This window comes from Flavobacterium sp. AK-345, from assembly GCF_058310175.1.
Map to the genome: position 1 here is coordinate 115344 of NZ_JBZEER010000001.1, position 461373 is coordinate 576716.

General features: G+C 33.7%; 428 protein-coding genes, 1 tRNA gene, 1 pseudogene and 1 riboswitch (2 of these 431 running past the window's edge). Of the genes and pseudogenes, 225 read left to right on the forward strand and 205 right to left on the reverse strand.

The annotated features are described in order from the left end of the window. Positions 1–875, forward strand: partial view of a hypothetical protein gene (locus tag AC4FQ3_RS00520; protein ID WP_491180455.1) — the 3' portion only. The gene continues 607 nt to the left of window position 1, outside the view; 875 of the gene's 1482 nt are visible here — the last part of the coding sequence; its start codon lies off the left edge, out of view; its stop codon occupies positions 873–875. 8 nt (positions 876–883) lie between these two features. On the opposite strand, the gene AC4FQ3_RS00525 is transcribed toward AC4FQ3_RS00520, so the two are convergent. Next, positions 884–1462: a pentapeptide repeat-containing protein gene (locus AC4FQ3_RS00525; protein ID WP_491180456.1), complete on the reverse strand. Its 579-nt coding sequence runs from the start codon at positions 1460–1462 to the stop codon at positions 884–886. Between the two features lie 194 nt (positions 1463–1656). On the opposite strand from AC4FQ3_RS00525, the gene AC4FQ3_RS00530 reads away from it, so the two are divergent. The 5 genes from AC4FQ3_RS00530 (at position 1657) to AC4FQ3_RS00550 (ending at position 7085) form a co-directional block, all read left to right on the forward strand. Beyond that, positions 1657–2928, forward strand: a complete 1272-nt coding sequence (locus tag AC4FQ3_RS00530; protein ID WP_491180457.1) for a BamA/TamA family outer membrane protein — start codon at positions 1657–1659, stop codon at positions 2926–2928. Positions 2929–3202: 274 nt separating this feature from the next. After that, positions 3203–3877, forward strand: a complete 675-nt coding sequence (locus tag AC4FQ3_RS00535) for a response regulator transcription factor (protein ID WP_491180458.1) — start codon at positions 3203–3205, stop codon at positions 3875–3877. Positions 3878–3879: 2 nt separating this feature from the next. Next, positions 3880–5292, forward strand: a complete 1413-nt coding sequence (locus AC4FQ3_RS00540) for a HAMP domain-containing sensor histidine kinase (RefSeq protein WP_491180459.1) — start codon at positions 3880–3882, stop codon at positions 5290–5292. A gap of 77 nt (positions 5293–5369) precedes the next feature. Further along, positions 5370–6092, forward strand: coding sequence for an adenine nucleotide alpha hydrolase family protein (locus AC4FQ3_RS00545; protein ID WP_491180460.1), 723 nt, complete (start codon positions 5370–5372; stop codon positions 6090–6092). Positions 6093–6137: 45 nt separating this feature from the next. Then, positions 6138–7085, forward strand: a complete 948-nt coding sequence (locus AC4FQ3_RS00550; RefSeq protein ID WP_042564414.1) for a bestrophin family protein — start codon at positions 6138–6140, stop codon at positions 7083–7085. A 338-nt stretch (positions 7086–7423) separates the two neighbouring features. On the opposite strand, the gene AC4FQ3_RS00555 is transcribed toward AC4FQ3_RS00550, so the two are convergent. After that, the gene (locus tag AC4FQ3_RS00555) at positions 7424–8842 is read right to left on the reverse strand and encodes an aminotransferase-like domain-containing protein (RefSeq protein WP_491180461.1); all 1419 of its coding nucleotides are present in this window, start codon (positions 8840–8842) and stop codon (positions 7424–7426) included. A gap of 104 nt (positions 8843–8946) precedes the next feature. On the opposite strand from AC4FQ3_RS00555, the gene AC4FQ3_RS00560 reads away from it, so the two are divergent. Beyond that, on the forward strand, positions 8947–9861 hold the full coding sequence (locus AC4FQ3_RS00560; protein WP_491180462.1) for an EamA family transporter: 915 nt from the start codon (positions 8947–8949) through the stop codon (positions 9859–9861). Positions 9862–10265: 404 nt separating this feature from the next. Next, the gene (locus tag AC4FQ3_RS00565; RefSeq protein ID WP_491180463.1) at positions 10266–12524 is read left to right on the forward strand and encodes an acyl-CoA dehydrogenase family protein; all 2259 of its coding nucleotides are present in this window, start codon (positions 10266–10268) and stop codon (positions 12522–12524) included. A 538-nt stretch (positions 12525–13062) separates the two neighbouring features. On the opposite strand, the gene AC4FQ3_RS00570 is transcribed toward AC4FQ3_RS00565, so the two are convergent. Continuing rightward, positions 13063–13809: an NUDIX hydrolase gene (locus tag AC4FQ3_RS00570; protein WP_463461450.1), complete on the reverse strand. Its 747-nt coding sequence runs from the start codon at positions 13807–13809 to the stop codon at positions 13063–13065. Positions 13810–14114: 305 nt separating this feature from the next. On the opposite strand from AC4FQ3_RS00570, the gene AC4FQ3_RS00575 reads away from it, so the two are divergent. Beyond that, positions 14115–16565 (forward strand): beta-glucosidase, encoded by a 2451-nt coding sequence (locus AC4FQ3_RS00575; RefSeq protein WP_491180464.1) that lies wholly within the window; start codon positions 14115–14117, stop codon positions 16563–16565. 153 nt (positions 16566–16718) lie between these two features. On the opposite strand, the gene AC4FQ3_RS00580 is transcribed toward AC4FQ3_RS00575, so the two are convergent. Beyond that, positions 16719–17063, reverse strand: a complete 345-nt coding sequence (locus AC4FQ3_RS00580) for a 5-carboxymethyl-2-hydroxymuconate Delta-isomerase (RefSeq protein ID WP_491180465.1) — start codon at positions 17061–17063, stop codon at positions 16719–16721. Positions 17064–17265: 202 nt separating this feature from the next. Between AC4FQ3_RS00580 and susR the strand changes: the two genes are divergently transcribed. The 3 genes from susR (at position 17266) to AC4FQ3_RS00595 (ending at position 22863) form a co-directional block, all read left to right on the forward strand. Continuing rightward, a complete protein-coding gene (gene susR, locus AC4FQ3_RS00585; protein ID WP_491180466.1) occupies positions 17266–18909 on the forward strand; it encodes a SusR family glycan utilization regulator in 1644 nt (547 codons plus the stop codon). 206 nt (positions 18910–19115) lie between these two features. Further along, the gene (locus AC4FQ3_RS00590; RefSeq protein WP_491180467.1) at positions 19116–21332 is read left to right on the forward strand and encodes a glycoside hydrolase family 3 C-terminal domain-containing protein; all 2217 of its coding nucleotides are present in this window, start codon (positions 19116–19118) and stop codon (positions 21330–21332) included. Between the two features lie 400 nt (positions 21333–21732). Next, positions 21733–22863 carry an acyltransferase family protein gene (locus AC4FQ3_RS00595; protein ID WP_491180468.1) on the forward strand — a complete coding sequence of 377 codons (1131 nt, stop codon included), beginning with the start codon at positions 21733–21735 and terminating at the stop codon, positions 22861–22863. Positions 22864–23218: 355 nt separating this feature from the next. On the opposite strand, the gene AC4FQ3_RS00600 is transcribed toward AC4FQ3_RS00595, so the two are convergent. Together AC4FQ3_RS00600 and AC4FQ3_RS00605 are read right to left on the reverse strand one after the other, a co-directional pair. Next, complete coding sequence (locus tag AC4FQ3_RS00600) at positions 23219–24322, reverse strand: NADH:flavin oxidoreductase (RefSeq protein WP_042564425.1); 1104 nt, start codon at positions 24320–24322, stop codon at positions 23219–23221. 6 nt (positions 24323–24328) lie between these two features. After that, complete coding sequence (locus tag AC4FQ3_RS00605; protein ID WP_041518777.1) at positions 24329–24631, reverse strand: ArsR/SmtB family transcription factor; 303 nt, start codon at positions 24629–24631, stop codon at positions 24329–24331. A 319-nt stretch (positions 24632–24950) separates the two neighbouring features. Between AC4FQ3_RS00605 and AC4FQ3_RS00610 the strand changes: the two genes are divergently transcribed. Next, complete coding sequence (locus tag AC4FQ3_RS00610) at positions 24951–25442, forward strand: TlpA family protein disulfide reductase (RefSeq protein ID WP_491180469.1); 492 nt, start codon at positions 24951–24953, stop codon at positions 25440–25442. 268 nt (positions 25443–25710) lie between these two features. Beyond that, positions 25711–26184 carry a hypothetical protein gene (locus tag AC4FQ3_RS00615; RefSeq protein ID WP_491180470.1) on the forward strand — a complete coding sequence of 158 codons (474 nt, stop codon included), beginning with the start codon at positions 25711–25713 and terminating at the stop codon, positions 26182–26184. An 8-nt stretch (positions 26185–26192) separates the two neighbouring features. Here AC4FQ3_RS00615 and AC4FQ3_RS00620 read toward each other — a convergent pair whose 3' ends face one another. Continuing rightward, positions 26193–27059 carry a chromate resistance protein ChrB domain-containing protein gene (locus AC4FQ3_RS00620; RefSeq protein WP_491180471.1) on the reverse strand — a complete coding sequence of 289 codons (867 nt, stop codon included), beginning with the start codon at positions 27057–27059 and terminating at the stop codon, positions 26193–26195. A gap of 18 nt (positions 27060–27077) precedes the next feature. After that, positions 27078–27461 (reverse strand): hypothetical protein, encoded by a 384-nt coding sequence (locus AC4FQ3_RS00625; protein WP_042564429.1) that lies wholly within the window; start codon positions 27459–27461, stop codon positions 27078–27080. Positions 27462–27681: 220 nt separating this feature from the next. Here AC4FQ3_RS00625 and galA point away from each other — a divergent pair, with 220 nt between their 5' ends. Together galA and AC4FQ3_RS00635 are read left to right on the forward strand one after the other, a co-directional pair. After that, positions 27682–30498: a beta-galactosidase GalA gene (galA, locus tag AC4FQ3_RS00630; RefSeq protein WP_491180472.1), complete on the forward strand. Its 2817-nt coding sequence runs from the start codon at positions 27682–27684 to the stop codon at positions 30496–30498. A gap of 195 nt (positions 30499–30693) precedes the next feature. Continuing rightward, on the forward strand, positions 30694–32268 hold the full coding sequence (locus tag AC4FQ3_RS00635; protein WP_042564431.1) for a Na+/H+ antiporter: 1575 nt from the start codon (positions 30694–30696) through the stop codon (positions 32266–32268). A gap of 422 nt (positions 32269–32690) precedes the next feature. On the opposite strand, the gene AC4FQ3_RS00640 is transcribed toward AC4FQ3_RS00635, so the two are convergent. Beyond that, positions 32691–33713, reverse strand: a complete 1023-nt coding sequence (locus tag AC4FQ3_RS00640; RefSeq protein WP_491180473.1) for an MBL fold metallo-hydrolase — start codon at positions 33711–33713, stop codon at positions 32691–32693. 102 nt (positions 33714–33815) lie between these two features. Continuing rightward, positions 33816–34403, reverse strand: a complete 588-nt coding sequence (locus AC4FQ3_RS00645) for a Crp/Fnr family transcriptional regulator (protein ID WP_073393795.1) — start codon at positions 34401–34403, stop codon at positions 33816–33818. 199 nt (positions 34404–34602) lie between these two features. Between AC4FQ3_RS00645 and AC4FQ3_RS00650 the strand changes: the two genes are divergently transcribed. The 4 genes from AC4FQ3_RS00650 (at position 34603) to AC4FQ3_RS00665 (ending at position 37705) form a co-directional block, all read left to right on the forward strand. After that, positions 34603–35475 carry a helix-turn-helix domain-containing protein gene (locus AC4FQ3_RS00650; protein WP_073393796.1) on the forward strand — a complete coding sequence of 291 codons (873 nt, stop codon included), beginning with the start codon at positions 34603–34605 and terminating at the stop codon, positions 35473–35475. A gap of 184 nt (positions 35476–35659) precedes the next feature. Further along, on the forward strand, positions 35660–36070 hold the full coding sequence (locus tag AC4FQ3_RS00655) for a (R)-mandelonitrile lyase (RefSeq protein WP_491180474.1): 411 nt from the start codon (positions 35660–35662) through the stop codon (positions 36068–36070). Positions 36071–36094: 24 nt separating this feature from the next. Next, positions 36095–36502, forward strand: coding sequence for a cupin domain-containing protein (locus AC4FQ3_RS00660; RefSeq protein WP_042564436.1), 408 nt, complete (start codon positions 36095–36097; stop codon positions 36500–36502). Positions 36503–36640: 138 nt separating this feature from the next. Continuing rightward, on the forward strand, positions 36641–37705 hold the full coding sequence (locus AC4FQ3_RS00665; protein ID WP_491180475.1) for an NAD(P)-dependent alcohol dehydrogenase: 1065 nt from the start codon (positions 36641–36643) through the stop codon (positions 37703–37705). A gap of 130 nt (positions 37706–37835) precedes the next feature. Here the strand turns inward: AC4FQ3_RS00665 and AC4FQ3_RS00670 are convergent, their stop codons facing one another. After that, positions 37836–38423 (reverse strand): DUF4142 domain-containing protein, encoded by a 588-nt coding sequence (locus tag AC4FQ3_RS00670; RefSeq protein WP_491180476.1) that lies wholly within the window; start codon positions 38421–38423, stop codon positions 37836–37838. Between the two features lie 137 nt (positions 38424–38560). On the opposite strand from AC4FQ3_RS00670, the gene AC4FQ3_RS00675 reads away from it, so the two are divergent. The 6 genes from AC4FQ3_RS00675 (at position 38561) to AC4FQ3_RS00700 (ending at position 42613) form a co-directional block, all read left to right on the forward strand. Beyond that, positions 38561–39259, forward strand: a complete 699-nt coding sequence (locus tag AC4FQ3_RS00675) for a hypothetical protein (protein ID WP_491180477.1) — start codon at positions 38561–38563, stop codon at positions 39257–39259. Positions 39260–39301: 42 nt separating this feature from the next. Then, the gene (locus AC4FQ3_RS00680; protein ID WP_491180478.1) at positions 39302–39796 is read left to right on the forward strand and encodes a YcxB family protein; all 495 of its coding nucleotides are present in this window, start codon (positions 39302–39304) and stop codon (positions 39794–39796) included. Between the two features lie 46 nt (positions 39797–39842). Then, positions 39843–40244: a hypothetical protein gene (locus AC4FQ3_RS00685; protein ID WP_491180479.1), complete on the forward strand. Its 402-nt coding sequence runs from the start codon at positions 39843–39845 to the stop codon at positions 40242–40244. Between the two features lie 210 nt (positions 40245–40454). Next, positions 40455–40694, forward strand: coding sequence for a Rho termination factor (locus AC4FQ3_RS00690; protein ID WP_073393805.1), 240 nt, complete (start codon positions 40455–40457; stop codon positions 40692–40694). Positions 40695–40722: 28 nt separating this feature from the next. Further along, positions 40723–41808, forward strand: coding sequence for a DNA topoisomerase IB (locus AC4FQ3_RS00695; RefSeq protein WP_491180480.1), 1086 nt, complete (start codon positions 40723–40725; stop codon positions 41806–41808). 157 nt (positions 41809–41965) lie between these two features. Further along, the gene (locus AC4FQ3_RS00700) at positions 41966–42613 is read left to right on the forward strand and encodes a DUF5661 family protein (protein WP_491180481.1); all 648 of its coding nucleotides are present in this window, start codon (positions 41966–41968) and stop codon (positions 42611–42613) included. Positions 42614–42684: 71 nt separating this feature from the next. Here AC4FQ3_RS00700 and AC4FQ3_RS00705 read toward each other — a convergent pair whose 3' ends face one another. Then, positions 42685–43329 (reverse strand): hypothetical protein, encoded by a 645-nt coding sequence (locus AC4FQ3_RS00705; RefSeq protein ID WP_491180482.1) that lies wholly within the window; start codon positions 43327–43329, stop codon positions 42685–42687. Between the two features lie 189 nt (positions 43330–43518). On the opposite strand from AC4FQ3_RS00705, the gene AC4FQ3_RS00710 reads away from it, so the two are divergent. The 3 genes from AC4FQ3_RS00710 (at position 43519) to AC4FQ3_RS00720 (ending at position 45648) form a co-directional block, all read left to right on the forward strand. After that, a complete protein-coding gene (locus AC4FQ3_RS00710) occupies positions 43519–44109 on the forward strand; it encodes a YciE/YciF ferroxidase family protein (RefSeq protein WP_042564444.1) in 591 nt (196 codons plus the stop codon). An 85-nt stretch (positions 44110–44194) separates the two neighbouring features. Continuing rightward, a complete protein-coding gene (locus tag AC4FQ3_RS00715; protein WP_491180483.1) occupies positions 44195–44926 on the forward strand; it encodes a DNA-formamidopyrimidine glycosylase family protein in 732 nt (243 codons plus the stop codon). Beyond that, entirely contained in the window at positions 44923–45648 is a 726-nt protein-coding gene (locus AC4FQ3_RS00720; protein WP_491180484.1) for a DUF72 domain-containing protein, read from the forward strand. Before AC4FQ3_RS00715 ends, AC4FQ3_RS00720 begins: the two co-directional genes overlap by 4 nt. A gap of 112 nt (positions 45649–45760) precedes the next feature. Here AC4FQ3_RS00720 and AC4FQ3_RS00725 read toward each other — a convergent pair whose 3' ends face one another. Then, positions 45761–46264: a pyridoxamine 5'-phosphate oxidase family protein gene (locus AC4FQ3_RS00725; protein WP_042564447.1), complete on the reverse strand. Its 504-nt coding sequence runs from the start codon at positions 46262–46264 to the stop codon at positions 45761–45763. Between the two features lie 242 nt (positions 46265–46506). Between AC4FQ3_RS00725 and AC4FQ3_RS00730 the strand changes: the two genes are divergently transcribed. Then, positions 46507–46938, forward strand: coding sequence for a response regulator (locus AC4FQ3_RS00730; protein ID WP_042564448.1), 432 nt, complete (start codon positions 46507–46509; stop codon positions 46936–46938). 61 nt (positions 46939–46999) lie between these two features. Here AC4FQ3_RS00730 and AC4FQ3_RS00735 read toward each other — a convergent pair whose 3' ends face one another. Continuing rightward, complete coding sequence (locus AC4FQ3_RS00735; protein WP_491180485.1) at positions 47000–50203, reverse strand: PAS domain-containing protein; 3204 nt, start codon at positions 50201–50203, stop codon at positions 47000–47002. 235 nt (positions 50204–50438) lie between these two features. Here AC4FQ3_RS00735 and AC4FQ3_RS00740 point away from each other — a divergent pair, with 235 nt between their 5' ends. From AC4FQ3_RS00740 to AC4FQ3_RS00760, 5 genes are all read left to right on the forward strand, one after another. Continuing rightward, positions 50439–50780, forward strand: coding sequence for a hypothetical protein (locus tag AC4FQ3_RS00740; RefSeq protein WP_491180486.1), 342 nt, complete (start codon positions 50439–50441; stop codon positions 50778–50780). Between the two features lie 389 nt (positions 50781–51169). After that, complete coding sequence (locus tag AC4FQ3_RS00745; protein WP_463461418.1) at positions 51170–52009, forward strand: hypothetical protein; 840 nt, start codon at positions 51170–51172, stop codon at positions 52007–52009. A gap of 207 nt (positions 52010–52216) precedes the next feature. Continuing rightward, entirely contained in the window at positions 52217–53491 is a 1275-nt protein-coding gene (gene tssD, locus AC4FQ3_RS00750) for a type VI secretion system tube protein TssD (protein WP_491180487.1), read from the forward strand. Between the two features lie 2 nt (positions 53492–53493). Continuing rightward, positions 53494–54060, forward strand: coding sequence for a hypothetical protein (locus AC4FQ3_RS00755; protein WP_042564453.1), 567 nt, complete (start codon positions 53494–53496; stop codon positions 54058–54060). A gap of 212 nt (positions 54061–54272) precedes the next feature. Further along, on the forward strand, positions 54273–54605 hold the full coding sequence (locus tag AC4FQ3_RS00760; RefSeq protein ID WP_491180488.1) for a hypothetical protein: 333 nt from the start codon (positions 54273–54275) through the stop codon (positions 54603–54605). A 36-nt stretch (positions 54606–54641) separates the two neighbouring features. Here AC4FQ3_RS00760 and AC4FQ3_RS00765 read toward each other — a convergent pair whose 3' ends face one another. Beyond that, positions 54642–54905, reverse strand: coding sequence for a SemiSWEET family sugar transporter (locus AC4FQ3_RS00765; RefSeq protein WP_491180489.1), 264 nt, complete (start codon positions 54903–54905; stop codon positions 54642–54644). A 408-nt stretch (positions 54906–55313) separates the two neighbouring features. On the opposite strand from AC4FQ3_RS00765, the gene AC4FQ3_RS00770 reads away from it, so the two are divergent. From AC4FQ3_RS00770 to AC4FQ3_RS00795, 6 genes are all read left to right on the forward strand, one after another. Further along, entirely contained in the window at positions 55314–56531 is a 1218-nt protein-coding gene (locus tag AC4FQ3_RS00770) for a hybrid sensor histidine kinase/response regulator (protein ID WP_042564456.1), read from the forward strand. Positions 56532–56551: 20 nt separating this feature from the next. Continuing rightward, positions 56552–60124 carry a response regulator gene (locus tag AC4FQ3_RS00775; protein WP_491180490.1) on the forward strand — a complete coding sequence of 1191 codons (3573 nt, stop codon included), beginning with the start codon at positions 56552–56554 and terminating at the stop codon, positions 60122–60124. Positions 60125–60144: 20 nt separating this feature from the next. Then, positions 60145–60510 carry a response regulator gene (locus AC4FQ3_RS00780; RefSeq protein WP_491180491.1) on the forward strand — a complete coding sequence of 122 codons (366 nt, stop codon included), beginning with the start codon at positions 60145–60147 and terminating at the stop codon, positions 60508–60510. A gap of 7 nt (positions 60511–60517) precedes the next feature. Further along, positions 60518–61327, forward strand: a complete 810-nt coding sequence (locus AC4FQ3_RS00785) for a CheR family methyltransferase (RefSeq protein ID WP_042564459.1) — start codon at positions 60518–60520, stop codon at positions 61325–61327. After that, positions 61309–61893: a chemotaxis protein CheB gene (locus AC4FQ3_RS00790; RefSeq protein ID WP_463461408.1), complete on the forward strand. Its 585-nt coding sequence runs from the start codon at positions 61309–61311 to the stop codon at positions 61891–61893. Before AC4FQ3_RS00785 ends, AC4FQ3_RS00790 begins: the two co-directional genes overlap by 19 nt. Before the next feature lie 263 nt (positions 61894–62156). After that, positions 62157–64103 carry a metallophosphoesterase gene (locus tag AC4FQ3_RS00795; RefSeq protein WP_491180492.1) on the forward strand — a complete coding sequence of 649 codons (1947 nt, stop codon included), beginning with the start codon at positions 62157–62159 and terminating at the stop codon, positions 64101–64103. A 605-nt stretch (positions 64104–64708) separates the two neighbouring features. Here AC4FQ3_RS00795 and AC4FQ3_RS00800 read toward each other — a convergent pair. Further along, on the reverse strand, positions 64709–65770 hold the full coding sequence (locus AC4FQ3_RS00800; RefSeq protein WP_491180493.1) for a phosphatidylinositol-specific phospholipase C1-like protein: 1062 nt from the start codon (positions 65768–65770) through the stop codon (positions 64709–64711). 264 nt (positions 65771–66034) lie between these two features. Between AC4FQ3_RS00800 and AC4FQ3_RS00805 the strand changes: the two genes are divergently transcribed. From AC4FQ3_RS00805 to AC4FQ3_RS00820, 4 genes are all read left to right on the forward strand, one after another. Continuing rightward, on the forward strand, positions 66035–66559 hold the full coding sequence (locus tag AC4FQ3_RS00805) for an RNA polymerase sigma-70 factor (protein ID WP_491180494.1): 525 nt from the start codon (positions 66035–66037) through the stop codon (positions 66557–66559). A gap of 83 nt (positions 66560–66642) precedes the next feature. Next, positions 66643–67566, forward strand: a complete 924-nt coding sequence (locus AC4FQ3_RS00810) for a FecR family protein (protein WP_491180495.1) — start codon at positions 66643–66645, stop codon at positions 67564–67566. Between the two features lie 73 nt (positions 67567–67639). Continuing rightward, positions 67640–70921, forward strand: a complete 3282-nt coding sequence (locus tag AC4FQ3_RS00815; protein ID WP_491180496.1) for a SusC/RagA family TonB-linked outer membrane protein — start codon at positions 67640–67642, stop codon at positions 70919–70921. Positions 70922–70927: 6 nt separating this feature from the next. Continuing rightward, positions 70928–72700 carry a RagB/SusD family nutrient uptake outer membrane protein gene (locus tag AC4FQ3_RS00820; RefSeq protein WP_491180497.1) on the forward strand — a complete coding sequence of 591 codons (1773 nt, stop codon included), beginning with the start codon at positions 70928–70930 and terminating at the stop codon, positions 72698–72700. Positions 72701–73044: 344 nt separating this feature from the next. Here the strand turns inward: AC4FQ3_RS00820 and AC4FQ3_RS00825 are convergent, their stop codons facing one another. The 11 genes from AC4FQ3_RS00825 to AC4FQ3_RS00875 form a co-directional block, all read right to left on the reverse strand. Then, the gene (locus AC4FQ3_RS00825; protein ID WP_491180498.1) at positions 73045–73803 is read right to left on the reverse strand and encodes a porin family protein; all 759 of its coding nucleotides are present in this window, start codon (positions 73801–73803) and stop codon (positions 73045–73047) included. 12 nt (positions 73804–73815) lie between these two features. Continuing rightward, positions 73816–74937, reverse strand: coding sequence for a hypothetical protein (locus AC4FQ3_RS00830; RefSeq protein ID WP_491180499.1), 1122 nt, complete (start codon positions 74935–74937; stop codon positions 73816–73818). Between the two features lie 323 nt (positions 74938–75260). Further along, positions 75261–75470, reverse strand: coding sequence for a hypothetical protein (locus tag AC4FQ3_RS00835; protein WP_042564469.1), 210 nt, complete (start codon positions 75468–75470; stop codon positions 75261–75263). 25 nt (positions 75471–75495) lie between these two features. Then, positions 75496–75900, reverse strand: coding sequence for a hypothetical protein (locus tag AC4FQ3_RS00840; RefSeq protein WP_491180500.1), 405 nt, complete (start codon positions 75898–75900; stop codon positions 75496–75498). Positions 75901–75968: 68 nt separating this feature from the next. Next, complete coding sequence (locus AC4FQ3_RS00845) at positions 75969–76178, reverse strand: TM2 domain-containing protein (protein WP_491180501.1); 210 nt, start codon at positions 76176–76178, stop codon at positions 75969–75971. A gap of 3 nt (positions 76179–76181) precedes the next feature. Continuing rightward, positions 76182–76784: a PH domain-containing protein gene (locus AC4FQ3_RS00850; RefSeq protein ID WP_491180502.1), complete on the reverse strand. Its 603-nt coding sequence runs from the start codon at positions 76782–76784 to the stop codon at positions 76182–76184. A gap of 249 nt (positions 76785–77033) precedes the next feature. Beyond that, positions 77034–77375, reverse strand: coding sequence for a hypothetical protein (locus AC4FQ3_RS00855; protein ID WP_491180503.1), 342 nt, complete (start codon positions 77373–77375; stop codon positions 77034–77036). A gap of 30 nt (positions 77376–77405) precedes the next feature. Beyond that, the gene (locus AC4FQ3_RS00860; RefSeq protein WP_491180504.1) at positions 77406–77960 is read right to left on the reverse strand and encodes a hypothetical protein; all 555 of its coding nucleotides are present in this window, start codon (positions 77958–77960) and stop codon (positions 77406–77408) included. A 126-nt stretch (positions 77961–78086) separates the two neighbouring features. Then, positions 78087–78755, reverse strand: a complete 669-nt coding sequence (locus AC4FQ3_RS00865) for a response regulator transcription factor (protein ID WP_302095694.1) — start codon at positions 78753–78755, stop codon at positions 78087–78089. Positions 78756–78762: 7 nt separating this feature from the next. Next, the gene (locus AC4FQ3_RS00870; protein WP_491180505.1) at positions 78763–80229 is read right to left on the reverse strand and encodes a tetratricopeptide repeat-containing sensor histidine kinase; all 1467 of its coding nucleotides are present in this window, start codon (positions 80227–80229) and stop codon (positions 78763–78765) included. 295 nt (positions 80230–80524) lie between these two features. Further along, on the reverse strand, positions 80525–80713 hold the full coding sequence (locus tag AC4FQ3_RS00875) for a hypothetical protein (RefSeq protein ID WP_491180506.1): 189 nt from the start codon (positions 80711–80713) through the stop codon (positions 80525–80527). Positions 80714–81051: 338 nt separating this feature from the next. Here AC4FQ3_RS00875 and AC4FQ3_RS00880 point away from each other — a divergent pair, with 338 nt between their 5' ends. Continuing rightward, positions 81052–81978, forward strand: a complete 927-nt coding sequence (locus tag AC4FQ3_RS00880) for a hypothetical protein (RefSeq protein WP_491180507.1) — start codon at positions 81052–81054, stop codon at positions 81976–81978. A 170-nt stretch (positions 81979–82148) separates the two neighbouring features. On the opposite strand, the gene AC4FQ3_RS00885 is transcribed toward AC4FQ3_RS00880, so the two are convergent. After that, entirely contained in the window at positions 82149–83000 is an 852-nt protein-coding gene (locus AC4FQ3_RS00885; RefSeq protein ID WP_491180508.1) for an SDR family oxidoreductase, read from the reverse strand. Between the two features lie 273 nt (positions 83001–83273). Here AC4FQ3_RS00885 and AC4FQ3_RS00890 point away from each other — a divergent pair, with 273 nt between their 5' ends. Further along, positions 83274–83639, forward strand: coding sequence for a SpoIIAA family protein (locus tag AC4FQ3_RS00890; protein ID WP_042564480.1), 366 nt, complete (start codon positions 83274–83276; stop codon positions 83637–83639). 110 nt (positions 83640–83749) lie between these two features. After that, on the forward strand, positions 83750–84520 hold the full coding sequence (ku, locus tag AC4FQ3_RS00895; protein ID WP_491180509.1) for a non-homologous end joining protein Ku: 771 nt from the start codon (positions 83750–83752) through the stop codon (positions 84518–84520). A 159-nt stretch (positions 84521–84679) separates the two neighbouring features. Here the strand turns inward: ku and ligD are convergent, their stop codons facing one another. From ligD to AC4FQ3_RS00910, 3 genes are all read right to left on the reverse strand, one after another. Continuing rightward, a complete protein-coding gene (gene ligD / locus AC4FQ3_RS00900; RefSeq protein WP_491180510.1) occupies positions 84680–87277 on the reverse strand; it encodes a DNA ligase D in 2598 nt (865 codons plus the stop codon). A gap of 134 nt (positions 87278–87411) precedes the next feature. Further along, positions 87412–87699 (reverse strand): PrgI family protein, encoded by a 288-nt coding sequence (locus AC4FQ3_RS00905; protein WP_073393841.1) that lies wholly within the window; start codon positions 87697–87699, stop codon positions 87412–87414. Between the two features lie 78 nt (positions 87700–87777). Beyond that, positions 87778–87975, reverse strand: a complete 198-nt coding sequence (locus AC4FQ3_RS00910; protein ID WP_491180511.1) for a hypothetical protein — start codon at positions 87973–87975, stop codon at positions 87778–87780. Positions 87976–88305: 330 nt separating this feature from the next. Here AC4FQ3_RS00910 and AC4FQ3_RS00915 point away from each other — a divergent pair, with 330 nt between their 5' ends. Continuing rightward, on the forward strand, positions 88306–88758 hold the full coding sequence (locus tag AC4FQ3_RS00915) for a response regulator (RefSeq protein ID WP_491180512.1): 453 nt from the start codon (positions 88306–88308) through the stop codon (positions 88756–88758). A 59-nt stretch (positions 88759–88817) separates the two neighbouring features. Here AC4FQ3_RS00915 and AC4FQ3_RS00920 read toward each other — a convergent pair whose 3' ends face one another. Beyond that, the gene (locus tag AC4FQ3_RS00920; RefSeq protein ID WP_491180513.1) at positions 88818–92102 is read right to left on the reverse strand and encodes a CheR family methyltransferase; all 3285 of its coding nucleotides are present in this window, start codon (positions 92100–92102) and stop codon (positions 88818–88820) included. Between the two features lie 202 nt (positions 92103–92304). Between AC4FQ3_RS00920 and AC4FQ3_RS00925 the strand changes: the two genes are divergently transcribed. Beyond that, positions 92305–92616, forward strand: a complete 312-nt coding sequence (locus AC4FQ3_RS00925) for a hypothetical protein (RefSeq protein WP_042564486.1) — start codon at positions 92305–92307, stop codon at positions 92614–92616. A gap of 48 nt (positions 92617–92664) precedes the next feature. Here the strand turns inward: AC4FQ3_RS00925 and AC4FQ3_RS00930 are convergent, their stop codons facing one another. From AC4FQ3_RS00930 to AC4FQ3_RS00940, 3 genes are all read right to left on the reverse strand, one after another. Next, complete coding sequence (locus tag AC4FQ3_RS00930) at positions 92665–92841, reverse strand: hypothetical protein (RefSeq protein ID WP_463461378.1); 177 nt, start codon at positions 92839–92841, stop codon at positions 92665–92667. Positions 92842–92955: 114 nt separating this feature from the next. After that, complete coding sequence (locus AC4FQ3_RS00935; protein WP_491180514.1) at positions 92956–93354, reverse strand: hypothetical protein; 399 nt, start codon at positions 93352–93354, stop codon at positions 92956–92958. Positions 93355–93524: 170 nt separating this feature from the next. Next, entirely contained in the window at positions 93525–93929 is a 405-nt protein-coding gene (locus AC4FQ3_RS00940; RefSeq protein WP_124020505.1) for a hypothetical protein, read from the reverse strand. Between the two features lie 363 nt (positions 93930–94292). Between AC4FQ3_RS00940 and AC4FQ3_RS00945 the strand changes: the two genes are divergently transcribed. Together AC4FQ3_RS00945 and AC4FQ3_RS00950 are read left to right on the forward strand one after the other, a co-directional pair. Further along, complete coding sequence (locus tag AC4FQ3_RS00945) at positions 94293–96449, forward strand: catalase (protein WP_491180515.1); 2157 nt, start codon at positions 94293–94295, stop codon at positions 96447–96449. A 63-nt stretch (positions 96450–96512) separates the two neighbouring features. Further along, positions 96513–96992: a CinA family protein gene (locus AC4FQ3_RS00950; protein WP_491180516.1), complete on the forward strand. Its 480-nt coding sequence runs from the start codon at positions 96513–96515 to the stop codon at positions 96990–96992. 68 nt (positions 96993–97060) lie between these two features. Here the strand turns inward: AC4FQ3_RS00950 and AC4FQ3_RS00955 are convergent, their stop codons facing one another. The 3 genes from AC4FQ3_RS00955 to AC4FQ3_RS00965 all read right to left on the reverse strand — a co-directional run bounded on the left by AC4FQ3_RS00955 (position 97061) and on the right by AC4FQ3_RS00965 (position 98802). Beyond that, a complete protein-coding gene (locus tag AC4FQ3_RS00955) occupies positions 97061–97426 on the reverse strand; it encodes a hypothetical protein (protein ID WP_042564491.1) in 366 nt (121 codons plus the stop codon). A 19-nt stretch (positions 97427–97445) separates the two neighbouring features. Further along, positions 97446–97583 (reverse strand): hypothetical protein, encoded by a 138-nt coding sequence (locus AC4FQ3_RS00960; protein WP_491180517.1) that lies wholly within the window; start codon positions 97581–97583, stop codon positions 97446–97448. A gap of 163 nt (positions 97584–97746) precedes the next feature. Beyond that, a complete protein-coding gene (locus AC4FQ3_RS00965) occupies positions 97747–98802 on the reverse strand; it encodes a sensor histidine kinase (RefSeq protein ID WP_491180518.1) in 1056 nt (351 codons plus the stop codon). Between the two features lie 406 nt (positions 98803–99208). Here AC4FQ3_RS00965 and AC4FQ3_RS00970 point away from each other — a divergent pair, with 406 nt between their 5' ends. Together AC4FQ3_RS00970 and AC4FQ3_RS00975 are read left to right on the forward strand one after the other, a co-directional pair. Further along, the gene (locus AC4FQ3_RS00970) at positions 99209–100045 is read left to right on the forward strand and encodes a sulfite exporter TauE/SafE family protein (RefSeq protein ID WP_042564492.1); all 837 of its coding nucleotides are present in this window, start codon (positions 99209–99211) and stop codon (positions 100043–100045) included. A 4-nt stretch (positions 100046–100049) separates the two neighbouring features. Then, on the forward strand, positions 100050–100439 hold the full coding sequence (locus tag AC4FQ3_RS00975; RefSeq protein WP_042564606.1) for a DUF1634 domain-containing protein: 390 nt from the start codon (positions 100050–100052) through the stop codon (positions 100437–100439). A 452-nt stretch (positions 100440–100891) separates the two neighbouring features. On the opposite strand, the gene AC4FQ3_RS00980 is transcribed toward AC4FQ3_RS00975, so the two are convergent. Then, positions 100892–101260: a winged helix-turn-helix transcriptional regulator gene (locus AC4FQ3_RS00980; RefSeq protein ID WP_073393852.1), complete on the reverse strand. Its 369-nt coding sequence runs from the start codon at positions 101258–101260 to the stop codon at positions 100892–100894. 109 nt (positions 101261–101369) lie between these two features. Between AC4FQ3_RS00980 and AC4FQ3_RS00985 the strand changes: the two genes are divergently transcribed. Further along, complete coding sequence (locus AC4FQ3_RS00985; protein ID WP_463461368.1) at positions 101370–101981, forward strand: FMN-dependent NADH-azoreductase; 612 nt, start codon at positions 101370–101372, stop codon at positions 101979–101981. 58 nt (positions 101982–102039) lie between these two features. On the opposite strand, the gene AC4FQ3_RS00990 is transcribed toward AC4FQ3_RS00985, so the two are convergent. Genes AC4FQ3_RS00990 through AC4FQ3_RS01000 form a run of 3 tightly spaced genes read right to left on the reverse strand, consistent with a single transcriptional unit; the run spans position 102040 to position 106266 of the window. Beyond that, positions 102040–102765: a hypothetical protein gene (locus tag AC4FQ3_RS00990; RefSeq protein ID WP_491180519.1), complete on the reverse strand. Its 726-nt coding sequence runs from the start codon at positions 102763–102765 to the stop codon at positions 102040–102042. Further along, positions 102766–104046 (reverse strand): acetyl-CoA C-acetyltransferase, encoded by a 1281-nt coding sequence (locus AC4FQ3_RS00995; protein WP_491180520.1) that lies wholly within the window; start codon positions 104044–104046, stop codon positions 102766–102768. A 39-nt stretch (positions 104047–104085) separates the two neighbouring features. Then, positions 104086–106266, reverse strand: coding sequence for a tetratricopeptide repeat-containing sensor histidine kinase (locus tag AC4FQ3_RS01000; RefSeq protein ID WP_491180521.1), 2181 nt, complete (start codon positions 106264–106266; stop codon positions 104086–104088). 531 nt (positions 106267–106797) lie between these two features. Here AC4FQ3_RS01000 and AC4FQ3_RS01005 point away from each other — a divergent pair. From AC4FQ3_RS01005 to AC4FQ3_RS01040, 8 genes are all read left to right on the forward strand, one after another. Further along, positions 106798–108690: an amidohydrolase gene (locus AC4FQ3_RS01005; protein WP_491180522.1), complete on the forward strand. Its 1893-nt coding sequence runs from the start codon at positions 106798–106800 to the stop codon at positions 108688–108690. An 11-nt stretch (positions 108691–108701) separates the two neighbouring features. Further along, entirely contained in the window at positions 108702–109127 is a 426-nt protein-coding gene (locus tag AC4FQ3_RS01010; RefSeq protein WP_042564498.1) for a DoxX family protein, read from the forward strand. Positions 109128–109141: 14 nt separating this feature from the next. Next, complete coding sequence (locus AC4FQ3_RS01015) at positions 109142–109615, forward strand: Dps family protein (protein WP_073393857.1); 474 nt, start codon at positions 109142–109144, stop codon at positions 109613–109615. Between the two features lie 17 nt (positions 109616–109632). Continuing rightward, positions 109633–110316, forward strand: a complete 684-nt coding sequence (locus tag AC4FQ3_RS01020) for a YoaK family protein (protein WP_491180523.1) — start codon at positions 109633–109635, stop codon at positions 110314–110316. Positions 110317–110423: 107 nt separating this feature from the next. Then, positions 110424–111365, forward strand: coding sequence for a sensor histidine kinase (locus AC4FQ3_RS01025; protein ID WP_491180524.1), 942 nt, complete (start codon positions 110424–110426; stop codon positions 111363–111365). 3 nt (positions 111366–111368) lie between these two features. Then, positions 111369–112736: a sigma-54-dependent transcriptional regulator gene (locus tag AC4FQ3_RS01030; RefSeq protein WP_491180525.1), complete on the forward strand. Its 1368-nt coding sequence runs from the start codon at positions 111369–111371 to the stop codon at positions 112734–112736. Between the two features lie 25 nt (positions 112737–112761). Next, positions 112762–113112 (forward strand): cupin domain-containing protein, encoded by a 351-nt coding sequence (locus AC4FQ3_RS01035; RefSeq protein WP_491180526.1) that lies wholly within the window; start codon positions 112762–112764, stop codon positions 113110–113112. 56 nt (positions 113113–113168) lie between these two features. Beyond that, the gene (locus AC4FQ3_RS01040) at positions 113169–114737 is read left to right on the forward strand and encodes a sigma-54-dependent Fis family transcriptional regulator (RefSeq protein ID WP_491180527.1); all 1569 of its coding nucleotides are present in this window, start codon (positions 113169–113171) and stop codon (positions 114735–114737) included. A gap of 104 nt (positions 114738–114841) precedes the next feature. On the opposite strand, the gene AC4FQ3_RS01045 is transcribed toward AC4FQ3_RS01040, so the two are convergent. Beyond that, positions 114842–115213 (reverse strand): winged helix-turn-helix transcriptional regulator, encoded by a 372-nt coding sequence (locus AC4FQ3_RS01045; RefSeq protein ID WP_042564504.1) that lies wholly within the window; start codon positions 115211–115213, stop codon positions 114842–114844. Between the two features lie 81 nt (positions 115214–115294). On the opposite strand from AC4FQ3_RS01045, the gene AC4FQ3_RS01050 reads away from it, so the two are divergent. Then, complete coding sequence (locus AC4FQ3_RS01050) at positions 115295–116173, forward strand: NmrA family NAD(P)-binding protein (protein ID WP_491180528.1); 879 nt, start codon at positions 115295–115297, stop codon at positions 116171–116173. Between the two features lie 401 nt (positions 116174–116574). Here AC4FQ3_RS01050 and AC4FQ3_RS01055 read toward each other — a convergent pair whose 3' ends face one another. The 4 genes from AC4FQ3_RS01055 to AC4FQ3_RS01070 form a co-directional block, all read right to left on the reverse strand. Then, positions 116575–118953 carry a mechanosensitive ion channel family protein gene (locus AC4FQ3_RS01055; protein WP_491180529.1) on the reverse strand — a complete coding sequence of 793 codons (2379 nt, stop codon included), beginning with the start codon at positions 118951–118953 and terminating at the stop codon, positions 116575–116577. A 324-nt stretch (positions 118954–119277) separates the two neighbouring features. Further along, a complete protein-coding gene (locus AC4FQ3_RS01060) occupies positions 119278–119664 on the reverse strand; it encodes a DUF5367 family protein (protein WP_491180530.1) in 387 nt (128 codons plus the stop codon). Positions 119665–119674: 10 nt separating this feature from the next. Then, positions 119675–120511 carry an NAD(P)H-binding protein gene (locus AC4FQ3_RS01065; protein ID WP_491180531.1) on the reverse strand — a complete coding sequence of 279 codons (837 nt, stop codon included), beginning with the start codon at positions 120509–120511 and terminating at the stop codon, positions 119675–119677. 72 nt (positions 120512–120583) lie between these two features. Next, positions 120584–121462, reverse strand: coding sequence for a helix-turn-helix domain-containing protein (locus AC4FQ3_RS01070; protein WP_491180532.1), 879 nt, complete (start codon positions 121460–121462; stop codon positions 120584–120586). Positions 121463–121769: 307 nt separating this feature from the next. Between AC4FQ3_RS01070 and AC4FQ3_RS01075 the strand changes: the two genes are divergently transcribed. Together AC4FQ3_RS01075 and AC4FQ3_RS01080 are read left to right on the forward strand one after the other, a co-directional pair. After that, positions 121770–122009, forward strand: a complete 240-nt coding sequence (locus AC4FQ3_RS01075; protein WP_042564509.1) for a hypothetical protein — start codon at positions 121770–121772, stop codon at positions 122007–122009. Between the two features lie 78 nt (positions 122010–122087). Beyond that, positions 122088–124451, forward strand: coding sequence for a hypothetical protein (locus AC4FQ3_RS01080; protein ID WP_491180533.1), 2364 nt, complete (start codon positions 122088–122090; stop codon positions 124449–124451). Between the two features lie 270 nt (positions 124452–124721). On the opposite strand, the gene AC4FQ3_RS01085 is transcribed toward AC4FQ3_RS01080, so the two are convergent. Then, the gene (locus tag AC4FQ3_RS01085) at positions 124722–125435 is read right to left on the reverse strand and encodes an AAA family ATPase (RefSeq protein ID WP_491180534.1); all 714 of its coding nucleotides are present in this window, start codon (positions 125433–125435) and stop codon (positions 124722–124724) included. Between the two features lie 29 nt (positions 125436–125464). Beyond that, complete coding sequence (locus AC4FQ3_RS01090) at positions 125465–126196, reverse strand: YggS family pyridoxal phosphate-dependent enzyme (protein ID WP_491180535.1); 732 nt, start codon at positions 126194–126196, stop codon at positions 125465–125467. A 203-nt stretch (positions 126197–126399) separates the two neighbouring features. On the opposite strand from AC4FQ3_RS01090, the gene AC4FQ3_RS01095 reads away from it, so the two are divergent. From AC4FQ3_RS01095 to AC4FQ3_RS01105, 3 genes are all read left to right on the forward strand, one after another. Further along, positions 126400–126627 carry a thioredoxin family protein gene (locus AC4FQ3_RS01095; RefSeq protein WP_491180536.1) on the forward strand — a complete coding sequence of 76 codons (228 nt, stop codon included), beginning with the start codon at positions 126400–126402 and terminating at the stop codon, positions 126625–126627. A gap of 86 nt (positions 126628–126713) precedes the next feature. Continuing rightward, positions 126714–126977: a DUF2024 family protein gene (locus tag AC4FQ3_RS01100; RefSeq protein WP_491180537.1), complete on the forward strand. Its 264-nt coding sequence runs from the start codon at positions 126714–126716 to the stop codon at positions 126975–126977. Between the two features lie 276 nt (positions 126978–127253). Next, a complete protein-coding gene (locus tag AC4FQ3_RS01105) occupies positions 127254–127871 on the forward strand; it encodes a MarR family winged helix-turn-helix transcriptional regulator (RefSeq protein WP_491180538.1) in 618 nt (205 codons plus the stop codon). 153 nt (positions 127872–128024) lie between these two features. Here AC4FQ3_RS01105 and pdxR (AC4FQ3_RS01110) read toward each other — a convergent pair whose 3' ends face one another. The 9 genes from pdxR (AC4FQ3_RS01110) to AC4FQ3_RS01150 form a co-directional block, all read right to left on the reverse strand. Continuing rightward, on the reverse strand, positions 128025–129437 hold the full coding sequence (gene pdxR, locus AC4FQ3_RS01110; protein WP_491180539.1) for a MocR-like pyridoxine biosynthesis transcription factor PdxR: 1413 nt from the start codon (positions 129435–129437) through the stop codon (positions 128025–128027). A gap of 57 nt (positions 129438–129494) precedes the next feature. Further along, positions 129495–130061, reverse strand: a complete 567-nt coding sequence (locus AC4FQ3_RS01115; RefSeq protein ID WP_491180540.1) for a cysteine hydrolase family protein — start codon at positions 130059–130061, stop codon at positions 129495–129497. 205 nt (positions 130062–130266) lie between these two features. Next, positions 130267–131229, reverse strand: a complete 963-nt coding sequence (locus tag AC4FQ3_RS01120) for a GlxA family transcriptional regulator (RefSeq protein ID WP_491180541.1) — start codon at positions 131227–131229, stop codon at positions 130267–130269. 15 nt (positions 131230–131244) lie between these two features. After that, entirely contained in the window at positions 131245–132132 is an 888-nt protein-coding gene (locus AC4FQ3_RS01125) for a dienelactone hydrolase family protein (RefSeq protein WP_491180542.1), read from the reverse strand. Between the two features lie 77 nt (positions 132133–132209). After that, on the reverse strand, positions 132210–133208 hold the full coding sequence (locus AC4FQ3_RS01130) for a glycoside hydrolase family 130 protein (RefSeq protein WP_491180543.1): 999 nt from the start codon (positions 133206–133208) through the stop codon (positions 132210–132212). Positions 133209–133389: 181 nt separating this feature from the next. Then, entirely contained in the window at positions 133390–133785 is a 396-nt protein-coding gene (locus tag AC4FQ3_RS01135) for a tautomerase family protein (RefSeq protein ID WP_491180544.1), read from the reverse strand. Positions 133786–133955: 170 nt separating this feature from the next. Continuing rightward, the gene (locus AC4FQ3_RS01140; protein ID WP_042564521.1) at positions 133956–134249 is read right to left on the reverse strand and encodes a DUF3861 domain-containing protein; all 294 of its coding nucleotides are present in this window, start codon (positions 134247–134249) and stop codon (positions 133956–133958) included. A gap of 10 nt (positions 134250–134259) precedes the next feature. Next, complete coding sequence (locus tag AC4FQ3_RS01145; RefSeq protein ID WP_491180545.1) at positions 134260–134991, reverse strand: LytR/AlgR family response regulator transcription factor; 732 nt, start codon at positions 134989–134991, stop codon at positions 134260–134262. Continuing rightward, positions 134991–136034 carry a sensor histidine kinase gene (locus AC4FQ3_RS01150; RefSeq protein WP_491180546.1) on the reverse strand — a complete coding sequence of 348 codons (1044 nt, stop codon included), beginning with the start codon at positions 136032–136034 and terminating at the stop codon, positions 134991–134993. Before AC4FQ3_RS01150 ends, AC4FQ3_RS01145 begins: the two co-directional genes overlap by 1 nt. 263 nt (positions 136035–136297) lie before the next feature. Here AC4FQ3_RS01150 and AC4FQ3_RS01155 point away from each other — a divergent pair, with 263 nt between their 5' ends. The 5 genes from AC4FQ3_RS01155 to AC4FQ3_RS01175 all read left to right on the forward strand — a co-directional run bounded on the left by AC4FQ3_RS01155 (position 136298) and on the right by AC4FQ3_RS01175 (position 144491). Beyond that, on the forward strand, positions 136298–137452 hold the full coding sequence (locus AC4FQ3_RS01155) for an efflux RND transporter periplasmic adaptor subunit (RefSeq protein ID WP_491180547.1): 1155 nt from the start codon (positions 136298–136300) through the stop codon (positions 137450–137452). Positions 137453–137458: 6 nt separating this feature from the next. Further along, positions 137459–140623 carry an efflux RND transporter permease subunit gene (locus tag AC4FQ3_RS01160; protein WP_073393881.1) on the forward strand — a complete coding sequence of 1055 codons (3165 nt, stop codon included), beginning with the start codon at positions 137459–137461 and terminating at the stop codon, positions 140621–140623. 18 nt (positions 140624–140641) lie between these two features. Beyond that, positions 140642–142045 (forward strand): efflux transporter outer membrane subunit, encoded by a 1404-nt coding sequence (locus tag AC4FQ3_RS01165; protein WP_491180548.1) that lies wholly within the window; start codon positions 140642–140644, stop codon positions 142043–142045. A 167-nt stretch (positions 142046–142212) separates the two neighbouring features. Next, positions 142213–142713, forward strand: coding sequence for a hypothetical protein (locus AC4FQ3_RS01170; protein WP_491180549.1), 501 nt, complete (start codon positions 142213–142215; stop codon positions 142711–142713). 173 nt (positions 142714–142886) lie between these two features. Continuing rightward, complete coding sequence (locus AC4FQ3_RS01175) at positions 142887–144491, forward strand: Na+/H+ antiporter (protein WP_491180550.1); 1605 nt, start codon at positions 142887–142889, stop codon at positions 144489–144491. Positions 144492–144694: 203 nt separating this feature from the next. Here AC4FQ3_RS01175 and AC4FQ3_RS01180 read toward each other — a convergent pair whose 3' ends face one another. Both AC4FQ3_RS01180 and AC4FQ3_RS01185 read right to left on the reverse strand, forming a co-directional pair. After that, on the reverse strand, positions 144695–145717 hold the full coding sequence (locus tag AC4FQ3_RS01180; protein WP_491181005.1) for an LLM class flavin-dependent oxidoreductase: 1023 nt from the start codon (positions 145715–145717) through the stop codon (positions 144695–144697). A gap of 99 nt (positions 145718–145816) precedes the next feature. After that, positions 145817–148741: a PQQ-dependent sugar dehydrogenase gene (locus tag AC4FQ3_RS01185; RefSeq protein ID WP_491180551.1), complete on the reverse strand. Its 2925-nt coding sequence runs from the start codon at positions 148739–148741 to the stop codon at positions 145817–145819. Positions 148742–148953: 212 nt separating this feature from the next. On the opposite strand from AC4FQ3_RS01185, the gene AC4FQ3_RS01190 reads away from it, so the two are divergent. Continuing rightward, positions 148954–150057: a fatty acid desaturase family protein gene (locus AC4FQ3_RS01190; RefSeq protein ID WP_491180552.1), complete on the forward strand. Its 1104-nt coding sequence runs from the start codon at positions 148954–148956 to the stop codon at positions 150055–150057. Between the two features lie 7 nt (positions 150058–150064). Here the strand turns inward: AC4FQ3_RS01190 and AC4FQ3_RS01195 are convergent, their stop codons facing one another. Beyond that, positions 150065–150517 carry a nucleoside deaminase gene (locus tag AC4FQ3_RS01195; protein WP_491180553.1) on the reverse strand — a complete coding sequence of 151 codons (453 nt, stop codon included), beginning with the start codon at positions 150515–150517 and terminating at the stop codon, positions 150065–150067. A gap of 106 nt (positions 150518–150623) precedes the next feature. On the opposite strand from AC4FQ3_RS01195, the gene AC4FQ3_RS01200 reads away from it, so the two are divergent. The 7 genes from AC4FQ3_RS01200 to AC4FQ3_RS01230 all read left to right on the forward strand — a co-directional run bounded on the left by AC4FQ3_RS01200 (position 150624) and on the right by AC4FQ3_RS01230 (position 155412). Beyond that, positions 150624–151112 carry a GNAT family N-acetyltransferase gene (locus AC4FQ3_RS01200; protein WP_491180554.1) on the forward strand — a complete coding sequence of 163 codons (489 nt, stop codon included), beginning with the start codon at positions 150624–150626 and terminating at the stop codon, positions 151110–151112. Between the two features lie 5 nt (positions 151113–151117). Next, the gene (locus tag AC4FQ3_RS01205; RefSeq protein ID WP_491180555.1) at positions 151118–151618 is read left to right on the forward strand and encodes a MarR family winged helix-turn-helix transcriptional regulator; all 501 of its coding nucleotides are present in this window, start codon (positions 151118–151120) and stop codon (positions 151616–151618) included. An 89-nt stretch (positions 151619–151707) separates the two neighbouring features. Further along, entirely contained in the window at positions 151708–152556 is an 849-nt protein-coding gene (locus tag AC4FQ3_RS01210; protein WP_491180556.1) for a helix-turn-helix domain-containing protein, read from the forward strand. 81 nt (positions 152557–152637) lie between these two features. Further along, on the forward strand, positions 152638–153363 hold the full coding sequence (locus AC4FQ3_RS01215) for a siderophore-interacting protein (RefSeq protein WP_491180557.1): 726 nt from the start codon (positions 152638–152640) through the stop codon (positions 153361–153363). 122 nt (positions 153364–153485) lie between these two features. Further along, a complete protein-coding gene (locus AC4FQ3_RS01220; protein WP_042564535.1) occupies positions 153486–153914 on the forward strand; it encodes an SRPBCC family protein in 429 nt (142 codons plus the stop codon). A gap of 1 nt (position 153915) precedes the next feature. Continuing rightward, positions 153916–154242, forward strand: coding sequence for an ArsR/SmtB family transcription factor (locus tag AC4FQ3_RS01225; protein ID WP_318806122.1), 327 nt, complete (start codon positions 153916–153918; stop codon positions 154240–154242). Positions 154243–154440: 198 nt separating this feature from the next. Further along, complete coding sequence (locus AC4FQ3_RS01230) at positions 154441–155412, forward strand: hydrogen peroxide-inducible genes activator (protein WP_491180558.1); 972 nt, start codon at positions 154441–154443, stop codon at positions 155410–155412. A gap of 208 nt (positions 155413–155620) precedes the next feature. Here AC4FQ3_RS01230 and AC4FQ3_RS01235 read toward each other — a convergent pair whose 3' ends face one another. The 7 genes from AC4FQ3_RS01235 to AC4FQ3_RS01265 form a co-directional block, all read right to left on the reverse strand. Continuing rightward, the gene (locus tag AC4FQ3_RS01235; protein ID WP_491180559.1) at positions 155621–156415 is read right to left on the reverse strand and encodes an alpha/beta hydrolase; all 795 of its coding nucleotides are present in this window, start codon (positions 156413–156415) and stop codon (positions 155621–155623) included. A gap of 57 nt (positions 156416–156472) precedes the next feature. Beyond that, entirely contained in the window at positions 156473–156889 is a 417-nt protein-coding gene (locus AC4FQ3_RS01240) for an OsmC family protein (RefSeq protein ID WP_042564539.1), read from the reverse strand. Between the two features lie 247 nt (positions 156890–157136). Then, complete coding sequence (locus tag AC4FQ3_RS01245; RefSeq protein WP_491180560.1) at positions 157137–160121, reverse strand: type I restriction endonuclease subunit R; 2985 nt, start codon at positions 160119–160121, stop codon at positions 157137–157139. Further along, entirely contained in the window at positions 160121–161134 is a 1014-nt protein-coding gene (locus tag AC4FQ3_RS01250; protein WP_491180561.1) for a hypothetical protein, read from the reverse strand. The genes AC4FQ3_RS01245 and AC4FQ3_RS01250 overlap by 1 nt, the downstream gene beginning before the upstream one ends. A 5-nt stretch (positions 161135–161139) precedes the next feature. Further along, positions 161140–162459: a restriction endonuclease subunit S gene (locus AC4FQ3_RS01255; RefSeq protein ID WP_491180562.1), complete on the reverse strand. Its 1320-nt coding sequence runs from the start codon at positions 162457–162459 to the stop codon at positions 161140–161142. Continuing rightward, positions 162456–164228: a DUF262 domain-containing protein gene (locus AC4FQ3_RS01260; protein ID WP_491180563.1), complete on the reverse strand. Its 1773-nt coding sequence runs from the start codon at positions 164226–164228 to the stop codon at positions 162456–162458. Before AC4FQ3_RS01260 ends, AC4FQ3_RS01255 begins: the two co-directional genes overlap by 4 nt. Before the next feature lie 9 nt (positions 164229–164237). After that, complete coding sequence (locus AC4FQ3_RS01265; RefSeq protein WP_491180564.1) at positions 164238–166037, reverse strand: type I restriction-modification system subunit M; 1800 nt, start codon at positions 166035–166037, stop codon at positions 164238–164240. Positions 166038–166346: 309 nt separating this feature from the next. Between AC4FQ3_RS01265 and AC4FQ3_RS01270 the strand changes: the two genes are divergently transcribed. Then, complete coding sequence (locus AC4FQ3_RS01270) at positions 166347–166883, forward strand: DUF6934 family protein (protein ID WP_491180565.1); 537 nt, start codon at positions 166347–166349, stop codon at positions 166881–166883. A 98-nt stretch (positions 166884–166981) separates the two neighbouring features. Next, positions 166982–167107, forward strand: coding sequence for a hypothetical protein (locus AC4FQ3_RS01275; RefSeq protein WP_471733374.1), 126 nt, complete (start codon positions 166982–166984; stop codon positions 167105–167107). A 291-nt stretch (positions 167108–167398) separates the two neighbouring features. Here AC4FQ3_RS01275 and AC4FQ3_RS01280 read toward each other — a convergent pair whose 3' ends face one another. The 6 genes from AC4FQ3_RS01280 to AC4FQ3_RS01305 all read right to left on the reverse strand — a co-directional run bounded on the left by AC4FQ3_RS01280 (position 167399) and on the right by AC4FQ3_RS01305 (position 171370). Beyond that, positions 167399–167623, reverse strand: a complete 225-nt coding sequence (locus AC4FQ3_RS01280) for a hypothetical protein (protein ID WP_491180566.1) — start codon at positions 167621–167623, stop codon at positions 167399–167401. 332 nt (positions 167624–167955) lie between these two features. Further along, positions 167956–168768, reverse strand: a complete 813-nt coding sequence (locus AC4FQ3_RS01285; RefSeq protein WP_491180567.1) for an SDR family NAD(P)-dependent oxidoreductase — start codon at positions 168766–168768, stop codon at positions 167956–167958. Positions 168769–168910: 142 nt separating this feature from the next. Next, a complete protein-coding gene (locus AC4FQ3_RS01290; RefSeq protein ID WP_073393903.1) occupies positions 168911–169498 on the reverse strand; it encodes a TetR/AcrR family transcriptional regulator in 588 nt (195 codons plus the stop codon). A gap of 271 nt (positions 169499–169769) precedes the next feature. Then, positions 169770–170231 carry a PaaI family thioesterase gene (locus tag AC4FQ3_RS01295; RefSeq protein ID WP_042564548.1) on the reverse strand — a complete coding sequence of 154 codons (462 nt, stop codon included), beginning with the start codon at positions 170229–170231 and terminating at the stop codon, positions 169770–169772. Positions 170232–170360: 129 nt separating this feature from the next. After that, positions 170361–170951 (reverse strand): TetR/AcrR family transcriptional regulator, encoded by a 591-nt coding sequence (locus AC4FQ3_RS01300; RefSeq protein ID WP_491180568.1) that lies wholly within the window; start codon positions 170949–170951, stop codon positions 170361–170363. Between the two features lie 74 nt (positions 170952–171025). Beyond that, positions 171026–171370 carry a winged helix-turn-helix transcriptional regulator gene (locus tag AC4FQ3_RS01305; RefSeq protein WP_042564550.1) on the reverse strand — a complete coding sequence of 115 codons (345 nt, stop codon included), beginning with the start codon at positions 171368–171370 and terminating at the stop codon, positions 171026–171028. A 281-nt stretch (positions 171371–171651) separates the two neighbouring features. Between AC4FQ3_RS01305 and AC4FQ3_RS01310 the strand changes: the two genes are divergently transcribed. The 14 genes from AC4FQ3_RS01310 (at position 171652) to AC4FQ3_RS01375 (ending at position 183158) form a co-directional block, all read left to right on the forward strand. Next, positions 171652–172395, forward strand: coding sequence for an SDR family oxidoreductase (locus AC4FQ3_RS01310; protein WP_491180569.1), 744 nt, complete (start codon positions 171652–171654; stop codon positions 172393–172395). A 55-nt stretch (positions 172396–172450) separates the two neighbouring features. Further along, positions 172451–172588 carry a hypothetical protein gene (locus AC4FQ3_RS01315; RefSeq protein WP_491180570.1) on the forward strand — a complete coding sequence of 46 codons (138 nt, stop codon included), beginning with the start codon at positions 172451–172453 and terminating at the stop codon, positions 172586–172588. Between the two features lie 73 nt (positions 172589–172661). Continuing rightward, complete coding sequence (locus tag AC4FQ3_RS01320) at positions 172662–173225, forward strand: Crp/Fnr family transcriptional regulator (RefSeq protein ID WP_491180571.1); 564 nt, start codon at positions 172662–172664, stop codon at positions 173223–173225. Positions 173226–173562: 337 nt separating this feature from the next. After that, positions 173563–174117, forward strand: a complete 555-nt coding sequence (locus tag AC4FQ3_RS01325) for a YceI family protein (RefSeq protein ID WP_491180572.1) — start codon at positions 173563–173565, stop codon at positions 174115–174117. Positions 174118–174121: 4 nt separating this feature from the next. Further along, positions 174122–174340 (forward strand): tautomerase family protein, encoded by a 219-nt coding sequence (locus AC4FQ3_RS01330; RefSeq protein WP_042564553.1) that lies wholly within the window; start codon positions 174122–174124, stop codon positions 174338–174340. A gap of 5 nt (positions 174341–174345) precedes the next feature. Continuing rightward, positions 174346–175080 (forward strand): SDR family NAD(P)-dependent oxidoreductase, encoded by a 735-nt coding sequence (locus AC4FQ3_RS01335; protein WP_491180573.1) that lies wholly within the window; start codon positions 174346–174348, stop codon positions 175078–175080. Positions 175081–175082: 2 nt separating this feature from the next. After that, positions 175083–175532, forward strand: a complete 450-nt coding sequence (locus AC4FQ3_RS01340; protein WP_491180574.1) for a nuclear transport factor 2 family protein — start codon at positions 175083–175085, stop codon at positions 175530–175532. Positions 175533–175549: 17 nt separating this feature from the next. Next, positions 175550–176635: an NAD(P)H-dependent flavin oxidoreductase gene (locus AC4FQ3_RS01345; RefSeq protein ID WP_491180575.1), complete on the forward strand. Its 1086-nt coding sequence runs from the start codon at positions 175550–175552 to the stop codon at positions 176633–176635. 450 nt (positions 176636–177085) lie between these two features. Next, positions 177086–178387, forward strand: coding sequence for an epoxide hydrolase family protein (locus AC4FQ3_RS01350; protein WP_491180576.1), 1302 nt, complete (start codon positions 177086–177088; stop codon positions 178385–178387). 158 nt (positions 178388–178545) lie between these two features. Further along, positions 178546–179535 carry an alpha/beta fold hydrolase gene (locus AC4FQ3_RS01355; protein ID WP_491180577.1) on the forward strand — a complete coding sequence of 330 codons (990 nt, stop codon included), beginning with the start codon at positions 178546–178548 and terminating at the stop codon, positions 179533–179535. Between the two features lie 294 nt (positions 179536–179829). Further along, positions 179830–180237: an organic hydroperoxide resistance protein gene (locus AC4FQ3_RS01360; RefSeq protein WP_089075956.1), complete on the forward strand. Its 408-nt coding sequence runs from the start codon at positions 179830–179832 to the stop codon at positions 180235–180237. A 135-nt stretch (positions 180238–180372) separates the two neighbouring features. After that, a complete protein-coding gene (locus AC4FQ3_RS01365) occupies positions 180373–181128 on the forward strand; it encodes a DUF1223 domain-containing protein (protein ID WP_491180578.1) in 756 nt (251 codons plus the stop codon). 265 nt (positions 181129–181393) lie between these two features. Beyond that, the gene (locus AC4FQ3_RS01370) at positions 181394–182410 is read left to right on the forward strand and encodes a sensor histidine kinase (RefSeq protein ID WP_491180579.1); all 1017 of its coding nucleotides are present in this window, start codon (positions 181394–181396) and stop codon (positions 182408–182410) included. Then, positions 182391–183158 carry a LytR/AlgR family response regulator transcription factor gene (locus AC4FQ3_RS01375; RefSeq protein ID WP_491180580.1) on the forward strand — a complete coding sequence of 256 codons (768 nt, stop codon included), beginning with the start codon at positions 182391–182393 and terminating at the stop codon, positions 183156–183158. The genes AC4FQ3_RS01370 and AC4FQ3_RS01375 overlap by 20 nt, the downstream gene beginning before the upstream one ends. On the opposite strand, the gene AC4FQ3_RS01380 is transcribed toward AC4FQ3_RS01375, so the two are convergent. Together AC4FQ3_RS01380 and AC4FQ3_RS01385 are read right to left on the reverse strand one after the other, a co-directional pair. Then, positions 183159–183281: a hypothetical protein gene (locus AC4FQ3_RS01380; protein ID WP_256365462.1), complete on the reverse strand. Its 123-nt coding sequence runs from the start codon at positions 183279–183281 to the stop codon at positions 183159–183161. 190 nt (positions 183282–183471) lie between these two features. Continuing rightward, positions 183472–183858, reverse strand: coding sequence for a DoxX family protein (locus AC4FQ3_RS01385; protein WP_491180581.1), 387 nt, complete (start codon positions 183856–183858; stop codon positions 183472–183474). A gap of 218 nt (positions 183859–184076) precedes the next feature. Here AC4FQ3_RS01385 and AC4FQ3_RS01390 point away from each other — a divergent pair, with 218 nt between their 5' ends. Both AC4FQ3_RS01390 and AC4FQ3_RS01395 read left to right on the forward strand, forming a co-directional pair. After that, positions 184077–184559 carry a TlpA family protein disulfide reductase gene (locus tag AC4FQ3_RS01390; RefSeq protein ID WP_491180582.1) on the forward strand — a complete coding sequence of 161 codons (483 nt, stop codon included), beginning with the start codon at positions 184077–184079 and terminating at the stop codon, positions 184557–184559. Positions 184560–184561: 2 nt separating this feature from the next. Next, complete coding sequence (locus AC4FQ3_RS01395) at positions 184562–185170, forward strand: thioredoxin family protein (RefSeq protein WP_491180583.1); 609 nt, start codon at positions 184562–184564, stop codon at positions 185168–185170. Between the two features lie 276 nt (positions 185171–185446). On the opposite strand, the gene AC4FQ3_RS01400 is transcribed toward AC4FQ3_RS01395, so the two are convergent. Further along, on the reverse strand, positions 185447–185581 hold the full coding sequence (locus AC4FQ3_RS01400; RefSeq protein ID WP_256365459.1) for a hypothetical protein: 135 nt from the start codon (positions 185579–185581) through the stop codon (positions 185447–185449). Between the two features lie 189 nt (positions 185582–185770). Between AC4FQ3_RS01400 and AC4FQ3_RS01405 the strand changes: the two genes are divergently transcribed. The 9 genes from AC4FQ3_RS01405 (at position 185771) to AC4FQ3_RS01445 (ending at position 196736) form a co-directional block, all read left to right on the forward strand. Then, the gene (locus tag AC4FQ3_RS01405; RefSeq protein ID WP_042563709.1) at positions 185771–186394 is read left to right on the forward strand and encodes a LuxR C-terminal-related transcriptional regulator; all 624 of its coding nucleotides are present in this window, start codon (positions 185771–185773) and stop codon (positions 186392–186394) included. A 172-nt stretch (positions 186395–186566) separates the two neighbouring features. Further along, positions 186567–188102, forward strand: coding sequence for a pyridoxal phosphate-dependent decarboxylase family protein (locus AC4FQ3_RS01410; RefSeq protein ID WP_491180584.1), 1536 nt, complete (start codon positions 186567–186569; stop codon positions 188100–188102). A gap of 7 nt (positions 188103–188109) precedes the next feature. Continuing rightward, complete coding sequence (locus AC4FQ3_RS01415; RefSeq protein ID WP_491180585.1) at positions 188110–189441, forward strand: lysine N(6)-hydroxylase/L-ornithine N(5)-oxygenase family protein; 1332 nt, start codon at positions 188110–188112, stop codon at positions 189439–189441. 2 nt (positions 189442–189443) lie between these two features. Beyond that, positions 189444–190553, forward strand: coding sequence for a heparan-alpha-glucosaminide N-acetyltransferase domain-containing protein (locus AC4FQ3_RS01420; RefSeq protein ID WP_491180586.1), 1110 nt, complete (start codon positions 189444–189446; stop codon positions 190551–190553). 191 nt (positions 190554–190744) lie between these two features. Continuing rightward, positions 190745–193144, forward strand: coding sequence for a GNAT family N-acetyltransferase (locus tag AC4FQ3_RS01425; protein ID WP_491180587.1), 2400 nt, complete (start codon positions 190745–190747; stop codon positions 193142–193144). An 11-nt stretch (positions 193145–193155) separates the two neighbouring features. Then, positions 193156–193752, forward strand: coding sequence for a GNAT family N-acetyltransferase (locus AC4FQ3_RS01430; protein WP_491180588.1), 597 nt, complete (start codon positions 193156–193158; stop codon positions 193750–193752). A 9-nt stretch (positions 193753–193761) separates the two neighbouring features. After that, positions 193762–195546: an IucA/IucC family protein gene (locus AC4FQ3_RS01435; RefSeq protein ID WP_491180589.1), complete on the forward strand. Its 1785-nt coding sequence runs from the start codon at positions 193762–193764 to the stop codon at positions 195544–195546. Between the two features lie 72 nt (positions 195547–195618). After that, positions 195619–196083 (forward strand): helix-turn-helix transcriptional regulator, encoded by a 465-nt coding sequence (locus tag AC4FQ3_RS01440; RefSeq protein ID WP_491180590.1) that lies wholly within the window; start codon positions 195619–195621, stop codon positions 196081–196083. A 2-nt stretch (positions 196084–196085) separates the two neighbouring features. Continuing rightward, positions 196086–196736, forward strand: coding sequence for a nucleotidyl transferase AbiEii/AbiGii toxin family protein (locus AC4FQ3_RS01445; protein WP_491180591.1), 651 nt, complete (start codon positions 196086–196088; stop codon positions 196734–196736). A gap of 345 nt (positions 196737–197081) precedes the next feature. Here the strand turns inward: AC4FQ3_RS01445 and AC4FQ3_RS01450 are convergent, their stop codons facing one another. The 20 genes from AC4FQ3_RS01450 to AC4FQ3_RS01545 all read right to left on the reverse strand — a co-directional run bounded on the left by AC4FQ3_RS01450 (position 197082) and on the right by AC4FQ3_RS01545 (position 218342). Then, on the reverse strand, positions 197082–197471 hold the full coding sequence (locus AC4FQ3_RS01450) for a RidA family protein (RefSeq protein WP_042563744.1): 390 nt from the start codon (positions 197469–197471) through the stop codon (positions 197082–197084). A gap of 365 nt (positions 197472–197836) precedes the next feature. Further along, the gene (locus tag AC4FQ3_RS01455; protein WP_491181006.1) at positions 197837–198400 is read right to left on the reverse strand and encodes a Crp/Fnr family transcriptional regulator; all 564 of its coding nucleotides are present in this window, start codon (positions 198398–198400) and stop codon (positions 197837–197839) included. 23 nt (positions 198401–198423) lie between these two features. Then, positions 198424–198795, reverse strand: coding sequence for a hypothetical protein (locus tag AC4FQ3_RS01460; RefSeq protein ID WP_491180592.1), 372 nt, complete (start codon positions 198793–198795; stop codon positions 198424–198426). 42 nt (positions 198796–198837) lie between these two features. Then, positions 198838–199377, reverse strand: a complete 540-nt coding sequence (locus AC4FQ3_RS01465) for a hypothetical protein (RefSeq protein WP_491180593.1) — start codon at positions 199375–199377, stop codon at positions 198838–198840. 165 nt (positions 199378–199542) lie between these two features. Continuing rightward, the gene (locus AC4FQ3_RS01470) at positions 199543–201309 is read right to left on the reverse strand and encodes a hypothetical protein (protein ID WP_491180594.1); all 1767 of its coding nucleotides are present in this window, start codon (positions 201307–201309) and stop codon (positions 199543–199545) included. Then, entirely contained in the window at positions 201302–201988 is a 687-nt protein-coding gene (locus AC4FQ3_RS01475) for a hypothetical protein (RefSeq protein ID WP_491180595.1), read from the reverse strand. Before AC4FQ3_RS01475 ends, AC4FQ3_RS01470 begins: the two co-directional genes overlap by 8 nt. Positions 201989–202034: 46 nt before the next feature. Next, on the reverse strand, positions 202035–202352 hold the full coding sequence (locus AC4FQ3_RS01480) for a hypothetical protein (RefSeq protein ID WP_491180596.1): 318 nt from the start codon (positions 202350–202352) through the stop codon (positions 202035–202037). 209 nt (positions 202353–202561) lie between these two features. Then, positions 202562–203716 carry an acyltransferase family protein gene (locus AC4FQ3_RS01485; RefSeq protein WP_491180597.1) on the reverse strand — a complete coding sequence of 385 codons (1155 nt, stop codon included), beginning with the start codon at positions 203714–203716 and terminating at the stop codon, positions 202562–202564. A 102-nt stretch (positions 203717–203818) separates the two neighbouring features. Then, positions 203819–204784 carry a LytR/AlgR family response regulator transcription factor gene (locus tag AC4FQ3_RS01490; protein WP_491180598.1) on the reverse strand — a complete coding sequence of 322 codons (966 nt, stop codon included), beginning with the start codon at positions 204782–204784 and terminating at the stop codon, positions 203819–203821. A gap of 178 nt (positions 204785–204962) precedes the next feature. Beyond that, positions 204963–208115, reverse strand: coding sequence for a T9SS type A sorting domain-containing protein (locus AC4FQ3_RS01495; RefSeq protein WP_491180599.1), 3153 nt, complete (start codon positions 208113–208115; stop codon positions 204963–204965). A 47-nt stretch (positions 208116–208162) separates the two neighbouring features. Further along, a complete protein-coding gene (locus tag AC4FQ3_RS01500; RefSeq protein WP_042563725.1) occupies positions 208163–208924 on the reverse strand; it encodes a LytR/AlgR family response regulator transcription factor in 762 nt (253 codons plus the stop codon). Between the two features lie 100 nt (positions 208925–209024). Then, positions 209025–210959 (reverse strand): tetratricopeptide repeat-containing sensor histidine kinase, encoded by a 1935-nt coding sequence (locus AC4FQ3_RS01505; protein ID WP_491180600.1) that lies wholly within the window; start codon positions 210957–210959, stop codon positions 209025–209027. Positions 210960–211643: 684 nt separating this feature from the next. Further along, positions 211644–212051, reverse strand: a complete 408-nt coding sequence (locus tag AC4FQ3_RS01510) for a response regulator (RefSeq protein ID WP_042563728.1) — start codon at positions 212049–212051, stop codon at positions 211644–211646. A gap of 1 nt (position 212052) precedes the next feature. Beyond that, positions 212053–213291 carry a sensor histidine kinase gene (locus AC4FQ3_RS01515; RefSeq protein WP_491180601.1) on the reverse strand — a complete coding sequence of 413 codons (1239 nt, stop codon included), beginning with the start codon at positions 213289–213291 and terminating at the stop codon, positions 212053–212055. 2 nt (positions 213292–213293) lie between these two features. Then, positions 213294–213593, reverse strand: coding sequence for a circadian clock KaiB family protein (locus AC4FQ3_RS01520; RefSeq protein ID WP_463461282.1), 300 nt, complete (start codon positions 213591–213593; stop codon positions 213294–213296). Then, positions 213593–213892 (reverse strand): circadian clock KaiB family protein, encoded by a 300-nt coding sequence (locus tag AC4FQ3_RS01525; RefSeq protein WP_318800110.1) that lies wholly within the window; start codon positions 213890–213892, stop codon positions 213593–213595. The genes AC4FQ3_RS01520 and AC4FQ3_RS01525 overlap by 1 nt, the downstream gene beginning before the upstream one ends. A gap of 7 nt (positions 213893–213899) precedes the next feature. Continuing rightward, a complete protein-coding gene (kaiC, locus tag AC4FQ3_RS01530) occupies positions 213900–215573 on the reverse strand; it encodes a circadian clock protein KaiC (protein ID WP_073393944.1) in 1674 nt (557 codons plus the stop codon). A gap of 189 nt (positions 215574–215762) precedes the next feature. Further along, positions 215763–217001: an RNA polymerase sigma factor gene (locus AC4FQ3_RS01535; protein ID WP_491180602.1), complete on the reverse strand. Its 1239-nt coding sequence runs from the start codon at positions 216999–217001 to the stop codon at positions 215763–215765. Between the two features lie 161 nt (positions 217002–217162). Further along, positions 217163–217507: a YciI family protein gene (locus tag AC4FQ3_RS01540; protein ID WP_491180603.1), complete on the reverse strand. Its 345-nt coding sequence runs from the start codon at positions 217505–217507 to the stop codon at positions 217163–217165. A 382-nt stretch (positions 217508–217889) separates the two neighbouring features. Then, on the reverse strand, positions 217890–218342 hold the full coding sequence (locus tag AC4FQ3_RS01545; protein ID WP_491180604.1) for a carboxymuconolactone decarboxylase family protein: 453 nt from the start codon (positions 218340–218342) through the stop codon (positions 217890–217892). A gap of 356 nt (positions 218343–218698) precedes the next feature. Between AC4FQ3_RS01545 and AC4FQ3_RS01550 the strand changes: the two genes are divergently transcribed. The 8 genes and pseudogenes from AC4FQ3_RS01550 (at position 218699) to AC4FQ3_RS01585 (ending at position 231765) form a co-directional block, all read left to right on the forward strand. Further along, entirely contained in the window at positions 218699–220162 is a 1464-nt protein-coding gene (locus AC4FQ3_RS01550) for a glycosyltransferase family 2 protein (protein WP_491180605.1), read from the forward strand. Positions 220163–220394: 232 nt separating this feature from the next. Further along, positions 220395–220772: a hypothetical protein gene (locus AC4FQ3_RS01555; protein ID WP_042563737.1), complete on the forward strand. Its 378-nt coding sequence runs from the start codon at positions 220395–220397 to the stop codon at positions 220770–220772. Between the two features lie 131 nt (positions 220773–220903). Beyond that, positions 220904–221285: pseudogene (locus AC4FQ3_RS01560) on the forward strand (IS1595 family transposase); the annotation flags it as partial. Between the two features lie 346 nt (positions 221286–221631). Next, positions 221632–222024 carry a response regulator gene (locus tag AC4FQ3_RS01565; RefSeq protein WP_073393951.1) on the forward strand — a complete coding sequence of 131 codons (393 nt, stop codon included), beginning with the start codon at positions 221632–221634 and terminating at the stop codon, positions 222022–222024. Between the two features lie 139 nt (positions 222025–222163). Continuing rightward, positions 222164–223606 (forward strand): ATP-binding protein, encoded by a 1443-nt coding sequence (locus AC4FQ3_RS01570; RefSeq protein WP_491180606.1) that lies wholly within the window; start codon positions 222164–222166, stop codon positions 223604–223606. Between the two features lie 4 nt (positions 223607–223610). Then, complete coding sequence (locus AC4FQ3_RS01575) at positions 223611–224039, forward strand: response regulator (RefSeq protein ID WP_491180607.1); 429 nt, start codon at positions 223611–223613, stop codon at positions 224037–224039. A 209-nt stretch (positions 224040–224248) separates the two neighbouring features. Continuing rightward, positions 224249–230524, forward strand: a complete 6276-nt coding sequence (locus tag AC4FQ3_RS01580) for a HAMP domain-containing protein (protein ID WP_491180608.1) — start codon at positions 224249–224251, stop codon at positions 230522–230524. Between the two features lie 8 nt (positions 230525–230532). Then, the gene (locus tag AC4FQ3_RS01585) at positions 230533–231765 is read left to right on the forward strand and encodes a response regulator (protein ID WP_491180609.1); all 1233 of its coding nucleotides are present in this window, start codon (positions 230533–230535) and stop codon (positions 231763–231765) included. A gap of 476 nt (positions 231766–232241) precedes the next feature. Here the strand turns inward: AC4FQ3_RS01585 and AC4FQ3_RS01590 are convergent, their stop codons facing one another. The 5 genes from AC4FQ3_RS01590 to AC4FQ3_RS01610 form a co-directional block, all read right to left on the reverse strand. Next, entirely contained in the window at positions 232242–233252 is a 1011-nt protein-coding gene (locus AC4FQ3_RS01590; protein WP_491180610.1) for an FAD:protein FMN transferase, read from the reverse strand. Positions 233253–233476: 224 nt separating this feature from the next. Further along, positions 233477–235678 carry a PepSY domain-containing protein gene (locus AC4FQ3_RS01595; RefSeq protein WP_491180611.1) on the reverse strand — a complete coding sequence of 734 codons (2202 nt, stop codon included), beginning with the start codon at positions 235676–235678 and terminating at the stop codon, positions 233477–233479. Between the two features lie 6 nt (positions 235679–235684). Next, positions 235685–236164, reverse strand: a complete 480-nt coding sequence (locus AC4FQ3_RS01600; protein ID WP_073393957.1) for a DUF2271 domain-containing protein — start codon at positions 236162–236164, stop codon at positions 235685–235687. Positions 236165–236174: 10 nt separating this feature from the next. After that, positions 236175–237653, reverse strand: a complete 1479-nt coding sequence (locus AC4FQ3_RS01605; RefSeq protein ID WP_491180612.1) for an ankyrin repeat domain-containing protein — start codon at positions 237651–237653, stop codon at positions 236175–236177. A gap of 266 nt (positions 237654–237919) precedes the next feature. Then, complete coding sequence (locus AC4FQ3_RS01610; RefSeq protein ID WP_042563431.1) at positions 237920–238354, reverse strand: DUF1810 domain-containing protein; 435 nt, start codon at positions 238352–238354, stop codon at positions 237920–237922. Positions 238355–238667: 313 nt separating this feature from the next. Here AC4FQ3_RS01610 and AC4FQ3_RS01615 point away from each other — a divergent pair, with 313 nt between their 5' ends. Together AC4FQ3_RS01615 and AC4FQ3_RS01620 are read left to right on the forward strand one after the other, a co-directional pair. Then, positions 238668–239249, forward strand: coding sequence for a TetR/AcrR family transcriptional regulator (locus tag AC4FQ3_RS01615; protein WP_491180613.1), 582 nt, complete (start codon positions 238668–238670; stop codon positions 239247–239249). Positions 239250–239404: 155 nt separating this feature from the next. Then, a complete protein-coding gene (locus AC4FQ3_RS01620) occupies positions 239405–240613 on the forward strand; it encodes an MFS transporter (protein WP_491180614.1) in 1209 nt (402 codons plus the stop codon). A 110-nt stretch (positions 240614–240723) separates the two neighbouring features. Here AC4FQ3_RS01620 and AC4FQ3_RS01625 read toward each other — a convergent pair whose 3' ends face one another. Further along, positions 240724–241608 carry an EamA family transporter gene (locus AC4FQ3_RS01625; protein WP_491180615.1) on the reverse strand — a complete coding sequence of 295 codons (885 nt, stop codon included), beginning with the start codon at positions 241606–241608 and terminating at the stop codon, positions 240724–240726. A gap of 31 nt (positions 241609–241639) precedes the next feature. Next, positions 241640–242278, reverse strand: a complete 639-nt coding sequence (locus tag AC4FQ3_RS01630) for an FMN-dependent NADH-azoreductase (RefSeq protein ID WP_491180616.1) — start codon at positions 242276–242278, stop codon at positions 241640–241642. Positions 242279–242356: 78 nt separating this feature from the next. Between AC4FQ3_RS01630 and pdxR (AC4FQ3_RS01635) the strand changes: the two genes are divergently transcribed. The 8 genes from pdxR (AC4FQ3_RS01635) to AC4FQ3_RS01670 all read left to right on the forward strand — a co-directional run bounded on the left by pdxR (AC4FQ3_RS01635) (position 242357) and on the right by AC4FQ3_RS01670 (position 251296). Next, complete coding sequence (pdxR, locus tag AC4FQ3_RS01635; protein WP_491180617.1) at positions 242357–243820, forward strand: MocR-like pyridoxine biosynthesis transcription factor PdxR; 1464 nt, start codon at positions 242357–242359, stop codon at positions 243818–243820. 84 nt (positions 243821–243904) lie between these two features. Further along, the gene (locus tag AC4FQ3_RS01640) at positions 243905–244360 is read left to right on the forward strand and encodes a MarR family winged helix-turn-helix transcriptional regulator (RefSeq protein ID WP_491180618.1); all 456 of its coding nucleotides are present in this window, start codon (positions 243905–243907) and stop codon (positions 244358–244360) included. A 32-nt stretch (positions 244361–244392) separates the two neighbouring features. Continuing rightward, the gene (locus tag AC4FQ3_RS01645; RefSeq protein ID WP_073393965.1) at positions 244393–244827 is read left to right on the forward strand and encodes a carboxymuconolactone decarboxylase family protein; all 435 of its coding nucleotides are present in this window, start codon (positions 244393–244395) and stop codon (positions 244825–244827) included. Between the two features lie 147 nt (positions 244828–244974). Further along, positions 244975–246129: an alpha/beta hydrolase-fold protein gene (locus tag AC4FQ3_RS01650; RefSeq protein ID WP_491180619.1), complete on the forward strand. Its 1155-nt coding sequence runs from the start codon at positions 244975–244977 to the stop codon at positions 246127–246129. A 456-nt stretch (positions 246130–246585) separates the two neighbouring features. Continuing rightward, entirely contained in the window at positions 246586–247353 is a 768-nt protein-coding gene (locus tag AC4FQ3_RS01655) for a methyltransferase domain-containing protein (protein WP_491180620.1), read from the forward strand. A gap of 687 nt (positions 247354–248040) precedes the next feature. Then, on the forward strand, positions 248041–249015 hold the full coding sequence (locus tag AC4FQ3_RS01660) for a ribonucleotide-diphosphate reductase subunit beta (RefSeq protein WP_042563435.1): 975 nt from the start codon (positions 248041–248043) through the stop codon (positions 249013–249015). A 12-nt stretch (positions 249016–249027) separates the two neighbouring features. Then, positions 249028–250725 (forward strand): ribonucleoside-diphosphate reductase subunit alpha, encoded by a 1698-nt coding sequence (locus AC4FQ3_RS01665; protein WP_073393968.1) that lies wholly within the window; start codon positions 249028–249030, stop codon positions 250723–250725. A gap of 322 nt (positions 250726–251047) precedes the next feature. Next, positions 251048–251296 carry a hypothetical protein gene (locus AC4FQ3_RS01670; RefSeq protein WP_042563437.1) on the forward strand — a complete coding sequence of 83 codons (249 nt, stop codon included), beginning with the start codon at positions 251048–251050 and terminating at the stop codon, positions 251294–251296. Between the two features lie 189 nt (positions 251297–251485). On the opposite strand, the gene AC4FQ3_RS01675 is transcribed toward AC4FQ3_RS01670, so the two are convergent. Genes AC4FQ3_RS01675 through AC4FQ3_RS01685 form a run of 3 tightly spaced genes read right to left on the reverse strand, consistent with a single transcriptional unit; the run spans position 251486 to position 252235 of the window. Continuing rightward, positions 251486–251737, reverse strand: coding sequence for a DUF7218 family protein (locus AC4FQ3_RS01675; protein ID WP_463461262.1), 252 nt, complete (start codon positions 251735–251737; stop codon positions 251486–251488). A 39-nt stretch (positions 251738–251776) separates the two neighbouring features. Beyond that, positions 251777–252082, reverse strand: coding sequence for a hypothetical protein (locus tag AC4FQ3_RS01680; protein WP_052483540.1), 306 nt, complete (start codon positions 252080–252082; stop codon positions 251777–251779). Positions 252083–252103: 21 nt separating this feature from the next. Continuing rightward, positions 252104–252235: a hypothetical protein gene (locus tag AC4FQ3_RS01685; RefSeq protein ID WP_318800145.1), complete on the reverse strand. Its 132-nt coding sequence runs from the start codon at positions 252233–252235 to the stop codon at positions 252104–252106. Positions 252236–252461: 226 nt separating this feature from the next. Between AC4FQ3_RS01685 and AC4FQ3_RS01690 the strand changes: the two genes are divergently transcribed. Beyond that, positions 252462–252755 carry a hypothetical protein gene (locus tag AC4FQ3_RS01690; protein ID WP_491180621.1) on the forward strand — a complete coding sequence of 98 codons (294 nt, stop codon included), beginning with the start codon at positions 252462–252464 and terminating at the stop codon, positions 252753–252755. 111 nt (positions 252756–252866) lie between these two features. Here AC4FQ3_RS01690 and AC4FQ3_RS01695 read toward each other — a convergent pair whose 3' ends face one another. The 11 genes from AC4FQ3_RS01695 to AC4FQ3_RS01745 all read right to left on the reverse strand — a co-directional run bounded on the left by AC4FQ3_RS01695 (position 252867) and on the right by AC4FQ3_RS01745 (position 261724). Then, positions 252867–253535 carry an SRPBCC family protein gene (locus AC4FQ3_RS01695; protein ID WP_073393971.1) on the reverse strand — a complete coding sequence of 223 codons (669 nt, stop codon included), beginning with the start codon at positions 253533–253535 and terminating at the stop codon, positions 252867–252869. Positions 253536–253575: 40 nt separating this feature from the next. After that, positions 253576–254022, reverse strand: a complete 447-nt coding sequence (locus tag AC4FQ3_RS01700) for a hypothetical protein (protein WP_491180622.1) — start codon at positions 254020–254022, stop codon at positions 253576–253578. 123 nt (positions 254023–254145) lie between these two features. Beyond that, positions 254146–254664, reverse strand: coding sequence for a hypothetical protein (locus AC4FQ3_RS01705; RefSeq protein WP_491180623.1), 519 nt, complete (start codon positions 254662–254664; stop codon positions 254146–254148). Positions 254665–254777: 113 nt separating this feature from the next. Beyond that, on the reverse strand, positions 254778–255158 hold the full coding sequence (locus AC4FQ3_RS01710) for a YidH family protein (protein ID WP_491180624.1): 381 nt from the start codon (positions 255156–255158) through the stop codon (positions 254778–254780). 70 nt (positions 255159–255228) lie between these two features. Further along, positions 255229–255813, reverse strand: coding sequence for a flavodoxin family protein (locus tag AC4FQ3_RS01715; protein WP_491180625.1), 585 nt, complete (start codon positions 255811–255813; stop codon positions 255229–255231). 7 nt (positions 255814–255820) lie between these two features. Next, a complete protein-coding gene (locus tag AC4FQ3_RS01720; protein WP_491180626.1) occupies positions 255821–257401 on the reverse strand; it encodes an FAD-dependent oxidoreductase in 1581 nt (526 codons plus the stop codon). A 228-nt stretch (positions 257402–257629) separates the two neighbouring features. Continuing rightward, positions 257630–259099 carry a glycoside hydrolase family 130 protein gene (locus AC4FQ3_RS01725; protein WP_463461253.1) on the reverse strand — a complete coding sequence of 490 codons (1470 nt, stop codon included), beginning with the start codon at positions 259097–259099 and terminating at the stop codon, positions 257630–257632. A 432-nt stretch (positions 259100–259531) separates the two neighbouring features. After that, a complete protein-coding gene (locus tag AC4FQ3_RS01730) occupies positions 259532–260128 on the reverse strand; it encodes a hypothetical protein (RefSeq protein ID WP_491180627.1) in 597 nt (198 codons plus the stop codon). Between the two features lie 189 nt (positions 260129–260317). After that, positions 260318–260674, reverse strand: a complete 357-nt coding sequence (locus AC4FQ3_RS01735; protein WP_491180628.1) for a nuclear transport factor 2 family protein — start codon at positions 260672–260674, stop codon at positions 260318–260320. Positions 260675–260692: 18 nt separating this feature from the next. Beyond that, complete coding sequence (locus tag AC4FQ3_RS01740) at positions 260693–261061, reverse strand: hypothetical protein (protein WP_491180629.1); 369 nt, start codon at positions 261059–261061, stop codon at positions 260693–260695. A gap of 111 nt (positions 261062–261172) precedes the next feature. Further along, complete coding sequence (locus AC4FQ3_RS01745; protein WP_491180630.1) at positions 261173–261724, reverse strand: ATP-binding protein; 552 nt, start codon at positions 261722–261724, stop codon at positions 261173–261175. A 207-nt stretch (positions 261725–261931) separates the two neighbouring features. On the opposite strand from AC4FQ3_RS01745, the gene AC4FQ3_RS01750 reads away from it, so the two are divergent. The 9 genes from AC4FQ3_RS01750 to AC4FQ3_RS01790 all read left to right on the forward strand — a co-directional run bounded on the left by AC4FQ3_RS01750 (position 261932) and on the right by AC4FQ3_RS01790 (position 273089). Further along, on the forward strand, positions 261932–262510 hold the full coding sequence (locus AC4FQ3_RS01750; RefSeq protein WP_042563450.1) for an RNA polymerase sigma factor: 579 nt from the start codon (positions 261932–261934) through the stop codon (positions 262508–262510). 223 nt (positions 262511–262733) lie between these two features. Next, positions 262734–263573 carry a FecR family protein gene (locus AC4FQ3_RS01755; RefSeq protein WP_491180631.1) on the forward strand — a complete coding sequence of 280 codons (840 nt, stop codon included), beginning with the start codon at positions 262734–262736 and terminating at the stop codon, positions 263571–263573. A 139-nt stretch (positions 263574–263712) separates the two neighbouring features. Beyond that, complete coding sequence (locus tag AC4FQ3_RS01760; protein ID WP_491180632.1) at positions 263713–266946, forward strand: TonB-dependent receptor; 3234 nt, start codon at positions 263713–263715, stop codon at positions 266944–266946. Positions 266947–267368: 422 nt separating this feature from the next. Continuing rightward, entirely contained in the window at positions 267369–268679 is a 1311-nt protein-coding gene (locus AC4FQ3_RS01765) for a beta-helix domain-containing protein (protein WP_491180633.1), read from the forward strand. A gap of 83 nt (positions 268680–268762) precedes the next feature. After that, a complete protein-coding gene (locus AC4FQ3_RS01770; protein ID WP_491180634.1) occupies positions 268763–269620 on the forward strand; it encodes a T9SS type A sorting domain-containing protein in 858 nt (285 codons plus the stop codon). A 57-nt stretch (positions 269621–269677) separates the two neighbouring features. Further along, the gene (locus AC4FQ3_RS01775) at positions 269678–270472 is read left to right on the forward strand and encodes a hypothetical protein (protein ID WP_491180635.1); all 795 of its coding nucleotides are present in this window, start codon (positions 269678–269680) and stop codon (positions 270470–270472) included. A 52-nt stretch (positions 270473–270524) separates the two neighbouring features. Next, positions 270525–271886: a S41 family peptidase gene (locus tag AC4FQ3_RS01780; protein ID WP_491180636.1), complete on the forward strand. Its 1362-nt coding sequence runs from the start codon at positions 270525–270527 to the stop codon at positions 271884–271886. 32 nt (positions 271887–271918) lie between these two features. After that, entirely contained in the window at positions 271919–272209 is a 291-nt protein-coding gene (locus AC4FQ3_RS01785) for a hypothetical protein (protein ID WP_042563456.1), read from the forward strand. A gap of 355 nt (positions 272210–272564) precedes the next feature. Beyond that, complete coding sequence (locus AC4FQ3_RS01790; RefSeq protein ID WP_042563457.1) at positions 272565–273089, forward strand: hypothetical protein; 525 nt, start codon at positions 272565–272567, stop codon at positions 273087–273089. A 39-nt stretch (positions 273090–273128) separates the two neighbouring features. Here the strand turns inward: AC4FQ3_RS01790 and AC4FQ3_RS01795 are convergent, their stop codons facing one another. The 4 genes from AC4FQ3_RS01795 to AC4FQ3_RS01810 all read right to left on the reverse strand — a co-directional run bounded on the left by AC4FQ3_RS01795 (position 273129) and on the right by AC4FQ3_RS01810 (position 276984). Continuing rightward, on the reverse strand, positions 273129–273692 hold the full coding sequence (locus AC4FQ3_RS01795) for a tetratricopeptide repeat protein (RefSeq protein ID WP_491180637.1): 564 nt from the start codon (positions 273690–273692) through the stop codon (positions 273129–273131). Positions 273693–273914: 222 nt separating this feature from the next. Further along, positions 273915–274760 carry a helix-turn-helix domain-containing protein gene (locus AC4FQ3_RS01800; protein ID WP_042563459.1) on the reverse strand — a complete coding sequence of 282 codons (846 nt, stop codon included), beginning with the start codon at positions 274758–274760 and terminating at the stop codon, positions 273915–273917. A gap of 141 nt (positions 274761–274901) precedes the next feature. Next, positions 274902–275897 carry an SDR family NAD(P)-dependent oxidoreductase gene (locus AC4FQ3_RS01805; RefSeq protein ID WP_491180638.1) on the reverse strand — a complete coding sequence of 332 codons (996 nt, stop codon included), beginning with the start codon at positions 275895–275897 and terminating at the stop codon, positions 274902–274904. A gap of 169 nt (positions 275898–276066) precedes the next feature. Further along, positions 276067–276984 (reverse strand): phytanoyl-CoA dioxygenase family protein, encoded by a 918-nt coding sequence (locus tag AC4FQ3_RS01810; protein ID WP_491180639.1) that lies wholly within the window; start codon positions 276982–276984, stop codon positions 276067–276069. 227 nt (positions 276985–277211) lie between these two features. Here AC4FQ3_RS01810 and AC4FQ3_RS01815 point away from each other — a divergent pair, with 227 nt between their 5' ends. The 9 genes from AC4FQ3_RS01815 (at position 277212) to xylA (ending at position 288203) form a co-directional block, all read left to right on the forward strand. Continuing rightward, entirely contained in the window at positions 277212–277442 is a 231-nt protein-coding gene (locus tag AC4FQ3_RS01815; protein ID WP_302095853.1) for a hypothetical protein, read from the forward strand. 182 nt (positions 277443–277624) lie between these two features. Continuing rightward, positions 277625–278272 carry an NAD(P)H-binding protein gene (locus AC4FQ3_RS01820; RefSeq protein ID WP_491180640.1) on the forward strand — a complete coding sequence of 216 codons (648 nt, stop codon included), beginning with the start codon at positions 277625–277627 and terminating at the stop codon, positions 278270–278272. 50 nt (positions 278273–278322) lie between these two features. Then, a riboswitch (cobalamin riboswitch) is annotated at positions 278323–278522 on the forward strand. A gap of 115 nt (positions 278523–278637) precedes the next feature. Further along, on the forward strand, positions 278638–280683 hold the full coding sequence (locus AC4FQ3_RS01825) for a TonB-dependent receptor (protein ID WP_491180641.1): 2046 nt from the start codon (positions 278638–278640) through the stop codon (positions 280681–280683). Continuing rightward, positions 280680–281825 carry a DUF5074 domain-containing protein gene (locus AC4FQ3_RS01830; RefSeq protein ID WP_042563470.1) on the forward strand — a complete coding sequence of 382 codons (1146 nt, stop codon included), beginning with the start codon at positions 280680–280682 and terminating at the stop codon, positions 281823–281825. The genes AC4FQ3_RS01825 and AC4FQ3_RS01830 overlap by 4 nt, the downstream gene beginning before the upstream one ends. A gap of 10 nt (positions 281826–281835) precedes the next feature. Then, the gene (locus tag AC4FQ3_RS01835) at positions 281836–283119 is read left to right on the forward strand and encodes a PKD domain-containing protein (RefSeq protein WP_491180642.1); all 1284 of its coding nucleotides are present in this window, start codon (positions 281836–281838) and stop codon (positions 283117–283119) included. A gap of 40 nt (positions 283120–283159) precedes the next feature. After that, positions 283160–284398, forward strand: a complete 1239-nt coding sequence (locus tag AC4FQ3_RS01840) for a PKD domain-containing protein (protein WP_491180643.1) — start codon at positions 283160–283162, stop codon at positions 284396–284398. Between the two features lie 8 nt (positions 284399–284406). Continuing rightward, positions 284407–285624 carry a hypothetical protein gene (locus tag AC4FQ3_RS01845; protein WP_491180644.1) on the forward strand — a complete coding sequence of 406 codons (1218 nt, stop codon included), beginning with the start codon at positions 284407–284409 and terminating at the stop codon, positions 285622–285624. 63 nt (positions 285625–285687) lie between these two features. Next, entirely contained in the window at positions 285688–286632 is a 945-nt protein-coding gene (locus AC4FQ3_RS01850) for a DUF4465 domain-containing protein (protein WP_491180645.1), read from the forward strand. Between the two features lie 245 nt (positions 286633–286877). Then, on the forward strand, positions 286878–288203 hold the full coding sequence (gene xylA, locus AC4FQ3_RS01855; protein ID WP_491180646.1) for a xylose isomerase: 1326 nt from the start codon (positions 286878–286880) through the stop codon (positions 288201–288203). A 113-nt stretch (positions 288204–288316) separates the two neighbouring features. Here xylA and AC4FQ3_RS01860 read toward each other — a convergent pair whose 3' ends face one another. The 5 genes from AC4FQ3_RS01860 to AC4FQ3_RS01880 form a co-directional block, all read right to left on the reverse strand. Then, complete coding sequence (locus AC4FQ3_RS01860; protein WP_491180647.1) at positions 288317–288676, reverse strand: hypothetical protein; 360 nt, start codon at positions 288674–288676, stop codon at positions 288317–288319. A 73-nt stretch (positions 288677–288749) separates the two neighbouring features. Next, the gene (locus AC4FQ3_RS01865; RefSeq protein ID WP_491181007.1) at positions 288750–290213 is read right to left on the reverse strand and encodes an FAD-dependent oxidoreductase; all 1464 of its coding nucleotides are present in this window, start codon (positions 290211–290213) and stop codon (positions 288750–288752) included. 186 nt (positions 290214–290399) lie between these two features. Further along, positions 290400–290675, reverse strand: coding sequence for a hypothetical protein (locus tag AC4FQ3_RS01870; protein ID WP_491180648.1), 276 nt, complete (start codon positions 290673–290675; stop codon positions 290400–290402). Positions 290676–290817: 142 nt separating this feature from the next. Beyond that, positions 290818–291315, reverse strand: coding sequence for a hypothetical protein (locus AC4FQ3_RS01875; RefSeq protein ID WP_491180649.1), 498 nt, complete (start codon positions 291313–291315; stop codon positions 290818–290820). A gap of 124 nt (positions 291316–291439) precedes the next feature. After that, complete coding sequence (locus tag AC4FQ3_RS01880; protein ID WP_491180650.1) at positions 291440–292297, reverse strand: helix-turn-helix domain-containing protein; 858 nt, start codon at positions 292295–292297, stop codon at positions 291440–291442. Between the two features lie 226 nt (positions 292298–292523). Between AC4FQ3_RS01880 and AC4FQ3_RS01885 the strand changes: the two genes are divergently transcribed. The 3 genes from AC4FQ3_RS01885 (at position 292524) to AC4FQ3_RS01895 (ending at position 294788) form a co-directional block, all read left to right on the forward strand. Next, on the forward strand, positions 292524–292721 hold the full coding sequence (locus AC4FQ3_RS01885) for a hypothetical protein (protein ID WP_042563478.1): 198 nt from the start codon (positions 292524–292526) through the stop codon (positions 292719–292721). Positions 292722–292983: 262 nt separating this feature from the next. After that, positions 292984–293460 (forward strand): GNAT family N-acetyltransferase, encoded by a 477-nt coding sequence (locus AC4FQ3_RS01890; protein ID WP_073394010.1) that lies wholly within the window; start codon positions 292984–292986, stop codon positions 293458–293460. Positions 293461–293525: 65 nt separating this feature from the next. Further along, complete coding sequence (locus AC4FQ3_RS01895; RefSeq protein WP_302095867.1) at positions 293526–294788, forward strand: MFS transporter; 1263 nt, start codon at positions 293526–293528, stop codon at positions 294786–294788. Between the two features lie 311 nt (positions 294789–295099). On the opposite strand, the gene AC4FQ3_RS01900 is transcribed toward AC4FQ3_RS01895, so the two are convergent. The 8 genes from AC4FQ3_RS01900 to AC4FQ3_RS01935 form a co-directional block, all read right to left on the reverse strand. Next, complete coding sequence (locus tag AC4FQ3_RS01900; RefSeq protein ID WP_491180651.1) at positions 295100–295474, reverse strand: hypothetical protein; 375 nt, start codon at positions 295472–295474, stop codon at positions 295100–295102. A gap of 105 nt (positions 295475–295579) precedes the next feature. Continuing rightward, positions 295580–296671, reverse strand: coding sequence for a Ppx/GppA phosphatase family protein (locus AC4FQ3_RS01905; RefSeq protein ID WP_491180652.1), 1092 nt, complete (start codon positions 296669–296671; stop codon positions 295580–295582). 536 nt (positions 296672–297207) lie between these two features. Further along, the gene (locus tag AC4FQ3_RS01910) at positions 297208–297840 is read right to left on the reverse strand and encodes a response regulator transcription factor (RefSeq protein ID WP_491180653.1); all 633 of its coding nucleotides are present in this window, start codon (positions 297838–297840) and stop codon (positions 297208–297210) included. Positions 297841–298138: 298 nt separating this feature from the next. Continuing rightward, on the reverse strand, positions 298139–298957 hold the full coding sequence (locus tag AC4FQ3_RS01915) for an alpha/beta fold hydrolase (protein ID WP_073394015.1): 819 nt from the start codon (positions 298955–298957) through the stop codon (positions 298139–298141). 241 nt (positions 298958–299198) lie between these two features. Beyond that, positions 299199–299738, reverse strand: coding sequence for a hypothetical protein (locus AC4FQ3_RS01920; protein WP_491180654.1), 540 nt, complete (start codon positions 299736–299738; stop codon positions 299199–299201). Positions 299739–299858: 120 nt separating this feature from the next. After that, positions 299859–300617, reverse strand: a complete 759-nt coding sequence (locus AC4FQ3_RS01925; protein WP_491180655.1) for a hypothetical protein — start codon at positions 300615–300617, stop codon at positions 299859–299861. Positions 300618–300694: 77 nt separating this feature from the next. Next, positions 300695–301027, reverse strand: a complete 333-nt coding sequence (locus tag AC4FQ3_RS01930) for a magnetosome magnetite crystal formation protein family (RefSeq protein WP_491180656.1) — start codon at positions 301025–301027, stop codon at positions 300695–300697. A 157-nt stretch (positions 301028–301184) separates the two neighbouring features. Continuing rightward, complete coding sequence (locus AC4FQ3_RS01935) at positions 301185–303098, reverse strand: helix-turn-helix transcriptional regulator (protein WP_491180657.1); 1914 nt, start codon at positions 303096–303098, stop codon at positions 301185–301187. 384 nt (positions 303099–303482) lie between these two features. On the opposite strand from AC4FQ3_RS01935, the gene AC4FQ3_RS01940 reads away from it, so the two are divergent. The 3 genes from AC4FQ3_RS01940 (at position 303483) to AC4FQ3_RS01950 (ending at position 311853) form a co-directional block, all read left to right on the forward strand. Next, the gene (locus AC4FQ3_RS01940; RefSeq protein ID WP_491180658.1) at positions 303483–306425 is read left to right on the forward strand and encodes an Ig-like domain-containing protein; all 2943 of its coding nucleotides are present in this window, start codon (positions 303483–303485) and stop codon (positions 306423–306425) included. A gap of 793 nt (positions 306426–307218) precedes the next feature. Then, positions 307219–310416, forward strand: coding sequence for a SusC/RagA family TonB-linked outer membrane protein (locus tag AC4FQ3_RS01945; protein ID WP_491180659.1), 3198 nt, complete (start codon positions 307219–307221; stop codon positions 310414–310416). Positions 310417–310428: 12 nt separating this feature from the next. Next, the gene (locus AC4FQ3_RS01950) at positions 310429–311853 is read left to right on the forward strand and encodes a SusD/RagB family nutrient-binding outer membrane lipoprotein (protein ID WP_491180660.1); all 1425 of its coding nucleotides are present in this window, start codon (positions 310429–310431) and stop codon (positions 311851–311853) included. Positions 311854–311935: 82 nt separating this feature from the next. On the opposite strand, the gene AC4FQ3_RS01955 is transcribed toward AC4FQ3_RS01950, so the two are convergent. The 4 genes from AC4FQ3_RS01955 to AC4FQ3_RS01970 form a co-directional block, all read right to left on the reverse strand. Beyond that, positions 311936–312298, reverse strand: coding sequence for a hypothetical protein (locus tag AC4FQ3_RS01955; RefSeq protein ID WP_073394033.1), 363 nt, complete (start codon positions 312296–312298; stop codon positions 311936–311938). Between the two features lie 166 nt (positions 312299–312464). Further along, positions 312465–312833 carry a nuclear transport factor 2 family protein gene (locus tag AC4FQ3_RS01960; RefSeq protein WP_491180661.1) on the reverse strand — a complete coding sequence of 123 codons (369 nt, stop codon included), beginning with the start codon at positions 312831–312833 and terminating at the stop codon, positions 312465–312467. Further along, positions 312826–313317, reverse strand: coding sequence for an acyl-CoA thioesterase (locus AC4FQ3_RS01965; protein WP_491180662.1), 492 nt, complete (start codon positions 313315–313317; stop codon positions 312826–312828). Before AC4FQ3_RS01965 ends, AC4FQ3_RS01960 begins: the two co-directional genes overlap by 8 nt. A gap of 52 nt (positions 313318–313369) precedes the next feature. Next, positions 313370–313951 carry a TetR/AcrR family transcriptional regulator gene (locus AC4FQ3_RS01970; RefSeq protein ID WP_491180663.1) on the reverse strand — a complete coding sequence of 194 codons (582 nt, stop codon included), beginning with the start codon at positions 313949–313951 and terminating at the stop codon, positions 313370–313372. 199 nt (positions 313952–314150) lie between these two features. Between AC4FQ3_RS01970 and AC4FQ3_RS01975 the strand changes: the two genes are divergently transcribed. From AC4FQ3_RS01975 to AC4FQ3_RS02015, 9 genes are all read left to right on the forward strand, one after another. Further along, on the forward strand, positions 314151–314591 hold the full coding sequence (locus AC4FQ3_RS01975) for a putative quinol monooxygenase (RefSeq protein WP_491180664.1): 441 nt from the start codon (positions 314151–314153) through the stop codon (positions 314589–314591). A gap of 235 nt (positions 314592–314826) precedes the next feature. Next, positions 314827–315120: a hypothetical protein gene (locus AC4FQ3_RS01980; RefSeq protein ID WP_243396810.1), complete on the forward strand. Its 294-nt coding sequence runs from the start codon at positions 314827–314829 to the stop codon at positions 315118–315120. Positions 315121–315361: 241 nt separating this feature from the next. Next, positions 315362–316285, forward strand: a complete 924-nt coding sequence (locus AC4FQ3_RS01985) for a hypothetical protein (RefSeq protein ID WP_491180665.1) — start codon at positions 315362–315364, stop codon at positions 316283–316285. 4 nt (positions 316286–316289) lie between these two features. Then, positions 316290–318272: a TonB-dependent receptor plug domain-containing protein gene (locus AC4FQ3_RS01990; protein WP_491180666.1), complete on the forward strand. Its 1983-nt coding sequence runs from the start codon at positions 316290–316292 to the stop codon at positions 318270–318272. A gap of 5 nt (positions 318273–318277) precedes the next feature. After that, positions 318278–318655 carry a hypothetical protein gene (locus AC4FQ3_RS01995; RefSeq protein WP_491180667.1) on the forward strand — a complete coding sequence of 126 codons (378 nt, stop codon included), beginning with the start codon at positions 318278–318280 and terminating at the stop codon, positions 318653–318655. Between the two features lie 43 nt (positions 318656–318698). After that, positions 318699–319565, forward strand: coding sequence for an MbnP family protein (locus tag AC4FQ3_RS02000; protein ID WP_491180668.1), 867 nt, complete (start codon positions 318699–318701; stop codon positions 319563–319565). A 62-nt stretch (positions 319566–319627) separates the two neighbouring features. After that, on the forward strand, positions 319628–320647 hold the full coding sequence (locus AC4FQ3_RS02005) for a cytochrome-c peroxidase (protein WP_491180669.1): 1020 nt from the start codon (positions 319628–319630) through the stop codon (positions 320645–320647). 162 nt (positions 320648–320809) lie between these two features. Further along, complete coding sequence (locus tag AC4FQ3_RS02010; protein WP_491180670.1) at positions 320810–321769, forward strand: YheT family hydrolase; 960 nt, start codon at positions 320810–320812, stop codon at positions 321767–321769. A gap of 137 nt (positions 321770–321906) precedes the next feature. Continuing rightward, entirely contained in the window at positions 321907–322284 is a 378-nt protein-coding gene (locus AC4FQ3_RS02015; protein ID WP_491180671.1) for a hypothetical protein, read from the forward strand. 128 nt (positions 322285–322412) lie between these two features. Here AC4FQ3_RS02015 and AC4FQ3_RS02020 read toward each other — a convergent pair whose 3' ends face one another. The 5 genes from AC4FQ3_RS02020 to AC4FQ3_RS02040 form a co-directional block, all read right to left on the reverse strand. Then, the gene (locus AC4FQ3_RS02020) at positions 322413–323627 is read right to left on the reverse strand and encodes a hypothetical protein (RefSeq protein ID WP_491180672.1); all 1215 of its coding nucleotides are present in this window, start codon (positions 323625–323627) and stop codon (positions 322413–322415) included. A 34-nt stretch (positions 323628–323661) separates the two neighbouring features. Next, positions 323662–324564, reverse strand: a complete 903-nt coding sequence (locus AC4FQ3_RS02025; protein WP_491180673.1) for a DUF4625 domain-containing protein — start codon at positions 324562–324564, stop codon at positions 323662–323664. A 34-nt stretch (positions 324565–324598) separates the two neighbouring features. Then, on the reverse strand, positions 324599–327022 hold the full coding sequence (locus AC4FQ3_RS02030; RefSeq protein ID WP_491180674.1) for a TonB-dependent receptor: 2424 nt from the start codon (positions 327020–327022) through the stop codon (positions 324599–324601). A 10-nt stretch (positions 327023–327032) separates the two neighbouring features. Then, the gene (locus tag AC4FQ3_RS02035) at positions 327033–327506 is read right to left on the reverse strand and encodes a DUF4625 domain-containing protein (protein WP_491180675.1); all 474 of its coding nucleotides are present in this window, start codon (positions 327504–327506) and stop codon (positions 327033–327035) included. A 479-nt stretch (positions 327507–327985) separates the two neighbouring features. After that, complete coding sequence (locus AC4FQ3_RS02040) at positions 327986–328333, reverse strand: hypothetical protein (protein ID WP_491180676.1); 348 nt, start codon at positions 328331–328333, stop codon at positions 327986–327988. A 157-nt stretch (positions 328334–328490) separates the two neighbouring features. On the opposite strand from AC4FQ3_RS02040, the gene AC4FQ3_RS02045 reads away from it, so the two are divergent. The 3 genes from AC4FQ3_RS02045 (at position 328491) to AC4FQ3_RS02055 (ending at position 331182) form a co-directional block, all read left to right on the forward strand. Continuing rightward, positions 328491–329123 carry an NAD(P)H-dependent oxidoreductase gene (locus AC4FQ3_RS02045; RefSeq protein ID WP_042567152.1) on the forward strand — a complete coding sequence of 211 codons (633 nt, stop codon included), beginning with the start codon at positions 328491–328493 and terminating at the stop codon, positions 329121–329123. A gap of 118 nt (positions 329124–329241) precedes the next feature. Then, positions 329242–330264, forward strand: coding sequence for an LLM class flavin-dependent oxidoreductase (locus AC4FQ3_RS02050; RefSeq protein ID WP_463461178.1), 1023 nt, complete (start codon positions 329242–329244; stop codon positions 330262–330264). Between the two features lie 330 nt (positions 330265–330594). Continuing rightward, entirely contained in the window at positions 330595–331182 is a 588-nt protein-coding gene (locus AC4FQ3_RS02055; RefSeq protein WP_491180677.1) for a murein L,D-transpeptidase catalytic domain-containing protein, read from the forward strand. A gap of 84 nt (positions 331183–331266) precedes the next feature. On the opposite strand, the gene arsB is transcribed toward AC4FQ3_RS02055, so the two are convergent. The 5 genes from arsB to AC4FQ3_RS02080 all read right to left on the reverse strand — a co-directional run bounded on the left by arsB (position 331267) and on the right by AC4FQ3_RS02080 (position 334377). Then, entirely contained in the window at positions 331267–332325 is a 1059-nt protein-coding gene (gene arsB, locus AC4FQ3_RS02060; protein ID WP_491180678.1) for an ACR3 family arsenite efflux transporter, read from the reverse strand. Positions 332326–332327: 2 nt separating this feature from the next. Then, complete coding sequence (locus tag AC4FQ3_RS02065) at positions 332328–332942, reverse strand: arsenate-mycothiol transferase ArsC (RefSeq protein WP_491180679.1); 615 nt, start codon at positions 332940–332942, stop codon at positions 332328–332330. Positions 332943–332987: 45 nt separating this feature from the next. Further along, the gene (locus tag AC4FQ3_RS02070; RefSeq protein WP_073394056.1) at positions 332988–333461 is read right to left on the reverse strand and encodes a DUF6428 family protein; all 474 of its coding nucleotides are present in this window, start codon (positions 333459–333461) and stop codon (positions 332988–332990) included. A gap of 87 nt (positions 333462–333548) precedes the next feature. After that, entirely contained in the window at positions 333549–334034 is a 486-nt protein-coding gene (locus AC4FQ3_RS02075) for a GNAT family N-acetyltransferase (protein WP_491180680.1), read from the reverse strand. 10 nt (positions 334035–334044) lie between these two features. Then, positions 334045–334377 (reverse strand): ArsR/SmtB family transcription factor, encoded by a 333-nt coding sequence (locus AC4FQ3_RS02080; RefSeq protein ID WP_471733504.1) that lies wholly within the window; start codon positions 334375–334377, stop codon positions 334045–334047. Between the two features lie 239 nt (positions 334378–334616). Between AC4FQ3_RS02080 and AC4FQ3_RS02085 the strand changes: the two genes are divergently transcribed. From AC4FQ3_RS02085 to AC4FQ3_RS02120, 8 genes are all read left to right on the forward strand, one after another. Further along, the gene (locus AC4FQ3_RS02085; protein ID WP_491180681.1) at positions 334617–335234 is read left to right on the forward strand and encodes a hypothetical protein; all 618 of its coding nucleotides are present in this window, start codon (positions 334617–334619) and stop codon (positions 335232–335234) included. A gap of 308 nt (positions 335235–335542) precedes the next feature. After that, positions 335543–336316: an alpha/beta hydrolase gene (locus tag AC4FQ3_RS02090; RefSeq protein WP_491180682.1), complete on the forward strand. Its 774-nt coding sequence runs from the start codon at positions 335543–335545 to the stop codon at positions 336314–336316. Between the two features lie 307 nt (positions 336317–336623). Then, the gene (locus tag AC4FQ3_RS02095; protein ID WP_491180683.1) at positions 336624–337409 is read left to right on the forward strand and encodes an alpha/beta fold hydrolase; all 786 of its coding nucleotides are present in this window, start codon (positions 336624–336626) and stop codon (positions 337407–337409) included. Between the two features lie 293 nt (positions 337410–337702). Then, positions 337703–337858: a hypothetical protein gene (locus AC4FQ3_RS02100; RefSeq protein WP_463461171.1), complete on the forward strand. Its 156-nt coding sequence runs from the start codon at positions 337703–337705 to the stop codon at positions 337856–337858. 122 nt (positions 337859–337980) lie between these two features. Then, positions 337981–338487, forward strand: a complete 507-nt coding sequence (locus tag AC4FQ3_RS02105; RefSeq protein ID WP_073394062.1) for a PRC-barrel domain-containing protein — start codon at positions 337981–337983, stop codon at positions 338485–338487. A 135-nt stretch (positions 338488–338622) separates the two neighbouring features. Further along, positions 338623–339333 (forward strand): DUF1826 domain-containing protein, encoded by a 711-nt coding sequence (locus AC4FQ3_RS02110; protein WP_491180684.1) that lies wholly within the window; start codon positions 338623–338625, stop codon positions 339331–339333. A gap of 65 nt (positions 339334–339398) precedes the next feature. Then, positions 339399–339854, forward strand: a complete 456-nt coding sequence (locus AC4FQ3_RS02115) for a hypothetical protein (RefSeq protein ID WP_491180685.1) — start codon at positions 339399–339401, stop codon at positions 339852–339854. A 275-nt stretch (positions 339855–340129) separates the two neighbouring features. Continuing rightward, on the forward strand, positions 340130–341977 hold the full coding sequence (locus tag AC4FQ3_RS02120) for a P-loop NTPase fold protein (RefSeq protein ID WP_491180686.1): 1848 nt from the start codon (positions 340130–340132) through the stop codon (positions 341975–341977). A gap of 219 nt (positions 341978–342196) precedes the next feature. Here the strand turns inward: AC4FQ3_RS02120 and AC4FQ3_RS02125 are convergent, their stop codons facing one another. Both AC4FQ3_RS02125 and AC4FQ3_RS02130 read right to left on the reverse strand, forming a co-directional pair. Then, positions 342197–342727: a DUF6680 family protein gene (locus AC4FQ3_RS02125; protein WP_491180687.1), complete on the reverse strand. Its 531-nt coding sequence runs from the start codon at positions 342725–342727 to the stop codon at positions 342197–342199. 162 nt (positions 342728–342889) lie between these two features. Further along, entirely contained in the window at positions 342890–343297 is a 408-nt protein-coding gene (locus AC4FQ3_RS02130; RefSeq protein ID WP_491180688.1) for a helix-turn-helix domain-containing protein, read from the reverse strand. A 182-nt stretch (positions 343298–343479) separates the two neighbouring features. Between AC4FQ3_RS02130 and AC4FQ3_RS02135 the strand changes: the two genes are divergently transcribed. After that, positions 343480–344037, forward strand: coding sequence for a hypothetical protein (locus AC4FQ3_RS02135; protein WP_491180689.1), 558 nt, complete (start codon positions 343480–343482; stop codon positions 344035–344037). A gap of 69 nt (positions 344038–344106) precedes the next feature. Here the strand turns inward: AC4FQ3_RS02135 and AC4FQ3_RS02140 are convergent, their stop codons facing one another. Further along, positions 344107–344535 (reverse strand): winged helix-turn-helix transcriptional regulator, encoded by a 429-nt coding sequence (locus AC4FQ3_RS02140; RefSeq protein ID WP_491180690.1) that lies wholly within the window; start codon positions 344533–344535, stop codon positions 344107–344109. 102 nt (positions 344536–344637) lie between these two features. Here AC4FQ3_RS02140 and AC4FQ3_RS02145 point away from each other — a divergent pair, with 102 nt between their 5' ends. After that, positions 344638–345438, forward strand: coding sequence for an SDR family oxidoreductase (locus AC4FQ3_RS02145; RefSeq protein ID WP_491180691.1), 801 nt, complete (start codon positions 344638–344640; stop codon positions 345436–345438). Positions 345439–345574: 136 nt separating this feature from the next. On the opposite strand, the gene AC4FQ3_RS02150 is transcribed toward AC4FQ3_RS02145, so the two are convergent. Next, positions 345575–346081 carry a hypothetical protein gene (locus tag AC4FQ3_RS02150; RefSeq protein WP_491180692.1) on the reverse strand — a complete coding sequence of 169 codons (507 nt, stop codon included), beginning with the start codon at positions 346079–346081 and terminating at the stop codon, positions 345575–345577. 699 nt (positions 346082–346780) lie between these two features. On the opposite strand from AC4FQ3_RS02150, the gene AC4FQ3_RS02155 reads away from it, so the two are divergent. The 3 genes from AC4FQ3_RS02155 to AC4FQ3_RS02165 all read left to right on the forward strand — a co-directional run bounded on the left by AC4FQ3_RS02155 (position 346781) and on the right by AC4FQ3_RS02165 (position 352726). Then, positions 346781–349789 (forward strand): SusC/RagA family TonB-linked outer membrane protein, encoded by a 3009-nt coding sequence (locus tag AC4FQ3_RS02155; protein ID WP_491180693.1) that lies wholly within the window; start codon positions 346781–346783, stop codon positions 349787–349789. A 12-nt stretch (positions 349790–349801) separates the two neighbouring features. Further along, positions 349802–351295: a RagB/SusD family nutrient uptake outer membrane protein gene (locus tag AC4FQ3_RS02160; protein WP_491180694.1), complete on the forward strand. Its 1494-nt coding sequence runs from the start codon at positions 349802–349804 to the stop codon at positions 351293–351295. A 132-nt stretch (positions 351296–351427) separates the two neighbouring features. Continuing rightward, complete coding sequence (locus tag AC4FQ3_RS02165) at positions 351428–352726, forward strand: family 8 glycosyl hydrolase (protein ID WP_491180695.1); 1299 nt, start codon at positions 351428–351430, stop codon at positions 352724–352726. A gap of 117 nt (positions 352727–352843) precedes the next feature. Here the strand turns inward: AC4FQ3_RS02165 and AC4FQ3_RS02170 are convergent, their stop codons facing one another. The 4 genes from AC4FQ3_RS02170 to AC4FQ3_RS02185 all read right to left on the reverse strand — a co-directional run bounded on the left by AC4FQ3_RS02170 (position 352844) and on the right by AC4FQ3_RS02185 (position 356393). After that, a complete protein-coding gene (locus AC4FQ3_RS02170; RefSeq protein WP_491180696.1) occupies positions 352844–353179 on the reverse strand; it encodes a hypothetical protein in 336 nt (111 codons plus the stop codon). Positions 353180–353444: 265 nt separating this feature from the next. Then, positions 353445–354446 (reverse strand): aldo/keto reductase, encoded by a 1002-nt coding sequence (locus AC4FQ3_RS02175; protein WP_073394077.1) that lies wholly within the window; start codon positions 354444–354446, stop codon positions 353445–353447. Between the two features lie 82 nt (positions 354447–354528). Next, positions 354529–355434: a helix-turn-helix domain-containing protein gene (locus tag AC4FQ3_RS02180; protein WP_491180697.1), complete on the reverse strand. Its 906-nt coding sequence runs from the start codon at positions 355432–355434 to the stop codon at positions 354529–354531. Between the two features lie 308 nt (positions 355435–355742). Continuing rightward, positions 355743–356393 carry a DUF1349 domain-containing protein gene (locus tag AC4FQ3_RS02185; RefSeq protein WP_491180698.1) on the reverse strand — a complete coding sequence of 217 codons (651 nt, stop codon included), beginning with the start codon at positions 356391–356393 and terminating at the stop codon, positions 355743–355745. Positions 356394–356534: 141 nt separating this feature from the next. Here AC4FQ3_RS02185 and AC4FQ3_RS02190 point away from each other — a divergent pair, with 141 nt between their 5' ends. After that, positions 356535–357302 carry a response regulator transcription factor gene (locus tag AC4FQ3_RS02190; RefSeq protein ID WP_463461153.1) on the forward strand — a complete coding sequence of 256 codons (768 nt, stop codon included), beginning with the start codon at positions 356535–356537 and terminating at the stop codon, positions 357300–357302. Between the two features lie 53 nt (positions 357303–357355). On the opposite strand, the gene AC4FQ3_RS02195 is transcribed toward AC4FQ3_RS02190, so the two are convergent. Continuing rightward, positions 357356–358120 (reverse strand): DUF1349 domain-containing protein, encoded by a 765-nt coding sequence (locus AC4FQ3_RS02195; protein WP_491180699.1) that lies wholly within the window; start codon positions 358118–358120, stop codon positions 357356–357358. A 246-nt stretch (positions 358121–358366) separates the two neighbouring features. Between AC4FQ3_RS02195 and AC4FQ3_RS02200 the strand changes: the two genes are divergently transcribed. The 5 genes from AC4FQ3_RS02200 (at position 358367) to AC4FQ3_RS02220 (ending at position 362305) form a co-directional block, all read left to right on the forward strand. After that, complete coding sequence (locus AC4FQ3_RS02200; RefSeq protein WP_491180700.1) at positions 358367–359155, forward strand: SDR family NAD(P)-dependent oxidoreductase; 789 nt, start codon at positions 358367–358369, stop codon at positions 359153–359155. A 228-nt stretch (positions 359156–359383) separates the two neighbouring features. Beyond that, a complete protein-coding gene (locus AC4FQ3_RS02205; protein WP_073394083.1) occupies positions 359384–360190 on the forward strand; it encodes a phytanoyl-CoA dioxygenase family protein in 807 nt (268 codons plus the stop codon). Between the two features lie 156 nt (positions 360191–360346). Further along, positions 360347–361033: a CDP-alcohol phosphatidyltransferase family protein gene (locus AC4FQ3_RS02210; RefSeq protein ID WP_491180701.1), complete on the forward strand. Its 687-nt coding sequence runs from the start codon at positions 360347–360349 to the stop codon at positions 361031–361033. 1 nt (position 361034) lies between these two features. Further along, a complete protein-coding gene (locus tag AC4FQ3_RS02215; RefSeq protein WP_491180702.1) occupies positions 361035–361466 on the forward strand; it encodes a GtrA family protein in 432 nt (143 codons plus the stop codon). A 260-nt stretch (positions 361467–361726) separates the two neighbouring features. Continuing rightward, the gene (locus tag AC4FQ3_RS02220; RefSeq protein ID WP_491180703.1) at positions 361727–362305 is read left to right on the forward strand and encodes a DUF4833 domain-containing protein; all 579 of its coding nucleotides are present in this window, start codon (positions 361727–361729) and stop codon (positions 362303–362305) included. 621 nt (positions 362306–362926) lie between these two features. On the opposite strand, the gene AC4FQ3_RS02225 is transcribed toward AC4FQ3_RS02220, so the two are convergent. After that, positions 362927–363904: an NmrA/HSCARG family protein gene (locus tag AC4FQ3_RS02225; protein WP_491180704.1), complete on the reverse strand. Its 978-nt coding sequence runs from the start codon at positions 363902–363904 to the stop codon at positions 362927–362929. Positions 363905–364020: 116 nt separating this feature from the next. Here AC4FQ3_RS02225 and AC4FQ3_RS02230 point away from each other — a divergent pair, with 116 nt between their 5' ends. Beyond that, positions 364021–364401, forward strand: a complete 381-nt coding sequence (locus AC4FQ3_RS02230; protein WP_073394088.1) for a winged helix-turn-helix transcriptional regulator — start codon at positions 364021–364023, stop codon at positions 364399–364401. Positions 364402–364551: 150 nt separating this feature from the next. Then, positions 364552–365061, forward strand: coding sequence for a response regulator (locus AC4FQ3_RS02235; protein ID WP_042567112.1), 510 nt, complete (start codon positions 364552–364554; stop codon positions 365059–365061). 104 nt (positions 365062–365165) lie between these two features. On the opposite strand, the gene AC4FQ3_RS02240 is transcribed toward AC4FQ3_RS02235, so the two are convergent. Further along, on the reverse strand, positions 365166–367157 hold the full coding sequence (locus AC4FQ3_RS02240) for a PAS domain-containing protein (RefSeq protein ID WP_491180705.1): 1992 nt from the start codon (positions 367155–367157) through the stop codon (positions 365166–365168). Positions 367158–367789: 632 nt separating this feature from the next. Here AC4FQ3_RS02240 and AC4FQ3_RS02245 point away from each other — a divergent pair. From AC4FQ3_RS02245 to AC4FQ3_RS02290, 10 genes are all read left to right on the forward strand, one after another. After that, positions 367790–369403, forward strand: coding sequence for a sensor histidine kinase (locus tag AC4FQ3_RS02245; protein ID WP_491180706.1), 1614 nt, complete (start codon positions 367790–367792; stop codon positions 369401–369403). A gap of 10 nt (positions 369404–369413) precedes the next feature. Further along, on the forward strand, positions 369414–371363 hold the full coding sequence (locus AC4FQ3_RS02250) for a sigma 54-interacting response regulator (RefSeq protein WP_042567111.1): 1950 nt from the start codon (positions 369414–369416) through the stop codon (positions 371361–371363). A gap of 311 nt (positions 371364–371674) precedes the next feature. Further along, positions 371675–372463 (forward strand): alpha/beta hydrolase, encoded by a 789-nt coding sequence (locus tag AC4FQ3_RS02255; RefSeq protein ID WP_463461142.1) that lies wholly within the window; start codon positions 371675–371677, stop codon positions 372461–372463. A 48-nt stretch (positions 372464–372511) separates the two neighbouring features. After that, entirely contained in the window at positions 372512–373531 is a 1020-nt protein-coding gene (locus AC4FQ3_RS02260) for an alpha/beta fold hydrolase (protein ID WP_491180707.1), read from the forward strand. A gap of 36 nt (positions 373532–373567) precedes the next feature. After that, the gene (locus AC4FQ3_RS02265; protein WP_491180708.1) at positions 373568–375337 is read left to right on the forward strand and encodes an amidohydrolase; all 1770 of its coding nucleotides are present in this window, start codon (positions 373568–373570) and stop codon (positions 375335–375337) included. 300 nt (positions 375338–375637) lie between these two features. Further along, positions 375638–376654 (forward strand): MBL fold metallo-hydrolase, encoded by a 1017-nt coding sequence (locus AC4FQ3_RS02270; protein ID WP_491180709.1) that lies wholly within the window; start codon positions 375638–375640, stop codon positions 376652–376654. Between the two features lie 109 nt (positions 376655–376763). After that, positions 376764–378137, forward strand: a complete 1374-nt coding sequence (locus AC4FQ3_RS02275; protein WP_491180710.1) for an alginate export family protein — start codon at positions 376764–376766, stop codon at positions 378135–378137. A 70-nt stretch (positions 378138–378207) separates the two neighbouring features. Continuing rightward, the gene (locus AC4FQ3_RS02280; protein WP_491180711.1) at positions 378208–378681 is read left to right on the forward strand and encodes a nuclear transport factor 2 family protein; all 474 of its coding nucleotides are present in this window, start codon (positions 378208–378210) and stop codon (positions 378679–378681) included. An 11-nt stretch (positions 378682–378692) separates the two neighbouring features. Then, positions 378693–379649: a polysaccharide deacetylase family protein gene (locus tag AC4FQ3_RS02285; protein ID WP_491180712.1), complete on the forward strand. Its 957-nt coding sequence runs from the start codon at positions 378693–378695 to the stop codon at positions 379647–379649. A 46-nt stretch (positions 379650–379695) separates the two neighbouring features. Further along, positions 379696–380541, forward strand: coding sequence for an oxidoreductase (locus AC4FQ3_RS02290; protein ID WP_491180713.1), 846 nt, complete (start codon positions 379696–379698; stop codon positions 380539–380541). Positions 380542–380872: 331 nt separating this feature from the next. Here AC4FQ3_RS02290 and AC4FQ3_RS02295 read toward each other — a convergent pair whose 3' ends face one another. The 5 genes from AC4FQ3_RS02295 to AC4FQ3_RS02315 all read right to left on the reverse strand — a co-directional run bounded on the left by AC4FQ3_RS02295 (position 380873) and on the right by AC4FQ3_RS02315 (position 387994). Then, positions 380873–381631, reverse strand: coding sequence for a GH12 family glycosyl hydrolase domain-containing protein (locus AC4FQ3_RS02295; protein ID WP_491180714.1), 759 nt, complete (start codon positions 381629–381631; stop codon positions 380873–380875). 324 nt (positions 381632–381955) lie between these two features. Beyond that, positions 381956–382435, reverse strand: coding sequence for a CAP domain-containing protein (locus AC4FQ3_RS02300; RefSeq protein WP_491180715.1), 480 nt, complete (start codon positions 382433–382435; stop codon positions 381956–381958). A 325-nt stretch (positions 382436–382760) separates the two neighbouring features. Then, positions 382761–384302, reverse strand: a complete 1542-nt coding sequence (locus AC4FQ3_RS02305) for a hypothetical protein (protein WP_073394100.1) — start codon at positions 384300–384302, stop codon at positions 382761–382763. Between the two features lie 426 nt (positions 384303–384728). After that, positions 384729–385466 (reverse strand): hypothetical protein, encoded by a 738-nt coding sequence (locus AC4FQ3_RS02310; protein WP_491180716.1) that lies wholly within the window; start codon positions 385464–385466, stop codon positions 384729–384731. Positions 385467–385813: 347 nt separating this feature from the next. Further along, entirely contained in the window at positions 385814–387994 is a 2181-nt protein-coding gene (locus tag AC4FQ3_RS02315; RefSeq protein WP_491180717.1) for a TonB-dependent receptor, read from the reverse strand. Between the two features lie 291 nt (positions 387995–388285). Between AC4FQ3_RS02315 and AC4FQ3_RS02320 the strand changes: the two genes are divergently transcribed. Next, positions 388286–389044: a phosphatase PAP2 family protein gene (locus AC4FQ3_RS02320; protein ID WP_491180718.1), complete on the forward strand. Its 759-nt coding sequence runs from the start codon at positions 388286–388288 to the stop codon at positions 389042–389044. A 76-nt stretch (positions 389045–389120) separates the two neighbouring features. Here the strand turns inward: AC4FQ3_RS02320 and AC4FQ3_RS02325 are convergent, their stop codons facing one another. The 12 genes from AC4FQ3_RS02325 to AC4FQ3_RS02380 form a co-directional block, all read right to left on the reverse strand. Further along, complete coding sequence (locus AC4FQ3_RS02325) at positions 389121–390002, reverse strand: diacylglycerol/lipid kinase family protein (RefSeq protein WP_491180719.1); 882 nt, start codon at positions 390000–390002, stop codon at positions 389121–389123. Next, positions 390002–391960: an LTA synthase family protein gene (locus tag AC4FQ3_RS02330; RefSeq protein ID WP_491180720.1), complete on the reverse strand. Its 1959-nt coding sequence runs from the start codon at positions 391958–391960 to the stop codon at positions 390002–390004. Before AC4FQ3_RS02330 ends, AC4FQ3_RS02325 begins: the two co-directional genes overlap by 1 nt. Before the next feature lie 74 nt (positions 391961–392034). Then, on the reverse strand, positions 392035–394446 hold the full coding sequence (locus AC4FQ3_RS02335; RefSeq protein ID WP_491180721.1) for a TonB-dependent receptor: 2412 nt from the start codon (positions 394444–394446) through the stop codon (positions 392035–392037). Positions 394447–394510: 64 nt separating this feature from the next. Further along, entirely contained in the window at positions 394511–395776 is a 1266-nt protein-coding gene (locus AC4FQ3_RS02340; protein ID WP_491180722.1) for a sensor histidine kinase, read from the reverse strand. Further along, the gene (locus tag AC4FQ3_RS02345) at positions 395766–396446 is read right to left on the reverse strand and encodes a response regulator transcription factor (RefSeq protein ID WP_042567096.1); all 681 of its coding nucleotides are present in this window, start codon (positions 396444–396446) and stop codon (positions 395766–395768) included. The genes AC4FQ3_RS02340 and AC4FQ3_RS02345 overlap by 11 nt, the downstream gene beginning before the upstream one ends. A 68-nt stretch (positions 396447–396514) precedes the next feature. Beyond that, entirely contained in the window at positions 396515–397276 is a 762-nt protein-coding gene (locus AC4FQ3_RS02350) for a phosphatase PAP2 family protein (protein ID WP_491180723.1), read from the reverse strand. 474 nt (positions 397277–397750) lie between these two features. Beyond that, complete coding sequence (locus AC4FQ3_RS02355) at positions 397751–398638, reverse strand: alpha/beta fold hydrolase (protein WP_491180724.1); 888 nt, start codon at positions 398636–398638, stop codon at positions 397751–397753. Between the two features lie 138 nt (positions 398639–398776). Further along, positions 398777–399916 (reverse strand): helix-turn-helix domain-containing protein, encoded by a 1140-nt coding sequence (locus tag AC4FQ3_RS02360; protein ID WP_491180725.1) that lies wholly within the window; start codon positions 399914–399916, stop codon positions 398777–398779. 93 nt (positions 399917–400009) lie between these two features. Next, positions 400010–400711: a M23 family metallopeptidase gene (locus tag AC4FQ3_RS02365; RefSeq protein WP_052483775.1), complete on the reverse strand. Its 702-nt coding sequence runs from the start codon at positions 400709–400711 to the stop codon at positions 400010–400012. A gap of 2 nt (positions 400712–400713) precedes the next feature. Then, positions 400714–401325 carry a hypothetical protein gene (locus AC4FQ3_RS02370; protein WP_491180726.1) on the reverse strand — a complete coding sequence of 204 codons (612 nt, stop codon included), beginning with the start codon at positions 401323–401325 and terminating at the stop codon, positions 400714–400716. Between the two features lie 211 nt (positions 401326–401536). Further along, positions 401537–401650, reverse strand: coding sequence for an AraC family transcriptional regulator (locus AC4FQ3_RS02375; RefSeq protein WP_491181008.1), 114 nt, complete (start codon positions 401648–401650; stop codon positions 401537–401539). A gap of 243 nt (positions 401651–401893) precedes the next feature. Beyond that, positions 401894–402523 carry a nitroreductase family protein gene (locus AC4FQ3_RS02380; RefSeq protein WP_491180727.1) on the reverse strand — a complete coding sequence of 210 codons (630 nt, stop codon included), beginning with the start codon at positions 402521–402523 and terminating at the stop codon, positions 401894–401896. Between the two features lie 267 nt (positions 402524–402790). Between AC4FQ3_RS02380 and AC4FQ3_RS02385 the strand changes: the two genes are divergently transcribed. The 4 genes from AC4FQ3_RS02385 to AC4FQ3_RS02400 all read left to right on the forward strand — a co-directional run bounded on the left by AC4FQ3_RS02385 (position 402791) and on the right by AC4FQ3_RS02400 (position 406638). Further along, entirely contained in the window at positions 402791–403843 is a 1053-nt protein-coding gene (locus tag AC4FQ3_RS02385; protein WP_491180728.1) for a DUF1852 domain-containing protein, read from the forward strand. A gap of 30 nt (positions 403844–403873) precedes the next feature. Beyond that, entirely contained in the window at positions 403874–404905 is a 1032-nt protein-coding gene (locus AC4FQ3_RS02390; RefSeq protein WP_073394122.1) for a methionine synthase, read from the forward strand. Positions 404906–404962: 57 nt separating this feature from the next. Beyond that, positions 404963–405955, forward strand: coding sequence for a bile acid:sodium symporter family protein (locus tag AC4FQ3_RS02395; protein ID WP_491180729.1), 993 nt, complete (start codon positions 404963–404965; stop codon positions 405953–405955). A 230-nt stretch (positions 405956–406185) separates the two neighbouring features. Further along, positions 406186–406638, forward strand: coding sequence for an Lrp/AsnC family transcriptional regulator (locus tag AC4FQ3_RS02400; RefSeq protein WP_047775354.1), 453 nt, complete (start codon positions 406186–406188; stop codon positions 406636–406638). 235 nt (positions 406639–406873) lie between these two features. On the opposite strand, the gene AC4FQ3_RS02405 is transcribed toward AC4FQ3_RS02400, so the two are convergent. Further along, on the reverse strand, positions 406874–407725 hold the full coding sequence (locus tag AC4FQ3_RS02405; RefSeq protein WP_491180730.1) for a hypothetical protein: 852 nt from the start codon (positions 407723–407725) through the stop codon (positions 406874–406876). A gap of 265 nt (positions 407726–407990) precedes the next feature. Between AC4FQ3_RS02405 and AC4FQ3_RS02410 the strand changes: the two genes are divergently transcribed. Next, the gene (locus AC4FQ3_RS02410; protein WP_491180731.1) at positions 407991–408836 is read left to right on the forward strand and encodes a hypothetical protein; all 846 of its coding nucleotides are present in this window, start codon (positions 407991–407993) and stop codon (positions 408834–408836) included. Positions 408837–409089: 253 nt separating this feature from the next. On the opposite strand, the gene AC4FQ3_RS02415 is transcribed toward AC4FQ3_RS02410, so the two are convergent. Both AC4FQ3_RS02415 and AC4FQ3_RS02420 read right to left on the reverse strand, forming a co-directional pair. After that, positions 409090–409494, reverse strand: coding sequence for a helix-turn-helix domain-containing protein (locus AC4FQ3_RS02415; RefSeq protein ID WP_491180732.1), 405 nt, complete (start codon positions 409492–409494; stop codon positions 409090–409092). 114 nt (positions 409495–409608) lie between these two features. Further along, positions 409609–409682, reverse strand: a tRNA-Arg gene (locus AC4FQ3_RS02420). A gap of 113 nt (positions 409683–409795) precedes the next feature. Between AC4FQ3_RS02420 and AC4FQ3_RS02425 the strand changes: the two genes are divergently transcribed. Both AC4FQ3_RS02425 and AC4FQ3_RS02430 read left to right on the forward strand, forming a co-directional pair. Next, positions 409796–410308, forward strand: coding sequence for an adenine phosphoribosyltransferase (locus AC4FQ3_RS02425; RefSeq protein ID WP_491180733.1), 513 nt, complete (start codon positions 409796–409798; stop codon positions 410306–410308). Positions 410309–410337: 29 nt separating this feature from the next. Beyond that, positions 410338–411111, forward strand: a complete 774-nt coding sequence (locus AC4FQ3_RS02430; RefSeq protein WP_491180734.1) for a hypothetical protein — start codon at positions 410338–410340, stop codon at positions 411109–411111. Positions 411112–411137: 26 nt separating this feature from the next. Here the strand turns inward: AC4FQ3_RS02430 and AC4FQ3_RS02435 are convergent, their stop codons facing one another. The 4 genes from AC4FQ3_RS02435 to AC4FQ3_RS02450 all read right to left on the reverse strand — a co-directional run bounded on the left by AC4FQ3_RS02435 (position 411138) and on the right by AC4FQ3_RS02450 (position 413633). Beyond that, positions 411138–411782, reverse strand: coding sequence for a response regulator transcription factor (locus AC4FQ3_RS02435; protein WP_042567084.1), 645 nt, complete (start codon positions 411780–411782; stop codon positions 411138–411140). Beyond that, positions 411772–412431: a sensor histidine kinase gene (locus AC4FQ3_RS02440; RefSeq protein WP_242607246.1), complete on the reverse strand. Its 660-nt coding sequence runs from the start codon at positions 412429–412431 to the stop codon at positions 411772–411774. Before AC4FQ3_RS02440 ends, AC4FQ3_RS02435 begins: the two co-directional genes overlap by 11 nt. A 98-nt stretch (positions 412432–412529) precedes the next feature. Further along, positions 412530–413177 carry a hypothetical protein gene (locus AC4FQ3_RS02445; RefSeq protein WP_491180735.1) on the reverse strand — a complete coding sequence of 216 codons (648 nt, stop codon included), beginning with the start codon at positions 413175–413177 and terminating at the stop codon, positions 412530–412532. A 9-nt stretch (positions 413178–413186) separates the two neighbouring features. Then, positions 413187–413633 (reverse strand): hypothetical protein, encoded by a 447-nt coding sequence (locus tag AC4FQ3_RS02450; protein WP_491180736.1) that lies wholly within the window; start codon positions 413631–413633, stop codon positions 413187–413189. Positions 413634–413891: 258 nt separating this feature from the next. On the opposite strand from AC4FQ3_RS02450, the gene AC4FQ3_RS02455 reads away from it, so the two are divergent. After that, complete coding sequence (locus tag AC4FQ3_RS02455) at positions 413892–414716, forward strand: N-acetylmuramidase domain-containing protein (RefSeq protein ID WP_491180737.1); 825 nt, start codon at positions 413892–413894, stop codon at positions 414714–414716. Between the two features lie 288 nt (positions 414717–415004). Here the strand turns inward: AC4FQ3_RS02455 and pheT are convergent, their stop codons facing one another. After that, the gene (gene pheT / locus AC4FQ3_RS02460) at positions 415005–417425 is read right to left on the reverse strand and encodes a phenylalanine--tRNA ligase subunit beta (protein WP_491180738.1); all 2421 of its coding nucleotides are present in this window, start codon (positions 417423–417425) and stop codon (positions 415005–415007) included. 168 nt (positions 417426–417593) lie between these two features. Continuing rightward, positions 417594–418586: a hypothetical protein gene (locus AC4FQ3_RS02465; protein WP_491180739.1), complete on the reverse strand. Its 993-nt coding sequence runs from the start codon at positions 418584–418586 to the stop codon at positions 417594–417596. 351 nt (positions 418587–418937) lie between these two features. On the opposite strand from AC4FQ3_RS02465, the gene AC4FQ3_RS02470 reads away from it, so the two are divergent. Together AC4FQ3_RS02470 and AC4FQ3_RS02475 are read left to right on the forward strand one after the other, a co-directional pair. Beyond that, complete coding sequence (locus AC4FQ3_RS02470) at positions 418938–420443, forward strand: aldehyde dehydrogenase family protein (RefSeq protein WP_491180740.1); 1506 nt, start codon at positions 418938–418940, stop codon at positions 420441–420443. Positions 420444–420519: 76 nt separating this feature from the next. Further along, a complete protein-coding gene (locus AC4FQ3_RS02475) occupies positions 420520–420894 on the forward strand; it encodes a DUF779 domain-containing protein (protein ID WP_042567076.1) in 375 nt (124 codons plus the stop codon). A 129-nt stretch (positions 420895–421023) separates the two neighbouring features. Here AC4FQ3_RS02475 and AC4FQ3_RS02480 read toward each other — a convergent pair whose 3' ends face one another. The 5 genes from AC4FQ3_RS02480 to AC4FQ3_RS02500 form a co-directional block, all read right to left on the reverse strand. Continuing rightward, on the reverse strand, positions 421024–421944 hold the full coding sequence (locus tag AC4FQ3_RS02480; RefSeq protein WP_302096047.1) for an AraC family transcriptional regulator: 921 nt from the start codon (positions 421942–421944) through the stop codon (positions 421024–421026). Between the two features lie 72 nt (positions 421945–422016). Then, on the reverse strand, positions 422017–422880 hold the full coding sequence (locus AC4FQ3_RS02485) for a bestrophin family protein (RefSeq protein WP_491180741.1): 864 nt from the start codon (positions 422878–422880) through the stop codon (positions 422017–422019). 26 nt (positions 422881–422906) lie between these two features. Then, complete coding sequence (locus tag AC4FQ3_RS02490; RefSeq protein ID WP_491180742.1) at positions 422907–424214, reverse strand: TolC family protein; 1308 nt, start codon at positions 424212–424214, stop codon at positions 422907–422909. A 57-nt stretch (positions 424215–424271) separates the two neighbouring features. Then, the gene (locus tag AC4FQ3_RS02495; protein WP_491180743.1) at positions 424272–427370 is read right to left on the reverse strand and encodes an efflux RND transporter permease subunit; all 3099 of its coding nucleotides are present in this window, start codon (positions 427368–427370) and stop codon (positions 424272–424274) included. A gap of 104 nt (positions 427371–427474) precedes the next feature. After that, the gene (locus tag AC4FQ3_RS02500) at positions 427475–428536 is read right to left on the reverse strand and encodes an efflux RND transporter periplasmic adaptor subunit (RefSeq protein WP_302096050.1); all 1062 of its coding nucleotides are present in this window, start codon (positions 428534–428536) and stop codon (positions 427475–427477) included. 520 nt (positions 428537–429056) lie between these two features. On the opposite strand from AC4FQ3_RS02500, the gene AC4FQ3_RS02505 reads away from it, so the two are divergent. From AC4FQ3_RS02505 to AC4FQ3_RS02520, 4 genes are all read left to right on the forward strand, one after another. Further along, positions 429057–429653, forward strand: a complete 597-nt coding sequence (locus tag AC4FQ3_RS02505; RefSeq protein ID WP_042567071.1) for a TlpA family protein disulfide reductase — start codon at positions 429057–429059, stop codon at positions 429651–429653. A 29-nt stretch (positions 429654–429682) separates the two neighbouring features. Beyond that, positions 429683–430537, forward strand: coding sequence for a hypothetical protein (locus AC4FQ3_RS02510; RefSeq protein ID WP_491180744.1), 855 nt, complete (start codon positions 429683–429685; stop codon positions 430535–430537). A 59-nt stretch (positions 430538–430596) separates the two neighbouring features. Then, complete coding sequence (locus AC4FQ3_RS02515; protein ID WP_042567069.1) at positions 430597–430929, forward strand: hypothetical protein; 333 nt, start codon at positions 430597–430599, stop codon at positions 430927–430929. A gap of 68 nt (positions 430930–430997) precedes the next feature. Next, on the forward strand, positions 430998–431597 hold the full coding sequence (locus AC4FQ3_RS02520) for a PAS domain-containing protein (RefSeq protein WP_491180745.1): 600 nt from the start codon (positions 430998–431000) through the stop codon (positions 431595–431597). Between the two features lie 255 nt (positions 431598–431852). Here AC4FQ3_RS02520 and recG read toward each other — a convergent pair whose 3' ends face one another. Then, positions 431853–433961 carry an ATP-dependent DNA helicase RecG gene (recG, locus tag AC4FQ3_RS02525; RefSeq protein ID WP_491180746.1) on the reverse strand — a complete coding sequence of 703 codons (2109 nt, stop codon included), beginning with the start codon at positions 433959–433961 and terminating at the stop codon, positions 431853–431855. A 255-nt stretch (positions 433962–434216) separates the two neighbouring features. On the opposite strand from recG, the gene AC4FQ3_RS02530 reads away from it, so the two are divergent. Together AC4FQ3_RS02530 and AC4FQ3_RS02535 are read left to right on the forward strand one after the other, a co-directional pair. Beyond that, positions 434217–435104: a hypothetical protein gene (locus AC4FQ3_RS02530; protein WP_491180747.1), complete on the forward strand. Its 888-nt coding sequence runs from the start codon at positions 434217–434219 to the stop codon at positions 435102–435104. A 123-nt stretch (positions 435105–435227) separates the two neighbouring features. After that, on the forward strand, positions 435228–435770 hold the full coding sequence (locus AC4FQ3_RS02535) for a DUF1697 domain-containing protein (protein ID WP_491180748.1): 543 nt from the start codon (positions 435228–435230) through the stop codon (positions 435768–435770). 63 nt (positions 435771–435833) lie between these two features. On the opposite strand, the gene AC4FQ3_RS02540 is transcribed toward AC4FQ3_RS02535, so the two are convergent. After that, a complete protein-coding gene (locus AC4FQ3_RS02540) occupies positions 435834–436607 on the reverse strand; it encodes a Dph6-related ATP pyrophosphatase (RefSeq protein ID WP_491180749.1) in 774 nt (257 codons plus the stop codon). A gap of 60 nt (positions 436608–436667) precedes the next feature. Here AC4FQ3_RS02540 and AC4FQ3_RS02545 point away from each other — a divergent pair, with 60 nt between their 5' ends. From AC4FQ3_RS02545 to AC4FQ3_RS02560, 4 genes are all read left to right on the forward strand, one after another. Continuing rightward, a complete protein-coding gene (locus AC4FQ3_RS02545; protein ID WP_491180750.1) occupies positions 436668–437486 on the forward strand; it encodes a transposase in 819 nt (272 codons plus the stop codon). Next, the gene (locus AC4FQ3_RS02550) at positions 437483–439543 is read left to right on the forward strand and encodes a M1 family metallopeptidase (protein WP_491180751.1); all 2061 of its coding nucleotides are present in this window, start codon (positions 437483–437485) and stop codon (positions 439541–439543) included. The genes AC4FQ3_RS02545 and AC4FQ3_RS02550 overlap by 4 nt, the downstream gene beginning before the upstream one ends. A 129-nt stretch (positions 439544–439672) precedes the next feature. Beyond that, positions 439673–440572 carry a patatin-like phospholipase family protein gene (locus AC4FQ3_RS02555; protein ID WP_302096061.1) on the forward strand — a complete coding sequence of 300 codons (900 nt, stop codon included), beginning with the start codon at positions 439673–439675 and terminating at the stop codon, positions 440570–440572. A gap of 47 nt (positions 440573–440619) precedes the next feature. Next, entirely contained in the window at positions 440620–441243 is a 624-nt protein-coding gene (locus AC4FQ3_RS02560) for a hypothetical protein (RefSeq protein WP_491180752.1), read from the forward strand. A gap of 55 nt (positions 441244–441298) precedes the next feature. Here AC4FQ3_RS02560 and AC4FQ3_RS02565 read toward each other — a convergent pair whose 3' ends face one another. After that, positions 441299–441820, reverse strand: coding sequence for a DUF7935 family protein (locus AC4FQ3_RS02565; RefSeq protein WP_491180753.1), 522 nt, complete (start codon positions 441818–441820; stop codon positions 441299–441301). Positions 441821–441943: 123 nt separating this feature from the next. On the opposite strand from AC4FQ3_RS02565, the gene AC4FQ3_RS02570 reads away from it, so the two are divergent. Continuing rightward, positions 441944–442711 (forward strand): sulfite exporter TauE/SafE family protein, encoded by a 768-nt coding sequence (locus AC4FQ3_RS02570; RefSeq protein ID WP_491180754.1) that lies wholly within the window; start codon positions 441944–441946, stop codon positions 442709–442711. Between the two features lie 95 nt (positions 442712–442806). Continuing rightward, complete coding sequence (locus AC4FQ3_RS02575; protein ID WP_042567060.1) at positions 442807–443106, forward strand: hypothetical protein; 300 nt, start codon at positions 442807–442809, stop codon at positions 443104–443106. Here the strand turns inward: AC4FQ3_RS02575 and AC4FQ3_RS02580 are convergent. Then, positions 443083–443370: a type II toxin-antitoxin system RelE/ParE family toxin gene (locus AC4FQ3_RS02580; RefSeq protein WP_042567059.1), complete on the reverse strand. Its 288-nt coding sequence runs from the start codon at positions 443368–443370 to the stop codon at positions 443083–443085. The two genes, AC4FQ3_RS02575 and AC4FQ3_RS02580, sit on opposite strands and share 24 nt — an antisense overlap. A gap of 326 nt (positions 443371–443696) precedes the next feature. Here AC4FQ3_RS02580 and AC4FQ3_RS02585 point away from each other — a divergent pair, with 326 nt between their 5' ends. Next, the gene (locus AC4FQ3_RS02585; RefSeq protein WP_042567058.1) at positions 443697–446033 is read left to right on the forward strand and encodes an ATP-dependent helicase; all 2337 of its coding nucleotides are present in this window, start codon (positions 443697–443699) and stop codon (positions 446031–446033) included. Between the two features lie 222 nt (positions 446034–446255). Further along, entirely contained in the window at positions 446256–446876 is a 621-nt protein-coding gene (locus tag AC4FQ3_RS02590; protein WP_042567057.1) for an L-threonylcarbamoyladenylate synthase, read from the forward strand. 190 nt (positions 446877–447066) lie between these two features. On the opposite strand, the gene AC4FQ3_RS02595 is transcribed toward AC4FQ3_RS02590, so the two are convergent. Genes AC4FQ3_RS02595 through AC4FQ3_RS02605 form a run of 3 tightly spaced genes read right to left on the reverse strand, consistent with a single transcriptional unit; the run spans position 447067 to position 449424 of the window. Next, on the reverse strand, positions 447067–447900 hold the full coding sequence (locus tag AC4FQ3_RS02595; RefSeq protein ID WP_042567056.1) for an OmpA/MotB family protein: 834 nt from the start codon (positions 447898–447900) through the stop codon (positions 447067–447069). 34 nt (positions 447901–447934) lie between these two features. Further along, complete coding sequence (locus AC4FQ3_RS02600; RefSeq protein ID WP_491180755.1) at positions 447935–448954, reverse strand: glycosyltransferase family 2 protein; 1020 nt, start codon at positions 448952–448954, stop codon at positions 447935–447937. 17 nt (positions 448955–448971) lie between these two features. Continuing rightward, on the reverse strand, positions 448972–449424 hold the full coding sequence (locus AC4FQ3_RS02605; RefSeq protein ID WP_302096067.1) for a type I restriction enzyme HsdR N-terminal domain-containing protein: 453 nt from the start codon (positions 449422–449424) through the stop codon (positions 448972–448974). A gap of 96 nt (positions 449425–449520) precedes the next feature. On the opposite strand from AC4FQ3_RS02605, the gene holA reads away from it, so the two are divergent. The 3 genes from holA (at position 449521) to ettA (ending at position 452543) form a co-directional block, all read left to right on the forward strand. Further along, positions 449521–450525 carry a DNA polymerase III subunit delta gene (gene holA, locus AC4FQ3_RS02610; protein WP_491180756.1) on the forward strand — a complete coding sequence of 335 codons (1005 nt, stop codon included), beginning with the start codon at positions 449521–449523 and terminating at the stop codon, positions 450523–450525. Between the two features lie 67 nt (positions 450526–450592). Then, the gene (locus AC4FQ3_RS02615) at positions 450593–450775 is read left to right on the forward strand and encodes a CAL67264 family membrane protein (protein ID WP_035666747.1); all 183 of its coding nucleotides are present in this window, start codon (positions 450593–450595) and stop codon (positions 450773–450775) included. Between the two features lie 76 nt (positions 450776–450851). After that, the gene (gene ettA, locus AC4FQ3_RS02620; RefSeq protein ID WP_042567052.1) at positions 450852–452543 is read left to right on the forward strand and encodes an energy-dependent translational throttle protein EttA; all 1692 of its coding nucleotides are present in this window, start codon (positions 450852–450854) and stop codon (positions 452541–452543) included. Positions 452544–452737: 194 nt separating this feature from the next. Here the strand turns inward: ettA and AC4FQ3_RS02625 are convergent, their stop codons facing one another. Then, a complete protein-coding gene (locus tag AC4FQ3_RS02625) occupies positions 452738–453151 on the reverse strand; it encodes a thiol-disulfide oxidoreductase DCC family protein (RefSeq protein ID WP_491180757.1) in 414 nt (137 codons plus the stop codon). 301 nt (positions 453152–453452) lie between these two features. After that, complete coding sequence (locus tag AC4FQ3_RS02630) at positions 453453–455618, reverse strand: endonuclease MutS2 (RefSeq protein WP_491180758.1); 2166 nt, start codon at positions 455616–455618, stop codon at positions 453453–453455. Positions 455619–455753: 135 nt separating this feature from the next. Here AC4FQ3_RS02630 and AC4FQ3_RS02635 point away from each other — a divergent pair, with 135 nt between their 5' ends. Then, the gene (locus AC4FQ3_RS02635; RefSeq protein ID WP_491180759.1) at positions 455754–456419 is read left to right on the forward strand and encodes a uracil-DNA glycosylase; all 666 of its coding nucleotides are present in this window, start codon (positions 455754–455756) and stop codon (positions 456417–456419) included. A 286-nt stretch (positions 456420–456705) separates the two neighbouring features. Continuing rightward, complete coding sequence (locus tag AC4FQ3_RS02640) at positions 456706–458412, forward strand: CotH family protein (protein ID WP_491180760.1); 1707 nt, start codon at positions 456706–456708, stop codon at positions 458410–458412. A gap of 38 nt (positions 458413–458450) precedes the next feature. On the opposite strand, the gene AC4FQ3_RS02645 is transcribed toward AC4FQ3_RS02640, so the two are convergent. The 5 genes from AC4FQ3_RS02645 to porX form a co-directional block, all read right to left on the reverse strand. Next, positions 458451–458825 carry a DUF4258 domain-containing protein gene (locus AC4FQ3_RS02645; protein ID WP_302096073.1) on the reverse strand — a complete coding sequence of 125 codons (375 nt, stop codon included), beginning with the start codon at positions 458823–458825 and terminating at the stop codon, positions 458451–458453. A 36-nt stretch (positions 458826–458861) separates the two neighbouring features. Further along, positions 458862–460061: an alanine dehydrogenase gene (locus tag AC4FQ3_RS02650; RefSeq protein ID WP_042567047.1), complete on the reverse strand. Its 1200-nt coding sequence runs from the start codon at positions 460059–460061 to the stop codon at positions 458862–458864. A gap of 245 nt (positions 460062–460306) precedes the next feature. After that, positions 460307–460621, reverse strand: coding sequence for a GNAT family N-acetyltransferase (locus AC4FQ3_RS02655; RefSeq protein ID WP_491180761.1), 315 nt, complete (start codon positions 460619–460621; stop codon positions 460307–460309). Positions 460622–460733: 112 nt separating this feature from the next. After that, positions 460734–461141: a tRNA (adenosine(37)-N6)-threonylcarbamoyltransferase complex ATPase subunit type 1 TsaE gene (gene tsaE, locus AC4FQ3_RS02660; RefSeq protein WP_491180762.1), complete on the reverse strand. Its 408-nt coding sequence runs from the start codon at positions 461139–461141 to the stop codon at positions 460734–460736. A 110-nt stretch (positions 461142–461251) separates the two neighbouring features. After that, positions 461252–461373, reverse strand: partial view of a T9SS response regulator signal transducer PorX gene (porX, locus tag AC4FQ3_RS02665; RefSeq protein ID WP_471733318.1) — the 3' portion only. The gene runs 1432 nt beyond the window's last position; 122 of the gene's 1554 nt are visible here — the last part of the coding sequence; its start codon lies off the right edge, out of view; the stop codon is at positions 461252–461254.

Here is a 461373-nt window from a genome sequence, read left to right on the forward strand (position 1 = left end):
TTCAGCAGGTTCATAAAGATTTTTTACCAAATAGCGTAGATGGTATTTTAATTGAGTATAGAAACCCGACAGTTAATTATCCATCAAATGATTTTAGAAAAATTGTATCGGAATATTTGTCATTTATATTAGGTTCGCATTTGCAAAAGATTGGTAGTAGTACTTTTAATTACAATTATGAATTAAAAACTAGTAAATCAAATAATCCTTGGTCAAAGAAGATTTTTAAAAATGGAAATATTAACCCAATTCCTTTAAAAAATGGACTTGATAGAGATTTTTTTGAAAAGATAATTAATAGACTCTTTATGAATTTTGTTACTCAATATCAAAGCATATCATTATCGGAATGTTTATGGAAATTATGGATAAGTCAAAGTCAGCCCTTAGGAGTAAATTTACCTATTATGTCATCAGGACTAGAATCTTTAATTGACTCATATCTTGAAAGTAACGACTTGCTTAAAAAATATACAAAGAAAGAAAAGAAAGAGTATGCAAATTTAATTATGGATGAATTAAATTCATTGGAAAAGAAACTAGAAGGTTTTGATTTTAAGAACTCTTTAATTAATAAGTTAAAAAATCCATACAATTTTACGATTGGTGAAAAAATGAAAATTTTCTTTAATCATATATCAATTAATTTTGATAAGGATTCCATAGAAAATAGAGCATTAATAGCTAGAAATCTTATGGCTCATCAAAATATAAATTTTGATAAAATAGAAGATAGAGAAAGAATAAAAAAACTTTCAGATGCATATCTATCCTTAACAAACAGAGTGATTCTTAAAATATTAGAATATGATTGGTACTATATTGATTACTCCAAAAGTGGAATTCATTATCGAATGATAGATGAAAATTTGTAAAAAAAATCTTAACTCACCACAACATCATGTTTAAACAGCAATCCTTTCACGTCTTTCAAAGAAAAAACAGCTTTCTTCAATTTAGTTTTTGAAGGATCAATAGTGTAATTAAAACTCGTTTTAAAATCGGCTTTGTTGGCGATGGCTTTATCGAATTCTGATCGGTATAAATCACAATTCTCGAACAAAACACTTGTAAGATCCGTTGCCATAAAATCGACGGCGATTAAACTGCAATTGGTAAACGTTGTTCCCTTAATTTTTAAAGTATAAAACTTCGAAAAATCCAGAATGCAATCATAAAAATGAACTTCGAAAATAAGTTTATCACACATCGCAAAATTCACTTCCTTAATTTCACAGCGATTAAAAGTGGCTGTTCTAAAAGCTACATAATTAATTTTGGCTTCATTAAAAACACATTCATTAAAAACACAGTCAATAAAAGTAACTGCGAGAAAAGTACAGGCAGAAAAATTACAATTATTAAAAATACAGCATTCAAAATCCTTAAAATTAAGATCGTCTCTACCATAAGTAATGGTATTATATTCTTTATCAAGGAAATATTCTGATTCTTTTTTCAATGCTGGCTTGCTGATTATTTTAAAGCGAAATTATAATAATTAAATCAGATAATCGATCTCTTTTAATACTTCTCTTCTATAATGTTAACTTAAAACATCGATTTAATTTGTAAGTATATTGGTGTAAGATATTGAAAATAAGACTTATATTTACAGTAAGGTTAATTATTATTCCAAAAAATTAAAGCTTTCAAATGGTAAAATTTTTAAAAAATAATCTCTTTCAGAAAAAATATAAAATCTTCGGATTGTTATTTTTCATTTCTTTTACCTTATTTGCTCAAAACGATTCCATTAGTAAAGAACTTTGCCCGCCAAAAACAATATTAGAAATCTTTAAAAAAAGAGATTCGGTATATGTTGTTAAACCCGTAAAAAACAGTTTCTTTTTAATTATTCCGGCAATCGGTACGCAACCTGCAACAGGCTTTTTTTTTGGTGGTGTGGCTCAGTATACTTTCAAAGGAAAACAAAAAGCAGATAAATATTCAATAGCGAATCTCGGTATCACCTATACCGTTAAAAATCAATGGCTTATAAATGTCAAGAATAATATTTTATTAAAAAATAACCGAATTTTTTTAAGCGGAGATTATCGAATATATCTTTTTTCACAGCCCAATTACGGATTAGGAACAAATATTATTCCGCGAAAGCGTAATCATACTCCAGGATTCAGTCTTGATTCTCTGGCACAGCCAATGGATTATAATTATTTTAAGTTTCATCAGACTGCCTCATTCGAAGTAAAGAAGAATTTTTACGTTGGAGGAGGCATCAATATCGATTGGTATTCTAAAATTTTAGATAAAGAATTAGATATTGCAAACGAGAAATTTACGTATCACTACAATTATAACCAAAAGTATGGTTTTGATAGCTCAGAATATTTTTTGACTGGCGTGAGTTTAAATTTGGTATATGATTCAAGAGATAATCAGGTTAATTCAACTCGTGGCTGGTTTGCTAATATTAATTATCAGTTTAATCCAGTGTTTTTTGATAACCAGCGATATAGTAATGTTTTGTATACCGAATACCGTAATTTTATTCCGCTTTCGCAGAAAAACGAACGCTATATTTTGGCCATTTGGACTTACGGACAATTTGTAACCAGAGGAAAATTGCCTTATTTAAATTTACCTGCAATTGGCTGGGATCAGCGCAGCAGAAGTGGAGAAGGCTATACGCAGGGATTGTTTAGAGGAACAAATTTAGTTTATCTTGCCACAGAATTTAGATTTCCAATAACCTGCAATCAAATGTTTAGCGGAACTGTATTTACCAACTTCGTAACTACAAGTAATCCGGATACCAATACAAAACTCTTTAGCTCAATTCAACCTGCAGCTGGTATTGGATTACGAATTTTAATTGATAAAAGCACCAGAACAAATCTAATTGTAGATTACGCCTGGGGAAACCAGTCAAAAGGCTTTTATCTGAATGCGGGAGAAACATTTTAAAAAAGATTATTTCAAAACCATTCAGTTTGACTATGTGTGAGAAACTAGTTTCTTTTACTAATTATAAGCAAAGGAAAATCTATGTTTCTATGTGTTTAATTAAATTTATTAAAGTCGGGAAACAAGATTACTCATTGATTTTACTAACTTTAATAATGAGAAGTTCATTTTTATGACCTGAAAACTGATTTCTTCACAATAAATTCATAATTCTAAATTATTGTGATTTATATTTTAAACTCAATTGCTATTTTTGTTAATAATACCTCTATCAATGAAACTACTTATAGTCGAAGACGAACCAAATCTACTCTCCATTTTACGCAAAGGTTTCGCTGAAAACAACAATGATGTCAGCGTGGCTCTTGATGGTAAAACGGCTTTAGAAATGATTCAAAACTATACTTTTGATGTGGTAATTTTAGATGTAATGTTACCTGACATTAACGGAATTGAAATTTGCAGAAGATTGCGTGCAGACAAGAATTTTGTACCTGTTTTGCTTTTAACAGCCCTTGGAACTTCAGAAAATATTGTAACCGGACTCAATGCCGGAGCCGATGATTATTTAGTAAAACCCTTTAAGTTTGGCGAACTCGATGCAAGGGTAAACGCCTTAAACCGTAGGGCCAATCAGGAAACTGAAAAAGTAGATACCATAATAATTGGCGATTTAGAAATAAACAGTCAGGCAAAAACGGTAAAACGCGAAGGAGAACCAATTGTTTTAACCGCCAAAGAGTTTAAACTACTGTATTATTTAGCCAAAAATACAGGCAGAATTGTATCCAGAGACCAGATTTTAGACAATGTCTGGGACATTAATTTTGATATGAACACCAATGTTGTGGATGTTTATATCAATTATTTAAGAAAAAAAATAGACAAACCTTTTACAACCAAACTTATTCATACCATGAAAGGTTTAGGTTACGTTATACAAGAATAAAAATGGATATAAGAAAAAAAATTACTTTTACTTATGTTGCACTTTCTACATTTAGTACACTGTTACTGTGTGTTGTAGTTTTTGTGTTATTTCGTGAAAACAACAGATATCATTTTTTAAAAAGATTAGAAGACAGGGCAAAAATCGTAGCTTCAATTCATTTTCAGGACGATCCCGAAAAAATAAAATACTACAGTAATCTTAAAAAAAACGGACTGGAAGAACTTATTGAAGAAGAAGAATATGTTCTTAAAATTAACAGCGCCAATAGTTTTGATTATAATACAAAATTAAATTTACCCAATTCATTTTATTCTACTATTCTCGAAACTGGAAAAGACTATTTTGAAATAAACAGTAAGTATTATTTAGGTCAGGTTTTCACCGAAAACAATCAGAGATATATTGTAATAGTGGGCGCCAGAGACCGACGCGGAAAAACTACAACTGTTTACATTATAAAAATATTGGTTTTTGGCGGTTTTGCTTTTATAATTCTAGCCTTCTTTTTAGGGCGTCTTCTGGCCAAACGCGTGATTAATCCTGTGGCGAGAATTACAAGAGAGGTAAATAGAATTAGTGCTTCAAATTTGCATAACAGGCTGCCTGAAGTGAAGAACTCTGATGAAATTTCAGATCTTACCCATACTTTTAATGATATGCTGGACAGATTGGAAACTTCTTTCGAAATTCAGGCAAACTTCATTAATAATGCTTCTCACGAATTAAAAACGCCAATTACAACAATTATTGCCGAGTCTGAAATTATGCTTTTGAAAGAAAGAGAAGTTTCAGAATATATCGAATCATTACAAAATATTTACAGCCAGGCTTCAAGATTAGGAAATCTAACCGAAAGTTTATTAAAACTTACTCAAACAGGTTACGATGGCAAAAAACAGGTTTTGGATATCGCCAGAATCGATGAACTGTTAATGGATGTAAAATCAGATTTGGATAAAATTTATCCGGATAACCGTGTGAGTATCAAACTGAATTTTGTTCCAACAGATTCTAATTTACTTTTAATTCCGTGCAATAAACCGCTTTTAGAACTGGCAATCAATAATATTATTACAAACGGTGTAAAATATTCCGATAATAATGAAGTTTTTGTTACACTTTCGGCTAATAATGAATGGATTAAAATTTCGATTAACGATATCGGAATCGGAATTCCGCCAGAAGATATTCCGCACTTATACGAACCTTTCTTTAGAGGAAAAATTGCTGCCAAATATATTGGCTACGGTTTAGGACTTCCTTTGGCATCCAAAATTATCCGAATGCACGATGGCGAAATTCAGGTACAATCCGAACAAAACAAAGGGACAATCGTAACCATTACTTTTAAGAAAAATATCAAAAAAAACATCAAGAAAACCAACATTAAAAATTCTAATGTTGAATCTTAGGAAATTCTAATTTTAGATTAAGACCCTTCTAATCTGCACGATGTTATTTTGTATGTATAAACTAAACGATTATACATATGAAAAATTTCCTTATACCTACCACATTAGAACAAGACACTATCAGCGCTGTAAAATCAGCAGTTAATCAGGCAAAAAACACCAATTGTGAGATTATATTAATGATGGTTTCTGATACTCCGGATACTTTTTCATCTTCACAATTTTTACGTGAAATGAAAACAAGCCTAACCACAAGCCAGGAAGAAGTTCTTGAAACGTGCCGTTACATTATCTCACACACAGATAATTGCAAAATAAAAGTGCACAACCAATACGGACTTTCGGCACCTATTTTTAAAGGAATTATCGATGCTTTTGATATAAAACTGGTTATTCTGACACATTCTTATAAGCAAGAAACAAAACGTATTCATCAATATGCAGTAAAATTAGCAGGGAATCAAAAATGCCCAATTTTACATTTAGGAGCAGAATCCCTTAAAAATGATTTCAATAAAGCACTTTACATCGAAAATGCAAAAGCAAACATGCATGTAAAAGATGTTCAGCAGTTTTTAAGCAAAAATTTCTCTTATGAAATTGTAAGCCAAACGGCCAATTTTGATGATAACTACGAACAATTTGCGCCTTATTTGTCTGAAGCCATTTCAAAATACGATATAGATTTACTGGTAGAAACCCGTAAAGGCGAAAAAATCAAATTCAAAAAAACGAAAAAAGAAAGTAGCACAGATAAATTAGGGCTTCCTGTTTTATCGCTATACGAAGAGCTAGCTTAATAGCAGCTTTTTCAATAAAATAAGTTTAATTTAAAACTAAAAAATATGTTATTAAAGAAAAGAATTCCAATGAGGTACGTTCTCGGAAAAATTAAAGTGGAATTAGGTCTTGTAGTGGCTTATACCATATTATTTGAAGTTTTTCACCACTATTTCATCAATATTTCTGTAGATATTCCGATCGCAATACCAACGATGGTTGGTACAATTATATCCTTATTATTGGCCTTCAAATCAAATCAGGCGTATGACAGATGGTGGGAAGCAAGAATTATCTGGGGATCAATCGTAAATGAATCCAGAACATTGATTAGACAAGTATTAACGTTTTATAAAGACCCTGATTTTTCTGTTGAAGCCAACGATTTCAAGGAAAATTTTACTAAAAGACAAATAGCCTGGTGTTATAGTTTAGGACAGGCTTTGCGAAATAAAGATGCCATAAAGCCCATCAAAAATTTGATAAGTGAAGAAGAGTTAAGTTTTGTAAAAAATCATCAAAACGTTCCAAACGCGATCTTGTTACTGCATGCCAGAGATTTAAGAAATGCCAGAAAAGATAAGCGTTTCAACACTTATCAGCAAGTAGAAATTGACAATACACTAACAAGATTATGTGACGCGATGGGTAAATGTGAAAGAATTAAAAACACGATTTTCCCAACCACATATAGTATGTATATCAGAATGACATTGTGTTTGTTTATTATTTTATTGCCTTTCGGATTAATTGATTTATTAAGCTGGTTCGCAATACCATTAATTACAATTATTGCAGGAACTTTCTTTTTGATCGAAAAAATGGCAATTCACTTGCAGGATCCTTTCGAAAACAGACCAACAGATACGCCAGTAACGGCCATTTCTCAGGCAATTGAAAAGAATTTAATGCAAATGCTAAATGAGTTTCAGGTTGAGTTTGATATCATTAAAGAATTTGATCTTAAACCAGAACCTGCAAAACTTACCGGAAACGAGTACTTTGTTCTTTAATTATATTAGTCTATTTAATTGTAAACCAGACAACGCTTTTGTGTTGTCTGGTTTTTTTATTTTTAGAATTGGAATTTGGAATTTAATATTTGAAGTTTAATTTGGATTTGGAATTTCAAAATTGGAATTTAAATTTTTAGGAGCTAATCCCGCTATCCGTTTCAATCTTTTATTTTTTTAAAGAAAAAAAATAAAAGGATTTCCACTACTATCGGGGCTAGGGCACTCGTTTTCATAAGAAATATTCTTGTTGAGTTTCGAAATGACAAACTCAACACACATCAAACCCGACAGGTTTTTAAAACCTGTCGGGTTTATCTCTATTAGCAAAAAAAGTTTTAAGTTTTAAGCAATTTCCCCAAAGTCTGTATAGAGTGTCGCAATTCATTTGTCCACGGCAAACCAAAACTCAAACGCATACAATTCGAAAACTGATCCTGAAAAGAGAAAATTCTTCCCGGTGCAAAACTGATATTATGTTTCATGGCCAAATGATAAAAAGCCGCCGTATCGATGCTTTTATCCAATTCAATCCAAAGAAAAAAACCGCCCTGAGGCTGACTCACTTTTGTCCCTTCCGGAAAAGATTCCAGAACCGTATTAATATAATTATTGCAATTTTGATGTAAAATTTGGCGTATTTTACGAAGGTGATTTTCATAACGTCCGTTTTTCAAAAAATCGCCCACAACTTCGTGCGTAATAGTAGGCGAAGAGAGCGTATGATAAATTTTATTTCGCAGAATCTGCTTTTTGAATTTCCCCGGCGAAACCCAGCCCACACGATAACCCGGCGCCAAAGTTTTAGAAACCGAACTACAGCAAAGCACAATCCCGCTTTCATCATAGGTTTTGCAATTCGTTGGTCGGCTGGAGCCAAAGTACAAATCGCCGTGAATATCATCTTCAATCAACGGAATATCATAGAATTCCATTAGCTTAACCACTTCTTTTTTATGTTCAATAGGCATCATACTACCAGACGGATTGCTAAAATTACTCATCAGCAAACAAAGCTTTACTTTTTTTGTAGCAAGTGCCTTTTTTAAAGCATCCAGTTCAATCCCAGTTGTCATGTTTGTAGGCAATTCCATAATATACAAACCGAGTGATTTAGCCAATTGCAAAATCCCGAAATAGGCAGGACTTTCTGTAATAATAGTATCGCCGGGTTTTGTTAAAGTCATTAAACAATGCGATATGGCACTTGTACAGCCTGGCATTGTAATAATATCATTTTCTGTCAGCGAGCCTCCCCACGTAAATGACCAGCGCGCAATTTCCCTTCTCAAATTTAGATTTCCCTGTACTTCCTCATAACTCGTCCCGCTATTTGCGAGCTGACGCGTAGCCTGAATAATTCCCTTGTTCAATTTCGCAATTGGTAAAAGCTCATTCGACGGAAAACCCAAAGAAAGCATCGTAATACTTTTATCTGTCATATTGCGGTAAACCTGATCTATTAAGTCCTCGCGATCAATGTTCAGGCATTTCAAAACCGGACTGCTCGGTGAAGGTTCCGTAATAATTCTCGCAGATGTATTACTCACATAATAACCGGATTGTGGTCTGGACTCAATCAAAGATCGGCTCTCAACTTCATAATACGCCTTGCTTACCGTACTCATGCTGTAACCGGTTTCGGCTACTACTTCACGAATCGAAGGCAGTTTATCGCCAACACATAAAACCCCCGATTTTATTTGCTTTTCAATTCGGTCGGCAAACTGCAGATACAAGTAATTAGAATTTCTCATAAAAAAAACTGTTATGGTGCAATTTACAAAAACTGTATCTGTATTGCTTATTTATTTTTAAGAAATTTGTTTCATCACAAAATCAAACCAAAAAACAATAATCCGTGAAAACAACAAAATACTACATCGCAGCCATAACGGCGTACACCATTTGGGGATTTTTTAGCCTTGTGCTAAAACCAATTCACGAATATGCCTCTTTGGATATTCTGTTCTTTCGTGTTTTTAGCTGTAGTATTTTAATGTTATTGATTTCTTTTGCTTTCAAACGAAAAAAAGTAAAAGAAACAATCGAAACCTTCAAAGCATTACCAAAATCAGAAAAACGAAAAGCACTTTTATTAAACATTGGCGGAAGCGTTTTCCTGATGTTAAACTGGTTCACATTCATTTATGTAATGAATCACGTTAGCGTAAAAGCAACATCATTAGCCTATTTGGTTTGTCCAATTTTAACCACTTTATTGGCGTATTTTCTGTTGCACGAAAAACTAAGCAAAACCCAATGGATTTCTGTCGGATTAAGTATTTCAGGTTGTTTATTATTGTCTTATGCTGATATTATGGATATGTTTTTCAGTATCATAATAGGTTTTACATACGCTTGTTATTTAGTAAGTCAGCGTGTCAATAAAGGTTTTGATAAGTTTATTATTTTAACCTTTCATATCACATTGGCAGCCTTGATTTTATTGCCTTTTTATCCGGCATACAGCGGTCCGGTTCCAACAGAATTTAAGTTTTATTTCTGTATTGAAACCATTGCCATTTTGTTTACGATTTTCCCGTTGTTCCTGAATTTATATGCGCTTTCCGGCATTAATTCATCAACAGTTGGCATGTTGTTAAACATAAACCCAATGATCGCTTTTGGGTTAGCCACTTTTGTCTATCATGAAAACATAACCATTTTACAAATAACAGCTTACAGTATTATTTTTATAGCCGTTTTAGTGTTTAACTCGCATCATCTTTTTGCACTAAAACAAAGATATACACCAGCTTCAAAAAACGCTTAAACTTTTTGCCACAACTTTCACGAACCTGAAAACTCCAAATTGACATAGTCAAATTCCATAAAATGAATTTGATGAACATTCGTGAAGCTGTGGCTAATTTTTTAAATTAAATTGAGAAGAAATTTAAGGTCAATAAATTTTTCCGCCACGAATTCACGAATTTAGTTTATAATAATTCGTGAATTCGTGGCGATTATTTTTGAAGATGTAATTCATAAAATTACCAGAATCTTAACAGGATATTTAAACAGGAATGAGTATTTTTCATTTCTGTTTTTTTATGCGATAATGCGTGAAAAAAGTTGCCACGAATTACACAAATATTCACGAATTAAAATTTAAAAAAATTAGCGAAAATTAGTGTAATTCGTGGCAAAAAAACAAAATAACCAGATTCAAATTTTATGAAAAATACCAAATTGCAAGCCTTCATTCCGTTATTTTATTTAGTGTGGTCAGACGATCTTTTAACACAAAAAGAGTTTGCCACCATTCAAACATTTATAAATGATTTAACATGGCTTTCGCCGGAAGAAAAACAACAGCTTCTTTCTAAAGTTGATATTTCAAATCCGCCTACGCGAAATGAACTCACACAATGGAAATTGGATATTGAAAAAAGTATAAAAGATAAATCATCCATAAAATCGGTTTTTGATATTGCCGAAGCACTTTCAGAAAAAGACATAGATATTTCGAATTTAAGACCGGAATTTTTAAAACTCGAAAATGATTTAGGAGTTTTAGGCGAAGAAGTAATTCAGAACTTTAAAACCAAAGAAGGATCATTTACAGCCAATTCTCAGACTACGAATAATTTTGATATTCAAAAAATAACAGCCCTTTTAGACGGAAAAGAAGCTGCGATTATAAAAAAGGTAAAATCAGTAATTTCAAGACCTGAATTTGCGTATGAAACTTCAACAGATATCAATGTTTATCGTCAAACCGTTTACAACTGGTGTAAAATTTTAGCCGAAGAAAATCTCGGAAATATGGCATATCCAAAGCGATATGGAGGAGGAGAAAACATAGCAGATTATTTTGCGATCATGGAAACTTTAAGTTATCATGATTTAAGTTTGGTAATTAAATTCGGCGTTCAGTTTGGATTGTGGGGAATGAGTGTACAATCTTTAGGAACTGAAAAACATTATGCTAAATATTTAAAGGATATTGGTTCGCTAAAAATTCCGGGCTGTTTTGCGATGACAGAGACACATCACGGCTCAAACGTAAAAGGATTAGAAACCACGGCAACGTACAATCATAACGATCAAACGTTTACGATTCATACACCGCATGAAAAAGCGCAAAAAGAATATATTGGCAACGCAGCCGTTCACGGACAAATGGCTACTGTTTTTGCTAAGTTAATTATTAACGATCACGATTATGGCGTAAATGCTTTTGTGGTTCCGTTGCGTGATACAAACGGAAATACCTTAAACGGAATTACCATTGGCGATTGTGGGCATAAAATGGGATTAAATGGTGTTGATAACGGAACAATTCGTTTCAATCAAGTTGTGATTCCAAAAGAAAATATGCTGGACAGATTTGCTTCTGTAAACGAAAAAGGAGAATTTGAAAGCCCAATTCCGAGTGATAACAGACGTTTCTTTACCATGTTAGGCACTTTGGTTGGTGGCCGAATCGGAATTCCGCGCTCAGCTTTGGCAGCAGCCAAATCCGGATTAACAATTGCAATTCGATACAGCGATCAACGCCGACAATTTGGTCCCGAAGGCGGATCTGAAGTTCCAATTTTGAATTACAGAATGCACCAACGCAGATTACTTCCGCATTTAGCGAAAACCTATGCGGTTCATTTTGCATTACAATATCTTACGAAACGTTTCCTGAATAAAACCGAAGCCGAAATGCAGGAAATTGAAGCTTTGGCAGCCGGAATGAAATCGTATTCCACCTGGAGCACCAGAGATATTTTGCAGGAATGTCGCGAAGCTATTGGAGGAAAAGGATATTTATCCGAAAACAGAATCGACGATTTAAAAAACGATACTGAAATTTACACCACTTTTGAAGGTGATAATACTGTTTTGATGCAATTGGTTGCCAAAAATCGTTTGGCTGAATTCAGAAAAGCATTTGGAGAAATGGGCTCATTGGGAATCATCAATTATGTGTATGAAAATGCAAAAGTGGCGATTTCTGAGAAAAACCCAATCGCGACCAGAAGAACAGATGATGAACATTTATTAGATTCAGAGTTTCATTTACAGGCATTTATCCATAGAGAAAAAACAATTTTAGCCTCTGCAGCCAGACGTATCAAAAAATTGGTCGATGGCGGTTTAGAGCCTTACGATGCGTTTAATGTGGTGCAGCATCAAATGATCGATGTAGCTCAGGCCTATTTGGAAAGAATTGTTTTGGAGCAATTTCAGGAAGCCATAAAAACGGTTGAAGATGAAAAATCAAAAGAAATATTGACAAAATTATACCAATTATATGCGCTTTCGCAAATAGAAAAAAACAAAGCATGGTATCTTGAAGATGGTTATATGGAAGCTGTTAAAACAAAAGCAGTTCGTAAAATAGTCAATCAGCTTTGTTGGGATATTCGACCGGATGCAGTTGCATTGGTAAATGCTTTCGATATTCCGGAAAGTTGTTTGGCAGCGCCAATTGCGGTTTAATTTTTTTTATTCCAGGCAAAAAAACAGCTTTGTCAAATATAGCCTGTGGTTTCAACCACGGGGATTCAATATTATTACGTCTCATATTGTGTTCCCGTGGTTGAAACCACGGGCTATATGTTTGGAAATAGAAATTAAATGTAGGTTACAGTCTGTCATTTCAGAAATGAATAAAATGCGCAAACTAATTTTAAACTTGAGCTTTGTCAAAGTTTAAAACTTTGACAAAGCTTTTTTTTTAGCCACGAATTTACGAATGATCATCAAAAAAAGTTCGTGAATTGGTAGCGAAAATTTACCGCAGAGAATACAAAGGTTTTTCGCAGAGTTCATTAAGATTTAAGCTGTGTTTGCGCAATCTAAGTCCGCAAAGCTTTGTGAACTTTGTGTTTTTTACTAAACTGAACATATTTAAAATACTTTGTGATCTCCGTGGTAATTTTTTTTCTTCTCCACAGGTTTCGTATTGTTAATTGATCTATGGCAATAAAACAGCTTAAAATTAAATGAACTTATATAACTTATATGGTTAAAAAAACTACCAACTTCCCTTTAAACCTTCTTTAAGGGCACTGTTGTATTTCTCCAAATCAAAACTGTACAAATCAGGAGCTTTGTGGGCGCCGCCTTTGCGTGATTCGTCTAATTTGGTTAGAATATCATAACGAAGTATTTTGCGATAGAAATTCCCGCGGTTCAATTTTTTCCCTAAAATAGCTTCATATAATTTTTGAAGTTCCGGCATCGTAAACTTATCCGAAAGAAGATTATAACCAATAGGATGATTATTTAATTGTTCACGAAGTGTCGAAAGTGCTTTATCTAAAATGGTTCTGTGATCCATCATAAACAATGGAAGATTTTCAATAGAATGCCATTGCACATTTGTAGAATATTCGTCAATAACTAAATTTACTTTTGAATGTTCAGCCAAAGCATAATATCCAATAGAAACAAAGCGCTGTTTGTTCCAAATCGTGTCATGGTAGTCTGCAAAAGCATCTTCAGAGCGATGCAGGTTTCCAAAAGTATAAAACTGCTGGAGATAAATATTTTCGGTTCCGGTTCTGTCTTTTAAAATGCGAACTGCCGCATCATCTACGTTTTCCTCTTTTTTTACATATCCTCCGGGAAGTCCCCAAAATTCCTGATCCTTCATTTTTACAGTCAAAACATGAAGCGAATTTTCATGAAAGCTAAAAATAGCACAGTCAATAGAAAGCGTCGGAATATATTTTTTAAACGCTTCTTCAGATTGTTGTTCAAGTAATTTCTTAAATTCCATTGTATTGATTTGTTTTCAAATTTACTCTTTTTGAAAATTATAAATCCGTGTAATACTGCAAAAATTCAAAAATTTCCTTTAAAATCAATCCTTTTAGCTCTTTTTTTATTCTGATAATGTTTGATTAAATGTTTATTCGACTAAGAATATATTAAGTTTTATGGTTTCCATTTGTGATAAATGAAAATTTAAGGGATTTTATTTGTTGATATGAAAAAAAGTAATTAATATTGCTTCATAATGAAGCAATGAAATTTAAAATACTACAACTTTACTATTTTCAACCACTTTCTAAATTTCCAATTATGAAAAAAACAATTATAAAAACAGCGCGATTATCACTTTTAACCGCGTTAGTACTTTCTAATTTATCATGGAACATTTTTCCAAATGATGAAACGAATCCACCGCTGCTAACGATTAAAGGATTTACATTTCAAGACTTTAACCGAAATGGAAAATTAGACATTTGGGAAGATACACGTCTTTCTAATAATCAAAGAATTGATGCGATCATCAAAGAAATGACCAATGCAGAAAAGGCAGAACTGCTTATCGGAACCGGAATGCCGGGAATAGAAGTACTTACAGGTCCTATTGGAGATTCTAAAAAAGGGTTGGTTCCGGGAGCTGCCGGCGGAACTGCTGCTTTTGAGCGTTTCGGAATTCCAGCTACAGTTGTTGCCGATGGCCCTGCAGGTTTAAGAATTCAGCCAACCAGAGATAATGATACAAAAACATATTATGCAACGGCATTTCCGGTTGGAACGGCTTTGGCTTCGACCTGGAATAAAGCACTTTTGGAAGAAGTTGGAAAAGCAATGGGTAATGAGGTAAAAGAATATGGTGTTGACGTTTTATTGGCACCGGCTTTAAACATCCACAGAAATCCTTTAAACGGAAGAAATTTCGAATATTATTCGGAAGATCCGTTGATTTCAGGAAAAACAGCCGCCGCAATTGTAAACGGAATTCAGTCGCAGGGCGTGGGAACTTCGATCAAACATTTTGCGGTTAATAATGAAGAAACCAACCGTTTAACAATTAATGCGCATGTATCTGAAAGAGCGATTAGAGAATTGTACTTAAAAGGTTTTGAAATCACGGTGAAAGAATCTCAGCCGTGGACCGTAATGTCTTCATACAACAAACTTAACGGCGAATATACTTCTGCCAGAAAAGATTTACTGACGGAAGTTTTAAGAAACGAATGGGATTTTAAGGGTATTGTAATGACGGACTGGTTTGGCGGTTTTCCGGGATTTGAAAGTATTAGAGACGGTTCAAATTCTGAAGTAGTGAAACAAATGATTGCCGGAAATGATCTTTTAATGCCTGGAATTCCAGTTCAGAAAAAGGCATTATTAGAAGCCTTAAATTCAGGAAAACTTTCTCAGGAAGTAGCAAATACAAATGCAAAAAGAATTTTAGAATATATTTTTCGTACGCCAACTTTCGCTAAATATAAATACAGCGATAAACCCAACCTGACTAAAAATGCGGAAGTAACCAGAAATGCGGCGGCAGAAGGAATGGTTTTACTTAAAAACACCAATAATGCATTGCCATTTGCTGACAAACAAAAAGAAGTTTCTGTATTTGGAGTTACTTCTTACGCCTGGATAACAGGCGGAACAGGAAGTGGAAGTGTGAACAATAAACACACCGTTTCTCTTTTAGAGGGTTTGAATGCTGCAGGTTATAAATTAGATAATGAATTAGTTGATTTGTACAAACCGTATGCTGATAAAGAAGTACTTGCTGAAAAGGAAAGAAGAGAGGAAAAAGGAGTTATGGCTTTGCCTGAAAGACTTCCTGAATTGAAATTGACTGATGATTTTATTGCTAAAAAAGCGGCAAGTTCTGAAATTGCATTGGTAACTTTAGGAAGAAACTCTGGAGAATTTAACGACAGAGTTGTCGATAATGATTTTAATTTGGCTAATGAAGAGATTGAAATGCTGAATAAAATCGCTACAGCTTTTCATGCGAAAGGAAAAAAAGTTGTGGTTATTTTAAATATTGGCGGTGTAATTGAAACAGCTTCATGGAAAGATAAAGTTGATGCTATTTTATTGGCGTGGCAGCCGGGTCAGGAGGGAGGACATTCTGTTGCAGATGTAGTTTCAGGAAAAATAAATCCATCAGGAAAATTGACGATGACTTTCCCTGTAAAATATGCTGATACACCTTCGGCAAAAAATTTCCCTGGAATTCCTGCTAATAATCCAAAAGAAGTAACTTATGAAGAAGGCGTTTATGTTGGATACCGTTATTACAATACATTCAATGTAAAACCATCTTACGAATTTGGTTTTGGAAATTCTTATACAACATTCGATTATTCAGATGTAAAATTAAGTTCACCAACTTTTAAAGATAAACTGACGGTTTCTGTTACAGTAAAAAACACAGGAAAAGTTTCCGGTAAAGAAGTAGTGCAGGTTTACCTTTCGGCTCCGGCAAAATCTATAGACAAACCAAAAGAAGAATTAAAAGCTTTTGGTAAAACCAAAGAATTAAAACCGGGCGAAAGCCAAACGCTGCAATTGACATTATCTCCAAAAGATCTGGCTTCGTTTTTAGAAAATAAAAGCGCCTGGATTGCAGAAGCCGGAACGTATAAAGTTTTGGTAGGAGCTTCATCTGAAGACATTAAAAAAACAGCTGAATTTTCAGTAGCAAAAGAAATTACAGTTGAAAAAGTAAAAAAAGCTTTTGAAGCAGATACTAAGTTTACAGAGCTTAAACCTTAATTACAAGTATATTTTTGGTTAGATAAAAATGGATTAAGGCTACAAATTCCGCTTGGATATTCAGATTTGAATAAACAAGTGGAATTATTTTTTTTATGACAAAATAACCATGAAATTAATTTGATAATATCATTGTATTGTGATTTTTAGGTTTTAAATCATGGTTTTATTAAAATAACTGGCTTTTTCAAAATCTTTGATATTGATTGAAATTACCGGAACTTCAGGAAGAATTTCATTCAATTTGGTTACAATTGCTTTTGACAATTTTGATTTTTGATCTGTATTTCGACCTTCCATAATATATCCAAAGACGTGAATAAAATCGTCTAAACTATTTCCGTTATTATAATAGCTAAATGGATTTATGCGGATCTTAATTTCAGAAGCAATAAAAAGATCCGTAGACAAAGCGGCATCAAAAACTTCCTGCATTATTTCATCAGCAGATCTCATTCGGATTACATTTTCTGAACAATCAATAATAAAATGTGGCATGTTGATATTGGTTTTAAAGTGTAGAAATTCAGTTTAAAACAAAATTAAGAAAACATTAGTTGGAATTATTTAAAAATGACTTTTTATAAAACGTTTTTATTCGATTTTTTGTTACTAAATTCAAATTTTACGACTTACTAAATAATTCATTTTTGTTTGCGCACTTTCTTATATTTGTAAGTCTCATTATATCTTAATTGGTTTGAAAAATTATCTGTTGTTTTGTTTGTTCGTTCTTTTAGGAAATCCTGTTTTTGCATCGGATAGTACAGATACTATTTTGAGAAAACTAAATGACGCTTTAAAAAACAAACAGCGATATGTGGCGCTTAAGGAAGAGCGAATTTTAAATTTCAAAAAAATCAAATCGGCAGATTTAAGCAAGGAACAGGAATACAATTACAACAAAACTTTATATACAGAATACCAAAAATTCAATTCAGATTCGGCTATTTTTTATGTAAAAAAGAACCTGAAAATTGCCGAAGAACTTCAAAACAAAGAGCTTTCAGATTTAGCCAACATTCAATTGGTTACACTTTTCTCTTCTTCGGGAAAATACCGCGAATCTGAAGCCATTTTAAAAAGCATCAACAAAAAAACATTATCAAAAACATTGCTTCCTAATTATTATGTGGCGTATCGCGAATTTTTTGAGCATTATGCCGCCAATAGTTACGATATAAAATACATCGAGCAAATACGAAAATACCGTGATTCGCTGCTAATGGTTTTAGATCCAAATACTTTAAACTATCAGATTAATAAAATTCAGCAGCGAATGTCTGAGAAAAAAATAGACATTTCGCAAAAACAATTACTGGATTTATTGAAAAATACCAAAGAAGATAATCCGCAATATGCCATGATTACTTATCTTTTAGGAAGTATTTATGAGGGAACACATCAATTAGAATTAAGAAAAAAATACTACGCACTTTCTGCCACTGCAGATATTAAAAATGCCAATAAAGACAATGCATCGCTTCAGGAACTGGCCTTGGTTTTTTATGAAGTTGGGGATGTCGATATGGCTTATAAACTCACGCAATCGGCCATTGAAGACGCGTTGTATTGCAATGTACAATTCCGAACACTTTTAATGTCAGAAGTGTATTCGATCATCAATACGGTTTATTTAGAAAAAGAAGCCAAAAGAAAAACAGAATTACAATTGTACCTTTTATGCATTAGTTTACTTTCTGTATTCTTGATTGTAGCGGTTATTTACGTTTACAAACAAATGAAAAAAGTTTCGAAAATCCGTGGAGAATTGTATGAAACAAGTCAAAAACTGGCAGAATTAAACAAAGATATTACCGAAACCAACAATCAGTTGCAGGAACGTAATTCGCAATTATCAGAATCGAATCATGTTAAGGAAGAATATATAGCGCATTTTTTCAATCTTTGTTCGGCTTACATCAATAAATTAGAAAACTATCGCATTATTCTAAACAAAAAAGCGACGGCAAAACAGTTTGATGAAATTTATAAAATGCTAAAATCAACGACTTTGGTCGATAATGAATTGGAAGAATTATATAAAAACTTCGATATTATATTTCTGAATTTATATCCCACTTTCGTGAAAGACTTTAACGAATTGCTGATTAAAGAAGAACAAATCGTTTTGAAACAAGGCGAATTGCTAAATACTGAACTTAGAATTTTTGCTTTAATCCGACTTGGAATTACAGACAGCGTAAAAATTGCTGCCTTTCTTCGTTACTCTTTAAGCACAATTTACAACTATAGAACCAGAGCTCGAAATAAAGCCGCAGTTTCGCGAAATGATTTTGAAGAAATGGTCATGAAAATAGGTTTAATTTCGCTGAAAGTGTAACTTTTTGTTTTAAAACCACTACTTTTTTTGGGCTTTAAAATTTATTAAATATTTGTAAATCAATATTTTAAATTTTTATTTCACTACTTTTTTTCGTTTAAAAATCTCATGCATACTATAACGTTTTAGCTTTACAATATTATTATAGGGTACTTTTGACACAAAGCTATCTTATATATAAATTAATGCTTTAATAAATTATAGTTATGTTTAAAAACGTTAAAACAATTGTTGTTTTACTTTTGTTGGCTTCGATTGGGATAAATGCCCAAAACAAAATTCCGGTTTATCTTGATGATAAAAAGTCGATTGAAGAGCGTGTCGCAGATGCACTTTCAAAAATGACAACCGACGAAAAAATTGCCATGATTCACGCACAATCTAAATTTAGTTCGCCGGGTGTTCCGCGTTTGGGAATTCCGGAAAACTGGATGACCGACGGACCACACGGAATTCGTACCGAAGTTAAATGGGACGAATGGGATCAGGCAGGCTGGACAAACGACTCTTGCATTGCATTTCCTGCTCTTACAGCGCTTTCTGCAACCTGGAACAAAGAAATGGCTTCTTTATACGGAAAATCAATTGGTGAAGAAGCACGTTACCGTAACAAAAATGTACTATTAGGACCCGGAGTTAATATTTACAGAACACCATTGAACGGTCGTAATTTCGAATATATGGGTGAAGATCCTTTCCTGACTTCAAAAATGGTGGTTCCTTATATTAAAGGAGTTCAGTCAAACGGAGTTGCGGCTTGTGTAAAACATTTTGCCTTAAACAATCAGGAAACCAATCGTAACTCAGTAAACGTAATTGTGGACGACAGAGCGTTATACGAAATTTATCTTCCGGCTTTTAAAGCTGCAGTACAAGAAGGCGATGCCTGGGCGATTATGGGATCCTACAATAAATATAAAGGACAGCAATGTTGCCACAACGAATTTTTGTTAAACGATATTCTTCGTGGAGAATGGGGTTTCAAAGGTGTTGTAGTTTCAGATTGGGGTGGCGTTAATGATACCAAACAAGCGATTCATAACGGTTTGGATATGGAATTTGGCTCCTGGACAAACGGACTTTCATGGGGAACAAGCAATGCTTATGACAACTACTTTTTGGCAAAACCATATTCGATTATGATTGCCAGAGGCGAAGTTGGAACGAAAGAATTAGATGAGAAAGTAAGCCGTATTTTACGTTTATCTTTTTTAACAACGATGAATAAAAACAGACCTTTTGGATCTTTTGGAACAGAAGAACATGCAAAAGCAGGTTTGAAAATTGCTGAAGAAGGAATTGTATTACTTCAAAATAACAATAATATTTTGCCAATCAATCTTGCTAAAACTAAAAAAATTGCTGTAATTGGTGAAAATGCCATTAAAATGATGACAGTTGGTGGAGGAAGTTCTTCATTGAAAGCAAGATATGAAATCACACCACTTGAAGGATTAAAGAAAAGAATAGGTAATCAGGCTGAAATCGTATACGCTCGTGGTTATGTGGGAGATCCGACAAGTAATTATAACGGTGTTATTGCAAAAGTAAGTTTAGAAGACAAACGTTCTGCTGCTGAACTAACTGCAGAAGCTTTAAAAGTGGCTAAAGATGCTGATATTGTGCTTTTTATTGGAGGTTTAAACAAAAGCGACAATCAGGATGCAGAAGGCCACGACCGTAAAGGATTAGAACTTTCTTATGGTCAGGATAAATTAATCAGCGAGTTGGCGAAAGTAAATAAAAATATAGTTTTTGTAAATATTTCAGGAAATGCTGTGGCAATGCCGTGGGTAAAAGAAGTTCCGGGAATTGTGCAAGGCTGGTTTTTAGGTACAGAAGCAGGAAATGCTTTGGCAGCCGTTTTAGTTGGAGATGTAAATCCATCTGGAAAACTGACTTTTACTTTCCCTGTAAAATTGTCTGACAATGGTGCTCACGCTTTAGGAGAATTTCCTGGTGGTGATGAAGTTAAATACAATGAAAGCATTTTTGTAGGGTATCGCTATGCCGACAAGCAAAAAGCAAAACCATTATTTTCTTTTGGTCACGGATTAAGTTACACGACTTTTGAATACGGAAAAGTGACAGCTGATAAAAAACAAGTTTCTGCTGATGGTAAAATTACGTTTTCTGTAAAAGTTAAAAATACGGGTTCAAGAGAAGGTTCAGAAGTTGTTCAGCTTTATATCAGTGATTTAAAATCTTCATTAGTTCGTCCGATAAAAGAATTAAAAGGTTTTGAGAAAATTTCGCTTAAAGCGGGAGAAGAAAAAACAGTGACTTTTACAGTTGATAAAACGGCTTTGAGCTTTTTTGATGATAAAAAACACGACTGGGTTGCAGAACCGGGCGCTTTTGAAGCAATCGTTGGTGCATCTTCAACAGATATAAAATCTAAAGTGGGATTCTCACTTCAATAGTTTCATTATTTCTAAATTGGTTGGTTGTAAAGCTGCAATTGTAAAAAATTGCGGCTTTGCTTTTAAATTATTTTACGTTAAAATAATTTTTACCATTAAGATATTAAGTTAATTAAGCTTTGTGCTTAAATTTATCTGGTGAGAATTAAGTTCGACGAGCTTAAACTTAATTTTTCTTAATCTCTTAATGGTTCAAAAAAATAAACACTTTATTGTTTTAATTAAAGCCGAATTAGAAAATTAGATCAAATTATATAGTTATACATAAAGCTTTGCGAACATTTAAAGATCTTTTCAAAAATTTCCATCGCTATCTTTGCGTAAAAAACCTTTGCGGACTTTGCGGTTAAATAAGTTCAATAAAAAACTAACCATCAACCATTAATAATTAACCATTTTTATGAGTTCTATTTCTACTGATATTCAACCCAAAAAACATTATGAAATTTTAGACGGTTTACGTGGAGTAGCGGCTATTTTAGTTGTTGCTTTCCATATTTTTGAAGCTTTTGGCGGCGGAAATCGTTTTATACAAATTATCAATCACGGTTATCTTGCCGTTGATTTCTTTTTTCTCTTATCAGGATTTGTTGTCGCTTATGCGTATGACGATCGCTGGGCGAGAATGACGCAATGGGAATTTTACAAACGACGTTTAATACGTTTACAGCCCATGGTAATTATGGGAATGATCATTGGAGCCATTTTTTATTATTTTCAGGCTTCGGATATTTTGTTTCCGATGATTGCCGGAATGGAAATCTGGAAAGTGATTCTGACCATGGTTATTGGGTTTACATTATTACCAATTCCGCCATCATTAGAAATCAGAGGCTGGGGCGAAATGCATCCCTTGAATGGACCTGCATGGTCATTATTCTTCGAATACATTGCGAATATTTTATACGCCTTAATCTTCCGTAAATTCTCCAATAAAGTTTTAGGCTTTTTTGTTCTGATATTTGCCGGATTACTTATTAATTATACCGTTTTTGGACCAAAAGGTGATGTAATTGGCGGATGGTCGTTAAATCTGGAACAAATGAATGTTGGTTTCACCCGTTTATTGTATCCGTTTTTTGCAGGGATTTTGCTTTCCCGTTTAGGAAAACTAATTCACATAAAAGGCGCTTTCTGGGTTTGCAGTATTTTAATCACAATTGTACTTGCCTTACCAAGATTTGGAGATGAAAACAGTTTATGGATGAACGGTTTATATGAATCTATTTGTATTATTCTGGTTTTCCCTCTTATTGTTGCGATTGGTGCGGGCGGAGAAATAAAAAATGCTTTTTCGACTAAAATATGCAAACTTTTAGGTGATATTTCATATCCAATTTATATTACACATTATCCTCTAATTTATTGGTTTACGGCTTGGGTTGTAGATAATAAAGTTTCAATTGCAGATGGTTATGGTGTTGGAATTGGAGTTTTGATTGCCAGTATTGTAATGGCGTATTTATGTTTGAAATTGTATGATGAACCGGTTAGAAATTGGCTTCTTAGAAGGAGCAAAGGTTCAAAGTAACAAAAGGTTCAGAGGTTCAGAGGCTCAAAGGCTCAAAGGCTCAAAGGCTCAAAGGCTCAAAGGTAATAGAGTAAACATCAAATTTTACACATTCCAAATCGTAGAGATACACAGTAGTGTATCTACGCACAGGATATCGACAAAGAATGTAAATGATGAAGATGATGATTTTAAAAAAGGGATGAAACATTTTTATATGTTTCATCCCTTTTTTGTCTATTTTCTTTATGGATATACGTTGCGTAGACGCACTGCTGTGCGTCTCTACAATTGTAAATGTAAAACAACAACAAAGGTTCAAAGGAAAACTTTGTCCTTTTGAACCTTTGCATCTTTGAACCTTTTAAAAAAAAACTTATTCAAGAACCAATGCTCCTAAAGCTTCTTTACTGAAACCTTTCAATTGATCTGTTTTTCCGGCTTTGATTTTGGCAACCCAATTAGGATCAGATAATAATGGTCTTCCCACAGCAACTAAATCAAAATCGCCACGGTCGAAACGTCTGTTTAATTCTTCCAAAGAAGTTGGCTCAGAACTTTCTCCTGCAAAAGCACCGAAGAAATCTCCAGAAAGACCAACAGAACCTACAGTAATTGTTGGTGCGCCTGTTACTTTTTTAGCCCATCCTGCAAAGTTCAAATCAGAATCTTCGAATTCAGGTTCCCAGAAACGACGTTGAGAACAATGTAAAATATCTACTCCGGCATCAACAAGAGGATTAAGCCACGCTTCTAATTCCTGTGGATTTTTAGCCAGTTTATAATTATAATCAGAAGGTTTAAATTGAGAAAAACGCATGATAACAGCGAAGTCATTTCCAACTTGTTTTCTGATTTCTTTTACCACTTCAATAGCAAAACGATTACGTTCCGGCAATGTTTTTCCACCGTAAATATCAGTACGTAAATTAGTTTCAGCTCTAAAAAACTGATCGATTAAATAACCGTGCGCACCGTGAATTTCGATTGTATCAAAACCTAATCTTTTAGCATCAGCGGCAGCTTTACCAAAAGCAATAATAGTATCTTCGATATCTTTTTCAGTCATCGTGTTTCCGTTGCTGAAATCTGGTCGGTTTAACCCAGACGGACCTTCAAAAGGAACTGGCGGAACCCATCCTGAATGGTGATTATCCATAATTCCCATATGCCAGATTTGTGGCCCCATTGCACCGCCTGCAGCGTGAACTTCTTTAATTACTTTTTCCCAGCCGTTTAAAGCTTCACCATAAAAATGAGGTACATTTCCATCGTTAGATGATGAAGGTCTGTCGATTACAGTCCCTTCAGATAATATTAGACCAACTTCACCTTCAGCTCTTTTTTGATAATAAGCGGCTACTTCATCAGTTGGAATTCCGTTTGGAGAAAATGAGCGCGTCATTGGCGCCATTACGATTCGGTTTTTAAGATTTAACGTTTTTAAGTTAAATGGAGAAAACAGGTTGTTTGTACTCATAGTAATTTACAAATTAGATTGAATTAATTTACTGAGTGCTTCAAAGGCACCTTCGTTACGTTTATAATAGGTCCATTGTCCTACGCGTTTGGATTCTATAAATCCGGCGCGCTGTAAAATAGACAGGTATTCTGAAACTGTTGATTGCGTCAGGCCCGCTTTGGCCTGAATTTGTCCTACACAAACTCCGTGTTCAAATCCGGCGTGCTGAAGCTGATCCGGAAAGTTAATTTCGGGTTCTTTTAACCATTCCAGCATTTGCAATCTGGACTTATTAGATAATGCTTTAAAGATTTCTATATTTTCCATGGTGCAAATATATCGACTTTTCCCGATATACCAATTTAAATATTTTTTTTTAGGATAATTTTAAGAAGATAGGAGGATTTATGAAGAAGTATTTATATTTGTTTGTAGATTAATCTCGCAAAGTCGGAAGGTCGCAAAGTTTATACACAATATTGTCATTTCGACGTAAGGAGAAATCTCCGTAAGGAGCTCGACAAAGATTGGATTCTCGTTGCGGAGTTACTTGCGGAGATTTCTCCTTACGTCGAAATGACAAAAAAATGGAGACTTTTGGAGATTAATGAAATAAAGAGATACCCCAAACTTATCTATAATTACTATGAAAAAAACTTTACTTATTTTAGGATTCTTATTGTGTGTTATATCAAACTCAAAAGCTCAGGTTGTTGGAACTGATGTTGGAGATATCGCGCCAGAAATAGATCTTCCGGATCCAAAAGGAAACAACGTTGTACTTTCTTCTTTAAGAGGAGATTTGGTTTTGGTTGATTTCTGGGCATCTTGGTGCGGGCCTTGTACGAAAGAACATCCTGAATTGATAAAATTATACAACACTTATCAGGGGAAATTTTCGATTTACAGCGTATCAATGGATACTAAAAAACCGCTTTGGCTGGCTGCAATTGCTAAACAAAAATTACCATGGACTCAAGTAAGCGATTTAAAATACTGGACTTCACCAGTTGTCGGCGATTATATGCTGCAATCTGTTCCGCTAAATTTTTTAATTGACAAAAACGGAATTATCGTTGCGAAAAACATTCATGGAAATGCATTGAATGAAATGGTGAAGAGTATTTTAGGGCAGTAGCGTTTTTTTGTTTTAGGTTTCAAGGTTCAAGTTTTGGATTGCGAAACTTTGTCTATAAACTAAAGTTTACACAAAGCGGATGAACGTTAAACCCGACAGTCCCGAAGCCTCGGGATAAAACCTGTCGGGTTTAATCGCTTTACGGAGAAAAACTTATTTTGAATGAATTGCCGATCTTTGTCAAAGTTTAAAACTTTGACAAAGATTCTCCTAAAACCTGAAACAAAATAAATCCTGAAACAAAACAAAACCAGAAACAAATCAATTTATGCAATCAAACCTCAGTTTGTCTGAATTTCGTAGAAGATTGACCGATAATACAGAAATTGGTTCTCCAAAAGCAGCATTGGGGCAGGTTAGAGTTTTTCCTTTATCTGGTGCAGTAAAGCCTTTTTATGGATTTTTTGATGACAACAGTTTTAGTTTAACTATAAATTCATTAAAATCATCAACTTTTTTTATTGTGAAAGGAAACTACAAGAATGGTAATAATGGAGTAGAAGTAGATTATATTGTTGAATCGGGCAATAAATACCAGCAATTTTGGTCACACTATTCTCCAATAATTTTGATTGTGGCCATTAATATATTTTTTCTCTTTTTCGCAAGAGGACTAAGACGAGCGTCTACAATTGTGAATTTGTTTTTACTTTTTTTGGCTTTCTATTCGAGATGGTATGAAGAGCGGAAGAGACAAAAGTTAGAAAAAAAGTTTATAAGTGTTTTTGAAATAAAAAGATAAGTACAATGTTATTGACCTTTTCCTTCTGAATTACTTTTTAGTGCATTTTTTCTATACGAAGAAGGATTTTTCCCTGTATGTAATTTGAATATTCTCGTAAAATGGCTTTGATCTGAAAAGCCTGTCATGTAAGCGATTTCAGTTAGCGTGTAAGTTGAATTCTGAATAAGATTTATGGCTTTTTCGATTCTTAATTTTCGAACATATTCGCCAAAATTTAAATCTTCAAAGTATTTAGAAAATTCCCGCGATAAATAAGAAGGATTGAGTTCTAAATCATTTGATATTTTTTTAAGATCGAAAGTAAACTGTGCGTCGATTTGATCCTGAATTATTTCTTTTAAATCTTTAACCCAGGAAGGCGTTTTTTTACCTGCTTTTTTTTCGCTTAAAAATTTATTATAGACTTCATGAAGCAAATTTTCAAAAGGGCTATTTTGCAGATGATTTTGTTTGTAAAGATGCGTAGCCCAACTGTAAAGGGCATCGTAGAGAATCATTCCGTTTTTTAGCAATTCTAAATCGTCTGTGATATTATGAGAAAGTCCGGCCGAAATTGCCCAAAGGCCAGCTGATTCTTTTGCAATTTCATGTCGGTCTGTATCGGCGCCACGAACAATTTTTGCCATAATTAAAACCGCAGGATCCTTAATTTGATATTTCTTAATGATGTAATCAAAAGTGCATTCTTCATTATAATGCGTAAATTCGACATCAGGAATATCAAAAGGAATTGCGTTTAATTCTTTTGCTTTGGTAATAACTTCATTAAAAGGAACATAAAAAAAATCAGCTTCAGGATCAACAAATTTTTGAATCAGCCATGGACAAGCAATTCTGTCAATCTTTGGCCTTTCGCGTGTGATCCACTTCATTTTTTATATTGCTTTAAATTAATTCAGCCCATCAATAATACTTCTAACGCCTCCAAAATTGGTTTTTAGCATTTCTCTTACCTGAAATTGTGTTTTATTTCGGGTCACGCTATCCCATTCTTTAAAATCATAAACGTGAATATTTTTCGCATACGGATTGGTAACGAAAGAAAGTCTTGCGATTGAATATTTAAAATATTTTAATTGATGCGAAATATGTCGGTTGGGAACAACGATAAGAATGGTTTCAAAATCCAGATAATTTTTAGGCACATCGTCACGTTCGGTCAGCCCGAGATGCTCAAAAAAAGCGATTATTTTTTGATCATTAAGTTTGTCAATTTCATGGTCTATACGCTTAATAGTGCTAAGAAGCGTATCTTCATCTTTAATAACACTCATGGTACTACTATTTTTGTTGAATTTCTATCTAAAATTACGCCAAAAGAACAAATTTGACTCAAAAACTGCTAGTAGAATGATTCTAAATTTTTAAACCCTAATTCTCAGGGGGCATTTCAGTACAAATAAGCATGATTTGATAAAATACTATTATTTTAATCAAATTAAAAACAATATTTTTATCGCTATTTTACAACCATTATCCGTTAACCACGTTTTTATGAAAGCTATTTTTTCAAAAGGAATTCTGTTCTGTTTTATTTTTTTGATTTTCTATTCTGCTTCGGCACAAAATAAATCAGAAAGAGATTTAACCCTGATCGATAAAGATTGGCGATTTTCATTTGGACATTTATTTGATACCGGGAAAGATTTTGGTCATGCAACGGGATATTTTTCCTACTTAACCAAAACGGGATTTGGAGACGGTCCCGCATCAAGCAATTTTGATGATAGGGCATGGAGAAAACTAGATCTTCCGCACGACTGGGCGGTTGAACAATCCTTTAGCGAAAAAGCGAGTTTTAGTCATGGTTTTAAAACTGCGGGAAAAGGTTTTCCTGAAAAAAGCATTGGATGGTACCGAAAAAAAATCAGTATTCCGGAAAGTGATAAAGGCAAAATTATTTCGCTAAAATTTGACGGCGTTTTTAGAAATTCGAAAGTGTTTTTCAACGGTTATTTCCTTGGAACAGAAGAAAGTGGTTACAACGGATTTGAATATGATGTAACGGCTTATGTGAATTATGGAGGAGAAAATACGATTGTCGTGCGTGTTGATGCCTCAATGGAAGAAGGCTGGTTTTATGAAGGTGCGGGAATTTACAGACATGTTTATTTGAAGAAAACTAATCCGCTTCATGTGGCGCAAAACGGAACTTATGTAACTTCTGAAATAAAAGAAAACAAGGCAGAAGTTTCAGCAGAAGTTACTATCGAAAACAAAGGAAATTATAAAGGAGCAATCGAAATTGTTCAGACGATTTTGGATGCTCAGGGAAAACAAATTGCAACGGTTTCTGAAAACGGAACTGCTCCAAATTTTTATAAAACAACAAATTACACTTCAAAATTAACGGTTAATAATCCATTATTATGGGATATTGAAAATCCGAATTTATATCGTTTAATAACCGAAATTAAGCAGGATGGAAAAATTATAGACCGTTATGAAACTCCGTTCGGAATTAGAACCATAAAGTTTGATGCCGAGAAAGGTTTTTTCCTTAACGGAAAATCGGTAAAACTAAAAGGAACAAACAATCATCAGGATCATGCAGGAATTGGAACGGCGCTGCCGGATGAATTGCAGTATTTCAGAATTAAAAAACTGAAAGAAATGGGTTCGAATGCGTATCGTTGTTCGCATCATCCGCCAACGCCGGAACTTCTTGAAGCCTGCGATAAACTGGGAATGCTGGTTATTGATGAAACCCGTTTGATGGGAATTAATGATTATCATTTGAATGATTTGGAGCGCATGATAAAACGCGATCGCAATCATCCGAGTATTTTTTGCTGGTCGGTTGGAAATGAAGAATGGAATATTGAAGGTAATATCGTAGGCGAACGTATTACGAATGTGATGCAGGAATTTACGAAAGGTATCGATGCTACAAGACCTGTAACGGTGGGAATTAGCAGCGGTTTTAAAAGCGGAATTTCATCTGTTGTCGAAATTATGGGATATAATTACATGGGCAACGGCGATATTGATGCACACAGAAACCAGTTTAAACAACAGCCAGGAATGGGGACAGAGGAAGGCTCGACTTTTGCAACACGAGGTGTTTATTTTACAGATGACGCCAAACATTACCAAAGTGCTTACGATAAAAAACCGCGCCCAAGTTTTTTTAGTATTGAAGAAGGCTGGAAATTTTATGCTGAAAGACCATATTTAGCAGGAATGTTTATCTGGACAGGTTTTGATTATCGCGGTGAACCAACGCCTTACGGTTGGCCATCGGTTACTTCGTATTTTGGGATGATGGATGTTTGCGGTTTCCCGAAAGACAATGTTTTCTATTTGAAATCCTGGTGGGGAACTGAACCTGTTTTGCATATTATGCCTCATTGGAACTGGAGCACAGGAAAAGAAATCGATGTTTGGGTACATTCTAATTGTGATGAAGTAGAGCTTTTTCTGAATAAAGAAAGTCTTGGTAAAAAGAAAATGGAGCAAAACGGACATTTAGAATGGAAGGTAAAATATGTTCCGGGGACGCTTGAAGCGGTTGGTTATAAAAATGGTAAAAAGATACTTTCGGATATTCAGAAAACAACAGAAAATGCTCAAAACATCAAACTTTCTGTTGATAAAGAAAACATTTCTAATGCAAATGTTGTGGTTATTACAGCTGAAACAACAGATGAAAAAGGCGCACATGTACCAACCGCAAATCACGAAATGACTTTTTCTATAAAAGGCGGAAAGATTCTTGGAATAGGAAATGGAAACCCAACATCGTTAGAAAAGGATAAATTTATTGATAACACAGAGCTGGTTGATATAATTAATTTTGAGGAGAAGAAATTGGCTTCGGCTAATATTCCTAACCAAATTACTGTTGAAGCTGATAATAACTGGAAAGAAGCTTTTAAAGACAGAGATTATAAAAATCAAGCTCCTGCGTATGTGTATCGCGGAAAGTTTGATTTGAAAAACAATATTAAAACAAACACAGTTACTTTCTTTTACAAAAAAATCGGAATAAACGCAGTCGTTTTTGTCAACGGAAATAAAATTCCGGCAAGTACAGAAGATGATCAAAAATATATTTTGAATGCGGCTGTTTTAAAACAAGGTTTAAACACAATTCAAATTATTGCGCCGCCTTTGCAAAAAAATAAAGATTGGGATGTTATGAATACCGATCCGGGCATTATTCAGGTAATTACACCAGCAGAACAATGGAAACGAAAATTATTTAACGGATACGCACAAATCATTATTCAGAAAGATGAAAATGCGGACGAAGTTATTTTATCGGCTACAGCCAAAGGATTAAAAACGGGAACTGTTAGTATAAAATAAAGTTCGGTTTTGATGTCAGGCTGAGCGGAGTCGAAGCCCTCTCCAGGTAAAAAGCCTTCTCCCGAAGCCTCGGGACACTCAGGGTGACACTCATTTTTAAAACTCCTAAACTGAAATTACTTTATCCAAAAAATATTTCCTAATATTGATATTTCAAAAGATTATAGCTTTATAAATTTTTAATAAAATTCTCAAATGTTAGATAATCTCGCGTTTTATATCGGTATTGTCATTGTTATCCTTTTCCTGATTATGGCAAGCAACAAAATAAAAGTTGCTTATCCGGTTTTATTGGTTTTGGCAGGATTGGCTATTAGTTTTATTCCCGGAATTCCAAAATTACGTATCGATCCCGAACTTATTTTTTTCATATTCCTTCCGCCATTATTGTATGAAGCTTCATGGAAAATCTCATGGAAAGAACTCTGGCGCTGGCGACGTATTATAACCAGTTTTGCCTTTTTGGTTGTATTTTTTACAGCACTTTCTGTTGCACTTTTTTCGAATTATTTTATACCGGGATTTTCACTTGCATTAGGTTTTTTGCTTGGCGGAATTGTTTCACCTCCTGATGCCGTAAGTGTGGGCGCTATTTTGAAATTTGTAAAAGTACCCCGCCGACTGTCTTCTATTTTAGAAGGCGAAAGTTTGTTGAATGACGCCTCATCGTTGATTATTTTTCGCTTTGCGCTAATAACCGCAGGTACGGGACAATTTGTTTGGTATAATGCTGTAACGAGTTTTGGCTGGATGGTAATTGCGGGAGTTGGAGTTGGCGTAGCGATTGGTTTTATTTTCATGAAACTGCATAAATATTTGCCCACAGATGCCAATATAGATATCGTATTTTCTATCGTAACGCCTTATGTTATTTATCTCGTTGCCGAGGAAATTCACAGTTCTGGTGTTCTTGCAGTTGTAAGTGGCGGATTATTATTATCGAATAACCGGCTTTCGTTTTTAAGCAGCACATCGCGATTGCGCGGTGTTAATGTCTGGGAAAGTTTCTGCTTTATCCTCAACGGATTAATTTTTATGTTTATTGGTCTCGACTTGCCTGAAATTACTTCAGGATTGGGAGATGTGAGTCTTTCCTCAGCGATTGGTTATGGTCTTTTGATTACATTGGTTTTGATCATTGCGAGGTTAATATCAGCTTATGCGGCTGTAATTGTAACTTTGATAGCCCGAAATTTTATAACAGTTGCAGATTCCAGACATCCGGGTTACAAAGGAATTGTAATTATTGGATGGTCGGGTATGCGAGGTGTTGTATCGTTGGCGGCGGCGTTATCTATTCCCGTTTATGCGCAGGGCGGAGCAGAGTTTCCGCAAAGAAATTTGATTCTCTTCATCACTTTTGTTGTTATATTGACCACATTGCTTTTACAAGGATTAACATTGCCATGGCTTATTAAAAAATTAAATATGCCGGATCCTGATTTTATTATGCCCGATGATGAAATGTATAATAAGTTAAGACGAATGCTTTCTCAACAGGCTCTGAATCATTTAAAAACGAACTACAGCCAACATCTTGAAACTGAAAAAGTATTGCAGCAACTCGCTGTAAAATGGGAAGATGCAAGTGTTTCTAACAACGAAGATATTTTAATGACCGAAGAAGCCAAAAAAGTTTACAGAGAAATATTAAACCTGCAAAGACAATGGCTTACAGATAAAAACAAAGATCACCGAATTGATGAAGAAATTGTACGCAAGCATATTTTGCATTTAGATTTGGAAGAGGAAAAACTGCATTTTCTTTAAAATTTGTTTCAGGTTTTTTTGTTTCAAGTTTCAAACTTTGTCTATAAACTAAAGTTTACACATAGTTTTGTCATCTCGACGGAGGAGAGATCGCACGTGTAACTCTACAAAGATTGGCGATTTTGATTGCGGAGTTTCTAGTGTGATCTCTCCTCCGTCGAGATGACAATATTGGGGCTACTTTGCGTTTCAAGGGATTGAAATCCCTGGCTACAAAATAAATCATTCCTCCGGAATTTTATAAAGAGTTCCAGAGGAACGTATCATATTGTAGGGATGGATTTTAATCCATCATTCGCAATCAAAATCGTCAATATTTGTAGCGTTACACGTGCGATCTCTCCTCTGTCGAGATGACAAAACTTTGTGTTTAAGTACAAAATTTACTTGAAACTTAAAACCTGAAACCTCAAACAAAAAAACTAATTCACCTCTTTCTTAACCATTTTCCAACTTCCTTTTTCTTTAGAATAAGTTTCAGTTATAAAAACATTTTTAGCCTCTTTTCCTTCAAGTTTAATTGCTTCGATATAAGTTAGTACAGCCGTATTTTCATCAGAAGAAACAATTCTGAAATCTTCGGTATTTAAAGATTCATTTTGCTGTGATAAAAGTCTCAATAATGGTTCTTCTTTAATGTATTTTGTTAATTCAAAAGTAGAAACAGGTCCATTGTGAGTGGGGTAAATTGTTTTTACTTTATTATCTAATGCAATTTTCTCGATTAGTTTTAAATTTTGGTCGGCGAGTTGTCTGTTTTCATGATAGAAATGTTCTCTTACATGGTGACCGTCAGGTGCTAAACCTCCGCCTTGCGCTTTAAATGTGCCTACAAAAGCATCTCCAACAAAAAGATTATCGCCAATTAAAATCAATAAATCTCCGGGAGTGTGTCCGCCTTTTATTGGAATTATTTTTCCATCAAAACCAAATTTTTTAAGATCGATATTGGCATTTTCGACAATAATATCAGGCGTAAAAGCGGGATAATCTAAGTCGGAATACTGGCGAAGTCTTGTTCCCCAAATGCTCACGTCTTCAGATTTTGATAATTCGGTTTTTCCTGAAGTAAATTTGTTTAAATCGGCTTTGCTTCCGGCAATTTTGGTTTTGAAATTTTGCTGAAGAAATCTCGCATTTCCTGCATGATCGCCGTGTCCGTGTGTAACAATGGCAAGAGCAATATTTTCGGGTTTAAAACCTAATTTTTTGATAGCACTTATCAAATTATCCTGATATCCTGCAACGGGAACTCCGGTATCAATTAAAATCAGTTTTTCTGAATTTCCTTTTACCAGATAGGCCTCAGTAAAATAGTTCTGAATATGGAAAATCTCAACTTTACTATTGTCTTTGTTTTGTGCCGTAATGCTGGAAGTGATAAATAAAAACCATAGTAATAATGAAAATATTCTCGTATGGTTTGGGTAAATGGTCTTTTTCATTTTTATTTGAATTAAATTATTTTGTCGGTATTGACAATGCAAATTTGAGACAGAATAAAACGAATAAAAATGAACTGGTTTAGGAAATAAGGTTGAACTGGTTTAACTTTTTGAAGTTTTTCTGTTGCGAATTTTACTTAAATATTCGGTACTAAAACCAAGATAAGAAGCCAAAGCATATTGCGGAACGCGCTTTGCAATTGCCGAATATTTGCTCATGAATTCGTCGTAGCGTTCTTCGGCCGTTTTGGTAAAATTAGATAAAAGTCGTTTTTGGTGAAAAGCCAATGAGCGCTGGGTAATAATGCGTTCGAATTTTTCGAGTTTCGGAATTTCCTCCAAAAACTTCTGTTCGTCTTCGTATTCAATTTGAATTAAAACAGAATCTTCCAAAGCTTCTACAAATAAAGTTGCAGGTTCCTGATAAATCAAACTGCTGTAATCAGAAATCCACCAATCTTCGATAGCAAACGAAAGTGTATGTTCTTTTCCTTCATTATCGACCAAATAACCTCTAAATGCGCCTTTTACAACATAACTTTTGTGTTTGCATACAAAACCCGGCTGCACGATAAATTGTCTTTTTTTGACTTTGGTAATCTTCAAAAAAGTCGCCAGATGCGTTTTTTCAGCGTCTGTCAAATCAACGTATCTTGATATATAGTCTATTACGGGTTGTACTTCTTTCATGTAACAAAGATAAAAAAGAAAAGGGTTTGTTTTGTTTCAGGTTTCAGGTTTCAATCTTTGTGGACAAACTAAGAACAAAACCCGACAGGTTTTTAAAACCTGTCGGGTTTATTGAGCAAAGTGAAAACTTGAAACTTGAAACTTGAAACTTGAAACAAAAAACTTATTAATTTTTATTTGATTTTCATAACTTTGCAAAATGAAAGAGCAAAGTGTATGTCAGGCAACAGAACTCGGAATTAACGATTTAAAGTTAAAAGGGTTTAAAGTTTATGAGATAAATGGTGATGTAAGTAAAATTCCAACCTATAACCGCAGGGATTATTACAAAATTTGCATTAATACCAGCAAAAGTCTTATTCATTATGCTGATCGGGGAATCGAAACTGACGGAACTATTTTGTTCTTTGGAAATCCGCATATTCCATATTCGTGGGATACACTTTCGCCAACTTATGAAGGATATGCCTGTGTTTTTACCGAAGATTTTTTAAAGGTAAATGACCGCTCTGAGAGTCTTCATGAATCACCTTTGTTTAAAATAGGCGGAACTCCAATTTTCTCATTATCAGATCAACAGAAGGTTTTTGTTGATTCTCTTTTTGTAAAAATGATCGAAGAACAAGAAACTGATTATGTTTTTAAAGACGATTTAATGCGCAATTATATCAATTTGATTTTGCATGAATCGATGAAAATGCAGCCGTCAGAAAATTTCTTTAAACATAAAAATGCTTCTTCAAGAATAACTTCTTTATTTCTGGAATTGCTGGAAAGACAATTTCCAGTTGAAACTAAAGATCAGCCACTTGTTTTAAAAACTCCGCAAGATTATGCTCAAAGTCTTGCTGTACATGTAAACCACTTAAATCGTTCGGTTAAAGAAGTGACCGGAAAACCTACTACAGCACATATTACTGAACGAATTATTGGCGAAGCCAAAGCCTTGTTACAACACACAGATTGGAGTATTGCCGACATCGGTTACTCACTTGGATTTGAATATCCGAGCTATTTTAATAATTACTTTAAAAGACTTACCGGAACAATTCCGAAATCGTTAAGAATGTAAATTGTTTCATATTCTTAATTTTTTGTTTGATTATTGTTATCTCGGGTTCGCTTTACTAAAGTAATTTTGCGTCGAAATAATTAGTATTAATCCTTTATCGGTTTTCTGCAAACTAAATAAAACTTCTTAAAGCACATTCTTGCTTTGCTGATTTAGTTTTCCCGATAGTAAAAAACAAATAATTATGAAAACTACAGAAAATCAATTAAATGAAATTTTTCCTAAAGGCGATTTGGCTTCGGCAGATTACTTTACAGGAAATGCGTGGGTCAAAATGCTGGTGCCGAATGACCCAATTTTAAATACTGCAGTTGGTAATGTCGTTTTCGAACCCGGTGCAAGAAACAATTGGCACACACATCCCGGAGGACAAATTTTGATTGTAACGCACGGAAAAGGTTACTATCAGGAAGTTGGAAAAACAATTCAATTACTAAAGGAAGGTGATGTGGTAAATATTCAACCCGAAGTTAAACATTGGCACGGAGCATCTCCAGAAAGCGAATTTACCCATATTGCCATCAGTACAAATACTCAACTGGGAATTGTAGACTGGCTTGAGCCTGTAACTGATGAACAATATAATAGTTTTTAATAACCAAACTCAAAACCAATTATTATGTCAACAACTTATTCTACCGTTATCGAAGAAGGGAAAGTTCCCAATACTTATATGACTGGTGATGTTTCCTATAAAAAACAAACCAGCGATATTCACCCTGAAAATACAATGATCAAAGAAGTAACTTTTGAACCTGGCGCAAGAAGCAACTGGCACGTAAATGCAAGTTTGCAATTGCTTATCGCGACAAACGGAATTGGTTATTTTCAGGAAAAAGGCCAAGCAATACGATTACTTCATAAAGACGAAGTAGTTACTATTTTACCAGGAATAGAACATTGGTACGGTGCAACGCCATTTAGTAAATTCTCTTACATCATCATCATCACAGAAGTTGATAAAGGCTCAGGAAGCTGGTTACAAAGCGTAACCGATGAAGAGTATTTTAGTTACGGAGTGAAATAAGATTCCAAGTCTCTAAGATTCTAAGATGCTGAGTTGCTAAGGTCCTAAGTTTTAATCTTTGCGACCTGGCGCCTTTGTGGCTATAAAAAAGCAACTTGAACCCTAAAACAAAGAAAACAAAAACTTAAACCCCTTAAAATGGAAACAAAAAACATAAAAGCCTTTGGTACAGAAGCTGCTGAAGCACCGTTACAAACATTAGACATCAAACGCAGAGGCGTATTGGCACATGATGTTGAAATCGAGATTTTATATTGCGGAATTTGCCATTCTGATTTGCATTCTGCTCGTAATGAGTGGCACGGAACCATTTATCCAATTGTTCCCGGACACGAAATTGTGGGAAGAGTTACAAAAGTTGGCGAGCATGTAAAAAACTTCAAAGTGGGTCAATTAGCCGGAGTAGGCTGTATGGTTGATTCTTGTAGAGAATGTGAACATTGTAAAGAAGGCCTGGAGCAATTTTGTGAGCCTGGAAATACATTGACATTCAACTCTCCTGATGCTCATTTGGGCGGACAAACTTTTGGAGGTTATTCTGAAAGTATTGTTGTTGATGAAAATTATGTATTGCATATTTCAGATAAACTTGATCTTGCCGGAGTTGCACCTTTACTTTGTGCCGGAATCACAACTTATTCTCCGTTAAAACACTGGAAAGTAGGTCCTGGACAAAGAGTAGGAGTTGTGGGCATTGGTGGCTTAGGACATATGGGAATCAAATTAGCGAAAGCTATGGGCGCTCATGTTGTTGTTTTTACGACTTCTTTATCTAAAACCGAAGATGCAAAACGTTTAGGCGCAGATGAAGTTGTTTTATCTACAGATCCTGAACAAATGGCAAAATATGCCAGAAGTTTACACTTTATTTTAGATTGCGTTTCGGCTCAGCATAATATAGATGAATACCTGAATTTACTAAAAGTAGATGGAAATATGGTTTTGGTTGGCGCTCCAATGGAACCGCTTCCTGTAACGTCTTTCAGTCTCTTAATGGGAAGAAGAAGCTTCGCCGGATCAAACATTGGCGGAATTGCAGAAACTCAGGAAATGCTGGACTTCTGCGCAGAACATAACATTACCGCAGATATTGAAGTAATTGGCGTAAACGATGTAAACGACGCTTACGAAAGATTACTTAAAGGAGATATTAAATATCGTTTTGTGATTGATATGGCTTCTTTAAAGTTGCTAAGGTTCTAAGTTCCTAAGATGCTAAGAAAAAAAAACTTAGTTCCTCAGAATCTTAGCAACTTAGTATCTTAAAAAAAATAACCCCTTAAGCAATTCAACTCTTAAGGGGTTTCTCAAAAAAAAATACCAGTACCAATTATTATTTTTTGTCCAATTTTTGTTTTAGCATTTTGGCATGTTCTAAATGTGCTGTTAAACCAGCGATATTATTAGAAGCCCAAAGTCTAATATCTGCATCTTTTGCGTTTTCAGAAGCTTTTTTAAGCTTATCAATTGCTTTTTCATGACCATCAATCATCATGTCAGCAAATTTTTTGTCGAAATCAACACCAGTTTTTTCGTTTAGTTTGTTGTATTCTTCCTGACCATCTTCAGTTAACGAAGTTGGTAACGTAAAGTTTTTAGTTTTTGCTAATGCACTCACTTCAGAAGCTGATTTTGTGTGTTCATCAACAAGCATTTGACCAAATTTTTTCACTTCAGCATTTGTACTTTTAGTTTGCGCTAATTTTCCAATTTCGATTTCAGCTAGGTTAATTTCAGCCTGATCTACCAAAAATTCAGAATCATCTTCTTTGCTGTCGATAGAGTCAAATTTAGCTTCGTTAGCATCTTCAGCAACCTCTTTTGGATCTTCTTGTTTAGTTTCGTTTTTGCAAGAATTTAAAAATATAATGATTAGTCCGGCGCCTAAAATAACTTTTCCTGCTAATAGTAACTTTTTCATGATTTTATGGTTTAAATGTTATGATGTAAAATTATATAGGATGTAGATGGAATGTTTTACAGCATTTTTAGATAATGTTACAGGATTTCAAGATTGATATATTGGAATGATTTATATTAGCAGTATAAAACACATATATGAAAATAAAAGCGGTATCTATTCTGTTAATTATTCTTTTTGTAAGCTGTCAAAAGAAAATTACTGATTTAGAATTTGAGAAAAATGTGATGACTGAGATTCTTCCAGATTTAATTGACTCAACTTGTATTGATACAAGAATATATCTGAATCCCCCACCTCCTTATGGGAAAATGATCTTTGATAGTACTGGACATTATGTTAGTGTAGATTCAACAAAAGCTACGAAAAAGGAAAAACAAGAATTGATTGAGTGGAAAAATAATAGGGAGAAAGTGAAAAGAGATACTTCTAAAATAATTATTGCATTCGATCCTAAAATAAAAAAGAATAATCAAGATGTGAAAGAAGCTTTTGAGAAACATTTTAAAGGAGCTAAAATTTTTAATGTAAATGAAGAAGTTGAAACCGAGTATATTTTAGATTTAAAGAATATCAAATTAAAAAATAAATTTCAACTTAGAGATATTTCTGAATTTCCAAAAGATAAAGACTTACTCTGGCAAACTAAATACAATTTTGTGTTTTCAGGAGTAGTATTCTTTTCAAGAATACAATTTGATAAAGAGAAAAAATTTGGAATCCTAGATGGTGGATTTATTTGTGGGGGACGTTGTGGCCAAGGTTTTAGGATTTATATTAAAAGGATAAATAACAAATGGATCATTGATGAAGTAGAGGGGACTTGGATTGCTTAATTTCCATTTTTTTTTAATATTCTTTTATTAAATAAACAAACATTGAAAATAAATTACACTTTAGATCGGGAAGATTATAAAAAAGCAGATAAAGAATTAATGACGAAAAGGTACATATTTCTGATAACTTACTTTTCTCTGGTTTCAGTTATAGTGAGTTATACATTTGTATACAAAGACTTTAATTGGTCGGAATTTTTATTTATTTCAGTTATTTTTTTCTTTTTTGCCTTGATTGTCATTAGTATTATTCCTGATTTAATAAAACATTCAAAAATCAAAAAACTAATAGATTCGCAACCTAATTTATTAGGGGAAAAGTCTTTAGAAATAAAACTGGATGGAATCGACTTTAGTAGTTTTGATAATAATGTTACTAAAATGTATAAATGGCATACTATTAAAAAGATATATGTCACGAAAAATTACAGTTTTATAACTTTAAAAAATAAAACTTCATTTATTATTAAAAATGAAGATTTAAACGGATCCGATTTTGTTGAAACATTAAAATCAAAAATTAAAACTTCTTTTTAAAAATTATATTCTTTACGTTCTCGCAACAGCAGAAAACCGAATCAAAATGAAAAACCTACTTAGATTATTGTTATTAATTTTCTTCTCGAATGTTCTGATAAGCTGTGATCCTTCGCAGCATATTTCATTTATAAACAAAACAGATTCTGATGTAAAGATTAAAATTAATTTAGATCCTAAAGTAAAAGATATTCAACTTTATCAAAATGCAGAAAATGATTCGATTGTTTATAATTTAAAGAAAAGTGACACCGCTACAATTTATTGTGGAATTGGAACCTGGTCAACTAACGAAACTGTAAAATTTGCCAATTCGATAAAAAACATTGAAATTGATACAAAAGACACGAAAACCATTTACAAGTCTAAAAAAGCAATTCAGTATATTTTGGATGAAAACGTAAAAGGTATTGTGGTAAAAAGTCTTATAGAGATTAATATTGAATAAAGAGATACTATTAAAAAACACACATAGAAAAACTCATAATCAAACAAAAAAATCCCAATTCGCAAGAATTGGGATTTTTTACTTTTAAACCCTTTGATGTATAGTTAATTATGAAAGTATACAAAAGAATTATATAACGAATTTCGGGCTGCTTTTAAAGAACTTTGGTAGTATACTTTACTGAATAATAACCCACAAAATTTAATCGTCATGCAAAATTCAGGAATTAAGAACAAGGAACATTACGAGACTCTTATACACAAGGTTTTAAGTAATGAAAAATATGGACAAACTGCTAATTCTTCTAACGTTGGAGAAAAAAGCGGAAGAACAAAACCATATGAGGAATGGACGAAAGAAGAGCTCTATCAGCAAGCCAGAAAAGTTGGAGTGGAAGGTCGCTCTTATATGAATAAAAGAAACCTAATCAAATCATTACGAAATAACTAGAATACAAAATTTATCTCTTCAATAAATTATGAATGCCAAACTCTCTCAGGAAAAATTAATGAAACAATTGATACAGTCACCTCAATTGGTTCTAGAAAAATTAGATTTAGTATATGTAAGCGATAACAGCTTAACGATCGAGCGTTGCAGAGAAGGCGAGGGGTTTGTTTATAAAAAAAACGGAAGATGTATAAAAGCAAAAAACGAAATAAAACGCTTTAACAGCCTCGTGCTTCCGCCTGCGTGGGAAAAAGTGCGAATTGCAGATTTGTCAAACGGTCATCTTCAGGCTGTTGGAACGGATGTTAAAAACAGAAAACAATACCGTTATCATCCAAAGTGGAATCTAATCAGAAATCAGACTAAATTTTATAAAATAGCCGAATTTGGAAAATACCTCCCAAAAATAAGAGAACAGGTCGATCAGGATCTTGCTCAGAAAGAGTGGTGCAAAAACAAAGTTACAGCACTTGTAATTCGCTTGATGGAAGAAACGCATATCAGAATCGGAAATGAAAAATATGCGAAAGACAACAAATCGTACGGACTTTCGACATTAAGAAAAAAGCACATTAACATCGACAAAAATACGCTACGTTTTGAATTCGTTGGAAAAAAAGGCGTAAAACATACTATAACGACCAGAAACAAACAACTGGTTAAACTGGTAGGGCGATGTGAAGAAATTCCGGGTATGGAAGTTTTTAAATATTATGATGAAAATGGCGAACGCAAAGTTTTAGATAGTCATATGGTGAATTCTTATCTGCATGATATTACAGGAAAATATTTTAGCGCCAAGGACTTTAGAACCTGGGCAGCATCCTTAATATTTTTCGAAACTTTAATGGAAATCGGGACAACAACCGAAGATAAAGAAATTAAAAAGAATATTCTGGACGCTTTTGAAACTACGGCAGAAGCTTTGGGAAATACAAAAAATGTATGTAAAAACTATTATGTACATCCGCTCATTGTGGCAAGTTATGAAGATGGATCAATTCAGCAATATTTTGACCGCGCAAAAAAATGCCGAAGCAATCAGCCGCATTTTTCGCACTCTGAAATTGCTTTTTCAGAATTAATAGGCAATTTTCAGCCCGAATTTTCATAATGAAACGGATTGAGCTAATAATTGAACGTTTTGAGTTAACAGTTTCCTTTTTTATATAGCAACTTTGAGAAATATAAAAGGATTCAAGTTGGGGACAAAACGACACATTACCATTGGTACATGTGTCGTTTTAATTTAAACTAATAATCTAAATAAAATGGGAACAAAAAGTGGCGCTTATCAGGATGTTTATATCAAAAGAGATGACAAAATGGTAAGCTTAAAAAATGATGTAACAGATTTTTGTGAGAAATATATAAAACCTGTTCATTCTGAAAATTGGGATTGGTCGGTAAGAGATTTTGAAAATCCTGAAAATGATCCAACAATCGATGAAGCGCGTGCTATTGCGGCTGTCGTTTACAGAGATTTAAGCGAAGATAAAGATACAGATGTTGATCTTTCGACTATGGATAATGTTGAAGCTATTAAGGCTTATTTGAATCCAAAAAGCAAGCACGAACGATTTAATATGGAAGAGTTTGCCTTTGCCTTAAAAGTAGAACTTGAACATGGCAGGGTAAGAGACGTAAATGTAACCAACAATCATCCGTTTTTAACCGCTATGATTGCGCTTGCACACATGACAGAAAGTTTAACGTATTATAAAAGACTGGCCGTTATGGAAGCACAAGGCGAAATTTTTGAGATTATGCGAAAAATCGAAAGCTCAGAAACCGGAAAAGAAGAATGGTATAAAGAATTAGGTAAAGCCGAAATCGAATTAACAGAAGCCCGATTAGGTCTTGCAGAACGTTTGGAGAGAATGGACGATATCCCAACTTTAACTAAAATTGGGGACTAAAAAAACTGCTTAAGGCAAAAAAACGCCGTTACTAATTTTAGTAACGGCGTTTTTTTAATCTATATTTTCGATTAGAATTTTCTGGGATCGTTATCATTATAATCATCTCCAGAATCTTCTTCCTCGATTTCTCCCGGTTCCAAATCGTCTTCTAAATCATCATCGTCATCATCAGGATCTAATTCCTGTAAATCCTCATCTGATTCTGTTAATTCTTCAGAGTCTGAAGGATTGTCGAATTCATCGTTAAGGTTATCTGCATTTTCATCATAAAGAAGGTCTCCTGTAGTGTGCGTGTGATCGTCAAGTTCTTCTTCTTCTTCTTCCTCTCTGTCATCTTCATACTCTTCCTCATCTTCGTCATCAAATTCATCTGCAGAATTGGTGAAATCATCATTTACATTATCTGACGGATTATCAAATTCATCATTTAAATCATCTGCGTCATCTACCAGATCGCCCGGTTGATGAAAATCGTCATCCAAATCGTCTAAATCATCTTCATTTGTAATACGCTCCTGATCAGGAATGGCTTTATTAGGATCATATCCATTTATAGTAAAACCATAATTTTTAACATCACCCTGATGATTAGCTCTTCTGATTTCGTCATTATTATAGAGCTTCTCGTTCATAATATTGTTTTGTCTGTTTAAATTTTGATTTCGCGAATCTCTATTTTCTACAGTACTATTTCTTTTATCAGTAGTTTCCATGACAAGTTAATTTATTGTTCGTATAATACAAATCTAATCACTAAGGTGTAGGATTATCTTATAGAATTAAAATCGCTAATTCTATAATTCACAGATGATTATATTGTAAATAATGTAAGAAATACTATAACTGATTGCTACTAATCAAAAGTACTTTTACAATTATTAATAACAATTAAATTATTTATCATGGAAACTAAAAATAAGAAACAAACTACGACAAAAAAAGCTGCACCAAAACAAACAACAAAAGCAGGAGTAACAAAACCAAAATCAAATGCTGCATCCGGACTTACAGAATTGTTTGAAGATGGATTAAAAGACATTTACTGGGCAGAAAAAGCTTTGACAAAAGCGCTTCCGCTAATGGCAAAAAATGCAACATCTGCAGAACTAATTGATGCGATTACAAACCATTTAACAGAAACTGAAGAACATGTAACCAGATTAGAACAAGTTTTTGCAAGTATTGGTAAAAAAGCAACTGCAAAAAAATGCGATGCAATGGAGGGGCTAATTGAAGAAGGTAAGAGTATCCTTGAAGAAACTGAAGTTGGCGTTGTTCGTGATGCGGGAATTATTGCTGCCAGCCAGAAAATCGAACATTATGAAATTGCGACTTATGGAACTTTAAGACAATTTGCCGAAACACTTGGTCTTACAGAAGCCGCATCCTTATTAGAATTAACTCTTGACGAAGAAAAAGGCGCAGATAAACTATTGACAGAAGTTGCTGTAAATGCAATTAATGTTGAGGCTGCCGAAGAAGATGAAGCTTAGTTTTCAAAATATCTAAAAAGTGCAGTAATAAAAGCTGCACTTTTTTTTCATTTTTTAAAATTTAAATCAAAAAATATTATTCATTATGCCCGAAGGTCCGTCTATCGTAATTCTGAAGGAAGAAACTGAGCATTTTGCAGGACAAAAAGTGATTTCTGTCTCCGGAAACAGCGCTATTGATTTAGAACGAATAAAAGGTAAAGTTATAGAAGCGATTAAAACCTGGGGAAAACATTATTTAATTTGTTTTGATGATTTTACGGTTAAGATTCATTTGCTAATGTTTGGCACTTATCGCATTAATGAAAGAAAAGAAACCGCACCCAGATTAAGTCTGGTTTTCTCAAACGGAGAACTTAATTTTTATACCTGTTCGGTTAAAATTTTAGAAGGTGATATTAACCTGCATTATGATTGGGAAGAAGATGTAATGAATATTAAATGGAGTCCCGAAAAAGCAAAACAAAGTCTGGGGAAAATTCCAAACCAAATGATTTGTGATGCAGTTTTAGATCAGAATATATTTTCAGGAGTTGGTAATATCATTAAAAATGAAGTCTTATACCGATGTCATGTTCATCCGGAATCTTTAACAGGGAAAATTCCACACGATAAAATAGTCGAAATAATTGATGAATGCTCCATTTACAGTTTCGAATTTTTAGATTGGAAAAAGAAATCTGAATTGAAAAAACACTGGTTGGCACATACTAAAAAAACTTGTTTGAGATGCAGTCTTCCCTTTATAAAAAAACATACCGGTATAAAAAAACGCCGGAGTTTTTTCTGTACCAACTGTCAACAATTATACACATGAAAAAAGAAATACACATAGGGTGTTCAAGTTATAATAACCGTTTTTGGAAAGGTATCTTTTATCCTGAAGATTTACCAACCAAAAATTGGTTCAATTTTTATTGCCGGCATTTTAATACCTATGAAATGAATGGTACTTTTTATAAATTTCCAACCATCAGAATAATGGAAAACTGGTATAAAAAAGCACCGGATAATTTTCTGTTTTCAGTAAAAGTTCCCAAAGAAATCACGCACATTAAAAAGCTTGTGGATTGCAAAGAGTTAATTACAGAATTTTATAATGTATGCGATGATGGTTTAGAAGAAAAGCTGGGTTGTGTTCTTTTTCAGTTTCCTCCAAGTTTTGATTATACCGAAGAAAGGCTTCATACTATTATTAAAACATTAGATAAAAGCTTTAAAAATGTAGTTGAATTTCGGCATAAAAGCTGGTGGAATCAGGAAGTTTGGAATGCTTTTCAACAAAACAAAATAACCTTTTGCAGCGTAAATTACCCAGGATTACCAGAAGATATTTTAACCGAATTTCCGCTTACTTATGTTCGTTTTCATGGAAATAAAAAACTATTTTATTCGAGTTATTCTTCAGAAGAATTAGAAAATATAAAAAAGAAAATTGAGGATAAACCAGGCTTCGTTTATTTTAACAACACAGCAAGCGAAGCAGGAATTTTGAATGCTTTGGAGTTTAAAAATATGCAATTAACTGTAAAAAATTAACCGCAAAGTTCGCAAGGATTTAAGCAAGGTTCGTAAAGTTTTTTAAGCTTTGCGTTGTGCCCTTTGCGTAAATCCTTGCGAACTTTGCGGTTAAAATTTAAGTGTTTGAAAATTACAATTTCAAACTACCCTCAATTCCGTCATCCATTGTTTTTCCGGTAACAAAAGCGGCGGTCATTTTTGCAATGGCAACCATTTTTCCGTTTTTATTGTTCCAGTAATAACCATCTTCCGGAATTACTTTAATAACGCTCAAATTTGGATCATCCTCGCCGCCTGGCATCCATACTTTTATAATAGGATCATATAATTCGTGAATTATTTCAGGATTGTACAAAATGCTGGCAGTTCCATGTAAGGTTAAAAATTTATCATGCGGTTCAGAAAAAAAGATTTCAACCGTTGGATTTTGTGTAATCTCTGCATTTTGACTGCTGTTTCTGTCAGATAAAAACCAAAGCTGACCCAAATCGTCAATTTTTTGAACAGACATTGGTCGCGATTGTAATTTATTTTCAAGATTATAAGTACACAGCATGCAGGTTTTTATATTTTCTGCAAGATCTTTTATTTTATCTACAGCAAATTCGTTTGTAAGGTCTTTATGATCTCCCATGGCTCTATATTTTAAGTTATTTGTAAAGTTTTTTAAATATTAATTTGACTGTCGTACAAAAGGTATTTTTGAAAAATTATTATATGTAAAGTTGCTGTTTTTTAGATTTTTAGTTCTTATAGAATTAAAATTATAAGTTATGAGATTTCTATTATTTACTTTTTTGTGAGAATTTAAAATCAATTGTTATATTTTATTTATTTGAATTATCTTTGGTCCGTAATTATACCACTTTCACATATATGACAGATTTGACCGTATTTTATACCGATGATGATGAAGATGATTTGAGCATTTTCGCCGATGCTGTTGAATCATTGCCTAAGAAAATTGATCTTTTAACTTATAATGGCGGAGAGAAATTATTAACGGCAATTTATAATCCGCCGCCAACTCCACATGTTGTTTTTTTAGATTTAAATATGCCTGGTAAAAATGGTTTTGATGTTTTGGCAGAACTTAGAAATTCTGAAGATAAAAAAGACATTCCAATTGTTATTTTTTCTACTTCAAATGAGCCTGGTATTATAGAAAAATGCCGTACACTTGGTGCTAATTTTTTTATTACCAAGCCAGTTTTAATGAAAGATATTGTAAAATCTATAGAACATGCTCTGGAAATTGATTGGAAAAACTTCGTTCCCGGACCTAAAAACTTTGTTTATAAATCATAAACACATAGTATAACAGATAAAAAAAACACCAAATTCAAATAGAGTTTGGTGTTTTTTTATTTTATTCCGGTAAGTAAATTTCAAAAGTTGCTCCTTTACCTTTTTCGCTATGTGCGCGAATTATTCCTTTGTGGTTTTCTACTATTTTTTTAACGATGGCTAAACCAATTCCGGTTCCGGAGAATTCACTTTCAGTATTTAATCTCTGGAAAACCTCAAAAATTCGTTCCTTATATTCATCTGCAAAGCCAATTCCGTTGTCAGATATTGTAAGATGATAATACATTTTATCAGGATAATCAACAGGGATTTTTGTTTCGTAACCCTTAATTTTCCTGGCCTTAATTTCAACATACGGATCCTGGTCTTTTTTAGAAAACTTTAAAGCATTCCCGATCAAATTATGTAGTAACTGTCTAAACTGAAAAGGAATAACCGTTGCTTCTCCCAAGGGATTTAAATTAATAACGGCATTTGTTTCTTCAATACGTTCAGAGAAATCACTGATAACTTCTTCGGCAATTTCATCCAGATTTACTTTTACAAAAACCCTGTCGGCGGAATTTGTTCTGGAATAGGTAAGGAGATCCTGAATTAAAGTCTGCATTCTTTTTGCCGAAACTTCTATACGGCCTAAATATGTTTTGGCTTTCGCCGAAATATTCTGTTCATCCAAATCAGAAAGACGACTGGCAAAAGTTTGTATTTTTCGTAAAGGTTCCTGCAAATCGTGACTGGAAATGTAAGCAAAAGATTGTAATTCAATATTCATATTAATCAAATCCTTGTTTTTTTGCTCCAATTCGGCCGTACGTTCGTATACTTGTTTTTCGAGATTTTCGGTAAAATTTTTCTGATCCTGAATATCTGTGCTTGTTCCAACCCACATTTGTATATTTCCTTGAGCGTCTTTTTGCGGAATTGCCCGGCTTAATTGCCAGCGATATTCACCATCATAACGACGAAATCGATGTTCTAATAAAAAGTCTTTTCCGGTAATAATGGCATCTACCCAAACTTTAATATTCTCTTCGCGATCATCAGGATGAACAATTTGCAGCCAGCCATTTTTATTAATATCTTCAAAAGTAAGTCCTGAATAAGAATAAACAGAATGATTGAAATAATTTATATTGCCCAATGCATCACTTGTCCAGATATGCTGTGGCATAGAATCGGCAAGAAGCCTGAATTTCTCTTCGCTTTTCATCAATACCTGATGCGCATTTTTTTCATCGGTAATATCTATAATAGTACCGATCATTTTTGTGGGTTCGCCATCTTCATCAAAAAATATTTTTCCGTGTGCTTTTATCCAGCTAACCGAATTATCGGGTTTGATAATTCTTGATTCATATTTATAAATGCTGGTCGTCAGCGCAACCTCATATGCTTTTTCCAAGATTGGCCTGTCATCAGGATATATCATAGTCAGAATTTCGGCTCTTGTTACCTTTGTTTCCTTTTCAAGACCAAAAAGCGAAGGCAAATTCTCAGAATAAATTAATTCCTGTGTTGGTATATTCAGGTCCCAGGTTACGATTTCGGCAATTTCGGCTGCCAAACGCGCTCTTTCTTCTGCATCTTCAACTTTTTTTCGAGCTTCAACTTTATCTGTAACATCATTAACAGTAACCATTACGCCGGATATCTCGCCATCTTTTTCAAACAAAGGAGTATATTGATAATCAAGGTAAAATCTCTCCAGTTTTCCTTTAATATCTACATAAGCAACAGCTTCTTTTTCTTTTATAATCTTTGCGTTATTTACAACGTCGTCAAGCAGTTCCGGATATTTTTGTTCGGCAAGTTCAGGGAAAACTTCCAGAATTGGTTTTCCAATAGTTTCTTCTTCCGTTTTTTGCCAAATAACATTCATCATCGTGTTATTGGCCATTTCAATAGTGTGATTTTTTCCTCTAAAAATGGCCATTGCAATTGGCGATTGCATAACTAATTTTCTAAAAGCGGCTTCACTTTCAGATATAAAATGACGTGTTTTTACAGTTTCTGTAACTTCATAAGCGGCAACAATAACTCCTGAAATCGTATCGTTTTCTTCTTTTAAAGGATGAAAAACCAAATTAAAATAACATAATTCCTGTTTTCCGTAACGGTTTAATGTTACCGAAAATTCATCTGTAAAATAAGGATTTCCGGTTTCAAGAACATTCAAAAGAAGTGGCTGAGCAGTTTCTTTGGCCTCGGGAACAGAATCAAATAAAGGTTTTCCCAGAATATCGTTTTCCTGCTTATCAATAATTTGTAAATAGGTAGGATTGGCCATATCTACAATCAAATCCTGACCTTTTAATATGGCAATACCAAGCGGAACCTGCTGCACTGTATTTCTAAATCTTCTCTCGCTTTCTTCGATTGTATTTCGAGCAATTACCTGCGACGTGACATCACTGGCGAGAGCTACAATACCAGAAATCGTTCCATCTGGTTCTTTTAAAGCTTCATATACAAAGTTTATATACACATCTTCGACTGTTTCCTTACGGGGAAGCCTGACCAGACGTTCGTGTGCTTCAAATTTTTGTCCGGTTTTGTAAACATTTTCAAGAATAGTTTCCAAACCTTGTCCTTTAGCCTCCGGAAGTCCTTCAAAAATGGGTTTGTTAACTACTTCATTTTCTTTTCGTCCCCATAATTCGAGCATAAGCGTATTTGCAATTTCAACGATATAATCAGGACCTCTAAAAACACACATTGCACTTGGTGTTTGCAAAATGTTATTGAGGTAGCGTGAATTGCTTTCTTCTAATTTCCTTACTAATTTTACTTTTTCAGTTGTTTCATTACAAATAACCAAAACACCTGCAGGTTTTCCGGATTCGTTATTTACGGGGCTGTAACTAAAAGTCCAGTAAACATCTTCTATTTTTCCGTTACGATATATAGGCAATAATTGGTCTTCGTGCCAGGTTGCTTCACCTTCTAAAATAACCTGGTCTATAAGCGGTTTTATAAAATCCCAGATTTCCGGCCAGGAATCTACACCTTTTTGACCTAAAATAGAAGGATGTTTGCCATCATTACCCAAACTTGGTCGGTAAGCATCATTATAAAAACAAATATGATCGGGTCCCCAAAATAAAAACATTGGAAATTTTGAATTTAGTAAAAGTCCTAATGTTGTGCGTAAACTTTGCGGCCATGTTTCGACTGAACCTGCAGCAGTTTTACTCCAATCTTTAGCACGGGTTAATGCTCCCATTTCGCCTCCTTTCGAAAGGAAATCCTGATTCATATCTATCATGAAAGTTTGTTTTCTTTTTTTACTTTAAGTAATCAAGGTCTGTTAATAATGTTCAATAAATATACTAATTTACAAAGAAAATTGCACAATTTTTTAAGGGAATTAGGCAAGTAGTAACTAAAATTTAAATTTTTTAATTGAGATAAAATTTAAATCTTTTGAGTTAAGCAAATCTTTTTTTAATGAAGAAATTTGAATAAACAGATTGCTAACATTTAACTAAAAATATCAGGTCATGAAAAAGGAAATGTCAAAACACGAAACAGACTATATAAAGAAATATGAAGAAGAAGGTTATACAAGCAATTTTTTGTTCGATAATAACTCTTTAATAGATTCAGAAACAAAACAGGTTTATAAACCTGAAGATATAACTATTGTAGCCCATCACCGTTATGAAGGAATGAGTGATCCTGATGATATGTCGATTTTATATGTTATAGAAACGAAAGATAAAATAAAAGGAACTCATTTAATTGGTTATGGACCAACAGCAGATCTGGAAGAAGCAGAATTCTTTAAGGATATTCCTGAAGAGAATTACGCTCAAAACTCAGACATAAACGAACTGACTTAGACGTTGGACTATTTTATTTTGCAGGAAAGCAGTTATTCCGGATTTAATTCCAGAATAGCTGTTTTTTTTATGAGATTAATTGTAGTAGGATGATTTAACCGCAAAGTGTCCAAAGGTTTACGCAAAAACCGCAAAGCTTTGCGATCTTATATTGTATAAATACAACTCTTAGTGCATTTTGCGAAAAACCTTTGCGCGTTCTGCGGTAAATTGATTAATCCAAACAGTTTTTAAACGTAAGATATTAATTATGAAAAATCTGCCTGAAATTGTATAATAAATTGGCTGAAGATATTTACGAAATTTGAATATTATAAAACAGGAATAATAAACCTAATAATAAGATTGTACATAAAGAAGTACTAACCAATTTATTAAGCCAAACCAAAATGAAAAAACTTTACTTAAATACAGGAGAATTCAATACAATTTTTAATGATCTTGCCGATAGTTTCGGAGGTGAATTAACCACTAATAATAATGACTACAATTTAGCTATAAAATCAAAGTGGGCAAAAGGAAAAATTACAGGAACTCATTTTGAAAAAGAAATATCATACATGCATTTTGACCTTACATTTCATAACGAAGTAAGTTTGAGCATAGAATCTTTTCAGGGAGCGCCAATATTTTTTGCTTATTGTGAAGAAGGAAGCCTAACACATAGTTTTGGTGCCAATGGCGAGAAAAAAAGCCTTAAAAAACAACAAACCGGTATTTTAAACAACACATCTACAATCAATAGCGTTTTGTATTTTGAAAGTTTCAAACGCATTCAGTTTTCATTGATCGTGATGCCTTTAGCGGTTACTTTAAAAGAAGAGAGTTTTGAATTGATTTCTCATTTGAAAAAAGTTTTTACAAGCGAATCCGGAAATTATATTTATATCGGACAACAAAATCCAAAAATTACCCAAAAGCTAAAAGAACTTCATACGATTCCGCAAAAAGGAGCGGTTAGAAGTTTGCTTCAAAGAAGTATTATGAGCACGATTCTGGATCTGGAGATAGCCCAACATAGTTATAACTATGCGACAATGATTGCTCCGTTTATGAATTTGGCGACAAAACAATTTGATGAACTAAAAAGAATTTCGAATATGAATTTTTCTGAAGTTTTATTCTCAATTGGTCTTGGACGCAAAAGTTATTTCCCAAGATTAATAAAAGAGAGATATCATACATTAAACAAGCATTATCACCAAAATTCGCTAGCTAAAACAGCCTAATATACCTTTAACTTGTAAGATCAAAAAACAGCTTTTGTATAAGCTGTTTTTTTTGTTTATAGATGTTTCATTCTTTTAATTATAGAATTGATTCTAAAAGATTAATGTTAAACCGTATGAAAAAACGTATTTTATTTTAAATATTATTTTTAATTATAAGAATTTTACTATTTTTATAAAAAAAATAACATTTAAGATTGAAGTACTTTGACATCAGCAAAATTGTTTCTTTTAGGTATAGAGCGAGACTTACTATGGGTAGACACAAATTATTACAGATATGTAGCAAGAGACGGTTCGCCTAGCAGTAATCTTGAAGGAGGATTGCTTCGTTTAAGTTTTGTTTCACAAGAAAGCGATGATGTTTTTTGGCATAATATGGTCAAAAAAGTCGATAAGGAAACAGAGAGAATGGAAAAAGGAGAAATACATTTTTACAGCAAAGGAAATGAAGATAGTGCAATAAGAAAATATAAATTTAATGATGCTTATTTGGTAGAATTCTCAGAAATATTTCATTCCTGGGGAACAGAAAATATGCAAATTATTTTGACAATTTCACCTGCGATTCAAAATTATGGTTATTCACAAGATTTTGTAAAACATTGGCAGGTATCATCCTTACCAACTCAGCCCACTTATTATCAACCCAAAGAAGAAACCGAAGATCGTATCATATACATAAACGGACATTTTTATAATAAAGATGGTACTTTTGAAGGTAAAATAAACGAGCCTGATTTTGAAGGAAGTGTAGAGGATGTTTATGTTTGTGATGGGAAATCAACCCAAAAAAATAAAAATGGAAATGATTTGGTAACTTATAATAATACTAAATTGTTGAAAGAAAACGATGTGAAAATTACTCATGAGAAATTTATAAATTTAGCATCAATAGCATATGGAGAATGTTCATTAGAGTACAATTTAGATGTTAAATTGGAATTATTTGCTATCGCATATGTAAATTTTAAGCATCCAAAAAATGTAGCATATGGAAAAGATAGTGCTGGGGCTATATCATTTAGAAAAAGAGAGAATGAAAAAAGGAATGGTACTGTAATGCAGACAGCGTTAGCAGCAGTTATTAATGCACTTACTGATGGTAAAGATTATAGCAATGGCGCAGATTCATGGGATGGTGTTGACGTATTGACAGGAAGATTTGATGCTAAATGGAAACAAGAAAATCATTTTAGGCAAAGAGTACATGGCAAAAGAAAAGGAATAACCGATCCTAAAAATTTGTCTCAAACTTTTTATAGTAATGTAAAAAAAGCATTAGAAAATAAAATTAGCAATCCAAAAATAAGTGAATCATTGCAAAAAGATTATCAAAATAAACTTGACAATTTAAAAGACCTAATAATTTATAAAGAGGAATACGAAGTTGTAAACAAACAAGACAAACTTAAATACACACCTTGTTTTGAGATATTAGCAACGCATGCCGGAAGCATTTTTTACAAAGAACTAAAATAATTATGAAAAAATATTATATAATATGGTTTGTATTAATTGTAAGCAATTTATTTTCTCAAAATAAAAAGTATGATACAATATTGTTTAAAAATATTAAAATTGATAATCGGGAATTATATTTTGAATATAAAAATTTCAAAGATTTAGAGACAATCTACGGGAAATTGAATAATAATTTAAAAAGAATGAAAACTACGGAAAAGATTCCTTTACATTATAATTCAAAGCTTATCAATTCATTTTCTAATGATGAAGTTTCATTATTAATGACTAAAAATAAGGCTTTTGTGGATTATTTTGATTTTGAATTATCTAAAAAAACTGGAATTATTTATTATAAAAATAAGAAAATCATATTATCTAAAAACCTGACATTATCTCAATTTAAGAAAGTTTTTAAAAACTCATATAAAAATGCATCAGGATTACCAGTGACTCCACTTGAGAGAGCCGCTTTTATATCGGCTTTTATAGTAAACAAAAAAAGGACAGGATATATTAGTTTTACATTTTACGATAGTAAATTAATCTCATTTTTTATTTCTGATTACAAACCTGAGAATTTTTAATCAAGGTAAAAATGTTTCCAAAATAAAAACAATAATTACTGATAGTACTTCTACTGACACTATTTTGGATTCTTATTCTAAAATTAATTTAAGATAAGTTATATCAAATAATGATCACTTAATACAAGCGTCCCGCTCGTGAACACAAAAAAGACAACAATATAATAAAATACCTAAAAAATAATTCAAAAACTCTCAAAAAAAACAATAAATTGAAAACAAAATTCATTTTACTAATATTACTTTTTTGCAGTTGCAAAAACTACACTTTTGAAGGTAATGTTCATGATTATGACACAGATAAACCGCTTAAAAATGTTGAAATTATCATTAACAATAATATAACCCGAACAGACAGTTTAGGATTTTTTAGCTTGAAAATAAATTCAAATTCTGCGAATATAATATTGAAAAAACAAGGTTATGCTACAAAAAAGCTATATCGAAAATCAAATGCTAAAGAAGAAAATCATAATGGAAATTTAAAGAATTCCGCCATTTATTTATACAAACGCGAAAGTGATTTTTATAACAAAATGAGATAAAGAGGAAACAGTTTTTATAAGCTGTTTTTTTATTAGTTAATTTTCCTTTTCATAATAAATAATAAAATAAACCATTATTAAGTTGAGGAATAGTGAAACACTGTTGGTGATGATAATTGGCATATCATTTTTAAGAATACCATAAACAACCCATACGGCAATTCCGAAAGTTAAAACACTGAAAGTTAAAAGAGAAATTTGTTTTACTTTTTTTGTTTTCCAAACTTTCACGATTTGTGGCACAACGGATATTGTTACACAGATTCCGGCGAAGAGTCCAATAATATCGGTTAAATTCATAAGCCCTTTATTTAAATCTATTTTTTCAGGATAAATTTTTCTATCAAAATTCCAGATTAAATTTAATTCTTCTTTTCTGATAAGCTTAACTTCAATACATAAAAGAATATCTCAATAAATTCTGATTTTATCTTATTTGAATGAAAATAGCTACGTCAAAAGTCGATTTGAGAATTTACAGGATAAATCTAATATCTTATATATCACACTAAAATGGAAATTCTGAAACTCAACATGGGAATTATGAAACTTATTTTAATTACGATAAAAGAGGGAACTTCTTTTTTTTTATAAATTTGAAAGTTTGAGCGAATCTTTTTAAAAGAATAATCAACTTTTAAAAATTATAATCAATTTTAATCCGAATTAATTAAAATTTAATTCATAACGTTTTACTCCCCAAATAAAATGATATTAATTGTAGATGATATTCGGGCTAACATAATTGCCTTAAAAAAAACACTTGAACTGCATGATATTGAGGTTGACACAGCAGAGTCCGGAGAAGAAGCTTTAAAGAAAATCCTAAAAACAAATTACTGCCTTATAATAATGGATGTTCAGATGCCCGGACTTGACGGCTTTGAAGTAGTAAAAATTCTTTCCGGAAATAAACGCACCAAAGACATACCGGTTATCTTTTTATCGGCGATCAGCATCGAAAAAAAATACATTTTTAAAGGTTACGAAACAGGGGCTGTCGATTATATTACAAAACCGGTTGACACTGATTTATTGATCTTAAAAGTAAAAACTTTCCTTAAAATTTACGATCAGCAAAATCAATTGAAAGTCATGAAAGACTTACTTTCAAAAGAGATTAAAATTCGTAAAGAAGCTCAGGATAATCTAGAAGTTAAAATCAGCGAGAGAACAAAAGAACTGGTTTCTAAAAATGAAGAACTGGAAATGAAGAACCACGAATTGCAGCAATTCGCCTGGGTGGTTTCGCATGATTTAAACGAGCCAATCCGAAAAATTCAAATCTTTATTAAAATCATAAAAGAGCTTTATTTAACCACAGATGCAAAAGGAATTGATTATGTGGACAGAACCATAAAAGCTGCCGAAAGAATGCAAACCCTTATTACAGACTTGCTTGCTTACTCGCGACTTTCCTCAAAAGTTAAACCTGAAAAAACAGACTTAAATGTTGTATTACAGGAAGTCCTGTCGGATTTTGATTATTTGATAGAACGCAAATGTGCGGTTATAAAAACAAGCCAGCTGCCAACAATAGACAGTATTCCGAGCCAGTTGCGTCAGGTTTTTCAGAATTTGATTGGAAATGCGCTTAAATTCTCCGGAAATGTGGAAATTCCGATTATTGAAATCACTTCTGAATTAATAAAAACAAAAGATTTTGATGCCGAAATTGCTCCCGATGGAAAGTTTTGCCGAATTACAGTAACAGATAACGGAATAGGTTTTGACGAAATTTATCTCGACCGCATCTTTATTATCTTTCAAAGTCTTAACGACCGTCAAACTTATGAAGGTACCGGGATTGGTCTTGCCATTGCAAAAAAAATTGTTGATAAACACAACGGATTAATCACCGCAAAAAGTCAATTAGGCAAAGGCGCCAGTTTTATTATCATTCTTCCCCTACAATACGAAAACTAAATCAAATCGGATTACAACCTATGAAAAACAACTTTAAAAGAAATTTACTAATCAGCTCCCTGGTTTCATTACTTGTATTAATGATCAGTTCTACGGCATCGTTTATTAGTATAAAAAACTTATTGAAAAGTAATTTTTGGGTCAACCATACCCAGGATGTTATTTACAACTTAAACCAGGGGTCTTCGTCGCTTACAGATGCCCAAACTAGTATGCGAGGCTATCTGATAACCGGAGACGAACAATTTGTAAACAGATATAATGCATATGAAGCAGAATCAAATGGTTATTTTGATAAGTTAGATGAACTTACAACTGATAATCCGTCACAGCAAAAAGCTTTATTGCAATTAAAAACCCTTCGATCTAATTTCTTTAAATACTTAAATAATCAAATTGTAAAAAAACGATTAGGGAAAAACAATACTACATTCGACTTAAACGAAGGAAGAGCCATGATGGACGAACTTCGTACTTATTTTAAACGAATTGAGCTGAGCGAGCAAGCCCTTTTAAAAGAGCGCAACCAAACTTCAGAACGTTATGGAACGTATAGTACCATTTTAATTATTGTGGCTTTTATTATCGCATTTTTGATTTCGATCGTGTTTTTAATCAGAATTTTAAAAGACTACAACGAACGTTCTGAGCTTCAGAGAGAATTAGAACAAAAAGATATAGAAACTGCTCAAAGGATTGAAGCAATCAGTTCTATAGCATTAAATATTTCAAATGGTAATTATGATATTCGTGTAGACGATACCAAAGCAGATGCACTGGGAAGTGTTGGAGAATCACTTAATAGCATGAGCAGTGCGCTAAAACAATCTTTTAGTTTATTATCAGAAAAAGAGTGGATACAAAGTGGTGTTGCAGGTCTTAATAATGTCATGTTAGGCGATAAATCGTTGAAAGAACTCGCAAAAGATGTTATCGAATATTTGTGTCATTATACAAACAGCAGTGCCGGCGTTTTTTATGTTATAGAAGGTGATGAACTTGCTTTTACAGCAGGATATAGTTATATCCCGACAAAAAGCAGAGAAACAATTCAAAGAGGGGATGGTCTGCTAGGTCAGGCAATTATTTCGGGCGAACTTTTAGAATTAAAAACTATTTCTTCAGATTTTATTCATATAAATTATGCTTTGGGCGAAATAAAACCAACGCATATTGTGGCAGTTCCGTTGATTGATAACAGGGTAGAAGGAGCATTGGAACTGGCGAGTATTTATGGTTTTTCTGAATTGCATTTAGAATTCCTTAGAACCATAGCAAATAATATTGGTATTTCCATCAAATCAACGCAAAACCGTAAACGTGTTATGGAGTTGTTAGAAGAAACCCAATCACAATCAGAAGAATTACGTGTTCAGCATAGTGAATTAGAAGCAATTAACGCCGAATTAGAAGCACAAACAGAAAAACTGCAGGCATCTGAAGAAGAACTTCGTGTGCAACAGGAAGAACTGGAGCAAACCAACGAGGAACTTTCAGAAAGAAGTGTTTTATTGGAAGAAAGAAACAACGAAATTCAAAAGAAATCAGAAGCATTGGAGCTTACAACTCGTTATAAATCAGAGTTTTTGGCAAATATGTCGCACGAATTAAGAACACCTTTAAATTCTATTTTACTTTTAAGCCGATTATTATCTGAAAATAATGGCAAAGGCATGAATAGTGAAGAAATTGAATTTGCAAAAGTGATTCAGAGTTCAGGGAACAGCTTACTTGGTTTAATTGATGAAATTTTGGATTTATCTAAAATCGAAGCCGGAAAAATGGAGCTTGAATTTTTAGATGTTTCTACTAAAGAAATTACAGATACACTTTCCAGTTTATTTTCTCAGGTTGCCAAAGAGAAAGGAATCAAATTCGAAATTATGTCTAAAGATGCTCCAATTGTCATTAAAACAGACAAAATGAGATTAGAGCAAATCCTGAAAAACTTAATTTCAAATGCTATTAAATTTACAGATAAAGGTTCTGTAAGTGTCGAAATAAAAATAAACGATGACGATGATAAAGTAATCTGTTTCATTGTAAAAGATACAGGAATCGGAATTCCGTTAGAAAAGCAACCGTTAATTTTTGAAGCTTTCCAACAAGCAGACGGTTCTACAAAACGTAAATATGGAGGAACAGGCCTAGGATTATCCATTAGTAGAGAATTGGCAAAATTACTTAGAGGAGAAATTATTCTGCATAGTAAAGAAGGCGAAGGAAGCTCGTTTACTTTATGTTTACCCGTTTACGGAACAATCAGCAAAAAAGTAATTGTTGATAAAGCGCCGCCGCCAATGGAAATTTCTACAGTTGAAACTGAAGAATTGAAAAAGATAAAAAATAAATATTTGTCTGCCGTAATTCCTGATGAAATTGAAGATGACAGAGATATAATTACCGAAGAAGATAAAGTTATTTTGATTGTAGAAGATGACATCAATTTTGCACAATCACTTTTGGCATTTAGCAGAAAAAATGGATATAAAGTTGTAGTTGCAGTTCGCGGGGATTACGCTCTAAATTTTGCCTTAATGTATAAACCGGTAGGTATTTTATTGGATATCGAATTGCCAATAAAAAGTGGTTGGGAAGTTTTGGAAGAATTAAAAAACAACATTCAAACCAAACACATTCCCGTACATATCATGTCATCGCACAAACTAAAACAGGAAAGTTTGCTTAAAGGGGCTGTTGATTTTCTTGACAAACCAGTTGCTTTTGATAGAATTCCGGAGGTTTTCATGCGTATCGAACATATTATTACCAAAGAATCCCAAAAGGTTTTAATTATCGAAGACAACCCTAAACATGCCAAGGCATTAGCTTATTTCTTAGAAAGTTATAATATTAATTCTGAGATAAAAAGTGAAGTTTCTGAAGGTTTAAAAGCATTGAATAAAACAGAAGTTGATTGTGTGATTCTCGATATGGGAATTCCGGATAAACAAGCTTATCAAATTTTAGATGGCGTTAAAAAAAGCCCGGGATTAGAAAATCTTCCCGTAATTGTGTTTACAGGAAAAAGCCTTTCGCTTAAAGAAGAAGTAAAAATTAAAAAATATGCTGATTCTATTATCGTAAAAACAGCACATTCTTACCAAAGAATGCTCGATGAGGTTTCGTTGTTTTTACATTTAGTAGAAGAAAATAAAGGGCAAAACGGCAAAAAAGAAAGCTACAAAAAACTAAATTTACTAAACAATATTTTACATGATAAAAAAGTATTGATTGTAGATGACGATGTTCGTAATATTTATTCATTAACAAAAGCGCTCGAAGTCTTTAAAATGAATGTAATTACTGCATTTGACGGTAATGACGCAATAAAGGTATTAGAAGAAAATCCCGATACTGATATTGTTTTGCTGGACATGATGATGCCAAATATGGACGGTTATGAGACTGCCGAAAAAATCAGAACAATTCCTAAATTCCTGAACTTGCCATTAATCGCCGTAACAGCAAAAGCAATGACAGGCGACAGAGAAAAGTGCATTAAGGCAGGAGCATCAGATTATATTACAAAACCTGTAGATATAGATCAGTTATTGTCGCTATTGCGTGTGTGGTTATACGATAAAATTTAATGCATAATTGCTAAAGAGATATGGAGAAAAAACGACTCTTGATTATTGATGACGATTCAAGAAATATATTTGCTTTGGTAAACGTTTTGCGTGCCAAATCATTCGATTGTTTGTCTAGTTTAAGTGCCGAAGAGGCAATACGGTTATTAAAAACAGACGAACACATCGATGCTATTTTAATCGACATGATGATGCCCGAAATGGATGGTTATGAGGCAATTCCGATTATAAAAAGTATTCCGTCACGAAAAAATACATTAGTTGTTGCCGTTACAGCCCAGGCTATGACAGGTGACAAAGAAAAATGCCTTGAAGCAGGCGCAGATGATTATGTTTCAAAGCCTATAGACGTAGATAAATTGATGCACGTTTTAAATAAAATTTAAAATTGTTATGATAGAAGACATTGAGTTAGAAACCCTTATAAATGATATTTACGAATATTACGGTTTTGACTTTGGAAGTTATTCTAGAGCATCATTAAAAAGGCGCGTTAATAGAATTTACCATTTAGATGGATTCAGGAATTTTTATGAGTTTCTATCAAAAGTTAGAAACGATTCTGATTATTATAAAAGATTAATCGACGAAATTACAGTAAACGTTACAGAAATGTTTCGGGATCCGACTTTTTATAGAATTGTCAGAACCGAAATATTGCCCTTGCTTGCCACAAAACCATTCATACGTTTGTGGCATGCAGGATGTTCCACCGGCGAAGAAGTGTATTCGATGGCCATAATGCTAAAAGAAGCAGGACTTTTGCATAAATCATTAATATATGCCACAGATATTAATTCGAAAGTATTGGAAACAGCCAAAAAAGGTATTTTTCCTTTACGAATGATGAAAGAATATTCAGAAAACTACAGAGATTCTGGCGGGCAGGAAGATTTTTCAAGCTATTATATCGCCAATTACGGCATTGCAAAATTCAATGATGAACTGGCCCAAAAAATGGTTTTTTCGCAGCATAATCTAGTTTCAGATAATTCATTCAACGAATTTGATTTTATTTTATGCCGCAACGTTTTAATCTATTTTGATAATGATTTACAAAAAAGAGTCATCAATTTATTTGATTCAAGTTTAGCAGTTTTGGGTTTTTTGGCACTCGGAACCAAAGAAACCATAAAATATTCGATATCTACAACTAAATACAAGCAGTTAGAGAAAGAGAAAATATGGAGGAAAGTAAAATAATATCGAACAAAAGAGTAATTATTATAGGAGGATCGGCGGGAAGTTTGAATGCAATATTACAAATTTTACCCGATTTGCCCGTATTTAAATCTTTTGCGCTCGTAATTGTCCTGCATCGAAGAGGAACAGATGATTTGACCCTCGAAGAATTAATAACACTTAAAGCCCAGACCGAGGTAAAACTGATTGAAGACAAAGTGCAATTAATGCATGGATTTATTTATGTTGCACCATCAAACTATCATTTATTATTTGAAAAAGATGATTTTTTTGCCCTCGATACTTCAGAAAAAGTAAATTACAGCCGACCAAGCATTGATGTTTCCTTCGAATCTGCCGCAGAAGTTTATGGTTCTAACCTAATCGGAATTTTACTTTCAGGCTCCAATACAGACGGTACTGAAGGATTAAAAGCGATTCAAAATGCAGGCGGTATCGTGGTAATTCAGGATCCGAAATCGGCAGAAATGCCTTATATGCCTTCTAATGCCATTTTAAATACTACTCCGGATTATATTTTAAGCACCGAAGAAATATTAAAATTTATAATTTCTATTGATAAATAATTATGTTTTTTAATATTCAATCCTGCAAGGTTTTCGAAACCTTGTAGGTATTACTATATTCAATCCTGCAAAATTTCACAACCTTTTATGTATTACTATATCAAACCTACAAGGTTTCAAAAACCTTGCAGGACGCTAACCGTCGTTTTAAACATTATCATTTCCATAACAATACCATAAACCAGCTCTCGGTTATAATCCATAAAATTGCAAGTGAAAGTAATCCCAAAACTTTCTATTTTCCAATTTGCAAAAAGTAACCTATGATTTCCAAAATATCTTCCCTTTCTAAAAATTCAACTCTGTTTCTACTATTTATCATTTGTAATTGTACGGTTTCAGCACAAAAACAAACCAAACTCGATGGTGTTCAGATTGCTTTTTTATCAGATGTGCATTTGCAGGATTTATTCGGAAAATTTTCAGATAATGATTATCGGGGTGTTTTAAATCCAAAAACAGGAAAATATACTTTATTGAGAACCATGGCATCTCAATTGCATTCGACCCGAATATTCAACGAAAACTATTTTGCTTTTATAGCAGCTCTTGATGATATCGCTAAGCGAAAGATAAAATACGTCGCGCTTCCCGGTGATTATACTGATGATGGTCAGCCTATTCACGTGCGTGGGTTAGAAGCGATTCTAAATCAATACAGAAAAAAATACGGCATTGAATTTTTCATTACAACCGGAAATCACGATCCTGTTGGACCATTTGCTCAGGAATCAGGCAAAGAAGATTTTTTGGGAAAAGAAGGTAAAAGCCAGCCCATTTATAGCAAAGAAGGCCTGTATAAGCCAAATTTAACTATTGAACAGCCTGTTGTAATAACAGCCGATATTGCTAAAATGGGTTATTTGGGAATTACAGAAGGCTTGAAAAATTTTGGTTTTTATCCTAATGAAAAATACAAATTTTGGGCAACACCTTTTTCAACTTATACCGCTGAAAATTATAGTTTCGAAAAAGCATCAGAAGCTGCAAAATTATCAAACAGAGTTTATGAAGTAGCACCAGGCTACGAGGTTCCGGACGTAAGTTATGTTGTTGAACCTGTTGACGGACTTTGGCTTATGGCGATAGACGGCAATGTTTATATTCCCAAGAAAAATGCTACGGCAGACGCAAAAGATTCTAAAAATTACTCAGAAGCCAGCACCGGATATAATAATGTGCTTTCGAATAAAAAACATTTAATAAAATGGGTCGAAGATATTTCGGCCCAAGCCAAAAAGCAAGGTAAAACCTTAATTGCTTTTAGTCATTTTCCGATGATTGATTTTAATGATGACGCTTCTGCAGAAATAAAAGAACTGCTTGGACCAAACAAATGGCAATTGAACAGAGTTCCGGTTGAAGAAGTGGCGCAAACTTTTGCAGATGCAGGTTTAAAAATTCATTTTGGCGGACACATGCACATTAACGACACCGGAATTCGCACCACAGCAAAAGGCAATACATTGGTCAATATTCAAACGCCATCTTTGGCGGCGTATATTCCCGCTTATAAATTACTGACAATTCAAAAAGATAATTTGGTAGATATTCAAACGATTACGATTGATAAAGTGAAAGGTTATAACGAACTTTTTGATCTGTATAAAATGGAATATCAGTTTTTAGAATCGCAGCATACCAAAGACATTTGGAACAAAGCCATTTTAGAAACCAAAACCTATCATGATTTTACCGATTTTCATTTGAAAGAATTAGTTCGTCTTCGTTTTTTATCAGATGATTGGCCTTCTGCTTTCAAAGATTTTTTTCTGCATATTTCTGCTTCAGAGTTATTGGTTTTAGCTAATATTCAATCCGATAAAGATTTTGATTTTATTCTGAAAAACAAAGAAAGTGCCGCAAAAGAATGGGCAGAAGCAGAACAAAAAACAAACAAGATATTAGCCGAAAACAATATCAAAAAACAAGATTTAAACTGGACGGGTTATGATTTTCTGGTCGATTTTTATCGTTTTAGAAGCGCTGATGAACTGGCTCTGACCGATGTTGGCGAAAAAAGAGCCAAACAATACAAAGTTCTGTCACAAATGTTTTTCGAAAATCATAAAGATGATAATTCTAAAGAAAAACCTCTTCAAAATCAACTTCGATTATTTTTAATCATCTTCAACAAATTCATGCATGAAGTTCCTGCCGATCATTTTAGTGTTGATTTGAAAACAGGCGCTGTTAAGAGTTTGAAGTAAGTTTTTATTGGGGCGTGGATTTTACCGCAAAGAGCGTAAAGAATTTACGCAAAGTGCGCTAAGTTTTTCTTTTTAGTAAAGTTTTTTAAAGTCCGCAAAGCTTTGTTTTATTTATGTAGACAAAAGTTTATACGCAAGCTCATTGCTAGGAACGAAGCAACCTCAAATAAAAATGTGAAAAAAATAGCCACGAATTCACGAATTTTTTCTATTTGATTGTGATAATAATTCGTGAATTCGTGGCTAAAACGTTTGATAATTTAACCGAAGGGTGCAAAGATTTTTTGCTTTAGCTTGTGGTTAGAAAACGCAAAGTTCGCAAAGTTATCTGCAACAAGATTTGCGAATTTTTTGCGAATATAGCCTGCGGTTTCAACCGCAGGGACGTCCAGATATTTATTTTACGATATACGTTGGAATCCCGCGGTTGAAACCGCGGGCTATATTTGAAAACTAGATTTATAATTATAATCTTTTTTAAAACGCAAAGTTCGCAAAGCTTTATAGACAAAGCTTTGCGAACTTTTTAAGCTTGCAAACAGACAGCTAATAAAAAGCTTAGCGCTCTTTGCGGTAAAAATCATTCCAACATAAAAACCTTAAACTTATTTAACTCCGTTGATCGGATCAACTCTCACATAAGTTCCATCATCGTATTTTATCTGATAAGGAGAATCGAAAAACGTACTTGGCAAATAATAATCAGTTGTTATTATTTGTGCTCCAGATTTTTTAGCCGCTTCAAAATGGGAATAATCATTTTTGCGTGCTTCTTTAGTATCAGAATCTGCGCGGGTTCTGATGATATATCCTTTTTTAACTAAATCAGCAATTGTAGGATCTTCAGCGTTATTGCGGAACAAAGTTGCAGCTTCCGGTTTACCGGGTTCGGCATTAATAAAAACGGCGCGTCCTTTTAATGATGGATGATTCAAAGCGTATAAATCTCTTTTGGCTCCGTTGTTATCCAAAATAAACAAGAATTTCCCTTTTGCTTTTTTAAGCGTTGGCCAGTTGTTATTTAAAACCGCTTCTTCAAGCGTTTTGTATTTTCCGCGCACCATATCCGGCGTTATCAATTTATTTCCTAAACCTTTGCGAAGTTCTTTATCCAATGCGTCGAACAATTCGGGTGTAAATTTCTCTGCTTTTGTACCTAAAAAACTGTCGTCATCTTTGGGTTCCAGCGTAATAAAAACCGGAACGTGATCAGGATTTGCATCAGACCATTTTTTTAATTCTGCAAGGCAATTTTGAAGTGTGTAACAAGAAGTTCTAAAATCAATATCTATCATATGAAAAACTTTAAAACCCGGTTTTTTCATTTCTCCGTTTGGGTCATAAGCTTCCTGAGATTTTGCAATGTCTAAACCTTTTGGGTGCGCATATTTTCCGCCCTTTGGATCGCCCTGAACATCGATTTCAAGATTTCGCAATCCTTTATTTAATTGATCTGTAAGGCTAATGTGTGTGTATTGTAAGCCTTTTAGAGAACGCGAAGTGTCTTTTGCCTGAATTGTATTGTATAAATCGGTTTCAATGGCATGTCTGTAACTATTGTGAGAACCAATAACCTGTAATTGGTTAATTTTTAGCGTGTCATTTTGTGCCTGAGCAGCGTTAGAAATCGCTCCGGCAAGAAATAATGTAAACAAAATTTGTTTCATGATTTTTAAAGTGTAAAATTATTAATACTGAGGACGCAGCAAAAGAAAATTACCTTTTTTGGATGACACTAATTTAAAAATACTATTTGATTTATGTGTTAGTTAAAGAAAAAGAAATCGCAAATCAATTATCATTTCTATTTCAAAATCGTAGTATTAATAAAACAAACGTATTGATTTCTTAATTGAAAGATAATCTTCAGGAAAAAAACAATGGTATAACATTTTATTATTTTACATCAACAAATGCCACCCAGATAACCTATGAAGAATCCTGAAATTTTTGAAGAAACGTATACGCTGTACTGGAAAAAGCTGACGGCTTTTTCGTATACGATGACTCAGGATAACGACTTGGCACAGAATATTGTTCAGGATGTTTTTGTCGATTTATGGGAAAGAAAAAATGATATCGAAATCAATGCTATTGAACCTTATTTGTTCAGGGCCGTAAAAAATCAGGTTTTTAAACATTATCAAAATAATAGGTTCGACAAGACAATTCTTGAAGATAAATTTGAAGATTATGTAATTGATCATTTTGCGACGATCGATCCTGAATTGATGGATTTGCTTTACTCTTTATTAGATAAACTTCCTGAAAAAAGAAAAGAAGTTTTGTTAATGTATAAAATGCAGGATATGACGATTGATCAAATTGCCGATGAACTTGGAATATCGAAACAAACGGTAAAAAATCAAATTTCTTCAGGATTAAAACAATTGCGAGAAGGACTGAAAGACCTTGCCTGGCTTGCTCCATTCATTATTTTACATCAAAAGCTTTAAGATAACTTTCTGTTAATGGTTTCATAATATTTCCGGATAGTACGATTTTATGTTTCCGGTACTTATAGGTAATAATAAGTATTATGATAAAAAGATTAAAACACAGTTTAGAATATCTTGTTGATAAAAGTTCTCGAAATAAAACATCAAAAGCAGAAGAAAATTTGCTGAATGATTTTGCTTTAAGCGAATATCAAAATTCAAAATGGGATGATAATGTAATGGGAAATTCTACTGAAGTTTCTCAAAATATATATGAAGGAATTCAACTTCGAACAATAAAGAAGAAAAACTTCAATTCATATTTAAAATATATGGCCGCTGCCAGTATTCTTTTTCTTGCCGGTTTGGGATTTTTCTTCAAACCTGACTTTTCAATCGAAAAGCAATTAACATTTAAAACATCAGACATCCCCAAGTCTATCCAATTAAGTGATGGCTCGAAAATTTATCTGGCAGCAAATTCATTATTTCAGTATCCCGAAAAATTTAGCGGAAGCGAAAGAAAAGTTTCTTTACTAAAAGGAAATGCATTTTTTGAAGTAGCCAAAGATAAAAAACATCCTTTTATTATTGCATCCGGCGAAATTAAAACCAGGGTTGTAGGGACTTCTTTTCACATTCAAATGTCAAAATCAAAATGCGAAGTCATTGTCGTAACCGGAAAAGTAAATGTTACTTCAAATGGTCAAAGTGTTGACCTGGTTCCCAATCAGGAAGCCTTGTTTGAAGATAAAAAACTGACTAAACTACTGGCAGACAAATCATTTTTGGTCAATTGGTATGCGAGTGATGTAACGCTAAATCAAACTACACTTAAACAGGTAATTACCATTTTACAATATAAATACGGAGTTTCATTTCAATACGATAATGAACTTGTATTAGCAACGCCATTAACGGTGTTCATAAAGAAGGACGCAACATTAGAAAATGTTTTAGAGCAAATCAATTATATCACAAACCTAAAATTTAAAGTTTATGGCGAAATAGTAAAAGTGAACTAAAATCAAAAAAAAAGCAGTTGCTGAGAACAACTGCGATTAATAATTAAGTATCGAAAAACCAATAACTTAAATCATGTATTTTAAACGAATCAATTTAAATCTTCTAAAGGGAATTTTCTTTTTAATTCTGGCGTTACTGTGCGTTCAAAGCGGTTACAGTACAACTGTTCTTAAAAAATCAAAAATAGAAAATAAAATAGAAAAAGCAACTTTAGTATCTATTTTTTCAAAACTGAGTAAAAAAACGGACTATAAATTTAGTTACGGACAAGCAATTATTGCAGATAACACAACTTATACGGTAAATTATAGCAACGAATCTGTTGATGTAATTTTAAGTGATCTTTCTAAAAAAGCTAATTTCAATTATAATATTAATGGAAAATTAGTTTTGATTCAGAAAACAACTGTTGTGGCAAAAACAACATCTGAAGCAGAAAAAATTAAAATTAAAGGGAAAATTATTGACGAAAACGGAGTGCCTATGCCGGGTGTAACGGTTTTGGAAACTGCTACAAAAAATGCTACTGTTTCTAATTTTGATGGTGAATTTGAACTTTCTGTTACAGAAGGAAAAACGATCGAAGTTTCGTATTTAGGATATAAAACCAAAACAGTTGGCGTTCAAAAGAATTTCATGACAATTCAGTTGGAGCCAAATACATCAGAGTTAAGCGAAGTTTTGGTTGTAGGTTATGGAAAACAATCTAAAAAAGATGTTACGGGGGCTGTAACTCAGCTTGAAGCAGCAAATTTTAAACAAGGAGTTAACGTTTCTGTAGATAATTTAATTCAGGGAAAAGTTGCCGGTGTTCGTGTTGTTAATACAAGCGGTGAGCCGGGAGCTGGCGTAAATGTTACCATTCGTGGAGTTGGTTCTATCAGAAGCGGAAGTACACCTTTGTTTGTTGTAGATGGTATGCCGTTGTCTAATGATGACGTAAGCCCAACGGGAAGCAATGTTGGTTTTGGAGCTTCATCTGCAAAAAATCCATTAAACTTTTTGAATACAAGTGATATCGAATCGATTACGGTTTTAAAAGATGCTTCTGCAGCTGCTATTTACGGTGCAAGAGGATCTAATGGAGTTGTTTTGGTTACGACAAAAAAAGGATCAAAAGGGGAGGGAACATTAACTTTTGATTCTTATATGGGAGTTTCAAAAGTAGCTCACAAACTAGACGTTTTAAGCGCAGAGGAGTACAGAGGCGCTATTAAAGATCCGGCTTTTGATCATGGTGGAAACACAGACTGGCAGGATGTAATTTACAGAAGTGCCGTTACTACAAACAACGCTTTGTCTTTTGCAAAACAAACAGAATCAGGAAATTATTATGCATCTGTTGCACAAATGGATCAGGAAGGAATTATTCGCAACAGTAATTTCAAACGTCTTTCGGGTAGAATTAATGCGGCTGAATCATTTTTAGACAACAAACGTTTAAAAATAAAAGTGAATCTTACAGCGAGTGAAACTAAAGATGATGGAGTTCCTACAAGTGATGACGGTGGTTCTAACGGACAATTAATTGTACACACTTTGATGGCAAACCCAACAAGATCTGTTTTTGATGCTAATGGAAAATACACCAACTTCAACATGAACGCGCATTATAATCCTGCTTATTTATTGAGTATTTATGAGGATCAAACGCGTACGTTGAGAGTTTTAGGAAATTTTGAAGCTTCTTTTAGAATCATCGACGGATTAGAATATAAATTAAACGTGGGTGTAGATCGTTCCAGCGCTGAACGTAATACGACGATTTATCCAAACTTAACCGATTTGAATCCAAAAGGGAAATATGTTCAGAATAATTTAGATTCTAAAAACTCTTTGGTTGAGCATTATTTGACGTATAATTTATTGTTGGACAAACATAAATTTGAGGTTTTGGGCGGATTCTCGTATCAAAAATTTGAAAAATCAGGAACAAGTTTCAGTATCGACGGAATCTCTGCTCAGGGAGTTGGTATAAAACCATCTATTAATCCTGGTTTTGCAGGAACACAGTCAGGAACTACAGGTTATGCCCAAGAAAATGAATTACAGTCTTATTTTGGAAGATTGAATTATACTTTTAACGATAAATATCTTTTAACAGCTTCAATGAGAGCAGATGGTTCTACTCGTTTTGGTGATAATAACAAATATGGATACTTTCCTTCATTTGCTTTGGGATGGAATATTTCTAAAGAAAGTTTCATGGAAAATGTTACAGCTATAAACAATTTAAAATTGAGAGCGAGCTGGGGACAAACAGGAAATCAGGAAGTTCAAAACAAATTGACTAAGGCAAGTTATTCATTATCTGGACCTGACGGATATTATTTGTATGATGATTTGAATTTGGTAAACGGAGTTTCTGTAACAAGAACTGCAAATCCTGATTTAAAATGGGAAGTGGTTACACAAGCCAATATAGGTGTAGATTTTAGTTTATGGAGTGATAAATTGTACGGAACTGTAGATTATTTTAACAAAACAACTACAGATGCAATTTTAAACGTTCCGTCAAGCCCTTTAAAACCAACAACAACAGTTTGGACAAACATTGACGGAAAAATCGTTAATACAGGTTTGGAAATTATGTTGGGTTCAAAATTAGTTAATACTAAAAATTTTACCTGGAATGTTGATGTAAACGGAGCAACATTAAGAAACAAAATTGAAGATTTACCGGTTTCAGAAATCTTAACAGGAACTATTTCAGGGCCTGGGCAATCTGGAGTAAATGCCAATATTTACAAAAGCGGTTACGCAGCCGGTTCTTTCTATTTGTTAGAGCATACCGGATTTGATGATAAAGGTGGAAATATTTTTAAAGATCAAAACGGGGACGGTAAAATTGATAACAGTGACAGAATTATTATAGAAGGGGCGCTGCCAACTTTTTATTACGGACTTAATAGTGATATGACGTATAAAAACTTTAGTTTCTCATTCTCAATCATTGGTCAAACAGGAGGTTATTTATTGAATAACACAGGATTGAATGCCTTAAATATCAACAACCTGGCTTCGGACAGAAACGTTGCTACAGGATATTATGAGTCTGGCGCAAACGCAACAAATGCACCAATTTTATCAACACTTTTCTTAGAGAAATCAGATTTTATCAGATTAAATACAGCGCGTTTAGGATACAATTTTGATTTAAAAAACGTAAGCTGGTTAAACGGATTAACGCTTTATGTAACAGGGTCGAACTTAATAACAATTACGAATTATACAGGTTACGATCCGTTAATCAACAGTCCGAAATCGAACGGTGGAAACCAATCTATTGGTATTGATTACGCTGCTTATCCAACGTCCAGAACTTTCAGTTTTGGAGCAACTTTAAAATTATAATTTATCATGAAGACAAAGACATTTTTTAGCATAAAAATTTTAACAATATTCTCTTTTATTTTTCTCTTAAATAGTTGCACAGATCTTGATGAAGCTGTATTGGATGAAAAATTAGGAACCGACGCTACAGATCCTGCAGGTTCGCTTGCCGCAGCTTATGACAGACTTGGAGACGGAACTTTTACAGATCATGGAGCTGTTTTTGCCATGCAGGAATACACGACGGATGAAGCTATTTTACCAACTCGCGGAAGTGACTGGGGAGATGGTGGAAAATGGAGAGACATGCATGAATTTACATGGAGTTCCAGTAATGCAATCATTGTAGGTAACTGGGATTTACTGACAAACGGAATTACACGTTCTTTGACTGCAATTAAGTCGGCAGAAGAAAATACTTTTCCGGAAAAGGCATTGTTTTTGGCCGAAGCAAAAGCACTTTTAGCATATTATACATACACAACTTTAGACCTTTACGGACAAGCGCCTTTTAGAGATCCGTTGAATGTAGATGCACCTTTGCAAATTTTAAAAGCAGATACTCAGATAGACAAATTAATTACTGATGTTGAAGCTTTAATCCCTGATTTGGCCGACATTGGTACACAAAGAACACACCACGGAAGGTTTACCAAACAAGCTGCTTATGCTTTTTTAGCTAATATGTATTTGAACCGTGCGGTATTTAAAGATCGTTACAATGCAGGATCAGCTTTTAATTTTAATGAAGCGGCGGTAACAGGCAGTACAGGAACAGATATGGACCGTGTTATTTATTACACTTCTTTATTAATCGATTCAGGAAAATTTAGTTTAGAAAGTGATTTCTTCAAAAACTTTGCAAGAGATAACGAGAATGGAAAAGAACTTATTTTTGCGATTTCCCAAAAAATAGATTACATCCGTAATGGTTCAAATAGTTTTGCTTATGTATGTATGGAGCGTAACCAGAGAACATCTGCTGCAAACAGAGGAACAAATGCGGCTTGTACAACTCCTGAATTTTATGCAAGTTGGGATGGAAATCATGATGATCCAAGATTTGAGCAACACTATCAATATGCTGATGGTACGTGGTTTATGAATGATGGTACAGATGTAAGTGTTCCTGCAACAGACATTGTACCTAAAAGCAGCCCGGCTTTGCCTTGGTTCCATTTTAACAGAGGAATTCAGGCCGGACTTCAATATGGACCTGTATTATTAGCTTCAGGATCTTTAGAAATGGTTGGTAACCGTATTAAAGTTTCTCCTTTGGTTATGGAAAAAAGTACGACAACAAGAATGAATTTTACGCCATCATTGACATTTGCAGATCCTACTAAATCTGTTTTTGCCCAAAACGAAATCAATCAGGGAGCCCGTGTTTTTAAATACGAATTTGATCCTGAAGGAGGAAACGGTAACAGTAATGTTGATATTCCGTTATTTCGTTTAGGCGGAGCTTATGCAATGAGAGCTGAGGCTTATTTTAGAAAAGGAAGTGTAGGTCCGGCAATGGACGATTTGAACAAATTGCGTACCAGCAGAAAAAGAGAATCCCTATACGGAAATGCTCCCGGAAAAACACTTACGGCTTTAGACTCAGAGCAATTGTATAAAGAATTAGGTTTCGAATTATATTGGGAATTACAAAGAAGACCGGAAAGCATCCGTTTTGGCAAATTTGATTTGGCGGGAACTGCAAAAGCTGCTTCTCAACCTTTTAGAAGAGTATTTCCAATTCCGCAAACTGTTATAGACCAGAAAGTGTTTAAACAAAATCAAGGTTATAATTAAGTTTTTGTGTTAGTTTATTTTTTTAGTAAAAAGCCTGCTCGTGATTTGAGCAGGTTTTTTCTTTTTATATAAACGTTTTTTTAAACTTCTGTTCGGCAGCTTTGTCAAAGTTTTAAACTTTGACAAAGCTTTTTGCTTAAAGTAACCAGTACAGTAACCACAATCTTGTCATCCTGACGGAGGAAGGATCACGCTCGAAACTCGACAAAGATTGGAGCTTACTTATTGTATTGTCAGGCTGAACGTCCCGAAGCTTCGGGAGAAGCCCACGTTCCAATTGGAGCGCCCTTCGACTTCGCTCAGGGTGACACACGATAAGAATACATTAAAAACTACATTAAAACTTATTTTTTCTCTTCAGGCAAAATAACTTTATACATTTCAGCTTCTTCTTTTGCTCTTTTTTGAGCAGCTTTACCTTTTCCAATAGGTATTCCGGCGGTTACATACAGCGATCGATTGTATTGGTTTGGTCCGTCGCCTTTCATTACAGGAACTAATCCGTAATAATACTGAACCGTAATGTTTAAGCCATTCCCAACATTCATATAATAACCTGCGCCAAGAGCAATTCCGGCATCAATAACATGTATTTTATCTCTGATATTGTTTTTGTAAACAACATCTTCCTTATTATATTCCTGATGAAATTTATCAAAGGCTTTTGCCAAAAGTCCTAATTGCGGACCTGTTTTCAGGTAAATATTATTTTTGAATTGGTATTTGATCAAAATAGGAACATTAAAATACCGAATTTCCCTATCGACTTTTCCTCCCGCAAATGTATTATCCAGATTAGGATCGTCTAAAGAATAAACAGGCAATCCGTGCGCACCCATTGGCGATTTTACAATAACTCCGGTATTAATCATCCATGCCGGATTTTTTTTAGACCGAATATCAAAATAAAAACCAAGATTAAAACCCACTTCCGTTCCTGAAGTTTCCATATTAGAAATCGTCGAAAAATTAAGACCGCCATCCAAACCAAATTCTAAAAAAGGTGAGTTGAGTTTATCTCCAAAAATCAGGGAAATTAATACCTGCGATCGTGCCGAAGTCATACAAAAGAAAACGATGAGTAATAATAAACCTTTTTTCATAAGAAGAATAGATTAAAGTCCAAAACGATATTGAAGACCACCTAAAACCTGAGTACGGCTACCTAAAAAACCACATTCTACTCTTAACATAATATGCTTATTGTATTGAAATTGAGATCCAACAATAAAATTCCACATATCTTTTGGTCTTTTCTGAAGGGAATATTGAACAGATGAATTATCTATTGTACTTATAGCGCCATCCAATGAAGTTAAAATGTTTCCTGCAGATTCCAGCGCGCGGTTTGCAGTATTATGTTTGGCAATATTTGTCGGATTCTTTTGCTGAGTAGGGGTTAACGTATCCCACCAATTATCGACTTTAGTTTGATTTTCATCAACTTTTGCAAAACCGTTATCTACTTTTTCCTGAAGACCATTTACGTCAAAAATATCCGAGAAAGGAATATTTCCTTGTGTGTCACCGGAAATATGAACTCTAAAACCGCCAACCCAAACAGCAATATTTCTGTCTGGTTTAGGTAGTTTAAAAGTTTTACCCAATCGTGGTCCAAAAACATAAGAAAAAGCAGGTTTGTCTAACGCGCTCACGTCGCTCCAGGACATATTCATATCAAGTGCCAGCCAACCGCCGCCAATACCAATTGTGGGAGTTAACCCAAATCCGAAAGTAGTGATGTCAAAATTTGCTTTTGTATTAAAACTGGCTATTTGCGACCAGTTATTATCGGCGTCAGGAACCCAGATTCCGGCATTAATTTTTGTTGTTGATGTACCTTTACCAAAAATCCCATAAATATTTAAAAAAGGAAGCAGCCAGATATCAGGCCTAATCGTAAGGGCTCCGGCTTCTACAGTAGATTTATCAAATCGTACAATTTCATCTAAGTTATATTGAGGACCATTATTAAAACCAACTTCCAGACCATTGATTACAATCTCAGAATCCTGCCAGAAATAATTAACCGAAAGTCCGGCAGAGTAGGGTAGTTTGTAACCTTTTTGAGCTACTTTTTCACCCCAAATAGGTAAGGCATATGGGTATTCTTCTACTTTAAGGCTGTCTTTAAGCTGTTGATTTTTTTGTCCAACAATTTTTTCGGTGTAAACCTGACCGAAAACATGGATACTACAAAATAATAAAGAGGCGAATATTAGTTTATTGTATTTCATTGACTTAGTGTTATAACGTTAATTAATAGAACTGCGTAAAATAAATAGGTACTAATGTAATCTTGGAAATCTTGTTATTTCAAATGAAATAATTGGGTTTAATTTTTAGGATGTTTCTGAATTCTGTAGCCAGTATTATATGTTAATTATTGTTAAAGTTAAATAAATTTTCTTTTAAATTGTAATATTTTTCTAATAAAATAAATTTTAATGGTTAGGTAAAATGTTAATTTATAGGTGTATATGTAGTTCTTACAAATAAAAAGGACAAAAGAAAAATTTCCTTTTGTCCTGAATAATAATTTTAAAAATCTGTAGTTAAATCAATCTTCCCATCCGCAAAGTGTTAAACCATAACCTTGCGCCTGAGATTCAGATACCTTTGTTAATTCATGCCTGCAGGCCGTTAAGCCACGACAATGTTCTTTATAATGGTATTTTTTTGCACCCGTTGGCCCACAGATATATACCTTAGTCTCAACAGGCCGAAAAGAACTCAGAACTATAAAAAGTAGGATTGTACTATATTTCATTTTAGCAGGTTTGGGAGTTAGGCAATTATTCAACTTTTAAGTAATATTCATTTCCATTTTTGTCAGTAGCTTTAAGTTTTCCGTAATCAATCCATTCCGTGTTAATTTCGATATCATTAACCGTATCAAACATTAAAATTCCAGCACCGTATTTACCTTCAACATTAATATTTCCGTAAACAGAATCACCTTTGGTATTCACGCCTTTTACATCATAATTATACTCGTAATGACCGGAGTTTCCGGTTCTGTATTCGTATTGATATTCTGTGTCTACGTGATATGTTTTTGCTTCCTGCGGCGTAATCACTTTTCTGTCATCAGGTGTGATTACTTCTTTGTAAAACGATTTTATTTCAGGTGGTGGAAGTTCTCTTTTGCAACTTAAAAAGGAGAGAACAAAAGCAAATAATGTAATTTTAGATTTCACAGGCATTTTTTGATAAATGTAATTAGAAGGAATGTTTTGGGATAGCGTAGTTTTACGGGAAAATACAATTAAAATCCATTATTATATTTGACATTAAATGCATGATCAGACATAAATATTAGCCCGAAAAATTGAAAAAATGCGAGTATTGCAGGAATTAAAGTCCAGCAAAATAAAATATAAAATATACCTTGAATTGATTGCCCCAGATAGAATTTATGAATTCCAAATCCTCCGAAAAAAAATGCCAAAATAGCGGCTGTTGTTTTACTTTTCATAATTTACATTTTAGATAATATTTCTGTTTTTTTTGTGTCAAATTCTGTTTGTGAAATAATTTCACTATCCAGTAATTTTTTTAATTTTTGCAAAGTTTCTAACGGATCTTCTTTTTGTTCAACGTTTTGAGGTATTGGAGTACCAGCGTTAACAATAATTCCTCCCCCGGCAATTGCTCTCTTATTTTCAAGATCGTGTTCACGTCTGTAAACAATCATTTCTTCTTCTTTTTGTTGGGCAAATTGATACAGTTTTCTAGCCTGTGCTTTAGGTAAATAATCGAGCATATTCATATTTCCTTTGATTGTTTTCATAGAGAAAGTAGCACCTATTATACCTTCTTTCATATGACAATCTAAAATGTCTTTCCAGGAGTAATCCTGAAAATCCATTGATAAACCTAAATTTTTAGGTCTGCAGAAGATGATTCTTTTGTTAGTTAAAGCGATACAATCAGGAGATAAGTTTATTGCCGGCTTTTTTTGTACAGCAATATATTCTACTTGTTCTCCTGAAGTTAATAATCCATTAACTTTTACCAATAGCTTTTCAACAGCTTTTGGATCTTGTTCTTCATTTAAGAATTTTTTCAAATCGTTTATCATAGTATTTAGTTTTGTTTAATTTAATAAATTAGATCTGCTCGCGCGGGACGCTTGCGTTAGCATATTAATTTTCATTGCTTTTTAGTTTAAATTAATTATTCAAATGTATATCCAATAAAAGCCAGTATTTTACGGAAAACCATAATCAAGATATTTTTTGAAGGAAGTTTTTAAATACAAAAAAGAGAACGTCTAATTCCTCTTTTAAAAATTAAAATTCAAAAATGCTAGATTCTTTTTATTTAGAATTTAATTTCTACAATCGATCATAATAGTGCCTGCTTGGCAAATGTAGACACTATTAACTCTAGGATCACCTTGGTAGTGATCCTCAAGATCTTTCTTTAAATCTTCATATTCTTTGGCATTTACAACCTTTTGTATCTTTACATTTATCAATCGACCAATTGGAGAAATAGTATATAATCCATCGTTAGTCGTTTTAGAATGTTCATCATTACCAAAAATCCCATAACTTTCATATTCTGTTTGAAGAGAATGAACAAACGAATCTGTTTCCTTAAATAGTTCGTTTTTATCTGAGCAGCCGAATATTGTAACTGCAATAAAAAAAAGAATAATTTTTTTCATAATTTATTTTGTTTTATAGTTTGTAAAAAATTACCATTTTAAATCTATTGTGTTGAATTCGAGTATTTGATTTCCATCATGATAAATAGGTAATGAAATGAGTACCTTTTTAGATTTTTTCAATTTTGATAAAAATTTTGCTTCATTATTAATAAAAATGAAATTACTACTTCCGTCTTGGGGTTCACTATAGCTAAATTTTATTGCCTTTTCATCGTCAAAACGAACTGTAATGTAATTGTTGTCGTAGCCCCCACTTATTTGTCCTTTTTCAATACCTAAATATATATTTAGACCACCATTCTTATTTCTTAATGTAAGTTCCCCATAATTAGCTCCTTCATACGGAAATTCTAAATCCAAACTTTCGTTAGATTTTATCTGTGCGTATTTGATTGATTTTGATGTCATTTTATCAATCGATTGTCGATATTCCCAATTGTTACTTATTATTGGTGAAATTGAATCACTAGCTACAGCAACTGTATCTACTGAAACTTCTGTAACTGATTCTGTATTTCTTTGACAAGAAAGTAGTATTAGAATACTAAATAATGTGATAATTTGTAAAATAGGTTTCTTCATTTTTTTTAATAAATTGATTTATAAGCCAAACTTAAACCTATTTAAAACCAGTATTTTACGGAAAACCATAATCCAAAAAAAAAGCTCCCGAAGGAGCTTAAAAGTTAATAATGAGAATTATAGATTTTAAATAATCCCCATATCCTTAGTTATGGAAACCAAGTGAACTGTATTTGCAGCCTTAAAAAAATCCTTTAGTTTTGAGATTCTTTTTTCGATGGTGCTTTTGCTGTTTGGTTTTATGCCTAATTCCTGAAAAGTATTGGTAATATCATCCTGCATAATTCCCAGAGATAAATGTTTCAGAATCTTGATATCCAAATCATCAATTTCGTAATTGCTTTTTTCCTGCAAAGCAAAAGCAACTTCCTGAGAAATAAAGGTTTCGTTTGAAGTATACAGTAAATTGATCGCCTTTTTTAGATCTTCAATACTGTTTAGGCCTTTTAGAACAAAAGCATCAACTCCCGCATTATCAAAAAGCGATTTGATACGATAACTTTTATCTTCTACCGAATAGACTATAATTTTAATATTAGGCTGTAATTCGCGCACTTTTTGTACCAATTCATCGCCATTAGCAATTTTTAGTTCGCGATGGTCTGTTTTGAATGAAAGGTCACTGATTAATAAATCAAAAGGTTCGTTATCCTGGATTGCTTTTCGCACTTTCAGTAAAGCTTCATCACAGTATTTTGAATGCTGAAAATTTTCAATATTTAAATCTTTTAAGACTTGTTGAATTCCTAAATTCATTGCATCAAGATCTTCGGCAATTATTACTTTTTTAAACATAGGGCTTTTATTTTGGCAGTTTTATATTAACTCTAAAACCTTTATCAGGTTCAGTGTCAAAAGTAATAGTTCCTTTTATGGCCAGAATACGGTTTTCCATATTTTGTAGACCATTTTTTACAATTTTATTTTTTTCGGCACCTTTTCCGCGATCAACATAATTTATAAATACATATTTTTGATCGCTGTCAAAAGTTAAAGCAACCAACGGCGCGTGGCTATGTTTTTTCATGTTTACCATCAATTCCTGAAGAACCCTGTAAATGGTTACCTTTTTTATTTCGTCAATTTCGTTCCAAATTACTTTTTCGATGTTGTTAATAATCACGTTTGTAGATTTGCTGTTATAGGTAGAAAGCATTTCTTTCAAATTATCAGAATAATTTACTCCGGTTTCAATATCATTGTTTTCTCTCGAAATTCCGCGAACGCGCGTATAAATATGATCCAGTTTTTGAATCAAAGTTTCTTTTGTGTTTTCTACAGACAAGGATTGTGTTTGTGTAAAAGTTATGGCGTTAAAAACATCATTTGCCAATTCATCATGAATATTTTTTGCAATTCTGGTTTCGGTATCATAAGCGGTTTTTATTCGTATAATTCTGTTTTTATTTTTGTAATAACGTACCAGAACGATAATTACAATTCCCAGAAAAATAAAGCCAATAAAACCCACTATTTTTTGATATTTTGCTTCCTGAAGCGCCAGTAAATTCTCTGCCTTTTCTAATTTCAGTTTTTGGTTTTCGTCTTTTTCCTTTTTAGAATCGTATTTAATTTTGGCAAATTTGTTTTTAAAATTGTTGCGAATTTTGGTAATACTGTCATTTAAGGAGATGTATTTTTGAGCATATTGAGTGCCCGAACCATTTGAAATTAAAAGTGACAACGCTTTTAAACGTTCATCGATACTATGAAATTTTGTTGCGATTTGATAAGCATTCTGAGCGTTTTGATTTGATTTTTTAACATCGGTTTTTGCGTAAAATTCGGCTAAATGAAGATAGCTTTCAATACTTCCATAAAAATCGTCAGACTGATTTCGCAATTTTAGACCTTCATTCATAAATTGCAGTCCTTTATCCGTATTTCCATTTTTAAAATAGGCGAAACCCAGATTATCCAAAACTCGCGATTTACTTCTAATAATCGACGGATCTTTATCATTTAAAACCTTTTTATTTAAAATAGATTCTAAAATAGAAATTGCTTTATCAATCTTGTTTTGTTTGATGTAAACAACAGCAATATTATTTAAAGGAGATTGTTTTGATACAGAGTCGGTTGCATCTTTAAGAGCCTGCTTGTAATAAAATACTGCGTCATCATAAATAGAAAGCTCTTTATCTGCAATTCCGAAAAAATTATTGATTGCGGCATTATAATTATTATCACTTTTTGTGTAAGGTAAGGCCTCTGTTAATGTTTCTTTACTTCCATAATAATCTCCGTTTATTTGCTGTATTTGCGCCATTTGAATAAGATTAAAAGTAATATTAGCACTATCTTTTAAAGATTCGAATAGTATTTTTGATTTATTAAAATAATAAAAAGAGCTATTAAAATTTTTGTTTTCATAGAGATTTATGGCTTTTTCTCGAAGAAAAATGGCTTCACTTTTGTGAGTATTTGGTTGAACAGATATGGTTGTTTGTTCTTTGCAGGCAACAAAAAGAAGAAAAATAAATAAACAAAAAATCGGGGACCGTAGCATAAGAGTTACTTTCCCCGAAATTAAGCAATAATTAAATATTGTAAAGAATATTCTGTTATTTTTTTGGTGGTTTAACAGTAATTGGATCATCCCCAGGTCCATCAGGCGGTGCATCTGCTTGTACAGCAACAGGATCCTTTTTTATCTCCGTTTTTGTTTCTGCAGTTTCGAATTCATCAGCTGTGCAGGAAAATAAAGTTGTGCTCAAAAGAGCGAATGCGCTTAATATAATTGATTTTTTCATGATATTAAATTTTTAAGAATTAAGCATAGGTATGGCTGTCCGGAATCGTTCCGAATCTTGTTTAGGCACAATACCTATGCGTGTTTTTGGTGGGAAGTGAAGTGAGTAGAACTATAAAATTTTATTTATACTTCCCGGGATAAACTCCGCTTTACGGTTTTCCTCACTTTTAATAGAACTAGTTTTGTATTTTTGTTTTATTCGATATCGAACAAGAACTAATTCTGAAGCAAAGGAACAACGCTTATGAGCCTGTGTCGATACGGAATTCCTGAAAGTCTTACCTTTACTGAAAATCCCGGAAAATCCTTGAAAAATCCTAAAAATCCTTATGGCCTATGCAAAAAAATACTCAAATAGAAATTGAAAATGCCTATAAAGAAGCTGTTAGAAATAAATATATAAGTGAAAAAATTGAGGGACAACATTCAGATTATTTAATTAATCCTTCACAAGCTAGTTTAAGAGATTTATGTTGGGAGATTTTTAGTTCAAGTCCCACGATCGATGATATAAGTGTATACCGTAATTTTTTTAAAGCTGAATTTAATTCTAAAGAAGAGGACGTATCTATTACATATACTAATAAATTTAAAAAAGTGGGCGCTTTTTTTAGAGGAGATAAAGTACCTGCTAAAATGAATACAGTAAATTTTGCTGCAATTTTGGTAGATTTTGAAGATCGTCCATTTAGTAAATTTAAAAAAGCAGTAGAAAGAAAAGACTCTTCTGAGATTAAACAAATGGATGATGAAGGTGTACAAGAATTAGAGGAAAAGAATTCGCCAAGTAAAAACGATGAGAAAGATTCAACTAAGAAAGAAACACCTCCAAAAGAAACACCTACAAGTAAATTGAATCTTTTTAGACTTTTTAAAAGATCAAAAAGAACATTAATAGGAACTGCTGTGATTTTTGGATTGATAGCATCAACAATCTGTTTATTAGCCTTCAAAAAAGGTTGCATGCAATGGTCTGATAATCATTATGAATTGGTATACTGTGATAAACCAATGGAAGGAAATTTAAATGAGGTAATTTTAAGAGACGATAATCTTTTAAATTTCAAAAAGTTAATAGTTTGTGATACTACAACTTGTTTTAAACCAGATGGAGAAGCAATTGTATGGTATGCAAAAACAGGAGACAAAGCAGATTTTTTTAATTCAAATGGAAACGGAAGACATCCTGAAACAAAAAGATCATTAAGACCTATTACAGAATATATCAAAGGAAAATATAAAGGCGATTGCGCATCAAAATAACATTGTGTCCTAAACCGGACAGGTTTTTAAAACCTGTCCGGTTTATCGAAAAGAATAAAAAAAGCGGATATACCAATTAAGTATATCCGCTTTTATATTAAAAAATTCGAGAAAATTAGTGAAATTCGTTGCAAACAAAACATTACAAAGAAATTCGTGGCAAACTAAAACTAAGCCACAATTTCCCCGCCATTAATATGTATAAATTGTCCTGTAATATAGCTGCTATCTTCACAAGCCAGAAAAACATACGCAGGCGCAACTTCTGAGGGTTGGCCGGCTCGTTCCATCGGATTATCTTTTCCGAAATCGGATACTTTATCGAAACTGGCAACGATTAAAGGCGTCCAGATTGGGCCAGGTGCAACGCCATTGACACGTATTTTTTTCTTGGCCAACATCGTTGCTAACGATCTTGTAAAACTTACAATCGCACCTTTTGTACTTGCATAATCAACCAAATGTTCGCTGCCACGATAGGCAGTAACCGAACTCGTGTTAATAATCGTATCACCTTCCTGCAAAAGAGGCAGTACAGCGTTTGTGATATAAAAATACGGGTAAATATTAGTTTCAAATGTTTCGTGAAGCTGTTTTGAAGTTATTTTTTTAAATTCGTCCTGAGGGAATTGTACAGCAGCATTGTTCACCAGAATATTAATTTTTTTAAATCTTGTCTGGCATTTTTTTACAGCTTCTTTGCAAAATTTCTCGTCTTTTAAATCTCCACTGATAATCAAACACTGCTGACCTTCTTTTTCGATCAACTCTTTGGTTTCAAGAGCATCTTTATCTTCATTAAGATAAACTATGGCAACATCTGCACCTTCTCTGGCAAAATGTACCGCAACACTTCGACCAATACCGCTGTCACCTCCGGTTATAAAAGCAACTTTTCCAAGCAGTTTTCCGCTTCCGGTATAATTCTCCCTGATAATTTCAGGTTGTGGATGCATTTTATGTTCATCTCCCGGCAAATTCTGCTTTTGTTCGGGAAATTTCTTTGGTTTTTCTTTTTCCATGATTAATTATTTTTTGGGTCTTTATCAACTTCCTAAAATAGTCTCATTTTCAATAATAAGGTGACCTGAAAAAATCAAAAGTTAGCGCAAAAGATCACGAAATCAGATTCATAAATTGATATTCTGTAAAATTTAACTGATAAAATATAAGAGAAAAAACAAGCCTCTGATTTACATTTGAGTCAACGTAAAAAATGCCTGATTAACTTTAAAAAATCAGCATTAAAAAATTCGACTGAATTAAAAATTACCATAATTTAATTAAAGAAAAAAATGATACATCAAATTGATACAACAGATAATGTTGTTGCTTTTAGAGCATTAGCAGAAGTAACTAAAGAAGATTTTCAAAGAGTGGTTGTTCCGGCTGTAGAAAAACTGGTAAAGCAATTAAACGAAATCAATTTTTTATTGGTTTTAGATACGGATCTGGAAAATTTTACCGCAGGTGCCTGGCTTCAGGATGCTATGATCGGACTTAAACATTTAGGGAAATGGAACAGAGCCGCTATTGTTTCAGATTCTGAAGAAATTATTTCTTTCACAAACGGATTCAGTTATATCGTTCCGGGAGAGTTTAAAGGCTTTAAAAAATTAGAATTCAATAAAGCTTTAAATTGGGTTGAGGGGAACATTTAGACATAAATTCCAAAAAATAAATTCCAAATTCCAAGCTAGACTTTTAGATTTTTTGGAATTAGGAATTTGAATTTAGATTTTTTGGAATTTAAATTTATAAAAAACTTATTATGAGGTCAATATGGACAGGTTCGATCAGTTTTGGGTTAATCAATATTCCCATAAAGATGTTTTCTGCCGTGCAGGAAAGCACTCTTGATATGGATATGCTGGATGAAAAAGACCATTCTAACATAAAATTCAAACGTGTAAACGAAAAAACAGGTAAGGAAGTCACTTTTGCCAATATTGTAAAAGGCTACAAAATTGATGATAAATATGTTATTCTTGAAGATGAAGATTTTGAAGCTGCAGACGCCGTTAAAACCAAAACAATAGATATTCAGAGTTTTGCTTTCGAAAAAGAAATTGAAAGTATTTATTACGAACAGCCTTATTTTCTGGAACCTGATAAAGGTGCTGCAAATGCATATGGTTTACTTCGTGATGCGTTGGAAGCCAGCGGAAAAGTAGGGGTAACGAGCTTTGTTTTACGAAATAAAGAAAGCCTGGCTATTTTAAAGCCTTATAAAAATTTGATTCTCTTAAACCGAATTCGTTTTGAACAGGAAATTAGAAGTACAGAAGAACTTAAAGTTCCTGCCCTTTCTAAAAAGAAAACAAAAGAAATGGATATGGCCGAAAAACTAATCGATCAGCTTACTGAAAAGTTTGATATTAGTGCCTACAAAGACGAATACACAGCCAAACTTTTAAAAATAATTAAAAGCAAAGCAAAAGGTAAAAAAACAAAAGCTCCGGAACTTAAAGTTGTACACAAACAAAGCGATGATTTATTAGACATGCTGAAAGCAAGTTTAGAAAACAAGAAATCGTCTTAAAAAGTTATGAGTTATGAATTATGAGTTTGAATGTCATTATATAAAAAGAGACAAAAGTCTATATAAACTTTTGTCTCTTTTTTATTTTAATTAAAAATCAAACGCATCAAGCTATAATTCAAAACTCAAAACTCAAAACTCAAAACTCATAATTCATAACTAACTTTTAACTCCCAGTCCATAATTCTTGATAATTTTCTGGATGTTTGCTCCTTTGCCTAAAACAGGCGCCCACAAATCACCTTTTTTCTCAAATCTTGGCAAGACATTTTTAATGGTAAATTGAGACGGATGCAATTTTGGAGTTACTTCGCTCCATTCTAAAGGCGTTGAAACCTGCGCTCCGGGCACGGGGCGAACAGAGTAGGGTGCGGCCAAAGTTTGTCCGCGGCGATTTTGCAGATAATCCACATAAATTTTATTGTTTCTTTTCTTGATGCTTCGTTCCAGAGAAGTAATTTCGGGAATTCGTTTTTGAATTTCTGTTGCCACTAATTGTGCGAAAATTTTAATCGAATCATAATCGTATTTCGCGCCAAGCGGAATATATACATGCAAGCCCGAAGCCCCCGAAGTTTTGCAGTAACATTCGGTTTCAAATTCATCCATAACTTCTTTTACGGTTAAGGCAGTTTGTACAACTTCTTCAAATTTATCTTTTGAAGGATCAATATCGATTACAAGCCAATCCGGATTTTCAATATGTTTGATGGTTGAATTCCATGGATTTATGTCAATGCAGCCCAAATTTGCCATATAAAGCAAAGTCGCTTTGTCATTGCAAATCAAATAATCCAGATGTTCATCGTTGGATTCTGAATATACTTTTTTGGTTTTTAGCCACGATGGAATTTTATCCACATCAACATCTTTCTGATAAAAACTTGGCGCATCAATTCCGTTAGGAAATCGATTCATAGACTGCGGACGATCTTTTAAATACGGCAAAATAAAATCAGCAACTTCATTGTAATATTGCACAATTTCGCCTTTAGTAATTCCGCTTTCAGGAAAATATATTTTGTTTTGATTGGTAAGATGGAGCGTTTTTGTACCCACCTTCAAATCATAATCTTTTTCTTTACTCGTTTCTGGTTTTTTTTTAGCCGTTTCTGTTTTTTCTTTAGTCTTCATAACTTCCGTATTTAAAGTTTTGGTTTTTGAAGTCAAAAAAACTTCACTTGCTTTTTTATCCACTCTCAAGCCCAGATAAACGGGATGTCTTAGTCGCATATCATCCGTCCATTCTGTAAATTTAACCTGGCAGACAAATTTTGGTTTTAACCATTGTATCTTATCCCGAAGTTTTATTTTTTGTACAACCGGAGATTCCTTTATAAAATGAGGTTTAAATTTCGTGTATAAATCCTTCAGGACTTCCTCTGTAAATCCAGTTCCGCATTTACCAATATATTCCAGTCTTTTGCCGTAATATTGTCCTAAAAGCAAGGCACCAAAGTAACTGCGGGAATTTTTTGGCTCAGTAATTCCTATAATAACAGCTTCTTCCTGCTGTGCAATTTTTATTTTAAGCCAGTTATTGCTTCTTTTCCCAATCAAATAAGCGCCATTAGCTTTCTTGGCCATTATACCTTCACTATTGTTATTTGTGGCAATTTCTAAGCTTTTAAGTCCGTTTTCGATAGTATGTTCAGAGTAAAAAACATTCGAAAAAGAATATTTTTCCAATAACATTTTTAAAAGCTCTTTTCGCTCAAGTAAAGTTAAATCGACAGTAGAAAAACCATTCAGATTTAAAATATCAAAAACAAAATATTTTAAATTTCCTTCTCCGGTTTTAAGATAATTTTGAAGGTGCTGAAAACTAGCTTTTCCTGCCTCATTTTCAACAACGACTTCGCCATCCAGAATGACTTCATGTTTTATTTTTTCAAGTTCTTTTAAAACAGGTTTGAAGTTTTTATCAAACGAAAGTTCGTTTCGGCTAAACAAATGCACTTCATCTGGTGTAATAGTAGCGAGAGTGCGGTAACCGTCATATTTATTTTCAAAAACCCAGTCAGGATCATCAAAAGGTTTATCGACAATATTGGCCAGCATGGGCGACAAAAAGCCTATAGTTTCTTTTTTGTCTGTTTTGGTTTTTGCTGTTTTGGTTTTCCTGGGAGTAGTTTCTTCAGAGGTATCTTCATCTTCAATCTCATTTTTTTTTGAAGCACTTTCCATTTTTTTCTCTAACGATTCTAAAGTCTGATTGGAGATAACTGATTTGTTTTTCTTCAAAATGTCATCATCCGTGGCATATTTGTCCTTTTTTTTAATCAAAAGCCAGGCGTTTTCTTGTTTGCCGTGAAGTTTTACCAAAGAAAATTCGCCTTTGAGTTTTTTTCCTTTTAAAACAAAACTCAAATGGCCTTTGTGCAATGCGGCTTTTAATGCTTTTCTGGCAGAAACAGCATCTTCATCTGCAGTAGTATAAGTTCCGTTATCCCAAACAATAACATTTCCGGCACCATAATTTCCTTCTGGAATTGAGCCTTCAAAATCCTTATAATCATATGGATGATCCTCGACCATCATGGCAAGTCGCTTTATTTCGGGATCCATAGACGGACCTTTGGGAACGGCCCAACTTTTAAGAACACCATCCAGTTCCAGCCTAAAATCATAATGCAAATGCGAAGCTGCATGTTTTTGAACCACAAAAATGAGGTCTTTTTCAGATTTGCCAATTTTGCCTTCAGGCTCCTCGGTTTGCTTGAAATTACGTTTTTGGTTGTATTTGGAAAGTGACATATATAAAGTATTTATGGGTTCATAGTCTGTTTTTTTTAAGTCTGTAAAAAAAAATGTACTTCCCAGCTGTCATTCTGCTATTTAATTTTAAAAAACCAAAAACAAAAGTGAAACCCGGAAGTACAAAATTTATATTATGCATGTTCATTTACATTATCAGCATCAGTATATCCCGAATTAGCTTTTTCGTCAGACGATTTTTTGATCTTTTTATAAATCGCAGTTGCCAGAATAGGTAAAGCAAGACCGGCGATCATTGCCCCGGTTTTTTGGTGGCCTGCTTTTTTTAAAACAGCACCGGCAATTAATGTTCCTACACCTGCACATACCAATTGTTTAGTAGAAAAACTTAGCGCTTTGTTTTCTAATTCTTCAGGAATAATTCCGTGTAGTAATGGATTAATGAAATTTAAATTTTCCATGATTTTTTGTTTTTTTAATTTAACATTTGTAAAAGGTCTGACTGGTTATTTCATCAGATTTTATTTTTCTAAATCTTTCTATCTTTTAGTATCGTCTGAATTTTGTATATGTTTCAAATCGTTCTTTTCTTTTAAAATTCGATTTGGAGTATCATGTATAAATTCTTTTTCTATTTGGCTGTTTTTATCAGAATCCATTTTTGATTTTAAGAGATTCTCTACAGTATCTTTTTCAGGACAATTGTCATTATCCGGATCGTAATTCTTTTCGACCATGACGTTTTCGATTTAAATTTCTAGTATTTCCAAATTTAAGCACGGAAGCTTCTTTTTTCTTTATAGAATTTAATTTTCTAATTATATAATTATCAGGGTAACAGTTGTAGTTGCTGAGAATTTGTGTATAAATCTAAATAAATTTAAGTACTACAATGTAGGAATATTTTGTATAAACTACGCGATGAAAATTATATAATTTTTCAAAATTATTTTGTAATGTTAAATTTCATAAAATTTAAAATCTTTGTTTAAAGATTTCTGCCATCAAAATAAGGCAGTAATTATGATGTTTTTTCGATCTTATTTTATAACTAAAAAAGAACTATTATGAACCAAAAGGGACCTATTGTACTTATAGAAAATAATCAGGGAGATCGTAAATTATTTACACAAATTTTCTCTGAATTAGAAATTTCTAATAAAATTTTATGCTTTAATTCGGGGAATGATGCTTATAATTATCTGACAACACATGATGTTTCAGCATTTTTAATTTTTGCAGATATTGTACTGCTTCATATGGATGATAAACAAACAGCTCATATTCCGTACAAAAATCTGAGTATAGAATTAAATTGTCCCTGTTTGTTTTTTACAACTGTATTCAATCAGTGTTTTGTGCTTGATGTACATTCAGTACCAACACAAAGTTACGTTGTAAATCCTTATACGTACGAAAAATTCAAAGAAGTTATTCGTACTATAGTCGAATATTGGAGTAAAACGGAATCTATAATCCAATATGGCAAAAGTAAAGGCCAGAAAGATGTAGCAAATTAGAAACAAAAAAGCGGTAAATTATGTTTACCGCTTTTTTATGTTCTTAAATAGTGTTTGAATTAATTGAAAGGAAGATAAATAATGATATTTGTTCCTTCGTTTATTTTGCTTGAAACTTTTATAAAGCCGTGATGATTGTTGACAATTTTTTGTACCAAAGTCAGTCCAAGACCGCTGCCGCTGTATTGATCACTATTATGCAATCTGTAAAAAGGTTCAAAAATTTTAGTTTCATAATTTTCAGCAATACCAATTCCGTTATCCATAACACAAATCTTGACATAATGTGTCTGCAGATTTCCTCCAACTTCGGTTATTTCTTCATTTGTAGGCTGTTGCGAACTTATTTTTATTTCAGGAACAACATTTTCTTTTGCGTACTTAATCGAATTCGAAATTAAATTGGTAAACAACTGCTGTATTTGATACGGAATAACGGTTAATTGCGGAATAGGATCTGTAATCACAATCGCATTTTTCTCTGCAATTACATCTTTCAGATCATTAATTGTTTTCTTTAAAAGTAAATTCAGATCTGTTTTTTTAAATTCTTTTTCGATAAAATTAATTCTCGAATAATTGATCAAATCGGTAATTAACTGACTCATATTGTTTACCGAAAACAAAACACGTTCTAAATTATGTCTGCCACTTTCAGATAAGTTCTTTTCGGTATCAAAAACTCTTTTGCAAAACATATTAATTTTTCGCAATGGTTCCTGCAAATCATGACTTGCTGCAGAGGTAAACAATTCTAACTGTTTGTTATATCTTTCTAATTCTGCATTTTTAGTTTTGAGTAATTCATTTGTCACACTTAAATCTGTAATATCTTCAAGTGCCAAAAGAATCATTCCTTCTGGTTTTGAATTTGCAATTTTACGGGCATTCACGATCATTACTTTTTTGCCAATTCCCGAACAAAAGGTATCAACCTTATAATCTTCAATAGTGTTTTTTTCTCCCAGCATTGTAAAGATAAGTTCTTTAAATTCAGGAATATCCCATTGACAGTCTCCAATTTCAAAAAAGGAATGATCCTCGGTTTCAGCTTCTGTTGTTTGAAAATATTTGTAAAATGCAGGATTGGCACTTTTTATAATAAAATCCTTATCGATGATAAGCAAAGGCTCGCGAATTGTTTTTACAATCGATTCAGAATAATTTCGTGTCGAAATAAGCTGTTCCTGACGATCCAGAAGTTCATCATTTACACACATTAATTCCTCATTATTCGACTGAAGTTCTTCTGTAGAAGTCTCCAGTTCTTCATTCATTGCCTGAAGTTCTTCGCTGCTGCTTAACAATTCTTCATTTGTAGTCTGCAGTTCTTCAAAAGCAGTCTGTTGTTCTTCGGTAACGCGTTTAATGTCTTCGCGCATCTGGTTAAGCTCTTTTTCCAGATCCTTAATTCGTTGTTTATCGGATGTACTTGCGCTTAATTTGGCATCGTTATCAATTTCCGGAATAGGTTTTTTATGAAAAATCACCATAAGATGTAAATCATCATAAGGAAGCGTAAGTATTTCAAAAGATGCCAGATAGTTCTGGTCTTTAACTTTGATATTTTCTTTTATGAGGTTTTCCTTTTCTTTTTTTACTTTCAAAAGTGCATTACGAAGTTCAAAACTAATGCCTTCACGTGCCATTTTTAGAATGTTAAAATTCGGTTTACCCGGAGAAGGCAATAAAAACGGACTTGTGTCTCCATGAAAATGAACAATTTCTGAATGCTCGTTTATAATAATACTTGCCGGGGTATATTTTGAAAATAAAATATCAGAAGTTATTTTTTTAAAATCGGTTTCCGGGACATTTTTTACGTCGTAGTTCGTCGTTTTTTCGCGTGAAGTAATATGTGTAGGTTTAAATGCTTCAGGTACATAACGTCCCGGAGCAAATTTGCGGGTGTATATTTTTTCATGTTTGCCCACATTTTCAAATAAGTTTGCGGCATTGTTTGTGCTTTCTGATTTTCCAAGAAATAAAAAGCCTTTTTCTTTTAAGGAATAATGAAAAGAGCTCAGCACTTTATTTTGTAAAAACGGATCAAAATATATTAAAACATTTCGGCATGAAACCAAATCAATTCTGGCAAAGGGCGGGTCTTTTATAAAATTGTGAACTGCAAAAATACACATATCACGAATTGCCTTATTGATATGATAATGTCCATCTCTTTTTGTAAAATAATTGTGCAGTCTTATTTCAGAAATTTGCTGTACATCCTGAGGCGTATATAACGCTGCCCGGGCCTTTGCAATGCATTTTTCGGAAATATCCGAAGCAAAAATCTGAACTCTGACGTCTTTAAGATTTTTTTGGGTTAAATATTCATGAAGGCAGATTGCCAATGAATACGCTTCTTCACCAGATGCACAGCCTGCTACCCAAATTCTTAAATTATTATTTACGATATTATTGATTAGCTGTGGAAAAACCAGAGTAGGCAAGGTCTCAAAGTATTTTTCGTCTCTGAAGAAATACGTAACCGGAATCAAAAAATCGTTAAAAAGCGCATCCTGTTCGTTTTTATCATTGCGAAGAATATTGTAATAATCCTGCATGGTTTCTCTTCTTAAAATAACCATTCTGCGGGCAATACGTCTTCTTATTGTAGGCTGTTTGTAATGACGAAAATCATTTCCGGTTCTTAAAAAAACCAGATTTATAATTTGATTCAGAATGTCTTCTTCCTCTTTTGGAATATGTTCTTCTTCGCTGTAAGCATGATTGGTAATATAACTTTTGCGAATTTCGATTAATTGGGAGGCAATTTGTTCAGGAGGCAATATATAATCGATCACATCGGCATCGATGGCACTTTGCGGCATTCCTTTAAAAGCAGCAGTTTCAGGCTCCTGCGCAATTGTTGCGCCGCCAAATTCTTTTATTTTTTTTAACCCAATCGTACCGTCAAAAGCGGTTCCGGAAAGTATTACCCCAATGGCAAAACTTTTATGTACCTGCGCAAGCGATTCAAAAAAGATATCAATGCTTTTATTTGTTTTATCACTGCGTGTTCTTTTGTAGAGTTTTAAAACTCCGTCTTCGGCAATTAAATTATTGTTCTCCGGAATAATATAAATATGATTGGGAGCCAGGTTAATGTCATTAACAATCTCATGAACCGGTATTTTAGAGTGCTGGGCTAATATTTCGGTTAAATTACTAGGATAATCCGATGATAAATGCTGTACGATAACATAAGCCATTCCGGAATTTTCGGGTATGGTTTTAAGTACTTTTTTAAAGGCATCCAAGCCTCCGGCTGAGGCTCCTATACCAACTACGGGAAAATCCTGGGTTGTTTTTTTTGGGCGTGTATTTTCAGGAATATTCATAAAAAAATAATTATTAACATAATCAAAGGTATGAATCCTTTTACAATTAAAAAAGAAGAGTATGAAGTGGAAATCTTATAAAAATGAAAACTTTAAAATATAAGCAGGAGTTGCAATTCTTTATAAAATTTGTACATGTAAGTTTAATTAAAAAACTGTAGTTAGTTTATAATCAAATTATTAATTGTAAAAAATCAATATTATGAAAAATTTATTTTTAACATGTGCAATGATTATGTTTCTAGGAAGTGCAGCCATGGCACAAGACACCCAGAAAAAAAAGCAATCTAAAAGTACGACAGATACTACTACCGTACAAAAGACGAATAAAAAGAGTACAACGACTTATAAAAACGATCCTGCCCATAAACAGCATACAGATAAGTCTAAAACAACAAATCCTTCTACTCCCAATTCTACAATACCCAGAGATACTACAAAACCCGGATACGGAACCGGTTCAGGAAGTGATGGCGGCGTAGGAACAGGAACTGATACAAAAAAGAAACCATAATGAAAAACTGAAGATGAAAAAGCCTGTAAATATTTACAGGCTTTTTGTTTAATCAATATCCATGTTTAAAGAATCCTGATGTTTTATTACTGCCGCTTCTTTTTTGTTTTTGTTTTGGTTTTGGTCCCTTCTTAGATCTTCGTCGTCACAATAACCGCTGCAATAGATGTTTAGAAACGAAATAGCAATAATAAAAAAGATAAGTTTTAAGTTTAAATGTTTCATTTTGTTTGATTTTTATGGGTTTATTCTTAACGATTAAAACAAAAATATAAGTGGCAATAACTGTGGGTTTACATAATTTTTTCAGATCGTTACATAATTTCCATGTTCGGGTGTTTAAAACAGGATTTTATGTTCTTCTTCAGACGTTTCAATTTGTTTGATTTCGACTTTTTCTTTCTTAATTGCCTGTCTCAATAAACCAAAAAGACTCATATAAACATTGGCAACAAAAACCAATGCAAAACCGGCAATAATATAACCGCGCCAATCATCTATTAAAAGTTTGTAATCACATAAGGCAATAAAAAATATGGTGACATAATGACTAAAACAATATTCACAGGTAAAAAGATAAAAGGCTTTTCTAATTAAGATTGTCCGGCCATTTTGAGAACGTTTTACGCACCATTCTCGCGGTTCCTTAAAAATTTCTTCATGAGTTACAGTCCACGCAATGCATGATATGGGAATGGCAAGAATAAAAAGCCAGACAATTTGAGTTGTAATATCCATGTTTGTATGTTTTAGATTAACTTCTATGAAATCAATCTTTTAAAGTTACAATTCGTCCTGTTTTTTGTCTTTATATAGTTTTCTGTTAATTTTACAGAATTCCGCATACCAAAAAGCCGTTACATATTTAAATATAACGGCTTTCGGTTTACAATTTTTTTGGCATTATGTCATTCGCGCGGATGGATTTCGTGAAAATGTTCATCATTTTCTTCCAGTTTCTCATTCTCGTTGTTGTCAAGATCTCCATCTTTTTCAATTTCCTGATCCAGATTTTCTTCGTTGCGTTCCGGATTATCGTTTGTAGACAAGTCGTCTTCATCAATCACACGTTCCTCATTCGGAATATTTTCGTTTCGGTTAAAATCATTTGTTTCATGATTTACATCATGCAGCTCTTCATCTTTATATTGAAGGTCATCTTCTTTATATTGAAGATCATCTTCCTGATATTTATGTTTATCGTTATCAAATAAATCTTTTACCGAAGCATCATTGTGTGTCTCTGTAATAGTATCGTCGTGGTGAAAATTACGTTCAACCTGTCCGTAATTTTTATTGTTTTCATTTTTCATAGCAAGTAAAATTTGAAATTGTTTTAATTGATAAAGATTTCTCATAATCAGTGAAGAATGTTTCAGGTCTGTAAAAATGTTATTTACAAAGCTACTATCCAAATCACTTTTACTTCTTACAGAAAAATCAATTGTATTTTCATAATTAACAGTTGATCTTAATTTTATTCAATTCATACTTATAGAAAATAATGAAATTATTGTTTGATTATCAAATGTTTAAATATTGTAAGCTTTGTAAACAATCATGTAATGGCTTGGTTTTGTTTGTAAATTACTTTTGTTGAACGATCAAGTGTCATTTGGCCAAATGAATTCAGATCAAAATCACGATACTACTTAAAAATATAAAACCCATTTAAAATGAAAAATTCCACGCCAAACCAAGATCATCCAAATGATAAGGAAAGAGATCTCGATATAAATAAATCAAATGCCGAAAATCAGTTTCTTACCACAAACCAAGGGGTTAAAATAAACGACAATAATAATTCTGCCAAAGCCGGTGAAAGAGGTCCATCCTTATTAGAAGATTTTATTCTAAGAGAAAAAATTACCAATTTTGACCATGAACGCATTCCAGAACGTATTGTACATGCCAGAGGTTCTGCAGCACACGGTTATTTTGAACTTTACAAACCATTAGACAAATATACTAAGGCGGGTTTTTTAAACGATACGAGTATTAAAACACCGGTTTTTGTTCGATTTTCTACAGTAGCGGGATCAAGAGGTTCTACAGATTTGGCACGTGATGTTCGCGGATTTGCCGTAAAATTTTATACACAGGAAGGAATTTTTGATTTGGTAGGAAATAATATGCCTGTATTTTTTATTCAGGATGCCATGAAGTTTCCCGATTTAATACATGCCGTAAAACCAGAACCGCATAACGAAATTCCGCAGGCGGCTTCTGCACACGATACGTTTTGGGATTTTATTTCGCTAATGCCAGAATCCATGCACATGATTATGTGGGTAATGAGCGATCGCGCAATACCAAGAAGCCTGCGAATGATGGAAGGTTTTGGCGTACACACTTTTAGATTTGTAAATGATAAAAACGAATCTCATTTTATAAAATTTCATTGGAAACCAAAATTAGGAACCCATAGTGTTTTATGGGATGAAGCACAAAAAATATCCGGTAAAAACTCTGATTTTCATAAACAGGATTTATGGGAAGCCATAGAATCTGGTAATTTCCCAGAATGGGAATTAGGAGTGCAGATTATTCCCGAAAAAGACGAACATATTTTTGATTTTGATTTGCTGGATCCAACAAAATTAGTTCCTGAAGAACTTGTTCCGGTAACGATTATTGGTAAGATGACATTAAATAAAAATCCCGATAATTTCTTTGCAGAGACAGAACAAGTTGCTTTTCATCCCGGACATGTTGTTCCCGGAATTGATTTTACAAATGATCCTTTATTACAGGGACGTTTATTTTCTTATACTGATACGCAATTATCAAGATTGGGAAGCCCTAATTTTCATGAAATTCCCATTAACCGCACGATTGCACCAATGCATAATAATCAGCGTGACGGACATATGCGTCAGGAAATTGCAACGGGCAGAGTGAGTTATCACCCAAATTCATTAGGAGGCGGATGTCCGTTTCAGGCAAAAATAGACGAAGGAGGATTTGCAAGTTTTAATGAACGAATCGATGCCCATAAAGTTCGCGACAGAAGTGCCAGTTTTTCAGACCATTTTAGTCAGGCAACGCTTTTTTACCAAAGCCAGACCGATACAGAACAGGAACATATTATAAAAGCTTTGACTTTTGAATTGGGAAAAGTAGAAACAGTTGCCATTAGAGAAAGAATGCTTGGTTTATTATCAAGAGTAGATCCTATTTTGGTAAGCAAAGTATCGAAATGTTTAGGTTTAAAAGTACCAAAAGAACTCGAAAAACCTATTAATCATGGAGTAGGAGCAGATGCCGATCCTAATAAACACGAGCCGACTTTTGTAAAAAGACCAACAGAAACTTCAGATTCCTTAAGTATTTTAAAAAGTGAAACCGGTAAAGATTCTATTGTAACAAGACAAATCGCTTTTTTATGTGCAGATGGTGTAAATGCGGCATCAGTAAACAATATGAAAGCAGCTTTAAAAAAGGCCGGGGCGGTTGTAAAAATTATAGCGCCGCATTTAGGATCCATAGTTTCTGAAGATGATTCGGAAATTCCGGTTGATCAAAGTTACCTAACGGCAGCATCTGTACTTTTTGATGCCGTGTTTGTACCTGCCGGAAAAGGAATTCTGGATCTAAAAAACAATGGCGATGTCAAAGAATTTCTTACCGATGCCTACAAACATTGCAAATTTATTGCTGCCGAAGGTCAGGGAATAGAAATACTCCCGTTTGTTAATAATAATGATGTTGAAAAAGCCATTAGAGATGTTGGAATTTTGGTAAGCGATCAAATAGGTGATGAATATTTATCGGCTTCTTTTATTGATGCATTAGCCAACCATCGTTTTTGGGAAAGAGAAGCAAATTTGTAATATAAAATAGTAACAGAAACTAAATTATTTTGACATGTAATAACTTTAAAACGACTCAATAATATGCCTAGTGAAAAAGTGATACAGTGCTGTCAGGCACTAATAGAGAAAAAATGGACGATAAGTTTTGTAGAAAGCGCATCGGCAGGAAAACTGTGTAATGAATTTTCTACCGTTATTGATTCAGGACAAATCTTAATTGGAGGTCTGGTTTGTTATCATGTATCGATGAAAGAAGATTTACTTTTGATACCAAAGGGAACTATTGAACAACACACGGCGGAATCTGCCATTGTAACTAAATTAATGGCACAAAATTTCCATCGTTTTGTTACTTCCGATATTTGTGTAGCCTTAACGGGATTAGCAAGTCCCGGAGGAAGCGAAACTCCCTCAAAGCCAGTTGGAACTATTTTTGTACATATTATTTTTCCGGATAAACAAATAGCAAAAAGATTTAAATTCGATGGAAAACCGGAAGAAATTATCGCACAGGCCGTAGATGCAGTCGCAAATTTGGTTTATGAAGAGATTCAGCTTTAGAAGTTGTATAAAATCAAAAAACCGTTAGTTTTTGCTAACGGTTTTTCTATGTTTTTTAAAGTAAAGTTTTATTCAACTCTAAATTTGCCATTTCCTGATAAATCTGCATCTCTAAACAAGTCTTCTTCTTCCTCTTCTTCATAAATATCATTTTCTTCTTCATCATAATAATCCTCAAGCTTTTGGTCTGCTTCTTCCTGATTTTCATCATTTGTAATAGCATCGTCCTGATTGATAATTTTTTCTTCTTCATCAGGGTTTTTAGCAAATCTTGGGTGATGGCTGTCTGTTTGGCTATAAATACTCAAATCATCTTCCAGGTCCCAATATCCTAACTCTTGTATGCTTCGTTCTCTGGCGCTAATCGTAACGTTCTCTGAATTATGAAAATTACGGTCGCGACGACCGTAATCTTCTCTTTTTTCTATTTCCATAATAATGTTTTTTATGGCATTAATTTTTTTTAGAATCCGCTTTTTTGTCTGTTGTAGACTTCGCATTGCTTTTCGAAGTAGTAGATTTCATATCAGATTTTTTGTCCGACATTTTTGCACCTGTAGTGCTGCTGGTTCTGTGATTTGAAGTATTCATAATAATAAGGTTTAAATAATTAATAGACACAAATTTAACCCCTATGTTTTTTAAATATTTACAAAAAAATGCTTCATAATTTCATAATTTACAGGTTGTTATAAAAAAAATGCACTTCAAAAATATGTGAAGTGCATCTTGTTAAGTAATATTATTGTCTTATTTAAAGCCTGCTATTCAATTCATCCAGCTGGTTCTTTAAATTTATACCTTTCACCGTTTTAAATTTGTTTTTTGTATTTGATGTTTCAGTTAAAGTCGGAATTTCTATTTCAATAACAGTTCCTGATTTGGGCTTAGAGTCAATCAGAAAAGAACCTTTTAAATCATGAATTCGGGTTTCTAAATTAATATAACCAAATCCCAGAATATAATTTTTAGTATGAAATTCAGTTCCGTTATCCTTAAATAAAAGGCTTAAACAGTTGTCAACAAGATTGAGCTGAATTTCGATTTGTGAAGCTTTTGCATATTTTATTGTATGGTTTAAAAGCTCGTGAACTATTTTAAAAACTTCCATTTGAATAAGTTCATTAATAGTATTAATGTCTTTTTTCGGAAAAGCAAGAAACGAAATTTTTAATTGGCTCGCTGTACTTAAATTGATGATATATGTTTCTAAAACTTCGCAAAACTTGTCAGGACTAAATTTCTTGGGAACCAAAGAATTAGATAAGTTTCGTACTAGTTTGTAAGTTTCTTCCAGTTGCAGATTAATCTTTGTAATGTTTTTTAAATTACTATTATTCAGATGATTCAGCTGGAGTTTTACAGCAGCCAAATTTTTACCGATCGTATTGTATATTTCCTGCGAAATATGTTCACGTTCTTTTTCCTGACCATTAATCCAGGCTTTAATCAAATTTAATTCCTGTTCTTTTAGCAAACTGTCTATTCTTTGAGAATTAATTTCTTCTTGTTTGCTGTTTAATAAACGTTGTGCACTTAAACTTCTGTAAGTTTGAAATAAAAGCCCCGAAATCAAGATCAAAAGTGACAAATAAGCAACGATGATAAACAATTGTGTATCCTGTATTTCATTACTTGCAAGCAAAAAGTTCTTGACAGAATTGCTTACAACAGCATTAAAAATGAGAGAAGCATGTGAATTGTGAAATGAAGAAGAAATAAGCAGTTTTGTACTTTCCGTTTGCGCCTGCAAACCAATTGATACAAATAAAAACAACAATAAATAAAGCCTTTTAAAACAAAGTACCATACATTTTAGTTTTATAAATCAATAATAAAAACATTACAGTTAAAGTCTTGTAAATTTGGGGTTTATAAGAATAACGCAACTTTTTTTGCGGCTTAAAATTAGTGTAAAACAATTAAAACAGTGTCATTTTTACTAATTATTTTTTAAATCGGATTCTCTGCATTTGTAAACTTAAAATGCAGTATTTATTTCATTTTTAATAAATGCTATCGTCAAATCATTTTTTTCGTAATCAAATGGCTATTTTTTGCATTTTTTTAAATTTTTAAGGTATTTTTAAGTTGTGCTTATTTAATTGAAAAACAAGCAGTTTAAAATAAATGTGAGCATTTTATTATAATAATCAAAAGTATAATACTGTAATAGCCAATATGTATTCGTAAATTAGTAGCCAAATAATATCCACATGACAGTACTTACATTTACCCTGATTATGATTCTGGGTGCTTTTTTAGCCGGTTTTATTGGTTCATTATCAGGACTTGGCGGCGGAATAATTATCATACCACTTTTAACTGTTGTGCTGGGCGTCGATATTCATTACGCCATTGGGGCGGCTTTAGTTTCGGTCATTGCAACTTCTTCAGGATCTGCGGCGGCATATGTAAAGGAAGGAATAACGAATATGCGGCTGGGAATTTTTCTCGAAATCGCCACTACAATTGGCGCAGTTGGCGGGGCATTACTTTCTGCTATTGCACCAACTTCATTTATAGCCGTTTTATTCGGATTGACTTTAATTTTCTCGGCTATTAATTCCTTAAGAAAAAAAGAAGAACATATTGTTTTAGAATCAAGTCCTTTAGCAAAAAAACTTCATTTGCAGGGAACATATCCTACGCACGACGGACAAGTTGTACATTATGGAACCAAAAATGTAATTGGCGGTTTCAGCATGATGGGACTTGCCGGAATGATGTCTGGTTTACTAGGTATAGGTTCAGGAGCTTTTAAAGTTATTGCGATGGACAATATTATGCGAATTCCTTTTAAGGTTTCTACCACAACCAGTAATTTTATGATGGGTGTTACTGCAATGGCGAGTTCTGTAATCTATATTCAAAAAGGGTATATCGAACCCGGAATATGCATGCCTGTTGTAATTGGTGTATTATTTGGCGCTATGGTCGGAGCAAAAATATTGGTGAGAACAAACCCTAAAAAACTGCGTATCTTTTTTGCCTGCCTGATATTTGTATTGGCAGTAAACATGATTTATAACGGACTTAATGGAAAAATCTAAAACTATGACACAGGAAAAATTTGGAGAAAAAGATTTTCAAACCATTATAGGTAATTTATTGCGCTACGGTGTATGGATTTCATTATCAGTAGCTTTTATTGGCGGAATTGTTTATTTGATGCACCACGGCAGCGACATCGAAGATTATTCGGTATTTAAAGAAAACGACAGAAATATTTTTGAAGTATTTGCCAATGTTTACAACGGCGTCATTCACGGAAGTGGAGAGTCGATCATCTTTTTCGGAGTAATATTATTATTTCTTACGCCCGTATTTCGTGTTTTGCTTTCGCTGTTTTCTTTTCTTTTAGAGAAAGATTATCTGTATGTTACTATTACTGCGATTGTCATCGGAATAATTATCCTTAGTATTTCATTCGGATTTTCGCATTAAGGAAAGATTTTAGATTTTTGATTTCACACGTATTTGTCATTCCGAGGAACGAGGAATCTCCGCAAGAAACTCCGCAATGATTGGCCATTCTAATTACAAGATGGATTAAAATCCATCCCTACAATATGATCCGTTCCTCCGGAACTCTTTATAAAATTCCGGAGGAATGATTTATTTTGTAGCCAGGGATTTTAATCCCTTGAACGCAAAGTAACCCCAATATTGTCATCCCGTGAATCCAATCCTAGTAGAGTTACGAGTGTGAGAGTTTAAAACAACAAAGATTTTAGATTTTATTTCACGCAGATTCGGCAGATTTGAGCAGATTTAGATTTCGATAATAATCTGCGTGCATCTGCTAAAATCTTTTTAAAATCTGCGTGAAAAAATATGAAGTGAAACGCTTTTTTTTGAGATAGTTATGAGAAAGATTTTTAATTCTCAATTTTTAATTATTTCCCAATAATTTCCTTGCGATGTAATGTGCCCCAATCTTTCAATGCCATAATTACATTGGTAAGCGATTGGCTGTGTTCCGTTCGCGCGTATTCAACCGTTGGCGGAAACGTGTCATAAACCGTTCTCGTTACCAATTTATTTATTTCCAGATCTTTAAGTTCTTTCGAAAGCATTTTATCCGTAATTCCGTTAATGTCTTTCGAAATCTCCTTAAATCGTTTTGGTCTGTCAGATAAAGTGATTAAAATCGGCAGTTTCCATCTTCCGTTTAAAACTTCTAAAGCATCCCTTACCGGCAATAATGCGGCCATGCATTCTTGTGGTCTATGGGCAAATTCTTTTATTTCGTCGTTTTTTATCATACCAATTGTGTTACTATCCTCAAGGATATCGCTATCCTTGAGGATAGTACTATAAAAGGGATAGTAAATGTATATAAGTTTGTATCATAAAACAAATTAATAGATAATCATGAGCAAAAGAATTTTGAATATAACGACAAGTCTAAAAGGAGATGCTTCGTTTAGCATTAAATTATCAAATGCCATTCTGGAGAAATTGACAGCAGAATATCCGGAAAGTCAGGTGAAAACATCTGATCTTTCTAAAGCGCCTTCACCATATTTAAGCGGATTGGATTTGGCGGCATTTTACACGCCGGCAGATGCACATACAGCAGAACAGCAAGAAACGATTAAATATTCAAACGAAGCGATAAGAGATTTATTAGAAGCCGATGTTATTGTAATTGGTGTACCAATGTACAATTTCGGAATTCCCGCAGTTTTAAAAGGATGGATTGATCAGGTTGCAAGGGCAGGAGCAACATTCAGTTATGCTGATGGTTCACCAAAAGGATTGGTAACGAATAAAAAAGTGTATTTGTCAATTGCTTCAGGAGCTATATTTTCTGATGGTCCGTACAAAGCTTACGATTTCTCAGAACCTTATTTACGTGCCGTACTTGGCTTTCTGGGAATGACAGATATTACCGTTTTCCGTGTAGAAGGAACTGCAATTCCAGATTTTGCAGAAGGTGCTTTACCAAAAGCATTGGCAAGCGTTGAAGAATATGCGTTTTAATATTTTTAAATAATAACAAAAAAATCCAGGTGTCTGCCTGGATTTTTTTTATTTGAAACTAATTTTTATATCTCTTATCAAGATGGGTGCTTTTATCAAATTGGTCATTTGCGATTTTTTCTAAAATTTCTTTAAACGTTATTTTCATTTTACTAACCATTGGTTTGGCATCATGAACTAATGAATATACTATTAATTTTTTGTCAACTGCCAAATAATTCCCGTCTTCTAAATTATAAAAAGCATAAAAAGTTTTCCCGTTAAAATCAATATCGAATAAATCATTAAAGTGTAGTTTATCCTTTATATCATTTTCTAATTTATCATAAAAAAGATCAACTTCATTCGCAGGAAACTTGAAATCAGTAACCTTAAAATTTATATTTTGAATAGTTGATAAATCAAATTCTTGCATTTCGTAATTTGAATTATTAATTTTTAATGCCCAAATTAAATTATCCCAAATTAAGATTTCAATTTCTTCGGGCTGATTGTTTAATTTTGAAAAAATTTCAAGACCAGAAAGTTTAAAGTTTTTTCCTCTTTTTTTGTATTTATAATAATTTTCTCCTCCATAAGACATAGTTATAAACTTGAAATCAGGATGTAGTTTCCAATCTTCGAAACCCCAAAAAGTACTGTTTTGGGTTTGAAGTTTTATTTCTGATAAAATATCTGGTAACGCATTAATTATTGCATTAAAGAGTTTTTCTTGTTCCTTACGTATTATTTTAAATCTATAAGGAGGAAAAACTGAACCTAACGTTTTTTGTAAAATGTTCATCTATTTCTCAATAATCATAGTAATTCCCTGTCCTCCCGCTGCACAAATAGAAATAAAACCTTTTCCGGAACCTTTTTCGTTTAGCAATTTTGCCATAACGCCAATAATTCTTCCACCTGTAGCTGCAAACGGATGCGCGGCTGCCAGACTGCTTCCTTTTACATTTAGTTTGCTTCTGTCGATAGCACCAAGATTTTTCTTTAATCCCAATGCTGTGGTAAGTTCCGGGCTTTCCCAAATTTTTAAAGTTGCTAAAACCTGAGCTGCAAATGCTTCGTGAATTTCATAAAAATCAAAATCCTGCAATGTTAAGTTTGCTTTTTCAAGCATTCTTGTTGCTGCAAATACAGGCGCAAGCAATAGATTTTGTTGATTTTTTACATATTCAATTGCGGCAACTTCGGCATGCGTGATGTAAGCAAGAATTGGTAAATTATGTTCTTTTGCCCATTCTTCGCTAGCCAAAAGAATACTCGAAGCACCGTCAGTAAGCGGAGTAGAGTTTCCTGCCGTAAGAGTTCCGTTAACTTTATCAAAAGCCGGAGAAAGTTTTGCCAGTTTTTCAAGCGTACTGTCTTTTCTAAGATTATTATCTCTTTCAAGTCCGTTAAAAGGCGTAATCATATCATCAAAAAAGCCTTCGTCGTATGCTTTTGCCATATTCAAATGACTTTGAAGCGCCAGTTTATCCTGATCTTCTCTCGGAATCTGGTAATATTTAGCCGTAATTTCCGTGTGTCCGCCCATCGAAAGTCCGGTTTGAGCTTCTTCATTTCTGGGAACTAGCGGAGTTAAATCTTTTGGTCTCAATTTTAAAAATATCTTTATTTTTTCTCCTAATGATTTTGCTTTTCTTGCATTCAGCAATATTTTTCTGAGTTTTTCGCTCACCGCAATGGGCATATCACTAATAGAATCGACACCGCACGCTATTCCCGAATCAATTTGACCCAAAGCAATTTTGTTGGCAATATAAATGGCACTTTCAATACCGGTATCACAGGCTTGTTGTAAATCGCAGGCAGGAGTAGCAGGATCAAGAGCCGTTTTCATAACACACTCTCTAATCAAATTATTATCCATGGTGTGTTTAATTACAGCACCGCCAACAACTTCTCCAAGTAATTCGCCTTTCAGGTTGTATTTTGCCACAAGACCATCAAGCGTTGCCGTCATCATTTGTAAATTACTAACGTCTGAATAAAAAGTATTTGCCCTTGCAAAAGGAATTCGGTTATAACCCACAATGGCTACTTTTCTAATTTTACCCTGATTTTCCATAGTAATGATTTAGTTAAATTTATATTGGATATTTTAATTTTATTTGACCGTAAAAGTATAATCGTAAACAAAAATTACAGACACTTTTAATCCGTTTGAACTTGTAATACTGAACTTTCCGTTTAAATCTTTACTAAGACCCTCCATTAGTTTCATACCTAACGAATCGTATTTTTCAATATCAATTTCCCCTTCAATCCCAATGCCATTATCGGCAATTTCAAGCAAAAAAGAATCATCCTCAAAATGTTTCAGCGAGATGGTAATTTTTCCTTTTTTCTCATCTGTAAAAGCATATTTTATGGCATTTGTAATAGCTTCATTTAAGATTAAACCAATCGGGATTGCCTGCGCAACATGCATTTCAATATATTCAACATCAACTACAAAACTGTGATTTGTATTGTAACTGTCTTTTAAATAGCTGATAAGTTCCTTTATATATTCCGGCATTTTAATGCACGAAAGCCCTTCTGACTGATACAATCGTTGGTGAATCAGTGACATCGAATTGATTCTGTTCTGGCTGTCTTTTATCGCATTTACAGCCGATTCTTCTTTTAAATAAACAGATTGGGTGTTTAATAAACTCATCACAACCTGTAAATTGTTTTTTACACGATGATGTACTTCTTTCAAAAGCCATTCTTTCTCCTTTACAACATTCTGCAGGATTTTATTTTTCTTTTCAATTCTGCTTTTACTAATCTGGAGCTGTTTATTACTTTCTTTTTTGTTTTTATAACTTCTAAAAATCAATGCCGTAATAATAAGTACTAAAATTAAAACTAAACCCGCAATAAGTTTTACTACTTTATCATTTTTTATTTTAACTTTTTGAAGTTCACTTTCATTCGTTAATAATTGAATGTTTTTATCCTTTTTTGCTGTTTCGTATTTTATCTGCAAATCTGAAATCTGATAAAACTTTACATCATTAAAAATACTGTCTTTTGCTTTTTGATATTTTTTAAGATTGGCTATTGCCGAAATGTAATCCCCGGAAGCCGAATCTAATTTGAAAGCCATCCTATGACTGTTAATTATCATATTAATGTCTTTGATAGAAGCACCCAATTTTTTATTGCGATCCAGATATTCTGTCGCCAGTTGATAATTTTTAGTTTTAAATAAGTGATTTACAATGTTGTCATTAATTTCAAGATTCGAAATTACGGGCAAAAGCGTTTTATTCTCTTTTTGAAGTTCTATTAGTTTATTACAATATTTATCGGCCAGTTTATACCAGCCCAAATCATCATAAACAGCGATATAACATATTTGAAGCCAGATTAAATCCCTCGCATCCTTTACCTTCAAATCTTTAACCTTTGTATCTAAAAAGTGTTTGGCTTCTTTTTTCCTTCCAAGTTTCAGTAAATCTTTAATAATGTAACTGGCATTGTAAAAAGGTAAAAATTCAGAATATAATTTTAAACTGCCATTAAAAGATTTTTGGTGGTATTTTAACGCCAGTTCATAATTCTCCATTTTATAATACGTAAGCGCCAGATTGGTATAATCTTCTGTCATATAATAGACATCCTTATTTTGTTCCCCAATTTCTATAGAGAGCAGTCCAAATTTTACAGCTTCGGTATACAAACCCAGTTTCGAATACGTTTCGGCCAATTGACTGTATAAAGTCTGATTATTGTTGCTGCCAATACTTTCATACATAGCTTTGGCTTCATTAAATTTTTGAAGAGCCGCTTTAAAATCTCCCATAAAAAAATAATGACCGCCGTAATAAAGTAAAATATCCGCAATTTGTTGTTTAGAACCGCCTTTTTGAAAAGCCTGATAAGCCTTTTCAACCACTTTTATTCGTTCGCCAATCTCGCTGTCAAGACTATAATAATTGGTCAATTCCCGGTAAGCTTCGCCTTCGAGCCAGGAAGTATTGTTTTTTCTCGCAATTTCAAAAACCTTCTTAAGTTCTCTTTTGCCTTTAAAAGGATTTCCGCCTTCGCGATATATTTGTGAGTACAAAATATGACTCATCCATTTTCCCTTATAAAACCTGATTTTGTCACTGATTAATTCAGCTTGTTTGGCAAAAACATAACTGCTGTCCATATCGGCTCTTTCTTCACCAACTTTTGTAACATAGTATAAACTCAGTTTTTGTAATTTTAAAACACGTGTGGTATCATTTAGTTTTGTTTTTAATTCAGCTTTTATTTTATCACTTTCTTGTTTTAATAAGGGTTGCGACAAGGCAGTAAAATTCAATTGAAAAAGAAAAATTAAAAAACAGTTTTTAAGTAAATGATACATAAAGGGTAAAGTTGAATGCTGTAATTAGTTTTAATTTACTACTGCATAAATAGTTTCTGAGGCTAATAAATTTGCTTTTTCAGAAGATATAAATCTTACTACAGGATAGCAAAGCTATGTCATTTTTTGATTAATATCCTTTTGCAAAACAAGAATTTGACCATAATTATCTTTTAAATATTTCAAAACTAAAAAAGTGCATGATTAGTAAAAAAGCTAATCAAATTTTGAATAATAAAAGCTTTAAGATTGATTTATTGCAATTGAAAATTTATATAACAGTAAAGAAAAACAACCGCAATATTAAGCAACAATTACTGAATATAATAAACGTATCATAAATTAGCGATATATCGTAAATTTCAATTAAAGAAAAAATGGTAAAGAGCTTGTATTATAACCGTTTAAAACTTTAGGTATCTTTATTGAATAGGGTGTTTACGGAAATAAAAATCAACAAAGGATTTGAATATGAAAGCAGATACAATTTTATTCAACGGAAAAATACATTCATTCAATACCAATTATAAAAACGCAACAGCGGTCGCCATTAAAGACGGGAAATTTATTGCAGTTGGCAGCGATAGCGAAATTTTAGAATATAGTGATGCAACAACAAAATTGATCGATTTGCATCAAAAAAGAGTCGTTCCCGGACTAAATGATTCCCATATTCATTTGATTCGTGGCGGATTAAATTATAACCTTGAATTGCGTTGGGATGGAGTTCCGTCGTTAGCAGATGCAATGCGAATGTTGAAAGAACAGGTTGACAGAACGCCATCGCCGCAATGGGTGCGTGTAGTAGGAGGCTGGACTGAATTTCAGTTTGCCGAAAGACGCATGCCAACCCTTGAGGAAATTAATGCAATTGCTCCCGAAACACCCGTTTTTATATTGCATTTATACGATCGTGCCTTTATGAATCGCGCGGCATTAAAAGTAATTGGTTTTACAAAAGATACTCCGGCGCCTGCTGGAGGAGTAATCCAAAAAGATGCAAACGGAGAACCAACAGGTTTGATAATTGCTTCGCCAAATGCCATGATTTTGTATTCGACTCTGGCAAAAGGCCCAAAACTTTCGTACGAACATCAGCTTAATTCGACCCGACATTTTATGAAAGAATTAAACCGTTTCGGAATCACAAGCGTTATTGATGCCGGCGGTGGATTTCAGAATTTTCCGGATGATTATAAAGTTGTCAATGAATTAAATGAAAAGAAAGAATTAACCGTTCGTATTGCCTATAATTTATTTACCCAACGTCCAAAACAAGAGTTTGAAGATTTTGATGAATGGATTCAGGAAGTAAAACTATACCAGGGCGATGATATGTACCGCCATAATGGAGCGGGGGAAATGCTGGTTTTTTCGGCAGCAGATTTTGAAGATTTTCTGCAGCCAAGACCCGATCTTCCGGAAAATATGGAAGCAGAATTAGAAAAAGTAATTCGGTTATTGGTAGCAAATCGCTGGCCTTTCAGACTTCATGCAACTTATAATGAAAGTATTACCCGTTTTTTGAATGTTTTCGAAAAAGTAAACAAAGAAATCCCATTCAATAATTTACCATGGATATTTGATCATGCCGAAACGATCGACGAACGCAATATCGAAAGAGTAAAAGCTTTGGGCGGCGGAATCGCAATTCAAAGCCGTATGGCGTATCAGGGTGAATATTTTACGGATCGTTACGGTGCAAAAGCTGCCGAAAACACACCACCAATCAAGAAAATGCTCGAAATGGAAATTCCGGTTGGCGGAGGTTCAGATGCAACAAGAGTAAGCAGTTACAATCCGTGGGTTTCAATGTACTGGCTTACAGTTGGTAAAACCGTTGGTGGTTTACAATTGTACAATGAAAGCCGTTTGAGCCGTGAAATTGCGCTACAGCTTTATACGCAGGGAAGCGCCTGGTTTTCGCAGGAACAAAATAAAAAAGGAAATATTGAAACCGAAATGCTGGCCGATCTTGTGGTTTTGGACCGCGATTATTTTACAGTCGACGATGAAGATATTAAAAATATAGAATCGGTTCTTACAGTTGTTGACGGAAAAATTGTGTATGCAAAAGGAGATTTCTCCTCGTTTTCACCGCCATCAATTCCGATACTTCCGGACTGGTCGCCAACCAATATTTATAACGGTTATTATCACGCCGAATCGCACAACAAAAATGCCATTGATTTAAAATTGAAAAAATCAAATTCAACTATAAAAAATGCCACACAAATTCATTGCTGTTCAGGAAGTTGTGATATTCATGCCCACGATCATAATGCCGCACGACTGAGTAGTGTTCCGGTCAATAATTACAACGCTTTTTGGGGCGCATTAGGATGCTCTTGTTTTGCCTTTTAATACATAAAAAAATGGAAATAATTAAATTACTACTTTATTCAGATGCCGGAAGCGACATCAACAACATTGCTTTATTGGTTTTTAGAATTTTAATTGCGGTTGAATTGTTCAGGGTTCACGGAATGAAAAAATTCAGGGTCGAAAACGGAGAACGCGAACATGTACCAAATCCGTTGCATTTGCCGGAAAAACTAAATGGTTTAGTTGCCACGTTTTCAGATACTGTTGTGCCCTTTTTTATCATTCTTGGTTTAGGGACAAGATTGTTTATTCTGCCAACAATTGGCGTTACAGCTGTTGGATATTTTGTCGTTCACAGAAAAGATTCTCTTGAAGTTAGAGATGTTCCGTACATATACACCGTCACTTTGCTGTTTTTATTAGCGTTGGGCGCAGGTACTTATTCTTTAGATCATTATATTTTAAATTTACTATAAAACCAATTAAAATCATGCAAACTCAAATCGGAATCAAGCAGGAAAACTTATCAAAAATCGCACATTCATTATGTCAGATTTTGGCCGATGAATTTATTTTATACACTAAAACCAGAAAAGCACATTGGAATGTTGAAGGTGATGACTTTTATAACAAACATTTGTTTTTTGAAGAACAATACAATCAGATTGATGAAATAATCGATGGCGTTGCAGAAAGAATCAGGATGCTGGGTCATTATGCGCCGGCTACATTAAAAGAATTTTTGGAATTGACACATCTTACCGAACAAACAAAAGAAAATAACGACAGTAAAGGATTCATCAAAGAGCTTTTAATAGATCATGAAAGTATTATTATACACTTACGTGAAAATATTACTGTTTATGCCAATGAATATCAGGACTTAGGAACAAGCGATTATATTACAGGTTTGATGGAAACGCATGAAAAAATGGCGTGGATGTTACGCTCTCATTTAAGATAAATATTAAAATAAATAGTATGGAACAGCCCAAAAGCATATGGTACATCACATTGCTGCTCACAACAATAGCTGGTTTTTGTGATACGTTGACTTTTGTTGCGGCAGACACTTTGTTTTCTGCCCACGTAACAGGAAACTTTATTGTTTTTGCATATCAGGTCATTAACGGAAATGATATTTATGCCTGGATAAAATTATTAACGTTTCCAATATTTATTATTTCAGTAATAATTGGGGGTTATATTGCTTCAAAATCCAGCTTAAAATATAGAATATTGTTTTGGGAAGGCTGCATTTTAACACTCAGCGGATTATTGGCAGTTTTATTCCATTATCTAAAAATGGATAATTTATGGACCATGTATATCATAGCTATGTTAATCGTTTTTGCGATGGGATTGCAAAATGCTTTTGGTAAAATCTTCAGCAAAGAAACCCACGGCCCAACTACCATGATGACCGGAAATGTTACACAGGCGGCTCTTGATATTGGAGCTTTATTAAAATCAAAATTTAAGGACGCCAACAGTCAGTTAAGTTTTAAAAAGCAATTCGTTACCATTGGAGGTTTTTTACTTGGCTGTTTTTTAGGCGCTATTGCCGGAAAAACATGGGGATTGATACCTGTTTTGGTTCCGGGAATATTTATGATTTTTTGCTATTTAAAAAACAATCATATCAAAGTGGAAACAAAGTTATGAGTTAAATAACAGAGCTGCAGGTTATGTATAAAGAAAGTTGCCTTAAAAAATTTCATATACATTTTTGGTTCGTGATCCTGTTCTGGATTACGAATCAAAACCTTTTTATGCAAATCGATACCTTAAACGATTCTGTTTTTATTTATGAAATTGAGCATTCTCAACAAAAGATAATAAAACCCAATAAAGCTTTCTTCTTTTTTGATTTCACACAGATTTCACTGGCTTTTGATATTTTAAATTATAAAGACATTAAAAAAAGTAATTTCTATCAGGAAACTGCAAAATACCATGTTGTAATAATACCCGGATTACTTTTTTTAATTTTTGTTATCATCTACAAATGTTATAGTTCTAAAAATGAAATAAATAAGGATTTAGTTTTAAAAGAGGAAAAAATTAATGAACAGAGTATAAGCCTAAAAAAACTACTTTTGGATAAAGAATGGCTGCTAAAAGAACTTCATCATCGTGTAAAGAACAATTTGCAGGTTGTAATTAGTCTTTTAAATACCCAGTCGGCCTATCTTGAAAATAAAGATGCACTTTTAGCCATACAAGACAGTCAAAACAGGATGTTTGCGATGTCACTGATACATCAAAAACTATATCAAAATGATAATTTATCTACGATAGACATGCATTGGTATATTCCTGAACTGGTAAGTTATTTAAAAACTGTTTTTGATGCAGATCATAAAATTGCTTTTTTGTTAGATATAGATCATGTCGATTTAGATGTGGCGCAGGCAATGCCTTTGGGTCTAATTTTAAATGAAGCCATTATAAACGCCCTGAAATATGCATATCCTGAAACACACAAAGGCGAAGTAAAAATTTTGCTAAAAGAAAAGCAGGATAATTTATACCAGCTTATTATTTCGGATAATGGGGTAGGTGTTCCTGATTTTGAGTTGAAAAACAGAAACTCGCTTGGTATGAATTTAATGTACGGATTAAGCAATCAAATTGATGGTTCTTTTGAAGTTGAAAGTAAAAACGGACTTTCGGTTATATTAAACTTTAAGAAAAATGGAATCAAATCATAAATAATGAAGGAGAAAATTTTAATTGTTGAGGATGAATTTATTGTCGCAAATGACTTAAAAATGATTCTGGTAAAATCAGGTTACGAAGTTTGCGGAATTGCCGCATCTGTAGAAGAAGCCCGAATTTTGATTGACGCACAAAAACCAAATTGGGTTTTACTCGATATTATTTTAAAAGGGGACCTTACGGGAATTGATCTTGCCTGGGAATTGGAAACCCAAAAAATTCCTTTTTTATACATCTCTGCCAATACGAATCATTCTATTTTAAATGCCGTAAAAGAAACCCAGCCTTATGGTTTTTTGGTAAAACCGTTTAGAGAACGTGATTTGTTTGTAATGCTCGACATTGCACGATACAAATACAGCGTAGAAAACGGAAATCTCAACAATCACACTTCTGGAAAACCTTCATCAAAAGAAAATAAAAAGATAGAAATCATTGGCAAAAACAAAAAACTACTCGATTTAATGCAAAAAATTGAGATTGTAGCGCCAACAGAAACTTCTGTAATGATTTTGGGAGAAAGCGGAACAGGAAAAGAAAAAATTGCCCGTTTAATTCATTCTTTATCGCCAAAAAAATCAAAACCTTTGGTGGTTGTAAATTGTGCTGCATTGCCGGAATCTTTGATTGAATCAGAATTATTTGGCCATGAAAAAGGTGCTTTTACCGGAGCAGATACTGTTAGAATTGGAAAATTTGAACAAGCCAACGGAGGAACTATTTTTTTGGATGAAATAGGAGAGTTGCCACTAGATTCGCAGGTAAAACTATTAAGGGTTTTACAGGAAAAAGAAATTGAACGGCTTGGCGGAGAAAAAACAATCAAACTGGATGTGAGGGTTATTGCGGCCACAAACAGATGTTTGCCCTCTGAAGTTGCAGAAGGAAGATTTAGGCTGGATTTATATTATCGTTTGAATGTTTTTCCTTTAGAATTGCCAACTCTCAAAGAACGAAAAGAAGATATAGAAGATTTAGCTTATTATTTTCTCCATAAATATGCAGAGAAAGCCAAAAGAAATATCAGAATAATTTCAGATCATGCCTTGCGACAATTACAGCAATACGACTGGCCGGGAAACATTAGAGAATTAGAACATTTGATAGAACGAAGTATTTTACTGGCAACAGGAAATGAAATTACAGAATTTGATATTTCAAATGACATTCCGGCCATAAAAAAAGAAAATGATAACGAAATCTTATCCATGGCAGATATGGAAAAAGAGCACATTTTGAATGTTTTAAAAGCAGCCAACGGAAAAGTATTTGGCCCGGGCGGAGCGGCAGAAATGTTGAAAATTTCACCTTCGACTTTATATTCAAAAATGAAAAAGCTCAACATAAAACAAGGTTACTTTTAATAAACTAATTTTTAAACGGTAAAATATGTTTTCATTAACCCGAATATACAGCGATGACGCCGGAGAAAGTCATTTTGAAGATGTGATGATTCCGCTTACAGATAAAGGCGAGATCGGATTTCTATCAGAATCTCAGCCCGTCAAAAACATTATTTTCAGAGAAGTTCTGGCTTCATACGATTATGATTTTCACAATGCCCCGCAAAAACAATATATCATTTTGTTGGATGGCGGTGTAGAAATTGAAACTTCTTTGGGAGAAAAAAGAAGTTTCAAAACCGGAGAGATTCTTTTGGTAGAAGACACAACCGGAAAAGGACATAAAACTAAAAATATAGAAAACAAGCCCAGAAAATCTATTTTTATTACGATTTGATGATTAAGTAAATCATTATTGATCTTAAATTTACTTCTTTTCTGAAATTATAAAATATGGACAAAACAGAAGCAGTATTAAAATCAATTCAGGAACGAGAAAAAGAACACCATCTTTTACTTTCTTTAAGCAGTAGTTTTGCCAATGTTTCTGCCTGCGAAGAACTTTCTCCAATTGTAAACGGACAATTAAAAGCCGCATTATCTTTTGATTATTTTGCTATTGGAACAACAGACAGCAACGAAAAACAATATTATTTGTTTTACCACAACGATCAGAAAATTTTCAGGTCAACCGAGAGAAAATTGTACGATACTCAGGATGATCTTTTTAATATTGCAATGCAATCTGCAGATCCTGTTGTATTTGATAATGTTTTTTTAAACAAAAAAACAAAGTCTGATTCTTTTATAGCAAATATAAATTTGCAGGAAATACGCGAAATGGCAGCAATACCTTTGCAATACCATAAAAACAATCCTTCGGTTTTATTTCTTTTCTTTAAAAAAACACAAAATCTCGACAGAAATGCAATTCGATTGCTTAAAGGTTTGTCCATGCCTTTAGCCTTAACGGTTTCTAATATTTTGATCAAACATAAAATAGAGAATGGAAATATCTCGTCTCAAAAGCTATTTCAATCTATTGATGAAAGTCAGAATCAAAAAACAACCGAAATTATTGGAGAAAGCGTTCAGATCAAAAAAATAAAAACCCTGATCGATCAGGTGGCGCCTTCAGACAGCGGAGTTTTGATTTTGGGCGAAAGCGGAACAGGAAAGGAAGTCGTAGCCCGAGAAATTCATTATAATTCCTCCAGAAAGAATCAGTCGATGATTAAGGTAAATTGTGCTGCAATTCCGGTGAATCTTATCGAAAGTGAATTATTTGGACATGAAAAAGGAAGTTTTACCGGCGCGATAGAAAAAAGAATCGGGAAATTTGAACTGGCTAATAATGGTACTTTGTTTTTGGATGAGATTGGAGATCTTCCTCTGGAAATGCAGACAAAATTACTGCGTGCACTTCAGGAAAAGGAAATTGAAAGAATTGGGGGCAAAAAAGCCATAAAAATAAATGTTCGCATTATAGCCGCAACCAATCGTGATTTGCAAGTAGAAATGGCAGAAGGGCGATTTAGAAAAGACTTGTTTTACAGACTAAATATATTCCCAATAATGATTCCGCCGCTTCGAAACCGAAAAGAGGATATCACTGATTTATGTTCTTATTTCCTCAATAAATATGCTCAAAATACCAATAAAAAAAATATCGCATTATCTGCAAATGCTTTAAAAGCAATACAAAACCATTCCTGGCCCGGAAATATCAGAGAACTGGAACATTGCATCGAGCGAAGTATTCTTTTATCAGAAGGGGCAATGATAAACGATGTGAGCTTTTTATCAGACAGCGAACAAATTCTGGCGTTGAACAATTTTAATGCGTTTCAGGTAAAACCATTAAGAGAAATTGAAAAAGAATACATTCTTAAAATTATAAAAATTTGCAACGGCAGAATTTCCGGTCCAAACGGAGCTGCAATAAAACTGGAAATTCCTTCGACAACCCTGATTTCAAAAATGAAAAAACTCGGAATTAAAAAAGAACATTTTTCTGAATAGAAGCAAGATGTACTAAAACAGTTTTTAAAAATAGGTCGGTTTTAATGTAAACAATAATAAAAAAAACTGGCAGTTCATTATTAAGAAGCCAGTTTGTTTAGTTGTTAGTTTTCGGTACTAAAAACGCCGTCCTTTTCTTTAAATGCCCAAACGGCCATTGCTTCGATAACCGGCAATAAACCCTTTCCGGAATTACTCAGTTTGTAGGTTACAAAAGGAGGCACGACCGGTTTTGCTTCTCTGATAACAATACCGTCTGCTTCTAATTGTTTCAAATGCTGAATCAGCATTTTTTCGGTTATAGCCGGAATTGTTCTTTTTAATTCGCTGTAACGCATAGTGCCAATCGATAAATGGTGGATAATAATGGGTTTCCAATAGCCGCCAATTTTTTCCATTACATAAGTTACCGGACAAGTGTCTAAGGCATATTGCTTGTTTTCCTGTATAGTTGATGATTCTTTAATTGCTGTCATGATGCATACTTTAGGGTAAGTACTTGTATAAAAGTAAGTACAAATATACCTTTGTTTCTATAAATAAAAAACAATTTAAAGATGAAAATTATAATTACAGGTTCTTTAGGGAATATAGGAAAACCATTAGCGCAAAATTTAATTGCTTCGGGGCATGATGTTACAGTAGTAAGTAGCAGTGCTGATAGAAAATCAGATATAGAAAACTTAGGCGCAAAAGCAGCAATTGGTTCTGTTAGTGATACTGATTTTTTGGCAGAAGCTTTCGCCGGAGCTGATTCCCTTTTTGCGATGACGCCACCAAATTTAGGAGGTTCAAATATAATTTCGAATACAGTAAATGCAGGAAAAGCTTTTGCAGAAGCAATTAGTAAAGCAGGAGTAAAGCATGTTGTTATGTTAAGCAGTATTGGTGCTGATTTAGAAAAAGGAACCGGTCCGATCGCCGGATTGCACCAAATCGAAAAAATATACAATGGATTAGAAACTACAGCGGTGACTTTTTTACGTGCCGGATTTTTCTTTACTAATTTGTATAACGATGTACCAATGATAAAAGGAGCAGGGATTGTGGGAGCTAATTACCCAGCAAGTCTTAAAATACCATTTGTGCATCCAAAAGATATTGCAGCTGCCGCAGCCGAAGAATTGCAAAAAGACACAACCGGAAAAAATATCCGTTATATTATTAGCGATGTGCGTACGCCAAATGATGTTGCCAATGTTTTAGGAAACGCGATTGGTAAAACCGATTTACCATGGATTGAATTCACAGATGAACAATCTCTACAAGGAATGAAGCAAGCCGGATTACCGGAAGAAATGGCAAATATGTACACCGAAATGGGTTCAGGTTTAAGAAGTGAAAAAATTGCAGCGCATTTTTTAAGCAATAATTTTTCTGTTGATGGGAAAATTAAATTAGAAGATTTTGCAAAAGAATTTGCTAAAAAATTTTAAAATAATACTAAATACTACTATTTATAATTTTGAAATATGAGAACCGTGCGATAACGAACAGACGACGTAAATGCATGCGTAGAATGGATTAAAATCCATCCCTACAATATTATACGTTCCTCTGGAACTCTTTATAAAATTCCGTTGGAATGATTTATTTTGTAGCAAGGGATTTTAATCCCTTGAAACGCAAAGTAATACCAATGTTGATTGTGAGTTCCTATTTGATTTCTTACTTAAAGTAATTATTTAATAAGATGTTGAAAATAAGCCTATTAATAAATGACACATGGTTTAATGCAACTAAATTGCACATTTGTCGTATCAGAAATCAGCTCAATAAAAAAAGGCCGTCAAATAATTAATTTGACGGCCTTTTTAATAAAATCAAAATTTAATTTCTATGTTGAAAAAGTTAACCCTTTAGCTTTAAAATTACTAAACAAAGTCTGACGGGCACCACTAACAGTTTCTTCAGTTTTGTAAATACTGCACCAAAATTTGATCTGGATTTTATATTTTCCTTCAGAAATCGAAGTGTAGTAAATTTGCGAAGGTTTGGCGTTATTTACAAGCGGAAGACTTTCCAGAGATTTGTTAATAGTTTCGTTGATGGCTTCGGGAGTTGTTTCGCCGGTTATTTCAATTGAAATATCTACCAGTTTAAAATTATCAGTATAGGTCCAGTTCGTGATATTCTGCGATAACAAATTACCATTTGGGATAATAATTTCGGCACCATTTGGCGCATTGATTTTGGTTGTACGTAATCCCATCGATTTTACACGACCGGATTCTGAACTAATATCAATAACATCTCCAATTTGGATTGGTTTATCAAAAATCAAAATAATACCCGATACGAAGTTGTTCACCACGTTTTGAAGTCCAAGTCCAACACCGACACCCAACGCTCCTAAAAGAATGCTTAATTTATCCAGAGGCATTCCTGAAGCGGCTACCGCCAAAAGATATCCGATGATTAAAACAACAAGTCGCGTAATAAGCAATTTTGAGTGTTGTCTTTTGTTGATGTTTTCTTCGTTTTCGTCGTCAATTTCACCAAAAAAGTAAGCGACATATTTTTGAAGTAAATGCGCAACCCAGATAATGATGAAAAACAAAATAATGTTTCCTAGCGTAAAAGTGATGCTTCCAATCGTGTTTGGATGACTAAGTAAAGATCCCAACGAAGTTCGCAGCGATTCCCAGACATTTAAATTTGAAGCAATCACAACAAGCCACATGTAACTGATTACGATAATAAAAGGTTTTTTAAGCGTTTCAGATAAATGCTCGTGATCAAAAATCTTTTCGATTCCGCGTTTAACTCTTGTAGTGTAGATCTGTAAAATGATGATTTCAAGAATGATTTTCAAAAGAACACTCAATGCCACAATCTGCGTAAGCGAAATAAAAGCGGTTAAACTTAACATGTTTGAGATTGAAACTCTTCCAAAAATATTGTGCAATATCGAAAGCACATTCAGCCCGATAAAAAGAATCGTAGCCCATTTAAAAAAACCTTTGATGTATAATTGCTCTTTTAAGGTCTTAATTTGTACTAAACCATATCTTATACCCAAAATATTAATTACGATAAAAGAACAGCGTTGAAATAAGCCTACGGTGATAAATAGATCTAAGAAGCAAAGAATAAAAAACAATCCTAAAAGTAAAAGCCAGTTTCTCATCGAAACTCCAGACCATTGATTTTTGAAAAGTATGGTAAGAAGTCCCAGTAGAATCAGGTGAAGAAACTCAATAAATAATGCCGGAGCATATAAATTACCCACAACGGCAATATTAAGTCCAATTACGGCAACCGGAATGATTATACCTCGGTTTAGATATTTGAAATTAAAAAGCGATAAATTTTCAGCGTGCCCGTTTTCTTTCAGGTATTTCAAATTGCGAGAAATATACCAGCCCATAATTCCCATAAAAAATAAAAGCGTAATTAATCCACCGGCGCGATAGCTTAGGTAATATGCCGCGACACTTTCTTCGATAATTACTTTTGCGCCGATATTTTGCGCTACTTTTTCTTTTGGCACAGAATCGTTGATGCTCCACAAAAATGGATATTCTTTTTTACGCATGCTGATTCCAGATTGCTCAAGTTTATTGTCAACCGAAATTAAAGCATTTGAAACGGCAATTTTTCGTTCAACAGTCAATCGCTTGTTGTTGTTCAGGATTCCCTGATTTTTCGTCATCAGGCTGTCTGTAGCTTTGTATCTTTTTCTAAGATTGGCAAATTCTGTTTTAAACTGCTTGCGGCGAATAGTATCTTTAATCAGCGTTACCAGGGTTTTATCCTTGCGCAGTTCAATAAACCGATTCTTGATTTTTTCAAGATTCTCGTTTCTCAAATTGATGGCCGTATTTTGTTCTTCAAGTTCCTGTTCGATTTCTTTCAGAACAATGCGATACATTTGCTGGTTGCGCGCATTTGGGTTCGCGCCTTTCAGGCTGTTTAAAATTAAATCGAGTTTGCTTTGGGTTCTTTTGATTTCGCCAAACAAGTGATGACTTGCACCATCAAAATCGGCATCGTTAAAAGCAGTTTCCATAACGGCGCTTGCTTTTTCAATCGCCATCAAATAATCGCTGTCGGTGGCGCTTTCTTCAAATAACTTTGAACGCGTTTCTTTTTTCGGAGTTTCCGTTTTTGGATTTTCCTTTTTTAAAGTGTCCGTTTGCGAGTAGGAAAGTGGTGCAAAAAACAATCCGACAAACAGAGTCAATAAAGCAATAAAACTTCTTTTTAAAATCATAATGTTTTGTGTGAATTTAGGGTTTCCAAATTTAGATTTTTTTGGTAAACTTTCGGTACAAAAATAGAAGATTTAAGGTGAAGTTTATCTTAAGATTTTGATTGAGTTATTGAAAAGAAAAAAGTAAGTTTTTTTAAGACCTTATTTTTCCTTTTTATACTCAATTTAATAATGTAACTTTTGTGTAACTTTTTTATAAGTATATTGTAAACCAGATTTTTAAAATTAATTACTTGAATATATAATCTAATATTGAATAAAAAAAATCCAATTCATAAAAATTGGATTTTTTGTAAGTTTAAAAAAGGCCTTTCCGGTACGAACTTATACTTTAGATTTAATTTTCTTCCTCCAAAAACAATAAACTGTTATGGAATTTATGCCTGCTAAAATCCAAAGAACAGGACTGCTGAAAAAGCTATAATAACTCCTTCCATTGGGGATTTCGATAAACGGAACTGTTATTAAAGCGTCTAAAAGCAATGCAGTCAACGACATTATGATCCCGAGCAGCAATCCGTGCAGTTTTATTCCGTTTTTATAATAAAATAATGCACTTTCATTTGCATATAATACCATGAATATCATAACTATTACAGCTTGTGATTTAAAGGAACCATTTATTAAAGGAATAAAGCCTAAAATATAAAAAGAAATACTTGCGCAAAGCCATACAAAGATACCAGGCAGCAGAATTTTAAGATACTTCATCAGACAAAAACTAGACGTTTACAGCATTCCATATTCCGGTTTTTGCTGCTTCTTTTGCATAGGTTGAAAAGTCAGTAGCTTTACGTCCAAGCACCTTTTCAATGTCATTTGTTACCGAAGAATTTCTTCCGTCTAAAACCTGTTCAAATAGATAATTAATCAGCCAAATATGATCTTCCGGAACCTGATATTCCTGTAACATTTGGGTATATTCTTCTAAACTTAATGCCTGAAATTCAATTTTTTTATTGCTGGCTGCTGCAATTTTAGCAACAGCTTGCGGGAATGTTAATAGTTCCGGACCTGTAAGTTCGTAGGTCTGACCGTTGTGTTTATCCTGCAAAAGACATGCTGTAACAACATCGGCAATGTCATTGGCATCAGTAAAAGGTTCAAGCGCTTCTGCTCTTGGCAATGCAACAAAACCGGACAATATCGGGTCTAGAAAGAAGCTTTCGCTAAAGTTTTGATTGAACCAGCTTGCTCTGACAATCGTCCAGTTTTTGGCTGTATTTTTTACTATTTCTTCACAAACCTGCGCCTCTTTTTCGCCCCTTCCGGATAGTAAAACCATTTTCTGAACGCCTAGTTTTGAGGCTAAAAAGGTAAATTTCTGAATGATTTCTGCCGCCGAGGGAACTGCTAAATCGGGTTGAAAAGTAATATAAACGACATCTGTGCCAGTTAAAACAGCGTTCCATGTTTCAGGATTTTCCCAATCAAAAGGTGTTTTTGCAGTACGCGAACCTATTTTAATTTCGACATTTTTGTTGTTTTGCAAGCGTTCAATTACACGGCTTCCTGTTTTTCCGTTAGCTCCGAGAACTAAAATTTTCTGTGTTTTCATATCAATATTTTTTAAAGTAAATACTGATACAAAGGTGTTTAGTAATGAATCAAATCATTTGTTGCAAAAGAATTATGATTTGTTTGAAAAGCATTTTTGCTTGACGTCATTTGGGCGGGTTCCAAATTTTTTAAAGAAGGCATTGGAGAAAGAACTGAGGCTTTCATAACCTACATCCCAAGCTGCTTCCTGGACTGTTTTGTCAGTATTTTGCAAAAGTTCATAAGCTTTGTTTAGTCGCTCTTCCTGAATGTATTTGAAAACCGGAATGCCAAATAACTCCTTAAAGTTCTTTTTTAACTTGTTGCTGTTAAGTCCAACCATTTTAGAGAGTTGTGTAATCGATGGCGGTTGCGAATAGTTATGCGTTACGATTTCTTTGGCCTGAAATAATTTGTTTTTATCTTTCTCCGAAAAATCACTTTTTTGATCCCTTGACAGTAATCCATAAAAGTGAGAAAGAAGCTCGTTTATCTGGCTTTTCAAAAAGAGTAATCTCGTATTTCCGGTATAAGTTGTATTGAAGATTTTTTGAACCGCAAGCTGCATATCAAGGGTCATATAAAACGAAGGACCTTTTACAAAATGTTCTTTAGGATTTAATAAATCGGGCAAATGTTTCTCAAAAATCTCTTTTTCTGCCTGAGATAATAAGTGCATGTTTTTTAGTTTAGAAAAAATACTAATCGACTGTAAAGGTTTGTCTGGTTCAATTTTATGAGAGAATTCTACCTTCTGATTTCCAAAAAAACAAATCGCCAAACCGGTTGTATTGGTCAGGTATTTGGTTTGCTGGTTGTGTTTTATTTCCAATTCGACATTTCCCGAACCATAAAAAGCAAATCCTACGGCATCACCATCAATTTCACATTTCTGGATGAATGTTTTTTCGGCATTCGATTGTTCAATCAAAACAATAAAATCATTCAATTCGATAATATCTGTTGTCATTGTTGGGCTTGTTTTGAATTAAAATTGATTTTAATCTTATGATTTGGTGGAATTTGCAATGCTAATATAAATATATTTTGAAGACGCCCAGATCTTTAAAAATGACTTTTTTTCATTTTTTGATGTTTCAAAATAGCATAGTTGATGTTTCATTCTATAAAATGAAACCTATTTGTAAGATTTTGTTTAAGAGTTATTTATAATTTAGGGGAACCAAAAATGAAGTGTTGACCGGACTGTTTCAACTCTGTTTGTATTGTTTTGAGGATTTAAATTTAACCTAATTATTAAATACAAAATAATATTTATGTCTCTTCCCAACGAATTATATAACTCAAAATTTGCCGAATATATAGAATCCCTAAAGATCTTGTATTTGATAGATGATAAATTTAAAACCATGTGCGATGATTATTGTGATAGCAAAGCAAATACTGAAAAATACCGGAAAAAGTTTGAAAAAGACTTCCGCCATAAATTAGAATTCGAAAATTTATCAAAAGAATTAGAAGAAGAAATACTTATTTATCTTATCAGAAAAGAATAATAACAGAAACCCATAAAATCAAGAATTCAAAATCAAGTAGAATCAAAGAATAAAATAATTATGAAAAAAGGACTTTTTATGATAGTGGTATTCTGCACTTTTTTTATTGTTTTATCCTGTAAAAAGGATAAAAAAGATAAAAATTTTGCCGAAGTAATAAAATCAAACACCTCAGATTCAATTGCAGCAACAGATATTGGATGGCCGCGCGAGGTAAGCCTTAATGGATCAAAACTGGTTTATTATCAGCCACAAGTGGATCAATGGAAAGATTTTAAGGAAATAACAGCAGATGTTGCCTTTTCTCTTACTCCAAAAGGAGGGAAAGAGGTTTTGGGCGTTGCTTCTATGAAATCAGAAACGCTGGTAGATAAAGATACCAGAAATGTGTTTCTTAAAAATGTGACAGTTACAGATGTAAGATTTCCTGCTCTTGATGAAAAATCAGAACCACAAATGGAAAAACTCTTTAAAGAACTGATTCCAAAAGGAGGAAACCCAATTGCATTAGATCGTATTATGGCAGATTTAAGCCATACCAACAATCCGCCAAAAGGTGTGGCTGTAAAAAATGATCCTCCGGAGATTTTTTATAGTGCTAATCCATCTATTTTACTGATTGTTCAGGGCGAACCCGTTTTGGCTCCAATAGAAAAAACAAGCCTGAGTTATGTGGTAAATACAAACTGGGATTTGTTTTTTGATAAACCTTCAAAAAAATACTATTTATTGGTAGAAAATGTATGGCTTACTGCCACAGATTTAAAAGGAAAATGGGCAAAAACACAAAGCCTGCCAAAGGAAATGAGTAAGTTACCTTCTGGTCAAAATTTTGATGATGTCAAAAAAGTGGTTCCGCCTCCAGTGGCAAATGTAAATTTGGAGGTTTTCTTTAGCAATAAACCTGCAGAACTTATTGCAGTAAATGGCGCTCCCAAATTTGTAAAAATACCGGGAACACAACTGATGTATATTGATAATACGGATAATGATGTTTTTGCCGATGAAAAAGACGGACAATATTATGTTCTGTTATCAGGAAGATGGTTTAAATCTAAAGAATTAACCGGGCCATGGAGTTATGCCACGACTAGTTTACCTGCAGATTTTTCAAAAATCCCAAAAGATTCTCCCCGTGCAAGCGTATTACCTTCCGTACCCGGAACTCAGGAGGCGTCTGATGCCGTACTACTGGCTCAGGTACCTACAACGGCAATCGTAAAAAAAGCTGATGCCGAAGCTAAAGCAAAAGTAAATTATGATGGAACTCCTCAGTTTAAGCCAATTGAAGGAACGTCGCTTCAATACGCAAGCAATACGCAGGAAAAAGTGATAAAGGCTGGAGATTTGTATTATCTGTGTTTTCAGGCAGTTTGGTTTATGTCTACAACTCCCAATGGTCCATGGAAAGTTACAAATTCAGTTCCCACAGAGATTTATACTATTCCGCCAAGCTCTCCGGTTTACAATGTTACGTATGTTACCCAGACAAATGTTACAGATACAACTGTAGAAAGCAGTACAACAGCGGGTTATTTTGGTGCTTTTATTGTTGGTGCTATGTTTGGAGCCATATTGACTTATGGAACAGGGTTTTACTATCCGCCGTATTTTTATTATGGCCCGATGTATCCAATCTATCGTCCATGGCCTTGTACGTACGGTGTTGGAGCAGTTTATAACCCCTGGACAGGCGGCTGGGCAGCTGGAAGAGCTGTTTATGGCCCATACGGATCGGCAGGAAGTGCTGCATGGTACAATCCCGCAACCGGAAGATATGGACGTGCAGCGAGCGTACAAGGCTGGTATGGAGGTCGTACGGTGGCGCATTCTTATAATCCGTGGACAGGAAATTACGGTGCTACAGCGCAGGGACATAACGCGTATGCACAATGGGGGCATTCTGCTGCATCAAATGGACACGATTGGGTGCAGTCAGGACACGTAACTACAAGAAGGGGAACTGTAGTTGGTTATCAAACTTCGGGTGGAAAAGAGGGTGTAATTACGCATCACAGAGGTGGAGGAACTACTGTACGTACGGATAATGGACTATATGCCGGACATGACGGTCATGTCTATAAAAAAGACACCAACGGAAACTGGAGCCATTATAATAACGGAAACGGAGGCTGGACTCAGGCCGGAACTTTAGGATCTACACAACATTCGGGAGATAAAATTCAGAATGCGGGAAATAAAATCCAAAATAATAATCTGCAAAAACAAGACAGAGTTTTAGGTGAACCCAATAAACCACTTGGTGAAGCAGGTCATTCCAATACAATTGATGGTCTAAATCATTCTGATTTTGCAAGGGACAGAGGAGAAACACAAACGCGAAATTTTCAAAATTTGCAGCGAAGCGGCGGAGTCAATGGCGGCGGATTTAGAAATGGTGGAGGTTTTAGAGGCGGAGGCGGTTTTAGAGGACGCAGATAAAAATATTTTATACTTTATTTTGGTTAGGTTAGTTATTGGCAACAGAGTTTAGAATTTCATCTTCTAAACTCTGTTTTTTAATTTATATCTGTTGAAATTCAACGTATTTCAATATAGCCCGCGGTTTCAACCGTGGGAGACATATGATAAACACATCACGAACATCTCATGAAAACGCAATAAAGAAAAACATAACGTGATAATGGATTGCGCTCCAACGGTTGAAACCGCTGGCTATGTTTGCTATGATTGCGTTAATGTGTTGTTTTTTTAATAGTTATTTCTAAGCTCTAATTCCTCGATAATCTGCTTTTTCATTGTGGTATGAACATAATCTTTTGCTTCAGCGTACGAAACATTGTATTTGCGTTGAATATCTTGTAAATGAATAGGAAAAGGAGCAAGGATTTTATCATAATAAACATCCAGTTCGCTTTCATTTGGCATTTCAAACTTTAATCTTATTTGAAATCTCCTCAATAAAGCGGTATCAATGTTATGATAATGGTTTGTTGCACAGATAAGTAAGTTTTCGCTTGGAAAATAATCCATCAACTGAATGATGGTATTTACGAGACGTTTCATTTCTGCAACATCTTTGTCTTCGCTATCACGGCTTTTTCCTATCTGGTCAAATTCATCTAAAAATAAAACTGCTTTTTCGCGAATTGCTTTGTCAAAAATAGCTTTTACATTTTTAGAAGTTTCGCCAATTCGAGCATTAATTAAAGTACTTAAATTGATGATGACGATATTTTTGTTTAAAGCCGTTGCAATCGCTTTTGCAGTTGTTGTCTTGCCACAACCGGAATGCCCGTGTAGCAGTATCTTATTGTCAACCTTAAGATTATATTTTTTTAATTCGTCAAGATATTGATGCTCTTTGATGGTTTGCAATAAGGCAGCTTTGTTTTCATCACTAAAAAGCAAATCATTCAAAGCAATTTTTTCGGTATCGTTTACGGTAAGTTCGTATAGATTCATTTAGATTTTATTTGCTGCAAAATTAGATTTTATTCTGCAATATTCTCATTCCATATTTCTTTTCCTAAAAACCGATTTCCAAAGATAGAAGTTCCTATTCGAACCAAATTTGAACCTTCGGCTATAGCCAATTCCAAATCCTGTGACATTCCCATAGAAAGCTTCAAATCGGTTATTTCTATTGTTTTTTCAGTATAAATATCATCTCTTATTTCTCTTAAAAGGCGAAGTGACGGCAGCATTTTTTCTTTTTCTACATCTAATAGGCCAATTGTCATTAATCCTTTGATTTTTAAAGTGTCATACTTTTTTATTTCCTTGATAAAAGGAATTACTTCTGCAGGAGATAATCCAAATTTACTTTCTTCAAATGACGTATTGACTTGTATAAAAACATCCAGATTTCTGTTTTCTTTTTGCAATTGTTTATGTAATTCCTGCGCAAGGCCCAATCGATCCAAAGACTGAATGCAGGTTACGTATTTCAAAACGTTCTTTATTTTGTTGGTTTGCAAATGCCCAATAAAATGCCGTTCGATATTTAAATCCTTTAATTCAGCATCTTTATCGCGGAATTCCTGCATTTTATTTTCGCCAATTAAGCTTTCTCCGGCTTCAATTGCAATTCTGATTTTTGCTGCAGGAACAGTTTTAGTGGCCATTAAAAGCTGAACATCTGATGCTTTTCTGCCAGAAGCTTTACAGGCATTCTCAATACGAGCGTGAACCTGTTTCAAATTATATAGGATATTCTCTTTCATAGCGCAAAATTACAAATCATCTGGAACGTGTTTATGATCCAGTTTGTGCTATTTTATACAGTCCAGTTTTGAGGTAATTTTTCTGTTTTAAAAATTATTGCTGGACCAGTAATCGCTTATAAATGATAAAACTGGATGATTTAATGGTTAGGTATCCTGACTAATTTTGTCTCAGAAAATAAGTTTAACTAAAAACAAATCAAATGAGTAAATCAATTTTTTATCACGCAGGCTGCCCAGTTTGTGTAAGCGCAGAACACGACATTTTAAATTTAGTTAAAGATGTTGAAGTAGTCAATATAGGAGAAGACAGATCCCGAATTGTCGAAGCTCAAAAAGCAGGTATACAATCTGTTCCGGCTTTGGTAACGCCAAACGGAAATGTATTGCATATTAATTTTGGTGCGTCAATGGCAGATGTAATCGGGTAAATAAAATACCTCTCTGGACAATTTCAGAGAGGTTTTTATATCATTTTAACAAAAATAAATTATTAGAAATATATAAATATAACATTATGAAAGTAGCAGTATGGGATACTTATGTAACCCGAAAAGACGGAAAAGTTATGCATTTTGATATTCTTGTTGACGAAAATACAACCGATACAAAACAGGTTTTTGAATATGGTAAAAGTTATCTTAAAACCGTTTTGCAAGACGGTCAGCCTTTAACTTCAAACGAATGCAAATTTTGCCACATCGATAAAGCGCCAGCGGATATTGAAAATCAGATTCTTAAAAATGGATTTTCGATTATTGAAATGGAGAATTGTTATTAATTCAATTTGTATTTTAAAGTTTTTCACGCAGATTTTAAAAGATTTTAGCAGATTTAATTTTGATAATCATCTGCGTATATCTGCTTAAATCTTTTTTAAAATCTGCATGAAATAAAAATCTTTTTAATCCTATAATTAACGTTATAGACTGGCTTTCAGTTTGTCTGTTTAGAGCTTTGTCAAAGTTTTAAACTTTGACAAAGCTTGAAAACGCAACGCATTAATCTTATAGACTGGAAGTTTGGGGGCTTTCAGTCTATTTTATTTGTTATTATTATGAAAAATATTTTTGATTTAGAGATTCAAAATAGCAATGTTGAAGGGAAAATTGTGGCAGGATTTGAACGGTTGTCTCAGGTTTTCAAAGTTTTGTTGTGGGAAAAGGCAAAGAAATATGATTTGAGCCCAATACAGATTCAGATTTTGATATTTATAAAGTACCATTCTAAAAATAAATCGACTGTAAGTTATCTGGCAAAAGAGTTTAATTTAACCAAAGCCACTGTAAGCGATACGATTAAGATTTTGGAACACAAACAATATATATCGAAAGAAATACAGCCTGACGATTCCAGAAGTTACACAGTTGCATTAATGCCGAAAGGCCTGGAAATGGTGCTTTTAATCGAAGACTTTACAGATCCGTTATACGATATGGTGGCTTCAATAAATAAAAAAGATAAATTGATTTTGTGGAGAACTATTAGTTTGTTGCTTCAGCAATTGAACCATTTGCAGATTATTAATCTTCAGAATACGTGTTCTAATTGTCATTATTATTCTGAAGAAAATAAAACAAAATATTGTCAGTTGATGAATATCAAATTAGAATCAAATGATATTAGAATAGATTGTTCCGATCATAAACCTACCATCTGGACACAAATATTATAATCGATTTTAAACACAAATTTAACGAATTTGCATAAATTTCAATACTTAACTTAGTTTGTGAAATTAATTTCACGAACGAAAATTAGTGGCAATTCGTGAAATTCGTGTTGTTTTTATACTTATGTCTGGCATTACGATTATAAAGCCTACAGGTTACAGCAATTTTGAAAGCGCTATAATCCCTTCTTCCATTTGCTGTTCAGTTAAAGAAGCGTACCCCAGTCTAAAACCCAAAACGGGGCTTCCATAACTGAATTTTTCGGGATCCATTAGTTTTATGCCTTTGCTTAGCAATTTTTCGCAAACTGCTTTTGTATCTGTTTTAGCATTTGGAACCATCCAAAAAGCCAAACCACCTTCTGGTTTTGTAAACGTAACTTTATCTTTAAGGTGCTGATTGCAAAGCGTTTCGAACAAATCTCTTTTTGCTTTATAAATCAGATTTGTTTTTTTAAGATGCCTTTTGATTTTTCCTTCGTTTATAAGGTTCAAAACGGCTTCTTCCATAATATTATCTCCCTGAACATCAATCATTTTGCGGTGTTTGCCTACTTTTTGTACGATTTCGGCAGAACTCGCCAAATAACCAATTCGCAATGCCGGAGCGACAATTTTGCTTAAAGTACCAATGTAAATAAAGTTTTGAGCATTACTGTAACTCGAAATAGGTAAAATAGGACGCTGGCCAAAGTGAAATTCATTATCATAATCATCTTCAATAATTGTAAAACCGTATTGATTAGAGAGTTCGATAAGTTTTAATCTTTTCTTTAAACTCATCGTAACCGTTGTTGGAAATTGATGATGTGGTGTTACGTAAATCGCTTTTATGTTTTTGTATTGTTGCAAATATGCTTCGACTTCATCTACGTTTAGGCCGTCTGAATCAACATTTACAGGCAGTAAACTTGCGCCGGCATTTTCAAACGCTTCCCAGGCAGGTTTATATCCGGGATTTTCAATCATCACATAATCACCATTTGTAAACAGAGAATGCGCCGCAAGATACATCGCCATCTGACTGCCACGGGTAATGCAAATTTGATTGGCAGAAACATTCATTCCTCTTTTAAAATTCAGCATTTGCACTATGGCTTTTCTAAACTCAATATCACCAAGCTCGTTGCTGTAACCCATTATTTGCCAACGCGATTTTCTGTTAAAAATTTCTCTGTAGGCACGTGCCAGATCATTCATAGGAGCGAGACGGCTGTCCGGAAGTCCGTCATCAAAAACAAGATGCGGTTTTGTTTCTTCAATAATTACAGTAGTTTTTTCCTGATTTTTTGCACTTCGAATAACCTCAGGCAATATATCGGCGATAAAAGTTCCCTTCCGATCCATCGTAATTAACCAGCCTTCGGCAATTAAAACGTCAAGAGCTTCGATTACTGTATTTCTGTTTACGCTTAATAAACCTGCAAGCTGTCTGCTTCCGGGTAAAGCGTTGCCACTGGTTAAGTTACCGGATTTAATGGCATTAATTATAGCATCGGCAATTTGCAGATAAAGTGCTTTATCTGATTTTTTATTCAACTGAATTTCAAATTCCCAAGGTCGTAACATCTGGACTATTTGTTTATGTCTGAAATATACAAAACTAATAGTCCAAATTTACATTTTTTATACCAATTCCAACAATTTTGCTGTAGTGATTACTTCTGCAAATTCGCCATTTAAACTAGCGAGAGAAGTTTGGTGAATTAATTCCGAATCGAATTTTTCTCCATTTATCCCAATTCGGTCAAAAGTGGCGGTGGCATCGGCGATAAGCAAATTGTCGTATCCGTAATTTCCGGCCATTCTGGTTGTTGTAGAAACGCAATGATTTGTGGTCAAGCCCACAATAACAAGGGTTGTGATTTTTTGATTATCGAGCCTTTCTTTTAAATCTGTTCCAATAAAAGCGCTATTGACGTTTTTTGTAATTACAAGTTCACCGTCAATTGGTTTTGCTTCCTCTTTGATCTCAAATCCCGGGTTTGAGGCGTGAAGTTTTGAATTTGGATGTACAGAACTATGAACAATATGAAAAACAGGCAGTTGAAGTGATCTCCATTTTTCAAGGATTTGAGCAATTTTAGCTTCGGCATCTTTATTATTTCGGTTGCCGCCCCAGTAATCTTCGTCATTAAAACCTTTTTGAATATCAATTAAAATTAACGCGGCTTTTTTTTCTCTAAGTTTCATTTGTATTTTTTTTTTGATTTAGATGACAAATGTAGTTTTGAATAAATTACAGAAAAAGGACAAACAATAGTCGTTTTGAGACCAACTATTTGAAACTATAAAGACAAACACAAATTTCACTAATTGACACTAATTAGTTTGTGAAATTAATTTAACAACTAAGTTAACCATTGAAATTTGTGCAAATTCGTGCAATTCGTATTTTTTAAGACAGTATCATTTTAAGTGCAGTTGGCAAGACATCAAGGTGTTCTTCCAGCACAGCTCTTAGTTGTTTCGAAGTTTTGTAGCCACATAAATGGGCAATATGTTCTATTTTATAATCTGAATTGGCGAGTAGACTTTTGGCTTTTTCAATTCGTAGTTTTGTGCGGTATTCGGCAATAGTAATTCCGGTTTCTTTTTTAAAAATGCGCGTTAAATTTCGCGGACTCACATAAACCAAATCGGCCAGGGAATCAATAGTGGATGTTTTTTCTAAGTTATAGATAATCCAATCCTGAATAGTGTGAATTTTTTCGTCGCGATGGTTTCTGTTTTGCAAATAAACGCTTTCCTGTTCGTCAGTTCCGTTTCGCCGTTTATAAACAACAAGTTCTTTGGCAATTTTATTTGTAATGTCTTTTCCGTGCCTTTCTTCAATTAGAAATAGAGCCAAATCAATTCCTGTTACAATTCCGGCGCTGGTGTAAATGTTATCTGATTTGGTGAAAAGTGTATTTTTTTGAGGTTTTAAAAGCGGAAAATCATTCTTGAGTTTCTCCAGAAGTTTCCAGTGTGTTGTACATTCTTTATGATCTAAAAGTCCTGATTTTGCCAATAGAAATGCTCCAGTACATACACTGCAAATGGTTGTTTGGTTTGCATTTGCTTTATGCAGCCAATTAAAAAACAAATCATCCTCCTGAAGTAAATCTATTTGTTGTGTGCTAAATCCCGAAATAATGACGATGTCATCTTTTTGCGGGGCAGTTTTAGAAAAATGAATTAAGGAAGAAAGTTCTAAACCTGAATTTGATTTTATGGAAGTTTCACTACTAATAAACTTCAGTTCATAATCAAAACCCAGATTATTGGCTTCCTGAAAAACTTCGACAACACCGCTTAAATCAAGTAAAGAAATGTCTTTAGGAATATAAAAATAAACCGTAGATTTTGATTTTGTCATTTGAGAATGTATGCTTTATTTCAATTTTTCCTTAAAAAAATCAATTGTTCTTGTCCACGATAGAGTAGCAGCAGCTTCATCATATCTTGGAGTTGTGTTATTATGAAAGCCATGATTTACGTTGGGATAAAAATAAGCTGTATTTTCGACTTTATTTTTATTGAGAACTTCCTGAAACGCAGGCCAGCCTTCGTTTACGCGTGTGTCTAAACCAGCGTAATGTAATAATAATGGTGTTTTGATTTTTTCAGCTTCTTCTTTTGTTGGCTGTCCGCCGTAATAAGGAACTGCGGCTTTTAAAGTTGGTATTTTTACCGCCAGCATATTCGAAATCCATCCACCAAAGCAAAAACCTACAACACCAACAGAGCCGTTGCAGTCTTTATGTGATTTGAGGTATTCGTATGCGGCAATAAAATCTTCGAGCATTTCTTCGCGGGTTCGTTTCTTTTGCAATTCACGTCCGTCGTCGTCATTGCCGGGATAACCGCCTAATGGCGATAATGCATCGGGAGCAATAGTTATGAATCCTTCTATAGCGGCTCTTCTTCCAACATCTTCAATGTAAGGATTTAAACCGCGATTTTCGTGAACAACAATTATTCCGGGTAATTTCTTTTTGGTATCTGATGGCTGAGACAAAAGCCCTTTAATGCTTCCGCCGCCTTTTGGAGAATCATAATTGATGTAGCCGCTTTTTATTCTGGGATCTGTGGGTTGAATTAAAATACTGTCGACATAATTGGGTGTCATAAAACTCAAAAGCGAAGGCAATGTAACAGCTCCAACCGCAAAAATGGAAAGTTTTTCTACAAATTGTCTTCGTTTGATTTTATTATGCGCATAATCGTCATATAAATCAAATACTTCCTGACTGATATCTTCTTTGGTTAATTTTTCCATGACTTTAATTTTGAAACTAATTTAAGAAATAAACTGCTTTATAATTCTTATTGTTTCAAATAAAGCGTGAAAAAGTCCTAAATTTTATTCGCCAGTAATTCTTTTAATAATGTACTGACACTTACAGATGCACATGCAATACCTTCATCGGCAGCGCCATAATAGATATAAAGTTCGTCATCTATTAAAACAGTTCCGGTTGGAAAACAAACGTAGTTTACATATCCTTTTAGTTCCCAGGGTTGATCCGGAATAAATAGGGGAAAAGGCAAGCGTGCAATTTCTTTGGTAGGGTTATCAATGTCTAAAAGTGCAGCACAAGCCACGTACATATAACCGTTTACGGTATCATGAACGCCGTGATAAATTAAAAGCCAGCCGTGTTCGGTTTCTATTGGCGGGGCGCCGTTTCCTAAATAGCTTAATTCGTGGGTAAATTTTGGATCTAAAACGATATGATTTTTAAAATCCAGCATATATTCTCTCCAAAATTCGGGAGTTAATTCATCAAGAGTGTTTACAGCAGCCATTTGAATTCCCGGACGAATGCGGTGTAAAAAGTGCAGTTTTCCGTTTATTCTTCGTGGAAAAAATACCACATTTTTATCCCAGACATAAGCGCTTCCGGTACTTGGCTGAAAATATTTAATATTTAAATCCTGTTGATTTTTGATAAGTGACCGAAGCTCATCACCACTCATTTGCGGAACTATAATACCATGTTTCTCAAAAGTTTTTAAATCTTTGGAAGTGGCAACACAGCCAAAAGCATTTGCGCCGTCATAACCGCAATAGGAAAGATAATAAAGATCATCAATTTTGACAATCCTCGGATCTTCAACGCCGTATTCTTCATTTGGCATTTCGGGAACAATTACAGGATGTTCGTATCTTTCTTCGATAGTAAGGGGATCAGAAAGCCGGCAATAGCCTATTGTAGAATGATTTCCTAAAGCAACAGCTCTGTAAAAAATATGAATTTTTCCGTCGACAGCAATAACTGCGGGATTTAAAACTCCTTCAACTTCAAAATCTAATGCTGTTTTTGTAATAATTAATCCGTGTTTGCGTATCATAATCTCCTATTTTGGAATTTAAAATTACCGAAATTTAATGAGCTTAGATTTACATAAAATTTTAAAATTGTTTCATAATTAGAAGAAAGGTTTGCCACGAATTACACTAATTTACACGAAAAAACTTTAAGCAAAAAAATAAAAAATTAATGAAAATTAGTGTAATTCGTGGCCAAATTTTTTACTTTAAATGTTTGGGTTCCTGAATTTCGCCATTGCCAAAAGACCAGTTTTCTAATCCATTATTTTCTAAAAGAACGATGATTATATTGTTAATGGTAATTTCAGTTTCGGAAGAAATTGTAATAGCAATTGTATGGTATAATTTCTTTTTCTGTTCTAATGTTCTTCCTTGTCCTGCAATGATTTGAACGTAGATTATGTTTTCAGAATGTGAAATTCCAAGATAGCTTTCAGGATATTTTATTTGTTGTGTTTCGAGTTCTTCAATAACATGAAAATAATCATCTTTTGGAATATGAAATTCTGCTATTAATGACTGATGAACTGATTGTGAGATTTTATTTTTTGTTTCCTGCGAAAGTTTCTTAGGAAGACTGATACGTACAAATGGCATTTTTTATTTTTTCCCAAAGATAGAAGCTCTTTTGCGAACAGCATAAATTTTAAAAGAAATATTAATCTTTTTTTGCCACGAATTGCACGAATTTGCACGAATGAAAAATTAAACTTTGGGTAAAATCAAAAAGATAATTAGTGAAAATTAGTGTAATTCGTGGCAAACTTTTACAAACTCTTAAGTTTCTTCATAAATACAGGAAACACGTCATTTAATTCTTCAAACAACGGATTTTTGCGGTGTTTCAGTTTGATTTCACTAAACAATTTCAAACCAAGTGCAAATTGTGTGGCTTCAGAATCATTTTCGAATATATTTTTATCTTTTATTCTTTCAATAATACTAAATATTTCGTCGTGATTTGTAAACTCTATTCCAAGTTCTTTTGCCGGTTCAGTTTGACCGTCTGCATATTCTTTCAGGCTTAGTGTAAGATAATATTTGTTTGCTCTTTTTTCCATAACATTTAATCTATTTAATCCATTTATCGACAATTGCCTTAAAGGTTTCTTTGTATTGTTCGCCAACAGTTATTTCGGCTTTGTCGATAAATATTGAGTTTTTACTAATGGCGCTTATTTTTTCGAGAGACACAATATAGGAACGATGCACTCTCATAAATTTTGATGATGGTAATTTTTCTTCCAGTGCTTTTAAGGAAATCAGTGAAAGAATTGCTTTTTGAGAATCGTCAAAATGTACCTTTACGTAATCTTTTAAACTTTCGATATAGGTTATATCTTTAAGGGAAATTCGTACCCATTGATATTCTACTTTCAAAAAGATAAATTCGTCATCTGCCGTAATAGGCTGATATTGGTTTGAAGATTCTTCTGTTATTTGCAATACTTTATTGGCAGCACGCAAAAATTCCTCGTAACTAAAAGGTTTTAAAAGATAATCTATGGCATTTACACGATAACCTTCAATAGCATAATGATTATAAGCTGTTGTAAAAACAATTTTTGGGACTGCTCCGGGTTGTTCCTGCAAAAGTCTGGCAAGCTCCATTCCGGTTAAATTGGGCATATTAATATCCAAAAAAACAAGATCGGGCTGTTTATCCCGAATTAAAGTCAGGGCTTCAACGGCATTATCGCAACTCGCTGTTAACTCTAAAAAAGGTGTTTGTTCAATAAAGGTCTGCACCAATTTTAATGCGAGAGGTTCATCATCGACTGCTATACATTTTAATATTGTCATTATTCTAAAGTTATTTGCAGTTTTACATTATACATGCCGTTTTTGGCTATTCCGGCGGTTAGCGAATGCCTGTGCGGGTAAATTAAATGAAGCCTGCGTTTTGTATTTGTTAAACCGATACCGCCTTCATTGGGCGTGGCAGATTTTTCAAAATATGTGTTTTCGACTTCAAATTCAAGATTGCTGCCATTTTGCCTAAGCGAAATATGAATTTCACTTTTGTCAGTAGCATGAATACCATGTTTAAAAGCATTCTCTACTAAAGGTAGTAATAACATTGGAACAATTGGATAATCCTGTATTTTTTCCGGAATATCTGTTGTAATCGTTAATTTGCTGTTGGCACGAAGTTTCATCAAAGCAATAAAATCTCTCATAAATTCGGCTTCTTTCAGCAAAGTCGTAGTTTCTTCTGTACTATAAAGTAAATAGCGCATCATCCTGCTTAAAGTGTGCAGCGCATTTCTCGAATCTTCGATATCAGTATAAGTAAGGGAATAAATACTGTTGAGCGAATTGAAAAAAAAGTGTGGATTTATCTGTGCTTTCAACATTGCCAGTTCGGCCATTGTTTTATCCTGTTCCAGTTTTTGTTTGTGTTGCGCGGCTTTCTGCCAATATTGTAACATCGATAAACTTGTACTGATGCCTAAAACCATTAAAGTGAGCATAAAAGCATAATTATCGAAATAAGGATTTCTATTTTTTTTGAAACCCAAAACAAGGCTCACTTTTGCATGAAGATCTGTTTGCGAAGTATAAAAATAGGCGATAAGCTGCATGACAACAATTGCGAGAAAAGCCCAGATTAAAAAGAGAGAAGTATTGTCTTTTATAATAGTTTTTGGAACAATGATTTTGGCATTAGAATAAAATATAATAATCAGCAAAACGAGTACAATAATCTGCCAAAGCCAAAAAACAGAAGGCAGAATTACATTCCAGGTTAAAGGAATGTAAAACAACATTAGAAATCCCAATAACAACCAGCCGAGAAGGTGTAATCCTGCAAATAAATAGGGTCTAAAGATGTTTGTCCACATTATATTTTCTTTTTTTAAGGGCAATATTACATTTTATTTGAATGCAATTTTAAAGCAATCGCTATAGAGAGATTTACAGCCCTTAAAAACCATTTTAGAGCCGACGAATTTTCAAATTAAACACTTGTTTAATTTAAATAAAAATCCATCGGTTCTAAGGTTATCTCTATCGATTGTGCGTCGCTCTTCGTCTATTCGAAATTTTTTACGTAACTTAATTCATTTATTTTGTTAGCGTAATTATAGAAATCACATTATATCCAATGAATAAGCAATCACTTTTAAGCATTTTCGCAGCATCAGTTATTATCGTCTCGTGTGGTAAAAAAGATGACAAAGCAGCTCAGGCCGCTGCTGCAGGACAAGTTAAGGAATATAAAACACTGGTAATACAGCCAGAATCAGCAACTTTAAATACTGATTATCCGGCAAGTATACAGGGACAGCAAAACATAGAAATTCGTCCGAGAGTAGAAGGTTACATTGACAAGATTTATGTTGATGAAGGTGCGGTTGTAAGAGCAGGACAGCCTTTGTTTAAAATCAGCGCTCCCGAATATGAGCAGGAAGTTCGTACGGCAACAGCAAGCATTAAAAGCGCTCAGGCAGCAGTAAGTTCAGCAAAATTGGCTGTAAATAAAGTAAAACCGCTTGTTGAGAAAGAAATCATTAGTAAATACGAACTGGAAACAGCTCAGTATAATTATGATTCTGCTTTGGCAACTTTGGCTCAGGCCAATGCAAGTCTGGTAAACGCAAGAACTAATTTGGGTTATACTACGGTTACAAGTCCGGTTGATGGAGTTGTAGGATCAATTCCATTTCGTTTAGGAAGTTTAGTAAGTTCAAATAATACTGAACCGTTAACGACAGTTTCTAGTATAGGAAACGTTTATGCCTATTTTGCAATGAACGAAAAAGTACTTTTAAGTTTTAGTGAAGGTTCCGGAACATTGGCACAAAAAATCAAACAATTGCCACAAGTTTCTTTATTACTTTCTGATGGATCAATTTACGGAGAAAAAGGAAAAATCGAAACCGTAAACGGATTGATTAATACAGAAACTGGTTCTGTAAACATCAGAGCCCGTTTTCCAAACCCAAGAGGAATCATCAGAAGCGGAAGCAGTGCAACAGTTAGAATTCCGACTCAGGTAAAAGAGGGATTAATTATTCCGCAAAGCGCTACGTTTGAACTTCAGGATAAAATTTTCGCAGTAACAGTTGGAAAAGACGGTAAAACCAAAAACGCAAATATTACGATTTTAGAAAATAAAGCCGGAAATTATTATGTGGTAACAAGCGGTTTAAAAGCCGGAGATCAGATTGTTTTAGAAGGAGTTGCCTCATTAAAAGAAGGAACTGAGATTAAAACTCAAAATCAGAATGCTGAAACTGTTTACGCAGACTTAAAATAAAAATACATGTTTAAAATATTCATTCAAAGACCTGTACTCTCGACGGTAATATCAGTTATTATTGTCATTCTAGGTGTTTTAGGGCTTATAGAGCTTCCTATTTCCCAATATCCTGATATTGCTCCGCCAACGGTAAACGTTTCGGCAAGTTATACAGGAGCTAACGCAGATGTGGTACTTAAAAGTATCGTAATTCCGCTGGAAGAGCAAATTAATGGTGTAGAAAACATGACTTACATGACTTCTACAGCAACAAATGATGGTAATGCATCTATAAAAATATTCTTTAAAGTAGGAACAAATCCTGATTTGGCTGCGGTAAACGTGCAAAACAGGGTTTCCAGAGCCACAAGTTTATTACCTGTAGAGGTAACTCAGGCCGGTGTAACAGTTACAAAAAGCCAGAGTAGTAACTTGTTGATATTCTCGCTATATAGCGATGATAAAGCTTACGATCAGACTTTTCTTCAAAATTATGCGAAGATTAATCTTGTTCCTCAAATTCAGCGTGTGGTTGGGGTGGGAGATGTAACCGTTTTTGGTGCCAAGGATTATTCGATGAGAATTTGGCTTAAGCCGGATATCATGCAGCAATACAAATTGATCCCAAGTGATATTTCGGCTGCTCTGGCAGAACAAAATATCGAAGCTGCGCCGGGTAAATTTGGTGAAAACGGAAATCAGGCTTTTCAATACGTAATTAAATATAAAGGACGTTTAACAAGCGCTCAGGAATTTGGAGATATTGTTATAAAATCTGTTGGAAACGGACAGGTTTTACGATTGAAAGATGTAGCAAAAGTAGAATTAGGATCTTTAAGCTATTCTTCGACAATTAAAACAAACGGTGTAGAATCTGCAGCGATGGCAATTAGCCAAACGCCTGGTTCTAATGCCCGTGACGTAATTAACAATTCTAAAAAGCTAATTGAAGAGGCAGCAAAAAATTTCCCAAAAGGAGTAAAATATACGCTTCTTGTGGATGTTAACGAAAATCTGGATGCTTCTATCGAAAAAGTAATTCATACTTTGATTGAAGCTTTTATTCTGGTTTTCATCGTAGTTTTTATTTTCCTTCAGGATTTCAGATCTACATTAATCCCGGCCATTGCAGTTCCGGTTGCGATTGTTGGAACATTTTTCTTCCTGAATCTATTCGGATTTACGATTAACTTGTTGACGCTTTTTGCGATGGTTCTTGCCATTGGTATTGTGGTCGATGATGCGATTGTGGTCGTCGAGGCGGTGCATGCCAAACTCGATCACGGTTACAAATCGGCTAAGAAAGCTACAATCGATGCGATGGATGAAATTTCTGGAGCAATTATTTCGATTACATTAGTAATGGCGGCGGTATTTATTCCGGTTACCTTTATTACAGGATCTACGGGAGTTTTCTACAAACAATTTGGTATTACGTTAGCAGTTGCGATTATTCTTTCTGCGATTAACGCCTTAACATTAAGTCCGGCTTTATGTGCTTTATTATTGAAACCACATGCAGACGATCACAAACATAAAAGTTTTATTCAGCGTTTTTATACCGCGTTTAACGTTGCATTTGACAATGTAACAGAGCGATACAAACGTTCAGTAAGTTTCCTTTCGGTTAAAAAATGGATTGTATTGGCTTCGATTTTAATTGCCGGTGCCGCTTTATTTTATATGATGAAAACCACACCGTCTGCTTTCGTTCCGGCGGAAGATCAGGGAACTGTTTTCGCCAACATTAGTTTACCGCCATCAGCTTCGATGGAACGTTCTGATGTAATTGCCAAAAGAGTCGATAGTATTGCTAAGACTATTCCGGGAGTTAAAAATACACTTCGTATCGTGGGACAAAACTTTACAGCCGGAGCGGGTAGTGCCTACAGTATGGTTATTGTAAAACTGGAAACGTGGGACAAACGTGAATTAAGTGTTAATGATGTAATTGGTCAGCTTTTTGCCAAAACGAGCGGTATTCGTGAAGCTAATATATTCTTCATTTCACCGCCAACCATTCAGGGATTTGGACAAAGTGGTGGATTCGAATTCCAATTACAGGATAAAGGAGGGCATACAACGGCCGAATTCTATAAAGTAAATGTTGATTTTCTGGAGAAACTTTCAAAACGTCCTGAAATACAATATGCTACAACGCCATTTAATCCTGGTTTTCCTCAATATATGATGGATATAAATTTGGCAAAAGCCAAAGATGCAGGAGTTCCAATCAATACGATTTTGTCTACAATGCAAGGGTATTATGGAGGTTTGTACGCTTCGAATTTCAATAAATTCGGGAAACAATACCGTGTTATGATTCAGGCATCACCAGAATTTAGAACTAATACAGAAGGACTAAATAAAATTTTTGTTAGAAACGCTTCAGGAAACATGGCGCCAATTACAGAGTTTGTAAAAATGACAAGGGTTTTTGGTCCGGAATCTATTTCAAGATTTAACTTGTTTACTTCTATTTCTATTACAGGAGCGCCAAATCCGGGCTTTAGTTCAGGAGATGCCATTAAAGCGATTCAGGAAGTAGCGGCCGAAAATTTACCTGCAGGTTACGGTTATGAATTTTCAGGTTTAACGCGTGAAGAGTTAGCATCAGGAAGTGAAACTATTTTCATCTTTATATTATGTCTTGTATTTGTTTACTTCTTGTTAAGTGCTCAATACGAGAGTTATATTTTGCCTTTTGCTGTATTGTTCTCCATTCCTTTTGGATTGGCCGGAGCTTATCTGTTCTCGATTATATTCAAACTAAACAGTAATATTTATTTGCAGATTTCCTTAATCATGTTGATTGGATTGCTGGCGAAGAACGGTATCTTGATTGTCGAATTTGCTTTGGACAGAAGAAGAAAAGGATTGCCAATTGTTCAGGCTGCTATTGAAGGAGCTGTAGCGCGTTTGCGACCAATTTTAATGACCTCTTTTGCTTTTATTTTAGGACTTGTGCCTTTAATGTTTGCTTCAGGAGCCGGAGCTGTTGGTAATAAATCGATTGGTACGGGAGCTGTTGGAGGTATGTTAATCGGAACCATTTTGGGAGTATTCGTAATTCCGGTATTGTTTATCGTTTTCCAGACTTTACAGGAAAAAGTGAGCGGACCTGCAAAAGATGGTTACGATGAAGATGATGATGAAGAAGTTCAATTGATAGAAGCTCATAAAGAGTAGTAATTTAAAAGACAAAAAATGACTCATAGTTCAAATAAATATATTTTAATGGTAATCGCAGCCACGCTTTTAAGTGCCTGTGTTACCAAAAAATACGAGCGTCCCACGACACTTTCTACAGATAAGCTGTTTCGTGATCAGGCTGCAGCCGATTCTACAAATCTGGCGAATATGCCTTGGCAAAGTGTTTTTAAAGATGCAAAATTGAGTGCTTTAATTCAGAAAGGTCTGGATCAGAATCTGAATTTGAAAAATGCCATTGAAAACATTGTTCAGGCGCGTGCCAGCTTACGCCAAAGCAAATTGGCTTATTATCCAAATTTGAATTTGGATGCCAATGTAACACGAACCAAACAATCAGAAGCAGGACTTAACTTTCCGGCAGGAATCAATATTAATACTTTAACCACAACCTATAAATTAGGTTTAAGTACGTCATGGGAAGCAGATATCTGGGGAAAATTGAGCAGTACGAAAAGAGCAGCTTTGGCCACTTATCTTGCTACAGATGCTGCAAAACAAGCTGTTCAAACCCAATTGATTGCTGATATTGCCAATAATTATTTTTTATTGTTGTCTTATGATAAATCTCTTGAAATTACGCAGCAAACTTTAGAAGCCCGTGTTAAAAATGTAGAAACAATTAAAGCCTTAAAAGAAGGTGCAATTGTTACAGGTGCTGCCGTGGTACAAAGTGAAGCCAATCGTTATGCTGCCGAAGTATTGATTCCGGATATTAAACAAAACATTCGTGAAACAGAAAACGCTTTGAATATTTTATTAGGACAAGCTCCGGGACCAATCGAAAGAGGCGTTTTAGGAGAACAGCAAACTCCTGATAATCTGGCGATAGGTTTACCGTCTCAGTTATTACAAAATCGTCCTGATGTTCGTCAGGCAGAGTTTAATTTCAGAGTTGCTTTTGAAAATACAAATTTGGCCAGAACCTATTTTTATCCAAGCCTGACGCTTACGGCTAGTGGTGGGTTTTCGAATTTAGAGTTGAAAAACTTCTTCGATAATTCTATTTTTTATTCGATAATTGGAGGATTAACACAGCCACTTTTTAATCAGGGTTTAAACAAAGCGAGATTAACAACGGCGCAATCGCAACAATTACAAGCCTTAAATAGTTTTCAGCAAAGTCTTTTGGTTGCCGGACAGGAAGTTTCGAATGCGATGTATTCGTACCAAATGGCGGTTGAAAAAGAAGATTCGAGAGAAAAACAAATTGAATCTTTAATAAAAGCAGTTGATTTTACACAACAGCTTTTAGAGTACAGTTCAGCGACAAATTATACTGATGTTTTAACATCAGAACAAAATCTACTATCGGCACAATTGAACGGTATAAATGATAATTTGCAAAAGCTGCAGGCTTTGGTTGATTTGTATCGCGCCTTAGGCGGTGGATGGAAATAAAGTTCTTAAAAATATTGAGTTGAAGATTGAAATTTGATAAATAGTATCGGTTAAAAAGTGGTGTTCGTCGATTGGTTTAGAGGTTCTGTATAATGAGTTCGATAAACCTGAAAAATGGCATTACTTTCGCTTTATTCAAATCAAATTTAAACTTAATAATAAAAAAAATGAAAAAATTAGGACTTGCTTTAATGCTTTTAATGAGTGTTTTTGCACATGCACAAGTATCAATTAACGTAAATATTGGTACACCGCCAAGCTGGGGACCTGAAGGAAATGATGAAAGCAGATATTACTATTTGCCGGATATTGATATTTATTATGATGTTGCTCAAAGCCAATATATTTATGAAAATAGCGGTAAATGGGTTCGTGATAAAAGATTGCCTTCAAGATACAGAAATTATGATCTTTACGATGGTTACAAAGTAGTTTTGAATGATTACAAAGGAGATTCTCCTTATTCATACCATAAAAAACACGTTACCAATTATCCAAAAGGTTATAAAGGAAAACCTCAGAAAACCAGAGGAAACAAACCTGACAGCAAGCAGAAACCGAACAAGGATAATGCAAAAAAGGATAATGCAAAAAAGGGTAATTCAAAAAACTCAAAAGGAAATAATTCCGATAAAAATAAGGATCATGGCCACGATGATCGCCACTAATTAAAAAACATGACTTGAAAAACGCCTCAGAAATGAGGCGTTTTTTTGTTTGGTATCTGAGTCATCTTTGTCAAAGTTTTAAACTTTGACAAAGATTGGCGGTTATTTTGTAAAATATTATATTCGTACTCTTCAAAAACAAATATAAAACCAGAAGAAAGTAAATTTAAAAAATGGAGAATATCACAGTAATCATCATGTTGTTATTCGGGGTTGCATTCCTGAGTCTTTTAAGTAAAAGGTATAATTTCCCGGTTCCTATTGTATTGGTTCTTTGTGGTGTTACAATTAGTATTATTCCAGGGCTTCCGGTTATTGCATTAAATCCCGAAGTCGTTTTTATTATATTCTTACCGCCGCTTTTGTATCATGCCGCATGGTATACAAGCTGGTCTGAGTTTAAACAAACCATTCGACCCATAACACTTGCGGCTGTTGGGCTGGTTCTTTTTACAACAGTTTCTGTTGCAGTAGCCGTACATTATCTTATTGATGATATTTCCTGGCCGTTGGCTTTTTTACTGGGCGCTATTGTTTCGCCTCCCGACGCTGTTTCGGCGACAGCCATAACAAAAGGACTGGGCTTGTATCCACGCCTTATTGCGATCTTAGAAGGCGAAAGTTTGCTGAATGATGCAAGCGGACTTGTAGCTTACAAATACGCTCTTGCAGCTATTACAGCGGGTAATTTTGTGCTTTGGCAGGCAGGATTAAATTTCTTTATCATGTCGACATTAGGAATCGCCATTGGTTTAGTTGTAGGGTATGCGATGAGTATCATTCATAAAAGGTTTGTGTGCGACGATGTTATCGAGGCTACCTTAACACTTTTAACGCCTTTTGCTTCTTATTTAATAGCAGAACATTTTGAATGTTCGGGAGTTTTGGCGGTTGTAACTACCGGTTTGTTTCTTTCGGCCAGATCAGGAACTATTTTTACGCACGAAAGCCGTATTATGACCAATACAATCTGGAGCGTGCTTACGAATATTCTAAACGGATTAATTTTCATTTTAATCGGACTTCAATTACGTCAGATTATTTCGGGAATTGGCGATTATTCTGGTCTGTCATTGTTTATTTGGGGAGCTTCTGTGAGTGCCGTGGTTATTCTGGTCCGCTTTTTATGGGTGGTTCCGGCAACATTGGTTCCAAGATTTCTCAGTAAAAAAATCAGGCAAAAAGAAGAATTCGATTATCGCAATATGATTATTTTCGGTTGGTCCGGAATGCGTGGCGTTGTATCGATGGCGGCTGCATTGGCGCTTCCGTTAACAATTAATAATGATAGTGAGGCATTTCCGTTGCGAAACCTTATTATTTATCTGGTTTTTTGTGTAATACTTTCGACTTTGGTAATTCAGGGATTGACACTTCCGTGGGTAATTAAAAAATTAAAAATTGAGCGTTATTCTATTTTAGCTGAAGAGTATGAAATTCGAAATAGTATTGTTTCTCAAACTATTACACATATCGAAGATAATTTTTCTTTATTGAATGATGATTTGCTTCATAATATCAAGAGCAAATACGAAGTAAAATTCAATCGCCTGCAAAAAACAGAACTTCCAGCGAATTTCTTCGGAAAAGGAAATGTAATGGGAGGGCAGATTTTTAACGATTTTACCAAATTACAAATCGATTTGCTGAATGTGGAACGTGCAAAACTGGAAACAATGCATAAATCAGGTTCTGTGAACGAGGAAATTTTCAGGAAAATAGAAAAAGAACTTGATTTGGAAGAAACGCGTTTGTGGATGGAAATGTATGAGGAATAGGGGTTAGGTTTAACCGCAAAGAACGCAAAGATTTTACACAAGGTTCGCTAAGTTTTTTATTCACTATAAATATTTTACCACAAAGTGAAAGAGGGGAAAAACACAAAGTTCGCAAAGCTTTTTCAATAACTAGCTTTGCGAACTTTGCTTTGTTTTATTAGATAAATCTTTGCGTTCTTTGCGGTTAAATAAACGTAAAGTGATTAACCTTGACGAACCAAAGGAATAACTTTTGTTCCGATGAATTCTATGGCGCTCATTAATTGATTGTGTGTAAGTCCTGCGTTATCCATTTGAAACGTAAATCTCGAAATACCTCCAAGCGATTCGCTATGAGTCAAAATTTTCTCGGCAACACGTTCCGGACTTCCCACAACTAAAACGCCTTTATCGTCAATTAAGCCATCAAATTTATCTTTTGTTACAGGTGGCCAGCCGCGTTCCAGTCCTAATTTTGTCCAAAGTTCAGCATAACCCGGATAATATTTTTCGATTGCTTTTTCGGTAGATCCCGAAACATAACCCGGAGAATGCAAACCTACTTTTAATTCTTCCGGTTTATAACCTGCTGCTTTTCCGGCTTCACGATATAAATCGATCAACGGACGAAAACGATACGTTTGTCCGCCAATAACGGCCACCATTAAAGGCAAACCAAGCGATCCCGCACGTACAAAAGATTCCGGAGTTCCGCCAACGCCAAGCCATATTGGTAATTTTTCCTGTAAGGCTCTCGGGTAAACAGGTAAGTTATTTATTGCCGGACGAAACTTTCCTGACCAGCTTACAAATTCATTGTCACGAATTTGTAATAACAACTCTAATTTCTCTTTAAAAAGTGCATCATAATCATTTAGATTAAATCCGAAAAGGGGATAAGCTTCAATAGAAGATCCGCGGCCTACGACGATTTCAGCTCTTCCTTTTGAAACCAAATCCAAAGTAGCAAATTCCTGATAAACCCTAACCGGATCTGCAGCGCTTAAAACACTTACAGCACTTGCCAATCGTATGTTTTTTGTTCGGGCAGCAGCTGCACTCAATATTACAGCTGTAGCCGAATCTAAAAATTCTTTTTTATGATGTTCTCCAATTCCAAAAACATCAAGGCCCACCTGATCGGCAAGCTCAATTCTTTGAAGCAATTGCTCCATAGCATCAACACTACTAAGCGTATTATTTTCGCCATACATTGCCGAAGCAAAACTGTCTATTCCTATTTCTATCATTTAGTAAAGATATTAAATTCTGTTTTAAACACGAATTTCACTAATTAACACAAATTTAAATTAGTGAAAATTAGTGAAATTTGTGTTTTATAAATGCTACTGTTTCACAATATGAATAGCTTTACTGCTTTCATTATTTTTAATGAAATATACTCCAGAAGCCTGATCAGAGATGTTAATCAGATTTCCTTTTCCTTCCTGAATTTTAGCTCCCGAAGAGGAATAAATTTTCCATTCCATTTCCTTTGAAAGATGATAAACTCCTGTTGAAGGATTCGGGAAAACGATTACTTTTTTTGAATCTTCTGATGGGAAATCAACATCAAGAGTACAACTATGAACCATATAAGTAATCTCTTTTTTGTTATTTCCTGCTGTATTAGTCACGGTTAAAGAAACGGTTTTGTCGCCTTCTGTGCCATATAATACAGTATGTGGGCCAACTCCGGTTGCGGTTGTTGGTGTTGCATTTTCGCCAAAATTCCAGAGATAAGTATCCACTGTACCAATCGAAACAGAGGTAAAAGTAACCGCACTATTGATACATCCCATTGATTGATTAACTTCAAAATCAGCAACCGGAGTTGTTGCATTTCCTGATAATGAAAATTCCATTTTGTTCACGTTAACGTCGGCTTCATCAAACCAAAGCGCGATCACATGAACGCCCTGAGTTAACGGAATATTTGGAATCGTAATCGTTTGCCAGGCTTGAAAACCGGTTGTATTAGGAACCGCAAATCGACCGGAAACATTTACACCATCAACCTCAATGTGAAGTGCTTTATTATTGTATGGTGTTGCAACTCTTAGTTTTACATCATAATTACCTGTTGTATTCACTTTTGCGGTGTATTTAAGCCATTCGTTTTTAGCTACATACGAAATATTAAATCCGCCTTCGTTACAAACTTCGGTTCCTACGCCGTCTCCTGCTCTGTAAGCCATGTCTCCACCGCCATTACTGTCAAAAAAAGCAGAAGGTCCAATATCATAGTTTTCAGCTTCAATAAGTCCTGGAATTTGTGCAATTAATCCTTGGTATGGTGCAGAAGGAAGCGCTGTTGCTGTATAAAATGCGGTATAAGTTATGGTTCCCGTTACTGGTGCCTGAAAAGTCTGGTTTACAGTTCCGCCCTGACTCCAATGGTCAAAATCATATCTAATATTACCAACATATTGTGGAGTTGGTGCATTAAGCGTTTGTAGTTTTGCATTGGCTACAACTTGTTTGGTCGAAGGTGCAGTAACCGATTTTTGATTGAATTCTAAATTAAGTAATGCTGGAGAACTTGTTACGGTAACATCAACCAAATTGGGTTTTATGTCAACAAATTTTGTTGCGATTAAGCCGTTGCTGTCGGTTACTTTTACCGTAAATCGGTACCAGACATTTGGCGTTTTTTCACCTTGATTAGATGCCACAAAAGTTCCTGATTTCACCCCTTGCGGGCTTGCACCGGGATGTGAATGTCCGGCTCCGGGAATATCTTCGTGAAAAAGATCCATACTCCATGAAAATGCACTTGCAGGCAATACGCCATCTTCTATATCTGTTGCTGTAGCTTCAAAACTAACAACGTCATCAGCATTCCATTTTAGGGTGGCTAACGGAAATTTAAGATCTACGGTTGGTGTATTACTAAACGGTGTTACCGTAAGTGTTGCCGGATTACTCGTTACGTTTCCTGCAGTATTAGTTACAATAACTTTGTATTGTCCTGCATTTGCATTGGTTACATTTGCAATCGTATAACTGGCAGCCGTTGCTCCGTTGATGTTTACATTATTAAATTGCCATTGATAGGTTTGTCCCACGCCGCTTGCCGTAACATTAAAAGTTACAGGATACGTTTCCATTATGGTTTGCGATTGCGGATGATTGACAATTGTTGGTGCTGCCGTTTCGATATAATCCAGTTTGATTAAAGAACCGTTGTTTCCGTAAGCGCAGTAATAAATATAACCGTCGTTGCCTAACATCATTCCGAGTGCCTGTTGTTGTGGAGCTTCATAAAATTCGGTAGAAACAGGATCTGCAATGTTGGGATCAAAAGATCGAATAGCATTTCGAACAAAATCCTTAATAATAAATTTCCCCTGAAGATTCGGATATCTTGGCGTTGTCGGATTGTACAAAACACCATTTGTCAAAGCATTTCCAATACTTCCGGTGGCGTAGGTAAAAATGGGATTGGTAAACAAATTCGTTTCGGTTTGGTTACCGTCACCGCCTTGCGGATGTCCCCAGGCATAATTGCGAATCGTTGGATTGCTGATTTCGTTTATTTCTTCCCATGAAGTTCCAACATCCAAAACAAATAATTTATTGGCTGCTACATTTGGAACCAATCGCCACGGATTTCTAAAACCGTAAACCCAGATGCTTTGTCTTTGTATAGAACCGCTTCCGTAAAAAGGATTTCCGGGCGCAGGTAATCCGTTTTCTGTCAAACGTAAAATTTTTCCTTTATAAGTATCTAAATCCTGCGAGTTTGTATTTTGCTGACTATCACCAACAGTTACATACAAAAATCCGTTAAAGAATTTTAAATCTCCACCGTTGTGAAATCCGCCGCCAATAGGTTCCAGCAATAAAATTTCCTGTCTCCCTAAAACCTGATTGGCTGCATTGATTTGTATTCTTTCAATTCGGTGTCTGATTACACCTGCGTCATCAATAGAATAAAAAACGTAAATATAACCGTTTGTAGCAAAATCAGGATGAAGTGTAAGTCCAAGAAGTCCTTGTTCAGTATCTGTAACAGTAGTAACAGTAAAAACGGTTGAAACAGCATTGTTTTGAAAAACCTTGACGATTCCGCCTCTTTCAGCAATAAAAATCCGACCGTCTGAAGATTGTTCTAATGACAAACCTTCTTTAATAACCGCCGTAGGAGCGAGGGTTTCTGTAATGTACTGGCAATTTGCCTGCCATGAAATCAGTAAAAAGAAAGCATAAATGAATAGCGGCTTTAATTTTTTCATCTGATTTAATCTAAGATGTAAATTTTTTTTCATAAGTTATTTTTAGTAGATTGTGGTAAAGGGGCAATCAAAATTAACATTTTTTTTACTACTAAACTTATTTTTTGTTTGATAAAGTATTTTGCTAGTGAATAGATGTAAAAAGCTAGTAAGTAATGGTTTATCCTTAAATAATTGCAAAATTTATTATTTATTTTTAAGATTTTTAATAAATTTGATGTAAGAATTTCTATCCAATAACCATTATGGAAAAATTGAAACGCCCGGTTTATCTAAAACCTGGTACCGATGATTTTTTTAAAATGTTGCAACGAGAAGTGAGAGAAACAGTTTTGAAAAATTCATTTTTGTACCGATTGAATATCATTAAGTCTATTGGACTTTTAGTACTCTTTTTTTTATTTTACACCTGTATTCTGTTATTCGGTAACAGCCCGCCTTTACTTTATAGCTTTTATATTTTGTGCGGTATAAACATGATTGTACTTTTTATAAATGCATTTCACGATGCAGCGCACGGAGCACTATTTAAAAATCCAAAACATAACGAATGGTTTACTTACTCGTTAGAACTTTTTGGCAGTAATCATTGGCTTTGGATACGTCGCCATGTTGGTCTTCATCATGCGTATCCTAACGTTCCCGATTGGGATATTGATATTAAGCAAAGCGATATCATCAGGATTTTCCCCAATAGTCCGCTGTTCAATTACCATAAATATCAGCATATTTATATGTGGTTTATTTATCCGTTGTATAGCTTAAATTGGATTTATATTCGCGATTTTAAGGACTTTTTTGGAAAGAAAGACAATTATGTAAAGAAAGTAGTTGATCAGATTCCGAAAAAAGAAATCTATAAGTTATTCGCAGCAAAAGTATTCAATCTTATCTATTTGTTTTTTATTCCGATGATGGTTTTAAATCAGCCTTGGTACGTTGTTTTAGGCGCCTGGTTTTCCATGCATTTATGCGGAAGTATGCTTGGAGTTGTAGCACTCGTATCTACACATGTTGACGAAGACGCCCATTTTCCCGTAACAGATGATGAAGGAAATCTATCTGCGAGCTGGGCTTTGCATCAAATGATTGTAACCAAGGATTTTAGTACAGATAGTAAATTGGCTAACTTTTTATACGGCGGGTTCACGCATCATGTTGCACATCATCTTTTTCCGGGAGTTGGTCATACGTATTATCCTTATATTACGCCAATTATAAGGCGTTACGCTCAGGAATATGATCTTCCTTATACTTCTTATCCTTTTTACCATGCGGTGCGTTCTCACTTTAGAATGCTAAAAAATAAAGGTGTAAAAGAGAATATTCTAATGACAGGAGAAATATAAGCTCAAATTATAAAGACAATTGTTTACATTCTTCTTCCAGAATACCAAAAATAAGTGTGGGTGGTTTTTTCCATTTTTTAATAGTTTCATCTTTGAGTAAAGGATATTGCGAACTAAAACCGCCAATATCTCCTGAAGCTAAACCAATAATGATAGTGTTAATTTGGTGATGCCTAAGCACGTATGAACACATAATACACGGTTCATGTGTCGTGTACATAATACAATCTGAAAGATCCGGAGTTTGAAGCAGCTTTCTGGCATTTCGAACAGCTTCAATTTCAGAATGAAAAGTAATGTCCTTAAAGGTTTTTCCGCCTTCAATACCTTCACCAACAATTTCACCATTTAGCACCAAAACAGAACCAACCGGACTGTCGCCATTAAGTTTGGCCACTTTTGCAAGTTCAATGCATTTGTTCATGTAATATTCATGATTTTGATTTTTCCCTGGCTGCATACTACAAATTTAACCTAATATTCTAAACCTCACACACATTTTATCAATAAAATTTGTTTTTATGTAGTTAACTACGTAGTTTTGTATTGTAAAAAAAATAAAAGATATGAAACCGTTAATTATTCCCATCCAAAATGAATATTCAGAAGCTGCAATAGATTTAATATTAAACATTCAGCAGAAAGAATTTAATGTTCCGATTACCATAGAAGACCAGCCGGATTTACTAAATATAAAGGATTTTTATCATGCCGGAGGCGGAGGTTTTTGGGGCGCTTTTGTAAATGATGAATTGATAGGAACTATTGCTTTAATAAAGTTTGATGAAAAAGAAGCAGCCATTAGAAAAATGTTTGTAAAGAAAGAGTATCGCGGAAAAGAATTCTCGATTGCCCAAAAATTATTAGATACTTTAATTCAATATGCTAAAGAAAACGAAATCGATGACATATATTTGGGAACCATTTCTAAACTAGAAGCGGCTTTGCGTTTTTATGAGCGAAATCATTTTGTTGCCATCGAACAGGAATTGCTTCCGGAGAAATTTCCGTTAATGAAACCAGACCATGTTTTCCGTCATTTACCTTTAAAATAAGAAGAATGAATATAATAGATGAATCAGGAATTTTAGCCCTTTCAACGCGATTGCAGCGTTTGAGCGAGCAATTGCGTAAAGACGGAGCTTTGCTTTATAAAGAATACGGAATTGACTTTGAGCCGAAATGGTTTCCTGTAATCTATACATTATATCATAAAGAGGTTTTGAGCGTGGTTGAAATTGCCAACGAAATTGGTTACACACATCCTTCAACCATTAGTTTATTGAAAGAATTGGAAAAACAAAAACTGATTAAATCTAAAAAAGACAAAATTGACGAACGCAAAAGATTACTTCAGTTAACCCCAAAAGGGCAGGAGCTTATCGAAAAAATGAAACCCGTCTGGTCTGTAATGACAACTATTTTAAGTGATATTGCTGATAACCAAAACAACTTACTTCAGGCTATTAACGAAGCCGAAAACAAGATATTACACCAGAGTTTTTTGCAGCGGGCTTTGCAGTTGAAGAGTGAAGAATATAGAATAAAGAATAAAGAATAAAGAGTAAAGAGTAAAGAGTAAAGAGTAAAGAGTAAAGAGTAAAAGTGGATGAGTGAATTAGTTATTTTTAGAAAGTAATAAAAAAGTCCTTGAAAAAAATCCCAATATACAATCAAAGTCCCGAAGCCGTTGGCGGTATTTTTGTCGCCTATCATTCTGCTGAAGATTTAGCCCGTTTCGATGATAAATTAGAGGCGCATCGGGATGATTTTTTTATATTTTTTGTACTTACCAAAGGGCAGGCGGTCTTGAAATGTGATATGATTGATATCGAAATAAATCCTATTAATGTATTGATGATAAAACCGCTTCAAATTCATCACGGGCAGGATGGTTCAACAGATGCAGCGGGATATTATATAGGCGTAGCACCATTTCTTATTCCAAATAACTGTATTGAAATTTTTCAGAATCTAAAAATTGCAGAACAACTCAATACAATTGATCCGGCGTACCGGGAAGAACTTTTAGATACCATTGATTTATTGCATCGTTCGTTTAAAAGCTCGAATCCTAATAGAACACAGATCATTAACGGTCTTTTTAACGCCTTAGTTTATAATTTAGCGAATATATATTCAGGCTCAAAAAATGAGGTAAAGGAATTAAAAAACCAATCAGGATTAATTTATGCCAATTTTAAAAAGCTGCTTTCAGAAAATAGTTTTTTAGAAAGCCCCTCTTATTTTGCAAAGAAATTAAATATTACCACTTCACATTTAAATGATTGTGTAAAGGCTTCATCGGGAAAATCGGTTACGTACTGGCTGCAAAATGCTATGATTACCGAAGCACAAAGATTATTGTATTACACTGAAAACGAAGTCAAAGAAATAGCTTTTATGTTAGGATTCGAAGATCATACTTACTTTTCAAGGTTATTTAAGAAAATTACGGGCGTAACGCCACTTGCTTTTCGGAAAAAATTCCGTGAATAGTCCAATCATCTCCATTTCTTATGCAATGTGTTTTTAATGTTTTAGCTTCAATTTTGAATTGAAATTTAAAACATAAAAATTATGAATTCTATGCCCAAAATTATTGGTGATTTTATGGAAGTAGCTTTTAGCAATAAAATTTGCAAAGTAAAAGTTACTACAGTAGAAATGCCAAGTCCTAATATAAAAATAATTGCATTCAAAGGTGTTTTTCCTCATGTAAAATTTAAAATCGGGCAAGCAATTGTCATCAGAATTGATGAAACCAATTACCGAAATTACACGCCAAGCAAATGGAATAGCGAAGCTGGAACTTTCGAAGTGATTTTTCATATTCATAACAATGGTCCGGGAAGTGAATGCATTAAAAACTTACAACCAAATGACCAGATAACGGTTGGTTTACCGAGAGGTTTTACTGTTTTTAATGCAGCGGCTAAATATCATTTCTTTTTTGGAGATGAAACCTGTATCAGTGTTTTTAATAGTATGAAAGACGAAATTAACCGCTCTGAAAATAACTATTTGGGCATTTTAGAATTAGATACAGAATCGACAGAAGTACCGAAAAAATTAGGACTCATTACAGACCTCGTGCAAAAATCAGTAAACAAAGCAGAATTTGCCATACAATCGCTTCACAACTTAGACACTGAAATTTGGAACTTATGGAAAGACGGTCAATTTTATTTGTTGGGAAATGCGAAATCGATTCAGGCTTTTAGAAAAGCGTTAAGAGAAAAAGGTGTTTTGAACAAGAATATTTATACCCAGCCGTATTGGGCAGAAGGGAAGATTGGGCTTTAATTTTGATAGCTTTGTCAAAGTTTTAAACTTTGACAAAGCTCTGTGTTTAAATATTTTTTTCAAAATAAATTGCGTAACTAAAAAGTTACCTATATATTTGTGTAACTTAAAAGTTACTTATTATGGAAAGAAGCATCAAACATCAGTATTTCTTTGCCCATTCTCCTGAAAAGGTTTGGCAATATTTAACCAATTCCGATTTAATGGAACTTTGGTTAATGAAAAACAACTTTCAACCCGTTGTAGGAACTGATTTTCAGTTCAGAATCAATCCGATTGAGAGTTTAAATTTTGACGGTATTTTTTACTGTACTTTATTGGAAATGGAGCCTTTTAAAAAACTTTCGTATTCGTGGAAAGCAGGTCCGGGAGAAGGGAAGATTACACTGGATTCTGTCGTAATCTGGAAACTGGAACCAACAGCAGAAGGCACAAATGTTTTCCTGGAACATAATGGTTTTGCCAAAGAAGAAAATCTTGGTTTTTTCGATGGTTTCAATCATGGATGGGTGGAAAAATTCGAAAAAATTGCCAACTTAATAAACGCATAAAATGGCTGTACCAACTCTTGATGCATTTCAGGTCATTGGAGATCCCAGCAGAAGAAAAATGTTGCTTTTGCTTTGCGAAGACCGTCTGACAATCAACTCACTTGCTGATCATTTTGATATGAGCCGTCCCGCGGTTTCAAAACACATTAAAATCCTGAATAATGCGGGTTTTATTGCGATAGAAGACAGTGGGCGTGAACGTTATTGCAGTCTGAAAAAAGACGGTTTTGAAGAACTAAAAACCTGGATTTCGTACTTTGATCAATTCTGGAATTCTAAACTGAAAAAGTTAGAATCGTTGATGGATGATACTAAATTGCCGAATTAGAGCAACTATAACATGTTACCGCAGTGTTCGCAAAACTATATTCATATAGCTTTGCGAACTCTGTGTTTATTAAAAACCTCCAATTAAAAAATTCTTAGCGATCTTTTGCGTAAATCTTAGCGAACTCTGTGGTAAAACGCCACGGTTTATAAATTTAAATTGATATTTACTTATCTTTATAAAATAAAATTATAAGCAATGACCATTCAGCAATTAAAATATATCGTAGCCCTAGACGAAGAACGCCATTTTGCAAGAGCCGCCGAAGTGTGTATGGTAACACAACCCGGACTTACGATTCAGTTAAAAAATCTCGAAGAAGAAATCGGAATCAAGATTTTTGATCGCAATAAAGTTCCGCTTACGCCAACATTACTAGGAATAGAAATAATCAATAAAGCCAAAAAGATTCTCCGTGAAGCCGATGAAATCCGCGATTTTGTGGTGAATGAAAAAAATCTGTTGGAAGGAGAATTGAAGCTTGGTATTATTTCGACTTTATCGCCGTATCTGATTCCGTTGTTTATTAATGCGATGAGAGAAGCGACGCCAAAAGTACGTTTCATCATTCGGGAATCTAATACGGGACAATTGATGAAAGATTTAGAAACCGGTGCGATTGATGTTGCGATTATGGCAACGCCAACCGGAAACCCGAATTTAATAGAACATCCTATTTTTAAAGAGCCATTTGTAGCCTATTTGAATGAAACGCATCCAATGGCAAACAATGATTTTTATGAATTACAGCCTGGAGATAAAACTGAATTGCTGTTGCTTCATCACGAATTCTGCTACAATGCACAGCTTTTAGACATTTGTGGATTAAAAAATTCAGATAAAATAAAAGAGCAGTTTACGTACGACATCAGTTCGATCGAAACCTTAAAAAATCTGGTTCGCGCACAATTGGGTTTTGCGATTATTCCACAGCTTTCGGTTATGAATGAATCGGCAAGCGGACTTTTTAAACCCTTTAAAGAACCCATTCCGGTAAGGGAAATCAGTTTGGTAGTTTCAGATTCATTCTCAAAGAAATTGCTCTTAGAAAAAATGAACGAAGCCATTTGGAATTGCCTTCCGGATTCCCTCAAAAAAGATTTCGCTTATCGAAAAATACGCTGGAATGACTCGCCTTATTTTGTGAAAGAAGTCAGCAAATTTTCTTAAAATTCCAATATTTTAAAAGAAATTCCAAATAATAAAATTCCAAATTCCAAATCTGTTGCGATTGGAATTTGGAATTTATCCTATTGCACATTTTAGGCATCTTTGTCAAAGTTTAAAACTTTGACAAAGATTTTAGGTCACAATAACCTCAATTTAAAACTCCTAGTTTGGAATTTGGAATTTTATCCCGACGCTTCGGGATTGGAATTTAATTTTTCGAAGCCTCAATAATCACATTCGCCACTTTTACCGGCTGAGACATAAAAACCACGTGACTTCCTTTTATCTCTGTAATTTTTGTGTTAGAACGTTTGTACATCGCGCGTTCGATATCAGGATTGATGCTTTTGTCTTCTGTAGCAACAATTCCGTAAGAAGGTTTGTCTCTCCAGGCTGCTTTTGTAACAGGAGTTAAAAAACCTTTTGCATGAAAAGCACCTTGCGAAGCGTACATAAACTCAGCTTGTTCTTTGCTGATATCGGCTGCAAAACCTGCGTGGTATTTCGCTTTATCGTAATATACAATTCCTTTTTCGTCTACAGGCAACACACCATTTTCAGGAGCAGGAGGCGCAGTTTGAAGCCATTGTACAGTAGTTTCTCCGTTATCAGGCTGTAAAGCTGCGATGTAAACCAATGCGGCTACTTTTGGGTGATTTCCAGCTTCAGTAATTACAGTTCCGCCCCAAGAATGTCCAACCAAAACAGTTGGCCCGTCTTGTTTGTCAAGCGCTAAGTTTGTTGCAGCAACATCATCTTCCAAAGAGCTCAACGGATTTTGAACGATAGTAACATTGTATCCTTTTTTAGTCAAAACTTCGTAAAGTGCTCTGTATCCGGAACCGTCTGCAAAAGCGCCGTGAACCAATACTACGTTTTTAATTTGTGGAGCGACAGTTTTAGCCTGCGCATTAACATTTACAGCAGTAAACAATAAACTTAAGATCAAAGCGGCGAACATGAAATAACGATTCAATTGTTCTTTTATATATAGTGTTTTCATAATTATAGATTTTTTAAAATTGATATTGATATTGATTTTTGCAATTGATATTGAAATTTAATTTAAAGTAACAGATAACGTAATTTCAGTATTCAACAATTTTGAGATTGGACAAATTTCTTTTGCTTTTTGAGCAGTTTGCTGAAAATCTTCTGCAGAAATTCCAGGTACTTTTCCGGTCAGTTCTAATTGAATTAAAGTGATGGTTCCGTCTTCGAAAGTAACTTTTGCTACGGTATCTAAATCTTCCGGAACAAAACCGGCTTCAGATAGTAAAAAACTCAATTGCATGGTAAAACAGCCAGAATGTGCCGCTGCGATTAATTCTTCAGGATTTGTTCCTACACCTTGCTCAAAACGGGTTTTGAATGATAATTGTGCTTCGTTAAGTGTTGTACTTTGTGTACTAATGGTTCCTTTTCCTTCCATTCCTGTACCTTTCCAGTTTGCGTTTGCTCTTCTTGTAAATTTCATGATTTCTATTTTTTAAAGTTGTTTTTAATTATTTCAAATCAGTTATTTGATTTTGATGAAGCAAAGGTATGGGGAAGGTGTTTATAAATCAAATTAATAATTTTTTAGGGTTATTAAATTTGTTTATAATGATTGAAATTAAGGATATAATCTTGTGATTTATAGAATAAAAAAACGCAAAAGTCCCTGACTTTTGCGCAATTTTAAGTTAAATATATCTGAAATAAATGGATAGCTATAAGTTATTTTACTCATTCATTTTATTATAAATCTTTTTCATCATCATTTCTTTTACTAAATCCCCAAAAGATTTATCTTCAAGGATTTTTTCAAAAATGTCTTGATTTTGCTCCATTCGATCAATAAGTTTTGTTACAAACAAGTCCTCAAAAGCGTATTTAAAAGTGTCAAGTTTGTTGACTTTGGCTTGAATTTGCAAGGTTTCGTCTAAGAGTAATTCAGCTTCTATTTGATCGAAAAATAATTTATCGGCTTCTTCAAATTCAGTCCCAAAACGGTTATTTAATATTGTTATAATTTCGGATAGCAAGGCTTCGTCTTCTTTTTCTTTTTTTAAGCCTGCTTCTGTAACACCACTAAGTTCACCTTGTTCACCTTTTATTAAATCTATGGAGCCTTCTTTTATTTTTTCAAGTCTATAATATTCTAAAGCTATTTCATCTCCTAATTCTAAGGACTCTGTTAAATCTTTTTTAGGTAAACGTATTTGTAAAAGTTTTGCATAGGCGTAAAACTTCTCAAAATCTTGGTCTGTAAATGGCATTATTTGAGATAAAAAAGCATAAAGATTTGTCCATGAACGTAGTCCTTTTTTGAACTCATCTTTTTTTTCTTCCTCTTTTATTTCTTTAAATCTTTCAATGGCTGGATCTGTAAAACTATATAAATATTTTTGTTCTTTGGCATTATTTATCTTTGTGGTTGGATTGAAATAAACATTAGCAAATGCATTTATGTCATTGTCCCAATACACTAAAAATTGGTCTAATCTATTTTTTAAATCGTATAAATGGTTTACATCTGTTTCTTCTGTTACAGATGTTGTTTCATAGTAAGGTTGGAATGAATCTAAGATAGTTTGTCTATCATTAGCAAAATCTAATACGAATGTATCTTCTTTACCAGGACAGATTCTGTTTAATCTTGATAAGGTCTGCACTGCTTTTACTCCTGAAAGTTTTTTGTCAACATACATAGTATGTAATAGTGGTTGGTCAAAACCAGTTTGATATTTATCAGCTACAATTAGAATTTTATAATCATCCTTGTCAAAAACTTCTGGCAATTCTTTTTCTCCATAGCCTGTCAATTCAGGTTCTGAAACTCCTTCAGGAAAATTTTCATCAACTACTTTACCCGAAAACGCAACCAATACTTTTATTTCGTTTTCATAGCTTTTTTCTTGAATGTAATTATCGAATTCTTCAAAATACCTTTTGGCGTGTAATCTTGAACCACATACTACCATTGCTTTTGCTTTTCCACCGATTTTTTTTGCAACAACTTGTCGAAAATGCTCAATTATTACTTCTGTTTTTTGAGCTAAATTATGTGGATGTAAAGACACATATTTACCAATAGCTTTAGATGCCTTTTTACTGTTTAATTTTGGATCGTCTTCTATCGACTTGGAAAGTTGGAAATACAATTCATAAGTAGTATAATTGTTTAGTACATTTAATATAAAACCTTCTTCAATTGCTTGACGCATTGCGTATAAATGGAAAGGTTGTGGTTCTCCGTTTGAATCCTTATGTCCAAAAACTTGAAGTGTTTTGTATTTGGGAGTTGCTGTAAAAGCAAAAAATGAAATGTTTGTTTGTTTACCTCTTGATGAAGCAGATCTTTCTACTTGTTCTCTAATATAATCATCTGTTGTATAATTATCATCTTCTTCTTTTTCAGGGTCCTCAAATGATTTTAAAGCTAATACTTCTTTTAGCTTTTTACTTGCTTCTCCACCTTGTGAACTATGAGCTTCATCAATTATAACAGCATATTTTCTTTCTGGTAACTCTTCAACTTTGTCAATTATATATGGAAATTTTTGCAAAGTTGTAATTATAATATTTGTTCCATAACTAATTGCACTTGCTAGTTGTGAACTATCTCTATCTATTTTTTGAACAACACCTGTTTTATGCTCAAATTGATAAATGGTATTTTGGAGTTGTTGGTCTAATACTTTTCGATCTGTAACCACAATAACGCTGTCAAATATTCTTTCATCTGCTTCGTTATGCAAGCTAGATAATCGATAAGCTAACCATGCAATTGAATTACTTTTACCTGAACCTGCTGAATGCTGAATTAAATAATTTTTTCCTGCTCCATTTACTATTGCATCAAGTCCTATTTTTCTAACAGCATCTAATTGATGAAAACGCGGAAAAACAAGTTTTTCTTTTTTAAATATTTTTCCTTCAACCTCAATTTCTTCGGTTTGAAGGTGCACAAAACTTTGAATTATTTCTAACAAGCTATCTTTTGTTAAAATATCTTCCCACAAATATTGAGTTTTATATCCTTCTTTATTTGGAGGATTTCCTTTTCCTTTATTGTATCCCTTGTTAAATGGCAACCAATATGTTTTAATACCATCTAGTTTTGAAGTCATAAAAACTTCATCTTGATCAACAGCAAAATGAACCAAAGTTCTCTTTTTGAATGCAAATAACAACTCTCTATTGTCTCTTGTTGTGCTATATTGTTTTAAGGCATTCGTAATGTTTTGACCTGTGAATTGATTTTTTAATTCTAAAGTTGCTACTGGAATACCATTTAATGAAATAACTAAGTCTACCGAATTTGTATTCTGTTTACTAAAATAAACTTGACGATGAATCTTTAATTCATTTTTTTTATATATTTCTAAAGCCTCTGGATTTAAACCTGATACTGGTTTGAAAAATGCCATTTGAAAACGAACGCCATAATCTGTAAATCCATTACGTAATACATCTAAACTTCCTCTTAAATCAAGTTCTTTGTAAAGCCTTTGTAAAATTCTATTTACTACATCTTTTTCATGAATAGATACTAGTTTTTCCCACTTTTTTGGCTGAGAGCTTTGAAGAAAATCAATTATATCTCTTTTAAACAAACCAAGTTCAGGGACATATTCACTTGCATTGCCAAATTCATAACCACCATTTTCAATCAAATGGGTTACAATCGCAGTTTCAAAAGTATTTTCAGTTGTGATGCTCATTACTCTTCTTTATTTTCTATTTGCAACTGTTCTTCTTTAGATTGTTTTTCAATAAATTGATTAAAAGCAATATCTTTAAAAATCAATTTTAAATTCTGTTTTTTCTTTTCATTTACTGAACTATCAAGAAAACCATCGGGATAACACTCATTTATAAAATCTGTTTCAAGACCAAAAACCTCAGTTGAAATATTGGTTAGTTTAATAGGTAATTCAGTTTCGATAATTTCAAATGTATCTGGATCAAAATATCTTACAGATGGTTTTGTTTTTTCATTATATTCTCTTCCTTGAAAACAAGGTTTACCTTTAATAGAATGCCAGTAAGTGCCAAAAAATTCTGTTTTATTAGATTTATATATTTTTGCTATTTGAAGACTTCCTCCAACTCCAAGAATAGTGTTGTCAATTGCTACTTTTCTAAGAATTTGAAGTGGTTCCATATCTAATTTCATATGAAGCTTTTTTTCCTTAATTAAAAGATTTGTAAAGTCTTCATTTGCTTTTTCTTCAACGTCAATGTCTTTAGCTTCTCCTATAAAAACGTGAAAAATTGTTTTTTGATTATCTTCTGTTAATTCATTTGCTTCAAATTTTTCAATAGATGGGTCATATAAAATATACCATATTCTGAATTGTCCCTTTTCCCAATCCCATCCACCAAATAAAAATCTAGCTTCACCACGTATTGTATGCTTGTCGTCAACAAAATCTGAAATTGATTTAATTAAAGTTGAAAATAAATCTAAAATGTGGTCTTTTAAATCAACTAAAGTATAGGTTTTCTTAAAAAACAGATCTTCATAAGTTATTGAAGAAATGAGATTTAGGATGAGTGGATATGCTCTTGATGTAGATCCTGTGAAACACAACAGTGCATCTTTATTTGGAAGTTCAAATAATTTTATTCCTTTATCCCATTTTTCTCCACCCCCTCTTAACTCACTGTCTGTTGCAAAAACTAATTCTTCACTATCGTTTGCTTGACGTATCCATGCTGTACAAAGAGTCATATATTTTAGTGTATTATTTTTACTTTACCAGTTACAGCTTCATTTATTAATGACGAACGATATTCGGTTAGTAAATCGATTAATTTTTTAGTTTTCTTTATTTTAAAATCTATTCTACTAGATTCGAGCTCTATATGATTAACAATATTTTTTTGTTCCTCAATTGGAGGAACAGTTATTCTTAATGATTTTAATATTTCTTGGCTAATATTTGGTTGTCCACCACCATAACTCATATTCATTATTTCTGGTTTTGCTGCAAATAAATAATAAAACAAAAACATTGTTGTATGATGCAAAGGATTACTCATTACACAACAAGCTTGATTAACTGTAGTTTCAATTTTTAATAAACCAAGTTTTCCAATTGTAGCTCCATACATTGCAATTACAATTGAATCTACAGGGTAAATTTTTAAAGATGTATAATCTTCTATTGCTTTGTTGGTTATTTTTTTTGAAGTTTCAAAAATTTCCCCATCGTTTAAATCTCCAGTAAGCAACCAATTTATATATCCATTAAAATAATATTCCTCTTCTCCAGATTTTGGAGTTGTTCCACTTCCAATATTTGAGAAACACCAGTTTAATTTTTTAACACTCCAATGTTTAGGAATTTCGCCAATCCAATCAATACCAGATTCTTTAGTTTCAGTATTTTTATTTATTCCTTTACTTATTGCTAAACTAATTACAATCTTTTTTTCTTCTTGCAACAAGTGAATTAGTTGTTTTTTATCGTCAATAAGTTGGTCAATTTCTTGTATTTTTTTGTCAAGATAGTTTGCAATCTCTATTTGTTCAGATTCTGGGGGTAAAACTATATTTAAACAATTAAAAGCATCTACACCTAATGCATAACGCGTTACGCCATTTGCAAGTGTCTCAAATTTTCTTTTTATGTAATCTGATTGAATTTGTCTAAATAAATATTCTCCAACTATTTTTTCAGGTTTGATGTATGTTAAATGATAACCACAAACAACATTTTCAAAATCTTGTTTTACCAATGCAGCTATTCCAATATCATTAGCACTTTCAGAATCTTTTGTAGCTATTATGTCTCCTTTTTTTAGAGTAAATTTTTCAATTTGAGCCTTACTTGCTGTTGCTTTCATAAATTCAATTTCGTCAGTGATAAAATCATTTTTATATACATCAACATAATTACAAAGAAAAATATCGTCCTCATCTTCTTTGCTTTTCTTGTCTATATTACTGGGTTTAGCAGTTGCAAGATATTTTAACCTTTTGATACTCCAATGTTCGGGAATCTCTTCAATCCAATCAATGTTAGAAGATTTGTATTTAGGGTATTTTTTCATCTTTTCCAGATTTGTTCTGCAATTTTAAATAAGTTTTCTGCTCTTGTATCTATTTCTAATTCTTGCCAGTTTTCAATTGCTAAATAATCAGTAGTTTGTTTCAAAGTAGAATAATCTTTAAGTTTTGTTTTTTTATTGCTCCAACTGGAATCTCTTAAAGAACTATTTAATCTGCCTTGTATTAATGTTAGATTACCCAAAGTTAATAATTTGCTGCTTCTAATCTCTTTAGATATTCCGTCTGGTAATATTTTCCAGTTTTTATTCCAATTTTTTGGCATAATATGTTCAACGCTAAATCCGCTAAAATTCAATTTTCGATTATCTACGTAAGCATGATTTAGTTCATACAATGCGATGCAGTATAAAACTTCTCTACTGTACTTATTTATAAGATACCTGTTATAAAATGCATCTTTAAATTCTGTATTTGATGGAAATTTATTTGTTACATCTGAATAATTTTTGAGCTTTGTAAGTATATTTTCAGCTGTAATACTTTCCATTTTTTTTATTTCACTTAGGATGGAAATAAATAAATTATTGTAATTTTTAGTAGTTAATTTACAAATGGTTCTTCTTGAAATATAAGACTCTAAGACTCTAAGTATTTTTATTCTTTCATCAAGATTCGTAACTTCTTTGTAGATCATTAATACTAATGGAAAAATTGTATTGACATCGAATTCTCTTATGACATGAAAAAATCTTTTTTCATGTTGATCAAAACTAATTTCAGCTAAATTTTCGCCGTCTGGCATTTCTTCATATACCCTGGCATATTCATTAATATCTTTTGCGAAAGCTATTTTTTCGTCTGTTGTTTTGTCTTTAAGGTAGTTCTTAAACTCTTTAAATAAGGTGTCTAATTTAACATTAGCTTCTTTTTTTATTACTAAATAACTATAAAGAAAAAGTTCTACAGTAGTTCTTCTGATTCTTCCTGAAGTCTTTTCCTGATTCCAAAAATCTATAGCATCTTCGTCAGCTTCAAAAATAGATTGCCAATATAAACTATAGTAATCTCTTAATTGTTTTTCCGAAAATAAAAAGTTTTTTAGTAATTCAGCAGTAGTTAATTTTACTCCTAATGAATTTATGGTATCAAAAATTTGCTGTACATCATCGTCAGCATTCAGTGCCATGTGTATCACAGGCAATTTTTCAATTACAACATTGATATATTTTCTAATATCATCTAGGTTACATTGTGTTTCAATTTTATGTCTGTAGTAAATATAGCCTCCAACAATTCTGTTTTCGCTTTCTAATTTTTTTTCAATTTCTTCTGCTTTTAAACTTTGATAATTACTCCATAAATCTTCATTATTATTTTTACTTTGAATTATAGATTGAAAGTATTCACTATCTACTTTACTATGTTGAATTCTAATTTTTTCAATTCCATATGAATCTTCAAACGTTAAAAATTTATTTATCCAACTTTTAGCACTATCTTCCAAAGTAGCGTCATGAAAAGCTTTTAGCAATAAGCTAATTGTGGTCATTCGTTGTTGGCCATCAATTAATTCATATTCAGTCGCACCAACTTGTGAGGAAAGTATTTGTTTAATAATTATTGTACCAATGAAATGCTCACTTTTATGATTTTCATTAATTGTAATCTCTTCATATTCTTCAATAATGTCTTCCCATAATTCTGCCCAATTATCTAGTTTCCAAACATAACTTCTCTGAAAAAAAGGTATTATATACTGGCTTGAGCCATTTAAAAATGATAATAATTTCTCCTTGCTTGCACTTAACATATTTTTGTGTTAGTTTAATATTGTTTTTTCGGTTTCTAATGTTTTTTCCTCTAATGCTAAAATATCAGCTTTGATTTCTGTTAAGCAACGTAATGGTTTGAACTCATAGAAATATTTTGTGAAGTTGATTTCATAACCAGTTTTAGTTTTGTTGTCGTCAATCCATGCTTGGGGAAGGTGGGGAGTAACTTCTTTTTCAAAATATTCTTTTATTTCTTGGGGAACTAATTTACCTTCATTATTCTTTTTTATAAAAGGAATATTTTCGTAATCCCTCATATTTGAATCAGATTTTGGATTACCGGAGCGATCAGTTACTATCTTCCCATTTTGTAATAGAGGTTGTTCTATAGTTATTCTCCAATAACCAAAAAACTCATTTGGATAGATTTTGCTAAATTCATTTTCTTCAAAATTTCCATATAATTGTGTTATAAAACCGATTCCTTTAGTTGTACCATTTTCATGAATTTCTTTTCTTTTATTTCCTAGGCTTTTATCTTTTTTCTTCCAGAAGCGATTGAATTCTAATTTACCTTCTTTAAAAAATTCTTCATCTTTTACTCCAGTAGCATTTATTAGTTGGACCGTGCCAGTTCTAAGTTCACTTTTATGATTGGTTACAATCCAAATATAAGTTGATATACCTGTATTATAAAATAATTGGTCTGGCAGTGCTATTACTGCTTCTAAATAATCGTTTTCTATTATCCAACGGCGAATATTACTTTCTCCACTTTCAGCTGAACCTGTAAATAGTGGCGAACCGTTAAAAACAACTGCTATTCTTGTTCCATCTGGTTTCATTTTAGACATCATGTGTTGTAGAAACAATAAAGAACCGTCATTGATACGGGGTAAACCTGCGCCAAATCTACCTGACATTCCTTTTTTATCTGCTTCAGCCTTTATTATTTTTTCGGCTTTTTTCCAATCAACACCGAAAGGGGGATTAGATAACATATAATCAAATTTGTCTAATTCTAAACCATCAACGGTAAAAGTATTTCCAAATTTAATATTAGAAGGGTTTTGACCTTTAATTAGCATGTCAGATTTACAAATTGCATAAGATTCAGGATTAATTTCTTGACCGAAAACTTTCAATTCTGCTTTTGGATTTAACTGTTTTAAATAAGTTTCAGCAATAGAAAGCATTCCACCTGTTCCGCATGCAGGATCATATAAAGTTTTTACAATTCCTTCTTGTGTTAATATGCTTTTATCTTCATTGAATAATAAATTAACCATTAATTTGATCACTTCACGAGGCGTAAAGTGCTCTCCTGCAGTTTCATTTGATTGCTCTGCAAATTTCCTTATTAGTTCTTCAAAGACATATCCCATTTCCATAGAATCCATATCAGACAAATCTATTTCTTGGAATTTTTTTAATACTCGAAATAAAATATCAGCTTTGGGATCATCCATTCTATCAATTTGATCATCAAAATTGAAATATTCAATTATTTCTCTTGCACTTGTTGAAAATCCATTAATATAGTTTCTTAAATTAATGGCTACATTATTTGAATCAGCAATTAATTTATCAAAATTGAATTGACTTTTGTTATGAAAATTAAAACCAGCGACTTTGTTTAAAGCAATATCTTTTGCACTTTCTTTTAGTGAATTAACTTTTGGTAAATATGATAATACTTTATCTTTCGTAGGTTCTAAAACGCAGTCTAATCTTCTTAGTACAGTAAGTGGTAATATTACTTTTCCGTAATCAGATTGTTTATAGTCGCCTCTTAATAAGTCAGCTACTTTCCAGATTAAATCTGCTTTTTCATTAAAATTAGTCATTTTTATATTGGTTATTTGTGTATTAAAAAAATTAAAAATCTGGATCAAATGTAGCCAAATTAGAGGAACAAAATGTGTTTTTAATTTCTTAAAAATTAAAAATTGACTAAAGTTTTTATAGCTATTCAAACAGATTGACTATTGTTATTCTAATTCAGAAATTTATCTCCAACAAGTGTAATAATAAATAAAAAAAAGACAATGCGTATTTATACGGATTTTATCAAAATCATAATTTAATTCAGTCTTTTTAAATTACTAAATCACAAAAAAGTAAGAAAATTTTAATATTTTAGCATAAAAAAACAGTTGAACAACATAGACATCTACGAAACCAATCTATCAATAGAAAGTACTATTGTTCAGTATCTTTTTGAGAGTAAAGGCGAAAAAAAGCTCATTAAAGCCGTTCAGTATTCGGGTTTTAAAACGCAGACAGGTTTGATTATGTATAATCTGGGTTTTGGCGATTATGATTTCGAAACCAAAAGTATTTCAGATAGCGAAAGCAGTAATAATGGCGATATGCGAACCGTGTTTAATACGGTTTTAAATACAGTGCCAAAATTTTTTCAGGACAATCCTGGATTTCCTATTTATGTGCAGGGCAGTGACAGCTCAGACTTGTTTGAAGAAGAATGCCGAATTTCGTGTTTCAAAAACTGCGATGAAGCTTGTAAAAACAGAAACCGGAGAATAAGAATCTATACCTATTTCGTCAACAAACACTTTGCAGCGCTATCAAAAGAGTATCTGTTTTTTGGATATGACGAACAAAAAGAGACTTTTGTTGAGTATGTTCCGCAAAATAATTACATCGCGGTACTGGTTTATAAAAAAAATTAGATAATTTTGTATAATAATTGACGTTTGTAATTAATAATCAATTAAATAGGAGAGTGATGGAAAATAAAAAAGTCGATAAAGTCACAAAAATCATTTCTATGTCAACTGCAACCAAGAAAAAGATTTCTAAAGTAGCAGACGAGATAAAAGGAAGAGATTTGTTTACAGATAAAATTGAACTGGCTAAAAAAACGTTACAGAATTTAAAATCATTACCCATTTAGATTTCTGTTTCTTATAAAAATAAAAAAACGAGATTATTTCTTTTTAGAGATAGTCTCGTTTTTATTTATGATGGTTTTTTTTAACCGCAAAGGCTGCTAAGAATTACGCAAAGTTCGCAAAGTTTTTATACACAAAGCTTTGCGAACTTTTGCGTTTGCTAAGCACAAACTGAGATAAAGCCTTTGCGGGCTTTGCGGTTAAATAATATTACCCATGAGCCGCACACAATACCCTGAGCCGCTTTTTCAAACTACTGAAGCAGGGCTTAATGAACTACTGACTTAATTACATTATAGGTAGGTGTCTCCACTTGGACTTTCGTTTTGTCCAATAGAATTTCCGTCGTTTTCAGCACAACTTAAGTTTGATGAGGGAGTTTCAGGCAAATCATCCCAATGACCCCAATCTCCTTTATAGGCTTTTCGATAGGTAAAATCATTGTTATAAGCTACACAAATTTCGCTGTGTAATGAATCTACTTTGTGAATTTCGCTATTTTTTATTGACTTTTCCATAATTGTTTGTTTAGATACGCCAAAAGTACAGCAGTAGTTGCCTTTAGACTTATATATAAACCCGGAATAGTTATGTAATTCACATGTTGTTAGTTGTTTATCGATAAATATCACTAAATTTTTTCAGGATTTAAATAGATTTTAAGATATTAAATTCCATTATAAAGTATTTTACTTCATGTATTAGTCTATAATGAATAGAAGATCCTTCTTTAAAGTTCCCAACAAATATGATAAGGTCAGCAGGGAAATAGCTCCATAAAAAAACGAGACCATTTCTCCAAAAAGAAACAATCTCGTTTTCATCAACTTAAAAAAATCAGAAATATAAATTATCCGTGAGCCGCTACAGAAACATCAGCCCATTCTTCCCAGGTTGCTAGTTTTTGCGCGTAAACATGTTTGGCTAATGGCAGCGCCACTTTTCCTAAAAACAGGCGCAAAGGTGGGTTTTGAGCATCAACCAATTTAAGGATGGCAGGTACCGTAAATTCCGTTTTTCCGAAAGTATCAGGATCGTGTCCTTCTGCAATGGCTTTTCTCATTCCTTCATAATCATCGATGATTTCGCTGTTGAAACCGTTGCCCCAAATATCTGTAAAATAACCGTTTGGTTCTACCAAAGTAACATTGATTCCGAATTGTTTTACCTCTTGAGCCAAAGTTTCAGTAAGACCTTCAACGGCAAATTTAGAAGCGTTGTAAAGACCTAAATTTGGTAAAGTGGCGATTCCTAAAATAGAAGAAACCTGAATAATATGTCCGCTTTTTTGGTTTCTCATAATTGGCAAAACCGCTTGAGTTAACCAAAGTGTTCCAAAGAAATTAGTTTCAAATTGTGCTCTCGCTTCTTTTTCGCTTGCTTCTTCTACCGCTCCGTTTAAGGCATAACCGGCATTATTGATTAAGACATCAATTTTCCCGAAGTGTTGTTTTACTTTTTCTACAACTGCAATCGATTCTTCGCGATTGTTTACGTCTAATTTAAGTGGTAAAATGGCATCGCCATATTTTGCTTTTAAATCGTTTAGTGTATCAATATTTCTGGCTGTTGCAGCTACCTGATATCCTTTTTCTAAAAATGCTTCTGTCCAGGCTTTTCCAAATCCTTTTGATGCTCCTGAAAGTAAAATTGTTTTTGACATGTTTTCTAAATTTAATTGTTAATTATTAATGGTGAGTTGTAAATTTTGTTTAATCGTTTATTTGTTTAACTGTGTATTTGATTTTTGACATTGAAACTGTTTTAAAAATGACTGATCGGTCATTTTTTGGATAAAAAAAAAGTTAATAGCTTTTTTCTTCAATCATTTCTTTTAGTGTTCTAATAATCACTTTCATTTTGTCGTTGCTTCCGGACGTTCTCGAAATTAGATTCCCGCCTTCGAGCATAGCAAAAATTATTGTTGCAAAGTCTGAGGCATTCCAATCTGGTTTAAATTCGCCGTTGGCAATTCCTTTATTGATGCTGTTTTCTAATATCTGCTGTGTAAATTTAATTCCCCCGTTTACTTTTTCTTTTACAATAGGGTTGGTGTCATCCGCTTCCATTCCAAAATTTAATAGAGGACAACCGCCCGTAATTGGTGGATTTAGCGGATTATCAAAAAAATCAATATAAATGAACAATTCTTCTTTTGCCGTTTTAGCTTTGCTGATCGCAGCCAGGATTTTATCACCCAAAACCTTCATATTATGATCTACGGCAGCGCAGGCCAAAACTTCTTTGTTTTCAAAATGAACATACATGCTTCCCTTTGAGAGTTTGGTTGCCTCCATAATATCGCTCATAGCTGTTGCTGCAATCCCTTTTACATTAAAAATAGGGGCGGCTTTTTCTATGATAAATTGTCTGGTTTCTTCTCCCTTAGACATGATTTTATATTTGTTCGTTTGAATTACAATGCAAATATATGACCGATTGGTCATAAAAAACAAATTTATTATGATTTATTTGTGATTTCCATCGTAGATAGATTTTTGTGACGAAGTTTTTTGCCACAGATTGAGCAGATTAGAAAGATTAATTTATATGTGCTAAATAGCCACGAATTCACGAATAATTGCGTATGTAATTATAAATAATTCGTGAATTCGTGGCTAAAAAAATCTATATTTCTATGTATTAAATAAATTACACAAAGGCTTATTTATCAGATTCTAAAACCTTTTTTACCACATTGGTTTTAAATAAATTAGAGTAGGCGCGGGCAATTAATCGGGTTTGTGCTTCGTTCCAGATTTCGCATTGTACGTTTACAAATTGTCGGCCTTTTTTTATGATTAATGTTTTGGCCAAAATAGTATCGCCCACATGAGCCGGAGCAAAATAATCTACGTTTAAGTTTATGGTGGTGTAAAAGTTTTCTTCATCCAAAGAAAATAAAGTAGCACCAATACAATCATCTGCAATAGCAGCCGTAACGCCTCCGTGTAGCGATTTTATCGGGTTCGACATCTCTTCTCTTACCACATATTTAAAAGTTACCGTTCCTTCTTCGGCAACCACTACTATAGGTTTCATCCAAAGCATAAAAGGCGAGGGAGAAGCCGTAAATTCTCTATCAAGGTGATCTTGTAATACTTGTAATCTAGTTTTTCTTTCCATAATTGTTATTTGTTATTTGCAAAATGTTAGATGTAAAAATGGAAATGTAGTTTGTGTTTTACATTTACCTCTATATTTTACCTCTAACTGTTTTTATACTAATCGGTATATTTTTAATTTAAAAAAAAGTTACTCTAAGTCATCAATGATTTTATTTAATGAAACCATAATCGTTGGTAAATTGTTAAAATCACTGGTCACTTTTGCAATCATAATAGCACCTTCGATAATGGCGATAAAAGTTAGGGCAATTTGTTCGGGATTAATTTCTTTGGCTTTAAATTCACCGGCAAGAATGCCTTGCTCAATAAAGTATATGAGTTTTTCTTTCCACCAAAGAAGCGCTCTTTCCACATTTTTTTTAAGAATCGGATGTGTATCATCAGCTTCGGTAGCCGTATTCAAAATCGGACAGCCGCCACTTGTAACTTTTAAATCATAATAATTTGAATACAAACGCGGATAAACCATTAATTTGTCTTTGAAGGTTTTTTGCTTCTCAATTTCATTGGCAAAAGTATCCTGAAGTTTTTTGATATTGTATTTAAAAGCAGCTATTGCCACTTCGTCTTTATTTTCAAAATTACCATAAATACTGCCTTTTGTAAGTCCGGTAGCATCAGTAATATCGCTCATAGAAGTACCGCTATAACCTTTTGTGTTAAAAATAGGCGCAGTTTTTTCTATAATAAATTGTTTGGTTTTTTCGGCTTTACTCATAATAATAGGAGTTAAAAGTACAAATATATACCAATCGGTATAATTTTAAAGCCTTTTTAAAAAAGAAATAAATTTTAAACTCTTTCTCGTTGATTTTTAATATGTTCCCGATGAGAAATTCCCCACTTGATCATCTCCGTTATAATTGGTCCAAAAGATTTGCAGTAATCGGTTGATTCATAAAGTATAGGAATCTTTGCATCACGATCTTCAGTTCTTTTTACGAGATTATTCGATTCCATATCTTTCAATTCTTTCGAAAGCATGCGCGAGGTAATTCCGGGAATACTTTGCAGAATTTCTGTAAATCGCGTATTACCATTGCAGATAGAATTGATGATAGGCAATTTCCATTTTCCACCCAAAACATATATCGTATCCTGAAGCGCCTGAAACTCTTCTTTCTGATTTCTAGCCATGCTGTTTATTTTTCAATAAAAGTATAAAAAACATTTTATTTTTATTTTAAACCATATAAGTGATATAAGTAAATATAAGAGCAAATCTAATTAAAGTTTCTGTTAGACTTATATCACTGAAACTATAAGCAAACTTTTTTAAATGAACTTATATAACTTATCATGGTGAAAAAACAACACTTATATGGTAAAAAAAACAATTCCGGTATACTCCATGATACCACAAAAAAGCAATATGTTTTACCATTTAACTTTGTCCCGTTAATTTAAAAAACATAAAAATGGACAATTTAAAAAATAAAGTTGCTGTAATTACCGGAGGAAATAGCGGAATAGGTTACGCAACAGCAAAACAATTAAAAGAACAAGGTGCAACGGTTATCATTACCGGAAGAAGAAAAGAAGCGATAGAAAAAGCAGCTTCAGAATTGGGTGTAAAAGCTATTGTTGCAGATCAGTCGAATGTTGCAGACACCGAAAATCTGGTTGCCAAAGTAAAACAAGATTTCGGTCATGTTGATATCCTTTTTATCAATGCCGGAATTACGACCAAAGGAAATATTGAAGAAGCAACAGAGGAATTATTTGACAGTGTTATGGATATTAATTTTAAAGGCGCGTATTTCACCCTGAGCAGATTTATTCCGATTTTAAAAGATGGCGCTTCAGTTGTATTTCTTTCTTCAAATACCGCAAGTATGAGTTATGTCGGAACTTCAATTTATTCTTCAAGTAAAGCCGGTCTGAATTCTGTAGTAAAAATTGCAGCTTTAGAATTGGCTCCAAGAAAAATCAGAGTAAACTCCGTTAGTCCAGGTCCGACAGAAACTGAAATAATGAAAAAAATGGGATTAAACGAAGCGGCAGTTAATACTTTAATGAGTGCTATTGTAGACACGATTCCCCTAAAACAAATGGGAACCACCGAAGACGTTGCCAAAATGGTTTCGCACCTAAGCAGCGACGCCTCAAAATTCATCACCGGAGCCGATTTTATTATGGACGGAGGGATGGTTTTGGCCTAAGTGGCTAAGGTTCTGAGATGCTAAGATTCTGAGGTTTTAGTTTTTTTTATTTCTTATGAAAACGAGTGCCCTAGCCCTGATGGGAGCGGCATCCTTTTATGGTGGGGTTCACCATAAAAGATACAGCGGACAGCAGGAAATAGCTCCTGAAAATTCCAAATCTCAAATTAAGAAAAAAAACTTAGCATCTTAGTATCTCAGCATCTTAGAACCTTTCAAAAAAAAATCTTAGTATCTTAGCATCTCAGAACCTCAGAATCTTAAAAATGCAACTCTTAAAAGACCACATCGCCAAAACCGTTTCATTAACAGATGAAGAGTTTGACTATTTCTTTTCGCATTTTAAACCGCAGTCTTTCAAGAAAGGACAAACGATTATTAGCGTAGGTGATAAAGTTGATTGTGAGTATTTTGTAATTTCGGGTTGTGTAAAGGCTTTTTACATCAACGACGATATTAAAATGTATATCCTGCAGTTTGCAATGCCAACCTGGTGGACATCGGACTACGCGGCTTTATACAATCAAACAAAAGCAACTATTAATATAGATTGTATTTCTGATGTAGAATTGCTTTGCCTTTCCAATGCTGATCGAGAAAAACTTTGTGCCGAATTTCATCAAATCGAACACTTTTTCCGTTGGAGAACCAATAAAGGTTATGTTGCTTCTCAAAAACGCCTTTTATCTTTTATGAATAATAATGTCAAAACACGTTACGAAGAACTTTTGGCATTATATCCTCAGCTTTACAACCTTGTTCCCAAACATTTAATTGCTGCTTATCTGGGTGTTTCCAGAGAAACTTTAAGCAGGCTTTATAACTCCTGATTTTTTTTCACGCAGATTTGGCAGATTTGGCAGATTTTATTTTTTTGAGTCTAGTTTGTCATTTCGAGGAACGAGAAATCACATCACGTAACCACACAGTGCGTTGCTCTCTGAATGTGATTTCTCGTTCCTCGAAATGACACAAAATGAGAAAAAACTTCGAGATTCTGTGCGATTAAAAACAAATACAACAAATAAAAAAATCCGCTAAATCTGCAAAATCTACGTGAAATAATACCCCAAAATCGGAATGTGATCTACATCACGTAACCAACTTCTATAGTCGCCGTTCCTTTGTACTGTACTTTAAATACAACAACAATTAAATACAATAACAATGGAAACAACAAATTTTAAAATCGTAAGCGCAAACAGCCAAATCGATTGGACCGGAAGAAAAGTAACCGGCGCACATAATGGAACAATTGGTATCAAAGAAGGTAATTTTATCCTGAATGACGGAAAAATAAATGGTGGAAACATCATCATTAATACTTCGACAATAAAAATTCTGGATGTTACAGATCCGGCTACAAACGCACAGTTTGCCGGACACCTTGCTTCAGATGATTTTTTCTCTATCGAAAAATTCCCAACTGCAGCATTGGATATTATTTCTGTAAAAGAAATTTCAAACAGCACTTATCATCTTGAAGGCAATCTTACCATAAAAGATATTACACATCTTGTTGGTTTTGATGCCAAAGTAGAAAACAGCAGAAACGAAATTAAACTTTCCGGTAAACTGATTATTGACCGTACCAAATACGATATCAGATTCCGTTCTGGTAATTTCTTTACAGATTTGGGCGACACATTAATCTACAACGACTTTGACTTAGATTTTACTATTACTGCCGAAGCCGTTCTTTCAGAACAATCTAAAAACTAAAGCCATGCCTTACGTAAAAATCGAATTGACCCGCGAAGGAGTAACCCGCGAGCAAAAACAGGAATTAATAAGCGGCATAACCAATTTAATTACAGATGTTTTAAATAAAGATCCGCATTTAACACATGTCGTGATTCAGGAAATAGAATTAGACGATTGGGGTTACGCAGGCGAACAAGTATCAGTATTAAGAGAAAAAGGCATTACAGCCGATAAAAAATAAATATCATGAAAAAACAAACTATAATCGTTACCGGAGCAGCTTCTGGTATCGGAAAAGGAATCGCTAAATACTTTTTGGACAGAGGTGATAATGTTGTCATCAATTCAGTAACACCAAGTGCATTAGAAAACACTTATAAAGAATTTGGAGCAGGCGATAATCTGGCCATGTTTGCCGGAGACGTAAGTAAAAAAGAAACCGGAGAACAATTGGTAAAAATTGCCATCGAAAAATTTGGTTCAGTAGATGTATTGGTCAACAACGCTGGAATTTTTGACAGCAAACCATTTCTTGAAGTTGATGAAGCTTACTTAGATAAATTCCTGACTACAAACTTTAAAGGAACTTATTTTACAACACAATCCGTGATTCCGCAAATGCTGAAACAAAAAGATGGTGTTGTTATCAATATCGGAACACCGTTGGTAAACCACGGATTAGGCGGATGGCCGGCTTCAGCACCTGTTTCTAGCAAAGGAGCAATTCATGCGCTTACCATTCAGCTGGCAGCCGAATTTGGAAAACAAAACATTCGTATCAATACTGTCGCACCGGGTGTAATTCGCACACCAATGCACGGTGACAAAGCCGATCAGAATGCAGGTTTACATTTGCTAAACAGAGTTGGCGAAATAGATGATGTTGCCGAAATGGTATACATCGTTGCCAAAAGCACTTTTATTACCGGATCAATCATTAATGTTGATGGCGGAAAAGGTGCCGGACACAATTTAAACTAATAATGAAAACTTTTTTATTAATTGCTTTTATGTTCTGGAATTTACAGGGCATAAAAGCACAAAATAACAGCAAAATGGAAAATCAGGAAGATGTTGCAGCAATTACAAATGCCATAGAAAACAATTATTTTAAAGGCATTTATGAAGGAGATGTAAGGATTTTGGGAAGCATTTTTTATCCCGGAACATTGGTTTACGGTGATATAAAAGGACAGCCTTATTTCAAGACCGTAGATTTATATCTCGACGGCGTAAAAAACAGACAAAGTCCGAAGGATTCAGGAAAACCTTTTAAAGGAGAAATTTTGGATATACGAATTGTAAATTCAATTGCCGTAGCTGAAATTAATGTTAAAATGTACGAGTTTTATTATCGTGATTTTTTATCTTTTCATAAGATTAACGGAAAATGGCTTATTGTCAATAAAATGCTGACTGACTTAAGTCAATAATTTTAAACGAAAAAGCAATGTGGAATCATACAAAAATAACAGATTTATTGGGTATTGATTATCCAATTATGCAGGGACCGTTTGGCGGAAATTTGTCTTCGGTTGAGTTGACCGCAACGGTATCAAACGCCGGTGGATTGGGCGGATATGGTGCTTATACCATGAGTCCGCAGGAAATTTTTGAGGTTGATAAACAATTAAAAGCGGCCACCAATAAACCGTATAACATCAATCTTTGGGTTTCAGATCATGATATTCCGCAAGGTGGTTTAACAGATGATAAATTTGCTAAAACCATCAAACAATATCAACCTTATTTTGATGAAGTTGGAATTCCGTTACCGGAAAAACCAGCGCCGTTTCAATCTAGATTCGAAAATCAATTGGACGTTATTTTAGATATTCGGCCAAAAGTATTCAGCTTTATGTTTGGCGTGCCTTCGGCCGATGTTTTAGAAGAATGCCGTAAAAAAGGAATTTTTACAGTTGGTGCCGCAACGACTCTGGACGAAGCCATTTTTCTGGAAGCTGCAGGAGTTGATATGATTATTGCTTCGGGTTTTGAAGCGGGCGGACACAGACCTTCTTTTTTGGCCTCTGCCGAATCATCCTTAACGGGAACTTTTGCTTTAGTGCAATTAATGAAGGAAAAAATAAAAACACCAATTATCGCCGCCGGCGGAATTGCAAACGGAAAAGGTGTTGCAGCAGCTTTGGCATTGGGTGCAGACGCCGCCCAGATTGGAACCGCGTTTCTTGCCACCGATGAATCGAATGCATTACCCATTCACAGAGAAATGTTATTTTCTGATGCATCAAAATACACCACATTATCACGTGCCTATACAGGCAGACTCGGACGCGGAATAACCAGCAGAATTGCAAAAGACCTAATTGGAAAAGAAGAAAATATTCTGCCATTTCCGCTACAAACGACTTTAATTTCGCCATTACGAAAAGCAGCACTCGACCAGCAAAAATGGGACATGATTTTATTTTGGGGCGGACAAATTGCTCCGGTTTTAAAACACAAAAAAGCAAAAGATTTAATGCATTCGCTGATTGAAGAAACAACAAGTTATTTCAATGATTTGAAAGGTTAATTAAATGAGTTTGATTAAGATGAGACTGCCAAGAAAGGCGGTCTTTTTTTATATAAAAGATTCTATTAAACCCGACAGGTTTTTATCCCGAAGTGTCGGGACTGTCGGGTTTAGAACACAAAGTAACCACAATATTGTCATTCTGAGGAACGAAGAATCTCCACAAGTAGCTCTACCAAGATTGGGATATATATAGCGGAGTTTCTCGTGAAGATCCTTCCTTCGTCAGGATGACATAAAATGAGCATAATATTGCGCAAACCTTTGTCAAAGTTTCAAACTTTGACAAAGGTAAACCCCGAATTACCAAACATTAACTAAAACTTTCAACTACTCCAATGTCCATTTCAGCATTAACTTCGTCCATTTGACTTATTTAATGATTTTAAAACGCTTGTTATCAAAATACTTTTGACAAAGAAATTAATAACAATAACAAAATTTAAGATCATGAAAACAATTCAACAAAACAAAAAAAGCTTCCTAAATGCAATCGCTGCAGGAATTTTTATACTGATGACAACAATAGGCTTCGCACAAAAAAATCAGGATAAAACTAAAATTAAAGACGAGTCAGTTCGTCCTTATCATATTAGTATTTCGCAGGAAGCATTAACAGATCTTCGTAATCGTGTCAATGCGACAAGATGGCCGGATAAAGAAACCGTTGCCGATCAGTCACAAGGAGTAAAACTACAGCAAATTCAAAGCCTTGTAAAATATTGGGGAACAGATTATGACTGGCGTAAAACAGAAACTAAGTTAAATCAATTGCCACAATTCATAACAAACATTGATGGCCTGGATATTCAGTTCATTCACATCAAATCTAAAAATAAAAATGCTTTGCCTTTAATCATTACACATGGCTGGCCGGGTTCTTTCTTCGAACTTCTTAAGGTAATCGGACCATTGACAGATCCTGTTGCTTACGGAGGAAAAGCCGAAGACGCTTTTGATTTGGTGATTCCGTCAATGCCAGGTTACGGATTCTCAGAAAAACCTACAGGAACAGGTTGGGGGCCAGAAAAAATTGGGAATGCTTGGGATGTTTTAATGAAACGTTTGGGATATAAAAATTATGTATCTCAGGGAGGCGATTGGGGTTCTGTAATTGCAGATGCCATGGCGCGTCAGGCTCCACAAGGATTATTGGGAATTCACGTAAATATGCCTGCAACAGTTCCGGCTGATGTTGCGAAAGCACTAAAAGACGGAGATCCGGCTCCTGCAGGATTATCTGTAAAAGAAAAAGCAGCTTTTGTTTCGCTGAATAAATTATACACAAAAGGCGGTGGTTATGCCGGGATGATGGTAACACGTCCGCAAACTTTAGGCTACGGATTGACTGATTCTCCTGTTGGGTTGGCTTCTTTTTTCTTAGACAAATTCAACGAATGGACATACAGCGGCGGAAATGCCGAAAAATCATTAACCAAAGATGAAATGCTGGATGATATTTCATTGTATTGGTTAACAAACACAGCCAATTCATCGGCACAATTGTATTGGGAAAACAATACGAACAACTTTAATGTGGCAGAACAAAAAACACACGATATTAAAATTCCGGTTGCCGTAACTGTTTTTCCGGGAGAAATTTACCAGGCACCAAAAAGCTGGGCCGAAAAAGCATACAAAAACCTGATTTATTTTAATGAAGTAAACAAAGGCGGGCATTTTGCTTCATGGGAAGAACCACAGCTTTTTACAATCGAACTTCGTGCAGCTTTTAAATCATTAAGAAAATAAAAACTCTCGTTACGGTGAAATAATTTCAGGATTTAGCTTGTCCATTTCAACTTTTACTTTGTCCGGTTCACCTTTTTTCTCATTGTAAAAGGATGGTAATCGCGATACTTTTGACGAAGAAATTAACTAATAATCAAAACATTAAAAATATAAACAGTATGAAAACAATAACTCAAAAATCAGCTTCACTGCTTTCAAAAGTAGTTTTACTGGCAGTATTTTTCTTTACCATAACAAAAATTACTGCACAATCAGATAGTTCTCTTGGAACACTAAAACAAATCAACGCCGGACTTTTAAATGTGGGGTACACAGAGGCTGGTCCTGTAAACGGAAATGTAGTAATCCTGCTTCACGGCTGGCCTTATGATATTCATAGTTATAATGAAGTGGTGCCTGTTTTAGTCGCAAAAGGTTACAGAGTAATTACCCCTTATTTAAGAGGTTTTGGAACAACTCGTTTTCTTTCAGATGCTACTTTTAGAAACGGTCAGCAAGCCGCATTAGCAAGTGATATTATTGCTTTAATGGATGCCTTAAAAATTAAAAAAGCTACTATTGGCGGATTTGACTGGGGCGCAAGAACGGCAGTTGTGATGGCAGCACTTTGGCCGGATCGTTTAAACGGATTGGTGTCTGTAAGCGGTTATCTGGTTGTAAATCTTGAAGCTAACTTAAAACCATTATCTCCGCAAGCAGAGTTAGGCTGGTGGTATCAATATTATTTTGCTACCGAAAGAGGAAAAACCGGCTACAGCCAAAACACTTATGAATTCAATAAACTGATCTGGAAAATTGCTTCACCAATTTGGAATTTCGACAAAGCAACTTACGACCAAACGGCACAATCATTCAATAATCCGGATCATGTGGCAATTGTAATTCACAATTACAGATGGAGACAATCGCTTGAAGGGGGAGAATCTAAATATGATGCGTTGGAAAAACGTTTGTCCGAAAGACCTGCGATTACAGTTCCAACAATAACAATAGGAAGCGATTTTGATGGCGCTTTCGCGGATGGAAAAGCCTACGCCAGCAAATTTACAGGTAAATACGAACACAGAATCTTAAAAGGTATTGGGCATAACGTACCACAAGAAGATCCAAAATCATTTGCTCAGGCGATTATTGATGTGGCGAAATAATAAATTCCAATTTTTTATCCCGAGACTTCGGGACCAAATTCCAAAATTTAACCGCAAAGTCCGCTAAGTTTTTATGGATTGCGCTTAAAATTAACCACAGAGAACTCAAAGATTACACAAAGAACAACAAGTTATATAAACACACAGCTTTGCGATCTCTGTGTTTTTAATAAACCTTCACTATAAAAAAAACTTTGTGTACTCTGCGGTAAAATTACACGCCCCAAAAATCAATTTCAATAACAAATCCAATAATCTAAAATCTAAAGTCTAATATCTAAAATTAAATTAATCATGAAAAAAGTCTTATACACAGGAAAAACACACACAACAGGAGGAAGAGAAGGAGCATCACAAAGTTCTGATGATCAACTAAACATTAAATTAAGTTCTCCGGGATCTTCACGTCCGGGAACAAATCCGGAACAGCTTTTTGCGGCGGGTTGGTCGGCTTGTTTTATTGGCGCAATGGGAATCGCTGCCGGAAAATTAAATATAAAACTTCCTGCAGAAACCGCTGTAGATGCCGAAGTAGATTTATGTAATGCAGATGGCGAATATTCATTACAGGCTCGCTTAAATGTAAGTCTTCCGGGAATCGATGCCGAAACTTCCAAAAAAATTACCGATATGGCACATCAAACTTGTCCGTATTCTAAAGCAACAAGAGGCAATATTGATGTTGAAATTAATATTCTGTAATTAACTCTCTGTTATCATCCTGCAAGGTTTTCAAAACCTTGTAGGTTTGATTTTTAACGTGTAGATCAATCATTCTAAACTCATTATACCTACAAGGTTTTGAAAACCTTGCAGGAACGTATAAAAACACACAACATGAAAAAAATAAAATTAATACCCATTTTAAGTGCATTATTTCTTCTGGCAGGAATAACTGCTTTTGCACAAAATAATACAAATAAAAAAGGTTTTGCCGTTCTGGAATTATTTACTTCAGAAGGATGTTCAAGCTGTCCGCCTGCTGATGAATTGATGGGGAAAATTCAAAACGAATATCAGGATAACAATGTTTACGTATTGTCTTATCATGTTGATTATTGGGACAAACAAGGCTGGAAAGATATTTTTAGCAATGCTAATAACACCAAACGACAATATGATTATGCCCAATTTCTGGGGAAAGAGCCTATTTATACACCACAATTAATCATCAATGGAAAATCAGATTATGTAGGTTCACAGGAAACAATTGTTAGAAACGCTGTAAAAACAGCACTTTTAAAACCTGCAACTGTTGATTTATCCTTACAGGCGAATCAAACTAATAATAATCTTGCAATAAATTATAGTGTTGAAGGAAATACCAAAAACAGTAAATTGTTGATCGCCATAGTTCAAAAATCAGCTAAAAGTAATGTAAAAAGAGGAGAGAATGCGCATCGCGTTTTATCGCATTATCAAATTGTACATCAGCTGAGTTCAATAGAAATTGCAAAAGATAAAAAAGGAACTTCTGTAATTCATTTGCCTAAAAACTTTAACAATAAAGATTTTGAAATAATTGGTTTTGTACAGGATCTTAAAACGGGAAGTATTTTAGGTGCAGATAAAGCTGTCTTTCAATTAATATAAAAGTTTTTGTTTCACGCAGATTTTGCAGATTTGAGCAGATTTAATTTGGATAAATCTGCGCGAATCTGCTTAAATCTTTTTTAAAATCTGCGTGAAATAAAACACAATATAACTTCGCAAAGTCTACACAAAGCTTTGCGAACTTATATTTTTACAAAACTTCACTTATAAAAAACTTCGCGAACTTTGCGTAAAATCTTTGCGAACTTTGCGGTTAAAATTCAATATTCTATCTTTGACAAGCAAGATAAAACAAACACAAAAAATGGAAAAAGTAAAACGCTTTCAGGTATCGCGCCGTGTTATATGGGGAAGCTCCGTTGCGCTGGCGATTCTTGCTTCAATACCCAAATTATTTGATGCTTTTTCTACAGCTTCAGACATCATAATAAACTCGTCAATAACCTTGATGTTTTCGATATTTATCTGGTATTATAATATTTACAGTCTGCCAAAATTTACGGTACAGCGCACCCATAAAAGTTTATTCAATTGTAAACTGCTTTTAAGTGTTTTAATGGGAATCCTGGTAATGGTTATTTTGGTAATTGCCCATCAGGAATTGTTTCAGGTATCCAAAATGGATGCGCCAATTATGTTCGAATTACGAGGCGTTTTAATCAATTTGATCGTTTACATGTTTCTGCATTTGTTGTTTCAAAATTATCAGACACAGCAAATTGCGGTAGAGTTAGAGCGTACTCAGGCGGTAAATCTGGGCGCACAATACGAATTGCTGAAACAGCAGGTAAATCCGCATTTTTTGTTTAACAGCCTCAACACTTTAAAATCGATGGTTGATATTCAGGATCCGCAGAGTTCTGATTTTATTCTCAAATTATCTGATTTTTATCGTTTTACGCTCGAAAGCAGAAAAATGGATTTAATCTCACTTCGCGAAGAACTTCAAATTTTAGATTCATATGTTTATTTGCTAAAAGCCCGTTTTGAAGACGGATTTGAAGTGACAAACGAAATCGATCCAAAACAATACGACTCGGCAATTCCGCCATTTTCATTACAATTATTAATAGAAAACTGCATAAAACACAATGTTGTTTCATTAGATAAACCTTTGAAAATTAAATTATATACCGAAGGTGATTTTCTGGTGATCGAAAACCAAATTCAGCTCAAAAGAGGCGCATTATCCACAGGCGTCGGTTTGGACAATATCAACCAGCGTTTTATGCATTTAATTCACAAAGAAATAGAAATAGACAAGACCGAAACTACTTTTAAAGTAAAAATACCCATGATTTATGACTATCGTAATAATTGAAGATGAAGTAAAAACAGCCAAAGCACTTGGTCAGCTTATATTGAGTATCAGGCCAGATGCCCAGATTTTATCGTACATACAAAGTATTGACGGAGCGGTGAGTTATCTTCAGGAAAACGACCAGCCCGATCTTATTTTTATGGATATCCAGCTCGCAGATGGTTTGTGTTTTGAAATTTTTAAAAGCGTTGAGGTACTCTCGCCTGTAATTTTTTGTACCGCTTTTGATGACTATGCAATTGAAGCTTTTAAGTCAAACGGAATTGATTATGTACTAAAACCTTTTTCGAGAGAAAGCATTGCGCAGGCGATTAAAAAAGCGGGAGAATTGAAGAATTTTTTCCAAAGAAATAAAAAAGCCATGCCTGATTTTGATTATTTACTGACCAGAACAGGCGAAAATAAAGGCAAAAGTAGTTTTCTGGTTTTTAAAAATAATAAATACCAAACCGTTTTAACAGAGAATATTGCGTTGTTTTATATCAAAAATGAAACCCCAACTATATTGACTTTTGATAAAACAGAATATCAAATTACACAATCCTTAGATGAGGTTCATAAACTATTGTCGACAACTCAGTTTTTTAGAATCAACAGACAATATTTGATCAATTTTTCGGCTATTAGAGAAGCAGAGCATTATTTTTCGCGCAAGCTGATTCTTAAATTAACAATTCCTACCGAAGAAAAATTACTGGTAGGAAAAGAAAAAGCAACCGCCTTTTTGAGCTGGCTTGAAAACAGATAATTATTTCAGTTTTTCGATCGCATTTTTTATGGCGATTTCATCATTTTCCTGAAACATAAAACAGCTTAGAAAGAATAAGATGGAAAGAACAATTGCAAAGACGATTAAGATAAGTTTTTTCATGATTTTTTTGTTTAAAGATTTTACAAAAGACTAAGTCATAAAAGTTTTTGTTTCACGCAGATTTTTTTTAATCTAAGCAGATTTACGCAGATTATTAATATTTAAATCTGCTCAAATCTGCGTTATCTGCGTGAAAAAAAATCATTTTAATCCTTTAATCTGTGGCTATATTTAAAATATTCAACGAATATTACGCAGCAACATAAGTCGCTGTATACAATTTTCTAAACATAGCATAAGTAACACTCACCATCACAAAAGCAATAATAGCATCGGTTGTGGCGCCAAAACCAAATACCGCCAATTTTGAAAAGAAAGCAAAAATGATGTCAAAAAAGATTCCCGCAAATACCCATTCTTTCAATCGAAGTAATTTATTCGGAATCAATAAAGTGATAATTCCAGAGATTTTCATTACACCCAAGATGTAAATAAAGTGTGCCGGATAACCCAGTTGTTGTGTAATTTCCCAAACAATTTTATTGGTTGTAAGTTCAAAAAATCCGCTTGCGCCAAACCATAAAGAGGTTAATACTACGCCAGTCCAGTAAAAAATTTTTGTTGTTTTTGTGTTCATGATTTTTATATTTTTAATTATTTGATGAGACAAAATTGCGTTGAAAGCAGGAAAATAAATAGTGCTATTTTGCTGAACCGGACAAATTAAAAGCTGAAATAGACAATACGAAATCTGATTATAAATTTCTTTATTAACAAGAATTAACATTTTTTAAAAATTGATTAGTTTTATATTTGTAATCAACATTGCGCCCATAAAAGCCAAATACCATTTGTATGAAAAAAATCAAAGCTTTTACAATTATTGTTATTCTGTTGCTAGCTTTCTCCTTAAAGTCTTATAGCCAGCAAGTAAAGCTGATTAATATAGACCAGCTTCAGGAAAGAATGAAAGCCGGAAAAGACAGCACTTACGTTGTTAACTTTTGGGCAACCTGGTGCGCGCCGTGTATTAAAGAATTACCTCATTTTGAAAAACTTAGTGCAGAACATAAAACAGATAAATTGACTGTATTATTAATAAGCGTCGATTTTAAATCGAAACTTACTTCAGCAGTTGTACCATTTGTAAAAAGAAAAAATCTCAAAAACCAAGTATTTTTATTGAACGAAAGCAATCCGCAGGAATATATCGATCGCATTGACCCGTCGTGGTCAGGCAGTATCCCCGCTACATTATTCATAAAAGGCGATAAAAGAAAATTTATAGAAAGCGAACTTACCTACGAACAATTACTAACCGAATATAAAAAACTATAATTATGAAAAAGTTTATCACACTTGCACTAATTTTTAGTGCCTTTCTTGCTCAGGCACAAGCTCCAACTCTTAAAGCCGGACAGCCAGCACCGGATTTTAAACTAAAAAATGTTGATAATAAAGAAATTTCTTTTGCCAGTTATCCGGATGCAAAAGGTTTTATTGTGGTGTTTACATGCAATACATGTCCGTACGCAAAAGCATATGAACAAAGAATTATCGATTTGGATAAAAAATTCAAGCCACAAGGATATCCCGTAATTGCCATAAACCCAAATGATCCCGAAGCTTCAAAAGCAGATACTTTTGATAAAATGCAGGATTTAGCAAAAGAAAAAAAATATTCTTTCCCTTATTTATTTGATAAAGGACAAATCGTTACAGATCAATATGGTGCAAAACATACGCCACATCTTTTTGTAGTTTCAAAAACCGCAAAAGGAACTGTTGTAGAATATACAGGCGCTATCGATAACGATCCTGAAGGAACTAAAGACGAAAAAACGAAGTATGTTGAAGATGTAATTGCATCTTTAAAAAACAATCAAAAACCAGCTATAACCGAGACTAAAGAAATTGGCTGTACGGTGAAAAGAAAAGCGAAAGCGTAATTTTTTATTGTTTTTAAAATCATTAGGCTGTCTGAAAAGGCAGCCTTTTTTGTTTTTATGTCATTTCGTTTTTTATGATGAAATTGATTTTTTTTCAGGAGCTAATCCCGCTATCCGTTCCAATCTTTTATTTTTTTAAAGAAAAAAAATAAAAGGATTTCCTCTTCTATCGGGGCTAGGGCAATCATTTTCAAAAGAATGTTTTCGTCTAGTTTGTCATTTCGACGCAGGAGAAATCTCCGCGAGAAACTCCGCATAGTTATTCATTTATCGGGCTTAAATTGTAAATTCAAAACGCATTGTCTTCAATTCTTCTAATTTATTTGATGTAGTTTTTACAGTTTTGACAATATCTAATTTTTTGTCGATAGAATATTTTGCACCAGTTTTGGCATCTCTAAGTTGCTTCATTTTATTTATAAGATTTTATTTACGAAATTAATATTTAATTTTAAATAAATCCCTTTTGCATTCCCTCATTTTTCTTCCATTTTTTACTATTGGTCACAATGATTATAAGAAAATAACTATTTTTTCACTATAAATTATTATATAAATCAATTTAATTACTAATTTTGTTTAGAACAAATCTAAATAGTAATGAAAAATTTCCTGATTGCCGATTCTGAAAACCTACATATAATTGGATTGAGGCACACACTAAAAAAGATGGTGAAAACACCAAATTTGAGAGTAGTAAATTCAAGAGAAGAATTGTTTAAAAGCTTGGAAAAAAATGATGTCGATTGCCTGATTATCGACCCCAACAATATCTTTTTGTTTTATGATGATGATTTGAAAATTATCAAAACCAATTTTCCGAAATGTAAAATCATTATCCTGTCTTATTTTAAGAACAAACAAACCATTGACAGTTTTTTAAAAGATAATATAAACGGCTTTATATCAAAAGATTGCAAAGAGCAAACAATTTATGATGCGTTGTATAAAATTCAAAACGGAGAACGTTATTTATGTCCCAAAACATTAAATGCGCTTATGGATGTTTTAGTTTTACCGTCTGCAGATGATGAGAAACTAACCCTTAGAGAGTTCGAAATTCTGAAACAAATAGCGCAGGGAAACAATGGTAAAAACATCGCTTCTGATCTTTTTATAAGCATTCATACCTTTCGTACGCATCGTAAAAACATTATGAAAAAAACAGGCAGACACACCACTTCTGAACTGATTCTCTACGCTTTAGAAAAAAAAATAGCATAATTTTCGTATAATTTAAAACTATTTTATATTTTATTTCCTACTATATATGAGGTATTTTATCTACCTCATATGTAGAAACAATTTTCGCTTTTTTGTGGTATTGATTTAATTTTCTGACAAATATACATTTGCTAAAATTATTCTTTAGAATCAATCTAAATAAATACCACAAATGGAAGCACAAGAAAAAGTAATAACATTACCACAAGAAATTGTAATTGATAATGTGCATGTAAAGCATGTTTTTTCTAACAATAATAAATCGATCGGGATTTATAGAAAAAGCATGAAAAAGGCCATTAAAACAATTGGAAATCACTTAAAAGAGAGAAATACCCCATTTACCGGCACAAGTATTTCTATTATAAAAAGAAAAATTGACAACATTTATCTCGAAGAAAACAAAAAAGGCAAAAGTCTGGATTATGTTTTAGACGAATTAAAAGATATTTATCTCGACGATTGTATTCATTTTCATAATCCCAAGTACATTGCGCATCTTAATTGTCCAATTCTTACGCCAACACTTGTGGCAGAAGCTTTTATATCTTCCCTGAATTCTTCAATGGATACCTGGGATCAAAGTACCGGGGCAACTTTTATCGAATTGAAACTGGTGGAATGGACGCTTGAAAAATTAGGTTATCCAAAAAATGCCGATGGAATTTTTACCAGCGGAGGAACGCAATCGAACATGATGGGGTTGCTTTTGGCAAGAGATCATTACATCAAAAAACATTACGGAATTGACCCAAAAATGGATGGATTACCACCTGAAGCCTCAAAATTCAGGGTTTTATGTTCCGAGGTAAGTCATTTTAGTTTGAAGAAGAACCTGAGTTTGCTTGGTTTAGGACAAAATGCTGTAATTCCGGTTGCGGTAGATCCTGATTTCAGGATGAATACCAATGCATTAAAAAAAGTAATTCAACAGCAAAAAGATTTAGGGAATATTCCGATCGCCATTGTGGGAACGGCCGGAACAACTGATTTTGGTTCGATTGATCCGTTAACTGAAATAGCTGCAGTAGCCAACGAAAACGACATTTGGTTTCACGTTGATGCTGCTTATGGCGGCGGATTATTGATTAGTGATATTCACAAATATAAACTCGACGGAATCGAATTATCAGATTCAGCTACAATAGATTACCACAAAACTTTTTATCAGCCTGTAAGTTCAAGCGGATTTTTTATGAGAGACAAATCATTTGTGGATTATATAAAATACCACGCTGATTATCTCAATTCTAAAGAACAGGAAGACGAAGGAATTCCAAACATGGTAAAAAAATCAATCCAGACAACACGCCGTTTTGATGCCTTAAAATTGTGGTTTACACTAAGAATGATCGGTACAAAAGGTTTAAGCTCTTATATGGATAAAGCGATTGAAAATGCACAGTTTACAGCCAATTTACTGCGCCACAGAGACGATTTTGAAATCATTCATAAACCTGAAATAAGCGCTGTTGTATTTCGCTACACACCATTCGAAAACGGAACACAAACTTCGTATTGCGGCGTAAACAGTTACATCCGAAAAGCGATTTTCAACGAAGGAAAAGCCATCATTACAAGTACAAAAGTGTACAATGAAGTATTCCTGAAATTCACCCTTTTAAACCCACTAACAACGCCTCAGGATATCGAAGAAGTTATCGATTTGATTGTACACCACGGAAACGAATATTCATTAAAAAATTAAAATTATCATGACAAATAAAACATACGATTTCATAGCTGTTGGAGTAGGACCTTTTAATCTTGGTTTGGCCTGTTTGACAGCACCAATCGAAAATCTCGACGGTTTATTTTTTGATAAAAACGAATCGTTCAACTGGCATCCGGGCATGTTGCTGCAGGATACCACATTGCAGATTCCGTTTATGGCCGATTTAGTGACTTTGGCAAACCCAATGAGTCCGTTTAGTTTTTTGAATTATATCAAAGAACAAGGCAAAATGTATTCGTTTTACATTCGTGAAAACTTTTTATTGCTAAGAAACGAATACAATCAATATTGCCAATGGGCTATTAGAAAATTACCAAACGTATTTTTTAATACCGAAGTTACGGCAATAGAATATGATGAGAATCAGGAACTTTATATTGTAAATACCCTTTGTACTAAAACAAATGTTACGACAATTTACAAAACAAAAAGGATTGTTTTAGGAACCGGAACTGCACCTCACATTCCGAAATCGTGTCAAAATTTAAAAGGAAAAGCAATTCATTCTTCAACCTATATTCAGAATAAAGCGGAACTTCAAAAACAAAAATCAATCACGGTTTTAGGAAGCGGACAAAGCGCTGCCGAAGTTTTTAATGATCTTTTACAAGAAATTGATGTTTACGGATATCAGTTAAACTGGATTACAAGATCATCGCGCTTTTTCCCGATGGATTACAGCAAGTTAACGCTCGAAATGACGTCTCCGGAATATGTGGATTATTTCTACAACCTTCCTTCAGAAAAAAGAGATCATCTGCTAAAAAACCAAAAATTATTATATAAAGGAATCAACAAAGACTTGATTGCAACCATTTTTGACACGATTTACAATAAAAAAGTAATTACAGAAATTGATGTAAACCTTAGAACAAACGCAGCTTGTACAAAAGCTTCTTTTGATGAAAATAAGCAGTCTTTTGAATTGGAATTACATCAGGTTGAACAGGATAAAAGATACCGTCATAAAACCGATGCTTTGGTTTTGGCAACAGGTTACGGTTATAAATTACCCCAGTTTTTGGAGGGAATTGCCAACAGAATTCAATGGGACGAAAAAGGACGTTTTGCCGCCAACAGAAATTACAGCATTGACAATAATGCCAGTGAAGTTTTTGTTCAGAATGCCGAATTGCACACGCACGGTTTTGTTACGCCGGATTTAGGAATGGCGTGCTACAGAAATTCATATATAATCAAAGAAATTACAGGAGTTGAACATTACGCAATCGAAACCAAAATTGCTTTTCAGGAATTTGGTGTTCCGGTATCAGAAGTTATCGAATCTGCGGTATTTGAAACAATCGAATAGTTATGGAAACAATTCAGAAAAAAAAGAGAGTTCTGGCGATCGATATTGCCAGAGGTACGAGCGTGATTTTAATGATGATGATTCATACCATGCTGATTTACGGCACAATTGCGACCCAGACAAATACTGTTTTAGGAGAAATTATCCTGTGGTTAGGCCGTGGAACTACGATGTTTTTGGTTAGTATGGGAATTTCTTTTGTGTTATCAAGACGACAAAGTTTTCTGGCTGTCTGCAAAAGAGCCTTATATATTCTGGCGATTGGTTACGGAATGAACTTTTTGAAATTTCTGGTTCCCGAATTCATTTTTGGCGGGCTTCCCGAAGCTTTTGTTTCGGCTTATGGCTTAAAATCAGGGACTTTAGAAACAGGAATTTTCTTTTTGCTATTGGGCGATATCTTGCAATTGGCCGGAATCACTTTGTTTATCATGGGATTGATCAATCATTTTAGCAAAAGTAAATACGTGCCACTTGCAGTCGCCTTATTAATCATTTCCGTTTCAAAAGAATTAAGCGGATTTAGAATTGGTATTTCTGGTTTAGATTATATCTGTGATTTATTTTTTAGCAATCAATTTAATGTCTATTTCCCTGTTTTTCCGTGGAGTGCGTTTATTTTAATCGGAATGTTTTTGGGAAGATGGTACAAAGGACTAAACGAAAATCAGGAAGTATTTTTTAAGAAAATGTTATTTGTCGGACTTGGTTTTATGGCTGTTGGCGGACTTTTAAATTTCTCTAATCCTGAATATCATTTTGGCGATTATTACCATTTAGGACCAGGCGGAAGTATTTTATTACTTGGATTAAATCTCGTTTTATACTGGTTTGTTAACATTGTTGTTCATCTGTTTAAAGAAAATAATAATGTGTTTAATGTGCTGATTTTCTGCAGTAAAAACGTTACGAGTTTATATGTAATTCAATGGGTTTTGATCAATTGGGGAATGTATGTTTTTGGTTTCTGGCAACACGATCAATGGATTGTTTTAGGTTTATTTCCGGTTGTTATCGGAACCAGTCTTACTGTTCAATTGGTTTACAACGAAATCAAAACACAATTACGCTCTAAACGAAAAAATCGTACTGAAGTACTTGTAAATAGTTGAAATCATTTTATTAATATGTAAAAAGGTTTTATCGTAGAGGCGCACAGCAGTGCGTCTACGCAAAGTATTTCTGCCACGAATTTCATCAATTACCACAAATCGTTACGCTTAATTAATTAGTGAAAATTAGTGTAATTCGTGGCAAACTTCATTTACGAATGAAGTAAATATTAATTTAAAATAGTATAAAAATGAATACATATAATCCTATTTATAGCACCACAATTCCGGATTTCGGTACGATAGATTTTCGCCCGTTGCAATTGGAAACTGATGCCAGAATAATTCATGATTGGGTCAATCGTGATTATGCCCAATATTGGGGTATGCAGGGAAAAAATTTAGAAGAAGTTCAGTTGGAATATGAAAAAATAACCAAAGAATCTGATGTTTTTATCGGATTGGTAAATGGTGAAGTTTCCTTTTTACTGGAACGTTACAATCCAAAACAAGATATAATCAGAAATTATTATGCCGTTCAGGAATATGATTGCGGTATACATGTAATTGTGGCACCGTCAACAAAACCCGTTCATCAATTTACCTGGCATATTTTTTCGAGCATTATGAAATTTGTTTTCAGGGATTTAACCATTCAGCGTATTGTGGTTGAACCGGATATCAGAAATAAAAAAATGTTCGACATCTGTCACCGCATAGGTTTTGAAGATGCGCACGTTGTCAATTTACCACATAAAACGGCCTTGCTTGCTTTTTGTACGCGAGAACAATTCATCAAAAAAATAGATTCATTTAACCTTAATTATACCGAAATGAATACCGAAAACCAATTAGAATTTCCCGAAAAAGCCATTACACATATACAACCCGAAGTTTGGGAAAAAGCCAATCGTTTATTGATTAAAAAAGCCATTTGTGAGTTTTCGCACGAACTTTTAATCGAACCCGTTTTAGAATTTGGCGTACAAAACACAAACAAATATTCGTTGGTTTCTGATGATAATTCTGTGAAATATACGTTTAAGGCGCAAGAGCTTGCCATGAATCATTTAAGTATAGAAGTAAATTCTATTTTAAAATACAAAAATGAAAAAAAGGAAGCTTTGGATGCCGTTGATTTTATTCAGGAATTCAGAAACAGTTTAGGAATTGCAGAACAATTATTGCCGTCGTATATCGAAGAAATTATCAGTACACTTTACGGAAGCTGTTATAAATTATTAAAGGAAAATTCTACTTCAAAATCATTGGCCAATTCTGATTTTCAAACCATTGAACAGGCGATGATGGAAGGTCATCCTGGATTTGTTGCCAACAACGGAAGAATTGGCTACAACAGCATGGATTATAAAGCCTACGCGCCCGAAGCCGGAAACCCATTCAAAATTTTATGGCTTGCCGGACATCGCGACAGAACGGTTTATGCGGGAACAAAAAAACTGGATTACGATACTTTGATTCAACAGGAATTAGGCACAGAAACCATTTTAAAATTCAATACTACAATCAAGGAAAAAGGACAAAATCCGAATGATTATTTCTTTATTCCCGTGCATCCGTGGCAATGGTTCAATAAACTGGCTAATTTGTTTTCGCCAGAAATTGCCAAAGGAAAATTGATTTGTGTAGGTTACGGACCCGATTTATATCAGGCACAACAATCGATCAGAACCTTATTCAACTTAAGTAATCCGAAGAAATTCTATACCAAAACATCACTTTCAATCCTGAATATGGGCTTTATGCGTGGTTTACCGGTATTTTATTTAGGAACTGCGCCGGAAATGGCAGAATGGTTAGATCAGCTTTTGAGCGGTGACGAATATCTGCAAAAAGTAGGTTTTGGAATGTTGGGCGAAGTGGCTTCTGTAAGTTACATCAATCCGTATTTTGAAAGCTTTGGAAAACACAATCCATACAACAAAATGATTGCTTCATTATGGAGAGAAAGTCCGGTTGCGAAACTCAAAAACGACGAGCAATTAATGACAATGGCGGCGTTTTTACATTTAGATAAAGATGGAAATTCGTTGTTATCAGAAATTATAAAAGCTTCCTCATTATCAATAGATTCATGGCTTTCAGAATATTTTAAAGTTTATTTGAGTCCGTTATTACATTGTTTTTACCAATACGATTTGGTTTTTATGCCACATGGCGAAAACCTGATTTTAGGATTAGAAAATCACGTTCCGGTGCGTTCTTTTATGAAAGATATTACCGAAGAAGCAGTCATTCTGAATCCTGATGTTGAAATCCCGAAAAACATAGACAGAATTTATGCTGAAGTTCCCGAAGACGTAAAACTATTATCGATTTTTATTGATGTTTTTGATGGATTTTTCCGTTTCATGTCTGCTATTTTGGTTACGAGTGATAATTATTCTGAAGATCGTTATTGGGAATTGGTTGCAGAATGTATCTCTGATTATCAGGAAGCTAATCCGCATTTGGAAGCAAAATTTGAGAAATACGATTTGTTTGCCAATGAATTTCAGTTGTCTTGCCTAAACCGTTTACAATTAAACAATAACAAAACCATGATCGATCTTGACGATCCTGTGGCGTTGTTACAATTTCAGGGAAAACTGCAAAACCCAATTGCGCCGTATAAAAAAATAATCGCTTAAAACCTTAACAGATGAATAGTATAATAACGCATCCGGAAAATGATGTCGCGACAGATGTTGTTTTTGTAAAAACGATTCCCGGTTTAGGTGTTTTTGAACTGCGACCAATTGATATGGAACTTGATATTCCGTTGATTCACAATTGGGTCAATCGCGATTATGCCGTTTATTGGGAAATGAATGGTTTTTCTGTAGAAGAAGTAAAAAACACGTATTACAATATTCTTGAAAAAACGCAGGTTTATATCGGCGTTTTTAATAAGGAAGTGGCTTTTTTATTAGAATGTTACGATCCTCAAAATGATATTGTAGGTAAATATTACGAATCGCAAAAAGGCGATAAAGGCATGCACATACTGGTCGCTCCGTCAGAAAAAGTAATCCCGAATTTTACCTGGAATATTTTTACCGTAATTCTCGACTTCATTTTTTCAGATTCAAAAAGCCAGCGAATTGTGGTTGAACCCGACGCAAGAAATCATAAAATTCATTTACTGAACAAAAGAGCAGGATTTGTATTTCAGCATGTTTTAGAATTGCCACACAAAAAAGCGCACTTAGAGTTTTGCACCCGTGAAGATTATTACAAGGCATTACAATCGGTTTAATTTATGAAAATGAAAATACCAACCCAGAATATACAGCACTTAACAAAACAAAATTGGGACAAAGCCAATGCGCTTTTGCTCAAAAAAACGTTAAGTGAATTTGCTCACGAATTATTGATTGTTCCGATTTTAAAAAGCGATAATTTATATAGTATTTCTTCGCCTGATAAAACAGTTGAATATACGTTTGAAGCTTCAATTTTAGCCTTAAATCATTGGTCAATTGCCATTGAATCAATTAAAAAGACAAAAAACGGAATTGAATCTCCATTGCGTTTATTAGAATTTATAATTGAATTTAAAGATCATTTGGGTATCGGCGAAAGCCTTTTACCAACATACTTAGAAGAAATTACAAGTACGTTGTACAGCACTGCATATAAAATTGCAAACGAAAAATACAATTCAAAAGATTTATTAGATCTTGATTACCAAATCATTGAACACGCGATGACAGAAGGGCATCCGTGTTTTGTGGCCAATAGCGGTAAAAACGGTTTTAATATTGATGATTTTGCGGCTTTTTCTCCGGAAGCCAATGCGCCTGTACAATTGTTGTGGTTGGCAGGGCATAGGAGCAAGGCTACTTTTACGGCAATTGAAACATTAGATTACCAAAAAGTATTGCAGCAGGAATTAGATGCTGAAACAATTTCACGTTTTGAAAATATTTTAAAATCTCAAAAATTAAATATTGAAGATTATTATTTCTTTCCCGTTCATCCGTGGCAATGGTTTAATAAACTGGCTTTGATTTTTGCTCCGGATGTTGCTGAAGGACATTTGATTTGTCTTGGTTATGGAGAAGACGAATATTCTGCACAGCAATCGATTAGAACGTTTTTTAATATTTCTGCGCCAGAGAAATTTTACGCAAAAACAGCACTTTCTGTCATTAATATGGGTTTCATGCGCGGACTTTCGCCATATTATATGGAAAGCACGCCTGCAATTACCGAATGGGTGGCGAATCTGGTTGAAAATGACGCTTATCTGCAACAAAAAGGATTTACATTATTAGGCGAAGTCGCAACGCTTGGCTATCGCAATTTTTTATACGAGCCTTTGGGCCGAAGTATTCCGCATAACAAGATGCTGGCCACATTATGGCGCGAAAGTCCGATCCCTAAATTGTCTAAAAATCAAAAGATTATGACAATGGCTGCTCTGTTGCATGTGGATCAGTCAGGGAATTCTTTTGTTAGTGAGTTGATAAAAGAATCGGGAATTAGCGCCAAATTGTGGGTTAAAAGTTATCTCAACGCTTATCTTTCGCCATTACTGCATTGTTTTTACCAGCACGAAATGGTTTTTATGCCACATGGCGAAAACCTGATTTTGGTTTTAGAAAATCACGTTCCCGTAAAAGCAATCATGAAAGATATTACCGAAGAAGTAATGGTTTTTAATGGAGAAATTCTGTTACCGGAAAAAGTAAAACGCATTCACATCAACATGAAAGAACCGTTGAAAGTATTATGTCTTTTTAATGATGTTTTTCAGTTTTATTTCCGTTTTCTTTCGGCCATTTTAGCAGAATCAAAAACACTTTCTGAAGAAGATTTCTGGTCGTGCGTTGCAGATTGTATAACGCAATATCAGGAAGATCAGCCACATTTAAAAGAGCAATTCAAAAAATACAATTTGTTTGTTTCTGAGTTTGATGCTTGTTGTTTAAACCGTTTGCAATTGCGAAATAATAAGCAAATGTTAGATTTAGCAGATCCTATTGACAGTCTTCAGTTTGTTGGGAAATTAAAGAATCCTGTGGTGGCGTTTATTTCGGTTGTTTAAAATTATCAAGAGTAAAGATGCTAATTCAATTTTTAACATTTTTGTGTAAACAAAATTGTTTATTTTTGTATTATGAAAACAGATATAAATACCATAAAAGGAATTCATCCCGGATTTGTTTTGGAAAGAGAATTGGAAAAGCGTCAACTTCGAAAAGGACAGTTTGCACTTTCTCTTGGAGAATTCCCACAGACTCTCACGGCTATTACAAAAGGCAAACGAAAAATGAACACGTCTTTAGCGCTTAAGATTGAAAATTTGCTTGGAATAGAAGAGGGGTATTTTATGGTATTACAGGTTTATTATGACATTGAACTTGAGAAAAAGAAACAAAATAAAACTCAGAAGAATATATCTCCTAATATTGAATTGCTTCGCCCAATATTATTTTGGGATACTGATATGAATAAAATAGATTGGCAAAAACAAAAAAGGGCCATTATAAAAAGAATTTTTGAACGTGGAAATGATATGGAAAAAAATGAAATTACGCGTTTTTATGGCACTGAAACCATTAATAGTATTTTAAATAACTAAAAATGTCTTTGTATTTTAATAACGTCACGCCACTTCTTAAAAGTATTCTGGAAGATTTGATGCAAGCTGAAGAATTCTCCTCTTTTCGACTTGTTGGCGGAACTGCGCTTAGTCTTTATTACGGACATCGTATTTCTGTAGATATTGATTTGTTTAGTGACGCAGAATATGGAAGTTTAGATTTTAAAGCTATTGACAGCTATCTTCAATCTCAATACACTTATGTAGATAGTTTGAATATTGAACCCATAGGAATGGGGAAATCATATTATATTGGCAACAATGATAAAGATAATATTAAGCTTGACCTTTTTTATACAGATCCTTTTATTGATGATGTAAAACAATTTGGAATATTAAGATTAGCCAGCAAAGCAGAAATTACTGCTATGAAACTCGATGTAATTCAAAGAACCGGGAGAAAGAAAGATTTCTGGGATATCGATCAGCTTTGCCAGGATTTCAATATTAATGAAATGTTTGCATTAGATGAAAAAAGGTATCCTTATGTACATGACAGAAAACTTTTGATAGAAAAATTTACTGATTTTACTTTAGCAGATGATGATTTTGAGCCAATATGTCTAAGAGGAAAACATTGGGAACTTATTAAGCTTGATATGATTGATCTTATTGAAACTTTAGAAAATTAATTTCTCAATAATTTCCTTTATATTTTTTATAAAAGTCTTCGTAGTGTCTACGTTTTGTAATCTTCTTAATAATTGAATAAAAAATAAGACGACAATTCAGGCATAAGATAAATTTCAATGTCTTTCCAAAAAACGTGACAATATTGAACTTTATCTCGTTATTGATTTTATCTCATTCAGAAACGTCGTCTTATCCTTACATACGATCAAATCGTGAAGTTGGTTTTTGTTTTATCGAAAATTTTTAAAATTTTAAGTTTTATTAAGAACGAAGGGAAATTTAAAACAAAAAATAAGCTGTGTCTTTTGATTAAAAACACAGCTTATTTATCGTTCAAAAAATGATTATTTCACTACAGTAGCTTCAAATTCTACTTTCAGGGTTTCAAACAGGCTTTTTACTTCCATTAAACTTGTAGCTTGCTGAACGCCGTGCTTGGCAATCCAATCCTGAATGATATTGAAATGTGGCCAAAGCTCATTGGTAGCGGTTGTATAAATAGTTAACCTGACAATTCCTTTAGGTTCATATCCGGCTTTGGCGATTACCGTTTCAAGATTATTCAGGGCCAATTTTATTTGCGATTCCATGTTTTCATTGCTTGAAGTTCCATCGGCGTTCACGGCTGCTTGTCCTGATACGTACAATGTTCCTTCCGGATTTTTAACTTCTACGGCCTGGTTATAACTACGTTCATTTTGCCATTCCCAGGGATTGATGATTCTTTTTTCCATTTGTTTAGCTTTTTGTGCGAATATTGGCATCGCGGTTAATAGTAGTAATGCTAAAATTTTTGATGTTTTTTTCACGATTACAGTTTAAAATTAATACTGCAAAGTTGGGTATAACATCAGGAAAAAGCTCTTGACATTTCTCACGATTATGAAGTGAGGTTTGTCACATTTTGAGAGAATAGAGAATAGAGAATAGAGAATAGAGAATAGAGAATAGAAAAAGAGAAAAGAAGAAAGAAAAAAGAGAAAAGTATTAATGAAATCTGTGAAATCTGCAAAATCTGCGTGAAACCAATTTTTCAGCCCAATTATAACTGAGACTGAAAACTGAGACTGAAAACTGAGACTGACACCGTAAACTAAAATCAGGAAGATAAACGGCTTAAAGTCTCGCGGGAAACGCCCAAATAAGAAGCTATCAGGCTTTTTGGAACACGCTGAAAAAGTAAAGGATATTGTTTAAGAAGCTGTTCGTATCTTTCTTTAGAATTTGAAGTTTGCCAGGAAATAATGCGGCGCTGCGATCCCAGAAAACCAGAAGTAGCTTTTTCGAGAAAAAAGCGTTCCATTTTTTGCAAGCCGTCGCAAAGCTTTTTATAATCTTCGAGCGTACAGCAAAGAACTTCTGTATCTTCCAGACATTCGAGGGACATTGTGGCTTCGGTTTGTGTAAAATAAGCATAATAATCGCTTTCCCACCAGTCTTCCATAGCAAAAGAAACAATGTGCTGTTTGGCCGAACTATCGGTGTAAACCAACTTTAAAAGTCCTGAAATAACAAAATAAGAATACTTAACAGGATCGCCTTCCTGAATGAGAAATTGATGTTTCTTAAACTTTTTAGTGCTAAAATGAGAAGCCACAAACGCAAACTCATCATCAGTAAGCGGAATTATTTTTTCGATATGTTCTCTAAGATTTGCCTGCATAGTAGAAGCCAAAGTTATTGAAATTATTTCAAAAATAATTTGAATGCTTTTTTAAGATAGGCTTTTTCGGGTTTGTTGATTTCTTCGATGACGTGAACCCAGCTTTTTTCGAGGCTTACTTTTTTATAAAAAGCCAAAATATATGACCAGTCTGTGTTGTTGGTTTCGGTTTTTCTGTTGATGGAAATTTCGATAACTGTAAGCCATAAAAACCAATATTGACCGTTTTTAAATTCGGTAATAATAGTTTTTAAAACAGGATCATTTCCGTTTTCGATAAATCGGGAATAACTTAGTAAACCAATTCTAAGTGTGTTGATGTAATGTTCTGCGATTTTGGCGTTTTTGCTGTTGTTTTTGGTCAGTTTTAGGGCGATTTGCAAAAGCTGTAACACTTCTTTCTTTTGCTCTTCGGGCGTTTTGTTGAGATCCAGAAACTATAACGCATCGACGTAACTATAACCCGGCCAGAATTTAAACGTACAGTTTTGGTACAAAACGCTATTGATTTCTTTATTCTGAAGTAATTCTGAAACCTGATTTTCGTCGTTACTGTTTACGGCAATCAAAAGTCGGCTGCCTTTAATTTGCGGTTCCAATTTTGAAGAATGTACCAACGCCTTTCCAATCATAAAATCTTTGGTAATACTGACCGAAGTATCTCTTTCGCCAATCGTCATCGCGCCAACACTCACAGCACCTCTGGGCAATAAATAGAAATTAGGATCGGGCAAAGTTTCATTTTGAAGAAAACACTGTCTGTAAATACTCGCAAGACAATTAATTAGCACCGAATAATTGGTCGAATAAACCAACAAACAATCAGATGAGATATTGCCTTTTAGTCTGTTATCATCGTTGATACTTTCAAAAGCAATATCATAAAACCGCAAAAGCAACTCCTCCGCTTTTTGATGGTCTTTTTCAATCATTTTGGTAAATCCGAGTAAATCTATGTAGGCTAAAATGGTTTCCATGAAGTTTTAGTTGAAACTGGTTTTTAGATGATTTCTATTATGGAAACTAATTTAGGTAAATAAACTTAAAAATAGATTTATAAATTGATATTAGAATAATGTAAAAAACAGAACAAATTGAAGAAATCTATTCTGTTTTTATAAATATTAAAATGGAATAACTTTTTATCCAGCCATATATTCTAGTGCTGAATTTTTAATTATTGTTATTCTTACATTTTGTATGTAAGGCATCCTTATGTCATCTAATTCACTGTCATAAATTTCACCTATATTATTAAACTTTGTTTTTAATCGTGTAATAATTTTACTTGAAATTTTTAAATTATCTATAGTATGACTTCTTAATATTTTATATAATGATTCTTCTTCTTTTGCCTCAATCTTATTTCCACATTTTGGGCAAAATTTATTTTTATCGTCAGTTGTTTTAAAATCACAATTTGAATTCGAACATTCTATATAAATGACCTCTGAAACAGTTTCAATTAGTTCTTTTATTGATGTTGATGACTCAGAATAGGACTGATTGTTTTCAATTGCTATAGATGTGTTTTTTAATTCGTTTATGTCTTTAATAATTAAATCAGTAAATAATAAACTTGGATTTAATGTCACATAATAAGAATATTTATGATGACCAACACTTTTTTTGCTGTAATCAATATTTATGATATTTGAATATGATAATACCGAAAAAACTTTTTCTAATTTATCATAAGCATCGGTGGTTATATAAAATCCTATTGATAATTTTGATCTGTTTTTTCTCTGTTTATCATTCCAAATTCTTAGGTTTGGAAGAATTGTTTGTTTAACAAATAGTTCAGCTTCTTCTATGTATTTTTCGTATTTAATTAGTCTATGTTTTAAAGTTTCAAATTCTTTCCATTTTATGTTAAAAACACTTCTTATGGAGTTAATTAAGATTTGAGATGATATTGAATTTCCTTTGAAAGCTTTGTTATTTTCTAATTCATCAATAATATGAAAAGCAAATCTTGGATTTCCATTACTGGATATACAAAGAGTCCTTAGTACATCTTGATTAGAACTTAATTTATTCCAATACTGAAGATCATATTCCTTTAATCTTTTTTTGATAATGTTTTCAATATACTTAATGTCTTCATCGTCTAATGGTGACCATTGAACTTTAAGTTCCTTAGCATCTTGGCCTCTTTCAAAGTATTTACCATAGTTTGTAATTCCTGGATAAACAGCTGCCTTACATGCGATTTTTGGATCTCTCAATGTCTTGAAGAAGGTGAAAAATTTCTCTTGTTGAGAATAAGAAAATACGTGAGCTGCTTCATCAAACAAAAAAACAATTCGTGATAAATTATAGTCTTTAATTAACTCTAGTAAGAAATCCTTAAAAGATTGTGGATTGTCTAATATTTTAGATAATTCTATTGATGGAGAATATTCTCTCAATAATGTATTATCTTCAATATCTCCTTTCTCTAAAACATTAATATAATCATTTAATAACTTTATATATTTTTCAAAATTATCACTTATTGGGATATTAAAAATTACAGAAAGTTTTTTGTTTAAAACATCAATGGATTTTGGTTTTATTTGTATTAACTTATTTAATGTTTCGTATAATATTTTCCCCATTGTCCATTGTAAAAATGGGTCAATGCTGCTGGAAACTATAGAAATCCGTTCAATCCTTATTGATTCTTCAAAGCTAACCCAAACAGGTAATATGGAGTTTTTACCAAATTCGTTCTGTGATTTTAGCATAGAAGCTTTCATAAGCATTGTTTTTCCAACACCACGACTGCCTTCTAACAGATATTGCTCTGTATCTAAAAGTCTAATTATTTTTGAATTATCTCTTTCAACAAAATATTTTGATATTAATTTATCATCTAAACTTTCTGTTCTATCTAATATATAATTTCCTAAAGAATCACTCATTTTTAAAAGTATTAGTTTTTTTTACAACATTTAAAATGTCCGCATTATTAAAATCATTAAATCGAAGAATATACATTGTAAATAGTGCTCCTAATGTATATTCTAACATATTTTTAAATTTTGAAAATTGGACTTGATTATATTCAATTTTTAAATTTTCAGTTCTTGTCAATGTTAAATATCTACCATGAACATTATCACAAAGCTTTGCATAAGTTTTATTTATGTAATTACTACAAGAATCATTTTCTTTTTCTTTTGTGTTTATTTCCGGATAAAAAGTTTTTATATAATTGGATTTAAAAAAATGATATTCATTTATAAGAGTTGATACATATTTATCAGCTTTGAAGTCAAAATCTTTGTATAATTTAAATTCAATTTTATGATCATGATAAAAAATAGTACTACATGAGATTTCTAAAATGTTTCTTAAGCCAGACGTTGCTAATCTGTAATGCCCCTGAAGTGATGTAGAAATAACTGAAATTACATCGGAAACAATTTCATTCATTAAGGGAGCTAACTCTGAATCTTTTTCTACAATTCTTTCTTGAATATAAATTGTAGAATTTATAAGATTTAAAATCTCTGTTAAATCATTCTGCTCTAAAGATTGTTTAAATATGAGGCTTTCAGCTTCTGATATTTTATTAAAAGCGGTTTTAGTAAAAGACATTTATTATTAATTTTTATTAATTCAATTCTAAATTAGTTTCATGCTATTACTTTTCAATTGATGTAAATCTATTTTGAAAATTAACAAATATTAGTTCACAAAATCTCCCATAATAGTACCCTTCAAAATCTTCAACATTTTCTTCTGTTCCTGAAAACTTTAATACTCTGGCCACTAAAATTGTATTATTTTCAATTGGTGTTAATCTTATAATACCTTTTTTACCCCATTGACCAGTATGTTTTAAATATTTAGTATTTGAATGGGTGTAGATTTTCCATGTTTCGAGTTCTTCATCTTCAATTAGTTTAATAATATCGTTTTTCAAGATATTTGAATTTGTTGTGTTAAATGATAATTTCATATGATTTTTTTTTTTTGAGATGTTATTATTGAACTTTAATAATCAAAGGTTAGTAATTAATAATTAACCACTTTACGGAAAACCATAATAGTACCAAAATTTGTCCACAACAAGAATACCAATAAATAATACCAACACACCAAGTATTTATACGGGTTTTATAAAAAACACCAAATAAAAAAAAAACAACTACCAAAAGTTGATGATTATTAAATAATCTTCTTAACCCCAGGAATAGCTACCAACAATCCCCCAAAAACAAAACTCCCCACAACTATCAACGGCGAAACTACCAGAAGCTTTACAGCAGGATCTACAGGCCAGTTTCTTACAGCCAGGGTGAATACAACAATGACTACCGGATGAAAAATATAAGTCGCAAAGCTGTAACGGGATAATTTGGCAAGCAATGGCGTTGATTGGTTCCATTTTGTTCTTCCTTTGATGAGAAGGACGGTTAAAATTGAAAGTCCGATCCATTGTTCCCAGACGGCGTATAGTAATTGTTGCCAGTGAAAACCTCCGGCGTACCATTCTACTGGCATTTTTACGGTAAGTCTGATGACAAAAAAGACAAGGAAAAAGGCCAAACACAACCATGAAGAAAGGGTAAGACGTTTTCTGGTTTTTTCTGAAAGCTGTTGGAACCAATTGTTTTTGGAAGCCAATAATCCGATGGTGAAAAAGGCGATGTATTGCGGGAAATGCCCTAATTGAAATCCGAGTGGTTTGAGAACCCAGCCTACGGGAAATACAATTCTAACGGCGAAACTTACAAGTCCTAATACTAGTGCAAATAAAAGTATGTTTCGTGATGTGGGAACGGGCAATGTGTTTTCGAAACTGATTTTGAAAACCGTTTTTGCGATTACATAAATGAAGGTAAAGACAAGCAAAGCCAATACAAACCACATTACGCCAACATCGATCCAGGTATCGTAACCGCTTAAATACTGCAAAAATGTAATATGGTGTCCTTTAGTAAAATAATACACGAGATAGCTTGTAAAAGGCGAAATAACAAGGGAATAAAATACTAACGGAATTCCTAATCGTATTAAACGATCTGTGATGAATTTGAAGGTGCCTTTTTTGGTAAAAGATGAATCTGTAAAATAGGCGGCAAGCATAAAGAAAAAGCCCATAAAAAAAGACTGGTTCACGCTAATAAACATTTTTACAGGAATAAGCACGCCAAAAATAGTAGTGGGTTCTGTATAATACCAGCCGTCTGAATTGCTGTACGCTATAAAAGTGTGGTGCAAAATAACCAAAATAGTCAATAGTATTTTGATGTTGCTGATGTAAACGAGCTGATTTGGCTCTTGTAAATCTTTAGATAAAGTTGCGTTTTGGGTTGTCATAACAGATTTGATTTAGTGTTTCTGAGGACAAACCTACAACAAGAAAATACGGTTGTAAGCGGCCTTGTTATCACTAACAAGCTTTTGTGACGAACGACAAGCTTAGGCTATCTGCAGGCTGCGGAGTTGGTTATAGCATTGATTGAAACTCTCAATCTGGTTTCGGGAAACGGGAACTTTTGCATCGGTATTGTGAAAAGATAAAAGATAACCCTGAGAATTTCCACTTACTTTTTCGATCTTAAACATATTGACTAAATAGGTTCTGTGGCATCTGAAAAAATGCGGATAATCGGCGATTTGTTTTTCGAATTGTGTGAGTGAAATTCGTTTGAGTTCTACGGTCGCTTCTTCGTTGTTTGATTTGGTGAGTTCGATATAATTTCCATCGGCTTTTACAAATAGCAAATCTTCTAAGTTTAAAGTAAAATCGTCTTGTTTGACTTGCGTATTGATGAAAAGGGTAGGAGATACTGCTGTTTTTTGTATTTTGATTTCAAGTGGAGTAAACTGAAGTATAAAAGGAGATCCTTTTTTTGACTTAAGATAAAAACCAGCCATTCTGAGGAAAAAATAAAAAAGGATTCCGGCAAGAAAACAGTTTCGTATTTCTTCATACAAATAGCGCCATGACCAGTTATTTGGATTATTATATATTAAATCGCGCATTAAAAAACTGGCAATTCCGGACAAAAGCAAAAAAATGCCAACGTGAATGTATTCTTTCAGCAATGTCCAGTTTTTGAGTTGGTTCCGTGTGATGTAATTGTATGTTCCGAAATATAAAAACAAGATTAATGCTGGTGAAAAAGCGTGAAAAAAACAAATCAAAAAGTAATTAAGCCTGAATTCAGGCTCATAAACGCCAAATGGTGCAAACAATAAAAGAAACACAAAAATCGCAGCAAATACAATCGCCGAGCTTTTCAGGAGATTTTCTGGCTGATATCGGGTTGGATATTCAATTTCGTTTAATAAATGCTCTTTATTGATGTAAAATGGCATGGAATATTTGGCTTTGTTTGGGATTAAAAGTACAAAAATAGTTGTTATGAAAACGGGTGTCATAGCCCTGATAGAAGTGGAAATCCTTTTATTTTTTTTCTTTAAAAAAATAAAAGATTGAAACGGATAGCAGGAAATAGCTCCTAAAATTTTTCCTCAACTTAATTGACATACTTAAAAAGCCTCCTAAAATCTCTCGATTTCAGAAGGCTTTTAAATACGGAATACTATTTACCTAAATTTATTCCTTTATTACTTTTTCGACTTTAATGCCGTTTTCAGTTGTAATTCTGATGAAATAAAGTCCGTTTGCTTTGTTTGAAATATCAAGTGTTGTATTGTTGTTGCTTTCTATTTTTGTTTGCAGGATTCTTCCCTGAACGTCAAATAATTCGATGAGTTTTATAGTGTTGTCGCTATTAATATTGATATTTCCTTTTGTAGGATTAGGATATAATGCCACACTTTTATCAACTTCGAGATCTTTGGTTCCTAAATTTTTAAAAACAGTTTCGGCTTTATTGGTTTCAATTGGCGCGTTATAATCAAAGAAAATATCGGCTTGTTTTTCAACCTTGTCATTGGTAATCAGATCGTCTAGTGTTTTAATTTTGAATAAAATATTGCCATGATTGTTAACAGGAGGATCTTTGGCTGTAAGTTTTGCTTTTTTAGCAGTACCTAAATTGATGTTGGTAAAAATAAATTCAGCAACATTGCCGTGAATGTTTATTTGAGACGGATGTGAAGTATCCAATAACTGAAGCGAATTAATGTCGTATTTAGTTGGATCGATCGTTACTTTTACCACTACATTCTCTGCAGGAGCCGTTCCTGTGTTCTCAAAATTGATTACATAATGTAAATACTCGCCAATGGTACTCGGAGAAACATTTTTTCCTTCAAGACATTCGATATCATTAGGATCATAAGAACCTATCACAACCTGATTGTAATTAAATGTATTATCTGCCGGATTAAGATCGCCTGCAATTGGGTTTATTGTCGCTGTAAAATTCAATACATCATCTATATTTACGGGAGGCGTTTGTACGGGTGTGTTTACATTCAGTCCAAAATAATTACTTCTGCTTTCAAATGGAAGTAAGTTGTTGTAATTCCAGCCCAATAATCCCGGACTTTGCACATTTGGAGCCAAAGTTGCCAAACCATAATCCATTAAGTTTTGATTGTAGTTAAAATTAAAACTTCCGCTTGCGGTTTGATTTCCTTTGTTTCGAATCACGATTTCATACCAGGCCATAAATCCGGGCCTTGCAGGTACAATTGGCACAATAACAATTTCGATATCGCTTTGAGATCCGTTTGCGGTAATACAAAAATCCTGAGTTGCAACATGATTGTTACTATCTGCAAAAGAAAGCAACGGATTAACCGGAGAAATACTGAAAAGTGTTGGGTTTTCAAGATGTGGTGTTAGTGAAAAATTTCCTGCACCGGTATAAAAAACATATTTTCCGCTGGCTTTGGTAAAGGTTTCATTTTGTGTCGTGCCGTCATGAAGTCCAACTTTCAAATTTGGCTGTTTGGCATCTGAGGCATCACAACCATTGTTGTCAAGGTCAAAAGCAATTGTTCCTGTAATTGTATTGTAATTTCCGCCCGGTGTAAATGAGCAATACGAGTTTACTTCTACATTTGATAAGCCTACAGTTAATAAATAGTTTTTTGTTGCAATAATATCTGCTTCGTCCTGACAAACAAAAGCCAGATTTGTATTGCCTAAAAATAAGGTTTCGGTTTTTCCGTTTTTGGCAAAAATCATTTTAAGATTTGGATTGCTGCTTGCAGATAAAGTCTGGAAATTTGTAAAACCAGAAAGATCAATGTTTTCTAAGGCACTTCCGTTTACGTTTAGGGTTATAATATTTGGTGAATCAGAGAAATCGATGGCTGTAATTGGTGTTTCAATACAAAAAACAGATGTTAAAGCACTGCAGCCCGAAAGGTTAAGAGAAGAAACAGCATTATAACTGCAATCCAGACTTTTTAAATTGGTTAAACCAGCAACATTTAACGATGTTAATGGTGCTTTTTCAAGCTGTTTTCCACTTATAGAAAGCGTTTCAAGCGCTGTACAGCCCTGAACATTTATTGATGTTAATGCGGTACTAATGTTACCAATATACTTTAGTGAACTGCAATTGGAAAAATCGGCAGTAACAAGATTCGTATCAACTAATGAAACATTATTTAATGCCGAACAACCCGAAAGATTTAGATTTGTGGTTGGGTTTTCGCTTAAATCCAGAATTTCTAAATTTGTATTTCCGGAAAGATTTAACGACGGAATTTGATTTGATTTTAAAAAGGCATTTTTCAAATTTGTTGTTCCTGTTAAGTTTAAATTCGAAATAGCATTTGTCGAAGCCTGAACCTGTACAAGGTTTGGCGATGTACTTAAATTAAGTGCCGTTAATTGATTGTTGTTACAATTTAAATTGGTTAATGCGGTACAACCCGTAAGTGATAATGTTGTTAAGGCATTATTTGACACATTTATATCTTTTAAAGCACTGCAACCTGAGAGATTTAACGAAGTAAGCGTATTATCCGGAAACAATATATATTCTAAACTTGAGCAGTTTGAAAAATCTGCGGTTGTTAATACTTTCGTTGAATTAAAGGCAGATTGCGGAAAATTAAGCAACGTACAGCCTGCTGCATTTATTGAAGAAAGATTGGTATTGTCTTCGATTAAAAAAGTAGTCAGTTTTGTTAAACCCGAAACGTTCATCGATGTTAACTGATTGTTTACAGCATTGAAATATTCTACATTCGGACAGCCTGTTATATCCAGAGCTGTCAAAACATTATCTGCCACATAAAAATCTTTTAAAAGAGGAAGATTGTTGACATTAAAAGTAGAAAAACCTGGATTTTGCTGTGCGAGAATAGTCGTTTGCAAAGGATTATTTGAAATATTTAAAGTTTCAAGTAACGGATTTTCCATAAAAGATGCGCCTGTTAAAGCATTCATTCCGGAAACGGTTGCTGTTACCAAAGTTGGACTTTTTACAAAAAGCGTTTTTAAATTCGGCATTCCGCTTAAGTTAATCGATGTCACGCTTATTTCTCTAAAACCTAATTCGGTCACATTTGTAAAACCTTCAATTCCCTGAATGTTGGTTACTTGCGGAGCATTGGCGCCTTCTATCCAAAGTTTGTCAATTAAAGCCGCTTCAGAAACTTCGATCTCATTATTAAAATTGGTGTCTATTCTCGTAACAGGAACACCGCCAGAAGATGCTGTAAAATTATTTGCACCGCCATTTACCAGCATGGCCTTAAATGTAGTATCTGTAAAAGTAAGAATCTGGGCATTTACCAGACCGGTAAAAAGCAAGATCATTAAGAGTAATTTTTTTCTCATAATTATTATGGTTTGAGTTGTTCGTTAGAAAATTTTGGGGATGATTTTTAAAGTGAATTGATTAATTCCTGCAGCTTTTCTTTTTTGCTCTGTGCAATCGGAATATTGGCATTATCCGCCATAATCACATAGCCGCCATCTGTTTTAATGTACGATTTGAGATACGATAAATTGATTAAATGCGATTGATGAATGCGTTCAAAACCGTGTTCTGCCAATAATTCTTCATATTCCTTAAGTGTTTTTGATATCAAAACAGGTTTGTGGTTTTTGATGAAGAATTGGGTGTAATTTATTTTAGCTTCGCATCGAATAATATCCGAAACCTCAAATAAATGAATTCCGTCACTTGTTGATAAGGCAATTCTCTTAAAATTGTCGACTTTTTTACGGATGTTTTCCAATAATAAATCAATGTTTTCAAACGAATTATTTTTTCCCACTGCTTCTTTTATTTTGGCCATTGTAAGCTGCAGTTCTTCGGGATCAACAGGTTTTAGAATAAAATCTAAAGCACTAAACTTAAAAGCTTTAAGGGCATATTGTTCGTGTGCGGTAATAAAAACAACATGCGATTTCAGTTTTCCGTTTGCTTTAGAAAGACGTTCCAGAATATCAAAACCGGTTCCGTCTGTTAAATGAATATCCAGAAAAATAACCTGCGGATTCAGTTTTTCTATTGCAGCGATTCCGGTTTTTACACTTTCGGCTTCGCCAACAATAAAAATATCATTTGTGTATCGTTCTAAAAGCGCTTTTAGTCCGGTTCGTAAATGCTTGTCATCGTCGATTAATAGTGCTGTTATCATGGTCGGTTATTTATACTTTTTGAAATTGAAAATTGAAATTGCCTTTTGATATTGAAATTGAAATTGCAATTGCTTTTTGATATTGATATTGTTTTTCGAATTAAGACATATACTGAATTGGCAGATATAAAGTAACTTTTGTACCTGTTTTTTGTTGTGCCGAATTGAGTTCGATAATCTCGATTTTAGCCGATTTGGAAGTGATCGATTCCATAATCTTCAATCGCTTTTTTGTAATTTCCAACGCCATAGACTGATGTGCTGTAACGGAGTTTTCTTTTAAAAGTTTGGATTCTGATAAACCAATTCCGTTATCTGTAATCGTGCAGATTAATTGTTCCTTTTGAACATCAAAATTCACACTGATTTTTCCTTTTCCTTCTTTAGGAACCATGCCGTGCAAAATTGCATTTTCTACAAAAGGCTGAATCAGTAAAGGCGGTAAACCCATATTAAACTCTACATTTTCTGTTGATTGAATTTCAAATTCAAACTTATCATGAAACCTGAGCTGTTCGAGTTCGAGATAATTCTGTAAACTTTCGATTTCCTTATCAATGGGAATCAATGAACCTTTTGAATATTCGAGCGTGAGACGCATTAATTTTGAAAATTTAGACAGATATTTTAAAGCAGAGTCAGTTCCGTTCTGAACAATAAAACTCGAAATAGAACTCAGACAATTAAAAACAAAATGCGGATTCATTTGTAAATGCAGTGCTTTCTGTTCGTATTCGGCTACTTCTTTTTTAAGTGTGAGCTGTCGTTTAACCTGCATTCTGTTATAAATTACAATACTTAAAACAATTAATAATAATATTGCCAGGATAGAAAAAATAACGAATTGCGTTTCTCTTTTATGTTTTTCAAAAAGTAAAGCTTCCTTTTTCTTAAACTCGTAATTCATTTCTGCACGAGCAAACTTCATGTTAATTTCCTGATTTTGAATGCTGTCACGTGAGCTTACGTAATTTTTGTAATGTGTTAGGGCTAATTTTGTTTCATTTAATGATTCATACAATTCGCTTAGCAGCTTTTCGGTATGATAAGTTTGGTCCTGAACGCCAATTTCTTTTGCATACATTAATGATTTAAGTGCGAAAGAAAGTGCTTCGTTGTATTTTTTCTGTTTTTGTAATAATAAACCAATATTGTAGAGAGCGAGAGAAGCGCCAAATTTATTCTGAATTTCCTCGTATAATGTTAGTGATTCCTGATAATAACCAAGTCCCACAGATAAATTATTTTGTTTGGAATAATAATCTCCCAAATAATTATTTAAAAGTGCAGATCCGCGTTTGTTATTGTTTTTTTCGAAACCTTTTTCTGCTTTTTGATAATATTCAATGGCATTTTTGTAGTTGCCCAATTCAAAATAAATTACACCAATATTAGTCAGCGTCATGGGCGCATTTTGCTCGCCAAGAGCGATTTGTATTTTTGAAGCTTCTTTGAGATAATGCAAAGCTTTAGGGTAAATTTGCTGTGATTTATAAAGGACTCCCATGTTGTTGAGCACTTTAGAAATGCTTTTTTCTTCCTTAATTTCCTGATATAATAACAAAGCCTGTTCGTAATTTTTCAACGATAATAGATAATTGCTTTGTTCTGAATATACTACACCAGAACTTGCATAAGCTCTTGCTAACCCTTTTTTATATTGTTTTTGATCAGAATTTTGGTTGAGACATTTTTGAAATTCGGTTTGTGCTTTTTTAAAATATTGCAGGGCAACAGGATAATTGCCCAGAATGATAGAGGCATTTCCTTTGTTGTTATAAGCAGTTGCAAGACCAAAATTATATCCTGTTTTAGTACTTAAAAAGGCTGCTTTTTGAGCATAAAATAAAGTGGAATCAGTATCAATTTCCTTATATAAATCAGCGATTGCATTATAATGATTAACTTTTGAGGTATCTATTTTGGTAACACGTAAAATGCGCTGCAAACTATCGATCTGACTATTTTGAGCATTTGTAATACCGCCAATAAAACTGAGCAATAAGAAAATGGTTAAACGTAATTTTAGATTCACCTGGTTTGGTTTTTTGGTTGTTGTGAGACAAATGTATAATTTGTTTTCAACTATCATAACACCAATTATTATTTACACCGTTTTGATTATTATTTGAATGTTTTGGGTTATTTGAATGTTTAAGGAAGATGAGAAATGTTTTAAAAACCTATAGAGTTTATAAATTTGGGTGTAAATTTTACTCAAAAGTGCTCTATGCCGAAGCCTCGGGATACGCAAGGTGCGCAAAGTTTATTTATTTCACGCAGATTTAAAAAGATTAAAGCAGATTGTACAGATTTAAGAAGATAATTTTAAAATTAATCTGCTCAAATCTGTAGAATCTGCGTGAAAAAAAATCATTTTAATCTTTTAATCTATGGCTTTACATATTATTTCAAAGTAGTTTTAATCACACTACAGCTTGCAAAATTGAATGTTTGGGGAAGATGAGAAATAATTTAAAACTTGTGAGAGTATAAAGTTGAGCTTAAATTTTATCACAAAGTGCGCTAAGGTTTGCGCAAAATCAGGCTAACTTATTTCTCGCGAAGTCGCAAAGTTTATTTATTTCACGCAGATTTAAAAAGATTAAAGCAGATTGTACAGATTCAAAAAGATAATTTAAAATTAAATCTGCTCAAATCTGTAGAATCTGCGTGAAAAAAAATCATTTAATCTTTTAATCTGTGGCTTTAGATATTATTATTGCTGTTCGATGATTTTAATGATTTGTTTGGGAATTTCTTCAAAACCTTCAATAGAATAGGGTTTAATGAGGTAACCTTTTATACCAAGTAAATCGCATTTTTCCTTATAAGCAGGATTTATACTTGTCGAATAAATAAAACACGGAATACTTTTTAATGTTTCGGTATTTAAAATTTGCTGTAGCGCTTCAATACCATCAATTATAGGCATATTGATATCGGTAAGAATAACGTCGGGAGTTTCGTTGGAAGTGTTTTTTAAATAATTTAAAAGTTCTTCGCCATTTGACACTAAGCTAACTTTATCAAAATCAGGATTTTTATTAAAGATTTCAGAGATTACATCGGCGTCATCTTCGTCATCTTCGGCAATAATAATATGTAGATTGTTCAATTTTGTCATTTTATATTGGAAAATAAAGATTAAATGTGGTGCCTTGATTGAGAGTACTTTCTACAGTTATATTCCCGGAGTGATTTTCCATGATTTTTTTGCAAATGGCAAGGCCAATACCATTTCCGGAATATTCATTCTTAGCATGTAAACGCTGAAATATTGTAAAAATTTTGAGCAGATGATTTTTTTCCATTCCAATGCCGTTATCCTTTATTTGAATTTTTACAAATTTATCATCAGATTCAAAATCCTCAATTTGAAAAATTTGTATAACAGGAGGAATATCTTCTTTACTGTATTTAATTGCGTTTGAGATTAAATTAGAAAAAAGTTGTCGCATTTGCACTTTTGAAGCTTGCAATACAGGCAGTTTTCCTATCTCAAAATTAGCTTTTTTATCATTAATAATAATTTCCAAATCCTCATTAACTTCAGCAATTATTTCAACCAGATTTACCTGTGTACGCTCTTCCTGTTTAGTATGTGAGGAATAATTTACCAAATCATCCACGAGAGAATTTAATCTTAAAGCAGATAATTTCATTACATTCAGATATTTAGTATCTGTTTCTGAAAGTTCTGCTTTGTTAATTCTTTCATTGTACATTACTATTTTTCTAAGCGGTTCTTTAAGGTCATGAGATATTACATGAATGAATTCTTCAAGATTTTTATTGATGCGGTTTAATTCGTTGATTTTTTCCTCAAGATCTTTTTGATGCTGTATTAAAGCATTTTCATGTTTTTTCTTTTCAGTTAAATCTGTTACTACAATACCAAGTCCCTGTACAGAAGGCTCAAGATCAGTAACTGATATGGAGGCAGGAAAAGTCTTTGTGCTATAATTGGTTTTAAATAAAATTTCATGCGTCGAAATACCGTATTTCAGTGCTTCAATAAGAGAAACTAAGTGGTCAGGATTATTAAAATATTCCTGTAAATAGTTACCAATTATTTTTTCTGAAGGCACGCCTACAAGTTCAGAAAAATAATCATTACAGTACAAGATCAAACCATTACGTGAAATACTCAAAGCACCCTGCCTGAATTTTTCAATTAAAAGCCTGAAAGTATAATCTGCAGTTTCAAGAGAATAAAGCTGCGGAATCCCGTTACTATTAACGACTAATGCATCAACATCTCCTACTTTTATGGCCTCAACAATACTATTAGACTCATGAAGTTCTTCTTTTAATGCTGCTATCTCTTTTAATAAAGATTCGATATGTTTGTTGTTATCACTCAAATTTATTCCCTTAAGTTTAGTATTTGTAATACTTTTTCCCTGTCTGACAAATCACCTAAAATGATTCTTCTTGGTGCAGGACCTATCTTAATCAATGTTGGTATGGCTACAATTTGATGTATTACGGCCTGTTCTGTATCCCGACTTATATCTATAATTTCCAGTTCGAAATTACCGGCGAGATATTTATCACATATTATTCGTAAATTTTCAATTGCATGCCCTGATTTTACAGACATACCCGAAACAAAAAGCATAAACTTATGTTTTTCCGGTTTTGTAACATCAGATGAGTTGCTCATTATAACACTTTTAAAGGTTTAATATTGAGCCCCACCAAAACTCTTTCTTCATTAGAAAGATCCCCAATTATTTTACGAATTGGTTCAGGAAATTTTCTGACCAACGTAGGAACGGCCAGGATTTGATCTCCTTCGGCCAACTGAGGACTTTTAAGTAAGTCTATAATTTCGATACTATATTTACCTGCCAAATATTCTTCGGCGTATTTCTTTATATTTTCGAGTGCTTTAATCGACTTTGGTGTCTGACCTGCGATATATAGCAACAATTGCCATTCGGCTACAGCTTCTTTTTTCATTTTATTGCTATTTTTTTTTAGGATTCAGTTTTTCCTGCAACTCTTCTGTTGCTTTTAAGATACTTAATTCTTCTTCTGCCGATTCAAATTCGTTTCGAAGCGCTTCAATATTAGCTTGAAGTACTTTGCGTTTACGCTCAATTTCTCTGTCTTTTCTGCTTATTTCGTTTTGCAGTTTAATATCTGAAATTGTTTTTTTGAACAAATGTGATTTTCTCGCTGATCCTGTAAGTATTCCCTGCGGGCCTAATTCTATATCAAGCAGTTCAATTCCTTTATTTGTAATGACAAATTCTCTAACCTGATTAGAATGTCCCATTCCTCTGGCTTTTACAATAAAAATTCCTCGGTTTCTTTCGCCAATTCCTTCCATATCGCGTACCGTAATCCAGGTATCAACTAAAGATGATACAGATTCTTCGGCAAGATCAGGTCTGAAATTGTCCGTTTGTTTGTTTAAAGAAGTAAAAAGTGCCGTAATATTATTTGCTTTTAGCATATCTATGAGCCTTACCAGCATCGAACGAACTTCCTGCTCGCTACCAACATTAATAAGATTACTTATAGGATCGATTACTATTGTAGTTGGTTTAAAATCTTTGATAAATTTTCGTAGTGTAAGCAAATGCAGCTCAAGACCATTTAAGGATGGGCGGGAAGAATGAATTTGCAGATTGCCTTTTTTGATATATTTTCCAAGATCAACACCTATAGATTTCATATTACGAACCAATTGCTGTGGTGATTCTTCAAAGGCAAAATAGATAACACGCTCGTTATTTTCACATTGTTTATTGGCAAAATAACATCCAACCGTTGTTTTTGCTGTACCTGCAGTTCCGGAAACCAATATATTACTTCCTCTGTAAAACCCACCACCCTGAAACATGTTGTCTAATCCGGGCACTCCCGTAGGAATTACATCCGAAGAAACTTCATTATTCAGTTTTAATGATGTGATAGGCAATACCGAAATTCCGTCCTCATCAATTAAAAAAGGATATTCATTGGTACCATGAGTCGATCCGCGGTATTTTACAATTCGCATTCTTCTGGTCGAAACCTGTTCGATAACACGATGGTCTAAAACGATAACACAATCCGAAACATATTCTTCCAGTCCCTGACGCGTAAGTGTTGCTTCTCCGCGTTCGCCTGTAATAATTGCCGTTACGCCTTTGGTTTTAAGCCAATGAAATAATCTTCGTAACTCAGCTCTAAGAATCGCCTGATTGTCAAGACCTGCAAATAAAGATTCAATCGTATCCAGCACCACTCGGGTTGCTTTTATCGAATCGATGGCATGTCCTAATCTTATAAATAAACCGTCGAGATCATATTCTCCCGCTTCTTCAATTTCCGATCTTTCAACTCTTACATAATCCACTACAAGCTTTTTATCTGCTTTTAGTTTTTCGAGGTCAAAACCAAGTGATTTGACATTTAATGTAAGATCATCCGAAGGCTCTTCAAAAGACATGAAAACTCCGGGTTCGTTATATTCTGTAATCCCTTTAATAAGGAATTGCATAGATAACAATGTTTTTCCGCAGCCCGCACCACCGCAGACTAAAGTTGGTCGTCCTTTAGGAAATCCACCATCTGTAATCTCATCCAGGCCGTCTATTCCTGAAGGAGTTTTTGGAAAAATAAAACTATGTGATTTTGTTTGTTTTTGCACGATATAAAATATTCTGTTTACTCAAATATACGTTTTCCTACAATATTTAACATTAACATTTATTAAAGATTTAACAGCTGTTTAAATAATTTTGAGGTCATTATTTAGAAAAAACTGCCTTATTTCACGAATAATAAATGATTAATGCAAATACTCTCGAATTACTATTGAAATTAAGAATTTTTTAAATCAAAAAAAAGAAAGCTGAAGAATATTTTTACTGATGATATTTTTTTCAGCTGTTGTTTTGGCTAAGCCAAGAGCAGTTTCAAAATGCTGATGCGCTTTTTTATTGTCAACATCGGTATATAAATTTCCGAGTAAAGAATAATAGAAGTGATTATCGGTTAAATTGAGTTTTTCGGCTTCAATAATGGCTTCTTTTTTACCATTTACTTTTGATAAGGCAAAAGTGCGATTTAAAGCCACAATTGGTGAATATTCTAAAATAATCAAATTATTGTACAATTCCAGAATATGCTGCCATTTTTCGGGAGAATCTTTTTTCTGTGTATGCCAATAGGCAATTCCGGCTTCGAGATGGTATTTAGAAAGTGTATTTCCGGTTGAAGATTTACTTAAAAAATACGTTCCTTTATCGATTAATTCATGATTCCAAAGTAATTCATCCTGATCCTGATACAAAATAATTTCTCCATTTTCTGAAGTTCGCGCTTCAAATCTTGAAGAATGAAAACACATCAAAGCCATTAAAGCATTCGTTGCAGGTAAGTTGGTACCTTCATTCTGAATCAATAAATAGGTGAGGCGCATCGCTTCGGCACAAAGATCTTTGCGTAAAGTAGTATTTTGTGACGTCGAATAATAACCTTCAGAATATAGCAGATAAATCGTTTTTAAGACCGTCTCAATTCGGTCGTTAATTTCTGCCGAATTGGGATGCTGAATTTTAATGTTTTCTTCTTTGAGTTTTTCCTTGGCACGATTGATTCTTTTGTAAATTACTTCTTTATTAGATAAAAAAGCGTCTGAGATTTCATTGATTCCAAAACCACATAATAAGTTTAGCGCCAATGCAATCTGAGCTTCGTTTGAATTACAGGGATTACAAACCGTAAAAATCATTGCCAATTGGCTATCGGCAATATTTTGTTCCGATAAGTCAATTTCCGTTTCCGGATTATTAAGCGGTGTGTTGTATTTTATTTCAGTTGCAATTTTCTTTTCAAAAACATCATTTCGTTTAAAATAATTTTTGGTTTTATTTTTCGCAACTGTATAAAGCCAGGCAGTCGGATTATCCGGAATTCCTTTTATTGCCCAGGTTTCGGCTGCAGCCAAAAATGTATCGCTCACAATATCCTCAGCAATCTCAATATGATGAATACCAAACAGATTACTAAGTACCGAAACTATTTTCTGATATTCTGTTCTGAATAAATTTGGTATGAGTTCTTTTTCCATCATAAATATAAAATTTCAAATTTTTTAAATTCCAAATTCCAACATAAACTGCGGTTATTGTAACCGTAAATCTTTGTCAAAGTTTAAAACTTTGACAAAGATGCCTAAACTCTTAAAAAAATTCCAGTCTTCTATATTGGAATTTGGAATTTAAAATTTGGAATTTAAAAATTTACCGCCATTCTAATCTCTACATTCCCGCCTAAATTCAAAATTGGGCAATTTTGTGCGATTTCGGCAGCTTCGTCATAATCTTTGGCTTTTACGGTAATCATTCCGCCAATAGATTCTTTGATTTCTACGTACGGACCGTTTGTTACGTTTTTGTTATTGGTTACAATTTTCCCTTGTCCGTCCCAGCGTTGTAGCGGTCTTGCCAGTTTATCTTGTGCGGCCAGACTTCCAAACCAATTTTGCCATTGCTGAAAATGCTGCTGCATTTCTTCCGGAGAAGGCTGTATTTCTTTAGTTGTAAAATCTCTTCTGAAAATTAATAAAAACTCGTTCATTGTTTTATGTTTTTAAATTAAAAATTTAGAATTAAAAATTAAAAATCTTTTTAATATTGAATATTTTTTCACGTAGATTTTAAAAGGATTTAAGCAGATTCACGCAGATAATTTTCAAAATTTAATCTGCTCAATCTGCCAAATCTGCGTGCAATAAAAATCTTTTCAATCCTTGAATCTGTGGCTAATATTTTTTACACAGATTTTAAAAAGATTTAAGCCATTCACGCAGATAATTATCCAATTTAAATCTGCTTAAATCTGCAGAATCTGCGTGAAATAAAAATTTTATCTGTGTTTAAATAATGTAGGCAAAAAGCTGTTTTTTTATTGAAGACATAAATTTACTCTTTTACTTCAAATAAAAAACAGCTTTATTTATTTATCCAAATTGCCCAACTCTGTAAGAACCTACATTGTTTGGAAAAGCAAGATTTAAACGGTTCCATGTATTGATGGTTGTAATAGCCAAAGTAAGATCGATCAATTCTTCATCAGAAAAGTGTGCTTTTGCATCATTATAAACATCATCAGATACATGACAAGCGGTTACGGCTTCTGCATAGGCAAGAGCGGCTCTTTCTTTATCTGTATAAAATGGAGTTTCTCTCCATGCACTCAAACCAAACAAACGTTGTGGGGTTTCGCCTGCCGCCAAAGCTTCTTTTGAATGCATATCCAGACAATAAGCACAACTATTGATTTGTGATACTCTAAAATCTACCAAATCTACAAGTGATTTTTCAAGACCTGATTTTTTTAAATAAACAGTAATTCCAAATAAAGGAGTTAATGCTTTTTGACCTTTTTCGAATAAATTAATTCTAGTTTCCATTGTGTATAATTTTAAATGTTATACCCTAATGACAACCGAGCTTTCAGAATTGGACAAATTTTCAGAAAAAAAATAAAAATATATTTCAAACGACATTTTTGATAGGAACAAAATACGGTTTTAATTCTAAAATAACCTGTGTTTACTAGTGTGTAAAGTGTATACTGTACCTTGATTTGTGTAAAATTTACACACAAGCTTTTATCGAGAAACCAGGTAAACAGCTCTATAACAGCGAAAAAGCATAATGGCATAAGGGTTGCTTACTGAGATAATGTGATTCTGTATACAATTTTAATAAAACAGGGCACAATTTAATTAAAAGCCATTTCAGATAAAAAATAAAGTAGACAAACATGGAAAGTGAAACAATTATCTCAAAACAATTTTATTCTTCAAGTGACACCAGTAATGTAGAACAAACTTTAAAAAGTTCCATTTTTCGCATTAATAACGACACTACCACTAAAAATATTGCACGAACATCAAACCCATTAAATTTATTTGTACTTGCGGGTACTTTTATCTTAATGTTTGCAGGTGCTTTTGCAGTTTATCTATTACAAGACGACTTTGATCAGTTTCAATTAGACAGAATCAATTCAACATGGGGTTATCCTTTTTTGATTGTAACCATATTATTGTTTTTCTTTCAAATAGGAGCTTTTCTTTACAACGTATATTTATTTTTCAAATACAAGCCAATCGAATCCGTTAGTGATGAATTGTTGCCAACAACTACCATAATTGTTCCTGCATACAACGAAGGAAAATTAGTTTGGGATACTTTATTAAGTTTAGCAAACAGCGATTATCCAGAAGAGAAAATGCAGTTATTAGCTATCGATGATGGTAGTAAAGATGATACATGGTATTGGATGCAGCAGGCAAAAATTAAATTGGGAGATCGTTTAACCATTTTCCAACAGCCTGAAAACAGAGGAAAACGTCACGCACTTCACCGTGGGTTTGAATTAGGAACAGGAGAAATTTTTGTAACTGTAGACAGCGATTCTATCGTAAAAACAGATACTTTACGAAATTTAGTGAGTCCGTTTGTTACAAATGAAAAATGTGGAGCAGTTGCAGGAAACGTTCAGGTTTTGAATAATAAAAAAGCGATTCTTCCTAAAATGTTAAACGTAAGTTTCGTAATGAGTTTTGAATTCATGCGTTCTGCAGAAAGTATGTTAGGATCTGTACTTTGTACTCCGGGTGCTGCAGCAGCTTATCGTAAAACGGCTGTTTTTGGATGTCTTGACGAATGGATCAACCAAACTTTTATGGGACAGCCTTCGGATATCGGTGAAGACCGCGCTATGACAAACATGATTTTAAAACAAGGTCACCACGTATTATTTCAGCGTAATGCTACGGTTTTAACAAATGTTCCCGAAGAATACACAGGTTTATACAAAATGTTCATTAGATGGGCAAGAAGTAATGTGCGTGAGAATATCATGATGTCGAAATTTGTTTTTACAGATTTTAGAAAAGGATCAAAATTCGGGTCAAGATTATTATTTGTAAGCCAATCAACAAAAATGTTAATGTCTTATCCATTTTTAGCCTTCATGTTCTTTTTTATTGCCATTCACCCGATATTGTTTTTAAGCTCTACATTACTAAGTATATTAATCGTATCTAGTTTCCCGGTGTTCTTTTATGCAAAAAGATATAATTTAAGAGAATCACTTTGGGCATATTCATATAGTCTTTTTTATACCTTCAGTTTATTCTGGATTACGCCATATGCAATTGCAACAGCAAATAAAAGAGGCTGGTTAACACGTGGTTTAACCGAACAAAAAATAAAATAAAAACTCTAAATAAAAACTGCATTAAAATTAGAATAGATTATTTGTTTGAAAGACTCCTGCTGATAAAGTAGGAGTTTTTTTATGGAGTTAAAGTATTACAATAGAATTATGAATTATTGAATAAAAAAAATAACCCAAGGTACGTAAAGCGGATAATTATATAGGAATGGATCTATAATTTTGCATCAAATCCTAACAAAAGGTTTCAAATACCCAATCTAAAAAAAATACCATGTCTGATTTTTTAAAACAATTTGGAGCAGATCTTCAAAAAAATGTACCAGGTTTTATTGCAGTCTCTGTAGCTGAAATTAAAAGCGGAATATCATATCACTCACAATCTGTAGTGGCTGATTTTGATCCTGAATTAGCATCTGCTTATAATCTTGAAGTAGTTAAAGCAAAGATGAATGCCATAAAAGCACTAAGTCTGGAAGGACAAACAATTGATAATGTAATGATCACCCTAACATCTCAAATTCATATTATTGATGTATCAGATAATGGAGATTATTTTATCTATCTGGCAGTAGATTCTACAAAGGCAAATTTAGGAATGACAAAATCTATTCTGAATAAATACAAAAAAGAAATTGAAGAAAAATTGTAATACTATTTTTTAGTATTGAAAAGGGAATATTTGTTGGTGTATTCCCTTTTTTTTGCCTAAAATTCAAATATTAATAATGCTGCTTTATTCGGATTGATTTATATTTAATGCGTAAAACATAAATTGTATAAATGGAGTTACGTAAGTTTTTTGAAAAATATCCGGATGAAGAAACCTGTATCGAAGAATTTAAAAACAAACGTCTAGAAAGCGGTTTGGATTGTAAAAAATGCGAACATAACCAACACACTTTTCGAAGAACTGATTTAAAATTTCAGTGCAAAAAATGTGGCACTCGAATAGGACTTCGTTCTGGAACCGTGATGGAAAATTCAAATTTACCATTTAGGCACTGGATGATTTGTATTGAATTGATGACACTTTCAAAACGAAAATTTTCGGCATTACAAATTCAATATTTATTAGGGCACAAACGCTATGAACCAATTTGGTTAATGGTTCAGAAAATTCATCTCGTCATGCGCTCAAGAGATAAAAAATACAGATTAAAAGCTTATGCTGATTTTGACAGCGAATTTTTGAAAGAAATAGAAAAAAACAGCATTCTTCAAAAAAGAAAGAACAGCGGTATTTAGTAAAAAACCAAAAAAAACTGTAAAATTTATTCTTTTAGTAAAATCAGGAATTATTTACAACTAAATGTTCTGTGGAGATATTTATTTCGCCCGTTAATAGTTGTATTAATAATTAAATTATTACATTTGGTAAGAGGCAATAAGCATAAAACGTTATTTATTGGCATCATGAATTTTTTATAAAGTAATGCTTAAGTAATACCACAAAATATTAGGAAAAAACATTAGAATGTTGTCTAATAAATTCCAAAAATTTAAAACCAATGGCATATAAAAAGTTTCTCCAAATCGATGACGATTTAGATGATTGCGAATTGTTTATGGAAGCACTTAATGCGGTTTCTCATTCCTCATACACAGGAATAAATGATCCTGTAGAAGCTTACCAAAAGCTTTTAATGATGGAAATAAAACCAGACGTAATTTTTCTTGATCTCAATATGCCTGTTATGTCCGGTTTAGAACTTTTGACCGAAATAAAAAAACAGGACGTACTACAGCAAATTCCAATTATTATTTTTTCGACTTCACAGCTTGAAGATATTAAACGAGAAGCAAAACAGCTTGGGGCACATGATTATATTTCGAAACCAAATAATTTTAACGACTTAAAACAAATTTTAAGAAAGTATGCTTACGAATCAAAGCATGCCTGAATTTTTAGTTTCTTCGAATTATATAATTTTACTCAAAACAGATAACTTAAAAAAACTAAGTACAGCTATCTGTTTTTTTTTACTATTTTTATTTACAGAAATAAGTCAAGAGTAATCTATGTATGTTTAATTTTCGAAAATGAAATTATCCACCCAAATCCTTTTAGCATTTACACTGATAATTTTGCTCTCTGTTGCAGACTCATATACCAATTATATGATGTCAAAAAAAGTGCAGTTAAACTCTCATTTTCTATCCAGGTCAGAAGAAATAATCCGTACTTCAAATAAAACCCATAAAGCAATTATCGAAATGCAAAGTGCCTTTAGAGGTTATTTGCTTACAGATGATCGTGTTTTTTTAGATTCTTATTTTAGAGGCCTTAAAATTGTACCGCTTTTAGTAAATGAGCAAAATTTGCGTATTGGTAATGATAACTCGCAGCGCGTTATTTTTGATTCGATTAATACGCTCCATAATAATTGGCTTCATTATTCTGAAAAACTCATTCAGGCCAGAAAACAAAATCCTAATTCTTTTAATAATTTCTTCGAAAATTCACTAAAAAAACACATCGGTAAAAATATCAACGATGAAATCTCCAAAAAGTTCACAAGATTCGACCGAATAGAATATAAAAGAAGAAAACATCATAGTGAAGAGTTACTTATTTCTCTCAGGCACACCCGAATTTTTTCTCTCATTTTCCTCACTTTGACTATTATAGTAGGGATTTCCAGCACGCTTTATATCATGGAAATTACGACCAAACGAATTTCTTCGATGGTTAGTCTCGCCGAAAATATTTCTAAAGGAAAATTCACAAGCATTCAAGATACCAGAAATGATGAATTAACGGCTTTGGCATCATCATTAAATAGTATGTCCGGGAAACTCGATAAAAATATCCACGAACTAAAAAACAGAAACGCCGAGCTTAATAAGTTTGCTTATGTCGTTTCTCACGATTTAAAAGCGCCTATACGTGGAATTCATAACGTAATAACCTGGATTGAAGAAGATTTGGATGGAGAACTTTCTCCCGAGTTAAAAAGATATTTAGCTATTATTCCGCAGAAAACCAGACGAATGGAAGCCCTAATTAATGGTTTGCTAGATTATGCACGACTAAATATTAAAGTTCCGCCCGAACATATTAATACCAACAATCTGGTGCATGAAATTGCAGATTCGATTGTGCCAAGAAACTTCAAATTAGAAATAACCCACTTGCCGGAATTATTTACAGAACGAATAAAACTCGAACAGGTTTTTGCCAATCTAATTAGTAATGCCGTAAAATATACCACCCGCGAAGATGCCGTAATTGAAATTAGCTGCAGAAAATATTCTCATTTTTATGAGTTTTCGGTAAAAGATAACGGGATTGGTATTGCAATAGAATACCATCAAAAAATATTTGAAATATTCCAGACACTTCGCGAACAAAACGAGCAGGAAAGCACAGGCGTGGGACTTGCAATTGTTAAAAAAATTATCGACGATCAACAAGAACATATTATTGTGATCTCTAAAGTTGGAGAAGGTACAGAATTTATTTTTACCTGGAGAAATAGTTAGAATTATGAAAAAGCCGACCATTTTATTAGTAGAAGATGATGAACTCGACATTATTAGTGTAGAAAGATCATTAAAAAAATTAGAAATTGAGTATGAACTTCATTCCGCTTACAACGGTATCGAAGCCTTAAAACTGTTGCGCGATCCGGACTTAAACCTGAATCCGCAAGTGATTCTTTTGGATATTAATATGCCCAGAATGAACGGAATAGAGTTTTTGAAAGTGCTTCGCGAAGATGAAAAACTGAAACATTTGAAAGTTTTTATAATGACCACTTCTTCTGAAGGAGAAGATCGGTTTGCGGCAGAAAAACTGGGGATTTCAGGCTATATCATAAAACCTCTAAATTATAATGACAATACCAAAAGATCAGATTCTATGGATGCTTTTGTACAATTTCATTTAAGGAAGATTTTGATTGAAAGCATGTGAGGAGTTCGATGTTAGGCGTTAGAAGAAAGAAGCAAGATTTTAGAAGCAAGATTTTAGAAGAAAGATTTTAGAAGAAAGATTTTAGAAGAAAGATTTTAGAACAAAGAAGCAAGATTTTATAGAATAGTTATAAGCTATAAACAATAGATTACAAACTATAAACAATAAACTATTCAGGCAAAAGATAAATTTAATTCATTTTAAGAATTATGAAAAAAACAAATGAAGAGTTCGAAGAATCTGTTTTAACAGATGCTGAATTTTTAAAAATTTTAATTAAAGTTAAAAACGGAAATTTTACACAGCGTTTTCCAACAGATCAAAGCGGTGTAAAACGTTCTATTTGTGATACTTTAAATGAAATTATAGATCTTAACGAACGAATGGTTTTTGAGTTTCAAAAAGTGGGAAAAAGCATTGGTAAACAGGGAAAACTAACCAATCGTGTAGCGCTTGATGGTGCGAGAGGTTCGTGGAGTTCTTGTGTGGATTCGGTTAATACGCTAATTTCAGATCTGGTACATCCAACGATTGAAATTGCACACGTAATTACATCGGTTGCAAAAGGAAATTTATCTCAGGAAATGCCGCTTTCTATTGAAGGAAACCCGCTTCAGGGAGAGTTCCTCAGAATTGCAAAAGAGGTAAACGGAATGGTAAAACAGCTGAATTTATTCTCGATGGAGGTGACCCGTGTGGCGCGTGAGGTAGGTACAGAAGGAAAACTGGGTGGTCAGGCAAAAGTGCGAGGTGTTGGTGGAGTTTGGAAAGATTTGACCGACTCAGTAAATAAAATGGCGTCTAACTTAACGGGTCAGGTACGTAATATCGCCGACGTAACAACCGCTGTAGCAAAAGGAGATTTATCTAAAAAAATTACTGTAGACGTAAAAGGAGAAATCCTCGAACTTAAAAATACGATCAACACGATGGTGGATCAGTTGAACTCATTTTCATCTGAGGTAACCCGTGTAGCGAGAGAGGTAGGAACCGAAGGAAAACTGGGAGGTCAGGCACAGGTAAAAGGAGTTGGAGGAACCTGGAAAGATTTGACCGATTCGGTTAATCAGATGGCATCCAACTTAACAGGTCAGGTGCGTAATATTGCCGATGTAACAACGGCGGTAGCAAAAGGAGATCTTTCGAAAAAAATTACCGTAGACGTAAAAGGAGAAATCCTCGAACTTAAAAATACGATCAACACGATGGTGGATCAGCTGAATTCATTTTCATCTGAAGTTACCCGTGTGGCGGTAGAGGTAGGATCTGAAGGAAAACTGGGAGGTCAGGCGCGAGTGCGAGGTGTTGGTGGAGTTTGGAAAGATTTGACCGACTCTGTAAATCAAATGGCATCCAACTTAACAGGTCAGGTGCGTAATATTGCCGAGGTAACAACCGCCGTGGCAAAAGGAGATTTATCTAAAAAAATTACAGTAAACGTTGCAGGAGAAATTCTGGAACTTAAAAATACGATTAACACCATGGTGGATCAGCTGAACTCTTTTGGTGCCGAGGTAACCCGTGTGGCGCGTGAGGTAGGTTCAGAAGGAAAACTGGGAGGTCAGGCAAAAGTAAAAGGAGTTGGTGGAACCTGGAAAGATTTAACCGATTCCGTTAACCAAATGGCATCCAATTTAACAGGTCAGGTGCGTAATATTGCCGAGGTAACAACTGCCGTTGCAAATGGCGATTTATCTAAAAAAATTACAGCTGTCGCCGAAGGGGAAATTCTGGAGCTGAAAAAAACCATTAATACGATGGTGGATCAGCTGAACTCCTTCTCATCAGAGGTTACGCGTGTGGCACTTGAGGTAGGTACGGAAGGAAAACTGGGAGGTCAGGCAAAAGTAAAAGGTGTCGGCGGAACATGGAAAGATTTAACGGATTCCGTGAATCAAATGGCATCCAACTTAACCGGTCAGGTACGTAATATCGCCGAGGTAACAACGGCCGTAGCAAAAGGAGATTTATCACGCCAGATTACCGTAGATACAAAAGGGGAAATCCTGGAATTGAAAAACACCATTAATACGATGGTAGGTCAGCTGAATTCCTTTGCATCCGAGGTAACCCGTGTGGCGCGTGAGGTTGGTACCGAAGGAAAACTAGGAGGACAGGCGCAGGTTGAAGGTGTTGGTGGAACCTGGAAAGATTTAACAGATTCGGTGAATCAGATGGCATCGAACTTAACAGGACAGGTGCGTAACATTGCAGAAGTAACTACGGCGGTAGCAAAAGGAGATTTATCGCTCCAGATTACCGTAGACGTAAAAGGAGAAATCCTTGAGCTTAAAAATACAATTAATACCATGGTGGATCAGCTGCGAGGATTTGCATCTGAGGTAACAAGGGTATCGCGCGAGGTAGGAACAGAAGGAAAGCTTGGAGGTCAGGCGAATGTACCGGGAGTTGCCGGAACGTGGAAAGATTTAACAGATTCCGTTAACCAGATGGCGGGTAACTTAACCGCTCAGGTACGTAATATTGCCGATGTAGCGATTGCCGTAGCCAACGGAGATATGTCCCGAAAAATTACCGTTGACGTTCGTGGGGAAATTCTTCAATTAAAAGAAACCCTGAATACGATGGTGGATCAGCTTCGTGAGTTTGCATCAGAGGTAACTCGTGTGGCGCGTGAGGTAGGTACCGAAGGAAAACTGGGAGGGCAGGCGAATGTACCGGGAGTTGCCGGAACCTGGAAAGATTTAACCGATTCTGTTAACCAGATGGCGGGTAACTTAACCACGCAGGTACGTAATATTGCCGAGGTTACGATTGCCGTTGCAAATGGAGATATGTCCAAGAAAATTACGGCCGACGTACGTGGAGAGATTCTGCAATTGAAAGAAACCGTAAATACGATGGTGGATCAGCTGCGTGCCTTCGCATCAGAGGTAACTCGTGTGGCGCGTGAGGTGGGTACAGATGGAAAACTGGGCGGACAAGCGTTCGTTCCCGGAGTTGCCGGAACCTGGAAAGATTTAACGGATTCGGTGAACCAGATGGCATCGAACCTTACGGATCAGGTGCGTAATATTGCAGATGTAACCAAAGCCGTGGCAAATGGCGACCTTTCTAAACAAATTACCGTAGACGTAAAAGGGGAAATTCTGGATTTGAAAAACACCTTTAATACGATGGTAGAACAGCTAAACTCGTTTGCATCTGAGGTGACTCGTGTGGCGCGTGAGGTAGGTACCGAAGGAAAACTGGGAGGACAATCTGAAGTAAAAGGGGTTGCCGGAACCTGGAAAGATTTAACAGACTCGGTTAACGTAATGGCTTCGAACTTAACGGGTCAGGTACGTGGAATCGCAAAAGTAGTAACATCGGTAGCAAAAGGAAACTTAAAACAAAAATTATCAATTGATGCCAAAGGTGAGGTAGCACAATTAACAGATACAATCAACGAAATGATTGATACACTGGCAACCTTCTCGGATCAGGTAACAACTGTGGCGCGTGAGGTTGGAGCTGAAGGAAAACTGGGAGGTCAGGCCAATGTACCTGGAGCATCAGGAACGTGGAAAAACTTAACAGAAAACGTAAATCAGCTTGCAGCAAATTTAACGACTCAGGTACGTGCAATTTCTGAGGTAGCATCGGCGGTAACGCAAGGGGATTTAACGCGAACTATTGGTGTTGAGGCAAAAGGTGAAGTTGAGGCCCTAAAAGATACGATCAACCAGATGATTTCGAACCTGAAAGCGACAACATTACGTAACCAGGAACAAGACTGGCTGAAATCGAATTTGGCTAAATTTACCCAAATGCTTCAGGGGCAAAAAGAATTGAATTCGGTTACAAAAAAAATCCTTTCGGAGTTAGCAACGGTTGTAACCGCTCAACACGGACTTTTCTATATTCTGCAGGAAGATGAGGAATTCATGGATTCTAAACTGAATCTGATTGCATCCTACGCTTATATCAAAAGAAAAAATTCTCCTACGCAATACGCTATGGGCGAAGGATTGATTGGTCAGGTTGCAGTCGAAAAAGAAAGAATTATTTTGAGTAATGTTCCTAAAGATTACATCAAAATAAACTCCGGACTTGGAGACGCAAAACCAAAAGACGTTATCATTTTACCCGTACTTTTTGAGGGACAATTAAAAGCCGTAATCGAACTGGCTTCGCTGGATACTTTTAGCGAAACGCACTTAGATTTCCTTGAAGGATTAACAGAAAGTATTGGTATTGTATTGAATACGATCGAATCGAATTCAAGAACCGAAGAGTTATTGGTACAATCACAATCGTTGGCAAGCGAGCTGAAAAGCCAGCAGGAAGTATTGAAAAATACGAATGAAGAACTGGAAGAAAAAGCATTCTTATTAGCGAATCAAAAAGAAGAAGTAGAGCTTAAAAACCAAGAGGTCGAAGTGGCAAGAAAAGCGTTGGAAGAAAAAGCCGATCAGCTGACTTTGACATCTAAATATAAGTCTGAATTCCTGGCGAATATGTCGCACGAGTTAAGAACTCCGCTGAACAGTTTGCAGATTTTGGCTAATGAATTAATTGCGAATCGCGACGGAAATTTATCCGAAAAACAAATTCAGTTTGCCAAAACGATCAACTCTTGCGGAGATGACCTTATTCAGTTAATCAACGACATTCTGGATCTGTCAAAAATCGAATCAGGTTATATTTCGGTTGATTATAACCCAATTAGTTTTGATGAAATCAGTCACTTTGTGGCTTCTACTTTCAACCCAATTTCAGAAGCAAAACATTTACGTTTCAATATTATTATGGATGAAAATCTTCCTGAATTGATTGAAACAGATTCGCAGCGATTGAATCAGATTTTGAAAAATTTACTTTCAAACTCATTCAAATTCACCGAAAAAGGAGAAGTAAAACTGAAAATTTACAAAGCTGATAACAACTGGAAAACGAGTAATATAAATCTAGAAAATGCAGAAGCGGTAGTTGCCTTTGAAATTTCAGACACTGGAATTGGTATTTCTAAAGAAAAACAAAACATAATATTCGAAGCTTTCCAACAGGCCGAAGGTTCAACAAGCCGTAAATACGGCGGTACAGGTTTAGGATTATCCATTAGCCGCGGACTTTCTGATTTATTAGGCGGAAGTATCGAATTGGAAAGTGAAACCAACATTGGTAGTAAATTTACCTTATTTCTTCCGTTGAAATACGTTCATATTGCTGAAATTGAAAACATTGACGTTACAGAAGAAACAGATCTAAAAGGCCGCATTAAATCGTTGCCGTCAGAAAGATTTAATCGATCTGATATTGATTTGTTTTTTGTCGATGAAGTGGGTGATGACAGAACCGACATTAAACCGGACGATAAAGTATTGCTGATTGCAGAAGATAACTTAACTTTTGCCAAAATCATGCTCGAACAAGCACACAATAATGGCATAAAAGCTATTGTTACCACAAAAGGAAACGATGTTATTGACTTTATCAACCAGTTTCATCCGCACGCCATTACGATGGATTTGAATATGCCGGATACGAGCGGCTGGAAAATTCTGGACAGACTGAAGACTGATTTTAATTTGCGTCATATTCCGGTTTATATTATTTCCGGTGAAGATGAAAGAAACAAAGGCCTTAAACGTGGTGCAAGAAACTTCCTTCTTAAACCCGTTAAAAATGATTCGTTAACCAATTTGTTTAATGATATTCACGACTTTAAAAACAGAAAAATAAAAAACCTGTTAGTGGTTGATGACAATGAAGACGACCTTAACCGAATACTCGAAGCCGTAAGCGGTAGCGACATTAAAGTTTTAAGCGCAAAAACAGCCAAAGAAGCCGTTGCATTAATAAGCGAAAAATCATTTGATTGTATTATCTTAGATTTGGTTTTACCGGATGCAGACGGTTTAGATCTTATTACTGACCTGGAGAATAACATTGCAGGGCAGGAAACCGCCATTATTATACACTCAGCAGGAGATGTAAATAATAAACAAAGAGCCAGATTAAACAGGTTTGCACATAGTATCATTTTAAAAAGTTTTGATTCTCTGGATGAACTTGTAGATCAAACGGCATTATTTATGCATCGTGTGCATAAGGAACTTCCGGACGAAATGCGTGAAAGAATTGAGTCTTTTTATTTGAAAGAAGATGTATTACAGGGCAAAAAAGTACTGTTGGTTGATGATGACGTTCGAAATTTATTTGCGTTAACCACTGCCTTAGAACGTTACGGCCTTGATGTAATAAGTGCAGAAAGCGGTCAGGAAGCAATTGATATACTAAACAATGACGAAGCAATAGATATTGTTTTAATGGATATTATGATGCCTGAAATGGACGGTTACGAGACCATGAAACGTATTAGAAAAGATGAAAAACATAAAGATCTGACCATTATTGCGGTAACGGCAAAAGCGATGAAAGGCGATAGACAAAGATGTATCGAATCCGGAGCTTCAGATTATATGACAAAACCTGTAAATGTTGAACAATTATCCACGTTGATGCGTGTGTGGCTTAAATAAGATATTCAATGAAAAGTAACATTGCAGATAATCCAATCAAAATTTTGATTGTAGATGACAAAAAAGAAAATCTGCTTTCATTACAGGTAATTCTCGCCGACAGAGGTTACAAATTTGTCGAGGCATCTTCGGGAAAAGATGCCTTGAGAATTCTATTGAAAAATCAGGATTTTGCAATTATATTAATGGACGTGCAAATGCCCCTGATGGATGGTTTTGAAACCGCTGAGTTGATTCGACAAAGCGATAAATTAAAGCATGTTCCGATTATATTCCTGACAGCCAACATGAACGCCAACGAGTATATTTTTAAAGGATATCAATCTGGTGCGGTAGATTATATGATTAAACCTTTATCTCCAGAAATTTTGCAGGCCAAAGTAATGGTTTTTACAGAATTATTTAGAAAAAATCAGGAACTGCGTGCCAAGGAAGAAGAAACCAGAACCTTAAACGAAATCATTTTAAAAGCCAATACCAAACTTGAGGCTCAATATGCGGCGATAGAAAAACATGCCGAAGAACTCAAAAAGAAAAATACAGAACTGGATGCTTTTACCTACATTTCAAGTCACGATCTTCAGGAACCTTTAAGAAAAATACAGACGTTTACAAATCTGATACTTTCAAATGAATATCCGAATTTATCTGAAGACGGAAAAGCAAAATTCAACCGAATTTTGTATTCGACAAATAGAATGAGAGAATTAATCAACAGTCTGCTTACTTTTTCCCGCACCACTATTGTCGACAGAAGTTTTGAAACTATTGATCTGAATAAAATTGTTGCAGATATTCAGGAAGCTTTACAGGAAAATATTTTAGAAAAAAACGCTGTAATTGAAACCGATTTGCACGGATTGGCGTGCATTATTCCGTTTCAGTTTATACAGTTGTTGGAAAATTTAATTTACAATTCGATTAAATTTGCCAAAGAAGATGAGCCTTTAGTTATAAAAATTAGCAGCCGTGTAGCAGATGGCGCAGAGTTGGATGAAAAATTAGTTCCAAATAAAAAATACTGCCATATTCGTTTTGCTGACAACGGCATTGGTTTTGATCCGCAGCACAATGAAAAAATATTTGGTGTTTTCCAGAAATTACACAGCAAAGATGTTTACGAAGGAACCGGAATTGGTCTTGCCATTGTTAAGAAAATAGTGGAGAATCATAACGGTTTTATCACGGCAAGCGGAGAACCAATGAAAGGGGCGACGTTTAATATTTATATTCCGCATTGATTATAATTTTTTTCAGGAGCTAATCCCGCTATCCGTTTCAATCTTTTGTGGCGAACCCCGCCACAAAAGGATTTCCACTTCTATCGGGGCTAGGGCAATCATTTTCATAAGAGTATTTTCCTGCAGTTTGTCCTTGCGAGGAACGAAGCAACCTCACTAACAATAATCTACAAAGTTTGTCATTTAGAATATTTCCGTGCAGTTTGTCATTTCGAGGAACGAGAAATCTCCGCAAGTAACTCCGCAACGAAAATCCAATCTTTGTCGAGCTTCTCACGGAGATTTCTCCTCCGTCGAAATAACAAACAGTACGTTTAGTTATTTTTTGTGATTAATTTATTTGTAATAAATAGCTAGTGATATCAATAAAATAATATCATGAATAATGATAATCCGCTAGGATTTACATATTGGTAGAAAAAATAGAAATTCACCCCAATAAAAATATCCCGTAGGGATTACACCTTTTTACATCCTTATATTTTAGGATGAAATTTAGCAATCTTAAAATTCTTCGATTTAATAATCTTCCCGTTATCCGTAATCATTACGCAGGAATAATCCCGATAGTTATTGATCAATTTTAATCCCGCATCTTTTCCTAAAACCATTAGCGATGTGCTGAAACCGTTTGCCATTTCGGCGTTTGGACCAAAAACTGTAACGCTGCAAAGTCCTGTAGACGGATATCCGGTTGCTGGGTTAATAATATGCGAATATCGTTTTCCGTTTAAAACAACAAACTTTTCATAACTTCCTGATGTTGTTACAGCGCCATCATTTAAAGGCACAACGGCAAAAAGTTTATTAGTATCAAAAGGATTTGTCATTCCGATATTCCAGTCTTTGCCATTTGGCTGTTTTCCCCAGGCCGTCATGTCGCCAGAGCCGTTTACAATTCCTGCTGTTATTCCTTTGCTTAGCATCATATCACGGCATTTATCGGTTGCATAACCTTCGCCCAAAGCGCCAAAGCCAATTTTCATTCCCTTTAATTTTAAAAAAATAGTCGATTGAACGCTGTCGAGAATAATATTTTGATATCCCACTTTTGCAACAGATTGTTTGATCGCTTCTTCCGTTGGCATTGTTGTCATCGAACCATCGAATTTCCAGATTCTGTCCATAGCCGCAAAACTCACATCAAAACCGCCATTTGTAATTTTCGAAAACTGAAGCGCTCTTTGTGTTAATTCAAAAACCTCACGATCTACTTTTACGGGTGCAATTCCCGCATTTCTGTTTACTTCAGAAACCTGAGAAGTGGGTTTCCAGTCAGAAATCAGGTTTTCTATTCTTGTAATTTCTGCAATAACAGTATCAATCGAATTTTCTGCGGTTATAGAATCTTTCGCAACAATGCTAATGTCGAATCGCCCTCCCATAAGAAGGGTGGTTCTTTTACGCAAAATTTGTGCATTTGATGTAAAACAACAAAGCACTAATAAAACAGTTGCGGAATATTTAAGGTATGATTTAGTTTTCATAATTATTTATTTTTCATGCAGATTTTATTCTCATTTTATGTCATTTCGACGGAGGAGAAATCACATAAAGTAAAGACACACAGTACGTCGCTCTCTGGATGTGATTTCTCCTTCGTCGAAATGACAAACCAGACTTAAACATTAAAATAAAATCTGCTCACCCGAGCGATAGCGAACTGGCGAAGCAATCTGCCAAATCTGCGTGAAAAATCTTTTAATACAAATTAATAACAATCAGAAAGAATCTGTTTATGAGTTTTATAATACGCTAGATCGGTTTTGTTTTTATCCATGCAAATGGTTTCCAACACTTTTTCAACATCTTGCTGCATCGCAAGCGAACCACAAATCATAATTTTTCCGCCAGATTTCAATAAATCGGCAAAAAAATCAGCATCTTTTCGAATCAAATCCATAACATAACATTGGTTTTGCTCACGCGAAAAAGCAATGTGAAAACTTTTCAGGTTTTCGCTTTGAATTTGATTTTCTGCAAACTGTTTGTATTGGGCAACAGACTCAGTTTCATTTCTAAAACCGCAGTATAAATGCGTTTCTGTTTTGTTCTTGTTTCCTTCAATCATTCCCAGAAATGGGGCAATTCCCGTTCCGTTGGCGATTAAAGCCACTTTTGGAGCTTTTTTAGGAAAATGAAATCCTTCATTATGAACAATTCTCGCTTTTATAACAAAATCAGCTTCAAGATTGTACAAATATCCCGAACCAAAACCATGTTGATGCAATTTTACAACCAATTGTATATTACCGTTAGTTTTACTAATTGAATAAAAACGATCTCTGCCATCTCCGTCAGGATAAATAGCCAGTAAATCTCCAGATGTAAATTTGACTTTTTTTCTAGGTTTCAACGTCATCATAAAAGTATGATCGATTTCAGATAATGGTGTTTTTTCTACCACCATCATTTTTTGCAATCCGGTTGGTTTTTGGGCATAAGTAGCGGGAGCTGTCGCGAGGTTTAGTCCGGTTTGCGTGTTCCAGTTTTTTACCCAATCTGTAAATTGTGCCGGTGATTTGTCGTCAATAGTATGCAGATCTAAAATTCTGCTTGCCCAATTTTGCTTGCTTAGACAATTGTCTATTTCTTTGGCAAAACCACAAAAATCTGCGTATGATTTAGAACCAAATCCAACGACAGAAACATTGACCTTTTTTTTCTGCGGATATTGATTTAGCAACGTTAAAAATTTACCTCCGTTTGAAGGTGCATCGCCCAAACCATGTGTCGAAGAGAAAATGATAATATGTTCGGCCTCCGGAAACGACGTATATTGGTTTAATCCTCCTAAATAAGAAGAATATCCGTTGGCAATCAATTGTGTATGAATAGCATTGGCAAAGCGAAAAGTACTTCCGTTTTCAGATCCTGCAAGCAGAATAAAACGGCTGTCTTTGGGTTTATGTTTGTTTTTAATCTTGGTTTCCCTGCGTTTTAAAGTCATCGAAAACCCGGAATATATAAAGAACAGAATATTTAATGACGCCAAAGCCAAAACAATAGCCCAAATAATATTCGCCCGGCCAGTATGAAGATCAAGACTTAAATTTTCAAGTAAAACGGTAGTCGGGTAGAGCGCATCGCTTACAATTTGTCCTGTAAACTGATTTACTTTTAGTTCGCGATCGTTCAGTTTTAGTATAAAAAATTCTTCGGGATCTTCTGTATCAAAAGGGAATTCTATTTTATGAACCTGAGAAAGTTTTGTCTTTTTGAAAATGTCAAAATCGGCAATATTCTTTTGTTTAGAAGCTTTTGTATCTGCTTTAATTTCTTTCGGCTGGATTGGCTTTTCGGTGAAAACCTTAAATCGTAACATAGAAAGATACGTTCCCGAAAGTGCAATAATAAAAATGGGAATCAACATGAATCTTCCTAAAACAACGTGATAATATTGACTGAAATTATCTTTGACTATTTTAGAAAAAAATCGGCGAAAGCCTTTTTGCCTTTGTACAACTAATGCAATACCGGAAATGGCAATAAGAAAAAGCAAAAAAGAATTGACACCAATGAAAAATCTTCCGGTATCATGCAAAAAAAGCGAACGATGAAGTGAAGTTACCCATTGTATAAACTCGCTTTTCTTTTGGGGTTTGCCAATAATTTTTCCCGTTTGGGGATTTATCCAGGCATCAATATCATTGCCATCGTCATCAAGGCCTTTTAGTGTTGTAAATTTATTGTGATCGATACTAATTTCAGTCACTTCCATATAGTTTTTACGCAATACGGGAAGCGTTTGAGCAAGAGTCAAATCATCAAAATTTGTCACGCCATAAGGCTGTATTTTCTCCTGTGCAGCGTCTACGGCAAGTACAGTTCCTGTAACTGATGCCAGAATTAGAAATAGAGAAGAAAATACAGCGAGAGTTAAATGCGCGTATCTCCAAACGGATAATATCATTATGCCTTATATCTTATTTAATTTTACATATCTGATGTATCCTTTTCCTTCAGTTTTTTCAGCGATTCCCTCTGTTGTAAACGGAATTTCTGCATCGGTTACATGATATTTTTGGTCTTCAACGGCAGTTTCAAAACGAATTTTATAGCCTTTGTCAAATTTCGAAGCTTCGATTTCAAATGTAGTTACGCTACGGTCTCCGCCAGTTACAGAAGCGCCTGTTTTGGCACTGATATCCGGTTTTTTAGCATAAAATTTATACCATTCCTTGATGCTTTTGTACCATTTTTTGTCATCGCCCATTACATATAATGTTTTTTCATATTCTCCTTTAGGATCAATAAGCGATACTACGATATAAGCGCCTTCGCCTACGTAATTAGACATTTGTAAAAGGCATTTGTATTTGTCAGTTTGTGCAGCTGCCTTAAATGAGAAAAGACACGCGAATACTGCCACAAGGCAGATTTTTGATAATGATTTCATGTATAATTATTTACTTTAAAAACTCAACCGATGTATTATTTTTTTTCAGGACCTCATTTTCTTTTGCCAAATCGTAGGCAGTTTCATCAAACTCGGTTTTGATTTCTTTTTTTGCGCCTAATGCTACCAAATATTTTAAAATAACATCGTCTTTTGCCACCATAGCCGCTTTATGCAGTGCAGTTAAGCCTTCTTTATTTTTGGCATTTAGATCAATATTAAGTCCTTCCAGTTTTTTTAGCAGGTTAATATTGTTTTTGATTACCGCTATATGAAGTACGGTGTTTCCGTCTTTTTGTGGCGTTGCGAAATTTATTCCTTTACTTTTTAAAACTGCCAGTTTATCACCAAAATCATCTTTTTGCGATGCTTCACCAGAACTTCTAAAAGAATCTACAAGATAAAAAGCCAGATTATTTCCTTTAGTATCTGTCACATTAATATCAGCTCCTTTACTTAAAAGAAACGAAACAATTTCTGCCGAACTGCCTTTTACAGCTTGTGTCAACGCAGATTCTCCTTTAGCATTTACGGCATTAATGTTTTTAACCTTTGGCAGTAAAGTTTGCAGTAATTCCAGATCTTTTCCTTCTGATGCTACTATAAAAGGAGTATTTCCGTCTTTATCGGCTTTGTTTACATCCACACCTTTGTCAATAAAGTACTTTACAATTTCAGACTGTTTTTCTTTGCGTGCCAAAATATGAAGAACAGTTTGCCCGTTTGAAGCCGTAACGGTTGGTTTTAATTTTAAATCATCTACCAGATATTTATAAACTTCGATAGGATTTGCACTGCGACGCATTCCCTGAGCAGCAGAAATTAAGGCATAATCTGTATATTTTACACCTTTTTCAACAAGGGTTTTTAGCTGTGCAATATTTCCTGCTCTTGCAGCATAATCAAAAGCTGTGTACCCGTTTTTATCAACGTCTTTTAGCGATAAACCTTGTGATACCAGGTAATTTGTTGTTGTAAGATCTTTATCGTTCGGGATAGCAAGTAATAATAAACTTGTTCCGTCGTATTTCTTTTTAGGATCAATTCCTGCTTTAAAAAAAGCATCATAAGTAGCAGGGTTTACCACTCCGGTACCGGAAGCAAATGCGATAGGTGTAGCGGCGTGGCTGTCTTCAAGATTAATATCAGAACCTTTTTTTATAAGATATTCTACCAATTCAGCGTTTCCTTTATAGGCCGCCCAATGTAAATAGATACGACCGTCGTGTGTAAGTTTGTTTACTCCGTTGCCCGGAAGTTCGATTAAATACTTCGCAACTTCGTTTGAAGCACCATTATTAATGGCTAAAACGGTTGGATCAAACGCAAATTGATTTAATTCTGTAGGGTTATTTCCTTTGTCAATTGTAGATTTTAAAGTGGCTAAATCTGGAGAAGTTTTCCAGAAATTAGCATCCAGAAGCTTGTTTTGCTGTGCATTAACAAAAAGCGAAGCAAATAATAGGACTGCAAAGATTGTTTTTTTCATATTGGAGATATAAGCAAATGGGTATTTATGTAATGAAATTTCCACTTCGGGATTTCGAGGGCGAAAGTTATTGCTTATTTAGAATATTTCCAAATAATAAAGAATAAGATATAATTAATTTTATGAGGTGAAGATTTTAACCGCAAAGTTCGCAAAGGATTACGCAAGGTTCGCAAAGTTAATAGACTCAGCTTTGCGAACTTTGCCTTTTGTATAAACTTAATTAAAAAAAACTTTGCGCACTTTGCGGTAAATTTTTCCTTATACTATAAATTGCTGTATAAAAGCTGAATCGTATGAAAATCGTACGATCCGCCAAAATACTTATTAATAACCTGCTCAAATACAGGCTCTGTATTTTGAATGTTGGCAAATAATGTCATACTCGATTTTAATTTTTCGGCATCACTATCTCCAAGAATTTCCAGGGCGCTTTTTTCGTTTGTATTAATGAGTTCCTTAGTAATTTCAAGAAGATGTTTTCCAAGAATAGGATGCTCCAGATAAGCCATTGCCTCGTCGGCATTTTTAATCTCGTAGAATTTCGAAGTATCACTTGAACCTAAACCTTTTATCTGCGGAAAAATAAACCACATCCAGGGAGATTCTTTTTTCCCTTTCTTAATTTCTGCAAGTGCAACTAAGTACAATTTATTTTGAGCGTCTAAAAAGCGCATCAGATCATTTGTGTTGTAAGCCATTCTGTATTGGAATATTATTTGGGGTCAATTTGGAGGTAAAACTAATCAAAATATGTCTTGATTTACATTACCAAATCTTTATAATTTGGTTTTTTTCCGCGGAATTGCTAGGCTGTAAAAAAAATCTTATGGGTTGCGATTAGTGTTTAGTGATTTTAAAATTTAAGACCTGATTTTTAGTTTATATGATAAAAATTGAGTGCTGTCATGCTGAATTATTATTGAAACAGGAGTCAGTAATAAAAATAAAAAGTTAAAATATTTGTGTTTTTAGACCGATCGGTCTATATTTGCACTGTAAAATTTAGAAATCATGAGTAAAGCAGATCGTACCAGACAATTTATTATCGAAGCATCGGCACCCATCATTAACAAAAAAGGAATGGCGGGAACCTCATTGACGGATATTATGGAAGCCACAAAACTGGCAAAAGGCGGAATTTACGGCAATTTTGAAAATAAGGAAGAAATTTGCAGAGAATCATTTTTATACCTAAGATCTCAATTGGCAGGTAAACTCGAAACGGCAGTCGCGCAGGGAACTTCGGCGAAAGCCAAACTCTTCAGCTTATTAGACGTGTATGAAAATGATAAAAATATGACTGAAGGCTGTCCGATATTAAATTTCGGGATCGAAGCCGATGATACAAACCCCGTTATAAAAGAGCAGGTAAAAAAAGCGATTCTGGCTGCCCAGAAAAGATTCTATAACATTATCGAGAACGGAATTAATAATAAAGAATTATCAGCAGAAATAAACCCGGAACATTTTAGCATTAAAGCTTTTTCCATGATCGAAGGTGGTATTTTATGTAGAAAAATATTAGGAAATAATGATCAGATGAAGATTGTTTTAGAAAGCCTAAAAAACGAATTCGAAAAATATGTATTATAAAACACGAATTTCACTAATTTGCACAAATCTGGATGGTTAACTTAGTTTGTGTAATTAATTTCACTAACTAAATTCGTGCTAATTCGTGAAATTCGTGTTTTTTTTGCAAAATTATAGACCGATCGGTCTATTGTATTACTAATTAATTTAATAAAATGAGAAATTTACAAGAAAACCATCAGGGTTTTAGCACCAAATTAGCATTTGCTTTAATTCCGTTATCGGGATTTGCAACAGATATTTATTTGCCATCGCTGCCGGCAATGGCAAAAGATTTACAGGTTTCGGCAGGAGCTATTCAGCTTTCGTTAGTCTTTTTTATGTTTAGCCTTGGTATAAGCCAGGTTTTTATAGGCAGTATACTCGATAGTTTTGGGCGTTTTAAAATTAGCATCGCGTCGCTTGCTGTTTTTTCAATTACCAGTTTCGTAATTGCATTAGTGCCGGATATTTATGTTATTTATGCCATGCGAATTATACAGGGAATTGCGATTGCCTTTATTGTAATAGCAAAACGAGCTTATTTTGTCGATCTGTATTCTGGCGAAAAACTAAAAAGTTACATTAGTTTATTTTCAATCATTTGGGCCTGCGCGCCTATTATGGCGCCATTTTTAGGAGGATATTTAGAGAATATTTTTGGATGGAAATCTAACTTTTATTTTCTTGGCGGATTGTCATTATTGTTCTTAATTCTGGAACTTTTGTATAGCGGAGAATCTTTAAAATACTTTCATGAATTTAAACTAAAGTCTATCGCACAAACGTATACAAACATCTTAAAATCGCCCGATTTTACATTGGGAATCATAATTCTTGGTATTTGTTTTGGTCTTGTTGTAGTTTACAGTTTATCGAGTCCGTTTATTGTAGAACGCGTATTTGGGTATTCTGCCGTTACTACGGGTTACAGTTCATTATTATCTGGTTTAGCTGTTATGATGGGCGGAATCACGGCTAAATCTCTTATTCATAAACCTTTGGCTAAAAAAATAACTATTGCGGTTTCAATACAGTTTACTTTGGTTTTACTTATGATTTTTACCTCTTCAATAGCAAGTAATATTTATACTTTAATCGCTTTTACAATGGGAATCAATATGTGCGGCGGTTTTATCTTTAATATTATTTATGGCTATTGTTTAAGCCGTTTCTCTAAAAATGCCGGAGTTGCCAGCGGACTTACAGGCGGTGCAACGTATATGGTGAGTTCGATATTTAGCTACGGATTTGTCAATTTATATGCCGTTAAAAGTCAGTTTTTATTAGGGTTAACAAATATTTCTTTGATTTTTATTATCGGTATTATTTTTATTGTTTTTAATAGATATAGAGCGGTGCATTTGGAAACTGTTAAAAATTAAAAATCCAAATAAAAAAATTCCAAATTCCAAGTAAAAAAACTCAAATAAAAAATTCCAAATTCCAACTCATATTGGAATTTGGAATTTTTTAAATTGGAATTTTATTGATTTTATCTTTTCTGAAGGTTCATAAATGCTACAGCAAATAAGATCAATATTACACCAATCCATTGCAGAAAACTTACAGGTTCATCGAGGAATATATAAGCGATTGCAATAGAAACAGGAATTTCGACAGAAGCAATTATTGCTCCCAAACCCATTCCGGTTAGAGGCATTCCTTTGGTAAAAAGTAACGGCGGAAGTATGGTTCCGAACAAAGAAAGCAAAATACCCCAGCGCAGAATAACAGCAAAGGAAAAATCTGAGTTGATCGACGAATAGAAAATAAAAGCGACTACAATACAGCCTCCAATAATCATAAAAAGACTTCTTTTTAACGGAGGAAAATGAAGTTCAACATGGTTTGAGGAATACATTGTTGCGGTATAAGACATTGCAGCCAGAATGCCAAACAAAAAACCTTTCCAGTTTATAATTACTGATTCCTGAAACAGGTTTGTGGCAAGGAATGTTCCAGCCAAAATGATGAAAACAGAAATTATCTTACGCAATCCGGGCATTTTTTTATGCACCGCGATTTCAAAAATAACACCCATCCAAACAGTTTGCATTAATAACACAATGGCTACGCTAACAGAAATATACTGCACTGAGAGGTAATAAAAAGTGCTTGTTAAACCAAGTGAAGTTCCTGCAAATATTAGCCTGAAAGTACTTTTTAAGTTTGAAGTTTCAGGTTTTAAAATCGGTTTTTCTTTGCGAAATAAATTCAAAATTAAAAGTCCGATAAAGCCAAGACCATATTGTGAAATCGTCACTTCGGCGGTTGTAAAACCTTCTTGGTATGCCATTTTTACAAAGGTTGCCAGCATGCCGTAACTTGTGGCTCCAAGTGCAATAAAAAGGCTTCCTTTGAGTACATTATTTTTCATTTCGATGTTTTTATTTGATCAATATCGCTTATTAAAGTTCGCTTTCAATAAGAGATTTTATATTTTGGTGTGACGTTCTTATGGTTTGTTTTAATATTTCGGGATCAAGTGCTGAACCGTTAACAGCCACAAAATGAATATTATGAATTCCCATGATATTAAAAACTGTTTTTAAGTAATCGCTTTGAAAATTCATATGCTCGTTAAATTCTCCTTTTTCATAACCGTGAGAACCTCTTGAAAGCATTAAAAAAAGAGTTTTATTTTCAAGTAATCCAACGTAGGGATTCGCGATATTTTCAGGATTGAGTTTCCAGGTTTCGTTAACCCTTAAAACCTGATCAATGTAAGCTTTAAGCGCACTTGGAATCGACCAGTTATACATCGGGGCACCGAGAACAATAACATCCGCCTGACGTAATTCGGCAATATAATTATCGCTTTCTTTTAGTGCCTCTTTATCTTCTTGAGATCTTGCATTTTCGGGTTTGAAAGCAGCGGCAATCCACTTTTCGCCAATATGTGAAACAGGATGATTGCCCAATTCACGGAGAGTAATAAGAGAGCTGTTATGAATACTTTTCCATTGTTCAACAAATACTTCAGTAAGTTTTCTGCTTTGAGAATTAAGCGTTCTTGCGCTTGAATTAATGACTAATATATTTTTCATTTTTAAATAATTTTGAGCAAATGTATCCTGATTTTGGATTAACTTTGTATGCCAATTTTGATAAAAACTACAGCCCAGATGTTGCCATATAAATCTTTAATTCAAATTGATCGAAACATTCCTGTTACTATTTATATACAGGTATGCAACAGCTTTATTTCTTTGATAACAAATGGTACACTGCAGCCGTCTGATATATTACCAAGTTCTCGTATTCTTGCCGAATTAATTGGCATTAACAGAAATACGGTAAAATTGGCTTATGAAGAATTGATTAGTCAGGGCTGGGCAGAATCTGTTGAGAGAAAAGGTGTTTTTGTACTTTCGAAATTGCCTGTAATCTCAAAAAACAAACTTCCTGAAACCAATAAAAATAGTGGTAAAGAAGAATCATTTTTGTGGACCAATAAATTTAAAGAAGCCCGTCCGGTCCGGAATTTTCAAAAAGCCGGTCTCAGCATAGACGATGGATTTCCAGATGTGCGTTTGGCTCCCGTAGATCAGCTTATGCGGGAATATCGAAGTCTTTCGAAGAAATTTTACGGAAAAAATTTCCTGAAATATGGCAGTTCAAAAGGATCTGAACATCTCCGTATTTCGATTTCTAATTATCTTTCAAACACCAGAGGCTTAGCTGTTTTTTCTGAAAATATCCTGATTACAAAAGGCAGCCAAATGGGGATTTACCTGACGGCTCAATTGCTTTTAAATCCGTCTGATGTTGTAGCAGTTGGAACTTCGAATTATAGTTATGCCGACGATACTTTCAAATATGCCGGCGCTAATTTAGTGCGTATTCCTGTTGATGCTAACGGAATGGACATTGATTATCTGGAGGAAATTCTGCAAAAGCAAAAAATAAAAGTAGTTTATATAATTCCGCATCATCATTTTCCAACAACGGTAACACTGAGTATGGAACGCAGGTTAAAACTGTTAAACCTGGCCAGAGAATTTCGTTTTGCTATTATCGAAGACGATTACGATTTTGATTACCATTATGAAAACAAACCATATTTACCTTTGGCAAGTATTGATCACAATCATAATGTCATTTATATTGGTTCGATTTCCAAGACATTTGCGCCAGCCTTAAGAATCGGTTTTATGACCGGACCTTCAGTTTTTATTGATGCTGTGGCTTCTTTAAGAGAATTAATTGACAAACAGGGAGATACGCTTCTGGAAGATGCATTTTCTGTTTTGTTTAATAATGGTGAAATGGAAAGGCATTTTCGTAAATCGCTAAAAATCTACAAACAACGTAGAAATCTTTTTTGTGATATTCTGCAGTCAGAATTTAGAGATACAATTGAATTTGAAATACCAGAAGGCGGCCTTGCAATATGGTCTCATTTTGATTCTAAAATTGATTTGGTTAAGATGTCTGAAAACGCCTTAAAAAATGGACTTTCTATCGATAATGGAAAATTCTACAAAAATGAATCGTTTGTTACTAACGCCATGAGATTAGGTTTTGCTTCACTTGAAGAAAAAGAAATGGTGAAAGCTTTAGGTATTCTTAAAAAGGTAGTCCAGTAACTTTTCTGGGCTAGTCTTTATTTTAAAATTGGCATATTTTGTATCCGGATTGTTGCTCTAATTTTGCTGTAAAGAAAACAAGTTATGGGCACAACTTCAAAAAATGAATTTACTGCAATACGATCTTTAAGCAAACGAACTCTCACCAATATTCTGCATACGCAAAATGTTTTAGCCGAAAATTTCAACGAGATTTTAAAATGTTTTGATTTATCATCGGAACAATTTAATGTTCTGAAGATTTTAGAGGATCAAAAAGGTAAGCCAACAAATATGTGTGAAATTCAGGAAAGAATGATTTCGAAGACAAGCAATACAACTCGCTTAGTCGATAAATTACTTTTAAAAGGATATGTTACAAGAGAAGTTTGCAGTAAAAACCGAAGAAAAGTTGATGTGTTTATTACTAAATCAGGTATGGAAATTTTGAGGGATTTAAAACCAGGAATGGATGTTTATGAAGAAAAACTTTCTCATAAACTGACTTTGAAGGAATTTGAAAACCTTAATTTTTTATTAGAAAAATACAGAACAGCTTAAATAGAAACAATAATTATATAAATTTTAGAAAAATGAAAACAAGAATTCGTATTGACAAAGTAGAGCCTGCAGGATATAACGCCATTTTAGGATTAGAAAAATTCATTGAAAGTACTTCTTTAACCCGCACTCATAAAGAACTAATTAAAATTAGGGCTTCGCAAATAAACGGCTGTGCTTTTTGTATTGATATGCACACCAAAGAGGCGCGTAAAGCCGGCGAAACAGAACAGCGTATTTATGCCTTAAACGCTTGGCGCGATACTCCGTTTTTTACAGATGAAGAACGTGCCATATTAGCCTTAACAGAAGAAGTTACTTTAATAAGCCATCATGTAAGCGATGCAACTTATGAAGCAGCGGCTAAAGTTCTTGACGAAAAATATCTGGCACAAGTAATCTTAGCTATCATTACTATTAATGCGTGGAACAGAATTGGTATTTCTACGAATCTTATTCCGGCTTAATACTTATAAGAATATAAAACTAAAAACCCTCATATCGAGGGTTTTTAGTTATTGTAAAAAGAATACAATTAAAATATAAAAAATGTAACAATTTATGATATCTGCGGTCTTTATGGTGAGGTTAGTTTTAACGAATTCTTCAAAAGTATGAAAACTCAAATTCATAAATTTATTGTTTGCATTTGCGGGCTTTTTTTAATTTTCTCTTCGAAAAATGCAGCGGCACAAACAATAGATTCCATTCCTCCGGCAAATCAACAGCAATTTTTAATTCATTCTAAAGCAATTAACGAAGACAGAACAATCTGGATTCATACTCCTCCGGAATACAACGCTTCGACAGATACTTATCCGGTTTTGTATTTGCTTGACGGCGGAAGTCATTTTAAATATGTTTCAGAAATGGTCAATTTTCTTTCTGATTTTGAGACTAATTTTATTTCAAAGATGATTATTGTAGCAATTCCCAATACAGAACGCGGAAGGGATTTTACACCAATATTTGATTCAAAAGAAAATGGAGCAGATAAATTTCTCGGTTTTATAAAAGACGAACTTGTTCCGTACATCGACAAAAACTACAGAACACAGCCTTATCGAATTCTTGAAGCACATTCACTTGGCGGACTCTTTGGAATTTATGCCAATGAAAATGCGCCGGAATTATTTCAGGCATCAATTTTTATTAGTCCCGCTTTGACAGGTGATAAAAACAGAGATAAAGTAATGGAAGAGTACGCTTTGTATCTTAAGAAAAATAAACAGCTTTCGAGAAAGATTTTTGTATCAATTGCCAATGAAGATAAACAGGCTGTTGACTTATTAACGAAACAATTAAAAATGTTTGCTTCAAAATCTTTTCAGTGGAATTATAAAGAATACAAAGAAGAAAATCATTTTTCTGTACCTTATAAAAGCATGTATGACGGACTTCGGTTTATTTACAAAAATTGGCATACGGAAGCTTTTTTAAACTCAAATAAAATTTTGTATAAAGATATTGAAGAGCATTTTAAAAAATTATCCAATGAATTAGGTTATAACATAAATCCAACGGAAGATTTTATAAATCAACTTGGTTATCAACAACTTCGGTTTAAACATATTGATGAAGCTATCGAATTTTTTAAGCAGAATATCAAATTGCATCCAAATTCATTTAATGTTTATGACAGTATGGGGGAAGCTTATATGATAAACGGACAGAAATCTTTGGCTATTGAAAATTATGAAAAATCAATTGCCATAAATCCACAGAATGAGAATGGAAAGGAAATGATTAAGAAATTGAAGAATGAATAATTTTGCTTTTAATCGAGAAAATCAATTTGCATGACGTTGTGCAAAGATTTCGCATAGCGATTGCGATAAATTAGGAAGACCTTGGAGAGATGGGTAATTTTTATATGTAGTCCCTACGGGACAATTTTAAAAACGGAAATTAATATTTCTACCAATATATGACTCCTAAAGGAGTATTAAAATAATATCTTGGAGAGGTTAAATGTTGGTAAAAAAAATATTTCTACCAATATATAACTCCTAAGGATTATTAAAATAATACCTCGGAGAGGTTACATGTTGGTAGCAAAAAATATGTTCCCACCACAAAATTGTCCCGTAGGGACTACATATTTATATCAATAGCAAACTGTTGCAATAAACCCACAGAATGAAAATGGGAAGGAAATGATTAAGAAATTAAAGAGTGAATAATTTTGTATCTTTAACAAACATCACAATTAAAACCAATACAAAATGCCCTGGAATCCGGAAATCTATAATAAATTCAAAAACATTCGTTATCAGCCGTTTTATGATTTAATCGATTTTATTAAACCGATGGAATCTATGAAAGCCATTGATTTGGGATGCGGAACAGGCGAACAAACGGCGATATTGGCCGATAAATTTCCGAATGCCAATTTCCTGGGAGTCGATTCTTCTGATGAAATGCTGGAACAGTCAAAATCATTAGAAACAGATAATTTACATTTTAAAAAAGCGACCACAGAAGAAACAATTGAATCGGGAGAAAAATGGGATTTGATTTTTAGCAATGCCGCTTTGCAATGGTCAAACGATCACGAAATATTATTTCCTAAATTAATAGAATTAGTTAATCCGCAAGGACAATTTGCGGTGCAAATGCCAGTTCAGCCGGAAAATAAACTCAATAAAATCCTTTCTGAATTGGTTGATAAAGAATCGTTTAAGTCCTGTCTAAACGGTTTTAAAAGAGATTCTCCCGTTTTGAGCATCGATGATTATGCGCAACTACTTTTTGATGGCGGACTCGAAGATATTCAGATCATGCAAAAAGTATATCCAATTATTGCCAACGATCACGAGACGCTTTATAATTTTATTTCGGGTTCGGCATTGATTCCTTATATAGAAAGACTTGACGGAGATGAGAGAACACTTTTTATTAAAACTTACAAAGAGAGAATAGCAGCTGAATTTCCTAAACTTCCTGCTATATATTCATTTAAAAGGATTTTGCTTTATGGGAAGAAAACATAATTATTTTTAAACCGCAAAGTACGCTATCCCGAAGCCTCGGGATACGCAAAGTTCGCAAAACTTTTTCCAAATAAGATTTTTATAAAATTACAGAGTTCGCAAAGTTTTATATTGATTTAGCTTTGTGACCTTTCTATGATATTCACGTACTCAAAATAAACTTTTGCATCCCGAGGCTTCGGGATGCGTAAAAACTTTGCGCTCTTTGCGGTTAAATTTTAGATTTAAATCATTGTAAATAAGATATTTATATTTATTTATCTAAAATGATTCAGATTGAAATTATTTAATTTTTTAGTTTATTTAAAAACAAAATCCCGCTCTTTTTTTTCTTTTGAAAAGAGGGATTTTGGCAAGAAAAAGTCAGTTTTTAAAAAAATGCTGTTGATAAGTGTTTTTTTAAAAGGTCAATTTGATGTCCATTTTCCTGTTGATAACTTTATTTAGATTCTTTATAAATAACTGATAATTCGGGCATTAGCCAGACTAATCTCCCTGTTCATAAAAACTAATTTTTTGGTCTATTTCAATAGGATGACAGCTGTTGATAATTGGCTGGTTTTTTAACATCAAAAGGATAACAAAAAAGCAACAGTGGCTTAATTTTGTAAGTATAGAAACGCCGTTATTCCCACTTCGTAACTGGCTTTTTATTCTTGTTTAGTTCATTATTAAATACTATATATTATGTCTATTTTCGATAAGAGAATCAACTATAAACCTTTTGAATATCCAGAGGTACTACAATTTACAGAAGCAATCAATAAAGCATATTGGGTGCATACCGAAGTTGATTTTACTGCTGATACACAGGATTTTCACTCTCATTTAAATGTAGCCGAAAAAACGGCAATCAAAAATAGTTTACTGGCAATTGCACAAATTGAGGTGGCGGTAAAAAGTTTTTGGGGCAACATTTATGAGCATTTTCCAAAACCTGAATTTAATGGTTTGGGAAGTACGTTTGCCGAATGTGAGTTCAGGCATTCTGAGGCTTATTCGCGTCTTTTGGAAGTTTTGGGATATAATGATGAATTCGAAAAATTAATGGACATTGAGGTGGTTCGTAAACGTGTAGATTATCTTTCGGATGTTCTTAAAGATACACGTTCGCAAGACAACCGAAAATATATGGTATCACTGATCTTATTCAGTATTTTGATCGAAAATGTATCACTTTTTAGTCAGTTTGCGATTCTTTTATCGTTTACAAGATTTAAAGGTTACATGAAAAATGTGAGCAATATTATTGCGTGGACTTCTATCGACGAGCAAATTCATGCCAATGGAGGTATTTATATCATCAATAAAATACGGGAAGAATTTCCGGATTATTTTGATGCCGATACTTTAGAAATGATCAGAGAAACAGTGAAACATTCAATAGGCGTAGAGTCTGATATTTTAGACTGGATTTTTGAAGAAGGTGAAATTGAAACAATCAAAAAAGCAGATTTAGTAAACTTCATGAAATTTAGAATTGATGAAAGTTTAGGTCAAATTGGAATTCCGACCATATTTAATGTTCCTGCAGAAGACTACAAGAATATGGCTTGGTTTGAAGAAGAAGTATTTGCAAACAGTCTGGATGATTTTTTTGCAAAAAGACCGGTAGAATATACCAAACATGATAAGAGTATTACTGCAAACGATCTTTTTTAAACGGAATATATTATGAGTACATTACATACAACCGAAACAAATATTCCGCCATTAAGTTATGCCGATAACAAAATGTGGTGGAAAAACTCTGAAAGTGAACAAATATTAAATCGTGGTTATCTTTTAAAAGGAGAAACCGTAGAAGGTGCAATTGACAGAATTTGTACCGCTGCTGCAAAAAGACTTTACAAACCTGAATTGAAAGATTCTTTTGTAGAAATGATTGAGCGCGGATGGATGAGTATTAGTTCGCCGGTTTGGGCAAATATGGGAACAGAGCGCGGTTTGCCAATTTCGTGTTTTAATGTTCACGTTCCGGATAAAATTGAAGGGATTACCCATAAATTGGGCGAAGTTATCATGCAAACCAAAATTGGCGGTGGAACATCTGGTTATTTTGGTGAATTACGCGGACGCGGAAGCGCTGTAACGGATAACGGAAAAAGTAGTGGAGCGGTAAGTTTCATGAAACTTTTTGATACTACGATGGATACGATTTCGCAAGGTGGCGTTCGCCGAGGTGCATTTGCGGCTTATCTTGATGTGGACCACCCGGATATTGAAGAGTTTTTAAAGATAAAAAGCATCGGAAACCCTATTCAGAACCTGTTTACAGGAATTTGTGTACCAGATTACTGGATGCAGGAAATGATTGATGGTGATATCGAAAAACGTCAGGTTTGGGCAAAAGTATTAGAAAGCCGTCAGCAAAAAGGATTGCCTTATATCTTTTTTACTGATAATGTAAACAAAAACAAGCCACAGGTTTATAAAGATAAAAACCTTCCTATTAATGCCAGTAATTTATGCAGTGAAATTATGCTTCCGTCAGGAAACGACGAATCCTTTATTTGCTGTCTTTCGTCTATGAATTTGGAGCTTTACGAAGAATGGAAAGATACCGAAGCCGTAAAACTGGCCATCTTTTTCCTTGATGCTGTATTGCAGGAATTTATAGAAAAAACAGAAGGAAACTATTATCTTTCTGCAGCAAATCGTTTTGCAAAAAGACACCGCGCACTTGGGCTTGGAGTTTTGGGATGGCATTCGTATCTGCAAAAAAATATGATTCCGTTTGAAGGATTGGAAGCTAAAATGAAAACTACGGAAATCTTCAAGCACATTAGTGAAAAAGCCGATAAAGCATCTCAGGAATTAGCACGTATTTATGGTGAACCGGAACTATTAAAAGGCTACGGAAGACGCAATACTACGACGATGGCGATTGCGCCAACAACCTCATCATCTGCTATATTAGGACAAACTTCTCCGGGAATTGAGCCTTTTAGCAGTAATTATTACAAAGCAGGTTTAAGCAAAGGGAATTTTATGAGAAAAAATAAATACCTAACCAAATTGCTTGAAGAAAAAGGTCTTGATAATGAAGAGGTTTGGAGAGGAATTATGTTAAACGGCGGAAGCGTACAACATATGGAGCAGCTATCACAAACAGAAAAAGATGTATTTAAAACCTTTAAAGAAATCAGTCAGCTTGAAATAATTCAACAAGCTTCAATAAGACAAAAATTTGTAGATCAGGGGCAAAGTATCAATCTTAATATTCCTTCAGAATTAGCGATTAAAGAAGTCAACCGTTTGATTATTGAAGCGTGGCAGCTTGGAATTAAAAGTTTGTATTACCAACGAAGCCAAAGTGTTTCTAAAGAACTTGTTACAAGTCTTGTTTCCTGCAGCAGCTGTGAATCGTAAATTAGAAGCCAAATACGACAAATCTTGTTTTGCAAAAAACAATTATTGGAAGATAATGTCAATTTTGGGCAATTAATGTTTAAAACTTTGTTTAAACTTTGGATAAAAACAATCCCATTTCGCAATGAAGTGGGATTTTTTATGTCTCAATTTGAAGAAATAACTTATAATATGTTAAAATAAAAATAACTTCGGATTTTAACATATTGTTTATTAATATGTTGATAAATAATGACTTATAACTGCTTTTTAGTGATGCGTCAAAACAATTAATAGCTATATTTGGATATAATTATACGTCTAATAATTTAAAATATTAACTATGGAAAGAGCTATAAAACTAAAAGTTCGCAAAGAGCTGGACAGCCAACAGCAGTTGAATATAATTAAATTAAAAGGTAGTTTAATTTCTAAGGGCTATACGGAAATCATTCATATTCTTGATCAGGACGATGAATTTCATATTAATTCTTTCGAAACCCCAAAAGAAAGTACTACCGAAGTTCAGGAATTTATTGCGGCTTTCATTAACAGAGAAAATTTAGCAGACACTATAACTGTTTTCAGATAAACAGATCGCTATTTAAAACCAAAAGCCATTAATAAACCAAATGAATATTATATTCAAACCTTTATCGTTCACAAAAATGACAAAGTAACCAAATCAAATTTAAATCAATAGAAAAAATCAAAAGCCTTCAAATTATGAAGGCTTTTTAATTGCTTATAATTGTTGTGTAATACATTTTGGATCGAGAATTTAATTATTGCGCAGTGCGTGCATCAACTCTTTTTTTGTCATTTTCGATCTTCCTTTAATATCCGCTTTTTTAGCTTCGGCATACAAGTCCTGTTTGCTTCTGTCTTCATAGTCACCACTTTTTCCGCCTCTTTTTTCGGCTCCCTGACTATTTGATATACGCGCAGATTTTTCTTTGCTGTAACCTTTATCGCGCAGTGCTTCGTATTGGTCCTTGTCTTTAATTGAAGGACCCGGATCTCTTCCTGGCATAATAGTACATTTTAAAGTTTATAATAATCGTTTTTCTGTCTAGTAATCAGATCGGTCTTTTTCGTCAAAATCCTCTTCAAAACCGTCACCATCACCGTCGTCGTCTAAATCTTCATCGATATTCTGGTCAATATCTTCATCGTCCAGATCATCCTGATACGGATCGTAGTCATTTCTGGTTTCTGTATCCAAATCCGATTCTTCATAAACAGAATCAGAATTGTCTATTTCGTGCTGATTAATTGCAGGATCCTGGTTTTCCATAGTTTCAGAATTGATTCCTTCGTCTGCTAATTGAAAATTGTGACCTTCCAGATCAAAATTTTCGTTTGGTTCTTGTATCATAATTTGAATTTTTAGAGTTAATTATTTTTTTAAAGTTGATTTTTTATAATCTGTATGAGGCTTTTCATTACTTCTCGACGATGTCGTTTTTGACTCGTGTTTTTTATCTGAAGTTCTGGAACTTTCAGCATAACTGTTTTTTGAAGTATTCATGATAAAGAAAGTTTAAAGTTTACATTACAAATCTAAAAACCATGAATATCAAACACTTATACTATTTACCTAAATATTTATATTATTTACTGAATAAGTAATTGTAAATCTGAGTATTACTGAAAATACATTTAATAATTCTATAAGATTTAGGAGTAATTGTATAAAAATTTGCTTTAGCTGAATTTTATATTTGAAATAATACTAACAGAAAAATTTTAATATTATGAAGACTTTATTTAAATCAAAAATTGTATTGTTTTTACTTTTTGGAGGACTTTTATTTTCTTGTAAAAAGGCTGATGGAAGCAATACAGGTGATTCCGCAAATGATACAATTACTACAGAAACAATTGATACAGTAAGTTCTGTATCAGACAGTACAACTGTTAATTCTGCCACAAATGGTACGACCGGTGCAACAGGCGAAGGCTCGACCGGATCAGGATCTGCAGGAACTACACAAAAAGGGAATAGTTCTCTAAATACAGATTCTACAGGTACTGCAAAAGGCAAATAACCGACTTATTATTACTTTTTTATTGATTACTAATTCAATTCCTCAACTTGATTATTTTGAAAAAGCCTGTAATAATTAATTACAGGCTTTTTTAATTGGAGAAAATTATATTTAAACAGACTCCAAATATGCTTTAAAATTTAGGATATCGTCTTTTACCAGTTTTTCAAAATATGGATTAAGAAGTTTTGCGGCACTTTCTCCTGCAACGCCCAATGGTGCGTGGTATGAAATAGTTACATCAATTTCTGTAGCATTTCCTTTTGGTTTAAAAGTTACTTTTCCGGCATTTTTTATTGTAGAATCGGGTAGGGAATTCCAGCTGATTAATTTTTCTTTTTCATCTTTCACAATTTCTGCCTTCCATTTTATTTTTCCAATTCCAATAGGTCCTTTGGCTGTCCATTCAGAGGTAGTGTAGTTTAGAGGTTTTACAGATTCAATATGATTCATGAATTTTGGTAAATTTTCGAAATCACGCCAAAAAGCGTATACTTCACTAATAGGTTTTTTGATCACGCTATTAATTCGGATGTTTACATTTGATGCTTTGTCGTTTTTTAAATGATCAACTGCATCATAAACAGGGCAATATCCGGAAATTCCTCGTAAAAGCATTGATCCGCCAACACCAATTTTTCCGGCATTTTTATTTTCTTTGGATAAACCGGAATATAAAAGATATGCTCCGCTTGTAACCATTAAAACTCTTTCGAGGGTAGATACATTTGTTTTAAGTTTTGATTTTTTTTGTATCGAAGCTGATGTATTTGTTTCCATAATTTCTAATTTTTAATTTTATTATTTATTTTAAGAATAGTTATAAGAAAGTTTTGTAAACCAAAAAAGCAACCAAACCAAAAATAACATGCGCGACAAATAGTTGTGTATAATATCCCTTAAAATCGATATTGGGTTTTTGCGGAATAATTTTGAATAAAATCATCCAGCCCAAAATGCCTATAATACCACTTATTGCACCAAAAAGTAATGCAATTTGCCACGAAAATTCTACAACATCATACAGCCACAAATAGTGATATATAATAACAAAAAAAGCTCCGATAATATAATGTAAAATCCATGCTAATACTCTTTTTGTTTTTAGAGATACTTCGATGTGAAATCTTGTCAGGATGTACGTAAGTAGTACAGGCTCTTTGTATAATTCTCTTACGCTTGCCGAAACGGCATAACTAAACAGCGTCATTACGCTTGTTGCTGCGATGGAAGAAATGAGGATCTGTAAAAATGCATGAAAGTTCATATTAGTACTTTTTTGAAATTAGGTTACTTAAAAAATGTACTTCCAGGTCATCAACTTTATTAAAGTATCAGCATGAAAAAACAACGTTGAGACAAGGAAGTACAATATCTTTATTAGGTTTCATTACTTGGCAGGACTTTTTTTAATCGCTATTTTATTCGAGAATTGACGCGGATGATTTACCGGATCAATTTCTTCAAGATCCTGATCAATATCTTCGGTTAACGAAGCATCTCCGGAAACATAATCTTGTCTTTTTTCATTATCAAGATTTTCGTTGTCTTCATCATCTTGCTTGTCGTTTTCTAATGAGTCATCATTATCTTCAGCATCGCTTTTTCCAAAACCATCATCATTTCTGGCATCTCTTTCATTTTGTAATTTTTCATCCTCACTCAAATAATCCTCATTCAAATCATTGTCATAATCCTCATCAGGATTTGTGCGTAAATCATTGTCATTTTCATCGTCGAGTTCATCATCACGATCCTGTTGATTACTAAAACTTCGATTTAAGTTCTGCTCTATGTCATTGGTGACCGAATTATCAAAAGGGATATTATCATTTTTGTTAGATGGATTTGTATTGTCTTGAAAATCCGTGTCAGTTTGACCGTAATTTTCTTTTTCTCTTAAGTTCATAATAGTCAATTTTAAGTTTTTGTATGATTGTAAAGTTACACGTACAGAAAATCAAAATTTTATAAAACAGATATTTTGTAATTACATAATTTACAGTATATCAGTTGTTTTTGTTAGATTTCGAGAAATGTAAAGGGATAGGCAGCCATTATCAAATAGGTAATTATAATAATACTCATAAGAAAAATAACGACCGTAAGGATTGTTAAAAGCATTGTAGAATATAAATATTCGCCACGCTGTAAAAGTCTGTGTACTTGTCTGTATTTACAGTAGGATAACAAGATAGTAATAGCGCCCGTAAGCACTAAAGAGATACCAATAAATATAGTTAGTCCATTTTTTGGAATAGTTGAATCTTTAAAAAACGTGGACGGTAATTGATTGACAAATAATGAGAACTTTACAATCACGAAACCAAATACCATAATTCCGATGCCAGTACGAATCCACGACAAAAACGTACGTTCGTTTGACATGTGCTCATTAATCATATTATTATTTTTGTTATCCACGATATTCTTATTTAGTAATTTTAATATTTTGCTTTTATTTAAAGTATTATCAGCTTTTGCCTGCTGCTTTTTTCAAAGATTCTGCCATTGCCTGAGCATCTTTTTCATAGGTGTTTTTGTAGTACTTTAAAAGCTCGGTTTTGGTCTTTTTTGCATCTTTGGCATGGCCTTCCCAAATAACGCCAAGCGAAGTATAAGGCGGAACCGTAACACCAATGCTACAAAAGAAATTGGCAATATTTCCTGTTATATGTTCTACACCATCTGAATCGCCTGTTACAATTACACCGCCAATTTTTCCGTCAAGCGGAGAATCTTTTCCGCTCAAAATAATGTCGTAAACCTCATCAAGCCGTTCAATACATTTTTGCAGTTCAGAGGAGTGATTGTTCCACCAAATGGGTGTTGCAAACAGTAAAATTTCAGCTTCCAGAATTTTGTTGTAAATATTCGGCCAGTCATCCTTTGTATCCATTTGCGTATAAGTTCCCGGAACAATATTGTGATCAACAAGTTTTATTATTTCGAATTCAATTTTTTGCCGGATCAGATATTTAGCAAAAAAATCTACAAGAATTTCTGTGTTAGATCTGCCTTTATTTTTTAAGGTGGCAAGTAGTATAATAGCTTTCATATGTTTTTTATTTGATATGGATTTTGGATAGATCAGTTTCTGCAGGACCGTTGATGACGATACCTTCTGCGTCAAATCGTGAACCGTGACAAGGACAATCAAAAGATTTTTCATCATTATTCCATTGTACAATGCAGCCTAAATGCGGACAAACGGCAGAAAATGCTTTTAAGGCATTGTCGTAATCCCGATAAACGGCAATTTTATTTAAGCCTGAAGAAAGTATTGCGCCTTCTCCCGCTGGTAAATCGGCTGTGTTTTTTAAATCAGAGCCCTTAATCCAGTCCAGATATTGTGAAGCCATGTTGCTTGCTTCTTTAATAAAATCGCCGGTCGTTTTTAAGGTAATTCTTGAAGGGCTATACAAGTCTTCCCATTTGTTTTTAATGCCCATAATGCTGTCACAAATAATCATGGCACCAATTGTTGTGTGTGTCATTCCATTTCCGGAATCTCCGGTAATGATATAAATATTGTCATCGCCGGGATTTTTCCCCATAAAACCTAAAGAATCCACAGGTTCCATAACCTGGCCAGACCAACGATATGAAATGTCATCCGGCATAGGAAAATAATTTCGTGTCCAGGTCTCAAGTCTTTCGTATCTTTCAAATTCAGAAATCCCTTCTTCATCGGCCTGACCCGTTTTGTGATCTTCACCTCCGGAAATCAGTAAATCGTATTCGTCATCATAATTTTCCAAACGAACATAATGATAAGGCTGAGAAACCCATTTTGATTCCTGATCGCCTGTGTCCCACCAAAGCGAGTAGGGAAGTTGCCCTTTCGGAATTTTGGTTCCAATAACATAAGTTCTGTACGCGTGTTGTTTAGTGTGCATCGTTAAAACATCATTTATGGGCGTATTTGTTGCCACCACGATATAATCTGCAGAAAAAGTGAAACCATTTACTTTCGCACCTTTTTTGGTAATATCTTCTGCATGGGCTTCGGTATAAATAATTCCGCCAAGGGAAACGATAGCATCGGCAAGTCCTTGAAGATATTGCAGTATATGAAATTGTGCCTGATTGTTAAAGACGATGCATCGTTGTTTTTCGGCATTGACCAAAGCAGGAATTTCTTCTAAAACAGAAGTCTGCAATCCTGCTTTTTGTGTCGCCTGAAATTCTTTATCCAGATTTTCTTGCTTGTCTGTGGGATGCAGAAATAAGTAACCGTTTACTCTTTTAAAAGAGCAATCGATATTTAAGGAAGTAACAATATTTTCAATTTCGTCGATTGCAGCTGCATGACTTTCGGCAGCAAGTTTTGCATTTTCTTCGCCAAAGGTTTCTTCAAGAAAAAAATAGCGATCATCGAGCGCACAGGTTAAATGTGCCGTTGTACGTCCGGTTTCGCCGCTGCCAATAAAACCATCTTCAACAAGTACTACTTTTTTACCTGCTTTTAATAATTTATAAGCAGTTGTTAATCCCGCAATTCCACCACCAATTATCAATACTTCCGTTTGAATATCCTGATCAGGTTTTTCAAAAGAAATAATGGGAGCAGAGTCAATCCAATATGAAACATTTTCACCCGAAGTGATGCTGGAGCTTTTTAAGGTATTGTTTGATTCATCCATAATGTAATTTTTTAGAATTTACAGGAGAAATTTAAAATCTGTATAAATTCATTTTTAAGAGGTTGATATCAAAGCTACTAGCTATAAAAACAAAACGTTTACAAGTTTAAAGAGAAGTTTTATAAGATTTTCAGTTATGTTTTTAGGTAACAAGGGATATTACGTAAATGCCTAAAAACAAATAAGGCTGTCAATTGACAGCCTTATTTATTAGTGTTTGAAATATTTTTATTTATTACTGTTTTTTAAAGCATCCAGTAATTCTACCATATCTACCACAGCATAAGTCGACGAATAATCTGAGACTGCATAAGGTAATATAAGACTACCGTTGTGAATAATCGCCCCGCAGGAATACACAACATTGGGTACGTAACCTTCTCGTTCATCTTCTAAAGGCGAAAGTAAAGGTTCTTTAAGTCTTCCAATTTCTTTAGAAGGATCATCAAGATCAAATAAAGAAGCACCAATACAATAACATCTCATGGCACCTACACCGTGTGTAATAACAAGCCAGCCTTCTTCTGTCCAAAGTGGTGATCCGCAATTTCCTATTTGGGTCAGTTCCCACGTATATCGGGGCTCCTGCAAAAGAATAGGAGTGTTCCATTGTGTTTGTCTGTCAGAATACATGATGTAATTATTAACACCATCGATCCTGGAGAGCATTGCATATTTTCCTTTTATTTTTCTTGGAAATAAAGCCAGGTTTTTATTTTGAGCACCAGCACCGTGCAGAGGCATTACCCTGAAATTATAAAAATCCTCGGTCGAAATAAGTTTAGGAAGTATTGCATGACCATTATAGGCTGTATAAGTTGCCATGACGCGGGTAGAACCGTCATCATCGGTAAAACGTACAAAACGGGCATCTTCAATACCACGGCTTTCAGAATCGGAAATTGGAAATATAACACGTTCTGTTATATCAGAATCATGTTTAAATTGTAAATCATAAAAGGAATTTGCCAGCCAGATGATTTCTTCTAGAGCCGTTCGTCTTTCCTGACGTATAGAAGGATCCAGCAAGGCATCTTTTACCATACTTTTTAAGACTGCATATTCAAATTCATCCGGTAAATCCTGCATGATTTGGGTAATATATTTGTCCTGCGTATGCATTTCTGAAAGCTTTAATAAAAATCTTTCTTTGTTGTATAAGCTTTTGTGTTCAATCTCTGCCTTATCAATGTTATTACCATTTTTCATTATCTGCAGATTATTGTCTTTATCGAGAATTCCTCGTCTAAAAACTATAGAAGAAATATGACCTTCGCCTGTGGCACGAAACGAAATGATAACTCGTTTTGCTCCTGCTTCAAGACCAGACTGATCAAAATCTTCGATAATAGACGGATTGAAAATTGCTGCAGATTCAATCGCATATTCCATTGTACAGAAAGAACCTATAAGCATTTTTCTATCTACAGAAAGTGCATCATAGTCTATTTGCATTCCTTCGATAATGTATCTGATTTTTTCGCAATGTTTGAAAAATATATTTGAGATATTTCGATGACGCCTGGCAAATTCGCGAAGGGTTTGTTCCAGAGTTTGCAAAACCTGTTTTTCGTCGAGCAACATTATGCGGCTTACCATTTGTTGTGTCCGTTCTTCACCATTCATAAAATATCGTGCAACAACTCTTTTAGAATCTGGGGTAAATTTTATATTTTTTCGAATGATTGGTACTCGCATAGTTTTGTTTTTTAATTACAGTAAATAAGTATATTTTTTTAAGTAATGCTTTTCAGGATTACCTGTTTCGTTTAGATAAATATAGAAATACGGTTGTTTAGAACAGGAACAGTATTTTTACATTACTATTTCTAAGTTAGTAATTTTGTGAACGAAAAAAAACTTAATTTTTTATTAAAACTTGATGTCGATGCTTATTTGTCAAACTGTTTTTAGGAAAAGGCAATTTGTAACGTTTGAATTATATGTAAAGAGGGATATCAAATTTACAAAAAAGAATAAATAAAGTATTTATAATTGTTTGATTTTCAACAAAATATTTTTTTCATTTCTAAATAAACCTAAACGTGTAAAAAGAAAAAAACGGGATAAAAGAGGTTTTCTTTTTTTCCCGTTAATTAATTGAACTAATAATCTATAACTCTAAACTTTTTATTCTTTATACAAAATAATAACCGCTTTGTAGCCCTTACCAACATTCCATTGGCTCGATTCTATAGCTACTCCCTGATCATCATAAACCTGAAATTCAGCTGTATTTGGCGAGGCAGATCCTTCGTTTAAGGCTTCAAAATCAATTTTGTTGATCCCTTTTACCAAAGTTATTTTGAATCCCTTAAATTCTCCATCAAGTGAAACTTCCGGTTCAATAACTTTATCATTAAGGTAAACTTTAATTTTATCGCCATCTACAAAAGCGGCATCTCTATAACGAATTGTCGATGTAATAGATTTTGTTACAAATCCTCCTAAATATTCATTTCGACGATAAAAAATTCCCGGAACGTTGGCTTCTCTTTTATATAGAACATTATTATTAAAAAGTTCATCCGGATTAATTTTTAAAGTAACCGGTTCTTTTGGAATTGTAGGATCATCTGCTTTTGGCGCTTCTTCCGTTGGCGGAACAGCTTCTTTATTGTCTAAATTTTTAGACTGAATTGGTTTATTTTTATTGTTGAGTTCGTCCTGTGCATATCCTTGCATTGAAACACTTATGATGATAATCAAAAACAATATTTTTTTCATACTTTTTAAATATTTTAATCTCTTTATATAAACATTTAATTCTGGCATTTATTGCCTTTAAGAGAATTGGTTTTTTAATAATTAAGGAAATGATGGTTTAAAAAACTTTACCAGATTTAAGGATTATTAAACCTTAATTAAAAGCATGAAATTTTAAATCCATTACGGCTTTCAATTTGAATATAAGGTTCAGGATTTAGCTTCAATAACAAAAGCGTTTAATTGCGCCATTTTTGCGTTACTAAATTTCCAGACGTCACAGTAATCGTAAGCTGTTATTTTTCCGTTTTCATCTTTCATTTTGATTTTGCCAATTGCAATAACAAAGTCATCTTCGGCCACTAAATTTGCTACTTCAAAATTTGGTGGTTCTTTGTAGGCGGTTTTCATCCAGTTTCTAACGGCTTCTTTTCCTTTTAAAGTTTGCTCGCCGGTAAATGTCCATTCAGTATCATCGGTGCAAAAGGTTAGAAAACCTTCATTATCACCCTGAGTAATGGCTAAGTTAGCCTTTTTGAGTATTTCTTTATTATCAATTGCACTCATACGATTTTAAAATCAGGATTAGTCAATTTTATAACCGTCGTCTGCAAAAGTTTCCGGTTCACGATCATTCTCATCGTAATCTTCTACCAAATCATCATCCAGATCGTCTTCATCTAAATCATCTTCTTCCTCCAAATCATCTTCTTCAAGCTCCTCTTCATTTAATTCGCTTTCGTCATAATTTTGTTCAAGATCTTCCTGATCGTCTCTTTCAAGAGCATTCGAATACTCATTGTCCAAATAATTCTGATCTTCGTTTAGAAGCATTTCCTGCTCAAACGTATTTTCGTCACCAATATGTTTTTGTTGGTATTGATCAACATAACTTTGGTTTTCTTCAGTATTATTTTCGTTTTGATCGTAATATTTGTTGCTATCTGTTGTCATAATAATGGTTTTAAAGTTGATTTATTATTGCTGAATTTTAGCTTTCAATCAAAATTAACCTCAAAAACAACAAATTGTCTTATAGCATTAACAGAAAAAATTACTTAATTATCATTGTTTATTATTTATGCTTTGTACTTTTTCAAGGATAAGTGTAATTCTTTCTTCAATAGTTAAGTCGCCTGAAATTTTTAAAATTGGAAACGGAACGGTTTTGAGCCATTTTTCGTGAGCATTAAAATTCCGGCCTGCAATACCTGTATGGTTATCATAATCCGTTGCCCATTCTATAAAGTTTTCAAATTGTTTTATTCTGGTCGGATCAGTATAAATAATGTTTCCGTATCGTTCCAATTCTCTTTTCTTTAATCTTTCAATTCTAATAGCAGGAGGGATCCAAAGAAAAACTACCAGGTCAAAATCAGGAAATACATTTTCTCCCCATTCAAAAATTGATCCTCCTAAAATCCAGTTTTTTAGATTCAGGTCTGTTTTTATCGTAGCATTTCTTTCATCAGGATTTCGTTTTACTGTAAAAGGCGGTTCGGTAGTTTCCCAAAAATAATTATCACTATCAAAATAAGTCAGGCTAAGTTTTTCGGCCAATATTTTTCCTGTTGTTGTTACGCCGCTTCCGGAGGCACCAAAAATGTGAATTTTCATCTTTAAGAATTGCTACTATTAAACCTCAATATTACAAAATCTTTTATTGTTTTGAGTTTACAAAAGGAGACTGGAATTGATATATCACCAGAAATCAAAAAAGAATTTGCGAATATTAATAAATTATTAAATGAATAAATCGTAAAAATATCAATAACCGTTTATCTTACATTTGTAAGGGTCTTCTTTAACAATTAAAATTGCATCATGAGTTCTAATTTGGTATTAAGGTTACGAGAGGGAGATGATTCCTGTTTTAGAGAAATCTACGATTTATATCATTTTAAAGTATTTTGTTTTGTCAAAAAATATACTGCACAGCTGGCAGATTCAGAAGATGTTACTCAGAACGTCTTTATTCATCTTTGGAAATATCGCGCAAAATTAGACCCAAACGTAAGTCTGGAAGCCATTTTATTTAAAAGTTCAAAACAAGAGATCTCTAAATGGTATAAAAAACAAAACAGGATTTTTTCTGTAGAAAACGAACAGTTGATTAAAGAATTGGATTCTCCCTCAGAATCAGACGACGATATTGATTTAAAGCTGGAACAAATACAGTTGTTACTGGATCAAATTCCCGAAAAAAGAAGAAAAATTTTCAACCTTCACAGGTTTGAAGACTTAAGCTATAAAGAGATTGCCATTGAGATGAATATGTCACCAAGTGCGGTTGCGAATCAAATATCGAAAACACTGCAGTATCTTAAAAAGAATTCGGTACAAAATCATGAACTGTATTGGTTTGCGTTGTTTTTTATGAGTCAGCAAAACCTAATTTCGTAACATTCTGCGCGATTATTTTTTACAGTTTAAAATGTATTGAAATTGCTGTTTTTTTGCATCATTTTAGGTCTTTTAGTATTTAGTCATGTTATTGCAATTCTTCTTTTACATTAAGAAAACGTTAATAGTACTATTGGCCCATGATATTTGATTCATTGGAAATCTAATGTAGTTGTATCGATAAGATTAGGTTTAATTTTCAACAACAAACATTTAAATTGTAATGAAGTCAAAAAGATTAAAAGACGAATGGAATGCAATACCAAACAGAGGAATTCTTCCTGGGGAAACTTCATCTCGTATGTGGAAGAATATTCGAAATGTTACTGTTGATAAATACAAAAACTTTTATAATTGGACAGCAGTTGCCTGTGCCGTATTTGTTCTTGGAATTGGTGTTTATAGTTTGATACCTCAGGCTAAAATTGAAATTGCTTCGACAAAAACATTCAATAAAGATATTCGACTTTTAAATTTGCCTGATGGTACACGCGTCTGGCTAAATGAAAATACAGAAATTGAATATCCTAAGGAATTTACAGGAAAAGAAAGAACAATTACTTTAAAAGGAGAGGCTTTTTTTGAAGTAAAGCGCGATCCGTCGCATCCTTTTGTTATTAGTTCAGGACCTATAAAAACTACCGTTTTGGGCACTTCTTTTAATATTAAAGCCTACGATCACCATCAGCCGGAAGTTAATGTGAGAACCGGAAAAGTAAAAGTAGAAACGGAAGAAAATACCGTTTTTTTGCTACGAGGAGACAAAGCCGTATATGGCGCCGGAACTTCGATGGTGTTTAAGGAAAAAACAACAATTCTGGAACCAAAATGGAAAAAAGTGCTGATGTACGTTGATGATTTGACGCTGGAAGAGGTGATTACGAAGTTGAAAACCGATCATCATTTTGAAGTGACTTATCTCGATGAAGATTTACGAAACTTAAAAATGCAGGGAACGCTGGATACGAGACAAGGTTTTTATGAAATGCTGCAGACTATTGCATTTGCATTGGAAATCAAGATTCAATCTACAGGAAATAAGACTTATCTCATTAGTCACTAAATATAAATTACAAACATTTTAAAATAACATTTTAGCCAAAATCAACTTTGCGCTACAAGACAAGTATTGCAATATTTTAAAAATATTAACCCAAAATATCATATAAAAATTAATTCTAATAAACTAACAATTATCAATTATGAACAATGATTTTTCCAGGCAGTTTGCCATTTGGATTTTGTTTTTCGGTTTCCTTTTTGGAACGCACACTATGTATTCGCAAACCGGTACCGTTTCGGTTGATTTTAAAAATTCTACGCCTCAAAAAATAATAGATAATTTAAAATCCCAGACTCCGTATCAGTTTATCTATCAAAAAGATCTCGATTTGAGTTTGCCATTAGTTACATTAAAAAAAGACAATGTTTCTATCGACGAAATTTTGACGGATTTGCAAAGTATGACCAATTTAAATTTCAGAAGAAATCAAAATAATATAGCCGTAAACAGTAAAGATACGGGCAAAAAAAAAAAGAAAGGAAAAGTAACGGGTAAAGTCGTTGATGTAAACGGACTTTCGCTGCCAGGAGTAAATATAAAAGTGGCGGGTCTTAATTATGGCGTGCAATCTGATATTGATGGTAATTATGTTCTGGAATTGGAGCCGGGTGATTATACAATCGAGATAAGCGCTATTTCGTTTCAAACACAAAAAATTACGGGTGTAAAAGTGCTTGAAGATCAGGAAACGCCATTGGTTGTGTCCTTAAAAGAAGATACACAATCATTGAAAGAAGTCGTGATTATTCAGGATTATAAAAAAGCTACAGCTTCGGTTGAAGGAATGTTGCTGCAGCAAAAAAAAGCACCTCAATTTTCTGATGGTATTTCTGCAGAACAAATTGCCAGAACGCCGGACAGAGACGTTGCAAGCTCATTAAAACGTATCACGGGAGTAACAACTGTGGGCGATAAATATGTGGTGGTGCGCTCTATGGGCGAAAGATGGAATCAGGCTGTTATGGACGGAATTGCCCTGCCGAGTACAGATGCCTATCAGCAAAACTTTTCTTTTGACATTATTCCAACTTCGATTGTAGAGAGTATTGTGGTGAGCAAATCGGCCACTCCGGATATGTACGCGAATTTTGCCGGAGGTTATGTAGAGATAAAAACAAAAGACATTCCAAAAGAAAATTTCACCAATTTTTCTATCAGTACTTCATATAATAGCAGAAGCACGTTTAAAGAACGACTTACAAAACAGGAAGGCGATTATGATTATTGGGGATTTGATGATGGAAGACGTGATTTTCCCAGTGCTGACAATCTAACTGCGCAAAATGTAAAAAGTGATGCAGCAGATCCGAATATTTCTATCCGCGAATCAAAACAATTTACAGAGGATAATTTAACTACTTATAAAACGTATGCGGCTCCCGGTACTACACTTCAATTTGGTATTGGACGAAATTATAAATTACAAGACAATAACAAATGGGGATTTACAGGGTCTTTAATTTTTAAGAATACGCAGGAGAAATTAGATATAGAGCATACAGAAAGAGGGAAATACAAAAGCAATTCAGAGTTTTCTGCAGAAAACGAAACTGTAGCATATTCTACCTTTAACAAATACGGGTTTAAGAATTCAGGAGCCACTTATAATTTTAATTCAACTTTGGGCGGAATGTTTAATGCGGCAATTCAGTTTGATAATCATAAAATTACAAGCCGTAATACTGTAATGCACATTTATAACAGTCAATTAACCCAAATTACAGGCTGGGATAATGGAGTTCCTATTGATGATATATTGGATAAAACTACATTGGCCAGAACAGCAGAGACTAATTATCCGGTTTATACGACTTTTATTCAGAATAAAATTGAAGGAAATCACAAGTTTAATAAGCTTGAAATCAATTGGTATGGTGCTTACGGAAATGTTACAAAAGACACTAAAGACGCCACATTTATAAATATGGATCGAAGAAAAATTGGTGACGATATACTAGTTTATTACGATGTTTATAATGCAACCCAAAATATTAGAAGAAGTAATTTTAAAAATGATGAGATTGATTATAATGCGGCTATTAATTTTAAATACTCGTTTAATTTTAGTGATTCTTTTACAAACGATATCAAAGCCGGATACTTCGGGACTTATAAAAAAGCAACTAATCAACAGGTATCCGTTAAATTAGAAACCTTTGGTCAGGAAACCGACAGAGGAAATATTTATGGTTCACTGAAAGAATTTTTAGACGGATCAAACTATTACTACGGTGGTTATGGCTGGTTTGGCGGCTTTAAATATGGTAATCAATATGTTGGAGATATCAAAGTACATTCGCCGTTTTTAATGCTTGACAATAAAATGGGGCGCTTTGTACGCTTTGTCTGGGGCGCCAGAGCAGAAAGTTACCTTTACACGCAAATTGAAAGTCAGTCTATAGATTCTGGTAGTTTTGAACAAGAACAAAAAGATGATAAGTTATGGCAGTTTTTACCTTCAGCCAGTTTAATTATTAGCCCTACAAATAAAATGAATGTTCGATTAGGGTATAACAGATCTGTTTTGCGCCCTCAGTTTGCAGAACGTTTGAACATCCCATATTTTGATCCTATTCGTTCTTATTTTATTTATAATTATACAGGTGGAATTGTTTCAAGTGTTGCCAATAATTATGATTTTAAAATGGAATGGTTTCCTTCCGGTGGCGAAATTTTGTCCTTTGGTGTGTATCATAAAGATATCGATAATCCTATTGAAAGTGTTGGGGCATTAAGTTCATCTTTAGAAAGAAATGTTTATAACATAAACTCCTATGACGCTAAACTTTGGGGTTTTGAAGTAGAATTTTATAAAAGTCTTTCCTTTTTAGGCGAAGGCCAAACCCTAAAAAACTTGTTTATTAACGGTAATGCTACTGTAAATTCTACCAAGGTAAGATCGTATCAAAGATTAGACGGATCTGGTATTCTGTATGAAGCAAACAGACCGTTGTACGGGCAATCGCCGTACAGTTATAATTTTGGTTTAGACTATGTGGGTGAGCGTTTAGGATTTAGTATTAAGCATAGTGCGGTTGGCGATCAATATATACTGGTGGGATTTGAATACGGTGCCGAGGAAATTCGTAAACCTTATGGTATAACAGATGCGCAGGTGAGTTATAAATTCTTTAAAGAAAGAAACCTGGAAGTAAAATGCAGTCTAAAAAACCTGTTTGATACCAGTATAGAAACCTACAACAACTTTAATAGTTACAGTAAGAGACAAGACGTTCCTATTGGATCTAACCCAAGGGAGGGATTTGCTCTTGGAGCCGGAGCGACAGATAAATTCGATCAGGATATTGATCAGGAATTATTTAAAGCAAAAAATGGAAGAACGATAAGTATATCCATTAATTATTCCTTTTAAATATTTAATAATCAGGAAGATTTTGGTGCTTTATGGCGGTGATTGTTATGCATATTAAGAAACCGTTAACAATAAAATCAGGGGATGATATTTTGATTTTTCAAACGCTAATGTATTTAGTTGTAAGTATTAGATTTCTTTTTTGTTTAGTGCATGAAGCAAAAATGGAATAAAGTACTTTAAGATGTTCTCTAAATAATTTGATATAAATTTTAGAAGAATGGAAAGCAAACCTTTTACTGCGTTAAAAAAATCCTATGAGTAAAAGACGGAATATTAGGTATAAACCCCGATGGTAAAGCGGGATCGTTTATTGAAAAGAACTTTACCAAAAAAGAGAAAGACCTGAGGAAAGATATTTTGCTGCTCTCTCCAAAGGCCTAGTTTGTAATTGCAGCAAATATAGCATTAAATAAATTATTATGAAAAAATTTTTTCTATGTGCAATGATTGCTCTGGCTGTGAGCTCTTGCCAAAATGATGATTCAACTGCTGATTCTTCTTTTTCTATGAAAGCTGCTGGTGCTGACTACAGTGGATATCCTGGAACAGTACAAACTGTTAGTGGGGATATTACAACAAACACTACCTGGACAAGCGATAAAGTTTGGGAAATTGAAGGTGTAGTTCGTGTAAAATCTGGTGCTACATTAACTATTCAGGCTGGTACATTCATTAAGGCAAAACCTTTAGCCGTAGGAGTTGCTACAGGAGTTCTTGTAATTACTAAAACAGGTAAAATTGATGCACAAGGAACAGCAACTGCTCCGATTATTTTTACAAGTTACAATTTATTAGACGGTGCTGCTACTACAGCTACTCCTGGAGATTTTGGAGGTGTTGTTATATTAGGTGACGCTGTTGTAAATAACGGATTGGATAATAACATTATTGAAGGATTAGGAGATCAGCCTAATGTTTCTGATTTCTACTACGGAGGTTCTAACAATGCTCATAATGCAGGAACTTTACAATATGTTCGTATCGAATTTGCAGGACGTATTATAACTACTTCTCCTGATATAGAAATCAACGGATTAACATTTGGTGGAGTTGGTTCTGGTACAACAGTTAACCACATTCAGGTATCTTACGGAAGAGATGATTCATTTGAGTTTTTTGGAGGAACAGTAAGTGCTACACATTTAGTTTCTTTTGCTCCGGATGATGATAACTTCGATTTCGATTTTGGTTATACAGGTACAATTACAAAAGCGATTGCAATTGCAGATAGTAATTCCAGCCACAGTTTAAGCAGCGGAAATCCTGATTCTAACGGTATTGAATTAGATAATAATGCTTCAGGAACACCTGCTACAACTGGTATCATTACACGTCCTGTTCTTAATCAATTGTCAATTATTGGTGTAAGCTCAACTACAGTTGCTGATTTATACGAAAATGCTATTCACGTACGCAGATTAGGACAAATAAGTTTAACTGATGCAACCGTTACAGGATATAACACAGGAGTTAGATATGAAGCTCCATCAACTCAGGCTAGTTCTTCTTATTTAAGAGTATCAATCCACGGGTTTGATAATGTAGCTCTGCCAACTGGAACAACTTTCTCAGGTTTGGGTACAAGTATTTCAACTGCAAATCCAGCTCCAAAATGGGGTCTTACACAGCCTTTCTTTAATGATGGCGTGCTTAATTTAACAGGAAGTACTGGTGCATTTAGAACCGAAGCTCTTTGGACTAACACTTGGACAAAGTTTACTAATTTTTAATTTATACAGAGGTTAATTATTAAAACTACATGGGCAGATCTGTATCTGCCCATGTTTTAAAATAAAATTTAAAATTTTAAAAAATGAAAAAAAATCTACTTTTAGTATTATTTATAATGATGACAACAATAGCATCTGCTCAATTTACAATATGGGAAGATGATTTTGATGATGCTGATGTTTCTGACTGGACTTTATTAGACAGAGATGGGAATGGAAGTAATTGGTTTGCAAGAAAAAACATTCAATTTGATACAGGTACAGGTGGTGTTATAGATGGTACAGTCGATGTTTTAGGTACTTATAATATTGATTTAGCAAATGGAGGAACTCCACTTGAAACTACCGAAGATAATTTTGCAATATCACCTGCCATTGATGCTTCTTTTTATTCCGGAAAACTATCCTTGATACTACATGCACAAACTAGTATTTACGACGCTAATCAGGATCTTTTTGTATATGGTTCTACTTCGCCAGATCCTGCTACATTTACACTTATAAGTACAGTGACTTTAGAAAGAACATCAGCTGAAGAAGCAGAGTTTAAAGATTATACGGTAGATATTTCTGAATTTACTGGAGAAACAGCAGTTTACATAGCATTAGGAACTAAACTTGGTTTTCCTTTTATTGGTTACGAAATTGATAAAATCTCTGTTACTGCCGAAACACTTTTGGGTGTTGATGATGTTGAATTAGAATCTCAGATTTGCAGAATAAACCAAAATCCGGTACAGGAAAGTTTACAATTGCAATTGGCAGAACAATATCAAAACGAAGAAACAGCATTAAAAATCTATAATGCAAACGGAATTTTAGTTAAAGAATTTCCATATAAACCAGAAAATTTATCAGTTAGCGATTTGCCAAAAGGCTTTTATTTCCTTGCTGTTTCTAACAATGGTGTTTCTAAAAAATTAAAGTTCATCAAAAAATAAATTCGGAATTTTTATGATTTCCGATACTTAAAACCTTTACAATAAATAAAACTGAATATGAAGAATATCTTGACAAGAGTATTAATTTTCTCTATCATAATTGCATTTTTTGAATCTTGTAACAATGACGAATTGATTCCGTATTATGGTACAGAAACCAATTTACCCGGAAAAGTCGTAATAACAGGTTATAGCGCCCTGAATGATTCTATACAAATAAATGTAAACGGAAAACTTATTGAAATAGGGAAAGAGAAAGATAAAAAAACGGCTTTCACAAAAAAAATTGAGACAGAGTATCAGTTTGTTTATTTTGGGGATAAATCAAAAACTTTTGAAATAACTGATAAAGCAACAAAAAAGGTTTTACACAGCTATAATTTTACTGCCGAAAAAACCATTGATACAATTTCTTTTTTTGCAAAAGAAAACATCTGGATAGAGAACATTTCAGCAATAAAGCCAGGGGTTTTAAGTAAAACAGGAAATACGGGTTATAAGTTTATATTTCCGACTCAAAACTTATATTCTAAAAGCGGATATGAAGGGAATCTTGACGGAATCCTGCGTAAAATTAACGGCCAGACAATTGGTAAAGTTGAGAATATCAACAAAGATCAATTTAGTTCTTTTATTGAATTTCCGTATAGTTCGCCTCCTACAATTTTAATGGAATTGGTAAAACACGGAACAACAGAATCCTACGTTCCGGGAAAAAAAGTTATCGTTATTTTAACCATGTCTGTTAACAAATCTAAACTAATAGTTTTAGATGAAAAACAAGATGCAAACGGTGCTTTTGCCAGCGTAGACGGAAATTTAAATTTGGTAGATTATTTTGTTTTTAAATAAAGAAAATAATATCAGGAATAATAAAATTGAATTCATATTTATAGATTTTAAAATGAAAAATAAAGCGTTAAGCTATCTTTTTTATGGCATTATTCTTTTGATAGAAGTTATCATTCTTTCTTCCTGCTCTTCAGATGATCCGGAGCAGGTTTACACAGAAGGAACAAATGAATACACCAATGAATGGATTTATGGGCAAATGAAAAAATATTACCGTTGGAATGACGCTATGCCAAATCAGGGCGATTTATCAGTAAATCCCAAAGAGTATTTTGCAAGGTTATTAAAAACAGATGATGTTTTTTCGTATGCGATGCATCCCGCTTTACCGGAAACCGCACCAAAAAGCCTGCGGCAAAAATTTGGATTTGATATTTCGTTTATGGAATATCAAGGCAAGGTTCTCGGGGTAATTTTATATGCATTGTATGATTCTCCAGCCAAAAATAATGGTTTGGCAAGAGGACAATTAATCACAAGTGTTGATGGTGTCGAATTGACTTTAAATAATTACGACAGCCTCTACAAAAATATGACAGCAGCAACGCAATTAAATTTAAAATTAATTTCATACTCAGCACAGTTGGGGTTTTATAATGAAAAACAAGTTGCTATTTCTCAGGGTTTCTCGTTTACACAGCCACTTTTAAGCCAGGTTATTACAAACGGAAACACTAAAATTGGTTATGTCCAAATTCCGCATTTTGATGTTGGTATGGCACAATTATTCCTGCAGACTTTTCAGGAATTAAAAAGCAAGGAAATAACAGAATTAGTTTTAGACCTTCGCTACAATGGCGGAGGAGATATAGCTTCGGTAACAGCATTAAGTATTATTTTGGCTCCCAACATAAAATCAGGTGATTTGTTTATCGAGTTTGAAGGAAATAAAAACGGTGGTATTGTAAAACAGTCTTTTCAGCAGGCATTAGAAAGTAATGAAAAAAGTATAACCTTTGAAGCGCTTAAAAACACGCATCCAAATATTCAAAAAGTATATATTTTATGCGGAAAACATACTGCATCGGCTTCAGAAATAATCATAAACAATCTAAGCCCTTTTATAAATGTAATTACAATAGGCGAGAAAACGGTTGGTAAAGACGTTGCGGGATTTCCTGTAGAAGATGACAGAATTTCGGGCAAAAAAGGATGGGTTTTATACCCTTCTATCTATAAATTATTTAATGCAAAGCACGAAGGAGGTTATTCTGCGGGAATAAATCCTTCAATTAATGCAGATGAAGTTGAAAATCTTGAAGTCTTTGCGTTAGGAAATCGTTCTGAAGTTTTATTAAATACAGCTATAAATGCAATATCAGGAAACGCAGGCAAAGCAAAAATGGTAAAATCGCACGCATTACCGCTTTCAAAAGTTTATACCGATGCCGATCCGTTATTGGTTACTCCGTAAATTAAAATTTCCATTCAATATCCAGAATTACTATGCAAGGAATAAGTTCTGCAGAACATCGAATTTTATTGGCCGCATTCCGTAAATTTGAGTACATGTCAAAAATTGCCGGCGACAAAATAGGAGAGACAGAAGATGTAAAAACAAGAAAGGCAATGGAAGAACTTGACTTGCTTTATGACAAGTTCCAAATCTTATTTGGCGAATTGGAGAAATGCACCCGAGATTATGAACTCAAGAAAAAATCTACACGCAGCATTATCAACAAAAGCATCCGAAAATTAATGCCGGCGATGCAAAACGAAAATGATACTATCAATTAATTGAATAACCATTTAAAATTTTTAAGTGGTTTTTGTCTTTTTGACCTTTTTCAGGATTACCTCTTGTTTTTATTCAAAATTTATTTATATCATGATATAAATGTTATAATATTTCTTATATCTCTTTTAATTTTGATTGCTTTTAAAGCCAAAAAAGAAGTTTGTAATAAAATATAAATACTCAGATTATCAATTATTTAAGTTTTTCAATGTTAAGCTTTCACTCAAACTAAAAGCTTAACATTGGACAATGTGTATTAACAGTATATTTGTTAATAATTTGATAACATTAAAATAAAGTAAAGATAACTTTAATGCTAAAAACCACGTAAAATCCTAAAATAATACATGCCGCATGAAAGAAAAAGACATTACAAACACTCAGGACCAAACAGAAAATAGCAATTTGATTACTACTGATGAAAACACAACCAATGTTGAAGCAGGAAATGAAATAATTGCCGAGGAAACTGAAACTAAACCTGCAAATACAAAAAAGAAACCCGCTGCTAAAGTTGCTAAAACATCGACAGTTTCAACAACAGAAACAGCAGAACAAAAAGAAGAAGCGATTTCTCCTGAAGTTTCAACAGAAACTGAGGAAATTGTTTCAGAAGAAGGAGATAAATCTAATACTAAAAAGAAGAATAAAAAGATGAAAGAAAAGGAAAAAGAAAAAGAGAAAAAGAAAAAACAAGTAGCTAAGAAAAAAGAAAAAGCGAAACTGGATAAAAAGAAAGACAAAGCTAAAAAAGCAAAACAAAAAGCTAAAGCGAAAAAGAAAGCTAAAGCGAAAAAAGCAAAAGATAAAGTAAAAGCGAAAAAAATTGCTAAAAAGAAAGCTAAAAAATCGAAGTCAAAATCGAAAAAGAAAAAATAAAAAATAAGCCCTGAATTTCAGGGCTTATTTTTTTTATAGCTATTTCAGAGCTGCATTTTTTAACTTTACCTGTTTGATAAGATGTAATGAATCTGAGATAAGGGATTTAATTTCCAAAGCAGGAATTTTGGCAATTTCGGCAGCATTTTTTGTTAGTCCGTCAATGCTCATCTTAGCAAATAAAAGATCACTTTCAAACGATCTTAATATCGAATTTTCTAAAATTGTATTCTTTTTATAGTAGTAAATGGCATTATGTAGATCTTCAATTTGTCCGGTAAAATCAAAAATAGCTTTTTTAGAAACCGCGCGACTATAATAGCTTGAAAAGTCCAGAGGATTCGCTTCAATTGCTTTGTCAAAATCTTCGATCGCATTGTAATGATAGTCCATTTTTTGCAAACAATTTGCTTTTAATTTGTAAGCTTCGTGATGAGAACCGGAGCTAATAGCATTGTCTAAATGAATGATAGCTTCTTGAAAATGGTTTGCGGCATAAAGTTCTTTTCCTTTTTCAAAATGAACAGATTCTTCGCCGGCAGTAATAGATTTTGAAAATTTTCCTCTAATTTTTTCGAGCGTTAAATTGTTGAACCACTTCATATCTTTTGGTTTTTGGTTGGTCATAATTGTAATAGCAAGGAAACGATTTATAAAATTGGGGAGGATTTAAAGATAATTAAAATTTGGAATATTTAGAGTTTATTGTTCAGATAAAATATAATATTTTGAAAAAAAACCGATTATAAAGTATTGTTAAACATTGTTTTAGAATATAATAGTCGCGCGATCTACTGCTATGAAAGAGATAAGCGAAAATTTGTTTTACACAATCAAATCTCCATTTTTAGTCAATACATCCAGGTTGGCAGTAACTAATTCTGTGGCAGTATAACCAAATTGTTTTTTGAAGGCAAAAGAAAAATGAGAAAGGTTTTCAAAGCCAACTTCATAGCAAACATCTATGGCTTTTTTCTTGTTTTTTGTTAGCTCATAATGTGCTAATTCTAATCTTTTTGCAGTAAGCCATTTTTGAGGAGTAGTATTAAAGTATTTTCTAAAATCTCTATTAAATGTCGATAAACTGCGGCCGGTTAAATATCCTAAACGGTCTAATGGCATATTAAACATAAAATTGCGTTCCATAAAATGTACTAAATCAATTTTTCCGGGTTCCTCAAAATTTGCGAGAATAGTATCTATTTCCTTATCAATAGTTCTCAAAATAGTGATCGCTTCGGTTATTTTGAGTGAAGCAATATCTTCCGGAAGTGCTGTCATATCAAAATACGGAATCAATGAAGTAAGACAGCTTTCTAATAAGGGATGATTATTATAATAGTTTATTTTTGGAGAGATTGAAGTTTTGGGCTTAATATCGAGATTTGCATAAAAATCTTTAAGTCTGGCAGTAGTTAAATGCATTACCACTGTTTTGTGCGGCTCACCATCTTTTGGATAATTGATTATAGTGGCCAGTTGATTTCTGGGAATAAGAAAAATATCTCCTTTTTTAAAAATGTGAATAGTATCTGCCTGAACAATTTTTGTTTCCCCCGAAATAAACCATACCAGCATATGCTGATCGAATATGATATCTGATTTAAAAAACTTGTCTTCATAAGAAGAAAGTTTAATGTCCGGAGTAATATATTTTGCCTCAAATTCCATTTGTCTGTGATAATTCGTTTTTTAAAAATAGGATGAGGTTAAATCAATAGTTTTTTTGGAAAACACATACACCAAATTTATTAAAATTATATTTGTAATAATGTTGCCGCCAGTAATGCCGACAACATTATTTTAATTTCATTAGCTAACTTTAAATGCAATTCCGCTCATTTTTTCACTAAGTATCCATAAACGTTTGGCATTATCTTCATCCAGCGAATATAGTTTTACACCAGATGATATTGATGTTTCTGTTGCTATAGGAGCGACCTCAACATCTTCGCAGTAAACACCTCCAACAGTATCAAGAAGAGCGCTTGTGGCACACCAGACAGTTGTTGCAGCCCCTTGTGGAATCGTTTTTAAGTTGGCTAAAATCTCAGGCAAAATAGCACCATTTGCATCACAGAAACCCATTTTTTGAAATAATTCTAATGATGCTTCCCTGCCAAGTTCAGTTCCATTAATAGATCCCGGATGAAGAGAATAAGACCTTACACCAAATTCTTTACCACGAGTATCCAACTCAAGAGCAAATAAATTGCAGGCTGTTTTTGATTGTCCGTATGCCTGTAAAGTTTCATACTCTCTGTATAGAAAATTAGGATCATCAAAATTGAAAGGAGCAAATTGGTGTCCTTGCGATGATACATTTATTACCCGTGCAGAATTGGCTTTTTTTAAAGCAGGCCACAATCTCGCTGTAAGCTGAAACTGAGCTAAATAATTTGTAGCCAATTGCGATTCGATACCGCGATTGTCTCTTCGAAAAGGAACCCACATAATGCCTGCATTATTAATAAGTAAATGCAAGGGCCTTTCTGACTGCAAAAATTTTTGTGTAAATGCATCTATAGAATCAGGATTCATCAGATCCATTTCTGCCAATTCTATATTGGGAACATTCTGTAAATTCTTTTTTGCTTTTTCAATATCTCTGGCAGGCACTATTACTGTTGCTCCGGCAAAGGCAAGAGTTTTGGCAGTTTCTAAACCAATACCCGTATTACCGCCGGTTACAATAGCAATTTTGCCCGTAAGATCAATTCCTTTAATTACATCATTTGTTGTTGATTGTGCATTAAATCCAGAACCAACCGGGTTTTGCATTGCTCCCTGATAATTATTACTTTCCATTTCTTATAATATTTAGTTGATTATTATAAGGCAAAGTTATCGGTAAGTTAAAGTAGTGAGTTTGTTCAAAATGTCATTTTACTTTGTTTAAAATGTCATTTTGTTTTTTAATTAAAAGATGTAGTTTGTTATCCTTTATTTGTACTGAAACAAGAAACTTTTGAAATAGCTACACCCATTCTCCATAAGTATCATAATCATCCGGTAAATACGTTAGATACTGAACCATTCTTGGGTTTTCTCCCTTGTTTGGCGTTGCACAATGTGGCAGAGCATTATTCCAGATTATAAAATCACCAGCCTCGCCAATTATGGGTTCAGCTTTTAAGGTTAAAGCTTTTTCTCTTGGATTTTCATTTGGCAGAAGATCATTTAGCCAATTATTTATAGTATTATGAAATCCTGGAACACAATGGAAAGCACCATCATTAACACCACAATCACTAAGATAGAGTAGTCCCTGCAATCCAAATTTTATGGGCTGTTTTAAGCTGGTATCCCAATGAAGCGGACTTCCTAAAAAACGAAACTCCTCAGTTTCGGGAGGATTAAAGCTTACTTTGTCTATCGTTTTGTATATTTTATTTGTCTTATAAAGCTGCTCGTAAGCTTTTTTTATTCTTGTAGAAAATCTGTTTTTATTTAATGTTTCATGATTCGAAAAATTAAGCATTAATCCTTTTTGATCCTCATGTCTTTTATACCAGCTTTGTTTATCATTGGGATCCATTTTTAAGAAATCCCAAATGGCTTGTTGTGTATCTTTACAATCTTCTTTTGAAATAGCATTTTTTAGAATAACATAACCGTTTTTATTCCAAAATTGAAGATCCTGTTCTGAAAGTACGTTATCTTCAAAATAGTTAACCTCAGTATTTTCAGATGCAAGCCTATTGGTAATCCAGGTTTTAAAAGTTTCAAAATCAGGATTTTCAAAATACAAAAACTGTAAAGCATCTTCTATACTAATACCCAATTGATATAAGGTTTTAATTTCATTATCCCAAGTTTGGGAAGCGTTTGCAGAAGTATGGCCGGAAGGATGTAAAGTACGTTCCCATAATTTTTCAAGAATAGTCCAGGGCATGGTTTTTTGGTGGTTTATGTTTGAGGTTGGTTATTTTACTTTTTAGTATTTCAAAAATACACTTTTTAAAGTGTTTGATTTAAGGTAAAAATACCTGTTTTGATTCTAAAATTTATAATGTTTTGATTTGTATTTAATTGTGTAACAAAAAGTTAAAATAGTGAAACAAAAAAAACTTACATCTAAGTAACTTTGAAAAAGCTTTATATAAACTTAAAAATTACATTATGAAAACTATATTCAAATTCAAACTATTAGTGTTTATACTTTTAATAGCACTAACTTTTTCGTGTAAAACAAATTCTGCTTCAGGAAGCTCTACGACAACAGATTCTGATGCTATAAAAGCCGGAGACAGCACATCACTAAATTCCGGAACAAGAGGCACAACCCGAAACAATGAAGGTAATGAAGATGGAGATCCGGCTCCGGGAGACAGAGAAACCCCTAAAAAATAGCATTTTTTGCTAATTGAAACAAAACATATTTAAGTTTTAGAAAAAACTCCATTTCGTATGGAGTTTTTTTTTGCTTTTTGAAAATCTCTTACTTCATTTTAATTTTTAAAAGTAATGGCTTTATATCTACATAGTTATAAGCTAATTTTTCTTTATTTTTGTTAAGGAACTTTATAAAAATTATGAAAGCATTAGTTATTGGTGCAACAGGCTCAACGGGAGAATTTCTGGTTGATGAACTTTTGGCAGATAAAAATTACGAATTGGTTACCATTTTTGTAAGAAGAGCAACAGGTAAAAAGCATCCAAAACTCGTAGAAGAAATTGTTGATTTCTCCAACATAGACAATTATAAAGATTTGATTGTAGGCGACGTTATTTTTTCTTGTTTAGGAACAACGCTCAAAGCAGCAGGCTCAAAGGAAAATCAAAAGAAAATAGATTTTAATATTCCTGCAACATTTGCAAAATTAGCCAGAGAAAATGGCGTTTCATCCTTTGTTTTGTTATCTGCTTACGGGGCTACTTCAAAGAGCAAAGTTTTTTATTCGAAGATAAAAGGAGAACTCGAAGACAGCATTGCAGAGCTCAATTTTGAACAGTATATTATTTTTAGGCCAGGATTGCTTTTAAGAGCAAATTCAGATCGTTTTGGTGAATATGCGATGGCAAAAATATTAAAAGCAGTTAACTCAATTGGCTTATTTAAAAAGTTCAAACCACTGCCAACTGATTTGCTGGCCAAGAAATTAGCAAAGGCTCCAACAGTGCTGCCTAAAGGCGCTTCAATTATCGAACTTGATAAAATATTCAGTTTTGCCAATATGTAGGACAAAATGTAAATTAATGCATTCATACTTATTTTTATAAAGATAGTTATATCTTTGCGCCAGATTTTGGTCTATTTTTCTTAGAAAAAAATAGTTAAAAGGGAATCAGGTGTAAATCCTGAACAGACCCGCTACTGTAAGTTCTGTATAAGTCTTTAAACGTTACCAATGCCATTGTCCCGATCTCGGGATGAGAAGGCTGTTTAAAGATGGAACAAGTCAGGAGACCTGCCATAATCAGATAGTTTAAGACTTTCGTGGAATAAAGTTGAACAACAATAAACGGACCTGCCATTATATGGCGGGATTCTTTCTTATTGCTTTTTTGATTATTACATCCCAAAGTTTATTTAATTAAATAAGTGATGTATAATACAAAAAAAATACTTTTATTCATTGTTCTGTTATCTCCTGTTATACTTCATTCTCAAGTATCTAATGATAGCTTACGCGTTTTAAAAGAAGTAATTTTAAAAGGAAAACCCTATCAGGAAGTAATTCCTGTACAAAGTCTTTCGGGAGTATTGCTTGAAAATCTCGCCAGCCATAATGTTGCCGATGCGCTTCGTTATTTTGCAGGAACTCAAATTAAAGATTATGGCGGTCTTGGCGGACTAAAAACCGTTGATGTACGCAACATGGGTACACATCATGTGGGTGTTTTTTACGATGGAATTCAATTAGGCAATGCCCAAAACGGAGTTACAGATCTTGGGAAATACTCTTTGGACGACATGGAATCCCTAACCATGTATAACGGGCAAAAAAGTGAAATATTTCAGTCGGCAAAAGACTTTGCGGCCGCTTCAACTATTTATTTAAGAACGAAACGACCTGTTTTTTTAGAGGCTAAAAAAACAAATGTATTAGTGCGTTTCAAAACAATGTCTATCAATTATTTTGATCCGTCTTTTAGATGGGAACAAAAGTTGAGTGACAAAGTTAGCCTGAGTGTAAGTTCTGAATACATAAAATCGAATGGGCAATATAAATTCAGGTACAAAAGAAATAATCTGGACGGAACTGTGGCTTATGACACCACTGCAACCCGACACAACAGCGATATAGAAGCACTAAGATTTGAATCCGGTCTTTACGGAAAAATAAAAAATGGTTCGTGGGATGCAAAAGTGTATTATTATGATTCTGACAGAGGTGCTCCCGGTGCCATTGTCGAAAATAAATTCTCAGACGGTTTTAGGCAATACGATAAGAATTTTTTCTCGCAAGGTACTTTTATAAAAGACTTTACCGATAAATATAAATTTCAGGCAAAGGCAAAATATGCCTACGATTATACCCATTACGTTGCCAGAGATACTACAAATGTGCTTGGCGAAACCGTAACCGAAGGAGCACAGTCAGACGATAGTTATTACCAACAGGAATATTACTTATCGGCAGTAAATATGTACAGCATTTTGCCAACCTGGGATATTTCACTTTCTACAGATTTTCAATACAACAGATTAAATGCAACCAGAAAAGGAATTAAAACCTTGTTTTCTTATCCCGAGCGTTATACAGCATTGTTTTCTCTCGCAAGTTCTTACAGAGTGGGCAGATTTAAAGCTTTAGGAAGCGTTGTTGGTACGCACGTACACGAAGAAGTACGCTACAATGCAAAAGCGCCCGATAAAACAGAGTTTACCCCGGCATTATTTCTGGGTTATACACCTTTTGCAGCTTACGATTTTAATCTGAGAGCATTTGCAAAGCGTATTTTCAGAATGCCCACTTTTAATGATTTATATTATACAATGGTTGGTTCAAGCACTTTAAGACCTGAGTATATGAATCAATATGATGTTGGGTTCACTTATAATTTGCCTGTTAAGGAAAGCTTTTTTGACAAATTTTCTATTCAGGTCGATGGATATTACACCAATACCAAAGACAAAATAATCGCCGCTCCAACAGGAAATTTGTTCCGATGGATGATGACCAACATGGGGCAGGTAAAAGGGCATGGAATTGAATCTGTTATTAATATGGGCATGCATATTAACAAATTGAACCTTGTTGCAAATTTAACTTATACCTATTCTGAAAGTCGCGATTATACCAAATTTGGAGGCTTGGAATTGTCTTCTTATGGCGATCAGATTCCTTACACACCCTGGCATAGCGGGTCCGGAATACTAAATGCCAATTATGAATCGTGGAATTTCAACTATAGTTTTATCTATGTAGGAAAGCGATACAATGGCAATGTAAACAACATCAGAATCAACGAAGTACAGCCTTGGTGCACACATGATCTATCGGTACAAAAAGCATTTGCAATTCATAATTACAAATTAAAAGGAACGGTAGAACTCAATAATGCACTCAATCAGCAATATGAAGTGATTTACAATTATCCGATGCCGGGTCGTACGCTAAAATTTATAATCAGTATTGAGCTATGAAAAAGATAACCGCAAAATTAGTACTTCCTTTATTTATAGCCCTTGCTTTTGTTTCGTGTAGAGAAGAAGAAACCATTTTTCCATCTTCGGATGTAAGTGTTGCTGCACCCAGAAGTGATGGCAATATAGAAGGTTTTTATCTTCTAAACGAGGGAAATATGGGAATGAACCGGGCGAGTATAGATGTTTTTAATTACAGAACAGGAAACTATACAACCGATATTTACTCAGAACGCAACCCGACAGTCGTAAAAGAATTAGGCGATGTTGGAAATGATATTCAAATTTATGGCAACAAGGTTTACGCGGTAATAAATGTTTCTAATAAAGTAGAAGTTATAGATAAATGGACGGCAAAACGCATCAAAAAAATTGATATTCCCAATTGCCGTTATGTAACTTTTTATAAAGATAAAGCATACGTGAGTTCTTATTCGGGTCCAGTTGCTATTGACCCTAATGCAGAAATTGGTTTTGTTGCCGAAATTGATACCACATCATTAGAAATTAAAAGAAAAGTTACAGTAGGATACCAGCCCGAACAAATGGTGGTGCATAACGGTAAACTTTATGTTGCTAATTCCGGAGGCTATAGAGTTCCTAACTACGACAGAACAGTTTCTGTAATCGATCTTGAAACTTTTACCGAAATAAAGAAAATAGACGTAGGTATTAATCTCTACGGTATGCAAATAGACAGCAGGGGAGATATTTATGTGAGTTCAAGAGGGGATTATTACAATACGCCGTCCAATCTTTTTGTGATAGACACCCAGACTGATGAGAAAAAAATGCAGTTGGATCTTCCGGTTTTAGGAATGTGCCTTGTTGACGATTTACTTTATTACTATAGCGTTCAGTGGAGTTATCTCACGAATAGCAACAAAATTACTTATGGGATATTAGACACCAAAACCAAGAAAATTATAAGCGATAAAATTATTACGGATGGTACAGATAAGCAAATCATGATTCCGTATGGACTTCAGGTAAATCCTGAAACCAAAGAAATCTACATCACCGATGCCCAAAATTATGTAGTAACCGGATATATCTACTGTTTTACGCCCGAAGGAAAATTAAAATGGAAAACAACAGCAGGAAATATCCCCGCACATATCGCTTTTATAACCAAAAAATAAAACCAGAAACATGTATTACAAATCTTTAAAACATTTAAAGTTATTACTGCTTTTTTTCTTTGCAACAGTAATCTTAACCAATTGTTCTGACAGCGATAACACCCAGCCAGATAAAGAACAAGTTGAAAACAATGAATATAATGCATCGCGTTTTGCGATAGTGTCTTTAAGTTCAAAAGTAAATGTTGGCGGAGATGCCACTTACAGTTGGACGGCAGTAAATGCTTCTTCAGAAAATTACTCTTTGACTAATAATAGCTCAAAAGAAGCATTATTTGCAGCAACAGAAGTTGGGACTTATGAATTTATAGTTACCATCAATGACAAAGGAAATACAAAAACAGATACAGTTAAGGTTTTTGTAAGTGCAGAAGCTAAAGAATTAAAAAGTTACATCGCAAAAGTATTCGAATTTAAACCGGCTCCGGGACAATTTGTCAATGATCTTCCGGTGGCAAATGATGGTGACACTGCCGAGAGAATATTAAGCAGAGCCAATTCGTATCTCGCAAAGAAAAATGGAGATCTTGTTTCGCTTGGCGCATTTGGCGGTTATATTGTTTTTGGGTTTGATCACACAATTGTAAACCTTAAAGGAAAGCGTGATTTTAGAGTTTTAGGGAATGCTTTTTGGGCAGAAACCAATCCTAATCCGAATGCAGAATTGCGTGGCGGAAGCAGCGAAGCCGGAGTTATAATGGTTTCATATGACAAAAACAAAAACGGACTCCCGGATGATGAATGGTTTGAAATTGAAGGGGGAGGACATAAAATGGATAAAACCATTTCAAATTATGAAATTACGTATCACAGACCGGATCCTAATAAAATACCTGTGCCAGGAGGTGGAACCGGAACAGTACTTTTTACCGATATAGAATACATTTATTGGACAGATAATCAGGGTAAGAATGGTTATTTGGCACAAAACAATGCTTACAATCATTCATTGGATTATTGGCCGAAATGGCTTAAAGATCAGGAAACAATCACTTTTAAAGGAACGCGATTACCCGATAATGCTGTAGATGAAAGCGGAACCGGAAGTTATTTTGTGCAATATGCCTTTTTATACGGGTACGCAGATAATGCACCCAATGCCGATGATGATTCCGGAATAGACATTAACTGGGCCATCGACAAAAACGGAAAGAAAGCAGAGCTTCCGGGGATAGATTTTGTAAAAGTTTACAACGGTCTTAACCAACAAGCGGGATGGCTGGGAGAAACTTCAACAGAAATAATGGGCGCAACAGATCTTCATCTTTTAGGAGAAAATATCCCTACGCGATAAATCAAACAGTATCAAAACCAAAATTATTATATCAGAAATTATGAAAAAAAATGTTACCCATCTTCTATTGTTTGCCCTCGCATTCTCGTTTATCGGATGCAGCAGTGATAACGATAAACCGGATGAAAATGCCAATGTAATTGAAATTACGCTTCAGGAAAAATATGAAATTCCAACTTTCACAGTTTTGGATATTGCAGCTTCTGATGCCGGAGATACGGCAAAATACGAGTGGATCATGACAAAAAATCCTGTTAACCTGGTAACAGATTCTATTGTTGGAAATACAAAAGATTTAAGATTTACAGCGATTTATGCCGGTGCTTATGAATTTACTCTGAATGTTACAGCTGCAGAAAAAAAAGGAAGCAAAACGACAACTGTAAACGTTACAAACGAAACTTCAAATTATAATCCTTACATCACAAGCATTTTTGATTTTGATCCTGCGCCGGGCATGTTCGCCAACGATTTGTATAAAGATGGCAATTCTAAAGAAGACGTCATGAAAACGGCTTTGGGCAGAATCAACGAAACCAGTGTAGGTTACCCATTAGATTTGGGAGGCTTTGGAGGTTCAATAATTGTTGGTTTTGACCATACCGTTGTTAATGTGGCAGGAGCAGAAGATTTTAGACTATATGGAGGAGATGTATCAAATCCAACATCATCTAAAGCAAATCCGCCGGCACCGGGATTGATTTATGTCGCCTATGATAAAAATAAAAACGGAAAACCCGATGCAGACGAATGGTATGAAATTATTGGAAGCCAGCACTCGAAAGCCAATACAATTAAGAATTTTAAAGTTACTTACCATAAAAAAGCTGCCGGAGAACCTTTGGTAACATCGAGTGCCCTTTTCTTAGATTATGAACATGTTTTTTGCGAAAACAATCAGAACGAAACCTATTATTTGGCAAGACCCAGAGCAAAAAAGGAATTTTATCCGTTATGGGCAACACAAACTACAGTTACTTATGAGGGCCTGAAACTAGATGTAGATTTTGAAACCGCACGTGCAGGTCAGACTACTTTGTGGAATTCTACTCCTCCGGAATGGGGATACGTAAATGCCATAAACCCGAATATTGATATTGACTGGGCAGTAGATAAAGACGGAAATAAAGCCAATCTTCCGGGAATCAATTTTATTAAAGTAATTAACTGTGTGAGTGAACCAATGGGACTTTGCCAGCAGCAATCTTCAATGGCGACTGTATTTGCAGGAGCAGGAGACCTTCATATATTAAAAAAATACAATCTAAAAAATAAATAAGTAAGACCATGAAAAAGTATTTAAAGTATAGTTTATTTCTAATCGCTTTTGTTTGTTTTTACGCGTGCAGCAACGACGATCCAAAGCCGGAAGAGGTTATAGAAGAGCCTGTTAAAGACCCAACAATTGCTATAAAATTAGCTTCAGATTTTGCAATAGAACAATATAATGTTACAGAAATAACTCCGGAAGTAGTAATCGAAAATGGTGACGGAAAAACTGCCAAATACCAATGGTCAGTAAAAGTTTCTGATAAAGATGGTGTTGCAAAAGATTCTGTCATCGGCGACAGCAAAACTTTATTATTTATTACGCCAATAGCAGCTGATTATGTGTTAGATCTTACGGTAACAGTAGACAAAATTGTAAAACAGGCTTCTACTAAAGTTACGGTTTCAGAAACCGGGAAAACCTATACAGCAAAAGCATTAACGCTTGTAGATTTTTTACCAGCACCAAGCTTTAGTGTAGCGAGTTACACTACAAAAGAAGAAGCTTTTCAGCAAACTCAGGCAACGATAAAAGAAGGTGGTTCTGTTTATTTGGGAACATTTGGAGGATATATTATTACAGCGTTTGACCACACAGTTGTTAACGCTTATGATAAACGTGATTTTACTGTTCAGATGGCAACAGGAACTACTTCAATTAAATATTCTCCCGTAAGTATAGCCGTAGCTTATGATGCAAATAAAAACGGGATGGCAGATGAAAACGAATGGTATGAAATAGCAGGAAGCGAATATTATAAAGCTACAACAGTTAAAAATTACCAACTAACTTATCATAAACCTGATGCCACGGCGAGTCCGGTAACCGGAACAGCAACATGGCAGTATGATACAGCCTATCTTCCGTGGACAGACAACCAAAACGGATCTGGTACAATTACGAAAACCAATAATCGCAGACGAGTTAATTATTATCCGGCATGGGCAGCAGATACTTATACTTTAAAAGGAACAAAAGTAGCTATACCGGTAAAAGATGTAAGCGACGGTGCCGGTACAGCTTACAATGTTGGAACTTTTGAATGGGGTTACGGTGGTATTAAAGATCCATCAATAGACATTAGCTGGGCAGTAGATAAAGATGGAAAAAAAGTGCATTTACCGGGAGTTGATTTTGTCAAAGTTTATGTGCCAACATTTACAGCATTGGGAGCTGCAGATTTATTAACGAGCGTTTTTCAGGAAGTATCGGATTTAAATTTTCCAAAGAAGTAATTATTAATACTGTTGAATTTGAGGTAATTAAGAATGAATATTAATCCATAAATTTTATAAATCATGAAAAAAGTAGTTTATTTTTTGACATTCGGTTTGATGTTGGGATTTTCGTCCTGTAGTAGCGACGATGATGTTTTAGGCAGTGAAAGTAATTCGGCAGTAAAAACGTCATCAAAAACAGCAAAAATAGCTGTTACAGATCCTTCGATAGGAACCACGACAACTCTTAATCTTACCAGCGCTTTATTAAGCAGCGGTATTACAACTACAGGAGGAAAGTACTGGCAAAACACTTATGTTTCTAACACCAACCTGAGTGTAGATATTTTTACATTTTCGCACACAGCGACTTCTTCAGGTTATAATTATTGGGATGGTTTTATTGTATCAAATGTAAATGATATTACAAATTATGGCTCTGGTTCAGGTTCGGGCGGATCAGACGGCTGGGTGCCTCATCAATGGGGAACTATGGCCGGAAGCGGTTTCGGAACTTCTTCTACAACTACGCCAGGTACACCGGGAACTTCGGGAGATCCTTATATTGTGGCTTATTGGTCGAGTTATTTAGATCCTCAAAACCCTGAAGGAAGCACCTTTAGCGAAAGCGGTTTTTCTAACTGGATTAAAATTGGAAATACAGGAATATATACTGTTGAAGGTTTAAAAATCAATATGCATCCATGGCCCTATTACGGCTGTTTGTATGGCGATGGATTTGCTCAGGCATTTGCTTCCGGAGATCATTTTGAATTATTGATTTATGGTGTTGATGAAAATGGAGTAATTACAAATCCGGTAACTCAGAGTCTGGCAGATTATACAGGATCATCTTTGGTTATGCCTACTGGCTGGATTACTGTTGCAGCCAGCAAACTCCAGGCTTTGGGAGACGTTCAATACCTTGTTTTTCAAATGGCTTCAACAGATTCAGATCCACTTTACGGAATGAATACGGCGGCTTATTTCTGTTTAGACAAGCTTTCTGTAAAGCGTGTAGATTAATTTAAGCAGTTTTTAGATTAAAAAGAACCCCTTTTACCAATTTGGTAAAAGGGGTTTTTCAGTTATAACAGAATAAAGAAGTGATTTAAGTTTGATATCCAATTGATTTAATAAGCTGAATACCAGTAAATATGTGTTAAAGTTAGGTTTTTGAAAGAATTTTGGCTTATCGAATCGTCTTTTTGACTATACATTTGCCGTATTATTGCGATAAATTGTTTTTAAATTATAAAAAGAGACGGGAGATGATAGTTTTAGGAGACAAAGAATATTACAAAGGAATTGGTCAAATTAATTTTGAAGGAAAGGATTCAGATAATCCTTTGGCATTTAGATATTATAATCCTGAGCAAATTGTGGCAGGCAAAACAATGCGGGAGCATTTTAAATTTGCAGTTGCGTATTGGCATAGCTTTGGAGGAAACGGCGCAGATCTTTTTGGGCAGGCCACTCACAATTTTTCGTGGAATGAATTCAGAGAACCCATTCAGGCGGCAAAGAACAGGGCAGATGCAGCATTTGAATTTATAAGTAAAATGGGTTTTGATTATTTCTGTTTTCACGATTATGATTTGGTACAGGAAGGACAAAATTTTACACAATCAGAGTTGCGATTACTGACAATGACTGATTATTTAAAAGAAAAGAAAGCTGCTTCCGGAATCAAAGTTTTATGGGGAACAGCCAATTGCTCTTCTAATCCGCGATACATGAACGGAGCAGCAACAAATCCTGATTTTAAGGTTGTTGCAAGAGCAGCCGCTCAGGTAAAATTAGCTCTTGATGCTACAATTGCTTTAGATGGTGAAAATTATGTTTTTTGGGGAGCACGTGAAGGATATCTAAGTTTGCTTAATACCGATATGAAACGGGAACTGGATCATATGGGAGAATTTTTATCCAAAGCAAGAGATTATGCCAGACAACAAGGGTTTAAAGGAAATTTTTTAATTGAGCCAAAACCAATGGAACCTTCCAAACATCAGTATGATTTTGACTGTGCAACTGTAATTGGTTTTTTACGAGAATATGGTCTGGATAAAGATTTCAAAATAAATGTCGAAGTCAACCATGCAACATTGGCGCAGCATACTTTTCAGCATGAGTTGCAGGTAGCAGCAATGTCTGGCATGTTAGGCAGTATCGATGCCAATAGGGGAGATTACCAAAATGGTTGGGACACAGCACAATTTCCAAATAATATACAAGAAGTTACAGAAGCTATGCTGGTTTTCTTAAAAGCAGGTGGTTTACAAGGTGGCGGAATAAATTTTGATGCTAAAATAAGAAGGAATTCAACAGATGTAGAAGATATTTTCCTGGCACATATTGGTGGAGCCGATGTTTTTGCCAGAGCTTTGCTTGCAGCAGATAAAATTATAACATCTTCACCTTATGAGAATTTACGACAACAGCGTTACAGTTCTTTTGACAGCGGAAAAGGAAAAGAATTTGAAGAAGGAAAATTAAATTTTAAAGATTTGTATGATATTGCCATTGAAAATGGTGAACTAGAATTACAGAGTGGAAAACAAGAACTTTTCGAAAATATTATCAACCGACATATATAGTTTTCAGTTTATTATTTAAGATGAAAATGATCATAAAACCAAAATCCTGTTTCTTATGAAATAGGATTTTTTTATTTTGTGAACTAATAAGAAGAGCTTAAAAGAATGCTTCATTACTTATTTCTTTCCTCATATTCTTTCACTTGTTTTTTTGTAGAAAGCCCTTTCCAACTCAATTCAATTATTTCAGTTAGCAATTTTCTGTTGTAGTTGTGTATCCACATGCAGATATAAGGATAAGCTTTAAAATGATCCGGTAAGTGAAAAATTTCAGGATGACTGTCTAAATACTTATCGCGTATGTCAAAATCAAGTCTTATTGGAATAAATTCTCCGCTGTCATGAAGTCGACACATTAATTTTCCCCGAACTTTTACAGATGGAGTTCCTTCATGCGAAACACTTTCTTCGGTATTAGGAAATGTCAGGGCAATATTCTTTACTACTTCAAAATCAGCATAGTTAAATTTCATCACTTGTTTATTATTTGTTGCGTTTATTTTAATCAAACATTTAATAATCAATTACAAAGATCAGAAATAGTAACTAGTCTTCGCTATTTTTTTTCTTTAAACAACGTCCTCTTGGTTCATCACCTTCATAAAGTACAATCTCAGAATGAAGAAATTGCGCGGCTTCGGCAGAATCTTTTACTTTAGTAGCACTGCGTTCTAACATGGCAGATTCAAATTCATTTAAAACACTTGCTCTTATTCCCACTTTTCGCCATTGAGACCTGGGATTACATCCTTTTGAGATTCCCCGAGCCAAGGTAAGCGCATCCAGCAACGCCTGATTTGCACCTTGCCCTTTAAACGGACTCATAGGGTGGGCTGCATCTCCAATTAGGGTTACCTGTTTACTTTTTTCTAATAATTCTTTTTTGAGTAATTCCCTGTCATATACAGGGTAACCGGAAATCTGAGCTGCTAGTGTTGCCGTCATAATTTGCGGAATAGGATCGTGCCATTGCGTTCTGCGGCAAGCTTCTTCCTTAAGTGCCTGAGGTCCTCGATCACTTAAAGCCTTAGCCTCATCTTCTGTCATCGGAAAGCTAAGCTGCCACATCACAGAATCTGCTGTATAAGGCATGATATAAATTCGCTCATTTCCATTAGCGGTCTGAAATACCGTGGCAGAGTCTAATAATGAACTGTTTACACCTTCAAGAGAACTTAAAGGGCAAATACCCAATATTACAATACAGCCAAGATAACGCAAAGGGGTACTTTCTTCGCCAATCAATAACCTGCGAACAGAACTTCGAATTCCATCGGCTCCAACTACAAGATCTGCTTTGGCGGTCTTTATCTCGCCATTTACCTGAAAGTTAAGCACAACGCTTTTATCACTGGATTCTTTAAAATTTATTAATTGATGTCCCCACTGTACAGCATCGTGTCCGCCTAATTGCTCCAGTAGTGCCAAACGCAAAGATTGTCGTGCAATATGAATATTGGTGCGTTTGGGAGCCGTTTTTGCGTCTGGATCTATCCATTTTCTAATTCCCCATTCGCCAATTACTTTTCCTTCTGTAGTGTGAACCAGGTGTTTTGTAGAAATCACACCATCTTTCAAAGAGAAAATACCCAATCCTTCAATCGCTTTACTGGCTTGTTGTAAGGTAAGTCCGTAACCCTGAGATCGGGCATTGAAGTTGCTGTCGCGCTCATAAAGCGTAAAAGGAATTCCCCGGTGCAGGCAAGCTACAGCAAGGGCAACGCCGCCAATTCCGCCGCCAATAATAGCAACATGAGGATAGTTTTCTTTATCTGCAACCGGAGGATTAACAGAAGAAAGCAATCCGGATCCCGAACAATTTAAACAAGTATATAAGTGTGCTTTAGGACGAACAGGAGCAATTCCTTCACCGTTTGTTTTTTCAAATTGTTCAAGTGCAGTTTGATAAAGCAGGCGTACTTTTTTGCTAAGTCTTTGACTTTTTTTGCCTCGTCCCTGACATTCCGGACAAATAGTCCAGCTTCTTTCTTCATTTTCGATTTTATCCACGTCCTCTTTTTTCACTTGATTTCACTGCCTTTTATTAGAAAAAATAATCTATAAGTTTATTCTTTTTCCGACGTTGGCAGTTGGCAAATTTAAGCAAAAGATTACCAGTACAAAAGTGTTGAGGAATTTTCGAAGAAAACAGAAACAGTCACAAAAAAAACCGCCTGATTTACAGACGGTTTTACGTTATTCGTTTCGATTAGGATCGGTAAATTCTTCATCGTCTTCATCTAATTCATCCGGCGTTTCATCATCCAATTCCTCCTCAGGTTCTTCGTTATCAAATTCCTGAGGATTCTCTTGATTTATTTCTTCAGTATTTAAATCATTTCCGTAATCCGGCTCGGCATATTCTGTTATGGAATGATCTGTTGAAGGAGATTCAATATCCATTCCCTTATTTATTTTATCTTGAAAATTCTGGTCGTCCTGACGGTTGTTTTCTAATTCATCTAAATTCATAATATAATTTTTTAAATTATTGTAGTTACAGTTTACGGATAAGAGAACTTCTTTTTCCTTTTTATAAAATTAGGAAAGATGCCCTGCTGTATTTTACAGTTATTATACTATGTAATTATATAATTTACAGTTTATGAGATGATTATAATTTGGTAATGGCTTTATTAGTTTTCTTTTGAATAATAAATTGATAGACAGATCCTGCAATAAATAATACCAAAAGAAGTAGTAATGTTTTCCCTATCAAAGGATCATTGATGTCTTTTGCCAAAGGATGCCCAACCGGAATACGGGTAAAAGTTTCATTGACGGTAGGCAGCATAGACAGTAAAAAACTAAAAGAAAGGGCGAAGTTTTCAAAATAGCGTGCTTTGCCATTTTCCTTTTTTCGGAAATAAAGAAAATAGGCCGCCAAAATTAAAATTACAATAAGTAACGACAAAACATGACCCGGGTTAAAACCACCATGTTTTGATAAACCCAAAGCAGTTAATGAAGTAATCAAAGTGGTATAAAAATAGATTTTTCCAGTAAGTTTGCTTAAATCTATTTTGCCATATTTTATGAATGATATAAGTGCAGCTACAATAGCAGCAACACCAATAAGGGTGTGAAAAATCCCTAAATTTGATAGTCCCATACTTAATTATATTTAAAATTCGGTGTCATTATTGACAACGCAAATTTGCAATACAAAAAGTGGAATGATTTTGTAAAAAAGTTCAATTATTTGGCAATTCGGTTCAACTGAAATAAACTTTTGTCTATTGCTTTTTATTTAAATTCAATCGATAATTTGTAGGTGTCATTTTGTATTTGTCGTGAAAGCTTTTGGTGAAATTCGCCAGATCATTAAAACCGCAATCAAAAGCAATATCGGTTATGCGTTTATCAGAAAACAAGAGAAGTTCGGCTGCGTTTTCGAGCCTTTTGGTCTTGATATAATTGGCCGGAGAAGTGTTGTACAATTTTGTAAACTCTCTTTTAAAAGAAGAAATACTAAGATTGGTTTTCTGTGCCAAATCTTCAATACTAACCTGTAAAAACAAATTGGCTTCTATAATTTGTTTAAAAGTATAAATAGTTGGCGAAAAAAGCTGGGACAAAATAACCTGTATCGTTTCTGCATTTTGTGTCTGGGATAATAAAAGTATGATTTCCTTTAATTTTAAAATCAGAATTTCATCATTAACCAAAGATGGATTTTCGAAATAAAATAAAAGTCCTTCAATATATTTCCGAATCAAAAAGTCATTATTTATTTTTTCGTTTGACTGATTTGTAACGTTATTTTTTGGTTTTTGAAGCAGTAAAGGAAGTTCACGATCATAGATTTTTTTTAAAATATCAGTATGAAAACTAATAACAACAATTTCATTTGAACTGTTTGAATTTGAATTGGTTATCCTTTTTCCTGTATTTAAGCAATTTAAAAGTACCGAATAATTTCTGGGAATATCAATTTGTTCTTCATCTACATGAAATTGAATATCACCCTCGAGCGAAAATAAAAAACAAGCGTAATCTGAAACAGGAAAATCAAATTGAAATGGCGTTTTTATTGCAACTTTTTGCATTAGGGTTTTTCCAAACAAATCAATTTTTTTATAATCAGTAACCATTTATATGAAAATATTTTTTGTGTGAAATTGTAAGAATGACATGTTTATTATTCACCAATTTCGATTTTGAATTTGATGTTTGTTTTACTTCCGATTCAAAATTAGGGAATTAAAAGATTGGTTTTGCCTTTATTTTTAGTGCTATTTTTATAAGTTTTAGTAAGGATTGTATAAAGATAAATATCTCTATATCAAGTAATTTTATAAAAATTAAAATTTACGAGATATGAAAACGAATAATCAAAATTCAAATCACTCTGATAAAAGTGGATTTGATAATCGAAGTGACACCAGAAAACATCAATATAAAGAACATGATGAAGTTCTGACAAACGATGAAAATTATGATGTTGACACTAAAAAATTTAAAGGTAAAGAAGAACCTGAATTAGATGATAAACTGAACAATGAAGAGAAAAAATAAACTCTTAGAAAAACGTCTCAAAAATTGAATTTGAGACGTTTTTTTTTGCCTTTTATTTCCATTTTCTTACGATTAAAAAACACACAAAATCTTCTGAAAAAAACAGGCAAAATATTCTGAAAAAAACAGGCTATTTTAGGTTAAAAAATGATGATTTTTCCATTAAAAAAAAGTACATTTACGGCTTTAAAAATACAAGATAAATTACTTAATAATTCATTGTAAATGAGGGTTTTTGCTAGATTTTTCTTAAACTTTTATTATGGTGAATTTGCATGAGATTTTAGAAATAGATTCCAATAATTTTGAGTCCGTAAAAGACATCATTTTTGAGTCAAAATTAATAGATGAAAAACTGTTAAATTTAGAAAATGCCGTGCTATTTATTAAGTATAAATTAGACCGGAATAAAGCTAAAGTTTTTGTCAAAAAAGAAGATGATATTCCTGTAGCATTTATAGTACTTTATTATAAAGTAAACCCACTTTCTAAAATAAAATACAATTGGCATATTTCATATTTATATGTCAAACCAGATTTTAGAAGAAAATATATTGGTAAAGAAATTATAATGAAATGTATTGATTATGCTAAAAAAACAAAAGTTGATCATATTTCCTTAAATACGGACACTGAAAATTATGCTGCACACCAGCTTTATGAGAGTTTTGGTTTTGTCCGGAAAAATTTTATCTCTAACTATTATTATTACGAAATGAAATTATCGTATGAACAATAAAAGAGTTTTCCTGAAATAGCCTGCCTATAAAATCTATTATTACTTATTACCCAAACCTATATTTTATGATTACAACATTACTTAAGAATTATTTAAAAAATTTCAGTCAGTTTTCTGTAGAGGTTAAAGTTTTAGCCATTACAACTTTTATTAACAGAATAGGTGCAATGGTTGTACCGTTTCTTTCTAAATACATGATGGAACAACTTCATTTTACCTACGGTCAGATCGGATGGGTGATGGTGTTTTTTGGTGTAGGTTCTTTTATCGGAACCTGGATTAGCGGTAAATTATCTGATAAAATTGGTTTTTATAAAGTCATGGTTTTTAGCTTATTCACAAGCGGACTTATCTTTATTTTGCTTCAGTTTTTAACTACTTTTTACAGTTTTTGCTTCGGGGTTTTGTTACTAACCACAGTTTCAGATATGTATCGACCGGCAATGTTGGTTTCACTGGATACTTATGCGACCAAAAATGAAAGAACAAAAGCCTTATCGTTAATTCGATCTTCGGTAAATCTGGGTTTTATGTTTGGCCCGCTGATTGGCGGAATCATTATCACTGTTTTAGACTATACTTTTTTATTTTACATTGACGGCTTAACCTGTATTTTGAGTATTTTGTTATTTGCTATTTATGTAAAAGAGAAAAAATTGCCTTTTAAACTTAATAGTTTCAAATATTTAAAAGAAGGAAATTCGATTTTGCAGGACAAACCTTTTTTGATTCATCTGGTTGTTACCTTAATAACAGGTATTTTGTTTTTTCAAATGTTTACGACTCTTTCTCTTTATTACAAGGAAGTATTCAATTTTACAAGTGTAGAAAGTGGTTTGTTTTTAGCATTAAACGGTGTATTAATATTACTTTTTGAACTTTCTATTGTAAGTTATGTAGAATCTAAAAACATCAACAAACTTTTAATGGTGTCGTATGGCGTACTGGCTATGGCGGTGAGTTACTTGTTTTTGTTAATCGAACACAGCATTTTTGCCCTGATAGCAATGATGGTTTTTATGACTATCGGAATTATGCTTACTTTTCCTTTTGCAAATTCATTTGTAAAAAACAGATCTCTTAAAAAACAGGAAGGTAAATTTATGGCTGCTTTTACAATGAGTTATAGTGTTGCCCATATTTTAAGCACAAAAACAGGTATGACAATTGTAACTGATTATGGATATAAAGTCAATTGGGTATTTTTAACCTGTTTAGGATTTGTAGGTTTTCTTTTGGCTTACCGTTTGGTTTTTATTGTAACAAAAGAAAGTGAAACCATCAAGAAGAAAATTGTCAACTCGCTTTTTACGACTACTGCTAAGTAGTTTAAAAATTACCGCAAAGTTCGAAAAGCTATTTTTATTTAATCTCGCAAAGTCGCAGAGTCGCAAAGAAAAACTTAAAAAAAAGAAAAACTTTGTGACTGCGACTTTGCGAGAAATAAATTAGCGATCATTGCGTAAAACCTTGAGCACCTTGCTGTTAAATTTTTATACAGTCATTATAAAAAAAAGCTCGTAGAAATTACCTTTCAACGAGCTTTTTTATTTTGATTTTATATCCGGATTTTTAAATAACAAATAAAAATCAGCTTTAACAGAAAACGATTTTATGGAGATTTCTGATTTAAAATGAATTACATTTTTTCAGTAATATCTTTTTTAAATTTATTCAAAAGAGCTTTAGTCATTCCTAAATTTGCTTTACTTGAATCTACAGCCAAATAAATAAAATATTCGTTGTTTTCTGAAATATCAATAATGTGAATTTGATTTGTTAATGAAATCATGATATCATCAATATTTTGGGCTAAACCTAAAGCACTAATTGCGTTTAATTTTGCTTTTACTACTTCTAAGTTAAAAGCCGAAGCCAACTCAGGATCAAAACTGGCAACAGCAGAGTCACTAAAATAAGAAATACCACTTTTAATTTCGGTTACTGCTACTGCAATATAACCTGGAATGTTTTTTTTAACTTCATCCCCAAATTGTTGTAAAAAATCTGACATATTAAATTGTTTTAAATTATTGTTTGTATTTGTTAATAGCGTCTAATAGTTTGAAGACAATTAAACAGAGATTAAATTTATTTTTTGAAAGCTGTTTTTATGAGACTAGAAATTATTTTTTATTTTTTTTGAACGGTCTACAACATAAGAAACCAGCCATGCAATTTGTCCTTCTTTGGCAAAATAGATTTTCTTTGATTTCAAATCAGGAATACTTTCCAGGCAGGCAATTAAAATATTGTTTCCTGAAATTAAATGTTTCTGGCTGTACGTGTTTATGACCTTATCTGCTTCTCTGCTGGTTTTGGCTAAATTTTCGTACTTAAGAAAATTGTTTTTCAAAATAGCATCATAATTTACAATGTCTTCCATTTTTAACGGCAGAAAATGATCGTCGCTATTACTATTGTAGTATAAAGTTACAAATGCCCAAATTGCTCCGCCAGACAGGTATATCTTCTTTTTTTGAAGTGATATCGGTTTAGTTTTAAGCATTTCCCTAATTTTTTCTCTCAAAACAGGCGAGTATTCAAATGATTTTTCTTTGTATACCTGCATGTCATTTGTTTCTCTGGGAATTACAATCGTTTTATTAATTGCTTCCGTAAGAGTGATAGTACCGTAATCTAATTTTAAAGGAAAAAACTCAAATTTGTTGCCGTTAAGTACATCAACATATCCGCCTTTTGTGTTACCACCACCTATATCCAGAACAATGGAATCCTGATAATCAGAGGGCGGAATAGAACCTTTTAAAAGCATTTTGCCTTCTGTCTCGGCAGTAATAAAATCAAGATCTTTGTTAGTTACTGTTTTTATTTTATCAATTAAGGTTTGTTTATTAGCGGCAAGTGCAACTCCGGAAGAAGCTACAATATAAATATTTTCATCAGTTACACCGTATTTGCTTTTAATTTTCAGAAGATTTTCCAAAACCACAGATCCGGCCTTTTCTATGTCCTCTATAGCAAGATTGCCATCAATGGCGATGCTTCGGGCAATACCAACATTTTCTGTCCAGTATCCCAATATATCGTAGTCTCCTTTTTTAATATTATTTACATCGATTATCGAAATTTTGATTCCCTTACTTCCAATTTCAATTCCTGCATAGCGGCTATCCTGAGCAATTGCCCCAAAAGAAAAGAAAAGAATAAAAAGTAAAAAGTAAGCTTTCAAAAAGTATTTATTTTGCATACGAATTCTTAGTATTAATTTTTAAGCGCTTTTGTATTTTCAATCAAATACGTAATTTTATTACTTACGGTTTATTAATTCGATAATTATATATAAATAGTTTTTTGGTTTTGGTTTGGAACTGCCCTAATTATATAATATCCAGCAACTATATTGCTCTTTCTGTTTTACTTTTTAATAAAATAGTTTAGTGTATTTTTAAAATAAAAGAGCGTGCAAAAGTCACCTTTAAATGCTTAGAAATTTGTAGCAAAATTTTAAACATGCTGTAGAATTAATTCTACATTCGTTCCTGGATTTTATTCTATAAGTTAAGTAGTAATAATTTCTTTTGAAGTGAGAAAAATTTCAAAACATTTGGTAAGAAAACACCGTGAAAGCATTACAAACAGAAGAAACTTCAAAAATTAAAATGAAGGCATAAGTAAGATTTTTTTGAAAAAAAATTTGAGATACGGAACTGAAAAAAAAGTGAATTTTCAGATTTTGGAAAAGGAAAATTGGGAAGTAATTATGTTTTAAAATTAAAAGAAAAATTAATTTTTATACACATTCAAAATTTCAATCAGTTTTACGATATTATTGATGCCGAGTTTATCAAAAATTCGCGTTTTAAAAGTACTTACGGTAGACATTTGAATGTTTAATTTATTTGAAATTTCAAGATTCCCGTCTCCGTTTACCAAAAGCTCAGCCACTTCAATTTCTCTGTCTGATAATTTTTCCAGAGGATTGATCGGTTTTTTTAATAAAGCATTTTCTAAGATTATTTCCTTAACTACATCACTGATGTATTTTCCGGTTTCAAGAAGCGATTTTACGGCTTTAATAATCTCTTCGTCTTTGCTGTATTTATTTAAAAAGCCATTTGCTCCTGCATGTATATAACGTAAGGCATAACGGGACTCGTCATAAGCCGAAAACATCATTATCAACAGATTAGGGTGGCTGGATCTGATTTCTTCAACCATTTTGGTGCTGTTTCCTCCTGGAAGGTTTATATCCAGAAAAAGTAAATCCTGTTTTTCACTCAATTTAGTGAGTAAATCTTCAAAACTATCAGCATGCGTTACAGTTACGCCGTCGAAGGCTTTTTTCAATAATACCGAAACTCCGTGTCGAACTACGCTATGATCATCGACCAATAATATCCTTAAATCTTTCTTCATTTTTATTATATTAAACTGCCTGTAACTAAAAATAAATTTTAGAAAAAAAAGCGGGCAAAACCCGAAATTATAATTTTGTTTAAGGAAGAGGTCGTAAAGTTAAACAACAAATATAGAATAAAGGAATAAAAAGAAGCAGAATAAAATTAGAAAATTTACAATTTCTTAATATATTCCATATGGATTTGATTTCAAAATTTTTTCGATAAACCAGAATTTTATTAATTTAAGCAAAAAGTAAAAGCCTTCAAATCAGTTGATTTTGAAGGCTTTTATACTCAGTTTATATTATGATTTCTTATAATTTGATAAATTCAAGAATATCCTTATTGATGGTTTCTGCCTCTGTAGTTGGCATACCGTGAGGAAATCCCGGATACGAAATTAGTTTTCCATTTTTCAAAAGTTTGGCTGCTCTTGGTGCCTGATCAAAAGGTACGATCTGATCGTCTTCTCCGTGCAAAACCAAAACAGGAATATCTAAGCTTTTAAGATCTTCTGTAAAATCTGATTCAGAGAAAGCTTTTATACCTTCATAATGCGCCAATACAGACCCCATCATTCCCTGACGCCACCAATTGTGCTTAATACCTTCCTGAACCTGTTTTCCTTCGCGGTTCCAGCCGTAAAAAGGTATCGGAAAATCATAAAAATATTGCGCTCTGTTAAATCCTGTGCCTTGTCTTATTTCATCAAAAACAGACAATGGAACACCTTCCGGATTTGTTTCAGATTGTATCATTATTGGTGTAACGGCGCTAATTATTACAGCTTTTGCAACACGTTCTTTTCCGTATTTTGCAGCATATCTTATTACTTCGCCGCCACCGGTTGAGTGACCAACGTGAATAGCATTTTTTAAATCAAGAGCTGCGGTCAATTCAGCGATATCAGATGCGTATGTTTCCATATTGTTTCCTTCAGAACTTTGACCAGAACGGCCATGTCCGCGGCGATCGTGTGCAATTACACGATATCCCTGTTTAAGGAAAAACATCATTTGGGCATCCCAATCATCGCTTGATAAAGGCCAGCCATGGTGAAAAACAATTGGTTGTCCATTTCCCCAATCTTTGTAATAAATCTCTGTTCCGTCTTTTACTGTAAATGTGCTCATCTTTTTTTCGTTTTAAATTAATTATTATTTATTTGTTTTGATTTCTGATACAAATTTATTGACACAGGAGCGGGGCGTCGATTAATGTAGATTAAGAAATAAATATAATCATTTTTAATGTTTTATAAATGCCTGAAAGACTTTTGATTAAGGTGTAAAAAGTTTTTTTAAAAAATTAAAAAACAAACAAAAAAGCCCATTTCGCAAGAAATGGGCTGTCTAAAAAACAAATTCAAAAAAATTAAAACGTCTTCACATCAATTCCGTGCTCTTTCGCATAAGGCAAAGCAAGATCCCATAGTTTTTTATATTTCGCTTCAAAAACAGGAAATGCGTTAACCTCCATATCAGCAATTGCTTTGTCTACCGTTTCTTTTGGTGCTTTTTTATCCATTAAACGGGCAATTTTTACATAATCATTTTCATATTTGTTCTTCACGAAATTAAAAAGATCAAGCGAAGCATCAATCATGGGTTTGGTTTCGTCTGTAGGTTTTAGGTCTTCGATCTTTTTTATAGATTGATTAAGATAGGCAACCTTAAATCTCAAAATATGATCTTCATAAGATTTTGCCGGAAACGTTCCTTTTTCGTCAAAAGCAATAAGCTGATTGGCGTTTTTATTTTGTTCCATTGTTTCAAAATCCTTAGAACCAAATTCCATAAATAAATTTGTGTTTAAGGCAGATATATCGAAATATTCTTCTGGCGTATTTTCCATTTTGCACGATTGCAAAACGATTAAAAGCAAAAATGCTATCAGTATATTTTTTGTTCTCATTTTCATTTTCTTTTTTATAATTATTTCTCTTTTATATGGCGTATACTTAATAATGATTCACAATAAATTTTATTACTGATAGCAATATGATTGTAATTAATTCTATCATAATAACTTGTATTATTCCATTTCAATTTGAATTAAAGCCATTGCAGACTTCTGGCTTCCTTTATCAACGCCTTTATTCCATTGTTCTACGGCTTTTTCCTTTTGACCTAAGATATAATAATAAGTTCCCAGAAGCGTGTAACCTTCAGGTTCCTCCTGCGAAATTATTTTATTTCCAAGGGAAACAATTTCAGGATTTAGCTTTTTTGGTTTTGTGTTTTTTTCAGGATTTAGCAAAGCATCCATGCCCTGATCTTCAATAAGCAGGATTCCGAAATAATCCATACAGGCTTTACTTAACCCCTCATTGCAAAGTTTGCTTATTTTTTCTTTTTTTGCTTTGGCTGCAGTGTCGTCCATCATCATTTCGATTGCCATTTTTTCGCTTGACATTTTATAATATTCATGCAGCAAAGCGGCTTTCTTTTTAGACAAAGCTTCATTTTTTCGATTATTTGCTACGATGGTATCTTTTCGAATCCATGTTTCATTTTCGACCCAGTTTGAAGCTCCAACAAGGGTGTTGTTTTTTATTTTAAATTTAAAAATGCTTTTATCAGGATATAAAATCAGCGAATCGCCTTTGGTAAAATAATCACCGGTTCCGATTCCTGTAATATTTACTTTTCCGTTGCCATCAAATTCAAAAAAAGAATACATATTAGAATCCGATTTTGCCTGATAATATCCCTGAATATTATTATCAATAACCTGACCGACTGCCAAATTTGAAAATGAAACTACAAGCAGTAAATAATAGAATTTTTTCATGATTTTGATTTTTTTATGCAACTTTAAATTCTGTAAAAGCCAGTATTAGACGTAGGTTTCATACTGGCGTTTAGTAATTACTTGATGAAATCAAATTTATCAGTAAATAATTTTCCCACTACAGGAACCGGAATTTCCTGCTCATTATTAGCATTGATGATTCCCATGATCCATAATACTAAAACTACAAGATTTACCAAACTTAAAATGCTTGCCAACGCTGGTACTACAGTTGCAATAATTGTTAAAGCAACAGAAATTATAATCCCTACAATAGCAATCCCTAAACCTTGTTTAAGATGAAATCTTGTTAAAGAATCTTTAACTGTTAATTTATTGTAGTTTACGTAAGCAATAACCCATCCGATAATAGTAATGTACGCAATAATTGAAAGCGTCTTTTTGTTCATGATTTTTAGTTTTAAATTCAAGTTCAAAACTAATCATGTAATCATGAAAAAAATAAAATCTTGTATATACTAACCATCTACAACAGTCAATTGGGTATCTATTTTGTATCTACAAGAAAAATATTTTGCAGATAAAAAAACGCCGTAAGTGTTGATTTTACTGGACAGAAGTGATATAAGTGTCTAAATCAGTTTCGCGGTCCAGATTTAGTTTTTGTTTAATTCGGTATCGAGCCATTCGCATGCTTTGGGTTTCAATATTCATGTGATTGGCAATTTCTTTGGTGCTCATTCCTAACTTTATGTAACCGCAATATTTAAAATCCAGTTTAGTTAAGGTACCCGAAGCTTTTTCCTGTAAAGTCGAAAAAAAGACAGGATTAGTATTGGCCAGACTCGTTTTTAATAACTCAAATTCATCATCAACTTCCATGCTTTTGTCGATCGTTTTTGAGATTGTTTTTATATCTGATGATTTCTCAGATTTCATCGTTGACAATTTATTCTGAATGTCTTTTAAAATCTCATTTTTCTTTTCTAACTGCAGGTTATTAGTCATTAATTCCTGCTGAAGTTTTATCTTTTCCTGTTCATTTAACTTTTTTTCCTGAATGGCAATTTGAAGTTCTTTCTCTGTTAATTCAGATTCCAGTAAAGCAATCATCGCTTCTTCTTCTTTTATTTTGGATAAAAGAGTAGCTTCCTCATTGGCTTTTTGAAGCAAAAGGTTGGTTTTTATATAAGATCTTTGTCTAAAATGATACGAACGCAGCATAAATAGAAGCATAAAAAATACCAGAACAACAAGCGCCGTATACAAATAATTTATCTTTTTTCTAGATTCAAGATTGTCTGTAAGCAATTGAATTTGCTGTGATTTTTTCTCTGTTTCAAAACGAACGGAAGCGTTGTAATCCCTGGCTCTGTTTTCTTTTTCCATCATAACTGCAACCGCTTTGTCATACAGATTGAAGTATTTTTTATAAGAAGCAAAATCATTTTTAATCTCTGCCAGATCCATGTAGTTTTTATAAAGCAGGGCAAAATATCTTGGGTTTATCTTTGGATGTGTTTCAATAATATCAGCCACTTTTTTCAACACCTTTTCAATATTGGGTATATCATTTAAGTTCGTATAAAATTGCGCTTGCTGGCCATACATAACCATAAGCTGCATTGGCTCGTTTAGTTCGAGACAAACGGCTTCTGTTTTTTTTAAATGTGCTAAAGTTTTTTCGGGCTCGCTTTCAAAAAAATGATACAAGTAAAGGCTGGTAAGATTTAAGCAGGTTCTTCCGTACGAGCCAATAATATTTCCTTTTCTTTTTTCATTTTCGAATATCGCAATCGCTTTTAGGTAATTGTTTTCTGCAGTTTTGAGTAAATCCGGATCGGCAGGAGTTTCTTGCTCTGCGTCTCTTACCAAAAAAAGCGCCCAACTGGTTAAACCATTGGCAATATTAACCTGATTTTTACTTTCGTAAGCCAAATCTAAAGCCTTTTTGTTGTATTTTTTAGAGAATACAAGATCGTTATGATCGATATAATAAGCACCCAGATTTTCATATCCGTTTACCAGCTTGTCATATCGTATTTTGTTTTTTTCAAAATAGGCCAATGACTTTAGCATGTACTCAATGTATTTTTCCTTATTCCCAATAAATTCATTTTTATAGGCAATGGCATAATTGGCGTATGCGATGGCCTTTGCATCTTTTGATGCTGTGGCTAAAGTATAACTGGAATCGGCATATTTGATTTGCAGCGAAACATTATCCAGAAATCGGGCAACGTCTGAAAGTGATTCATAAGCAATGGCCTGGCTTTTTATGTCGTTTTCTTTACGAGCCATTCTTAATGCTTGATTTGCATAAGAATACGCTTTTATGGTATCAGTTTTTTTATAACAAGAACTAAGCTGGCATAAGTAATCACCTTTTAGTTCGGGAGATAAAGAAGTCTGCTCAATTAATTTAAGCAGTTCTTGTTTGGATTTTTGTGCATGAGAATTATGGGTAACAAAGAAACTGAATAGGATTATATAGAAAATGTTCTGAAGGCTTTTAGTCATAATTTCAGATCGATTGGTGGTATTGTATTTGAAGAAAAAAATCTTTTGTTTTGGTATTCGGCTTTGCTCAGAATAACAGCGGAATTAAAGTCAAAGATATAAAAATAGTAGTAGTAAAATTTTGTTTTTTTTGACAGTGCCAATAATTTTAAATTTTGGCTTTTTCATATTTTATCATATCAATTACAAACTTCTCATCTATATATATTCTTGATTTTTTATTTCAATTTAAAATTTAATTCATTGATTATTAATGAGTTATTGTATTTGGAATATCGCTGGAATCTTGATTTTTAACATATATTTTTTATAATCTCTTTTTTAAATCTAGTTTCGTTATGTTCTTTTTTTAGGAACTACCTTACTAATTTAAAACCACAGATTATGAACAATCAATTACATTTTACTTTTTTTAAAAGAGAAAAATATTTCCATATCGTATGGATTTTTTTTATTCTCTTAACCTCAAATTTATATGCACAGCGCGGTTATTATGATGCGCCATATAAAAGGTACGAAGCAAACGCAGGACAATTGTCAAATGGCGCTTCAACTACTTCAAAGTCATACATTCAGGCAGATCTTCAGTCTGAAGCTACAGACCAGCAATGCGTGAATATGTCGGCTACGAATGCTACTGTGCAATGGACGCTTACAGAAGCTGCTGATGGACTTGTTATTCGCTACAGCGTTCCCGACGGACAATCGGCTACTTTGGGTGTTTACAATGGGAACACAAAAATTACCACGCTAACTTTAACTTCAACCTGGTCGTGGGAATATTTGTGGAGCAACGGAAATCCTAATAATAACGGAATCACGAATCAAAACCCAAGAATGCGATTTGACGAAGTACGTTATAAACTTCCGGCTAAAATTTCGGCATCGGGAACTTTAAAACTGGTAAGAGAATCTGGGAATGTTCATGTCGATTTTGCTGAGATGGAACCAGTCCCCACCGCTATTACAGCACCAACAGGTTCGGTAACGTATACCGGAAACGGAAGCGATCTTCAAACCTTTATTGATGCAAACGGCGGTAAAAAAATATTTATTCCAGGCGGAGTTTATAATGCAAACCGCGAACTGTATTTTGGCACTGCCAATACTTCATTAATAGGCGCGGGAATGTGGTATACACAAATTAATTTTACCAATACCAGCAGTTTAAACGGTGGATTGCGTGCAAATGCAGCCGGAATTTCCTTTACAGATCTTTATTTAACGACGAATTCTACTTCGAGAAGTAATTCTTATAAAGCGATAAATGGGGTTTTTACATCAACTTCAATTGTAAAAAATATTTGGGCAGAACATTTTGAATGCGGTGCCTGGATTGCACAATACAATACAGGAGGACCTGCAATCGCTGATGGATTTACAGTGTCTCATTGTCGTTTTAGAAATAATTATGCAGATGGAATTAATCTTTGTAAAGGAACGGCAAACTCGATCGTTGAACATTGCAGTTTTAGAAACAATGGCGATGACGATCAGGCAATCTGGTCTGCAGATGGATTAGAATGTATCAACAATACTTTTAGATACAATACTTCCGAAAACTGTTGGCGTGCCTGTGGTTTAGCTATTTATGGCGGAAAAAATAACAAAGCTTACAATTTGATTATAAAAGACAATCTGGAAGCAGGAATCAGAGTGAGCAATAATTTTCCCGGAGCACCCTTTAACAATGACGGAATGCATGAAATACACGATATCACAGTATCAACCTGCGGAACTTTTAATGATACTTACAACAATCCTGTAGCTGCGGTAGATATTTTTAGTGCTACGAATGCGGGAACTCAGGTTAAAAATGTTCAGTTGTACAATATTGATATTTTAGATTCAAGAAATGATGCAATTTCGATAAGTAAAAGATCTGGAGACGGTATTTATAATCTTAGTTTTAAAGATATAACCGTTAACGGAACCGGGAAAGAATTTCCAAACAATAATGCCCTTAACAGAAATTGGGGCAGAGGCTATTTTGTACTTATAGCCGGTTCTCCTGCCGGAAACGGAACTTATTGTAATATGAATTATTCTAATAGAGGCGGTAATGCAACAACTGATCAGGAACTTAGTGCTATTGGTACATTTTCGTGGACACAAAGTACAAGCTGTTCTGGTACACCAATTATTGCGGTTACAGGAGTATCGGTTGCACCGTCGACAGCTACTTTAGGCGTTGGCGCGACACAACAATTAATACCAACAGTTGCTCCGGCAAATGCAACAAACAAAACAGTGGCTTACAGTTCTAATAATACTGGGGTTGCAACCGTAAATGGTTCAGGTTTAGTTACTGCAATTGCTGCGGGATCTGCAACGATTACCGTTACAACTCAGGATGGTGCAAAAATTGCGACATCTGCTATAACGGTAACTTCATCAAATGTAGCCGTGACAAGTGTGAGTCTTAGTCCGGCATCGGCATCATTATCAGTTGGATCAACGCAGCAATTAACGCCAACAATTCTGCCGTCTAATGCAACTAATAAATCGGTTAGTTATACTTCAAACAATACGGGCGTTGCAACGGTTAATGCTTCTGGTTTAGTAACGGCAATTTCTAACGGAACTGCTATAATTACAGTAACCACAGCGAGCGGAAATAAAACAAGTACGGCAACAATTACTGTGAGTACCGCAACAGGAAACTACTTTACCATTAAAAACAGATGGACAAATAATTATTTATACGATGCCGGTGCCAATGTAGGTTATGGCGCAACTGTTGCCAACAACAATTACAAATGGGAAAAAGTAGCTGTCGACGCCACTTATTTTGTATTAAAAAATGTAGGTACCGGAGATGTAATGCACATTGAAAACTTAACAGGAGCCGTACAATGTAGTGCAGCAGGATCTGATTGGTGGAGTGCACAATGGTTAAGCGAAAATGTGGATGGTACTTTTGTTCGAATTAAAAACAGATGGCAGACCGGAAGCATGATTCATATTGAAAATCTAAATGGTTCTGCTCAATATGCGGGAGGACAAAACAATTGGGAAAGCGCACAATGGCAATTTCAAAGTACTTCGACGGCTAAAAAAATTAATGATGCAGAAATAACAATAGAAGATAACCTGATTAGTATTTATCCAAATCCTTCTGCAAACAAAGAATTTAATATTGTCTTTCCGGAATTAAAAGCAGGTGATACCGCAACACTAACCGTTACGGATATAAACGGAAGAAAGGTTTTGATAAACCAACTGAATACATCTGCAAAAATCAATCATAATTTAGCTTCAGGAATTTATGTTGTTACAATCAATTGTAATGATTTTAATGTTTCTAAAAAACTGATTGTAAAATGATAATCGAAAAAACTGATTAGAATTTTAAATAGTCTCTACAGAGAGGAAATGCCAGATCAAAAGATCTGGCATTTTTGTTTATTACTTTGTCTATTTTGGTTTCCATTTATAATATGAAACGACTTTATTATTTTTAAAATCTTACTACAACAAATCGCTTTTTTTATTGCTAAAGAAGTAGAAAAAGCCCATTTTATAGGTAATGAGCTAGTAAAACAGCTCCGAAAAACGGTAATATTTACATTGATTTTTCATTTGTTTAGGAAAAATCTTAATAGATTTAAGAAAACGGTAAGACGTTAACTGCTTTGTTTATAGATAATTAAAATTTTACTAAACTTTTAATTAACATTTTTTTTGCAAAAGTTATGCTTAAACTTTTTGAGTTAATATTTTTAATTTACTTTTGTTCTATCAAATTGGTAGAATTTAAACTAAGGTAATAAACACAGCTGTTAAGGACTTTCGAATACATTTATTTGAACAAGTACAGATCATTTTGAGGATTTAAACACTATGATTTTTCGCTGTTAAAAATTCTTTAATCTTTAAATAATACAATTTTTTAAAAGATGCATCCTAAAATTTCTTGAGGTTGAAATCTATCAAAAAAAATTAAAAGAATAATAATCAAAAAAATAAGTAAAATGAAAAAACGAATGTGTTGTAGATAAAAAAAAGAAACTGTTTCTGCTGCAACAGAAATGGTGAAGCTTAAATAAATTGTACATCTCTATAAGGAAAGCTAATGATTTAAATTTTCGGCTCACCTTATTCAAACTAAAACTAAGTAATGAAAAAAATATTATATAGATATGCATGGTTATGCATCTTGTTGATTTCTATTGGTGTTAATGCCCAAGAGACCAAACCCTTAATTCAGTCAAAACTCGAAGGAATTGTAGTGGATGCGGTTACAAAAGACCCTGTTATTGGTGCTTCGGTAAATATTAAAGGTACTACACACGGTGTTCAGACAGATTTTGATGGGAAGTTTTATTTCCAAACCGGACAAAAATTTCCTTATTCTCTTGTAGTAAGTTACATGGGATATAAACAAACGGAAGTGGTGGTAAATGCAAATTCAGTTGTTATTGAACTTACACAGCAAGAAAATGCCTTATCAGAAGTAGTGGTTACCGCACTTGGTATTACAAAAGAAAAAAAATCTTTAGGTTATACTACTCAATCGCTTAAAAACAAGGATTTATCAGATACAAAAGAAACCAATTTTTTAAATAGTATGACCGGTAAATTAGCCGGGGTACGTATTACAAATTCGCAGGGTGATATGGGATCTTCACGTATCATTATTCGTGGAGAAACATCTATTGGCGGAAATAACCAGCCATTATTTGTGGTAGATGGAGTTCCGGTAGATAACACGCAATTTAGCAGCGTAGGTGGAGCAAATGCTTCCAGGGATTTCAAAAATGCAATTGCCGATTTAAATCCAAATGATATTGAAACATTAACGGTATTGAAAGGCCCGAATGCGGCAGCCCTTTACGGATCGCGTGCGGCGCATGGTGTTGTTTTGATCACAACAAAATCTGGAAAAAATCAAAAAGGACTGGGTATAAGCTTTAGTTCGGGAATCACTATTTCTCAAGTGGCTACATTGCCAAGCTTTCAAAATACTTTTGGACAAGGATCAAACGGAAGATTCAGCTATGTAGATGGTAAAGGTGGCGGTATCAATGATGGTGTTGATGAAAGCTGGGGTCCTAAAATGGACGGACGTCTTATTCCTCAATTTAATTCAAATGGTGTAGCAGTGCCTTTCGTGGCTCATCCTAATAATGTGAAAGACTTTTTTAATACTGGTATTACTTATGAAAATAGTATTTCTGTTGCAAAATCAGACGAAAAATCGGATTTCCGTTTAGGAATAAACAATCAAAAACAAACCGGAATAGTGCCTAATAGTGAAGTAAATAAAACAAACTTTACTATTAATTCTAATTATCAAATATCTGAAAGTATAAAAGTAGGGGTAACAGGAAATTATATTGTTACTGATGCTCCGGCACTTCCGGGTGGTCCATCGGGTAACCGTGCTGCGGGTGTAATGCTTCAGTTTCTTTGGTTTGGACGTCAGGTAGATATCAATGCGCTTAGAAATAACAGAGATGTTAACTGGAACAACAGCTATTACAGCAATCCGTACTGGAATGCGTATTATAATACTACAAGCCAACAGCGTAATCGTTTAATTGGAGATATTCATTTGGATGCAAAACTTGCCGAAGGACTTAATTTTAGATTCCGTACCGGAGTTGATTATTATAACGATCGCAGAAAATACGAGATTAAATATGGTACAAACGGAACTCCTTTTGGATCGTATGCTGAAGATGCTTATACTGTAAACGAACAAAATACAGAGGGTATTTTTACTTATACTAAAAAACTAAACGATGATTTTAGTGTAGATGCTCTTGCCGGATTCAATATTCGTAATCACAGCGATGCAAACAATTATCAAAAAGCACCACGTTTGGCTGTGCCTGATTTGTATACGCTGACGAATTCAAGAGATCCGTTAACATCATCAAACACATTATCAAGATTGAGAGTTTATAGTGCTTATGCTTCGGCTCAATTTGGGTATAAAAATTATGCATTCTTAAATGTAACGGCACGTAATGACTGGTCGTCTACATTGCCAAGCAACAACCGCTCTTATTTTTATCCTTCTTTTAATGGTAGTTTCGTAGTTTCTGATGCTTTTAATTTAAAAAGTAACACACTTGATTTCTTAAAAGTACGTGGTGGATGGTCTGAAGTTGGTAATGATGCAGATCCGTATCAATTATCTACGGTTTATAATTTTCAAACGGCATTCGACGGAAATCCGATTCAAACTTCTTCACAAAAGAAACTTAACGAGAACCTGAAACCGGAAACAACACGCTCTACCGAATTAGGATTAGAAGCTTCTTTCTGGAAAAACAGACTGCATTTTGATTTTGCTTACTATAACACAAATAGTTTTGATCAAATTTTGGAGATTAAAACAACTGCTGCGAGTGGTTATACTTCTCAGTTAATCAATGCAGGTAAAATAAACAACCGAGGAATCGAAATTCAATTGGATGGAACTCCTGTTCAAACTGAAAACTTTAAATGGAATATTGCTGGAAACTACTCAAGAAATGTAAGTAAAGTGGAGATTTTGGATTATGAAGGAAGCATTAAAAACTACACAATTGGTTCTTCAGGAGGTGTTGATGTATTGGCATCTGTAGGGCAGGCTTACGGAGCACTTTACGGAACAGCTTATGAGCGCGATGCAAACGGAAATATAGTAGTAGGAGCAAATGGATTGCCAAAAGCTGATCCGACAAAGAGAGTATTAGGACATTACACTCCTGATTATTTAGCTGGTGTAACTAACACATTGACTTACAAAAATCTTGAACTTTCATTTCTTGTTGATGCCAGTGTAGGTGGTGAGATTTTTTCAGGAACTAACAGAACGGGTACTTATACAGGTGTATTAGCAGAAACGCTGCCGGGTCGTGATGCTGCCAATGGCGGATTAAATTATTATGTAACGACAACTGGTACCACAAATACGAAAACCCTGGTTTCAGGTGGTAATGCGCCATCAGGAGCAGTAATATATGATGATGGAATGATTTTTAAAGGAGTATATGCTGATGGAACTCCAAACACTTCAGTTCTTAGTGCACAGGAATATTACAAAGCATCATACAATATTAGCGAAGCTTATATCTATAGTTCAACTTTTGTGAAACTAAGAGAGATAAAATTAGCTTACAATTTCAATAAAAAATTTGCAAGAAAGCTGGGATTAGATGGAGCCAGTATTACTGCAGTAGGTCGTAATTTGTTGTTTATTTATAAAGATGTACCGAATATTGACCCGGAAACAGCTTTTAATACCGGAAATGCTCAGGGATTGGAGAGTTTATCTTTGCCAACAACTAGAAATTTCAGCCTTAATGTTAATCTTAAATTTTAAAAACACGCAATCATGCTAAAAAAAATAGCCTATATAACGCTTTTTGCATTGACATTTAGTTCTTGCAGCGATACATTGGATGATATTAATAAAAATCCAAATGCAACCGAAACACCATTAGCGCCTTACCTGTTAACAGGAACATTAAAACAGGGAGCTGATTTATATTGGGGAGACGTTAATAACTTTAACTCGTCTTTATTATTTGTTCAGCATTGGGCTAAAATCCAATATACTGAACCGGACAGATATGATGTATCTAATGCTTCTTTCACCACTTTATGGGATAAAGGTTATTCGACTTTGATTACCGATTTGAACACCATTATAAATTTTCCGGATGCACAGGCAAATTCAAATTATAAAGGAATTGCATTAACGCTGCGTTCATGGACATTCTTATTGCTAACCGATGCTTATGGAAGCATTCCTTACAAAGAAGCAGGTTTGAAAGTAACACCGGCATATAATACTCAAAAAGAAGTATATACAGGATTACTTGAGGATTTAAAACAAGCCCAGTCTTTACTGGCTACAGCAAATGGTACAGTAACCGGAGATTTGGCTTATAAAGGAGATGTCTTAAAATGGAAAAAACTGGTAAATTCGCTTCGTTTGCGTATAGCGTTGAAAATTGCTGATAAAGAACCTGTTTTGGCAAAGCAGGCTGCGATTGAAGCAACAACAGATCCGGCAGGGGTAATTAGCAATAATAGCGAAATTTTTAGATTTGTTTACACTAGTTCACCTCAGCAAAATCCAGCATCAGCCTGGTTTGAAACACGCGATGATTTTCGTATTTCAAAAACAATGGTTGATAAATTATATGAGTTCTCAGATCCGCGCTTAGCTGTTTTTGCTCAATTGCCATCAGACGCCAGCGTAGGTAAATATGTTGGAGGAGCCAATGGATTATCAAACAGTGATGCCAATAGTCAGGGTTTTGCCAAAACATCAAAACCGGGAACTTATTTTCTAACTTCGGCATCGCCGGCTGTATTTGTTTCTTATTCAGAAACACTTTTCAATCTTGCAGAAGCGGCAGCACGTGGTTATATTGCCGGAGATGCAGAGCAGTTATACAAAAATGCAATTACGGCATCTTTGAATCAGTTTGGTATTACCGATGCGACAGTTGTTGCAAATTATCTTAATCAGCCAACGGTGCAGTACGATGCTACAAATTATGCCAAATCGATTGGTACACAAAAATGGATTGCATTTTTTGGACAAGGTCTTGACGCTTTTGCAGAATGGAGAAGACTTGATTATCCGGTATTAACAGCTGGTCCAGCTACAGTTTTAGACGGACAGATTCCTTCGCGTTTCTTCTATCCGGGTACAGAGCAGTCATTAAACGGAAATAGTTATCAGGCCGCAATATCTGTTCAGGGAAAAGATTTGCTTACTACAAAACTATGGTTTGATGCCAAATAAATAAGTGTAAATAGTCTTTTATAAATGAATACTATTTATTGAAAATGAAAAAGCTAAATCGAAAGATTTAGCTTTTTTTATATCAAGAACTTAGTTTTTCTGTGCTTTTAATTCTTAAGCAATGTTCGGTTCCTAAATACAAAGGATTTCCGTGTTTTTCTGACCAAAAGCCATCCAGTACATCTTTGGTTATACAACGATAAACGGCGACACCTTTATAGGTTTTCCTGTCATCACCTTTATAGCTAAAATTAACAACTAAAATATTGTCTTTAAAGAAACCGTGTCCCTTTTGCTGCTGCGTATCGTTAATAAGCCACAGCGCAACAATTCGGTTATTTTCATCCAAAGACAAATTCAAAATTCCTTTATAGTTTATTTCCTGACTCTCATCCTGATTACTCCCGGAAATGGAATAACTGCCTGTTAAATCTTGTACTGTCATTTATTTATTGATGCTGAAACCAGCGTTTTCTGAGTTATTTTGAGGTGCAAATTTGAATAAAATATAGAGAATAAACAATCAAACTTAGGGTTGTTTATATATGGAAAAGTAGTTGCTTTTACTATGGCTGTATCCTTTTTAATTTTTGGGTTGTATGTTTTTATTATTACATGCTTATAAACTGTTTAGGATCATAAAAGAACTTTTCTGATTTTATAAGTTCTTCCTGCCAGTTTTGATACGCGATTTCTTCAATTTCAGAAATAGTTCCATTTTTCCATTCAAATCTAAAATACCATCGAATAACAACCTGATCACCATTCATAAAATACGGGCGAATACATTTTGATACTAAAGATTTGACTTTTTGAAGTGTATTTTTTTCGTTAGCAACAAGATTATCTCTGCCGACACGTGGTTCTGCCTGATTTTCCTGCATAGAAGCATCAATGGTGTAGAATTTTTCAATCGCTTTATCATGTTCGTTAGATTCGACCATTGCTATAAATTGTTCAATTGTTTCCGGTTTAGGCATGAGCTCTTGTTTTTAAATTTGTAATAATTTCTAAATATCTATTTTCAAAAACAGACTGATCAACGGGTAACACAACCGATTCAAATAATTTCATTAAATCTTCTGAATGGCTTGCTGCTTTTTTTGTCTGGATGTTGTACTGAATAAACTTTATCCATAGAATTGCTTTTAATTCTGTTTCATTTTCATTCCACATTTTCATTTCAACCAGTAAAAGATTGTCTGTATATTGAATAAGCTGAGACTCAATTAATACCATTTCCATTGTAAAAGCCGGTTTCAAATAACTGATCTGATTCGATGCAACAACCCAGCTAAGTCCCGTTGTTTTCATATATTCAAATATGTCAAGGTCATAGTTTTCGGCAATTTGATCTTCACGTTCATTAATAAAATATTCTAAATATTTAGAATTGTTCAAATGATTAAAAGGATCACAATCCTGAAACCTTACTTTTCTTTTTGTCTTTAATATTTTTTCCATTTTTATAATTATTACATCAAATACCGATCGGTATCTGAAAGGTTAAAAATTTTTATTTGCTGATGCTTTCGATTATAGTTTGATCTATAAAATCCATTGTGTCATTGATGTAGGTTGGGTCATTGTGGGTAAAAGTCAAAAGAGAACTGCCTTCAATTAAGGATAAAATTATTTTAGCATATTTATCAGGATCGGTATTTGGTTTAATTTCATTATTAGCAATGCCATCATTGATAATATTGGTTAAACCGATAGTAAATTTTTGAGATAAATTTTGCGCTGCTTTAAATAATAACGGATTAATAAATTTGGTATCAACTCCTGCACGCAACATCGGGCATCCGCCTCTGTCTTTAACCAAATCATAATAACTGCGTTGATATTCTGTTATAGCATGAAGTTTATTTAAACTGCCTTCTTTGCTGGCTACCAGCTTGAATAAGGGAGTTATTGCAAGGTTTACATTTAGTTGAAACGCCTTTAGTGCTAAATCTTCTTTATTAAAAAAATTACAGTAAATCGCACCTTTTGTAAGACCTGTTGCCTTTGTAATATCTGTCAGGCTTGTTCCAACATATCCTTGTTTGTTAAAAATTGGAGCTACTTTATCTAAAATAATTTCAGAAGTATTCATAATATTTGATTAGCGATTCATGACAAATATAGTGTAAATACCGATCGGTATGTGTAAGTACAATGAAAAATTTTCAACTGAAACATGAAGTTCTAAGGAGGATAGATTAATAATACAAAGAAAATAAGTAAATTGTATGTCTATTAGATGTCTTAAGATAATTCAACATCAATAGAATAATTAAATTTGAATTTTATATATGAAAAAGTTAACCCTGAATCTTCAAAGCAATTTTTCAAAAGGTCGATTTTTATGTTTAGTATTTACAATCGTATTTCTTATTTCCGGTTCTATATCTGCCCAAAAAAAAGATATGATGGTTCGTATTGCAGAAATTGAAATTTATCCCGAACATTTATCCCAATATAAAGTCATATTGAAAGAAGAATCGGCTGCTTCTGTAAAGTTAGAACCTGGAGTTTTGGCAATCTTTCCTATGTATCAAAAAAGTGATTCTACTCAAATAAGAATAATAGAAATATATAATGATAAAGATGCTTATCAGGCACATTTAAAAACACCGCATTTTCAAAAATATAAAACAACTACAACTAAAATGGTTAAAGCATTAAAGTTGGTAGAAATGAATACAATTGATCCCGAATCTATGAAATTCTTGTTTAGGAAAATTAATGAATAATAGCCGCTTATACAAGATTTCGAAATATAGCTGATAAATAAACACTTGGCAATGAGTGAGTAATAATTTTTTGTTTAATAAAACAAGAAGTTTCTGTAAAATAAAAGTATAAATGATGTATTTTTGCTGAATATATAAATCAAGCAAACAGTTGAAAAGGTTTTTTATCTTATTACTTTCCTTTCTGATTATGGCGCCGTCATTTGGCAGTTTGTTTATATATGCTTCCTTCAAAATGAATCAGACTGAGATCGCCAAAACGATTTGTGTACAGCGTAAATTAGCTTTTAACAGCTGTAATGGTCGATGCGAACTTCAAAAAAGCATCAAAAAATATTCTGATAACGAAAGAAAAATGCAGGACAGCTTAAAAGAAAAAACGGAGCTTGTATATGTTCAAAATACTCTTGAAGTTACTTTTGATATAGTTCCTGTAATCGAATCAAAAAATAATTCTTCTATTTTGTTTGAAAAGAAACCAATAGGGGCTTCTAATCTTACATTTCATCCTCCTCTCTATTTCGCATAGATCAAACTTTCAAATTTAAAATTTTGACATTGTAACTATTTCAATGTTGCTGTCTTATTTGTATTTAAATACAGCGTTTTTTCTGTTTCTTATTTTATTTGAAAACTATTGATCTTAATTGATTAATGCAATTTTATTTGTGTTTTTCGATACCTCTTCAAATTCACTGCACAAGCTTATGTTTGATTTTCAGATAATGTCTTTGTGCTCATTTTAAACAGTTTTTATAAAATTCATTTTAATGAAATCTTTTAATTTTTTTGTAATTGCAATATTTTTTGTGATTACTTCCTGTACAATCGACAAAACAGATTACGAAGCAGAAATTGACTCTGAAGTTCCTGAATATTATGAATTTAAAGAAGCTGTTTCGTTTACCGGCGGCATTTATAAAATTAGTATTGAGGCCTTAAACGGAACTTTTTACAAAGGTTATAATGAGCTTCACTTAAAAGTTACCAATACGCAGACTAATCAAAATGTAAGTGCTTCTCAAGTAACTTTTTTGCCTGTAATGACTAATGCTGATGGAAGTGCAAATTCATGCCCGCATCAATATAATTTAGAATATAATGCTGCAAATGGCTATTACAATGGTTATTCTGTATTTACATCAGAAAGCGTAACAACTGCAAGCTGGAAATTATACGTGAGTTTTACAGTTGAGAATCAGAAATATGAGATTAATAAAGAGGTTTCTGTTGAAAAACAAAGCAACAAAAATCTTAATATGACAGCCTTTACAGGAAAAGATAACGAACAATACTTTATTGCATTGGTTTCGCCACAAAAACCAACAGTTGCAGAAAACAAATTGGTTGCCGGAATCTATAAATACAATAAGCCAACAACTCCCGCAGGAACTTTTCCAGATCCTTCGCAATTTTCTTATTCTGAAGTAACAGGTTATACATTAAAATTAGATCCGAGAATGCCGGAACCTTCAATGGGAAATCATTCTTCGTCAAACAATCAGGATTTAACACAGCAAAGTGATGGTTTATATCATGGCGTGGTCAATTATACGATGACCGGAAACTGGACATTGAATTTAATTATGATGAACCAAAACGGATTGATCCTAAAAGGAACGGTTGTTCCAACAGATTTTACGCCCGGAGTTGAAGGTGTAAAAAGTGAACTTTATATTGATACTTTATTTTAATATCATGAAATATATATCAATAGCATTACTTTTTTTGGGAATATCTGTAACGGCCCAAAATGCACATGTACATCATGACAGTATAAAAAATCTAGAGGAAGTAACCGTAAAAAACGCTGCCAAAAAGAAGATCGAAACAGAGATGAAAATGGCAGTTTCGGTAGATGAATTTTTATCATCTTCAGAAAATATAAGTTTCATAAAACGTGGCGCTTATGCGTGGGAACCATTACTAAATAATATGAGTACAGAACGTTCGACGGTTACCATCGACGGGATGCATATTTTTGGAGCCTGTACCGATAAAATGGATCCGATAACATCGTATGTAGAAAGCAATAATCTTGCCGCAATTGATATTAAATCAGGGCAGGAAGGAAGTCTTCATGGTGCAACAGTTGCCGGAAGTATTGATTTAAAAAGAAGAAGTACGCCATTTAGCATAGAAAGAAAGTGGAACGGAAGCTATCAAAGCGGATTTGAGTTTAATAATAAACAGTTTTTCAATCTTGGAAATGTCTCTTACTCAAGCAATAAATTTGTTGCAGATGGAAGTATTTCGTATAGAAAAGCAGATAATTATTATGACGGGAATGATGATGAAGTAAAGCATTCGCAGTATAAAAAATTCAATACCTCCCTTGGTTTGGCGTACAAAACCAGTGATTTATCATCGGTTAGATTAGATGCGATTTTTGATATGGCAAAGGATGTTGGCTTTCCTGCATTACCAATGGATTTATCACTTTCGAGAGCGTTAATAACTTCGGCTTCTTATAAACAATTATTTAAAGAAGGTTTGGTAAGAGTTATTGATAGTAAGGTTTATTTTAATGCGATAGAACATTATATGGATGATACAACGCGTCCTGAAAATCTGGTTCACATGGATATGCCGGGCTGGAGCACTACTTACGGACTGGTTTCTAAAGCAAACGTAAAAAAGAATAGTTATTCTTCTGAAATACAATTAAATGCATACGATAATTTGTCAATTGCAGAAATGCGAATGTACCCACAGGACCGAAGCAAAAGATCGATGTTTGCTTACAGCTGGCCGTGGGTTACTACCAGATATGGCGGACTTTCTATGAATAATTACTGGGATATTTCAGAGAAAAGCCAGCTGAGTTTAGGCGGATCTTTAGGAGTAAATTACAATTATTCTAAATATGTAGAATTTAACTGGATTTTTCATCCGGGTGCGCCACAGGAAAAAACGAGATTTTTACCAAGTTTGCATGCAGGATATCAATTGGATATTGACCAGTTTAATTTTTCTGTTGGAACGGGTTACGGGCACAGAGCACCTTCTGTTTCTGAAGGTTATGGATATTACATTTACAATAGTTTTGATCGTTATGATTATATCGGAGATCCAAATTTAAAAAATGAAATTTCGTATGAAGGAAATGCAAGCGCAGGTTTTAAAAATGAAAGATTAAGCATTCAGGGAAAAGTAAATTATTTCTACATACAAAATTATATTATTGGCAGGGTTTTAAGCATGGGAAGTCCGATGAACTATCAATCGGTTGGCGTAAAAGGGTATACTTCATTAGATTATGCAACGCTTTTTAATATGTCGATGAATGCCGCTTATGATATTTTACAGCACTTGCATTGGAAAGGAACATTAACTTATGCACGTGGAATGGATGATAAAGAAGGAAACCTGCCTTTTATTCGTCCGTTAAGTTACCAGACTTCTCTTCATTTTATGCATAAAAATTTTGGTATCCAGACTTCTGTAAATGGTGATTTTGCACAAATTAATTACAGTCCGGAATACGGAGAAGACCAGACATCTGCTTACACCATTTGGAATATTTCTGCCAATTATACTTTCAAAATTAATAAAGTAAAAACGGTTGTTCAGGTTGGTGCAGAAAATTTATTAAATGAATATTACAGCACTTATGCAGATTGGGGAAATATCCCAAGAATGGGACGTAATATTTTTACTTCCTTAAAATTCAACTTCTAATAAAAATGAAAAAAGTTTTTAGTATCACAATGACAATGCTGTTTCTGTTGGTTTCTTTCCAGCAGGCATTGATTATTGTATACTTTAAACTGAATCAAAATGATATTGAAAAAGAGTTTTGTATTAATAAAACTAAACCTCAACTGCAATGCCATGGTAAATGCCATTTGAAAAAAGAGCTTAAAAAATCAGAAAAAAACAACGATTTAGAACTTAATGGTATCAGTAAAAAGATTGATTTTGCTATGATTTCGAAAATGGAATTTAAGCCTGAAATCTTAAAAAATATAAATTCAAACAAAATATTAATTTATAAGGAAGGAATTCATTTTGAGCCTTATCTGGAAATCTTTGTACCGCCGCCTCTTTTTAATTGCTGTTAACCAAGACTCAATAAATAGAATTACAATAATTAAAATTATAAAAATGCAAAATTTCAAAAAATACCTTTTGTTATCAGTAGCTATGTTGGCATTCGTATCTTGCTCTAGTGATGATGATAATCCTGTGGCAAACAATGTAACATTAGAATTTAATAATACTTTTAAGGGAACTACAATTGTTTTGGGCAATGCAGGCTCGACATCGGCTACAGTAAATACCTCAGCCGCAGGACAAGTACATCATTTTTCAGAGCTAAAATATGTGATCAGCAATATACGTCTTATAAAAGACAATGGGGATGAAGTTCCATATAACATAAATGATTTGGATAAAGGCGCAACAGTTATCGATCAGGCAAAAACAGCTTCTTTAAGTTATGTTTTAAGTAATATTCCGTCGGCGACTTATAAGCAGATTAAATTTGGTTTAGGAATCAAACCGGAACAAAATACTTTAGACCAGGTTAGATTTCCTAATTTCTATGCAGCTGCAGGCGCTAACGATACAGAAATGATGTGGGAATGGGGAAGTGGATACCGTTTTACAAAAGTAGAAGGTTTTTATGATACCGATAATAAAGCAATGTCAATTCATACCGGAAGTACTGTTGAAGGAACTGAAGGAGCTTATACTCAGGGTGTAAATGCATACAGAGATATTACTTTAAATCTTAGTACAAATGCAATTGTTGGAAGTAAAGCACCAAAAATCAAAATTACAGCTGACTTTGATAAATTGTTAAGCGGAAAAATCAATACAATTACTTTGTCTACAGGAACAGGAATGAATGATAATGCAACTCCAAACGTTCATACTGCCGCTCAAATGGTGAAGTTTGTTGATAATTTGGGTGGAAATGGTTCAAGCGATATCAGCGGAATGTTTTCTGTTACTGCCGTAGAAAACTAAAACTATATTTTAGAGTCGTCTTGATGTAATTTGAGACGACTCTATTTTTAAATTCATTTCTAATGAAAAAAATAATTGTTTTCTTATCAGTAATATCGTTATTAACATCTTGTAATAATGATGATTCTGAAATGATTTCTATAGACAATCCTGAAATTACATTAAATATTCCTTCTGAATTTCCGGAAGTAAATAGTTTTGTGAGTTTAAATAAACCAACAAAATATGGTGTGGAATTAGGAGAAAAACTTTTCTCTGAAAAAAGATTCAGTGCAGATAATACTATTTCCTGTTCCAGCTGTCACATTCAGTCGAATGCTTTTGCAGATCATAATCCGCAAGCGATTGGAATTGAAGGAAGAATTGGACTGCGAAATGCACCATCACTTCAGAATTTAATGTTTATGAAATTTTATAATTGGGACGGAAGTAAACTACAGCTTGAAACACAGCCATTAGTTCCCATTATAACTCATGAAGAAATGGATTCTTCAATACTGGAAGTAATAGAGAAAATTAAGGATGATCCGGCTTATAAAGATTTGTTCCAAAAAACATTTGGAGATGAAAGTATTACACCCGAAAGAATTTACAAAAGTATCGCACAGTTTGAGTACACGCTAATTTCTGCCAACAGCAAATATGACAAAGTAAAACGAAATGAAGGAGAATCCTTTACCACAAGTGAAGCAAAGGGATATGAGACATTTCAGCAAAAATGTGCAAGTTGTCATGGTACAGAATTGTTTACAGATCAGAGTTTTAGAAACATTGGCTTTCCTGTAAACACAAATACCAACGAAGCCGGACGAGGAAGAGTTACGGGCCTTGCTTCTGATTATATGGGTTTTCGGGTTCCTACTTTAAGAAATATCGAATATACAGCGCCTTACGGAAGTTTTGGACAGTTTTCTACCTTAAAATCGGTTTTGGATTATTTTGATAATGGCGTTTTGGAAGCTGATAATCTTGACCCGGTTTTTAAAAATAATGGCAATAAAATACCGCTTACGGAAGAAGAAAAGAGCAATCTTATTTCGTTTATGAAAACACTAACGGATAATCATTTTTTAGGAAATTAGTTCATTTAATTTGATATCGTGAGTTTTACCTCCCAAAAGTTATATTTTGTTATTTAACTGGTCTATTTTTTTTAATTTATTAAAAATGAAATAAAAAAAGAAAGTTTTAAATTACATTGATTGATTTGTTAGCTTTGTATAAGCACCAAAAACTTTTTTATCATGCCTGTAATTGAACAATCAGAATATAATTTTCCTCCGATTATTCATCGGAACAGGCATATCTCTACTATTTACGCTGCTTTATTTAAAAAGTTTGAAGTTCCGGGATACACAAGAGAAAAACATGAATTGAATGACGGGGATTTTATTAATATAGATTTTATTCTAAATGATCCTAAAAAAGCAGTGATTTTGTGCCATGGTTTAGAAGGCGATTCCCGCAGAACTTATAATAATAGCTGTGCAACTTATTTTCAGGAAAAAGGTTTTTCCGTTTTCGCCTGGAACAACCGTACCTGCGGAGGAGAAATGAACCGACTGCCAAGACTTTATCATCATGGTGCAGTTGATGATCTTGATGAAGTAGTTCAGTTTGTCCTTAAAAAAGGATTCGAAGATGTTTATTTGATTGGATATTCAATGGGAGGTGTTCAGCTTTTAAATTATTTTGGCTGGACAAAAATGGATGAACGAGTAAAAGCAGGAGTTTCCATTTCGGTACCAACACATATTGCTACAAGTGCTGCTGTACTCAAACAAGGTTTTAACAGGGTTTATTTAAAGAATTTTACAATCGATATTAAAAAAAAGCTAAAATACAAAGCGGCACAGTTTCCTGATTTTATAAACCGTGATCAAATTGACAGCATTACTTCTTTTGATGAAGTGGATCATTATTTTACAGCACCACTGCATGGTTTTGCCAGCCGTGATGACTATTATCAGCGTGTTTCTCCAGAATTCTCCCTTAAAAATATTACCATTCCGGTTTTAATTATTAACTCTCTCGATGATCCTTTTTTAGGTGAAAGATGTTACCCAACAGCCATAGCAAAAGACAGTCCATACGTTTATCTTGAAACACCAAAGTATGGAGGACATTGTGCTTTTCCACTCCGCAATTCAACCTATTCCTATGCAGAGACAAGAGCGTATGAGTTCTTTAAATCTTTTCAATAACTTCTGGAATGTTGCGAACTTTTAGCATTTTTTAAATAACCACTTGCGTTAAAGGATATAAAATACAATTCAAATTATATAAATGTTTAGTTTATCATATTTCTAAATTTGAAATATAACGAACAAACAATAATATTATGAAAACGCTATCTAAATTAAAAATTGTTTTAACTGTACTGATAATAGGACTTTTACTTTCATGTAAAAATAATAAAGATGGGTATAGTGATGAAATCGACACCAGACAAACTCCCGATACGACTGCTACAGACACCATTGAAAATAAAGGTTCAAATACAACCGGTACAAATACAACTGGCGCAACAGGAACTGAATCTGAAGGGGTTACCGGAGCGGGAAGTATTTCGGACCCGGGAACTGCTACCAAGAGAGAATCTACTCAGGGTACAGGAAGTGGTCCCGGAGAAAGTGCTAAAGATGGTTCAACATATACTTCATCTCAAACTAAGGATACCGTAAGCACGAAACAACCTGTAAAAGGAACCAAAAAATAATGTTAGTTTAGTAGACAGACATTTATCCAGATTGAAAAATATTCAAATTAAGTACCGCTGAAATAGAAGCTTTAACCTAAAAAAACAAGCTGCCATTGGCAGCTTGTTTTATATTATCAGATTAAAAATTAGTGACTTTCACTGTTTTCAAATCCAAGAATCGTAATCATATAAGGCGTTTTCGAAACCTTAATTTTCTTTGAAATTTCCATGGAAGTCAAATTCAATTGCAATAACTCTCCTGTATTTGGAGATGTGATGTAAGCAAAATTCTCTGTTAACTGGATTTGTGGTTTTAAAGTAGCGTCAGTTGCAGTTTCGGCGATGATCTTTCCTTCTTTTTCAACTGCTAAACTATTCAGGTTATATAATTTGAATTCACCGGAATGCAATAAAATTCCCAGTTTGCTATGATTGTAACTTACTTTACATTGCATAATAGTCGTATTTTGCAAAATTGGTTTAATTGTGCTGTTTGCAACATCAATTAAATAAGCCCCTTTTGCGGCAGTATAACCTACAAATTTCCCTTTCGTTGAAGTTTCTAAAATACTTCCAAACCAAGCAGTTCCAAAATCTTCAGGAAGAGCAATCAATTTTTGTTTCCCTGTACTTTCAACAACAAGAACTCCACTAGCAGAACCAAAAACAGCATAAGTTCCGTCAGAAGCATTTCCGTGAATTCCTTTGGTAACAATTGTGGCATCAAAAAGTGTTTTACCGGTATTGTCTATAATTTTTACTTTTTCAGGAAGCGTTCCTGTAATCGAATTATCCTTTTCAGTAATGGCATAAGTTCCGTTAGTAAAAGTCGCCATTGCACCGTGATGCGCCAAAAGTCCTGCATTTATCACTTTAAATACCGCACCTGGAGTATTAATTTCAGCTTCTTTTGCCACAGACAATGTGCCGTCTCCGTCATTAAAAGTCAATAATTCGCCAATTTTACTTTTAAAATGTGTTGGCAAAAGTGATTTTCCTGTCAAAGCACCAAATTGCGGAAGACCGTCTACATCAACATGATCGCCATGACTTTCAAAACCGCTGTCAAAAGTTTCAACCGTGTTGTCAGCTCTATGCACTATTCCTGCATATCTGCCAGATTCTGTAGTATAAAGAGCAGATTTTGCAAACTTTGCATTAAAAGAACTTGTTGTGGCATCAACCGGATTTACCAATGTAATTTCATTTGTTTTTTCATCAGAAAGTAAAATTCTAAGGTATTTAAATTCTAAAAGCGTTTCTTCGGGAGTTTCAACATTGTTGTCGTCATCATTACTACATGAGATCACGAAAGTCGATAAAGCAAATAAGAAAATCAGTTTGAAATAATTGTTTTTCATTGTAAAATGTATTTAAATTAATATTTGGGTTTAATTAGAAACTAATGGTAATTGGCATCGATTTATAGACGCTCAAATTGTGTGTGGTATTTTTATAAAGAATTACCCAATTGTATTGACCGGATTGCCATGATTTATCCAAAGTTGTTGCTTCCCCAATAGCATCTTTATCAGCGCCAATAGTGATGCTTTCTCCGCCCCATACGTCATTTATTTTTTGAAGCGTAGCAATTTTTGAAGCAGCAGGAAGGTCTTTATGTTCAACTTTTGAAATCACAATTACTTTTTTAAAATCAAGATTATCAATGCTTTCTGGATGGTAATTCAGGCTTTTTTTGATTAAAACAGAATATAAAATTCCGTCGCCCACAATCTGGCTAACCTGCGCATGAGCTGTAAGCAAATCATTTTTTTTGAAGATTAATTCCGGCTCCACCCAGGTTTCCATATAATAAATCAGATCGTCGTTTCTGGAAATCATATCGCGTCCTATTAAAGGATCAGCAGGCATATTCGCGGGATCTGTAATCGTAATTTCTTCCTTAATTTCGAGTTGGGTTCCATTCTCATCCAAAACAATAAAATAGAAATCAAATTTACCTTCGGGAGCATCTGCAGGAATCGTAAAATGTTTATGTACATTGGTGTTTTTTGTTCCGATGTATTCAGCCCACTTAAACTCCAATTTCCAGTCTTTTGTGTAGGTTTCTCCACTTTTCGGAAGGATTTTTAGCTGTACATCGGCAATTTTATCGCCAGCAACAACATCGGCATTAAAATGAAAATCACGACCAATTAAGGCTCGTTTGTTATTGGCGGTTCCAATTTCAATGTTTTCAGCTGTGGGTTTTGCAGCTTCCGGGTTTTCATCATTATCACAGGCAGTAAACGAAACAGCCACAATGGATAACAGAAGAAATAATTTTACTTTTTTCATAAGATTTAGGATTTATTAATTTGATTTAAAATTTTTATTGATGAATTAAAAACGGCACTTTTACCGACAGAATAATATTTCGGCTTGCCTCAGGAAGTTCGATTAACCGGTAAAAACTCGTGTGATTGAGGTATTTGGTATTAAACAGGTTTTGAACCTGCAGGCTGATTATAAAATCCTGTTTTCCGGTTTTTAATTTAGTTCCTAAAGCAAGGTTGAAAACATTACTGCTCGCGGTTTTCTTTTCGGGAGGAACAATCTGGTTTTGCGCAGCGGTATAACGATAATCAAGCGAAAAATAAGTATCTCTCAAATTTTTGATTTCCGGACTGTACGTCATCCCAAACAAAACCGAAGCAGGAGGAGAGAAGGGAAGCGTATAACCTTTTTTATTTCCTGATAATTGTTCAGAATAAAGATATTCGGCCAGAATTTCGACACTTAAACCAGGCATAAACTGATAACGCGTTTGCAATTCGCCACCGTATCGCATGACTTTACTTTGCTCATATTCAAACACCTGATTTCCTGCTCCGTAATAAATATCATGTTGCGAAGTGGGATTCAGATATATATAATTGGGGAAATAATTAAAAAACGGACTCAGTTGAAAAGACCATTTATTTTCCTGCCATTCCATCCCAAGATCTAATTGGTACGAACGTTCTGCAGATAAATTGGGGTTGCCTTTTTCAAATCTGAAATAATGATAATTGACACCGTTTGAAGCCAGTTCTTTTGCAATCGGCATTCTAAAACTCGTTCCCAGATTTGTTTTTAAAGCAATTTTCCCCGGATTATAATTCACTCCCGCTGACCAATTAAAACTTTGAAATGTTCCGTTCAAATCATCTGAACGTTTTAAATATTGAGACGTTGTCTGACCATTTTCCGTAATTTCACTTAGAAACCAATCGTTGTATTGCTCCATTTCGATTTTACCATAATCGAGTCGAACAGCACCATGAAGCAGCCATAAATCACTGATCCGGATTTTATCATAAGCAAATAATCCCGCTGTAATTTGCTGGAAAGCAGGAATTAAAAAACTCCAGCCATTAATAGTATTCTGCTGTTTTTCGCCATTGATTCCAACAGTAAACTGATGTTTATTTATCGAAAATTCATCTTTAATTGCGATAGAAAAAACTTCTTTATCGTACTGTCTTTCCAGATTATGAGGTGCATACATATCATCAGGATATAGGGGCGGCATAAAACCATGATTGACATAATGGCTCCATTCGCGACGGAAATTCTTCTGAAATCCCAATTGTGTTTCCAGCTGATGATTTCCTATTTGAAAAGAAGTTGTATTGCTAATTTTGGTATGCGTAACTTCCTGAAAAGGCATCAAAATATCGCGGCTCGATTTGTCGTGAAGTTCTGTATCAACATTTCTGGGTTCAAGTCCGTGCGCATTGGCAAAAAAGCCGCTTTTACTGTAAACATTACTCGCATATAAAACCGATTTAAATTTTTCGGAAACATATCCTGTACTTGCGTGCAAATCGAGTTCACGTCCTGCAGTATTTCGCAGGCGATTTTTATATAATGGAACGGCATAATTGTAAACATGAACCGTATCTGTAGGAACACGATAATCGCCGTAATCCATAACCGTCATTCGAGTATCGAAAAACCATTTTTCATTGCGCCCAAACAGATTAATCGATCCGCCAAATTGTTCGTTGTTACTTTTCCCGGTAAAATCAATGCTTCCGCCTAATGTGTTTTTTGCAGGCACGGGAACGGGTTTTATATTGATTGCTCCGCCAATAGCATCAGATCCGTACATAAAAGAGGAGGGACCTTTGATAATTTCGACACGATTTACCGCATATTGATCGATTTCTAGTCCGTGATCTGCGCCCCATTGCTGGCCTTCGTGTTTAATGCCGTTTTCGACCACAATAACCTGATTAAAACTGAGGCCGCGGATTAATGGTTTTGAACCTCCGGAACCAATGGAAATCGTTTTAACACCGGGAATTCTTTGCAGTGATTGCATCAGGCTTCCACCGAGATTTCTCTGGATAAAACTGCTGTTTACGGTTTCGATATTTAGCGATTCATCTTTTTTTCGGCGAAAGCCAAAATTATCGGAAACAATCACTTCTTCTAATTCTTTTATGTCTGGTTTTAAGAAAATATCCGGTAATAAAACGGCACTTTCTTTCAGCGAAAGCTTTATTTCATAAGGCAGATAACCCGCGTAGTTTATCGTTAAGCTTTTCGAATTTTTTGGAATATTTGTAAAATAAAAATGACCCTTTTTGTCTGTAATTGTAGTTAAATTACCGGGCTGAATAATAACGGTAAGACCTTCCAGCGAACCCCTTTCACTGGAAAGTACTTTACCTGATATACGAACTGATTGTGCTGCTGTTTTTGAAACTATAGCAAAACAAAAGAGCAGACAAAAAATTCGGAATCTATTTAATTTGGTTTTATACATCAAAATCAGCTTATAAAATTTTAATGCTTAAACCTTTAATGGTCTGCCAGCCTTCTTTATCCGTCAGGCGGATTAAAAAATGATAATCTCCGGGATCAATATCCTGTGGAATGCTGATTTCCTGAACGGCCTCGTAACTTTTTTGCCCGGCGGGAATAGTAACCGAATTAATATAAAGCAACGGATTTACAGGTTTTTTAATTGGATCTGATACACAATCATTGACTTCTGTACTATGTGTATGATGATCAAAATTGTGGTGAATATCAAGACTGTAAGAACCTAATTGGGCATTGTCTGTAAATTTTGTTCTGAAGGTGATTTTTTGTCCGCGTGTAATTTCACTGCATTGCACAGGAAAAGTATTTGAAGCAGAAATATCAATAACCGGATATTCTGTGTCAATTTGCTCATTATCGCTTGAACAGGCGGTAACAAAAAAAGACACTGCAAGAAGCGAAAAGGCAATTTGTAGTATTTTCATGTTTTTTGATTTGGTCTGGATTGTATTCATAAATATTAAATTGGGTTACGAAAGAAAACGATACAACAATACAGCACAGCTATTTCAGAATAGCAATGATGGCATTACGTAATTTTACAAACTAATGGTGTGATTATGCTCTAATAAGCATCTTGGGAAATAAGCGTTTCACTTTTGAAACCAAATAAGAATTCAATATCAATTTAGAATTGAAATCTATTTCACCTGGTTTAAAAACGTAACATACGGCATGTGCCTAAATGGTTTTTAGGTTTTTATTTTGAATTGAATTTGAAGCCGAATTATGAATATCAAAATTGATTTAATGATACCATAAAATGTTATTTATGGCTACAGAAATCCTGAAAGAAATTAAGCTTTCAAAAATAAAAGTCATAAAAAACAATTGGTTTTCGACAGCATTCAATTCTAAATAAAAAATGCGTGTACAGTTCATCGTGAAATGATGGCTTATTTATTTAAATTTTGGGTGGTGCACGAAGCGCAAAAAGGGATCCTTTAAAAAAGGAAGAGTAGGCTTTGAAATAAAAGCCAACATTTGTAGTAATGCTAAAGCTTTTATAAAAATCAAAATGTACAAAAGATAATGTACTAACCGGACTAAATTTAAAATGACAGATCGAACATTCTTCAGTAGAATGATCGTGTATTTTAAATTCGCTTTTATCTGAATAATGTTGTATTGAACTTTTATGTGCAGAATTATGATTCTGTATATGTTCATAAGAATGTATTGCCGGAAATAGTATTGCAAATACTACCAGCAGCGGCATAAAAAGAGTAATAAATTTAAATTTCTTTTTCATTCTGAACAATCGTCAGTACAAATATAAAATTCTTATTTTTAAATGCAACTGTGTTTCATTAAAAAAATATTATTTATTAAAATGAAGATGTTTTTTAAGCTGCTTAAACAATCAAAATAGTTGTATTTTTGAGATATGAATTAAAAATTTAATTAAAATGAAATTGTTAGATGCCCTAAAGTGGAGATATGCCACGAAAAAAATGAATGGAAAAGTTATTCCTCAGGAAAAACTTGATTATATATTAGAAGCAGCAAGATTATCACCTTCATCATCCGGTCTGCAGCCTTATCAAATATTTGTTATCTCAAATAAGGAATTATTAGAAAAGATAAAAGCAATTAGTTTTGACCAAAGTCAAATTACAGATGCATCTCATTTATTAGTTTTTGCAGCCTGGGATGGTTATTCTCTGGAAAGAATAGAAGCTGTATTTAATAAGACGGTTTTGGAACGCGGCTTGCCATTAGATGCAATGGATGCTTACAAAGAAAGGTTATGGTCAATGTACGAACCTTTAGGTCAGGAATGGCATGCAAATCATGCGGCCAAACAAGCATACATATCATTTGGTATAGCAATCGCGGCCGCCGCTGAGCAAAATGTAGATGCTACACCAATTGAAGGATTTTTGCCGCTTGAATTAGATAAAATATTAGAATTAAATAAACAGGGTCTTAAAAGTGTTGTATTACTTCCTTTAGGATATAGAGATGAAACCGCTGACTGGCTGGTAAACCTGAAAAAAGTTAGGACTTCAATAGATAAATTCGTTACTTTTATTTCTTAATTATAAGATGTATAGTATTGTAATTAAATTTGTTGATGCGCTACAAAAGAATATAAATAATGGGAAAAAGTTCTATTTCTATTTGTATATTTAAAATTGTAAAATAATAATAGGATCTATGAAGAAAATAGGATTTTTATCGTTTGGGCATTGGGCCAATCATCCATCCTATCAAACTCGTACAGCAGCTGATACACTGCTTCAGTCGATTGATCTGGCTGTTGCTGCAGAGGAAATTGGTTTAGACGGTGCTTATTTCCGTGTTCATCATTTTGCAACACAGCTTGCATCGCCTTTTCCATTACTTTCGGCCATCGGTGCTAAAACGAGTAAAATTGAAATTGGGACAGGCGTGATTGATATGCGATATGAGAATCCGCTATATATGGTGGAAGATGCCAGTGCCGCAGACTTAATTTCAGGAGGACGTTTACAATTAGGAATCAGCAGAGGATCGCCGGAGCAGGTCATTGACGGCTGGCGCTCTTTTGGTTATGAACCCAAGGAAGGTGAAACTGATGCTGATATGGGGCGCAGAAAGGCTTTAGAATTTTTGGATGGACTTAAAGGTGAGGGATTTGCTGAGCCAAACCCGTATCCGATGTTTCCAAATCCGCCGGGTTTATTACGTTTAGAGCCACATTCAGAAGGATTGCGAGATCGTATCTGGTGGGGAGCAGCCTCTAATGCCACAGCTATCTGGGCAGCCGAAAACGGGATGCACCTGCAAAGTTCTACCCTGAAGTACGACGAAAATGGTAAACCCTTCCATATTCAACAGGCAGAACAGATCAGGCTGTATAAAGAAGCCTGGAAAAAAGCAGGACATGAGCACCAGCCAAGAGTTTCGGTAAGCCGTTCTATTTTTGCACTGGTCAACGATCAGGATAAGTATTACTTTGGAAATCAGGCTAAGGGTTCAGACAGTTTTGGTAATATTGAAAGAGATAAAAGGGCAATCTTCGGAAAAAGTTATGCAGCTGAGCCTGATAAACTCATCGCAGAGCTGGCTCAGGATGAAGCTATTCAGGAAGCGGATACAATATTGCTAACCATTCCAAATACATTGGGCGTTGATTACAACGTACATATATTGTCTTCTATACTAAAATATATCGCCCCAGAATTGGGTTGGCGTTAAAAAGATTTAAGATTTCATATGTCTCTTAACTAAAAGTCCCATTCGCCGCGGCGAATGGGACTTTTTACGTTGTTCCAAATTAAAACAACTTAATTTCCTACTTATTTATATAACGGTTTTTGTTAAAAAGAGTGATTTTTGAAAAATAAATTCGTGTAAAGTTCATGTTGTCAAATATTTATAATATATTTAACTTATGAAACATGGGAATTGTGTAAAATTTATTGATAAATTTGCAACATCAAAATATAAGTAAAAATAATATTTGTGATAAGGCAATCCCAATCTGCTGTTAACTAAAATTTACTGTAGCATATGAAAATATTTTTTATGGCACTGTTTTTTTCTTTGACTTCTTTTACAACCTACAATGTAACAGATAAAAAAGAAATGTTATCTGAAGTTGAATTCGCACGACTTACAAATCATGTCAGCGAGATCAAATCTTTTACTTCTGCAAACCGCACTTATAGCAAAAAAATTGCTTTTCTTGTAGATATGAAAATCAAATCAGGAAAGAATCGTTTTTTTGTTTATGATCTTGAGAATGACCAGATAATTGACCAGGGGCTTGTTGCACATGGTTCAGGATCAGAGACAGGAATAAAAGGCGATATTCTGCAATTTAGCAATACACCAAATTCTAACTGCTCTTCGCTAGGCAGATATTCTATTGAAAAATCCTATAACGGCGTTTTTGGCAAAGCTTTCAGGCTAAATGGTCTTGATGAGACTAATAGCAATGCCTTGAAAAGAGCTATCGTATTGCATCGTTATAAAGAAGTTCCCGATGAAGAAAAAGAATATTATATTATAAACAGCCATGGCTGCCCTATGGTAAGCGAGGTGTTTTTTAAAAGACTTGAAAAAGTTATTGAGAGTTCAAATTCGAAAATAATGCTTTATATGTATTATTAATCAAACATAAAACAGTCTTACAATACTAAGAAACAGTATAAAATAAAAGAGCTAATTAGCTCTTTTTTTTATTTTATGTATGGATCAATAATACTTCTTTCTAAACCAGAAAGCAACATTAACCAGTGCAATAAGCGCTGGCACTTCTACCAAAGGGCCTATAACTCCTGCAAATGCCTGACCGCTGTTTATGCCAAAGACGCCAATAGCTACGGCAATTGCAAGTTCGAAATTGTTTCCTGTAGCGGTAAAAGCTATTGCTGTTGCTTTTGAATAATCGGCACCAAAGTATTTTCCAACAAAAAAGCTGATGATAAACATAATAGTAAAGTATATTACCAATGGAACTGCGATACGAACAACATCCATAGGAATTTGAACAATCAGTTCCCCTTTAAGACTGAACATCACAATGATGGTAAAAAGCAGAGATATTAGGGTGATTGGAGAAATAAACGGTACATATTTAGTTTCAAACCATTCAGATCCTTTTATTGCAATAAGTGCATAACGGCTTATAACTCCAAGTGCAAACGGAATCCCCAAATATATCCCGACACTCTCGGCAATCTGACCAATACTGATATTTATTTCAAAACCATTATATCCAAAATAGGGAGGTAGTACCGTTATAAAAATATAAGCATATACGCTATAAAGCAGTACCTGAAAAATACTGTTCAGGGCAATAAGACCAGCAGCATATTCTCTGTTTCCATCTGCAAGGTCGTTCCAAACCACAACCATGGCAATACAGCGCGCCAAACCAATTAAGATCACACCAATCATATATTTCGGATAACCATTTAAAAAAAGCAAAGCCAGAGCAAACATTAAAACAGGTCCAACTATCCAGTTTAAAAATAGTGATGCAAATAGAATTTTAGTATTCCTAAAAACCTGTCCCATCTTTTCGTATTTCACTTTTGCCAATGGCGGATACATCATAAGTATGAGCCCAATAGCCAAAGGGATATTGGTTGTTCCGCTTGAAAAAGAATTGATAAAATTTCCGCTCGAGGGAATAAAATAACCAATTGCTACACCAAGAGCCATAGCCAGAAATATCCAAAGCGTTAAAAATTGATCCAAAAATCCTAATTTCTTGCGTTCTACGGCTGGCGTACAGTTATTTGCTGACATTATTATTGTTTAATTTGTGAGAATACATAAAACATTTCAGTTCCAATTTGAAGACTGCGCTCCAGATATACCTCTTTTTGCTTTGGTGTTCCGTCTGAAACCTTTGGATCTTCAAAGGTGATTGGAATACGTTTTTCGGCACCTGCAATAAAAGGACAGCCTCCATCAGCCTGTGAGCAGGTCATTATGGCAACAAATTCACTCTCAGGATTAAAATCATCATCATAGGTTTTAGAAAAGCCGATAACCGGGAGTTCATTCGATGCAAACTTTATAGAATAAACTGGGTTTTGACCTTCTGAAATAGCTTTAATTTTAAATCCGGAATGCTGAAGCGTTTCGGCTACCATCGGAAACAGGGCAGTAGCTTCTGTACCTCCCGAATAACAGGAAACATTTTGTATGTTGTAATTTGAAGCTGCGGTCTGCGCCCAAACCTGAGACAAATGGCTTCTTCTGGAATTATGTGTACAAATTAAATTTAGTCTTATCGGCTGCTGCTTGTCAACTTTGTTTTGAATATAATCAACTAAAGGCTGTAGTATAGTTTTGCGTTCGTCAGAGATCTGATTAAAATCAAATGAATTGGTGGTATTTTTAATTTCGGTAAATAACATAGTTTGTTTGGTATTTATAATAGATTTTTAATGGTTATTTAAAAATTAGCAACAACCTGATCCGGGTGCGCATGAATTTGAAGAATCAGGATTTAACTGAGTTAATTTTATCTTAGATTTTTCTGCTGGTATCCCGCATTGTTCCTGAGCAAGACAGGCAGTTTGTTTATTAAGTAAAACAAAATTTTTGCCATTAAAATCTAAATCATATTTGCCAATTGTGGTATCCTGATATTCAACTTCAATTTCATGATCTTCAATACCTAAAACCTTTTCTGAAAGTTCAATGATATGAATCAGTTTTTGTGGTTTAAGTCTATGCTCGTAATCATTAGCATCCCAAAGCTGAAAGTTTACAACAGTTTCTTTTCTTACCGTTCCTCCGCAGTCAATGAAGTTTTTTGTGATTAAACCAACTTCTGTTACATGGAAATATTCCGGAACAAAATTTCCATTAGGCAATTCAAAATTTACTGCCTCAACAGTTTTTAGTACTTCTTTAATTTCTGAAAGTTTCATAATGTATTTTTTTAAAGTTTTTGATGTGTTTACAACAGAATTATTAAATTCTTTTTACCGCATTTTTTTATAATTAAATACTTAATTTTAATTGATAAGCTGGCTTCTTCTTTCTAGCAGAACAGTATCTCTCCAGATTCCATTTTGTTTTCCAATTTTTTCTCGAATACCTAATGTTCTGAATCCGGCTTTTTCATGGATACGCAGACTAGCTGTGTTTTCTGGAAATATTCCCGCCTGCAGCGTCCATATGCCTTCAGTTTCACTCAAATGAACCAGTTGTTCTAAAAGTGCAAGACCGATTCCTTTACCCGAATGCTCTGGATCAATATACACGCTTACTTCGGCTACTCCTGCATAAACGCATCTTGAAGAAACTGGTGTAAGTGCTGCCCAGCCTATAATCACGCTATTACTTTCGGCAATAATTCTGCAAGTAGCAAGATGTGATTCGTTCCAGTTTTCCCATGAAGGAGCGCTGGTTTGAAAAGTGGCATTGCCGGTGTTAATTCCTTTTTCATAGATTAATCTAACCTGCGGCCAATCTGTATCCAATAGTTTTCTGATTTCCATAGTAATTAATTTAACAGCACTCGTTTCTCTTTTTTTCTAAATGAGCACTGATGTGTTCGAAAAATCCTTTTATTTTTTCTAATCCCGGTTCATTAATACAGTAACAAATAGAGTTGCCGTCAATGCTGCCTTTTATTAAGCCAGCACTTTTAAGTTCCTTAAGATGTTGCGATACTGTTGGCTGAGATAGCGGCAATTCATTAACTATATCTCCGCAGATACAGGCATCTACTTTTAGTAAATATTCCATAATCGCAATTCTGGCTGGATGACCTAAAGCCTTAGCTAAAACCGCAAGTTCGTTTTGATTGTCTGTAAAATGATCTGTTTTTGTAGCTCCCATTGCTTTATATCTATATTGCAATATTACGATATTGTTTTGAAATAGGAACATGTTTTTACAAAAAATATTTTGATTGCTTGTTTATTGCTGTTTGGTTGAAAGGAAGTTAACTCTAAAGCCTGTAGATAGTTAAAAACCAGAAAACAGGAATTAATGCAAAAACTGGACTATTAACAAGTTAGTAATCCTAACTACTTTTGTACTTGTAATTAGAATGTTTAACATAATTAATTTCATCAATGTCAAAATTTTATCTCAATACTCAGGAATTGCTTCAGGGAGAATTCAAAGTAAATAAGGTTAATATAGCGTTTGTATTTCAGGTAAATTGTCCGGGTTGTTTTATATATGGTTTTCCTATGATGAACGATCTTTACAAATCATTTAAGGATAATGTTGGCTTTATTGGAGTAGCAACTGCTTTTGAAGACTTTAAATATAATAACGAAGCCAACTTAAAGCTATTATTAGAAAACGGTACATTAGTTGGAGAAACCAAAAAGTATTACAATACAAATTTCGGGCTTTCTAACTATTTAGATATTCCAAACTTTCCAATAGCTTTTGATACTATTACATCTTCTGAACAATTACTTAATTCAGATAAGATTGAATTAATTTGCAATATCATTCCCGATTTTGAAAATTTTTCTGAGAACGAAAAAGAAACTTTATTGACAAAAATAAAGTCATATTACGCACAGATACCTGTAATAGCAGAAACATTTACACTCAATCAGTTACAGGGAACTCCATCATTTATTATTTTCGATGACAATTATAATATCTTAGGAGTGTATTTCGGGCATCAAAATGAGGATATATTAAAAACTAAATTAGAAAATTTGTTATCCTGAATTTTTGCAGAATTTTTAGGTATGAACTCAATGCTTATCGTAGCTAAGTGATATAGCTCAGCAACGACTCTTCGTGCCACTTTCAAAAATTGCTAATTATTTAAATATCGCAAAAAAATATTTGCGATTCACGAAATTTAGTAATCAAACAAAATGAATTCTTCGTAAAGTGTTGATAATGTGTTGTTTTTTATTCAGGCGTAAAGATTGCTATAAGTTTAAATGTTAAGCAATTAAGTTAAGATTTACTGTTTTAAAAATTAAAAGACAGTAAGCTGTACTTTATTCATCACTAAAAATTTAATATTATGACAAAATCAAAATCCATAATTCTTATACATGGAAACTTTGTGAATGATTTAAGCTGGGCAAATTGGAAAAGCTACTATGAGAAAAAGGGGTATACAGTTTATACGCCAGCTAATCCTGGACATCAGGGCAATCCTGCAGATTTAAGAAATCACGTTCATCCGGATCTTACTAAAACAGGATTTACTGATGTGGTTGGCAACATAGCCAAACTGATCGACAGTCTGCCAGAAAAGCCATTAATTATTGGGCATTCTATGGCGGGAATGGCTGTAATGAAATTGTTGGAACTAGGAAAGGCTTCCGCCGCGGTAAGTATTGACGGAGCGCCGCCCAAAAATGTATTTCCTCCGTTTCAAACCTTAAAGACTGTATTGCCTGCATTTGGCTTTTTCTCCGGCAAAAATTACTATATGGGAAGCCGTGAATGGTACAATAAAAGTTTTTTTAATACCCTGCAGTCTGAAAGCGAAAAAGCGAATGCTTTTGCCACTTACGCAGTGCCGGAGAGCTTTAAAGTAAGCCGTGAACTAGTACTGAACTCTTTTTCTAACATTGATTTTAAAAAACCGCACGAACCAATTTTATTTATTGGAGGGGGAAGCGACAATATTTTTCCTGCGTCCCTTACAACAACTTTGGCAAAAAAATATAAAGATAAAAACAGCCGTGTCGATCTGAAGATTTTTCAGGGGAAAAGCCATTTTATCTGCGGAGAAAAAGGATGGGAAATTGTTGCAGATTTTATTTTAGACTGGTACGAACGTTTATAATTTTTTGGTGAAATTTCATTAAATCAAAATTTGATTTTGGAAATATAACAACTTCTGAAGGAAGTTCTTCAATCACTATACATAAGTCCGCGGATTAGAAGATTAAAACACTTTCGCAGGTTTTCTCAGCAAAAATCTGAAATCGTATGGTATAAAAACACATCGAATTTGTTTAATCTTCAAAATCCCGGGACAAATATTTCTCTCCTGATACCGCATTTACTCCCCTGAAAATTCATTATAGAACCGCAGTCCGTTTTAAAACAATTATGGCTGTCGGTTTTTTTTAAGACTAAAAAAACAGTGTATGCATCAGATTACGACAAAAACGGTTATGTTTATTTCGGGGGCTTTTGTGAGTCATTATTATTGGGAGCAATGGCTTTGGTATTTTAAAAGCAAAGGATACAAAGTTGTGGCACCGCCATGGATTCATAAAAACGATACTCCGGAAAATTTGAGAGACGCAAATTCTTCTAATAAAATTGGCTCAATATGTTTGTCTGAACTTTTATGCTATTATACCGAAATTATAGAACAGCTTCAGGAAAAACCAATTTTAATTGGTCACTCTTACGGCGGTCTCTTAGTTCAGCTGCTTGTTCAGCAGGATTTTGCAGCGGCTGGCGTTTGTATCAGCTCTTTTCCACCAGCAGGCTTATCTTTTAAAAAATTTCTATTTTATAAAAATATACTCCAATTTGTGCACCTTTTTTTTTCAGATAAAAGTATCGTTTTGCTAACGTTTAAAAAGTGGCAGGATATTTTATATAATGCTGCATCGGAAGAAGAACAGATAATCGCATTTGAAGATTTTATAATCCCTGAATCACAAATGGCTTTGCGCGATCTGCTGTTAAAAAACACAAGAGTAAACTTCAAAAAACGACATGTTCCTCTTTTTTTTGTAGCAGGATCGGAGGACAAATTTGTTACTTCTAAAGCGTTGTATTGGAATTACAAAAAATACAAAAACTTTCATTCTATCACCTGTTACAAAAAACTAGAGGGCAAAGATCATTTTTTGATATTGGAACCTCAATGGGAAGAAACCGCAGAAAGTATTGTAAAGTGGCTTGATAAAATCAGTTAAATTTTATTGATCTCGAGTTTTTTAATTTAGCGTTGAGGGATTAATATCTAAAATTTCAGCTGCACCTCCGGAACCCGACACTTTTTCATTGCATTTTTTTAGAATATACAAAATATAATCCCTTTCATTTTCTACAATAGTTTTTATGACAAGTGTTTTATTCTTACAATAAAGCAATATCAATCTATGGGAATTTTGTAAGATCCTGCTGTAATTAAATACTTTGTACGCTCTTCTCATTTGTATCTTTAATTGTGTTTAAAAACTATTTTATAATCAAAAGAAAATGAGTTATGGCAGAAATTAAAATTGAGAAAAAAAGGCCGATATGGCCGTGGATTGTTGCATTACTACTAATAGCAGCACTTATATACTATGTCTTTGTAAATGATCATGAAACTCATAGTGAAAACAGTGTAGAAATCGAAAACAGTACAAGTGCACAATAGAACAGATAACCGGAAAACAGTGGGACAATTTTGTTTTTTCGCTATTGTGAAAATTAAAATAAATAGTTTTCTGGAGTTAACAGACAAATAAAAACAGTATATAATACTATTTAAAAAAAATTATGGAAAATAAAGACAAAAACTTATACAGACTGGACGAACTATCTGATTATAAAGTTGCTTCCAATTATTCTGATGTAAGAGGGTGGAAGATCGTAGATGCAGAAAACCATACAATTGGTAAAATTGATAATCTTTGGGTGAATAAAGACATGCAGCGCGTGGTTTATCTGGATGTAAAATTAGATAAAAAATTAATAGATGACCACCGTAATGAAGTGCGTGATGTTATAGCAAACGACAACGGAAAGGAGTTTATCTATAAAGAAGGAGACAGCCATATTATTATACCAATTGGATCTGTAAACATAAATACAGACACTAAAATTGTTATGGCAAATAGTATTGGATATGATACTTTTAGAAACACAAGCAGATATAATACGCAGCATAATTTTGACAGGGAATATGAAAGAAGAGTAATGAAGTCCTATTATCCTGAAAATGATCCTAACTATGATAGTAATGATGACGCTTTTTACAACCGCAGGGAATTTGAAAATCGCTAATAAGGCATCTTAGATAAGATTAGAAAGATCAAACGTTTATAATGTTTGATCTTTTTTTTTGTGAAAAATGCCGCAACTGCTTACTATTGCATAATTTTGTAGGGCACGAAGCAACCAGCTTCTTACTATTATACTATGAGCAATATCTTTTCTGACAACAGCCAAATAGGAACAGTATCTACTTTCTCTGATCTTGTACATACTGATTTTACGGGAGAAATGAATGCGTTGTGCTGGTACAGAAATTTGGATGGCGATTTTAAGGAGATTGTAGCCCAGTTATCTTTGCAAAAAAATATAGCAGAAAATATAACCGAAGTTTATCCTGAAGATTTAATCGCACTCCAACTCTCAGAAAAGGGGAATGTAGCAAGGGAAATAATCTTAAATGATTTACAATTATTAACTGATTTTGGCGCTTCTCCAGCTCTTAATTTACTGAAATGTTATGAACGTGATGATGAATTTGATTTCATATCCACAGATGTGTATTCGTTTCATGTTGATCGTTCGCCCATTGCAACAGATACTTTTTTATGCACCTATCACGGAGCGGCAAGTGATATTGTTTCTAATTCGCAGGCAGAGCAAAAAATCCTGATTCCGGAAATTCGAACAAAGCTAAAAGAACTGCATGACGGACCAACAGAAGAATTCGAAGACTTTTTGACGGAAAATTATTTTGATTTGCATTATCAGCTACATACAGATGCAGAACCTGTTAATTTACGTTTAGGGCATCTTTGGCGCCTGGCCGTAGATCATCCAAAACAACAAGTACTGCCTTGTATTCATAGGGCACCAATAGAAAATGATGGGGAATATCGGTTGTTGTTGATTTGTTGATTTGTTGAGGGGATTTATAAAAGTTTTTAGAACAAAAAATTGTTAGATTTGTTAAAACCATACCAATGAACAATTTAGAAATTTTCAAATGGCTTGCTATATTTTCGCCAATTATTAGTGGAATAATAGTAGGATTTGTTAGCCATATGCTTTCAAATCGATCAAAACGTATAGAAATTCTATATCAAAACAAAATTCGAGCCTTTAATGAGATTCATAAAATACTTATTGAATATAGATTTGAATTAGAGCAGATTATATACAAGAATCCATTTCTTGAAAGGAGCTCCGATGCAAAAGGTACAGTTGAAACTCTTACTCTATTAAACAATGCTCTTGTACGTAATAGTATATATCTAAATAAAGAAAGTAGAGAAGCAATAATGAATTTAGTTACAAAGATTAATTTCTTCTGCGGTTCTCAGATGCAGGATTTTGAAAATATAGACCCTTATATAGATATGGCGGGTGAAATTAAGAAAGTGATCAATATTTTGTATAAATACCTTAATCTTAAATGATTTACTAAATATACTCCGATCGCTCATATATGCGCAACGATAGTGTGGAAATTCTTTTCATGCCCGTTTCTATATTAATAAAGTATATTAATAAAACTAGATTTTCTTTTTTAAATCTTTTAAGATTTACTTTGCGGGCACGGATTACAAATTTGCGCGATTGGGAAATTTTTAGTATTGAGAAAGTATATAAAATCGCCGGAGAGTCAAACAATTTTTATTACTTTTAAGTAATTTAGTGCTTAATAGCTCTTGTGTATAAATTATTAAAAAATATGTCTAAATTAGATCAAATTGTACTTCAGTATTTGGAAATTAAAACCAATTATGCTATTGTTATTACAGGAGATTGGGGGAGCGGAAAAACATATTATTTTGAACATAAGCTAAAAGGTTTAATTGAGAATACTCACCTGATAAAAGATGCTGAAAAAAGATATACTCCGATCTTATTATCACTATTTGGTATAAATTCTATTGATGAGATTCAAACACAAATTATTCTAAATCTTTATCCAATTTTAAAAAACAGAAAAACAAAACTAGCCGCAAATTTAGGTAAAGCTCTTTTTAAGGGAATCCTCAAAATGAATGGTCTTGATGACTATTACAAGATTGTTGCAGACGTGGAAGTTGAAAAAAAAGATTGGATAAAATTTGATGAGCTTGTGCTAGTGTTGGATGATTTAGAACGAATAAGTAAATCATTAGCAATAGAAGAAGTTATTGGTTTTGTAAATTCACTAGTAGAGCATGAGAATGTTAAAGTAATACTAATTGCCAATGAAGATAAAATTGACTCTCCAGATTACAAAAAGATTAAAGAAAAAGTTATAGGAAATACAATTGAATTCCTGCCGGATTTAAATTCAGCATTTCAAGGTTTAATAAAAAAATTTGATGGTTTTCTATTTTATCAAAAGTTTCTTAAAGCTAACGGAGATATAATTTTAGACTTTTTTGGAAAAGCTTCGATGAATCTTCGAATTCTAAGTTTTGCTCTAGATTATTTTCATTTAACATTTTCTGAGATTAAAAAAAATTTGCCCTCAAATGTATCATTGCAGAAAAATGAGTTAAAACTATTAAATGAACTATTAAAATTTTCACTTGCAATAACGATAGAATATAAATTAGGAGAAATATCATTTAAAGATCGCAAGGAACTAGACATCTTTGTGCAAAAGGATTATATAAGGAAATTTCTCCTTGATAGAGAAAAAAAAGACCAAGATAAAAGCGTTCCATCATACGCAGCAATTTTTAAGCAAAAATATTTTCCTGAAATTGATTATGACTTTTATACATCAATTTATGACTTTATAACAGGGGGAAATATTTTAGATATACAAAAGTTGATTAAGGAACTTAAAGAGTTTTATAATATTGATGATGAAGTTTTACCTGCTCATGATCAGGTTATAAGGGATTTGACATATAGGAACTATACAAATCTTTCTGATAGAGAATATAAGGAGAAAACTAAATTAATGATAAACTATGCGAGTGAGGGAAAATATGATTTAATAGATTATTTAACGGTCTTCCATTTTGCCGTACGACTTTCGAATATTTTGAAATTGAATATTAAGATAGTAAAGAGTAAAATTATTAAAGGGATGCATAAGGATATATCTTCATTTGAATTCAATCCAAGTTTAGAACAATATCTAAATATTGACGAAAAAGCAGAATTCAAAAAAGAAATGCAAGATATAAAGGATGAATGTCTCAAGATAAACAATGAAATAAAAAAGAAAAGTGAGCAATTAAAAAGTTCTAGATTAGAGGAAATATATATAAAAGATTTTGATGCATTTTATTCTGAATTATTTCAAAAACACCAATATGAACCAGTCCTGCGAAATTTAAATGTTCATAAATTCTATTTGTATTTTCTAAGTTCTGATAACGCTCTAAAAAGTAAAATAGGTAGTTTAATATCACTTCGTTATCATGATTATAATTCTAATTTAAAAGATGAAATTGATTTTGTTAAAGCTTTATCTGTGAAAATTGAAAAAAAATCTTCAACCTTAAAAAATAATAAATTTTCAGATGTTTTTATTAAGGACCTAGATAATGCTTTAAAGCATGGACTTAAACGACTTCAATCATATTAAATATTTAATTTATTTTTATCATTAATCAAACTCCGCTCTCCGAAGAGTTCTTATGAATAGTCCGGTCGCTTGGATATGCGCACGATAGCGCGGAAATTCTTTCCGTGCCCATTCCTAATATTAATAAAAACGGGATTTTCTTTTTTAAATATGTTAAGATATACTTTGCGGGCACGGATTAGAAATCGGCGCCATCGCGAATAAATAGGAGTAAAATTTTTACTCAAAATCATTATTCAATCTGTATTGATGCGCTTCTAATTCTTCGTGTGAGAATGCAACCCCATAAGCCTTTGAGTTTGTCAAAACCCTCAAAGTCTCTTTTGCAAGAAGCTCTTTACTTTTCTCTTGGTCCCCAAATGCTTGGGGACTATAGTAACGATCAATCTCAGTTTGTTTCAAATCCTTGTAGCCCAAATCATTTGCCATTTCAGATAAAAGATCTAAACGAAAGGAATTTTGGCTATCAAAATGTGCTGATCTTGGATGAAGAGCATCATAAAATTGCCTCCATGCGGAGCGAACTTTTTTACTATCCTGAAAGACAACATCAATCTGATTAAGACTATCCACCCATTCTTTACTTATAGGAGTAGCTTTTCTTGTTGCCATTAATTTCAAAAAAAGATTCATCTTAGCATCTTTTTTTGACTTTCTGTCTTGGAAAAAAGCACCAAGTCCCCAAATTATAAATGGAATTAGTGTAATAGAGATTAACTCTCCATAGTCTTTTAATATTTGTAAAAACATAAATAGTGATTTTTAGTAAAATTAAGAAATATACTCTTAAAAACTCAAATGAGTTATTGACAATATTCGTTTAATATAATCAGTGTACTAACAATAATACCTCAACAAAAAAAGAGACTTCAAAAGTCTCTTTTTTGAATCAATATATCTTCTATAAAATAATTATTTATCGAATAATTTCTCAAGCCTCACCATCATTTCATCTTTCTCTTTCAACATACGCTCGTATAAAGCAATTTTTTCATCATGAAGTTGGATCAATTTGTCTATCGGATTAACATTAAATGTTGCAGTATGACCTGTATTTAAGAAAGCTCCGTTATCAAAAGTGTTAGAAATAATATTTACCGCCTGTTCTTCATCAAAATTCTGAAAAGCTTCAACAGGAATTTTTAATGCATGCGAGATTTGATCCAAAATATCATTTTCAATTACATCTTTTTGCTCCAGCATAGAAATTTTCTTTTGGTTCCAGTCATTTCCCAGATCAAAAGCCAATGCTTCTTGTTTGATGCCAAGCATTTCTCTGAAGCGTTTTACGTTTCTTCCCTGATGTATTTTCTGTTCCATAATGAATATCAATTTTTCTAGAGGCTCAAAGATAAAGCCATTTGGATTAAAAATCCTGAATTTCAAAGATAAAAAAATATCTCAGAAAACATCGCTTTTGTCAGATATTATATCCGCCTTTTCGAATAGATTATCCTTTGTAAAGAATGGACTTTCGCTGGAAAATTTTATACTTCCGTACTATGAAAAAGAATAAAGTATCCTTAGAAACTAACTTTTGGGCAGGGTTTGTGGCAGGAAATCCCTTTAAGGCCATTGATGCCTTTTTTACCTTTGCACGTCTTGATTATTATAAACAAAATTTAACCGAAATGGTAATTTACAGCTATAAAACAAAAGTTTACAAAGAAGACAATCCCTCTGATGTTTTTGTGTTTTATACGGCTATCTTTTCTTTTCTCAAAGTTTGTTATTGCCTGCAAGAGAAAAGCAAAAAATGGAAAGTAAAAAAGTCTTTGCGCTCTGAAACAGTTTTTCCTCTTACTTCTTTAACAAAGGAAGAATACGATAATCCTTTTATTGTATTTCAAAAAGCATTTGAAGAAAAAACGCTTAAAGAATTTGAATTCTTTTTATGTTTAATCGTAGAGCTTTCATTGTCTCCCTATGCCGAAGATCCAGAAACTGACCTAACGACGCCTTATATTCTTTTAATCAAAATGCTTGATGCCGTGGAACTAATCAGAGAAAGGGGAGTTGAGAAAATCAAGAAAAAGAATCAGATTTCTGTAACAGAGTAAAATATTCCTATCCCAATTTTGAAATACACGGTTCTATAAGCGGATTAGGGGTAAACTCCCTTTTGGCTATTAGGTTTTTTTCTCAGTCATTTTGGTTTTCAATTCTTTTGTTACCTGTTTTACAAATTTGTCTTTGTCTTTTTTGGCTTCTTTGATTGTCGCTTTTAACTCGGCTGGCATTTCGTAATATTTGTCAGACCAAATGTAAATTTCCATAATTATGGGCAATAAATCAATTCCTTTTGGTGTGAGTTTGTACAAATTTTTTGCTTTACTGTCGGGGTGTGCTGATTTTTCAATTACACCATTTTCTTCAAGTCCTTTGAGTCTTGATGCTAAAATATTGGTTGCAATGCCTTCTTCCGATTTTAAAAAATCGTTATAGGTACATTTATTTCCGAATATTAAATCCCTGATAATAAGCAATGACCACTTGTCGCCAAATACGTCAAGTGAGAAACTCAATGGGCAGTCTGATCTTTTTTTTTCAGTTTTCATAAAATATTTAAAAAAAAACAACTTGCATTTTGAAAGTTGTTTATATATTTGTACTTGCAATTTGCAAGCAAATTTACAAATTAAATTTTAAATCAAGTAATCATGAATAAAACGATTTTAGTAACAGGGGCTTCATCAGGGTTTGGCCTGTTAATAGCAAACAAGCTTTACAAAAGCGGATATAATGTAATCGGTACCAGCCGCAACCCCGAAAAGTACGCATCAGAGTTGCCTTTTAAAATGATAGCATTAGACCTTGATTCAGAACAATCCATAAATACTTTTTCAGAAAGAATTTTCAAGGAAATAGGACAGTTAGATATTCTTATCAATAATGCAGGCTTTTTAGTTTCCGGTATTGCAGAAGAAACTCCTATTGAGCTGGGAAGACAGCAATTGGAAACTAACTTTTGGGGAACCATCAAGGTAACGAATGCCGTATTGCCTTATTTTAGAAAACAAAAATTCGGCAAAATAATAACGGTGGGTTCAATTGTAGGGCTTGTTTCGTTTCCCAATGCGGCATATTATGCAGCTTCCAAACACGCATTGGAAGGATATTTCAAAGCATTACGTTATGAATTGAATGAGTTTAACATTAGTGTTGCTATGATTGAACCTGCTGCTTTTAAAACAAGTATTTTAGATAACTCATCTTCAACTTTAAATAAAATTGAAGATTACAATATACTGAGAGGTAAGATTGAAAAATTCACAAACACTTTGGTAGAACAAGCCGAAGATCCTGCAATGGTTGCAGAAAAAGTGCTTAAAGTTGTACAGACGGCTAAACCTAAATTTAGAAATATTGTGGGTAAAGGCACTTCTGTTCTGATAAACCTTCAACATTTTGCTTATGGAATTTTGGAAAAAAATGTTCTTAAACAATTACATAAATCCTAAAATAAAATTCATATTTGTAAATGATAGATTACGGCAAAAAAACGGGGCAAAAGAAGATTTTTATCTTTTGTCCCAGTGACCTCGACTGGATTGCAATTTATTACTAATGGTAAGCATTATGTAATATATAATCGCATTAATCACGAAATCCCTTAATAATTCTATTTAATTCTTCTTTGCTTTCGTAATCTCCATTGATACTATCCATCCTTCTTTGCGATTTAAACCATTCGAGATTGTTAGTTTTAGTGGTATGGTTCCATATCATTTCATAATCATTCATGTATTTATATCTAATATAAATCACTCCGTTTTTTACAATATATTCTTGATGTTCTCTTTCCAAAACCCACTTTATGTTTTTATAAAAATTTGGCGGAATTTCGTTTGGTTTTGCGATTTTAAATAATTGATTATGAAATGTTTCTGAAAAAATTATTGGTCTATGTAAAACCTCATTTACAAGTACAGGGCGAAGTTCTACATACCTGTTTTGCCAATAATAATAAACTGAGAATAAAATAATTAGAATTGCTAAACCTATGTATGTTTTTCCTTGTTTATTCCAAAAAGGATCTCCAAATAATTTTTTGTAATCTGAAGGATCTAAATTAGTTTTTGTTTTAAAAAAATCTTCATTCATAATTTTGCATTGCTAGGTAATTATTTAGTTATCTCTCAAATTTGAGATATGTAAATAATTATCAAAGCCAGAATAAGGTTTAAAAACATCGCTAAAAGTTTAAATAAATATTTATGTTTAAATTTTGGTCCGGCGCAGATTATTAACTAATCGAATTAGACTTTTTTAATATTAATTACAATAGCTTAAAACAATATTCTTTTTTAAGAAACCGATTGTTTTTTTAACTGCATTTTGCTTTTTTGACTTATTTCCATATAGGATAAATTGCAAATGTTATCTTTTTAACTTGTTTTAGTAGTTTTTTACTTATATTTAAGATGTTTTTAATAAAATTTACTCTTTTTTTTAATATTTGTATTTTTTGTATTAAATAGGTCAGTTGGCTATTAAATTATTATTTTTTATTTTAAATTTATTTGAAGATTAAATTATTTGTATTTTTTTTAGTTAATAAATATTTTTAATGTTTTTATTTTCACTATTTTTTGTTTATTGTTTAAATAAAATACAAAGCAACCGATTGTTTTATTAATTGTTTTTTTATATTTGTTAGTAATATAATTACCTCATACTGATTCACATTGAGTCAATCTTTTTTTTAATCAAAATAATAACTGAATAAATAATACCACTTATGAACTAATACAATTACAAAAACCATTAACTATTTAAACCAAATAAAAAAAAACTATTAATATGAATTTAAAACTCAAAATTGCACTAATCGGACTGCTGATCGTGGGCAGTCATAGTATAATGGCACAATCAAAGACCATTAATGGAGTGATTACTGACCCTTCGGGATTTCCTTTACCGGGTGCCAGTATTAATGTAGAAGGAACGCAGAATAGCGCATCAACAGATTTTGACGGTAAATACTCTTTAAAAGGAGTTAATCCAACCGATAAAATAACTTATTCCTATGTTGGCTTAATCTCACAGACAATCACAGTTGGTGAAAGAAGTTCAATTAATGTTACTCTTGTTCAATCGACACAAAATTTAAATGAAGTAGTTATAGCTTATGGTACTCAAAAAAGAACCAAGATTACAGGAGCAATTTCGACTGTAAGTTCAAAAGATATTGCTGCGGTACCTATTACTAACGCTGAATCTGCACTACAAGGACGTGCAGCAGGGGTTACAGTTGTAAATGGTGCACCTGGTTCCAATCCCACTGTTAGTATTCGTGGTCTTGCTACTATGGGAAACAGTGCTCCCTTATATGTAATTGACGGGGTTTTAACGGGTAACCTTTCTGGATTAAGTCCGAATGACATTGAGAGTATATCTGTTTTAAAGGATGCTTCTACCACAGCTTTATATGGCTCTAAAGCCTTTAACGGTGTTATTGTGGTTACTACTAAAAAAGGAAAAAAAGGTCCAGGACAGCTAACCTTTAGTACTTACGTTGGCGGACAGGAAGTGACAAAGAGGTATAATGTTTTAAATACCCAGCAGTATCTTCAATACGCTAAAGATTTAGGGAGTGATTTAACAGCAAGAGCGGCCGAATTTGGAAATATAAATACAAACTGGCAGGACCAGATTTTTCAAACGGGAATTATGCAGGATTACAATTTGAGTTTTTCAAATGGTACTGAGAATTCTACAAGCCGTTATTCTGCGGAATATTTAAAACAGGAAGGAGCTATTATTAATACAGGTTTCGAACGTTATTCTTTTAGAGCAAATAACACGCAGGATATTGGTAAATTAAGAATAGGAAGTAACATTGGGGTTTCTTTTAGTACTATTAACCCTGAGCGTTCTGCAGGGGGAAGAACATTATTAGAGCATGCAATTAAAATGGCGCCTTATTTTCCAATTTACAATGAAAATAGTTTAGGCGGCTATCAAGGACCTAGCGCTATAGATGGTAATGACGCAGAAAATCCTGTTCGTGTGGCTAATTTAGGATATCAGAAAATAAATAACTTATCCATTATTGGAAATATTTTTGCTGAATTAGAAATTTACAAAGGATTGAAATTCAGATCACAAGTTTCCTTAGATTATTATACAGGTAAAGATCATACTTTCGTTCCGAGCTTTCAGGATGGTTCTTATCACAAACAGGCATTTTCTACAACAAACGAAACAAATTCTCAAGGCCAGACTATCGTTTTTGATAATAGTTTAACTTATAAAACAACTATCGCAAACAAACACAATCTTGAAGTGTTGGGAGTTATTACTAAAATTGATGGAAAATCACAAAGTGTAGCAGCCGGAAGCCGCTATTATATTTCAGACGAAATTGATCAGCTGCGCTATAATGAGGGAAGTTTAGGATCTGCCAATTACGAGGAAAAAAACATCGGTTATATTGCCCGTATCAATTATGACTATGATGAAAAATATATCCTGGCTGTTTCAGGACGTAGAGATGCATCTTCACGTTTTGGGGCTAATAATCGCTGGGGAAATTTCTATTCTGTTGCTGTAGGATGGAATATTGCTAAAGAAAGTTTTATGCAAAATTCTGTTTTTAGTACATTAAAACTTAGAGCCAGTACAGGAACGACAGGAAACGACAGGATAGACAATTATCAATATAGTGCTACTTTATTGGCAAATTATAATTATCCAATTGGAGGCGGGAATGCGCCGGGTGTTTCTTTGGGAGTTGCGGCTAATCCAAACTTAAAATGGGAGTCAAAACTAGACAGGAATATCGGTTTAGATTTTGGTTTTTTTGATGAAAAAATAACGGGTTCATTTGAATATTTCAATAATAAGAGTAGTGATATTCTTTTTGCAGTGCCTCTTGCGGCTTCTGTTGGATCTGCGGGCGGTGGAACTCAAATTCAAAATATTGCAGACGTAAAAGTAAGCGGTTATGAATTGTCAATTGGTTTTAATGACAGAAAAGGTGATTTTACATGGTCGGCTTTGGCTAATTTGGGAACAAGCAAAAATGAGGTAGTGAGTTTGGCGCCAGGAGTGACAAGTGTATTAGGAGGCCCTTCTGCAAGAGCAGGTTTAGAGAATTTCTCCAGATTAGAAGTCGGACAGCCATTATTTTATTTTTACGGATATCAAACCAATGGAATTTATCAAAATCAAGCAGAAGTTGATGCTGTTTTTGGACCTGGGCAGACTACGATTAAACCGGGTGATATTAAAATAATTGACAGAGACGGTAATAAAATCATAAATGCAGATGATAAAACAAATATCGGAAATCCATACCCAGATTTCACTTACGGTTTAAACCTGAGCGCAGCCTATAAAAACTTTGATTTCAATTGTTTTATAACCGGGGTTGCAGGTAACGATATTTATAATGCAAACACTTTTGATTTAAAAGGAATGAACCGCTTGTTTAACTCCAGCACAGATGTTTTGGACAGGGCAAATGTTGTAAATGGCGTTGTTACAAATCCTTCGGCTACATTACCAAGAGCACAAGGAGCAGATATCAACTGGTCTTCAGCAAACCAGCGTTATATAGAAGATGGTTCTTACACCAGATTAAAAAACATCGCTATTGGATATACATTATCAGGAGATTCTTTTAAAAGCTATTTTTCAAAAGCAAGATTTTATGTAAGCGGACAAAACCTTATAACAATTACAGATTACTCAGGTTTAGATCCTGAAATTGCCCGTGCTGATGCAAATGCAAATTCAGCAGGTATTGATTTAGGAAGATACCCACAGCCAAAATCGGTGATTTTTGGAATTGATGTTACATTTTAATATTTAGAGACGATGAAAAAAATTAAATATATACTTATAGTGCTGTCCGGAGTTTTAAGCATAACTTCATGTGACACGAGCGAATTAGAATTAGCTAATCCTAATACCTTATCGCCTGAAACTTTCTTTAAAACCGAAACACAGGTTCAGTCTGCTGTAAATGCTTCCTATGCAAATCTTCAGACAAGAGGACTCTATGGCAGAAATCTTTTTTTCGCCATGGATCTTATGGGGCATGATGCTTTAGGAAACCCGCAGTTAGAGGGGAACAAGAAACCTTTTCAGGATTTTTCTTTTAACGGAGGAAATGATATTATTCAATATTACTGGGAATCTTGTTATACAGGAATCTCCAGAGCTAATTTTGTGCTGGATAACGAGCCGAAAATCAATGCTCTTCCGGATAATGTTTTATCTCAGGAAAAAAAGAACAAATATTTAGCAGAAGCTCATTTTTTAAGAGCGTACTATTATTTTCTATTAGTAAGACGTTTTGGTGATTTACCAATTTATAAAACAGGCACTATAATTGGAAACGCAAGAAGCCCAAAAGCAGAGGTATATGCTTTGATTGAAGAAGATCTTGTATTTGCAACGCAAAATCTTTTGCCAAAAGCTTCAGAATCGGCAGGGAGAGCTAATAGAGAAGCGGCTTATGCACATTTGGGCAAGGTATTGTTATATCAAAAGAAATATAATGAAGCTTTAGCTGCTTTTAATAATGTTACAGGTTACAGCCTTGAAGACAAAGGTAATTTTTACAACAACTTTATGGAGGAAACAGAACATGGTAAAGAGTCTATTTTTGAGATAGAGTTTGACGAGAAAAACGGAACCGGCGATCAATGGGGTGCTGTTGGTGATAGCGGCGGAACGGGTTTTGAGGAGTCAACACTTAGAGGTCAGGAATATGGAAATCTTAGCTGGTACAATGTTTATCCGTCAGATGATATTTTAGATTCGTATGAAGCAGGTGATAACCGTTTTGGAGATACTTTTTATGTGCCAGGATCATCTTATTTAAAAGGAACCAAGGTAATGGTAGCAAGTAATTTTACTACCTCTGCAGGTATTAGAAGAGCAGGCTGGAAAAAATATCAAAACTATTACACAAGAGAAGATGAAGCAACACGATCAAGCATCAACTTTAAAGTAATGCGCTATGCAGATGTATTGCTTATGAAAGCCGAATGCGAAAACCAAAGAGATGGCGGTTCGCAGACAGCAGCTATAGCATACATTAAAGAAGTTCGAGACAGAGCAAACCTGACAACTACTATTGCACCAACCAAAGACGCAGTTTTTGCTGCAATTGTTCACGAACGTCAGGTAGAGTTTGCCGGAGAACAGTCTCGTTTTGATGATCTTATAAGATGGGGTATCGCAAGTACTGTATTACAAGGAACAGGTTTTACTACTGGTAAAAGTGAATTATGGCCAATACCAAACAGGGAAACATCTTCTAATCCTAAAATAAAACCAACAGATAATAATCCTGGTTATTAAGATAATTTAAATTTTGGTTAGTTTAAGTTAAGTTGGATAAACAGCGCATTTCACTGCGCTGTTTATTTGTTTACAGAAATGCAACTGAAGAAAAACGAATTGCATTTTCAAATTATTTAATTAAGTCAAAAAATGAAAAATACAGATAAAAAAAATCAAAGCTTGAGTTTAATTAAAATTTCAGCTTTGGTAATGATCTTTATATTGACTGCTCCCGGTTTAATTATAGGACAGAATAAGAAGAAAACGGATAAATCAGAACTCAAAAGACCTCAATACCGGAATCTTTTTAAAGAAGCAGGGTACAGCCAAATCGAAATAGATAAGAAATTAGCCAAAGCCTATTACGATGTTTTTGAAGGACCGGATAAAGTTTATTTTGAAGAAGGGGATTCATTAGGATATGTCTCTGATGTTAAAAATAAAGATGCCCGTACCGAAGGAATGTCATACGGAATGATGGTTGCCGTTCAGCTCAATAAAAAAGATGTTTTTGATCGTCTCTGGAGATGGTCTGTAAAATACATGCAGCATCAGGAAGGACCAAGAGAAGGGTACTTTGCCTGGAGTGTAAATCCAGAGACCAAAAAACAAAACTCTCCCGGTTCTGCTTCAGATGGGGAATTGTATTATATAACCAGCCTGCTTTTTGCTTCTAATAAATGGGGTAATGATACAGGAATAAACTACTACAAAGAGGCAAGAAGAATCCTAGATGCCATGTGGGAAAAAGACGGAACCGGCAATGTGCATAATATTATAAATACAGAGCATAAGCAGATTTCATTTGTACCGGAAGGAGGAGGTTACAATTGGACAGATCCTTCTTATCATGTTCCTGCATTTTACGAAATATGGGCATTGTATGCCAAAGACGGTCATGAGAAGTTTTATAAAGAATGCGCCGATGTTTCGCGTAATTTTTTACATAAAGCCTGCCATCCTGTGACGGGGCTAAATTCAGATTATACCGAGTTTAATGGTGAACCGCACCCAACACCCTGGATGCCTGCGGGATTTCGTTATGATTCCTGGCGCGTTCCTATGAACATCGCAATGGATTATACCTGGTACGGAAAAGATAAAGAATGGCAGGAAGATTATGCCAAACGATTTCAAAATTTCCTTAGATCAAAAGGATTAAATACATTTAAAGATCAGTTTAATCTGGATGGTTCTGTTCCAGAGTTTATTCTTCAGGCTGGTTCGGTGAAAAAACTAAGACATTCGATTGGATTAGTAGGAACTGCAGCAACAGCATCATTAGTAAATAAAGATAAGGCAAGTATAGATTTTGTTCATGCTGTTTGGAATGCAAAACTTGAACCTTATGAAGACGGTTATTTTGATCCTTATTATGATGGATTGATGTATCTCTTTAGTTTAATGCATCTTAGCGGAAACTACCAAATTATAGAACCAAAGGGTTAAGTGAATTTAATAAGCTATGCATAGAATATACTTATAATCCACTTTTAAACACAAAACCTTCTTTTTTGAAAATATTCATAAAAAGAAGGTTTATTTTTGAAATTATGACAAATACAATTACTCGTTATCTTTGTTTAAATCATTTTTCCTTTCATCATTGGTAATGGCGTCATTTTTATTTATGATTTGTTCCTGATCTGTTTTTTCTGATTTGATTTTAAATTCGTCCTGATATCGATATGGATCTTCATCTCTGGCATAATTATCATTATCAACCAGAGTATTTTGGTCTATATAATCAGGATCACTCTCTCCAAATTCTGTTGTATCTTCTTTTTGAACGACTTGGTGTAATTGATCTTCGTTTAGGATGTTATTACCATCAACCAAAGTATTTTGATCAATAAAATCGGGATCTGTTTGACCATATTCGGGGTTGTTTTGCTTTTCCATAACGTTTGTTTTTTTATAATTTACATAATTACAAATTTACCATAGGTTCCATCCCAACTTCTTATAGAAAAATAAATTATAGTTGCATAATTATTAGCTGAGTATAGGTAAAAATTAATCTTTACCAATTCACTTTTGTTTCAACCCTATCTTCAGCATCATCTAAATAAAAAATGATTCTGGAATTGTTGACAAAAATAAAGTCTGCTCACACCACGGCGCGAGCAGACTTTATTTTTGCTGTTATTTTAAATAAAAAAGTTACTTAGTGATTAACCATCTTCATTGCTTCTTCACTATATCGCTCTCCAATTATAGGGTATCTATTAATTAACTCATTAATTACTGTAAGATCAGCGCTTGACAATTTAACTTCAATTGCACCAACATTCTCTTCCAGATAATTTCTTTTCTTGGTTCCCGGAATAGGAATTATATCTTCACCCTGCGCTAACACCCAAGCCAAAGCTAGTTGTGCGGGTGTACAACTTTTAGAGGCCGCAAATGCTGCAAAATTTTCTATAAGCTTATTGTTGTTGTCAATATTTTCACTTTGATAACGCGGAAGCGTTCTTCTGAAATCATCAATGGCAAGTGTATCCACATTAAGTTTATTGGTAACCAGACCCCGCGCCAAAGGAGAATAAGGGACAAGAGAGATACCAAGCTCACGAGTAGTTTTTAATATTCCGTTTTCTACATCTCTTGTGAGAAGCGAGTACTCACTTTGAACAGCAGAGATTGGATGCACAGCATGCGCTTTTCTTAAAGAATTTGCAGAGACTTCACTAAGTCCGAGATAGCGGACTTTACCTTCTTTTACTAAATCTGCCATTGCTCCAACAGTTTCCTCAATCGGGACATTTGGGTCAACCCGATGCGCATAATAAAGATCAATTGTGTCAATTTTCAAACGCTTTAGGCTTTGTTCAACTGCAACTTTCATCCAGGCAGGAGAGCCGTCAAAGTAGGTTCCTGAAGCACTGCTTGGCCCCGCAATTCCATCTTTAAAACGAAATCCGAATTTTGTTGCAATAAATATCTTATCGCGGTTAGGGACAAGGACTTTGGAGATGAGTTCTTCATTGGCACCGTTGCCGTACATATCGGCTGTATCCCAAAAGTTAACCCCCAAATCAAGTGCCTTCTCCAGCGTAGCCAGACTTTCTTTATCGTCTGCTGGACCATAAGCAAAGCTCATGCCCATACAGCCTAAACCAAGTGCTGATAATTCCTCACCGGTGGTTCCGAGTTTTCTGTATTCCATTTTTTATCTAATTTTGTTTCTACAAATGTAAACCTGAAAACACAGTCGGGACTTATAGCGATCAAACAGTTAATTATAATATTCAAACAGTTATTCTCAGCTGAGTTGGTGCCAAACCGGTGTGCTTTTTAAAAAAGAGTGTAAAATAAGAAGGATATTCAAAACCAAGGCTGTAGCCAATATCGGCAATATTCCAATCTGTGTGCTGCAATAAGGTTTTAGCTTCTTTAATAATACGCTCTGCAATATGAGTTGATGTAGTTTTTCCTGTAATTTCCTTTACTGAACGATTAAGATGATTGATGTGTATGGATAAAGAATTGGCATAATCTGCCGGATTTTTTAATTTTAATGTGAGTGAAGGAGAGTCAATTGGAAATTGTCTTTCGAGCAATTCAAGAAATAAAGCTGATACCCGGGAAGAGGCATTTGTATAGGTATGAAAATTTGTGGCAGCATTATTTTTCATGGCCTCATGAATTATCAGATGCAGATAGCTGCGCAGAATATCGTACTTATGCGGATAAGTAGAAAGCATTTCGGCTTGCATCTTCATATATATGGCTGAAAGCTCCTTTAATTGAGTATCATCGGGAAAAAATATCGGATTACATCCAATTTTGAATAAAGGAGAATCCAGTAAGCTATTCATGCGTTCGCTATGCTGTATAAAATCTTCGGTAAACAGGCAGTACCAACCGGACTGTTGCTCAGATTCTGCTTCCCAGGAATAAGGCACCACAGGATTAGAAAAGAGTAGGGCAGGTTTGTCAATCTGTATCCATTTGTCGGCATAATAAATCTTACCCTTGCCGATGATTAGAGAAATCTTGTAAAAATCCCGTCGGCTGTAAGGACTTACTTCAGCACATGATTCTCTGGTAAAAACATTAATATGACCGATCCCGGCATTATTAAGTGGCACATTTACAGGTGCATGGTTTGGCAGTCGTTGATAAAATTCGCTAACGCTTTCTGCTTGTTTCATTTCGTAAATTTATAAAAATAAAACAAACCTTAAAATAGGGAATTATAATTTAACAAAGCAGTTGCATGTGATTTTTTATCAAGATGCGTATTTATTTTCATCTTCTGTTGTTGGCAGGTTACTTCCGGTGGAGCAACCAGTTCTCCATTAAAAAAATCAAAAAAACGTTTTACGTAAGCCTGTTCCAATAACGCATTGGTAACTTACGTAGGTTTATCGAACCTTACCATATAATTTGATTTTGTATAAAAAAACTGCTGAACTTATCGGGTTCAGCAGTTGTATGTTGTAATTGATTCTACAAAAAACTATTGATTGTTTTTCAACCACTCCAAACGTCTTTGATCCGGAAGGTGCGTAATTTTAAAATCTTCGAAAGTAGCCGTAAAGCCTTTTCCATCAGGACTTGCAGCCATCATGCCCACTTGTACCGTTTTAAATTCCGGAAAATAAACGGTATTAGTCATTGTATAATTAACCCCATCAATAGAATAAAAAATCTCCAGTGCATCTAGTCGACGTACGGCCTTCATCCATACATTTTTAGGTTTTTCTTTTAAGCCAAGAACACTCCAGGAACTTTTATCAATAGTATGGACAGTACTAATATTATAAACTCCGTCTACATATTCGACACCAGTTTTTACGTAATTGTTTTCATCAATTCGAAGCATAAGGCAAACCTGATCGAACCTGGTCTTATAAACACCGCTCATTTTTACAACAACTTCAAACTCGCCACTTCTTTCTGTATAGAGAAAAGGCCCGTCGTAAACTGTAAATCCGTAGTGGCTTTTGTTCCAATAATCAGATTGTGGTGTAACCTGCATAGTAAGTTTATTGTCCTTTATTTCCCAGTCAGCCGGTTCATTGAGCCAGTTCATTGAAGTTAGTTTTTGAGCGTTTCCTTTTACAGCCATAATGCATATACATATTAAAACTAAGTGAATTCTCTTCATGATTTCTTAAATTTGGATTTTATTAATAATTTACAAAGAATGTAATTTGAGTTTTTTGCAGCAATAGTTAAATATAACCATTTTTAAAATCACTCTAATCTCCTTTCTTATAACTTAGTACAGTAATAACGAATTATAGTTATGAATCCTATTTCGAACTTAGAAGACAAATTTTCTTTTGAATCAATAGACAGCCCTGAAAAGCGTAAAGAAGCATTAAATGAGGCTATAGTAATGATGGAGGCCTACGTGAAATTAGATAATTCAGTAGCTGTACTCTCAGATTTAGCGAGTAATAAGAGCTATATATTTGCGGGTAATTTTGGCCGTTTTTTTGATATTCATACTTCCGGATTTACAACAATTGATTCTATTTGGGAAGAGGACATTTATAACCGCATTCATCCTGATGATCTTTTTCAAAGGCATCTTTTGGAACTGGAGTTTTTTAATTTCTTAAAGACAATATCTTCTGAGGAAAGATTAAATTATGCTACAAAATGCAGAATTAGAACCTTAAATACTAAAAAGGAATACCAGTATATTTTGCATCGCAGTTTTTATATGAAAAACAGTTCAGAAGGCGGATTGTGGCTTGCTGTGTGTCTATATAATTATTTATTAGAAAAAACAGCTGGTGTAAATGGTATAGAGGGAAAAATTATCAATACTAAAACAGGAGAAATCTTTTATGTAGATACCTATGAAAATTGTGTTGATCTTTTGACTTTGCGTGAAAAAGAAATTTTAGTTTTAATTAGTAAAGGTATCATTAGTAAAGAAATTGCTGCGAAACTCAATATCAGTATTAATACTGTAAACAGGCACAGACAAAATATTTTGGAAAAACTAAATGTAAATAATTCTATTGAAGCAGTTCGAACAGCAGGAGCTTTAAATTTGTTATAAATTATTGGATAACTGCGAAGTCGGTAGACTTCGCAGTGTAAAAGGTATTTAAATTAATTTCCCATTCTGAAATCAGTAACACTATTTTGAACTAAGCTTAAATCTTCAAAGTAGCTTAATGAACCTTTGTCAACTGGACATTGGTTACTAATTCCTACCCAAATTTCAGATGGATAATTGTTTTTGTATAGGCGTACCATGTGCCAGTCTTTTTTATCATAAGAGTAGTAACTAGCAATTGTTTGTGTATCTGAAGAGATTTTCATATAAATAGATGGAGTAGTTACGATATCATGATTATTATCGTCAGATGTACCTATGGTTCTAACACTTACTACACGGTGTTTTCCACGTTCGTCTTGTTCAAAACATAGTTTTTGCCAAAAATTATCATTCACATAAATATACAATACGCCGGCATTGTACAAACCTTCTTTTGTAAATTCAGGAGTTACTTTTGAAATTAAAGTGAAAGGTTTTTTATTGTCAATTTTGGATAACAAAATAGGAGCTGTGTTGTTAGATAATTTTTCGTTTGGATCACAAAAATAATCCTTTTTAGCTCCTGCTTTAAATGTTGCTTTGCCATTAGCATCTGCTGTAGCAAGTGTATCTGCACCATTAACCGATTTCGTAAAATGGATTCCCGAAATGGCAATATCGCATGTTGTTCCATTTACACGTGCCGAATCTTGGTTTGTGATTTTAGTTTCTTTTGTAGTTTCGGCTGTAGATTGAGTCGATTTATTCTTGTTTTCGCAATTGGCAAAAAGAGCAATAACTAACAACGCGCAAATACTAGTGATTTTTGTTTTCATAAAAGATATTGTTTTTATAATTAAGGGGGGAGGATTTTAATCCACTAAAAAATATTTAGCAATACAAATGTATAGGAACTCTAATCTTGTAACAATAGTCAAAATTAACCATTTATTACTACGATGAGTATTTTGAAAAATAATATTTACACACTGAAAGTTGCTTTATTAGGTTAAATATTATGCAAGTTGTACACCTAACGGTTTACAATTAATCTTTATATTTGAAAGATTAAAATTAATAAAATGAGCGAAAAAACGAAACCGTATGCCTTAATAACTGGCGCCAGCAAAGGCATTGGAAAATCTATTGCTTATGAATTGGCTAAACAGGGTTATCCACTATTGCTTGTTGCAAGAAGTGCAGCCGAATTAAAAGCACTATCTGATAATCTTCAGGTTAAATACGGCATCAAGGTGGCTGTTTTATCAATTGATCTTTCTATAAATGATGCATCGCAAAAAGTAACCGATTGGATAAAAATGAATAACTATCCAGTTGGCATTTTAGTAAACAATGCGGGTTATGGTGTTTGGGGCGATTTTAGTCAGTCTTCGCTAATCGACCAGCTTGGCATGATGCAACTTAACATGAATGTAGTTGTAGAACTTTCGCATTTATTAATACCCATACTTTCACAAGAAAAACAAGCCTACATTTTAAATATATCGAGTACTGCTGCCTACCAGGCTGTACCTACGCTGGCTGTTTATTCGGCTACAAAAGCTTTTGTTTTATCGTTTACCCGTGCCTTGCGTTTTGAACTTGCCCAAACTTCAATTTCAGTAACCTGTTTTAGCCCAGGTCCGGTTGATACTGGTTTTGCTTCAAGAGCTGGTTTAGACGCTTTTAGCAAAATGGCTGAAAAGTTTAATATGCAGCCTGATGAAGTTGCTAAAATGGCAGTAAAAGCCATGTTCAACAAAAAATCAGAAGCTATTCCGGGTTTTACAAATATCATTTCGGTTTATGCCAACCGTATACTACCAAAGGCTTTTATCGAAAAAATGGCAGCCGGGATTTATAAAATTTAATTTTTTCAAAAAAAAATAAAAAAAAATTCTTTGCAAATAAGAAATTATATTACATTTGTATAAATGTCTACTAATTCTATAGAGTATATCTAATATGAAAAATGAGTTTAATTTTACTAAAGATAGAATGCACGCCAACACTATGCGAATGTGTTGCTGTTGTTGCTGTTGCTAATCCTTTAGATAAAATTTCAAACACTATTATTTCAATTATTAAATATATTTATCATGGTATCTTCTTATAAAACTTTTACGCTTACTGAGCAATTAACTGCTGAGCAAATCAACTTTTTTAACGAACATGGCTTCATCCATTTCAAAAAATTTATAAATCCGGAAACGGTTTCATCCATCATTGATGCGTCAAAACAAGTGGAGCAAAAATGGATTGACAATGACCTTCAAAAAGTAAATGGTGTTCCGATTAAGTATGGAAAAGATTTAGATGGTTCTCCAATTGTACAGCGTTTTGCTTTTATCAATCAACATCATCAAACCTTAAGCGGTCTTTTACTTGATCCAAGATTTAATAGTTTATTACCATTGGCAGGCGATGGCGCAAGATTAGGTACTGAAGAAAAAGACGGAATGGTTTTTAATCATTACATCAATGGGCCAGAAAGTAAGTTTACTAAAATGGGCTGGCATACAGATGGTTTGCGAGATATTTTTTATGGTGCAAAATTAAACCCGATGCTCAATGTGGGTATTCACTTAAGCACTTTACAACCCGAAAACGGCGGTCTTAAAATCATTCCGGGTACACACAAGCAAAGTATTTATCAAATGCTTTTTCGTAAAAAGTACTTTTTAGATAATAAACCCGATCCACAGGAAGTATCCATCACTCCGGAAGCTGGAGATTTAACCATTCACGATGGCCGTTTGTGGCACAGAGTGGCTGAATCCTCTATCCGTGGCGAAGACAGTAGAAGGAGAGTTATTTATATTCCAATTATAGCAGGAAAATATGCTCCTAAAAACGAGAACAGCCCAACGGTTTTCTATCAACGTTTTGCAGGTATTGTTAAATAATTATGCTGATTGTCCTCGCATTTAGTTATCTGGTTAGATCAGGTAAGCTAAAAAGAACCACCGATTTCTTTAAAAATACGCAAAGAAAAATAAAATTAAAAATTATAAAACTAGAATTGGTATAATACTATCTGGCTTATAAATATTGCGATATTAATGAGAAAAGAAACACAGGTTGAAGATCATAGTGCAATTGTACAAAGAACATTTTCAGACCGTAAGCGAACTAATATTTTAAAAAGGGCAGAACAGTCAACGATTGTATTTTTGCTGCCAAAGGTGCCTAAATTCATTTCGCCAAACGTACTCACTTTAATGGGTACACTGGGTTCTGGATTGGTTTTTTTAGCTTTTGTTTTAGGTACTTATTTTACAAACTGGTATTTGCTTTTGGGTATTATCGGTTTGGCTATAAATTGGTTAGGCGATTCTTTAGATGGAAGATTGGCTTATTATAGAAATATTCCACGTCGTTGGTATGGTTTTGCACTCGATATTATTGCCGATTGGATTGGTATTGTACTTATAGGCTTTGGCTACTACATTTATGCTAAAAATGGCACACAAATAGTAGCCTTTGCTTTTGTCGCATTGTATGGCTGGTCTATCATCATCAGCCAGTTACGCTACAAAATTACAAATGAATACAGTATAGATTCTGGCGTTGTTGGCCCAACAGAACTTCGATTTATTATTGCCTTAATTTTAATTATAGAAGTTTTATTTAATGGATCAATTACCTATTTGGCTGGCTTAATCACTATTATATTGCTCATAATTAATATCGTAGATAGCTTAAAACTTTTAAAGCTGGGCGATTTAAAAGATAAAAACCAAGACTGATATGTTCCCGAAAAAATCTATTTTCACTTTTCTACAAGCACAAGTTGCGGCATTTTTAGGTGGCATTACCGATTATGGCTTAATGATTTTATTAACAGAAGTATTTAAATTGCATTTTACCTTTTCGATTCTAATCTCCGGAACCGTTGGCGCCATTGTCAATTTCAGCATCAATAGATTTTGGGTATTTAAAAAACAATGTGGTTATAACAGCCGCATCAATAGTCAGCTTTTTAAATTTGCGTTAGTTGTACTAGGAAGCATTTCCTTAAAATCATTTGGTACGCTTATTTTGCAAAAAGTATTTCAAATCGATTATAGAATCGGAAGATTAATCACGGATAGTTTTGTTTCTTATGGATTTAATTATCCGCTGATTAAATATTGGGTTTTTAGGGTAAATGAAAAACAGAATGTAATCGAATCAAATTAGTGTATCAATAACCAGTTGGGTGTAATTCGTGGTTTTTCTATTCAACACATAGTCCCAAAGTCCAATATCATTAAGTTGAGCTTTTTAGAAAATAAAATTAATCACGCAAAGTCGCTAAGACGCAAAGTTTAAACACAATATTGTCATTTCGACGCAGGAGAAATCTCCACGAGAAGCTCGACAAAGATTGGATTTGCCTTACGGAGTTGGGACTATGTGTTAAAATAATTTCACGCTGGTTTAATATAAATATTTCGTTTATGAATAAATTACCATTTAAAAATTTTAGAAAATCACTAATTATTATAACGATCTTAGTAAATATAATTTCTGGTAATCTATTGGCACAATCCAAAAATCCATCACCATTACATTTCCCAACGCCTAAAAATATAGATAATATGCTATTTTACATTCAGCGAGACCCCAATATAAACACTGCTATTTATGCCATTAACTATCAGGAAAACGGAAAAATAGACAAAAGCAATCCTATAAAAGCGTATTGGATTCGATATGCTGAGAAAGGAGAAAAAAAAGATTTTAGTTATATACAACGTAAATTTGCATACGGAATAGAAAGTAAAGCGTCAAATAATGAGGAGTTTGAGCTTCAATTTGTATCGTATAAAAAATTACCCTTAACCTTGAAAAAGATAGATTCAGATCAAAAATATCATGTTTTTGTAAATGTAAATCAGAAAAGAATACAGGTAGAAAAAATATTTGTGCGCATTGAAGGAGGTTCTTTTTGGTTACCAAATGTAAAGTATGCCGAAGTTACCGGAATTGATGCTTCCTCAAATAAAACAATTACGGAAAGAATGTTATTAAAATAAGATGCCTATAATATCTACAAAGAAAATTTTTAAGAATAAACTCTAGTTGAATAATTACTTTAGTTAGACTGTCTTATCCTTATGATACTGCAGGAGCCACTGTTCCATTCGTTGGAGGAGTCTTACTTCTTTTGGGTCACCCATTGGGTTTTCAAGTCCGTTTATAGTCCTGCTTATGTTAAATTTTTTATTTTCAAACTTACAGGTAAATTTCGGAAATTCATTATGGGTAATAGTCCAATGATCGTCGGCTGTTTTATTAATTGCAAATTTTTTCATTTCACGGCTGGGCAGTTTGTTGTATTTGAATTATAAACGGTAATGTGTTTTGATTATTATGGTTGAATCAGGTAGCTGTAAATATACGATTGTTAACAATAATTGAGACTGTATCTCTTAGAGTCTTAATTACAATTACTAATGTCGTGTGTATTTGTTTTAATATTTGAAGTTTTCAGGATGCACACGACAATAATCCTGTTATAGGATAAACACTGATTTTATAGGCAATGATAAGCAAGATCACAAAAGCCAATATTGCAATAACTCTCATTTGCGAAAACTAGAATTTATTTTTTTAAGTTTGCTGATGGGCCGCGATTTATCACAAAACGTACAAAATTAATAGGATCGCTTTAAACCTTTCCAGCCTGTTCGAATTAAAAATTGTTCCCAGGAAAGGCTTTGCGGATTAATTTTTTTGCTCCATTGTAAATCGCGATTTTCTGCAAAATAACCATATTCAACAGCATACTCGGCCATTCCAATTATCTCGTCCACTAAAGTTTCATTGGAACTGAATTCTGGAAAATGTTTCAGAAAATCGTTTCGCGTATATGCCGAACTGTACACAGCTTTCTTGCCTGTAACCTTTATAAAAGTATCAACTATTTCCTGAGGCGATAAAATATCACCAATCACAGGTAATGAGCTGCCTGCATATTTATCTGCATTAGAGAAAATTTCTAAAACAGCTGGACCTGTAGCAGTAAGAGGATCAACAAACGGTGCACGAAAGTCTTTTGGTAAGTAAATTGGAAAGACAAGAACATCATCTTGGATAATCGGGGTATAAAATTCGAGGAAGTTCGTATAAAAAAAGGCCATATAAATGAATGAACTTTTAATTGGCAGTGTTCGTATATACGTCTCAATATTGGCTTTGTCGGTGAAATGTGGCGCAAACTTTTTTCCTGATGTAATTCTATCAACATTTTCCAGGCTGCTAAAAATTAAGTACTCAGACTTTGCCTCAAGTGCTGCATCTGCAAGCTCCTTTCCCAACGCAAATTCATGCGTTTGCGGAGGTGCAATACTGGGTGTTATCAAAAAAATGCCGTATGAGCCACGGAAAGCCTCTACAAAATCTTTTTTATAACCCAAAGTAAGAGGTATACTAATTAGTTCAACTCCTTGTTCTATCAAACTTACTGCTTCCGGAGAATCGAGTCTTCTGGTAATACCACGTACTTGATATTGTCCGCTCTGTATTAGGGACTGTGCAACGCTGTAGCCTTGTTTGCCTAAAATACCAACAATGGTAATAAGCGGTTTGCTACTTTTAATACTTGATTTGAATGCGCTAAAATCTTTTTCCATAAGTTCTATTACTTTGATTAATTTTGGACTATAAAAATTATAGTTGCAAAACTATTCATAGTTAGATAAATTTGCAATAACTATCTATTTGGATAGTTGGTCTAAAAAAGAAGTTTATGAAAATTGAATGTCAAAGTGATTATATAAAACTGGATAGCAAATTGTACCCATGCACTGTTAGTATAGCTATGGATTTAATCGGTGGAAAGTGGAAAGCGGTTATTTTGTATCATTTAAAAGACACCGATAAACGGTATAGTGAACTTAGAAGAGATATTCCGGCTATTACAGAAATGACTTTGAGCCTCCAGTTAAAGCAGCTTGAAAATGACGGTCTTTTATCACGCACTGTTGAAGGGAAAAAACCTCCGATAAAAGTTGTTTACAGTTTAACAGATTTTGGAAAATCCTGCATACCATTACTAAATGCAATAACGGAATGGGGAAATAAGGCTGCCATACATAAAGGTGAATTTGTAAATCACAAAATGCTTTAAAACAGTAGATTGTGAATTTTAACAATCGCATAAAGGGCCATAAACGATATCGCTGGCTGTTAATTTGTAAATGCTTTTAAGATTATTGCCTGGTGGCAATTTTAGTAAGCATTTAAATAGTACTTTTGGAAATTGTAAAACCGTTTTGACATGATAAATTCTGAAAACCCAGTTGGAACTACTAAAGACTTAAAAGAAATCGAGCCAGTAAAAATTATATTGGCTGAGGATGACAAAGATGATCAGGAATTATTTAAGGAAGCTCTTGATGCAACAAAAGTTCCTACTGAAGTTATTACAGTAGACAACGGCGAGGAACTGGTTAATGCCTTAAAGGATGGGTCTGAACCAAAACCTGATATTGTTTTTATCGATATAAATATGCCTATTAAAGGGGGTAAGGAGGCACTGGAAGAAATAAAAAGCGATCAGGAATTGAAGGAGATTCCTGCGGTTATGCTCTCGACTTCTAATAACCCTAAAGATATTGAAGATACTTTCAATAAGGGAGCAAACCTCTATATACAAAAACCAAATTCTTTTACCAGCTTTATTCTCATTCTGAAAAAAGTATTTATTCTGCACTGGACAAAAGCTTTAATGAATCCGGTTAAAAATATTTTTTTTGTTTCTGAAAAGAATATATCTCCGAAGGATTAAATAGGTTTTAATCTAACCCATTTCCCTTGCAGGACTGAAAGTAATATTATAATTACAGCAATCTTTGTGTTTTTAATAAAGAATTGATCACCACTCAGATATTATTAATTGTTTATTGGCAGGTAGACGTTAAATACCGCTCCATTTTCATTGCTTTGTAGGGCGTCAATTTCACCATTATGATTCTGGACAATTTTTTTGCACATAGCCAGTCCGATTCCTGTGCCTGCAAATTCACTTTTACCGTGCAGCTTTTGGAATATATTGAAAATTTTCTCAGTATCTTCAGGCTTCATGCCGATGCCATTATCAGTAAATTGAATTTTATAATAAGCCAGCCCTTCTTTTAGATTTACTGACTGGATCTCATCGGGAGAGGCAATACTGCAATGAATATGAATTTTGGGCTGCACACCAGGGCGTATAAATTTTAACGCGTTCCCTATCAGATTAAAAAACAGCTGGGACATCTGCAAGGGAATACCTTTGATAACCGGAAGCGCATTCCATGTGACTTTAGCTCCTGTGCGCGCCATTACTACATCATAATCTTCCAGCGCATTTTTGGCCGTATCCTCAAGGTTTACCGTAACGAAATTGGCATCGTCTTTCGGCAGGGCAGAATAGGCGAGCACATCTCGAATAAGTTTGCCCATACGGCTTGTGGCGTCTTTTATTTTATCTATGTATCCTAGTGATTTTTCGTCAAGATGTTCCGTGATTTTGCCCTCGAGCAACTGCACAAAGGTGCTGATTTTGCGAAGCGGTTCCTGCAGGTCATGCGAAGCTATGTAGGCAAACTGTTCCAATTCCTGATTGGAATGTATCAATTGCACGTTGGTCTGTTCCAATTCTTCATTTGTAGCCCTTAATTCCTCTATAACAGCGCCAATCTCTTCGGTACGCTGCTGTATTTGGTTTTCCAGTTCCATCTTTAGTTCCATCTGGATGGTAATATCCTGAGCAGTCCCGTTCATGCGTACAGGTTTGCCCTCGGGATCAAAAACAGTTTTACCCTGCGCATGCAATATTCTTTTCTTTCCGGTAGTGGGATGTATTACCGTGTAGGTCTCATCATACAACCCTCCTGAAGCAGGATTCAGTCCCCATGCCACGGCATTTGCTACTCGTTCGCGATCTTCTTCGAGCAAAATCGGTATAACTTCATTATAGTCCTGAGCGGCAGGATCATATCCAAACCATTCAATAAGACGGTCTGAATAGGTTAACCCGTTTGACGCCACATCAATGCTCCATGTACCGAGCTGGGCAAGCTCAACTGCGCCTCTCATGTTTTGTTCGGCTTCTTCCAGCTTATTGCGCGCAATTACCTCTTCAGTTACGTCAATAGCCGTACAGATGACACCATGGATTCTGCCTTTTGCATCGTACAATGGCTTGTAAGTGTAATCATAATAACCGTAATAAGGCGAACCATTCTTAACAAACATGATGCGGGCGGCGGTTTCGGTATGAATTTCTCCTGTATTTAAAACATTACTATAGGCCTGAAACAAATGCGTCTCTTTGATTTCCGGTACTGTTTCCATTATAGGCCTGCCGATAATCGAATTTCCTTTGCCAAATATTTCAAGCATTTTCTCATTAGCCTCGCGTAAAACCATTTCAGGTCCGGTGTACACCAATTTCGCCACAGGTGAATTATAAAAAACGGTACGCGCAAATTTTTCGCTTTCTTCCACTTTATGCCTTTGATTAACCTGTACTGTATTGTCCATTACCCAGACAGCCACTTTTTTTACATCTCCGGAAGCATCTTTTAAAGGGGCATAAACAAAAGTCACGTAACGAGTCTCTTCCTTTCCGTGTCTGATCAGCACAAGTTCAGCCTCATTGACAGAGTAGGACTTCCCTTGAGAAATAACATCCGCCAATGCACTTTCGTAGTAGGAGCGTACTTCAGCGAAAGTATCCCAGTAAAAATGACCAAGGATTGCTTCTCGCGGTTTTCCGGCCACTTCTATAAAGCTGTCGTTTACAATTTCGGCAAACAGCGTTTGAGCATCTAAAACGCAGATGCCGACCGGCGCATTCATAACTAGTAAATAGAGTTCCTGTTGGTTTTCGATATTCATATACTTTAGATTAAATAAGGGCGCAGAAGATTCGAAAGTTCTTTGATACTGCTGGGTTTGTCAGGAAACCGCTGGCACTTCAGCTTTGAGCTTATGAGCTGTTACAGAATCCGAAGATGTAGAAAGAATAATTACTGGTATATCCTGTAAACCTGCCGTCGCTTTTAACGTATCCAGAAATTCTTTGCAATGCTTCGGACGCATCAGTAAACAAAACCTAGCTAACAATATCTCATTATAGAAAGTTAATAATTATAATGAAAATAAAAAAAAATATTTTATTGAATCCTTAGATTAGATTATTATAATGATATGTCACTTTCCTTATCGATTATGTTTTCCACATTTCTAAATATTAGTTTACAATGTTTTTAATTATCGTAATGGTAAAAGTACAGGTAAAAAAAAACTTTAATTTATAATATCGAAAAGGAGGTTTATATAATTATCATTGATTAGTCACAATTAGACCTATAAACAAAATCCAAACTGTTAGAACTAATTAAATGTAACAGTATTGTATAATTAAAAGTAAAAGCAACGATATATCGTTGGCAGTCAATTTTCGTATATTTTAAATTTAAATAAAGAATTATCAATACCTTCGTTAAGCTGATTAATTCCAAAAAAAAATGCTCTTAAAGCACTACAGAATAATTCTGTTTCTCCTTGTATGGTTTACATTTGGAGAACTAAACGCATTGGCTCTTTCGAAGAGCATGATGGAGACAGGAATTGTAGAAAAAGAGCTGTCTAATCTGAGAAATGACCTGGCTCAAGAAGTAGTTTATAACGAACTGCAAGTAAAAAAAGCAGAAGAATTACTAAGTAAATTACCTGAAAGTACAGACAAAATCAAAATTTTATTAAAAGTAAGTGACTGGTATGAAGCTTCTTACAATAACCCTAAAACATTGCAAAAGGCATTTCAATATGCTGAGGAAGCCCTTCGGATAAGCCAGATACTTCATTCTAATATTTATTCTGGTAAATGTTATCTTCAACTTTCGATGGTCCAGGAGTTGAGAAATAACAATTCGATGATAGAAGTCAACGCCAGAAAAGCAATAGAAGTATTAACCAAAACAAATCAAACAGATGATTTGGGAGAATCATGGGTAATGGTTTGGTCAGCTAAAATGCGTACTAATGCACCAATAGCAGAGAGATTAGATCCAATTTTTAAAGCTGCTTCTCTATTTGAAAAGTCCGGAAATAATAAAAGAAGCGGTGACTGCTACAGAGAAATCAGCGAATTGTATTTTTCAATCTCAGATTTTCACAACGCTCTAAATTCACTCAAAAAAGCTATATTTTTCTATAAAAAAGCCAATCTTAAAGAAAGCGATATTTATCCTATTTCCTCCAGACTCAATATTATCTATGAAACTGAAAAGAAAAGCATGGATATTATCAAACTTAAAAACAAAACACTGTTGCAGCAAAGCAAACTTAAAAACGAAGTGTTTCTACGTAATTCCATGGTCATTTTTGTTTTGCTTTTACTTATAATACTTGGATTACTTTATAAAAGTTTTATGTTTAAGAAGAAAACAAACAAGGTACTCGAAATACAACAAAATGAAATCAACAAAAAAAATAATACACTGCAAAAGCTGGTCGTTGAAAAAGAATGGCTTTTGCGTGAAATTCATCACAGAGTAAAAAATAACCTGCACATGGTGGTCGGTTTGCTTGCAAGTCAGACTGAATTTTTAAAAAATGAAGAAGCTCTTCAGGCAATTAATAGTAGTCAGAACAGAATTCATGCCATGTCTTTAATCCATCAGAAATTATATCAATCAGAGAATTTATCGATAATTGATATGCCGTCTTATATATTTGAATTAACAGAATATCTAAAAGATTCATTCGAAATCAGAAAATCAATACGGTTTGTATTAGATGTTGACAGCTTTAATCTGCCTTTGTCCCATTCAATACCTATTGGACTGATTTTTAACGAAGCAGTTACAAATGCTATTAAATATGCTTTTCCAGATCATAAAAACGGAATAATTGATATTTCCCTTAAAACAGAAGATCATAAAAATTATATTTTAATAATTCAGGACAATGGTATTGGTCTTCCTGCGGATTTTGACCCTTATAACAATCCTTCATTGGGAATAAAATTGATGCATGGACTTTCTGCTGATATCGATGGAAAGTTTCTAATTACTAATGCAAATGGTACTAAAATAACGCTGAAATTCATTTTTAACGAAAATAGTTCTCATTTATAATTTCGATAAAATGGCAAAACAATTAAAAATACTTATAGTTGAAGATCAGTTTGTTGAGGCAAATCATTTACGACTGATGCTGAAAAAAGCCGGACATTCTGTTATTGGGATGGCAAGGTCAGTTCCTGATGCTAAATATTATATTGCAGAGCAGAGGCCGGAATTGGTATTATTAGATATTTTCCTTTCAGGAAAAGAGACCGGTATTGATCTTGCCGAAATACTCAAAAACGAAAATATTCCTTTTATTTATCTCTCTGCCAACTCTAATGAAGAAGTTCTAAGCAAAGCTAAACTGACTCATCCCCAGGGTTTTTTGGTAAAACCTTTTAGAGAAAAAGATTTGTTGGTAACAATTGAAATTGCCGAATATCACCAGCAATATGGAATAGAATCATCAATTAGAAAAGAGCTTTTGTTTCAAAAACAATTAAAAACTATAGTAACGAAAAGCGGTACCTGGGATGAAAGGGTTCTCAATATTATTACCGCCCTGCAGTCTCTTATTTCTTTTGATCTTGTAATGGCTGTTTTTTATATGGAAAATAAATTATCCAGCAGAGTTTTGGGCTATGCAAGAACAGGTTTACACGAATACCAACGAATAGGAATTGAGGAGTTGCAAAATATTACCGCCTTAAAAGAATCTGAGATTACTGAATTGCGAAACAAAAGCAAAGTCGAGACAGATGCGACATTCTATAATGGTCAGGATTTTATAAAAATATGCGATAAAACACCTATCAAAAAATTGATTGCGACCTCAATGAATATGAAATCGAATCTCATGCTGCCGGTTCCCTTGACATTGACAGAAAATGGCGGGCTATATCTGTCTTTTTTTAGCAGGCAGGCAGACAATTACAATAAAAATCATTTAACGCTGTGTGAAAGACTTCAGGAGCCTTTGATTTTTGCAATTGAAAATTTGATCAGTCATGACAAAAAACGGGATAAAAAAAACACTTCTTCTGAAAATATTGTGTCAGTTAAGAATATAAAAGATGCAGGTTTTGAATCGATCATTGGTAAAAGTCCGGCGTTGTTAAAAATATTTGATCATATTTTACAAGTTGCTCCCGCCGATACAACAGTTTTAATTACCGGGGAAAGCGGTACTGGCAAAGAGAGTATTGCCCATAGTATTAAGGAACTTTCAAATAGAAAAAATCAGCCGTTTGTAAAAATTAATTGTTCAGCACTTCCCCAAAGCCTGATAGAATCAGAATTGTTCGGACATGAGAAAGGATCTTTTACCGGTGCAGCAGAAAGACGAATTGGTAAATTTGAACAGGCAGATAACGGCACTTTGTTTTTGGATGAAATTGGTGATATGCCATTAGAAATGCAGGCAAAATTACTGAGGGCAATTCAGGAAAAAGAAATTGAACGCGTTGGAGGAAATGCCTCAATAAAAGTTAATGTGCGAATTATCGCTGCTACCAATTGTAATCTTGAAAAAGAAGTTGCTGACGGCCGTTTTAGACTTGATTTATATTACAGGTTAAATGTGTTTCCAATTCAGCTGCCTCCTTTAAGAGAGCGGAAAGAAGATATTGGACTTCTTGCCCGTCATTTTATTGCTGTCTATAGTTCTAAAACGGGAAAAAATGTGACTGAAATATCAGAAAGTGCTTTAAAAAGTCTTTTATTGTATCAATGGCCAGGGAATATTCGTGAACTCGAAAACCTTATTGAAAGAAGTATTCTTTTGGCAAAAACAAATACCATAGAGCACATTCCGCTTCCGGCTTTTGATGACGCTAAAATAAATACTAAGTCAAATGACTGGTACTTTAAAACTATTCAGGAAAACGAAAGGGAGCACATTATTAATGTGCTTGAAAAATGCAATGGAAGAATAAGAGGTATCGGAGGAGCATCAGAAATCTTAGGATTACCGCCTACAACATTAGCTTCGAGAATGCAAAAATTGGGTATAAAGAGAAGCCACTTTTAAATGATGAATTATTAATTATGAGTTATGAATGAAAAGTAACGCGTAGTTGAAACGTAAAATGTGCTTTTAATTTTTTTTAATATTATTATTTCTATTGTATATTTTTCAAATTGCTTTCTGCTTTTACTTCTAACTCATAACTCAAAATTCATAACTCAAAAAACGATATTAAGTTGCTTTATTTTCGTTGTACGACGAAATATAGTCGTTCCAAATTTTAATTTAAATATTTAATCAATTGAAAATCAATTAAATATAAAATAGGTTCGGTTTTAGTTTCTTCTTTGGCATAACATTAAAAAAAATGTATTATGCTGACTGAAAACCCTACTACAATACTTTTTATTACAGGTGCATTTGTAAGCAATAAATGCTGGGATGACTGGAAAGTCTTTTTCGAAAGTAAAGGATTTACAACGCTGGCGCCAGCGTGGCCGTACAAAGACGCTCCGGCTGCTGTTTTACGAGATCGTCATCCAGATCCTCAAATTGCCGGTCTACGCTTGACCGCTTTGATAGATCATTTTGAAAATATCACAAAAAACCTTCCTCAAAAACCCATAATAATCGGCCATTCTATTGGTGGGCTTATAGCTCAAATACTTTTACAGCGTAATTTAGCCTCGGCCGCAATTGCCATACATTCGGTTCCTCCTCAGGGAATTATGACCTTTAAATTTTCATTTTTAAAAGCCGGCTGGGGACCGCTTGGTTTTTTTACCTCTGCAAAGAAAACTTTCTTAATGACTTTTAGCCAATGGCAATATGCATTTACTAACGGAATGCCAGAAGAATGGCAGGAAAAAGCATATTATGATTCTGTTATTCCCGAATCTAAATTAATCGTGCGAGATACCATAACCTCGGCTGCAAAAGTAGATTTTAACGCTTCTCACAATCCATTATTGTTAATTGCAGGATCTGCAGATCATACTATTCCTGAGTCACTCAACTATTCTAATTACAAAAAATATACGGATAAAAATTCTATTACAGATTTTAAGGTTTTTCCCGAAAGAAATCACTTTGTTTTAAATCAGCCGGGCTGGCAGGAAATTGCAGTCTTTATACAGGATTGGATAGGAAAACTGCCTGCTTAAAAAAATATAATAACCAATTATTCTAATAACCAATTAAAATTTTAAATTATGAAAACGAATTTATTAAACACTACTTTTTTAAACTTTAAAAGTAAAACAGTCCACATTTTAACTTTTGTATTTTTACTAATGGTTTTAATTTCCTGTAATAAAAAAACAGAAGAAACTACTGTAACAGAAACCACACCTGCGACATCATCCGAAACAACTCAGGCAGTACCTGCAAATCCACCTGCAAATTTCAAACATGCCTATGAAGAAGTAAATGGAGTTAAAATTCATTACGTGATTGGCGGAAAAGGAGATCCGCTGGTATTGGTTCATGGTTTTGGACAAAACTGGTACATGTGGAACCGTTTACTTCCGGAACTTTCAAAACATTTTACCGTTATCGCTCCCGATTTAAGAGGAGTAGGAGAATCTGATAAACCAGAAGGAGGTTATGACAAAAAAAATATGGCAAAAGATATTCATGAACTGGTAAAAAAATTAGGATACAATAATATCAATCTGGCAGGACATGATATCGGACTTATGGTGGCTTATGCTTATGCTGCACAATATGGAAGTGAAGTTAAAAAATTAGCTTTGATGGATGCACTTCTTCCTGGTATCGAACCGGTTTGGTCGCAAGTTTCGGCTTCTGCATGGTGGTTTGGATTTTTTGCCTGGCCAGCTTCGGGAGATATTGTAAAAGGAAAAGAAAAAGAGTTTTTAACCAATTTCTGGCCAATGGTAGGACATGTAAAAGATCCGTTTACAGCTGAGGAAACGGCTGAATTCGTGAGAGCTTATGCTGTTAAAGATGGTGCGAAATCAAGTTTTAAATGGTTTGGAGCATTTCCGCAGGACGGGAAAGACAATTTAATTTTGGCAAAAACAAAACTTAAAATGCCGTTGCTTGCTATGGGCGGGGAATATTTTGCCGCAGCTTTCTTAAAAGAGCACTCTAAATTGGTTGCAGAAAATGTAACCGAATCTAAAATTGCAGGTTCAGGACACTGGCTGGTTCAGGAAAATACAGCTCAGGTGCAAAAAGATCTTTTGGCATTTTTCCTTGCGAAATAAAGCTCTAAAATAAACAGACCAATTAAATCTCATAAAATGAAACAAATATTTATCATACTATTATTTTTCTTTGGTCTGTTAATGCAGTCTCAGGAAAAAGCCGATCTGATTATTTACAATGGAAAAATTGCAACCATGCAAAAATCAGGCGAATTTGTGCAGGCGTTGGCAATAAAAGACGGGATTATTCTGGAAACAGGAACTTCAAAAAGTATTCTGGAAAGTTATAAAACCTCATCTGCAAAAAGCATCGATGCAAAAGGAAAAACGGTTATTCCAGGTTTAAACGACAGTCATATTCATGTCATTCGCGAAGGCTTAAATTATAATGCAGAATTGCGTTGGGATGGCGTAAAAACCTTAAAAAGAGCTATGGAAATGCTCAAAGAACAAGCAGCCAGAACACCCCCGGGAGTTTGGATCAAAGTGATTGGAGGATGGAATGAATTTGGCTTTGATGAAAAAAGACAGCCAACCATTGAAGAAATAAATGCCGCAGTTCCTGATAAACCTGTGTTTATAACCTATTTATACGGCAAAGCTTTTTTAAACAAAAAAGGAATCGAAGTTTTGGGTTATACCAAAGATACACATTACGAAGGAAGTGTTCTTGAACAAGACAAAAATGGAAACTTAACCGGATTAATGTTTGCAAAAGAAACTCCAAAAGCCATTTATACCACTTTGGGATTAACCACAAAATTAACTCCCGAAGAAAGAATCAACAGTTCACTTCAGTTTAATCGTGAACTCAACCGTTTTGGATTAACCTCTGTAATCGATGCGGCAGGAGGTTCTCAAAACTTTCCTTCAGATTATACGACTTCGATGGAATTGGCCAAACAGGGAAAACTAAATCTTAGAATCTCGTATTATTTATTTGCACAGCAAAAAGGAAAAGAACTTCAGGATTACGAAAAGTGGGTTGCCGAAACAGTCATTAATAAAAATGATAATCTTTTGACAGCTAATGGTTATACCGAAGAAGGGGCGGGTGAAAACATAGTAGCATCTGCAGCAGATTTTGAGAACTTTTTAGAACCCAGAATTGTTCTTTCTGATGAAATGGAAAAAGATTTGGAACCTATAATTCGCTTGCTTGTTAAAAACAAATGGCCTTTTCGATTGCACGCCACTTACGGCGAATCGATTGACAGAATGCTCAATGTTTTTGAAAAAGTAAATAAAGAAATTCCGTTTAACGGATTACGCTGGTTTTTTGATCATGCAGAAACCATTACACCTCAGGAATTAGAAAGAGTAAAAGCATTAAATGGGGGAATTGCAGTTCAATTCAGAATGTATTTTCAGGGCGAATTGTACGAGAAAATGTATGGCGCCCCAAAAACACAATTGCCTCCGATTAAAAAAATGCTCGAAATGCGAATACCTGTCGGAATGGGAACTGATGCAACCCGTATTTCAACTTATAATCCCTGGATGGCGCTGCATTGGCTCATTACAGGAAAAACATTAGGAGGCATGCAGTTTTGGCCGAAAGATCAGGTTTTGGATAAGTTTACTGCACTTCAATTATATACTTCAGGCAGCGCTTGGTTTTCAGGTGAAGAAAAAGAGAAAGGAAAACTGGTAAAAGGAATGTATGCCGATTTTTCGATTTTATCAGAGGATTATTTTACAGTTCCAGCCGATAAAGTTCGAAATATAGAATCGGATCTGACTGTTGTTAACGGCAAAATTGTTTATGGAGCAAGAGATTTTAAATCACTCGACGCTGAAATTGCACCGGTAATTCCGGATTGGTCACCAGTGAAATACCTTGGCGGTTATGCTAAAAAACTTTAATCATAAATAAAATTCGTAGGGTGTAATTAGTTTTAATATATAAAATGCAGACTTTAAAATAAATGCCACAGATTAAAGATTAAATAGATTAAAAAATCTGCTTAATCTGCCAAATCTGTGTGAAAAACAAACACATAGATTTTAAATATAGCCACAGATTAAAGGATTAAAAAGATTAAAAAAATAAAATCTGCCAAATCTGCTAAATCTGCGTGAAAAAACTAGCACATAGATTTATGTGTTTTTAAACCAATTATATCCAATGAATTTAATCAAACAAAATCTATAAAAATTTAGATCATGAAAATTCAAAAAATAATCTCTGCATTGGTAATTATCATGTTGTGTACATTAGCTACAACGGCTTATGCACAATTTCCAATGCCTAATCACGTACCCATTTGGGACGCAAACAAAGTGACTTTAAAACTGCATAAAATTTCAGAAAATGTTTATGCTATATCTCCAAGTACAACCGAAACCGAAACCACAAAAGGAATTGCGCAGGCAACTTCGGCAGGCTTTATTGTAGGAGACAAAGGGGTTTTGCTTATTGAAACGATGTTAAGCAAAGGATTATACGATCAGCTTTATAAATTAATACGATCTGTAACGCCAAAACCTATTGTTTATGCTATAAATACAAGCGATCACGGCGATCATTGTTTCGGGAATTATTTACTTCCGAAGGAAACAATTGTCATTCAGAATGAATTTTGCAAAGACAATCTGGCGAAGAATTATGATAATATCAAACAGTTTATGATCATGCTTTTTGGAAAAGGAAGAGGAATTGAAGAGAGCATTTACCGTCCTGCCGACATTACAATAGCCATCAACCAAACCATGAAAATTGATATGGGAAAAGGCAATATCGTTGAAATCATAAATGTGGGAACCGCGCAATCTCCAGCAGATCTTTTTGTGTATTTAAAAGCGCCTTCAGGAAATGTGTTGTGGGCAGGAAATCCTTTTATTGCTGAGAGTCCGACAATTCCGTGGTTATTTGACGGCTATTTTTTGGAACCGGTTCAAAACCTGAACAAAATTTACAATATGATTTCTGATAAAGATATTGTAGTTCCGGGACATGGTAGAATTACCAATAAAGCTGGAATTAAATATACGATTGATTATGTTACAGCTTTGCAGTCTAATGTTGAAAATGCCGTAAAAAAAGGTTTGACATTAGAAGAAACAAAAGCGGCTGTAACCATGAAGGAATTTGATAAAGGATATGAACTTTTTAATTGGCTTCATTTCAATTTTAATGTTCCAAATGCTTATAAAGATATTAAGCAAAACGGGGTTAAATAATTAAAAATATTCAGAATTCGCATAACTATGTTTGTTTAAATAAGTGAAACGCCTTTTTTAAGCTTACAAAATCTATGTTTCTATGTGTTTAAAAATTAAAAATTGAATTATGAAAAACAAAATCCTATTAGTGGTTTTATTGCTTTCATTTTCTGGTTTTGCACAGCGGTACCCTGATTTTAAATCACTTCGGTTTGATGAGAATTATAGTGTTTTGGAAGATGATACAGTAAGCAATGACTGGTATAAAACAGTAAAATTTCTGCCAATTTCTGCTTCTAAAAAAACGTATATCAGTTTTGGGGGCGATATACGTTTTCAGTACTTCTATGCTAAAAATGAAAATTGGGGCGATGGTCCGCAGGATAACGATGGTTATGTTTTAGGAAGATATTTGTTGCATGCCGATTTTCATGCAGGAAAATTTTTCAGAGCTTTTGTTCAGACACAAAGTAGTATGGCGGATGGCAGAATTGATCCGAATCCTGTGGAACAAAACCCACTTGAAGTACATCAGGCTTTTGCTGATTTCAATATTATAAATGAAGGCAGCAAAAGACTTATTTTAAGAGTAGGAAGGCAGGAACTCACATACGGATCTCAACGTTTGGTTGCCGTTAGGGAAGGACCAAATAACAGGCAGTCGTTTGACGGAATTAAAGCAATTGTATCCAGACAGAATTTTGCAACCGATTTGTTTTATACACATTACGTTGTCGCGCACGATGGTATTTTTGACGACGACTCGAATAAAGACCGACAATTATGGGGAAGTTATTTGGTGTTTAACAAAATACCAATTATCAAAAATATTGATGTTTATTATTTAGGTTACGAAAGAGCCAATGCAGCATTTTTTGACGCAACAGGTAAAGAGAAACGACAATCTGTTGGAACAAGAATTTGGGGAAAAACAGAAAACTGGCGTTATGACGGAGAAGCTGTTTACCAATTTGGTGATGTTGGGGATAAAAACATAAGTGCCTGGACAGCTTCAATAAATGCAGGATATCGTTTTAATACTGTCAAATTTCGTCCAGAAATTGGTTTTAAAACCGAAATTATAAGTGGAGACAAAACGACGGGCGACTCTAATCTGCAAACTTTTAATCCGCTTTTTCCAAGAGGTGCTTATTTTGGATTAGCTTCTGTAATTGGGCCATCGAATTTAATTGATTTTCATCCTTCATTGAGTCTTGAAATTGTTAAAAACGTCGATTGGGTTATTGATTATGATATGTTTTGGAGATACAGCAGCAACGATGGTATTTACGCACCAAATACAGCATTGATTTATCCCGGAGACACAACGACAGAAAAGAAAATCGGAAACCAATTAGAAAGTGAAATCATCTGGGAACCCAATCAATATTTGTATTTCAGGATCGAAGCGACTTGGTTTCAGGCCAAAGATTATATAAAAGCATCAGGAACTGGTAAAAATATATTTTTTACGGGAATTACGATGCAGCTCCATTTTTAAGTTTTAAAATTGAATTGCATCAGAAACATTAAAAAATCTCATTATGAAAAAGGCTGTTTTTAAATCAAAAATGGAAACAATAATATTTATAACAGCAATGCTATTGATTGGTTTCTCGGCACAAGCCCAAGTATACTCTGAAGAAGAAATAAAAACAAAAGAAACCGTAGAGAAGTTTTTTGGATATATAGGATCTAAAAACCCGGAAGGAATTGCTTCCATGATTTCAGAAAAAGTAGATTGGTATATTTTCGAATCGAAGTATATGCCATGGACAGGACATCGCTCAAAGCGAGAAGAAATTTCGGTGTTATTCAAAACGCTCTTTAGTTATTTTGTTGACGGAAGTGAAAAGCTGGAGGCGAAATCTTTTTTATTGAGAGGAAATGAAGTGGCTGTCTTTGGTTTTGTTGAAAGAACAGTGAAAAAAAACGGAAAACATTTTAAGATGCCTTTAGCGATTCATATCACGGTTGAAAATAATCTGATCTCCAAATTTTCACTTTATGAAGAAACGCTGATTATTGAAAAAGTACTTAAATAAAATCAAGAGATATGAAAGATAGAAGAACATTTATAAAACAGGCAGGTCTTGCTGGTCTCGCGGGATTCGTTCCGATAAACCCATTGCTGGCAAGCGATTTCAAAGAAGATAAATCGGCTAATAATGAAGTTTCTGATGCCAAATGGCCAGACGGATCACGTTTGGTAGTATCAGTATCTATGCAATTTGAAGCAGGCGGACAGCCTGTAAATGCTGAAAGCCCATTTCCACAAAACATGCAGAAAGGATTTATAGACCTTCCGGGCGAGTCCTGGTATCAGTATGGATATAAAGAAGGAATTCCGAGAATGCTCGACAATTGGGATAAATTTGGAATCAAGGTTACCTCGCACATGGTTGGTTCGGCAGTATTAAAAAATCCGGAGCTTGCCAAAGAAATTGTACAAAGAGGACACGAAGCTGCAGCCCACGGTATGGACTGGGCGACGCAATATTCTATGCCGTATGAAACAGAAAAGAAGTTTATCAAAGACGGTGCAGATGCTATTAAAAAAGTTACCGGTTTTGAACCTGTCGGCTATAATGCAAATTGGTTAAGACGCGGAACAAATACATTGGAAATTCTACAGGAACTGGGCTTTAAATACCATATTGATGATTTAAGCCGTGACGAGCCTTTTTTATTAAAAGTAAAAGGAAATGATTTTGCAGTGGTTCCGTACACCATTCGCTGTAATGATATTGTGTTGGTAGAAGGCAAAAACTTTAGTGCAGATCAATTTGCGCGTCAGGTTATAATGGAATTTGACCAGCTTTATATAGAATCTGAAAAAAAGCGCAGGCAAATGTCAATAAGTTTTCATGATCGAATAGGAGGGACACCGCAAATGGTCGCAGCCACGACACAAATCCTTAGTTATATTCAAAAACATAAAGGAGTTAGTTTTAGACGAAAAGACGAGATTGCTCAAATGGCTTATCAGGATAAAAATATCATTAGAGAATGATTCAAAAGCACTTAAAAGACAATTCAACCTTTTAAAATAAATAATTATGAAAAATGAAAGCAAAACGTGGTTTATAACAGGAACTTCTCAGGGAATTGGTCTTGTTTTAGTCAAACAACTATTGGCTCAAGGATTTAATGTTGTTGCTACTGCAAGAAATGTAGAATCGCTTAAAAAAGTGGTCGGCAATTCGTCTGATCAGTTTTTACCGTTGCAGGTCAATTTGATCAGTGAAGAAAGCGTAAAACAAGCTGTTAATTCAGCGATTGAGCGATTTGGCTCTATTGAATATTTGGTCAATAATGCCGGTTATGGTTTAATAGGCGGAATTGAAGAAAGCTCGGATGTTGAAGTTCGTGCCAATTTTGATGTAAATGTTTTTGGTTTGCTAAATGTTACAAGAGCAATTTTGCCTCATATGAGAGCCGCACAATTTGGACACATTATAAATCTTTCCTCTGTTTTTGGCTTAATTGCCGGGGCAGGCTGGGGAATTTATTGCGCTACTAAGTTTGCCGTAGAAGGACTTTCTGAAGCACTTGCAGAAGAGGTTAAGTCATTTGGAATTAATGTAACTATTATAGAACCTGGTTATGTACGCACGAACTTTTTAAATAGTTCATCATTAATTGCTTCGAAAAATCCTATTGAAGAATATACAGCTATACGTGAAGGTGTAAAGGCACATCAGAATGATATTCCGGGCAATCAACCGGGAGATCCTGAAAAAGTTGCCGAATTAATTATAAAAGTAACACAAAAAGCAGAACCGCCACTTCGTTTGCTGACAGGATCTGATGCATATGGATTTGCTACCTATAAAATTGATTCGTTGAAAAATGAAATTGAAGCAAATAAAGAACTTACTTTTTCTACAGATTACAAGTTATAATTCAAATACATAAATAACAATTATAATGTTTTCGTATTGATTCCGTAAAAGCTAGTTAAATAGTGCCAAGAAGTCATAAAAAAATCCCATTTCGTAAGAAATGGGATTTTTTAGTTTGTGCCTATTGATGTCAAGTATAAATATCATTTCCTAATAGAGCGGTGCTGAGAAAAGCCTTGCCATAAATATCTTAGCGGAAGCGATGTATCCTTCAACTGTTCCATTGCGTCATTGACATAGACAGGGATAGCATGTAAATTTAAAATTACTTTAAAAATAAAAAACTGGCTCAATTCTTTAAATTAAGCCAGTTTTGATCTTACAAAAAATGTTAATTACTAGTTACAGAATAACTATTACATGTAAAATTTGCCCCATTTCCGTTTGTCCCATAACAGGATGAGATTTCAAATCCATATTGTATGCCTCCAACAGTGACATTACCAAACCATCCCTTATTTTTTATCCAATTATAGATTGCTTTTGCATCTATTGTGCCGCTGTTGGTTTTTGTCGTGCGTAAAAATGAATAAACATTATTAGATCCATTGTTTCCGCGGAATACGTTCCAGGTGTGACCGCCTATGCTTTGGTTTGTGTATACCGGAACAGAAGCACCAGTTGATGAATAATTATAAGAAATTGGTTTTACATTTCCTGAACCGTCCGAATTTCCTGTGTAGTTTAACCACAGCATTATTTCATTGGCTTTATTGCTATCCCAAAGATCATAAGCAGACACCCATGCTCCACCACTTGGAGTAGTTGCATTAAAGCTGGTACTAAGAGTGTTGATTGTATTTAACACTTTACCTACATATTTGGTTGAATTTGGGTATGATTTAATACCTGCAGTATTTGGATGGTTTGCCCAAATACCCCAATTACTGTAATTATTTGCCCATATGGATTGGCTTCCTGCACCAGAACCCCATATATTATTATAAACGGTATAACCGCCATTTGACCAACTAGCATATTGATCAGATGATGACCATGCAGCTTTAACTTCTGAGTCATTCTTTACCTCGCTTGTTTCGCACCCTATAAACATTAGGCTTAATACTACAAATAAAATTGTTTTTCTCATAAATTTTAATTTTTAAGGTTAAATAATTAGTTATACTAAGGTATTGATAATTAAATATTTATATTAATATTTATTAAAAACATGCTTATTTTTAAACAATAATCATAAATAACGGATTTTAACGCATTAAAATTTAAAAATATTTTTTAGTTATGGTAAAAATGACTATATATAAAATAAAAAACTGAGAATAATATAATTTGTAAATAATAAAACAGACTTATTCTCATTATCGTAAGAATAAGTCTATTTTTTTGTAGCGAAGATAAATTGTTTATCAATGTGTTGTTATGGTTAAATAACAACTTCTAGAAGAGAATTAGTTTACTTTCCTAAATTTGCAACCCATATGTTTCCTGATTTTCCAGCACCCATTTCTACATAAGTATTACTCATCATGGCTTTACAATGGTCTTCGCTGTTTTTCCAGCCTATTACAACTTCGGCAGAAGTACTGTAATTGCGAGCAATCACTTCACCTACATATTTTCCGGTATAACCAACAGCAGCGGCTCTTTGTATAGGACTTGTCCCTTCAGGCGATATATGCGCGAAATAATTGCGTGCATTCATATCATTAGCATAATTAATAGCTGTTTTTGTTAATAATGGATTGCTTACCAATGGAGGTACAGCAGGCATATCATCGGCTCCACATTTACATCCTGTTGTTCTAAGTTTATTTATTTCAATCAAAACAGAATCAGTAACGTCTGTCCCATCAATGAGAGTATCATCATCATTACTACATGAGATAAATAATAAGGAGGTCAAAAGAATATAAATAACACGCTTTGGAAACATAATAATTGATTATTTATTTAGGAGGTATAAAGATATTTGTTTTATTGTTTTAAGATTTTCTAAAATTAAGGTTCTTTGCTTTTATTATTGAAATTTTTTCTCAAAAAGATAAACGACAGTTTAGTTCATCACTTGTAACTCTACGGGGAAACCAAACCGCTGGGTATTTACATATTCATACGTATTAAATGGAGGTAAAAGGGCATAAAAAAAGCTCCAAATCAACAATTTGGAGCTTTTTATTTGTGACCTCGACTGATCAAATTTCTATAAATTTTATGGAAGATTTGAAGAGATTGGCTTATTTTTATTTAGATATACTTTTTTAATTATCGCAGAACGAACCAATTTGCTTTAAATGCCTTTCGGTCTGGTATTTATTAAAGTTGTCCCATTTTGGAGCAGTACTTGTTTTTTGTCCGTACATAGCATCCAGGCAAATGTTGTTGTCCTTGTATTTGTCATGTAAAACAGCCAAAATTTTAAAGAAAAATTCATCCAGCATGATGATGGCTTCAAATTCTGATTTTAGGGTACTGTAATTAGAATCTGAAGGATTTAATAGCTGCAGTAAATTTAAAAGCTCTTTCTTTTCTTCTTCATTGATTTCAGTGGCATAACCCGTTTTTAAGGTTTTAAAGACCAGATTATTCCATGCTTTGCTGTCATGTCCCCATTGCACATCAGGCAGGTTCAGGGAATGTTCGCAAATTAGAATAATAGAAAAAAGAACATCATTTAAATACTCCGCCGGGAATTCATCAAAGCTTCTGAATTCGAAACCGCTCTGGTACATTTTTTCCTGATTAAAGTCAAGCCCCACTTCCGAAAGCATTTCATATTCCATGTCAGCTTCAATCTGATCACGCCACCAGATATTTTCTTCTTTTGTAAATTTCAGTAGTTTTCTAAAATTGTCTACCTTATAGGTTAGGATTTTACCTTTTGGCATTGATTTGTTATAAGTCCCAACACCTATGTAACGGGACATGGCATTTCGCATTGAACCCAAAGTGAATTTTTTATCTAAGCTGTATTTATCACTTATCACGCCCATAATATCAGGGCTTCCGAGCGTGGATATGAAAAAAGGCTCAAACCACTGTAATAGGTAAATGGCGTTAGCATGTGTTTTTTCAAAATCATTATAATCCACAATTCTGCTATCTTCTGTTAATGACGGTAAGGTGATATGAAAATGGTAGGTTCCGTTATTGAACAAAACCAGGTTTTCCTGATTGGTCATAAACATATTAAGGCCGTTGTTGTAATCCGGAAAATTTAATTTTCCGTTTAACACAGACGATTCGTTGATTTTATCCAAAAACAGTTTTTTGGTCGCTTTCAATTCTTTGCAGGAATCAGTAATTGTTCTGTTTTCAAAATATTTGGTTACAAATTCAATAGAATCACCATCAAAATGCACCGATCCCATCGTTTTGTTTCTTTGGGTAATCATACTCTGAATGTTGTATGGCTGATCTTCAAGGAAAAGTTCCATGATCGATTTGCCCAGATATTCCGGATTTTCAATCGGTTCTGCGATTATCTCACCGGCTTCCGTATCGATTACTGTTTTTACTGGCGATAATGTCTTGTGCTGATAATTGATATCGAGCTTTTCCAGCGAATGACTGTTCATCATTCGACTTACTTTATAGTTTTCAGTCAGGTTAAAAGCTTTTTTCAGCATAGGAGCCAGGCTTTCGGGTTTATAGCATTTTCTGTAATCAATACTATATTTCTCAAAGCCAATTTTTTCTTGTATAAATTCACCAGAAACTATTAGGGGTTCTTCAAACTGCATGTAGGTTTCGTTTTCCAATCCTATTCCCCAATAATATTTTTTTGTCTGATTGTCTTTCATTTATACTTACTTTCTTTTTTAAGGTTATTTTAATTTATAAAGTCATTTTTATTCACAAATACAAATTCAATCTGTTAAAACCAGAGACAAGAAACCTATAACGGATTAAGCATATTGTTGCCTCCATTATAAAAGTTTTCGTTTACTTTTAAAAATATAGGAATTTATATTTTAGATTTTTTGCAATTTTATCGACTGAAACATCAATTTAGAAGTAAAATTTTATGATAAGGTTATAAAATTACTTTCGTTATCAATCACTTTTGTATCAATAATTTAGGCAAGAGAATAGCTAAATCACAACTTTTGCTGTTCTTGTTTTTTCTAAGTTGCAAAAATAGTTTTTTATTATCGTATTTCCAAGTAGTTATCTCGTTGATAATCAATATTTTTTTAGAATGTTTAACGATATGGCGAATTGCGTTTTTATTCGTGATAATAAAACACATACGAGGAATACAAATCATCATTCCACCAGTCTTTTCTCACCTCCGAAAAGTAATTGTAATTCAGTTTTCCTGCCTGCGACTGCAGCGGATATACGACAACGCCATTTTCGCGGTACGCTTTATGCAGCTCAGTTTCGGGAACCACGGGAACAATGTGTCCGGAGAGACCTTTTTCTCTTCTCTTGGCGCAAATTATTCCAATTCCGCCATTGGCATTTACCTTCTGCTGGATTTCTTCAGCTGTAAACATTTTTTCCCATCCAAAATTTGGTCCCCATTCTAAAAACCAGTCGTGTATGGCACTGGAATAGATACGGTCTACGGTTTGTTCAAAAATAGCTTCTACATCTTGTCCCTGTATAATTTTTTCAAGGGATTCGGGAGTCCACCAAACGGTTGGAAGATATACTTTAGCAAAATAGCAATAATCATAAGAGTATACATTGCAATAGGTGTCTTCTACAGTTCTTTGATATCTAAGATTGGTTTCAACGTCCAGTTTATCAATTATTCGGGCAATACTTTCTTTTTTACTCGCTGTATCTGTCAGGTCCCTGTAAGGAATGGAAGAATCCATTATTGGTTTTTCTTTCATTTCCATAGAATCCAGCCGCGATTGCAGATCTGGTAACAAATTGGCTTTCTTAATTTGAATATTCGATAGTGTATGATCATCTAAAGGTAACGATGCTACTGTTACAGTATGTTTTTTCATCTTGACTGCTTAAAATTAATTGACCTGACGCTGCTAAATTGATTAATTATACAGCGAAATTTGATTAGCCAGCGGGTAAATGTAAGGATTTTAAGTTGCTAAAGAGTTTTAGAAAAAGACAAATTACAGAAAATTGTGTGATTATTTTAATTGTTTTGCCCTTTTAAACACAAAAAAGCATACCATTTAGTATGCCTTTTGCTTTTGAAACTATGATAGATTTCGTTAATCTTTGTCCTTAATCTTTGTCCTTAATCTTTGTCCTTTTTACTTCCTCTTGGTATTTTGGTTTGGATGTCCTGTTGGTGATTGATGTAAATTCGTATCTTAGGTTGTCAGAGAATTTATTAAAATGCCTGTGTAAAGCTAATAGTTATCCGCGTACCATTTTCCTTGACATAATTCATATTATTGGACTGCCATTGGGAGATAACCGTATAATAATCTCTATTAAATAAATTTTCGACACCAAGGCGAATTGTGCTTTTTTCTTTTAAAGTATAGCTTGAAGAAAGATTAAAAGCCGTGAAAGATTTTATTGGACCTGTTCCGTATGTGTAAGCGCCATTAACAGGCTCAAATCTGTCCCTGCCGTTTGTATTTGTCATTTGTAGAAATATTGACCAGTCTTCAAGTGGTCTAAAAACAGTATAAGCTGCTATTTTTGGCGGATTTATACGATCTCCTCCTAAATATACTTTTTTATCGGTTAGTTCGCGTTTCCCTTCGGTAAAGGAATAATTTGCTCCAATATCAATTTTTGGATGAAGACTATACTTGGCTGAGAGTTCAAAGCCATAAATTTTTTCAGGTGAGCGGGAAATCTGTGGATTACCATCAACATAAACATAAGACGCGCCTAATTTTGATGTACTGTAATAAAAAGCTCCTTCGTAAGAAAGTTTAGCCAGTGATCCGGAGAATCCAAATTCATAATTATTAGCCGTAACCGCTTTTATGGATGTATTGCTAACTGTATTTTCTTTGGCAGCGCGAAGTACCAGACCTAAATCAGCTACGCTGAAACTTTGAGAGAAACTAACAAAAGGTTTAAAAAGAGCCCATTTTGTATAACGCAGCCCGGCATTAAACATAAGCGCATCAAAATCCAATGCTCCGCCCTTTACAGCAGTCCCGCCGCCTACATAAGTTCCGTTTACATAATTACGAATACCAATAGTGGTGTAATCCGGTACATCGATATTTACATTCTCAAGCCTTAAACCCGTTTTTAATACCAAGTTCGGTCCAAACATGTTTTTAAGCTGAAAATAAGGAGCAAGATTCGTCATATTCATTTCAGGAATTACCAATCTTCCATCCGTAAGATGTGTATCTGTTATATCCGAAAGAATATCCAATCCATAAGTTAAATTACCTGATATAAGAGAGCTGAATTCGTATGGTGTGTTTAAATTTAAGCGAAAACCCAGTTTCTTGCTTTGTGTTGCAGGCTGTCCGTTATTTTCAAAAAAGTCACTGTAGTTGATTAGTGTAAGATAGTCCTGAAAGTAAAGTGTTGCGTTAACATCCGTATTTCCAATTAAATTTTCACTAGTATAACTTAAACTTGCATTATGGTTATAAGGTGTTCCTTCAGGTTCCCCCGGGCGCTGTCCTCTAATTCCGGTAGTTGGCGAATCAAAATTACCGTAAATACCGGCTTTTGCTATATAATCGGTATGCTGTGTACTCTGAAAATAGTTATACATTAATTCCAGGCGGTTATTGGTATTGATATCATAACCAATTTTTGCAAAAGCATTCCAGTTTCTTAGATCATTCATTCCGTATTCCGGAGAAAGTACTCGTCCTTTCGAATCCCGATAAAGTCCCGTCTCTTCATAACGCCCACTGACTACGTAATCGAATTTCTTTATTTTTCCAGAAAAAAGCTGGGAAACAAAGAAACCGGCGGTTCCTTTAGGCTTTATAAGAGAGAAAGCTGTTCCTGCCTCTGTTGATCCGCTAATCGCTTTATCAGTATTGGCTTTTTTGGTAATATAATTAATCAAACCGCCGTCTGCACCATTACCATAAATAGCAGTTGCTCCCTTAATTACTTCTACACGCTCTAAAACAGTAGGATCAAGAGATCGCATGTCTTTGGCGCCATCTCTTAAAGGTGTACTTTGAGGAATACCGTCAATCATAACCAATACACGACGGCCTCGTAAAGTCTGTCCTAAATTCTGAGTTCTATTGGTAGTAAAACCAAGACCTGGTACGGATGCTCCCAGGATATCACTAAGATTAGAACTAATGCTTAATTGTTGCTGTATTTGTTTTTTGGATAATAAGGTAACCGAAGAAGGAACTTCATCTAAAATCTCTGCCTTCCTTGATGCGGAAACAACAATTTCCTGTAATTCATTATCAGCCGCTGGCTTATCGGTTAAAATACTATCCTGACTTTGTGGATCTGTTTTTTTATCTTTTTCTGTTTTAGTGTTTGATTTAGAAATTTGCTGTGCAGAGAGTGAACTTATAGTGAAGCACAACAGTAAAAGGAGCGTATAAATTTTCATTGGTATTATTTAGACTTAATTTAAATAGTTGCAAATATATAAAAATCAATAACAAAATCAATTGGATAATACATGCTTATTAAAGGGTGTTGGCGGGCTGGATTAAATTTTTGTTAAAAAAAACACTAACGCCGTAAATACAGAATTTCTTCAGATTTCAGGTTGAACTTTGCCTTATTAATCTTTAACAGAAAGACTTATCATTCTAATTTAATCTGTTTTCTATGAGGAAAAACTACGTTTATTTTCTATTCAACAAGCGTAATTAATAATTTCTAATCTTTTTATAAAATGTTAAAAAACTTCCTCTTTTTCCTTTTTGGTATGACTTCGATTTGTGCACAAAACACAATAAGTGATACAATTGCTGTACAAGATACCGTACCTAATTTAAAGTTCAATTACAAACAATTAATCATTCCCGGGGTTCTTTTGGGATATGGATTTATTGGTTTAGAAAGTGATCAGCTTAAGAGTTATAATTCAGAAATTAAGGAAGAAGTAAATGAGGATATTGATCATAAAGTTTCTATTGATGATTTTTCTCAGTGGGCACCTGCAGCTTCTGTTTATGCACTTAATGCTTTTGGCGTAAAAGGGAAAAATAACCTAAAAGACCGCTCTATTATTTTGGCCAGTTCTTATTTAATGATGAGCGCTTCGGTATTTGCCCTGAAAAACATTACTAAAGTTGAAAGACCAGATGGGTCTTCGAATAACTCATTTCCTTCTGGACATACTGCTACTGCTTTTGCGGGAGCCGAATTTATGTATCAGGAATATAAGGACCAATCAATTTGGTACGGAATTGCAGGATATGCAGTGGCAACAGGAACGGGACTTTTTAGAATGTATAATGACAGGCACTGGCTTACAGATGTAGTGGCGGGCGCAGGTATAGGAATATTAAGTACAAAAGCCGCTTATTGGATATATCCTTATCTGCAGAATAAGGTCTTTAAATCCTCAAAAGAAAATAAAACCACATCGATGATTATGCCTTTTTATAACGGAAAAGAATTAGGATGCAGTTTCGTAAGGCAATTTTAAAGCAGTATATAAATTAAGAATTACAAAATTAATTTCCATAGACAGATTATGTAGTCTCTCTATGGAATTTATGTTTTTATAAAACAAGAACCTGCAAACCGTTGGGAAGTATGCTTACTTTTATTTCATTTGTTTTTAAATTATACTGTTCCCCGTCAATTTGAGCATCAATGAAGATTTTGGACGGCATTTCGATTTGAATATCTTTTACTAAAAAGTGTTTTGCCTTTTCAAATTTTTCAATTGAATTTCGAAGCACATGATAACCCAGCATAATTTTTTCAAAAAAAGACAATTTCGGTATAATAATCATATCCAATAATCCGTCGTGAAGACTTGCTTTTGGAGTCAGGCTCATATTGTACCCCATTTCGTTTGAGTTAGATATGAATAACATCAAAGGATCTGTTTCTATAATTTGATCGTTAAAATGTACAATGGTTTTTTGCGGTTTAAATTCTAAGCTGGAAGATAATGCAGCCTTGATATAAGCGGGAAGTGTTCTTTTTCCTGCTCTCTCATATTTTTTTATAATCATGGCATCAATGCCGATACCCATATTGCTGAAAAAGTATTTGTGATTTAGCTGTCCCACATCCATCGCTGTTGCATTTCCTTTTTTAATGATAGCAATTGCTTTGTCAAAATTTCTGGGAATATTCAAGTTAGAGGCCAGCCCGTTTCCTGAACCTACCGGAATAATTCCTAACTTAATTGAAGTTCCCACAAGGCAAGAAGCTACTTCGTTGATGGTTCCGTCTCCGCCACAAGCAATTATATAATCGGGATTGTGTACAATAGCCGCTTTTGTGAGTACTATGGCATGCTTTTTTTGATTGGTATAATCAATTTCAATTTTATATTTTTCTTTCGGAAATTGACTTAAAAGATAGGAAGCAGACAAATTGTGTTTTCCACTTCCGGATATAGGATTGATTATAAAATGAATGTAAATCATTATTTTAAAAGTTTATTGGTAAAAAGAAAATCGGCAGTCTGGTACCATGAAATAGTTTCTTCTAAAAATGATTGATCGATAGTAAGAGCTTTAAGACTATTGTCTTTTTTGTTCCACGAGTAAAAGGCTTGTTTCTTCTGATCTGATAAAATCATTACCTTTTCCTTTTTCATCAAAACCAATTTGCGATACGTTCCCATTAATGCCCTTTGTTCAAAACGGTTATCCAAAACATTTTTTCCAAAAAAATCAGATTCATAGTTCCAGTGAAACAAAGAAAAAAGGGTAGGCCACAGGTCGATTTGCGAACACTGTTTGGCTATTTTTTGATTCTGATTCTCTGGTAAATTCACAATGAAGGCTGGAATATGGTAATTGGCAACATCTATTTCATCTTTTCCGGCGCTGCTGGCGCAATGGTCTGCAATGATTACAAATACTGTGTTTTTAAACCAGGGTTTTGTTTTGGCTTTTTTGAATAATTCTTTCAAGGCAAAATCGGTGTATTTTACCGCTCCTTCACGGCTTGTTCCCGATGGAATATCAATCTTTCCCGAAGGATAAGTAAAAGGCCTGTGATTGGAAGTTGTCATTACAAAATTAAAAAATGGCTTTCCGGCTTTGTATTGTAAATCAGCCACTTTTAGCATTTTATTGAAAATGTCCTGATCACAAATTCCCCACGCATTCTCAAAAGTAACTTCGTTATCATTAATATTATGACGCACGGTTTTAATTTCGTCGCTCAAAACACTTCCTCGTCCACGATCATAAATCGTAAATCCGTTGCCTCCAAAATAGGCATTCATATTATCAAAGTAACCGTCTCCGCCATAGAAAAAATTACAATCGTATTTTCTGGATTTAAAAACATTAGAAACCGTATATAGATTTTGGTTATTAGGTCTTTTTACAATGCTCTGGCCCGGCGTGGGAGGAATACATAAAGTAACGGCCTCCATGCCTCGAACCGTTCTGGTTCCCGTGGCATATAAATCCTCAAAAAAGATACTTTTTTGGGCGAGACTGTCCAGAAATGGAGTTATGTTTTCCTTATTTCCAAACTCCTTAAGAAAACTTCCGCTCAGGCTTTCGACCAAAATAAAAACGACATTTTTGTTTTTAAGAGAAGCAGTACTGTCTGTTATTTTTCTATGAATAGAATAATCACTTTTAAAATAAACAGCATTATCAGCTGCCAGTTTCTTTCTTATAACACCAAAAGCTTTGTCATTATGAATTGAAGTATAGAAGTCAACATATTTCATCTGGTTGTTTCTAAAAGCGGCAAAAAAGGAATAAATTCCTGATTTTGAAATTTCAGAATTATAGCGGTTTGTAGACCATTCCGCCTGATTATTTCTAATAAAGAAACCAAAAAAAAGAGCCACAATAATGGATGAGGATAAAACTGAAAGTCTGGTTTTTAAAGTTGATTTTGAAGTAAAAGTTGTTGTAAAAGCTTTTTGCTGATAAAAAAGAAACAGAAATGCTGCACTTAGCAGTAAAACCCCGCCAATTAGCAAAGGAAGCGGATAAGACTGTTTGATATTGGCTACTACTTCATGCGTATAGATAAGATAATCAACGGCTATAAAATTAAATCTGGTTTTAAATTCATCCCAAAATGTCAATTCGGCAAAAAAAGTAAATACAAGAATAAAGACCGTGAGTGATGTGAAAAAATAAATAAGGATTTTATCTAATATCGAGCCAATCCATTTATTGGGCATTAGACTATAATAAAATATACTGCAGAGTGAAATGAAAGTAACAGTACCAAAATCAAAAAACAAACCTGTAAACAATGTTCTTAAAATAGTGATCAAATTCCACGAAACTTCATCATATTGCCATATGAAAAAAACAACTCTCAGAAATTGTGAAAGAATTAAGAACCAGAGAATGAAATGAAACAACAGCGAATACCTGCCGTATTTTGATGGTAGTTTATACATAATGTTGAATATTGAAAGGCAAATTTTATAACCTAATTCTGAATTTATTTTGAATTTTGGTTTTTATTGGGAAATCAGAATTTATAACTGTAGCCAAAGCGAACTACTTGTGTCTCATAGTAATCCTTGCTAGTGTAGCGGAAACCTTCACCCTGAATTTCTTTTTTTATTACCAGTGTATTGAAGATATCGGTCGCATTTATGAATACTTCGCCTTTTCCTTTCTGCACACTCTTTTTTACACCAAGATCAGTAGAAAAGCGAGAGTCAATTTTTCCCTGTGGAATAATGTCCGGTGCCAGATAAACCATAGAAACCTGTCCGGAAAGTGTTTTGTTAAATTGAAAAGTATTATTCCATTTTACATTACCCGAAGTAATTTCCTGAAGACTTCCGCTATAAGTTGACGCAACTGGATATAAATTGGTAACCGTAAAAGCGTCTATTGTATTTTTATATAAATTTCCATTCAGATTAAAAGAATACCAAGGCGTAATTTCTTTTGCAAAGACAAGCTCAATGCCAAAAGAAGAGCTTTCCATAGCATTTTGAAAAACATTATAAATAATAGCACTGCTGGGAACAGTTGTTGCAATTCGGGTAATTGTACCGTTTACAACCCGGTAATAAAGTGAACCTAAAAAATAACCTTTTTTTAAATCGGTTTTATAACCCACTTCAAAAGCACTTGTGTACTGCGGACGAAGGGCAGGATTTCCTACTTTAATAATTTCAGCATCATCGTATTTAGGAAAAATACGAATATCGACTTCATTAGGCCTGTCAACACGGCGGTTGTAAAAAGCGGTAAATTTATTTTTATCATCTATTTTGTAAGCAAGCTTAACACTCGGAAAAGGTTCTGTATAATTATAACCGTCACTTTTATAAGTAGGGTGATTGGGGTTTACCTCATACTTTAGCTGTACATATTCATAACGCAGTCCCAACTCAGCTTCAATTCTTTCTGTTTCATAAATATAGTTTCCATAAACAGCAGGAATGATTTCTTTATAAGTGGCCCAACCACCTGCATTGGCATCGATAGGGGAGTTTTCGCCCGGAAAAAACTGCATGTTGGTTGGAATTTCCCGATTTCTAAATTTAATTCCCGTTTCAAAATGACCGTATTTTAAAGGCTGAACATAATCTAAATTTAAGTCGATTACTTTTTCATCTGAAAGTAATTTAAAGGCATCTTGTCCTGTAGAAGCTGGCAGAATATTATCAAAGAAATATTTTTCATCTTCCTGATGGTACGTGTAATTAATTCCCGCATTTAATTTTCGCCCAGCTTGTCTAAATTTATGCTGGTAAGAAGCGCTTGCCATCACGGTTGTCTTAAGCTCATCTTCTAAAAATTGCCATAAGCGCAAACGCTGAGAATAATCTTGGTTAAAAAAAGGCTCATCTCCGTGATCGATAATTTTTTCGCTTCCAAATAATCCGGAAAATGAAAAAGTGTTTTTGTCGTTATAATTCCAGTCGATTCCGGTTTTAATAGTGGTAAAATGCGTGTCGCGATTTCGTTTGGTTTGCTGGTTAATTATGGTGCCATCATCATAGGTTCTGGTTACAAACTCATTTTTGTTTAGGGTTTCAGTATACAGATAATCGGCTTGTAAATAAGTGTTTACTTTATTTTTTCTGTAATTTAAAGACAGGCTCGGATTGATTTTTGGCGTCATGTGATATTGATCCCTGATCGTGGGAAGATTTGCCTTACGCTCCCACAACGCGCCATAACCCGAACTGATTCCAATTTTACCATTTAAGCCATCCTGCTTATTTTTTTTATAGATGATATTGATGATTCCGGCATTTCCGTTTGCATCATATTTCGAAGAAGGATTATTGATGATTTCAATTTTTTCGATGGCAGAAGCAGGAATATTATCGAGTCCCGACTGATTTCCAAATCCTGTTAGTGCAGTTTGCTTCCCGTCAATTAAGATGGTAACTTTATCATTTCCTCTTAACTGTACTTTTCCATTCTGAACGGTAACACCGGGCAGATTTTGCATAGACTGCAGAACAGAGCCTCCGCTTTGCGTAATATTATCGGCAACTGCAAACACTTTTTTATCCATTGTAACAGGATTTTTTTGCATGTTGGAGCTTACCGTTACTTCAGATAAAGTATTGATGTCTTCTTCAAGCTCGACAGTTCCAAGATCCAGATAATCAGAAAGACTGCCAACAAATACGGACTTTGATTTTGTTTTAAAACCAATTGAAGTTACTTCCAGCGTAAAATTTCCTGAATTTACTCCTGTTATGGTAAAGCGTCCATCTTCGCCGCTAACGGTTCCGAAGAAAATTTTAGAATCTTTTGAAGATTTTAAAACAACATTGGCGTAAGGTATCGCAACTTTGGATTTACTATCGGTAATAATTCCCGAAAGAATTACTGTTTTTTTCTGGGCAGATAATTGCATTACGGCTATTAGCAGAAAAGAGAAGAGCAGTAGTGTTTTTGATTTCATTTGTACTATTTAAAAAAAAGAATAGTACAAAGCTCAAAAGTGATTCTGTAGGAAGTTTGAATTTTTAGAAAATCACCTCAAAAATATGCAGATTTTCAGTAAAAGAATAACGGATATCCCAATGGTTAATTTCGCAGATTTTTTTGATAATTGCCAGTCCAAGTCCATTTCCCTGAGACGACGGATTTACTTTTGAAAAACGATTAAAGATACTCTGCGCTCCCAGCGGTGTTTCCTGACCAGTATTGACAAATTTAAGCGAGTTATTCTCTATTATAATATCTATTACACCATTTTTCACATTGTGACGAATGGCATTTAGAAATAAATTATTAAGCAGCACTTCTGTCAGGGCAATATTTCCTTTTGTTCTTAGAATATTTTTAAAATGCGTATTGATTTTTACATTTTTGGCTTGTGCCTGTTCAATGAAGAAATCAAGATTTTTATCAATATATTCATTTAAAATAATGGTTTCCTGTTCCAGATAAATTTCATTATCAATTTTAGAAAGTAATAAAAGGTTTTTATTCAGTCTGTTCAATCTTGAAACATCCTTATTAAGAGATCCTACTAAGGCAGATTGTTCGCGGGTTAAGTCCAATTGCTGCAGCGTGTCAATTTTAGTCTGAAATAAAGCTAAAGGGGTCTGAAGTTCATGAGCTGCATTTTCCACAAATTCTCTTTGACTTTTATAAATAATAATGTTTTTTTCTATTAAGCGCTCCAGACTTTTATTAAGCCTGTCAAATTCATCAATATCTGTTGCAATAAATTGCGGCGAATTATTTTTATCAATTTCAAACTCCTCAATCTGGCTCAGTGTATTATAGAAAGGTTTCCAGATTTGTGCAGCCGATTTTTTGGATATCCAGATAATCCCTGTCAGCAGGATAATGATTATAAAAAGGAACATAAACGCAACGCTAATGACCATTCCTTCCATTTCTACCAGATTACGCTTTTCTATATAAGTATACTTTTTTCCGTTTATTTCTACCGGGGCATAAAGTATGCGAAAAGGCTCTTTTTCATTGGCTATGGCTTCAAAAATCATCTCACCAACGATGGAATCTTTGGTTACGCCCATATCGGGCACAATAGTAACATTGTGATTGTATTTGTTCCATGCCGCAATGTCAGCAGCTTTATAATTGCTATGGCTCTCATTTACAAAAGCCCCTTTATGAAAAAGCAGTACTTCATCTGTTTCATAAATGTAGAGCCATTGGCAGGTATAATAAAATACCGGCGCTGCTATTAAAAGTATAACAACAGCATAAATAAGAAAACTGTTGGTTGTTTTAAGAAGTAGTTTTTTATTGCTCATTTTCCCATTTGTATCCTAAGCCGTATACTGTTTTTATATAATCTCCGCTGCCGGCCTGAGTTAGTTTCTTTTTAAGATTTTTGATATGGGCATATATAAAATCATGATTGTCCAGCATATCTGCCATATCACCGGAAAGATGTTCTGCAATGGCAGATTTTGATAATACTTTATTTTCGTTGCCAATTAAAAACAAAAGTAAATCTAATTCTTTTTTGGTAAGATCCAGTTTTATATCATTTACAGCTACTGTTTTGGAGAAAATATCGACCGCAATTTCATTAAAGACAACACTATTGCTTCCTTTAAAATTTTTACGACGTATAAGCGCCTGCATGCGAACCAATAATTCAGCCAGATGAAAAGGTTTAGTCAAATAATCGTCAGCGCCCAGATTAAATCCCTCCAAACGCGTTTCAAGATTTTCTTTTGCCGAGATAATAATTACGCCTTCGGTTTTATTTTTGGCTTTTAACTCTTTTAAAATATCAAAACCATCACCATCCGGCAGCATAAGATCCAATAAGATACAGTCATAATCATAACTGTCTATTTTGGTGAGTGCCAAATTATAGTTTTCGGCGGTTTCGCATTGAATGCCGTTTGTTTTAAAGTAGTCTTTGATGCTTTGCGCAATTTCGCGCTCATCTTCAATAATAAGAATTTTCATGCTGCAATTTACAAATGAATTCTGAAGAAAAACTGAATAAAAGGGTTCTTAATTAAAATTTAATAATCCTAAAATGTTTTAAAATAGCAGATTGTAAAATTCTTACCATCGTATGAAGGGGCTATAAAAGATGTCGATTTATTTTGTTCACCATGAAATAATTTTCTTGAAATATAGGGATTCATCCAGTAGGCAATTTTGGTACTCAGAATTCCAATTCCTGCACCTGCGGCTACATCTGTAAGCCAGTGCCTGTTGTTGTACATTCGAAATATCCCAGTACCTGCAGCCACCGCATACCCCGCCACGCCGTACCATATGGATTTGTCTTTATATTCCTGATATAAAAATTCAGCGCCTGCAAAAGCGATAGCGGTATGACCAGAAGGAAATGAATTGTTGGAAGATCCATCCGGACGTTCTACATTAGTAACCGACTTCAAAGCAAAAACAGATCCAACGGTTATGATTGTTGAAGTCGCCAGAATTACAGATCGGTCCCGCATATTATTTTTTCCCTTGACCCCAAACGCATTAAGCGCATAAACAGAAACAGCAGGAACATATCTTGAAAAATCATCTATTGTAACCTTTTGATCAATGTCCTCTGTAAATTCGTCACGGATTTGAAAGTTGAAACTTTTTATCTGGCCGCTTTCAGCTCCCCAAAAACCATATCCTATTAAAACTCCCGGAATGATAAGCTGTTTGTAATTAAACCTGATATTTTTAACGGTATCATTTATTATAGAATCCGTTGGAGAGGCATTTTGCCCTAAAGTAGAGTAGGATAAAAACTGTAAAATAACAAGGATAATTATTTTTCTCATCAAATGATTGGTTTGTTGTTGCTAATATACATTGATCAGTCTTTATTAAAGGTATTATTATTTTTAAGTCAATACAAAATATAAGGTAGAAATTTAATTATAATATTACACGTAAGATTATTTCATTAAATAAGTATAATATTTACCCGAAAACATTAAAAAGAAAAGATCAGAATTAAAGTACTGCCAATAGTCTCTAACCGCAATCGCAGAGATTTTGGCAAATTGAAATTTCATTTTTTACGAAGAAATTATGATTTTATTTTGGATGTCCCGTTGGGGATTGATAAAAACTCATAAGATCGCTCCATGCTTCGAACTTAATTTGATAGTTATTGATTTATTGTGTTTTCTGTTTTTAGAATCCCCTAGTGCCCACGATTCTGCAATAAAGCTTATATAACTGAGTATATCTTAAAAAATCGCCTTTATGTTTTGTGGTAAAATTTGAGGCAACTCCAGTAATACGAGAAATTATTTAAGTAACAATAGTTTAATATTCTCTAAAACTAGTTTAGGCTCGTCAAGTTGGATAAAATGTCCAGAATTTACTGTGGTAATATGTGTAAAATCAGTTACTCCGACCTTTAGAGATTGGTGGGCATCATACCACTGTTGTTTTGATGCGGCATCATTTTGGGCATCAATTTTCATACTTGTCAGTATAATGGTTGGAACATCAGGTAAATTAGGCAAAACTTCCATATATTTAAAATCTTCAATTAATTGCAGAGTTTCCAGTGCTATGCCTGAATTTGCGCCGTAAGTAATTTTATAATTATTATAAAATGTATTTAGTTCGTCTTGCGAAATATGATTTTTTTTTTCGTGAGAAGAATCAACGAATAATAATCCTGCAACTTTTGCAGGATTTTTTATTGCATAATCTCTAATAATCATTCCTCCTAGTGAATGACCTACAAGGACTACTTTTCTGCCTTTTGCAAATTGATCAATAACTGTTTCAAGCTCACTTCTTAATTTATTAATATCTCTGGGCTCAGTATTGAATTCTGATTTCCCATAACCGGCTCTATCGTATAGTAAAACGTCAGAATCTAAAAAATCAGCGATAGATAAAATCTCAGAAGATTTTCCGCTGCTGTACCAGGACGTGTGATCATTACCATGCCCGGATTCAAAAACAACCAGATATTTTGAGTTTTTAGCTACTGTATAGGCCATGAGTTTATGAGTTCCTAAATTCACTGTAGTTCCCGGATATTCGGCAGTACTATTTTTATCATCATCGGAACAAGAAGTAAAAATAAAAGCAGAAATAGTGAGTATAAAAGTACATAATAATGTAACGTTTGTGGTTTTGTTTGGATTTAATTTCCAGGATGCTTTTGTAAAAATCATGTGTGTATTTTTTAGTAAATAGAACACAAATATTGCTATAATTTAGCCATTATAGGTTCTGATTTATGAATCAGAACCTATTTAAAATAAGCTGCAAAGCCACTATCACAGAAAAAAAATAATAATAGTGTAAAAGAGTTATATTAAAAGGTTAGATTTTTTAAATTCAGACGGGGTCTGATTGGTACTTTTCTTAAAAGTAGTATTAAAGACCGTTTTAGAATTGAATCCAACTTCAAAAGCAATTCCCATTAAACTTAAATACTGCATACCGGGATCCTGAATCATTTTTTTTGCTTCTTCGATTCTGTACCTATTAATAAATTGATAAAAATTTTCGTCACAGCCATTATTGATGACATAAGAAAGCAGATGAGATGAAATATCCAATTGAGAAGCTAATTTAAATAAACTCAATTCAGGATTCAAAAAAGGTTTTTCATTGTCCATTATGTGAATTAGAGCAGATTTTATTTCTTGTAAATCCTTATCAGAGATCAGTTTTTTGGGTTTGCCTTCTAAGCCAGAACTCTCAGAAATAATGGTGTCGATTTGCTCTTTTTCCTGTTTATTAAGTGGAAAATATTTTTTTTGTTTTAAAGAAAAATAGGAAATATAAAAAATCCCGAAAAGATAGATAGCACTAGCGATAATGTCAAAAAAAGCATAGATTTTTGCTAGTTTAAAAACATTATCAATTAACCACACCCCAGTTATGATTAATACACAAACTACTACTTTTTGTAGCCATTTTAAATTGGTTTCCGATGTGTTTGAAGTGTACAGAAGTAAATTCTTTTGATAAACTGTGATTTCTCTATAAGCAGCAATACAATAAACAGCAACTTGACAAGAGAAGACTAAATTAAAAACAGTAATAATTATAGCGGCATTTTCTTTATCCTCTGCTCTAGGAGGATCTTTTATCTCTATTAAGAGCGAGATTGAAAGCAGTACTAAAATTATAAAAGCAAATGCAAAATGAAAATGATCTCTTATTTGCCATTTTCTATTAGGCGTAATAAAATAAATTACACTAAAATAGAAAACCGGAGCTACGATAAAATCCACTATGCCCAAGAAATCATTTGTAATCCTTCTTATTTTTAGAAACTCCGTTTTTTCTAACAGGTCATTAAACTGAATAAGGAAAATGCATAAAATAAAAAAAACAAACCATCGATTAACTTTACTGTTTGTCTGATTGATATTTGCAAAGATTAAAAATGCCAGCAGTAAAGTAGTTCCTGCAACAAAAAAGCTCATTAGTTGGTCCATATAAAGCATTTTTTAGCCTAGTATTAGGTTTCGATTGTTTTTCTAAAAAGGATAAAATTACTAAATAAATGCAGATTCTAAAATTATCATTTTTTAATTTTTCCTCACTATCTGGGAAGTAATTGGCTCTCCTCTCTCTGTAAAAACATCGTCGGCATAGTAGTTTTGAAATTGCATAGGGAGACCAACACCAGTTGTAAGAGATGAAGTTGTCTGCAGATGATAATGCAGATGCGGCCCTGTAGAATAACCGCTGTTTCCAGCCAGACCAACCTGCTGGCCTCTCTCTACAGTATCTCCGACCGCTACTATTATAGAATTCTTTTTTAAATGAAGCATAAAGGAAAATTCCCCATTCAAATGATCAATAATAATATAATTCCCTAACGATTGCTTACTGTTTTTAATTCCGGGAACATTATCCTCAATTGCGTTTTCCATCGCTATTATCTTTCCGTCTCCAGGCGCATTCAAACGTTTCCCAAAACAATAATAATCTTCATTTTTGGTTCCGTCTCCTGTATTCCCTCTTCTGTTTATTATATGAACAATGTCCAGTGCATATCTCTGGTGCCGGTTAGGCATAAAATGATGATTTAATTCCAGAGATTTTCCTCCTGCGACTATATACCAGTCGTCTTCAAAAGGCAATTCTAATACTGTTTTTGTCTTGTAATTTAAATAGATGTCTTCATCGTATTTTCCTTCATCACCCATAAGCATGTCTGCACAGGAGGTAAATAAAACCATAAAGATAATTGCAAAAAAGCATCCCAAAGATTTGATTTGTTTCATAATTAAAATTTATAGTTAATACCCAGATTTAATTGATGCTGCAGTTCTCTGTATGCACTTGGCACCTGAAGCCTCGCATAATTAAAATTATAGACTGCTTTTACATCAAAATGATTAGAAAGCTTATAACCATACTCCAATTCCCATAAAACACTTTGATAGTTGTCTATGGTATAAAACTTACCTTCTGCGTTGGTAACTCTAAGTAACACTACAGGAAGAGTTAATTTTGATGATAAATATTGTTTGTCACTAGATTGGTATCTAAATCTACCCGTTATTCCAAATTCCTGATGTAGCGTATAATAATCCTCATTATTAAAAGAAGAAGTGTTTGGATTTTTATAAATAGAAGTAGTGGTCTGTGATTGAAGTCCTCCATATATAACAAATCGATCTTTATCATAAATCTTTTTGAGATAAGAAAAACCCAACCCGACTTTCGCAAAATCATTATTGAGATTGGAAAGTTTATCGGTTTTTAGTTCAGATGAAAGATAATCCATCTTAATTTCAAATAGATTTTCTTTTTTACTAGTATGTGTGTAATTTAATTTATACACCGAGCCTTCATACTCATACATTGACACTGGCGCAAACTCGAGGTTTTTCAAATAGCCAAAATTATAGCCTGTCGAAAATTCCAGCTGGTTCTTTTTTTCGGTAGTTTGTGCTTGGACCGAGACTGCAGACAAAATCGCAGTCGTAAAAATGAGTCGATTTAATTTCATATAAATTGCAATGATTAAGTTGATTATGATGGCAAACCTAAATGAAATAAAAACCGATAAAGTCCAAATATCTTAAGACTGGAGAAATCCGAACTTATTTATTGGTATTCCGAAAACTGTTTGGTGTCATACCTGTAGATTTTTTGAAGGCATTGTGAAATGTTGTCTTCGAAGTGAATCCAGATTCTAATCCTTTAGAGAAAGAAATAAAGGCAAAAAATGATTTAAAGTTATCGTATTTAGTAGAAGTAGTAAAAAAAAAATGGTGTCAATTGTCTTCAATTGACACCATTTGGCTGTAGTGACGTTGAGTTCACAATTTACAAACTATTTTATGAACGATTTAAAGAAATTGGCTTACTAAGGTTGAATGTTAAAACATATGCATTTTGTAAATTTATTAAGATGTAATAGCATTTGATAAATTTCTTGATTATAAATTTAGTAGCTATTAGTAAACTTTCGTTATCATTTCATCTATAGGCAAACGAACTTTTTTCGTGGCTGACATATAGTCTTTTTCCGAATCACGATATCCTAAAGCGAGGATAACTGCTGAATGTAGACCTTTCTCCTTCAAACCCAAAACCTCATCGATAGTGGCGGCGTTAAATCCTTCGATAGGAGTGGCATCCACTTTCAATTCTGCCGCAGCAATAAGTGCTGTTCCTAGTGCAATATAAGCCTGTTTGGCCGCCCAAAGGGCTTTTTGTTCTGCGTTAATAGCGCTAAAATAGGAATGCAATCCATTTCGAAATCCTGATAAGGCACCAGCATCAAGACCTCTTTGCTTTTCTGTCATTGCCATGTAATCGTCAATGTAAGTCGAAGACATGTCAGTGAATGCAGCGAAAACCAACAAATGAGAGCAAGAGCTAATTTGTCCATTATACGAATCAGCACCTAATTTTTTTTGAATTTCCGGATTGCTTACAACAAAAACACGGTAAGATTGCAGACCGCAAGAAGATGCTGAAAGATTTATAGCCTCTAAGATCTGATCGACCTTCTCTTCTGTTACTTTAATGTTATTGTAAGCTTTTGTGGCGTATCGCCATTTTAAATTTTCTATCAAATTCATTACTATGTCTATCTTAAATTTTGGCAAATATAAATGATATTGTTTTCTTTTTCGAGTTTTTGAAGTGCTCTGGGAAACTCCAAATCAATCATCTTAGGCCACTAAAGAATATTTATCTGTTTTTCTTCATTATTATATATTTTTAAAGATTAATAATCTTTAAAAATATACATTAAAAGAATAACTAACTGAATTTATGTATAAATAAAAATATTTAATCTTTTATATTCAAATTTGCAGGGTAAAAAAACTAAACATTATCATCAGATGAAAGCAAACATACAAGAAGATAGGGGAATAAACGAAAAGCAGAATAGTGTAAACACCCAGAATACAATCCAAAATGATTTTGCATTCACACTAAAGAGCACTTGTTTAGATGAAAACTATCACCCCTCAAGTGAAACGCGTTTGACAACCAATTTTGCAAACCTGGCCAGAGGAGGTAATCGCCAACAAAACTTACGTAATGCATTAAATATGATTAACAATCGATTCAATGCATTGGCTCATTTGGATAATCCAAAAGGGGATCGTTACCTTGTAGAACTTGAAATCATCACAGTAACGATGAGTATTGATGATAAGAATGGTATTAACAATCTGCCGTTGATTGAAGTTTTAAAAACGAATATTTTTGACCACAAGACTAGCCAGCGTATCGAAGGTATTGCCGGAAATAATTTTTCGTCTTATGTTCGTGATTATGATTTCAGTATTTTATTGATCGAACACAATAAAAATAAAGCTAATTTTTGTATTCCTGAAAATTTTGGTGATTTGCACGGAAAACTTTATAAGTGTTTTGTCAATTCAGCCACTTATAAAGAGCACTTTAAGATGTCACCGATCATTTGTCTAAGTGTATCGGGCAACAAAACTTATACTCGCACTGAATATCAGCATCCGGTTCTGGGTTTTGAGTATCTGCAGGATCAGTATTCTATCACTGATGAATATTTCTCTAAAATGGGCTTAAAAGTTCGTTTTTTCATGCCTGCGAATAGTGTGGCACCGATGGCTTTTTATCATTCCGGAGATCTGCTTGCTGATTATACTGATCTTGGATTAATCAGCTCAATCAGCACGATGGAAACTTTCCAGAAGATTTATCGCCCTGAAATTTACAATGCAAATTCAGTGGCTGGGAAAATCTATCAACCTACTCTTAAACACGAAGATTATTCACTGACTCGCGTGGTTTACGACCGCGAAGAGCGCGGCCGACTGGCTGTTGAACAGGGTAAATATGCAGAAGAGCATTTCATTAAGCCTTACAAAAGTCTCCTGGAACAATGGTCTGCTAATTTTACCCTTTAATTGATTACAACGCATTAAAATTATACTATTATGAAGAAATTATTATTACCCACCTCTATTGTTGGAAGTTTACCCAAACCTGCCTGGCTTGCACCGCCCGAAAAACTTTGGTCACCATGGAAATTAGAAGGTGATCAGCTACTTGAAGGAAAACAAGATGCGTTGCGCATTTCTCTGCAGGAACAACAATTGGCAGATCTGGATATCATTTGTGACGGCGAGCAGACACGCCAGCATTTTGTAACGACTTTTATCGAGCATTTAAGCGGTGTAGATTTTGAAAATCGTAAAACAGTAAAAATCCGTAACCGTTATGACGCGAGTGTTCCAGTGGTTGTAGGTGAGGTTGCACGTCAAAAAGCAGTTTTTGTTGAAGATGCTAAATTTTTGCGTAAACAGACTAACAAGCCTATAAAATGGGCATTGCCAGGACCGCTGACAATGGTAGATACCTTGTACGACGACCATTATAAAAGCCGGGAAAAATTGGCGTGGGAATTTGCGAAAGCACTCAATGAAGAAGCAAGAGAACTTCAAGACGCAGGGGTAGATATTATCCAGTTTGATGAACCTGCATTTAATGTGTTCTTTGATGAAGTAAACGATTGGGGAATGGCAGCATTAGAAAGAGCCATTGAAGGTTTACACTGTCAAACTGCGGTTCATATTTGCTATGGTTATGGAATACAAGCAAATACTGATTGGAAAAAGACATTAGGCTCTGAGTGGCGACAATACGAAGAAATTTTTCCGAAAATTCAAAAATCTAAAATTGATGTGGTGTCTTTAGAATGTCACAACTCCAATGTGCCTTTAAATTTAATGGAACTTGTTCGCGGTAAAAAAGTAATGGTCGGTGCCATTGATGTGGCAACCAATACTATCGAAACACCAGAAGAAGTAGCTGATACCCTGCGTAAAGCTCTTGAGTTTGTAGATGCCGAAAATCTTTACCCTTCTACAAACTGCGGTATGGCCCCGCTATCTCGAAACATAGCCAGAGGCAAGTTAAGTGCTTTAAGCGCAGGAGCAGAAATTATACGTAAAGAACTTGGGATTTAGTCTCAATATATTAATAATGAATTCCGTGCCTCCACGGAGGAATAATATTTAAACACATTGAAGAAATTATTAGAAGTATTAAAAAAAGCAGGTTTCGACGGTTTCCTGTTAATGATAGCCACCATGATTTTGATGGCTTATTTTTTGCCAAAGCCAGGCATGGTCAAAGAACCTGTTTCGCTGGAGGAGATTGCCAATGCTGGGGTTTCCTTGATTTTCTTGTTTTATGGTATGCGACTGAGTGTTGAGAAACTAAAAGCCGGACTTTCCAACTGGAAAATGCACATTATCGTACAGTTGACCACCTTTTTATTTTTTCCGCTCATTGTTTTGGCATTTCGCCCGTTGTTTGTCAATAACGGTTTCGAGCTGCTTTGGCTGGGTGTATTTTTTCTGGCAGCTTTACCGTCTACAGTATCCTCTTCCGTGGTTATGGTTTCCATCGCCAAAGGAAACATTCCTGCAGCCATTTTTAATGCGAGTATTTCCAGTTTGATCGGAGTAGTCGTTACGCCTATCTGGGTTGGACTGTTTATAGCTTCTGCGACAGGCGATTTTGATGTTACTCATATCGTCATAAAGTTGATTCTACAAGTCTTGCTGCCTGTCATCATTGGCATAAGCCTCAATTCTCGTTTAGGTGCCATTGCCGAAAAATACAAGAAACAGCTCAAATATTTCGATCAGGCAGTTATTCTAACGATTATCTACACGTCGTTTTGCAAGTCATTTTCCGAACATCTTTTTGAAGGCTTCACCGCCCTTGAACTTGCCGGACTTGCTGCAGGGATGATGGCGTTGTTTTTTGCCGTATTCTTTTGTGTCGGACTACTCAGTCGCTTGCTTGGTTTTTCAGATGAAGACCGTATTACTGTCTTATTCTGCGGTTCTAAAAAGTCATTGGTACACGGCACCGTTATGTCAAAAGTACTTTTTCAGCACAGTACCATCACTGGCATCGTATTGCTGCCTCTTATGCTTTACCATGCCTTGCAATTGATTGCCGCTAGTATCATCGCTCAGGGTATGGCCCGACGAAAAGAAATATAATTTTTATTTATGGCTTGGCCCTTTATCTTTTTTCGATAAAGGGCACCAAGGATGACGCTTACTGCTATAAAATAATGCCTTTTAGATTTTTATACTGTAAAAATACGTTTTGCAGGTTGTTGTGTTTTTAATTTGTTTAAAATAAGATTTTTGTGTTGCTTTTAATTGTATTTAAAGAATTTTATTCTAATTTAGGAATAAATTAAACCAAAATTCAAAATAAAAATTTTATGGAGCAGATAGACGATATTGATCTTCAGTTATTAAATATACTACACGATAATTCTAAATATACTGTAAAAGAGCTTGCTAAGATGGTAAATCTTTCGGCATCGCCTGTTTTTGAGCGAATTAAAAGATTGGAAAACAATGGTTATATAAAAAAATATATTGCCCTGCTTGATGCAGAAAAATTAAACAGGGGATTCATTGTTTTCTGTAATATCAAACTTAAACAACACGATCGTAATATTGGCAATCAGTTTGTTAGTGATATTATGAAAATAGAAGAAGTTGTAGAATGTTACAATATCTCTGGTGATTACGATTTTTTAATGAAAGTTTCTGCCAAAGACATGAAGCATTATCAGGATTTTGTGTTTAATAAATTGGGATCAGTTGAAAGTATAGGGAGTACCCAAAGTACCTTTGTTATGTCGGAAATAAAAAATATGTATGGATAGTTCCGCGAGCAACGATAGTACGGAAATTCTTTTCGTGCCCGTTCCTAATATTAATAAAAACTGGATTTTCTTTTTTTAAATCTGTTAGGATATACTTTGCGGGTACGGATTAGAAATCTGCGCTATCGGGTTTTTAGCTAGTGATCCCGACTGGAAATTAATATAACCTTTAATACTTTGTAAATCATGCTCCATAGTTTTGTGTTGGGATTTTTTTGGAAAGTTAAAATTAGTTTTAATTTTCATCTATGTATAATCTTAGCCGATCTTCACGATTTTGACTAACTGATCTGAAGGCAACTTCTTTTCTTTTTTGAGGCACTAACACATAGAATTGGTCAATTGTAAGTTTTTGATTGTTACTAGAATAATATGAGCCTTTTAGCCTAAAAACATATAAAGAATACAAATTAGTATCTTTAGGTACGTACCATATATTCGATATTCCAAGTTCTTTTGCTATTGTTTGACCTTTGTAAAAAATTCTTTTATTTTTTTCAATTGTTAAAATGTTATTCATTTTGGTAAAAGCAAAAATGTCGAATTTTAAGTCAATGTTTAAGCTTTTTGCATCAAATGAGTTTACCTCGTATTCAACTGTATAATACCGGTCTAAATTTATACTATCTTTAATTTCTAATTTTGTTAAAACAATTAAAGGAGTCTCGTGGTTAATTTCTGTAACTCTAATTGAGTCTCGTAATTTAAAAACTTGCTTTTTAATTGTATCGTATTGTAGACCTTGCTTTTTGAAAGCTGATGAAAGACCGTCAAAAAGCTGATCTGTAGCCTCTTTAACACCTGCTTTAATTTCTTTTGTTCTTAAGATTTCTTTATCACTTAGCTTTTGATCATTTACCTTTGAAATATTTCGATTGTTTATATCTTGTAAAAAAAGCGCAAAAGCTACGAGAAAACCTAAACCAATTGCTTGCTTACCTCTAAAAGTATATCTTTTCCACTTGTACCATTTATATCTATGATTTGTCAAACTTCCTTTTGCAGTAATCATTGTTAAAGCAAATGTAAAAATAGCAATGATAGCAACATAATAATAATTTTCAGTAACAGGTAGTTTTTCTAGCATAGTATAAAATTATTGTTTTTAAAAGATCTCCACACCTCTTTTAGTTTTTCAATTATTTCGTTGTCAAATTTCTTAATTGACTTGTCACTTTAATAAGATTAAAAGTAATTTTTTTATTTAATGATTACCAAATTTATTATTTGGAAAAAAAATATATTTGAAAAAAAATATGTGTGAAATTTATCACACATATTTATCTTAATTAGGATGACTTTGTGTGATTTGGTCACACAAATTAATAAGTTATCGGTAACCTTAACAACATATGTACAAAATAACACAACTAGAAAATTTTGAACTGAATAGAGAAACTTGTTTTGTTTGTGGTAAACCAGCAAATTCGCGTGAACATATTTTTCCAAAATGGTTGCAACATAAATTTAATCTTTGGGATCAGCATATTATTATGGCAAATGAAACGCAGATTTCATATAAACAGCTAGTAGTTCCATGTTGCAAAATTTGTAATAATGAACATTTTTCAGGATTAGAAAATAAAATTGCTAATGAAAATGAAACTGAATCTGATATTTGGAAATGGGCCAACAAAGTACATTTTACTTTAACACTAAAAGATAAATTTTTAGATTGGGATAGAAAAAACGCTGGATATAAAATTGGGGATGTAATTAGTCCATCGGATCCTTTAGAGCAGGCTCGACATTTTCTACATTGTGTGTCAGGAGGTTTTAAAACGTATCCGGACCCTTTTGGTTCAGTTTTTAGATTTGATTTCACTGCAAATCAAAATTATAACTTTGTACATATTATACATTCTAGTTCAGTTTGCGTTTCTTTTGGAAATCGAGGATATGTAATTTTTGTTAAAGATGGACAATTTTTAAAAGATGAGGGAGGCGTAATGGAAAGTTATAGAAATATTATTAAAAAAGATGTCATTGAAATGGCAGATATGTTATTCTTTTATGCATCAAATATAGAATATCTTGAACGTTTTAAAATTACCGTCCCTATTATGATTACCAAAGGACAAATTATAAAACTTGGTCGTGCTACGATTCGTGAAGAAAAGCCCGTAAATAAAGAACTTCTTAGAGAAGTCTGCAACTATATGAGAGTTACATGGATTGACCCCGATGAAATTTCATAAAAGCTACTGCTAATTGCGGTTTCTCAAAATTGCGACTTTTGTGCTAATTTCACGTTCGGTTTTTGAAAAGAAATTTTATCTTAGTGAAAAATAATCATTTCCGTTGTTCGCAACTGACGCGAAGTACCACTCTCTCTAAAGAGTTCTTATAAAAAGCTGTGCGAATGTCTCCTGACTTCGCACCCGTGATATATTAAAACCAAAAAAGAGACTTTCGAGTCTCTTTTTTGGTTTAATATATCTTTATAAATAATCATTTATTAATCAATTTTTCAAGCCTAACCATCATTTCATCTTTCTCTTTCAACATACGCTCGTACAAAGCAATCTTTTCTTCATGAAGTTGAATCAATTTTTCTATTGAATTATTGTTGAAAGTTGGGCTATAATTTATCAAGCCTTGAGTATCGTGAAAAGTATTAGAAATAATATTTATCGCTTGCTCTTCATCAAAATTCTGAAAAGCTTCAATTGGAATTTTTAATGCGTCTGAGATTTGATTAAGTATATCATCTTCAATTACATCTTTTTGCTCCAGCATAGAAATTTTCTTTTGGTTCCAGTCATTTCCCAAATCAAAAGCTAATGCTTCTTGTTTGATGCCAAGCATTTCTCTGAAGCGTTTTACGTTTCTTCCCTGATGTATTTTCTGTTCCATAATGAATATCAATTTTCTAAAGGCTTAAAGATAAAACCATTTTTTGAATTAAAACCCTGCGTTTCAAAAATTAAAAAAAAATCCCATTTCGTTAGAAATGGGATTTTAATTTTGTGACCTCGACTGGATTCAAACCAGTAACCTCTTGAGCCGTAATCAAGTGCGCTATTCAGTTGCGCCACGAGGCCTTTTGTTTTTCAATAAGGTATTTTTTATACCTTTGTTGATTGCTGTTAGCGGGTGCAAATATAGGCATAAATGTGACATATACAAACGAAAAATAACATAAAAATAAAAAAAAATGAAGATTGAAAATTATATACGTGATATTCAGGGGTTTCCTAAAGAAGGAATTTTATTTAAAGATATCACTCCGCTACTAAAAGATCCTATTGCAAGAGAAGAATGCCTTAAAATATTGCTAAATTCTTTAAACGGACAAAAAATTGATGTGGTAATAGGAGCAGAGAGTCGCGGTTTTTTCTTCGGAATGTTATTGGCCGATCGTTTAAATGCAGGTTTTGTTCCTGTACGTAAACCTAAAAAACTTCCTTTTACAACAATTTCTGCTTCTTATGAATTAGAATATGGAACTGATTCTTTAGAAATACATATTGATGCTATCAAAAAAGGCGATAAAGTTTTAATTCACGATGATGTTCTTGCAACCGGCGGAACAGCAAAAGCACTTGCCGACTTAGTAAATGAATTAGGAGGCGAAATTGTTCAGTTTAATTTTTTGATGGAACTTTCTTTTTTAAATGGAAGAGAAAAAATAAAGGATAATCCTATATTTGCTGCAATTACCTATTAATGACCCAAATCATTTAAAATAAACCTACTATGAAGCAATTGTATTGTGTGGCATTACTTGCCGTATTATTTTCCTGTAAAGACAATAAAGAAACTACTGCTGAAAATTTGAATAATAACATTCAGAAAGATACAACAGTTGTAAAGGATGTAACTGATAATTCTTCAGATTTAAACCTGAAAAGTAATTTAAGAACTGGCGAGAAGCTACAGCTGGAACAGGTTTATGAAGATACTGTTCAATTTGTTAATTTTGATGGAAATGGAGATTATGCTTTATTTACGGTTCAGAAAGACAAAAAACTGATTTCGTTTTATACAGATCTTGCAAATGCCAAAGCTTTTAAAAGAGGAGATTTACTTGATGTATCCTGGAAAATGGATACCATTTATGAAGCCGGCGAAGGAGAAAAACTGGAATTTGCTGAATGGCTTGTAAATGCAAAAAAAATAAAAGATGGAAATGTGAGTTTGTTTCGAAAAAAACATCCTAAACCAATAAAATACTATTCAGAGAAAAACGATTTTACAGCAGATTTTAAAGATCATATCTACGAACAAGTCGAATATTATCTGGCAAATTCTAAAAGCGAACTGGTAAAAAGTACTATAAAAGATGCAAACGCAGATTTAAGCTATTCGATTGAAGAAAAAGACAGAGAAAACCATTCTTATATTGTTTTAGGAATATCGAATGATTTTGAGCATCATACTAATATAATTCAGTGGTTATATCTTGATGATACAAACGGTAAATTATACGAATACGACTTACCAAACGATAGATTAATTCCGTTTGATTAAGTTCAAAAAAAAATTGTCTTAGTTGGTTAAACTAAGACAATTTTGTGTTTTATAGCATATAGCACTAAACCTATTCTGGTTTTAATTTCGAGTTTATCAAATAAACACTCTCTGTAGCCATCAATTGTTTTTGGACTTAAACACATTTCCGAAGCGATTTCTTTGTATGTTTTCTCAGTGCAGGCATGTTTTATGAAAACAATTTCTTTTTCTTTTAAATTGACTTTTTTTGAATCGTCATTGGCTTTCTTCACCAGCATTCCCGAAACTAATTCAGTAAAATAAAAGCCTTTTTCGATAACAGATACAATGCCATCCTTAAATATTTCGGGCGAAGTATCTTTTAATAAATATCCTTTGGCACCGTTGGTAATCATCTTTATAATAACTTCTTCGTCGTCATTTACAGAAAGTGCAATAACTTTAAGTTCCGGCCTGTTTTCCTTAATCCATTTCATGGTGCTAATGCCATCTAAAACAGGCATATTTACATCTAATAAAATTAAATCTACATTGGTATCTACATTTTCCTGTAAGTAGGTAATAAAAACTTTACCATTTTCAAAGCGGTTTATTACTTCAAAATCTTTAAAACTATTGATCAAAAGTTCAAGCGATTGCGAAAACAGTAAATGATCATCTACAATAATAATTTTGTTTTTAGGTTTCATTGGTTTTAGTTAAAGGGTATTCTAAAGTTACGGTAGTTCCTGATGCGTCTGATTCCATAATTAAAGTAGCTCCAATTAATTTAGCTCTTAATTTCATATTGCCCAATCCCTGGCCTGAATTTGTATTGAGCGCGTCGTAACCAATTCCGAAATCCTTAATTTTCAGGCAAAAAACGTCGTCTGTTGTGGTAATATTTACTTCAAATTTATCACTATGCGAATGTTTTAGGCTATTATGCAAAGCTTCCTGAAAAATTCGGTAAATAAACAAATCATGTTCTCCGCTAATCTCAGGTATTTCTCCGGAAAGAGTATATTTATACTGAATGCTTTTTAGTTTTTTTATGCGCTCTAAATCTTGTTTTATGGCTTCGATAAAATTGCTTTGCAGTAAATTATCTTTATTGATAATTCGGGACAGAATTCGAATTTCGTCCAGCGATTTGGCTAATATTTCTTTTAAATCACTTAATTCACTTTGCTGAATGGGCTTTTCGCTGTTGAGATACATATTAAGCTGCATAATACCAACTGAGACGATTTGCCCAATATTGTCATGAAGTTCTTTACTGATTTCAGAAAGCGTCTGATCTTTTATTTCAATTCTGGTTTTGATTAATTCTGATTGAAAATAAAGATTAGCTTCCATTTTTTCAACGAGATAATTATTTTTTTTCTTTAAGAAATAAAAGAATATTACAAGCAAAATGATGAGTAAAGTTAAGAAAACTATACCTAACAAAATAACTAATAATTGTACTTCTTTTCGCTCCATAAAAACCCGATGATAAAACAACTATGCGCTAAAAAATTCAGAATAAACAATACCAGACTAAAAATAGATTCATCCTGTTTCACTAAGAACCATTTTATGGCAAGCATGAAAGGTAAAAAAGGCACATGAAAAACCAGAATTCCTAAGATATACCAAAAGAAAACTGATTTTTTAAAGTTTAGTATTTTGTCTGAATTAAAAATTTCTACCAAATATAAGCAAGATAATATCATAACTACCAAAACGCCTACGGCAAAACTATAAATAAAAGAGTTGTTCATGTCTTTTTCAAAATATAAAAGGTTGAGAAAAAAAGAAAACACAAACAATATTAAAAACAGAACGGCTGATATTTTGTTATTTCGCTTTGGTAGAAGACTCCTGATAATCAATATATAGGCCGAAATACTGATGAGCATGTAAAAATTATATACATAATAATTTAATAAACCTGTCCAGTACGTAAAATAGTAGCCAACAATTTCTATAAGTATCGAAAACCAAATTAAAAAAACTAAAGATTTTGCTTTAGTATCAGGAAGTTTGTGTAATGAAATCAAACCAATAAGTCCTGATAATAAAGCAAAATAGATAACATAAGATCTTAAAAATTCAAACATAAACTTTTTTTAATATGTTAAGCTTGGCGGTCTGCCAATATTTCCATAATTCATTGGTTCAAGGCTTTGTATGTCGCTTGGTGCATCATCTTGTATGGCGACAAAGCTTTGAATTTTTGCAGTATTGGCAGCCTCTATTTTTTTACCAGTCGGGACTAAAAACAAAGTTGTTTGTCCTGCTTTCTCTTCGTGTTTTTCATCTTCAGGATAAACGCCAAAATAAAAACGAATGCCATCAACATTGTAGCCATCTTGTGCGCCCTGAGTTTTTACATAATGAATGTAACTTTCTAAAGCTTCTATCGAATACCAAATGGCATTTGCTTCTTCTTTTTCTTCTTTTTTAGCAGACTTACCGATTTTTAAATCGGCTTTCTTTTTGTTGTAATTTACGTTTAATACCTGAGCAAATTCTCTGGTAATTAACTGACTTGGTTTAGCGGGAGGGTTTTTCATTTTTTTTAATGTAATTGGTTAAAGGTTTAGTTAACAATATTTTTATTAAATATTTCTGCCAAAAGTATTTTAATCGTTGCAGAAACACAAGGGTGAATTTACCCTTTTTTCATTAGGTTGAATTATTTTAAAAACAGGTTAAAGTACTGTATTTTAGTTGTTTAATAATAATTACTTTTATATGGTTTATTTTCATGCAAAAAAACAAGCGGATAAAATAAATAAAACCACCATCTAAAATAATTATAAATAAAAAGTATGAAAACTATAAAATTTGGACTCAAGTCAAGCGAAGTTTATTACCTAAATGAACTTCTGGAAAAACTAAAATACAGCGTTATTGTTTCTGATTACTTTGGGACTGAAACAAACAAAGCCGTTAAAGATTTTCAGCTAAAAAATAATTTGGTTGTAGATGGAATTGTAGGGCTTAAAACGTGGTCTGCGCTTATCGAAAAAAGCAAAGAAGGGTTTTCTTCGAATAGTAAATTGCTTTCAGAACAAAATCTGATTGATTTTTCAAAGGCTCACAATCTTGAATTGGCTATTGTTAAGGCCGTTAATGAAGTTGAAAGCGGAGGGAAGGGCTTTTTAGTAGACGGGCGTCCGAAGATTTTATTTGAAGGACATATTTTTTGGAAAGAACTCGAAAAACGAAATATAGATCCCGCTAATTATGCCAACGCCAGTAATCAGGATGTTTTATATAAAAATTATACAAAAAAGTATTACTTGGGAGGTGCCGCAGAATATACAAGACTGGAAAAAGCAATACGTTTAAATCCGGACAAGAAATTTAGTGATGCAGCAAAATGTTCGGCATCGTGGGGTTTGTACCAAATAATGGGTTTTAACGCCGTTTCTATTGGTTATGCATCTATAGATGACTATGTAAAAAAGATGTACTTAAACGAAGGTGAGCAATTAAAGGCATTCGGCATGTTTTTGGCAACGAATAATTTGATTGGTCTTTTGAGAAACAAAAAATGGGCAGATTTTGCTTTGAAATATAATGGCCCGGCTTATAAAACAAATAAATACGATGAAAAATTGATGAAAGCGTATGCTAAATTTTCTGCTTAAATAGGTTTTGTTTCAGGTTTCAGGTTTCAAGTTTCAAGTTTGCTTTTCTTTGAACATAATTTTTACCGCAGAGTTCGCTAAGAATTACACAGAGTTTCGCAAAGAGATTAAAATAAGTTTTAAATTTAAAGTTCGCAAAGCTTTGTGAACTTTGCGTAATTCTTAGCGAACTCTGCGGTTAATTATACGTTCCAACAACCTGAAACTTGAAACCTGAAACAAAAAAACAAAAACAAACCCGACAAGTTTTAAAACCTGTCGGGTCTGAATTATGTATAAATAAAATTTTTATCTCAAACTAGCTCCCAATTCTGTTTCGAAAGTTTGCTGTAATTTCGACATGATTTTGTCAATTTGAGAATCTGTAAGCGTTTTTGTATTATCCTGAATAGTAAAACTTAAGGCATAAGATTTTTTGCCTTCCGGAAGTTTATTACCTTCATAAACATCAAATAAATTAATGTCTTTCAAAAGTACTTTTTCCGTTTGTTTTGCCAAGTTGTAAATGCTTTCGTAAGTTGTATTTTGATCAATTAACAAAGCTAAATCTCTACGAACTTCTGGATATTTAGGAATTTCAGAATATTTAATTTTTCCTGTAATGATTTTTAAAACCAAATCCCAGTTAAAATCAGCATAATAAACATCTTGTTTAATTCCGAAATGTTTCAATATTGATTTTTTTACAACACCCATTTCAACCAAAGTATCATTATTGTAGCAAATAGAAGTTCCTTCAGAGAAAACATCCGATTGCACAGGCGCATTTGAGATTTTATCAATTCCCAAACGAGATAGAATCGCACTCACATATCCTTTCAATAAAAAGAAATCAGTCGATTTTTGCGCATTTGTCCAGCTTTCTTTATTTCTGTTTCCTGAAATTGACAGTGACAAATGTTTATGCTCTTCGTAACCATTTAAGTATTTATGATATGATTTTCCAAACTCAAATAATTTTAAATCCGAATTTCTTCTGTTGATGTTGTATGAAATTGCCTCTAGCGCTGAAAACAATAAAGACTGACGCATTGTAGACAAATCACTACTCAACGGATTAAGCATTGTAACGTTATGTTCTTCTTTTAAAACAGTAGATAATTTTGCATAAGCCGCTGTTGTTAAAGAATTTGCCATCATTTCATGAAAACCTTGAGAATTCAATTGTGATGCAATTACATTTTGTACTTTATAATCTTCAGTTCTTGGTGAATTAGAAACTGTAGCGTTGAATTTTTTAGAAAAATCAATGTTGTTGTAACCGTAAACTCTTAGGATTTCTTCAATAACATCAATTTCACGCTGAACGTCAACACGATAAGCCGGAATTGTTAATCCTAAACCAGAATCAGAAACACTGTTTACTTTAATATCTAAAGAAACTAATATTTTTTTGATGGTATCTTTTGGGATTTCCTGTCCGATGATTTTAGAAACGTGGCTGAAATTTAGTAAAACTGAAAAATCTTCTACTTTTTTAGGATACACTTCTACAACGTCAGATGTGATTTTTCCACCCGCTACTTCCTGAATTAAAAGAGCAGCACGCTTTAAAGCATATTCTGTAATCGTTGGGTCAATTCCTCTTTCAAATCTAAAAGAAGCATCTGTGTTTAATTGGTGTCTTTTTGCTGTTTTACGAACACTAACGGCATCAAAATAGGCACTTTCTAAAAATATAGTTGTAGTTCCGTCAGTAACACCAGATTTTTTTCCTCCAAAAACTCCCGCAATACAAAGCGGTCCTTTTTCATCACAAATCATTAAATCTTCTGCATGCAATGTTCTTTCGACATCATCAAGAGTTGTAAATTTAGTTCCTTCCGGTAGTGTTTTTACAATTACTTTTCCGTTGATTTTTGCTGCATCAAAAGCATGTAAAGGTTGTCCTAATTCGTGTAAAACATAATTAGTAACATCAACAATATTATTTTTTGGAGTTAATCCAATCGCTTTTAAACGATCTTGTAACCATGCTGGTGATGGCCCAACAGAAATTCCTGAAATTGTTACACCACAATATCTTGGCGCCAAATGAGAATCTTCGACACTAACATCAATTTTTAAAGTACGCATGTCAACTCTAAAATTGCTTACAGAAGGCGTAATCAATTCTACGTTTACACCACGCTGCAGCATTCCTGCTCTTAAATCACGTGCGGTTCCAAAATGGCTCATGGCATCAGCACGATTTGGTGTTAAACCAATTTCGAAAACTTCATCATTTACAATTTGAAATACTTCAGCAACAGGAGTTCCAGGCGTTAATGCTTCATCCAAAACCATAATTCCGTCATGGCTTGAACCCAATCCCAGTTCATCTTCGGCACAAATCATTCCGTGACTTTCCTGACCGCGAATTTTTCCTTTTTTTATAGTAAATTCTACACCGTCTTTATCGTATAAAACTGTCCCAATAGTCGCAACAGGTACTTTTTGTCCCGCAGCTACATTCGCAGCTCCGCAAACAATTTGTACAGGTACTTCAAGACCGATATTTACAGTTGTAACTTTTAATCTGTCTGCATCAGGGTGTTTTTCGCATGTTAACACGTGTCCTACAACAACTCCTGCTAAACCACCTTTTACAGATTCATATTTTTCGACAACTTCAACTTCCAGACCCAAATCTGTCAATAATTCTGAAGTTTGTTCAGACGTCCAGTCTGTTTTAATGAATTGTTTTAACCAGTTGTAAGATATTTTCATTTTAGTGATATTATTCTTGAATAAGGGTGTAAATATAAGGATTGATCGTGGGAGTTGGAAATATTTTTTTGTTTTTTGATTAAGATTTTTTTTTCAAAAATAAATGATTTAAAGTTTGAATTTAAAAAGAAAGAGAGAACCTAAGTCCTCTCTTTTTATAAATTAAAATTATTCGGTAGTACAGACTCCAGCGTGAACAATTAACCAAAAAGTGCCATCACCACTATAAGTTAAATTGTAATTATCTAACATTGTATTGTTTAATGTATGTTGATTTCCAAATTGACCCGGCGCCGCAGTTGTAGGAGGACTATCAGATAAGTAAACATGTGTTTCTGTAAATACAGTTCCAGGATTTGTTGCGTTGATTTCGATACCTATATTGGCACCCTGAATAGTAACCGTAACTGTTCCGGCCAAATATCCTTTAGTAATATCATTTTGTCCTGCTCCGGCATATAAATTATAAGTATAAATGCCATTTTGTGCATTGTCGTAATAATTTGCCCAGCCCCATTTTTCTGAGATTTGTAAGGCATTAAAAGTATAGTTTCCGTACATATACGCTGTGTCGCAAGTTGTTACATCAGAAGGAGGCGTTGTGCAGGTTCTTAGGCAATAATTAAAATAAGTTGCCCAGTTTTTTCCGGGAAATTTAATATCTCCGGCCCAGCCAGTTTCAGTTTTTACAATAGTTCCGTTTATAACATTTTTCATGCTGGAATGTGCTGCAATGTAAAAACATTTGTTTGCATCCAGCGTTATACTGGAAATGGGGATCGTAAAAGTGTAGCTTTGAACTAAAGGGTTAAAAGTCTTTTTATACGGAAATTGCCCGGGAACAGGGTTTCCATTTTGGGTTGGAATATTGGCATACGGACCCACAAATAAATGCAGTTCGCTAAAATACCAGTTGCTAAGTGCAGTATAGGTTACATAAAGATTGGTAGCATCATTTTCAACTAAAATTTTTCCCGAGTTTGTAAATTGCCCGGCCATAATGTTAATTGAAACAGGATCACATTCTGAATAAGTTCCTTTGGAGGTTAAACCAGAACTATTCGATTCTTTAGCTTCTGTTGGAGTGTCGGTACTTACAGGATCGTTAGCACAATTGACTGAAACAAAAGCTAAAACCAGCATTAAAATAATCTTTTTCATTTTAATAAGGAATTAAATTAGTAAAAAACAATTCAATACCATCTGCGCAGATTTTTAACAGGCATATAAATTATCTATCACAAATTTTATCGCTTATTATTAACATTTCAAAATATAATCGTTTAATGTATTATTTAGGCGATTAAGGGCTTGTTTATTAGTATAGTAGATCGCCAAAAAAGTTCTTGAATTAAGTATTTTGTATTTTTACTATTAATATTTTATTAAATAAGTATTAAAACTTAGTTATAAAAACGAATATGTAATTTTTGTGCTATTAGATGAATGAAAAGTGCTATTCTATTTCGATTTATGAAGGTAAATTTGAAATGAATCAAAAAAAACTATATCATGAGTAATATCACAAAACGACCTGAATTTAAGGCCAAATACGATAATTATATAAACGGAAAATTTACAGCCCCGGTAAAGGGAGAGTATTTTGATGTTATATCACCAATCGATGGAAAAGTATTTACTAAAGCAGCTCATTCGGGTAAAGAAGATTTAGAATTGGCAGTGGATGCCGCTTATGAAGCATTTAAAACCTGGGGAAAAACATCGGTAACAGAACGCAGTATTTTATTAAATAAAATTGCTCAGATAATCGAAGATAATCTGGAGTATATTGCTACGGTTGAAACGATTGACAACGGAAAGCCAATTCGCGAAACGTTAGCTGCCGATATTCCATTGGCAATAGATCATTTTAGATACTTTGCAGGTGTAATTCGTGCCGAAGAAAGTTCGATAGCAGAATTAGATTCTCAAACAGTTTCAATCGCTCTAAGTGAACCTCTTGGTGTTGTAGCACAAATTATTCCGTGGAATTTTCCAATTTTAATGGCCGTTTGGAAAATTGCTCCGGCTTTGGCGGCAGGAAACACAATTGTTTTAAAACCAGCCGAAAGCACGCCAATTTCTATTTTGGTTTTAATGGAATTGATTGGCGACATTCTTCCTCCGGGTGTTTTAAATATAGTAAACGGTTTTGGTGCCGAACTTGGCCGACCATTAGTAACCAATAAAAAAGTGGCTAAAGCTGCCTTTACAGGTTCTACAACCACAGGACGTTTGGTAATGCAATATGCTACCGAAAACATTATTCCGGTTACACTTGAACTTGGTGGTAAATCGCCAAATATTTTCTTCCCGTCTGTTGCAGATCATGATGATGATTTTTTCGATAAAGCGATAGAAGGTGCTGTTTTATTTGCCTTAAATCAAGGGGAAATTTGTACTTGTCCGTCAAGATTATTAATTCACGAAGATATTTACGATAAGTTTATTGCCAAAGTAATCGAAAGAACAGAAGCGATCATTGCAGGAAATCCGTTGGATAAATCGACTATGATTGGTGCACAGACCTCATTGGTTCAAAAAGAAAAAATCATGTCGTACATTAAACTTGGTAAGGAAGAAGGTGCAGAATTATTGACAGGAGGTGATGAAAATAATTTAGGAGGAGATCTTGAAGGCGGATATTATATTAAACCAACGTTGTTTAAAGGACATAATAAAATGAGAATTTTTCAGGAAGAAATCTTTGGTCCGGTTCTCGCCGTTACCACTTTTAAAACGACTGAAGAAGCTATCGAAATTGCAAATGACACTATGTACGGTTTAGGCGCGGGCGTTTGGACACGTGATGCACACGAGATTTATCAGGTTCCAAGAGCCATTCAGTCCGGTCGTGTATGGATCAATCAATATCATTCTTATCCTGCCGGAGCGCCATTTGGAGGCTATAAACAATCCGGAATTGGTCGTGAAAACCATAAAATGATGTTAGGGCAATATCGTCAGACAAAAAATATGCTGATCTCGTATGATAAAAAGAAACTTGGTTTCTTTTAATTAGTTATTCTGTTTGGTTGAAAAGGTAAGTTTCTGACTTACCTTTTTTTATAATTTTAATATAAAAGAATAGATAATGATAAAAAGAATTGATGCCACAGAAAAAGCCGTAGAATTAATCAAAATACTAAAGGAAAAGCACGGCGATTTAATGTTTTATCAGGCAGGTGGATGTTGCGAAGGTACACAGCCACAATGTTTTGAAAAAGGCGGTTATTACCAAAGAATGGGCGATGTCTGCATCGGAATTATTGAAGATACTGAATTTTGGGTCGATAAAGATTTATTTGAATATTGGAAACACGCACATTTCACGTTAAAAGTAATTGACGCTTTTGGCGTTGGTGGTTTTTCTTTGGAAACTCCCTTAAAAAAGACATTCCAGATTGAATATAGAATTTTTACCGAAGAAGAAGAGAAAGATTTAGAACCGGTCAAGATCATTGAATAAAGTTAAGACACAAAGATTAATTGTAGAGAAGCACAGCAGTGCGTCTCTATGATAAATCGTCGGTTATAAATATTACAGAATAAACGTTGCGTTAAACTTAGAATCTTAGAACCTTAGCATCTCAGCAACTTAGTTAACAAACAACAGCTGATATTGCTTTGGAGTAATTCCTTCATGTTTTTTAAACAATCTGATAAAATAATTAGCATCTTCAAAACCGGATAAATAACAAACTTCATTGATTTGTATTGTTGGGTTTTTAAGTAATTTTTTGGCGTATTTTATTTTTTCGTTTAATATATATTCAATCGGACTCATGCCTAATTCGCGTTTAAAAAAGCGATAAAAAGAAGCGCTGCTCATGCAGGCTTTATCGCTCAAATTTTTTAGGTTGATATTTTCCTTTAAATTTTGTTTGATGTAAGCGGTGACTTCATTTATAGGATTGTTTAATTGAAGAACATTTCCTTCATCAATAGATTTTACAGTCTGTGTTTGAATGATTCTGATTAGTAATTCCTGCAGCGTTAAATCTGCCAAAGCGTCTTTGGTGATAGACGTACTCATACATTCTTTAATGAGTTTGTTGATTGTGGCAGCCATATCAACATTATTATAAAAGAAATAATTTTGATAGTTTAATTGCCAGAAATTGTTTCCTTCTTTTGGATAACGTTCGTTTAGAAAATTTAAAATCTCAGTAATTTTTGACTGTTCAATTGCCAGCGCTAAACATTGTGTGGGATTTTTTTTTGAAGCTTCAGGAAAATCGATTTTCATTTCTACATTCGAAGGAACAATTACAGTTTCTCCGGGTAAATAATCAAACTCCGGATCATCAAAAAGATGCATGATCTTTTTTCCTCTCAACATACTTGTTACAACGAGATCATTGAATTTTAGCGGAACTAATTTTGAGGATTCGTAAGTTTCAAAAAGATTTAATTCACAATGATTTAAGTTGTAAATCGTTCTGTTTTCAACCAGTGTTTTTAATGATTTCTCTTTTGATAATTGAAGCGGATTAACTAAAAAGCGTTGATTGTTCATTAGAATTAAATTTTAAGTAGAAAGCTTAAATTTAATCAAAAAGAATGACAGAAACCCTAATTTAACGTTTATTTAAATTAGCTCTTCAACGTGTTTTTTAATGTTTTCAGAAATCTTTCTGGTTGGCAAATCATTTTCATCATCGCCAAACGGATCTTCAATTTCTTCGGCAATAAGTTCTAAACTCGCCAAAACATAAAAAATAAAAACGACCACCGGTGCAACATAATATCCCAGACTAATTGAATATCCAAATGGCAAAGTCATCGTGTAAAAAAAGATGAATTTTTTGATAAAAGCGCTGTAAGAGTAGGGAATAGGTGTGTTTTTAATACGCTCGCAGGCACCACAAATATCCGTAAAAGATTGTAATTCTTCGTTTAAAATAATAAGCTGATCGCCGGTAATTTTTTTGTCATCATACAAATCATTGATTTTATGAAACATCATTCTTTTCAATTGATTTGGTTTGTGCTTATGATGATCAATTTCCAAATCTACATCTTCAAAAAGCTGTTTGCTCGTATCTACATCTTTAAGATGTTTGTGCAAAATATCGGCATACATTGGAATGAATTTTCTGAAAAATTTCCTGTCATTCTCCTCTTTTAGCATTGCCGAAAGTTTAATCGCAAGATTACGGCTGCTGTTTACAAGACCGCCCCATAATTTGCGTCCTTCCCACCAGCGATCATAAGCTGTATTGGTACGAAATACAAGCAATAATGAAATGACAAAACCAAGCATTCCGTGCATAATAGGAATGTTGTGTATATAGTCGTTTTTACCAAATTTAAAATATTCAACTTCCAGATAACCAACCGTTGCCGCGTATATTCCGATAGCAAGCATAATAGGCAATAACTTTCTAACAGTATCAGATTTATGAAAATGGAATATAAATGTAAACCACTCTTTGGTATTGTATGAAATCATTAAAGTTTGTTTTGAAACAAATTTACTTAAAAATTAATATTTCCCGCCAATTCTTTTAGCGCAATTTCAGATAATTTAGCTTCGTATTGTGCATTGCTGTAGCGCACTTTTGCGTTTACATAATTAAGCTGTGCTGTCCTGAAATCAATCGTTGTAATGGTTCCAATTCTGAATTTATCCAAAGTAATATCCAAATTTTGTTTGGCAATTGCTTCGTTATCTTCTTCAAGATCAATTAATTCTAAATTGGTCAAATAGGTTTGAAAAGCCGTGCTTAATTGCGTGTTCAAAATCATATTTTGCTGTTCTATAGCAATTTGAGTGTTTTCGATTTGCAGTTTTGCTACTTTTTCATTTCGATGCTGATTAAAACCGTCGAATATATTTAGTGTTGCATTAAAACCATAATTTAAACCTCTGGATGATGCCGAACTTGTAAAACCTAAACTCGATTGGGTTTCAGAAAAATTATAACCAGAAGTCAGGTTTACAACAGGATAACGGTCTGCTTTTACTTGTTTAAGCTGCAATTCGGCAATACGTTTGTTGATTATTTGAGCTTCGAGAGCCGGATTTTGTTTTTGTGCCAAATCCATTAAATTAGTCAAAACCAAAGTACTGTCAACTGTAACCAGGTCAGTAACTTTAAAGTCAATTTTTGGATCACGCGCCAAATACTGGTTCAATAAAATCTTGGCATTCGCATACGATTCTTTTTGTCTCAACAAAGCAACCTGATCTGAATTTAAATCAACCTGAGCATTTAAAACCTCTAATTTTGAAGCTTTTCCAATGCTGAAACGATTTTGTGCCAATGTCAGTCTTTGTTTTGAAATTACAATTGTAGTATCTAAAGCGGCTAATTGTTGCTGCTGTTGAACCAAATCGTAGTAAGAAGAATTGACCTGACCAATTTTTACCAAAATGGTTTGTTTAAGCTGAGAATCTCCAAGCTTTTGAAGCTCTTTTAACTGATCTAATCTTGCAAACATTTTCATTCCGTCAAAAACCGTCCAGCCCAGCGTTACACCATAATTTAAACTGTTGTTTTTTGCATTATCCAAAGAGGTTGATGTACCATCCTGACGTGTTTGCGATGAGTTGGTAATGCTGTTATTATCAACAATTGAGGCAGTCGCAACGGGTAGCATTCCTGCATTTCCAATGGTTACGTTTGTCTCGCTTATCTGGGTATTATTTTTTGCAATTTTAATTTCAAAGTTATTCTCCAAAGCTATTTTCATAGCATCTTCAATAGTCAGCGTTACTTGTGCATTTATTTTTATAATGCATAAGAAGAATAATAAACTGCTAAATAAAATTTTAATATTCATATTGGTTTTCTTTTGCTGTAAATTCATGAACCAAATCAGGAATTTACAGCCAATAAATTATTTGTTACTTTCTCTTTCGTATTCGTCAATATGGTCAAATTCCGGATAATGTTTTCTGGCTTTAGACCACATTAAATAGATTGCAGGAATAACAAAAAGTGTCAATGCTAATGAAAAAATTGTTCCTCCAACAATTACAACTCCCATTCCAATTCTACTTGTAGAAGCCGCTCCAAGCGACATTGCAATTGGCAAAGCTCCTAATGCGATGGCTAAACTGGTCATCAAAATTGGACGTAAACGCGCTTCCGAAGCTTCTAAAATAGCCTCAAGTTTTGGTTTGCCCTGTTCTCGCAACTGGTTGGCAAACTCTACGATCAAAATACCGTTTTTGGTTACCAGACCAATAAGCATTACGGTACCAATCTGGCTAAAAATATTCCATGTCTGGTTGAATAACCATAGAGAAAATAATGCGCCGGCAACAGCCATTGGAACAGTTAAAATAATAATTAACGGATCTATAAAACTCTCAAATTGAGCAGCCAGAATCAAAAATATTAATAATAAAGCCAACCCGAAGGCGAAAGAAGTATTAGAACTACTTTCGACAAAATCTCGCGATTCTCCACTTAAATCGGTTGTAAAACTCTGATCTAGAACTTTAGCTTTAATTCGATCCATTTCCTCAATACCATCGCTGATACTTTTTCCCGGTGCTAAACCTGCGGCAACAGTTGCAGACATATAACGGTTATTGTGGTATAATTGCGGTGGATTACTTTGCTCTTGTATTTTTACAACATTATCCATCTGAATCAACTGACCGGATTTGTTTCTCACAAACATAGAGGTTAAATCCAAAGGTTTCGAACGGTCTTTTTGATCAAACTGACCAATTACCTGATATTGTTTTCCGTTTTTGATGAAATACCCAAAACGCTGACCGCTTAAAGAAAGCTGTAAAGTTTGCGCAATATCCATAATTGATATACCTAAACTTTCGGCTTTTGCACGATCGATACTTACGTTTATTTCAGGCTTGTTGAATTTCAGATTTACATCGGTTGTAGAAAAAACATCACTTTTACCGACTTCTTCCATAAAAGCAGGGATTTTTTCTCTAAGTTTATCAAAAGTTGGTGCCTGAATAATATACTGAATCGGAAGTCCGCCACGTCTGTTTACAGAAATTGTAGGCTGTTGAATTACAGATGTTTTAGCGTCTGGATATTTTTTCGTCCATTTGGTTAATTTATCAGCGATATCTTTTTGAGATCTGGCTCTTTCGTCTGGTTCTTTTAGTGAAAGTCTAATAAAACCTGAATTTGTTGCAGAACCTCCTGAACCTCCCGCGGTAATTACTAAACTAACTTTTTTCTCCGGAATAGAATCATCAACCAATTTTGACATTTCCTGCATAAAACGGTTGGTATATTCATAAGAAGAACCTTCTGGAGTGGTCATACGCATCGTTACAGAACTACGGTCATCATATGGAGCTGTTTCTTTTGGTAGAATGGTAAAGAACAAATAAATCAATCCAAAACAAACAATCAAAATAGGGAAACTGATCCATTTTTTATCCATAAATCGGCCAAGTGACTCTGCATAACCGCTGTTTAATTTTTCAAAAAACGGTTCTGTTTTAATATAGAATTTCGATTTTTTCTGTTCGCCGCCTTTCATCAAATAGGCGTTTAGCATTGGTGTTAAAGTCAGGGATACAAAGGCAGAAATTAATACCGCGGCACCAATTACGACACCAAATTCCCTAAAGAGTCGGCCAACGAAACCTTCTAAGAAAATTACAGGTAAAAATACCGCAGCAAGTGTAACCGAAATCGAAATTACAGCATAAAAAATCTCGTTTGATCCTTTTATAGCTGCTTCAATTGGCGACATTCCTTCTTCGACTTTCTTGAAGATATTTTCGGTTACCACAATTCCATCATCCACCACCAAACCTGTAGCCAAAACAATTGCCAATAAAGTTAATACGTTGATAGAGAATCCGAAAAGCCACATGATAAAAAACGTAGCGATTAACGAAACAGGAATATCAATTAAAGGTCTGAAAGCAATTGCCCAGTCCCTAAAGAATAAATAAATGATGATAATTACCAGAATGATCGAAATTCCCAATGTTTCGGCAACTTCAAGTACTGATTTCTTTACAAACAGTGTGTTATCAAGTGCGATATTAAGTTTGATATCTTTTGGGAGATCCTTTTTTAAAGCTTCGTATTTTTTATAAAATTCAGATGAAATATCTAAATAATTAGCTCCCGGCATCGGTACAATGGCTAAACCAATCATTGGAAGTCCGGACGATGTTAAAGAAGTTTCAATATTTTCAGGACCTAATTCGGCACCTCCAACATCGCTTAAGCGAACAATTTTATCTCCATCTGTACGAATGATAATATTATTGAATTCTTCCGGTTTAGAAAGATTTCCAATTGTTTTTACGGTAAGTTCTGTGTTGTTTCCTGTTAGTTTTCCTGAAGGCAGTTCTACGTTTTGTGCGTTTAAGGCATCGCGAACATCAGAAACAGTACAATTATAAGCATTTAATTTTATCGGATCGATCCACAAACGCATCGCATAACGTTTTTGTCCCCAGATTTGAACACCACTTACTCCTGGAATAGTTTCTAAACGCTGCGAAATAACATTTTCTGCATAATCACTTAATTCTAAAGAGCTTCGGCTATCACTTTGAACTGTCATCGAAATAATAGATTCACTATCAGCATCAGCTTTAGAAACTACCGGCGGCGCATCAATATCCTGGGGTAAACTTCTAACGGCTTGCGAAACTTTGTCTCGAACATCGTTTGCAGCTTCTTCTAAATTTTTATCTAAATTAAATTCGATGGTAATATTACTGCTTCCCTGATTGCTTGACGAAGTAATATTTCTGATTCCATCAATTGCATTTATTGCTTTTTCAAGGGGTTCCGTAATTTGTGATTCAATAATATCAGAATTGGCTCCTGTGTAGTTGGTTCTAACAGAAACCTGCGCCGGATCAATAGAAGGGAATTCTCGAACACCCAGAAAGGTATAACCAATGAAACCGAATAAAATAATCAAAAGATTCAGTACAATGGTTAAAACGGGCCTTCTTATACTTGTGGTTGATAAACTCATGTTTATATTTTAGATTTTAGATTTTGAATAAGGAAAATAGAGTATAGAGAATAGATTTAAGATTTAAACTTCATCATTATTAACTCTTAACTCATAATTCAAAACTACTTTTTTACGTTAACTTTTATCGGAGCTTCATTTTTTAATGACATTACACCACTTGTAATCAAAGTGTCGCCTGCTTTTAATCCTGATAAAATTAAGATTGAAGCATCAGTTCTTGTTGTAGCGTCTACCATCACTTCTTTGGCCTTGCCCATATTTGCGATATAGACTTTTTTACCATCCTGTATTGGTACGATAGCCTCAGAAGGTACTACAATAGCATCTTTAATAATACTTAAAGGCAGTTTTACATCGGCAAATGTTCCGGGGAAAAGTTTTCCTTCAACATTATCTGCAATCGAGCGTATTTTTAAAGTACGGGTTGCGACTTCAACTTCCGGCTCAATGGCGTAAATTTTTGCAGTATATATTTTATCAGATCCCGAAACAGTAAAATCAATTATAGAACCTGATTTTACTTGCGAAGCATATTTTTCGGGAATAGAAAATGTGATTTTTAATTTTCCGGTATTAACCAATTTTGCAACCAAAATAGTTGGTGTAATATAAGTTCCCGGTGAAATAGAGCGCAAACCAATTTTTCCTGAAAAAGGAGCTTTCACAGAAGTTTTGGCAATTTGTGCTTTAATTAATTGTGTTTGAGCTTTCATCGATGCGTAATCTGCATTGGCAACATCAAACTCTTCCTGGCTTATAGCCTCTTTTTGCAAAAGTAATTTTGCTCTTCTTTCGTTTTCAGCGGCTAAACCTTCTTTTGTCTGTGCCTGCTTTAACTGAGCTCTTAATTCAATATCGTTTACCTTAAAAAGAACCTGACCTTTATTTACATATGTACCTTCAGTAAAATAAATTCCCTCAACAATTCCCGAAACTTCACTATGAATTTCTACTTGTTCATTGGCTTCAATAGATCCTGATAATGATAAATTATTATCAAAAGTTGAAGTTTGAACAACAATTCCGGTTACAGTTGTAGGTTTGTCTTTATCGCCGAATTTTTTAGATTCATCATTTTTACTTTTGTTAGACATCACTCTATAAGTGATAAACCCTCCGAGTACTATAATAATAAGGGCGTAAATTAGGTTTTTCAGTTTCATAAACTTGAGGTAAAGATATTTTTTTGGTGTTTTTAGTAGCTCGCAAATTTAACTTTTTGTATTGAAATCAAAAGGCGTTAGCTTTTATTTAACAATAAATTTAAACAGCTGTTTAATAGATTATTTGGGCAAACTTTTGCCTTTAGACTGGTTTTTTGATAAAAGGTTTAAACTGAATTTGATTTTTTTTCTGTTAAAGTTAACAATTTCTGGATAGTAAATGTTTAAAATATTTGTAGTCAATTGATTAGGTTTTGTGAATGGTTTATAATAATTCTAAACAAATATTTTTTTTGCATTTTGTATGATTTATTTTGCAGTTTATCGTTTTTATTTGTAACATTGATAAGCTTAAACAAAATTGTAGTTTTTTGTGAGAATATTAATGTTTTCTGCGGTTAAGTGTTAAGGTATGTAGGTTTTTTATCTAAATTTAAGTTAAAAAACTACTTTTTTAAAACTATTTAATTAACAAGTGTTTATTAATTGTTTGCTTTTTAGATAAAAAAACTACCCATTTATGAGAAGAAAAATACTCGTTGGTTTATGGATTTCGTTATTGTTTTGTGCTATTTCATTTTTGTTTTGGCAGAATGAAATAAAGTATACTTTGCCCACACCAATTCCTCAAAATTTCCACCAGATAGCAATAGGAAATAAAGTCGACTTAAAATGCTGTATCACTGATAACAGACCTGTTTTTATTCATTTTTTTAATCCAGATTGTCCATGTTCCCGATTTAATATTCCGCATGTAAGTGGATTGATTAAAAAGTACGGAGACCGGATTAATTTTAAAATTGTTGTACTGAATAAAAAAAAGAATTTTACCATAGAAGAAATTCAGAAGAAGTTTGATGCCAAAATCCCTGTCTATTTTGACAAAGAGATTGCCGAAAATTGTGGTGTTTTCTCGACTCCGCAAGCCGTTATCGTTGATCCGTCGCATAATTTGTATTATCGCGGAAATTACAATAAAACAAGATATTGTACTAATGCCGACAGTAATTATGCACAAATGGCATTAGAATCATTATTAAAGCAAACCAAAACTCCATCATTTGATGCTTTAGCTCTAAGAGCTTACGGATGTTCATTACCAAAATGTTCTAAATAAATCTAACCTTAACCAAAATTACCAAAATTATGAAAACAAAAGCCAGTTTAAACGAACAGGATTATTTGCACAGTTTTATGTCAACAATGACGCAAAAGTCTGATACTATTATCAATTATGTTCTTGCAGCCTATTTCTTTCTGGGAATTGGCCTTTCCTTTAAATACGACACCTTTGAAATTGGCGTAGGAGTTGGTACATTAAATTTGTTGATGTATTATTCTGCAAAACTTTTACTTAAAAAATCAAACTTTTACCAGTATGTTTTATCAGTTGTGCTGGCTATTTTTATGGCACAATACATTTACCAGATGCATGGTTTGTTTGAAATGCATTTTACAGTATTTATTGCCAGTACAATTCTTATTATTTATCAAAACTGGAAACTACAAATTCCGCTTACGCTTTTGGTTGTAATACATCACGCAGGTTTGGCTTATATGCAGAATTTTGTTTACCAGGATCCAAATGGTTTACAAGTCTATTTTTCGCAGGTAAATTTTGATATCGAAACGTTAATTATTCACGTAATATTAGCGGCCGTAGTATTTTTTATGAACGGTTATTGGGCTTATTATTTTAAAGAACACAGCCAGAATCATATTTCTAAAATATCTGACGAATACGAATTGGAAAACATCAAATTGGCTTCGGCAAAATACAGTTCACTTTCTGCAACTAACGAATACAATGATTTCGTTCACAGAACTACTTTAGATTTAAAACTTCCTGTAAGCTCTGTATTAAAATTGATTGATGTTTCTAAAGGACATACTGACAATGACCAATTGCTGAGCTACTTGGAAATGATGAGAGACAGTGCCAAAAAAATTGATGATTTGGTGAATGATATTCACGTAAAATCAACCAATAGCAGAGGTTAAAATTGAGTAGTTTCAATACTTCGACGATTTCCAAATCAATTTTAACTTAATCTTATTTTATGTCCAAACACGATTTTGAATCGGCAAATACTATGCTGACAGACTTAAAAAACTCTTTTGATGTTTTCTTAAAAAATGATGTTTCGTCAAAAACAGAATTTAAAACTGATTTTGGTAAAGAAGTTACTAAAATTTTTGACGAGAACCAGGATAATCCAAATGCAAAAAAATTAGATTTTCAGTATAAAAAAATCATTCAGATAGCAAACGATATTCAGCATTTAAAATCTGTAAATGATGATACTTTGCCTGACTGGCTGGAAGATGAACTGGAATCTGTTTTTAAAAAAATCAAAGACTTATTAAAGATTTTAGAAGAAGAACTTAATTAAAATAAAACGTAAGAAATATCATTTATACGTAAAAACGTAAGTACATATTAATTTTAAACACAAGATTTATGGATACCAGAATTACTCGCCCAACTCCATCTGATAGAGAAGTTGATTGGAATAAAACTAAAGTGTTACTAAGTAAAACAGATACAAAAGGAACCATTTTATATGCCAATGAAGCTTTTATCGACGTTTCTGGTTATGATGAATTTGAGCTGATCGGACAGCCGCACAACGTTATACGTCACCCGGATATGCCAAAAGTGATTTTCAAATTTTTATGGGATAGTATTAAATCAGGCAAAAATATTCATGCAATTATCAAAAACATGTCTAAAACAGGCAGATACTACTGGGTAATTACCGATTTTAAAATCATTGCCGATGAAGAAGGCGAAATTGTTGGATATTTTGGAACCAGAAAATCGGTACCCGAAACTATTATCATTAAATTTATAGAACCTTTGTACAAAAAACTAATACATATTGAAGAAGTTAGCGGAATAGGGGCTTCTGAAGATTATTTGACTGGTTTTCTTGAAGAACGCAAAAAAACATACATGGAGTATGTGGATCATCTGGTTGCAACAGGCAAAGACGACAAAAACAAAGTAAGCAAAGGCTTTTTTAATGGTTTTTTTGAAAAGAAAAACACAAAAAAATAATAGTAAATTATTTTGAAGATTAAAACATGACGGTGTACTTCATTGTATCGATAAATTATTCAACTTCAAATTTGCTCCCCAACAAATTTAAATCAGTCACCATGCGGTAAATGAATGTTTGATACAGTGAAGTATTTTTTTCTTTAGGCTCAAAGTGGCAAAGGCACAAAGGCACAAAGATATTGAGTACCTACGCTTTTAATTTTAAGTTTAAAATTAAACCTTTGTTCCTTTATACCTTTGCGCCTTTGTACCTTAACTAATATAATTCCAAATATTTTTCTTCTTCGTTAATTCTATAAAAACAGCTTTTAGGGTTGCATGTTCGGGTTTTTGGAGTGGTGCGTCATTTTTTAAAACCATCATGGCATAATTTCTGGCTAGTGCCAAAATATCACGATCACGAACAATATCAGCAATTTGCAGATTTAAAACACCGCTTTGCTGAGTTCCCATTAAATCTCCCGGACCGCGAAGTTTAAGATCGACTTCGGCAATTTCAAAACCATCGTTGGTTTGCACCATTGTTTCCATTCTCGTTTTACTGTCGGCACTTAATTTATGGCTTGTCATCAAAATACAATAACTCTGTTCGGCGCCACGACCCACGCGGCCACGCAGCTGGTGAAGCTGAGACAAACCAAAACGTTCGGCACTTTCGATAATCATAACACTGGCGTTGGGTACATTTACACCAACTTCAATCACGGTTGTTGCGACCATAATATTAGTTTTCCCTTCAGAAAAACGTTTCATTTCGGCATCCTTATCCGCAGGTTTCATTTTTCCGTGCAAGATTGAAATTGAATATTGAGGAAGCGGAAAATCACGTGAAATACTTTCGTAGCCATCCATCAAATCTTTAAAATCCATTTTTTCTGATTCCTGAATTAGCGGATAAACAATGTAAATTTGTCTTCCTTTTGCAATTTCATCTTTCAGGAATTTCCATACTTTCAATCGGTTACTGTCAAATCGATGAACCGTCTGAATTGGTTTTCTGCCGGGAGGCAATTCATCAATAACAGAAATATCCAGATCGCCATATAAACTCATCGCCAAAGTTCGGGGAATAGGCGTGGCAGTCATCACCAAAACATGTGGCGGAATATCATTTTTCTTCCATAGCTTAGAACGCTGTTCAACTCCAAAACGATGCTGTTCATCAATTACGGCCAAACCTAAATTTTTGAATTTTACTTTATCTTCCAACAAAGCATGCGTTCCAATCAAAATATGTAAACTGCCGTTTTCAAGTTCTTCATGAATTATTCTTCGGGCTGCTGTTTTGGTCGAACCTGTTAATATTTTTATGTTTAGGTTTAAAGTTGCAGCCAATTCTGATAAACCAATAAAATGCTGATTGGCAAGTATTTCTGTTGGTGCCATCAAACAAGCCTGAAACCCGTTATCGATTGCCAAAAGCATGCTTAAAAATGCCACAATTGTTTTTCCAGAACCTACATCGCCTTGTAATAATCGGTTCATTTGGGCGTTACTTCCCATATCAGAACGGATTTCCTTAACCACACGTTTTTGTGCATTTGTAAGTTCAAAAGGTAAATGATTCTGGTAGAATTCATTAAAAAATTCACCCACTTTTGTAAACGGATGTCCTTTTATTTTATGTTTTCTAATGAGGTTTTTGGTGATTAATTGCAATTGAATAAAAAACAATTCTTCAAATTTCAATCTAAATTGGGCTTTCGCCAAAGCCTCAGTGCTTTTTGGAAAATGAATATTGAATAAAGCAGCTTTTTTTGAAATCAGTTTTAATTCTTCGATTAAATAAGCTGGAAATGTTTCAGAAAATAATGCCTGAGTTTCAATAAACAATTGCTGCATTAATTTATTGATCGTTCGGTTCGAAATTCCACGATTTGTCAGTGTTTCTGTTGAAGGATAAACAGGCTGCATCGCAGAACGAAGACTTTTTTCATGCTCGCTTAACAACTCAATTTCCGGATGCGCCATACTAAACTGGCTTCCGTAAAGAGAACATTTTCCAAAAATTACACAAACTTCATTTAGTTTTAAACTCTCACGAATCCATTTATGTCCCTGAAACCAATTCAGGTCAATTTGTCCTGTATCATCAACGAAAGTGGCAACTAAACGTTTTTTATTTTTTGCAAATTCAACCGTTTTAATATTGATGATTTTTCCAATAATCTGAACTTCAGAGCCCGTGTTTTGCAGTTCATTTATTTTATAATAGCGCGTCCTGTCAATATATCTATTTGGGAAAAAATTAATCAAATCTCCATATTTATGAATGCCCAATTCCTTACGAAGCAACTGGCCACGGCTTGGGCCAACACCTTTTAAGTATTCGATTGGGGTTTCGAGGAGATTATTAGACATTTTTTAGACTTCTTAGATTTTAGTCCCGAAACTTCGGGATAGACTTTAGAAAATAGAAATTAAGAATATAGAGTATAGACAAAAGTCTTTACTCTATATTCTTTTCTCTTTAGGATAGCGAAGATAGATTTTAATTAGGAATTTTAAAAACGAATAATTAAAGAAAAAATGTAAGAAAAATATTGTATTATATTTTTTTATCGTATTATTGTAGGATTATTTATATTTTAAATTAACTATTAAACCTGCATCAAAATGAATAATAAAATTCTTTATTTACTAATTGTTTCATTCTTTTTGTTATCAAATTCAAATTTATCAGCTCAAAGTCAAAATATTACTATTTTATCAATAGAAAATTCAGACAGAAGTGTTGATTTATTATATGAAAAGAAAAATCCGGGAAGTTATACCTTAAACCTTGAATTTTCAAATTTAAACAATTGTAATGCGGCTACTTATGAAAAAGTAATAAGCGATGATTCAGGATTTATTATGAAACTTGAGCCAATAAATAAAGATCAGGATATTACTTATTCGATGCGATATTCTGCTACTTTAGGAGCTGTAAATCCAAAGATTGATAATTTATTTCGTTATATACTTCCTTTCAAAAATGGCAAAAAAATAAAAATATTTGAATCAGAATCTGTAGGTGAAAAATATTTTGGTTTGAAAAAGGCTGTAGATTGGAAATCGTATGCTGTAGCTTCAAATAAGCCGGATACAGTATATAGCATGAGAAAAGGTATAGTGGTTTTGATAGATAATCAATACAACGACAACTCTCTTTTAGACGCTCAATTTACTTCCAGAAGAAATCAAGTCGTGATAGAACATGAAGATGGAACTTTTGCAATGTATAAAGGTTTCCAAAAAGATGGAATCTTTGTAGAACTAGGACAGACAGTTAATGCACAGACTGAATTAGGAATAATTGAAAAATACAATAAGAAGGGCTATAGATTAGATTTTGATGTTTTTTATCTGTCTCAGGATATTTTAAACTCACAAAACAACCAATGTTCACCTGATGCTAAAAATACGTATCAATATTTTCCACCTGTTTTTTACACTCAGGAAGGAAGAAAGCGCTTAGAATCCGGTAAAGAATATACTGTCTTTTTAAATGAAAATATTTAACAGAGAATTTCAAAAACTGGTTAGAAAGAATCTATAAGAAAAAAATATTCTTTAAAGTGAAACTGTTTCTTTAATTGTTGCCAAAGTTTAAAAACTATATCTTTGAGTTTTAAATTTTGAAAAATGACAACACATTTAGCACTTCTGCGCGGAATCAACGTTTCGGGGCACAACATGATGAAAATGGAAGCTTTGAAAACAATGTTAGAAAATATTGGTTTTCAAAACGTGAGAACGTATCTACAATCCGGAAATGTTTTTGTAGAAAGCGAAGAAGAAGCTTCAAAAGTGGGATTTATGATCAAGCAGGAAATTTTTAAAGTTTTTGGACACGAAGTTCCTACGATTGTGATTACTAAAAAAGATTTGGAATTGTGTTTTGCAAACAATCCTTTTTTTAAAGAAAAAGATATAGATACTAAAAAACTCTATGTTGCTTTTGTGTCAACTGTTTTGAAAAAAGAAAACATAAATGACCTAAAAATCAGTCAGTTTAAACCTGATGAAGCAAGTATAGACGGCAACAGAATTTTTATTAAATATGAAATTGGAGCCGGAAAAACCAGATTAGAAGGTAAATATATTGAGAAAAAACTGAATGTTATAGTAACAATGAGAAATTGGAATACGGTTACGAATTTGCTTAAAATGTATGATGAAAATTAGAAAATGAGATAATTACAAAGCGTTCTAAAATTATCAAATTGACACATTTTCTAATTGTCTAATTTAGTTTTTAGGTATCAAATCGCAATACCAAAATCCAAAATTAAAAGGATCGTCTGTATTTGTATCGCAGGCTGTATTTGAAGTATCTTCATTTCCGGATTTTTCATATTTTCTATAAACAATTTCTCCAATTTCAAAATTTATGGGTTCTGAAAAAATAGGTCCGTCAAAAGTAAAAGTATGGAATTCGCCGTTTTCTCCGCATACATCGACATTATCGGGTAAATTATTGATGAAATCCTGATCGATAATTCGCCCCACAAAACTTTTATCTAAATAACGTTCGTTTACGCAAACTACAATAGTTCTAAATCCCAAAGCAATAAATTCCTGTATCAAATTTTGCGTTGGAATTTTCCAGATAGGAAAAACACCTTTAAAACCAATTTTAGCCAATTGATTTTCACGATATTTTCGTAAATCTTCAAGAAAAATATCTCCAAAAACAGAATGTGTAATTCCTTCGTTCTTTAATTCCGTTAAAGTTTCTGTCATTACATTTTCGTAAACTTCCATGGATGGCATTTCCGGAATCTGTAAAATTTTTAATGGAATTCCGATGCTCTTCGATTGTGATTCTAACAATTCGACCCGAACGCCATGCATTGAAATTCGTTGAAATTGTTGGTTTACGCTTGTTAAAAGATATTCGATCTTGTATTCAGGATTTTGAAGTATTTTATATAATGTAAGTGCAGAATCTTTACCGCTGCTCCAATTGAATATGGCTTTTTTTTGTTTTGACACGATGTTGTAATTTTCTATCGTAAACATACAAATTTCATTCGATTTGTTGATTAAACCTTTGTAACTTTGAATATTTATACGCCTATAATGACATTATTTCAAGATAAATATAAAACCAATTCAAATCGATTACAAAATTGGGATTATTCGAGTGAAGCCGTTTATTTTATTACGATAACTACAGAAGATCGTAAATGTATTTTTGGGTCTATTGTAGACGACAAAATGATTTTAAATAATGTTGGGCAAATTGTTGAAAATGAACTTTTAAAATCGATTAAAATTCGAAAAAATTGGTTTTTTCATAATTGGATTGTTATGCCAAATCATATTCATTTGTTGATTGAAATTCAAAATGAAAATGAAATTCAAAACCAAAACCAAAACGAAAACGAAATCGTAACCACAACGACAACCACAACGCATATCGTAGAGACGCACAGCAGTGCGTCTACGCCCGGCACATCGACAAAGATTGGGACAAACAACGAAACAAACAACGAAACAAACAACGAAACAAACAATGGAATAAACGTTGTGTCAAACGTTGCGGACACGCACTGCTGTGCGTCTCTACACATACAGGGCGTGGAAAAAACCGTTAATTATAGTGTAGATAAAACGATGAACCAGTATTTGCATCCAAATACAAATCAATCAAAATTATCCAGAAAATCAAATTCAATTTCATCTTTTGTTGCTATATTTAAATCGGTTACCACAAAACAAATAAATGATTTGTATAAAAACAGGCAAATTGCCAGCACAAATAACAAAAAAATATGGCAAACCAATTATCACGATTATATTGTTAGAAATCACAAACGATTTGAGACCATATATAATTATATAAAAGCAAATCCTAGATCTTGGGATACAGATTCTATAAATTCAAAATTTCAATGAAATACATCCTACTATTATTTACCACTTTCATATTTGCACAACAAACCCAATTTGTCGATTTTAAATCGGTAAACGGACAATTGAAATTAGATGCCAAAGAAAAATCTGTTTCAGGATCTGTAGATTATGAATTTGAGGTTCTTAAACCTTTAGATACCATAAAATTAGATGCTAAAAATATGGAATTTTCTAAGGTTGCAATCAACCAAAAAGAGGTAATTTATGTTAATACAGGAAAACAATTGCAAATTATTTACAATTTTGAAAAAGGGCAAAATCATCTGACTTTTGATTATGTTGTAAAACCAAAACAGGCTTTGTATTTTGTAGCTATCGAAAATGCTGAAGTTCAAATCTGGACACAAGGGCAGGGAAGATACACCAGCAATTGGTTTCCGAGCTTTGATGATGTAAATGAAAAATTGATTTTTAATCTTGGAATTACTTATAATAAAGAGTATCAGGTTGTTTCAAATGGAGTTTTGAAAGATAAATCGTCAAGCGGAGATTTAGTTCATTGGCAATACCAGATGAAAAATCCAATGAGTTCTTATTTATTGATGCTTGCCATTGGAAAATATGACAAGAAAGAATTGATTGCGAAATCTAAAATTCCGTTAGAATATTATCTGGAAAATAAGGACGTAAACCGTTTTGAACCTACATACAGATATTCGAAACGTATTTTTGATTTTTTAGAAAAAGAAATAGGGGTCAGTTATCCATGGGAAATTTACAGAGAAATTCCGGTTCGCGATTTTCTATATGCGGGAATGGAAAACACAACTGCAACACTCTTTGCAACCCGTTATGTAGTTGATTCAATTGGTTTTGAAGACCGAAATTATACTAATGTTGACGCGCATGAATTGGCACATCATTGGTTTGGAGATTTAATAACAGCGGAAAGCAGCACACATCATTGGCTGCAAGAAGGTTTTGCAACCTATTATGCTGCTTTGGCCGAAAGGGAAATTTATGGTGATGACTATTTTTACTCGAAATTATACTACACAGCCCAACAAATAAAATTTGCTTCGAGAACTGACACAATTCCAGTTTTGAATGCCAAAGCGAGCTCGCTTACTTTTTATGAAAAAGGTGCCTGGGCTTTGTTTGTTTTACATGAATCTATTGGCGATAAAGCATTTAAGAAGGCCGTAAAAAGTTATTTAAAAAAATATGCATATCAAAATGTGAATACTCAAAACTTCTTTGATGAAATTAAAAAGGTTTCGAATTTTGACCTCGTTCAGTTTCAAAAAACCTGGTTAGAATCTACTGTTTTTGATACTCCTGCAGCAAATGCTTTGTTGAGTAAAAATAAAGCAATTCAAATTCGGTTAGAAGTTGATAAATTGAAAAAAACGCCAATAGCCGAAAAGCTTGATTTTTTAAGAAATACTCTGAAATCAGATGTTTATTATGCGGTTAAAGAAGCAATTGTTGATCAGTTAGAAAATGAAAAATTTGAAGCAAAGAAAGAACTTTTACTTTTGGCTTTACAAACCAATAATATACAAATTCGACAGGCTGTTGCGACTACTTTAACCAAAATCCCGGAAGAATTTAGATCAGAATATGAAACTTTATTAAATGATAAATCATATCAAACGCAGGAAATTGCTTTGTATTGGCTATGGAAAAACTTTCCGGATCATCGCACTGCTTACTTAGATAAATCGAAAAACTGGATAGGCTTTAATGATTATAATCTTCGTACCATGTGGCTTTCATTGGTATTATCAACTCCGGATTATGCTCCTAATTCAGAAGATTTAATTGCTGAACTAATTTCGTTTTCATCTAATAAATATGAAGCCACAACACGACAAAATGCTCTTGAAAAATTAATCGCATTTAAAATAATTAACGATCAGGTTCTCTGTAATTTGGTTAGTTCTACAACGCATCATATGTGGCAATTTTCGAAATTTGGAAGAGACACGATTCGATTTTTATTAAAAAAACCTGAAATGCGTGCTTCATTTGATAGAATTTTACCTAATTTGACCCCCGATGAACAGTTTCAATTGAATCGTTTGTTGAAAGAGTAAGAAAGGATAGAAGCAAGAATAAAGAAGAAAGAAAATAGATTTTGCGAATAGCTTATAGTCTTTGTTCTGGGCTCTTAAAATCTATTTTCTCAAAAAGCCCAAAAACAAAATAATACCTACATTAAATTTATGAGAGCATTGGTTATTTCAGGTGGTGGCAGCAAAGGCGCATTTGCCGGCGGAGTTGCACAATATTTAATAGAAGAAAAAAATCACGAATACGATTTGTTTCTGGGAACTTCAACAGGAAGTTTGCTGATTCCGCATTTAGCCTTGGGGCATATTAAAAAAATTCACTCTGTTTATACCAATGTTACCATGTCAAGTATTTTTAATATTTGTCCTTTTGTGGTTAAAAACAAAGATGGCGTTGATATTGTAACAATAAACCACTTTAATGTTTTGCGTCAGTTTTTTAAAGGGAAAAGAACATTTGGCGAAAGCAAAGGTTTAAGGAAATACATTAAGAATAATTTTAGTCTTACTGATTTTAATAAGCTGAAAAAACTAAATAATGATGTAATTATTACGGTAACCAATTTTACTAAAAACGAATCAGAATATAAATCTATAAAAGATTGTAGTTATGAAGAGTTTTGCGACTGGTCGTGGATTTCGAGTAATTATGTTCCTTTTATGAGTTTAGTTGAAAAGGACAATTGTGAATATGGTGATGGAGGATTTTCTAGTTTGGTTCCTATTCGCGAAGCTATTAACCGCGGAGCTACTGAAATTGATGTAATTATTTTGGAAACCGAAGTAAATATGGATAAAACCGTTATTGGTAAAAATCCGTTTTCGTTAATGATTGATTTGTTCCGAATTGCCCTGGATCAGGTAGAGAAACATGACATTGCTATAGGAAAACTTATGGCAAACAACAAAAATGTGAAGCTTAACTTATATTACACGCCCACAAAATTAACTGATAATGCCCTTATTTTTAATAAAGAAGTGATGAAAGAATGGTGGGAGCAAGGTTATGAATATGCTCAGAATAAGTCTGAAGTTATGAGTGATAATAGGTAATTTTAGATTTTTTCGATAGTTCTATCAAATTAAAAACAGCAGGTTGTATGAGAAAAATTATTATTAGCGGAACATTTATAATTTTGGTTTTTCTTAGTTGTCAAAAAAAAAGTAATGATTATAATTTGCCCAAACGTGAAGATATCAATTCAATAATTAAAACAGTAATTTTGGATGATAGTCTAGGGATATCTAGGAATTTCAATAGTAAAACACAGATAACTTTTTGCGCAGATTTGCAAAAATTAGAAATAGTTTCCTGGGATATAAAAAAAAGTAAGTTACCACCAAAATCATTACCAAATTCTAAATTGATCCAGGATTTCATTGGATTCCCCGACTTGCCGAAAAAACATTTCTTCTTTTCTCAATTAGATTCTTCTTATTTAAAATTTCAAAATAAAAATTTAAGTAGCTTTAAATTAGAGAAAAATATTTTTGAAAAGATAAATATTGCATCATTCACTCAGCTGAACCAAGATGTAAATGCGAAGGAATATTTTAGTTTTTACTATTCCACAATTCCAATTGTTTCATTAAATGGAAAAAGAGCCTTTGTTCAACTAACTCTGGTATGTTCAGGGTTATGTGGAGAAGGTTATGATATATTTTTAGAAAAAATAAATGGAAAATGGAAGATTGTAAAATTTAAGCGAGACTGGGTCAGTTAAATATATGAAATTTTGAAAGATTGAATTAAAACTATTCAACTTTTTAAATTATATTTTACCAAAGATCTGCAACCTCATTCTTAATATAGCCCAAAGCAGCATTACTAGGAGATTGTTTCTCTAATAAATCATTCAAAATCACTTCACGTAATTTATCTGCGCTGTCAACACGGTCGCTCATTGCAGCTTTACGAATAATTTGAATTGTTGAGTTTTTAGCTGTTGTGATGATTGTCCAACATTCATCAGACATGTAAATTTGCTGTGTTAAATTGTGCTCGAATTCTTGTTCGATTTGGTCGATTACGAAGTTTTCATAATCGTGTTTTTCGTTTGATATTGGTGCAACTCTAATCAATAATTTTGTTAGGTTGATACGCTCTAAATATAAAGTCATACGTTCGTAAGCCTGTAAACGTATTGGTAATGATTGTTTCTGATATTCTTTATTTAATAAAAAAGCGCGTTTTCTATCGTTGTTTTTAATATGTAATTCAAAAAAACTGTATGCTACAAATCCTGTCACGATGGCAGGTAGAGTATAACTTGCTAATTCTATAATTCTTGTAAAATCCATTTGAATAATTTTTCAACAAAAATATACTTTTTGATGAGAAAACAACATTATTTTTATTGTAATAAATGAAACGGAAGTCTACTTTTGTGCACAATTCTTTAAACCTGCTGAAACCCAATATAAATGGAATCATACATCATTATTTTACTTTGTTTAGCTGCTTTTGCAGCAGGATTTATTGATGCCATTGTAGGCGGCGGGGGATTAATCCAAACACCAATGGGATTGATTTTATTGCCAAATTTGCCTGTTTCTACCGTTATTGGAACTTTAAAATTACCTGCTTTTACCGGAACTGCTTTTGCAGCTTTTCAATATTTGAAAAAAGTAGTGATTCAATGGAAATTACTATTAATCATGATGTGTTTGGCGGTTCCATCTGCGTTTTTAGGTTCTACGATTTTGACGATGGTAAGTAATGATTTTATGAAGCCATTATTACTTGTGGTTTTGTCTTTGTTGTTTGTTTACACTTACGCAAAGAAAAATTTTGGTCAACATGTCGAAAAAGACCATTCGGCCACAACTCAGATAATTTATGCGGTTGTAATTAGTATAATCGTCGGTTTTTATGATGGCTTTATTGGTCCCGGAACAGGAAGTTTTTTTGTAGTTGCTTTTATCGCGCTTTTAGGCTTTGATTTTCTGCATGCTTCTGCGAATGCAAAAATGGTAAATCTTGCCACTAATTTTGGTTCGATTTGCTTGTTTATGATAAAAGGAAAAATCATTTGGTCAATAGCAATTCCGATGGCAATTAGTAACGGACTAGGAGGATGGCTTGGTGCAAAACTAGCCATTAATAAAGGAAATAGTTTTATTAGAATCTTCTTTTTAGTTGTGGTAATTGGAACTTTGATACGTTTTGCTTATGATGTGTTTTTTAAATAAGCTTGTGAATGCGTAAGTTTAAAAGTTTTTTTAGTATTTAATATCATTTAATTAAATTATATTTGCTAGATAATAGCAATTTTAAGTATCATAAAATGATAGAAATAGTTGAAAATTACGAGAATTACATTAATAGTCTACCTGAACTTATAAATAAATCTTACTATAAAGCTGATTTTTTTATTCAAAAACTTGGGTTGAAACATGCTACATACTATCGAAAACTAAAATCTAAAAATTTCACACATCAAGAGGTAAAGCTAATTACAGCATTGTTATTTCCTGAAGAAATTTTGATTCAACAGCTTGAAAAAAGTGAAGAAGATATTAAAGCAGGAAGAACAATAGATTTCTCAGATTTTAAAGAAAAACTAAGAACTAAGTATAATATCTAAATTTATTGGATTTCTTTTATTATCCCAAAAAAGTACAATATAAATTATTTGAAGTTCGATTTTGTAAAATAAATAGACTTGGCTTGATATTAAGAATTTTCTATAGGTAGTTTTTTTATATTTAGAGCCAATTTGACTGTTTTGTTCAATCATATGCAAAGTTGAAATGGTTTTTTCAGAAAAAGAAGCTGCTTTAGTTTCAGAGTATTTATTAATTATTTCAGAATAAGTTTCTTCAGCGATTTTTGTAATTTCTATTTTCATTTTTCATTTCGTAAGTTTTGCAAATATAGAATTATTTTAATATTACAGATTTTTCTCTCAAATTTAAAAACTAATTGTTTGAACTTAGCCCCGATAGAGACGGTATCCTCGCAGTGAAACGGAGAGATATAGCCGAAAGCGGGAACTATGTTTATTAAAATGCCTATTGTTCTGCTTCGGAATAAAAAAAATAGCATTCCAGAACTCAGAATCTTAAGAAAAAAAAACTTAGCAACTCAGAACTTTAGCATCTTAGAACCTTTCATTTACATCTTAGGAACTTTCTTTTTTAATTCTTATTTTTGCATTAAAAGGAGAAAAATTTCATGCAAAAATATATTGACCAGCTCAACGAAGCGCAACGAGAACCCGTTTTAAAGAAAGATGGGCCAATGATTATTATTGCTGGTGCAGGATCTGGAAAAACCCGTGTTTTAACAATTAGAATTGCTTATTTAATGGCGCAGGGTGTTGATGCATTCAACATTTTATCACTTACTTTTACGAATAAAGCAGCCCGTGAAATGAAACACAGGATTTCGGATATTGTGGGTGCAACTGAGGCTAAGAACTTATGGATGGGAACTTTTCACTCGATTTTTGCCCGTATACTCCGCTCAGAATCAGATCATTTGGGTTATCCTTCCAATTTTACAATTTACGATTCACAGGATTCGGCGAGACTTATTTCTTCGATTATTAAGGAAATGCAGCTGGATCGTGATATTTATAAACCAAAACAGATTTTAGGCCGAATTTCGAGTTATAAAAACAGCTTGATTACGGTAAAAGCCTATTTTAATAATCCTGAACTTGTTGAAGCCGATGCAATGGCAAAAAGACCAAGATTGGGTGAGATTTACCAGCAATATGTAGAGCGCTGTTTTAAAGCCGGTGCGATGGATTTTGATGATTTATTATTGAAAACCAATGAATTGCTGACTCGTTTTCCAGAAGTTTTGGCGAAATATCAAAATCGTTTCCGTTATATTTTGGTTGATGAGTACCAGGATACAAATCATTCTCAGTATTTGATTGTTAGGGCTTTATCAGATAAATTTCAGAATATTTGTGTGGTTGGAGATGATGCCCAGAGTATTTATGCTTTCCGCGGCGCGAACATTAATAATATCCTGAATTTTCAAAAGGATTATGAAGGTGTTGTAATGTTTCGTTTGGAACAAAATTACCGCTCAACCCGAAATATCGTTGAAGCGGCAAACACTATCATGGAGCATAATAAAACCAAACTGGATAAAGTAGTTTGGACGGCGAATGATTTTGGTGCAAAAATTAAAGTTCATCGTAGTTTGACCGATGCCGAGGAAGGACGTTTTGTAGCGAGTACCATTTTTGAACAGAAAATGCAAAATCAGCTTCATAACGGAGCTTTTGCAATTTTGTATCGTACTAATGCTCAGTCGCGTGCGATGGAAGATGCTTTAAGAAAACGTGATATTCCGTATAGAATTTATGGCGGATTGTCTTTTTATCAACGTAAAGAAATCAAGGATGTTTTGTGCTATTTGCGTTTGATAATTAATCCGAAAGATGAAGAAGCGTTGATTCGTGTGATCAATTATCCGGCGCGTGGAATTGGAGATACAACTGTTGAAAAACTAACTATTGCTGCCAATCATTACAAACGCTCGATTTGGGAAGTAATGGTGAATATTGATAAAATTGATTTGAAACTGAACACGGGAACAAAAAATAAATTGAATGATTTTGTGACGATGATTCAGAGTTTTCAGGTAATCAATGAAAATCAGGATGCTTTTTATATTACAGATCATGTGGCTAAAAAAACAGGTCTGGTTCAGGAATTAAAGAAAGATGCTACTCCGGAAGGAATGGCAAAAATTCAGAATATTGAAGAACTTTTAAATGGTATAAAAGATTTTACTGAAGGACAAAGAGAAATTGACGGAGCAAGAGGAGCACTTTCTGAATTTATGGAAGATGTGGCACTTGCTACTGATTTAGATAAAGATACAAGTGACGAGGATCGTGTTGCGTTAATGACAATTCACCTTGCAAAGGGACTTGAATTTCCGCATGTATTTGTAGTGGGTATGGAAGAAGATTTGTTTCCGAGTGCGATGAGTATGAGTACAAGAAGTGAATTGGAAGAAGAACGTCGTTTGTTTTATGTAGCTTTGACCCGTGCGGAGCATCAGGCGTATTTAACTTACGCACAATCTCGTTATCGTTGGGGAAAACTGACAGACAGCGAACCGTCTCGTTTTATTGAAGAAATTGATCCGCAATATTTAGAATACTTAACGCCTGCAGAAAGTAATTACCGTTATAAACCAATGATTGACGGTGATATTTTTGGTGATGTTGATAAATCAAAATTGCGATTGGCAAAACCGGTTGGTGGAACTCCGCCAAAACACATTACGGATAACGAACCAAAACCGGATTTGAATATTCGAAAACTAAAACCTGTTGCTGGAAATGCGCCAACTTCTACCGGTGCAAATTTATTCGACAGTAAATTAACGGTTGGAAATGTTGTTATGCATGAACGTTTTGGAAAAGGTGAAGTTGTTAATCTTGAAGGTGTTGGAGCTGATAAAAAAGCTGAAATAAAATTTGAGGTTGGCGGAATTAAAAAGCTATTGCTGCGATTTGCAAAGTTGGATGTTATAGGGTAAAAAAAGTTTCAAGTTTCAAGTTTCAGGTTGCTTGACTTTGAACATAAATTTAACCGCAAAGTTCGCAAAGATTTACGCAAATAAATTAAGCTGTGTTTTACTTTAAAGTTCACAAAGCTTTGTGTGCTTTGCATAAATCTTTGCGAACTTTGCGGTTAAACGGACTTGGATAAACTTGAACCTGAAACCAGAAACAAAATTAAATTTTAAACAAAATTAAAAATGGCCGAATTTATAAAAATATATCCTGATAAACCTAGTGAAGCTGCAATTGCAAAGGTTGTAAAAGTGCTTAAAAATGGAGGTTTGGTAATTTATCCAACAGATACTGTTTACGGTTTGGGCTGCGATATTACCAATTCTCGTGCTTTGGAGAAAATCGCAAAAATTAAAGGAGTGAAGTTAGAAAAAGCAAATTTTTCATTCATTTGTCATGACTTGAGTAATTTATCAGATTATGTGCGTCAGATTGATACTTCTACTTTTAAAATTTTAAAAAGAGCTTTGCCAGGACCTTATACATTTATTTTACCCGGTAATAATAATTTACCAAAAGAATTTAAAAAGAAAACTACTGTTGGTATTCGTGTTCCTGATAATAATATTGCTTTGGAAATTGTTCGCCAATTAGGAAATCCAATTGTTTCGACTTCTATTCGTGATGAAGATGATGTAATTGAATACACAACAGATCCTGAGTTAATTTTTGAGAAGTGGCAAAATCTTGTAGATATGGTAATTGATGGTGGTTATGGGGATAATGTTGGTTCGACAATTATAGATTTATCCGAACATGAACCGGTTATTGTAAGAGAAGGGAAGGGCGATATCGATATTTTGTAAAAAAATACTGAAATAGTATAATTATTTAAAATATTTAACTAATTTTAGGATAGTTAAAATTTAGTTAGTTAATTTAAAAATAATGCTATTCTTAATTAACATTTAATTGGTTATTAAAAAAAGTTAAGAGTAAAATAAAAGCAGGTCAATTGACCTGCTTTTTGTATATTCTATAAAATGAAAAGCCAGATTATTTAGCTTGTTTTTTCATTTCTTTTTCAATCATATCGTAGAATTGATCGATTTTTGGCATAACAACAATACGAGTTCTTCTGTTACGTGCTTTGTTTTCAGGAGTATCGTTTGCAACTAATGGAATGTATGAACTTCTACCAGCAGCAATTAATTTTGCAGGGTTAACACCAAGGTCATTTGTTAATACACGAACGATAGAAGTAGAACGTTTAACACTTAAATCCCAGTTGTCTAACAAAACTCCGTTGCTTTTGTAAGGAACGTTATCTGTGTGACCTTCAACCATACATTCAAAATCAGGTTTGTCATTTACAACTTTTGCAACTTTAGCTAAAACGCCTTTTGCTGCATCAGTTACGTCATAACTTCCACTTTTAAATAACAATTTATCAGCGATAGAGATGAATACAACTCCTTTTTCAACATTGATTTCGATATCCGGATCGTTGATTCCAACTGCACCTTTTAAACTTGTAACTAATGCTAAAGTTACACTGTCTTTTTTAGTAAGCGCATCTTGAAGTCTAGAGATTTTTAAATCTTTTTCTTTTAAGCTTTCTAAAGATTTTTCAAGGTTTTCAGCACCTTTTGTAGTTAAAACTGTTAAATCTTTCGAGCTGTTAATTAAGTCTTGATTGTGTGCTTTATAACTTTCAGCTGTTGCTGCTAATCCTGCTTTTTCTTCTAGACAAGAATTTAATTTAACTGTGCAAGAGTTTAATAAATCTTGTGTCTCTTTTTGTTTAGCTTCAAGCGCCGCATATTCCTTTTTCGATACACACGAAGTTAAGGCCATTAATACTGATAGTGCGATAACTATTTTTCTCATAGGTATTATATTTAATTAAACGTTGATTACAAATTTAGTTTTTAATATTTTGATTACTGTTAAAGATTTCCTTAAATACAGTCAATTTCTTAATGTAATACAAGTAAACGATACTTTTTACGGTATAGTATTGCTGTATCTGAAAATCTTTTCGCTCGCGTAAATATTTTAAAGATATACAATAAAATGAAAAATGAGCTCTTAAAATAGCAAAAGTATGTTTAAATTTTCCTTGTGTAAGAAAACGGATAGCCGCAATACCATCCAAAATCATTCGGAAGAAAATCACAAAAAACAAACCCTTTTTGGGTAAATTTTTGACTAACATCAATAGTGAATTTCTGAAATTCAAAAATGTTTTTTTAGGGTTTCCTTGTTGTAATGTAGCACCTCCAACATGATAAACAACAGATTGTGAATTGTATTTAATTATATGACCTTCATTTGCAGCGCGCCAGCATAAATCAATTTCTTCCTGATGTGCAAAAAAAGTTTCATCAAATCCTTTTAATTCGTCATAGACCTCTTTTCTGATAAAAAAACAAGCTCCGGATGCCCAGAATAATTCACAATTATCATCGTATTGACCGTTGTCTTTCTCAAGCGTATCAAAAATTCTTCCACGACAAAATGGAAAACCATATTTGTCTATAAAACCACCTGCTGCACCGGCATATTCAAAATATTCCTTGTTTTTAAAATCCAGGATTTTAGGCTGAATGATAGCGGTTTGTTTTTCAGAATCAAAGGTATCAATAATAGGTTTTAGCCAATTTTCTGTTACTTCAATATCAGAATTAACTAAGGCATAAATTTCTGCATTTACCTCTTTAAGGGCATCATTGTAGCCTTTTGCAAAACCGTGATTACCGCTGTTTTTTATGATTTTTATTGTTGGAAAATTTTGCCTGACAAAATCTATCGAATTATCTGTAGAAGCATTATCTGCAACATATATAGTGGCTTCCTCTGAAAATTGAATTATTGAAGGTAAAAATTGTTCCAACAATTTTACTCCGTTCCAATTTAAAATGACAACAGCTATTTTATCCAAAAGTATTTTTTTATTATTTAGTAAATTTCTTTATAATCCGGTAAAGACTTTAAAAACTCATATTTTTCGTTTTCAAAATCCATCTGACAATAATAATGAGTCAGACCGTTTGTGACTTTCAAAAATCGTGCCTGCATTGTCATATTGTAACGGGCAATTTGATCAAAAGTTGCCTGAGATATTTTTACTTCTGGAGCTTTGCACTCTACCAATATATGTATAGAACCATCCGAATTAAATACTACAACATCATATCGTTTTCGTAATCCATTGATTGTTAAAACTTTCTCTACGTTTATGAGCGATTTTGGGTATTTTTTTTCATTCATTAAGTAATGAACAACATGTTGGCGAACCCATTCTTCGGGAGTAAGAATGATAAATTTTTTCCTGATTTCATCAAAAATAGACACTTTATTTTCGCTATTTTTGAATCGGAAAGTATAAGTAGGGAAATTTAGCTTTAACATAAAGCAAAAATATAAAAATGGTTTCAGGTTTCAAGTTTAAAGTTTCAAGTATTGAAGCTATAAACCTGAAACTTTAAACCTGAAACAAAATTTTGAATGGACGAAGTTGTAAAAATTGTTAATGATATAAAGGCAGGAAATATAAAACCAATTTATTTTTTAATGGGCGAGGAGCCTTATTATATTGATAAATTATCTGAATATATTGAACAAAATGTACTTTCTGAAGAAGAGAAAGGATTCAATCAGACTGTTTTATACGGAAGGGATGTTTCTGTAGAAGATATAGTTTCAACGGCCAAGCGCTATCCTATGATGGCTGATCGTCAAGTTGTTATAGTAAAAGAAGCACAAGATTTATCCAGAACAATTGATAAAATTGAATCGTATGTAAATAATCCGATGGAAACAACGGTTTTGGTTTTTTGCTACAAATATAAAACGCTTGACAAACGTAAAAAAGTTACCAAATTACTAGCCCAAAACGGAATTGTTTACGAAAGTAAAAAACTGTACGAAAATCAGGTTGGTGATTGGATTAAGCGCGTACTTGCAGGAAAAAAATATACAATTGACCCAAAAGCAAATGCCATGCTGGTAGAATTCTTAGGTACTGATTTAAGTAAAATCAACAATGAACTGGAGAAACTTCAGATCATTTTGCCGCAAGGAATGATGATTACACCACAGCATATTGAAGAAAATATTGGTTTTAGTAAAGATTACAATGTTTTTGAATTGAGAAAAGCAATTGGTGAACGCAATCAATTGAAAGCCTATAAAATTGCAGAAAATTTTGCCCATAATCCCAAAGAATATCCTTTGGTAATGACAACCGGACTAGTTTTTGGATTTTTTGTTCAGCTTTTAAAATACCATGGACTTAAAGATAAAAATCCTAAAAACGTAGCGGCGGCAATTGGCGTAAATCCTTATTTTTTAAAGGAATATGATTTGGCAATTAAAAATTATCCGATGCGAAAAGTGAGTCAGATTGTTGGGGCTTTGCGTGATGTAGATGTTAAAAGTAAAGGAGTAGGAGCAAATGCTTTACCACAATCAGATTTACTAAAAGAAATGCTTTACAAAATATTTAATTAAGCCGTTAAAATTCACGATATTTGCCTTTCTAAAAATTTTACTACTTAAAAATAATAATTACACAATTATGGGAATGAATAAAAATACCGTTTTAGGATGGGCTACTTTTATAATGATACTTATGGGATTGTTGCTTATAGGTCTTGGCGCTTTTAGATACAGAGATGTTTCTGGCTGGGGATTTGTAGCAGTAGGTGTTGGTTTTTTTGCTAATGCCTGGGTTTTTAATGCATTAAAAGGTAGAGTCTAAAAAAAATATTAATTGCAAAAAATCAATTGCAATATACAATCAATAGAAAATAATTAATTAAAATAAAAACAAACAAATGTCAGACGATAAGAAAGTAATTTTCTCAATGCAGAAATTGAGTAAGACCTATCAGGGAGCAGACAAACCAGTACTTAAAAATATTTACCTGAGTTTCTTTTATGGTGCTAAAATTGGTATTTTAGGACTTAATGGTTCAGGAAAATCTTCTTTATTAAAAATTATTGCAGGAGTTGATAAAAACTATCAGGGAGATGTTGTTTTTCAACCTGGTTATACTGTAGGATATTTAGAGCAAGAGCCAATTCTTGATGATTCTAAAACAGTTATCGAAATTGTTCGTGAAGGAGCTGCTGAAACTATGGCGGTTTTAGAAGAATACAATCAAATTAATGATTTATTCGGTCTTGAAGAAAACTATTCCGATCCTGATAAAATGGATAAGTTGATGGATCGTCAGGCTGCTTTACAAGACAAAATTGATGCTCTTGGCGCTTGGGAAATTGATACAAAATTAGAAATTGCAATGGATGCATTGCGTACACCAGAAGGTGATACGCCTATCAAAAACCTTTCTGGAGGTGAGCGTCGTCGTGTAGCTTTATGTCGTTTGTTATTGCAACAGCCTGATGTATTGTTGCTTGATGAGCCTACCAACCACCTTGATGCTGAGTCAGTTCTATGGTTAGAGCAACATTTAGCGCAATATGCAGGAACAGTAATTGCGGTAACGCACGATAGATATTTCCTTGATAATGTTGCAGGATGGATTTTAGAGTTGGATAGAGGAGAAGGTATTCCTTGGAAAGGAAATTATTCTTCCTGGTTAGACCAAAAATCAAGCCGTATGGCACAAGAAGAAAAAGTAGCTTCTAAACGTAGAAAAACGTTGGAACGTGAGTTAGACTGGGTTCGTCAGGGAGCAAAAGGACGTCAGACAAAGCAAAAAGCACGTTTACAGAATTACGACAAATTATTAAACGAAGACCAAAAACAACTGGATGAAAACTTGGAAATCTATATTCCAAATGGTCCACGTTTAGGTACGAATGTTATTGAAGCAAAAAATGTTGCCAAAGCTTTTGGAGATAAATTATTATATGATAATTTAAATTTCACTTTGCCACAAGCCGGAATTGTTGGAATTATCGGACCGAACGGTGCTGGTAAATCGACCATTTTTAAAATGATTATGGGTGAACAAAAAACGGATAGCGGAGAATTTTCTGTTGGAGAAACGGTTAAAATCGCTTATGTAGATCAGTCGCACTCTAATATTGATCCGAATAAATCAATCTGGGAAAACTTCGCAGATGGTCAGGAATTGATTATGATGGGAGGAAAGCAAGTAAACTCAAGAGCTTATTTATCTCGTTTTAACTTTGGCGGAGGAGAGCAAAACAAAAAAGTATCTATGCTTTCTGGTGGTGAGCGTAACCGTTTGCACCTTGCAATGACTTTAAAAGAAGAAGGAAACGTACTTTTACTGGATGAGCCAACGAATGATTTGGATGTAAATACACTTCGTGCCCTTGAAGAAGGTTTGGAGAATTTTGCAGGTTGTGCCGTAATTATTTCGCACGACAGATGGTTCTTAGACAGAATTTGTACGCACATTCTAGCTTTCGAAGGAGATTCTGAAGTTTATTATTTCGAAGGAGGTTTCTCTGAATACGAAGAAAATAAAAAGAAACGTTTAGGTGGTGATTTAACTCCAAAACGTTTGAAATACAGAAAGTTGATTAGATAGTTTCTGATGAATTTTTAAATTAAAAATCCCAAATTCCAATTTAAAACTGGAGTTTGGGATTTTTTTCAATCTTGTCATTCCGAGGAACGAGGAATCTCCGCAAGAAAGTCCGTTCCAAAATTCTTCAATCTTTGTCGAGCTACTTGCGGAGATTCCTCGTTCCTCGGAATGACATAAAATGTGTGTAAATTATTTTATAAAAACTTTGCCTTTAATTCCGGGGTAGGAATCATACAGTTTTCTTTTTTACCATACCATTTGTAGCGGTTTTTAGCAATGTAATCATAAATATAGTTTCGAAGTTTTTCCGGGAATATTTTTAAAACAGAAATCAAACTATAAATTCCGCCAAGTTCTTCCGCAATTTCAATAGCGGCCGTTGATTTATAATAATATGCGACACCAGGATTGTATAAAATAACACTATCAATTTTAGTTTGATCAACGCCAATATAATTACAAATCTCAATTCCCAATTCTGATTGCAATGCTACAAAACGGAAAATATCTTTTTTATCATGTTTGATGATAAACTGAACTGAACTGTTGCATAAATTGCAAATGCCATCGAAGAGGATTATTTTTTTATTTGGTGGAAGGTTTTGCATTTTGAATGTTTTTAGGTAAAGCTTTGTCAAAGTTTAAAACTTTGACAAAGCTGGATACGTTTTTGTCATTTCTGAGAAGATTGTGTTTTTTTAATGTATCGATTAATTCTATTAAAACTAAAATTATTATAAATTCTACAAATCAAAAAACACATCCATAAACTGTTTATAATTAATTTTATAAAAAATTACATCTTCCAAATCGTATTTTTTAAAATCAGTTCTTAAATCGTCTTATTTTGATTTTTGAGTAAAATTTGACATTTCAACACTGAAAACTGCCACAGAAAAACTAAAAATTTTATTTTTTACCAGCTTCAACAAATTCCAATTCATCCAAACTTACTTTCGAAGTAAAAATTCCGTAATTGACTGTAGCTTTATTTTTTTCAATAGAATCAATACTTCCAACAGATCTTCCGTCAAGCATTCTAACTCTGTCGCCAACTTTTAAAATTGGTTTTGGTTTTTCGATAACGGGTTTAAGTTTCTTTTCTTTTTTCTCTTTTCTGATTTCTTCAACTTGAACTGAAACTTCGGCAATAACTTCTTTTTTCTTTTCGATTATAGCTTTGGCTTCTTTTGGAGTAGCTTTTTTACGTTTTGAATTTTCAATTTCTATGATTTTCAAAAATTCTCCAATAAGTTCTTTTTTGTTTTTATTGTTGAAATATTTCTCTGAAATGTCTTCGATTTTCTGACCAATGTAAATTGTCTTTTGGTTGCTGTCATATAATTCCTGATAGCTTTCCAATTTCTGTTTGATTTTTACATTGATGTTCTCCATCTTTTTACTTTCTTCACGAGCTCTTGTTTCTTCTTCTTTAAGATTTATAGAAGTTTTCTCCAATTTAGATCGCTCTTTTTGAAGTGTTGCAATGGTTTTGTCAAAACGAACTTTTCCAACTTCGATTTTCTTTTTGGCACGATTAATTAATCCAAAAGGAATTCCATTTTTCAAGGCAACTTCAAAAGTAAAAGAACTTCCGGCTTGACCGAGGGCTAATTTGTACATTGGTTCCAAAGACTTTTCATCGAACATCATATTCGCATTTGTAGCAAAAGGCAATTCGTTGGCTAAAATCTTCAAATTAGAATAATGCGTTGTAATAATCCCGAAAGCTTCACGATGGTAAAATTCTTCCAAGAAAATTTCAGCCAAAGCTCCACCCAATTCAGGATCAGAACCAGTACCAAATTCATCAATTAAAAACATGGTTTTCTTGTTGCATTTCTTCAGGAAATAATTCATGTTTTTTAATCGGTAACTATAAGTACTCAAATGATTTTCAATAGATTGATTATCTCCAATATCAGTTAAAATCCTATCAAATAAGAAAGTTTCACTTCTTTCATGAACCGGAATCAACATTCCTGATTGTAACATCAATTGTAATAAGCCAACGGTTTTAAGCGAAATTGTTTTTCCTCCCGCATTAGGTCCTGAAATTACAATAATTCGGTTATCTTGTTTTAATTCAATTGTTTGCGGATGCGTAACTTCATTTTTTTGTTTGTTATTCAGATATAAAATCGGATGATATGCTTCTCTAAAAAACAATCTTCTTTCTTCAGTTATAGTTGGTAAAATTCCGTTGATTCTGTTAGCATATTTTGCCTTTCCTGCAACAACATCAATATCACTTAGAAACTCCTGATATTCAATTAATATTGGTAAAAATGGTCGAATTTGATTTGATAATTGCTTTAAAATTCGGGTAATTTCTTCTTTTTCTTCGTATTCAAGATTCGCTAATTCTCTGGAATATTGCAAAGTAGCTTCTGGTTCGATGTAAGCAATGCTTCCTGTTTTAGAACTTCCTAAAATAGAGCCTTTTACCTTACGGCGATACATAGCCAAAACAGCCAAAACACGTCGGTTTTGCACGAAGCTTTCTTTGATATCATCTAAATAACCCAGACTATTGTTGTGGGTAAGAGCAACTCCAAAACTTTGGTTTACTTTACCGCGAACGATATTCATATTTTGGCGAATGCTCAAAAGTGCAGGTGAGGCGTTGTCTTTTATTTCACCATATTTGTCTACAATGGCATCAATAAGAGTAACGATATCTTTAGTATATTCAACTCTTGAAGCTCTTGCATTTAAATTAGGATAATAATCGTCGAATTTTTTTAGGAAATTCAATAAAAAATTTGCTGTTGATGAAAGTGTTGCAATTTTTCTAAAACTTCCAACTTCCAGGAAACTGTCTTCAATTGCCAGAAATTTTATTTCATGCGTAATGGCATCAAATCCGTGATTCGGAATTGCGTTATTATTTTCAAAAGACGAAACATATTCTGATGTTTGCATTAAAGCCTGCATCAATGTTTCTTTATCTCTAAATGGTGTTATTTGTAAAGCTTTTTCTTTTCCAATATCGGTATTACAGCCTGCAGAAATGGTTTCGAGAACTGTTGGAAATTGTAAATCTTGTAATGTTTTTTCGGTAATACTAATCATTTAATTCCTTTAATAAAGTACGTACAAAAGTACGAAAATAGTATGATTGAATTCGACAAACTTATTGCCTAAATTTTATGGCTTTGTAAATATGATTTTACTTAAAAATTTCTGAAATTCGCAATAAAAATTATCATGGACATAAAAATGCATTCTTCGTGGAAACCGGTTTTAAATGAAGAATTTGAAAAACCGTATTTCAAAGAATTAATTGATTTTGTGAAATCTGAATATACAACCAAGGTCTGTTATCCAAAAGGCAGTCAGATTTTCTCCGCTTTTGATCATTGTCATTTTGATCAGGTAAAAGTTGTTATTATAGGTCAGGATCCTTATCATGGACCTAATCAGGCAAATGGATTATGTTTTTCGGTTAATGACGATATTACTTTTCCTCCATCACTTCAAAATATTTTCAAAGAAATCGAAAAAGATTTAAATAAGGCAATGCCTAAAACCGGTAATCTGGAACGTTGGGCTGATCAGGGTGTTTTTCTGTTAAACGCAACTTTAACAGTTCGACAAGCTGAAGCCGGAAGTCATCAGGGAAAAGGCTGGGAAAAATTTACAGATGCTGTTATTAAACAAATTTCTGCTGAAAAAGAAAATGTTGTTTTTTTACTTTGGGGAGGTTTTGCTCAAAAGAAAGCGGCTTTGATTGATGCTTCAAAACATCATATTTTGAAATCTGGACATCCATCACCTTTAAGTGCAAACAGAGGATTTTGGTTTGGAAACAGACATTTTAGTCAGACGAATGAATTTTTGAAATCGAAGGGAATGAAAGAAATTGAATGGTAACAGACGTAGATACTAAATTGTTTTTTAACCTTATTTTAATTGCTTTTTTTGCTTTTTTGATATTTATAATAATTTTTAATCAGAAAAAAGCTTTTAAATTAATTGTTTAAAAACTTTTTTTAAAAATTTATTTTTTGTAAGTTAAAGTGTTGATTTTTAGAATTTTGTGTTTTTTAAGATTGTTTTTAGATGTAAAAAATATCTTTAAAGGCTAAGTATTTTTTTTGTGTAAACTAGGATTTGTTGTGGTTAAAACTATTTTTGCATTTTTGATTAAATGCCACCTATGAAACAAAAACTACTTTATCTTTTTTTTTCTTTATCTTTTTATATTTCTTACGCACAAGAGATAATTATACCTTCTAATCAGTATAATATTGACGCCAATAAGTCACTAATTGTAACAAACATGGATATTAATTATGTTAATACCACGTGGGAAGGTGAAAAATCTTCTATAACATTGGATGTTAGTTATAATTTTGAAATTCCTGTTAGTGTAATTAAGGTAGGGACTCCATATAGTTTAATTAATCCTAGCGATAGCAAAAAATACATTCTTTATTTTACCGCATTGCCTTTGATTACAATTACTGCTAATAGTGAAATTGTAAATGAACCTAATGTATTAGGTAATTTTAAATTAATTGAGAGCAATCAAAACATTATAACTTCTGATATAGGAATACAACTTAGAGGAGCTTACTCACAAAGTTTACCTAAAAAATCCTTTGAAATTGAATTTTGGGAAGATCAAAATGGTACAGAAACTCATGATGTTAGCTTATTGGGCATGCATTCTGATGATAGTTTTAATTTGCAAGCAATGTATAATGAATCTCTTAGGTTTCATAGTAAAACTAATAATGATTTATGGAAAATGATACACGAGCCATATTACCTGAATTTAGAACCGGAAGTAGTAAGTGGCATTGAAATGAAATATGCAGAACTATTTTTAAATGGTGAATATAGAGGGATATATTGTGTTGGTGAAAAAGTAAATAGAAAAATATTGAAATTAAAAAAACATAATGGAAATATAAGAGGAGAACTCTACAAAGGAGATCAATGGGGAAATAGTTCAACTTTTACATCTTTAATTCCATATAATAATGATGACTTATTATGGGGTGGTCTGGAGTACAAACATCCAAAAGAAGTAACAGATTGGAGTAATTTATATCAATTTGTTGATTTCGTGATAAATGAGACAAATAGTAATTTTTATGCTGAGTATAAAACTAAATTTGATCTCAAAAATGCAGTTGATTATTTTATATTTCTTAATTTACTTAGAGCTACAGACAATAGAGGAAAAAATTTATATATAGCAAAGTATACTGCAAATGAACCTTATTTCTATGTTCCATGGGATTTAGACGGAACCTTTGGAACAATATGGAATGGTCAACATGAAAATATTACAAATGATTTATTATCTAATGGACTTTACGATCGTCTTTTAAATGATTGTTCGTTAGCTGGTTTTCGTGAAAAGCTAAATTTAAGATGGCAGGAATTAAGAAGTACATTAATTACTCATGATAAATTAATGGATATGCTTACAAGTAATTATAAAATCCTGAAAGAAAATGGAATTTATGAAAGAGAACATCTTGCTTGGCCAGATTATAATGCTAATGAAAATGAAATAGATTATATTTCTAATTGGCTAACCAACCGATTGTCATATTTAGATATTAAATTTTCTGAAACTTGTAATACGTTGGATGTAGCAACATTTGATCAGGTTTCTAAAACTCTAGTTTATCCAAATCCAACTTCGGATATTATTAACATTAGTTCAATTGATAACCTCAGTCATTATTTATCGTTATACGATGGTACAGGAAGATTAATATTCTCAAAAAAATCCGAAGGCAATCAGGATCAAATTTCAATTAAAGATTTAAGCAAGGGAATTTACTACCTTAAAATAGTCAATTCTGAAAATAAAGTTGATGTGAAAACTATTATAAAAGAAAAGTAAAAAAGAAAGCCAGTTATATTATTAACTGGCTTTCTTTTTTACTTTTTAACAATCTCATCTAAAACAGCTTTGTTTTCGTAATTAATTACTTTTAGAATAATTTCTTGATTCTTAACTGTTTTTCCTTCTATAATATAAAGTTTTCCTTTTTTTAACGGCACATTACTTTGGTCAAAATCAACATCTCCGTAAGTCAATGTGTTTTTTACATCTGCGGTATCAACCCATTTTTCGTTCAAAGTTTGAATTGCTTTATCAGAATATTGAAAAGGTTTGGTTCTTAAGTTATTTAAAACTCTGGCATTTGGAAAATAATTGCAACGGGTATCTTTTCCGCTAAAAACAAGGGCTACAAAAAAGCATCCCATAATAAGACCAATTAAATAATAAGCAAAACGATGTACGAACTTCATGAGTAATTTTTTTGGCAAAGGTACATTAAAGTTCTTTTAAAATACAAGTAAATTAATATCGTTATCCGGTAAATCAAACCATTCGCCAATTGCTTTATTTGTTAGGATTCCGTGGTATAAGTAAACCCCGTTTTTAAGTCCTTTATTGCATCTGATAGAACTTTCTAAACCGCCTTCTTCGGCAATTTGAAGTAAGTAAGGAGTTAAGATGTTGCTTATTGATAATGAAGCAGTTTTGGAATATCTTGACGGGATATTTGGCACGCAATAATGCAAAACATTACTCTTTATAAAAGTTGGTTTTTCGTGTGTAGTAACTTCCGAAGTTTCAAAACAGCCACCAGTATCAATACTAACGTCTACAATTACGGCACCTTTTTTCATATGCTCTACCATTGTTTCTGTAACAATAATCGGGCAGCGTTCTTTACCGCGCATTGCACCAATGGCAACATCGCAACGTCGTAAAGCTTTTAATAGTGCTTTTTGCTGAACTGTAGAAGTAAAAATTCTTTGATTCAAATTATTTTGCAAACGACGTAATTTTGTAATCGAATTATCAAAAACTTTTACGTTTGCACCAAGACCTATTGCTGTTTTTGCTGCAAACTCGCCAACGGTTCCGGCACCTAAAATTACAACTTCGGTAGGAGGAACGCCGGTAATATTTCCGAATAAAAGCCCTTTTCCAAACTCATCTGTAATCATTAATTCTGATGCAATTAGGATAGAAGCTGTTCCTGCAATTTCGCTTAAAGATTTTACGGCCGGGTAAGAACCGTCTTCATCTTTGATATATTCAAATGCAAGTGCTGTTATCTTTTTCTGCGCTAACGCTTCAAAGTATTCTTTCTTTTTGGTTTTTAACTGAATAGCAGAAATGATAATCGTTTCGGGATTAATCATTTTGATTTCAGCCAGAGTAGGCGGCTCAACTTTAAGCAACATTGGGCAGCCAAAAACTTTTTTAGTGTCTTTTGTTACTTCTGCGCCCGCGTCGCTATATTCTTTGTCAGAATAACTTGAACTTTCTCCGGCTCCTGACTCGATCATAACGCGGTGTCCTTCGTATGTTAACGAATTTACAGCGTCCGGTGTCAGGCAAATACGACGTTCCTGATAACTAGTTTCCTTAGGTATTCCTATGAATAGTTCTCTTTTAAATCGGCCAACTTCAAGTTTTTCTTCTTGTGGCAACAATTGTTGTTTCGTAAATGGAGTTAAGGTTATTGACATGGGTTGTGCGAAAAATTAGAGGTACAAATTACGTAAAAAGTTTTAAAATTAGTGCAAATTTTCTGCTAATACTAAAAGCTAATATTAAGGAATTATTTTTTCCATTTTGATGTCGGCTCTTTCATAATTTACATTTCCTAAAGGAACTTCGACAAAGCCAAATTTTTCATAGAGATGAATCGCCGGAAGCAGGATTCTATTCGAATATAAATGCAGTTTTTTGATGTTATTTTCTTTTGCGACAGCTATAGAATGTTACCAAAAAGTTTATTTCCAATTCCCAGTCCTTGTGCTTTATCGGAAACAGCCATTTTGCTCAATTCGAAAGTTTTGTCATCAACTTTCATTAAAGAAACTGTTCCCAAAATTTCATCATTATATTTGGCAAAAAAAATCATTCCGCCTTTATCAATAATTTCTTCCTGCGGATTTGAAAGTGTTAATTCATCCTGATCTTCAACTCTAAAATATTTTTTAAGCCATTCAAAGTTTAATGTTTTGATGTGTTCTTTTAAATCTTCTGAAAAGGGAATTATTTCTACGGTATTTTGGATGTTCATTATATATGTATGTTGTTTCACGGAGATTCGCTAAGATTTTGCAGAGGCACACAAAGTTTTTTTATTCTTTTGCGTTTCTCTGTGTAAACTTTGTGAAGCTATGTGAAATATTTTAAACCATTTCAAGCTTTCGTTTTCCATCTTCAGATAACTCAATTGTAACTGTAGAATGTTCTTCAGGAATTAGATTTGCAATTTTTTCAGACCATTCAATAAAACACCAGTTTCCTGAATATAAGTAATCATCAACTCCCATATCAAGTGCTTCGGTTTCTTTGTTTAATCTGTAAAAATCAAAATGATACACTATATCATTATTAAGGGTATAGTATTCATTAACCAAAGAGAAAGTCGGGCTGCTTGTGGCATCTTCAACTCCTAAGCTTTTGCACAATTGTTTGATGAGAGTAGTTTTTCCAACACCCATTTCTCCGTTAAAAAGAATGATTTTTTTAGGATTTTGAGCTAAAATCTGCTCTGCTACTTCTTGAATCTGATCTAATGAAAAAACGATATTCATTGCTTATATTTGGTGTTTTTTTGCCACGAATTTCACTAATTTTCGCAAATTTTTCACATTGAAATAAAAAAAACAATTCGTGAAAATTAGTGAAATTCGTAGCTATATTTTTATTTTGGGTTGAATACCAAAAACGGAATAATCATTTCTTCTAACGAAATTCCGCCATGCTGATATGTGTTTTTATAATAACTTACATAATGATTATAGTTGTTTACATAGGCCAAAAACA

Coding starts and splice junctions, on each gene's coding strand:
- AC4FQ3_RS00530 (WP_491180457.1), top strand. CDS start 1,657: ATGGTAAAATTTTTAAAAAATAATCTCTTTCAGAAAAAATATAAAATC.
- AC4FQ3_RS00535 (WP_491180458.1), top strand. CDS start 3,203: ATGAAACTACTTATAGTCGAAGACGAACCAAATCTACTCTCCATTTTA.
- AC4FQ3_RS00540 (WP_491180459.1), top strand. CDS start 3,880: ATGGATATAAGAAAAAAAATTACTTTTACTTATGTTGCACTTTCTACA.
- AC4FQ3_RS00545 (WP_491180460.1), top strand. CDS start 5,370: ATGAAAAATTTCCTTATACCTACCACATTAGAACAAGACACTATCAGC.
- AC4FQ3_RS00550 (WP_042564414.1), top strand. CDS start 6,138: ATGTTATTAAAGAAAAGAATTCCAATGAGGTACGTTCTCGGAAAAATT.
- AC4FQ3_RS00555 (WP_491180461.1), bottom strand. CDS start 8,842: ATGAGAAATTCTAATTACTTGTATCTGCAGTTTGCCGACCGAATTGAA.
- AC4FQ3_RS00565 (WP_491180463.1), top strand. CDS start 10,266: ATGAAAAATACCAAATTGCAAGCCTTCATTCCGTTATTTTATTTAGTG.
- AC4FQ3_RS00570 (WP_463461450.1), bottom strand. CDS start 13,809: ATGGAATTTAAGAAATTACTTGAACAACAATCTGAAGAAGCGTTTAAA.
- AC4FQ3_RS00575 (WP_491180464.1), top strand. CDS start 14,115: ATGAAAAAAACAATTATAAAAACAGCGCGATTATCACTTTTAACCGCG.
- AC4FQ3_RS00580 (WP_491180465.1), bottom strand. CDS start 17,063: ATGCCACATTTTATTATTGATTGTTCAGAAAATGTAATCCGAATGAGA.
- AC4FQ3_RS00590 (WP_491180467.1), top strand. CDS start 19,116: ATGTTTAAAAACGTTAAAACAATTGTTGTTTTACTTTTGTTGGCTTCG.
- AC4FQ3_RS00595 (WP_491180468.1), top strand. CDS start 21,733: ATGAGTTCTATTTCTACTGATATTCAACCCAAAAAACATTATGAAATT.
- AC4FQ3_RS00600 (WP_042564425.1), bottom strand. CDS start 24,322: ATGAGTACAAACAACCTGTTTTCTCCATTTAACTTAAAAACGTTAAAT.
- AC4FQ3_RS00605 (WP_041518777.1), bottom strand. CDS start 24,631: ATGGAAAATATAGAAATCTTTAAAGCATTATCTAATAAGTCCAGATTG.
- AC4FQ3_RS00610 (WP_491180469.1), top strand. CDS start 24,951: ATGAAAAAAACTTTACTTATTTTAGGATTCTTATTGTGTGTTATATCA.
- AC4FQ3_RS00615 (WP_491180470.1), top strand. CDS start 25,711: ATGCAATCAAACCTCAGTTTGTCTGAATTTCGTAGAAGATTGACCGAT.
- AC4FQ3_RS00620 (WP_491180471.1), bottom strand. CDS start 27,059: ATGAAGTGGATCACACGCGAAAGGCCAAAGATTGACAGAATTGCTTGT.
- AC4FQ3_RS00625 (WP_042564429.1), bottom strand. CDS start 27,461: ATGAGTGTTATTAAAGATGAAGATACGCTTCTTAGCACTATTAAGCGT.
- galA (WP_491180472.1), top strand. CDS start 27,682: ATGAAAGCTATTTTTTCAAAAGGAATTCTGTTCTGTTTTATTTTTTTG.
- AC4FQ3_RS00635 (WP_042564431.1), top strand. CDS start 30,694: ATGTTAGATAATCTCGCGTTTTATATCGGTATTGTCATTGTTATCCTT.
- AC4FQ3_RS00640 (WP_491180473.1), bottom strand. CDS start 33,713: ATGAAAAAGACCATTTACCCAAACCATACGAGAATATTTTCATTATTA.
- AC4FQ3_RS00645 (WP_073393795.1), bottom strand. CDS start 34,403: ATGAAAGAAGTACAACCCGTAATAGACTATATATCAAGATACGTTGAT.
- AC4FQ3_RS00650 (WP_073393796.1), top strand. CDS start 34,603: ATGAAAGAGCAAAGTGTATGTCAGGCAACAGAACTCGGAATTAACGAT.
- AC4FQ3_RS00655 (WP_491180474.1), top strand. CDS start 35,660: ATGAAAACTACAGAAAATCAATTAAATGAAATTTTTCCTAAAGGCGAT.
- AC4FQ3_RS00660 (WP_042564436.1), top strand. CDS start 36,095: ATGTCAACAACTTATTCTACCGTTATCGAAGAAGGGAAAGTTCCCAAT.
- AC4FQ3_RS00665 (WP_491180475.1), top strand. CDS start 36,641: ATGGAAACAAAAAACATAAAAGCCTTTGGTACAGAAGCTGCTGAAGCA.
- AC4FQ3_RS00670 (WP_491180476.1), bottom strand. CDS start 38,423: ATGAAAAAGTTACTATTAGCAGGAAAAGTTATTTTAGGCGCCGGACTA.
- AC4FQ3_RS00675 (WP_491180477.1), top strand. CDS start 38,561: ATGAAAATAAAAGCGGTATCTATTCTGTTAATTATTCTTTTTGTAAGC.
- AC4FQ3_RS00685 (WP_491180479.1), top strand. CDS start 39,843: ATGAAAAACCTACTTAGATTATTGTTATTAATTTTCTTCTCGAATGTT.
- AC4FQ3_RS00690 (WP_073393805.1), top strand. CDS start 40,455: ATGCAAAATTCAGGAATTAAGAACAAGGAACATTACGAGACTCTTATA.
- AC4FQ3_RS00695 (WP_491180480.1), top strand. CDS start 40,723: ATGAATGCCAAACTCTCTCAGGAAAAATTAATGAAACAATTGATACAG.
- AC4FQ3_RS00700 (WP_491180481.1), top strand. CDS start 41,966: ATGGGAACAAAAAGTGGCGCTTATCAGGATGTTTATATCAAAAGAGAT.
- AC4FQ3_RS00705 (WP_491180482.1), bottom strand. CDS start 43,329: ATGGAAACTACTGATAAAAGAAATAGTACTGTAGAAAATAGAGATTCG.
- AC4FQ3_RS00710 (WP_042564444.1), top strand. CDS start 43,519: ATGGAAACTAAAAATAAGAAACAAACTACGACAAAAAAAGCTGCACCA.
- AC4FQ3_RS00715 (WP_491180483.1), top strand. CDS start 44,195: ATGCCCGAAGGTCCGTCTATCGTAATTCTGAAGGAAGAAACTGAGCAT.
- AC4FQ3_RS00720 (WP_491180484.1), top strand. CDS start 44,923: ATGAAAAAAGAAATACACATAGGGTGTTCAAGTTATAATAACCGTTTT.
- AC4FQ3_RS00725 (WP_042564447.1), bottom strand. CDS start 46,264: ATGGGAGATCATAAAGACCTTACAAACGAATTTGCTGTAGATAAAATA.
- AC4FQ3_RS00730 (WP_042564448.1), top strand. CDS start 46,507: ATGACAGATTTGACCGTATTTTATACCGATGATGATGAAGATGATTTG.
- AC4FQ3_RS00735 (WP_491180485.1), bottom strand. CDS start 50,203: ATGATAGATATGAATCAGGATTTCCTTTCGAAAGGAGGCGAAATGGGA.
- AC4FQ3_RS00740 (WP_491180486.1), top strand. CDS start 50,439: ATGAAAAAGGAAATGTCAAAACACGAAACAGACTATATAAAGAAATAT.
- AC4FQ3_RS00745 (WP_463461418.1), top strand. CDS start 51,170: ATGAAAAAACTTTACTTAAATACAGGAGAATTCAATACAATTTTTAAT.
- AC4FQ3_RS00755 (WP_042564453.1), top strand. CDS start 53,494: ATGAAAAAATATTATATAATATGGTTTGTATTAATTGTAAGCAATTTA.
- AC4FQ3_RS00765 (WP_491180489.1), bottom strand. CDS start 54,905: ATGAATTTAACCGATATTATTGGACTCTTCGCCGGAATCTGTGTAACA.
- AC4FQ3_RS00770 (WP_042564456.1), top strand. CDS start 55,314: ATGATATTAATTGTAGATGATATTCGGGCTAACATAATTGCCTTAAAA.
- AC4FQ3_RS00775 (WP_491180490.1), top strand. CDS start 56,552: ATGAAAAACAACTTTAAAAGAAATTTACTAATCAGCTCCCTGGTTTCA.
- AC4FQ3_RS00780 (WP_491180491.1), top strand. CDS start 60,145: ATGGAGAAAAAACGACTCTTGATTATTGATGACGATTCAAGAAATATA.
- AC4FQ3_RS00785 (WP_042564459.1), top strand. CDS start 60,518: ATGATAGAAGACATTGAGTTAGAAACCCTTATAAATGATATTTACGAA.
- AC4FQ3_RS00790 (WP_463461408.1), top strand. CDS start 61,309: ATGGAGGAAAGTAAAATAATATCGAACAAAAGAGTAATTATTATAGGA.
- AC4FQ3_RS00795 (WP_491180492.1), top strand. CDS start 62,157: ATGATTTCCAAAATATCTTCCCTTTCTAAAAATTCAACTCTGTTTCTA.
- AC4FQ3_RS00800 (WP_491180493.1), bottom strand. CDS start 65,770: ATGAAACAAATTTTGTTTACATTATTTCTTGCCGGAGCGATTTCTAAC.
- AC4FQ3_RS00805 (WP_491180494.1), top strand. CDS start 66,035: ATGAAGAATCCTGAAATTTTTGAAGAAACGTATACGCTGTACTGGAAA.
- AC4FQ3_RS00810 (WP_491180495.1), top strand. CDS start 66,643: ATGATAAAAAGATTAAAACACAGTTTAGAATATCTTGTTGATAAAAGT.
- AC4FQ3_RS00815 (WP_491180496.1), top strand. CDS start 67,640: ATGTATTTTAAACGAATCAATTTAAATCTTCTAAAGGGAATTTTCTTT.
- AC4FQ3_RS00820 (WP_491180497.1), top strand. CDS start 70,928: ATGAAGACAAAGACATTTTTTAGCATAAAAATTTTAACAATATTCTCT.
- AC4FQ3_RS00825 (WP_491180498.1), bottom strand. CDS start 73,803: ATGAAAAAAGGTTTATTATTACTCATCGTTTTCTTTTGTATGACTTCG.
- AC4FQ3_RS00830 (WP_491180499.1), bottom strand. CDS start 74,937: ATGAAATACAATAAACTAATATTCGCCTCTTTATTATTTTGTAGTATC.
- AC4FQ3_RS00835 (WP_042564469.1), bottom strand. CDS start 75,470: ATGAAATATAGTACAATCCTACTTTTTATAGTTCTGAGTTCTTTTCGG.
- AC4FQ3_RS00845 (WP_491180501.1), bottom strand. CDS start 76,178: ATGAAAAGTAAAACAACAGCCGCTATTTTGGCATTTTTTTTCGGAGGA.
- AC4FQ3_RS00850 (WP_491180502.1), bottom strand. CDS start 76,784: ATGATAAACGATTTGAAAAAATTCTTAAATGAAGAACAAGATCCAAAA.
- AC4FQ3_RS00855 (WP_491180503.1), bottom strand. CDS start 77,375: ATGAAAAAAATTATTCTTTTTTTTATTGCAGTTACAATATTCGGCTGC.
- AC4FQ3_RS00860 (WP_491180504.1), bottom strand. CDS start 77,960: ATGAAGAAACCTATTTTACAAATTATCACATTATTTAGTATTCTAATA.
- AC4FQ3_RS00865 (WP_302095694.1), bottom strand. CDS start 78,755: ATGTTTAAAAAAGTAATAATTGCCGAAGATCTTGATGCAATGAATTTA.
- AC4FQ3_RS00870 (WP_491180505.1), bottom strand. CDS start 80,229: ATGGCGCAAATACAGCAAATAAACGGAGATTATTATGGAAGTAAAGAA.
- AC4FQ3_RS00875 (WP_491180506.1), bottom strand. CDS start 80,713: ATGAAAAAATCAATTATATTAAGCGCATTCGCTCTTTTGAGCACAACT.
- AC4FQ3_RS00880 (WP_491180507.1), top strand. CDS start 81,052: ATGCAAAAAAATACTCAAATAGAAATTGAAAATGCCTATAAAGAAGCT.
- AC4FQ3_RS00885 (WP_491180508.1), bottom strand. CDS start 83,000: ATGGAAAAAGAAAAACCAAAGAAATTTCCCGAACAAAAGCAGAATTTG.
- AC4FQ3_RS00890 (WP_042564480.1), top strand. CDS start 83,274: ATGATACATCAAATTGATACAACAGATAATGTTGTTGCTTTTAGAGCA.
- ku (WP_491180509.1), top strand. CDS start 83,750: ATGAGGTCAATATGGACAGGTTCGATCAGTTTTGGGTTAATCAATATT.
- ligD (WP_491180510.1), bottom strand. CDS start 87,277: ATGTCACTTTCCAAATACAACCAAAAACGTAATTTCAAGCAAACCGAG.
- AC4FQ3_RS00905 (WP_073393841.1), bottom strand. CDS start 87,699: ATGGAAAATTTAAATTTCATTAATCCATTACTACACGGAATTATTCCT.
- AC4FQ3_RS00910 (WP_491180511.1), bottom strand. CDS start 87,975: ATGGTCGAAAAGAATTACGATCCGGATAATGACAATTGTCCTGAAAAA.
- AC4FQ3_RS00915 (WP_491180512.1), top strand. CDS start 88,306: ATGAACCAAAAGGGACCTATTGTACTTATAGAAAATAATCAGGGAGAT.
- AC4FQ3_RS00920 (WP_491180513.1), bottom strand. CDS start 92,102: ATGAATATTCCTGAAAATACACGCCCAAAAAAAACAACCCAGGATTTT.
- AC4FQ3_RS00925 (WP_042564486.1), top strand. CDS start 92,305: ATGAAAAATTTATTTTTAACATGTGCAATGATTATGTTTCTAGGAAGT.
- AC4FQ3_RS00930 (WP_463461378.1), bottom strand. CDS start 92,841: ATGAAACATTTAAACTTAAAACTTATCTTTTTTATTATTGCTATTTCG.
- AC4FQ3_RS00935 (WP_491180514.1), bottom strand. CDS start 93,354: ATGGATATTACAACTCAAATTGTCTGGCTTTTTATTCTTGCCATTCCC.
- AC4FQ3_RS00940 (WP_124020505.1), bottom strand. CDS start 93,929: ATGAAAAATGAAAACAATAAAAATTACGGACAGGTTGAACGTAATTTT.
- AC4FQ3_RS00945 (WP_491180515.1), top strand. CDS start 94,293: ATGAAAAATTCCACGCCAAACCAAGATCATCCAAATGATAAGGAAAGA.
- AC4FQ3_RS00950 (WP_491180516.1), top strand. CDS start 96,513: ATGCCTAGTGAAAAAGTGATACAGTGCTGTCAGGCACTAATAGAGAAA.
- AC4FQ3_RS00955 (WP_042564491.1), bottom strand. CDS start 97,426: ATGGAAATAGAAAAAAGAGAAGATTACGGTCGTCGCGACCGTAATTTT.
- AC4FQ3_RS00960 (WP_491180517.1), bottom strand. CDS start 97,583: ATGAATACTTCAAATCACAGAACCAGCAGCACTACAGGTGCAAAAATG.
- AC4FQ3_RS00965 (WP_491180518.1), bottom strand. CDS start 98,802: ATGGTACTTTGTTTTAAAAGGCTTTATTTATTGTTGTTTTTATTTGTA.
- AC4FQ3_RS00970 (WP_042564492.1), top strand. CDS start 99,209: ATGACAGTACTTACATTTACCCTGATTATGATTCTGGGTGCTTTTTTA.
- AC4FQ3_RS00975 (WP_042564606.1), top strand. CDS start 100,050: ATGACACAGGAAAAATTTGGAGAAAAAGATTTTCAAACCATTATAGGT.
- AC4FQ3_RS00980 (WP_073393852.1), bottom strand. CDS start 101,260: ATGATAAAAAACGACGAAATAAAAGAATTTGCCCATAGACCACAAGAA.
- AC4FQ3_RS00985 (WP_463461368.1), top strand. CDS start 101,370: ATGAGCAAAAGAATTTTGAATATAACGACAAGTCTAAAAGGAGATGCT.
- AC4FQ3_RS00990 (WP_491180519.1), bottom strand. CDS start 102,765: ATGAACATTTTACAAAAAACGTTAGGTTCAGTTTTTCCTCCTTATAGA.
- AC4FQ3_RS00995 (WP_491180520.1), bottom strand. CDS start 104,046: ATGGAAAATCAGGGTAAAATTAGAAAAGTAGCCATTGTGGGTTATAAC.
- AC4FQ3_RS01005 (WP_491180522.1), top strand. CDS start 106,798: ATGAAAGCAGATACAATTTTATTCAACGGAAAAATACATTCATTCAAT.
- AC4FQ3_RS01010 (WP_042564498.1), top strand. CDS start 108,702: ATGGAAATAATTAAATTACTACTTTATTCAGATGCCGGAAGCGACATC.
- AC4FQ3_RS01015 (WP_073393857.1), top strand. CDS start 109,142: ATGCAAACTCAAATCGGAATCAAGCAGGAAAACTTATCAAAAATCGCA.
- AC4FQ3_RS01020 (WP_491180523.1), top strand. CDS start 109,633: ATGGAACAGCCCAAAAGCATATGGTACATCACATTGCTGCTCACAACA.
- AC4FQ3_RS01025 (WP_491180524.1), top strand. CDS start 110,424: ATGCAAATCGATACCTTAAACGATTCTGTTTTTATTTATGAAATTGAG.
- AC4FQ3_RS01030 (WP_491180525.1), top strand. CDS start 111,369: ATGAAGGAGAAAATTTTAATTGTTGAGGATGAATTTATTGTCGCAAAT.
- AC4FQ3_RS01035 (WP_491180526.1), top strand. CDS start 112,762: ATGTTTTCATTAACCCGAATATACAGCGATGACGCCGGAGAAAGTCAT.
- AC4FQ3_RS01040 (WP_491180527.1), top strand. CDS start 113,169: ATGGACAAAACAGAAGCAGTATTAAAATCAATTCAGGAACGAGAAAAA.
- AC4FQ3_RS01045 (WP_042564504.1), bottom strand. CDS start 115,213: ATGACAGCAATTAAAGAATCATCAACTATACAGGAAAACAAGCAATAT.
- AC4FQ3_RS01050 (WP_491180528.1), top strand. CDS start 115,295: ATGAAAATTATAATTACAGGTTCTTTAGGGAATATAGGAAAACCATTA.
- AC4FQ3_RS01055 (WP_491180529.1), bottom strand. CDS start 118,953: ATGATTTTAAAAAGAAGTTTTATTGCTTTATTGACTCTGTTTGTCGGA.
- AC4FQ3_RS01060 (WP_491180530.1), bottom strand. CDS start 119,664: ATGAAGTATCTTAAAATTCTGCTGCCTGGTATCTTTGTATGGCTTTGC.
- AC4FQ3_RS01065 (WP_491180531.1), bottom strand. CDS start 120,511: ATGAAAACACAGAAAATTTTAGTTCTCGGAGCTAACGGAAAAACAGGA.
- AC4FQ3_RS01070 (WP_491180532.1), bottom strand. CDS start 121,462: ATGACAACAGATATTATCGAATTGAATGATTTTATTGTTTTGATTGAA.
- AC4FQ3_RS01075 (WP_042564509.1), top strand. CDS start 121,770: ATGTCTCTTCCCAACGAATTATATAACTCAAAATTTGCCGAATATATA.
- AC4FQ3_RS01080 (WP_491180533.1), top strand. CDS start 122,088: ATGATAGTGGTATTCTGCACTTTTTTTATTGTTTTATCCTGTAAAAAG.
- AC4FQ3_RS01085 (WP_491180534.1), bottom strand. CDS start 125,435: ATGAATCTATACGAACTTACCGTAAACGATACCGAAAAAATTGCTTTG.
- AC4FQ3_RS01090 (WP_491180535.1), bottom strand. CDS start 126,196: ATGAAAGAGAATATCCTATATAATTTGAAACAGGTTCACGCTCGTATT.
- AC4FQ3_RS01095 (WP_491180536.1), top strand. CDS start 126,400: ATGAGTAAATCAATTTTTTATCACGCAGGCTGCCCAGTTTGTGTAAGC.
- AC4FQ3_RS01100 (WP_491180537.1), top strand. CDS start 126,714: ATGAAAGTAGCAGTATGGGATACTTATGTAACCCGAAAAGACGGAAAA.
- AC4FQ3_RS01105 (WP_491180538.1), top strand. CDS start 127,254: ATGAAAAATATTTTTGATTTAGAGATTCAAAATAGCAATGTTGAAGGG.
- pdxR (WP_491180539.1), bottom strand. CDS start 129,437: ATGTTACGACCTTGGGAATTTGAAATTCAGTTGAATAAAAAATCAGAT.
- AC4FQ3_RS01115 (WP_491180540.1), bottom strand. CDS start 130,061: ATGAAACTTAGAGAAAAAAAAGCCGCGTTAATTTTAATTGATATTCAA.
- AC4FQ3_RS01120 (WP_491180541.1), bottom strand. CDS start 131,229: ATGACAAAATCAAAATCTACGGTTTATTTTTATATTCCTAAAGACATT.
- AC4FQ3_RS01125 (WP_491180542.1), bottom strand. CDS start 132,132: ATGGAAAAATTAACCAAAGAAGATATCAGTCAGGAAGTATTTGATTTA.
- AC4FQ3_RS01130 (WP_491180543.1), bottom strand. CDS start 133,208: ATGATACGCAAACACGGATTAATTATTACAAAAACAGCATTAGATTTT.
- AC4FQ3_RS01135 (WP_491180544.1), bottom strand. CDS start 133,785: ATGCCATTTGTACGTATCAGTCTTCCTAAGAAACTTTCGCAGGAAACA.
- AC4FQ3_RS01140 (WP_042564521.1), bottom strand. CDS start 134,249: ATGGAAAAAAGAGCAAACAAATATTATCTTACACTAAGCCTGAAAGAA.
- AC4FQ3_RS01145 (WP_491180545.1), bottom strand. CDS start 134,991: ATGACAATATTAAAATGTATAGCAGTCGATGATGAACCTCTCGCATTA.
- AC4FQ3_RS01150 (WP_491180546.1), bottom strand. CDS start 136,034: ATGTGGACAAACATCTTTAGACCCTATTTATTTGCAGGATTACACCTT.
- AC4FQ3_RS01155 (WP_491180547.1), top strand. CDS start 136,298: ATGAATAAGCAATCACTTTTAAGCATTTTCGCAGCATCAGTTATTATC.
- AC4FQ3_RS01160 (WP_073393881.1), top strand. CDS start 137,459: ATGTTTAAAATATTCATTCAAAGACCTGTACTCTCGACGGTAATATCA.
- AC4FQ3_RS01165 (WP_491180548.1), top strand. CDS start 140,642: ATGACTCATAGTTCAAATAAATATATTTTAATGGTAATCGCAGCCACG.
- AC4FQ3_RS01170 (WP_491180549.1), top strand. CDS start 142,213: ATGAAAAAATTAGGACTTGCTTTAATGCTTTTAATGAGTGTTTTTGCA.
- AC4FQ3_RS01175 (WP_491180550.1), top strand. CDS start 142,887: ATGGAGAATATCACAGTAATCATCATGTTGTTATTCGGGGTTGCATTC.
- AC4FQ3_RS01185 (WP_491180551.1), bottom strand. CDS start 148,741: ATGAAAAAAAATTTACATCTTAGATTAAATCAGATGAAAAAATTAAAG.
- AC4FQ3_RS01190 (WP_491180552.1), top strand. CDS start 148,954: ATGGAAAAATTGAAACGCCCGGTTTATCTAAAACCTGGTACCGATGAT.
- AC4FQ3_RS01195 (WP_491180553.1), bottom strand. CDS start 150,517: ATGCAGCCAGGGAAAAATCAAAATCATGAATATTACATGAACAAATGC.
- AC4FQ3_RS01200 (WP_491180554.1), top strand. CDS start 150,624: ATGAAACCGTTAATTATTCCCATCCAAAATGAATATTCAGAAGCTGCA.
- AC4FQ3_RS01205 (WP_491180555.1), top strand. CDS start 151,118: ATGAATATAATAGATGAATCAGGAATTTTAGCCCTTTCAACGCGATTG.
- AC4FQ3_RS01215 (WP_491180557.1), top strand. CDS start 152,638: ATGAATTCTATGCCCAAAATTATTGGTGATTTTATGGAAGTAGCTTTT.
- AC4FQ3_RS01220 (WP_042564535.1), top strand. CDS start 153,486: ATGGAAAGAAGCATCAAACATCAGTATTTCTTTGCCCATTCTCCTGAA.
- AC4FQ3_RS01225 (WP_318806122.1), top strand. CDS start 153,916: ATGGCTGTACCAACTCTTGATGCATTTCAGGTCATTGGAGATCCCAGC.
- AC4FQ3_RS01230 (WP_491180558.1), top strand. CDS start 154,441: ATGACCATTCAGCAATTAAAATATATCGTAGCCCTAGACGAAGAACGC.
- AC4FQ3_RS01235 (WP_491180559.1), bottom strand. CDS start 156,415: ATGAAAACACTATATATAAAAGAACAATTGAATCGTTATTTCATGTTC.
- AC4FQ3_RS01240 (WP_042564539.1), bottom strand. CDS start 156,889: ATGAAATTTACAAGAAGAGCAAACGCAAACTGGAAAGGTACAGGAATG.
- AC4FQ3_RS01245 (WP_491180560.1), bottom strand. CDS start 160,121: ATGAGCATCACAACTGAAAATACTTTTGAAACTGCGATTGTAACCCAT.
- AC4FQ3_RS01250 (WP_491180561.1), bottom strand. CDS start 161,134: ATGACTCTTTGTACAGCATGGATACGTCAAGCAAACGATAGTGAAGAA.
- AC4FQ3_RS01255 (WP_491180562.1), bottom strand. CDS start 162,459: ATGAAAAAATACCCTAAATACAAATCTTCTAACATTGATTGGATTGAA.
- AC4FQ3_RS01260 (WP_491180563.1), bottom strand. CDS start 164,228: ATGTTAAGTGCAAGCAAGGAGAAATTATTATCATTTTTAAATGGCTCA.
- AC4FQ3_RS01265 (WP_491180564.1), bottom strand. CDS start 166,037: ATGACTAATTTTAATGAAAAAGCAGATTTAATCTGGAAAGTAGCTGAC.
- AC4FQ3_RS01275 (WP_471733374.1), top strand. CDS start 166,982: ATGTCAACTGCAACCAAGAAAAAGATTTCTAAAGTAGCAGACGAGATA.
- AC4FQ3_RS01280 (WP_491180566.1), bottom strand. CDS start 167,623: ATGGAAAAGTCAATAAAAAATAGCGAAATTCACAAAGTAGATTCATTA.
- AC4FQ3_RS01285 (WP_491180567.1), bottom strand. CDS start 168,768: ATGTCAAAAACAATTTTACTTTCAGGAGCATCAAAAGGATTTGGAAAA.
- AC4FQ3_RS01290 (WP_073393903.1), bottom strand. CDS start 169,498: ATGTCTAAGGGAGAAGAAACCAGACAATTTATCATAGAAAAAGCCGCC.
- AC4FQ3_RS01295 (WP_042564548.1), bottom strand. CDS start 170,231: ATGGAAAGAAAAACTAGATTACAAGTATTACAAGATCACCTTGATAGA.
- AC4FQ3_RS01300 (WP_491180568.1), bottom strand. CDS start 170,951: ATGAGTAAAGCCGAAAAAACCAAACAATTTATTATAGAAAAAACTGCG.
- AC4FQ3_RS01305 (WP_042564550.1), bottom strand. CDS start 171,370: ATGGCTAGAAATCAGAAAGAAGAGTTTCAGGCGCTTCAGGATACGATA.
- AC4FQ3_RS01310 (WP_491180569.1), top strand. CDS start 171,652: ATGGACAATTTAAAAAATAAAGTTGCTGTAATTACCGGAGGAAATAGC.
- AC4FQ3_RS01315 (WP_491180570.1), top strand. CDS start 172,451: ATGAAAACGAGTGCCCTAGCCCTGATGGGAGCGGCATCCTTTTATGGT.
- AC4FQ3_RS01320 (WP_491180571.1), top strand. CDS start 172,662: ATGCAACTCTTAAAAGACCACATCGCCAAAACCGTTTCATTAACAGAT.
- AC4FQ3_RS01325 (WP_491180572.1), top strand. CDS start 173,563: ATGGAAACAACAAATTTTAAAATCGTAAGCGCAAACAGCCAAATCGAT.
- AC4FQ3_RS01330 (WP_042564553.1), top strand. CDS start 174,122: ATGCCTTACGTAAAAATCGAATTGACCCGCGAAGGAGTAACCCGCGAG.
- AC4FQ3_RS01335 (WP_491180573.1), top strand. CDS start 174,346: ATGAAAAAACAAACTATAATCGTTACCGGAGCAGCTTCTGGTATCGGA.
- AC4FQ3_RS01340 (WP_491180574.1), top strand. CDS start 175,083: ATGAAAACTTTTTTATTAATTGCTTTTATGTTCTGGAATTTACAGGGC.
- AC4FQ3_RS01345 (WP_491180575.1), top strand. CDS start 175,550: ATGTGGAATCATACAAAAATAACAGATTTATTGGGTATTGATTATCCA.
- AC4FQ3_RS01350 (WP_491180576.1), top strand. CDS start 177,086: ATGAAAACAATTCAACAAAACAAAAAAAGCTTCCTAAATGCAATCGCT.
- AC4FQ3_RS01355 (WP_491180577.1), top strand. CDS start 178,546: ATGAAAACAATAACTCAAAAATCAGCTTCACTGCTTTCAAAAGTAGTT.
- AC4FQ3_RS01360 (WP_089075956.1), top strand. CDS start 179,830: ATGAAAAAAGTCTTATACACAGGAAAAACACACACAACAGGAGGAAGA.
- AC4FQ3_RS01365 (WP_491180578.1), top strand. CDS start 180,373: ATGAAAAAAATAAAATTAATACCCATTTTAAGTGCATTATTTCTTCTG.
- AC4FQ3_RS01370 (WP_491180579.1), top strand. CDS start 181,394: ATGGAAAAAGTAAAACGCTTTCAGGTATCGCGCCGTGTTATATGGGGA.
- AC4FQ3_RS01375 (WP_491180580.1), top strand. CDS start 182,391: ATGACTATCGTAATAATTGAAGATGAAGTAAAAACAGCCAAAGCACTT.
- AC4FQ3_RS01380 (WP_256365462.1), bottom strand. CDS start 183,281: ATGAAAAAACTTATCTTAATCGTCTTTGCAATTGTTCTTTCCATCTTA.
- AC4FQ3_RS01385 (WP_491180581.1), bottom strand. CDS start 183,858: ATGAACACAAAAACAACAAAAATTTTTTACTGGACTGGCGTAGTATTA.
- AC4FQ3_RS01390 (WP_491180582.1), top strand. CDS start 184,077: ATGAAAAAAATCAAAGCTTTTACAATTATTGTTATTCTGTTGCTAGCT.
- AC4FQ3_RS01395 (WP_491180583.1), top strand. CDS start 184,562: ATGAAAAAGTTTATCACACTTGCACTAATTTTTAGTGCCTTTCTTGCT.
- AC4FQ3_RS01400 (WP_256365459.1), bottom strand. CDS start 185,581: ATGAAGCAACTTAGAGATGCCAAAACTGGTGCAAAATATTCTATCGAC.
- AC4FQ3_RS01405 (WP_042563709.1), top strand. CDS start 185,771: ATGAAAAATTTCCTGATTGCCGATTCTGAAAACCTACATATAATTGGA.
- AC4FQ3_RS01410 (WP_491180584.1), top strand. CDS start 186,567: ATGGAAGCACAAGAAAAAGTAATAACATTACCACAAGAAATTGTAATT.
- AC4FQ3_RS01415 (WP_491180585.1), top strand. CDS start 188,110: ATGACAAATAAAACATACGATTTCATAGCTGTTGGAGTAGGACCTTTT.
- AC4FQ3_RS01420 (WP_491180586.1), top strand. CDS start 189,444: ATGGAAACAATTCAGAAAAAAAAGAGAGTTCTGGCGATCGATATTGCC.
- AC4FQ3_RS01425 (WP_491180587.1), top strand. CDS start 190,745: ATGAATACATATAATCCTATTTATAGCACCACAATTCCGGATTTCGGT.
- AC4FQ3_RS01430 (WP_491180588.1), top strand. CDS start 193,156: ATGAATAGTATAATAACGCATCCGGAAAATGATGTCGCGACAGATGTT.
- AC4FQ3_RS01435 (WP_491180589.1), top strand. CDS start 193,762: ATGAAAATACCAACCCAGAATATACAGCACTTAACAAAACAAAATTGG.
- AC4FQ3_RS01440 (WP_491180590.1), top strand. CDS start 195,619: ATGAAAACAGATATAAATACCATAAAAGGAATTCATCCCGGATTTGTT.
- AC4FQ3_RS01445 (WP_491180591.1), top strand. CDS start 196,086: ATGTCTTTGTATTTTAATAACGTCACGCCACTTCTTAAAAGTATTCTG.
- AC4FQ3_RS01450 (WP_042563744.1), bottom strand. CDS start 197,471: ATGGAAAAAAGAATCATCAATCCCTGGGAATGGCAAAATGAACGTAGT.
- AC4FQ3_RS01455 (WP_491181006.1), bottom strand. CDS start 198,400: ATGCAGGCAAATCTTAGAGAACATATCGAAAAAATAATTCCGCTTACT.
- AC4FQ3_RS01465 (WP_491180593.1), bottom strand. CDS start 199,377: ATGGAAACCATTTTAGCCTACATAGATTTACTCGGATTTACCAAAATG.
- AC4FQ3_RS01470 (WP_491180594.1), bottom strand. CDS start 201,309: ATGAGTGATTCTTTAGGAAATTATATATTAGATAGAACAGAAAGTTTA.
- AC4FQ3_RS01475 (WP_491180595.1), bottom strand. CDS start 201,988: ATGTCTTTTACTAAAACCGCTTTTAATAAAATATCAGAAGCTGAAAGC.
- AC4FQ3_RS01480 (WP_491180596.1), bottom strand. CDS start 202,352: ATGAAATTATCATTTAACACAACAAATTCAAATATCTTGAAAAACGAT.
- AC4FQ3_RS01485 (WP_491180597.1), bottom strand. CDS start 203,716: ATGACAACCCAAAACGCAACTTTATCTAAAGATTTACAAGAGCCAAAT.
- AC4FQ3_RS01490 (WP_491180598.1), bottom strand. CDS start 204,784: ATGACACCCGTTTTCATAACAACTATTTTTGTACTTTTAATCCCAAAC.
- AC4FQ3_RS01495 (WP_491180599.1), bottom strand. CDS start 208,115: ATGAGAAAAAAATTACTCTTAATGATCTTGCTTTTTACCGGTCTGGTA.
- AC4FQ3_RS01500 (WP_042563725.1), bottom strand. CDS start 208,924: ATGATAACAGCACTATTAATCGACGATGACAAGCATTTACGAACCGGA.
- AC4FQ3_RS01510 (WP_042563728.1), bottom strand. CDS start 212,051: ATGACAAAATTGAACAATCTACATATTATTATTGCCGAAGATGACGAA.
- AC4FQ3_RS01520 (WP_463461282.1), bottom strand. CDS start 213,593: ATGAGCAACTCATCTGATGTTACAAAACCGGAAAAACATAAGTTTATG.
- AC4FQ3_RS01525 (WP_318800110.1), bottom strand. CDS start 213,892: ATGAAAAAAGAAGCTGTAGCCGAATGGCAATTGTTGCTATATATCGCA.
- AC4FQ3_RS01535 (WP_491180602.1), bottom strand. CDS start 217,001: ATGATGGAAAAAGAACTCATACCAAATTTATTCAGAACAGAATATCAG.
- AC4FQ3_RS01540 (WP_491180603.1), bottom strand. CDS start 217,507: ATGAACGAGTTTTTATTAATTTTCAGAAGAGATTTTACAACTAAAGAA.
- AC4FQ3_RS01545 (WP_491180604.1), bottom strand. CDS start 218,342: ATGGAAACTAGAATTAATTTATTCGAAAAAGGTCAAAAAGCATTAACT.
- AC4FQ3_RS01550 (WP_491180605.1), top strand. CDS start 218,699: ATGGAAAGTGAAACAATTATCTCAAAACAATTTTATTCTTCAAGTGAC.
- AC4FQ3_RS01555 (WP_042563737.1), top strand. CDS start 220,395: ATGTCTGATTTTTTAAAACAATTTGGAGCAGATCTTCAAAAAAATGTA.
- AC4FQ3_RS01565 (WP_073393951.1), top strand. CDS start 221,632: ATGGCATATAAAAAGTTTCTCCAAATCGATGACGATTTAGATGATTGC.
- AC4FQ3_RS01570 (WP_491180606.1), top strand. CDS start 222,164: ATGAAATTATCCACCCAAATCCTTTTAGCATTTACACTGATAATTTTG.
- AC4FQ3_RS01575 (WP_491180607.1), top strand. CDS start 223,611: ATGAAAAAGCCGACCATTTTATTAGTAGAAGATGATGAACTCGACATT.
- AC4FQ3_RS01580 (WP_491180608.1), top strand. CDS start 224,249: ATGAAAAAAACAAATGAAGAGTTCGAAGAATCTGTTTTAACAGATGCT.
- AC4FQ3_RS01585 (WP_491180609.1), top strand. CDS start 230,533: ATGAAAAGTAACATTGCAGATAATCCAATCAAAATTTTGATTGTAGAT.
- AC4FQ3_RS01590 (WP_491180610.1), bottom strand. CDS start 233,252: ATGAAAACTAAATCATACCTTAAATATTCCGCAACTGTTTTATTAGTG.
- AC4FQ3_RS01595 (WP_491180611.1), bottom strand. CDS start 235,678: ATGATATTATCCGTTTGGAGATACGCGCATTTAACTCTCGCTGTATTT.
- AC4FQ3_RS01600 (WP_073393957.1), bottom strand. CDS start 236,164: ATGAAATCATTATCAAAAATCTGCCTTGTGGCAGTATTCGCGTGTCTT.
- AC4FQ3_RS01605 (WP_491180612.1), bottom strand. CDS start 237,653: ATGAAAAAAACAATCTTTGCAGTCCTATTATTTGCTTCGCTTTTTGTT.
- AC4FQ3_RS01610 (WP_042563431.1), bottom strand. CDS start 238,354: ATGGCTTACAACACAAATGATCTGATGCGCTTTTTAGACGCTCAAAAT.
- AC4FQ3_RS01615 (WP_491180613.1), top strand. CDS start 238,668: ATGAGTAAAGCAGATCGTACCAGACAATTTATTATCGAAGCATCGGCA.
- AC4FQ3_RS01620 (WP_491180614.1), top strand. CDS start 239,405: ATGAGAAATTTACAAGAAAACCATCAGGGTTTTAGCACCAAATTAGCA.
- AC4FQ3_RS01625 (WP_491180615.1), bottom strand. CDS start 241,608: ATGAAAAATAATGTACTCAAAGGAAGCCTTTTTATTGCACTTGGAGCC.
- AC4FQ3_RS01630 (WP_491180616.1), bottom strand. CDS start 242,278: ATGAAAAATATATTAGTCATTAATTCAAGCGCAAGAACGCTTAATTCT.
- pdxR (WP_491180617.1), top strand. CDS start 242,357: ATGTTGCCATATAAATCTTTAATTCAAATTGATCGAAACATTCCTGTT.
- AC4FQ3_RS01640 (WP_491180618.1), top strand. CDS start 243,905: ATGGGCACAACTTCAAAAAATGAATTTACTGCAATACGATCTTTAAGC.
- AC4FQ3_RS01645 (WP_073393965.1), top strand. CDS start 244,393: ATGAAAACAAGAATTCGTATTGACAAAGTAGAGCCTGCAGGATATAAC.
- AC4FQ3_RS01650 (WP_491180619.1), top strand. CDS start 244,975: ATGAAAACTCAAATTCATAAATTTATTGTTTGCATTTGCGGGCTTTTT.
- AC4FQ3_RS01655 (WP_491180620.1), top strand. CDS start 246,586: ATGCCCTGGAATCCGGAAATCTATAATAAATTCAAAAACATTCGTTAT.
- AC4FQ3_RS01660 (WP_042563435.1), top strand. CDS start 248,041: ATGTCTATTTTCGATAAGAGAATCAACTATAAACCTTTTGAATATCCA.
- AC4FQ3_RS01665 (WP_073393968.1), top strand. CDS start 249,028: ATGAGTACATTACATACAACCGAAACAAATATTCCGCCATTAAGTTAT.
- AC4FQ3_RS01670 (WP_042563437.1), top strand. CDS start 251,048: ATGGAAAGAGCTATAAAACTAAAAGTTCGCAAAGAGCTGGACAGCCAA.
- AC4FQ3_RS01675 (WP_463461262.1), bottom strand. CDS start 251,737: ATGCCAGGAAGAGATCCGGGTCCTTCAATTAAAGACAAGGACCAATAC.
- AC4FQ3_RS01680 (WP_052483540.1), bottom strand. CDS start 252,082: ATGATACAAGAACCAAACGAAAATTTTGATCTGGAAGGTCACAATTTT.
- AC4FQ3_RS01685 (WP_318800145.1), bottom strand. CDS start 252,235: ATGAATACTTCAAAAAACAGTTATGCTGAAAGTTCCAGAACTTCAGAT.
- AC4FQ3_RS01690 (WP_491180621.1), top strand. CDS start 252,462: ATGAAGACTTTATTTAAATCAAAAATTGTATTGTTTTTACTTTTTGGA.
- AC4FQ3_RS01695 (WP_073393971.1), bottom strand. CDS start 253,535: ATGGAAACAAATACATCAGCTTCGATACAAAAAAAATCAAAACTTAAA.
- AC4FQ3_RS01700 (WP_491180622.1), bottom strand. CDS start 254,022: ATGAACTTTCATGCATTTTTACAGATCCTCATTTCTTCCATCGCAGCA.
- AC4FQ3_RS01705 (WP_491180623.1), bottom strand. CDS start 254,664: ATGAACTTAAGAGAAAAAGAAAATTACGGTCAAACTGACACGGATTTT.
- AC4FQ3_RS01710 (WP_491180624.1), bottom strand. CDS start 255,158: ATGATTAATGAGCACATGTCAAACGAACGTACGTTTTTGTCGTGGATT.
- AC4FQ3_RS01715 (WP_491180625.1), bottom strand. CDS start 255,813: ATGAAAGCTATTATACTACTTGCCACCTTAAAAAATAAAGGCAGATCT.
- AC4FQ3_RS01720 (WP_491180626.1), bottom strand. CDS start 257,401: ATGGATGAATCAAACAATACCTTAAAAAGCTCCAGCATCACTTCGGGT.
- AC4FQ3_RS01725 (WP_463461253.1), bottom strand. CDS start 259,099: ATGCGAGTACCAATCATTCGAAAAAATATAAAATTTACCCCAGATTCT.
- AC4FQ3_RS01730 (WP_491180627.1), bottom strand. CDS start 260,128: ATGAAAAAAATATTGTTTTTGATTATCATCATAAGTGTTTCAATGCAA.
- AC4FQ3_RS01735 (WP_491180628.1), bottom strand. CDS start 260,674: ATGAGTGCAATTGATAATAAAGAAATACTCAAAAAGGCTAACTTAGCC.
- AC4FQ3_RS01740 (WP_491180629.1), bottom strand. CDS start 261,061: ATGACAACAGATAGCAACAAATATTACGATCAAAACGAAAATAATACT.
- AC4FQ3_RS01745 (WP_491180630.1), bottom strand. CDS start 261,724: ATGAAAATTCACATTTTTGGTGCCTCCGGAAGCGGCGTAACAACAACA.
- AC4FQ3_RS01750 (WP_042563450.1), top strand. CDS start 261,932: ATGAGTTCTAATTTGGTATTAAGGTTACGAGAGGGAGATGATTCCTGT.
- AC4FQ3_RS01755 (WP_491180631.1), top strand. CDS start 262,734: ATGAAGTCAAAAAGATTAAAAGACGAATGGAATGCAATACCAAACAGA.
- AC4FQ3_RS01760 (WP_491180632.1), top strand. CDS start 263,713: ATGAACAATGATTTTTCCAGGCAGTTTGCCATTTGGATTTTGTTTTTC.
- AC4FQ3_RS01765 (WP_491180633.1), top strand. CDS start 267,369: ATGAAAAAATTTTTTCTATGTGCAATGATTGCTCTGGCTGTGAGCTCT.
- AC4FQ3_RS01770 (WP_491180634.1), top strand. CDS start 268,763: ATGAAAAAAAATCTACTTTTAGTATTATTTATAATGATGACAACAATA.
- AC4FQ3_RS01775 (WP_491180635.1), top strand. CDS start 269,678: ATGAAGAATATCTTGACAAGAGTATTAATTTTCTCTATCATAATTGCA.
- AC4FQ3_RS01780 (WP_491180636.1), top strand. CDS start 270,525: ATGAAAAATAAAGCGTTAAGCTATCTTTTTTATGGCATTATTCTTTTG.
- AC4FQ3_RS01785 (WP_042563456.1), top strand. CDS start 271,919: ATGCAAGGAATAAGTTCTGCAGAACATCGAATTTTATTGGCCGCATTC.
- AC4FQ3_RS01790 (WP_042563457.1), top strand. CDS start 272,565: ATGAAAGAAAAAGACATTACAAACACTCAGGACCAAACAGAAAATAGC.
- AC4FQ3_RS01795 (WP_491180637.1), bottom strand. CDS start 273,692: ATGAAGTGGTTCAACAATTTAACGCTCGAAAAAATTAGAGGAAAATTT.
- AC4FQ3_RS01800 (WP_042563459.1), bottom strand. CDS start 274,760: ATGGAATTTGAGGCAAAATATATTACTCCGGACATTAAACTTTCTTCT.
- AC4FQ3_RS01805 (WP_491180638.1), bottom strand. CDS start 275,897: ATGGAAAGTAATAATTATCAGGGAGCAATGCAAAACCCGGTTGGTTCT.
- AC4FQ3_RS01810 (WP_491180639.1), bottom strand. CDS start 276,984: ATGCCCTGGACTATTCTTGAAAAATTATGGGAACGTACTTTACATCCT.
- AC4FQ3_RS01815 (WP_302095853.1), top strand. CDS start 277,212: ATGAAAACTATATTCAAATTCAAACTATTAGTGTTTATACTTTTAATA.
- AC4FQ3_RS01820 (WP_491180640.1), top strand. CDS start 277,625: ATGAAAGCATTAGTTATTGGTGCAACAGGCTCAACGGGAGAATTTCTG.
- AC4FQ3_RS01825 (WP_491180641.1), top strand. CDS start 278,638: ATGTATAATACAAAAAAAATACTTTTATTCATTGTTCTGTTATCTCCT.
- AC4FQ3_RS01830 (WP_042563470.1), top strand. CDS start 280,680: ATGAAAAAGATAACCGCAAAATTAGTACTTCCTTTATTTATAGCCCTT.
- AC4FQ3_RS01835 (WP_491180642.1), top strand. CDS start 281,836: ATGTATTACAAATCTTTAAAACATTTAAAGTTATTACTGCTTTTTTTC.
- AC4FQ3_RS01840 (WP_491180643.1), top strand. CDS start 283,160: ATGAAAAAAAATGTTACCCATCTTCTATTGTTTGCCCTCGCATTCTCG.
- AC4FQ3_RS01845 (WP_491180644.1), top strand. CDS start 284,407: ATGAAAAAGTATTTAAAGTATAGTTTATTTCTAATCGCTTTTGTTTGT.
- AC4FQ3_RS01850 (WP_491180645.1), top strand. CDS start 285,688: ATGAAAAAAGTAGTTTATTTTTTGACATTCGGTTTGATGTTGGGATTT.
- xylA (WP_491180646.1), top strand. CDS start 286,878: ATGATAGTTTTAGGAGACAAAGAATATTACAAAGGAATTGGTCAAATT.
- AC4FQ3_RS01860 (WP_491180647.1), bottom strand. CDS start 288,676: ATGAAATTTAACTATGCTGATTTTGAAGTAGTAAAGAATATTGCCCTG.
- AC4FQ3_RS01870 (WP_491180648.1), bottom strand. CDS start 290,675: ATGAATTTAGATGAATTAGAAAACAACCGTCAGGACGACCAGAATTTT.
- AC4FQ3_RS01875 (WP_491180649.1), bottom strand. CDS start 291,315: ATGGGACTATCAAATTTAGGGATTTTTCACACCCTTATTGGTGTTGCT.
- AC4FQ3_RS01880 (WP_491180650.1), bottom strand. CDS start 292,297: ATGGTTACTGATTATAAAAAAATTGATTTGTTTGGAAAAACCCTAATG.
- AC4FQ3_RS01885 (WP_042563478.1), top strand. CDS start 292,524: ATGAAAACGAATAATCAAAATTCAAATCACTCTGATAAAAGTGGATTT.
- AC4FQ3_RS01890 (WP_073394010.1), top strand. CDS start 292,984: ATGGTGAATTTGCATGAGATTTTAGAAATAGATTCCAATAATTTTGAG.
- AC4FQ3_RS01895 (WP_302095867.1), top strand. CDS start 293,526: ATGATTACAACATTACTTAAGAATTATTTAAAAAATTTCAGTCAGTTT.
- AC4FQ3_RS01900 (WP_491180651.1), bottom strand. CDS start 295,474: ATGTCAGATTTTTTACAACAATTTGGGGATGAAGTTAAAAAAAACATT.
- AC4FQ3_RS01905 (WP_491180652.1), bottom strand. CDS start 296,671: ATGCAAAATAAATACTTTTTGAAAGCTTACTTTTTACTTTTTATTCTT.
- AC4FQ3_RS01910 (WP_491180653.1), bottom strand. CDS start 297,840: ATGAAGAAAGATTTAAGGATATTATTGGTCGATGATCATAGCGTAGTT.
- AC4FQ3_RS01915 (WP_073394015.1), bottom strand. CDS start 298,957: ATGAGCACATTTACAGTAAAAGACGGAACAGAGATTTATTACAAAGAT.
- AC4FQ3_RS01920 (WP_491180654.1), bottom strand. CDS start 299,738: ATGAGAACAAAAAATATACTGATAGCATTTTTGCTTTTAATCGTTTTG.
- AC4FQ3_RS01925 (WP_491180655.1), bottom strand. CDS start 300,617: ATGAAAAAATTCTATTATTTACTGCTTGTAGTTTCATTTTCAAATTTG.
- AC4FQ3_RS01930 (WP_491180656.1), bottom strand. CDS start 301,027: ATGAACAAAAAGACGCTTTCAATTATTGCGTACATTACTATTATCGGA.
- AC4FQ3_RS01935 (WP_491180657.1), bottom strand. CDS start 303,098: ATGACTAAAAGCCTTCAGAACATTTTCTATATAATCCTATTCAGTTTC.
- AC4FQ3_RS01940 (WP_491180658.1), top strand. CDS start 303,483: ATGAACAATCAATTACATTTTACTTTTTTTAAAAGAGAAAAATATTTC.
- AC4FQ3_RS01945 (WP_491180659.1), top strand. CDS start 307,219: ATGAAAAAAATATTATATAGATATGCATGGTTATGCATCTTGTTGATT.
- AC4FQ3_RS01950 (WP_491180660.1), top strand. CDS start 310,429: ATGCTAAAAAAAATAGCCTATATAACGCTTTTTGCATTGACATTTAGT.
- AC4FQ3_RS01955 (WP_073394033.1), bottom strand. CDS start 312,298: ATGACAGTACAAGATTTAACAGGCAGTTATTCCATTTCCGGGAGTAAT.
- AC4FQ3_RS01960 (WP_491180661.1), bottom strand. CDS start 312,833: ATGCCTAAACCGGAAACAATTGAACAATTTATAGCAATGGTCGAATCT.
- AC4FQ3_RS01965 (WP_491180662.1), bottom strand. CDS start 313,317: ATGGAAAAAATATTAAAGACAAAAAGAAAAGTAAGGTTTCAGGATTGT.
- AC4FQ3_RS01970 (WP_491180663.1), bottom strand. CDS start 313,951: ATGAATACTTCTGAAATTATTTTAGATAAAGTAGCTCCAATTTTTAAC.
- AC4FQ3_RS01975 (WP_491180664.1), top strand. CDS start 314,151: ATGAAAAAGTTAACCCTGAATCTTCAAAGCAATTTTTCAAAAGGTCGA.
- AC4FQ3_RS01980 (WP_243396810.1), top strand. CDS start 314,827: ATGAATCAGACTGAGATCGCCAAAACGATTTGTGTACAGCGTAAATTA.
- AC4FQ3_RS01985 (WP_491180665.1), top strand. CDS start 315,362: ATGAAATCTTTTAATTTTTTTGTAATTGCAATATTTTTTGTGATTACT.
- AC4FQ3_RS01990 (WP_491180666.1), top strand. CDS start 316,290: ATGAAATATATATCAATAGCATTACTTTTTTTGGGAATATCTGTAACG.
- AC4FQ3_RS01995 (WP_491180667.1), top strand. CDS start 318,278: ATGAAAAAAGTTTTTAGTATCACAATGACAATGCTGTTTCTGTTGGTT.
- AC4FQ3_RS02000 (WP_491180668.1), top strand. CDS start 318,699: ATGCAAAATTTCAAAAAATACCTTTTGTTATCAGTAGCTATGTTGGCA.
- AC4FQ3_RS02005 (WP_491180669.1), top strand. CDS start 319,628: ATGAAAAAAATAATTGTTTTCTTATCAGTAATATCGTTATTAACATCT.
- AC4FQ3_RS02010 (WP_491180670.1), top strand. CDS start 320,810: ATGCCTGTAATTGAACAATCAGAATATAATTTTCCTCCGATTATTCAT.
- AC4FQ3_RS02015 (WP_491180671.1), top strand. CDS start 321,907: ATGAAAACGCTATCTAAATTAAAAATTGTTTTAACTGTACTGATAATA.
- AC4FQ3_RS02020 (WP_491180672.1), bottom strand. CDS start 323,627: ATGAAAAACAATTATTTCAAACTGATTTTCTTATTTGCTTTATCGACT.
- AC4FQ3_RS02025 (WP_491180673.1), bottom strand. CDS start 324,564: ATGAAAAAAGTAAAATTATTTCTTCTGTTATCCATTGTGGCTGTTTCG.
- AC4FQ3_RS02030 (WP_491180674.1), bottom strand. CDS start 327,022: ATGTATAAAACCAAATTAAATAGATTCCGAATTTTTTGTCTGCTCTTT.
- AC4FQ3_RS02035 (WP_491180675.1), bottom strand. CDS start 327,506: ATGAAAATACTACAAATTGCCTTTTCGCTTCTTGCAGTGTCTTTTTTT.
- AC4FQ3_RS02040 (WP_491180676.1), bottom strand. CDS start 328,333: ATGAAAAAGAAATTTAAATTTATTACTCTTTTTATGCCGCTGCTGGTA.
- AC4FQ3_RS02045 (WP_042567152.1), top strand. CDS start 328,491: ATGAAATTGTTAGATGCCCTAAAGTGGAGATATGCCACGAAAAAAATG.
- AC4FQ3_RS02050 (WP_463461178.1), top strand. CDS start 329,242: ATGAAGAAAATAGGATTTTTATCGTTTGGGCATTGGGCCAATCATCCA.
- AC4FQ3_RS02055 (WP_491180677.1), top strand. CDS start 330,595: ATGGCACTGTTTTTTTCTTTGACTTCTTTTACAACCTACAATGTAACA.
- arsB (WP_491180678.1), bottom strand. CDS start 332,325: ATGTCAGCAAATAACTGTACGCCAGCCGTAGAACGCAAGAAATTAGGA.
- AC4FQ3_RS02065 (WP_491180679.1), bottom strand. CDS start 332,942: ATGTTATTTACCGAAATTAAAAATACCACCAATTCATTTGATTTTAAT.
- AC4FQ3_RS02070 (WP_073394056.1), bottom strand. CDS start 333,461: ATGAAACTTTCAGAAATTAAAGAAGTACTAAAAACTGTTGAGGCAGTA.
- AC4FQ3_RS02075 (WP_491180680.1), bottom strand. CDS start 334,034: ATGGAAATCAGAAAACTATTGGATACAGATTGGCCGCAGGTTAGATTA.
- AC4FQ3_RS02080 (WP_471733504.1), bottom strand. CDS start 334,377: ATGGGAGCTACAAAAACAGATCATTTTACAGACAATCAAAACGAACTT.
- AC4FQ3_RS02085 (WP_491180681.1), top strand. CDS start 334,617: ATGTCAAAATTTTATCTCAATACTCAGGAATTGCTTCAGGGAGAATTC.
- AC4FQ3_RS02090 (WP_491180682.1), top strand. CDS start 335,543: ATGACAAAATCAAAATCCATAATTCTTATACATGGAAACTTTGTGAAT.
- AC4FQ3_RS02095 (WP_491180683.1), top strand. CDS start 336,624: ATGCATCAGATTACGACAAAAACGGTTATGTTTATTTCGGGGGCTTTT.
- AC4FQ3_RS02100 (WP_463461171.1), top strand. CDS start 337,703: ATGGCAGAAATTAAAATTGAGAAAAAAAGGCCGATATGGCCGTGGATT.
- AC4FQ3_RS02105 (WP_073394062.1), top strand. CDS start 337,981: ATGGAAAATAAAGACAAAAACTTATACAGACTGGACGAACTATCTGAT.
- AC4FQ3_RS02110 (WP_491180684.1), top strand. CDS start 338,623: ATGAGCAATATCTTTTCTGACAACAGCCAAATAGGAACAGTATCTACT.
- AC4FQ3_RS02115 (WP_491180685.1), top strand. CDS start 339,399: ATGAACAATTTAGAAATTTTCAAATGGCTTGCTATATTTTCGCCAATT.
- AC4FQ3_RS02120 (WP_491180686.1), top strand. CDS start 340,130: ATGTCTAAATTAGATCAAATTGTACTTCAGTATTTGGAAATTAAAACC.
- AC4FQ3_RS02125 (WP_491180687.1), bottom strand. CDS start 342,727: ATGTTTTTACAAATATTAAAAGACTATGGAGAGTTAATCTCTATTACA.
- AC4FQ3_RS02130 (WP_491180688.1), bottom strand. CDS start 343,297: ATGGAACAGAAAATACATCAGGGAAGAAACGTAAAACGCTTCAGAGAA.
- AC4FQ3_RS02135 (WP_491180689.1), top strand. CDS start 343,480: ATGAAAAAGAATAAAGTATCCTTAGAAACTAACTTTTGGGCAGGGTTT.
- AC4FQ3_RS02140 (WP_491180690.1), bottom strand. CDS start 344,535: ATGAAAACTGAAAAAAAAAGATCAGACTGCCCATTGAGTTTCTCACTT.
- AC4FQ3_RS02145 (WP_491180691.1), top strand. CDS start 344,638: ATGAATAAAACGATTTTAGTAACAGGGGCTTCATCAGGGTTTGGCCTG.
- AC4FQ3_RS02150 (WP_491180692.1), bottom strand. CDS start 346,081: ATGAATGAAGATTTTTTTAAAACAAAAACTAATTTAGATCCTTCAGAT.
- AC4FQ3_RS02155 (WP_491180693.1), top strand. CDS start 346,781: ATGAATTTAAAACTCAAAATTGCACTAATCGGACTGCTGATCGTGGGC.
- AC4FQ3_RS02160 (WP_491180694.1), top strand. CDS start 349,802: ATGAAAAAAATTAAATATATACTTATAGTGCTGTCCGGAGTTTTAAGC.
- AC4FQ3_RS02165 (WP_491180695.1), top strand. CDS start 351,428: ATGAAAAATACAGATAAAAAAAATCAAAGCTTGAGTTTAATTAAAATT.
- AC4FQ3_RS02170 (WP_491180696.1), bottom strand. CDS start 353,179: ATGGAAAAGCAAAACAACCCCGAATATGGTCAAACAGATCCCGATTTT.
- AC4FQ3_RS02175 (WP_073394077.1), bottom strand. CDS start 354,446: ATGGAATACAGAAAACTCGGAACCACCGGTGAGGAATTATCAGCACTT.
- AC4FQ3_RS02180 (WP_491180697.1), bottom strand. CDS start 355,434: ATGAAACAAGCAGAAAGCGTTAGCGAATTTTATCAACGACTGCCAAAC.
- AC4FQ3_RS02185 (WP_491180698.1), bottom strand. CDS start 356,393: ATGAAGAGAATTCACTTAGTTTTAATATGTATATGCATTATGGCTGTA.
- AC4FQ3_RS02190 (WP_463461153.1), top strand. CDS start 356,535: ATGAATCCTATTTCGAACTTAGAAGACAAATTTTCTTTTGAATCAATA.
- AC4FQ3_RS02195 (WP_491180699.1), bottom strand. CDS start 358,120: ATGAAAACAAAAATCACTAGTATTTGCGCGTTGTTAGTTATTGCTCTT.
- AC4FQ3_RS02200 (WP_491180700.1), top strand. CDS start 358,367: ATGAGCGAAAAAACGAAACCGTATGCCTTAATAACTGGCGCCAGCAAA.
- AC4FQ3_RS02205 (WP_073394083.1), top strand. CDS start 359,384: ATGGTATCTTCTTATAAAACTTTTACGCTTACTGAGCAATTAACTGCT.
- AC4FQ3_RS02210 (WP_491180701.1), top strand. CDS start 360,347: ATGAGAAAAGAAACACAGGTTGAAGATCATAGTGCAATTGTACAAAGA.
- AC4FQ3_RS02215 (WP_491180702.1), top strand. CDS start 361,035: ATGTTCCCGAAAAAATCTATTTTCACTTTTCTACAAGCACAAGTTGCG.
- AC4FQ3_RS02220 (WP_491180703.1), top strand. CDS start 361,727: ATGAATAAATTACCATTTAAAAATTTTAGAAAATCACTAATTATTATA.
- AC4FQ3_RS02225 (WP_491180704.1), bottom strand. CDS start 363,904: ATGGAAAAAGATTTTAGCGCATTCAAATCAAGTATTAAAAGTAGCAAA.
- AC4FQ3_RS02230 (WP_073394088.1), top strand. CDS start 364,021: ATGAAAATTGAATGTCAAAGTGATTATATAAAACTGGATAGCAAATTG.
- AC4FQ3_RS02235 (WP_042567112.1), top strand. CDS start 364,552: ATGATAAATTCTGAAAACCCAGTTGGAACTACTAAAGACTTAAAAGAA.
- AC4FQ3_RS02240 (WP_491180705.1), bottom strand. CDS start 367,157: ATGAATATCGAAAACCAACAGGAACTCTATTTACTAGTTATGAATGCG.
- AC4FQ3_RS02245 (WP_491180706.1), top strand. CDS start 367,790: ATGCTCTTAAAGCACTACAGAATAATTCTGTTTCTCCTTGTATGGTTT.
- AC4FQ3_RS02250 (WP_042567111.1), top strand. CDS start 369,414: ATGGCAAAACAATTAAAAATACTTATAGTTGAAGATCAGTTTGTTGAG.
- AC4FQ3_RS02255 (WP_463461142.1), top strand. CDS start 371,675: ATGCTGACTGAAAACCCTACTACAATACTTTTTATTACAGGTGCATTT.
- AC4FQ3_RS02260 (WP_491180707.1), top strand. CDS start 372,512: ATGAAAACGAATTTATTAAACACTACTTTTTTAAACTTTAAAAGTAAA.
- AC4FQ3_RS02265 (WP_491180708.1), top strand. CDS start 373,568: ATGAAACAAATATTTATCATACTATTATTTTTCTTTGGTCTGTTAATG.
- AC4FQ3_RS02270 (WP_491180709.1), top strand. CDS start 375,638: ATGAAAATTCAAAAAATAATCTCTGCATTGGTAATTATCATGTTGTGT.
- AC4FQ3_RS02275 (WP_491180710.1), top strand. CDS start 376,764: ATGAAAAACAAAATCCTATTAGTGGTTTTATTGCTTTCATTTTCTGGT.
- AC4FQ3_RS02280 (WP_491180711.1), top strand. CDS start 378,208: ATGGAAACAATAATATTTATAACAGCAATGCTATTGATTGGTTTCTCG.
- AC4FQ3_RS02285 (WP_491180712.1), top strand. CDS start 378,693: ATGAAAGATAGAAGAACATTTATAAAACAGGCAGGTCTTGCTGGTCTC.
- AC4FQ3_RS02290 (WP_491180713.1), top strand. CDS start 379,696: ATGAAAAATGAAAGCAAAACGTGGTTTATAACAGGAACTTCTCAGGGA.
- AC4FQ3_RS02295 (WP_491180714.1), bottom strand. CDS start 381,631: ATGAGAAAAACAATTTTATTTGTAGTATTAAGCCTAATGTTTATAGGG.
- AC4FQ3_RS02300 (WP_491180715.1), bottom strand. CDS start 382,435: ATGTTTCCAAAGCGTGTTATTTATATTCTTTTGACCTCCTTATTATTT.
- AC4FQ3_RS02305 (WP_073394100.1), bottom strand. CDS start 384,302: ATGAAAGACAATCAGACAAAAAAATATTATTGGGGAATAGGATTGGAA.
- AC4FQ3_RS02310 (WP_491180716.1), bottom strand. CDS start 385,466: ATGAAAAAACATACTGTAACAGTAGCATCGTTACCTTTAGATGATCAT.
- AC4FQ3_RS02315 (WP_491180717.1), bottom strand. CDS start 387,994: ATGAAAATTTATACGCTCCTTTTACTGTTGTGCTTCACTATAAGTTCA.
- AC4FQ3_RS02320 (WP_491180718.1), top strand. CDS start 388,286: ATGTTAAAAAACTTCCTCTTTTTCCTTTTTGGTATGACTTCGATTTGT.
- AC4FQ3_RS02325 (WP_491180719.1), bottom strand. CDS start 390,002: ATGATTTACATTCATTTTATAATCAATCCTATATCCGGAAGTGGAAAA.
- AC4FQ3_RS02330 (WP_491180720.1), bottom strand. CDS start 391,960: ATGTATAAACTACCATCAAAATACGGCAGGTATTCGCTGTTGTTTCAT.
- AC4FQ3_RS02335 (WP_491180721.1), bottom strand. CDS start 394,446: ATGAAATCAAAAACACTACTGCTCTTCTCTTTTCTGCTAATAGCCGTA.
- AC4FQ3_RS02340 (WP_491180722.1), bottom strand. CDS start 395,776: ATGAGCAATAAAAAACTACTTCTTAAAACAACCAACAGTTTTCTTATT.
- AC4FQ3_RS02345 (WP_042567096.1), bottom strand. CDS start 396,446: ATGAAAATTCTTATTATTGAAGATGAGCGCGAAATTGCGCAAAGCATC.
- AC4FQ3_RS02350 (WP_491180723.1), bottom strand. CDS start 397,276: ATGAGAAAAATAATTATCCTTGTTATTTTACAGTTTTTATCCTACTCT.
- AC4FQ3_RS02355 (WP_491180724.1), bottom strand. CDS start 398,638: ATGATTTTTACAAAAGCATCCTGGAAATTAAATCCAAACAAAACCACA.
- AC4FQ3_RS02360 (WP_491180725.1), bottom strand. CDS start 399,916: ATGGACCAACTAATGAGCTTTTTTGTTGCAGGAACTACTTTACTGCTG.
- AC4FQ3_RS02365 (WP_052483775.1), bottom strand. CDS start 400,711: ATGAAACAAATCAAATCTTTGGGATGCTTTTTTGCAATTATCTTTATG.
- AC4FQ3_RS02380 (WP_491180727.1), bottom strand. CDS start 402,523: ATGAATTTGATAGAAAATTTAAAATGGCGATACGCCACAAAAGCTTAC.
- AC4FQ3_RS02385 (WP_491180728.1), top strand. CDS start 402,791: ATGAAAGCAAACATACAAGAAGATAGGGGAATAAACGAAAAGCAGAAT.
- AC4FQ3_RS02390 (WP_073394122.1), top strand. CDS start 403,874: ATGAAGAAATTATTATTACCCACCTCTATTGTTGGAAGTTTACCCAAA.
- AC4FQ3_RS02400 (WP_047775354.1), top strand. CDS start 406,186: ATGGAGCAGATAGACGATATTGATCTTCAGTTATTAAATATACTACAC.
- AC4FQ3_RS02405 (WP_491180730.1), bottom strand. CDS start 407,725: ATGCTAGAAAAACTACCTGTTACTGAAAATTATTATTATGTTGCTATC.
- AC4FQ3_RS02410 (WP_491180731.1), top strand. CDS start 407,991: ATGTACAAAATAACACAACTAGAAAATTTTGAACTGAATAGAGAAACT.
- AC4FQ3_RS02415 (WP_491180732.1), bottom strand. CDS start 409,494: ATGGAACAGAAAATACATCAGGGAAGAAACGTAAAACGCTTCAGAGAA.
- AC4FQ3_RS02425 (WP_491180733.1), top strand. CDS start 409,796: ATGAAGATTGAAAATTATATACGTGATATTCAGGGGTTTCCTAAAGAA.
- AC4FQ3_RS02430 (WP_491180734.1), top strand. CDS start 410,338: ATGAAGCAATTGTATTGTGTGGCATTACTTGCCGTATTATTTTCCTGT.
- AC4FQ3_RS02435 (WP_042567084.1), bottom strand. CDS start 411,782: ATGAAACCTAAAAACAAAATTATTATTGTAGATGATCATTTACTGTTT.
- AC4FQ3_RS02440 (WP_242607246.1), bottom strand. CDS start 412,431: ATGGAAGCTAATCTTTATTTTCAATCAGAATTAATCAAAACCAGAATT.
- AC4FQ3_RS02445 (WP_491180735.1), bottom strand. CDS start 413,177: ATGTTTGAATTTTTAAGATCTTATGTTATCTATTTTGCTTTATTATCA.
- AC4FQ3_RS02450 (WP_491180736.1), bottom strand. CDS start 413,633: ATGAAAAACCCTCCCGCTAAACCAAGTCAGTTAATTACCAGAGAATTT.
- AC4FQ3_RS02455 (WP_491180737.1), top strand. CDS start 413,892: ATGAAAACTATAAAATTTGGACTCAAGTCAAGCGAAGTTTATTACCTA.
- pheT (WP_491180738.1), bottom strand. CDS start 417,425: ATGAAAATATCTTACAACTGGTTAAAACAATTCATTAAAACAGACTGG.
- AC4FQ3_RS02465 (WP_491180739.1), bottom strand. CDS start 418,586: ATGAAAAAGATTATTTTAATGCTGGTTTTAGCTTTTGTTTCAGTCAAT.
- AC4FQ3_RS02470 (WP_491180740.1), top strand. CDS start 418,938: ATGAGTAATATCACAAAACGACCTGAATTTAAGGCCAAATACGATAAT.
- AC4FQ3_RS02475 (WP_042567076.1), top strand. CDS start 420,520: ATGATAAAAAGAATTGATGCCACAGAAAAAGCCGTAGAATTAATCAAA.
- AC4FQ3_RS02480 (WP_302096047.1), bottom strand. CDS start 421,944: ATGAACAATCAACGCTTTTTAGTTAATCCGCTTCAATTATCAAAAGAG.
- AC4FQ3_RS02485 (WP_491180741.1), bottom strand. CDS start 422,880: ATGATTTCATACAATACCAAAGAGTGGTTTACATTTATATTCCATTTT.
- AC4FQ3_RS02490 (WP_491180742.1), bottom strand. CDS start 424,214: ATGAATATTAAAATTTTATTTAGCAGTTTATTATTCTTCTTATGCATT.
- AC4FQ3_RS02495 (WP_491180743.1), bottom strand. CDS start 427,370: ATGAGTTTATCAACCACAAGTATAAGAAGGCCCGTTTTAACCATTGTA.
- AC4FQ3_RS02500 (WP_302096050.1), bottom strand. CDS start 428,536: ATGAAACTGAAAAACCTAATTTACGCCCTTATTATTATAGTACTCGGA.
- AC4FQ3_RS02505 (WP_042567071.1), top strand. CDS start 429,057: ATGAGAAGAAAAATACTCGTTGGTTTATGGATTTCGTTATTGTTTTGT.
- AC4FQ3_RS02510 (WP_491180744.1), top strand. CDS start 429,683: ATGAAAACAAAAGCCAGTTTAAACGAACAGGATTATTTGCACAGTTTT.
- AC4FQ3_RS02515 (WP_042567069.1), top strand. CDS start 430,597: ATGTCCAAACACGATTTTGAATCGGCAAATACTATGCTGACAGACTTA.
- AC4FQ3_RS02520 (WP_491180745.1), top strand. CDS start 430,998: ATGGATACCAGAATTACTCGCCCAACTCCATCTGATAGAGAAGTTGAT.
- recG (WP_491180746.1), bottom strand. CDS start 433,961: ATGTCTAATAATCTCCTCGAAACCCCAATCGAATACTTAAAAGGTGTT.
- AC4FQ3_RS02530 (WP_491180747.1), top strand. CDS start 434,217: ATGAATAATAAAATTCTTTATTTACTAATTGTTTCATTCTTTTTGTTA.
- AC4FQ3_RS02535 (WP_491180748.1), top strand. CDS start 435,228: ATGACAACACATTTAGCACTTCTGCGCGGAATCAACGTTTCGGGGCAC.
- AC4FQ3_RS02540 (WP_491180749.1), bottom strand. CDS start 436,607: ATGTTTACGATAGAAAATTACAACATCGTGTCAAAACAAAAAAAAGCC.
- AC4FQ3_RS02545 (WP_491180750.1), top strand. CDS start 436,668: ATGACATTATTTCAAGATAAATATAAAACCAATTCAAATCGATTACAA.
- AC4FQ3_RS02550 (WP_491180751.1), top strand. CDS start 437,483: ATGAAATACATCCTACTATTATTTACCACTTTCATATTTGCACAACAA.
- AC4FQ3_RS02555 (WP_302096061.1), top strand. CDS start 439,673: ATGAGAGCATTGGTTATTTCAGGTGGTGGCAGCAAAGGCGCATTTGCC.
- AC4FQ3_RS02560 (WP_491180752.1), top strand. CDS start 440,620: ATGAGAAAAATTATTATTAGCGGAACATTTATAATTTTGGTTTTTCTT.
- AC4FQ3_RS02565 (WP_491180753.1), bottom strand. CDS start 441,820: ATGGATTTTACAAGAATTATAGAATTAGCAAGTTATACTCTACCTGCC.
- AC4FQ3_RS02570 (WP_491180754.1), top strand. CDS start 441,944: ATGGAATCATACATCATTATTTTACTTTGTTTAGCTGCTTTTGCAGCA.
- AC4FQ3_RS02575 (WP_042567060.1), top strand. CDS start 442,807: ATGATAGAAATAGTTGAAAATTACGAGAATTACATTAATAGTCTACCT.
- AC4FQ3_RS02580 (WP_042567059.1), bottom strand. CDS start 443,370: ATGAAAATAGAAATTACAAAAATCGCTGAAGAAACTTATTCTGAAATA.
- AC4FQ3_RS02585 (WP_042567058.1), top strand. CDS start 443,697: ATGCAAAAATATATTGACCAGCTCAACGAAGCGCAACGAGAACCCGTT.
- AC4FQ3_RS02590 (WP_042567057.1), top strand. CDS start 446,256: ATGGCCGAATTTATAAAAATATATCCTGATAAACCTAGTGAAGCTGCA.
- AC4FQ3_RS02595 (WP_042567056.1), bottom strand. CDS start 447,900: ATGAGAAAAATAGTTATCGCACTATCAGTATTAATGGCCTTAACTTCG.
- AC4FQ3_RS02605 (WP_302096067.1), bottom strand. CDS start 449,424: ATGTTAAAGCTAAATTTCCCTACTTATACTTTCCGATTCAAAAATAGC.
- holA (WP_491180756.1), top strand. CDS start 449,521: ATGGACGAAGTTGTAAAAATTGTTAATGATATAAAGGCAGGAAATATA.
- AC4FQ3_RS02615 (WP_035666747.1), top strand. CDS start 450,593: ATGGGAATGAATAAAAATACCGTTTTAGGATGGGCTACTTTTATAATG.
- ettA (WP_042567052.1), top strand. CDS start 450,852: ATGTCAGACGATAAGAAAGTAATTTTCTCAATGCAGAAATTGAGTAAG.
- AC4FQ3_RS02625 (WP_491180757.1), bottom strand. CDS start 453,151: ATGCAAAACCTTCCACCAAATAAAAAAATAATCCTCTTCGATGGCATT.
- AC4FQ3_RS02630 (WP_491180758.1), bottom strand. CDS start 455,618: ATGATTAGTATTACCGAAAAAACATTACAAGATTTACAATTTCCAACA.
- AC4FQ3_RS02635 (WP_491180759.1), top strand. CDS start 455,754: ATGGACATAAAAATGCATTCTTCGTGGAAACCGGTTTTAAATGAAGAA.
- AC4FQ3_RS02640 (WP_491180760.1), top strand. CDS start 456,706: ATGAAACAAAAACTACTTTATCTTTTTTTTTCTTTATCTTTTTATATT.
- AC4FQ3_RS02645 (WP_302096073.1), bottom strand. CDS start 458,825: ATGAAGTTCGTACATCGTTTTGCTTATTATTTAATTGGTCTTATTATG.
- AC4FQ3_RS02650 (WP_042567047.1), bottom strand. CDS start 460,061: ATGTCAATAACCTTAACTCCATTTACGAAACAACAATTGTTGCCACAA.
- AC4FQ3_RS02655 (WP_491180761.1), bottom strand. CDS start 460,621: ATGAACATCCAAAATACCGTAGAAATAATTCCCTTTTCAGAAGATTTA.
- tsaE (WP_491180762.1), bottom strand. CDS start 461,141: ATGAATATCGTTTTTTCATTAGATCAGATTCAAGAAGTAGCAGAGCAG.